This window comes from Novosphingobium sp. GV079, from assembly GCF_003058045.1.
In the GTDB taxonomy this organism is placed as follows: Bacteria; Pseudomonadota; Alphaproteobacteria; order Sphingomonadales; family Sphingomonadaceae; genus Novosphingobium; species Novosphingobium capsulatum.
The window spans coordinates 111,323-442,815 of record NZ_QBUE01000002.1 but is presented as its reverse complement, the minus strand read 5'-3'; the positions used below and the strand labels follow the sequence as shown (position 1 = coordinate 442,815).

The window sequence follows — 331,493 nt, the reverse complement described above, 5'->3', positions numbered from 1 at the left end:
CAGCCCGGCACTGAACTGCTCTGCGGCAAGCACTGGCGCATGGTGCCGCTGTCCTGGCGGCGCAAGATGGCGCTCTACCGCCGGGCGCGCACGCTGGCCGAGCGGAAGGGCAACCAAGCCAAGGTCGAGGCGGCCACGCGCTGCCTCTGGCGCCGGTGGGACGCGGCGGTGCGCCTGCTGACCCAGCCGGAGAGCATGATGCACAGCGGCGTGCCGGCGGCGATGGCAGAGGAACTGCGACGGGAGGGGCTGCTGTGACTTGGCCCTTCGGCAATCTGCGCATGTTCGGCTATCAGATCATCTTGGCAGACCCGCCCTGGGCGTTCGAGAACTGGTCCGAGAAGGGCGAGGGCCGCAACGCCAGCCAGCACTATGCCACCATGACCTGGGATCGCATCGCCGCACTGCCGGTGGGCCATCTGGCCGCGCAGGATTGCGCCTGCTTCCTCTGGTGCGTCGATCCGCTGCTCGACCGGGCATTCGAGGTCATGAAGGCTTGGGGCTTCGAATACCGCACTGTGGCTTTCACCTGGGCCAAGCGCACCAGCACGGCCAGGGCCTGGCATATGGGCACTGGCTATTACACGCGGGCCAACCCTGAAACCTGTCTGCTGGGAATCACCGGCAGCATGGAGCGCAAGAGCGCGGCGGTGCGGCAACTGGTGGTCGAGCCGATCCGCCAGCACAGCCGCAAGCCCGATCGCATTGCCGACGACATCGTGCAGCTATTCGGCGACGTGCCGCGCGCGGAACTGTTCGCCCGGACGGCCCGGCCCGGGTGGGATGCCTGGGGGCTGGAAACTGACAAGTTCGAAACGGAGGCAGCATGAGCAGCGCGACGCCCTGCGAGGCCCTGGTGCGCCTCGACCGCAAAATCAGCAAAGCCCTATCCACCGGCAAAGGGGTGAAGCTAGGCGGCGACGAACTGGCGCTGCTGGCAGGAATCGGCATGATCGAGCAACTCGCCGATTCGAAGGCAAAAGCATTGAAGGAACAGGCCCGGTGTCTAACGTTAAGGGTGGCGTCTACCAACGGGGGCCGTTCTGGCTCGATCTCGTCCGTGGCGCCGATGGGCGGCCCGCAAGCGATCGTTGGTACATCTGGTGGTATGACGCCGCCGCTGGCCGCCAGCAGCGCAAGAGCACGCGCACAGCAGACGTTCGGCTAGCCTGCGAGCGTCTGGACGAGCACTATCTCGCCACCCACACCCCAACCGAAGCGGACAAGGCCGTCTATTCCGCGCATGCTGCACTGACAGATTACTGGCTGGAGCATGGCCAGCACCTGCCAAGCGCCGACGCGATCAAGTCGCGCTCCCGCCTCATGGTGCGCTTCCTGGACGTGGAAATCGCCGCTGGCCGCCTGCCTGACCCGTTGGTGCCCGACCGCATCGATGATCGCATGATCGAGCGCTTCCGCGCCTGGGCGCTGGCCGATCCGCTGGTCGCGCGCAAGAAGGACGCGGACGGCAACTGGATCGACGGCAAGGTGCGCTTCCGCGCGCCGTCCACGGTGGAAGAAGCCGTCATCCAGCTGAAAGCGGCGCTGAACCACGCCTATCGCGCCAGGCGCATCACCTACGTGCCGCCGCTCCAGCACAAGACGCGCGACAAGGTGACGCCGCATCGCACCTATCGCCTATCGGTGGAGGCCCTGGGCGAGTTGCTGGATTACAGCCTGTCGGGCTCCGGTAAGTATGCTGGCCACGCCGATCGCCTTCTGCCGCTGCGCCGCTACCTGATCGCAGCCATCTGCACGCTGGCCCGACCCGATGCCATCTTCGACCTGTCGGTGGCGCCGGCGCGCCAGCAGTGGCACCGCAACGCCGGGCTGCTCGATCTGAACCCGGCCGGGCGCATCCAGACGAAGAAGGTCCGGCCAACGCTGCCCGTGGTGCCCGCTCTCGATTCGTGGCTCCAGGCAACCGATGAGTGGTTCGTCTGCCGCGAGGCGCGCAGCTTCGACCATCGCCAGCAGATCGAGGTGGTCGAGCAAGTCGGTGTCGGGTCGATTCGCACCGCGTGGGAAGGCGCCGCGGCGAAGCTGGGCATTCCAGCCGGGTGGGGACCGAAGCTCATCCGCCACAGCATGGCCACGATCCTGGCCAGCCGCCGGGTGGACCTGATCGAACTGGAAATGGCGCTCGGGCATCGGGTGCTGAGCAAGACGACGGGCCGCTATGCGATCTTCGATCCGGCCTATCTCGGCACGGTAAAAGCCGGGATTGAGGACGTTCTTGCGGACCTCACCCGCATGGCTGGCCCGGCGCTTCACGCAAAAGTCACGCAAAAGGCGGATAACGTGGCCGTGCTGCGGGCATGAAAAAGCCCCACCGAAGCGAGGCTTTTCAAGGGTTTCTCGATGGTGGGCGTAGCAAGGATTGAACTTGCGACCCCTACGATGTCAACATAGTGCTCTACCACTGAGCTATACGCCCGCACCATCGAATGTCCGTCAGCCTCTCGGCGTCGGGAGCGCCCCACTAACCGCGCCGCCGGGGCTTGGCAAGGGGGCAAATCCGGATTTTTTATGCCGCGTCGGCAAAGATGCGGTCCACTTCCATCACCAGGTCGCGCAGGTGGAAAGGCTTGGACAGCACGCGCGCCTGCGGTGCCTCGCGGTTGGCCTTGAGGGTAACGGCGGCAAAGCCGGTGATGAACATCACCTTGGTGCCCGGGCTGATTTCGCTGCAGCGCTGGGCGAGTTCGATCCCGTCCATTTCGGGCATGACGATGTCCGAGAGCAGCAGGTCGAATGTCTGGCTTTCGAGCAGGGGAACCGCAGCGGTGCCGCGATCGACGGCGACCACGCTGTAGCCGGCGTTTTCCAAGGCGCGGGCAAGGTAGGTGCGCATGGCCTCTTCGTCTTCTGCCAGCAGAATGCGGATCATGTTACCCTTCTGATTTTCCATGTCGTTTTCCAGATGCACCCGGCCCGTGTGCCACGCCGTGACCGGCGCGGGCATCCGGCCGGGGGGCTGCTATAGCGCCCGGCGGGTTAACAATCTTCGGCCAGCATCATCGGCGTGATCGATGCTGGCCGTGGCAGCAGTTTTGCCCAGATGCGCTTTTGACAGAACTGGCAAAGCATTGCAGCCAATGATGATGGATGCAAACGATCGTCCCGCAACCGATTCGTGCCACCCTGGGGCAACGCCAGGCGGCACCGACCCGGTTTCCCCGGTAATCCACAGCGAAGGCGGCACGATTCCGGGAGAGGATGGCCCGGCCTTCGTGCTGCAACGGGCCAACCCTGCGCCGATTCCGGTGATCCTGGCCGTGCCCCATGCCGGGCGGTCCTATCCCGCCGGGGTGTTGGCGGCGATGCGCCAGCCGGCGCAGGCGGCGCGGCGGCTGGAGGATCGCCTGGTCGATCTGGTGGCACAGGCCGTGGCGCGGCACACCGGGGCGGCGCTGCTGGTGGCGCGGGCGCCGCGCGCGATGATCGATCTCAACCGCGCGCCGGATGATCTTGATCGCGAGATGATCGTGCCCGATCCGGCCATGGCGGATTTTCCGCCGCTGCCGCGCGGGCCCATGGCGGCACGCCGGGCGCATAGCGGGCTGGGGCTGGTCCCCCGCCGGCTGGTGGGGTTGGGCGAAATCTGGCGCCAGCGCACCCCGGCGGCTGAAATCCAGGCGCGCATCGCGCAAATCCATCTGCCCTATCACCAGGCCCTGGCCGACGCGCTGGCTGATCTGGCTGCACGCTGGGGGGCGGCGCTGTTGATCGACCTGCACTCGATGCCGCCGCTGCCGCGTCGCGATTCGGCCGAGGCGCCACCCACCTATGTGCTGGGCGATCGCTTTGGCGCGGCTTGTGCAGGCGGGGTGATGGGCACCGCCTTTGCCCATCTGGCCAGCTGCGGTGCGCGTGCCGCGCACAACCGGCCCTATGCCGGCGGCTATGGCCTGGAGCGCCAGGCCCGGCGCGAGGCGGGCATTCATGCCATGCAGGTGGAAATCGATCGCAGCGCTTATCTCGATGCCGCATTGGCAGAGCCGGGCGAGGGGCTGGCAGACGTGGTGGAAACGATGACCGGCATGGTGCGGGCGTTGGCGGCCGATGTTGCGGCCATGGGCCAGGCGGCGCAACGCTGGCCCCGCGCGGCGGAATAGCGACCCGGCCCAAACTCCCCAAGAAAAAACCACCTGGAGACAAGCTCCAGGTGGCCAAGGTTCAGGGAGGAGGTGCACCAAGTGCACCAATCAGATCGGGCCATGAGGGGAGCGCCGACCTGATGTGATGAAGATAGGCAACACTTTCCGGCCATGCAAGGGGGTGATGCAGAAATTTATTGCATTTACCGTGAATCTTTGTTTGCTGCGCAGCCCTTTCCTGAACGGCAAATACACTTGGCGTTAAGCATGCGGCCAAGGTCGGGTGATTCCTCACAATTTGTGACACCGCCGCGCGTCAGGATGAAGACAGACTTGCGAGCAATCCACGAAAAAGCCCCCGCCGTTGCCGGCAGGGGCTTGTCTGATTCGGCGCTTGAGCCCGGAGCAGGGCGGCCGGCGTACCGACCGCCCTACTGGATCAGAGTGCGGGCACTGCCACCGGAGCCGGGGCCTTGCCCTGCTCGGCCTGAATGCCGAAGATCGTGCTCATCAGGTCGAGCGAGAAGATGTGCGCATAGAGCAGCGGCAGCAGGCCGCTCTGGGCCCAGCCGCGCAGCACGTCGCCACGGATTTCGCGCAGCTTTTCCTGATTCACCATCTGGAAGCCGCGATAGATGAACGGCTGGTCCACACCGGTCTGCTGAATGGCGACTTCGCCTTCCATCAGCAGGTTGTGCTTCTTGAGCTCATCGATGAACGCCTGCGTACGCTGGCCGGCCTGTTCGAACTGCTCGCAGAACTGCAGGGCCTGCTTGGTCGCTTCGCTCGGCTGGTCGCCGTCGAACAGCGGTTCGCCATCTTCAAATTCGCCGACCAGGCCGCTCGACGGATCGAAGCACAGCGACAGGTCGTCGCTGTCGGGCATCAGCTTGGCCAGCATGAAGGGATAGCGGCGGGCATAGGCCGGCAGATAGACCGGCTGGTCGATCTTGCCTTCTTCGTTGACGAAGACGTTGACGCCTTCGTTCAGGCCCATCAGCGCCAGCGGCACGGGATTGTCACCCGAGGCGAAGATGATGGGGAAATGACGGGCCGCCTGCGGGAACTCTTCCACGGTCAACGGGATGGCGTGCTGGCCGATCAGCCAGGGGGCCGACTGGGCGCCGCGCGCGCGCCACGTGGCGTGGTCGCGCGTGTTGAGCGGCATGAGATCCTGGTAGAACAGGGGCAGGTTGGCTTGCGGCGCGCTGGCCATGAACTCTCTCCGAAAACAATAACGGGCCCGTGGCCAGCACGGGCGCGCGCCGGGCATAAGGCCTCAACCCGGCAGTGACAAGCGCAAGGCCGCGCCGGACTGGGGGTTTATCGGCCAAAACGTTCCCGATTCGGTATCGGGCTGGAATCGGCCGCCCCCGGCGCGGGTGTCAGATCAGCTTGCCGGGGTTCATCAGCCCCTGCGGATCAAGCGCCTGCTTTACATGGCGCAGGATGGACAGCGCCACCGGATCGCCCAGCCGCGCCAGTTCATCGCGCTTCAACTGGCCAATGCCGTGCTCGGCCGAGATCGAGCCACCCCAGGCCGTGACCATGTCGTGGACCTGGCGGCTGATCGCCTTGCCGTCGCCCGCTTCCCAGCTGGCGCGGTCAACCCCTTGCGGGGCGATCACGTGGAAATGGATATTGCCATCGCCCAGGTGGCCAAACCCGACGGCGCGGGTGCCGGGCCATTGCGCCTCGAACTGGGGCACCGCTTCCTCGACGAAGGCGGGCATCTTTTCCACCGGCACGCTGATATCGTGCTGGACCGCCGGGCCCAGCGCGCGTTCGGCCGGCGCAATGGATTCGCGCAGGTTCCAGAATGCCTCGGCCTGGGTTTCGTTGGCAGCCATGGTGGCATCGTCGATCAGCCCGGCCTCGAACGCTTCTTCCAGCACGCGCTGGGCCAGGTCGGGCAGGCGTTCGGCGCCATCGGCATCGGCGACCATTTCGATCAGCACGTGCCAGGCGTGGTCTTCGGCCAACGGCTGGCGCGCGCCGGGCAGATAATCGCGCACCGCGTCAAGGCTGTGCTGGGGCATCACTTCGAAGCCTTCCAGCGCCTGGCCGGCCAAGCGCTCGGCCAAGAGCAGCAACTCGCGCGCCTGGGGCAGGCTTTGCGTGCCGGCCCACAGCACTTCGCGCGCGGCCACGGCCGGCTCCAGCTTGAGCGTGGCGGCGGTGACCACGCCCAGCGTGCCTTCCGATCCGATCAGCAACTGCTTGAGATCGAAACCGCGGTTGTCCTTCTTGAGCGGCACCAGCTGGTTGAACACGGTGCCATCGGGCATCACCGCCTCGAGCCCCAGTACCAGCGCGCGCATCGAGCCATGGCGCAGCACCTGCGTGCCGCCGGCGTTGGTGGAGATCAACCCGCCGACCGTGGCCGAACCCTTGCCGCCCAGCGACAGCGGGAAGCGCAGGCCCTTGGCCTCGGCCGCCTCGTGCAGCACTTGCAGGATGACGCCGGCCTCGCAGGTGGCGCTGCGCGTGGCAGTATCGACGCTGCGGATCGCATTCATGCGGCGCAGCGAGAGGACCACGGCGTGGCCGGTCTCGTCGGGCGTGGCGCCGCCAGACATGCCGCTGTTGCCGCCCTGCGGCACGATCGGCACGTTGTGGGCAGCGCACAGGCGCACCAGGCCGGCTACTTCGTCGGTCGTGGCGGGCGAGGCCATGCCCAGGGCACGGCCGGTAAAGCGCTGGCGCCAGTCGGTCAGCCAGGGAGAGATCGCATCGGGATCGGTGGTAAAGCCCTTCGCGCCCAACAGGGCAGCGGCGGCTTCCAGGAAAGGCGCGGTTTCCGCGCGGGGTGCAAGCGTTTCGACCATGGCCTCCGGCTACGCCGCTGCGCGCCGCGCAGCAATTCCTTTTTCATCGTGGCCGGGTTAAGGCGTTGTTCAAGCGCTGGCTGCAAGGCACAGTGCCTGCCTCTTAGGGGCTTGTCGGTTCGGGCCAGGTGCCAAGGGGGGCGCTAAGGTCACGGACATGAGGGATCGTTGGTTTTTGCCGATTTGCTGATGCCTGGTCTGGTCCATCCCTTGTTGGCCATGGCGGCGCTTGCGAGCGTTGCCATCGGGCCTGACGCCGTGAGCACGGCGCCGGCTGGTGCAGTCGCTTCTGCGCCGGTCAGCCATGCCATGCCCGCCGCCAGCCTGCCCCAGCCGCTGCGCGATGCCGCATCGGGCCCGATGAGCCAGGCAGCGCCAGACCTGCTGGATGATCCCGGCGCGCTGGCCGATGGCCTGGCCCATGAAACCTGGCGCCAGGTGCGCATCGAACAGCGCCTGATCATCCGCATCACCCCCGGCATCATGGGCCGCGACATGCCGCCGCCACCGCCCATGCCCCAGCCCATGATGGTGCTGCGCGGGCGCCATGGCGGGGGGTGCGTGGCGCTGGGCGGGATCGCGGCGATCGCGCCGTCTTCGTCGGACAGCCAGATCGTCCTGCTGCTCAGAGACCGTCGCCAGGTTGTCGCCAGCCTGGAGAAAACCTGCAATGCCCGTGATTTCTATGTCGGTTTCTATGCCGAAAGAAGCAGTGATGGAATGCTCTGCACCGGGCGTGACGTGATCCATTCGCGTGCCGGGGCCAGTTGCATGATCACCCGCCTGCGCGAGGTGGGCCGCTGAGTGCGCAAGCACATGCGGCTTTCCTTGACTTTCCGGCAGGTTTCGGCATAGCGGGCCCGCATTGAGTGTCGGGTCGCAAGTGGCCCGTACCGGTGGCCTTGCATCCAGGGTGGCGGCACACGCACGGTGTCTCGTTGCCAGGCTGGCGGGCCATCCTGCTTTCGGAACATAACCTGCATGAAGTTCGCCGATCTCGGCCTCTCTGATGAATTGCTTAAGTCGGTCATCGACGCCGGCTATGACGAGCCGACTCCGATCCAGGCCCAGGCCATCCCCTCGGTCTTGATGATGCGCGACATCATCGGCATCGCCCAGACCGGCACCGGCAAGACGGCCGGCTTCGTGCTGCCGATGATCGACATTCTGGCCCACGGCCGGCGCCGCGCCCTGATGCCGCGCTCGCTGATTCTGGAGCCGACGCGCGAACTGGCTGCCCAGGTTGCCGAAAACTTTGAAAAGTACGGCAAGAACCACGATCTCAAGATGGCCCTGCTAATCGGTGGGGTGCAGATGGGCGATCAGGTCAAGGCCCTGCAAGACGGTGTCGACGTGCTGATCGCCACCCCTGGCCGCCTGATGGACCTGTTCGAGCGTGGCAAGATCCTGCTCACCGGCTGCGAACTGCTGGTGATCGACGAAGCCGATCGCATGCTCGACATGGGCTTCATCCCCGATATCGAATCGATCTGTTCCAAGCTGCCGTCGCAGCGCCAGACCTTGCTGTTTTCGGCCACGATGCCGCCGCCGATCAAGAAGCTGGCGGATCGCTTCCTGTCGAATCCCAAGTCGATCGAAGTGGCGCGCCCGGCCAGCACGAACATCAACATCGTGCAGCACAAGGTGAAGGTGGCCAGCCGTGCCAAGCGCGAGGCGCTGCGCCATCTGCTGCGCACCGACAACGTGAGCACCGCGATCGTCTTCTGCAACCGCAAGACGACCGTGCGCGAACTCGCCAAGAGCCTGAAGAGCCATGGCTTTTCCGCAGGCGAAATCCATGGGGACATGGACCAGTCGGCGCGCAACGCCGAACTGCAGAAGTTCAAGGACGGCGTGATCAACATCCTCGTGGCATCCGACGTCGCCGCGCGCGGGCTTGACGTGAAGGGGGTGAGCCATGTGTTCAACTTCGACACGCCGTGGCACCCGGACGATTACGTGCACCGCATCGGCCGCACCGGCCGCGGCGGCGCCACCGGCCGTGCGTTCACGCTGGTCAGCCCGGAAGACGCCGAAGCGATCGACAATGTCGAAAAGCTGACCGGTGGCGCGATTCCGGTGATGACGCTGGATATCGGTGCCGCCGCAGAACCGGACGAGCGCCCGGCGCGCAAGAGCCGCGACAAGGCCGAAAAGCCGCAGCGCGCGCCCAAGGCGGAAAAGGCCGCTTCCGAAAAGCCCGCCCGCCGCAAGAAGGACGCTGCCCCGACGGCAGAGGACACCCCGGCGCACACCGAAAGCACCCGGGAAGAGCCCCGTCGTGATGATCACCGTCGTGATGCCCCCCGTCGTGATGACAATCGCCGCGATGACTATCGCCGCGACGATTACCGGGCTGACGCTGGCCGTAGCGATTCCGGCCGCCAGGGCGATCGTCGCCGCGAATACCGCAGCGAGCCGCCCAGCCCGCCGGGCGAATGGAACGGCCCGATCCCCAACTTCCTCCACGTTTCCGCGCTTTGAGCCAGGTCGCGCCGGCTTGATCCGGCGCGGGCTGGCCCCAACGGCCTAGGCCTTTGGGGCAAAGAAGCGAAATATCGCGGCATTTCATCAAGCTGTCACGTAATCCGGGATGAAGGGGCACAACCCCTTCCTACCAGGACCAACGCCATGCAGTTTCACCGCCGCCAGATCATCAAGACCGCCATGTTCGGCACGGGCGCCTTGCTCTTGCCCGATTGGGTGCGCGCCGCCGACCTGTTGGGCGCGCGCGGGTTTACCCATGGCGTCGCCAGTGGCGAGCCCGGCGCGCACGAGATCCTTCTGTGGACACGCTATGTGCCCACAGCCGGCGGCGTGGCGGATGTGGCGGTAGAGCTGTCGGAAACACCCGAATTTACCCGCGCAATGGCCGCCGGCACGATGCAGACCGGCCCGTGGCGCGATCATACCGTCAAGATCGTCGCCACTGGCCTCACCCCGGCACGGACCTATTACTATCGCTTCATCGCGCCCGATGGCAGCAAATCGCCAGTCGGCCGCACCCGCACCCTGCCGGCCGATGGCCAACAACCGTGGCGCGCGGCGGTGTTTTCCTGTTCCAACATGCCGTTCGGCTGGTTCAACGCCTATGCCCATGCTGCGCGCAACGATGCGTTCGATTGCACCATCCACCTGGGCGACTATTTCTATGAATATGCGCCGGGCCACTATCCGCTGCCCAAGGACAGCGTGGCCGGCCGCACCGTTCTGCCCGATGCCAACACCGTGCACGTGGCCGATTATCGCCTGCGCTATGCCAGCTATCGCGCCGATCCCGATCTTCAGGCGCTGCACGCGCGCTTTCCGATGATCGCGCAGTGGGATGATCACGAAAGCGCCAACGACAGCTGGGCCGGCGGCGCGCAGCATCACGATCCGGCCACCGAAGGCGATTGGAGCGTGCGCAAGGACGCCGCGATGCAGGTCTATCGCGAATGGATGCCGGTGAGCGAGGCGCCGTGGAAAGCCTATGACATTGGCGGCCTGGCCACGCTGTTCCGCACCGAAACCCGCCTGCTCGGCCGCACCCAGCAGCCCGATGTGGCGCCGCTGTTCCAGGCGGCCGATCCCATCGCCGCGCTCAAGGCATTCCGCGATGGCGCCTGGCAGGACCCCGCCGCCACGATGATGGGTAGCGAGCAGGAAGCTTGGCTGGCCAGCGCGATGCAGGCCTCGGTCAAGAGCGGGCGGCCCTGGCAGATCGTGGGCTTTGGCACGATCATGGGCGAAACGGTAATGCCCGCCACCGCGCAGGATTGGGTGCGCGGCCAGTCGGAACAGGCCGCGCGCTATGTCGGCAGCGGGATCATGGCGGCCAAGCTGGGCCTGCCGTTCAATTACGACAACTGGGGCGGCTATCCGGCGGCGCGTGCCCGCTTCCTGCGCAGCGTGCAGGCGATGGGTGGCAACACCGTGGTGATCTCGGGCGATAGCCACAACGCCTGGGCCTATAACCTGCGTCAGGATGGCCAGGCCACGGCAGTGGAATTCGCCGGGCATTCGGTAACCTCGCCCGGGTTCGAACACGATGTCGGCGTGGCGCCGCAAACCGTGGCAGCGGGCCTGGTGGCGGCCAATCCCGAACTGGCGTGGTGCGACACGGCACAGCGCGGCTACATGGCGCTGACCGTCACGCCCCAGGCGGTGACCAACGAATGGGTGATGATGGACACGATCGACCAGCGCAACGCGGCCGGCCGGGTGGGCCACCGCGCCACTGTGCGGCCGGGCCGCCACGCGATGGAGGCGTGATCAGCGCCTGATCTGCTTGGGCATCAGAAACACGACATAGCCCTTGAACTGCGGCTCTCGGGCCAGGTCGGGGGGCGGCGTCCAGGCGCCGCCCTCGGCCAGGGCCACGCGAAACGGCAGCGGGAAATGCGCCATCTTGCGGAAATAGGCATCATAGCCAGGGATCGTGGTGCGCCCCTGATAGGTTTGCACCACCACTTCATCGATCACTGGCTTGAGCCGCGCCAGCGCGGCAGGATCGCCGTTGGCGCTCCAATCCATCAGGCCAGTGATCGACAGGCGCCAGGGGCGGGGCAGGTGGCTGCGCGCATCGGCCAGGAACGCGCCATAGCGATCGAGCCCCTGCGTGGCGGCATCGAAATCGATCTGCAGGCCGGCGAGATGATTGCCGGCGGCCTGCCAGCGCTCCATGTCGGCCACGATCACCGCCCAGGTGCGCGGCGACAGGTCGAGCCGATCGATCCGCACCACCAGCCACAACTGGGCATCGGGCAGGCGTGGCAAGCCGGCGCGCAGCCGGGTGAACCGCGCCGGGCCGGGGCGGCGGCGCACCTCGCCATCGAGCAGGTAGAGCGTATGCGCGGTCAGGTCTGCGGCCGGGCGCACGCCTGGCCAGACATAGAACGCGTCAAAGCCATGGGGATCGACTGCGGGGCCCTGTGCCTTGGCGGCTTTGGCCGGTTTGGTGGGCGCAGGGGTGGGCTGCTGCCGGTTGCAAGCCGATAGCAGGGCCAGCCCGGCCAGGATGATGGCCCGGTGCTTCACCAGTAATAGCGCAAGGATTTGGCCCAGCGACTTTGCGGATAGCGGGCCTTGAGTTCATCGTACCAGGCCTTGCGCTGCGCCTTGGGCACTTCCTGCGCCTGCATCGCGTCATAACTGGTGGCTGGGCCGGCGCAGCCGTTATAGCCCGAGGGCGAATAGCACATTACCGCGCGATAGAGCGCGTAGGCGCGCAGGTCTGGCGCGGCGGCCTTGTCGGCAATGATCGCGGTGTAGATCGCATCGCGCCACAGCGGCGTGCCGGGGAACAGGTCGCGGCCACGGCCAAGCTGGTCCACCTGATCGGACGGGGCATAGAGCGCAAAGCCGTCAAAGCCATTGAGGCGGTAGAACTCGCCCAGGCACACCCGCGCTGCCGCGTTCGCCGGCGTGCGCGCCAGCGTGGCGACGGTCTGCGCCAGCGGCGGGCAGGGCCAGCCATTGCTCCACTGCCCCATGGTGAACCGCTGCGCCGGCGGCGTGCCCAGGCCGCTGCCATACCACGAGGTCAGGTCTGCCTTGGGCGCAGACGGCACCAGCGCCAGATCGCGGCCCACATCGCCATAGGCGCCGCGCGTCAAGCCCTTGTAGAGCAGGGTGAAGCGGGCAACGTTGCGCTCTTCATCGGGCCGCGTGGCATCGGTGGCCGTGGCGCGCAGCATGGCCGGCGCCGCCATGGTTTGCAGCATCGACTGGCGCAGCGTGGTGTCCGATACCGGAGAGGCGCTGGCCAGGGCCTGGTCGATCCGCCCGTCGCGCTGCCAGCGTAGCGCCAGGCCGAGCTGCGCCAGCTGGCCCTGCCACAGCCCCTTGGCGCCGCCCAGCAACTCCTGCCAAAAGCCGGCCTCGTTGGCGTCGTGCGCCTTGGCCAGGGCCATGCCGCGCAAGACCTGGCGGCTGAACGCCAGCGGGGTGTAGGATGGCGCGCGCGCCGCATCGGGCAGCCGCGTCAGGATCGTGCGCGGCGCCTCGCCGGCATAATAGCTGCGCGTGGCATCGAGCAGGCCATAGAGATCGCCATCCCCGGCAAAGGCTGGTGCCTGTGCCGCCAGCGTGGCGGCAGCAAGCGGCATCGGCTTAGCCGGATCGCTGGGGCGCATCGCCTTCAGATCGGCGATCGCCATAAGCAGCGGCGTCTTGTTCGCGGCCATGATCGCCTGGACGCCCTCGTCACGCTGCAACAGGGCGTTGTCGATTTCCTCGGCAAGATCGGCGGCCGCCTCGCTGCTGCCCGGCGTAGCCCGCAGCATCGCTTCATAGCGAGCGGCGAGTGCGGCGTCCTGCCCGGTCAGCCACAGCACTCGGCGGCGCAGCCCTTGCGCAGAGGCGGCATAGCGCCCTTGCGGAAAGGCCTTGAGATAGGCGTCAATCGCCGCGCCCGCCGCCTGTGCCTGCGCCTTGTCGATCTTGTCCAGGCCGGCAAAATCGCCGTACTTGTCGATCGCCCCGGCCACCGCACTGCGCAGCGCGACGCGGATCTTCATGTAGCTTGCGGTTTCGCGCAGCCAGGGGGAGGCGCTGGTTTCCAGGGCAGCAAACCGGCTGCGCGCGCTTGGATAATTCCCGCGATAGAAATCGTCGGCGGCAGCCAGATACTCCAGGTACTTGCCGGCCAGAACATCGGGAAACGCCGTTGCGGGCAAGGGGTCGGGGCAGCCGACCTTGGCGCGCATTGCCATCAAGGTATCACGATAGCCCTGCGGTATCTCGTCGGCCGCCATCGCCGCCGCAAAGGCGTCCTGCGCCGCCTTGGGCGGGGCGCATTGAGCGGCGGTGGTGTCGCTGGTGGCCGGCTCCGGCTCGGGCGCTTGCGGCCACAGTGTTTCGCGCAGGCCCCGCCAGCTGAAGAACACGTGGCCAAGCTGCTGGTCATCCCATTCCGGCTTGGCATAGGCCAGACCCGCCTCGCTCGCCGGGGCCAGGCTGCGGATCAGCAGCAGCAGGTTGATCCGCGTATCGTTGCCGGGATTGAGCATCGCGCGGCCTTCGCAGGCATAGTCGGGCGAATCGAGCCGCCAGACCGGCGAGCACGAGCTATCCGCGCAGGCCCAGGCAACCGTTGCCGCAAGGCCGCTCGCCCCGGCCAAGGCTGCCACCCATGCCGCGCCACGCTGCCATCCCCGCATCTTTACCCCCTGTGGCCTGGTGTCAGGCCGGTTTCACGAAGCTGTCGAGCACGCGCTTTTCACCGCCGCTGTCGAACTGGATTTCCAGCTTGTTGCCTTCCTGGCTGGAAATGGTGCCATACCCGAATTTATCGTGAAACACCCGCGCGCCCACGGCCAGATCGGCGCGTGGCTTGCTGGCAAAGCTGGCGGCGCTGCGCGTGTTTTCGGCAATCTTGCGCGGCTTGGGGTCGAACATCTGCGCCGCGGCGCGCTGCCAGCCGGGGCCGCGCGTGCTGGCCTTGGCGGGGTGATTGCGCGCCACGTCGGCAAAGGGATCGCTCGCCTCGCTCCAGTTGGCGCGCCACATCGATGCCCCGCCCGACAGGGTGGTTTCCTGCTCGATGTGGTCCTCGGGCAGTTCCTCGATAAAGCGCGAGGGGATGGCGCTGGTCCACTGGCCATAGATGCGGCGGTTGGCGGCATTCAGGATGGTGCAGCGCCGCCGCGCGCGGGTGATCGCCACATAGGCCAGGCGGCGTTCTTCCTCCAGGCTGGCAAGGCCGCCTTCGTCGAGCGCGCGCTGCGAGGGGAACACCCCTTCTTCCCAGCCCGGCAGGAACACCTGGTCAAACTCCAGGCCCTTGGCGGCGTGGATGGTCATGATCGTGACCTTGTCCTCGTTGGCCTGGGCCTCGTTGTCCATCACCAGGCTTACGTGCTCCAGGAAATCGCCCAGCGTCTCATACTCTTCCATGGCGCGGACGAGTTCCGACAGGTTTTCCAGCCGGCCATTGGCCTCGGCGGTCTTTTCGGCCTGAAGCGCGGCGGTATAGCCGCTTTCATCCAGGATCGTGCGCGCCAGTTCGGCCGGCGAGAGCGTGGCGACCTGTTCGCGCCAGCGCAGGAAATCGCGCACCAGCGCGGCCAGCGTGTTGCGCGCGCGGGCCGGCAGTTCGTCGGTATCGGTAATGTCATAGGCGGCGCGCAGCAGCGGCACCTGGTTGGCACGGGCAAAGCGGAACAGCTTTTCCAGCGTCTTGTCGCCCAGGCCACGCTTGGGCGTATTGTAGATCCGCTCGAACGCCAGATCGTCTGACGGTTGGCCCACCAGGCGCAGGTAGGCCAGCGCATCGCGAATTTCGGCGCGCTCGTAAAAGCGGAAGCCACCGACAATGCGATAGGCGAGGCCGATCTGGATGAAGCGGTCTTCGAACTCGCGCGTCTGGAACTGTGCGCGCACCAGGATCGCCACACGGTCGAGCGGGCAGCCCTCGCGCTCCAGCCGCTCGATCTCCTCGCCCACGCGGCGCGCTTCCTCGGGCGCGTCCCACACGCCGATCACGCGCAGCTTGTCGCCGCCGTCGCGCTCGGTCCACAGCTGCTTGCCCAGCCGCTGCGCATTTTCGGCAATCAGGCCCGATGCCGCGCCCAGGATATGCGGGGTGGAGCGATAGTTCTGCTCGAGCCGGATCACCTTGGCGCCGGGAAAATCCTTTTCAAAGCGCAGGATGTTGGCCACTTCGGCGCCGCGCCAGGAATAGATCGACTGGTCATCGTCGCCCACCACGCAGATGTTCTTGCGCACTTGCGCCAAAAGCCGCAGCCACAGGTACTGCACCGCGTTGGTGTCCTGGTATTCGTCCACCATGATATAGCGGAAACGGTCCTGCCAGCTTTCCAGCACATCGCGATGCTGGCGGAAGATCACCAGGATATGCAGCAGCAGATCGCCGAAATCGCAGGCGTTGATGGTGCGCAGCCGGTCTTGATAGAGCCGGTAGAAATGCGCGCCACGGCCATTGGCATAGGCTTCGTTTTCCCCGGCATCGAGATCATCCGGGCCCAGCCCACGGTTCTTCCAGCGATCGATCAGCCCGGCCAGCTGCTTGGCCGGCCAGCGCTTGTCGTCCACGCCTTCGGCCTGGATCAGCTGCTTGAGCAGGCGCAACTGGTCATCGGTATCGATGATCGTGAACGAACTGGTCAGCCCGACCAGCTCAGCATGGCGGCGCAGCATCTTGGCCGCGATCGAATGGAACGTGCCGAGCCACGGCATCCCTTCCACTGCCGGCCCGATCAGGTGCCCCACGCGCTCGCGCATCTCGCGCGCGGCTTTGTTGGTAAAAGTCACGCACAGGATCTGCGACGGATAAGCCAGGCGCTGGCGCAGCAGATTGGCAAGGCGCGCGGTGAGCGCGGCGGTCTTGCCGGTGCCGGCACCCGCCAGCATCAGCACCGGGCCATCGGTGGTCAACACCGCCTCGCGCTGCGGCGGGTTCAGGCCTGACAGCCAATCGGGCTCGTTGCCTGCAAGGGGGCCGGGGGGAGAGTGGGGAGAAGGGGGGGCAAAGCTCGTCACGGTGGAACAAGTAGGGAACCGGGTGCGCAGGCGCAAGGCGGATTTGCCCATCCGCCACCGTCCTATGCCCCGGCCAAAGCTTCCCATTCATCTGTCATACATCAACAAAATCACCGCTTGCCGCACACACGGGGCAAGTCGAGCGGCTGATCGACACAATATCACGTCTGGCCGAATGCCCGGAAACGAAATGACAGGATCGGGCGTAACTTGGGCAATTCGGATCTTTGGAACAGGAGAAGATCTCCATGCGAAAGATGATTTTCATCAGCGCTCTGGCGCTCTCGACCGCTTCGCTGCCCGTTGCTCTCCATGCTCAGGCAGCAGCCACCCCGCCGGCTACCGCAACTCCGACTGGTCCGTTCTCGATGACGACGGAACAGAAGGGCCAGTACGATGGCTGGCCGGCCGATCTCAAGGCCAAGTATGATGCATGGCCGTCGGCCCAGCAGGAATACTTCTGGTCGCTGAATGCGGACCAGCAGAAGGGCTGGTGGGCGATGAATGACACCCAGCGCGGCCAGGTCTATGCCATGACGCCTGACCAGCGCGCCCAGATTTGGCCGTCGATTGTGGCCCAGGTTCAGGGCCGGGCGTCGGCTTCGGCATCCGCTTCGGCAGCGGGCAGCACCCCGCCGGCCCCCACCGCTGACTCGAACAGCAGTGGCATGTCGGGCGGCATGGCGGCCAACACCGCCACGGCGCCTGCCCCGGCCCCGAGCGGCGATACCGGCATGGACAGCGCAGCGACGGCCAGCAGCAGCAGCCAGTATGCGTCCAACGCTGACGCCACGCCCAAGAAGTATCCCGTGTGCTCGCGCACGGTGACGGATAGCTGCCGCAACCGTGGCGGTGTCTGAACCAAACAAGCCCTGAAGGGTCGCACATCTGTTGCCTTGGCAACGGGGAGGGGGCGCCGGGAAACCGGCGCCCCTTTTCGCGTCAGCGCCGCGTGTCAGGCCGCCAAATCGATTGCGCGCTTGACAAGGAAGGGGCCGGCGGGAACGTCGCGCAGATCATGACCGCGCCCTCCCATCCGCTTCGCCAGAACGCCCGCATCCTTGCCGCCAGCCTGGTTGGCACGGCGGTGGAATTCTATGATTTCTATATCTACGCCACGGCGGCTGCGCTGGTCATCGGGCCATTGTTCTTTCCGGCGCAGGCACCCGAAGCGCAAGTGCTGCTCTCGTTCATGACCTTTGGCTTGGCATTTTTTGCCCGGCCGGTTGGGGCCATCGCGTTCGGCCATTTCGGCGATCGGGTCGGGCGCAAGTCCACGCTGGTGGCCAGCCTCATGCTGATGGGCGGGTCGACGATGCTCATCGCGTTACTGCCTACTTATGCCATGGCCGGGCCAGTGGCGCCGGCGCTCTTGTGCCTGCTGCGCTTTGGCCAGGGCTTTGGCCTGGGCGGGGAATGGGGCGGCGCTTCGCTGCTCGCGGTGGAAAACGCGCCAAAGGGATGGGAAGCACGCTTTGGTGCCGCGCCGCAATTGGGGGCGCCGCTGGGCTTCCTCTTTGCCAACGGGCTGTTCCTGATCCTGGGCCTGACCTTGCCCGAAGCCGCCTTTGCCAGCTGGGGCTGGCGTGTGCCGTTCCTGGCCAGCGCGGTGCTGGTGCTGCTGGGCCTGTGGGTGCGGCTCAAGATCGGGGAAACCGCCGCGTTTCGCGCCGCGCAGGAAGCCGCGCCGCCGCCCAAGGTGCCGGTGGGCCGCCTGATGGCCGATCATCCCGGCGCGGTGCTGGCCGGGATTGCCGGCGTGGTCGCCTGCTTTGCCATCTTCTATCTGGCCACCACCTTTGCCCTGTCGTTCGCCACGACCAAGCTGGGTTATGCCAAGCAGGAATTTCTGGCGGTGCAATTGGCGGCCAACTTCTTCCTGGCGGCGGGCATCGCGCTCGCCGGCTGGTGGGCCGACAAGCGCGGGCCAGCAGCCGTGCTGCGCGTGGGCGCCGGGTTGACCGCGCTGGTTGGCCTGGTCTTCGGCGTTGGCCTTGGCTCGGGCCACCTGCCGCTGGTCTTTGCCACGCTGGCCCTGGCGCTGTTCGTGATGGGGCTGGTCTATGGCCCGCTCGGCGCCTGGCTGCCGACGCTCTATGCCGTGCCGGTCCGCTACACCGGGATTTCGATCGCGTTCAACGTTGGCGGGATCATCGGCGGGGCACTGGCGCCCTTCGCCGCCCAGGCGCTGGCCCAGCGCGGCGGCACGGCCAGCGTTGGCCTGTTCCTGACGGTGGCCGGGGCGGTGACGCTGGCCGGTGTGGTGTTTGCGCCCAAGCCGGCGCGATAAAGGGCTTCGACAGGCTCAGCCCGAACGGATTTCAACAACGTGACCCGTTCGCCCTTAGCTTGTCGAAGGGCGCAAAGCGCTGACCGTCAGTCCTTGGTTTTCAGGCGCAGCAGCGTCAGGCGGGCCTTGCCCACCTTGCGTTCGCTTTCCACTTCGCAGGCCTTGATCTGCGGCACTTCGTCGGCATGGGTTTCAAGGGAAACCCAGGTGCCTTCGCCGATCCAGCCCAGGCGCACCAGCTTGTCCACCGCCACGGCGCCTGCACCGGTGCCATAGGGCGGATCGAGCAGGATCAGGTCGAGCGGCTCCTTGACCGGGCCAAGCGACAGCACCGACGAGGCGCGCACGTCGGCCTGGCCCTGCACGCGAAAGGCGGCGAGGTTGGCGCGGATCGCGCGGATCGCCGCGGCGTCCTGTTCCACGAACAGGCAGTGCGCCGCTCCGCGTGACAGCGCTTCCAGCCCCAAGGCGCCCGATCCGGCAAACAGATCGGCCACTTTCAGGCCTTCGAAATCGCCCAGCCGGCTGGCCAGCATCGAAAACAGCGTTTCGCGCGTGCGGTCAGACGTGGGGCGGGTGGTGTCTCCGGCAGGCGCGCTCAGCTTGCGGCCGCGCCATTGCCCAGCAATGATACGCATTCGTTCAATTTTCCGATTTGGGCTGGGCGAAGTTGGTCGGGGCAGGGCTGGTCTTGAGCGTCTTGCGGAAGCGCTCGACCAGAACCTGCGGCACTTCCTCGGCTCCGCCGCGCGGCAGGTCGGCCAGCTCGAACGGGCCATAGGCGATGCGCAGCAGGCGCGAGACCTGAAGGCCCAGATACTCGAGCACGCGGCGCACTTCGCGGTTCTTGCCTTCGGTCAGGGTCATTTCGATCCACTGGTTGCGGCCGGTGCGCCGCTCCATGTTGGCATCGATCTGGCCATAGCGCACACCTTCGATCTCGATGCCCTCGATCAGCTCTTCCAGGCGGTCTTGCGAGATGTCGCCAAAGGTGCGGGCGCGGTAGGTGCGCGGGATGCCGGTCGCAGGCAGTTCCAGCGCGCGCTTCAATTCGCCATCGTTGGTCAGCAGCAGCAGGCCTTCGGTGTTGAGGTCGAGCCGGCCCACCGGCATCACGCGCGGGGTTTCGGGGGGCAGCGCGTTGCGCAGCGCGTTGTAGATCGTGGGCCGCCCGGATGGATCGCGCTCGGCGGTGATCAGGCCCGCCGGCTTGTGAAAGCGGAACACGCGGGTGGGGGCGGCGGCGGCGATCAGCCGGCCATCGACACTCACGCCCTTGAGGTTCTTGAGGATCGTGGCGGGCGTGGTGACCAGTTCATCGTTCAGGCGCACGCGCCCCTCGGTGATCAGGCGCTCCACTTCGCGGCGCGAGGCAACGCCGGCGCGCGCGAGCAGCTTGGCAATGCGTTCGCCCTCGCGGCCGTCTTCGCGCGGCTGGGCAGGGGTGGGCGCGGGGCGCGCCGCCGGTTTGCCAGCGGGGGTGCGATTGGCGATCTTGAACGGACGGTCCCCCTTGGGCCGCTCGCCGACGCGGGGCTGGGTGAGCGAGCGGGCCTGCGCCATGCCGCTGGGGCGATCGTCGCGGCGCGCGGCGGGCTTGGGGGAGGCCGGCTTGGGGCTCAGCTTGCCTTCGATCTTGGTGCCCGGCCGGGTGGCTGGCTTGCCAGCCGGCTTGGCGCCGTCACGGGGCGCGGCGCGGTCTGCACGCGGCGCTGGCTTGCCATCGGGACGGCGTGTACTTGCGGCCTTGTTGGAAGCGGCGGGCCGTCCCGGGCGGCCGCTCCTGCCTTTTGGGGGAAGTGTCATCGCCGGCCCATAGACCATCGGCGGCTTTGCGTCAAAGCGGGGCGGCCTTGACGCTCAGGCATGGGGCTTGGACAGGCTCAGCCCGAACGGGTGGGCAAGGAATTCCGTTCGCCCTGAGCTTGTCGAAGGGCATTCCCCGCGCCTAGGGTGTCATGCTGTTACCAAGGAGACCATGATGGCATCGGCCCCGGCGCCAGCCCCGCAACCCAAACCAAAGGGCTGGCAGCTGTTCAAGCTGGCACTGCAAACGCGCAAGTCTGCCACGATGCTGGGTTTCGGGTTCTCTTCCGGCCTGCCCTTTGCGCTGCTGATCGGCACACTCAACGCCTGGCTGGGGGAGGTGAAGATCGACCTGGCCACGATTGGCGTGCTGTCGTGGATCGGGCTGACCTATTCGTTCAAGTTCCTATGGTCGCCGCTGGTGGACCGGTTGGCATTGCCGGGGCTTGAGCGCCTGGGCCGGCGCAAGAGCTGGATCGCGTTGTGCCAAGGCGTGCTGGTCGCCAGTTTCATGGGCCTCGCCGCTACCGATCCGGCTCATGCCATCGGCACGTTCGCGCTGTTCGCCTTCCTGGGCGCACTGGCCTCTGCCACGCAGGACGTGGCGATCGATGCCTGGCGTATCGATGTGGCCGACGAGCAAACCAGCGTGGAACTGCTCACCTCGATCGGGCAGTTTTCCTATCGCATCGCCTCGATCGTGGGGGGCGCGCTGGCGCTGGTCATGGCCGGGCGGATGAGTTGGCCGCTGGTCTATCTGCTGATGGCCGGGCTGATCGCGCTGATCATCGTGGTGACCCTACGCGCGCCCGATACACCGCGCGTGGGGCAGGGGGCGCTGCATGCCGCGCTCAGCCAGCCTGGCGAGCTGGCGCCCAAGGCACGGGGACTGGCGCTGCTGGTCGTGGGGGTAAGCTGGACCTGGGCGATCGTCACGATCGTGGCCTTCATGGTCCACATGCTTCGCCCCTTGGCGCCGGGTGCAAAGCATCCGTCGGTGGCCGCTTTCACGCGCGAGACCGGCCCATGGATCGTGGTCGCCACCGTGGCTGTGCCCTTGCTGGTATCGGCCGTGGTCAACGCCCTCAAGGTGCGCGGGCGGGCGGTTCTGGTGGCGCCTGACGATGTTCATGGCCCGGGGCGCACCGCGCTCAACCACCTTTACGTGGCGCTGGTTTCTCCGTTGTCGGAACTGGTCGGCCGTTTGCGCTGGGGCGTGCTGGTCGTGATCGGCATGATCCTGACCTATCCGTTGTGCTATAATATGTGGGCCAGCTTCGCCTTTCCGTTCTATCTGGATTTCCTGCATTATTCCAAGGACGAGGTGGCTTTTGCCTCCAAGCTGTTCGGCATTTTCATGAGCATGGGGGGGGTTGGCCTGGGTGGCTTCCTGTTCGTGCGGGTGGGGCGCATGCCCACGATCCTGCTCGGTGTGGCGCTGCCCATCCTGGGCAACTTCGTCTATGCTGATCTTGCCGAAGGCGGGGCGATGATCGATCGCGTGGCCCATGGAGTGGGCCTACAGGCCCTGCTGGGCGCCTTCGGGTTCGACGATCGCATGGTGCGCCTGCTGCTGACGATCGGGTTTGAAAACATATCGACCGGCATCGCTGGCGCAGCGTTTGTCGCCTATATTTCCACAATTGTCAGCCGCAGCTATACCGCCGTGCAATATGCGCTGCTCTCTTCGCTCACGTTCCTGATCGGCTCGCTGGGGCGAGGCATCGCCGGCGAGGCGTTCGACCTTTACGGCTATGCCACGGTATTCCGCTATGCTGCGGCCGCCGGTGGACTGGCGGTGGTGTTCGTGCTGCTGGAATGGGTGCGCGTGTCGCGTTTGGCCGCACACCACCCCCCGACCCCCTCCTCTGAAGAGGGGGGGAGATAACGGGCTGAAACTAAAGCCCCCTCCTCTTCAGAGGAGGGGGTTGGGGGTGGTGCGATCCCTAACCCGAACGGCTCAATCCGGCACTTCGCCATTCCGCCGCAGCACATCGCCGGCGAGATAGAGCGAGCCCACGATCAGCACGTCGCCACCCGGTGGCAGCGCGGCCAGCGCCTGCGCCACATCGGCGAAGCTGTGCACCGGCAAGGCGCTGTGCGCGGCGAAATCCTCGGGCCGGTGGGCATCGTGGCCCGGTGCGGGCACGACCGAGATCGACAGGGCATGGCCGCCCAGCGGGGCCAGGATGGCGCCCGGGTCCTTGTTGGCCAGCATGCCGATGATCACGTGCACGGGCGGCTGCGCGGCAAGGTGGCGGGCGATCGCCAGCCCGGCGTCGGGATTGTGCCCGCCATCGAGCCACACCGTGCGCCCCGGCACTTGCGCGGTCAGCGGGCCATGGCCCAGCCGCTGCAGGCGGGCGGGCCAACGCGCGGCACGGATGCCCGCAGCCATGGCCGCTTCATCAATCGTCATCACGGTCTGGTGGCGCAGCATCGCCACGGCGAGTGCAGCGTTTTCCGCCTGGTGCAGCCCGGCAAGGGCGGGCAGGGGCAGGGTGAGCGCGCCCATGGCATCGCGATAGGCGATGTCTTGGCCGATGGCGGCGTCCCAGGCTGTGCCGCGCGCCAGCACGGGGGCGCCGTGCGCTGTGGCGGTTTCCGCCACCATCTGCGCGGCGCGGGCCGGATAGCGCAGCGTGACCAGCGGCACGCCCGCCTTGGCGATGCTGGCCTTTTCAAACGCGATGCGCACCAGCGGATCGTGCACGGCCGCATCGGGAATCGTCTCGTCGGGTGACAGCAGGAACGCCTCGTGATCCAAGCCCAGCGTGGCCAGGCCGGTAACGGCGGCCGTGGGCAGGATGTTGGTGGCGTCAAGCCGGCCGCCCAGCCCGGTCTCGATCACGCAAGCGTCCGCCGGCACGCTGGCAAAGGCCAGGAACAGCGCGGCGGTGGTCACTTCGAAAAAGCTCGGCGTGAGATCGGGCTGCGCCGCATCGAGCGCCTGCTTGAGCAGGGCGGCCAGCGTGGCATCGTCGATCAACTGCCCGGCAAGGCGGATGCGCTCGTTATAGCGCACCAGGTGCGGCTTGGTGGCGGTGTGGACGCGCAAGCCCTGTGCTTCGAGCATGTAGCGCAGATAGGTGCAGGTAGAGCCCTTGCCGTTGGTGCCCGCAACGTGGAACACCGGCGGCAGGCGGTCCTGCGGGTTGCCCAGCCGGGCGCAGAGTTCGCGCACGGTGTCGAGGCCCAGCCGCCCCTGCGGCAATGACAGTGCGCCCAGCCGATCGAGCTGGGCCTGCACGGCCGGATCCTCGGAAATCGCGAAGTCCTTCACGAAAACCCCTCTCCCCATCTGGCCCCCGCGCGCGGGCGGGGGCAGGGCGCATTCGCGTCAGGCGGCCTTGGCGGCCATCAGGTAGTCGATGGTTTCAGCCAGCGTGGCGCGCAGGTTGTGGCGGTGCACCACCATGTCGATCATGCCATGGGCGTGCAGGTATTCGGCCCGCTGGAAACCCTCGGGCAGCTTTTCGCGGATGGTGTCCTGGATCACGCGCTGGCCGGCAAAACCGATGAGCGCGCCCGGCTCGGCAATCTGGACATCGCCCAGCATGGCATAGCTGGCGGTGACGCCGCCGGTGGTGGGATCGGTCAAGACCACGATATAGGGCAGGCCGGCGGCGTGCAGGCGGCTGATCGCCACGGTCGAGCGCGGCATCTGCATGAGGCTGAGGATGCCTTCCTGCATGCGCGCGCCACCGGCTGCGGTGACGGCGATATAGGGGCACTTTTCACGGATCGCGCGTTCGGTGCCGGCGATGAAGGCATTGCCCACGGCCATGCCCATCGATCCGCCCATGAAAGCGAATTCCTGCACGCCGACGACGGCCTTCTTGCCTTCGATGCGGCCCACCGCGTTGGTCAGCGCATCGGGGTGCGGGTTGGCAGCACGAGCGGCCTTGATGCGATCGCCATATTTCTTGGTGTCGCGGAACTTGAGTGGGTCTTCCTTGACCTTGGGCGCCGGCAGCAGGGTAAAGCCCGCGTCCATCAGCTGCGCGAGGCGCGCATCGGCGCCGATACGGCCATGATGATCGCAGCGGGGGCAGACCGACTGGTTTTCTTCATACTCCTTGGTGAACAGCATTTCGCTGCACCCGGGGCACTTGATCCACAGGTTGTCGGGCGTGTCGCGCTTGGGGGTGAAGGGCAGCGCGTTGCGAACGCGGTTGATCCAGCTCATGCGATATCCTTTCGCGCCGCATGCACGGCCGCGCTCAGCGACGCGACAAGATCGCGTACCGGGCCAGCGGCATCAGCGCCGTGTTGGGCCACGAGATCCACCAGGGCCGAGCCGACGACGACGCCATCGGCCACGGCGGCAATGCCCCCAGCCTGTTCGGGCGTACGCACGCCAAAGCCCACGGCAACGGGGATCGTGGCGGTCTGCTTGATCCGCGCCACCGCCTCTTGGATCGAGGCGAGCGCGGCCGATTGCTTGCCGGTAATGCCGGCAACCGAAACATAATAGAGGAACCCGCCCGAACCATCGAGCACGGCGGGCAGGCGCGCGGCATCGGTGGTGGGGGTGGCGAGGCGAATGGGCGAAATGCCGTGTGCGCGCAGCGCCGGGCCCAGTTCGGGGTCTTCCTCGCTGGGAATATCGACGCAGATCACGCCATCGATGCCGGCATCGGCGCAGGCATCGGCAAACCATTCCGCGCCGCGGGTGATCATCGGATTGGCATAGCCCATCAGCACCAGCGGCACATCGGGATGGCGCGCGCGGAAGCCCTTGGCGATGGCCAGGATATGCGCGGTCTTGGTGCCGGCGGCGAGCGCGCGCAGGTTGGCGTTCTGGATCGCCGGGCCATCGGCCATGGGATCGGTGAACGGCATGCCCAGCTCGATCACGTCGGCGCCACCGGCCACCAGTGCGTCAAGGATCGCGGGCGTCGCCTCGGGCGTGGGATCACCGCCGGTGACGAAGCACACGAGGGCAGCATGGCCCTTGGCAAAGGCATTGGAAAGGCGGGTCATCAGCCGACAACTCCACTGCATGTCACGCTCGCGATCGCCAGCGGCAAGGACATCATTTCCAACACACCTTCCATGATCTTTCAGGTTCCGGGCTGCGCACTACGTGATTTGCGCCGAGATGCAAAGAGCCCTGCCTTTTGCCCTCATCGTCACCCCGGACGTGATCCGGGGTCCAGCTTGCGGCCTCTCCCTTGGCTGCACGCATTCAGCTGGACCCCGGATCAAGTCCGGGGTGACGCGTGGGGAGTGGAAAGGCCTGCTTGCCGATTGATTTTACAGCTTCACCCCCAGGTGCTCGGCCACCGAGAAGATGTCCTTGTCGCCCCGGCCACACAGGTTAGCGAGGATGATCTGGTCCTTGTCCATGGTCGGCGCCAGCTTGGTGACAGCAGCGATGGCATGGGCCGGCTCGAGCGCGGGGATGATCCCTTCGGTGCGGCAGAGCAGCTGGAAGCCTTCGAGTGCCTCGGTATCGGTGACCGAGGTATAGTCGACGCGGCCGACATCCCTGAGCCAGGCATGCTCTGGCCCGATGCCGGGGTAATCCAGGCCGGCACTGATCGAGTGGCCTTCGGTGATCTGGCCGTCCTCGTCCTGCAACAGGTAGGTCTTGTTGCCGTGGAGAACGCCAGGGCGCCCACCGGCGAGCGAAGCGGCGTGTTCCTTGTCAAGGCCATGGCCAGCCGCCTCGACACCCAGCATCTTGACGTCGGGATCATCGAGGAACGGGTGAAACAGGCCGATGGCGTTGGACCCGCCACCGATCGCGGCCACGAGCACGTCGGGCAGGCGCCCGGTGCGGGCGAGCATCTGGGCGCGGGCTTCCTTGCCGATCACGCTTTGGAAATCGCGCACCAGCTCGGGATAGGGATGCGGGCCGGCGGCGGTGCCGATGATGTAGAACGTGTCATGCACGTTCGCCACCCAGTCGCGCAGCGCCTCGTTCATCGCATCCTTGAGTGTGCCGGCGCCAGCCGTGACCGGCACCACTTCGGCGCCGAGCAGCTTCATGCGGAATACGTTGGGCGCCTGGCGGGCCACGTCGGTGGCGCCCATATAGACCACGCAGGGCAGGCCAAAGCGCGCGCAGACGGTGGCGGTGGCCACGCCATGCTGACCCGCGCCGGTTTCGGCGATGATCCGGGTCTTGCCCATGCGCATCGCCAGCAGGATCTGGCCGATGCAGTTGTTGATCTTGTGCGCGCCGGTGTGATTGAGCTCGTCGCGCTTGAACCAGACTTGCGCGCCCTTGCCTGCCGGCGCGTTCTTGGCCAGCTCCTCGGTCAGCCGCGGCGCGAAATAGAGCGGGCTGGGCCGGCCGACATAGTGTTCGAGCAGGTCGTCGAATTCGGCCTGGAACGCGGCATCGGCCTTGGCCTTGCGGTATTCCGTTTCGAGATCGAGGATCAGCGGCATCAGCGTTTCGGCGACATAGCGACCGCCGAACTGGCCGAAGTGGCCACGATCGTCGGGCTGGTTGCGGAAGCTGTTCGGGTTCTGGGCAGTCATGGTCCAGCCGCTTGGCAGAGGGCGGGGCGGTTGTCCAGATTCATGGCCAAAGGGGCGGCGGGCCAGTGGCGGCCGCCCGGCGCCGGGCATGGTCAAGGCATTTTGCCGTAGTTTGCATTTTTGCAATCGCATTTCAGCAATTTGCACGATTGCGCGTTCATCCTGGCGTAATGTCTGGGCGCTAGATGGCGTCTTGCAACGTCGTGAAGGCGGTCCCGTAATGGGGCCGCCTTTTTGCGTTTTACATTACTGCAACTATACTTTCTGTCTATTTGTTCAGATAGGGATAAACCTTTCTAAATTGACAGAAACTGTGGCAAAAATGCCATGCGTACTATGTTAGAGTCAGAAATCTTACAGTTATGACTTGTTGACGATTGGCGTGCGGCCTACTTGCCCGATCGACCGCCGCACCAAACGGCGGCTTGAATGCAAGGAGGTTTATTATGCGTCTCGTTCTTCTCGCGCTCGCCGGTACCCTGGCTGCAGCCGCCCCGGCCATGGCCAACGAGGTCCGCGTCGAAGCGCACAGCGGTGTGCTCTGGAATCACGATGCCACCGATGCCACGGCTGGCGTTGCGGCAGGCTATGACTACGATCTTGGCCCGGCAGCCTTCGGCGGCGTCGAAGTCTCGGCCGACAAGATTCTCAACAGCTATGCCAAGCGCGTGTCGGTTGGCGTGAGCGGCCGCCTGGGTGCGAACCTGGCCGGCACCAAGCTTTATGCCGTGGGCGGCTATGCCACCACGCCCTGCACCGATTGCGGTGGCGCGTGGAACTTTGGCGCCGGCGTGCAGAAGTCGTTCATGCAGAAGTTCTACGGCAAGGTGGAATACCGCCACTACATCGCCGACGAAGGCCTGGGCAACCGCGATGCGGTGACCGCTGGCGTTGGCCTGAAGTTCTGATCGGACCCTGTTTCGACAGGACAATTTTCGAACCAGGAAAAGCAGCGGGCGGCGCGAAAGCGTCGCCCGTTGTCGTTTGCGGGGCTGCGGGTTGCGCGGCTACGGCCGGCGTTGGCGTTCAGGCCGATCGGGCCGCGCGGCAAAACGCCTGGATGCGGCTTTCGTCCTTGACGCCCGGCGCGCTTTCCACGCCGGATGATACGTCGACGAGTTCGGCGCCGGTCTGGCGCACGGCATCGGCAACATTGTCGGGGCCCAGGCCGCCGGCCAGTCCCCATGGCGTGGGGCCGCGATAGGCGTTGAGCAGCGCCCAATCGAACACCAGCCCTAGGCCGCCGGGAATGGCCGCGCCCTTGGGTGCCTTGGCGTCGAACAGCAAGAGATCGGCCGCCCCGGCATAGCGGGCAGCGGCTGCGACATCGGCAGGTGCGGCCACCGACAGCGCCTTCCACACCGGCAGGCCAAACTGGGCTTTCAACTGCGCGGCGCGTTCGGGGGTTTCGTGGCCGTGAAGTTGCAGCACATCGAGGTGGGCCGCGGCAATCGCCTCGCCGATCGTGGCATCATCGGCATCGACGAACAGGCCAACCAGGCGGCTGCGCCCGGCATTGCGCGCGCCGAGGAGCGCGGCATCGCGGATCGTGACATGGCGGGGTGAGGGAGGAAAAAACACGAGGCCGGCATAGTCGGCGCGCGCGGCAAGCGTGGCGTCGAGCGCGGCACTCGTGTTGATTCCGCAGATCTTGATGGCTGGGGCTGGCATGGCCAGCCCATGTGGCGTCTTGCTTACTGCGGTGCAAGCTCGAACGTGATGGTGACGCTGGCGTTGACGTCCAGTTCGCCGGCGGCAACCGGGCTGGGCGCGGCCATCATCATCTTGTCGGCGCGGGCATAGAGCATCGGCGGCTGCGGCGACCAGCCACCGGTTTCGCTGATGGTCAACATGCGCACCACCTTGAGGCCGGCGGCGCGGGCATAGAGATCGGCGCGGGCGCGGGCCTTGGCCACGGCATCGACGCGGGCCTCGTCCATTGCCGCTTCGGGCTTGTCGATCTGGAAGCTGGGGCCGTTGACTTCGTTGGCGCCGGCCTTGACCAGCGTATCGATCACCTGGCCATAGCGCGCAAGGTCACGCTGCTTGACCTGCACCTGGTTGGTGGCGCGATAGCCCACGATCACTGGATCGCCTTGCGTGCTGCCATCGGCCAGGCGCTTCTGCTCGCCATAGACCGGGCTGACCGACAGGTTGCTGGTCTGCATGTCGCGGGCGGCAACGCCGCTCGACTTGAGGGCCGCCATCGTGGCGTTCATCGCGCGGGCGTTGGCTGCCAGCGCCTCGCTCGCCGTCTGGCCCTGGGTGGTAACGCCGGCGGTGAAGACTGCCAGATCGGGCACGCGGGTGCTGCGGCCTTCGGCCTGCACGGTTAGCACCGTGGCGCCCGGGCTGACGACCGGGGCGGTCTGCACGGCCTGCTGGGCCATGGCGGGGGTGACCAGCGCGGCCAAGGGCAGGGCGGAAAGACTGGCGGCGAGGATAAGGCGCTTCATCGGGACGGTCTCCGTATGTGACGGCTGGGGAATGGCCGAAGCGAGCTTGCAGCGCGCTGAACCGTTGCCGGGGTAACCGTTCAGGAAACCATCCGTTCCAGTACGACCATGGCGAAGTCGACCGGCGTGGCGCCAGGGAAAGGCCGGGTTTCGCCGGTCCGAACATAGCCGCGCCGCTCGTACCAGGCGATCAGTTCGGGGCGGCGATCGATCACCGTCATTTCGATTGCGCGGGCGCCCAGCTCGCTTTGGGCCATCGCATCGCATTGCGCCAGCAGCGCGCGGCCCAGGCCACCGGCCTGCACATCGGGATCGACGCACAACATGCCGAGGTAGGCCTTGCCCTGCGGCAGCGCCGTCAGGGTAACGGTGCCGATCAGCGCGCCATCGGCGGACTGCGCCACGATTACGCAGCGGTCCGGCGCGGTGATGGCAGCGGCGAGTTCTGCGTCAGACGTGCGCTCGTCATCCAGCAGGTCAGCCTCGTGCGTCCAGCCCTGGCGTGCTGTGTCGCCGCGATAGGCGCGTTCGACCAGGCGGCGCAGCGCCGGCAGATCGGTGGGCGTGGCCAGCCTGAACGTGAGCGCGGGTGCAACGCCGGGCATGATGGATCAGAGCGTGGCTTCGATGGCGCGGGCGGCGGCCAGGGGATCTTCGGCGCGGCTGATCGGGCGGCCGATGACCAGGCACGAAGCGCCGGCATCGCGCGCCGCGCGCGGGGTCACCGCACGCTTCTGGTCACCGAGCGCTGAACCCCGGCCTTCGGCAGGGCGCAGGCCCGGCACCACGAAATAGCCGTTCTTCCAGCGGCGGTGCACTTCGCCCACCTCGTGCCCGGAACAGACGATGCCATCAAGGCCGGCTTCCTGCGCCAGGTCTGCCAGGCGCAGGACCTGGTCGTGCGACGAACCGCTGACCCCGCCGCGCGCCAGATCGGCATCGTCCAGGCTGGTCAGCACGGTTACCGCCACCACCTTGCAGCCTTCACCGGCGGCCGCCTTGGCGTCTTCCATCATCGCGCGCCCGCCCGAGGCGTGAATGGTGACGATCGCCGGCTGCAGCACGTGGATCGACTGCATCGCCGCTGCCACCGTGTTGGGAATGTCGTGCAGCTTGAGATCGAGGAAGATCGGCATGCCGATCTTGGCCATTTCATGCACGCCGTGGTGGCCATGCGCGCAGAAGAATTCCAGCCCCAGCTTCAACCCACCGACGTGGCCTTTCACCTTTTGCCCCAGCGCCACGGCGGCATCGAGACGGGGAAGATCGACGGCAAGAAAGATCGGGTTGCTCACGGGTGGATATCCGTCTGGGCCGCATCGCTGGCGGCTTCGGTGGCAGGAAAGGCGCCGGCCTGGCTCACCAGGCTCGACTCCAGGGTGGCGATGCGGCGCTTGAGGCGCCAGCGACGCAGCCGGCCTGCCGCCCACGGCGGCACGAAACCGGCCAGGAAAAAGACCAGGGCGACAAAGCCCACCGGCCAATCGAAGTGCAGATAGCCCGCGCCATATGGCCAGAAATTCACGCGGGCGGTGTCCGCGTTCATGGCGATGAACGCGGCAAAGGCCGCAATCAGGGCCAGCCACAAGACGATGCGGATCTGCTTCATGTGCGGCGCTTCACCCTTCAACCTGCCGTGCCAAACACACGGGTGGCGGACATTAGGCAGATTGCAGACGAAGCGCCAGCACTTGCATTATTCGCCAAACACCCGGGCGAAGATGGTATCCACAGCCTTGAAATGGTAATCGAGGTTGAACTTTTCCTCGATCGTCTGCGGGCTCAGTGCCTTGGTCACGTCGGCATCGGCCTTGAGCAGTTCGAGCAGCGAGAGCTGGCCGTCGGATTCCCACACCTTCATCGCATTGCGCTGGACCAGGCGATAGGCTTCGTCGCGGGTCACGCCGGCCTGCGTCAGCGCCAGCAGCACGCGCTGCGAGTGGACCAGGCCGCCCATGCGATCGAGGTTCTTCTGCATGCGCTCGGGATAGACCACCAGCTTGTCGACCACCGAGGTGAGGCGCGCCAGCGCGAAGTCGAGCGTGATCGTGGCGTCGGGGCCGATGAAGCGCTCCACCGAGGAGTGCGAGATATCGCGTTCATGCCACAGCGCCACGTTTTCCAGGGCCGGCGTCACCGCCGAGCGCACCACGCGGGCCAGGCCGGTGAGGTTTTCGGTCAGGATCGGGTTGCGCTTGTGCGGCATGGCCGACGAACCCTTTTGCCCCGGCGAGAAGTATTCTTCCGCTTCGAGCACTTCGGTACGCTGCAGGTGGCGCACTTCGGTGGCCAGGCGCTCGATCGAGCTGGCGATCACGCCCAGCGTGGCAAAGAACATGGCATGGCGATCGCGCGGGATCACCTGGGTGGAAACCGGCTCCACGCTCAGGCCAAGCTGCTCGGCCACGTACTCTTCTACCGCCGGATCGATATTGGCAAACGTGCCGACCGCGCCCGAAATGGCGCTGGTGGCGATTTCGGCGCGGGCATTGACCAGGCGCGCGCGGCAGCGCGAAAACTCGGCATAGGCTTCGGCCAGCTTCTTGCCGAACGTGGTCGGTTCGGCATGGATGCCGTGGCTGCGGCCGATGGTGGGGGTGTACTTGTGCTCCAGCGCGCGGCGCTTGATCGCGGCGAGCAGCGCGTCGATATCTTCGAGCAGGATGTCGGCGGCACGGGCCAGTTGCACGGCCAGCGTGGTGTCGAGCACGTCAGAGCTGGTCATGCCCTGGTGCATGAAGCGCGCCTCGGGGCCCACCTGCTGCGCCACCCAATCGAGGAACGCGATCACGTCATGCTTGGTCACCGCCTCGATCGCGTCGATCGCGGCCACGTCGATGGTGGGATTGGTCGCCCACCAGTCCCACAGCGCCTTGGCGCCGCTTGCGGGCACCACGCCCAGGTCGCCCAGCTTCTGCGTGGCGTGGGCCTCGATCTCGAACCAGATGCGATAGCGCGCTTCGGGTTCCCAGATCGCGGTCATCGCGGGGCGGGCATAACGGGGGACCATGGTTCGACTCCGGGTTTGCGGTTTGCTCGGCTGTGCCCCGCCCGCTAGGGGCGCACGGCCGCTAAGGCAAGCCCTGCGCGGATTGGCCCCGCGGGGATCGGCCCGCCCCACGGCGCCGTTCCCCCCGGTTCGGCACAGCAGGGCGGGCCTGCCCCGCACGCGCCGCCAGGCGGGGCGCGGGGTGAGGGAGGCAGCGGCCTTTCAGACGCTTAGAGCGCGATGTTGAGCGCCACCGAGGCGACATGGTCGCTGGTATCGAGCTTGCCGGGGCGCACGCCGTGCTGGTTGAGATAGCCGGCCTCGATCGTCAGCTTCTTGGCGATCGGCGCATTGATGCCGATGAAATTGCGCATGCGCTCCTCGCCGTTCACGGTCTGGAACACGGTCTTGTTGAGATCGATGAAGCTTTCGTGGCTGGCCACGATCATCACCTTGCTGCCCTGCGCCACGGGCAGGCTGGCCTTGAGGAACGGGCGCAGGCGCCAGGCGGTGCCGGGCATGTTGTCGCGCCAGCGCTGTTCCAGCCGCATACGCCCGTTGAAGCGCACCGGGCCGAGATGGGCAAAGTTGTCAAAGCTCACTTGCTGGCGAAAGCGCCGCTCCATCACCGCGAAATCGCCATGCAGGTAGTTGGGATCATGGGTGTAGCCGAGCCAGACGGTGAACGTCTTGTCGAGGTTGTAGCCCACCATGAAGTTGTTTTCGAGTTCGTAGAAACCGCGCGCATTGCCGGTGCGCAGGATGGTTTCGTTGGACAGGCGCCAGTTCTTGCCTGCCTTGGCTGTGACCAGCAGCGTTCCCCATCCCTGGGTATCGGTATCGGCCCGCGCAGCGACCGGGGCAAACAGGACTGCTGCCAGGGCAACGGCACTGCAGAGAGAGGGCAGGATACGCATGGGAAAGGGTGTCCGTTCAGGGCTGTTGGCTGCCCCTATGACGTTTTGATGACACATTCGTGACAAAGGATTGACGCGAAATAGACGGATTTGATGGTGATTGTGCTGCCATTTCCGCAGCTTCGATCCGCTCTTGCGCCATGCTATGTTTCAGTGAATATAGCTTGAAGTGACATTTTATGACGGTCTGCCGGGCAGGCCGTCGGTGCAGGGGCAAGACATTCCATGCAAAACGTGATCGATCGCCGGTGGCGGCGGGCTGTGCCGTGCGCCCTGGCGCTGGCAACCGGCCTCGGCATTGCGAACCCAGCCTGGGCTGATTCGCCCGACGCCGCCAGCGTTCCGGTCGCGACCACGGATGCCCTGCGCACGGCCGGCGATATCGTGGTGACGGCGCGCCAACGCCCTGAACCGGCCCAATCGGTGCCGGCCGCGCTCAGCGTGGTGGATGGCGCGTGGCTCGATCGGTCGCTGGCGGTGAACACCCAGGCGCTCACCACGCTGGTGCCGGCGCTCACCTATTCCTCGGCGAACCCGCGCAACACGGCCTTTACCATCCGCGGCCTGGGATCGAGCGTGGTGGCGGTCAGCCAGGCCAATGACGGGCTCGAGCCGGGCGTGGGGTTCTATGTCGATGGCGTCTATCATGCACGGCCGGCCACGGCGGCGTTCGACTTTGCCGATGTGGAGCGGGTGGAGGTCTTGCGCGGGCCGCAAGGCACGCTGTTTGGCAAGAACACCACGGCCGGCGCCATTGCCATCACCTCGCGCCTGCCCTCGTTCACCCCGGCGGCGAGCGAAGAGGTGAGCGTGGGCGAACGCCGCCTGGTGCAGGCCAAAGCCATGGCCACAGGGCCGCTGATCGATGACGTGCTGGCCTATCGCCTTTCGGGCCTGCTGACGCGGCGCGATGGCGTGATCCATAACGTGCGCACCGGGGCTGATCAGAACAGCGTCGATAACCAGGCGCTGCGCGGCCAGTTGCTGTTCACCCCGTCTGCCAGCGTGCAGTTGCGCGTGGTGGCCGATTATGCCCGCTTTGGCGGGGACTGCTGCACCCAGGTCTATCTGCGCGTCGGCACCAGCCTGCGCAGCCCGGCACGCCAATACGCCGCGCTGGCGGCAGCCGCGCACTATGCGCCGCCCAGCACCAACCCCTATGACCGGCTGACCGACATCGACGCCGGGCTGGGCGTGAACACCAACGAGGGCGGCATTGCCGCCACGCTCGATTGGCATCTGGGCGGGGCCACGCTGACGGCGATCAGCGCCTGGCGCTTCTGGAACTGGGACGCGGCAAATGACCGCGACTATACCGGGCTGCCGATCCAGACCACGCAGCATATCCCCTCGCGCCAGGACCAGGTGAGCCAGGAACTGCGCCTTGCCTCTGATGGGCAGCGCGCCCTGTCTTACGTGGCCGGGCTCTATTATTTCCGCCAGGTCATCACCGGGCATCCGATCTCGATCTATGGCCCCTATGGTGCGCCGTGGCTGCTCGGCAGGACCACCAGCAATGGCACGGCGATCCCGACCAACCTGCTCGATGGCTATGGCCAGGGCGGCGACACGCGCTTTGCCGTCAACAGCTATGCCGCCTTTGCCGAGGTGAACTGGACGATCGTGCCGCGCCTGACGCTGACCGGCGGCCTGCGCCAGACCTGGGAAGACAAGCAGGGCAGCTACAACACCAGCGTGTTCGGTGGCCCGCAGGTGACCAACGCCGCGCTGATCGCTGCGCAGCTGTCGGTGCTGCGGCCGCAGGCCTATGCCGCCAGCACCCGCGATTCCAGCCTGTCGGGCCGCGCCAACCTGGCCTGGCAGGTGAGCGATACGGTGATGGCCTATGGCGGCTATGCCCAGGGGTTCAAATCGGGTGGGATCAATATGTCGGGCCTGCCGCTCGACAGCGCCAACCAGCCGGTCCTGGCCACGGCCGTGATCCGGCCCGAACGCAACATCACCTGGGAAGGCGGCATCAAGAGCCAGTGGTGGGATCGGCACCTGTTGCTCAACCTGGCCGCCTATCGCACCACGGTGCGCGATTTCCAGGCAACGGTGGTCGATTCCAGCCAGACCGTGGCCCTGCGTGGCTATCTCTCCAACATTCCGCGCGTGCGGGTGCAGGGGGTGGAGGCTGATGCTGCGCTGCATTGGGGCGGGCTCGTGCTGACGGCGGGGCTTGCCTATGCCGATGGGCGCTATACCGATTATCCCAAGGGGCCTTGCCCGCTGGAGGCGCAGACCGCCGCGACTATCGCCTGCAACCTGACCGGCAAGGCGCTGACCGGCCTGTCGCGCTGGAGCGAGACTCTGGGCGTGGACTATCGCCTGCCGATGGCACGGGGCGAATGGGTGCTGCACAGCGATACCGCTTGGCGCAGCAGCTATAACGGCGATCCCTCGCTGTCGCGCTATACCTGGATCGATGGCTATGCGCTGACCAACGCCAGCCTGGCCTGGCGCAGCCGCCGCGATGGCGGGCCGGGCGTGGAACTGGGCGTGTTTGCGCGCAACCTGTTCAAGGCCAACTATATCCAGAACCTGACGATACAGGCCGGCAATTCCGGACTGATCCTGGGCACGCCGAGCGATCCACGCACCTTGGGCGTGACGTTCCGGGCGTGGCAGTGAGATGACGCGCGGCCCTGCACGACTGCGCCAGCGCCGGTTCGGATGGTGACGCCGATGGATGGGAATTGATCGGCCGCGCCATCGCCGGGCCGCGGATGAGGCGCGGAACGACGTGATGGCGCGGGGCGGGCCGTCCCCGCTGCCCAATTACCTCATTGTGATCCGCCGCTGCGCTCCTCCTACCGAGGCTGGCAGGCGCCGGGCCAGGTAGGTGACGCTGGGCAGGCGACAAGCCAGGCAGGTGACAGGCCAGGCAGGTGACGGCGCCACGCCATCGGGCCTAAGGAGGCCGGAGAGCCGGCGCCATTGCACTTTTGCGGCTCTATCATCTCCGCAAGGCAGGGGGCACAAGGCATGGTTCAATGGCTGCCGATGGAGCAGGCAGAAACGGCCGCGCCATGCCGGGTGGCCGGGCGCGTGGGTGGGCGGGTCGGGCAGCGACACTGCCCGACGGATAGCAGATGCCACGACTTCCCCAGCCGTTGGCAACCCTCCGGAGCTATGGCCAATCCGCCTGCATCCGGCCTTGTTCCATCAATGCCAATGTCGCTTCCCTTATACCCCCTGCTAAGTGAAGACCTGTAGCGTTGGGCCTCAATCGGGCGGCAAAGTCATCCCGCGATAGTTTGGGTTCCGAGCGACATTGCCGTTTGTTGCGGCGTGGTTTGCAAAGAACCGTAAAAATGTTCAGCGCGGTTCAGTGCTTACCGTGCTGCGGCATTCTGTCGGTTTCGGACCGATTGGCGTGGCCCAAGATTTCCGTTCTTTGCCTTCGTTTCGGTTTGCGGCGCGCCGCGGTCCATGGCACCCCTGCGCGCATCGCAATGCCCTGCAAGAGGATGCCTTTCATGCTGTCTTCACCCGCGCTTTCGCGTCTGCGCCAGGCCATGATGGCCGGCGCCATGCTGGCCACGCCCTTTGCCCTTGCCGCTCCGGCGCAGGCCGACGAGGGCATGTGGACGTTCGATGCCTTTCCCGCCGCGAAGATGAAGCAGGACTATGGCTGGGCGCCCGACCAGGCCTGGCTCGATCGCGTGCGCGCCTCTGCCGTGCGGTTGACTGGCGGCTGTTCCGCCAGCTTCGTCTCGGCCGAGGGCCTGATCCTCACCAACCATCACTGCGTGGTGGAATGCGCGCAGAACCTGTCGAGCGAAAAGGAAGACGTCGTGGCCAACGGCTTTGTTGCCGCGCAGCGCGAGGACGAGCGCAAGTGCCCGGGCCAGCAGGCCGAAGTGGTGACGGCCATCACCGATGTGACCGGGGCAGTGAAGGGCGCGATCGGCAGCCTCGCCGGGGAAGCGCTGGTCAAGGCGCGCGACGCCAAGATCGCCGAGATCGAAAAGGCCGGCTGCAAGGACCTGGCCACGACGCGTTGCCAGGTCGTCACCCTGTTCGGCGGCGGGCAGTACAAGCTCTATACCTATCGCAAGTATTCCGATGTGCGGCTGGTCTGGGCGCCGGAATTCCAGGCGGCGTTCTTTGGCGGTGATCCCGACAACTTCAACTATCCGCGCTATGCCCTCGATGCCGCGTTCCTGCGCGCCTATGAAAACGGCAAGCCGGTGAAGGTGGCCGCGCACCTCAAGTGGAGCCCGCGCGCGCCGCAGCCGGGCGAGGCAACGTTCGTGGTCGGCAATCCCGGTTCCACCCAGCGCCTGTTCACGATGTCGCAGATCGCGTTCCAGCGCGAAGTTTCCCTGCCGATCACCAACACCGTTCTGTCGGAACTGCGCGGCCGCCTGATTACCGCAATGGAGCAAAGCCCGCAGCGCAAGCGTGAAGGTGGCGACAGCCTGTTCGGCTTTGAAAACGCGCTCAAGGTCTATATCGGCCGGCAAAAGGCGCTGAACGACCCGGCGTTCGTCAAGACGCTGGCCGACAACGAAGCCACGCTCAAGGCCAAGGTCGCCGGCAATGCCGCGATCGGTGATCCGTGGAGCCAGGTGAGCGAGGCGGTGGCCGCCTATCGCAACATCTATCCCGCCTATCGCTTTACCCAGCCGATGGGCGATCTCTATGGCTATGCCGAAACGCTGGTGAAGGCCGCGATCGAAAAGGCCAAGCCCAATGGCGAGCGACTGCCCGGCTATACCGACAGCGCACTGCCGCTGCTGGAAAAGCAGGTGCTCGATGCCAAGCCGATCTATCCCTGGCTCGAACAGCTGGAGATGGAATGGAGCCTGTCCAAGGCGCGTGAATACCTGGGCGCCGATGATCCCGACACGCGCCTGATGCTGGGCAAGGAAAGCCCCGAAGACCTTTCGGCGCGGCTGGTGACCGGCACCAAGCTGGGCGATCCGGCGGTGCGCAAGGCGCTGTGGGAAGGGGGCGCTGCGGCGATTGCGGCCAGCACCGATCCGATGATCGTCTATGCCCGTAGCCTTGAGCCGCGCCAGCGCGAACTGCAAAAGGCCGTGGATTCGCAGTACCAGGGCCCGTTGGCTGCTGCCGGGGCCAAGCTCGCCGATGCGCGCTTTGCCGCCTATGGCGCCACGCTCTATCCCGATGCCACGTTCACCCTGCGTATCAGCTATGGCAAGGTGGCCGGGTGGAAGGAACGCGGCGTCGATGTGGCACCGGTGACCACGATGGGCGGCGCGTTTGACCGTGCCACCGGGGCGCAGCCGTTCCTGCTGGCCAAGCAGTTTACCGACCATGCCGCGCAGATCGACAAGGCCACGCCGTTCGATTTCGTGACCACCAACGACATCATCGGCGGCAATTCGGGGTCACCCGTGGTGGACAAAAACGGCGCGGTGATCGGCGCCGCCTTTGACGGGAACATCCACTCGCTGGGTGGCAACTATGGCTACCAGGGCGATGTCAACCGCACCGTGGTGGTCAGCACCGCCGCCGTGCAGCAGGCGCTGGAAAAGATCTATCCGGCGCCCGCGCTGGTGCGCGAATTGGCATCGAACTGAAAGACCTTGGTCCCGTCGGCGTCGTTCGCGACGTCGGCGGCAGCCAAGCGGCGCGCGCGCAGACTGGCCTCTTCAGTGCCGATGTAATCGCGGGTAAGCGGCAGGGAGTCGCGGTGACGCACCAGCTGGAACTGGAAATTGACCATGTCGGCATGCTCGAACGCGGTCGCCGCGCCTGACAGATAGAACAGCCACATGCGATAGAAGCGCGCGTCGAACAGCGCCTCGATCTTGTCCTTGTTGGCCACGCAGCGTTCGTACCAGGCGCGCAGCGTGGGCGCATAATGGCGACGCAGCACTTCCACATCGGTGACCATCAGGCGGTTGGGCTCGATCGCGGCAACGGTTTCGCTCATCGCCGGGATATAGCCGCCGGGGAAGATGTACTTGCGCGTGAAGTCATCGGTGACCGAGGGCGGGCCGACGCGGCCGATCGTGTGCATCAGCATCACGCCATCCTCGGCCAGGATATCGTGGCACTTCTGGAAATAGGCGCCGAAATTGGGCACGCCGACATGCTCGAACATGCCCACCGAGACGATGCGATCATAGTGGTCGGTCACGTCGCGATAGTCGGTCAGGCTGAAAGTGACCTGCCCGTCCACGCCTTCGCGCGCGGCCCAGCCCTTGGCATAGGCGAGCTGTTCCTTGGACAGGGTGATGCCATGCACGCTCGCGCCGGTCAGCTTGTGCAACTGGATGGCAAGACCGCCCCAGCCGCAGCCGATATCGAGCACGCGGTGTCCCGGGCGCAGCGCCAGCTTGGCGGCGATATGCTCAACCTTTGCGTGTTGCGCTTCTTCCAGCGTGGTGACGCCATCGGCCCAATAGGCGCAGGAATACTGGCGCAGCGGGTCGAGAAACAGATCGTAGAGCCGGTCATCGAGATCGTAATGGTGCGCCACGTTGCGGCGCGAGGCGGCGCGGGCGTTGACCCGGTCGACCCGGCCCACGATGTTGAGCCACAGCTTGCGCAGCGGGCCGGGGTTGTCGATATCGCCGGCACGCTCCCACGGGTTGTTGGCCCGCACGAAGCTGATAAAATCCATGATGTCGCCGCCTTCGATGCGAACGCGATCATCCATGAATGCTTCGCCCAAGCCCAGGCTGGGATTGCGCGCCAGGAAACCCGGCACCTTCTTGTCCATCAAGCGCAGCGTTAGATCGGGCCAGCCTTGTTCCTTGGTGCCGAACACGCGGCTGCGGCCATCAGCTTCAATTACCGTCAAAGTACCGTGGCGGATCAGGCGCTTGAGCACCGGACCCAGGATAAGCATGGACATCGTTCAAAAAGCTCCGACGGTCCCGTCCCGTGTCCGGCCACTATGCACAAGCGCGGCCCGCCTGCAAGCGGACCGCGCCTTTTATTGATTATCCTGATTTTTCAGGAAATGCAGATCAGCGGCAGCGCGCGCCGCCACGATCGATTTCGCGGCCGAGCAGGCCACCACCCACGGCGCCGAGCAGGGTGCCCATGGTGCGGTCACCACGCGTGTCGATCGCGCGGCCCACCAAGGCGCCACCGGCCGCGCCGATGATCAGGCCGGTCGTGCCATTGCTGCGCTTGCAGTAGTAACGGCCATCGCGGCCGCGCCAGATGCGTTCGTTGGCGCCGATCGGACGCGGTTCGCGATAGCGGCCGCGATCGTCGTAACGGCCCCAGCCATGGCCACGGCCGTGACCCGGATCGGCCATGGCGGGCGCTGCGGGGAGAACGATGGCCGCCATCACGGCGGCAAGGATGGTCTTCTTCATAGCTACTGTTCCCTGCTTATTGGGTCCCGAGAATATCGTGACGGTGAACACGGTTTTGAGCGATCCGATCCACAACCCCCGATGAACGTCTCGTTGTGTTGCGTGTTCCGCGATAAACCGCGCGAGGCGTGCGGCGGGTTGACGCTTGCCGCTGGCACTGCCGCCCGATAGGCATGGCGCCATGCTGCTTGATCTTGTCGATGTCTTCGCCTCTGGCCCGCTTTCGGGAAACCCGCTGGCCGTGGTGCGTGGTGGGGAGGGTCTTGATACGCCCGCCATGCTTGCGCTGACCCGCTGGCTGGGCTTTTCCGAAACCACCTTCCTGCTGCCGCCCAGCGATCCCGGCGCCGATTACCGCGTCCGCATCTTCTACCCTGCCGGTGAACTGCCCTTTGCCGGGCACCCCACGCTGGGCACGGCCAAGGCCTGGCTGATGGCCGGTGGCGTGCCGCGCACGCCAGGCCGCGTGATGCAGGAATGTGGCGTGGGCCTGGTCGAAGTGCGGATGGACGAGGACACGCTGGCGTTTCGCGCGCCGCCGCTGCTGCGCGGCGGGCCGCTGGATGCGGCCGAGCGGGCCGAGGCGATCCGCGTGGCTGGCGTATCAGAGGATGCCGTGGTCGATGCCATCCATGCCTGCAATGGCCCCGGCTGGCGCCTACTGCGTCTGCGCAGCGCGGCCGATGTTTTGGCGGCGAGGCCGGTGGCCGAAGCGCCGGTGCCCACCGACGTCGGGCTGATCGGTCCTTGCGACGGGGGCGATCCCGCCCATTTCGAACTGCGCGCGTTTTTTGCCGATCCACAGGGCAAGATCGTGGAAGATCCCGTGACCGGCAGCCTCAATGCCGCCGCTGCGCAGTATCTGTTTGCCGCCGGGCTGGCGCAGGACGAGTATGTTGCCGCGCAAGGCCGCTGCACCGGCGCCGATGGCCGCGTGGTCTTGACCCGCGATGCTGATCGCGCGGTGTGGGTGGCCGGGGCTGTAGAGATGGTCAGCCAGGGCGGGGCGTTGCGCTAGGCCCACACCACCCCCCGACCCCCTCCTCTAAAGAGGATGGGGAGTAGTGTAAAAGCAAAGCCCCCTCTTCTTCAGAGGAGGGGGTTGGGGGTGGTGAGAAATCTTGCGCCGCGCCTCAGCCCAAAGCCGCCTGCTTTTCGGCGGCCAGGCGGTCCAGCTCGGCGCGGCTGCGGCGTTCGGCGGCGGTCTTGAGCTGGCCGCAGGCCGCATCGATATCGCGCCCGCGCGGGGTGCGCACGGGGGCGGAAATGCCGGCCTCGAACACGATCTCGGCAAAGCGCTTGACCCGTTCCGGGGTGGAGCATTCATAGGGCGCACCCGGCCAGGGGTTGAACGGGATCAGGTTCACCTTGGCCGGCAGCTTGTACTGCTTGAGCAGGCGCACGAGTTCGCGTGCATCGTCATCGCTGTCGTTGCGGTCCTTGAGCATCACATATTCAAACGTGATGCGCCGCGCGTTGCTGGCGCCGGGGTAATCGGCGCAGGCCTGGAGCAGTTCTTCCAGGCCGAACTTGCGGTTGATCGGCACGATCTCGTCGCGCACGTCCTTGGTCACGGCGTGGAGCGAAACCGCCAGGTTCACGCCGATTTCCTCGCCCGCGCGGGCCATCATCGGCACCACGCCAGCGGTGGAGAGCGTGATGCGGCGCTTGGACAGCGCCAGGCCATCGCCATCCATCACGAGCTTGAGCGCATCGCGCACGTTGTCGAAGTTGTAGAGCGGCTCGCCCATGCCCATCATCACGATGTTGGTCAGCAGTCGCCCGTCGGCGGTGTAGCTGCCTTCGTCGGCGTCTTCTTCCACCTCGTCGGTGAGGTCCAGCCCCGCCATCGATCCCTTGGGCCATTCGCCCAGCGCATCGCGGGCCAGCATGACTTGGCCAACGATCTCGCCCGGCGTCAGGTTGCGCACCAGCTTCATCGTGCCGGTGTGGCAAAACCGGCAATTGAGCGTGCAGCCCACCTGGCTCGATACGCAGAGCGTGCCGCGGTCGGCATCGGGAATGAACACCATTTCAAAGTCATGGCCATCGGCCGTGCGCAGCAGCCACTTGCGCGTGCCATCGGTGGAAACCTGCGCTTCCACCACCTGGGGACGGCCGATGACAAAGCGTTCGGCCAGCCACGGGCGCATGGTCTTGGCAATGTCGGTCATCGCCTCGAACGTGGTCACACCGCGGTGATAGAGCCAGTGGAACACCTGCTTGGCGCGCAGCTTGGCCGCCTTGGCATCGAGGCCGGCTTCCTGGAACAGGGCGGCAATCTGCGGGCGGGGCAGGCCGATCAGATCGGTGCGGCCATCTTCGCGCGGGGTAACCGGGCGCGGCACGGGCACAGGATCGACATGGCCGGGAATCGGCATGGACACGGGAAGCGAGGTGGGGGCGTTCATGCGCCGCCATATACGCATTTATGGGAAAATCGCCAGTGGGCGCGAGTGCGCCTGCGGTTTAGCGGCGCAACCACCCGGTAATGGCCAGGCGCGGCGCCCCGGCAAAGGGCGTCACCAGCGAGACCGAATGCGCCTGTGGCACACTGAACAGGTGCAGCGCATTATGCCGTGGCGCCAGGGCGCGGTGCACATCACCCGCGCCATCATGGAACATCAGCAGCCCGCCCCATTCCACCCGCCAGCGCGGCGTCAGGTTGAGGACATAGGCGGCAACGCGGTTTTTGCCCGCCACATTGTCATCATGGCCGGTGAGGAAATGGCCGGGCAGATAGCGCGTGGCCTGGCCATCGACCATGGCGATCGCCGGTTCCCCGGTCAGCGCGCGAAACAGATCGAGCCAGGGCGGCGTGTTGAATGCTGACACCAACTGATCCACCGGCCAATTGCGGGCGGCGCGCGCAGCGGCATCGTCGGACACGCGCAGGGAATCGAACAGGAACTGAAACCCGTCGCGCGCCTGGCCGTGCACCGCGTCGAGCAGCGCGGCCTGCGCTTCCGGATCGAGCGCGGCGCGCTGTGCGGGATCGAGATCCCACACTTTGTCCCCTTGGTTGAGCACGCGTGAGAACGGCGCCTCGCCATCCAGCCAGCGATGCAGGACGTCGGCCCCCGCCGCCGGCAAGGCCGGCTCCACGCGGACATGGCCATTGGCGGCAAATTCGGCGGCAGCGGCTTGGGCTGCGGCGGCGCTGACAGCGGGGGAAAGGGGGGTGGCCATGCCGCGTTCTAGCCCGCGAATGGCTGTGGCGCAAATGTCACAGATTTCTTGTTGTGCTACGTTCATGAAACCGGATCGCCTCTCCCTCCGTTCGTTGCAGGTCTGTCGGGTCGCAGCAAGGTTGCCAATCTGGAACCTCTTACAAGAGGCCAGGCAATCGGCCGACAGAAAAAGAACAGTTCGAATGGAGTTGAACCATTATGAAGACCATTCTCGCCAGCGTTGTCGCCGTTTCGGCGCTCGCCGTTTCCGTTCCGGCCTTCGCGCAGGACGCCGGCACCCCCGACGCTCCCAACCGTACGTTCTCCGGCCCGCGTGTCGGCGCCGTTCTGGGCTATGACCTGAGCCGCTCGGGCAGCTCGGTGGACAACGACAACACGCGTAACCAGAAGCAGTCGATCAATGGCCTGCTCTACGGTGGTGAAATCGGCTTTGACGTGCCGGTGGGAACCAATCTGGTTGTTGGTGTCGAAGGTGAAGCGACCGGCAGCACGGCCAAGTGGTCCAACACGTTCGAGCCCAACACGTTCAACCTGGGCCGCGTGAGCGCCGGGCGTGACCTCTATGTCGGTGCGCGCGTCGGTTATGCCGTTTCGCCCAAGGCCCTGCTGTTCGTGAAGGGTGGCTACACCAACATGCACTACAAGCTGCAGGGCACCGACGGCCAGACCTCGGAAGACTACCGCATCACCACCGATGGCTATCGCGTCGGCGGCGGTCTGGAATATGCCTTCAGCCCCAAGACCTTCGGCAAGATCGAATATCGCTATTCGAATTACAGCCGCGCCAACTTCAACTTCAACGGCAACACCAGCGACCGTTTCGACGTGGACACCGATCGCCACCAGATCGTCGCCACCTACGGCCTGCGCTTCTGATCGTAGCCGAACCGTTGTTGCAAGGGCGGGCCGGGGGAAACCTCGGCCCGTTTTTTATTGCCCGTTTCTTTATTGCCCCGCGCAACCCACGGTGGCGGCATCCATCGCCGAAGCCGCGCCGCCCAGGCGATAGCTGTCGCGGAACGTGCGGCCATCGCGGGCCTTGCCGCTGACCGTCAATGTTCCGGCCGATCGCAGCCGCGCCACCACGGCGGCATCCATGCGGCGGTCCTGCGCCCAGGCCACCGCATCGCTGGCCATCAACACAAAGGTTTCGCCGCCCACCGACAAAGTAACCTTGCTGTTCGGCGCAATGCGCCGCGACAGCCGCCAATGCACCTCGCCACGCACATTGCGGCGCGGCCAGGTGCCGATCGTCATATAGGGCACCACGTCGCGCGGGCGGCTGCTGGGTTGCGGCATGGCAATGGCATAGCAGCGCGGCACGGCGGAATCGCGAAATGCCCCCCAATCCTCCCACACGCCGAGCGAGTCCCGCGCATATACAGGCCCGGCTCCCGCCAGTGCCAGGCCAGCGGCAAAGAGCGCTGCGCTCAGCCTTCGGCCAGGTCGAGCCATGCGATCACATCGTTGTCGGTGGCGATGAACAGGTCGGCCTGGATATCCTCGCTCTGCTGCGCGGCCAGGGCCATGGCCTGGTCGAGCGGGCCATAGAACAGCGTTTGCGCCGCGCCGCCTTCCGGGCCATCGGACAGGTGATAGAGCCGCACGGTGGCGCTTTCATAAGTGGTGCGCATCAGTCTTGCCCTTGTTCCTTGCCGTCATGATCCAGGCGGTGCCCATCGAGCTGGCGGCGCGCCAGTTCCTCGCGCGCCAGATCAGCGGCCTTTTCCGCCTTGGTGCGGCCAAAACGCGCGCGGTTGGCGGCAGCCTGGGCTTGTGCGGCCTGGCGGTCGCGGGCCTTGCGCGCCTGGCGCAGATTGATCACCTGCGCCATCAGGCGTGCTCCGTGCCGCGGGACGAGCCGAAGAACACCTCTTCGCGGCCGTTCTCGATCAGCGCGATCGATCCCTGCACCAAAGAGGGCGCGATGGGCGCCCCATGGTCGGGATGGGGTGGCAACCCGGCCAACAGACCACGCAGCACCCGGCTGGAAATGCCGTGCATCACCACGATGTGGGTTTCCTCGGAGATGCCCACGGCATCGATCCAGCGTTGCAGCCGCGCGGCGATGGCCGGGTAATCCTCGCCATCGGGTGCCGGGCGCAGCAGGTGATCGGCCAGCGTGATCGGGCCGTGTTCGGCCTCCACATCGTCATAGCCGCGCCCGATCCACGATCCCATGTCGATCTCGAACAGATCGGGCGTGCGGTTGGCGGCAAACCAGTCGATGCCCAGTTCCTCGGCAATCAGCGAGGCGGTCTGCAGAGCGCGGCCGGTATCGGAAATGTGCAGCCGCACCACCGGCCGCTCCCCCAGCGCACCGCGCAGCGCCTGGCCCATCATTACCGCCTGCTCAAACCCCTGGCGCGTCAGCGGGGTGTGCATCGCATTGGATTGCAGGCGGCGCGCGGCGTTGAACACGGTTTCGCCATGGCGCAGCACGAAAAAGCGGCCGGGCAACGCGTGCGCGGGAAGGGCCTGGTCTTCGCTCATGCCAACACCGGGTAGCTGATGCCCATGATTTCCCACTCCTTTTCGCCGCCGGGCAAGCGCACCACGCGCAGATCGCCCACCCGTGCCCCGCGCAGCGCCCGTGCGATCGGCGCGCTCCAGCCGATCAGACCCTTGGACGCGTCCTGCTCATCATCGCCCACCAGGGTCAGCGTGCGGCGGTTGTCGTCTTCGTCGGCCAGTTCCACCGTGGCGCCGAACAGCACGCGGCTCTGGTCGTCCTGCCGCGCCGGATCGACCACGCGCGCCGCCTTCATCCGCCGGGCGAGCCAGGCCAGTTCGCGGTCGATCTCGCGCATGCGCTTGCGGCCATAGAGATAGTCGCCGTTTTCCGACCGATCGCCATTGCCGGCGGCCCAACTGACGATCTCGACGATCGCCGGCCGCTCCGTGCCCAGCAGGTGGTCATAGCGCGCGCGCAGGGCAGCCAGGCCGGCCGGCGTGATCGGGTTGCCATCGGGTTTCATCACTCCCGCCTTTAGCGGGTGGGGCAGGCTTCCACCACCCCCCGACCCCCTCCTCTGAAGAGGAGGGGGAGTAGTGCGCTGATAAATAAGCCCCCTCCTCTTCAGAGGAGGGGGTTGGGGGTGGTGCGCGGCACAACGCAACCGCCCCGATCAACCCGGCGTCGGCTTGCCCAGGATGTGGCTCATCGGATTGGGCCCGTGCCATTCGGCCTTGTCGGGATTCATCGCGTCATAGACCACGGCGTTTTCCAGCACGCGCTGCACATAGTTGCGGGTTTCCGACAGGGGAATGCGCTCGATCCAGTCCACCCATTCCACCGCGCCGGTGCGCGGATCGCCATTGGCGCGCAGCCACTTGTTCACGTTGCCCGGCCCGGCATTGTAGGCGGCCACGGCCAGCGGGGTGGAGCCGCCATAGATATCCATCAGCCGGCCGAAAAAGGCGCTGCCCAGCATCAGGTTGAAACCTGCGTCGTCGGTCAGCGACTGGGCGGAATAAGCGAGGCCTAGCTTGCCCGCCTGCTCGTTGGCGGTCGACGGCATCAACTGCATCAGCCCGCGCGCGCCCGCGTGGCTCATCGCGTTCTGGGCAAACTGGCTTTCCTGGCGGGTAATGGCGTGGATCATCGTCCAGGATTGCTCGGTGCCCGGCGGCACCGGGATCAGCGGAAAGGCGATGTGCTGGAAATCGAGATAGCCGCGCGCGCCGGCCGCTTGGCCGACGATCACGCCCAGGTCGCGCCGGCCCAGTTCGCGCGCGAGTTCGGCCACCAGCATGTGCTGGCCCTCGGTCTGCTGCTGGGCGGCGATTTCCTTGAAAAAGCGCACGGTGGTGCGCCATTGCCCGCTGCGCGCCACTTCGCGCACGGCGAGCGTTAGCGGGCTGGCGTTGAAGCGGGCGCGTTCCTCGGCCGTGGGCATGGCGCGCGAATCATAGGCAAAGTTGGGCACGGGCTGGCCCAGCCGTTCCAGCGCGAGCAGGCCATAGAACTGGTCGGCATAGCGCGCGGCCATGGCGAAATAGCGCTGCGCATCGCCGGTCAGCCCGGCCTGCGCGGCGGCGCGGCCGGCCCAGTAGTAGCCCTTGGCCTTGGTGCCTGGGGTTTGCGCCGCGTTGCCATAGCGCCAGAACAGCGGAGCCGCGCCGGCGCCATCGCCCAGGCGCCACAGCGATTGCGTGCCGCCCAGCCACACCAGCGAGGTGTAGTCATCGCGCAGATCGTACGGCATCTGGCTGATGTCTTCGCCAGGGGCAAAGGCATCGTCCACGCCGCGGGCAATGGCCACGGCGCTGCGTGCATCGCCCATCGATGCCGCGCCTTGCGCATTGGCGAGCAGTTCATCGATCCACTTGCCCCGCGCCAGCGGGCGGGCGCGCAGCAGCGGGCGGTTGGCGAGCAGCGCCTGCGCGGCAATGCCCTGACCCTGTTTGCGCAATTCGCGGGCGCGGGCATAGAGAAAGCCGGGATCGCTGTTGAGCTGGTCGGCCGGGGTGCCGGCCGCCGCGGCAAAGGGATCAAGCCCTTGCAGCGCCATCAGCCGCGCGCCATCGATGCCGCGCCGCTGCGGAGAGACAGCGGCAAAGGCGCGGTTGGCCTGGTCGGTGGCGCCGGCCCACAGCAGCGCGTCCATCCGCGCATCGGCATCGTCTGGCGTGAACGTGGCACCCCAGGTCGCCTGGATGGCGGCCTCGTCGGCATCGTTCATCGGCCCGCCGCGCCAGGCGGCCTTGGCCATGGCATCGGCATCGGGCCGGCCCAGCGCCTTGAGCGCCAAGGCATAGCGCGCGCGGCCGGGATTGGTCAGCGGCGGCTGCCGATCGAAATAGGCCACCGTGGCGCGCACGTCGCCACCGCCGCCCGCGCCGACCTCGCGATCGAGCGCACCTTCGGCATAGCGACGCAGGCGCTCTTCCTCGGGGAAACCCGGATAAGTCAGCAGGAAGCCGGCATAGTCTGAAAAGGCAAAGCGGTTGGACGAGGTAAGCAGTTCCCAGCGGGAAATCGCCATGGCCATCGGCCCTTGCTGCCCCGCGACCAGTTGCGCGCGGGCGCGGTCCCAGGCGCTGCCATCGGTGTCGGGCCCGGCATCGCTGGCATGCGTGGGCATCGATAGCGCGACCAGTGCTGCCAGCCCGCACAAGCCATTGCGCAGGGCGTGGGAAACGGGGATTCGGGGCATGTCCATGGTGGACATCGTCGTTGTGGCCTCCTTATCCGGCGCTGAATGTCTTTTTGCCGTGGCAAAGCAAAGTTTGCTGGGCCGATGTTTGACGGACCCATGTTTGCCGGGGTAAGCGCCCTACGGCAAGCGTCGAGACCTGCCCAGAACCGCATTGTGCGACAAGACGAGGGATAATGTCCATGTTTTCCGGCTCCATTCCGGCATTGGTGACACCGTTTCGCGATGGAGCCTTTGATGAGAAAGCATTCCGCCGTCTGGTCGACTGGCAGATCGACAATGGTTCGGCCGCGCTGGTGCCCTGCGGCACCACGGGCGAGGCATCGACCCTGTCTAACGCCGAACACCACCGCGTGATCGAGGTTTGCGTGGAACAGGCCGCCGGCCGCGTGCCGGTGATCGCCGGGTGCGGCAGCAACGACACGATGAACGCGCTGTTGCACATGACCTTTTCCAAGAAGTGCGGCGCCCAGGCGGCGCTGTGCGTGGCGCCCTATTACAACCGCCCGAGCCAGGCCGGCTTGATCGCGCATTTCAGCTATCTGGCCGAAAACAATGATCTGCCGATCATTCTTTATAACGTTCCGGGCCGCACGGTGACCGACATCCTGCCCGAAACGGTGTGCGAGCTGGCCAAGCGCTATCCCGACAAGATCGTCGGCATCAAGGACGCCAGCGGCGATCTTTCGCGCGTGACCGACCACCGCATGGGCATCGGCAAGCATTTCTGCCAGCTTTCGGGCGATGATGAACTGGCGCTGCCGGCCAATGCTGCCGGCGCGGTGGGCTGCATTTCGGTGACCGCCAATGTCGCACCCAAGCTGTGCGCCGAATTCCAGGCGGCCTGCGCGGCCAACGACCTCGCCTTGGCGCGCGAGTTGAACGACAAGCTCTATCCACTGCACTACGCCATGTTCGAAGATGCCTCGCCGGGGCCAGTCAAGTATGCGCTGTCGCGTGTGCACGAATGGATGGGCGAGGAACTGCGCCTGCCGATGGTTCCGTGCAGCGACGCCGCGCGCCAGGCGGTGGACGCCGCGCTGGAACATGCCGGCCTGGTGTAAGCGGCTGAATTAAGGTGATTTCTCCCCTCCTCTGAAGAGGAGGGGGAGTTGCTTTTCAGATCAAACCCTTGGCCTTGAGTGAGGTATGGCCTTCGCGGCCGATGATCACGTGATCGTGCACGGTCACGCCCAGAAGTCGTGCGGCCTCCATGATCTTGTGGGTGATCTGGATGTCGGCGCGGCTCGGCTGGGTGCTGCCCGAGGGATGGTTGTGCACCAGGATCAGCGCGGCCGCGCCGATCGCCAGGGCCTTGGCAATGATCTCGCGCGTGTAGATCGCGCTTTCGTCCAGCGTGCCATCGCTGACGATCTGGTCGAGCAGCAGGCGGTTCTGGGTGTTGAGATAGAGCACGCGCACGCGTTCGTGGTTCAGGTGCGCCATGTCGATGGTGAGATAGTCGATCAGCGCCTGCCAACTGGAAAGCACCGGCATTTCCTGCACTTGCGCGCGGGCCAGGCGCCGCGCGGCAACGCCGGCGATGCGCAGCGCGGCGGCGGCGGCTTCCTTGATGCCGGGCACGGCCTGCAACGCGCGCGGATCGGCGTTGAACACGCCGGGCAACGAGCCAAAGCGTTGCAGCAGCATGCGCGCCAGCGGCTTTACGTCCATGCGCGGGATCACGGTCATCAGCAGCGCCTCGATCACCTCGTGATCGGCCAGGGCATCGTCGCTGCCGCTCAACAGGCGGCGGCGCAGGCGGGCGCGGTGGCCGGATGGATCGTGCGCCGCCTCGCGCACCCGATCCGGCACGAGATCGGCTGTGGGCGCCGATCGTTCAGGAAAGAGTCGGGGTTCGTCCGGCATGACCTCGTGCGGGCAAGAAGGTGTGGGCGCAAAAAGCACGGCACCGGACCGACCGGCACGCGTTGGCGGGAAGAATGTTACGGTGATTTGCATTGCCCAAGCGCGGGCCATGCGCAAGAAGGGGGCGAATGGCGGATACGACCGATTTGGCGGAACCCGATGGTCCGGTGCCCAAGGGGCGGCGGCGGCATTGGCGTGTGGCATTGTGGGCCACCGGCGCGGCCGTGCTGGTGGCCGGCGGCGGCCTGTGGCTGGCGCGCAACCGCATCGCCGATGGGGTGATCGCCCGCGAACTGGCGGCCCTGGGCCTGCCGGCGCGCTATACCATCGTGTCGATCGGGCCTGGCCATGAAGTGCTCGCCAATGTGATGGTGGGCGATCCGGCGCGCCCCGATCTGGTGATCGAGCGGGCCGAATTGAGCCTGGCGTGGAGCCTGACCGGCCCGCGCATCGGCCAGGTCACGCTGGTGCGGCCGCGGCTCTATGGCACGGTGCATGGTGGGCACGCGAGCTTTGGCGCGCTCGACAAGGTGATCTATGCGCCGTCTTCCTCCAAGCAGCCGTTTCGCCTGCCCGATTGGCGGCTGACGATCATCGATGGGCGCGGCCTGGTCGATGCCGATCAGGGGCGGGTGGCGTTCAAGGCCGACGGGGCGGGGGCCTTGCGCGACGGGTTTGCCGGCACGCTGGCGGTGGTAGCGCCGCGCCTGGCGCTGGGTGCCTGCAGCACCGGGCGGGCAACCGCGTTTGGCCGCGTGACGATCCGCAACGAACAGCCGCGCTTTGTCGGCCCGGTGCGTGTGGCCAACCTGGCCTGCGGCAGCGCCGGCCTGGCGGTGCGCGGTGCTGACCTCAATCTCGATGCGCTGGCCGATCGCGATCTGGCCGGGCTGAGCGTCAAGGGGCAGTTGCGCTCCAGCGCCTTTCGCGCCGGCGCCGTCTCTGGCGAGACCTTGGGCCTCGATACGGCATTGGCCTGGCGCGGCGGCGCGCTGCGCGGGCGCGTGGCGGCGACGGCCGGCGGCGTGCGCACCGCGCAGGGCGGGGTGGGCCTGCTGGAACTGGATGGCCTGGTCAAGGCGCGGCCGGCGGCGGCTGCAGGCGGCGTGCCCGATGCCGAATTTCGCGGCACGATCGATGCGCGCGGGCTGCGCCGTGGGCCGATGCTCGACCAGGCGCTCGCCTCGGCCCAGGCTGCGGTGGCCGGCACGCTGGCCGCCCCGATGGTGGCACAGGTGCGCCGCCGCCTGCACGAGGAAGAGCGCGGCAGCCGCTTTGCCGCCGATCTTACGCTGCGCCACGGCCATGATGGCGCCTGGGACGTGGTCGTGGCCCAAGGCGCGTTGCGCGGCGGCAGCGGGCAGGCGCTGCTTGGTCTCAACAAGGTGCGCGTGTTTGGCAGCAGCGCGGCGACGCCCCGCTTTGCCGGCAATTTCGTGACCGGGGGCAATGGCCTGCCGCGCCTGTCAGGCACGATGGAGCGGCTGGGCAACAGTGGCGCGCAGTTTCACCTGACCATGGCGGACTATGCCGTGGGCGGCGGGCATCTCGCCGTGCCGGAACTGGTCGTGGTGCAGATGCCCGACGGCGCGCTGGGCTTTTCGGGGCAGACGCGCCTGACTGGCGCCATTCCCGGCGGGCGGGTGGAGAACCTGCGCCTGCCGATCAACGGCGCCTATGGCCGCCATGGCGCGCTGGCGCTGTGGCGGCGCTGCATCCAGCCCGCTTTCGATTCGCTGGAGCTGGGCCAGATGGCGATCGACGGTCAGACGCTCACGGTGTGCCCGGTGGGCGGGCAGGCGATCGTTTCTGCCGGCAGCACGCCGCTCCGCGTGGCGCTGGGCACATCGGCCCTGCGTATGACCGGGCGCATGGGCGAAACCCCGCTGCGCCTGGAAACCGGGGCGGTCGGCCTGGCCTGGCCCGGCACGCTCACCGCGCGCGGCGTCAACGTGGCGCTGGGACCAGAGGCCACTGCCACCCGCCTTACCCTGGCCGACCTTACCGCGCGGCTGGGCAAGGATTTCACCGGCAGCTTTGCCGGCGTGGAAGCCCGCATGGCTGCCGTGCCGCTCGACATCACGGGCGCCACCGGCACCTGGCGCTTTGCCGATGGCAAGCTGGCCCTGGCCAACACTGCGTTTGACCTGACCGATCGCGCCAGCCCGGCCCGCTTTGCCAAGCTGGCCGCACGCGATGCCACGCTGACGTTGGCCGATGGGCGAATCGCCGCGCAAGCGGTGCTGCGCGATGCACGCAGCGGCCGCCCGGTCACTACCGTCACTGTCGACCATGACCTGGCCAGCGCCACCGGCCATGCCGATCTGGTGGTGGACAAGCTGGTGTTCGACAAGGATCTTCAGCCCGCGCAGTTGACGCCGCTGGCGCTGGGCCTGATTGCCAATGCCAATGGCGCGATTACCGGCAAGGGGCGGATCGACTGGCAGGGCGACAAAGTCACCTCGTCTGGCCGATTCGGCAGCCAGGGCCTGGATTTTGCCGCTGCGTTCGGCCCGGTGAAGGGCCTTTCCGGCACGCTGGACTTTACCGACCTGCTAGCGATGGAAACCGCGCCGCACCAGATTCTCAAGGTTGCCTCGATCAATCCCGGCGTGGAAGTGACCGACGGCAAGGTCGATCTGCAGCTCAAGGCGGGCCAGGTGGTGCAGCTCAACGGCGCGCAGTGGCCGTTCATGGGCGGGCGCCTGTCGCTCGAGCCGACCACGCTGCGCTTTGCCCTGGCCGAGGAACGCCGCTTTGCCCTGGTGATCGAGGGGCTGGATGCGGCGCAGTTCGTCTCGCATATGGAAATGGCCAATATTTCGGCCACCGGCACGTTCGATGGGCGCCTGCCGGTGGTGTTCGATGCCACGGGCGGGCATATCGTCGGCGGGGCGCTGGCCTCGCGCGGGGGCGGCAATGTCTCGTATGTCGGCGCGCTGACCTACAAAGACCTCTCGTTCATGGCCAACTATGCATTCCAGGCGCTGCGGTCCCTGGATTACAAGCACATGACCATCGCCCTGCGCGGCGATATCGCCGGCGATTTCGTTACCCAGGTGCAGTTCGGCGGGGTGAGCCAGGGGGCAGGGGCCAGCCGCAACTTCTTCACGCGCCAGATCGAAGGGCTGCCGATCCAGTTCAATCTCAACGTCCGTGCGCCGTTCTACAGCCTGCTGGGCACCTACAAGTCGATGTATGACCCCTCGGTCGTGGCCGATCCCCGCACCGTCGGCCTGCTCGATGCCAAGGGGCGCGTCGTGCCACGCACGCCAGCATCGGCCGCCTCGCCGGCCGGCCAGCCCGCCATTCAGCCTTCAGCAAGTGGAAACATGCCATGAGCCGCAAATCGCATTGCCCTCTCTTGACCGTGCATCATGGCACTGCAACGATTGCCGGGTGCAACGGCCAAAAGGGGGGTGCTGACGTGAGGCGCAAGGTTCTGGCCGCAGGCGCGCTGGCAGGGTTTGCCGCAACGCTGTGCGGATGCATTTCCGTCAAGGCGCCGGATAAGCCGATCGTCATCGAGCTGAATATCAATATCAAGCAGGAAGTCGTCTATCGCCTGGCCGGGGATGCCAGCCAGACGATCGACAAGAACAAGGACATCTTCTGAGATGGCACGCACCACTGCTTTTTCCGCTCTCATTGCCGCCGCCGTGGCTTTGCCGCTGGCGATCGCCCCCGTGGCCGCTCTGGCGCAGCGCGATCCGGCCTATGCCGCCGCGCGTTCCGCCGGCCAGGTGGGCGAGAAGATGGATGGCTATCTCGGCTACGTCACCCCGCCGAGCCCCGCGCTCAAGGCGGTGGTCGAGGATATCAACCTCAAGCGCCGCGCGGTCTATTCCGAAAAGGCCCAGGCCCAGAAGGCGACGGTGGAGGAATATGCCTTTACCTCGGGCTGTCTGCTGATTGCCCAGACCCAGCCGGGCGAGAAGTATCAGGCGCCCAATGGCACCTGGCAGACCCGCACCAGCGCGCCGCCGCAGCGGGATTCGCGCTGTCTGTGAAAATATCGTCTTTCCAGTGCCTTGCGATTGGTATGTCGCAAGATTGACGCAAACGTATGCGTGCAACTGTGGCAAGTTCGGCGCACGGCGGTTGACTCGGGAAAACCCCCCGCCTAAGGGGCAGGCGCCCTCGGCGGGATGCCGTTGCGCATGATATGCCCTGTTGGGTGAACGGACATACCCTGTCCGATCCTTTGGCGGAGCATGGCATGAGTGACGAACAGACCGACGCAGAGCCCATCGGTGAGGATGCACGCCTTTCCAACCTGAACGCGCGGCTTGATGCTGCACGCCAGAAGGAACAGGTGCGCAGGCCAACGCCAGACCAGGCAAAGTCCGACGCGAACTATCGCATGGGCAACCGGGTCTTGGCCGACCTGATCGGCGGGCTTGCGGGCGGCGCGTTCATTGGCTGGGTCATCGACCAGTTTGCCGGAACGCGACCATGGGGGCTTCTGGTGATGCTGTTTGTGGGGATGGGCGTTGCCTTCCGCAATATCATCAGGATCTCGAACGGGCGTTCCTGATCGGGTCTTTGCATCCGATGGGTTTCCGGCCATTACACTGGCCGGAGCAGGGGGCGCCTTGGTGTTTTTGCGCGTAACGGGGACAAGCACTGTGGCCGAAGGAAAGGTCGATCCGGTACACCAATTTACGATCGAGCCGCTGTTTGGCACCGATCATTGGGCGATTGCCGGTCATAACATTGCTTTCACCAACTCGGCGCTGTGGATGGTCATCACCACCCTGGTGCTGATCGTGTTCGTGGGTGGTGGCGCCAAGAAGGCCCAGGTTCCGGGCCGCTGGCAGATGGCTGTCGAAGGCCTGACCGGCTTTGTCGATACGCTGCTGCAGTCCAACATCGGTGACGCGGGCCGCAAGTACCTGCCTTACGTGTTCTCGCTGTTCACGTTCATCCTGTTTGCCAACCTGCTCGGCCTGCTGCCGCTGGCCCTGGTCGGCATCCATCCCTTTACCGCCACCAGCCACTTTACCGTGACCGGTGTGCTGGCGATCATGAGCTTTGCGATCGTGCTGATCGTGGGCTTTGCCAAGCACGGCTTCCACTTCTTCTCGCTGTTCGTGCCGCATGGCACGCCGGCGGTGATGGTGCCGGTGATCTTCCCGATCGAGCTGATCTCGTTCCTGGTGCGTCCGTTCTCGCTTGGCCTGCGACTGTTCGTCGCGATGATGGCCGGCCACGTGCTCCTCGAAGTGCTCTCGGGCTTCGTCATCTCGGGCACCAATGCGGGCGTGGGCACCTTCTTCCTGGCCGGCGTGCCCAGCTTCCTGCTGATGATCGGCATCTGCGCGCTGGAACTGCTGGTTGCCGGCATCCAGGCCTACGTTTTTGCCCTGCTTACCTGCGTCTATCTCAACGACGCGGAAAACCTTCACTGACCGTCACCACCACCTGATACCGCTTCACACCGGTTTACGACAAAGAGGGAGTTTTTATCATGGACGCACAGAGCGCAAAGCTTCTCGGCGCTGGTCTCGCTGCCATTGGCGCCGGTCTGGCCTCGCTGGGCGTGGGCAACGTCTTCGCCAAGTTCCTCGAAGGCGCGCTGCGCAATCCGGGCGCCGCTGATGGCCAGCAGGGCCGTCTGTTCATCGGCTTCGCCGCCGCCGAACTTCTGGGCCTGCTCTCGTTCGTCGTTGCGATGATCCTGATCTTCGTTGCCTGAGGCAGCGAAGCGGACCATTGATTGACATCCGGCCGGGGTGACCCCCGGCCGGCCAGAACGACAGACAGGAAGCGCGGACCAACGCGATGCCCCAGATAGCCCAACTCGCCGCTACCTATGCCAGCCAGATCTTCTGGCTGCTGGTGTGCTTTGGCCTGGTCTTCTTCGTCATCGGCCGGGGCATGCTCCCGGGCGTGGTGTCGACGATCGACCAGCGAAACAAGCAGATCGCCGACGATCTTGGCGCGGCAGAAGCCGCCCGGGCCGCCGCCGACGCCGAAGAACAGGCCTGGCGCATTGCCGAAGGCAAACAGCGCGCCCAGGCGCATGACCTGATCGCCGCTGCCAAGGCCGAGGCTGCCCGCAACACGCAGGCTGCTCTCGATGCCGCATCGGCGCGGATCGAGGAAACCACTGCCGCAGCAGAGGCGCGCATTGCCGCCGCCCGTGCCGCAGCGCAGGGGGAAGTGCAAGACGTGGCCGCGCAGGCCGCGCAGGATATCGTCAGCCGCCTGGCGGGCCTTTCGGTTTCGGCCGAAGACGCGCGCGGTGCGGTGCAGGGAGTGCTCGCTCATGGCTAACGCGACCGCCACGACCGCCACGGTCGAACAGCACGCCGGCGGCCATGAAGCAGCCGAACCCACCATCCACGGCATCGGTGCCGGCGCGATCGTTGCCGCTGCCATGTTCGTCTTCCTGCTGATCCTGGCGTGGAAGAAGGTGCCGGGCACGATCACCAAGGGCCTCGACAACCAGATCGCCGCGATCCGCCGCGAACTGGCCGATGCCAAGGCGCTGCGTGCCGAAGCCGAAGCGCTGCGTGCCGAATACGCCGCGCGCATCGCCAACGCGGAAAAGGACGCGGCCGCCATGCTCGAGCATGCGCGCACCGAATCCGCCGCGATCGTGGCCAAGGCCGAAGCCGATACCCGCGAGGTCATTGCCCGCCGCGAGAAGATGGCTTCGGACAAGATCGCCGCTGCCGAACGCGCCGCGGTTGACGATCTGCGCGCCACGGCCGCTGCTGCTGCTGCTTCGGCGGCCGGCCAGATCATCGCTGCCCGCCACGGCGCCGATGCTGACCGCGCGCTGGTCGACAACGCGATTGCCGGGCTGACCCACTAAGCAGTCCTGCGCCAGGCGCATCAAACAAGGCCCCGCCGGGAAACCGGACGGGGCCTTTTTGCGTCAGCTTTGAAAGCGCCTTGGCGCGGATAGGCACCACGGCAAAAGGCCCGGAACGCCACATGGGCATTCCGGGCCTGTCTGCTGCTGCTGCTGGCTGTGCCTAGCGCGGCAAGCGTAGCGTGAAAGCGGCGTCCTGTGCGTTGCGCCCCACCACCAGCGGCACGGCATCGCTGCCCGGCACGCTGCGCAGGATATAGGGGCTGGGTTCGATCGTGGCGGTGGCGCTTTCGCCGGGCGCCAGGTGCAGCTTGGCAAAGCCGACCAGGGCATAGGGGCTTTGCGCCAGATAGGCCTGGATCACCTCGCTGCCGGCGCGTGTGCCTGTGTTGGTCACCTCCACCACGATCCGGCCATCGGCGATGCGGGCCTCGCCCAGCGTAAAGCTGGTATAGCCCATGCCGGCACCAAGCGGAAACAGCGCGGCCTTGCCGTGCGCCTTGAGGCCGCGATAGCCAACCAGCAACCCGTCATCATAGCGCAGGTCACCCCTGTCATCGGGCGTCAGGCCATAGGCGGGATAATCAGCCTCTTGCGCCGCCAGGGTCATCGGCAGGCGGCCACCGGGTTCGCGCGTGCCGATCAGCACGTCGGCCAGGGCCTTGCCGAAGTTCTGCCCCGGATACCAGGCCACCAGCAACGCGGCGGCATCCGTGGCAAAGCTGGCGTCAAACGCGTGGCCGACGTTGACAACGATCGCCGTGCGCGGATTGGCCGCGCGCACGGCCTGGGCCAAGTGCAACTGCGCCGGATCGAGCCGGGTATCGCTGCGGTCCTTGCTTTCCACGCTGGCATCGGCGGTTTCGCCCAGCATCAGCACCACGGCATCGGCCTGGGCTGCCGCGGCAATGGCGCGGGCGAGCATGGCATCGGGCGTATCGGGCGCCCGCACACCATACCATAGGCCTTGCACGCGGGCCGGGGCGTAACGCAGTTCCACCTCGACCAGCACGCGCTGCCCGGCGCGGAGCGTCACCACGCCTTCGTCGGCATCGCCGGCCTTGAGCACGCCCATGATGTCGGACGCTGCTGGCTGGACATCGCGGCGGATGATTTCGACGCCATCGACCTTGAGCACCACTGGGCCGGTTGCCCCGGCATAGAAGCGATGCGCGCCATCGCCAGACGCGACATACCAGCCGCTGGCACGCACGGCGCCGGTCTCGTTGAAGCGGCCCTGATCGTGCACGCCATGGAACCAGACCAGCGAATTGGTCGCCCGCGTCTCACGCGAGAGTGGTTCTGCGGTGAGATCGTGCCCGGCGAAGTATTCCACGGTCAGGCCGGTCGTGCAGCCATCGCCCAGGTCCATCGCCGGGGTCACCGGCATGGCGGGAAGGCGCGGCTGGGGATCGACGCCCGGTTCGTGTACGATCGCCATGTGCTGACCCAGCGTGGCGGTGATCGCTTCGAGCGGCGTGAGCGCATCCGGGGTCACGGCGATGCGGGCAAAGGTGCCGCCCTGATAGCACGGCGCCGTGGCATTGGGGCCGATCACCGCCAGCGTGCGGATCGTCGGCGCGAGCGGCAGCAGGCCATCGTTGCGCAGCAGCACGAAGCCTGCCGCAGCGCCGGCGGTGAGCAGTTCCTCGCTATCGAGCGTGGCGGGTGTCTTGGCGCCGCCAAAACGCTGGTTGAAGCGGATCACCCGTTCGGCGGCGTCCTGCACACGGTCTGCACTGACCAGGCCTTGGGCCACGGCATCTTCCGCCTTGGCGCCCAGGAAGCGGGCGGGGCCGGGCATTTCCAGGTCCAGCCCGGCGTTGAGCGTGGCGGCGGTGGAATGCGTGGCGAAGAAATCGCTCATCAGCACGCCGCCATAGGCCCATTCATCGCGCACGATGGCCAGCGGGCCCGAAGCCTCGGCACACCAATCACCGTTGACGTGGTTGTAGGCGGTCATGATGCCGCCGCAGCCGGCGGCGCAGGCCATTTCGAAGGGTAGCAGATAGACCTGGCGCAGCGTGGCATCGTCCACCACGCAGTTCATCGTGTCGCGCTGGGTCTCGCTGTCGTTGCAGACAAAGTGCTTGGCCACGGCGGCGGTGCCGGTGGACTGGATGCCACGCACCCAGGCCGCGCCGCACAGCCCGGTAAGCAGCGGATCTTCCGAATAGTATTCGAACGCCCGCCCGGCGAGCGGGCTGCGCGCCATGTTGACGTTGGGTGCAAGCAGCGCATCGACACCCATGGTGATGGCATCGTTGCCCACCAGCGCGCCCATCTGTGCCACGAGATCGAGATCCCAGCTGGCGCCCTGCGCCACTGGGGCTGGGGTGAGCACGGAAACGTCGCGTTCGTCCACCCGGCCGCTGGCGACGCCCATCGGGCCATCGGCCAGCATCAGGCTGCGGGCATTGCGTTCGGGAACGGCGCCGGTGGTCCACATCGTGGCGCCGGCCGTGAGGCGGGCGGCGTCGGCAAGGGAAAGCGTCATGCGGCACCTTTGGCAAATTGCATGATCTGGCGGGCCTGCATGGCAACGGCTCCGGCGATTTCGGGATCGGCCAGGCTGCCATCGGCGGCGAACGGTTTTTGCGCCACGGTGTTGACGGCAATGCCCAGCGGGGTGGGCCAGCCGCGCATGGCATGGGTAATGCCGCGCAGCGCGGCCAGGGTCACGCCAGTCGCCTGCCAGCCGGCGGCGCTGACCACCAGCCCGACCGGGCGCCCGTCGAAATAGGGGCGTGCGTCACGCGCCAAGTCTTCGAGCAGGTCGATCGCGTTCTTGACCAGGCCCGATACCCCGCCGTGATAGCCGGGTGAACCGATCACCACGGCATCGGCATCACGCACGGCATCGACCAGGGCGCGCTCGCCCGTGGTGCGTTCGGTGCTTTCCGGGTTGAAATGGGGCAGGGCCTTCAAGGCGCTGCCCCCGAACATCTGCGTCTGGGCGCCCATGCTTGCGCACGCGTCCAGCACCGCCGCCACCAGGCGTTCGGTGCTGGAGCCATCGCGCAGGGTTCCGCCGATCCCCACGATCTTCATGGCCTTCACACTCCCTTGAGGGCCGGGATGACCTTGCTGCCCATCAGGTCAAGCGTCTGCTGGCCCAGACGCAGACGCTCGGCGGTCAGCGGCCCGGTGGTGGTGCCGCACAGCACGTTGCCGATGCCCAGTTCGGCATAAGGGCGCAGATGCTCGATCACCGTTTCGGGCGAGCCATAGAGGCACCAGGTGCCGATCCAGTCGTCGGTCAGTGCGTTGGGGGTGCGGTCGGTCTTGGTGTTGGCTTCATCGTTTTCGGCGCGGGCGTTGAATTCGGCCTCGCGTTCGATCGCGTCCTGGTACGAACGCAGGATCACCATGAGTTCCTCGCGCGCCTGCTCGTCGGTCTCGGCCACGTGCACCGCCTGATAGGTATGCGTGGTCCATGACAGCGCATCCTTGACCACGTCATCGCTGTGCCCGGCTTCCAGCAGCAGGCCCTTGTAGATGTCGAAGTACTTTTTCACATGCGTGAACGGTTCGGTGCCGCCGATCTTGGGCGGGGTGAACGCGGGGATGAAGGCCGGCCAGCCATGGCGCGCGGCGCGGCGGGCGCTGCTTTCCTTCATCGCCACCGGCATCAGCCGGGCGTGCTGCTCGCCATAGGTCGAGGGCGTGATGCGTTGCAGCACGCGGCCCTGGTATGGGCCGTTGTCAATTCGCACCGCCGGGTCGTCCATGCGCTTGGCCCACAGCTCTTCGGCCACGGCAAGGTTCGCCTCGGCCAAGGGGCCAGCGTCCTTGTAGTTGACGTTGAAGCCGATCATTTCCTCGGGCGTGGTGCCCGAACCGACGCCGACCAGCAGCTTGCCCTTGGTCAGATGATCGAGCACGTTGACGCGCTCGGTAAAGCGCACGGGATGGTGCAGCGGCACCGACACCACCGAAAAGCCGAAATGCATCTGCGGCAGGCGCGCGGCGAGATAGCCGGCCAGGATGAAGCTGTCGCTCGCCACCGGCATATAGCCGTTGAAGTGGTGGTCGGGCATGAAGATCGCCTCGAACCCGTTGGCGGCGGCCTGTTCGGCGTGGTCGATCAGGTCGGTGATCAACCGGCCATCCTCTGCCGGGCTCATCGAACGGGCATTCAGGAACACGGAAAAACGCATGATCTCTCCCCAAAAAGTCGGCGCAGCCGGCGTGGACTTTCGGAACACGCCCGTGCCCCCCGATCGCGCTGCGGCTGATGCTATTTAGAATTAGAACTATTATTATTGTTTGTCTAGCCGCATTTCCGGGCGGCGCGGGGTTCGCCGGCGCCGCGTTTGCCTGCCTGGCGATCAAAACATCGGATGAGGGTTGGCGGCCTTTTCGGGGATGGGCTGGATCACGTCCCAGTGCTCGACGATCTTTCCATCTTTCAGGCGATAGAAATCGGCAACGGCCGCGCCGCGCGCTGCCGGGTCGGGCTTTACGAAGATGTGGATCGCCGCCAGATCGCTATCGACCACGATGTGGCGGATCGAAAAGCTGTGCCCGGGGTCGGAAAACATCGGTGTGAGCGCCGCGATGGCCGCCTCGCGCCCATCGCCAAGCCCGGGATTGTGCTGGATATAATCCGGCGCGACATAGGCTTCGAACGCGCTGCGTACTTGCCGCAGGGTATAGAAGCGGCGGGCAAAGTCAGTGATGATCGCCCGGTTGCGGGCGGTTTCGCGCGCAGCAGCGGTGGCCGCGGTGACGTGGTGCGGCGCTGTGGGCTTGGCGTCAACGGCATGCGATGCTGCCATCGCACCGGTGAACAGGGCCAGGGCCAGCGCAGATTTGATGGCAGCATGCATGGCGTCGTTATCCTTTCAGGCCGTTTGCACCGTCTTTTCGTCGGTGTTGAAGGCGGGGAAGGGCAGGTAGGACACGCGCAGCTTTTGACGCAGCGCGAGGGTGTGTTCGCCGGCCGGCAGCCCACCGGGATGGTTGACGATGATCGTGGCCGGCGTGCCGAATGCCCAGCGCCGGTCATAAGCGGTTTCCATGGCATCCAGCGTGATCGGGCCCTGGCCCTCATCGAACAGCACCGCTTCACGCGGCAGTTCGACGCCATCGAGCGTGATCGCCAGTTCTTCGATCATCGACAGGGTCAGGCCGCGGTAATAGCCAAGCTTGGCCTCGAACGCGAAGCCGGTGGGCGCCTGCGCCGGGCCGATATTGCGCACCGTGGCGGCATCGATCAGGTACTTGTCGAACATCACACGGTCTCCTTGGCGCCGAATGCGGCTTCTGCCTGGTCGATCAGGCGCTCGAACATCACATGCTGGCGGCGCACCTGCTCGCGGCTGTCCACCGGGTGCACGTCCTGGATCCAGCGGTTGCCTTCGTATTCGCTCGACAGGGTTCCTTCCCAGCCGCACTTGACGAGTTCGGGGATGACCTCGTCATAGGCGATCGAGGGGTCGGTGCAGTCCTCGTCCATTTCATAGAACTTGGCCTGGATGTGCCGGAAATAGGGGGCGTAATTGCCGATCCGCTTGGGGTTGGCATAGGGGGCATGGCGCAGGGTCTCGGCCATGGCCACCTCGGCCTTGTTGCCGCCCATCTTCACGGCCACTTCGTAGATCGTGTATTCGGCCATGATCTTGGCCTCGTGGCTGTCCACGATGAACTGCGTCACCTCGGGCCGCGCGCCTTGGCGTTCAAAGCGCGCGCGGAAGGCCGGCGGATAATGCTTCATGAAGATGCCCATATCGGGCAGGATGCCCAGGTGACGGGTGCCCAGGCGGTCTGCCTCGTCGATCGTGCGCAGGATCCAGGCATGCTCAAGATGCCAGGGTGCGTGCACTTCCACGCCCAGGTGCACGTCATACTGCTCGGCATAGGGCACGCAGGCCGCCAGGATATCGGGCCGCACGAACACCAGCACGCGCATGTTGCGAATGCCCAGTCGGCTGGCCAGCTTGATGTCGCGCACGATGCTTTCCACCTGCTCGGCATCGCTCATCGGGCGATCCTTGCGCAGCTTGGTATCGAGGAACATGTCATAGCAGGTGAAATGCGCGCCATGGCGGGCCAGCATGTCCTGCCAGCGCGCCACATCGGCATCGCTCAGGTTGGGGAATTCGGGCATGTTCTGCTCGGGCAGGATTTCGATGCCCTTGGCGCCGATCGAACTGCCAAACGCGATGCAGTCCTCCACGCTCATGGTGCCCAGGAAGAGCTCTTCCTGAAACGAGTAGAGGCTGACGCCCCGTTGGATCTTGGACATGGCTTTCATGGCTCCGTCAGGAGGGGCGGCAGCGAAGGGCTGCACACTGGGAAAGGGAACGGGATGGAACTGGCGCGGCCGGCGCGAGGCCCGCGCGCTGGCGGCACCGGGACACTGCCGGCGCCATTGCGGCCGGCCCGGTGGCGTGGCGCGGAACGAAGGCGGTGGTGATCATGGCTCTCCCCGGCGGCGGGCAGGCGCCACGCCATAATTAGAACTTTAGTTCTTATTGATCTTCGTATCGCTTTCCCGGGCCGCTCTGTCAAGATGTGGTTTTTTATGGATCAAACTGCTGGAAAATAACGGTAAAATTCCGCCTGGTTGATCTGCGTCAAACCATCTTGACCGGAAATTCCATCCGCCATAATAAGAACCAGCATTTTGATTTTATAAATGGCGAGTCACGATCTCGCCATGCTCAAAAGGGGAGGACGTCGGATGAACCGCCTGATCGCGGCACTGTTGATCGGTGCCAGCATGCCTACGATTGCCACGGTTGCGCACGCGCAGGATGGCGCCGCGCCGCAAGACGCTGCCAGCAGCACGGGCGGCAACAGTGACGGCCTTGCTGAAATCGTCGTCACGGCCAACCGCACCGAAAGCTCGGCGCAGAAGACTGCTGTGGCCTTGACCGTCTATACCGGTGCGGATCTGGCCCAGAAGGGCATCAGCAACGTCCAGTCGCTCGCGACGGTCGATCCCAGCGTCAATCTCAGCACCAGCTCGGGTTCGGCCTATGTCGCCGTGCGCGGCATCGCGTCGACCGACGTGACCGAAATCGGCGATCCTTCCGTGCCGATCGCGCGCGACGGGTTCTATACCAACCGCTCGTTCTCCATCGGCACCTCGATGTACGACATCGCCCGCATCGAAGTGCTCAAGGGCCCGCAGGGCACGCTCAACGGCCGTAACTCCACCGGTGGCCTGATCTCGCTGATCACCAACCGCCCCAGCGACACGGCGGGCGCCTATGGCTCGTTCGAAGTGGGCAACTATCGCGCGCTCAACGTGGAAGCCGGCGGCAACGTGCCGCTGACCGACACGCTGGCCGTGCGCTTCTCGGGCATCCATCGCCAGCACGACGGCTATCGCCACCTCACCGGCATCAACCTGGACGGGGATGATGAAAATACCTCGTCCGGCCGCGTACAGCTGCAGTGGAAGCCGACCGACAACGTCAAGCTCTGGGCGTCGTACCAGCATGACGACATCCGCAACGTGGGCGACGTGGCGATGGTTGCGGCGCTGGGCACACGCCCCGATTTCGGCGACGCGCGCAGCTTTCCCAACCAGGCGCTCACGTCTAACCGGGTAAAGGGCGATCGCATCCGCTGGGAAGGCACCGTGGCCAACTTTGCTGGTGACCTGACGCTGACCTATGCCGGCGGCTGGGACAAGCAGACCTGGGCGCACAAGCTCGATGCCACGGGCCCCGCCTATCCGGCGATCCGCAATTTCATCCAGAACGAGGCGCCGACCACCTGGAACCATGAAGTGCGCCTGTCCAACGGATCGAACAACCCGCTGTTCTTCCAGGTTGGCCTGTTCCACTTCCAGGAAACCAACACGATCAATTCCGGGATCTACAACCTGGCGATGACCGGCCCTTATGCGCCCGGCGGGCCGCTGTCGTTCCTGGATTTCTCCAACACCTACGGCATCCACTTCGATTACAACGTCAAGACCAAGTCTGACGCGGTGTTCGGCCAGATCGCCTACAAGCTGGGCGATCAGTGGAAGCTCACCGTTGGCGGGCGCTATACCCGCGATGAAAAGGTGCGCACCGGCGGCGCCACGCTCAATTATCCGGCGCTGGCTTTCCCGGAATGGGGCTTTGTCTTCCCCTTCACCACGGGTTTCACCGATGGTGCGGGCCGCATGACCAAGTCGCAGCCGACCTGGCACGTGGGCCTGGACTATACCCCGGCCAGCAATTCGCTGGTCTATGCCAAGTATGATCGCGGCTACAAGTCGGGCGGGTTCAACTCCAACGGTTCGGCAGCCTCGATCCCCTATGGTCCCGAAACCCTCGACGCGTTTGAAGTGGGCACCAAGAACCGCTTCATGGGCAACCGCCTGCAGCTCAACGCCTCGGCGTTCTACTTCAACTATCGCGGTTACCAGGCTTCGCAGACGGCAGACTCGCTCAATGGCGCGGCCGGCACGTTCAACGTCGGTACGGCCAAGATCTATGGCGCCGAAGCGCAGGCCGTGGCCCTGTTCGGCCAAGGCGGGCGGATCGACCTCAACGCCGCGTGGCTGCACACCCGGTTTGGCGACAACATCACCGTCAACGATGGTGGTGGCACGCCGCAGAGCATCGGTGGCCACCAGCTGCCCAACGCGCCCAAGCTGTCTGTCTCGGGCGGCATCGAATATGCCATCCCGGCTTTCGGTGGCACGCTGACCCCGCGCGCCGATGCCAAGTACAGCTCGTCGTTCTACTACTCGGTGTTCAACACCTATGACACGCAGTCGCGTCCTTATGTGACCGGCAACCTGTCGCTGCAGTATGCCCCCGAGGGCGCGCGCTGGACGCTCCAGGCGTTCGTGCGCAACGTGGGTGACAAGGTCGTCCTCGCCTACGCGGCGCAGAACTTCAACTCGCGCCTCAATACCTATCAGTTCCAGCCGCCGCGCACTTATGGCGTGCGCTTCGGCTTCAAGATCTGATCGCCACACAACGGAAAAAGGCCAGCCCGGCGCATGCCGGGCTGGCCTTCCAGGTGCCGGGCCGGGACAGCGGTCCGGCACCATTTGTCTAGGCCGTAAACTCATAAATGGCACGCCCGAGGTTTGCGGCCAAAGGCTCCGTCGCGAGGAGAAAGCGCGCAGGAATATCCTACATATTTCAAGTGCTTTCGACGCTGCGAGGGAGCCTTTGGGTCAAATCCCGAAGGGACGCCAAAATGGCTTCCATCTCAGCCCAAAGTGCCCTTGCAAAGGCTACCAGCCTTCGCGGCGGTCACTTTGGCCCGATATGTTCGCCATTTTGGCGCCTCGGGCGTGCCATTTATGAGTTTACGGCCTAAGCAGGCGCGCTGGCGATCAGCGCAGGTCGAGCACCACGACCGACTTGGCGGGCAGCGTGACGCTGAGGACGCCGTTCTGGATCGTTGCCGCGCTGAACGGCATCGGGTGCACGGTATCGGGCGCAGCAAAGGTATTGTGCGCATCGATCGCGGCGCCGGTCAGCACCTGGCCGCTCGCGCTGGTGGCGGCGATGCCATCCAGCTTGACCGTCACCGTATTCGCCTGGGCGGGATCGCGGTTGGACAGGGCCACGTGCGCCACGCCAGCCTTGTCGCGCACGGCAGAGCCACTCACCGCTGGCATCGTGAACTGGTCCTTGGCATACCACGGTGTGACGATGTCGATCGGCAGCACGGTGGCATCCTGCCATGGGCGATACATCATGAAGACATGATAGGTGGGCGTCAGCACCATCTTCTTGCCGTCGGTGAGGATCATGGCCTGCAGCACGTTGACCATCTGCGCGATCGCCGAAAGCCGCACGCGATCGGCATAGTGGGCAAAGATGTCCAGCGTGGTCGAGGCGATCAGCGCATCGCGCAGGCTGTTCTGCTGACGCAGGAAGCCGGGGTGCGTGCCGGCATCCTGGGCATACCAGGCGCCCCATTCGTCCACTGCCAGGAACACGCGCTTTTGCGGATCGTACTTGTCCATGATCGCCGTGTGCCGGGCCAGCAGATCGTCGATCCGGCGCGCCCCTGCGAGGGCATCGGCCCAGTCGTGCTCGTCAAAACCAACCGGCTGCGCCTTGGGCGGCCAGGTGCCACGGCCAGGCACGGTATAATAATGCAGTGACAGGCCATCGACCTGGTCGCGGGCCGACCGCATCATCGTTTCGGTCCAGTTGGTGTCATCCGCATTGGCGCCAGAGGCCACGCGCAGGATCTGCGTGCCGGCCACGGGCTTGATGAACGCGGAATAGCGGCGTGTTTCGTCAACCGCGTATTCGGCGCGCATGTTGCCGCCACAGCCCCACAGCTCGTTGCCGATGCCGAAATAGGGCAGGGCCCAGGGCTGCTTGTGGCCATTGCGGGCGCGCTCGTCAGCCAGGCTGCCGGCCGGCGCGGTGACATATTCGATCCATTCGGCCATTTCGCGCGGGGTGCCGTTGCCCACGTTGCCCGAGATATAGGCCTCCGCGCCGATCTGGCGGAGCAGTTCGAAGTATTCGTGCGTGCCCACGCTGTTGGGCTCGGTCACGCCGCCCCAGTTGGTATTGACCTTGACCGGGCGCTTGGCCTGCGGCCCGATTCCCTCGCGCCAGTGGTATTCATCGGCAAAGCAGCCGCCAGGCCAGCGCACCATCGGCACCTTGAGATCACGCAGCGCGCCGACCACGTCGTTGCGAAAGCCGTTGGTGTTGGGGATGGACTTGTCGTTGCCCACCCACAGCCCGCCATAGATGCCGTTGCCGAGATGCTCGGCAAACTGGGTGAAGATATGCCGGTCATAGGTCGGGCCGGGCTTGTCGGCGTGCAGCGTGGCGGTGGTGGGCGTGCCCCCGGTATCGGCCAGCGCCGGCGCGGCCAGGGCAGTGGCGGCGAGCAGCGCGGCGGCGGCGGAACGAAGCATCTTGATCATGCGAGGGCGCGTCCTTGTTTGCGAAGGGGGCGGGATCAATCGAAAAAGGCGTCTGTCACCAGCCGTTTGCCGCGCAAGAATGCATCGGCCACCAGGGTAAGGGGGCGAGTGTCGACATCGCTTTGCCCCTGCGCGACGAGATCGGCAAAGCGGGCATAGAGGCCAGGATATTCGTGGTCGTCGTGGCGCAGGGTTTCGCCCGGCAGGGTCAGGACCGCACCGCCGTTGGCAAGGCGCAGCGTGCCATCGGCGGTCTCCACCACGATGTCCCAGCTCTGCGGGCCGGTCTGGCGCCAATCGAGATCCATGTGGATGGCCGTGCCGCGAGAATCGCGGAAATGCAGGTCTGCCGCAATCGGGGCAGCGCGGTTTTCCGGTACTTCCAGCGTGGCTTCGGCCAGGAAGAACGGATCAGGCAGGATGTGGGTGATGATCGAGAGCGCATTGATCCCCGGATCGAACACGCCCAGGCCGCCTGGCTCCCAGATCCACGCCTGGCCCGGATGCCACACGCGCACATCCTCGCGCCAGATCACCTTGACGCCGGTGATCTGCCGGTCGGCGAGCCAGGCGCGCGCCGGGGCAACGCCAGCGGCATAGCGCGAATGCCACGAGGCAAACAGCGTGGTGCCGGCCTTGGCGGCATGGGCCACAAGCGCATCGACTTCGGCCAGGGTGGCGCCCGGCGGCTTTTCCAGGAACACGTGCAGGCCCCTGTCCAGCGCCAGCGCCGCCAGATCATAACGCACCTGCGGCGGGGTGCAGAGCGCCACCGCATCGATGGCCACGCCACTGTCGAGCAGGGCGGACAGATCGTGGAAATGGGGCACGCCCTCCACGCTGCTGTCGCTGCGGCTGACCGTGGCGGCTAGGGTAAAGGCCGGGTTGCCGGCAATCGCGGGCAGGTGCTGGTCATGGGCGATCTTGCCCATGCCGACCACGGCAATGCGGATCGGGTCCATGGCTTAGAGCACCTTGACTGCGAACGGCACGGGGCCGGCCGCTGCGCGCGCCAGTGGATTGTGCAGCGGCAGGGCAAAGGGCGCAGCCGCGATTTCGAAGGCGTCGCCTTCCTGCGTCTTGATCCCGTCGCTGAACGAAAGCGTGGCCGTGCCGAAGAAATGCACGTGAATGTCTCCGGGCCGGCGGAACAGCCCGTATTTGAAGTGATGGTGTTCCAGGTTGGCCAGGCTGTGCGACATGTTGCCTTCGCCCGAAAGGAACGGCTTTTCCCACAGTGTGGCGCCATCGCGCAGCACGCGGCTGGTGCCGCGAATATCGGCCGGCGGGCTGCCCAGCAGCAGTTCGGCGCCGAGCGCGGCCTGGCGCAGCTTGGAATGGGCCAGCCACAGATAGTTGTGGCGCTCGGTCACATGGTCGGAAAACTCGTTGGCCAGTGCCAGCCCCAGGCGCCAGGGCGTGCCGTCTGCGCCGATGAGATAGATCCCGGCCAGTTCCGGCTCCTCGCCGCCATCCTGGGCAAAGGCCGGCATCGTCAGCGGCTGGCCCGGGCCGACCAGCTGCGTACCATCGCCCTTGTAGAACCATTCCGGTTGTTGCCCTTCGGTGCCAACGGCGGGCTTGCCACCTTCCAGCCCTTCCAGGAACATCCGCATCGAATCCGTCTGTTTTTCGGCCTGCGCGGCATCGCGGTGCATCTTGTCGCGCCCTTCGGCCGAACCAAGATGGGTAAGGCCCGTGCCGGTCAGCCAGACGCGCGCGGTGTCGTCATGATCGATGGCGGGCAGCAGCGTTCCGGCGGCGAGCTCTGCGGCGATGTCCACCGCGTGGCTGCCGGCGCGGGCGGCAGCGGCATCGGCCAGGCTGTGCCCGGCGGCGATCGCCGCCTGGGCCAGCTCGCGCACCGTCGCGGGGCTGTCGAGGAACACGGCGCTGTCACCGGTGGCCAGGATCACGCGACGCGTGCCATCGGCGCTGCGATGCTGAAGAAGGCGGGTTGCCATGGAAGAGGATCTTTCGCGAGAGAAGGGGATCAGAGCGTGAGCGTGCCGTCGATCAGGCGCGGCGCGCCATCGCCGCGTGCGGCATCGGTCAGTTCGGCTGGCAACACCGCCTGGCTCAGGTTCTGGTAGCTGACCGGGCGCAGGAAGCGATCGATCGCCAGGCTGCCGACCGAGGTGGTGCGCGGATCGGACGTGGCCGGGAACGGCCCGCCGTGCACCATGGCGTGGCACACTTCGACGCCGGTGGGCCAGCCGTTGGCGAGGATGCGGCCAACCTTGCGCTCCAGGATCGGCAGCAGTTCGCCTGCCAGCCCTTCGTCGGCAGCGTCCATGTGCAGGGTGGCGGTCAACTGGCCTTCCAGGCCCTTGAGCACCATGGCCAGCTCGGCCGCATCGGCGCAGGTCACCACGATCGAACTGGCGCCGAACACTTCGTGGCCGAGCGCCTTGTCGGTCAGGAAGGCCTGGGCCGTGGTGACGAACAGCGCGGCCTGGCCACAGGGGCCTTCGCCCATCGGGCCGGTCGCCACGGTTTCCACGCCGGGGGCCGTGGCCAGCGCCTTGACCCCGGCTTCATAGGCAGCGTGGATGCCGCTGGTCAGCATGGTCTGCGGCTGCGCCTGGCCCACGCCCTCGCGCGCGGCGGCCAGGAAGGCATCGAGCCCGTCGCCCGCGATGGCCAGTACCAGGCCGGGGTTGGTGCAGAACTGCCCGGCGCCCATGGTGAGCGAGCCGACGAACGCCTGGCCGAGCGCCGCGCCGCGTGCAGCGAGTGCTGCCGGCATCAGCAAGACCGGGTTGACGCTCGACATTTCGGCATAGACCGGGATCGGCACCTCGCGCTGTTGTGCAATGCGGGCGAGCGCCAGCCCGCCACCGCGCGAGCCAGTAAAACCGACAGCGGCCATGCGCGGATCGGCCACCAGCGCTGCGCCCAGTTCGTTGCCGGGGCCAACGAGATGGCCGAACACGCCTTCGGGCAGGCCGCATGCGGCCACCGCGCGGGCAATCGCACCCGCGACCAGCGCGCCGGTGTCGGGATGGGCCGGGTGGCCCTTGACGACCACCGGGCACCCCGCCGCCAGCGCCGAGGCGGTATCACCCCCGGCCGTAGAGAACGCCAAGGGGAAGTTGGACGCGCCGAACACCGCCACCGGGCCAAGCGGGATCATCCGCAGGCGCAGATCGGGGCGGGGCAGGGGCTGGCGATCGGGCAGGGCCGGATCGATGCGCAACTGCTGCCATGCGCCTGCACGCACCACGCCGGCAAACAGGCGCAACTGGCCCACGGTGCGGCCGCGCTCGCCCTCCAGCCGCGCGCGCGGCAACCCGCTTTCGCGCATGGCGGCCACGATCAAGGGATCGCCGATGGCAAGGATTTCCTCGGCGATGGTTTCCAGGAAGCGGGCGCGCTCTTCGCGGCTCGTGGCGCGATAGATGTCGAACGCCGCTTCGGCCGCGGCACACAGCCGGGCCACATCGTCAAGGCCGTGCACCGCCAGGGCGGGCCCATGGGGCTGCCCGGTGTGGGCGTCGGTCGAGCGGAATTCGGTCATCGGATTCTCCCTATTTACTCCGACATATTCCGCCAGCATGACAAACGCAATAATAGTCGTTTCACCCCGTGTCGCTCCCTGCTACCCACGTTTGACAGGAGGCGATCGAGACAGTGACGCAACGGCAGTTCCCGGACAAATCGCGCAAGGGCAAGGCAATGGAAAGCGCCGCCGACAGCGCGGCGCCGGACAGTGTCGCGGCCGAGGAGCGCGATAGCCCGGCGCGCGGCCCTGGCCGGCGCCTGCATGGGGCCATCGCCCACAAGCTGGGCACGGCGATCCTGTCGGGCCAATACCAGCCAGGCGATATCCTGTCGGGCGAGGTGGCCTTTGCCGAAGAACTCAAAGTGTCGCGCAGCGCCTATCGCGAGGCGATCCAGGTACTGACCGCCAAGGGCCTGGTCGCCAGCCGCCCCAAGGCCGGCACCCGCGTGCTGGAGCGCGACCGCTGGAATCTGCTCGATCCTGAAGTGCTCGCCTGGGCCTTTGCCGGCGAACCCGATCTGCAATTCGTGCGCGATCTGTTCGAACTGCGCGCCGTGGTGGAACCGGCCGCCGCGCGCCTGGCGGCCCAGCGCCGCGACAAGGCCGATCTCAAGGCGATCCGTGATGCCCTTTCGGCGATGCGGCGGCACACGCTGACCAACGATGCCGGCCGCGCGGCTGACCGTGATTTCCACGATGCCGTGCTGCGCGCCAGCCACAATGCCGCGCTCATGGTGCTCTCAGCCAGCATCGGCGCGGCGGTGCACTGGACCACGCGGTTCAAGCAGCGCAGCCGGGAACTGCCACGCAATCCCATTCCCGATCATGCGCGCGTCTATGACGCGATTGCCGAAGGCGATGGCGAGGCAGCCTCCCAGGCGATGGGCGTTCTGGTGCAACTCGCCCTGGAAGACACCGCCAGCGCGATCGAGTTAGCCGCGCGCGCTCGGTCCTGATCCTCCCCGGCACGGGGAGGGGGACCGCGCGAAGCGTGGTGGAGGGGATTGGCAACCTGAAACGGCGGTTTAGGCCGAAATCCCCCTCCACCAGCCTGCGGCTGGTCCCCCTCCCCGTTTCGGGGAGGAGCCGATCAGTCTGTTGCCTTGGTCTTCGCACCCCACAGCGCGTAGAAGATGATGTAAAGCTCGCACGCCGCGGTCAGCAGGAACGAGGTCTGCAGGCCAAAGGCATCGGCCAGCTTGCCCTGCACCACCACCAGCGCGCCGCCGGCAATGGCCATGATCAGCAGGCCCGATGCTTCCTCGGTCAGCGGGCCAAGGCCCTTGATCCCCAGGGTAAAGATCGTGGGGAACATGATCGAGTGGAACAGCCCCACGCTGATCAGCGCCCACATCGCCACGGGCCCGTGCGTGGCGACCGTGATCATCATCACCACGAATGCGCCGACGGCAGCCAGGGCCAGCACGGTTTCAGCGCGAACCCTCTGCATGATCGCCCCGCCGGCAAAGCGGCCCACCATCATTCCGCCCCACAGGAACGTGAGATAGCGCCCAGCCTGCTCGTGCGTCAGGTTGGCAATGTCACCCTGGCTGACGAAATTGACGAACAGGTTGGCCACGCCGATTTCGGCGATCAGATAGATGAAGATCGCCGGAATGCCGAACACAAGGTTGCGGTGTGACCACAGCGAGTGATGCTTGCGTTCTTCTGCTGCCATGCGACTGGTCGCGCTGCCCATGGCGGGCAGGGGATAGCGCGCGATCACCACGGCCAGCACCACCAGCACGGCGGCCACCAGGCCATAGGGCAGGATAACCGAATGCGCATCGGCCAGGCGCTCGGCCGGGGTGAGCACGGTGGTGGCGCTGGCCGTGCCGCTTTTGGAGCGGCCCAGGATCAGATAGGCGCCGAACAGCGGGGCCAGCATCGTGCCGGCCGAGTTGAGCGCCTGCACCAGGGTGAGCCGCGAAGATGCGGTTTCGGCCGGGCCAACGACGGCGACATAGGGATTGGCCGCGACTTGCAGCAGGGTGATGCCGCTGGCGATGACAAACAGCATGACCAGCGTGACGCCATAGGACGGGATCGAGGCCGCCACCATCATGCCCAGCGCGCCAGCGGCCATGATCAGCAGGCCGGTCACCATCGCCATCTTGTAGCCGATCTTCTCGATCAGCTTGGCGGAGGGGATCGAGGCGACGAAATAGGCAATGAACCACACGGATTCGATCAGCGTGGTCTGGGTATAGTTGAGGTCGAACACCGCGCGCAGATGCGGCAGCAGGGTGTTGTTGATGACCGTGATGAAGCCCCACATGAAGAACAGCGTGGCCAGGAGCGCCAGCGCGCGGCCATAGCTGGCGCCGGGCGGCAAGCCCTCGCCAGGGGCAGCGGAAGCCGCAGCCGAAGAAGCAACTGGGGGCATGTCCATCCTCTCTCGAAGGGGTGTGTGTGCAACGGCAATGCGCGGCCTCGCCATCCCGTCGTGATGCTTGCGAACCGGCTTGCGCTCTTTCTATTTGTCGGACTATATGCTCGGGTACGGCCACGTCAATGGCTGCGCACGTGTTTTCACGTGCCGCCCAGCGGGCAAGAAAGGCCGACCATGGAGACCAGGATGAACACCAAGGCCGCTTCCCTTGCCGCGCTGCTGGCGCTTGCGCCGTTTTCCGGTGCCCACGCTGCCCAGGCAAGCCAGGAGGCGGCAGGTTTGCTGGCCGATGGTCAGAAGGTTGTTGCCGTTACGCTCAAGGCCGCCAATGGCGTTTCGGCCCGCATCCTCAGCTATGGCGCCACGCTGCAGGCGCTGGTCGTGCCCGATCGCGCGGGCAAGCCGGCCGACGTGCTGCTCGGCTATGACGACCTCGCTGGCTATGTCGATCACCCCAACTATTTCGGGGTCACCGTGGGCCGCTATGCCAACCGCATTGCCGGCGGCAAGTTCACGCTCGATGGCAAGGCCTATCAACTGCCGCTCAATGAAAAGGCTGCCAGCCTGCATGGCGGTGGCAAGGGCTTTGACAAGCAGGTGTGGCAAGTGGTGTCGGTGAAATCCGGCCCGGTGGCCAGCGTCGTGCTCAGCCATGTCAGCCCCGATGGCGACGCCGGCTATCCCGGCACGGTCAAGGCCACGGTGACCTATTCGCTGGACGAGGCGGGCAATCTGACGATCGCGTTCGAAGCGACCACCGACAAGCCCACGATCATCAACATGACCAACCACGCCATCTTCAACCTCGCTGGCGAAGGATCGTCGCAGGGCGCGATGGATCATGTGCTGACCATTCCGGCCAAGGCGTTTACGCCCATCGACGCCACGCTGATCCCCACCGGTGAATTGCGCCCGGTGGCCGGCACCGTGTTCGATTTCACGCAAGCGCGCCGCGTCGCCGATGGCCTGCGCGATGGGCGTGACCAGCAGATCGTCTATGGCCGTGGCTATGACCACAACTTCGCGCTCGACAAGGGCGTGACGGCGCAGCCGGGCCTTGCCGCGCGGCTGGAAGATCCTGCCTCGGGCCGCGTGCTCGAAGTGCTCACCACCGAGCCGGGCGTGCAGTTCTATGCCGGCAATTTCCTCGATGGCACTCTGGTCGGCAAGCAGGGCCACCTCTATCGCATGGGCGATGGCATCGCGCTGGAACCACAGAAGTTCCCCGATGCGCCCAACCACCCGTCGTTCGTTTCCGCGCGCGTCGATCCTGGCAAGCCCTATCGGCATGTCATGGTCTATCGCGTTTCCACCTCGCGCTGATAGGCCCCTATGACCGAGCACCAGACCCCGAAGCTGCGCAGCCGCGCCTGGTTCGACAATCCCGATAACATCGACATGACCTCGCTCTATCTGGAGCGGTATCTGAACTTCGGGTTGAGCCTGGAAGAACTGCGCAGCGGCAAGCCGATCATCGGTATCGCCCAGACCGGCAGCGACCTTTCCCCATGCAACCGCCACCACCTCGTGCTGGCCGAGCGCATCCGCGAAGGCGTGCGCGAAGCGGGCGGCATCGTGCTGGAATTCCCGGTGCACCCGATCCAGGAAACCGGCAAGCGGCCCACCGCCGGGCTCGATCGCAATCTGGCCTATCTTGGCCTGGTCGAGGCGCTCTATGGCTATCCCATCGATGGCGTGGTGCTCACCACCGGATGTGACAAGACCACGCCGGCGCTGCTGATGGCGGCCGCCACGGTCAACATCCCGGCCATCGCCCTGTCGGTGGGGCCGATGCTCAATGGCTGGCACAAGGGCGAACGCACCGGCTCGGGCACCATCGTGTGGAAGGGCCGCCAGATGATGGCCGCCGGTGAACTCGATGCCGATGGCTTCATCAAGCTCGTCGCCTCATCGGCGCCGTCCACCGGCTATTGCAACACCATGGGCACGGCCACCACGATGAACTCTCTGGCCGAGGCGCTGGGCATGATGCTGCCTGGTTCGGCGGCGATCCCCGCGCCCTATCGCGATCGCCAGGAATGCGCCTATCACACCGGCAAGCGCATCGTGGACATGGTGCGCGAAGACCTCAAGCCGTCAGACATTCTGACGATCGATGCGTTCCACAACGCCATCGTCGTCAATTCCGCGATTGGCGGATCGACCAACGCGCCGATCCACCTGGCCGCCATCGCCCGCCATGTCGGCGTGGACCTGCCGCTCGATGATTGGCAGCGCCTGGGCCACAAGGTGCCGCTGCTGGTCAACCTGCAGCCGGCCGGCGAATACCTGGGCGAGGACTATTATCGCGCCGGTGGCGTTCCGGCCGTGGTTGGCCAGCTGATTGGCCAGGGCCTGATCCGCGAAGGGGCGATGACCGTCAACGGCCGCACCATGGGCGAAAACTGCCGTGGCGTGGAAATCGAGGACGAACGCGTGATCCGCCCATTTGCCCAGCCGCTGGTGGAAGAAGCCGGTTTCCTGGTGCTCAAGGGCAACCTGTTCGACGCTGCGATCATGAAGACCAGCGTGATCAGCGCGGAATTCCGCGCGCGCTATCTGTCCAACCCGGCCGATCCCGAAGCGTTCGAAGGCCCCTGCGTGGTGTTCGATGGGCCGGAAGACTATCACCACCGCATCGATGATCCCGCCGTGGGGATCACGCCCGAAACGCTGCTGTTCATGCGCGGGGCGGGGCCGATCGGCTATCCCGGCGCGGCCGAAGTGGTCAACATGCGCCCGCCGGCCTATCTCATCACCGAGGGCGTCAGCGCGCTCCCATGCATCGGCGACGGGCGCCAGTCGGGCACTTCGGGCAGCCCGTCGATCCTCAACGCCAGCCCGGAAGCGGCGGCGATGGGCGGCCTGGCCCTGCTCGAAACCGGCGATCGCGTGCGCATCGATCTGAGGGCCGGCACGGTCAATGTGCTGGTGGCAGACGACGTGCTGGAAGCGCGCCGTGCCGCGCTGGTGGCCAAGGGTGGCTATCCCTATCCCGCCAGCCAGACGCCGTGGCAGGAAATCCAGCGCGCCGTGGTCGGCCAGCTCAACACGGGCGCCATTCTGGAAGGCGCGGAAAAGTATCAGCGGATCGCCCAGACCATGGGCCTGCCGCGCGACAATCACTGATCGGAACAGACCAGCGATCGGGGTGGGAAAGGGTGGCGCCTGCCGCGCTTTCCCACCCGGCACGATAGAGAGGACCGGAGCGCGATGGCTTTGTGGCGCAAGATCGACCGCGACGTGGCCGATATCCTGGGCGAGGGCACGCTGTGGTGCCCGCGCGACGGCGCGCTCTATTGGACCGACATCCTCGCGCCCGCGCTCAACCGCATGGATCTGGCTAGCGGCGCCATCGATCGCTGGACCATGCCAGAGCCACTGGGGTGGGTGGCGGCAGCCAAGACGGGCGGCCTGATCGGCGGCTTTCGCGGCGGTGTCGGCTCGATCACCTTTGATGCCGCGTCAGCCATGCCCGTGATCGGGCCGCGCACCGGGCCAGAGCCGCATCTGCCGGGCAACCGCATGAACGATGGCAAGGCCGATGCCCACGGCGCCATCTGGTGCGGCACGATGGACATGGCCGAAGAGCAGGACAACGGCACGCTCTATCGCCTGGGGCATGATGGCACTTTCCAGGCGATCGACACCGGCTATGGCGTACCAAACGGGCCGGCTTTCTCGCCATGCGGGCAGTGGCTCTATCATGCCGACAGCGCGCGCCGGGTGATCTATCGCTTTGCGCTGACCGACGAAGGCGTTGGCCCGCGCGAGGTGTTTGTTCGCCTGGCCGAGGACGATGGCTATCCCGACGGCATGATCTGCGATGCGCAGGGTTTCCTGTGGCAGGCGCATTGGGATGGTGGGCGGATCAGCCGCTTTGCCCCTGATGGCCGGCTCGACCGCACGATCGCCCTGCCGGCGCGGCGCATTACCAACATCACGTTTGCCGGCGAAGGGCTTGATCGCATGTTCGTGACCGGCGCGCGCGTTGGCCTTGCCGATCCGGGCGAATATGATGGCGCCCTGTTCGAGGTGGAAAGCGGCGCCACCGGGTTTGCGCCGGGCGTTTACGGCTAACGCAGGTCAGCCGCGCGCCTAATAGCTTTCCACCCCGGCATAGCCGGGCAAGTGCCGCGCGCCGTGGCCACGGGCCAGGTCGATCGCCTCGCGCAGGGCCTGGTCAAACTTGTTGGCCAGCTTGCGCGGGCCGATGTGATCGCGAAAGAAATCGGCCCACAGGAATTCGGCATAGGGCCGCGTGGTCTTGGCATAGCCGCCGGCACGGCGCACGTCACCGGCTAGCGAGCGCCAGGGATCATCCTCCAGCTTGCCCACGTGATGGGGCAGCGCCTTCCATTCGCGGCGGCGGCCGCGCGCGTCATAGGGGTGCAGCCAGTTGTTGGCGTCGAGAAACGCCAGAAACCGCTTGCGCGGCAAGTGCGCCAGCCGCGCCACCACCGACACCAGCACTTCTTCCACCCCTTCCAGATGCAGCGCCAGGGCCAGGTGATGGTGATCGAGCATCCACAGCTGGTCATCGGGGCCGATCACGGCCGGGATCATGTGCGCGCCCAGAAATTCGCCGGCGGCGCTGGCTTCGTTGCGGCGCGCCCAGTCGCGGCGCTTGCGCTCCACCTCGCGCAGGCCAACGGTCATCTGCGTGGGGCGCAGATCGGCAATCGCCACGGTCTTGAGAATCGGTTGGATCGGACCGGCCAGCCCCATGACTCACGCTCCATGCTTCACGCCTGCCGCGGCGCAGTCTGCGCCAATGCCACTGCATCGGCAACGCTGAAGGTGGCATCGCGTGCCAGATCACCCAGGCCCGATGCCGCCAGCACCGCGCGCGCGCGATCGTGCGTGCGCGCCAGGATCAGGCGCCCGCCGCGCCGCGCCAGCGTGGCATGCAATTCGCCGATCGCCTCGGCGGCCGTGGTATCAAGATCGTCACTCTCTTCCAGGCTCAAGACCACCACCGGCACGCCCAGCCCTTGCGCGCGGCGCGCCACCAGGCCCAGCACGGTTTCGGCATTGGCAAAAAACAGCGGCGCGTTGGGCCGGAAGATCGCCAGCCCGCCCACTGCGCGCGCGGTATCGTGGGCGGCCATGTCGACATAATCGTGGCTGGTGCCCAACTGCCCCAACTGGCTGAGCGAGGGATGGGCCAGGCGATAGAGCAATTGCGCCAGGCTGAGGCCCACGGCCAAGAGCAGGCCATCGAGCACGCCCAGCGTGAGCACGCCGAGCGCGGCAACGGGCGCGGTCCAGCGGTCGCGCCCCACTTTCCACGGCCGCAGCAGCGGCGCGGGCGACAGGGCGTGGGTCAGCGCCGCGACGACCACAGCGGCCAGCACCGGCTGCGGCAGGCGCGCGGTCAGCGGCCCGGCCCATAGTACCAGGGCAAGCAGGGCCAGCGCAGCAAACACGCCGGCCGCGCGGCTGGTGGCGCCGCTGGCGGCATTAGCCGATCCGGCGGAAAAGCCCGCACCCACCGGCATGCCCTGCGCCAGCGCGGCGGCGGCATTGGCCAGGCCCAGCCCGGCCAGCTCGCGATTGGCATCCAGCGTATCGCCGCGCGCCAGGGCCAGGCTGCGCATCGTGCCCCAGCTTTCGGCAAACAGGATCAGTACCAGCGGCGCGGCCAGCGGCACCAGGCGCAGCCATTGCGCCGGATCACCGGGCAGCACTGGCGCGGCGAGCAGCAGGGGGGCGGGGCCAGCCTGGGCCACGCCCAGCCCGGCAAAGCCCGGCAGGCTGGCCCCGGCAATGCCCAGGACCAGCACGATCAGCGCGCCAGGCACACCGGGCCAGCGGCGCAGCAGCAACAGCAGCGCCAGCGCGCCCACGCCACAGGCCAGAGTGGCGCCATGCCACTGCCCCGCTTGGCGCAGGATGGTCCAGCCAACCACACCCACGCTGCCTTGCGGCGCGGGCAGGCCGGTCAAGGCCGGCAACTGGCGGATGATGATGGTCAGCGCCAGCCCAAGGGCAAAGCCGCGCAGCACCGGCCGCGCGACAAACCCGGCCAGACTGCCCAGGCGCGCGGCGGCCAGCGCCAGGAACAGGGCGCCGGCCAGCAGCGTCAGCGCCGTGGCATTGGCTGCCAGCATCGCTGCTCCGGCCTGGCCCGTCGCCAGGCTGGCCAGGCTCGCCGCCAGGATCGCGGCGGACGACGACGTGGGCGAAACCACGGCAAAGCGGCTGCGACCGACCACGGCATAGGCCAACCCGCCGACCACCGCCGCAATCAGCGCGCGGCCCGGTGCCAGCCCGGCAATCCCGGCATAGGCGACCGCCTCGGGCAGCATGAGCCCGGCCATCGCCAGCCCTGCCAAGGCGTTGCGCGCCAGTCCCGCCATTGCCCACTCTCCTGCCAGCTGCGCCGCCGCGGCCCCCAACGCCTTGTGAAGCGGGGCCGCGCGGCGGGCAAGGGGAGACGATGCCCAGTATGCTCAGCCGCCGCCGGAGAGCAGGGCTTGGCGCTGTCCAGCGGGCGGCAGGCACTGCGCGCGGTCGGTGCGCGGGGTGAGGGTGCAATCCCACCAGGCGCCTTCGCCGCCGCTGTCGCGATTGCGACGATAGGCAAAGGCCAGCGTATCGAGGCTGCCCGGCGCGCCGCGCCAGCCCAGCACGGTGCACCGCGGCCGGTGCCCACAGGCCTCCAGCGCCTGGATGGCATAGCGGCCGGGAAACAGCGCGGCGTCAAAGGTGATGCGGATCGGCCTGCTGTCGAGCGGCGTGTCATCGCCGCCGCCATGCAGCGCCATGAGTGCGGCCCGGCCCGGTGCGAGCGCTGCCGAGGGGCCGGCATCGCGCAGAGCGGTAGGCGGCAACTGGTTTATAGCAGCCAGGCGGGTATCGACCGTCACGGCCTCGTCACTGTCTGTCAGGCCGGCGAGGAGGGTGGGGTCAGCCGCAGCGAGCGTGCTCTCATGCGCTGGAGACAGGGCGGCGAGGCTTGGCTCCACCGGCTCTCCCGCGAGATTGGTGCCGCTTAGCCGAAACGCCGGGCCTGTGCCCCACCAACCCGGCCAGCGATAGAACAGGTGCGCGCCCACTTGCGCCAGCTTGGCCAGCCCGTCGCGCCATTTCGGCACGACGTAATCGGCATGGTAATGCGTTGCCCAGCCCACGCGCGGGTCCACCGCACCAGCAAGCGCCGCCCCGGCAATGGCGCGTGCGCGCGCCCAGGCGGCAAGACCGGGATGGCGGCGCGCCAGGCTGCCATCGCAGGTGAAGGAGAACTGGCAACCGGTCTGGCGCTGCGATCCCTGGAACACCACGCCGCACACGCTGGCCGTGCCGCCGGGGCCGGCAAAGGCGGGATGGCGCGCGCGGTTGAGCACGACCTGCACCACGGCCCGCTCTCCCGAAGGATCATCACCTGCTTCGTACCAGGCGGCGGCGGCCAGGCAATCGCGTGCCCGTTCCAGTGCTGCGGGCGCTGCCGCGCCCACTGCAAAGGGCGCGGCGGCCACTGGCGCTACCGCAATCGGCACCGCCGCATTGGACGCGCGAGCATCCCGGGCGCTCACGTCTAGCAGCGCAGCCGGATCGGGCAGCGCGGGCGGTGGTGCCCCGCGCACGAGGGCAGACGCGCTGGCCAGGTCGAGGCGCAGTGCGGCGCGATCGGCCCCCGGGGCAAAGATGCGCAACGCCGCCGCCAGCGCCACCAGAAACAGCAAGGCGATGGCCGCACGCAGCGCGATTTCGGCGCGCCGTTCAGCCCGGTCGATGGTGGCGTCAGGCGCTGGATCGGCCAGCGGCGGGGATGGATCAAGCGGCAGGCTGGCCATCGCGGCGCGACCCTTTCAGAACACGTATTTCAAGGTGATCGTGGCGCGGTTCTGGTCATATTCGCGCGGCTTGGCCACGGGCGCGCTGGTGCGGCCCAGGGCATGGCGCAGCGCCCCTTCCACCATGACATGGGGTGCGGCCTGCCACGTGGCCGCAAGCCCGGCACTGGCGTAGCGATCGACCCGCGCCCCGCCGCGGAAGCGGTTGATGGTATAGCTCACGCTGGGGCGCAGGATCAGCGTGCGTAGCAATTCGTGCGCGGCGCCCAGGCTGAACTGCTGCTGCTCGATTCCCGCAACATCGATGATTGGGGAGCGCTGGATCGTCTTGTCGGCGGCGAGCGACACCGTGGTCAATGGCGTGACGTGCCATTGGACATTGGCGTCGTATGCCAGCCCGGCGATGGTGGGATAGGCCCGGCTGGCGAAGCGCTGGTGCAGATAGCCCAGCGCCACTTGCCCTTCGAGCAGGCGATCCTGGCCAAAGGCAATGCCGGCCATCACGGCATAGCCATGGCCGCGCCGGCTGGGCTGCGTGCGATCTTCATGGGGATAGCGCGTGCTGTTGAGGCGCAGGGCGAGCGATACTGCCACCGCCGAAGAGATCGGGCGGACCAGCTTGGCCCCGCCGGCCAGCGCCTGGTAATCACGCGGGGCAAGCACGATGGTGGTGTTGCCATCATGCCGGTTGAAATAGTGGAAGCGATCGAACCGCAGGTCGAATGCCAGGCGGGTGGCGCCCACGGCTTGCTCCACGCTGCCGCCCAGGCTTACCTGGCGATAGGCGATCGGCTTGACGCCGAACAGCGTGTCGCCGGTGGTGCCGCGCGCCTCGATCCGGCGATCGATCGCGGCGTCAAGGTTCACCCGCGTATCGCGCCCGATGTCGATCCGCCCGGCAGCGCCGGCGCCATAGCGATCGGTGCCTTCGGCGCCATGGCGGGCATAGCGTTCGAACAGGCCATCGGCACGCAGCGTCAGGGAATGGCGGTTCCATTGCGATTGCACGGTCACGGCCGGGGCCAGGTTGGCCCCGACATCGGCCACGCGCGGCACGCGGCGGGCATAGAGATCATCTGTCGCCACTACGCCGAACGCCACCGTGGGCAGGATGCGCAACGATCCGGCCACGAGCCCGGTGCCCTCCATGCCCGGGCGGATGCGGTTCTCCACGGTTTCCGGCCCGGCGCGGCGCTCTGGCGCGTTTTGCCCGGCGGCGAGCATCGGCCACGATAGCGCCCCGGCAAGCGAACCCCACCGCGCTGCCAAGCGCCCCCAGCGGCACCGGCGCACCCGCCCTGCCGTTGCCGGATGGGCAAGCGCGCCACCCCCCTGTCGCTGCTGTTGCACCATGCCTCCTGCCGCCATAGCCATGGGCTGACTGGTATCACCGGGGCGCATCCCTCGCGGCAGCAATCGCCCCCATTGCCGAGGCACTTGGCGCGGCATCCTGGCGGTCACGGCATGTTGGGGATCACGCGATCAGGTCAAATCCAAGCGATTCAGCGGTCTGGCATGCCGAAGGCGCAGGGCAGATTGCTGCCAAAGCCGGGATAGTCTCCCTCAGGCGTTGTGCGTAGCGCATATGCCTGGGCATTAACGATCGTGCGCAAGCATTCGTTGATGGCTGCTGTGCCACCCATGGCAGGGTGAACCACCTGCTTGCCCGCCTTGCTCCTGTGCAACTCGTCCGCCTTGGCCGCGCCTTGGCGCTCGCCATGGCCACGCTGATGACCGCCGGCTATGTCACCGGCTGGGCATCGGCCGAGAGTACGGCGATCATGGCCTATGTTTTAGGGCTGCTGATCCTTTTGGCCGTGCCGGACCAGCCGAGTTCGGAATTGCTCGGCGCGCAGGCGGTGTGGATGAGCGTGGCCGAATTCCTGGCTGCCGCGCAATCGGGGCAAATGCAGGTGTGGCGCTGGGCGGTATCGGTCGCGGCGCTGGCGGTGGTGCTGCTGTCCGTCAAGATCCAGCACTGGCGCAGCCTGGCGCGCAGCCATCCCTATTCGCTGCTGCGCGATCTCGAACGGCGCGCGCCGCTGGCCAGTTCGGCCGTGCTCAATGGCCGGGTGCGGCCAGTGCGGCCAAGGCCGGGCCAACCGGCTGATGGTGGCGATGCGTCTGGCCCGTCGGCGGCACGCTGGCGCCGCTCGTCGCACGGCTGATCCTGCGCCTGGGCGTGTTCTGCCACGGACCGGGCGGCCAGCCGCGCCGCATAGAAATCAAGCAGGCGGCCAACCCAGGCATCGGGCGATAGCGCCAGATCATCGGGCAGGGCAAAGGCTGCCTCGCTCATCGCGCGGATGCGGGCGTGGTCTTGCGCCAATGCAGCCAGTTGCGCGGCAAAGCCTGGTGTATCGCGCGGATCGATGGCCAGGCCAGCGCCATGGCGCACCAGATCGTCCACCAGCAGCGCGGTGGGCGGCAGGATCACCGGAATGCCCGAGCGCGCCGCTTCCATCGCCACCAGGCCATAGGGTTCGGGATAGCGGCTGGGCATCACCAGCAACCGGGCGCGCTGCGCCACGCGGGCGATCTCTGCCGGGGAAAGGCGCCCGCTGAAGCGCGCCTCGGGATGGCGGGCGCGCAGCGTCGCCTCCAGCGCGCCGCTACCCACCAGGCGCAACGGCACCCCGGCGGCGCGGGCGGCAGCGACGGCCAGGTCTGGCCCCTTGGTTTCCTCCAGCCGGCCAACGAACAGCACCTCGCGGTTGGTTTCGGCGGCGATGCGCGTGGGCGACCATGGCGCCACCGGGTTGGGCAGCGCGTGGATCGCCTGTGCGGGAATACCGGCGCGCATCAGCAGCGGCGCCATGGCGGCATGGATCGCCAGGACTGGCGGCGCATGCGCCGGATCGAACACCCGCGTCTGGATCGCATGGCGCAGCACCCGCAACAGCTTGTGGCTGCGGCTGTGGCGGTCGCAATTGGCGGTGATGCACGCGCGCGAGAGCGGCACCAGCGGGCAGGGCTGCCCGGTGCGCAGATCGGCAAAGGCACCGTTGGGGCAGGCGAGGAAGAAATCATGCGCGGAAATCACCAGGCGATCGCGCACCGGAGCCAGCGCATGGAACACGGCGGGAGACAGGATCTGCAGCCAGCCGTGCAGATGATAGACCGTGCGCGGCGTATCATGCTGCGCGATCCAGCGCGCCACCATCTGCGCCGCACGGCGGTTCCACAAGGCGGCCAACGCGGCCTCCATCCGGGGGCGGGAAAGCAGCCGTCCCTGGCCCAGCGCAACGCATGCGATGCCCGCGGCGGCCAGGCTGCCATCATCGCCGGCATCGCCCACCAGTAGCGTCACGTCATGCCCGAGCGCGCGGAATGCGCGGGCCGAGGACAGCGCCAGCGCACTGGCGCCGCCCATTGGCCGCGCCAGATCGTTGATTACCACGATACGGTCGATCGTCGTCCCGCGCATCAGGCCGGCACCACTGCGGTGGCACTTGCCGTCGCGCGCGGGTGCGGCGTTTGGCCTTTGGCAAGGCGAGGCTGCGCTGCATGGGCCAGGCGCCGGGCCAGCCGTGCCACATCGGCGCGGGTGCGGCTGATCAGGCTGGCGAGCGCCGCGCGGTCCACCCCTTCGGCCAGGGCTGCGTGCGCGAGGTTTACCATCGCGGCCGCCGTCATCGCCGGGCCATCGACGGCATAGGCGGCGCGCCCGGCCAGGGCAAAGAAGCTGGCGAGCTTGTCATCCCAGGTCAGCCCGATGGTGGGCACGGCAAACGAATGGGCGGCGATGCAGGCATGCATGCGGTGGGCGATGACCAGATCACATCCGGCAACGAACCCCGCCAGATCGGCCGGCGTGGCAAAAGGCGCGGCCATGCTGACACGCCCCTGGCCCTGGTGCGCCACACCGCCGCGCCAATCTGCGGCGGCGCGTTCTGCCGTCCAGCGCGGCGCGTTGCGGGCAAGGCAAGCGCGGTCTTCCGGGCTGCCGTTGGTGAACAGGATCACGTGCAGCCCCTGCTGCACCAGGGCGGTGGCGAGCGCGCCGTACCAGTCGATCACCGCCGCATCCTGCAAGGCGCCAGCAGCCTGCGCCGCTGCGCCGTGATGCTGCCCCACGTGATAGCGCAGCGCCAAGGGGTCGGTGATGCACAGCCCCACGCGGCGTTCGCGCGGGGCGCCGGTGGCCAGGACTGCCTCCGCAGCGGGGGAAGACCCGCGCGGATAGTGCAGGCTGGCAAGCAGGCCGGGATCACCCACCACCTCTGCCGCCACGGCGCCGCGGGTTTCCAACTGGCCGGCCCAGGCCAGGCGGCTGGCTTCATCGCGCACGGCGGCATGGGCCAGCGGGCGGCGGGCCAGCGCACGGGCAAACAGCGCCCGCCCGCGCGGCGACCAGTGCGCACTGGCGCCCACGGCATGCACCGCCATGGGCAGTCCACGCCGGGCAACCTCTGAGGCGGCGCTGCGTAGTTTGATCGGGAAATTGAGATCGGCATCGGTCAACAGGTTGCCCCCGCCGATCACCACGGCATCGGCCCCGTGCAGAGCGCGGGCGACATGCCGGCGCAGCGCCAGCCGGCTCAACGCCATCAGTGCAACGCCAGCCATCACGCGGCGCAGCGCCGGTGGCACCGCCTCGAGCACGGCCAGCATGCGCCGCCGCCGCCCCGCCGATGCGGCCGACCAGCCATGGCGCCCGGCAATGTCGATCGAATAGACATCGGCCCCGCCCAGCGCATGGGCCAGTTCGCGCTCAAGGCATTCGGCCAGCAGCCCATCGCCCAGGTTGGGGCTGTACTTCACGTTGAGTAGCGCCACGCGCAACGGCCTCCGCGCTGCCGACATGCCGGCCGGTAGGTCCTCGGCGAGCGGGGCAGGGGAAGCGGATGAGAGCGACATCGCAGGCAGCGTCCTTGGACCGGAACAGAAAAGGGCACCGGAACGGCCGCGCGCGGCCTTGTCCCGATGCCCTTAGTGTTCCTGTCCTGCTGCGCTGCGGCAAGGATCGATGCAGCCACAACCCGACCGTTACGGACCGATCGGCACCCCGATCAGGGCGTCAGCCCGCCGCCGAGCACTTCATACAGCGTGACCATGTTGGTCGCTCGCGCCAGCCGCGCGGTGACCAGCGCCTGCCGCGCCGTGTAGGCGGTACGTTCGGCATCGAGCGGTTCCAGGAACGTGTTGATGCCGTTCTGATAGAGCGACTGGGTGATGCGTGCCGCCTTTTCGGCGTTGGCAAGATTGCTTTCCTGCGCGGCCACCTTGTCGTCGATCGTGCCGCGCCGGGCCAGGGCATCGGCCACTTCGCGAAATGCGGTCTGGATCGACTTTTCATAGGCCGCCACCGCCGCATCGCGGCTCGCCTTGGCATAGGCGAGGTTGCCGGCATTGGCGCCGCCATCGAACAGCGTCTGCGTGGCGCTGCCGCTGGCCGACCAGGCAAAGGTGCCGCCGTTGAACAGCCCCGACAGGCTCGAACTGGCGAGGCCGAGCAGGCCGGTCAGCGAGATCGACGGGAAGAACGCTGCACGGGCCGCGCCAATGCGCGCGTTGGCGGCTTTCAAGGTATGCTCTGCCTGCAGCACATCGGGCCGGCGCAGCAGTACGTCAGACCCCAGGCCCACCGGCAGGCTGGCCAGGGTCTGGCGCCCGTCACCCAGGGTCTTGGGCAACAGTGTTTCGGGCACGGGGGCGCCCACCAGCAGTTCCAGCGCGTTGCGATCCTGCGCCACATAGGTGGTATAGTCCGCCACATCGGCGCGCGCGGTGTCCAGCGCGGTTTGGGCTTGGGCGATGGCCAGCTTGGTGCCCACGCCATTGGCTTCCAGTTGCTGGGTCAATTGCAGGGTCTTGCTGCGCGAGGCGAACGTGGCCTGGGCCACGGCGAGCGCGTCGCGATCGGCGGCCAGGGTCAGCCAGGCCGTGGCGGTTTCCGAAACCACGGTGATCTGGGTGGCCTTGCGCCCTTCGTCGCTGGCCAGATAGGCCTCGAACGCGGCCTTGCTGGTGTTGCGCAGCTTGCCGAACAGATCGACCTGATAGGCCGACACGTTGCCGCTTACCTCGTAGTTTTCGCTGCGGATCGTGCTGTTGCGCGAGATCGAGGCGCTGGGTCCGGCAGTGACCGTGGGCACCAACGCGGCGCGATCGACGCGATAGGTGGCGCGCGCCTGCGCCACGGCAGCCACCGCGCTGCGCAGGTCGCGGTTGCTCGACAGCGCCAGGGCAATCGTGTCGCGCAACTGCTGGTCGGTGAAGAACGCCTGCCAGCCGATCGCATCCACCCCGCCGGCGCCATCGGCCAGCGTGGGATAGCTGGCGCCCTGGGGCAGGCTGGGCGCCACGGGCAGATCGGGGCGCACATACTTGGGCGCCAGGTTGCAGGCGCCAAGCGCCATCACGGCCACGCCGCACAGCGCGGCCCGGGCGGTTTTCACGATGGGCGCGGTCATGCCTGCGGCTCCTTGTCCATGGCGTGGCTATCGGCCGGGGGCGTGTCCTTGCCGTTCTTACCGCGAGCGAAGACGCGCTTCACCAGCACGAAGAACAGCGGCACCAGGAAGATCGCCAGCAGCGTGGCCGACAGCATGCCGCCCAGCACGCCAGTGCCGATCGCGCGGCGGCCGTTGGCGCCGGCCCCGCTCGCCACCGCCAGCGGAATGACGCCGGCGATGAACGCCACCGAGGTCATGATGATCGGGCGGAAGCGCAGCCGCGCCGCTTCCAGTGCGGCTTCCATCGGGGCAACACCGCGATGCAGCGCTGCCTCGGCAAATTCCACGATCAGGATCGCGTTCTTGGCCGAAAGCCCGATGGTGGTGAGCAGCGCCACCTGGAAATAGATGTCGTTGTTGAACCCGCGCAGCGTCACGGCGAGCACGGCGCCGATCACGCCGAGCGGAATGACCAGCAGCACCGACACCGGCACCGACCAGCTTTCATAGAGCGCCGCCAGGCACAGGAAGATGAAGAAGATCGACGCGCCATAGAGCAGGCCGGTCTGGCTGCTGGCGGCGCGTTCCTGATACGACAGGCCCGCCCACGCCACGCTGTAGCCGCCATTGAGCTTGCCGGCGAGGTCTTCCATGGTCTGCATGGCCTGGCCCGAGCTGATGCCATTGGCCGGATTGCCCACCACTTCCTGCGCGGCAATGCCGTTGAAGCGCGGCAGCACCGGGGCGCCGACGGTCCAGTTGGTCTGGGCAAAGGCGGCAAACGGCGCCATCTGCCCGTCAGACCCGCGCACATACCACTGGCCCAGGTCCTGCGGTTTGCTGCGATAGGGCGCATCGCCCTGGACGAAGACCTTCTTCACACGGCCACGGTCGACGAAGTCGTTGACATAGGTGCCGCCCCAGGCAGTCGACAGGGTGGAGTTCACGTCTGCCGGCGCGATCTGGAAGGCGGTGATCGCCTCGTCGTTGAGCGCCACGTTGAGCTGCGGCGTATCTTCCAGGCCCTGCAGGCGGGCCTGCGCCACGCGGCCACTGCCGTTGGCATCGTCCACCAACTGCTTGCGCGCGGCGGTCAGCGCGGTGCGGCCCTGGCCGGCGCTGTCCTGCAGATACATGTCGAACCCGGCCGAGTTGCCAAGGCCACGGATGGCCGGCGGCGACAGCACAAAGATCTGCGCCTTGCTGCCCAGCTTCTGAGCAAACAGCTTGTTGAGGCGGGCGGAAATGCCCGCGGCGCTGTTGTCGCTGCCGGCGCGCTCGTCCCAATCCTTGAGCAGGATGAAGCCCTGGCCGGTATTCTGGCCTGAGCCACCCTGGCCACGCCCGGCGATGATGAACACCGCGCGGATATTGTTGCCTTCGGTCTGCTGGATAATATCCTGTGCCTGCTTGGCCACGGCCTGGGTCTGCTCCATGGTGGAGCCGACCGGCAGGGTATAGCTCATCATCAACTGGCCCTGGTCCTCATCGGGCAGGAAGCTGGTGGGCAGGCGGGTATAGAGGAACACCATCGCGCCGATGATCGCCACGAAGGCGAGCATCCACGGCAAGGGGCGGCCCACGATCCCGCCCAGACGGTTCTGATAGCCTTCCTGCAACCGGTCATAGCGACGGTTGAAGCCGGTGAAGAAGCGGCCGTGCGGCTTTTCCTCCGCCTTGAGCAGCGTGGCGCACAGTGCCGGGGTCAGGATCAAAGCGACCAGCACCGAAAGCCCCATCGCCGAAACGATGGTGATCGAGAACTGGCGATAGATCGCACCAGTCGATCCGCCAAAGAAGGCCATGGGGATGAACACGGCGGTCAGCACCAGGGTGATGCCGATCAGCGCCGAAGTGATCTCGCCCATCGACTTGACCGTGGCATCGAGCGGCGAAAGATGCTCCTCGTGCATCACGCGCTCGACGTTTTCGACCACGACGATGGCATCGTCGACCAGCAGGCCGATGGCCAGCACCAGGCCGAACATGGTCAGCGTATTGATGGTATAGCCCAGCAGCGCCAGGATGCCGAAGGTGCCGAGCAGCACCACCGGAACCGCGATCGCCGGGATCAGCGTGGCGCGCCAGTTCTGCAGGAACAGGAACATCACCACCACGACCAGCGCGATCGCTTCGAGCAGGGCCTTGACCACTTCCTCGATCGAGATCTTGACGAAGGTGCTGGAATCGCGCGGGTAGGAGATCTGGTAGCCTTCGGGCATGGACTTGGCCAGCTCGTCGATCTTGGCCTTGACCAGCTGCGCCGTCTTCATCGCGTTCGCGCCCGAGGCAAGGCTGACCGCGATCCCGGTGGCCGCACTGCCATTGAGCGTATTGATCGAGGAATAGCTTTCCTGGCCCATCTCCACGCGCGCCACGTCGGACAGGCGCACTTCGCCGCCATCGGCGCTGGTTTTGAGAATGACCTTCTTGAAATCATCCACCGTCTGCAGGCGCGAACGCGCGGTGACCGTAGCGTCCAGACGTTGGCCTTGCGGCGCGGGCAGGGCACCCACTTCGCCGGCGGCGACCTGGGTGTTCTGCGCGGTCAGCGCGGCGTTCACGTCGGACGGCATCAGGTTGACCGCGGCAAGCTTGGCCGGATCGAGCCAGATGCGCATGGCATAGGACGAACCATAGACGTCGGCCGAGCCCACGCCTTCGACGCGCGAGAGCGGGTCCTGGATGCGCGTGGTCAGATAGTCGGCGATGTCGGCATTGGTGCTGCGGCCGGTGGTGTCATAAAGCGCCATGACCAAGAGCTGGTCATTCTGCGCCTTGGTCACCGTCACGCCCTGCTGCTGCACCACGGTGGGCAGGCGGCTGGTCGCGCGCGAAATGGCGTTCTGCACCTGCACCTGCGCCGTATCGGGGTTGGTGCCCTTCTCGAACGTGGTGGTGATGTTGGCCGAGCCATTGCTGCTGGTCGAGGTGAAATAGAGCATGCCGTCGATGCCCTTGAGCTGCTGCTCAAGCACCTGCGTCACGCTGTTTTCCACCGCCTGCGCATCAGCCCCGTTGTAGGTGGCGCTGATCGAAACGGTTGGCGGGGCAATGTCGGGGTATTGTTCCACCCCCATGGTAGTGATGGAAAACGCGCCCGCAGCCATCACCACAATAGCGATGACCCAGGCAAAGATCGGGCGATTGGCAAAGAAGCGCGACAGCATGGGGCGTTACTTTGCCCCCGCGCTGGCCGGGGCGGGGGTGGCATCAGCAGCGGGCGCAGCGGCAGGAGCCGTCGCAGGCGTGCCCTTGACCTTGGCGCCTGGCTTGGCCTTGATCAGCCCTTCGGTGATCACCTTGTCACCGGCGGCCAGGCCGCTGGTCACCAGCCAGTTGTTGCCCACGGGCGTTTCGGCGGTCACGTCGCGGGTTTCCGCCTGGCCCTTGGCGTTGATCACCAGAACCGTGGCCGTGCCACGCGGGGTGCGGCTGACCGCGCCCTGCGGCACCAGAATGCCGTTGGGCACGATGCCCTGGACCAGCCGCGCCTTGACGAACAGGCCGGGCAGCAGGTCACCCTTGGGATTGGGCACCGTCACGCGCAGAATCACCGTGCCGGTCTGGCTGTTGACATCGACGTCGGCAAAGTTGAGGCGGCCTTCCACCGGCCACTCGGTTCCATCGGCCAGGATCACCTTGACCGGGGCCGAGCCATCGGCCGACAGCTTGCCCGATTGCAGCGCGCGGCGCAGCGCCATGTAATCGTTGCTCGATTGCTGGATATTGACCCACATCGGGTCCAGCTTTTGAATCTTGGCCAGCGCATCGGTTTGGCTGGAGGTGACGAGCGCGCCCTTGGTCACGCTGGACACACCGATGCGGCCGCTGATCGGCGCGAGGATGCGGGTAAAGCCCAGGTTGACCTTGGCGGCCTGCAACGCGCCCTGATAGGCCATGACCTGCCCGCGCGCCTGGTTGTAGGCAGCCAGGGCATCGGCGGCGTCCTGGCGGGAAATGCCGCCCTGGTCAGCCAGCACCTTGTAGCGTTCGGCCTTGAGGCGCAGCGATTCCACCGTGGCGCGGGTGGCGGCCAGATTGCCGGCGGCCTGGCTTGCCGTGGCGGCATAGCTGCGGGAGTCGATCTGGTAGAGCGGCTGGCCGGCGCGCACCATGCTGCCTTCGGTGAACAGGCGGTCCATGATGATGCCGGTCACCTGCGGGCGCACCTCGGCGATCTGGCTGGCCACGGTGCGGCCGGAAAGCTCGGTGGACACCGGCACGGCCGTGGGCGTGGCCACGATATAGCCAACCTGCGCGTCTTGCTTGGGCGGGCCTTCCTGGCCCTTGCCGCAACCGGCCAGCATCAGCGTGGCGCCCAGGGGCAGGGCGGCCAGGGCCAGGGGCGTAAGCGCGCGGGTGGCCGCCAGGCGAAGGGCCGGGAACCGGAAGGAGGGAGCAACCGGAAGACTGTGCAACATTATTTCACCGACATGTATGATTCGCAGGGCCGCGTAGCACAGCCTTGTCGGCCAAAGTGGACGAAAGCCGATTTGGCAACGCCCTGCGACACTTTGTGACAAGTAGCAGCAACCCGCGGGAGAATGTCTGTCGGGATCACAGAAAGGCTTGTGAGGCAAGCTTTAACCCACGTTAGCACCCTTTCGGGTGATCATGGGAACCGATGTGCGCGTGCTGCGTTTTGGTGGGTTGTTCTGGTCGTGGCGCAGGCGGCAATTCGCGGCACCGCCACGCGCTGGCTCAGCGCGCGGCGTAGAGCAGCCGGCCAGGGCCGAGCAGCCCCAGCACACGATCGATATCGGTGTTCGACACGGCAAAGCAGCCCTGGCTGCGGCCAACGCGGCCCTGCATGTTGGCAATGTCGGGGCCAACATAGCTGGCGGCGTGGATCACGATACCGCGCATCTGCGCCAGATTGTTTTCCGGATCGAGGCCGATCAGCCGGCGCGAACGACCATGCCGCCCGTAATAGGTGTCGCCGGTCAGGAAGCTGCCGCTGCACGATGCTTCCGAACCGTATTCGTTCGAAAGCCGTTCCACCCAGCCTTTGTTGGCAGGATCGGAACCCCGGCCATGCGCCACGAGGTGGGAGGACAAGACCCGGCCGCTGGCCACATCGACCAGTTGGAAGCGCGCCTCCCGCGAGGGGGCGGAAAAATCGACGATGCCGATCACGTCTTGCGCGGCAACATGGTTGCCATGTTCGCGCAGTGCACCAAGAGCGCGGGTCAGCAGAGCCGGGCTGTCTGCCGCGGGCGAGGGGGGAGGAAGCGTGGCTGCGCCGGGGCCAAGGCCGGGTGCCCAGGCACCGTTCGAACCCTGGATAGGCGCAATCGCTTCTGCCGCCGCGCGCGGAAACAGCGCCGAGGCCGCCGATCCGGCAAGTGCGCCAAGGAACTGGCGCCTGCCAAATGTCATGATTGCGAGACCCCGAAACAAACAATTGCGTTATGCTATGGGGTCCAACGTGGCGTCGGTTCCCGCCGCTGCCAAGGGCGCGCCCCGGCCAATGCGACGAAATGTGCTCTACATCCCACTGGCCGTTGCCGCAGAGGGAACCGTTTCGCCTTGGCGTATCAGGCGGGCAGGCTGGCGAAGGTTCCGGCAACGGCCACTTCGGCCACCGGCTTGCGCCCGCTCGCCGCTTCGCGTTCCTTGAGGAAATCGGGCAGCTTTTCCGGGCTATCCTGGCGGCCGATGGCCACGGCCGCTTCCACGCGCCAGCCTTCGGGCACGCCCAGCACGTCGCGTGCCTTGGCAAAATCGATCCCGGTCATGCCATGGGTGTGATAGCCCAGCGCGGTGGCCTGCAACGCCAGCATGGCCCAGGCCGCGCCAGCATCAAAGCTGTGGCTGTGGTTGGGATTGGCGGTGCCATCGTCCTTGCGCATCGATTCGTCCGACACGATGAACACCAGCGCGCCGGCATCCTTGGCCCAGCCCTGGTTGAACGGGATCAGGATGTCGAGGAACGCAGCCCAGTTGGCATCACCGGGCACGGCATAGAGAAACCGCCAGGGCTGATAGTTGAATGCCGAAGGCGCCAGGCCCGCTGCCTCGAAGATCACCGCAAGGTCTTCAGCCGGAACGGCGGCGCCGTCAAACGCGCGCGGCGACCAGCGGTCCACGATCAGGGGCAGTACGCGGGGATCGGCAGTGCGGGTGGTCATGGGATCGAATCCTTCTGGGGCAAAAGCGGTGGTGGAATGCGTCGCGTGCTGTCTGGCGGCTTTTGTCCTTTTCTAAAATCCCCATATTTCGGATAAGAATGTTCAGTTTCGTTGAATGGAGTAGCGCGGCATGGATGTAGGCCAGCCCAGCATTGACCAGATCCGCATCTTTCTGGCGGTGGTCGATGAGGGGACGTTCAACGGCGCCGCGCGCCGGCTGGGCCGGGCGATCTCGGTGGTCAGCTATGGCATTGCCAATCTCGAGGCACAGCTGGGCGTCGTGTTGTTCGACCGCGAGGGATCGCGCAAGCCGCAGCTGACCGATGCCGGCCGCGCCGTGCTGGCCAGTGCGCGTGCCGTGGCCGACGATGTCGATGCGCTGATGGCCCGCGTGCGCGGGCATAACCAGGGGCTCGAGGCCGAATTGACCCTGGCGGTGGACGTCATGTTCCCGACCGAGGCCTTGGCCCATCTCTTGCAGGAATTCCTGGTGGCGTTCCCCACCGTCGATCTGCGCCTGCACGTCGAGGCACTCGGGGCCGTGCCCGGGCAACTGCTCGATGGCCAGGCAGACCTGGCGATCACCGGCGCGGTGCTGGTCGATGATCCCGCACTCGATCGCATCGCCATTGGCGCGGTCGAGCTGGTGCCGGTGGCCGCCCCCGGCCACGCGCTGGCAAGGATGAGCGCGGTGGCGCCAGGCACGGGCCGGCAATATCTCCAGCTCGTCCTCACCGATCGTTCCGCGCTGACCCAGGGACGCGATTTCTCGGTCCTGGCGGCGCGCACCTGGCGGCTGGGCGATCTGGGCGCCAAGCATGCCCTGCTGCGCCAGGGCATCGGCTGGGGCAACATGCCCCGCCATGTCGTGGCCGATGACCTGGCCAGTGGCCGTCTGGTCCACCTCGCCATGCCGGAAGGCGACAGCATCACCTATCCGATCCACGCGCAATGGCGGCGCGACAGCCCGGCCGGGCCGGCGCGCAGCTGGTTGCTGGAACGGCTGCTGGCGCTCGACTGCGCGCGGCAGGCCGGCGCCATCCATGACGGTTTGATGACGCATAATCTGGGGTAGTGCCGCCAAACTGTCATCGAAACGGCATCAATCTGAAACCGCACGGGGCTAGCCGGCGCGTCGCACCATTCCCCCTTTTGCACGGGGGCAAAATCCATGAGGGATTACCATGCGTCGCGTTTCTGCCCTGCTTGCCGGCTGCGCCGTGCTTTTCTCCTGCCCCGCCTTTGCCGCCGACGCTGCCGCGCCGGCGCCTGAATCCGCGCCCGATGCCGCCGCCAATGGCCCGGAAATCGTCGTGCTGGGCACCGGGCAAACCCGCCAGACGCAGGAAATCAAGGCCGCCGACCTGGCGATCCTGGCCTCGGGCACCAGCCCGCTCAAGGCCATTGAAAAGCTGCCCAGCGTCAACTTCCAGTCGGCTGACGCCTTCGGCAACTATGAATGGTCCACCCGCGTCACCATTCGCGGTTTCAACCAGAACCAGCTGGGCTTCACGCTCGACGGCATCCCGCTCGGCAACATGAGCTATGGCAACAACAACGGCCTGCATGTCAGCCGCGCGATCAGCCCGGAAAACATCGGCGTCACCGCCGTCAGCCAGGGTTCGGGCGCGATCGACACGCAGTCGACCAGCAACCTGGGCGGCACGCTGGAATTCAAGTCGATCGATCCGGCCGAACTGCTGCGTGATCACCACGTCGCCATCGATGCCAGCGGTTCCTATGGTTCGTCGGAAACCTGGCGCGGGTTTGGCCGCCTGGCCGTGGGCACCCCCGATGGCGTGCGTGCGTTCGGCTCTTTGCAGTACCAGAACGGCAACAAGTGGAAGGGTGATGGCCAGCAGCGCACGCTGATGACCAACTTCAAGTTCATTGCGCCTGCCGGCCGCATCAACCTGGAAGGCTGGTACAGCTATTCCGACCGCGTCGAGCAGGACTATCAGGATCTCTCGCTCGCGCTGATCGCGCGCCATGGCTACAACTGGGACAACTTCGGCCCGCACCAGTATGCCACGGCCGTGCTCGCCGCCGATGTGGGCGCCAACACCGGCTATACCGGCGTCAAGCCGACCAACCCGGCCGCCGGCACCACCTATCCCGACAACATGATCAACGCCGACGATGCCTATTACGACGCGGCTGGCCTGCGCCGTGACTGGGTCTATGCCTTTGGCGCCAGCGGCCCGCTGAACGATACGATCTCGTTCAACATCAAGTCCTACTACCACCACAACCGCGGCCAGGGCCTGTGGGGCACGCCCTATCTCGCCAGCCCCAGCGGCGTGCCGATGTCGGTGCGCACCACCGAATACGACATCAAGCGCGAAGGCGTGTTCGGCGATTTCGTGGTCGATCTGAACAAGAACAAGCTCACCGTGGGTGGCTGGGCCGAAAACAACGATTTCAACCAGGCACGCCGGTTTTATGGGCTGACCAGCCGCACCGTTCCCGGCATCGACTTCCACCACTTCCTGACCGATCCGTTCGCCACGCAGTGGTACATGGCGTACAACACCACCACGGTGCAGTACTACGTCATGGACGATATCGATCTGGGTGCGCTCAAGATCAATCTCGGCTGGAAGGGCTTTGACGTGATCAACCGCGCGTCCAAGCTGGCGGCGCAGAGCAACCTGGCGGTAGGCCGCCTCGAAGCACGCGACTGGTTCCAGCCGCACGCTGGCCTCACCTACAAGCTGGGCGGCGGCGCCGAAGTCTTTGCCGGCTTCACCCAGGTGACGCGCGCCTTTACGGCAGACGCCACCTCCAGCCCGTTCTCCACCACCCAGGCCGGCTTCAACCAGATCGCCGCCAATGGCCTCAAGCCCGAACAGTCCGATACCTATGAAGGCGGCCTGCGCGTCAACAACGGGCCGCTCAACGCCGTGCTCGGCGGTTACCTCGTCAACTTCCGCAATCGCCTGCTGACGATCCCCACCTCGGTCGGCATCGTCGGGGCGGCCAACCTGGTGCAGAACGTGGGCAACGTCCGCGCCTATGGCCTGGAAGCGGTGGTGAACTACAAGCTGCCCTACGGCTTCGCGCTGTTCGCTTCGTACAGCTACAACAACAACACCTATCGCGACAACGTGGTGACTGCCAACGGTACGGCGCTCACCGCCGGCAAGACCGTGGTCGATACGCCCAAGCACCTGGCGCGCGGCGAAATCTCGTATGACAGCAATTCGTTCTTCGGGCGCGTTGCGGTCAACTATATGTCCAAGCGCTATTTCACCTACCTCAACGACCAGTCGGTGCCGGGCCGCGCCCTGGTCGATGCCACGCTGGGCTATCGCATCGACGTGGGCCAGCGCACGCCGCTGGAAATCCAGGTCAATGGCACCAACCTGTTCGACAAGAGCTACATTGCCACGATCGGTTCCAACGGCTTTGGCTTCTCGGGCGACAACCAGACCCTGCTGGCCGGTGCGCCGCGCCAGGTCTTCGTGACGCTCAAGGCCGGCTTCTGATCCACCCTGCGCGAGGGGGGCCATGTGCCCCCGCGCGATTCGCCTGATCGGCCCCGCTTCGGTTTGCCCGGAGCGGGGCTTTTTTTGTGCGGACACATTTTGCCATGAACTGCAGGAAATCGCGGTAATCCGCCGATTTTGCTGCAGAAAATGTCAGGTTTCGGTCAAATGTGACAATTCCTGACATGCGCGCGTCACAAAAGTGCAGCCATGCCCACCTAGGGGGTGGCGCGAAGGGGCGTTTGAGCCTCACCAGTGAGGGAAATCCGATGTTGAAGAACACTGTTCGTGCCGGCCTTCTGGCCGGGGCGGGCGCGCTTGCGCTGAACGCCATGCCGGCTTTCGCGGCCGACACTGCACCGGCTGCCGATGCTGCGGCAGAAGCACCGGCAAGCGATGCTTCTGCGGGTGAAAAGGGCCTGACCGAAATCGTGGTCACCGCCACCAAGCGGGAAACCAACCTTCAGAAGACGCCGATCTCGATCAACGTCGTTTCGGCTGAAACGATCAAGGACCGCCACGTCCAGAGCCTGCTCGACCTGGCCGACGGCGCGGTGCCGTCGCTGCGCGTCGCCACCTTCGAAGCGCGCCAGACCGCGCTGACCATCGGCATTCGCGGCATCGTGCCGCTCGACGCCAACCAGCCGGCGCGCGAGCAGGGCGTGGGCGTCTATATCGATGGCGTCTACATGGGCCGCCAGCATGGCCTCAACGCCGCGCTGTTCGACATGGAACGCGTCGAAGTGCTCAAGGGCCCGCAGGGCACCCTGTTTGGCCGCAACACCGAAGGTGGCGCGCTCAGCCTCGTGTCCAAGGCGCCCTCGGGCCAGTTCGGCGGCCGCATCAGCGGTGGCTTTGGCAACTATGGTTCGTACAACGGCGAAATCCACCTCGACCTGCCCGAATACCACAACTTCTCGGTCAAGCTCGATGGCGTCGCCCAGTACCAGGGCGCCACGGTTAAGAACCCGCTCGCAGGCCAGACCGGCTGGAACTACTTCGACCGTCGCGGTGGCCGCATCGCCGTGCGCTGGAAGCCCACGAGCGATATCACCAACGATTTCAGCTATGACAACGGCTGGGACAGCAACTCGCCATTCTACAGCCAGCTGCTCAACAAGAACCCCAACGGCTGCGTTGCCGGCCCGGTTGCCGCCAACAGCAAGTGCGTGGCGCCCGGCACGGCGTTCACCACGCTGACGGGCACCGTCGTGCAGCCGCCCAGCATTGTCGTGGTCAACGGCCAGACGCGCATGAAGGTGGCCGATATCGGCGTGCCGCAGCAGCCCAGCATCGACCGCACCCACGGCTTTACCAACACCCTGAAGTGGAAGGTATCGCCCGAACTCGAACTGCGCTCGATCACCGCATGGCGCGGCGTGACCAGCGAACAGTGGGATAACTCGGGCGGCGCGCACCGCGTGCCGGTCTATGCCGCCAATGCGCCATTCAGCCGCTATTCGCTGGCCAACCTGTGGCAGCACCAGTTCAGCCAGGAACTGCAGGCTGTCGGCTCGGTCGGCATCGTCGATTACGTTGCGGGCGTGTTCTACTTCAACGAGCACGTGTCGGATAACGCCGCCACGCCCAACTCCAACATCTGGAACGCTGACGGCACCGGCTACACCATCAACACCGCCGCGTTGCAAAATCCGTTCGCCTCGATCGACCGTGCATCGGTGGCCAATTCCAAGAGCCTGGCTGGCTACGCCCAGGCGACCGTCAACCCGACCGAGGCACTGCACATCACCGTGGGCGGCCGCTACACCCACGACGAAAAGAAGGGCACGCTGGTCACGTTCCGCAATGCTGCCAATGGCAACACGCTGGACAAGACCTGGAACAAGTTCAATCCGATGGCGACCATCGCCTATGACGTGAACGACGGCCTGCATGTCTATGCTAAGTATGCCACCGGCTATCGCGCTGGCGGTGCATCCTCGCGCTCGCCCACGTATCGCGGGTTCGATCCGGAAAACGTGAAGTCCTATGAAGTCGGCCTCAAGAGCGACTTCTGGGATCACCGCGCCCGGTTCAACATCGCCGGCTACATCATGGACCGCAAGAACAGCCAGGTGGACTTCAACGCGATCTACGTGTCGGGTTCGTCCAACGTCAACGTGCTGGAAACGGTCAATGTCCCCGGTGTGACCAAGATCCGCGGCATCGAAGCCGATCTGACGGTCAAGCCGGTGGAAGGCCTGACGCTGAACGCCTCCTACGCCTATACCTACACCAAGCTGCCGCAGGTGACGAACCCGTTCACCGGCATCACCCAGAACGTCTATGTGGTGTTCACCCCGCGCAACGCGGCGTCGGGCTCGATCGACTATGCCCACCCGATCGGCACCAACGGCGCCGAAGTGCGCCTGCACTTGGATGGCAACTATTCGCAGTCCACCCAGACGTTTGACCAGTATGCCACCAAGAACGACGCTTCGGTGGTATTCAACGGCCGCCTGGCCCTGGCCGACATTCCGGTGTCGAGCACTGGCCAGAAGCTGACGGTGGGTCTGTGGGGTCGCAACCTGTTCAACACCGCCTATGTCTATCGCCGCGATCCGTCGAACTCGCTGCCTGCCTTCGCGGTTGGCACCACGGGCAAGATCGGCGGCGTGCTGGGTGACTACGGCAACTTCAACGCGCCGCGCACCTATGGCCTGGATGCCACGATCAACTTCTGATCGCGCCAGCACACGAAACAAAAGGGGCGGCGGGGAAACCTGCCGCCCCTTTTCGTTACGGTGCAAGGTTTCCACCACCCCCCGACCCCAGGAGGGGGAGCAGGCATAAAAAAGCCCCCTCCTCTTCAGAGGAGGGGGTTGGGGGTGGTGGAAACCTTGCGCAAACCCGGCGCAAACCGCCAGATCAGGCCGCCTGGCGCGCGCCTGCCAGCACCGCTTCATAGCTGGCGAACAGCTCGCGGAAATGATCGTCCATCGTGCGCGGCGGCGGCAGGTCGGCGCGGGGGCCATCCAGCCCGCTTTCGCGCGCAAGCGCATATTGCGCCACGGCTTCGGTCGCGGCAGCGGCGTTGGCGGATTCATAGATCCACCCGTTCGACGCGCGCGCCTGGTCGCTGGCGCCACCCTGGTCGGGCGCGATCAGCGGCAGGCCGCTGGCCCGGGCTTCGGCGGCGACCATGCAGAATGTCTCGGCCTCACAGCCATGCAGCAGGGCATCGGTGCTGGCCATCACGCGGGCCAGTTCGTGGCGCTTGGTGATCGGGGCGAGCACGCGGATATGGGGATTGCCGCCAATGCGCCGCTCGATCGCCTTGCGTTCGCGTCCCTGGCCGGCCAGCACCATGCCCACGGGGCGCCGGTTTCCCGCGGCGGTGACGGCGTCAACCAGCATGGGCCAGCGCTTTTCCGGGGCAAAGCGCCCGACGCCCAGCAGCAGCGTGGCGTCCTCTGGCAGTTCGCACAGCTCGAGCATGCCCTTGCGCAGCGCCAGATCGCGGAATTCGGGCGAGAAAATGCCGGGATCGACGCCCATGGGGTTGGTCACCACCCGCGTCAGGCCACCGGCAGTGAGCCGGTCAGACAGGCTGGCACTGGCGCTGACGATCATGTCATAGCGCTCGTCCAGGCGGCGCAGGTGCCGCCAATAGCGCTCGAAAGCCTTGTCGATCGTGGGCCGCGTGGCCACCGGATCGAACCAGCGATAGGCATAGGCCGAGAGCGGATCGGCATGCATGATCAGCGCACGCGGCGCGTGGCCGGGCCAATCGGCAATCACGCTGGCGCTGCGCCAGGGCGACGATGCCTCGACGAAATCGGGCTTTTCCTCGTCCAGCGCGGCATAGAGCGCGGGGATGTCGGAAAACCAGCGATAGTTGAAATCGAGCGGGAACAGCTGGCTCTTCAGCCAGCGGATGCGGCCATTGGGCCCACGCTCCTCGACATGGTCGCGCTGGCCAGGGGCGATGACGGTAATGTCATGCCCCAGCGCCGCCGCTGCCTTGAGCTTGCGATCGACATAGGTGCGCACCCCGCCGCCCTTGGGGGCGTAGAATGCGCTAACATCGACAAGCTTCATCACGCGCCCTTGAGTGGTCCCACCGACATCAGACCGTTACGGTAGTTCATCACGATCCGCAACGTGGTCGGCCCGTTTCCGGCAGAAACGGTGGCGCTGGCCGCCTTGGGCTTGGACCAGCCCAGGCGGGGGTTGCCGGAAAAGCCGATGCCATCGCGCTGCCAGTTGAACTTGCGGTTGCCGTCGCGGTCATGCAGAACCGAAACGGTGTATTGGCCAGGGCCGGGCAGGCGCACGCACAGGCGTGGCGTGGGTTCGGCCGGGGTGTTCACCTCCACGCGGCGAAACGTCTTGCCCGCGCCGACCAGCACGTTGTCGTCGGCCAGGAAATCGCTGTCGTTGGCCGGATAGACTTCCAGCTTGAGCTTGCCGGTGTGGTCCTTGAGGCCCAGGATATCGACCATGAACGAGGGGCCATGCTCGCCGGGGCGGCACTGCCCTTCGGCCTTGCCGAGATCGGGGGTGGACGGCGGCAGCGGGCCGGCGCCCCCCAGCAGCAGGGCGGCGGGAATGACTGCGACAGGTGCCAGCAGGGCCAGCTTCTTCACGCGTTCTTCTCCTTCTGCACGAGATCCAGCAGCATCAGACCGATGAACAGGATCACGTGTGTGGCAACGATCAGCATCGATATCATCGCGATCATGACATCAGTCTGAACTCCCTTGCCCACGATCAGCGGCGTGATGCCGGCAAACGCGATATCCTTGTTGGGGATGAAGGGAAGGCGTGCCACCAGCAGGCGGATGGTGGAAAAGAGGATCCAGGTGCCGATCGACACCTCGGGCAGGATCAGGTGCCAGGACAAGGCGGTAAAGCCCATGCCGGCGGCAATGCGCAGGCAGTGGACCATGAAGACGAACCACAACGAGCGGCCCGAAAGGCTGAAAATGCCCTTGCGCAGGAACGTGATGACCAGCGAGGTCGCCAGGGCAAAGGCGATGGCCGAAACGATCAGCCAGGTGTTCTGGCCGAAATCGACCCGCCCGCTGACATACCAGGTAATGCCCATCATCAGGATCGTGATGATGTTGCCAGCCAGCGCCGAAAGGATCGCCACGTCCTTCACCGCGCCAAAGGGCGAACCCTCCATCTTCACATGGCGGCGCGCCCAGTCGTAGAAATAGACTTCCCCGACATAGCCCAGCAGCAGTTCGTTGCCGACCAGCTTCTTGAGCAACGGCGCCAGGCCCGAAAACGGGATGCCCCACAGCTTGCGGAAGATCACCCAGTCGGCCACCGGCCCGGCAAAATAGCTGGCGGCCAGCACTAGCCAGATCAGCGGCGAGCGCGGGATGATCGATACCACCATCAGCCAGTTGAGCTGGCGCAGCTGCCACAGCACGGCGCACAGGATCGCCACCGAAACGGCGGGGCCCAGATAGGCGCTCCATTTGCGCAGGCCGCTGGCTTGGGGAGCGGTCTCGGGAATCGCGGGTGTCGTCATCGTTTCTCGTTCAGGCCCGGGCGCGGCGTTACAGCGAACATGGTCGCCGCGCTATCCGCTTTCTGCGGGTTGGCGTGCGCGACGGGTTCGCCCGTGCCGGGCAGCGGGTGATCAGCCATGGGCCAGTCGCTGCATTTCAACGACATAGCTTTGGGCGGCAATTTCCACAGTAAAACGGCGCGCCTGGGCGCGGGCGGCGGCCGAATCGAACGGCAGGCTGGTGATGCGATCCATCGCTCCGGCCAGCGCTGGCGCGTCGCGCACCGGCACGAGCAGGCCAAAGCGGCCCTGGCCGAGCAGATCGCCCATGCTCACGCTGCATGTCGTCGCTACCACCGGCAGCCCGGCGGCCAGCGCCTCGGGCACCACGGCGGGCACACCTTCATAATCGGATGACATGACCAGCGCATCGGCGCCAAGCAGTGCGGCGGACACCGGATTGACATGGCCGGGCAGATCGACCCGATCGGCAATGCCCAGGCTGCGCGCGAGGGCTTCCAGGCCCTTGCGTGCCGATCCTTCGCCCAGGATGGTCAACCGGTCATCGTCCCGGGCAATCCGGGCAAAGGCGCGCAGCAGCAGCGGAAAGTTCTTTTGCGCCGCCAGCCGGCCGATCGCCAGGAAGCGGCGCCCGCCGGCCGCATCGCGCGGCGGGCGGGGCAGGGCTTCGAGGTGGGCGATCTGCGCCTCGTCCAGCGCGGGGTCATCGATGATCGCGACGCGTTCGGGCGGCGCGTGCATCAGCGTTTCCAGTTCGGCCCGCATCGGCGCAGCCATGCCCACCAGGCGATCGAGCAGGCGGCCCTGGATTTTCAGCCACAGGCGATAGAACGGCCGGGCCGGGGCGGGCAGATCGGCACGGGCCAGATCGTTGCTGATCTTGGCCAGGATCGGCGGGCAGCGCTTGCCCAGCAGCAGCCGCATGGTCACGGCCACCACGGTATAGGAATTGCCCGCGCAAAACAGCACGTCGGGGCGGTGGCGGCGGATCGCGCCCGGCAGGCGCAGCATCATCCACAGCGTTTCCCACGCTGCGGTGGGCACGCCATGGCTATCGAACACATCGGCCTCCAGCCCCGGCCACTCGGCGCGCATGGCGCCAGCCACGCGGCCCAGCACCAGGCGCGCATCGACGCCCTGCGCCAGCCAGGCGCGGTGCAGGCGCAGCGCCACGCGCTCCACCCCGCCCGGCTCGAAGCTGTGCAGGAATGTCAAAACGCGCAAGGGTCGATGCGTGGTCGCGGTCAAAACAGGCTCGTCGGGCCGCTCAGGCTGGCATAGCGCGCGGGCACGTGGCTCTTGGCAAAGCGTTCCAGCGTGGCATCGATCGAGCGCAGCAGGGCAGGCACCGTGGTATCGCCGGGATGCACAGCCACGCGCACCGTCCGCGTCAGCGGCAGCGCCTGGCGCGCCAGAGCGGAAAACCACAGCGAAGAGCGGATGCGCGCCTTGCTGCGGCTGGCCCAGGTGATCACGGGCCCCTTGGCCAGCACTTCGCCGCTTTGCGGGCGCCACACTTTCATGTGGTCTTCGGCCAGGGCAAAGCCCAGGTCCGCCATGGCCTGGTGCGCGCCGGGGCCATAGAGCCAGGCCGGGGCGATGAAGCCGGTGACCGGGCGGCCGAGAATGTCTTCGACCAGCGCCTTGCCCTGCGCCATGCGGGCCAGCGCCTCGGCATGGGGCAGGTTGAGGAATTCGCCCTCGCCGGCGGTCATGTGCTTGCCCTTGAAGCCGGCCAGGCCTTGCTCCGCGGGGGTTTCGTCCTTGTGGCACCAGCCGTGCAGGAACATCTCGATGCCCATGTCGGCCCATTGCCGCAGCCGCGCCTGGAACGCGGCATTGCCCGCGAGCGGCGCGCCGCGCCAGTGATCCGGGATCACCAGCATGGCAAACTTGCCCGTGCCGAGATGGCCGGACAGGCGTTCGGCCAGGGCGTCGACCTGCCGTTCGAAACGCGGGCTGACATCGTGGATCGAGGCCAGCAGGCGCTTGCGCGGCGCATCGGGAATCGCTGGTGCTGTCATGCCGGAAACGCTCGTGATCCCTTTCGTGGCGGCGCCAAGGCCCCCCTTGCACCGGCCCATGGGCCTGTCGCAAACGGCGGGAAAATGCAACCGGCTTCCCGCCATTTGCCACCGGGCGCAAACCGCTGTCGCTTCATCGCCAGGTGATTGTCTATCTCGAAGATTGAGTTATCTCTTGTTCATGTCGGGACGTAAACCGAGTCGACCGGCCGCTTCCTTGGTGGGAGAACTTGTATGGCCCATGAACATGCCTTTAGCCGCACTGCCGATCCGATCATCCTGACCGTGCCGGGGCTGGACAATTCCGGCCCTGATCACTGGCAAACCATTTGGGAACAGACACTTCCCGATTGCCACCGGGTTGACCTCGGGCTGTGGAACGATCCGCACCGCAACACCTGGGTCAACAAGCTGGCCCTGGCGATTCAGCGCGCCAACGAAGGGGCCGGGCGCCCGGTCGTGCTGGTGGCGCACAGCCTGGGTTGCCTGGCCGTGGCCTGGTGGGCGGAATATGAACGCCTGGCCAATGGCCCGCGCCAGATGCCGGTGATTGGCGCCCTGCTGGTGGCGCCGCCCGATGTGGAAGACGGGGTGAAAGACCGCCGCCTGACCCGCTTTGCCCCAGTGCCCGAAACCGAACTGCCGTTCCCCGCGATCGTGGTGGGCAGCCGCGATGATCGCTATGCCACGCCCGGGGCCACGCGCCGCCTGGCGCAGCGGTGGGGCGCGCGCTTTGCCGATGCCGGCGCTGCCGGGCACATCAATGCGCAATCTGGCCTGGGTGAGTGGGCGTTCGGCCGCCTGCTGCTCAACCGGCTGCTGCCCCGCGCGCTGTCGCTCGATGACGGTCAGGCCACTTATGTGCCCACGCCGCGCCGCTTCGTCGATCCGGCCCTGCGCCGCCTTGGGGCCTGACAAGGCGTTCAATCTCCCCTCCTCTTCAGAGGAGGGGTTGGGGGTGGTGCGAAGCCTTGTGCAAGGTGTCCACCACCCCCCGACCCCCTCCTCTAAAGAGGATGGGGAGGACAAATTTCTATGATCCGTTCGCCCTGAGCTTGTCGAAGGGCCCCTCAGCCCAGCGCCACCCCCTCGGCCCGGCTCACCCGAAAACCGGGCCGCGCCTGATCGGGCGCACGCCATGCCACGCCCGGCGTTGCGGGGTCTTCCCATCGCGCGCCGTCCATCGCGGCGCCGTCGAGCGCCAGCCATTGGCCATTCTCGGGGAAACGCGCCATGTCACCCATTCGTGCGGCAGAAAGCTCCGCCACGAAATCCTCAAGATCCCGATCGCGTGCCTGCCAGTCGATCCATGACAGCGGATTGTCCTGGGAATAGGCATTGTTATTGCCTTGCTGGCTGCGGCCAAACTCGTCACCGGCGGTCAGCATGATCGTGCCGGTTGACGCAAACAGCGTGCCCAGCAGCGCGCGCTGTGCGGCCTGGCGCCGCGCCAGCACGGCGGGATCGTCGCTTGGCCCTTCGACACCGTTGTTCCATGAATAGTTGTCGTCGTGCCCGTCGCGGTTGTTTTCGCCGTTGGCCTCGTTGTGCTTGTGGGCAAAGGCCACGCAATCGGCCAGGGTAAAGCCATCGTGCGCCGCCAGGAAATTGACGCTGCGGCACGGCGCGCTGTCACACGGGCCAAACACGTCGGCCGAGCCCGCCAGCCGCGTGGCGAGTGCGCCCAGTGTTCCATCGCCGCGCCAGAACCGCCGCACGTCATCGCGATAGCGATCGTTCCATTCCAGCCAGTTGGCCGGAAACTGGCCGAGTTGATAGCCGCCCGGCCCGATATCCCACGGTTCGGCAATCAGCACGCGGTCTGCCAGCAGCGGATCGGCGGCGATCTCAGCAAAGATCGGCGCATCGGCGGCAAAGCCCGGCCCGCGCGCCATGACCGGCGCCAGATCGAAGCGGAAGCCATCGACCCCGGCATGGGCGACGAAATGGCGCAGCGCATCGATCGTCAACTGGCGGACGTGAGGCTGCGCGAAATCGAGCGTGTTGCCACAGCCAGTGTCGTTGATCAGGCTGCCATCCGCAGCATGGCCATAGGCGGCATTGTCCAGCCCGCGCAGGCTGACGATCGGCCCGGCCACGTCGCTTTCTCCGGTGTGGTTGAACACCAGATCAAGGATCGTGCCGATCCCCGCAGCACGCAGAGCGGCGACGGTCTCGCGCAGTTCGGCGATCCCGCCCGGGCAAAGTCCCGGATCGAGCGCCATGAACGCCACCGGGTTATAGCCCCAGGCATTGCGCAGGCCGAGTGGGGGCAGGTGGCGCTCGTCCATCCATGCCACGATCGGCATCAGTTCCACTGCATTGACGCCCAGCTTGGCCAGGTGCGCCAGCACGGCGGGATGGGCCAGCGCCGCCACCGTGCCGCGCAGGTGCGCCGGCACATCGGGGTGCAGCATGGTAAAGGCGCGCACGTTCAGTTCATAAACCAGCCCGCCCGGCGCAAACAGCGGCGGGGCAGGGGGCACGGTGGGCAGGTCCCCCGTCACGATCGCCTTTGGCACCAGCGCGGCGGTATCGGCACCAAAGATGGAAAGGGCCGGATCATAGACAAAGCGCTGGTCCAGTTCGACGGCATAGGGATCGACCAGCTGCTTGGCCGGATCGAACCACAGCCCGCGTTCAGGCGCCCACGCCCCATCCGCGCGATAGCCATAGCGCGCGCCGGCGTGGTCGCCCGGCAGGGTCAGCGCCCAATCGTCGCCCTCGCGCACCATGGCGTGGCGCGTTTCGGCGTCGCGTGCATCAAACAGGCACAGCCACACCGCATCGGCCAGCGGCGCGCGCACCCGCCAGGCCGTGCCGGCAGGGACAGGGTGCGCGCCGTGGTCCATCAGGTGATCACGTCGGGGGCGGTGCGGCCGGTGTGGGCCACGATGCCGGCCACGGCATCGGCCGCGGCAATCAGGTCGGCCAGCATCTCGCCGGTGTCACGGTCGAGATAGCCGTCCGCCGGCTCATAGCGTTCGAGATAGACGCGCAGCGTCGCCCCTTCGGTGCCGGTGCCCGACAGGCGGAAGACGATGCGCGATCCGCCTTCGAACAGCACGCGCAGGCCCTGGTTGGCGCTGGTGCTGCCATCGACGGGATCGAGATAGGAAAAGCTGTCTGCCGTGGCGACAGTCAGCGGGCCAAAGCTTTGCCCCGGCAGGCTGGCGAGCTTGCCGTTCAGCGCCGCCATCAGGGCATCGGCCTGCTCGGTCGGCAGCCCTTCATAATCGTGGCGGGCATAATAGTTGCGGCCATACTTGGCCCAGTGCTCGCGTGCCAGTTCGTCCACGCTGATCTTACGCACGGCCAGGATATTGAGCCACAGCAGCACGGCCCACAGGCCGTCCTTCTCGCGCACGTGGTCCGATCCTGTGCCGGCGCTTTCCTCGCCACAGATCGTCGCCATGCCCGCGTCGAGCAGGTTGCCGAAGAACTTCCAGCCGGTAGGCGTCTCGTAATAGGGGATGCCAAGCGCCTCGGCCACGCGATCGGCCGCCGCGCTGGTCGGCATCGAGCGGGCGATCCCGGCGAGGCCCCGAGCATAGCCGGGCGCTAGGTGGGCATTGGCGGCCAGCATGGCCAGGCTGTCTGACGGGGTGATGAATCGGCCCTTGCCGACGATCAGGTTGCGATCGCCGTCGCCATCCGATGCCGCGCCGAAATCGGGCGCATCGGGGCCGAACATCGTATCGAACAGCGCCTTGGCATGAACCATGTTGGGGTCGGGGTGATGCCCGCCGAAATCCTCCAGCGGCACGCCGTGGCGCACCGTGCCGGGTGCAAAGCCCAGCCGCTTTTCCAGGATTTCCGTGGCATAGGGGCCGGTCACGGCATGCATGGCATCGAACGCCATGGTCAGGCCATCGGCCACGGCAGCGCGGATCGCGGCAAAATCGAACAGCGTTTCCATCAGGTCGGCATAGTCTGCCACCGGATCGATCACCGAGACCTGGCACCCGCCCACGTCCACGCTGCCGCAGGTGTCGAGGTCGATGTCATCGGCATCCACTGCCAGCCAGCGGTCGATCGTCTGCGTGCGGGCATAGATCGCCTCGGTCACGCCTTCGGGCGCCGGGCCGCCATTGGCGATGTTGTACTTGATGCCGAAATCCTCGTCCGGCCCGCCGGGGTTGTGGCTGGCCGAGAGGATCAGGCCGCCGCTCGCCTTGTAGCGGCGGATCACGTTGCTTGCGGCCGGCGTGGAGAGGATGCCGCCCTGGCCGACCAGCACCTGGCCATAGCCATTGGCGGCGGCCATGCGGATCGCCTGCTGGATCACCGTGCGGTTATGATAGCGCCCGTCGCCACCGATCACCAGGGTGCTGCCGGCCTCGCGCTCCACCACATCGAACACGGCCTGGATGAAGTTTTCGGCATAGCCTGGCTGGGCGAACACGCGCACTTTCTTGCGCAGGCCCGAGGTGCCCGGCTTCTGCCCGGCATAGGGCGTGGTCTGGTGGGTGGTGATCGTCATTCTGCCCCCGCAAGTTGGCGATAGAGCGCGGCATAGGCCTGCCCGCTGCGCTTCCATGAAAAGTCCGTCTTCATGCCTGTTCGCTGCATCTGCGTCCAGACATCACGCTGCCCATAAAGGGCAATCGTGCGCGTTATCGTATCTGCGAAAGAAGGATAGGTGACACCGTGGAACGTCACCCCGGTGGCCGCCTGGCCGTTGATCGCCGCCAGGTTGGCATCCACCACGGTATCGGCCAGGCCCCCGGTATGCGCCACCACCGGCACGCAGCCATAGGCCAGGCCATAGAGCTGCGTGAGGCCGCAAGGTTCGAACCGGCTGGGCACCAGGATCGCGTCGCCGCCGCCCTGCATGCGGTGCGACAGCGCCTCGTCATAGCCGATGCGCAAGGCCACCCGCCCGGGATGGCGCGCAGCGGCGGCATGCAGGCCGGCCTCCATCGCCGGATCGCCCGCGCCGAGCAGCGCCAGCCGCCCGCCCAGGCCGACGAGGTGGTCGATCACTTCCAGCAGCACGTCGATGCCCTTCTGCCAGGTCAGACGCGTGACGCACACGAATAGCGGCCCATCGCCCTGTTCCAGATGAAACTCCCGCTCCAGCGCGCGCTTGTTGGCGGCACGCCGGGCGAGCGAGCGCCAGGAATAGGTCTGCAGCAGGTGCTGGTCGGTTTCAGGGTTCCACACCGCCGGATCGATGCCGTTGACGATGCCGTGCACACGATCGCCCTTGGTAGCGATCAGGCCTTCCAGCCCCATGCCAAAGGCAGGATCGCGGATTTCGCGGGCATAGGTCGGGCTGACCGTGGTGATCGCGCTGGCGCTTTCCAGCCCGGCTTTCAAAAAGCCCACGCCGCCGTGGTATTCCACCCCGTCGATCGCCCAGGCCCACGATGGCAGCCCCAGCAGGGCAAAGATATCGGCGCCGTAATAGCCCTGGAACGCCATGTTGTGGATGGTCATGACCGAGGGGATCGCCGTGCCGGCGGGGGCAAAGCGCATATAGGCTGGCGCCATCGCCGCCTGCCAATCGTGGGCATGGGCCAGATCGAAGCCCAAGCCCTTCACCGCGCCGCCGGCGACATCGGCGGCCGCGCGGCCAAACGCGGCAAAGCGGCGCCAATTGTCACCCCAGTCGCGCCCGGCGAGATCGGCATAGGGGCCGCCGTCGCGGGCAAACAGGTTGGGACTGTCGACCACCAGCAGCGGATGGCTGCCCAGCTTGCCCGCCAGCAGCCGGGCCGGCTCGCCCAGCAGGCTGTCCCACTGGTGGATCGCTTTGGCCTTGCCCAGCGCCTTGGTCACGGCGGGATAGCCCGGCAGGATCGTGGTCATCGCCACGCCATGCGGCGCCACCGCATCGGGCAGGGCGCCGGCCACATCGGCCAGCCCCCCGGTCTTGATCAGTGGCACCGCTTCGGATGCGATGGAAAGAACGCGCAAGGTCATTCCAGTCTCCCCGGCCAGCCAGCCGGTCTCAAGCCATCTTTGTTCCTCTCCTTCGTCACCCCGAACCTGTTCCGGGGTCCAGCTTGCGGCCTTTGGCGGAACAAGCGGAAAGAGGCGGGGCCCCGGATCAAGTCCGGGGCGACGACAGGTTGTGTTACGGTGGTTGGCGCTAAACCAGCTTGTCGATCATGGCCTTGGTGATGAGGCAGACACCGTTGTCGGTGCGGCGAAAACGCCGCGCGTCCAGTTCGGGATCTTCGCCCACCACCAGCCCTTCGGGAATGCGCACGCCCGAATCCAGGATCACCCGGCTGAGCTTGGCACCCCGGCCGATGTTGCAATAGGGCAGGATCACGCCTTCCTCCACGCTGGAGAATGACCCCATCTTGACGCCAGTGAACAGCAGGCTGCGCTTGGCCAGCGCGCCCGAAACAATGCAATCCTGGCTGATCAGCGATGAAATCGCCATGCCGCGCCGGCCTTCCTCGTCGTGCACGAACTTGGCCGGGGCAGCGATGATCTGGTCGGTCCAGATCGGCCACTCGCGATCGTACATGTTGAGCTTGGGCACCGTGTCGGTCAGGTCGAGGTTGGCCTCGAAATAGGCGTCGAGCGTGCCCACGTCGCGCCAGTATTCCTCGATCTCGTCTGCCGCGCGGATGCAGCTGTTGCTGAAGCGGTGGGCCACCGCCTTGCCGTGCTTGACGATGTAGGGGATGATATCGCCGCCGAAATCGCGGTTCGATCCCGGAGTTGCCGCATCGCGGCGCAACTGGTCGAACAGGAATTCGGTCTCGAACACATAGATGCCCATCGATGCCAGGGCATGGTCCGGATCGCCGGGGATGGTCGGCGGATCGGCCGGCTTTTCGACAAAGCTGGTGATCACGCTGTCTTCGTCCACGCCCATCACGCCAAAGCCGGTCGCCTCGGCCTTGGGCACCACCAGGCAGCCCACGGTCACATCGGCCCCCGAATTGACGTGCTGCTGCAGCATCAATTCGTAGTCCATCTTGTAGATGTGGTCGCCCGCCAGGATCACCATGTGCTTGGGCGCATGGGCCTGGATGATGTCGATGTTCTGATAGACCGCGTCGGCCGTGCCTTCATACCACAACAGCTCGGAAATGCGCTGCGAGGCGGGCAGGATGTCAAAGCTTTCGTTGCGTTCCGGGCGCATGAAGTTCCACGCGCGGTTCATGTGCCGGATCAGCGAGTGCGCCTTGTATTGAGTCGCCACGCCGATGCGGCGAATGCCCGAATTGATCGCGTTCGACAGGGCAAAGTCGATGATCCGGCTGACCCCGCCGAAATAGACGGCCGGCTTGGCGCGGTTGTCGGTCAGTTCCTTCAACCGGCTGCCGCGTCCGCCAGCCAGGACATAGGCCATGGCATCGCGAGCCAGGGGTTGCCCATAGGTTTTGCGCATCCGTTCCTCCTGGCCGTTCATTCGGCCTTGATCTGACATTCAAACATCATCGTCGAAAGCGGCGGCAGGATGACAAACGCCGCCCCGTCTTCCGCCACGATCTTTCCGGCATTGCCCTGGCCGCTGCCGCCATAGTGCGTAGCGTCAGAGTTGAGCACTTCGCGCCATTCCCCGTCGTGCGGCAGGGGCAGGCGATAATGGTCGTGCAAGGCGGGCGTCATGTTGCACACCACCACCACCGGGGCATGGCCTGGCGCGCGGCGCACCCAGGCAAACACGCTGGCCAGCGCATCGTCCACCACCAGCCATGCAAACCCTTCGCCCTCGCAATCGCGCGCGTGCAGCGCGGGCAGGGCCGCATAGGCACGGTTCAAATCGCGCACCCAGGCCTGCATGCCGGCGTGGGGGGCATGGTCGAGCATGTCCCAATCAAGCGAGCGCGCCTCGCTCCATTCGCGGCGCTGGGCAAATTCCTGGCCCATGAACAACAGCTTCTTGCCGGGATAGCCCCACATCATCCCGTAATAGGCGCGCAGGTTCGCAAACTTGTGCCAGTCATCGCCGGCCATCTTGCCCAGCATGCTGCCCTTGCCGTGCACCACTTCGTCATGGCTTATCGGCAGCACGAAGTTTTCGGTGAAGGCATAGACCAGGCCGAACGTGATCTCGTTGTGGTGATAGCGGCGGTGCACCGGGTCCCGCGCCATATAGCGCAGGGTATCGTTCATGAACCCCATGTTCCACTTGAAGCCAAAGCCCAGGCTGCTGGGCCGCTCGCCTTCGTCCAGCGCCGGCTGGGTGACGCCGGGCCAACTGGTCGATTCCTCGGCCATGGTCATCACGCCGGGGCAGGTGCCATAGACCGCCTGGTTCATCGCCCGCAGGAAATCGACCGCTTCCCAGTTCTCGCGCCCGCCCTGGGCATTGGGAATCCATTCGCCGCTCTTGCGCGAATAATCGCGGTACAGCATCGAGGCGACCGCATCCACGCGCAGCCCATCGACGTGATAGCGCTCGGCCCAGAACAGCGCGTTGTTGATCAGGAAATCGCGCACCTCGCGCCGGCCGAAATTGTAGATCGCGGTGTTCCAATCGGGGTGGAACCCCTGGCGCGGGTCTTCATGTTCATAGAGCGCCGTGCCATCGAACCGCGACAGGCCATGCGCGTCGGTGGGAAAATGCGCCGGCACCCAATCGATCAGCACGCCCAGCCCGGCGCGGTGGGCGCCATCGACAAAGCGGGCAAAGCCCATCGGCTCGCCAAACCGGGCCGACGGGGCATAGAGCCCGGTGGTCTGATAGCCCCAGCTCGGGTCATAGGGATGCTCTGACACCGGCAGGAACTCGACATGGGTAAAGCCCATGTCGACGGCATAGGGGATCAACTGGTCGGCCAGTTCGTCCCAGCTGTAGAACTCGCGCCCATCACCGGGCTTGCGCCACGATCCGGCATGGACCTCATAGATCGAGATCGGCTGGCGGCGCGGATCGGCCTTCTCCCAGAACGCGCGATGTTCGGCATCGCCCCAGGCGTGGGGCGGGGCGTCGAGCGTGATCGAGGCAGTGTGCGGGCGCAGTTCGGCCGCCAGGGCATAGGGATCGGCCTTGTACGGCTGCACCGTGCCGTCGCTTGCCACGATGCGATACTTGTAGGGCCGCCCGCCGCCGATGTCGGGCAGGAACAGTTCCCAGATCCCGGTGTCGCTGCGGCGACGCATCGGGTGGCGGGCGCCGTCCCAATCGTTGAAATCACCTACCACGCTTACCAGCCGGGCATTGGGCGCCCAGACGGCAAAGTGCACGCCGCGCGCGCCTTCGTGGTCGATCACGTGGGCGCCCAGCTTGTCGAACAGGCGGTGGTGGGTGCCCTGGCCGATCAGGAAATCATCCACCGGGCCCAGCACCGGCCCGAACGAATAGGGATCGGTCACCTGCCAGCTATGTTGCCCGGCCTGGCAGGCATAGCGCACCGGCTGCGGTGACCCGGCCACTGGCCCTTCGAAGAGGCCGCGCGGATCGACGCATTTCAGAACGCCCAGCGACGTGCCGTTAAGGGCGAACGCTTCTGCCCGTTCGGCGCCGGGCAGAATGGCGCGGGCAAAGGCACCTTGCGGGCCGGGATGCACCCCCAGCAGGGAAAACGGATCGGCATGGGTGCCGTCAAGCAGCGCCGTGATTGCCTCGGCCGGGGGGTGCAGGCTCAGGATGTCACACTCCCCAGATGTCGCGGGCATATTCGCCGATCGTGCGATCCGACGAGAACCAGCCCACGTTGGCAATGTTGCGGATGGCGCTGGCGCGCCACGCCGGCTGGTTGGCCCAGCGTGCGTCAACCCCGCGCTGCGCGGCGTGATAGGCATCGAAATCGGCCGCAACCAGGAACCAGTCGCTGTCATAGAGCCCGCCCATCAGCCCGGCATACCGGTGCGGATCGTCGGGCGAGAACACGCCGCTGGCAATGGCCGAGATCGCCTGCTGCAACTCGCGGCTGCCCTCGATCACGGCGCGCGGGTTATAGCCATCCGCGCGGATCGCCGCCACTTCCTCGGCGGTCTTGCCGAAGATCACGATGTTGTCATCGCCGACCCGGTCCTTGATCTCGATGTTGGCGCCATCGAGCGTGCCGATCGTCAGCGCGCCGTTAAGCGCGAACTTCATGTTGCCGGTGCCCGATGCTTCCATCCCGGCCGTGGAAATCTGTTCCGACAGATCGGCGGCAGGGATGATGCGTTCGGCCAGGGTCACGTTGTAGTTGGGCACGAACACCACCTTGAGCAGGCCCCCGACCGAAGGATCGGAGTTGACGCGGCGGGCAATGTCGTTGGCCAGTTTGATGACCAGCTTGGCGTTGTGATAGCTCGACGCCGCCTTGCCCCCAAAGATCTTTACGCGCGGGGTCCAGTCGCGTTCCGGGTGGCTGCGAATTTGATCATAGAGCGCGACTGTTTCGATCAGGTTGAGCAGTTGGCGCTTGTATTCGTGGATGCGCTTGATCTGCACGTCGAACAGGGCATCGGGATCGATCCTGACGCCGGTCAGTTGCTTGATATGCCCGGCCAGCGCCACCTTGTTGGCGCGCTTTACCTCGGCAATGCGTTCGCCAAGCTGCGCGTCATCGGCCATCGCGTTGAGATCGGACAGCTTTTCGGCATCGTCGAGGAACGCATCGCCGATTGCGTCCTTGATCACGCCCACCAGCCGCGGGTTGCACTGCTGCAACCAGCGGCGCGGGGTGACGCCGTTGGTCTTGTTGTTGATGCGCGTGGGATAAAGGGCGTGAAGATCGGCAAACACCGTGGTCTTCATCAGCTCGGTATGCAGCGCGGCCACGCCGTTGATCGAATGCGCGCCCACGAAGGCCAGGTTGGCCATGCGCACGCGCCGCTCGCCGCCCTCGTCGATCAGGCTGATCGCGGCGATCGCACGGTCGTCCAGCCCGGCCTTGCGCGCTTCGCGCAGCACGCGGCTGTTGATCGCATAGATGATCTGCATGTGGCGCGGCAGCAGGCGTTCGAACAGCGGCAGCGGCCAGCTTTCCAGCGCTTCGGGCAGCAGGGTGTGGTTGGTATAGCCCACCGTGCGCTTGGTCACGTTCCAGGCCTCGTTGAACTCAAGCCCGTACATATCCACCAGGATGCGCATCAGTTCGGCCACGGCCACGCTGGGGTGCGTGTCGTTGAGCTGGATCGCGGCCTTTTCGGGCAGGGTGCGCACATCGCCATGGTATTGCGCGTGGCGGCGCACGATGTCTTGGATGGAGGCGGAGGTGAAGAAGTATTCCTGGCGCAAGCGCAGTTCCTGGCCGGCCGGCGTGCTGTCGGCCGGATAGAGCACGCGCACCAGGGCATCGGCGCGCACCTGCTCGGCCAGCGCGCCAGCGTGGTCACCGGCGTTGAACGCGTCGAGGCGGATGGGATCGAGCGGGTTGGCGGTCCACAGGCGCAGGGTGTTCACCCGCTTGCCCTTGTAGCCCACCACGGGCGTATCGACGGCGCTCGCCTCGACCTTTTCATGCGGGCGCCATTCCACGCCATCGCCGTTGTCGATCACCTCGCCGCCAAAGCCGATCATATAGGCGCTTTCGCGGCGATCGAACTCCCACGGGTTGCCGTGGCTCAGCCAGGTTTCGGGCAGTTCCACCTGCCAGCCATCGTCGATGCGCTGGCGGAACATGCCGTTCACATAGCGGATGCCATAACCGTAGGCGGCAATGTCCAGGCTCGCCAGGCTTTCCATGAAGCAGGCCGCCAGGCGGCCCAGGCCGCCGTTGCCCAGCGCCGCATCGGGTTCCAGCTCTTCCAGCGCGGCCAGGTCAAAACCATGGCTGGCCAGCGCCTTTTCCATTTCGCGCGTCAGGCCCAGGTTCGACAGCGCGTCGCGCAGCAGCCGGCCGATGAGGAATTCCAGGCTGAGATAGTAAACCCGCTTGCCGCCCTGGTCATAGGTCTTGCGGGTGGATTCCATCCAGCGATCGATGATCACGTCGCGCAGCGCCAGGCAGGTGGCGGTGTACCAGTCGTGGGGCTTGGCGGCCCGTTCATCCTTGCCCACGCGGTGCCGCAGCACATCGATGATGTGGGCGTCGATCTCGGCAACCTTGGACGTGATTTCGAGGCTCATGGCTATAGCTCCACCTGCTTGGGCCTTGTCATGCTGCGCCCTTGCGGGCGCACCATCAACCGGGCCGGTTATCCCGGCCTTCCTGTGGCTCCTGCCCCCGTGTCACGCAGATCCGGCGCCGCCCCCTTGCGACACGCGGCCCCCGGCCAGCGGCTTGTTGCCGCAGCCTGGCATGCACCGGCTGCGACCTCCCGTTGCCAGGGGTAAGCCAGCCTTGCCCCCGCCGACAAGCGCAGAGTTTTGCCCATCACCAGATTGGTGGAAATCGCGCCGGCCCGCTGGCCTTCGTCATGGCCGCCTGCGGCCCTGGTCTTGCGTATGATCGCCCGGTGCAAAAGCCCATCCCCCAGGCCGTGCGCGCTGCCCTTGCGCGTCTGCCCACGGCTGGAACGCTAGGCGCAAATCCTGCATGTGTCTGCCCGTCGCAGGATAGAATACGATTGCAGGCTGGATGTGCAGCAGCCGGGCTGCGACAGGCTCAGCCTGAACGGTCTGATAGTCCAGAACCCCGTTCGCCCCGAGCCTGTCGAAGGGCCTTTCCTGAAAACGCGGCCCCGGCGCGCTTACCGCATCCCAATGCGCAGGCCGGCCCACAGCGTGCGCGGCGTGCCGATATCGATCGTGCCGCCCGAATTGCGCGTGACGATCGTGGTATCGAACAGGTTTTCGCCGCGCAGCACCAGGCTGGCCCAGCTGGTCAGCGGGACCTGGGCAAAGGCATCGAGCGTGGTGGCCGCGCGCAGCGGCGCGGTTTGCAGATCGTCTTCATAGGCCAGGCCCACGTGCCGCAGTGTCAGCGCCCCGGTCCAGCGCGGGGCGGGGTGCCAGGCGAGCGTGCCGCTGGCGGCAATGCGCGGCGTCTGCGCCGGGCGCATGCCATTCAGCGCGGTGCCCGGCGCTTCCACCTTGGCATCGGTCCACGCCAGGCTGCCGTTGAATGACACCGTGCCTGCAGTCACCTCGGCGCCCAGTTCCACGCCGCGCGCATGGACGGCGGCCACGTTCTGGCGCTGGCGCACCGTGGTATTGCCGGTGGACGACAGCGTCACGTTGGCGATCGCATCCTTCACCTTGTTGTCGAACGCGGTGACCGACAGCATCACGCCCTTGGCCGGGGTCAGGTCGATGCCTGCTTCAAAGCCCAGCAGGCGCTCGTTCTTCAATGTGGGATTGCGCTGGGTGGTGGTCAGCGACACGCCGCCATTGCCATTGGGGGCGGCCAGCGTGAACGAACGATACAGTTCGTTGAGCGTGGGCAGGCGCAGCCCGGTATAGGCCGCGCCGCGCAGCGCCGCCCATGATGCAGCATTGAGCACCGCGCCAGCGCGCCAACTGCCCTGCCAGCCGCTGCGCGCGGCAACGGCCGGATCGGTGGCCGATGTGCTGGTCACCGTGCCGGCAGCGTTGCGTTCTTCGTAATGGCCCTGGGTGATCGCCCAGCGATCGGCGCGCCCGCCGGCGGTCAGCACCAGCGGCCCCAGCGTCCAGTCGTCCTCGATGAAAAAGCCCACGTCGTCGGTGTGCCCACCGGCGCGGCGCCGTGCCGTGACCAGGCCGGTTGCCGCCGACAGGGCGTTTTCCTTGGTCTCGCCCTCGGCCCGGCGCCAGTCGGTGCCGAGCTTAAGCACGTGGCCACCGCCCACCGGTGGCCGCAGTTCGAGCTTGCCGCCCAGGCCAGTGGATGGCGTGGCATATTGGTCCAGCGTCTTCTTGAAGCTGGTGGAGCTGACCGTCACGGCGTGGAAATCGCGCGTCTGGACATAGGCCAGCGCATCGAACTGCCACGCCCCACGGCCAACCAGGCGCAGGCTGGCGTCCTGCCCGCTGATACCATTGTCTGCCCCGGCAAAGCGCAGCGTGCGGTTGTCCTCGAATGCAGCGACGCGGGCCTGCAATTCGACGTCCGGCGTCAAGGGCGCCACGGCGCGCACGCCGGTTGACCAACTGTCATAGCGCGCCCGCACGCTGGCCGGCACGCGCTGGCTTTCCGGCGTGGTCCAGAACCCCTGGCCCCGGTCCCACCGGCCGGTGACGACGGCAAAGCCCTGGCCGAGCGTGGGGGCAAGCGCTGCCGAAAGCGACGTCTCACCCCGATCATCGACCATGCCCTGCGCATTGAGCAGGCCCAGGCTCTGCGCCCCAGCGCTGGTCATGTCCACGGTGCCGGCCACCGCGCCGGCGCCGAATGCGCCCGATCCGCCGCCGCGCTGCACGCGCACGCTCGCGAGCCGTTCGGGATCGATCGCGGTCATCGGGATATAGCCAAAGAACGGGTCGGCCATCGGCACGCCATCGAGTAGCACCAGCGTGCGGCTGGTGGCATTGCCACCCAGCGCGCGCAGTGTGATGCCCTGCGCCGAAGGGTTGGACGCGCGGCTGTCTGAACGGCGAAACTGTTGCACGCCGGCGGCCGAGAGCAGCGCATCATCGATTCGCCCCGATGCCGTAGCCTGAAGCTGCGCGGCGGAGATGGTCTGGGTATCATAAGCCGGAGCCGCCGGGCTCTGCGCCAGGCCTTCACCCGTCACCACGATCGTCGCGCCGCCATCACCCGCATCAGGTGCCTCGGCCGCCCAGGCTGCACTCGGCAGGGCCTGCCCGAGTGCGGCCGAAACCAGCGCGGCAGGCGCGAGCGACGCCAACAGAACGGAACGGGATTTTGCAACTCTCACGTGCACTTGGCTTTATCCTCTCGTGACGGTCCAGGGCCGGTCGCCCTTATGATCGGGCCGCATGGCGCCGTCATCCGCGTTCGTTATCTTTTTCGGCTTGGGCCTGAACCATGCGGCTTTGCTGCCACATGCCCCCCGGCTCGGCCTCGCCACGATGGTCGTTTGCCGGCCCGCGCGCCATTGATCCTAGGAACAATACGCGGCCCTTTGCTCGGCAAAACCAGACGAAAAAAAAGGCCGCACCAGATGGGCGGCCCTTGGATAGTTTGGGAGAGGATGCCTGAAAGGCCCGTCCCTTTTGTCTGCCGCAGCGCAAAAGCGCAAGTGCGAAAATTTGGTATACAGTTGCGTAGAATGCAATTGTTAACGCGCTTGCAGGAAACGCTGTTTCCCCCATGGAACCATGGATCGGGGTCAAAATTATGGAAATAAATAGAAAAAGCCGATTGAAACATCTGCAACCGGTTGGCGGCGATGCGCAATTTGCAAACTGCTAAGCCCGTTCGCCTAGGCGAAATGACAGGGTGGGGGCTTACCCTTTCGGGCACGCTTTGGCCGCGGGTGACAGTCCCGTGTTGCAGGCTCCCGGGATGATTGCTATAAACCATAACATAATTGGGAGACTCACGATGCAGTTCGAACGGCGCAATCCCCTTGATGGTACGGTGGCCTCCTCGGCGCAGGCCATGCAGGCGGCCGACATTCCCGCGATCACGGCCAAGGCGGCCGCTGCCTTTCCCGCGTGGGCTGCACTGGGCCCCAATGCCCGCCGCGCCGTGCTGATGAAGGCGGCCAGCGCGCTCGAAGCGCGCGCCGATGCCTTTGTCGAGGCGATGATGGGCGAAATCGGCGCGACCAAGGGCTGGGCGCTGTTCAACCTGGGCCTGGCGGCCAGCATGGTGCGCGAAGCGGCGGCCCTTACCACGCAGATCGCTGGCGAAGTGATCCCGTCCGACAAGCCCGGCTGCCTGGCCATGGCGCTGCGCGAACCGGTCGGCACGATCCTGGGCATCGCTCCGTGGAATGCGCCGATCATCCTGGGCGTGCGCGCCATCGCCGTGCCGCTGGCCTGCGGCAACGCCGTGATCCTCAAGGCCTCGGGCCAGTGCCCGCGCACCCATGCCCTGATCATCGAGGCCTTTGCCGAGGCCGGCTTCCCCGAAGGCGTGGTCCAGGTCGTCACCAATGCCCCGGCCGATGCCGGCGCCGTGGTCGGCGCGTTGATCGATGCGCCGCAGGTCAAGCGCATCAACTTCACCGGCTCCACCGCCGTGGGCAAGATCATCGCCACGCGCGCGGCCGGCCACCTCAAGCCCTGCCTGCTCGAACTGGGCGGCAAGGCGCCGCTGATCGTGCTGGAAGACGCTGATCTGGATGAAGCGGTCAAGGCCGCCGCGTTCGGCGCCTTCATGAACCAGGGCCAGATCTGCATGAGCACCGAGCGGATCATCGTGGTCGAGGCCGTGGCTGCCGAATTTGCCCAGCGGTTCAAGGCCAAGGTCGAAACCCTGGCCGTGGGTGACCCGCGCGAGGGCAAGACCCCGCTGGGCGCGGTGGTCGATGCCAAGACCGTGGCCCATTGCCAAAGCCTGGTGCAGGACGCGCTCGACCATGGCGCCACGCTGCTGACCGGTGGTGACACCACGCACAACGTGCTGATGCCCGCCCATGTCGTCGATGGCGTGACGCAGGACATGAAGCTGTTCCGCGACGAAAGCTTCGGCCCGGTGGTCGGCGTGATCCATGCCCGCGATGAAGCGCACGCCATCGAACTGGCCAACGACAGCGAATATGGCCTCTCGGCCGCGGTCTTCACCCGCGACACCGCGCGCGGCCTGCGCGTGGCGCGCCAGATCCATTCGGGCATCTGCCACGTCAACGGCCCCACCGTGCACGATGAAGCGCAGATGCCCTTCGGCGGCGTCGGCGCCTCGGGCTACGGCCGCTTTGGCGGCAAGGCCGGCATCGACAGCTTCACTGAACTGCGCTGGATCACCATGGAAACCCAGCCCGGTCACTTCCCGATTTAACCGTTCCATCCCCTCGTCATCCCGGGCTTGACCCGGGATCCCGCTTCTTTCCTTGCGACCAGCAAAGCGGAACCCCGGATCAAGTCCGGGGTGACGAAACAAAAAATCCGATTTCTCCCAATTCGCAAGATCAAGACCAGAAAGGACAAGAGCATGGCAGACGAACAGGCCGTTCGCGCGGAAGAGGATACCGTTGCCGTCACGATCGAGAACCGCATCGCCTGGGTGCGTTTCAATCGCCCGGAAAAGCGCAACTGCATGAGCCCCAAGCTCAACCGCCAGATGCTCAAGGTGATCGAGGAACTCGAATTCCGCGACGACGTGGGCGTGCTGGTGCTGTCGGGCGAGGGCGATGCCTGGTCGGCCGGCATGGATCTCAAGGAATACTTCCGCGAAACCGAAGCGCAGGGCCTGTGGGCGATCCGCAAGTCGCAGCGCGAAGCCTATCGCTGGTGGAACCGCCTGCGCTGGTATGAAAAGCCCACGATCGCCATGGTCAACGGCTGGTGCTTTGGCGGCGGCTATGGCCCGCTTTATGCGTGCGATATCGCCGTCGCTTCCGACGATGCGCAGTTCGGCCTGTCGGAAATCAACTGGGGCATCCTGCCGGGCGGCGGCGCGTCCAAGGTGGCGGCCGATCTCATGCCGCTGCGCAAGGCGATCTATCACGCCATGATGGGTGAAAACCTCACCGGTCCGCAGGCGGCGGCGCAAGGGCTGGTTACCGAATCCGTGCCCCACGCCCAGCTCAAGGCCCGCGTGACCGAGATTGCCGAGGCGCTGCTCAAGAAGGACGGCCATGCCCTGCGCGCCACCAAGTGGGCCGTGCGTCGCATGATCGACATGACCTATGAAAATGCCGAAGACTATCTGATCCGCGCCCAGGAAGCGCTGCACAGCTATGGTGGCGTGGCCGCCCGCAAGGAAGCCACGCGCCAGTTCCTCGATGAAAAGAGCTTCAAGCCAGGTCTCGGCACGTTCGATACGTCCAAGGTCAAGGACTGATCCACACTCTGCTGCGGCAGGCGCAAGCCCCGGTGCCCCATGGGCGCCGGGGTTTTGCACATCTGGCATCGCAAAAAAGGTTGTGTGCGAAACCGATCGGTATCAGGTTCCGCGCCCAGAAGGAGTGCCCCCCACATGAAACTGACGTTGCACCTGGTTTCGCCTGCCATTCTGAGCGTTGCCGCCGTGGCGCTTGCCAGCACGCCCGCGCTGGCCGCCGGCAATTCCCATGCCGAGGCCGAAGCCCAGACTCTCGAGCTGTCCAAGCAAAGCATCGCCATGCGCTCGGTCCAGGGGCCGGGCAATGAAACGCCCAAGGTGGCGGCACTCTATCGCGACGCGCTGGTCAAGGCCGGCTGGGCGCCGTCCGACATCGATATCGTCCCGGTTGACGATACCGCCTATCTCATCGCCACCTGGAAAGGCAGCGATCCCAGCCTCAAGCCGCTGGTGCTGTCGGGCCACATGGACGTGGTGGAGGCCAAGCGCGCCGATTGGCAGCGCGATCCCTTCGTGCCGGTGGTTGAAAACGGCTACCTGTTCGGGCGCGGCGCGCTCGACATGAAGTTCAACGCCGCGCTCGCGGTCTCCACGCTCATCGAGATGCGCCACAAGGGCTACAAGCCCAAGCGCACGATCATCATCGCCTTTTCGGGCGACGAAGAAACCACGATGAAGACCAGCCGCCTGATCGCCGAACGGCTCAAGGGCCAGGCGGGCCTGGTCATCAACGTCGATGGTGGCGGCGGCATGCTGGCTGAAGACACCGGCAAGCCGCTGGCCTGGACCTGGGACGGCGCGGAAAAGAACTATGCCGATTTCCAGCTGGAAGTGACCAACCCCGGCGGCCACAGTTCCGCCCCGCGCAAGGACAACGCGATTGTCCAGCTCAGCAAGGCGCTGGTCAACATCGGCGCCTATCACTTCACCCCGGAACAGAGCCCGCTGACCAAGGCGTTCTTCGAAAGCGCCGCCAAGATCACGCCTGATCCCAAGGTTGCCGGCGCCATGCGTTCGTTCGCGGCCGATCCCACCGATGCCGACGCCATCGCCACGCTGCGCAGCTTGCCCGAATTCATCGGCCGCATCGAAACCACCTGCGTGCCCACCATGGTTAACGGTGGCCACGCCTTGAACGCACTGCCGCAGCGCGCCACGGCCAACATCAACTGCCGCATCTTCCCCGGCCACAAGCGCGAAGACATCATGGCCGAACTGGCCAAGGTGGCGAACATGCCCGTGGTCAAGTTCAGTGACGTGACCGAAGGCTCCACCCCGTCACCGGCCAGCCCGATGCGGCCCGATTTCGTCAACGCGGCAAACAAGGCCATTCACCTCGCCTATCCCGGCATTGCCGTGATCCCGGCCCAAGCCTCGGGCGCCTCGGACTCGATGTGGTATCGCGTCAACGGCGTGGATGCCTATGGCGCCAGCCCCGTGCTGATCAAGGACAGCGAAGAATTCGCCCACGGCCTGAATGAACGCGTGCCCCTGTCCAACGTCGCGCCGGGTGTGGTGTACTTCACCAGCCTGTTCACCGACCTGTCGAAGTAAACATCTGACCAAAAAGCCCCCTCCTCTTCAGAGGAGGGGGTTGGGGGTGGTGGAGCGAGAGCGCTACTGTAGCTGTCAACGAGGTAGCTCAGGAAGATTTGCATGAGCCGGACGTTGCGCGAACAAGACCCCAGGTGGAAAGAATACCGGTCAAGCCGGCAAGCGAGCTACGCGCGACTTATGAAGTGCCACAGCCCGCAGGCGCATTGGTTCGCGCAGCGCCACATTTCACAAATTCGGGCGATGCGCCGTGTGTTGCTCAACGGCGGGCAACCTACCTATCGGGCATTCAGTTCCCCTCGCGTCCTGCAAGTTTGGAAAGACAAGCGCAGGGTGGCGATAATAGCAACGCAGCAGGCATTGATCCGCAATCTTCCTCGGCGGCAGCAAACTAGACGAACTGCCAGATTGATTCAGCAACTTAGCGTGCTTTGGTGAGGACTTGGGACACGACACTAAGCTGGACCCCGGATCAAGTCCGGGGTGACGAAGAAATAATTAAACTGCAGATATTTAACGTCACCCCGGACTTGATCCGGGGTCCCGCTTGGGCGTTACTCGCCCACCATATCTCCACACACCGTCCCCAGAAACCGCCGCGCAATCGCCCCGGCTTCCTCGCTCGAAAAGCACTGCGGCGACAGGCACAGCTCCAGCCACAACCCGTCCACCAACGCCGTCACCGCAATGGCGGCGTGGCGCAAGTCACCCTCAGCCACGCCGGCCTCGCGCAGCAACTGCTCCAGCCGGGCGCGATAGCCGGCATATTGCTCGTCATGCTGGCGGGCGATCTGTGGCTGGCTGGTCACCAGGCTCCAGAATGCGATCCAAGTGGCCAGCAAGGCCGGCTGGGCAATCGGCGCGGTAAAGCTGGCGGTGACGAATGCCTCGAGCTGGGCGCGTGGATCGCTGGGCGCGGCCGCCACCGCCACATTGAGTGCCTGCGTCACCATGGCATCGACGTGGGTGTAGGTTTCGGCGATCAGCGCATCGATCCCGCTGAAATAGTGGCCGACCAGGCCAGGTGATACGCCGGCCTCCTGGGCAATCGCGCGCACGCTGGCGCCATTGGCACCGGCGCGGGCCAGCACGCGCATCGCCGCCTCTATCAGGCTGTGGCGGCGCGCATCGGGTTCGGCCCGGCGTGGCAGCGCGCGATCTGTGGCGGCGGCACGGGCGGGGGTGGCGGCACGCGGAACGCGCCCAGGCCGGGGATCGGCACCTTGCATCTTGCACTTCCCGATGGTTGTTGTACGATCGTTCAATAAGAAATCACGCGGGGAGTCACCCATGGCCGATCTTGCCCTTGATGAACACCGCCATTTGACGATGGCGCAATGCGCCGGTGACGGCGCCGCGCCCGATCCCGATGCCGATTGGAGCTTGCCGGGCTGGATCTATCGCGATCCTGAATTTGCCGCGCTGGAGATGGAGCGGATCATTCGCCCCTCATGGCAGATCGTGTGCCACGCCAGCGATCTGGACCAACCCGGCGCCTGGCGCAGCCTGGCCTATTGCGGCGAGAACGTCATCGTCATCCGGGGCGAGGACGGCGGCCTGCGCGCATTTCACAACCTGTGCCGCCACCGCGCCATGCGCCTGGTCGATGGCGCAGCGGGCTGCGCGCGCAAGCTGGTGTGCCCCTATCACGCCTGGACCTATGAAACCGATGGGCGGCTGACCGGCGTGCCGATGAAGCGCGATTATCCCGCGCTCGATCTGGCGCAGAACGGACTGGTGCCGGTCGATCTGGAAGTATGGCACGGCTTTGTCTTCGTGCGGCTGGAGGATCGCGGCTTCCCCTCGGTGGCCGAGATGATGGCGCCATACGAGGCCGAAGTGGCGCGCTATCGCCTGGCCGACATGCGCCGCATGGGCGATGTGCGCGAACGCAGCCGCGCGGTGAACTGGAAGAATGTGGGCGATAACTATTCCGACAACCTGCACATTCCCGTGGCGCACGACGGTCTCTCGCGCATCTTTGGCAAGTCCTACGAGATTACGGCAGAGCCCTGGGTCGATCGCATGAAGGGCGATCTGGTCGACGCGCCCAGTCCGCATTTCTGGGAGCGGTTCTACCAGACGCACCTGCCGCGCGTGCCGCATCTGCCCGATGTGGCGCAGCGGCGCTGGCTCTATTACAAGCTGTGGCCCAACATGGCGTTCGACATCTATGCCGATCAGATCGATTTCATGCAGTGGCTGCCGACATCGCCGACCACCTGCACCTTGCGCGAAATGGTCTTTGCCTTGCCCGACAGCGAAACCCCGCCCGAACAGCGGCGCACGATGAAGCTGGTGCGCTATGCCAACTGGCGGATCAACCGCGTCGTCAATGCCGAGGATACCTGGCTGATCACCAACGTGCAGCAGGGCATGCAATCGGCCCGCTATGGCGCCGGTCCGATCGGCCGCAGCGAAGTGTGTCTGCGCAGCTTTGCCCGCAAGATCCGCACCTTGATTCCCGAGGCACGGCTGCATCATCAGCCTGCCGAAGGGTGGAGCAGGCGCTAAACCTTTTCGTCGTCACCCCGGACTTGATCCGGGGTCCCGCTTCTTTTCCGGCGCTGTGCCAGCATTCCAGCTGGACCCCGGATCAAGTCCGGGGTGACGATGCCATCAACAACAGTATCTTTTGATCCCACGAAGGAACCCACACGATGAGCAACCGCTACGACGCCCTGATCATCGGCGGCGGCCACAACGGCCTGGTCTGTGCATTCTACCTCGCCAAGGCCGGCATGAAAGTGCGCGTGCTGGAACGCCGCGACATCGTTGGCGGCGCCTGCGTGACCGAGGAATTTCATCCCGGCTTCCGCAATTCCACCGCCAGCTACACCGTCAGCCTGCTGCGCCCGCAGGTGATTGCCGACATGAAGCTGGCCGATCATGGCTATCGCGTGCTCGAACGCCAGATCAGCAACTTCTTCCCGTTTGCCGATACCTATCTCAAGCTGGGTGGCGGCGCGGAGCGTACGCAGGCGGAGTTCGCGCGCTTTTCCCAAAAGGATGCTGCGGCCTATCCGCATTACGATGCTGCGCTGGAAAAGGTCGCACAGGTGCTGCGCGATCTCTCGCTGAAATGCCCGCCCAATGTCGGTGGCGGGCTGCACGCCTTGGCCGCTGCTGCCAAGCAGGGCTGGCCCTTGGCCAAGATGGACGTGGTGGCGCAGCGCGACCTGCTCAATATCTTCACGCGTTCCGCCCGCGATTTCCTCGACAGCTGGTTCGAGGATGATCACGTCAAGTCCGCCTTCGGTTTCGATGCCGTGGTCGGCAACTTTGCCGGCGTGTCCACGCCCGGCTCGGCCTATGTCCTGCTCCACCACGTGTTTGGCGAGGTCAACGGCAAGCTGGGTGCCTGGGGCCACGCGGTGGGCGGCATGGGCGCGATCACCCAGGCCATGGCCAAGGCCTGCGCTCTCGCCGGGGTGGAGATCAGCCTGGAAAGCCCGGTGGACAAGGTTCTGATCAACAACGGCAAGGCTGCCGGGGTCAAGCTGGCGGGCGGCGAGGAGCTTTATGCCCCGATCGTAGCCGCCAACGTCGGCCCCGCGCTGCTCTATCGCCAGCTGGTCGATCGCAGCGACCTGGCGCCCGATTTCGCCCGCGCCATCGATGGCTACAAGACCGGCTCGGGCACGTTCCGCATGAACGTGGCGCTGTCGGAACTGCCCGATTTCACCGTGCTGCCGGGCAAGGCACTGGCCGAGCATCATACCGCCGGCATCATCATCGCCCCGGGCATGGACTATATGGACCAGGCCTATGACGATGCGCGCGTGCACGGCTGGTCGAAAAAGCCGATCGTCGAAATCAAGATCCCCAGCACGGTGGACAAGACCCTGGCGCCCGAAGGCGCCCATGTCGCCAGCCTGTTCTGCCAGCAGTTCAGCCCGCAGCTGCCCGATGGCCGCAGCTGGGACGATGTGCGCGAGGAAGTCGCCGATCACGTGATCAACACGATCACCGAACACGCGCCCAACTTCAAGAACGCGGTGATCGCCCGCCAGATTCACTCGCCGCTCGATCTGGAGCGCAAGTTCGGCCTGATCGGCGGCGATATCTTCCACGGCCGCATGAGCCTGGAACAGCTGTGGGCCGCGCGCCCGGTGCTGGGCCACGGCGATTATCGCGCCCCGATCAAGGGCCTCTACATGTGCGGATCGGGCACGCACCCGGGCGGCGGCGTGACCGGCGCACCGGGCCACAATGCTGCGGCCGAAATCATCCGCGACCGCTCGCTGCTATGGAAAATGCTGCACCGGGGATAATGCAACATAAAAGCCCCCTCCTCTTCGAAAGGAGGGGGTTAGGGTGGTGGAAATCAAGCGCAAGCACCTGAAAGAAAAAGCTCAAGCCGCTGCAGCTTTCCGCCACCGCACCGCCAGGTAGACCGGCAGTCCCAGCGCCACCAGCACCAGGCCATAGGCAATCGCTTCCAGCCCCAGGCCCCACAGCGCCCAGACGTTGAATGCTGCGGCCAGCACGGCCAGCACTACCACCCAGGGTTCATCGCGTAGCAGGCGCATCGCCGAGGCCATCGTGGCGATATAGGTCAGCATGCCCGCCGCCAGGCTGATCGAGGCGATGAAGGTAAACAGGTTGCCCATGTCACGGCCATAGTTGAGCAGCGTGATCACCGTCAGCAGGCCCGACGACACCAGATGCGCGTTGATCGGCGTCCCGGCCTTGGTTTCCTTGCCGAACCAGGCGGGAAACAGCCCGTCGCGCGCCATCGCCCAGGGCACTTCGCCCTGGACCAGGATAAAGCCGTTGAGCGTGCCGAACGCGCTGATCGCGGCAAAGATCGCCACCACGCCCGAAATATCGCCGCCCAGCCGCTGGCCCAGGAATTCTGCCACCGGCGAAGGGGAGGCAGCCGCCGCGCCCTGTGGCATATAGGCCTGGAATGCCAGGGCGATACCCAGATACACCGCGCCGGCCAGCGCCACGCCCCACAAGGTGGCGCGCGGCACCACGCTGCCGGCGTTCTCCACCTTGTCCGATGGCACGGTGGCCGATTCCAGCCCGAGAAATCCCCAGAAGGTGAGGCCCGCCGCACTGGCGATAAGCGTGGGGGATAGCGGCACGGGCGGCTGCGCCACATGCGGCGTGCCGGTGGCGAACAACCATAGCGCCAGGCCGATCAGCCCGACCAGCGGCACGAGCTTGAGCACCGTGGTGATCACCTGCACATCGCCAGCGCCGCGCACGCCGCGAATATTGACCGCCGTCAGCAGCCATACCGCGCCCACTGCGACGGCCGCCGGCGCGCCGGGGGTGTGGCTCAACCACGGCACCAGCAGGCTGAGGTTCGACACAACGGCCACGGCCACCGCGCCATTGCCCGCCCACAGCATCGTCCAATAGGCCCAGGCTGCGGCAAAACCCGCGCCCGGCCCGAATTGCTGCATGACATAGGCAAACGGCCCGCCCGGCAGCGGCTGGCGGGCGGAAAGGCGCGCGAATACCGTGGCCATGCACAGCGATCCGCCGATCGTCACCATCCATCCAGCCAGCTGGTTGGCACCGAGCGGGGCCAGCGTTGCCGGCAGCAGGTAAATCCCCGAACCAATCAGGTTGCCCACCACCAGGGCCAGCGTCATCCAGAAACCAAGACCACGTTTTGCTTTCTCGTTCACGCCGTAAAATCCTCCGGGGTCTGGTAGCAACAGAGACTAACGCTTGATCGCGCGGCGTCACCATGTTTGTTACGCGGTCTGATGAGCACCGTGACCCTGGCCCCGCGCCCCGCCTATGATCCGCGCCTTGTCGCTGCTGCCGCAGCGATGAACGCCAATGACCTGCCCCGGGCAGAACCGCTGCTGCGCGCCCTGCTCAAGGATGATCCCTTCGATGTGCGCGCGATCCGCCTGTTTGCCGAACTGGCCGGCCGCATCGGCCGCTATGCCGATGCGGAAAACCTGCTGCGCCGCGCGATCGAGCTCGACCCGGCATTCACCCCGGCGCGCGCCAACCTGGCGCTGGTGCTTTATCGCACCAACCGCGCGGCAGAGGCGCTGGACCAACTGGCGCAAGTGACGCAGGAAGACCCCGAAAACCTCGGCCATGCCAATCTCGCCGCCGCTGCCAATGGCCGCATCGGCGCGTTCGATGCCGCGCTCGCCCTCTACGAACGCGTGCTTGCCGAAGCGCCCGACCAGCCGCGCGTGTGGATGAGCTATGGCCACATGCTCAAGACCGTTGGCCGCCAGGCTGATGGCATCGCCGCCTATCGCCGTGCCCTGGCGCTGATGCCGGGGCTGGGTGAAGCGTGGTGGAGCCTGGCCAATCTCAAGACCGTGCGGTTTGACGACGCTGATATTGCTGCAATGCAGCAGGCGCTCGCCGATCCCGCGCTCGATGCCGAAGATCGCTGGCACCTCGATTTCGCGCTGGGCAAGGCGTTCGAGGATCGCAAGCAGGCAGCCGATGCCTTTGCCCACTATGCCGCGGGCAATGCGCTGCGCCGCCGCCGCATTCCCTACAAGGCCGATGAAACCACCGCGACGGTCGATGCGATGATCGCCACGGCCACGCCAGACCTGTTTGCCGCGCGCGCCGGGGCCGGGTGCGATGCGCCCGATCCGATCTTCATCCTGGGCATGCCGCGCGCCGGCTCCACCCTGGTCGAACAGATCCTGGCCAGCCACAGCCAGGTCGAGGGCACCAGCGAATTGCCCGATATCGCGCAGCTGGCGCGCAAGGTGCCCGATTATCCTGCCGGGCTTGCCACGCTGGCGCCCGATGAATTGCGCGCGATGGGCGAAAGCTATCTGCACAGCACGCGCATCCAGCGCCACACCGACCGGCCGCTGTTCATCGACAAGATGCCCAACAACTGGGTGCATGTGCCGCTGATCCGCCTGATCCTGCCGCGCGCGCGGATCATCGACGCGCGCCGCCATCCGCTCGGTTGCTGCTTTTCCAACTTCAAGCAGCATTTCGCGCGGGGGCAGGGCTTCTCGTACGATCTGGCGGACATGGGCCGCTATTACGCCGATTACGTACGCCTCATGGCCCATGTCGATGCGGTGCAGCCCGGCGCCGTGCACCGCGTGATCTATGAACGCATGGTCGATGATACCGAGGCGCAGGTGCGCGCGCTGCTCGACGCCTGCGGCCTGCCGTTCGAGCCGGCGTGCCTGGCCTTCTACCAGACCGAACGCGCCGTGCGCACCGCCAGTTCCGAACAAGTGCGACAGCCGATTTTCCGCGAAGGCACCCAGGCCTGGCAGCCGTTCGAGCCATGGCTCGATCCGCTCAAGGCCGCGCTGGGGCCGGTGCTCGATGCCTATCCTGACGCGCCGCAAACTTATGTCTGAAACCGGCAATGCGTTGCAAAACTGCCACGGTCATCTGTGATCGATTGGTGGAGTTTGTAACCGCTTGACGCACGATCGTGTCGCAGCGCACACCCAACGCACAAGAATTGCAACAGGGTGGGTTAAGCATGCGTATTGCCACGGCGGGTTTCCCGCGTTTTCTGCTGATGACCAGCACCGCGCTCCTGGCTCCGGCCAGCATCGCGATGGCGCAGGATGCCGCGCCCCAGGCATCGGCCGATCAAGGCGGTGGCAACGTCATCATCGTGACCGCGCAAAAGCGTTCGGAAAACCTGCAGAACGTGCCGATTTCGATCCAGGCGCTCGGCACGCAAAAGCTTGACCAGCTCAACGTCTCGAACTTCAACGGCTATACCCAGCAACTGCCGACCGTCGTCGCGCAAAGCTCGGGCACGCCGGGCACCAACATCATCTACATGCGCGGCGTCGCCTCGGGCGGGGATGGCAACCACTCGGGCTCGCTGCCCTCGGTCGGCGTCTATCTCGATGAGCAGCCGGTCACCACGATCGGCGGCAACCTTGACGTGCATGTCTACGACATCGCCCGCATCGAAAGCCTCGCCGGCCCGCAGGGCACGCTTTATGGCGCTTCGTCGGAAGCCGGCACGATCCGCATCATCACCAACAAGCCCGATACCTCGGGCTATTACGGCCGCATGGATGTGGAACTGAACAAGGTCCACAAGGGCGGCACCGGCGGCAAGGTGGAAGGGATGGTCAACATCCCGCTGTCGCAGAAGGCGGCGCTGCGCATTGTCGGCTTCTATGAAAAGGATGCCGGCTATATCGACAACGTGCCCGGCACGCGCAGCTTCCTGCCGCAGCCCGGTGGCATCACCATCAACAACAACCAGTTCGTCAAGAAGAACTACAACGACACCGAGATTTCGGGCGGCCGCGCCCTGCTCAAGGTCGATCTTGACGACAACTGGACCGTTACGCCCGGGATCATGTACCAGGACACGCGCAGCCATGGTTCGTATGGCTATGATACCTCGCTGGGCGATCTTCAGGTGCAGCATTTCCTGCCCGAATACCGCCGCGATATCTTTGCCCAGGCCTCGCTCACCATCGAAGGCAAGATCGGCAGCTGGGATCTCACCTATGCCGGTGCCTATCTCGATCGCAAGACCTTCTCGTCCAGCGACTACACCGACTACGCCGAAGCCTATGACTCGCTCTATTCCGGCGTCGGCGGCCTGGCCGGCTACTTCTATTACAAGGACAATGCCGGCAACCAGATCAAGCCGATCCAGCAGGTGATCGGCCAGGATCACTTCAAGAAGATGAGCCAGGAACTGCGCATTGCCTCGCCCAGCAGCGAGCCGCTGCGGTTCGTGGGCGGCCTGTTCTACCAGCGCCAGTCGAACCTGATCCACCAGGATTACCAGGTCGCCGGTCTGGCCGATCTGCTCTCGGTCAATGGCAAGCCCGGCACGCTGTGGCTGACGCAGCAGCACCGCGTCGACAAGGACTATGCCGCGTTCGGGGAAGTCAGCTACGACATCCTGCCTAACCTGACGGCAACGGCAGGCGGCCGTTATTTCAAGTATGACAACTCGCTGATCGGCTTCTTCGGTTTCGGTCGTAATCCGGCGTTCTACCAGGGTGCCGATGGCAACCCGCCGCCCAACGCTGCCGGCTCCACCCGCACTGGCGTGGCGGGCTGCTACACCTCCGATGGTCTCACCCTGCGCAATGCGCAGCTGGCGGGCGAAACCAACATCACCCTCCTGCCGCCGGCGGTGGGTGACAGCCCGTGCACCAACCTGGGTGATTACGTGAACGGCTCGGTCGTGCCCAAGCGCGCCAAGGGCGATGGCGGCACCTACCGCTTCAACCTGACGTGGAAGCCCGATCGCGACATCACGGCCTATGCCACGGTTTCGCGCGGGTTCCGCCCGGGCGGCATCAACCGCCGCGCCGACGTGGCAGCCTACAAGCCCGATTACCTGACCAACTTCGAGCTGGGCCTCAAGACCACGCTGTTCGATGGCCTGCTGCGCTTCAACGTGGCGGTCTATCAGCAGAACTGGAAGAACTTCCAGTTCTCGTACCTCGGCGCCAACAGCTTCACCGAAATCCACAACGGCCCCGACGCCCGCATTCGCGGCGTGGAATTCGATGCCAACGTGGTCAAGGGCGGCTTCTCGTTCAACTTCGGCGGCGCTTACACCGACGCCAAGATGCGCAAGAACCTGTGCGCGATCGATGACCCCACCTACACCTGCACCGGCGATGGCAACATGATTGCTGCCCCGGCTGGCACGCGCCTGCCGATCACCCCGCAGTGGAAGCTGGCCAGCACGGCGCGCTACAGCGTTCCGGTCGGTGCAGCCAAGGTCTATGGCCAGATCAACGCCACCTATCAAAGCTCGGCCGCGTCCGATCTGCGCACGGCGGTGATCCAGGCTGGCACAGGCAAAACCATCAATCCTGCGCAGCTGCTTGGCCGCCTTGATGCGTTCACGCAGTTCAACCTGGCCATCGGCAGCGAGTGGGACAAGTACTCGCTCGAACTGTTCGCGACCAACGTGTTCGACGAACGCGGCCAGCTGTCACGCTATGTCGCCTGCGGTTCGTGCTACAACCGCGTCTACATCGTGCCGAACCAGCCGCGCACGATCGGCATCCGCGCCGGCGCGAAGTTCTAAGCCAAGCCCCGCAAAAAGCCCCCTCCTCTTCAGAGGAGGGGGTTTGGGGGTGGTGCGAAGCCTTGCACAGCGGTGCCGGGCGGCTTCGACAAGCTCAGCCCGAACGGAAGCGTGATCAGATAATCCGCCCCCGCTCACCGGCGGCAAAGCCCCCGACCATCACGGCTTGTCCAGCACATATCCCAATGCGCGCACGGTGCGCAGCGGATAGCCCGCGCCGGCATCGCGCAGCGCCCGGCGCAGGCGGCTGACCCAGGCATCCACGGTGCGCTCGTCGATCGGTTGGCCCTGCTTGCCCAGCGCGGCGATCAGCTGCTGGCGCGAAAACACCTGGCCCGGCTGCTCCATCAGATAGCGCAGCAGGCGCAGTTCATTGGGCATCAGGGCAATCGCCTTGTCCTTCCACCGCGCCTGCAAGGCCGTCAGGTCCAGGCTCAGCTCGCCCAGGCGCAGCGTACGGGCCACGGTCTCGCGTTCGGGCAACTGCACCGACAGCACGCGATCCAGCACGGTGCCGCGGTCGATCGGGCCGAGGATATAGTCATCCGCCCCGGCACGTAGCGCGCGGCGCTTGGCCTCGGCGTCATCATCTTCCAACACCATGGTCACATGCGCCGCTTCGGTCTGCATGTCGGCGCGCAAGCGGCGGCACAGTTCCAGGCCGGAAAGCTCGGGCAGCAGCCAGTCGACGAACGCCCAGGGCCGCCCGTCGAGCAGGGGCAGGGGCCCCGAGCCATGCCAGGGGTGAAACACCACCTTGAGATCGCCGTGGGCAAAGGGGTCAAGGCCGCCGTCCAGCGGGTTGGTCAGCAGAATGTCGATCTGGCGCATGGGCCTGCCTGTTGGGGGGAAACAACAGTGGCCTTGTGTCTATGGTATGTGACGGCCTTGTGACGATAGGCGGCGATCTGTCACATTCCGGGGAAAATTCGTGTCGCGATGGTCATGTTTGTCCGGCGCGGGGTGGCGGAGAGAGGCCAGCCACCCCGCGTCGGAACCTCGGTCAGACCGGCAGGCCTACATAGTTTTCGGCAATGCTGGTCTGCGCGGCGCGGCTGGTGGAGATATAGTCCAGCTCGGCCACCTGCATCGCCCGCTCGAACGGGCCGTCTTCGGGGAAGCGGTGCATCAGCTTGGTCAAAGACCAGCTGAAGCGTTCCGATTTCCACACCCGCGCCAGCGCCTTGGCCGAATAGCCGGCGATCGCATCGGCATCGTTGTGCTTGAAAAAGCCGCTCAGTGCCTGGGCGGCGTAGTGCACGTCGCTCGCCGCCAGGTTCAGGCCCTTTGCGCCGGTGGGCGGCACGATGTGCGCGGCATCGCCGCACAACAGCAGGTTGCCATGGCGCATGGGTTCGAACACATAGGAGCGCAGCGGCGCGATCGACTTTTCGATCGAGGGGCCACGCGTCATCTGCGCGGCGGCATCGGGGCCCAGGCGAATGGCGAGCTCGTCCCAGATGCGCGCGTCGCTCCAGTCCTCGATCTTTTCGGTCAGCGGCACGTCCACATAATAGCGGCTGCGCGTGGAACTGCGCATCGAGGCCAGGGCAAAGCCGCGCTCGTGGTTGGCATAGATCAGCTCGTGGTTGCACGGCGGCACGTCGGCCAGGATGCCCAGCCAGCCGAACGGATAGACCCGCTCGTATTCGCGCGCCACGCTGGCGGGAATGGCCTTGCGCGAGGGGCCATGGAAACCATCGCAGCCAACGATGAAGCGTGCGTCCAGGCGCTGTTCGCGGCCGTCGTGGGTGAAGGTGAGGTAGGGCGCGTCGCTCTCGATCGCGTGCAGCGCCACGTCGCTGGCGCCATAGAGCACCGGCAACCCGCGTTCGGGCGCGGCATCCATCAGGTCGCGCGTCACTTCGGTCTGGCCATAGACGGTCACGGTCTGACCCGTGAGGTTGGCCACGTCGATGCGGATCAGGCGCTCGCCATCGGCCAGGTTGAAGCCTTCTTCCACCAGGCCCTCGGCCTTGAGCCGGGCATCCAGGCCCAGCCGCTCCATCAGGTTGACGGTGATCGCTTCCAGCACGCCGGCGCGAATGCGGCCCAGCACATAGTCGCCGGTCTGGCGTTCCACCACCACGCATTCGATGCCTTCGGCACGCAGCAGGTGGCCCAGCAACAGCCCGGCGGGGCCGGCACCAATGATCGCAACTTGGGTTTTCATCGCGCGTGTCTCTCCCGTGGCGGCCCATCGGGCGGGGCTGCCATGCCCTGCTTTCTTGACATCGGCAGGGCCATGCGGGAATGCATGGGGCTGACATAAGATGGCACTTTCAGGACAAGCGATGATCAGCCTGCGCATTCCCAGCTATGCCCTCTACGGTGAGCAGCATGGCGGGCAGCAGGGTGGGATCGCCGCCGGATTTGCCCATATCGAAACCATTGCCGCGCGCTCTTCCTTGCACGATTGGGAAATCAGGCCCCATCGCCATGCCGATTTCGTGCAAGTGCTGCTGGTGCACAGCGGACAGGCGCGGATCACGTTTGATGGGGTGGAACAGGCGCTCGCCGGTCCCCTGGCGGTGATCGTGCCGGCCGGCGTGGTGCACGGCTTCCGCTTTGCCGCCGATGTGGTGGGCCATGTCGTCACGCTCGGTGCCGATTTCCTCGCCCGCGCGCCGGCGCCGGCCGATCCGCTGCGCCGCGCGCTGACCCAGGGGCAGGCCGCCCCGCTCGAGGGGGCGCCGGCGCGCCGCGCGGCCTGGCTCGCGGCCGAAATGCTCGCCCTTCAAGCCGATCACACCACCGGCGATCCGCTGCTTCTGGCCATGGCCGAAACCCTGGCGCGCTGCGTGGCGCAAGGCGCGCCCGATGCTGGCCCGGCGCCCGACACGCGGCTCGATCGCTTTGCCCAACTGGTAGAGGTGCACTTTCGCAGCCATCGCGACCTGGCGTTCTATGCCAGCGCGCTCGGCACCACGCCGCGCACCCTCTCGCGCCTCACCGCGGCGCGGCTGGGCTGTTCCCCCATGGACGTGGTCCACCGCCGCCTGGCGCGCGAGGCGCATCGCCTGCTGCGCTATACCAACGCCACCGCCGCCCAGGTGGCCGCCGAGCTAGGCTTTGAAGATCCATCCTATTTCTCGCGCTTCTACTTGCGCCTCACCGGCCGCCGCCCGGCGCAGGATCGCGCCGGCGCCACGCAATCGGCCTTGCAAGGCGTGGGTGAGCCGCTATGAAATCTTCACAACCGTGAAATAGCGCAAGGGAGAGGCCCCGTGGCCCATATCAAGACCACCCATGTCGGCAGCCTGCCGCGGGGCGAGGAACTTACGCCGCTGCTGCTCGCCCGCGATGCCGGCAAGCCTTATGACGCTGCCGATTTCGACGCCAAGGTCGGCGCGGCGGTGAAGGATGCCGTACGCCACCAGGTGGACGCGGGCGTGTCGATCGTCAGCGATGGCGAACTGGGCAAGGTGGGCTATTCCACTTACATGATCGAGCGGCTGTCAGGCTTTGGCGGGCATATCGATCGCAAGCCGGCGGCTGACCTGGCCGAAGTGCCGGGCCTGGCCAAGAAGCTCTCCGCGATCATGGGCAGTCAGGAATTTGTCCGCGCCTCATGCATCGGGCCGGTCAAGCTGGTCACGCTCGAACCACTACACGACGATATCCGCCGCTTCCGCGCCGCGCTCGACGCCCATGGTGGGCCCGATACGCAGGGCTTCATGAACGCGGCCTCGCCGGGCCTGATCACCGCGTTCCAAGTCAACCGCCACTATCCCAGCCACGAAGCCTATCTCGCCGATCTCGCTGATGCCATGCGCGAGGAATACGAAACGATCGTCAACGCCGGGTTCTTCCTGCAACTCGATTGCCCCGATCTCGCCATGTCGCGCCATACCGGCTACCAGGACATGAGCGAGGCGGACTTCCTGAAAGTGGCGGCCGCCAATGTCGAGGCGCTGAATGCCGCCACCGCCAACATTCCGCCCGAAAAGATGCGCATGCATGTGTGCTGGGGCAATTACGAAGGCCCGCACGATCACGATATCCCGCTCGAACGGGTGATCGATATCGTCCTCAAGGCGCGGCCTTCCACCGTGCTGTTCGAGGCGGCCAATCCCCGCCACGAGCATGAATGGAAAGTCTGGGCCGATGCCAAGGTGCCCGATACCAAGGTGCTGGCGCCAGGCCTGATCGACACCTGCTCCAACTATGTCGAGCATCCCGAACTGGTGGCCCAGCGCATCGAGCGCTTTGCCGCCATCGTCGGCCCCGATCGCGTGGTGGCCAGCACCGATTGCGGCTTTGGCACCTTTGCCGGCTATGGCAAGATCGATCCGATCGTCACCTGGCGCAAGCTCAAGTCCCTGCGCGAGGGCGCCGATATCGCCGGGGCCCGCCTGTGACTGGCGCGCTGACCGAGGACGAGCGCCGCGCGATCGAGGCCGATTGCGCCCGCCTCATCGCGCTCTATGCCAACCTTAACGACGAGGCGCGCTGGGAAGAGGCCGCCGCGCTCTATGCCCCCGATGGCCTGATGACGCGGCCGACCGCGCCCGATGCCCCGATCGTGGGGCAAGACGCGATCCTCGCCGCCTTCCGCGCCTGCCCGCCGCGCACCACCCGGCACGTTTGCAGCAACGTGGTGATCGACGTGGAAAGCGCCAACACCGCGCGCGGCACCAGTGCCATGCTGCTGTTCACCGGCGCGCCCGCTCCGCTGGTCGGCTCGTTCCACGATCGCTTCGTGCGCACCCCCCAAGGCTGGCGCTTTTCCGAAAGACGCGGCACCCTCCTCTTCCAACCCTAACCAAAAACAAAAAGCCCCCTCCTCTTCAGAGGAGGGGGTTGGGGGTGGTGCGAAGCCAAGCGCAAACGCCCAAGCCGCCCCAAAAAAAGGACCACCCCACCCATGGCCTCTGCCCCGTCAACCTCTGCCCCGGTCAAATCGGCGCTGCGCACGCTCGACGTGATCGAATTCGTCGTGGCCCATGCCGGCGGCGTGGTGGCGCAGGACGTGGCCCAGGCGCTGGGCATTCCGGTGTCGAGCCTGTCCTACCTGCTCGCCACGCTGGTAGAGCGGCAATACCTGGCGCGGGAAGGGCGGCGCTATCTGCCTGGCCCCGGGCTGGAGCGGCTGCGCGTCGCCCCGGCGGCGCTGCCCCTGGCCGACCGCATGGCCCCGCTGGTCCGCGCGCTCAAGGTGGAGCTCAACGAAACCGCCAGCTTCATGGTCCGCGTCGGCTGGGAAGTGGAAGCCGTGGTCACCGAAGCGAGCGACCAGACCCTGCGCTATGCCATCGAACCGGGCGCGCGCCGCCCGCTGCACTGCCTGGCGGCGGGCAAAGTCATCCTCGCCTGGCTGTCAGACGCAGACCTGCATCGCTACTTCGCCGAAAGCACGCGCCTGCCCATGACCGAACACACCCGCGTCCGCGACGAAGACCTGCGCGCCGACCTCGCCCGCATCCGCGAAGAGGGCATCAGCACCGCCTGCCACGAAGCCACCCTGGGCATCTGCGGCACTGCCGTGCCAGTGCTGAGCAACGGCCAGATGGTCGGCGTACTGAGCGTGGCCGTGCCGGAAGTGCGCTTTGATGCAGCACTGGCGGCGCGGGTGCGGAGTGCGCTTAGGCGCGCGGCTGGGGCGGTGGGGTGAGGGTGCAGTAAATTCATGGAACTGGGCAACTTTCTAGCCCACGAGCATGGGCTTGGCCATTCGGTCAGATGTAACCGCGTCAGTGCGGAAAATTTTCCGTTTGAGGACAGATTTTCGTTTCCAGATAGCTGCCGTATGCGCGATAACCGTCTCGGGGGGCTTTATGGAAAAGCAGACTACTGGTGCTTGGGTCGTCCATCATGGACGTAAAGTCGCTGCCGACATGCGTGGCGCGGCTGAATTTAGCGCAATTGATCTGGCGGCCAAATCAGCCGGATTGCTTGCTCGGCTAGGAGAGAGCGACCAAGCGACTTTGTCGGTAGAGCAGGTCACGGCCGCTGCAAAAATTGGCAACCTCAACCCGAAGACTGAACTCGGGGCCTGCTTAGACCACCTCCAGAAGCGTAAGCTTATCGATAGGGCATCTAATGGCGCCGTGTCAGTTCTCGGCGTCACGGGTTCTTCTGCGCTGCAGCATGCAGCCGATTTGTTCGAAGACAACGAGCCTCAGGCGACAGAAAGAGCCGCGATCACGTTGGCAGAATTGTCATCGCAGGCGCCTATTACCTCCGCTGGAGCAATCGAGTTTATAAGTGATACGCACAAGCTAACGAAATCTGACGCAACCGATTTCGTCAGCCAAGCGTCACAGATTGGCTTTGTAGATGCCGAAGGTGAGGGGGTCGATAAGCTATTGTTTAACGGCAATCTCTTTCGTCGTGATACTGCGGTAAAGGCGAAAAAGGTCATTGACTCGCTTAATTCAAATGAACAAGCAAAGATTGTTGAGTTTGACACTAAATTGAAAGCACTTGGTGCTGTCACGGCGTCCGTTGCAACGAGAATTCTTGGTGAGCCGCTATTTGCGAAGGTTCGCGCGGCAGCACTTTATGATATGAATATCGTGTCAAACGAGGCTGGGGATCATGTTTTCATAACTTCGCCAGGTTCATTCCATAAATTCAGTAATCCACTCACAGAAGACGCCTTCGATCATGCGAAGGCGCTAGTGGCTGCGCTAACATATGGGATGACGCATAGCCCCACAGCTCGCGGGCAGATTTGGGGGATTGACCTCCTACTCGGAAAGCTCATCCGTGGTGGCTCTGTTGGTCCGGCGACTGCAATCGGGAACGATTATAGGGCACTTGAACTCGAACGCGTTGTCCAAACCGAACGGTCCGGTTACGGCTTTAAAATGAGACTATTAAAGCGAGAGGTGGGTGTCATTGCTCTTGAGGTTTTGAAAGGTAGAAACGCAGCCGCTGCGGCGTTAGAAACCCTGCCAAGTGCGGGTATGCGAAGCTACACAGCTCCTGAAGCAGCGCGTGTAGGTCTTCGCAAAGGGCAATCCACTGTCAGTCGGGCACAGACACGCTCTCTCCTTAGCGCCGTACGCGGGGGAGGCAGCCTGTGAGCGCTAAGCCAGCTTCTTCATCCAAGAAGACAGGGAAAAAAGGGTTCGAAACCGAGGAGATCGTCCGCTCATACTTCTTGGGCGCGGGTTTCTTTGTCGTACGTGGCGTCAAACTTCGCCATGGGGACGATGAACTCACGGATATTGACCTTTGGCTTTATGAGCGATCTGCCACTTTGGCGCGGCGTCGTATCATTATCGATATCAAGGATAATGCACAGCCGAAGGCTGCCGAGCGGCTATTTTTCGTGAAGGGATTGGCGGAGCTGATCCAAGTGGAAGCGACAGGGATCGCAACGAGTGACACTCGGCGCTCACTCCGTGAACTGGCTCGTAAGCATAATGTTCTGTGGATAGACAATGCTGACCTCCAGAGACTAAAATCAAGTCAACGCCTCACTGTATCTGAGCGGATGACCGACGAGGATTTAAATGTCCTTATCTCGAAGGTTGACAATTCGCGGATATCGAAAAACGTTAGAGACGTATTTGCTGCGGTCAAATCTGCCGTTGCTGATCGATTTGGTCCTTCTTGTGCGAATACTGCACTTGATGGAGCTCAATATTTTTCGCGTAAGTGTGTTGAATCTTATCCAAGTTCACTTGCTGCTCAAGTATTTACGAGGCTGACGTACTTTTGCTGTGCCATCGCCGCTGCTGCGTTGGATTTCGCGTCGGGAGAATCAGCGCTGCGCCCCCACCAGGAACGTCTGAAGAATTTAACCGACGTAATTAGGTTCGGCGAAGATCCAAAGGGGACAGCTGAGAAATTGAAGTGGGCCGAGGCTGCTGTCAGAGATTTCGCTCCGAATGGTATGGCTCTGGCGGAAGTGATCCGCAACAGACTTAACGATGCGCTACGCTCTGTTCCTGCCGAGAATCTTGCTGAAATTTCAGCCAAGATGGCTAATTCTGACCGTTTGTTCAATGCAGCGCGCGATCTCGAGCAAGCGGCTTTTGCAATGAAATGCCCTGGCTTTGATGACTTGACAGTCGATGCGAAATCATTTGTAGGCGCAGTGCTTGATTTCGTATCGACCGATCGGATGGTATTTGCAAAGAGTTGGACGTCCGCAGTCATGGCAACCGCTTTAGATAACTCCAGCTCATCTGCTGTCGAGATTAAGGCTATTGAAGATGTAAATGACGGCAAGCTGCTCTGAAAATAAATGATTAATTTATTTTGAATGAAATGTGGAATGGCATATATAGGAAATTTCTTCTGCTAAAAGTGCTGCTTAAACTGCGATCAGAGGCGACAATTTTGCCAGTTGCCCAGACTTTGCTCATGCCGCTCAAAACTTCCGCGTAACCCCAAACGCCAGTTCCACATCCGGCGTATCTCTGTTCAACCCCGCCACCGCCTGCACGTCCAACTGCAGCATCTTCGCCGGCTGCACGTCGAACGACAGCGCCGCGCGGCTCATCGTGGCGTGGTGTTCCGGGTCCTGGTCGCGCAGGAATTGCAGTTCCGGGGTCAGGCGCACGGTCTTCGAGAGGTGCACCTGCACGCCCATCGCCGTGCCATAGGCGAGGTGGCGGCCCTGGCTGCTTTCGTTCACCGCCGCGTCCACTTCGGGGGAGAGTTCCAGCGAGACGGTGTCGTTGATCTTGTAGCTGGTCGGCACGATCAGCCCGGCGCTCCAGTCGCCCGCGCCCACTTGGGCATGGCCGGTGGGGAGCGTGACGAACGGCAGCGCGGCGATGGCAAGGCCCGTCTTGCCTTCGGCGGGATGGCGCAGGTTCTGCTTCACGCCCAGCGTCACGTCGCCCACGCCCTGCGCGGTGTCGATGCTGCCAGTGGGAATGTCGCGGGTGCGCACGTGGCCAAAGGCCGTCCAGCCCAGCCGCAGTTCGGTGGTGGGGGTTACGCCATAGCGCAGGAGCACGTCGCCGCTGGTGATCGTGTCGCTGCGCTGGTCGGCCTGGCGGTCCAGCGTCCAGTCGCCCAGACCCACTTCCACCTGGAGCCGGCCGGGATCGACCGTGCAGGCCGGGGTGTTGAGGCCCGGCCGGTCGCTGCACAGATCGCGCAGGGTGGGGTGGTGCGTGCTGTCCTGCGCCACTTCATCGGGCGTGCCGATATCCTGTGCGGCGGCCGGCGTGGCGGCGAGCGCCACGGCGGCAATGATCCATGCTCTCATGCTGTGCCCCTGTTGTTACGGGGGCAACGTGCCTGGGTCGGCGCCGTTCCTCAGCGTGGCGGCAGCACCGGCGCCTGGCGGGCATGGGCGGCCTGTTCAAAGGCATAGCCATAGGCGAGCAGCCGCGCATCGTCCCACGCCGTGCCCACGATCGAGAGACCCACCGGCAGCCCGGATACCGCGCCCATCGGCACGGTGAGGTGCGGATAGCCGGCCACCGCCGCCAGGCCGCCCGCGCCGCCGCCGACGAAATTGTCTTTCAGCACCGGGTCGATCAGCCAGGCCGGCCCCAGCGTGGGGGCGACCAGCGCGGTCACGTGGTTGTCGGCCAGCATGCGGTCGATCCCCTCAGGCCCGGCCTTGGCCTTCGCCTCCGCCGCCGCCTTGATATAGGCGGGATCAGTCAGGCCCTTGGTCTTGTCCGCCTCTTCGAAATAGTCCTGGCCGAACAGCGCCAGTTCCTGCGCCGCATGCGCGCGGTTGAACGCGATCAGATCGGCCAGGGTGCGGTTGGGCACTTTGGCCGGATCGGTGGAGGCGAGGTAGCTGGCCATATCGGCCTTGAGTTCGGTCGAGAGCACCAGCTGTTCGCGCTCGCCCACGCCATCGGTGGCGGGCGGCGGCGCCTTGATCTCCACCAGCGTGGCGCCGGCGGCGCGCAGCGTGGCCAGCGCGCGGTCGAACACGGCATCGGTTTCGGGATGGAACCCGGCGGCAAAGTGCATCACGCCGATCCGCGCGCCTTTCAGGGCATCGGGCGTGAGGCCGCGGGTGAAATCGTGGCCCAGGCTGTCGGCCCGCGCCGTGGCGGGATCGGCCGGGTCGCTGCCGGCCATACTGCCCAGCAGCAGCGCGGCATCGCGCACGCTGCGCGCCATCGGGCCGGGGGTGTCCTGGCTGTGGCTGATCGGCACGACATGGGTGCGCGAAACCAGGCCCACCGTCGGCTTGAGCCCGACGAGCCCATTGATCGCCGAAGGGCAGGTGATCGAGCCATCGGTTTCGGTGCCCACCGCCGCCGCGGCAAAGCTTGCCGCTGCCGCCGCGCCCGAACCGGCGCTCGATCCGCAGGTGCTGCGGCGCGGATCATAGGGATTGCGCGCCTGGCCGCCCGTGGCGCTCCACCCGCTGATCGAATGGTTGGAGCGGATATTGGCCCATTCCGACAGGTTGGTCTTGCCCAGGATGATCGCGCCCGCCGCGCGCAGACGCGCCACCAGTGGCGCATCGCGGCCGGTTACATTGCCGGCCAGCGCCAGGCTGCCCGCCGTGGTCGCCACTGGATCGGCGGTTTCGATATTGTCCTTGATCAGGATCGGAATGCCTTCCAGCGGCAGATGCGTGGCATGCGCTCGCCGCGCGGCATCGGCCTGGCGCGCCTGCGCCAGCGCCTGGGGATTGAGCGCGATCACCGCGTGCAGCGTGGGATCGAACCGGGCAATGCGCGCTTCGTAGGCGCCGACCAGTTCGGCCGAGGTAACGCGCCCGGCATCGAGATCGGCGCGCAGCACATCGAGCGATTTTTCCGTCACGTCATAGGCATGGGCCGGGCTGGCGAAGAACATGGCAGTGGCGAGGAGCAATGGCAGGCGCATGGCGGGCGGTTTCCCTTGGGGCGTGGTCTTAGGCTTCGCACCACCCCCCGACCCCCTCCTCTGAAGAGGAGGGGGAGAAGCCCATCAAAGCCCCCTCCTCTTCAGAGGAGGGGGTTGGGGGTGGTGCGAAACCTAACCCAACGCACAGTGGCACACCCGACCAACCCCGGCCAGTTGCCCTTTGGCCGGTGCGCACAGCCGGGATGGCACTTTCCGCGCCTCTCGCGCATTATCGCATCATGGCCGAAACGATTCAGACCCTGACCGCGCAGATGGAGGCCGCCGTGGCCGCGCTCGATTTCGAGGAAGCGCGGCGTCTGCGCGATATCATCATTCTGATGCGGGGCGGTGCCAGTGCCGACGAAGCGGCCCGGTCTGACACCACCGGGATCAACCGCCAGGCGCCCGGCGCGATGGGGCTGGGCACCAGCCAGCAAGCCATGACCCCGCCGCCCGGCTGGCGCCCGCCCCCCAAGCCAGACCTGATGACCCGGGGAACGAAGCGCAGGCGTTAGGCCGGCTGCTTCATCCCTTGGGTGATCTTCTGCGTTTCCGCCTGGGTGGACGCAGGGCCGGTGTTGCGCTTGTAGATGCCGCCAAGCCCGCCCTGGCGGGTGAACGCCGGCACATCGCCCTCGCGCTCCACCAGGCCGAACAGCGGGAACAGGCCGGGGTGGCGGCCCAGGCCACCATAGAGATCGAGGCAGCGATCGAGCCAGTCGCGCAGCGGATCATCGCTGGCGAGCACCGGCGTCTTGCATACCGATGCGGTAAACAGGAAGCCGCCCAAGATGCGGTAATCGGCATAGTTGGGGCTGCTCCCGCCCAGCCAGGCGTGCTGCCCCAGGGCAGAGCGCAGCGGCTCCAGCGCGGCGGAAATGCCGGCCAGGCGGTCTTCGCGGCCGGCCTGGATTTCTTCCAGCTTGCGGCCCAGCATCTTTTCGCGCGAATGGGTGATGTATTCGTGATCCTGCGGCACCGACAGGTCGCGGTAGTCGGCGCAGAAGCAGCGCATCCACGGCCCCACTGCCGCGCCCCAGAACCAGTGGTCCAGCGCCTTGAGCGTGGCCGCCACGCTTTCATGCGGGATCAGCAGCGGGCGATCGGGATAGGTCTTGTCGAGGTATTCGACGATGCCCCAGCTATCGAGCACCCAGGTGCCATCGTCGACGATCGCGGGCAGGCGCTCCGTCTTGCCGCCGGTACGCTCCAGGATGCCGGTAAAGCCGCCGGGCACGACATCCAGATCAAAGCCTTTGTGTTTCAGGGCATATTTGGTGGCCCAGACAAACGGACTGATCGTCGCGCCGGTGGACAGGGCCAGGTCGTAGAACGTGATCTTGTTGTCTTGTGCCATGGCGGCATCCTCTCCTTAGTTGCCGCGATCATGCCATGAATTGTTAGCAAGGCAAACAAAATCTCCGCCCAAAAAGAAAGCGCCGGCCTCCGTCGGGAGGAGGCCGGCGCCCGCACCAGGGATCGCTCCCTCGCGCTTACTTTTGCGTGCGCCAGCCTTCGGCATAGGCGTCGCGCGCCACTTCGGAATAGGGTACGGGGCTGACCACGGCCTTGATTTCGGTCTGCACGTGCGGCTCCACGGTGGGCTTGGTGGTGCCGCCATGGGGTTCGCCCCACAGCAGGCTGACTTCGCCGCCGATGGTTTCGTGGCCCTTGTCCATCATCGCCAGGGTCAGGAACTTGCCCTCGTTGGCCGAATAACCGATCCAGGTCGACAGGCCGACCCGCTGCCCGTCCTTGAGCACCTGGTCGAACGGATGCATGGCATAGACCGCGCTGGGATATTCCATGAACTTGGCGCGATCGCCCTTGCTCAGCGCCGAAGACTGCACGCGCATCACGTCTTCGTTGTCGAGCGCCAGGGTCACCTTGGTGCGGTGGTTGCCGGCGGCGTGCATCTTTTCCAGCGCGGCGCGGCCGATGAAATCGTGGTCGAACTTGACGAACGGGCCATAGCCCAGGTCCCACGGCGTGGTGTAATAGCCTTCGACGGTTTCGGGCACATAGCTGCCGCCGACCGAGCACTTGGCTTCATAGGAATTGGCCGAGAGCCATTCGCGGTAGGGCGCCAGCGCCTCGCCGGTGTAGATCGCCGGCAGCGGGGAGGGGATCCAGCCCGATTCCAGCGTGTTGGACGAATAGGCGCGGCCACCGACCAGGGCCATGCCGAATTCCTTGCCGGCTTCGACCAGCGCGGCATGCACCGCGCCATAGTCTTCCCACGGACCGAACAGTTCAAAGCCCGGCTGGCCGGCCATGCCATGGCGCAGGGCGCGCACGTCCTTGCCGCCGATGGTCATGCGGGTCATGTGGAAGAACTTGAGTTCGGGCGGGGTCTTGCCCGTGGCCTTCTCGATGATCTTCATCGCGTTGGGGCCCTGGATCTGGAAGCGATAGCTGTTGCGCTTGCCATCGTTGCGCATGGCCCAGCGCTCGTCGCGCTCCACCGTCACGTTCCAGTTGCCGGTGGCGGCATGGTATTCCACCCATTCGATCGTGGGTGCGCGGCCAACCAGGTTGAACTCGTTCTCGTCCAGGTAGAACAGGATCACGTCGCCGATGACATAGCCATCGGGGGTAACCGGCACGAACTGCTTGGCGCGATCGGGCTGGAAGTTCTTGAAAGTGTTGATGCCCAGGTATTCCAGCATCTTGAACGCGTCGGGCCCGCGCACGGCCAGGTCCACCATGTGGTACGACTGGTTATAAAGCACGGCGGTGTGGCCCCATGCCCACTGCTCGGCCCGCCAGTTGGAATATTCGGCAGGCACGCCGGGATAGACGTTGGGGCCGACCTGCTGGTTGCGCAGGAAATCGACCAGGTTGGCTTGCGCGCCAATCACGTTGGCCAGGTTTTGGGTCATGACAGGTATCTCTCCCTCGGGCTTTGTCGGCACATTCCATGCCTTAAATTCACTCTGTTGAAAAGTTCACAAACGTGAATTTGCAAAAAAGTTCGTGTGCCTATCGAACTTGGCGCGCGCCGCTTGGTTGACAACGTTGCCCAAAGTGCTGTGATTGCCCGATGATCCTGTCACGCCGCGCCGCCTTGCTGGGCCTCTCCGCCCTGCCGATGTTCCCGCTTGTGGCTCACGCCGAGGAAATCTTGCCCGATTCGCCGCCGCGCATGCGGGTGATCGTGGACAATGACCTGGCGGGAGATCCCGACGGCCTGTTCGCGCTGGCCCATGCGCTGCGCAGCCCTTCGGCCGACGTGCGCCTCATCGTCGGGTCGCACCTGCATTCGCCCCAGGACGCCGAGCCCGACGATGGGCATCAGGCCGACAAGGCTGCGGCCAAGGCGCGTGAATTGCTCGACGTGATGGGCATCACCGGGCGCGTGCCCGTGGTGCGCGGTGCCGAAGGGGCTCTGGGACGGGCCGATCGGCGTGATTCGGCGCAGGCGGTTGCCGCCATCGTGGCGGAAGCAATGCGCAGCGATACCAAGACGCCGTTGTTCTACACGGCCGGCGCCGGGCTGACCGATCTGGCCGCCGCGTTGCGGGCCGAGCCGCGCATTGCCCAGCATATGACCCTGGTGTGGATCGGGGGGAGCGAGCACGCGGGCGTCGCGCCGCCGCCGGGCGGGGCACAACCGGAATACAACTTCACCATCGATCCGGCAGCGGCGCAGTACGTGTTTGGCGAAAGCGCCATTCCCATCTGGCAGGTGCCGCGCAATGCCTATCGCCAGATGCTGGTCAGTCTGGCCGAACTGCGCCTGCTGGGGCAAAGCGGCCCGGTCGGAGCGTGGCTGGTGGCACAGCTGGCGCGAACGCGCCGGGCCGTCGCGCCGATGGGGCTCAACCTTGGCGAGACCTATGCCCTGGGCGATAGCCCGCTGGTGACGCTGACAGCCCTACAAAGCGCGTTCGAGCCCGACAGTGCATCGTGCCGCTATCACCTGGCGCCCACGCCGCGGCTGGATGGCCTGGGTGCCTACCTGCCCCGGCCGGATGGGCGGCCCATGCGCGTCTATGACTGGATCGACACCCGGCTGACCTTTGCCGACATGTTTGCCAAGCTGCACGCCTGAAACGCAAAACGGGCCGGCGCCCCAAATGCACCGGCCCGTTTGCACATCCGTGGGATGCGTGCGTCAGCCTTCGACGTGCTCGGCTAGAACCGTGAGGCCCTTGGCGTTCACTTCGGCAAAGCCGCCTTGCACGCGGATTTCTTCCGGCTGGCCGCCCTGCGTGCGATAGACCTTGATCGTGCCGTCCTTGACCGTGGACATGAACGGCGCGTGGCCTTCGAGAACGCCGAATTCGCCTTCGGTGCCGGGAACGACAACCTGCCACACCGCTTCCGAGCGGACGAGGCGAGCCGGGGTGACGAGTTCAAAGTGGAGCATGGGCCGTCTCTACACGCCCCTACCGCGGGCGGGAGGGGCTGGGGGAGGGGCTGTTTGCCGGTTCCGAAGGAGGGCGCCCCTACAGGCCCTCCCCCGACCCCTCCCGCGTGCGGGAGGGGGGTGCTTTATATCAGGCTTCGGCAGCCAGCTTCTTGGCCTTTTCAACGGCTTCGTCGATGCCGCCAACCATGTAGAACGCGGCTTCGGGCAGGTGATCGTATTCGCCGTCAACCACCGCCTTGAACGAGCGGACGGTGTCTTCGAGCTGGACGAACTTGCCGGGGATGCCGGTGAACACTTCGGCCACGTGGAACGGCTGCGAAAGGAAGCGCTGGATCTTGCGGGCGCGGGCCACGGTCAGCTTATCTTCTTCCGACAGTTCGTCCATGCCCAGGATGGCGATGATGTCCTGCAGCGACTTGTACTTCTGCAGGGTTTCCTGAACGCGACGGGCGGTTTCGTAGTGCTCTGCACCAACGATGCGCGGTTCGAGCACGCGGCTGGTCGAGTCGAGCGGGTCCACGGCCGGATAGATGCCGAGTTCCGAGATCGCGCGGTTGAGCGTGGTCGTGGCGTCGAGGTGGGCGAACGAGGTGGCCGGCGCAGGGTCGGTCAAGTCGTCGGCCGGCACGTAGATCGCCTGGACCGAGGTGATCGAACCCTTGTTGGTCGAGGTGATGCGTTCCTGCAGCTGGCCCATGTCGGTCGACAGGGTGGGCTGGTAACCCACGGCCGAGGGAATGCGGCCGAGCAGCGCCGACACTTCCGAACCGGCCTGGGTGAAGCGGAAGATGTTGTCCACGAAGAACAGCACGTCCTGGCCTTCCTGGTCGCGGAAGTATTCGGCCATGGTCAGGCCCGAGAGCGCGACGCGAGCGCGGGCGCCCGGCGGTTCGTTCATCTGGCCATAGACCAGCGCAACCTTGGAACCTTCCGAGGTGGCGTTGCCATCGGCGTCCTTGGCGATAACGCCGGCGTCGAGGAATTCGTGATAGAGGTCGTTGCCTTCGCGGGTGCGTTCACCCACGCCGGCAAAGACCGACACGCCGCCGTGGCCCTTGGCGATGTTGTTGATCAGTTCCTGGATCAGCACGGTCTTGCCAACGCCAGCGCCGCCGAACAGGCCGATCTTGCCGCCCTTGGCATAAGGCGCGAGCAGGTCGATCACCTTGATGCCGGTGACCAGGATCGCCGCTTCGGTCGACTGGTCGATGAACTCGGGAGCCTTGGCGTGGATCGGGGCGAACTGGGTTGCGCCGACCGGGCCACGTTCGTCGATGGGATCACCCACCACGTTGAGAATGCGGCCAAGCGTCTTGGGGCCGACCGGCACCGAAATCTGCGCGCCGGTGCTGGTCACCGACTGGCCACGGGTGAGGCCTTCGGTCGAGTCCATGGCGATGGTGCGCACGGTGTTTTCACCCAGGTGCTGCGCCACTTCCAGCACCAGGCGGTTGCCGTTGTTGCTGGTTTCGAGAGCCGAGAGGATGGCCGGCAGTTCGCCGTCGAATTGAACGTCGACGACGGCGCCGATGACCTGGCTGATCTTGCCGGTCGATGTGATGACAGGTGCGGTTGCCATTCTAGTCTTTCCTTGCCTGCTGGGTCGTCGTCAAAGCGCTTCGGCGCCGGCGATGATTTCGATGAGTTCGGTGGTGATCGCGGCCTGGCGGCTGCGGTTGTATTGGATGGTCAGCTTCTTGATCAGCTCGCCGGCGTTGCGCGTGGCATTATCCATCGCGGTCATCGAGGCGCCCTGTTCGCTGGCCATGTTCTCGATCAGCGCCCCGAACAGCTGGACGCGCAGGTAGCGCGGCAGCAGGTCAGCGAGGATCGCTTCCTCGTCGGGTTCGTAATCGACCACAGCGCCGCCATCGTTGGCAACGGGCACGGTCGGGGCCGGCACGGGGATGATCTGCTGGGTGGTGGGGATCTGCACCAGCGCGCTGCGGAACTTGGAATAGATCAGGTGCGCCACGTCGAACTGGCCGGCTTCGTACATGGCCAGCAGTTCGTTGGCGATCTTTTCCGCTTCGGCAAAGCCGGCCTCGCGCACCACGGTGGTGTCGAACCCACCGGCAATCGCGCTGGGATAATCGCGCCGGATCGGGGCGCGGCCCTTGCGGCCGACGAGGTAGAACTTCACCGTCTTGCCCTGGGCAAGCAGTTCCTGCGCCTTGGCCTTGGCGGCCTTGACGATGTTGGCGTTGAACGCGCCGCACAGGCCGCGATCGGAATTGGCGACGACCAGCAGGTGAACCTGGTCCTTGCCATTCCCGGCCAGCAGCTTGGGGCTGCCTTCACCAACCTGCACCTTGCTGGCGAGGCTGGCCATGACACCGGCGAGGCGGCCGGCATAGGGGCGCGCGGCCTCGGCAGCGGCCTGCGCCTTGCGCAGCTTGGCCGCGGCGACCATCTGCTTGGCCTTGGTGATCTTCTGGGTCGACTTGACCGAGTTGATCCGCAGCTTGAGTTCCTTGAGCGAGGCCACTCGTCTATCTCCACTTCATCTCCCCCGGCTGGCCGTGCTGGCCCACCGGGGGGATGAATCATGCGTTATCAGGCGAACTGCTTGGCGAAAGCGTCGAGTGCTTCCTTGAGCTTGGCCTTGGCGCCGTCGCCCAGATCCTTGGTGTCGCGGATTTCGGCGAGCAGGTCGGCCTTCTGCGTGCGCAGGAAGCTCAAGAGTTCGGCTTCGTATTCGGTGACCTGGTCGACCGGCACGGCGTCGAGGTAGCCCTGGGTGCCGGCAAAGATCACGCAGGTCTGCTCTTCAAAGCCCTGCGGCGAGAACTGCGGCTGCTTGAGCAGCTCGGTCAGGCGCGCACCGCGGTTGAGCAGCTTCTGCGTCGAGGCGTCGAGGTCAGACCCGAACTGGGCGAACGCCGCCATTTCGCGGTACTGCGCCAGCTCCAGCTTGATCGAGCCGGCCACCTTCTTCATCGCCTTGGTCTGGGCCGAGGAGCCCACGCGCGACACCGAGAGGCCGACGTTGATGGCCGGACGGATGCCCTGGTAGAACAGCCCGGTTTCCAGGAAGATCTGGCCGTCGGTGATCGAGATCACGTTGGTCGGGATGTAGGCCGACACGTCACCAGCCTGGGTTTCGATGATCGGCAGGGCGGTCAGCGAACCGGCGCCGTTGTCGTCGTTCATCTTGGCGGCGCGTTCGAGCAGGCGGCTGTGCAGGTAGAACACGTCACCCGGATAGGCTTCGCGGCCCGGCGGGCGACGCAGCAGCAGCGACATCTGGCGATAGGCCACGGCCTGCTTGGAAAGGTCATCGTACACGATCACTGCGTGCATGCCGTTGTCGCGGAAGAATTCACCCATGGTGCAGCCGGTGTAGGGCGCCAGGTACTGCAGCGGGGCCGGTTCCGAAGCGGTGGCGGCCACGACGATGGTGTATTCCATCGCGCCGTTTTCTTCGAGCTGGCGCACGATCTGGGCCACGGTCGAGCGCTTCTGGCCGATCGCGACATAGATGCAGTACAGCTTCTTGCCTTCGTCCGAACCGGCGTTGACGGCCTTCTGGTTGATGAAGGTGTCGATCGCGACGGCGGTCTTGCCGGTCTGGCGGTCACCGATGATCAACTCGCGCTGGCCACGGCCCACGGGCACCAGGGCGTCGATCGCCTTGAGGCCGGTCTGCACGGGTTCGTGCACCGACTTGCGCGGGATGATGCCGGGAGCCTTGACTTCGACGCGGCGGCGCTCGGTGTATTCGATCGGGCCCTTGCCATCGATCGGATTGCCCAGCGCGTCGACCACGCGACCCAGCAGGCCCTTGCCGATCGGAACGTCCACGATCGTGCCGGTGCGCTTGACGGTGTCACCTTCCTTGATCTCGGCGTCAGAGCCGAAGATCACGACGCCGACGTTGTCGGCTTCGAGGTTGAGGGCCATGCCCTTGATGCCGTTGGCGAATTCGACCATTTCGCCGGCCTGGACCTGATCCAGCCCGTGGATGCGGGCGATGCCGTCGCCGACCGACAGCACGGAGCCGACTTCCGAGACCTGGGCCTCGGTGCCGAAGCTGGCGATCTGGTCCTTGATGACCTTAGAGATTTCAGCGGCGCGGATTTCCATCGTTCAGCCTTTCGTGCAAACTTTTTGGCTTCAGCCCTTCATGGCCTGGGCGAGCGAATTGAGACGGGTGCGGATCGAGCTGTCGATCATCTGGCTGCCGATCTTGACGACCAGCCCGCCGAGAATCTCGGGATCGACCGCAGTCTTGAGCTTGATCGACTTGCCGGCGCGGGCAGCGAGCTTTTCCGACAGCGCAGCGATCTGGCCGTCGTCGAGCGGATGCGCGCTGGTGACATGCGCAGTCACTTCGTTGCGGGCAGCTGCAGCAATCGCGGCATAGGCGCGCGCCACATCGGGCAGGGCGGACAGGCGGCGGTTGCCAGCGATTACGCCCAGGAAGTTGGCGGTGAGGGGCGAAACGCCCAGCACCTGGCCCACGGCGGCGATCGCACGGGCTGCGTCTTCGCGGGCGACCTGCGGATTGCGGATCAGCGCGGCGAAATCAGCCGATTCGCGCAGGGCGTCAGCCAGGCGCTCAAGATCGCCTTCCACGGCCGCAACCAGGCCCTGTTCATTTGCCAGCTCATAAAGTGCGGAAGCATAACGCCCCGCCAGGCTGGCCGTGATGCCGCTGGAAATCTCCACGCGCCTCAGTCCCCTTCGTCCAAGGATTTCAAGCAAGGCGCATGACGCGCAAAAAATGCACGTGACGGCCCGCAGTCCCGGCGCGCCTAGCAACGTCACCGCCATATGACAAGTCACCAGTTGGCAGCCCCTGTTAATGGAGGCGCAAACGTATGCGTATCAGCGTGTCGAAACGTCTCACGCGTGGGACGGCGATGCGGGGAAAGGCGGTTTGGTCCGCCGAGGGTGATTCGGGGGAGGAGGGGCTGGGGGTGGTGGGAAGCCTTGCGCTACTCTTCCACCACCCCCCGACCCGCTCCTCTGAAGAGGAGGGGGAGAAACCTGGACTCTCTTAGGGAACGGGCTGGCAATTGTAGCGCATGCGTTCGTTGGGTTCTGTGGGCAGCAGCGCGCGGATCGCCTGTTGGGCGTCGCCAAAGCGGCGGGCTTCGGCCTGTCCGGCGCCGCAGGCCGGGGCCACCACCTTTTGCCGGGCATCGCGCGCCTGGTTCATGGCATCGAGGCCCATCAGGAAGCGTTCGACGGTATAGCTGCGGCTTTCGGGGTCGAAGTGGGTGACGGCGATGGTATCCTCGCCATTGGGCACCAGCACGCGCGACCAGCCATCGGCGGCCAGGCCATACTGGCTGCGCTGGTTCATGCAGCCGTCCTGGCTCCAGGTGATCGGCACATCGGTGATGTCCGACACGGTCACACGGCTGCGCTGGGGATCGAGCACGCAGATGAACTTGCCGGTGCCGGCTTTGCCCCCGGCCGCCGTGCTCGCGAGGGCATCGGGCGTGCCGCTGGCGGTGGCCACGATGTCTTGCGCGCGGCTGTCGATCGAGAGCAGGCTGGGCCGCAGCGCCCATGCCGCCACCGTGCCCAGCAGCAGCACCAGCGCGCTGCCGCCGGCGATGCGCGTGGCATTGGCGTTGTCGCGCTGGGCATAGATGAACGCGGTGCCGCCTGCGCCCAGCGTTGCCACCAGCAGCAGCACGGCGATGGCCATGCCGTTGTCGCGCTGGGTCAAGACCTCGATCTCGGCCTGGCGGCGCGCGGTTTCCAGGGCGCGGGCGCGGGCATTCTGGCGTGCCTCGTTCTGCGCGGCCTGGCGCGCCTGGTCGCTGGCGGCGCGTTCGCTGTCTGCCCGATCGAGATCGGCGATCGAAGTGCAGGGCAGGTCGCTGGCGTGGGCCTGGACATTGTTCTGCTGCAAAAAGCGCGACAGCTCGCGCATCGAGATGGCGAAGTAGAACGCCGAATCGGTGCTGTTGTCGCTGACCGTGCCGAACGAGTTGACCCCGACGACGCGGCCGCAGGCATCGAGCAGCGGGCCGCCCGAATTGCCCGCGCCGATCGGCGCGGTGTGCAGGATCGTGTCGAATTCCTTGGAACTGCGCCCGGCCGAGACGTAGCCCCGGGTCTTTACCGCCGCCTGGGGGCTGACCAGATCCGACAGCGACAGGCCCTGCGCCAGATCGACGTTGCCGGGATAGCCCACCGCGCTGACGTCGGCGCCATCGCTCACCTGGCCGGCATAGAGCGAAAGCGGCGCGAGCCGGCCGCCGCCCTGGATCTTGAGCAAGGCCAGGTCATTACGCGGGGAATAGGCGACAACGCGCGCTTCATAGCCGCCGCGCCCCTGCGGCGGCACGATGCCGGCGATCAGGGTGTCGTCCTGGCGCAGCGCCTCTACCACGTGGGCGTTGGTGACGACATATTCGGGCGTGACGGCAAAACCGCTGCCATGGCCGATCATGGTGGAACTGCGCCCTTCGGTCTGGACGATCACGACGCGGACGACGCCACGGCTGGCGGCGGCGATGTCGGCGGGATCGGCCAGCGCCGGCAGGGCCGGGGCAAGGGCGAGGGCAACGATGAGCGAGGCGATGAGGCGGCGCAACATGGCGCAGGTCATTGCCGGGATTTGCTTTGATCGCAAGGCGCGGGATGCGCGAGGGCGGCAAGGATGGCATGAAGGGCACAGGAAAAATCACAGGACTGGCCACATGACCACCATCCAACCCCTCGATCCCCAGGCCTGCTGGCAGGCCGTGCTGGCGCGCGACCGGGCGTGGGATGGGGTATTTGTCACTGGCGTGCTGACCACCGGGATCTATTGCCGGCCATCGTGCGCGGCGCGCCATCCGGCGCGGGGCAACGTGCGCTTCTTTGCCGATGGCGCCCAAGCACGCGCGGCGGGCCTGCGCGCCTGCCTGCGCTGCCGGCCTGATGACCTGGCGCGCGATGCTGCTGCCGTGGCCGGGGCGATCGCCGCGATCAAGGCGGCCGAGACTGCGCCCACGCTCGCTGCCCTGGCGGCGCAGGCCGGCTATTCCCCCGCCCATTTCCAGAAGCTGTTCACCCGCCACACCGGACTATCGCCGGCCGCCTATGCCCGCGCGCTGCGCCAGCGGCGCATGGGTGATGTGCTGGCCGGTGCCGAGAGCGTGACTGAGGCGATCCACGAGGCCGGCTATGGCGCGCCCTCGCGCTTTTATGCCGAAAGCGACCGGCTGGGCATGGCGCCATCGGCCTGGCGCAATGGCGGGGCGGGCGTGACGATCCGCTGGGCGCAGGTGGCCACCTCGCTTGGGCCGATGCTGGTGGCCGCCACCGACAAGGGCGTTTGCCGCCTGTCGTTTGGCGAAGGGGAGGACGCCTTGCGCGCCCGCTTTCCCCAGGCGACGCTGATCGCGGGCGGGGCAGACTTTGCCGCGCTGCTCGATGCCGTGGTCGATGCGGTGGAAGTGCCGGGGCGGGCCGACCATATCCCGCTCGATGTGGCCGGCACCGCCTTTCAGGAGTCGGTGTGGCGGCAGTTGCAGGCGATCCCGCCGGGCGAAACGCGCAGCTATGCCCAGATCGCCGCCGCCGTCGGCAAGCCCGGCGCGATGCGCGCCACCGGCAGTGCCAATGGTGCCAACAACGTCGCGGTGCTGATCCCCTGCCACCGCGTGGTGCGATCGGACGGCACCCTCGGCGGCTATGCCTATGGCCTGGAGATCAAGCGCCAGCTGCTGGAGCGGGAGCGGTCTTAAGGGGCGAGGATCACCGTATCGGCGGGGCGCCAGGCCGGCGTGGCCGCCACATAGAACGTGAGGCGCGCGGTGGCCGTAATGCGGTGCGGCACCTGTGGCGGTAGATAGACCACCGAGCCGGTTTTGAGAGGTTGCACGGCACTGCCGATCTGGACGCTGCCTTCGCCACTGGTGACGAACATCACTTCGTGCCCTTCCTTGGTCATCATGCTGGGCATGGCGCGTCCAGCGGCGATGACAAAGCGGGCCGCGCTGATCTGGTCTGCGTGCTGCGGCGCGGTGCGGCCGACCAGTTCCTGCAACGATACCGGATTTGCGGCGGGGGTGGCGGGCGCCGGCGCTTCGGCTGCGCTTTTGCCAGGGGCATCGTCGCGCGTCAGTTTTCTGATCTGTTTGGCAAATGCCGGGTATCGCACCAAGAGATCGGCCCGCTTTCCGGCTTCATAATCGGCATATTCAAAGCCGGGCGCCAGGGTGTTGGCGCCAAAACTGTAGGCGCTGCGGGGCGCGCCGATCGGGATCGCCCCCATCCAGGTGCCGCGCGGCACCAGGATCTGCGGCTCCTCGCCCGCCAGAACGTGGCTGCCCCAGATTTTGACCTCGCCATGGCCATCGGGATAGAGCAGCAGCAATTGGGCCGGATTGCCGCCGTAGAAGTGCCACATCTCGTCGGTGGCGAGCCGGTGCATGGCGGAAAAGTCGCGCTGGGTGAGGATCAGATAGGTTGCGGTATAGGCCCAGCGCGGGCCGGGATAGCGATCAGCGAGGGCGCCGCCGACTTCATCCTTGCTTTTGAAGGTCTGGATGAACCAAGGCCCTTCGTGCGGGATGTTTTCCATGTGGAAATGGCGGATCAGCGCCTGCGCGCCGGGTGGAACACCATCGGCATTTGCCGGGCGCGCCAGAACACCCGTGCTGCCACATCCCAGCAGCAGTAGCGCACCGCCCAGCAACAGCGCTTTTGTCATGCTTGTACTCCCTCACGCGGCAACCTGGCCCCCATGCCAGCGCAGCAGCGCGATCTTAGGCATGACAACCGGGCACGTCGCGCTGGAATTGTTCGGCGCTGCGCCTTAGGCGCGCGCCCAACCTTTCTTCGTCGGCTCCAGCGTTTCGAGAAAGGCCGCCGCGCTGTCGCGGTATTCGGCCTGCTTGTCGGCGCTCATGCGTCGCCAGGTGGCGTAGGGGTTGGCGAGGCGCGGGTTGCCGGCAAGGCGTTCCGCGTTGCGGGCGAGGAAATCCCAATAGAGCGCATTGAACGGGCAGGCGCCTTCGCCCACCTTGCGCTTCACGTCATAGCGGCAGTCGCCACAATAGTTGCTCATCCGGTCGATATAGGCGCCGCTGGCGGCATAGGGTTTCGACGCCAGCTTGCCGCCATCGGCGAACAGCGCCATGCCGGCCACGTTGGGCAGTTCCACCCATTCAAAGGCATCGGCGTAAACCACCAGGAACCAGTCGGCCACGTCCTGCGGCGACAGCCCGGCGAGCAGCGCGAAATTGCCCATGACCATCAGCCGCTGGATATGGTGGGCATAGGCATTCTTGTGCGTGGCGCGCACGCAATCGGCCACGCAGGCCATGTCGGTTTCGCCGGTCCACCAGAATTCGGGCAGGGGCCGCGTGGCGCCCAGCTGGTTGGCCTCGCTCAGACCGGGCATGGTCAGCCAATAGATGCCGCGCACATATTCGCGCCAGCCGATGACCTGGCGGATGAAGCCTTCCACCGCCTCGATCGGGGCGCGGCCCTCGCGCCATTCGGTCTCCGCCCGGCGGCACATCTCCACCGGATCGATCAGCCCGATGTTGAGCGCCGGGCTGATCACGGCGTGATACATCGTGTCGGTGCCGGCCATCATCGCATCCTGATAGCGGCCGAACAGCGGCAGCCGGGTTTTCAGGAAACGGTCAAAGGCGTGCTCTGCCTGTGCCGCCGTAACCGGCCAGGCAAAGTGATCGAGGCTGCCGAAATGCCCGGCAAAGCGCGCCTCGACCAGGGCAATCACCTCTTGCGTGATGGCATCGGGGGCAAAGTGCGAGACGGCGGGCGGGCGGCACTCCGCGTCGGGGCCGCCGCGGTTTTCCGCGTCGAAGTTCCATTTGCCGCCCGCCGGCTTGTCGCCGTCCATCAACAGGCCGGTCTTGCGGCGCATCTCGCGATAGAAATACTCCATGCGCCATTGCTTGCGCCCGGCGGCCCACTGGAAGAAATCGGGTAGCGGGCAGACAAAGCGGGTATCGGGCAGCACCCGCAGCCGCACGCCCAGCGTATCGCGCCAGGCCGTGATCATCTCGCGCACGCGCCATTCGCCCGGTTCGGTGATCTGCACGCCGCGCGGGGCATGGCGCCGGATCGCGCGCTGTACCTCCGCCGTGAAACTGCCGGTGTTGCCGGGATCATCCAGTTTTACGTAATCGACGGTGAAGCCGGTATCGCGCAGTTCCCGGGCGAAATGGCGCATTGCCGAAAAGATCAGCGCGATCTTGGCCTTGTGGTGGCGCACATATTGCGTCTCGTCCCACACCTCCATCATCAGCACCACGGTGTCTTGGGGCGTGCGATCCGCCAGGCTCGACAGGCCATGGGAAAGCTGGTCCCCCAGCACGGGGACAAGGACGGGGCCGTTGCTCATGACCGCTCAAACGAAGCTGTAGGGATCGATATCCACCGCCACCCTTACCCCTTGGGGAAAGCGGAATGGCTCCAGCCACTGGCGGATCACCTTTTGCACCTCGCTCGATCGGCGGGCATTGACCAGCAGGCGATAGCGATAGCGCCCACGCAGCAGCGATAGCGGGGCGGGCGCGGGCCCTAGGATCATCACATCGTCGAGGCGCGGCGCGGTGCCACCGATGGCGCGGGCCGCGTCGCGCGCTTCGGCCTCGTCCTCGCTCGACACGATGATCGCGGCCCAGCGGCCGAACGGCGGGGCATGGGCCTCGCGCCTGGCCTCGGTTTCGGCGGCATAGAACGCGTCGCGATCGCCACTGGCCAGCGCGGCGATCACCGGGGCATCGGGATGGCGCGTCTGGATCAGCACTTCGCCAGGCTTTTCCCCGCGTCCGGCGCGCCCGGCAACCTGCGCCACCTGTTGATAGGTGCGCTCGGCGGCGCGCAAGTCGCCCCCTTCCAGGCCCATGTCGGCATCGACCACCCCCACCAGGGTCAGGTCGGGGAAGTGATAGCCCTTTGTTACCAGTTGCGTTCCCACGATCACATCGATGGCCTTGTTCTCTGCCTGGGCCACGAATTCGGCCGCCTTGGCCGCACTCGTCAACGTGTCCGAAGTGACAAGGGCCACGCGTGCCTCGGGCAGGATCGTGGCCACTTCGTCGGCAATGCGCTCCACCCCCGGTCCGCAGGCGACCAGGCAATCGGGCTCGCCACATTCGGGGCAGGCGCGGGGCGTTGGCACCTCGTGGCCGCAATGATGGCAGGCGAGGCGCTGCGACAGGCGGTGTTCGACCAGCCAGGCCGAGCAATTGGGGCACTGGAAGCGATAGCCGCAGGTGCGGCACAGGGTGAGCGGGGCATAGCCACGCCGGTTGAGGAACAGCAGGCTCTGCTCGCCTTTGGCCAGCCGCTCGCGCAGGCCCTCCACCAGCGGTGGGGCGAGCCAGTGGCCGCGTTCCGGCGCTTGCTCGCGCAAGTCGAGAATGCGGATATCGGGCAGGCCAGCGCCGCCAAAGCGGCTGGGCAGCACCAGCCGTTCATAACGCCCGCTGGCGGCCATATGCAGGCTTTCCAGCGCGGGGGTGGCGCTGGCCAGCACCACCGGGATGCTTTCGAAATGTCCGCGCATGACGGCCACGTCGCGCGCGTTGTAGCGCACGCCATCGTCCTGCTTGAACGAGATCTCGTGCGCTTCGTCCACCACGATCAGGCCCAGCGCGGCAAAGGGCAGGAACAGCGCTGACCGCGCGCCCACCACCACCTGGGCGCGGCCCTGCGCCACGGCGCGCCAGGCGCGGCGCCGTTCCGACGATTTGAGCGAGGAATGCCAGGTGACCGGCTCCACGCCGAAACGCGCCTCGAACCGGGCCAGGAAACTTTGCGTCAGGGCGATTTCGGGCAGCAGCACCAGCACCTGGCGCCCCTGTTCCAGCGCGGCGGCAATCGCCTCGGCATAAGTCTCGGTCTTGCCCGACCCGGTCACCCCGTCGAGCAGGAACGTGACGAAACGCCGCGCGCCCACCGCCTCTACCAGCCGCCCCGCGACTTGCGCCTGGGTGGGAGTCAATTCCGGCACGGCATGGCGCGGATCGGCGGCGGGGTAGGGCCGGTCGGCATCGACCGTGACGGGTTCGAGCAGGCCGGCATTGACCATGCCGCGCAGCACCCCGTCGGAAACCTCGGCAATTTCGGCCAGTTCGCGGATCGTCGCCTGTTGGTCGATCAGCAGGTCCATCGCCTGCGCGCGTTGCGGTGTCAGCCGGCCCGGCTCGCGCCCTGAAAGGCGGTATTCGGTCACCGTGCTGCCGCCTTGCAGCGCCGCCGTGCTCGACAGCGCCATGCGCGCCACGGCCGAAAGCGGGGCCATGTAGTAATCAGCGCACCATTCGATCAGGCGGCGCAGCGGCGCGCCGAGCGGCGGCACCGGCACCACGCCCAGGATCGGGCGCAGCTTGTGTTCGGGCACGTCGGCGCTGGGCAGGCGCTCTTCCTCCCACACCACGCCCAGGATCTGGCGCGGCCCCAACGGGCAGACCACCACCTGGCCCGGCACCACATCGAGATGCGCGGGCACCTTGTAGTCGAGCGGCCCCAGCGCGGCGTTGAACACCACGCATCGGATGCGGCGGGATTGGCTGCGCGGCGGGGGCTGGCTCATCACCCCGTGCATATAGGCAGCCAACCGCATGGGGCAAATGGGGAACGCGGCCTTTGCGCCAACGTTGATCGGGGGATGGCGCACAAGCAGGCCTGACAGCGCGATGGGGCTGCCCTATAGCCCGCGCCAGATTCGCCGTTATGGTGTTAACGCCATTATCAAATCATAACCCTTGCGCAGGACAATCCCTCATGAAGTTCTTTGTCGACACGGCCGATACCGCCGAAATCGCCGATCTGGCCGCCACCGGGCTTCTCGATGGCGTGACCACCAACCCCAGCCTGATCGCCAAGTCGGGCCGCGACTTCATCGAGGTGACCAAGGAAATCTGCCACCTCACCCACGGGCCGGTGTCGGCCGAAGTGGTCGCGCTCGATCACGCCGGGATGATGCGCGAGGCCGAAATCCTGCGCAAGATCGCCGATAACGTGTGCATCAAGGTGCCGCTGACGATCGACGGTCTCAAGACCTGCAAGAAGCTGACCGCCGATGGCACCATGGTCAACGTCACGCTGTGCTTCTCGGCCAACCAGGCGCTGCTGGCGGCCAAGGCCGGCGCCACGTTCGTCTCGCCCTTCGTCGGCCGCCACGATGACAACGGCTTTGACGGCATGGACCTGATCCGCGACATCCGCCTGATCTATGACAACTATGCCTACGAAACCGAAATCCTCGTCGCCTCGATCCGCCATGGCATCCACATTCTGGAAAGCGCGCGCATCGGCGCCGATGTGATCACCGCGCCGCCGGCGGTGATCAAGGGCCTGTTCAAGCATGTCCTGACCGAAAAGGGCATCGAAGGGTTCCTTGCGGATTGGGCCAAGACCGGCCAATCTATCGGTTGATGAAGACACGCGCCCCGGTCGCTGTGGCCGGGGCGCAATTTGCAAAACTGGATTGATTCTTGGCTGCCGAATCCCCGCTCGATACCTTCCGCTCCGTTCTCACCGGCACGTCCCGCGCCTTGGCGGAACAGCCCGAAGTGGAAGTGGCATGGACATCGGACCAGGCCAGCCAGACCGGCAAGCTGATGCGCGTGCCCATGCCCGGCCGCGCCTTGCCGGCAGAGCAGGTGGCCCAGGCGCGTGGCGCCGCCGATTCCATGGCGCTGCGCCTGCGCTATCACAACGATGCGCTGCACAATGCCGGCGCGCCGGCGGAAATGCTCGCCCGCGCCTGTTATGACGCGGTGGAGCGGGTGCGCTACGAAGTGCTCGGCTCTGACGGATATCAGGGCATGCGCGGCAATCTCGATGCCGTGACCGCGCAGCGGGTCAGCGCCGATCCGATCAGCCGCGCGACCAAGCCCGAAGAAGTGCCGCTGCCCACCGCCCTTTCGCTGCTGCTGCGCGAAAAGCTCACCGGCGCGCCGATCCCGGCGCTGGCCAAGCTTGGCACCGACATGGTGCGCAGCTGGATCGAGGCCAAGGCCGGCGACGACATGGCAGGCCTTGCCGGCAGCCTGGAAGACCAGAAGGCGTTCCAGAAGCTGGCGCTCTCGATGCTCGGCCATCTCGATCTCACCCAGGCCTCTGCGCCCGAGCAGAACGAGAACGACGACGAAGACAGCGAGGACGAACAGGACGACGGCACCGAAAAGCCCGAAGAGTCCGAGTCCAGCGCGGATGACCAGCAACCGGTTGAGCAGGCCGGCGATACCTCTGACGGGGAGGGCGATGGCGATCAGCAGGAAGAGGCCGATCGCCCCGATGATGCCGCCGACGCCGACATGGCCGATGAGGGCGAGGAGGGCATGCTGCCCACCCGGCCCAACCGTCCGTGGACCGACCTGCCCGAGGATTTCGACTACAAGACCTATACCACCCGTTTCGACGAGGTGATCGCGGCCACCGACCTGTGCGACGAGGAAGAGCTGACGCGCCTGCGCGCCTATCTCGACAACCAGATGAAGGGGCTGCAAAGCGTGGTGACGCGGCTGGCCAACCGCCTGCAACGGCGCCTGATGGCCGCGCAGAACCGCAGCTGGGATTTCGACCAGGAGGAAGGCCTGCTCGATGCCGCGCGGCTGGCCCGCGTGGTGATCGCGCCGGGCCATTCGCTGTCGTACAAGATCGAGCGCGAAGTCGAGTTCAAGGACACCGTCGTGACCTTGCTGATCGACAATTCCGGCTCGATGCGCGGGCGGCCGATCTCGATCGCGGCGATCAGCGCCGATATCCTGGCGCGCACGCTGGAACGCTGTGGGGTCAAGACCGAAGTGCTGGGCTTTACCACCCGCGCGTGGAAGGGCGGCCAATCGCGCGAGGCGTGGCTGGCCGGTGGCAAGCCGGCGCATCCCGGCCGTCTCAACGACTTGCGCCACATTGTTTACAAGAAGGCTGACGAGCCCTGGCGCCGCGCGCGCAAGAACCTGGGCCTGATGATGCGCGAAGGCCTGCTCAAGGAAAACATCGACGGCGAGGCGCTGCTCTGGGCGCACACCCGCATGCTCGCCCGGCAAGAGGATCGCCGCATCCTGATGGTGATTTCCGATGGCGCGCCGGTGGACGACAGCACGCTGTCGGTCAACCACGCCGGTTATCTGGAACAGCACCTGCGCCGCGTGATCGACTGGATCGAAAAGCAGAGCCCGGTGCAACTGGTCGCCATCGGCATCGGCCATGATGTGACCCGCTATTACCGCCGCGCCGTGACGATCATGGACGTGGAGCAACTGGGTGGCACGATCGTGGAACAGCTGGCTGATCTGTTCGAGGTGGATTGAAAGCTTTGCGGAGGGTTTTGGATGAGCATTGATCCCAGAAAAGTTGTCTCCCCAAAATCACGCCTAAATTCTCTTTTTAAAATTATAAAATGGACTCAGGATTGGTCTCTCGCTTTGGGGGTGTGGGATAATAATCGCGCTTTATTGATTCGTTGGAATGGAGACGCGGATCATGCGTTGGGAAGCCCTGCGTCGCACGGGTATCCTACGTGGTTTGTTTTGCCTAAAGATATGGAATTCTCGACGCTATCGCTTGTTGAAGAGCCAAACCGCTCTAGCGCAGCTGCATGGCTCAACGCTGATCGCGATGTAGAGTGGAAAGACCCGGTGCCTGCAGGGTGATGAAGCTGGATTGACGTTGAGGCGCGAACCAAGGCAAAGCGCGCGGCATGACCGATCAATCCGCCCCGCTCATGCTGTTCAACAGCCTTACCCGCGCGCTCGAACCGTTCGTGCCGGTCCATCCTGGCGAAGCGCGGGTCTATTCCTGCGGGCCGACGGTCTATAACTATCCCCACATCGGCAACATGCGCGCCTATGTCTTTGCCGATGTGCTGGGCCGCACGCTGTCGTGGAAGGGCTATGCGCTTACCCACGTCATCAACATTACCGATGTGGGCCACCTGACCGACGATGCCGATGCCGGCGAAGACAAGCTGGAAAAGGCCGCGCGGGCCAATGCGCAATCGATCTGGGATATCGCGCGCCATTATACCCAGGCCTATTGGGCCGATATCGACGCGCTGGGCATTCGCCAGCCGGCGCACTGGTCGATCGCCACCGATTATGTGCCGGCGATGATCGAATTTGCCCAAAGCATTGCCGACAAGCACTGCTACGAATTGCCCGGCGGGCTCTATTTCGATGTTTCGACCGTGGCCGATTATGGCAAGCTTGCCCGCGCCGCGACCGACGAGGGCGAGGGGCGGATCGAGCAGGTGGAAGGCAAGCGCCACCAGGCCGACTTCGCGATCTGGCGCAAGACCCCGCCGGGCGAGACGCGCCAGATGGAGTGGGACAGCCCGTGGGGCCGCGGTGCGCCGGGCTGGCACCTGGAATGCTCGGTCATGTCGGGCAAGCTGCTGGGCTTTCCGTTCGATATCCACACCGGCGGTATCGACCACCGCGAGATCCACCATCCCAACGAAATCGCGCAAAATCAGGCGTTCTGCTGCGCCGGCAGCCTGGCCGACCCGGCCAATTCGGGCGCGCGCATGTGGATGCACAACAATTTCCTGGTCGAACGCTCGGGCAAGATGAGCAAGTCCTCGGGCGAGTTCCTGCGCCTGCAACTCTTGATCGACCGGGGCTATCACCCGCTCGCCTATCGCCTGATGTGCCTTCAGGCACACTATCGCAGCGAGCTGGAGTTTTCCTGGGAAGGGCTGGGCGCGGCGCTGACGCGATTGAAGCGCATGGTCATGGCCGTGGCCCAGCTCAAAGAGCGCGCGGAAGAAGGCGTCGATACCAGCGCCTGGCGCAGCCATGCCAAGCTGGCGCCGCTGGTGGAGCGCTTCGACGCCGCGATCAGCGATGATCTCAACACCGCCGTGGCGCTCACCGTGCTGGACGAGGCGGTGGCGCTCAAGAAGATCGACCCGGCGCTCAAGCTGGCGGCGATTGCCGCGTTTGACGCGGTGCTGGGCCTCAACCTGCTCACGCTCGATCGCACCGCCCTGCGCCTGCGCCCCAAGGCGGCCACGATCACCGAGGACGAGATCGCCCAGCGCATCGCCGCCCGCCACGAAGCCCGCGCCGCCAAGGACTTTGCCCGCAGCGACACGCTGCGCGACGAACTCGCCGCCCAAGGCGTGGACGCGATGGACGGCGACCCGCTCGGCTGGGACTGGCGCTTGGGCTAATTCTTCTCCCCCTCCTCTTCAGAGGAGGGGGTCGGGGGGTGGTGGATGCCCGGCGCAAGGCTTAGCACCACCCCCAACCCCTCCTCTGAAGAGGAGGGGGGAAATTCTTTGTCTCCACCCCGTTCGGGCTGAGCCTGTCGAAGCCCGCGCGCGCCACACCAATCACCCCTGATCGAGCAGCAGCAGTTCCAGCTCCACCTCCAGCGTGCGCTGCGGCAGCACGGCCTCGTCGGTGCGCACCACGGTAACATCGGCCACCACGGCGCCGGGCACGGTGAATTCGTGGTCGGGCAGGGCGGCGATCAGCGCCTCGCCATCGTCGCACGCTTCCCAGCCGGTGTAGCGCAGGATCACGGTGTGGCGCGCGCCCGAGAACGTGACGCTGGCCCAGGGGCGTTCGCGGTGATCGATCAGTTGCGCGCTGCGTCCGGCCAGTGCCAGCACGCTGCGCACCACGCGGGGCGCCAGCCCTGGCGCGACTCGGCGCGGGCGAGGGGCATTGCTGGGGCTGAAAGCATCGTGATTGCGCAGCATGGGAAGCAATCCTTTGTGTTGAAAACCCAATATGTTCATGAAATGTTCTTTGGCGCTTTTGCCACTGTCGCGGCCATGCCGGCTGGTCTGGATGGTTAAGGACATGGGTTGAATCGCGACATGAAATTTCCTCGGATTCCGGTGCAGTCCTGTGGACAAATCCCGATAAAAATCCTATAAACTGCTGGATAGGCCTAGTGTCTAGGAAAAATCCTTCGAGTTTGGACGCACCATGGCGAAGTCTCTGGAATCTGTCGAAAGCGCTGGCGCGATAGGCAAAGGTGGCGGTGAACCGCTCGATCCGGCGCGGGCGCGGCTGGTCGAACTGGCTGCCGCGCGGGGGGTTTCGCTCTCGGCGCTGTCCGGGCTGATCGGGCGCAATGCCAGCTATCTCCAGCAATTCGTGCGCAAGGGTTCGCCGCGCAAGCTGGAAGAGATCGATCGCGGCACCTTGGCGCGGTTCTTTGGCGTGGACGAGGCGGAACTGGGTGCGCCCGATCCGGCGGTGCATGTGCCCGCGGCGCTGCGCCAGGATGGCGTCGGTCTTTCCACGCCGCGAACCCAGGCCGAATGGGCTGACATTCCCCGCCTGGCGCTGGGCGCTTCGGCCGGGGCAGGGGCGCTGACGGCTAATGAAGTGCCGGTCGGCCGGCTGCGCTTTTCCAGCCGCTGGCTCAAGGCGCAGGGCCTCGATCCGGCCATGCTCAGCGTGATCGAGGTGGAAGGCGATTCGATGGAGCCGACGCTGCGCGACAGCGACGAAATCCTGGTCGACCGCACCCCGCGCCCGTTGCGCGCCGGCATCCACGTGATCCGCGTGGACGACGTGCTGCTGGTCAAGCGATTGGAAGCGGGCGCCGCCGGCATGATCCGCGTGATCAGCGACAACCCCGCCTATCCCCGCATGGAACGCCGCATGGCCGATGTGGACGTGGTCGGCCGCGTGGTATGGAAGGGCGGCAAGATCTGAAGGTGCGGCGCGCCAATGGCTTGCCATTTGCCGGCGCGCTGGCCATTTCAGGGGCATGAGCCAAACCCCATCCAGCACCCTGCCGCCCATGCAAGTTGCGATCCTGCCTGTTACGCCGTTGCAGCAGAACTGCACGCTGTTGTGGTGCACGGCCACGATGAAGGCGGCAGTGATCGATCCGGGTGGCGATCTCGACCGGATCAAGGCCCTGGTGGCCAAGGCTGGCGTGACGGTGGAAAAGCTGCTGATCACCCATGGCCACCTCGATCACTGCGGCGGCGCGGCGCAGCTGGCGCGCGACCTTGGCGTGCCGATCGAAGGGCCGCACGAGGCGGACCTGTTCTGGATTGCCAAGCTGGCCGAGGATAGCGGGCGCTGGGGCGTGCCGGCGGAAATCTTCACGCCGACCCGCTGGCTCGACCAGGGCGATACGGTCACGGTGGGCAATCTGACGCTCGATGTGCTGCATTGCCCGGGGCACACGCCTGGCCACGTGGTGTTTTTCCACGAGCCCTCGCGCTTTGCCGTGGTGGGCGATGTGCTGTTCCAGGGCGGCATCGGCCGCTGGGATTTCCCGCTCGGCAACTTTGACGATCTGGTCGCCTCGATCACCGGGCGGCTGTGGCCGCTGGGCGACGACGTGATGTTCAATCCCGGCCACGGCCCGCGCAGCACATTTGGCCATGAACGCGCGAGCAACCCCTGGGTGGGGGATGCCGCGCTCGCCTGAACGAGGCGGGCCTGATTCGTAGCGAATCAGGCCCGCAGGTTTTTCAGGCGTCGGCCGCGATGGAAATCGCCCAGACGGCAAGGCCAAGCAGCGCGAGAATCGTGGTCAGCGCGCCGATCATGCGCAGGCGCGAGGGCTGCTTGCCATCCATGCCCACGCCATGGGCAACGCGGCCCAGCATATAGATGCCCATGACGCCGAGCAGCCACGGGCTGCCCGGTCGCGCCAGTTCCACCAGGCCCGACAGGACCAGCACGATCGGGGCGCTTTCGATGAAGTTGGCCTGGGCCCGCATGCGCGCGACCAGCGGTGGATGGCCGCCATCGCCCAGTGCGATCTTGGCCTCGCGCCGCACCATGCCGATGCGCACCATCAGCCAGAAATTGAGAATCGCCGCAGCCCCGGCCGAAACCAGGGTGATGGGCAGGATGATCGGCATCGTGTATTTTCCCCTCTCGCATGTTCTGCCCAGGTTTTCTGCGCCGGTGCATGGGCCGAATGCCGCCTTTGCGACGAGGCCATGCTTGCAAAGCACCAGAAAATCCGTATAGGCGCGGCCTTCGCCCGTGATAGGCGATGCCGGTCCACCCGCTCTAATCCAGAACGGAAGCCGTATGAACCCTTCGTCGTGAGATGCGGGGTTGTGCGGTGGCACGGTTTTCCCTATCGCGCCCGCAATCGTTGTAATTTTCAGGAACAGGTGCCGAAATGGCCGTCCCAAAAAGAAAGACCTCCCCGTCCCGCCGGGGCATGCGCCGCAGCCACGATGCGCTGAAGGCAGAAGCATTCCACGAATGCTCGAACTGCGGTGAACTCAAGCGCCCGCACATGCTGTGCAACGCTTGCGGTCACTACAACGGTCGCGAAATCATCGCCGTCGGCGCCTGAGCCGATCTGACGGAGGGATGATCGGATCATGAGCCTGCCCAGAATCGCCGTCGATGCGATGGGCGGCGACGAAGGCGTGCGCGTGATGATCGAAGGCGCCGCGCTTGCGCGTCGGCGTCACGATCGCTTCAAGTTCCTGCTGGTCGGGGACGAGGTGAAGATCGCTCAAGCCCTTGACCATCATCCCAACCTTCGCAGCGCGTCGGAAATCCTCCACGCGCCCGAAGCGGTGGCCGGCGATGAACGGCCCACCCAAGCCCTGCGCCGCGCACGCACCACGTCGATGGGATTGGCCATCGATGCGGTGAAGCGTGGCGAGGCTGGCGCTGCGGTGAGCAGCGGCAATACCGGCGCGCTTATGGCCATGGCCAAGCTGGCGCTGCGCACCATGCCTGGCATCGATCGCCCGGCACTGGCTGCCCTCCTGCCCACGCTGGGCACGCACGATGTCATCATGCTCGACCTGGGCGCGAACACCGATTGCGATGCCCGCAATCTGTTCCAGTTCGCCATCATGGGCGCAGCCTATGCGCGCATTGTCCACGGGCTCGATAGTCCGCGCGTGCGCCTGCTCAACATCGGCACCGAAGAAACCAAGGGCACCGAAAACTTGCGCGATGCCGCCGCCCTGCTCAAGCAGGCCGCTGCCTCGCTCGCGCTGACGTTCGATGGCTTTGCCGAGGCGGACAAGGTCTCGCGCGGCGATTTCGACGTGGTCGTCACCGATGGGTTCTCCGGCAATATCGCGTTGAAAGCGATGGAAGGCGCCGCCCGCTTCGTGGGCGATCTGCTGCGTCGCAGCTTCGCCTCGTCGCTGCGCTCCAAGCTGGGCTTCCTGATCTCGCGTCCGGCGACCGAAACGCTCAAGCATCATCTCGATCCCAATAACCACAATGGGGCGGTGTTCCTCGGCCTTAATGGCGTGGTGGTGAAAAGCCATGGCAGCGCATCGGCCATGGGGGTGGCCAATGCCGTCGCCGTGACCGCGCGCCTCCTGGAGGAAAACCTGATCGAGCGTATCGCGGCCGACGTGGCTGCGGTCGATCCCGATACGATTCGCCAGCCGGCCCGGCGCCGTGCGGCCAACACGGAAGGTGAAACCGCGCTGTGACTCTGCGCTCGGTTATTACCGGCAGCGGTTCCGCTCTGCCGCAACGTGCCGTTTCCAATGCTGAAATGGCGCAGATGGTGGATACCACCGACGAATGGATCGTGGAGCGCACGGGCATTCGCAATCGCTATATCGCGGGGGAGGGCGAAACCACGTCCTCGCTCGCCATCCTCGCCGCCCGCCGCGCGATCGAGGCAGCGGGGATCGAGGCGACCAGCATCGACCTGATCGTGCTGGCCACGGCCACGCCGGATCAGACCTTTCCCGCCACGGCGACGATCGTCCAGCAGGCGCTGGGCTGCAATGGCGGCATGGCATTCGATGTCGCGGCGGTCTGCTCGGGCTTTCTCTATGCGATGGGTACGGCCGATGCCATGCTGCGCACCGGCATGGCGCGCCGCGCCCTGGTGATTGGCGCGGAAACGTTCAGCCGCATTCTCGATTGGGAAGACCGCACCACCTGCGTGCTGTTCGGCGATGGCGCTGGCGCCATGGTGCTGGAAGCGCGCGAGGTTGATCCTGCCGATGCGGCCGCGCCCGGCGTCCTGGCCACCCGCCTGCATGCCGATGGCGCCCACAACCAGCTGCTCTATGTCGATGGCGGTGCCTCGACCACGGGCACGGTGGGCAAGCTGCGGATGAAGGGACGCGAGGTGTTCCGCCACGCCGTCACCAACCTGGCCGCCGTGCTGGAAGAAGTGCTGGCCGACACCGGCCATGTTTCTGCCGATATCGATTGGGTGGTGCCGCATCAGGCCAATTACCGCATCCTCGATGCCACCGCGCGCAAGCTGGGGTTGCCGGCCGAAAAGGTGGTGGTGACGGTGGACCAGCACGCCAATACCAGCGCCGCCTCGGTGCCGCTGGCGTTTGACACCGCCGTGCGCGACGGGCGCATCACCAAGGGGCACCTGGTGGTGTTCGAAGCGATGGGCGGCGGGTTTACCTGGGGGGCGTGCATCGTCCGCATGTGATTCGCGCCACTGTGGTGCCAAGTGATTTCACGACCGTTTTGGAGCATGGGGATGCCTGAAACGATCTGAAACAGTCCGATCATCGCTGGATTTTTGCTGCGCAGAAAATCCATCAGGGCTTTGACGGAATGGAGTGCATTGCCTGTCCTGCAAAACGCGCTATTGTATGGGACGGGAAGGGATTTTTTTACCGGGGGGTAAAACAACCATGCGTTCTGTTGGTACGCTGACACGGGCCGATCTGGCCGAGAGCATCAATCGTCGGGTCGGTCTTTCACGGGCGGATTCGCTCGAAATGGTCGAGGCCATATTGCAGCACATGAGTGGTGCACTGTCCGAAGGCGAGAATGTTAAGATTTCCGGTTTCGGTACGTTCCTGTTGCGGGACAAGGCCGAACGCATCGGGCGTAACCCCAAGACCGGGGTGGAAGTGCCGATCACGCCACGGCGCGTGCTCACCTTCCGCGCCAGCCAGATGCTGAAGGATCGCATCAGCGACGGTTCCTGATAGAATGGATACATGACGGATAAGGGCCATCTCGTTTCTCCCGAAAGTGTGATTGATGATGGCAAGGCGCCCGATGCCTTGCGCACGATCGGAGAGGTGGCCCGGCTCCTGGGCGTGAAGCCGCATGTCCTGCGCTATTGGGAAGAGCAGTTTCCGATGCTGCGCCCGCTGACGCGCGCCGGTAACCGGCGCTATTACCGGGCCGAAGACGTGGCGCTCGTGGCCACGATCGACCGCCTGCTCAATCACGAAGGCTATACCATTCGCGGCGCCCGCCAGGCACTGGACGGTGACCTGCGCGTCAACGCGCCTGTGGCGTTGGACAAGGCCGACCAGGGCCCGGTCTCTGCACCGCTGGCAGCGGATCGGGAAACCGCGCCCATGGGCAAGGCCAGCGCCGCGTTGGAAACCGAGCTGGTTGCCGCGGTGGCGCGGCTGCGCGTGCATCTGGAACAGATTCGCAGCGGTCTGGTGGCGGCGCTCGAAGACGATTGACCCGGCCGGGCAACTGCTGCGTCCGTGCCGCCTGCCGTGCTTCGCCCAAAAGGGAAAGGCGGCCTTTCCCTAAAAATCCGCTTCGTTTCATTTGTTTGCGCCGCGTTGCCCTTGTGGGCAGGGGCACGTGCTGGAACTCTGCCTGTTTGATCTGGTTCGAACGGCGGCAATGATGCCGAGTGGAGAGTTTCCCATGCTGAAAGGCAAGTTCTATGCGTCGCTGGCCGCTGCCGGCCTGGCGCTTGCGCTCACCCCCGCCGCCCAGGCCGCCGCGTCGAAGATGGTAGGTGGCGCCGCGATGGTTGGCACCAAGACGATCGTCGAAAACGCGTCGAAGTCGTCCGATCACACCACGCTGGTCGCCGCCGTCAAGGCTGCCGGCCTGGTCGACACGCTGAACGGCAAGGGCCCGTTCACCGTGTTCGCGCCGACCAACGAAGCCTTTGCCGCGCTGCCGGCAGGCACCGTGGACACGCTGCTCAAGCCTGAAAACAAGGCGCAGCTGACCCAGATCCTGACCTACCACGTGGTGGCCGGGAAGGTGACGGCGGCTGACCTGATCGCCAAGATCAAGGCCGGCGGCGGCACTGCCACGCTGACCACGGTGGAAGGCGAACCCCTGACCGCCATGCTCGATGGCAGCAATGTCGTGCTGACCGACGCCAAGGGCGGCAAGGCCACGGTGACGATCGCCGATGTGCCGCAGTCCAACGGCGTGGTGCACGTGATCAATGCCGTGCTGATGCCGTAATCTGGCCGCTGAACATTCCCTCCCCCAACCCCTCCCGCACACGGGAGGGGAGTTTGTGAATTCCCCCTCCCGTGTGCGGGAGGGGGTTAGGGGGAGGGGATGTTACGCCAGCCTGTCGCTCAAGCTTCGAGCGCCTCAGCAATCAACTTGCGCGTATTGCCTACACCATACAGCGCGATGAAGCTGCCCATGCGCGGGCCCTGGGCAGAGCCCAGCAGCGTCTCATACAGCGCCTTGAACCAGTCACGCAGGGTTTCGAAGCCGTAGTGCGGGTCCTTGCCGATTTCATAGACGATGTTCTGCAATTCCTCGGCCGTGGCATCGTCGCTGGTCGCAGCGAGTTCTTCGTCGAGGGCGGCCAGCGCCGCTGCCTCGCCAGCCTCGGGCTTGCGCCGCACCAGCGTGGGCGCGATGAAATCCCGGTTGTAGGCCAGCGCCCGCGTCACCAGCGCGTCGAGCGCGGGATGGGCGGCCGGATCGGCATTGTCGACATAGTTGGCAAGGTATGACCACACCTGTTCGCGCGTCGCGTGGGCGCCCAGCACGCCGACGAGGTTGAGCAGCAGGCCATAAGTCACCGGCAGCTTGTCGCCCGCGCCAGATTGTTCGCCATTGGTGCGCAGCAGGTGCCACACCGGGTTGCCCAGTTGCTGCTCCACCGGCTGGCTGGGCAGCTTTTCGCGGAACTGCCAGTATTCATCGACCGCGCGGGGGATGATGCCCACGTGCAGCGACTTTGCGCTCTTGGGTTCGCGGAACAAGTAAAAGCCGAGGGATTCCTCGCTGCCGTAATCGAGCCATTGCTCGATGGTCAGGCCATTGCCCTTGGACTTCGAGATCTTTTCGCCCTTCTCGTCCAGGAACAGTTCGTAGATCAGGCCTTCGGGGCGGCGGCCGCCGAGCACCTGGGCGATGCGGCCCGATTGCGTCACGCTGTCGGTCAGGTCCTTGCCGCACATCTCGTAATCGACGCCCAGCGCCACCCAGCGCATCGCCCAATCGACCTTCCACTGTAGCTTGGACTTGCCGCCCAGGATCGATTGCTCGACCACCTCGCCGGTCACGTCGGTAAAGCGGATCATGCCGCTTTCCGCGTCGACTACTTCCACCGGCACCTGGAGCACCTGGCCATTGCTGGGCGAGATCGGCAGGACCGGCGAATAGGTCTTGCGGCGTTCCTCGCGCAGGGTGGGCAGCATGATGCCCATGATCGCGTCGAAATGGCGCAGCACGTTCTTGAGCGCTTCGTCGAAAGCGCCCGAATTGTAGCGTTCGGCGCCAGAGACGAATTCATAGTCGAAGCTGAAGCGATCGAGGAATTCGCGCAGCATCGCGTTGTTGTGGTGGGCAAAGCTTTCGTACTTGCCGAACGGATCGGGGATGCGGCTCAACGGCTCCTGCAGGTGCGCGGTGAGGAGGTCCTTGTTGGGCACGTTGTCGGGCACCTTGCGCAGCCCATCCATGTCGTCGGAAAAGGCGACCAGGCGCGTGGGGTGGCCACCGGTCAGCACTTCATAGGCGCGGCGCACCAGCGTGGTGCGCAACACTTCCTGGAACGTGCCGATATGCGGCAGGCCCGAGGGGCCATAGCCGGTTTCGAACAGCACCGGCACCAGCTCGCCCGCGCCGTCGCGTTTCCCGCCGGGATAGCGCTTGACCAGCTTGCGCGCTTCCTCGAACGGCCAGGACTTCGACACTTGGGCGGCGGTGGTGAGTTCGGTTTGGGTCATGGTTCCCGCCCTTTCGCGCCTGCCGCGCGCGAAGGCAAGGCATTTGGGGCGGTTGATGCGGCGGTTCCATGCGAAAATGCGGCACAGCCCGGGGGTGGGCTGTACCGCATTTCCGTGGAGGCTCCCGAAGCGGGTGTGGATGGGGGACTTACTTCAGGAGCGTCAGGACATTCTGCTGGTTCTGGTTGGCCTGCGAGATCATCGCGGTCGATGCCTGGGCGAGGATCTGCGCCTTGGCCATGGCGGTGGTTTCAGCAGAATAATCGGTATCCAGAATGCGGCTGCGCGCATCGGACAGGTTGGTGACGTTGTCGGTCAGGTTGTTGACCACCGATTGCAGGCGGTTCTGGCCGGCACCGAATTCGGCACGTACGGCCGTCACCTGCGCCAGGGCGGAGTCGATGTTGTCCATCGTGGTCGAAGCCTTGGCTGAATCGCTCACGTCCAGTGCCTGGGTGGTGGACGTAGCATCATAGGTCGATGCGCCCGAGCCGAACAGGATCTGGCCGTCGAACGCCTTGGAGCGCAGCGTGACCACGTTGGTGGTGTTGGCGCCGGCCTGGATATCGAGCGTGAGATCGTCGCTACCATCGGTGGCGGGCGTGCTGGTCATCACCTTGAACACGTTGTTGCCGTTGAACAGGGTGTTGTTGAGCACGTCTGAAATCTGGGCGGTGAGGTTGCCCACTTCCGACTGCATCGCGGTGCGATCGGAATCCTGGTAGGTGGCCGACTTGGACTGGACCGCCAGTTCGCGGATGCGCTGGAGCATCGCCGTCACTTCGTTGAGCGCGCCATCGGCGGTCTGCGCCATCGAGATGCCGTCGTTGGCGTTGCGCACGCCCTGCTGCATGCCCTGGATCTGCGCGGTCATGGTGGTGGTGATGGCCAGGCCCGCGGCATCGTCCTTGGCGCTGTTGATGCGCTTGCCGGTCGACAGGCGCTGCATCGCAACGCCGGTCTGTTGCGACGCGGTGATAGAGGCGTTGGCGGCACGAAGCGCCGCGATATTGGTGTTGATGACTGCCATTTTCCCATTCTCCACTATGGGTTGAGTGACGATCCGGCGGTTCCCATCCGGTTCGCCAGCAAAAACGGCGCCGGCGCGGATTGTTTAAGTGGAGGGGGTGGGGCACGGGTGTATGCTTGCCCCTCGTTCCATTTTCGTTCACAGGTTCGGGCATGGCTGTCCCTGCTGCTCCAGACCCGGGCAATTCCGCCCCGCCGGCGCTCGATCTGCCCGCAGTCCATGCCAGCCACAGCGGCTGCTGGCTGCGCGGGGTTGATCTGTTCCCCTCCACCCGCACGGTGGGCAAGGGTGAGGCGATCGTGGCGGCGGCCGATACGCCGCTGCTGATGCTCAATGCGCCGCTGGTGGCAAGCCGGCTGGGCTATCCCGATCTGTCGGGCCTCGATCTGCTCGAGCTCTACGCCTTCGTCCATCCTGCGCGATTCGTGGTGCCCACGCCCAAGGGGCTGGCCAATGCGCTGGGCCTGCCGCAGCCGGCCGGAGACGCCGATGTCCCGCTGCTGTTGCAGCAGACGGCGCAGGCCTTGCTGGCGACCACTGCTGCGGCCGATTGGCCAGAGCGGGAAGGGGCGTGGAGCGCGCTGCAATCCATGATCAAGCTGCGCTGGCCCTGGGCCACGCTGCTTACCGGGCAGATAGCGCGGCCCGAACGCGCCGAGCGCTGGCTGTTTTCGCGCCTGCCGGAATGGGACGAGGCGGGCGAGCGGCCGCAGCCGGCGCAAGTCGTGCTCGATCCGCAGGCGGTGGAGACGCGGCTCGCCACGCTGACCGGCGCCGGGGCGGAAGACCGGCCAGGCCAGCGCGCCTTTGCGCGCGAGGCGGCGCAGATGTTTGCGCCGCGCCGGGGCGCGCGGCAGCCGCACGTGGTACTGGCCCAGGCCGGCACCGGCACGGGCAAGACGCTGGGCTATCTGGCGCCGGCATCGCTGTGGACGCAGCAATCGGGCGGCACGGTCTGGGTTTCCACCTATACCAAGGCGCTGCAACGGCAGCTGCGCCGCGAAAGTGCGCGTGCCTTTGCCATGCCGCCGCCGGGCAGCAAGGCGCCGCCGCCGGTGGTGGTGCGCAAGGGGCGCGAAAACTATCTGTGCCTGCTCAACCTGGAAGACGCCTTGCAGGGCGGCTTTACTGGGCGGCCGGCGATCCTCGCGCATCTCGTGGCGCGCTGGGCGGCCTATAGCCAGGATGGCGACATGATCGGCGGCGATTTGCCCGGCTGGCTGGGCACGCTGTTTCGTAAGCGGGGCATCGCCGCCCTGACCGACCAGCGCGGCGAATGCGTCTATGCCGGCTGCCCGCATTATCGCAAATGCTTCATCGAACGCGCCGCGCGCGCCAGTGCCGAGGCAGAGCTGGTGGTGGCCAACCACGCGCTGGTCATGGTCAACGCCGCGCGCGGCCGCGATGTGGCGCAGCGCCCCACGCGCATCGTGTTCGACGAAGGACACCACGTGTTCGATGCGGCCGACAGCACGTTTGGCGCGGCGCTGACCGGGGCCGAGGCGATCGAGCTGCGCCGCTGGGTGATCGGCCCTGAAGGCAAGTCACGCGGGCGGCGGCGCGGGCTTTCGGCGCGGCTGGCCGATGTCGCCAGCTATGACGAAGGTGGCGCCACGGCGATCACCCAGGCGCGCGAGGCCGCTGAGCTTTTGCCCGGTGACGGCTGGCTGGCGCGGATTGGCGAAGGCACGCCCGATGGCCCGGTGGAGCGTCTGCTGGCCGCCGTACGCGCCACAGTGCTCGCCCGCGATGAAAGCGGCGGCACCGAGGCCGGCTATGGCCTGGAAACCGAAGCGGCGCAGCTCGATGGCCCGATGCTGGAAGCCGCCGCGGGCGCGCTCGAAGCGCTGGAAGATCTGCGCCAGCCGCTGCTGCGCCTGACCCTGCGCCTGGAAGCGATCGTGGAGGAAGGGCCCGACTGGCTCGACGGCCAGGCCCGCGCGCGGATCGAGGGCGCGCGCAGTGCCATCCAGTGGCGCACCGACCTGCTCGCGGGTTGGATCGCGCTGCTCGGGCGGCTGGGCGGGCCGGCCGATCCCGATTATGTGGACTGGCTGGCGCTGGATCGGTCTGATGGCCGGGAATGGGACATGGGCCTGCACCGCCACCATCTCGATCCGATGAAGCCCTTTGCCGAAGTCGTGCTGGCGCCGGCCCATGGCGTGCTGATGACCTCGGCCACGCTCACCGATGGCGGCGACTGGAGCGGGGCGATCACCCGCAGCGGCGCGGCGCGGCTGGAGGTGCAGCCCGAACTCTTCGCCGCCAAGAGCCCGTTCGACTATCCCAACCAGGCGCAGGTTCTGATCGTCACCGATGTACCACGTGGCGATATTGCCGCGCTGGCGGGCGCCTATGCCCGCCTGATCGAGGCGAGCGGCGGCGGCGTGCTCGGCCTGTTCACCGCGATCCGCCGCTTGCGCGCGGTGCATGGGCGCATTGCCGATCGCCTGGCCCGGGCTGGGCTGCCGCTCTATGCCCAGCATGTCGATCCGATCGATACCGGCACGCTGGTGGATATTTTCCGCGACGATCCGCGCGCCTCGCTGCTCGGCACCGACGCGCTGCGTGATGGGGTCGATGTGCCGGGCCAATCGCTGCGCCTGGTGGTGATGGAGCAGGTGCCCTGGCCCAAGCCATCGATCCTGCACCGCGCCCGGCGCATGGCCGCGCCGCGTGAGGAAGGCGGCGCGCAGGGGCACGATGACCGCATCATCCGCGCGCGCTTGGCGCAGGCATTCGGCCGCCTGATCCGCTCGGCCGACGACAAGGGCCATTTCGTGGTCCTCTCCTCGGCCTTCCCGTCGCGCCTGCTCTCGGCCTTCCCCGAAGGCACGCCAGTGCGCCGGGTGAGCCTGGAGCAGGCTTTACAATCCATCGCCGGGCGTGTTGATGAGGCGGTGTTGGCATCGAAAGTCGAAAGTTCGCCGTGAAGACGCTCGCCCTGTTCCGCCATGCCAAGTCTGACTGGAGCGATGCCCGCGCCCGCGATTTCGACCGCCCGCTCAACGAACGCGGCCAGCGCGGCGCGCTCGCCATGGGTGAGCATGTGCGCGACAGCGGCCGCCGCTTCGACCGCGTGATCGCTTCGCCGGCGGTGCGCGTGGCCGAGACCATCGAATGGGCCAGCAAGGCGTGGAACCGCGTGTTTCCGGTGGAATGGGACCGCCGCATCTACCTCGCAAGTTCGGCCACGCTGATGGACTTGCTGCGCGAATTGCCCGGCGATCCGGGCAGCGTGCTGATGATCGGCCACAATCCGGGCCTGGAAGACCTAATCTTCGATCTGGTGCCCGATGATGGATCAAGCCCCTTGCGCGATGTGGTGGAGGCCAAGTTCCCTACCGCCACTTTCGCCGTGTTGGAATTGGACGTGGCGCGCTGGGCGGATGTGGACGCGAACTGCGCGCGGCTGGTTGACCTGACGCGGCCACGCGATCTCGATCCGGCACTGGGGCCGCAGCCGCACGGGTGAGGGCTGGGCTCGCCCAGTTGCAGATGTTCGATACGTGGCGCAGAAACGCGCAATGAGCAGCATCGCAGACCTTCAAATGATCCAAATCATTTTGCACTGGGCTTGGGATCCGATCGGCGTGCGCGGTATCGAGGGAGCCTCCGACGAATACGACATGTACGCGCTTCAAGTGCTGAAGCTGCTCGAAACCGATGCGCCGACCGACGAAATCGCCAATCATTTGACAGCTATAGTCTGCGATCGAATTGGGCTTCCCAGTAATCCGGATCGAGATAGCGACGTCGCCACGATGTTAAGCCAACTTTACGCCATCGGTCGATAGCAGCGAGGAACAGCGATCCACCAATCTCGGACGTTTCAGTCCACTTCGCGAGGCGTCACGCTTTTGGAACTGATGCGCCCTATCGTCGGGGCCGCTCTTTTTCCAAATTTCCACACAAAGCCACGAAGACACGAAGAGAAGGGGCTTCTTCGTGGCTTCGTGGCTTCGTGTGCAATCATTCTGAGAATCACGCGCGCCTGGTTCGGGCGGGGTATTGAGGGATAAAGCTGGACCCCGGATCAAGTCCGGGGTGACGTTAGGTATTTGATTTGAGGTGTTTAAAATACCTCACAGTCTTCGTCACCCCGGACTTGATCCGGGGTCCAGCTTCTTCTTAGCCAACTACCGCGCCGCCTGTTCCTCGATCCAATCGTGGATCTTGTCTTCCAGCACCGGCAGCGGCAGCGCGCCGCTGCCCAGCACTTGGGCATGGAAGGCGCGCAAGTCGAAGCGTGGGCCCAGGCGGCGTTCGGCTTCGCCGCGCAGGCGCTGGATGGTCAGGGCGCCGATCTTGTAGGCCACGGCCTGGCCGGGATCGGCGATATAGCGATCGACTTCGGCCTGCGCATCGCTGCGGCCCATCCCGGAATTGGCGAGCATGTAGTCCAGCGCCTGGGCGCGGCTCCAGCCCTGGCTGTGCAGCCCGGTGTCGACGACCAGCCGCATGGCACGCAGCATCTCGTCATCCAGCGTGCCCCAGTGCTGCATGGGATCATCATACAGCCCCATCGCATAGCCCAGGGTTTCGGCGTAGAGCGCCCAGCCTTCGACATAGGCGGTGTTGCCGCCATAGCGCTGGAAATCGGGGAGGCGCGGGTTTTCCTGGGCTAGGCTGATCTGGAAATGGTGGCCCGGCGCGCCTTCGTGCAGATAGAGCGTCGCGATCCCGGTCAGGAACCGGCTCTTGAGATCGAAGGTGTTGAAATAGAACACGCCCGGCCGGCTGCCATCGGCGGTGCCGGGGCTATAGCTGCCGCCCGCTTCGAACCGCGCGCGATAGGCTGGGTGTGGCATGATCAGCAGCGGCGTGCGCGGCATAGTGATGAAAAAGCGGGGGGCCTGCGCTGCCACGACTTGCGCCACGCGGCGATAGCCCGCGGCCAGATCCTCGGTCTTGCGCGGGTGATAGCGCGGATCGACGCGGATTTCGTCGAAGAACGCATGGAGCGAGCCGGTAAAGCCAAGCTGGGTCTTGACCACGTCCATCTCGGCCTGGATGCGCGCCACTTCGGCGAGGCCCAGGGTGTGGACCTGCGCGGGATCGAGATCGAGCGTGGTGTGGTGGTGCAAGAGCGCACGATAGAGCGCCGCGCCGCCGGGCAGGGCATCGAGGCCGACGCTCTCGCGCGTGGCGGGCAGATATTCGTTGGCAAGGAACGCGCGCAGGGTGCGATAGGCGGGATAGACTGCCTCGACCGTGGCGGCGCGATATTCCGCCAGCAGGCGGCGGCGCGCAACCATGGCAGACTTGCCGTTCAGGCCTTGTGCCTGCTGCGCCGGGGTCATGAACAGGGAATGCTCGGGCGGGCGTGCCAACAGCGCGTCGATCTGGCCGATCAGGGTTTCCACCACCGGGCGCGGGCTGGTCACGCCGCGCGCCAGCCCTTCGCGATAGCGGGCGATGGCCGCATCGAATACCGCCGGCAAGGCACGATCGCGCGCAAGGTTGGCGGCATGGTCTGCGCCGGTAGCAAGCTCCATCGGCCCGCCGGCTGAGGCGAGGCCGGGATATTCCACCTGCAATCCGCCGACAGGATTGAGCGGCATCATTGCCAGCATGTCGGCTACCGGGGGACTGAGCATCACCTGCTCGTCATTGAGTACGGCGGCATAGGCCTTGGCCGAAATGCGCTGCGCCGGATCGAGCGTGTCGGGGTTGATCCGCGCCAGGGCATCGCGCGCGGCGGCATTGCGCGCGCGCTGCATCGTGGTCAGCGCCGGATCGAAGATCAGGCGGAACTGCTCGGCCGTCAGTGGCTCGCCCCGTTCCAGGGTGTCGAGCGGATCGAGCGCGCGGCGGGCGGCGTCATCCTGCGCCAGGAACACGGCCAGTGCCGCATCGCTCCGCTGGCGTTGATCGGGTGTGGTTGTTGTGGCGGTGGCGGGCAGGGCCTGCGCCCCGGCCGGGTGGGTGGCCAGGGCCGATGCCGCCAGCAGGGAAAGGAGGAAGGCGCGCACCAGCCTGGTGCCAGGCCTCAATTCCACGGGCGGGACCGATACCACTTGGTTAGCACGTATTTGACGCCGCGGATCACCGGCCGCCCGGCATGCATGCTCTTGGGATTGGGCCGCCCGTCGCGGTTCATGTTGTTCCAGATCAGCAGCGCGCCGGGCTGGGGCGGAACCGACAGGTTGACCTTGGGAAAGTCGGTCGAGCCGCCTTCTTCCACGGTGTTGAGATAGGCCATAGCCGTCCAGCTGCGCTGGCCGCCGTTGCGCATTTCTTCGGTCCACATCGGGTCTGACGGGCGGAAATGATCGAAATGCGCCTTGAATTCCTGGCCGGGTTGATAGCGCTGGCCCTGGATGGTTTCGCCAAAGGCAGGGTCCAGCCCCATGAGATCGTCGATCCGCCGCTGCAGCATGCGGATGAACGGATCGTGGGGATTGACGTCGCCGCTATAGCTCGTGCGTCCGCCATCGGTGCTGTAGGTGTCTGATGGGCGGGCCACGGCATCGACCACGCCGATCAGCCGCTCGCACTCGGGCCGGGTGAAGAATTCGCCCACGGCATAGATCTCGAAATCCTCGACCGGGATGCGATAGGCGGCCGGATCGGCATCGAGGCGCGTGCGCACCTGGTTACCGATACGCTTGAGATCGGCACTGTCGGGATGGGGCTCGGAACGGAACAAAACCATGATAGGGACGTCATGCAAGAACGTGTCGCTGGCTGCAAGCCGGCTCGGCAGGAACCCTTGGGAAAGCGGGCGCAAATGTAAATTCTGGTAGGTTTTGGTCCGATGTGGACCGAAATCGTTGATAATTCTCGCGAAATATTGTCGATATGGGGCTATTGCAAGGTGCGGTTAACCTGAAGCTGTCCAGCGGTTTGGGCATTGTGTCCGATCGAAGGCCTCGCGAAAGTAACGGGAACCACTGTGACGACCAAGCCATTCGCGCCTGCAGTTCCCTTAGGCAGCAAAACTGCTCCAGTTGTGGGAGGTCGCGTTCCGTTGGATGCCCTAGTCGATGCCGAAGCGGAATCCTTCCGCATTGCCAAGGCCTTGTATGCATTGCGCCGGCGTCGCGACGGGGTGACACCGGTGAAGGGCCTGTTTGGCGAACCGGCGTGGGACATCCTGCTGGATCTCTATATCGCCCACAAGCGCGGCACCGAATTGCAGGTGTCGAGCGTGTGCCTGGAAGCCGGCGTACCCTCCACCACGATTCTGCGCTGGATCGCGCGGCTCGAACGCGAAGGGCTGCTCTACCGCCAGGCCGACACGGGCGATCTGCGCCGGCGCTATGTGCGCCTGACCGACGATGGGCTGGCGATGATGCGCAACATTCTGGGGGCGATCGGCACGATCTAAACGGGGCGTTCCGCGCCGCGCAGATGTTCATCGCATACAAGAAGGCCGGCGCAAGGCCGGCCCTCCCGTGTCATCGTTCTTACCAGAAGAAGTCGTAGATCACGTCCACCACCTGTCCGGTGTAGGTGTCGATCAGCACGACATCGTCGTAATAGCGCACCCAGCGATAGGGCGGATAGGCGGCCGGCAAGCGATAGGCCCACGGATCAGCGATCCAGTATTGCTGGGCAAAAAATGGTGCGCCCAGATAGATGCCGATGTTCAGGCGGCTGTAGCGATAGTTGGGCATCGGCGCGAAGTAGCGCGGCCCGCGGAACAGATCGCGATGGTCACTGCGCCAGCCCTGCCAGTCATAGCGGCGATCCTGCCGCCAATCGTTGCGCCAGGGGCCACGGTTGTCACCCCAACCAGGACGGCCGGGGCCGCGATCGTTGTTCCAGCCGGGACGGCCATAGTTGCCGTTGTTGTTCCAACCCGGACGGCCTTGACCGCCGTTGTTGTTCCAGCCGGGACGGCCATAGTTGCCGTTGTTGTTCCAACCGGGACGGCCTTGACCGCCGTTGTTGTTCCAACCGGGACGGCCTTGACCGCCGTTGTTGTTCCAACCGGGTCGGCCTTGGCCGCCATCGTTATTCCAACCCGGGCGACCTTGGCCGCCGTTGTTGTTCCAGCCGGGACGGCCTTGGCCGCCGTCGTTGTTCCAACCGGGCCGGCCGGGGCCACGATCCCCGCCGGGCGCATTGCCCTGCCAACCGGGCTGCGGCGGCTGGCCAGGCTGCGGCACGGCATGGCCGCCGCGCCAGCCACCGGGCTGGCCTTGCCAGCCGCCTTGCGGACCACGCGGGGCCTGCTGGGGCGCCTGCTGCTGGGGCTGCATCTGCGGCATCGGGCGCGGTTGCCCGCCACCCTGGAAACCGCCCCCGCGCGGTTGGCCACCGCCGGGGAAGCCGCCGCCATGCGGCTGGCCACCGCCACGGTTTTCACCGCCGCGGTGATCGCCATGATCATCGGCAAAGGCCGTAACAGGAACGGCGGCTGCCAGCGAGGCAACGGCCAGCGCCGCGCCGATCTTCGTTGTCCATTTTCTACTGGCGGCCATGGCCGTCTCCCTTTCGAACGTGTTTTCAGGAAATGTCGCGCGATGGCATTGGTTTCCCATCACTTGCCAATAGTGATAGAGCATTGCCGCTGTCGCATCGCTGAACCGGATGGATAGCCCGCCGTTCATCTTGCTACTTAGGCAATCGGCCAGCCCTATCGGCCATCTTTGCAAAGACGCAGCGCAACGGCCACACTATCGCCATGAATAGGCTGGAAGATATTATTGCGGATGCCCAGGCACGACTGGACGCTGCCGTAGCCGATCGCCATGCAGCGATGCACAGCCCGGTGGTGGGCACGCCCGATGGCGAGATGCGGATCATGGTGTTGCGCGCGGCGGCGCCGGGCCTGAACGCACTGCGCTTTCACACCGATGCACGCAGCCCCAAGGTGGCGACGATCGCCCGATACGGCCGTGCCAGCGTGCTGGCCTATGATCCGGCGGCGCGCGTGCAGTTGCGCCTGGCCGGGTCGGCACGGATTGAGCAGCACGGCGCCTTGGCCGATGCCGCCTGGGATGCTGCGGCGGTGTTCAGCCGGCGCTGCTATCTGGCCACGCATGGCCCGGGCGCACCGCTGGCAGAGGCAGGCAGCGCGCTGCCGGCCGATCTGCTGGGCCGCCGGCCCAGTTTGGCGGAAACCGAGGCTGGCCGCGATGCCTTTGCGGTGCTGCTGGTAGAGCCTGATACGCTCGACTGGCTCAGGCTTGATGCCCATGGCGGCGTGCGCGCGCGCTTCGTGCGCGGGGCGCAGGGCTGGGTGGGGAACTGGGTGGCGCCCTGACGTGCGTCGCTCTTGGCTTCCACCACCCCCAAACCCCCTCCTCTGAAGAGGATGGGGCTTTTAGATCAGCGTCTTAACCCCCCCTCCTCTTCAGAGGAGGGGGGCGGGGGGTGGTGCGAAACCTAACGCAGCCTGATCAGCGCGTGAGCTTCTTGTACGCCAGGCGCGTCGGGCGATCGGCCGCATCACCCAGGCGGCGGCGCTTGTCTTCTTCGTACATGGCAAAGTTGCCTTCGAACCATTCGACGTGGCTGTTGCCTTCGAACGCCAGGATGTGGGTGGCCAGGCGATCGAGGAAGAAGCGGTCGTGGCTGATGACCACGGCGCAGCCGGCGAAGTTTTCGATGGCTTCTTCCAGCGCCGCGAGCGTTTCCACGTCGAGGTCGTTGGTCGGTTCGTCGAGCAGCAGCACGTTGCCGCCCTGCTTGAGCATCTTGGCCATGTGCACGCGGTTGCGTTCACCGCCCGAGAGCTTGCCGACGTTCTTCTGCTGGTCCTGGCCCTTGAAGTTGAACGCGCCGACATAGGCGCGGGTCGAGGTGTCGAACCCGTTGACCTTCATGTAGTCGAGCCCGTCGGAGATTTCTTCCCAGACGTTCTTCTTGGGATCGAGGTGATCGCGGCTCTGGTCGACATAGCCCAGGCGCACGGTCGAGCCGATGTCGATCTCACCGGTGTCGGGGGTTTCCTGGCCGGTGATCAGCTTGAACAGGGTCGACTTACCCGCGCCGTTCGGCCCGATCACCCCCACGATGCCGCCGGGCGGCAGCATGAACGAGAGGTTTTCGAACAACAGCTTGTCGCCATAGGCCTTGGAAATGTTCTTGGCCTCGATCACCTTGCCGCCCAGGCGCTCGGGCACCTGGATGACGATCTGGGCCTTGCCGGGCGAGCGATTTTCCTGGCTGGCGACCAGTTCCTCGAACTTCTTGATACGCGACTTCGACTTGGTCTGGCGGCCCTTGGTGCCGGCGCGGATCCATTCGAGTTCGTCGTTGATCGCCTTCTGGCGGCCGGTCGCCTCGCGGTCTTCCTGCTCCAGGCGCTTGGCCTTCTTTTCCAGGTAGGTCGAGTAGTTGCCTTCGTAGGGGAAGTACTTGCCCCGGTCGAGTTCGAGGATCCAGCCGACGACGTTGTCCAGGAAGTAGCGGTCGTGGGTGATCATCAGCACCGCGCCGGCATATTCCTTGAGATGGTTTTCCAGCCATTCGACGCTTTCAGCGTCGAGGTGGTTGGTCGGTTCGTCGAGCAGCAGGATCGACGGCTTTTGGATCAGCAGGCGAGTCAGCGCGATGCGGCGCTTTTCACCGCCCGAGAGGCTTTCGACCGACCAGTCGCCCGGCGGGCAGCGCAGCGCTTCCATCGCGATTTCGAGCTGGTTGTCGAGCGTCCAGCCATCGACCGCGTCGATCTTGCCCTGCAGGTCGCCCATTTCGTCCATCAGCGCGTCGAAATCGACGTCTTCTGGCGGATCGGCCATGATGTTGGAAATCTCGTTGAAGCGATCGACCAGGTCGGCCACTTCGCGCGCGCCTTCCTTGACGTTTTCCAGCACGGTCTTGGTGGGATCGAGCTGCGGCTCCTGCGGCAGGTAGCCCACGGTGATGTGCTCACCCGGCCATGCTTCGCCCGTGAAGTCCTTGTCGATGCCGCCCATGATCTTCATCAGCGTGGACTTGCCCGCGCCGTTGGGGCCGACGATGCCGATCTTGGAGCCCTGGTAGAACTGCAGGTTGATGTTGTTGAGCACCGGCTTTTGCGCGCCGGGGAAGGTTTTCGTCATGTTCTTCATGACGTAGGCGTATTGGGCGGCCATCTGAGGGTCCTTGCGCGAGACAGAACGTTTGGCAAAACGTGCGAAATTGTCCCGCGCTCTACAGGGCGCGCCCAAGTTGGGCAAGCACTTGGGGATGCCCGGCGCCAGGCTGGTCAGGCGGTGAGGCAGGCGATGTCCGCAGGCGGGGTCGCGTCACCAGCCAGGCCCAGCGCTGCCGCGTCGAGCACTTCCCAGGTCTCGTTGGCGCGGCAGCGGATCGTCGCTGCGGGCAACTGCCGCGAGGTGGCCTGCGTGCGTAGCGCCTGAAGCGGCACGCGCTCGACCGAGCACAGCATATCGACCAGAAAGGCCCGGCGCTGGCCGGCCATGCCGACCACCACCATGATCGCTTCGTCCGCGGCCGCGGTGCGCGTGCAGCCAAGGCGCGCGGCGAGATCGAGCACGGGCGTTGGCCGGTCGCGATGCAGGAACACGCCCGATAATGGAAATTGCCCAGCCAGCGGCAAGAGCGGCTGATCGCCCGGAAGCACCGCTTCCACTGCGCCTAGCGGCAGGGCATAGCGCGCCTCGCCCAGGCGAAAAGTGAGCCAGGCGTCGGCCGTGCTGGTGGTGCCGGTGGCGGCTGGCAATCCGCGCAGGCGCTGGTGTCCATCGGTATCCTCGGGCGCGACCGGCACCTGCATGGCTGCCACTTCTGCCAGGCGCGGATCGCCGGTAATCGCCGTCGCGGACAGGTGCAGCACCGGCTGGCCGCCCAGGTCGACCAGGGCATGGGCCGCGCCAGTGCCGGCAATGCCGATCGCACCCAGCGCGGCGCCGGCATGGCGCGGCAATTGGCGGATGTCGTCCACCCCGTCGATCAGCAGCGCGGCCCGGGCGCGGGTGCCGGCTGCGCTATCTGCCGGGCCGACGTGGATGACCACGGCGGCGCTGCGCCCCGGCGTGCGGCCGAGGCTGCCGATGCCGGCCAGGCGCAGGGTATCGACCGCCGGCACAGCCACGCCGTTCCACGCCAGCGACCCCATCCACAGCGCGTTGGTCACCGGTGGCGGAGCGAGGGCAGATTCGGGCAGCGTGGCGACGATGGCGTGGGCATCGAGCGCCAGGCGCTGCCCACCGGCGCGGAACACCAGGCAGGTGACCTTGTCACCCGCGCCATGGCCCAGGCGGTGTTCCTGGCGCTGCCCGGCAAGGCTGTCGGGCACCAGGGGCAGGCCCGGCATGGCGGCGAGTTGCGCGGTATCGAGCACGACCCCGCGCGTGTCGCCGTGCAGGAACCCAGCGGCGGCAAGACGGTGGAGCGGCGCGTCGTCAGGATAGTGCAGGGCGCCCAGTGCGCTTTCGGGCAGGCGGGCAATGCCTTCGATGCAATCGAGCAGAAGGCCGGTAACGCAGCCTTGGTGCCGCACGATCGCGACGATGCCGTCGTGCGCGCATGCCGGGGCCAGGCCCAGCATCAGCCCCATGTCGATGACGGGGATGATCGCTCCGCGCACCGCGATGGCCCCGGCCAGATCGGGCCGGGTGATGGGAAAGGGCAAGAGCTGCGCCGGCCGGGGCACCACCTCGCGGATCGCTGCCGTCGCCATCGCCAGAGTGATGCCGGCTACCTGCAACAGGCCATAGAGGCGCGCGGTGGCGGCTGGCCCGGCCGGTTCAGGCTGGTTCATGGGCGGCGGCGGCCAGTTCCTGGATCAGCGTCACGATGTGGCGCGCCACCTCGTCCTGGGCCAGGGCAGAACGGGTGATCACTTCGATCGCGGAACTGGTGTCGCCGACGCTGGCGGCGATCGCACTGAACGCGCTTTGTGCAGCCTGGGCGCGTTCGGTGCCCATGCCGATGCGGACCAGGCTTTCCTCGATCAGCCGGCTGATATCGCGCGCGGCGGTGCTGCTGCGTTCGGCCAGCTTGCGCACTTCGCCCGCCACCACGGAAAAGCCGATGCCATGCTCGCCGGCGCGCGCCGCCTCGATCTCGGCATTGAACGCCAGCAGGTTGGTCTGCCCGGCGATTTCGGAAATCACGCGCACGATCTCGGCAATCCCGGTGGCCGATTTCTGGATCAGTTCGATCGATTCGAGCGCAGACTTGAGCGCCACGCCGCCTTCATCGGCCTTCGTCTCGGTCAGATTGGCCAGCTTGTTGGCGGTTTCGGTGCTGCGGTTGATTTCCTCGATGGTGCGGCCCAGGCGATCGGCCACGCCGGCGGTTTCCTGCGATCGCGCGGCGATCTTCTGCTCCAGGCGCACCTGCTCGGTCACGTCCGTAGCGTATTTGACGATCCGGCGCGGCTTGCCGCGCAAGTCGAGCACGGGATTGTATGTCGCCTGGATCCACACGTCGCGGTTGTGCTTGCCCACGCGGTGAAACCGGCCCGATTGGAATTGCCCCTGGTTGAGCGCAATCCAGAAATCGGCGTATTCGCGGGTGCGGACAAATTCGGGCAGGCAGAACATCGCGTGATGCTGGCCCAGGATCTCGCGCGGGGAATAGCCCATGACCGACAGGAAATTGTCGTTGGCGCTCACCACGTTGCCATCCAGATCGAATTCCACCACGGCCATGGCGCGGTCGATCGCTTCCAGCTTGGCTTCGTATTCGGCGGTGGACAGGCGCTCGGCGGTGATATCATAGGCTATCTTGAGCACCCGCTCCAGCTTGCCATCGGCGCCGCGGATCGGGGTGTAGGAGGCGCGCACCCAGATATCCGTCTCGTTCTTGCCCACGCGCTTGTAGGCGCCATGGCACACCTGGTCGCGGCGCAGGGCGGCCCACAACTCGCGATAGGCATCCGAGGCGGCCGTGTCCTTGTCGCAGAACAGCGTGTGCGACTGGCCCATCACCTCGGCCAGGGTATAGCCGGTCAGCTTGAGATAGTTTTCGTTGGCGGCCACCACTTCGCCATCCATGGTGAATTCCACCAGGGCCACGGCGTGATCGAGTGCGCCGAGCTTGGCCTGCGCGTTGAACCGCGCCAAGCCATCTCGGCTGATGTCGATGCCCACGGCCAGGATGCGCGTGGGCAGCCTTTCGGCGGTATCGAGACGCGTGAACGCCAGGCGCACCCACACCGGCGGGCGATCCTGCACCGCCAGGCGCAGCGCGGCAACCTGGCCCTGGCCATCGGCCAGGCGCTGCCAGAAGGCCGGCTCCGTGCTGGGGTCCTGCAAACCCTCGTGGCAAAGATTGTGATAGCGCCGCCCGACAAGGTCTTCGGCCGGCTCGCCGAGCAGATGGGCAAAGTTTTCGTTGGCGCCGATGATCACGCCGTCGCCGGTGAACTCGCACAGCAGCAGCGCGCGTTCGATGGCGTCGTTGCGCTGCACGGTCGCGTTTTCCTGCGCGCGCTTGCGATCGGTGGCGGAAATCGGTGTCTGGTCCGTCATGGCCTGAAAACCCCCAGTTCAAAACCCCATCCCCGGGGGTCGCGCGCGTTGTGCCGTGTGGGTGGTGGTGTAACCAGGCCATGGTTGATCGCGCTTGTCCCCGCGCCTGCGCATTGCCACGCAGTATCGGCCACAGGATGCCATGCGCAATTCCGGGCTTGATTATGTCAATTGAATAAGTAGACAAACAGGGCAAATGCCCAGCGACCAGAGGATGCCATGAGCGACACAACGCCAGAAACCCGCACGCCCCGTCCCGAAACCCTGGCCCTGCATGCCGGCTGGCGCGCCGATCCGGCCACCGGCGCGGTGGCCGTGCCAATCTACCAGACCACGTCGTATCAGTTCGACAGTACCGAGCAGGCCGCCAACCGCTTCGCCCTCAAGGAACTCGGGCCAATCTATACGCGGCTTGGCAATCCGACGACCGACGTGCTGGAACAGCGGGTGGCGGCGCTGGAGGGCGGGGCCGCTGCCGTGGCCGTGGCATCGGGCCAGGCGGCCTCGACCTATGCCGTGCTCAACCTGGCGCGGGCGGGTGACAATATCGTCAGCTCCACCGATCTCTATGGCGGCACCTGGAACCTGTTTGCCAACACGCTCAAGGATCTGGGCATCGAGGTGCGCTTTGTCGATCCGGCCGATCCGGAAGGGTTTGCCCGCGCGACCGACGACCGCACGCGGGCCTATTACGCGGAAAGCCTGCCCAATCCCAAGCTGGTGGCCTTTCCGATCGCTGAAGTGGCAGCAATCGGGCGCAAGCTGGGCGTGCCGCTGATCGTCGACAATACTGCCGCCCCGCTGCTGATCCGCCCGTTCGAGCATGGCGCGGCAGTGGTGGTCTATTCCTCGACCAAGTATCTGGGCGGGCATGGCACCTCGATCGGCGGCCTGATCGTGGATGGCGGGAATTTCGCGTGGGACGAATTCCCCGAACGGCAGCCGCTCTTCAACCTGCCCGATCCCAGCTATCACGGCGCGGTGTGGGCGCGCGACATCAAGCCGCTGGGGCCGATCGCCTATGCCATCCGCGCCCGCGTGATCCTGCTGCGCGACATGGGCGCGGCGCTGTCGCCGTTCAACGCGTTCCAGCTGATCCAGGGGATCGAAACGCTGCCGCTGCGGATCGAGCGGCACAGCCAGAACGCGGCGGCGGTGGCGCAATGGCTTTCCGGCCATGCCAAGGTAACGCGCGTGATCCATCCCTCGCTGGCCCAGGGCCGCGCGGCAGACCTGGCCGCGAAATATCTGCCGCACGGGGCAGGGGGGCTGGTCGGCTTCGAACTGGCCGGTGGCGCCGATGCCGGGCGGGCCTTCATCGATGCACTCAAGCTGTTCTACCACGTTGCCAATATTGGCGATGCGCGCAGCCTGGCGATCCATCCGGCGTCTACCACCCATTCCCAGCTTTCTGCCGAAGAGCAGGCCGCTGCCGGGGTCAGCCCCGGTTATGTGCGCCTGTCGATCGGCATCGAGCACATCGACGATATCCTGGCCGATCTGGAACAGGCACTGGCGGGGGCGTGAATCGCGTGTTTTGAACAGGCTGGCGGTTGACTTCGCAGGGGGGCGCGCAAATGTGGCGCACCCCCAACTCCTTCCGGGATTTGCCGATGCGCTCGTTGACCGCCAGCCTTTCTGCCGCCGCCGCCGTTCTCTCGCTCGCGCCCGCCATGGTGCCCACCCTGGCCCACGCCGCGGCGCCTGCACCCGATGTGGCCTGGGATCTGGTGCGCGACCTGACCACGCAGGTCGGCCCGCGTCCCGCTGGCAGCCCGGCCGAGGCCCGCGCCCGCGAGTGGGCCGCCGCCCGCCTCAAGCAGCTGGGCTTCCAGAACGTGGCAATCGAGCCGTTCACCATGCGCGCCTATCGCCGCGGGATCGACAAGGCCGAACTCGTCGGCTTTGCCGCGCAGCCGCTGGCGATCACCGCGCTGGGCTATTCCGGCGCCACGCCCGAGGCGGGCATCACCGCGCCGCTGGTCTACTTCCCCTCGCTCGCCGCGCTGGAAGCGGCGCCCGATGGTTCGCTGTCCGGCAAGATTGCCTTTATCGATCATGCCATGGTGCCCACGCAGGATGGCAGCGGCTATGGCCCCTATGGCAACGTGCGGCGCAAGGGGCCGGGCGTGGCCGTGGCCAAGGGCGCGCTGGCGGTGGTGATCCGCTCTGTCGGCACCGACAAGCACCGTAACCCGCACACCGGGGTGATCAGCTGGGCCAAGGGCGTGAAGCCCATTCCCGCCGGCGCAGTATCCAATCCCGATGCCGATCAGATTGCGCGGCTCGCCGCCACCGGCCAGCCGCTCAAGCTGCACCTGACGCTGACCGGCCAGATCATCGACAATGCGCCTTCGGGCAACGTGGTGGGCGAATTGCCCGGTCGCGATCCTTCGCTGCCGCCGGTGCTGGTGGCGTGCCACCTCGATAGCTGGGATCTGGGCACCGGGGCGATCGACGATGGCGCCGGCTGCGCCATCGTGGCTGGCGCGGCGCTGGGCGCGCAGACCAGCGGGCCCGATGGCGGCAAGCCGCTGCGCACGATCCGTGTGCTGTTTGCCGGTAGCGAGGAAGTGGGTGGCTTTGGCGGCGAAGCCTATGCGCAAAAGCATGGCAAGGAGCCGCATGCCCTGGCGATGGAAAGCGATTTCGGCGCAGACCGGGTATGGCGGGTGATCACCAATTTCGCGCCGTCAGCCGATGCGGTGAAGGCGCGCCTGCTGGCCGCGCTCAATCCGCTGGGCGTGGTGCCGGGCGATGGCACGGCCAACGGCGGCGAAGATGTGGGCGCGATCATTGCCGCGCAAAAGCTGCCGGTGGTGGACCTGAACCAGGACGGTACCCACTATTTCGATCTGCACCACACGCCCGATGATACGCTGGACAAGATCGATCCGGCCATGTTGGCGCAGAACGTGGCCGCCTGGCAAAGCACGCTGGCGATCGTCGCCAACGAGCCAGGGCCGATCGCCGCGCGTTAAGCGGCGCGCGCTGGCCCGCCAGGGTGGTGATCAGCCTGCCTGGTCAGCCTTGGCGGCCAAGCGTTTCGGGGAACAGCACCACGGTGGTTACGCCGGGATTGGCGGCCCCGTCGGTGCCGCTGCGCACGCGGTGGCTGCCGCCCAGCTGCGCCACCAGCCCGGCAATGATCGCCGTGCCCAGCCCGCGCCGCGTGCGCACGCCACCCGGGATATGATCGGCCGGATCGGCGGCTGGCATGCCGCGGCCATTGTCTGCCACGGTCAGGCACAGCCGGGCATCATCGACCCGTTCCAGCCGCACGTCGATGCGCCCGGGCTGGCCAGGCGCAAAGGCATGCTTGAAGCTGTTGGCGAGCAGTTCGGTCAGCAGCAGCACCAAAGGCAGCAGGCGGCCCACCTCCAGGCGCACATCCTCGGCCACCACGTCCACGTCCACCGCATCGGCATCGGCCATTTCGCGCGCCAGGTTCACGGCTGAGGCCAGGATTTCGCTGATCGGCTTGGTCTGCACGGCCGGATCATAGAGCTGGCGATGCACCCGGCCCATCATCTCGATGCGCTGGTCCGCGCGATCGATCAGCGGCAGCGCGAGCGCCGGGTTGCGTTCGATCTGGCGTCGCTGCAGCCGCAGCATCGAGGCGACAGAGGCCAGGTTATTGGCCACGCGGTGCTGCAATTCTTTGAACAGCAAGGCTTGGTTTGCCGCCATCTCGGCCAGGCGCGCTTCGCTTTCCTCCAGCTGCCGCTGGCGTCGGGTGAGGCCATCGATCAGCACGATGTCTACCGCCACCACGCCGGTGTAGAACAGCATGGCCGTGGCAACCTGGGTGTTGATGGCAAAGCTGAATTCGGGCGGCACGAAAAAGTACCACGCCGCAAGGCCACTCAATATGGCGCAAACCATGCCAGGGCCGCGCCCGGCAATGAACGTGGCGATGATGACCGCAGGAAAGAACGTCAGGAACGGAAAGCCGGGCGGAAACAGATCATCGGCCACCCAGCGCAGCGACAGCGCGAGCACGAACAGAAGCACGCCCACGGTATAGCGGGTGGCAGGTCTGCAGGCTTGCAGGCCGCGGATGGACCAGAGCGGGGGGCGCGGCGCAGACGTCATTCCTTCCAGCATTGCCCGATGGCGCACCCCAGCGCAACCGCCGGCTCGACACGTCTGTCCAGCCCGTCCTAAAGGGCATGAGGCGTGGGCAATGGCCGCAGTGCATCACCGCGCGGCGCGCAAGTGGCATGGAGAGCATGGGATGGCAGAAGGCAACAGCGGGATCGGCGATGTGCGCGCAGCGGCACAGGCGCTCGCGCCCAAGATCGTGTCCTTGCGCCGCGCAATCCATGCCGAACCGGAACTGGGCCTGCACAACCCAGCCACGCGTGACAAGATCCGCGCCGCCCTGGCGCATCTGCCCCTGGAATGGGCGCAGGGGCCATCGACCACCGGGCTGGTCGCCACGCTGCGCGGCGGGGCGGCGGTGGACGGTGCAACGCGGCCCTGCGTGCTCTTGCGCGGGGATACCGATGCCCTGCCGATGCATGAGGAAACCGGGTTGGACTTTGCCTCGACCATTCCCGGCGCCATGCATGCCTGCGGGCACGATACGCACGTGGCCATGCTCGCCGGTGCGGTGGAATTGCTGGCCGCGCGGGCGGAAGGAATGGCGGGCGATGTGCGCTTCATGTTCCAGCCCGGAGAAGAAGGGCACCATGGTGCGCGCTTTATGATCGAGGATGGGCTGCTGGGCGATCCGCTGCCCGATGCGGCCTTTGCGCTGCACATCATGCCCAACAGCCGCCATGGCCTGGTGGCCGGGCGGACCGGCGCGCTGATGGCCTCGGCCGACCAGTTCGAGATCGTGGTGGAGGGGCGCGGCGGTCATGCCTCGATGCCGCACGATGCGCTCGATCCCGTGCCGGTGGCGTGCGAGATCGTGAGCGCGATCCAGGCGATGGTCACGCGGCGGTTCTCGGTGGCCGATCCGGTGGTGGCCACGGTGGCGCGGATCGAGGCGGGCAGCGCGCACAACGTGATCGCCGATCGCGCGCGCATGATCGGTACCTTGCGCACCCTGTCGCCCGGCAACCGCACGCGTCTGCGCGCGGCGTTGGAAACCTGCGCCACCCATGTCGCTGTCGCCCACGGCCTGACCGCGCAAGTGACGCTGCACGAAGGCTTTCCCGTGACGATGTGCGATCCCCGCGCGGTGGCCCTCGGCGAAGCGGTGGCCCGCGATCTGGCCGGGCCCGAGGCCTTTGTCCGGCTGGACCACGCCATCATGGCCGCCGAAGACTTTTCCTATGTGCTCGAACAGGTGCCCGGCGCCATGTTCTTCCTGGGCGTGGCACACGAGGGGGCGGACTGGCGCCATGCCTGCGGCATCCATTCCACCCGCATGGTGGTGGATGAAGCGGCCCTGCCGACGGGCACCGCCCTGCTCGCCGGGTGCGCGCTGCGCTATCTGTCGCAGGGTTTTGCCGGTTTGCAGGTGTAGCGCAAAATTTTCGCTATCGCGGGGAACCGCTCCCGGCCCTGGCGCATTTTGCCGCCATTAAGTGGCATTCTGCCATGGGTCGAGAGAACATCAGGAACAAACGTTTGTCGAGTGACAGGGCAGATCAGGCGCCGGAGCGCCCGGACGAGGCCACGAAGGCGGGTGAAGCCGCGAGCGGCGACGACAGGGCGTTTTACGATGCCGGCGGCGCTGGGCAGTCTGCTGGCCCGCAACGTGCAAGCCAGGCCGGTGGCGCCTATGACGACAGCGCCGAACGGTTCCTTGCCAACCATCCTGACGATGCTTTTATCGGTGCCTCTGGCGTGCTGTTCGAGCAGGCCATGGCCCAGACCCGCATGGCCGTCTGTCTGTGCGATCCGCATACGCCCGACGCCCCGATCGTCTTCGTCAACCGCGCGTTCCGCTGGCTGACGGGCTATGAAGAACATGAGATCATTGGTCGCAACTGCCGCTTCCTGCAGGGGCCGGGAACCGATCGCAGCGCTGTTGCCCGTATTCGTCAGGCAGTCGAAAACGAAGACGTGGTGGTGGTGGAACTGCTCAATTATCGCAAGGACGGTTCAGCGTTCTGGAACGCGCTGCACCTGGGCCCGATCTATGACGCGCAGGGGCGCCTGATCTATTATTTCGGCAGCCAGTGGGACGTGTCCGACGTGCGCGCCGCCCGCGCCGACGAACGCCACGCCCGCGAATTGGCGCGCGAACTGTCGCACCGCATGAAGAACATGTTCGCGGTGATCGGCGGCATCGTCAACTTTACCGGGCGCAGCCGCGGAATCGAGGTTGAGGCGCGCGAGATCAACGATCGCATCCAGGCCCTGGGCCGCGCCTATGAAACCACGCTGGACGAGGCATCGAGCGGGTCGATCGAAGTCGGCCAGGCGATCCGTTCGGTGCTGTCGCCTTATGACCCGGATGGAAAGCGCATTCATTTCAAGGGCAACGGGTTACGCAGCGATTTCTCCGCAGTTTCCGTGCTTGGCCTGTCGCTCCACGAACTGGCGGTGAACGCGGCCAAGCATGGCGCGCTCAGCAGCGATGGTGGCGAGGTTACGGTTGCCTGGCAGAAGAACGGTTCCAGCGAGGCACCCACGATCGTGATCGACTGGATCGAACAGGGCGGGCCGGCGGTAAACCCGCCCGAAAACAACGCGGAGGCGCCCACCATGGGGATCGTCGACCGCATGCTGCACATGGCAAGGGGCAACATCATGCGTGACTGGCATCCCGATGGATTGAGGGCAAGGCTGCGCGTTCCCCTGCGCGAGGACGCAGTCTGATGGGCCAGTCGTGTTGCCCGAATGATGGTTGTCGCGTGCTGGTGCTCGATGACGAGCCCCTCATTCTGCTCGATCTGGAATTTGCGGTGGAGGACGCAGGTTGCGTTCCGCTGACCGCGCTTGAACTGGCCGAAGCGCTGGCAATTGCCGAGAGCGAGCACATCGTGGCGGCCATTCTCGATGTCTCGCTCGCCCATGGCCAGACCTGCGCCCCGGTGGCCAAGGCGCTGGCGGAACGTGGCGTGCCCTATGTCCTGCATACCGGCGATCTTGATCGCATGGATGAAGCCGTGCGCAAGCTAGGCGGCGTGCTGGTGCCCAAGCCCACCCCGGCGGCGGTTGTCGTCAGCCGTGCCCTGGAAGGCGTGACGCAGCGCCAGGGTGCCTGAGCCCAGGCGTATCCGCGCCCTGGTTTAAACGCAGGCAAGTTTTGCTTGGGCTGGTGTTTTTCACGACCAGCCCCTATCTCGCGCGCCATCGGAAGGAGTTTCCATGGCGACGACGCACAAGACCCGCATGCTTATCATCGGTTCCGGCCCGGCAGGCCTGACGGCGGCCATCTATGGCGCGCGCGCCGGGATGGAGCCGATCGTGGTGCAGGGGCTACAGCCCGGCGGGCAGCTGACCATCACCACCGATGTCGAAAACTATCCCGGCTTCCGCGACGTGATCCAGGGCCCCTGGCTGATGCAGGAAATGGAAGCGCAGGCGCAGCATGTCGGCACGCGGATGATGTGGGACACCATCACCGATATCGATCTGGCCGGCCCCCCGTTCCGCGCCACGGGTGACAGCGGCGATGTCTATGAAGCCGATACGCTGGTGATCGCCACCGGTGCTCAGGCCAAGTGGCTGGGCGTACCGGGCGAACAGCTGCTGTCGGGCAAGGGTGTTTCGGCCTGCGCCACCTGCGACGGGTTCTTCTATCGCGGCAAGAAGGTGGTGGTGATCGGCGGCGGCAACACTGCCGTGGAAGAAGCACTCTACCTCACCAACCATGCCGAGCATGTCACGCTGATCCACCGTCGCGATGCCTTGCGCGCCGAACGCATCCTGCAGCAGCGCCTGCATGCCCACCCCAAGATCAGCGTGCTGTGGAACAAGGCCGTGGCCGCGTTTTCCGGCGATCCCATGGCTGGCGGCCTCAAGGCGGTGGAACTGGTCGATACGGTGACGGGCGAAGGCAGCCGCGTGGAAACCGACGGCGCGTTCGTCGCCATCGGCCATGCGCCGGCCACCAGCCTGTTTGCCGGCAAGCTCGCGCTCGATGAAAGCGGCTATATCGTGGTTGAACCCGGTACGCCCAAGACTGCCATCCCCGGCGTGTTCGCCTGTGGCGACGTGATGGACCACACCTATCGCCAGGCGGTGACGGCGGCAGGCACCGGCTGCATGGCCGCGCTTGATGCTGAACGCTTTGTGGCAGAGCTGGACTTTGCCACCGGGCAACTGACCCAGGCCTAATCGCCCAGCGCGGCCAGCACCTGGTGCAACAGCCATTCCGGCGCATCGGCAAAGGAATGGCTGGCACCGGGGTGGCAGATCACGCGTGGATCGGCGCCCCAATGGCTGGCAAACAGCTGCGCGGTGCGATCACCTTGCGCGAGCAGAATTGTGACCTTGCCGCGATAGCTGGCCAGCGCAGCGCGCATTTCTTCTGCCAGCGCTGAAGCCGCCTGGGGCGCGGCAGCGGTGCGCAGCCCGCCCGCCAGCTTGCCCAGCGCCACCTTGCCGGCCAGCAGGCGGGCCCATTGGCGCGGATCGGCCAGGCGGCGCAGATAGTGGCGGCGCAGCGCGGCGGCAGAATGAACCGGCGCCGTTTCATTTTCTCCGTCCACCGTCCAGGGATTGGCCAGGATCAGCCCGTCGAGGCCTGGCAGCGTGGCGGCATGGAGCATCAGCGCGCTAGCGGCATCGCAATTGCCCATCGCCACTACCCGCTTTACATGCGGCGCGGCGGCGCGGAATGCGGCCAAGGCGGCGGCAATATCGGGTCCGCTGGCCCGAAAACCCCGGTTTTCGCCTTCGCTATCGCCCACGCCGCGCCGGTCGAAGCGGAACACCGGCACGCCTTCGCGGGCCAGGGCGGCGCCAAGCCAGGCCTGACCGCCCCAGGCACCGCTGCGAATCTCGTTGCCGCCCGATACCAGCAAGAGGCCAGTGGCGCCGCTGGCCAGGCCCATGTCGAGCGTGCCCAGCAACTGTGCGCCCTGGTACGAAAAAGGGATGACGCTGCGGTTCATGTCGCCAGGTCTGCCACGATGCGCGCGGCCAGCGCGGCGGCGAGCGCGGGGGCCGGGGCTGGCTCCTGGCGCAGCCACGGCGCTGCACCGGTCACGCCCAGATCGCCAACCGCGAGCACCTGATGCCCTTCGCCCTGGCTGCGCGAGCCGTGAAGCCCGGCGATCAGCGCCGCGCCACAGCGATAGCCGCCCAGCATGATGCCTGTGGCCCGCCCGGTTTCCAGCAGCGTGGCGGCGGTGGTGTCCTCTCCCTGTGCCCGCGCGGCAAGCATGGCCGCGCGCAGCAGTGGGCGCAGCACGGCCTCGCCATCGAGTGGCGCCAGCGCCCAGCCGGGCAGGGTGGGTGGCGCGACCAGTGCCCCGCCGCGCAGCGCCAGGACATGGCTGGCGTCAAAATGACGCGCCGCCGCCGCCATGGCCGCGCGCCAGGCGTTGAGGCTTTGCGCGGAAAAATCCTGCACGCTTTCCCCGCAGCCGGGCAGATCGGGCAGGATCGCTGCCACGCCCGCCGCGCCCAGATCACGCAGCAACGTGGCGAGCATGGCCCGCGTGCGGTTCATTTCATCAAACAGCGGCGGCACGATCAGCAGCCGCGCCAATGGCGCAGCGCCATCGGTGGCCAGGGCCCATTCGCCGTCCGCCCCCGATCCGGAGCAGGGCCAGCGCAGCGGGCCGAGCGGTTCAGCCACGGCCCTGCTTGCGCGCGACGAAGGCCAGCAGCGCGCCATAGGTTTCGAGCAAATCGCCGTCGATCTCATCCTCTTCCAGGATGAAGCCGAAGCTGTCTTCGAGCGCAGTGAACAGGCCCGCCACCGCCATCGAATCGAGTTCGGGCAGCGCGCCGAACAGCGGCGTCTGTGCCGTGAACGCGGCCACCCGCGCCGGGGCCAGCCCCAGCACATCGGCGAGAAGCGCGCGCAGATCGGCGTCGAGCGAAGCGGGAAGCGTGTCGGTCATGCCTGGCGCCTTACCCATCGCCCGGCGGCGGGGCAAGCAGCGTGCGCCCGGCCAGGCGCCGGGCCAACCCGCGCGCCAGCGCTGGCCAGTGGCGCCAGGCCGCAGGATGGTGCGCGCGCAGCCGCCAGCGGGTGCGCGTGTGGTCCATCCAGTCTGCCTTGTAGGGATCATCGCCCGTGCCGAAATCGATCGCCGCGACGCCATCATGATCGATCACATGGGCAAACAGCGCCGCCGACAGCAGCGTTCCAGGCGACGCGGCGCGCGCATCGTCGCGGTGGGCGAGCTTGTGGATGAACGCGGTGCCGTGCTCCACACTCCACAATTGCGCGGCCACCGGCTGCCCGTCGATTGTTGCCAGGCCCAGCCGCAGCGCGCCAGCCGCGCTTTCGGCCTGGGCAAAGGCGCGCAGCAGTGCAGGGTCGCCCTCTGCCGGTTTCCAGCTGGCGGCATAGACCGCTTCATAGGCGGCCCAGTCGGCCGGATCAAAGCGGGTGGCGACGCGGCATTGCACCGCCCCGCGCGCGCCCTTGCGCCGCACTGTGGCGCGCAGGGCGCCGGGGCGGGTGGCCCACCACTGGGCAAAATCGCGTTCCTGCACGCTCATGTGCCGGTTGACGTGGGCTCGCTCGACTGCAGCAATCCAGCCAGCGGCGCGGAATGCACGCGCCATCCAGCCGGCCTCTGGCGCGGGCAGCGGGGCAAAATCGATCGCGCCATGGGGCGCCAGATCGCGCGCGATGGCGGCCAGCAGCACTTCGGCGCGATCGGGCGCGGTGGTGAGCGGGCGCGCCCAGAAACTGTACCAGTTGGTGCAGGCGGCAAGCCCCTGGGGCGTTGCCAGCAGGGGCAGCGCCAGCATCGCGCCTTCCGCGTGAGCCGCCAAGCCCGGCTCTTCCGCCACGGCCAGGAACGCGCGGCTCGGCGCACGGGCGGCAATCAGCCCCAGCCAGTCTGCCCGGTCAAACGGCCCGGCCGCAGCCCCGCGCGCCATCAGCGCGGCAAGGCGCGGATGGTCTTGCACTTGGGCAAGTTCGGCATGATAGACCCGGCAGGCCACGCTTTGCCTGGTTCCCTTTCCTTGTTCCGTCAGGAGTGCCGTGACGCCTTTGCCCGACCCTGCCGTCTACCCGCTGGACCATCTTGCCCTGCGCGGCAAGCGTGATGCGCCGGCGCTGGTGCTCAAGGATGGGGTGCTTAGCCACGAGGGGTTAAATCAGCGTGTAGGGCAATTGGCCAGTTGGCTGGCGGCCCAGCCTGGGGCAGCGCCAGGCGCGCGGGTGGCGACGTGGCTGGGCAAGGGACTGATCGCCTGCATCATGCCCTTGGCGGCGGTGCGCGCGGGGCTGGTGCATGTGCCGATCAACCCGGTGCTGCGCCGGGCGCAGGCCGCGCATATCCTGGCAGACAGCGGCGCCGCGTTGTTGCTGGGCAATGCCGGCCGGCTGGAAACCCTGCTGCCCGGCGATGCCGCAGCAGCCGCCGTGCATGATGAAGCGGCGGTGCTGGCCGCGCTCGATGCCCAGCAACAGCTGCCACCCTCGGCCGCGCTGCCGCACACCCTGGCGGCGATCCTTTATACCAGCGGTTCCACCGGCAAGCCCAAGGGCGTCATGCTCAGCCAGGCCAACCTGTGGCTCGGCGCGATCAGCGTGGCGCATTACCTGGGGCTTGCGGCCGACGATCGCGTGCTGGCGGTGCTGCCGCTAGCTTTCGATTATGGCCAGAACCAGTTGCTGTCGGCCTGGGCGGCGGGGGGCTGCGCCGTGCCGCTCGATTACCTGATGCCGCGCGATGTGGTGCGCGCAGTGACGCGCCATGGCATCACCACGCTGGCCGGGGTGCCGCCGCTGTGGCTGCAACTGATCGAATGCGCCTGGCCCGAGCATGCCGGGCAAACCTTGCGCCGGCTGACCAACAGCGGCGGGGCGCTCACCCCCGATCTGGTGCGGCGCCTGCGCACGCTGTTTCCCGCCGCGCGCCTGTTTGCGATGTACGGCCTGACCGAGGCGTTCCGCTCCACCTATCTCGATCCAGCGCTGATCGATGCGCACCCCACCGCGATCGGCACGGCGATTCCCTTTGCCGAGGTGATGGTGGTGAGCGATGCCGGCACGGCGGCGGCCGACGGGGAAGAGGGCGAACTGGTTCATGCCGGGCCGCTGGTGGCGCAAGGCTATTGGCAGGACAATGCGCGCACCGCCGAACGCTTTCGCCCGGCGCCGTCGTTTTCGCAGATGGGCGGCATCGCGGTGTGGTCTGGTGACAGGGTGCGGCGCGATGCCCAAGGCCTGCTCCATTTCGTGGGCCGGCGCGACGCCATGATCAAGACCTCGGGCCACCGCGTCAGCCCGCAAGAGGTGGAGGAAGCCGCGCTCGCCACTGGGCTGGTGGCCGAAGTGGTGGCGCTGGGCCTGCCTGATGTGGTGCTGGGCCAGGCGATCCACCTGGTGTGCCGTGCCACGCCCGGCGCGGGGGAAGACGATGCCGCGCTGCGCGCCGCCATGGCCCAGGATGTGCCGGCCTTTATGCTGCCGCGCGCGGTGCACTGGCGCGCGGCGCTGCCGCTTTCGGCCAATGGCAAGCATGATCGCGCCGGGCTTTACGCGGATCTTTACCATGCCTTGACTGGCAGGGCATAAGACCCCGGCAGATGAAACCGCTTGGCCCCATTCCCCCGCATTTCCCCGTCCAGGGGGCAGACCTGATGATCGCCGGGCGCCCGGCGCGCGCCTGGGCGCAGGAGCACGGCACGCCGTTGTTCGTCTATGACGCCGCCGTGGTGCGCGCGCGCGTGGCAGAACTGCGCGCGGCGCTGCCGCCTGCGGTGCGGCTGCACTATGCGGTCAAGGCCAATCCCTTTGGCCCGCTGCTGGCGCTGCTGGCGGGCCTGGTCGATGGGTTTGACATCGCATCGGCCGGGGAACTGGCACTGCTGACCGCGCAGGGCATCGATCCGGCGCATGCCGGTTTTGCCGGGCCGGGCAAGCGCGATGCAGAGATTTCCGCCGCGATCGCTGCCGGTGTGACGCTGCATTGCGAATCCGCGCGCGAGGTGGAGCGCGCCCTGGCGCTGGGCGCTGCCGCCAACCAGCGGCCCCGGCTGGCGATTCGCGTCAATCCCGATTTCGACTTGCGCGGTTCGGGCATGAAGATGGGCGGCGGCGCGCGGCCCTTTGGCGTGGACGCGGAAAATGTGCCGGCGTTGGCCCGCCGCATCGTGGCCGCCGGGGCAGACTGGCGCGGCTTTCACATCTTTGCCGGCAGCCAGGCGCTTGATGCCGAGGCGGTGATCGCCACGCAGGCCGCGACGCTCGACCTGGCGCTGCGCCTGGCGCAGGAGGCGGGCGTACCGCTGCCCGCGCTCAATCTGGGCGGCGGCTTTGGCATTCCCTATTTCCCCGGCGACAGGCCGCTCGATCTGCCCGCCGTGGGCGCGGCCCTGGCGCAGGAGCTGGAGCGCCACGCCGCGCAGCTGCGCGACACGCGGCTGGCGGTGGAACTGGGCCGCTATCTGGTGGGAGAGGCCGGCGTCTATCTGGCGCGGGTGATCGAGCGCAAGGAAAGCCGGGGTGAGGTGTTCCTGGTGACCGATGGCGGGCTGCACCACCAGCTGGCCGCCAGCGGCAATTTCGGCACCGTGGTGCGCCGCAACTATCCGCTGGCGCTGGCCACACGCATGGATGCCCCGGCCGATGAGGTGGCCAGCGTGGTGGGGTGCCTGTGCACCCCGCTCGATCGGCTGGCAGACCGTGCGGCCTTGCCGGTGGCGGCCGAAGGCGATGTGGTGGCGGTGTTCTGTGCCGGTGCCTATGGCGCCACGGCGAGTCCCGCGGCGTTCCTGGGGCATGGTCCGGCGACGGAAATCCTGGCGGAAAGTGCCGCACACACGGTGGGTTAATCTTTGCCCGGGCACCCGTCCCGAATTGGGACCGGGCCACCAAGCGCCTTGTCGGGAAAGCCCGTTGGCAACAAGGATAACCGTATCTTCACCCTTTTTGTCGATAGCCGATGATGAAGGTCGCAGGTCTCCATGGTCCCGATAGGGGACACTACGTGGGCCGGCGCAAGAGCCAGACAAAGGAATCGATTGCGATGCCGTTCCATTCCGGCCCAGCCCTGAACGCCGCACGGCCCGCCGGCCCGCGCAGGCGTCTTGCCCGCCTGGGCCTGGGAACGGCGTGCCTGTCGCTGATGCTCACCGGCTGTGCCGGTGGTGCCCACGGCCCGCAATTGCCGCCCGCCGCGTTCGTGGCGCTGCAGGAAGGGCCGGGCGAGGAATACGTGATCGGCCCGCTCGATGAATTGACCATTTTCGTGTGGCGCAACCCGGAACTGGGTGCCTCGGTGCAGGTGCGGCCCGATGGGCGCATCACCACGCCGCTGATCACCGACATGCCGGCTGTGGGCAAGACGCCCTCGATGCTGGCCGAGGATATCAAGCTGCAGCTGTCGCAGTATATTCAAGAACCGATCGTGTCGGTAATCGTCAACAAGTTCGCCGGCACGTTCAGCCAGCAGGTGCGCATCGTGGGCGCCACCGAAAAGCCGGCTTCGATCCCTTATCGCGCCAACATGACGCTGCTTGACGCGATGATCGCGGTGGGCGGGCTTTCGGAATATGCCGCCGGCAACCGCGCGCGGCTGGTGCGGTTTGACAAGACCACCGGCAAGCAGACCGAATATGCTGTGCGCATCGGCGATCTGTTGCGCAAGGGCGATACCAAGGCCAATGTCATGCTGATGCCCGGTGACGTGATCATCATCCCCGAAAGCACGTTCTGACGATGGCGCGGGGGCACCACACCAGGCCTGCGCCGCACCTGCGGGAGCGCGGCGCGGCATGACCAACATTCTCGATGAAGTGCGCATCGCGCTCTATGGCATCTGGCACCGCCGCTGGCTGGCGCTGGGCGTGGCCTGGCTGGTCTGCCTGCTGGGCTGGCTGGTCGTGGCGATGGTGCCCAATTCCTATGAATCCAAGGCGCGCATCTTCATCCAGATCGACGATGTCCTGTCCGACCAGATCGGCATCGGCGGCAATGCCAAGCAGGATATCGAGCGGGTGCGCCAGACGCTGACCAGTACGGTCAATCTGGAAAAGGTGGTGCGCGCCACCCGCCTGGGCGACAAGGTCACCAACGACAAGCAGATGGAATCGGCCGTGGCGGGGCTGGCCACGCAGATCAAGGTGGTCAGCCAGCAGGACAACCTGTTCGAGATCAGCGCCACATCGGGCCGTGGTTCCTATACCGATGCGCAGAATGCCAAGCTGGCGCAGGACGTGGTGCAGAAGATGATCGATATCTTCCGCGAGGAAAACCTGGCCGGCGGGCGCGGCGAGATGACCGACAGCCTGGCCTTCATGGATCAGCAGCTGGCCGATCGGCAGAAGGACCTGGAGGCGGCCGAGCAGAAGCGCCAGGAGTTCGAAGCCAAGAATGCCGCGCTTATGCCGGGCACAGGCTCGGTCACGGCCAAGCTGGAAGGCGCGCGCACCGAATTGCGCGGGGTGGAATCCGATCTTCTGGCAGCGCAGAGCGCGCTGGCCTCGATCAATGGCCAGCTTTCCGGCACGGCCCCGACGATCACCATTCCTGGCGCCCAGGGTGGCGCGCATGGCGCGCTGGCCCAGGCGCTGGCAGACCTGGCCTCGATGAAGGCGCGCGGGCTGACCGACAGCCATCCCGATGTCCTGGCGGCCAAGGCGCAGATCGCCAGCCTGCAACGGCAGGCCGCCGCCGAAGGCAAGAGTGGTGGCACGCCCAACCCGGCCTATGCCTCGCTGCAGTCGATCAAGGCTGATCGTGAGGCGAGCCTGGTGTCGCTGCAATCGCGCAAGGCCTCGTTGCAACAGGAAATCGGCCAGTTGACCGGCCAGCAATACAGCGAGCCGGCGGTTGCCGCCGAAGCGGCGCGGATCAACCGCGATTATGACGTGCTCAAGGACCAGTACGACAAGCTGCTGCGCGATCGCGAGCAGCTGCGCCTGCGCGGGCAAGTGGAAAGCGAGCACAACTCGGTCAAGTTCGACGTGATCGATCCGCCGAGCACGCCGCGCGGGCCCTCTGCGCCCGATCGGCCGCTGCTGCTGATGCTGGTGCTTGTCGTCGGCCTGGCAGCGGGCTGTGGTGCGGCCTTTGCTATGGCGCAACTGCGTTCGAGCTATGCCACCACGGGCCAGCTGGAGCGGGCCACGGGCATGATCGTACTGGGCTCGGTGTCGCTGACGCAGACCGCCGCAGCGCGGGCGCGGCAGTGGAAGCAGCTGAAACTGTTCGGTGGTGCCACGGCTGGCCTAGTGCTGGTATTGTTCGTGCTGCTGGCCGTGGAATTCATGAAGCGGCGGATGGTGGCATGAGGGTGCAGGACATGACGGACCAGAGCAACACGCCCCAGCCGCCGGAAGATAGGCCGCCCGAAAGCGAGCCACGCAAGGCTGGCCCTTCGCTGATCGAGCGGGCGGCCGGGACGTTCGATTTCCGCCAGCACCTGCGCGCGCCGGTGCTGCCGCCCGTGCCGCCGGCTCCTGCCGCTCCGGTGGCTGCATCGCTAGCGCCCGCCGCTCCGATGGCCGAGCCGGTTCAGCCCGAAGTGCCCGCGCCCGAAGCCGCCGAGCCAGCACCCGCTGCCCCGTTCGCACCCGAGGGCGCGCAGGTGTTCGTTCCGGCCAGTGCCGATGCCGCGCCGGCTGATCCCGGCACGCCGGCGCCCTTTGCCAATCCGGCGCTGGAAGGCATTCCCTCGCGCCAGCGCTTCAAGAAGGCGCCGCAGCCGATCGATCGCCGCCTGCTGCGCGAGCAGTGCCTGATCGAGCCGGAAGGCCAGGTCAGCGCGCTGTTGGAAGAGTTCCGCATCGTCAAGCGGCAGTTGTTGTTGCAAGCCGCCGATTCGCGCGCCGGCCGCACTGCCCGCCATGGCGAGCGCATTCTGGTCTGCTCTGCCCATCCAGGCGAGGGCAAGACGTTCTGCGCGGTGAACCTGGCGCTGTCGATCGCGGCGGAAAAGGACAACGAAGTGCTGCTGGTCGACGCCGACTTTGCCAAGCCTTCGGTGCTGTCCACGCTTGGACTACCGGGCGGGCCGGGGCTGATGGATGCGCTGGCCGATCCCGAAGTGATGGTGGAGGAATGCATCATTCCCACCGACATTCCTGGTCTTTCGGTGCTGCCGGCGGGCAACCAGACCGGCTCTGACACGGAATACCTGGCTTCGGTCCGCACCCGCGCGATCCTTGACCGGCTGACCGCGCAGTCACCCAATCGCATCGTCATTTTCGATAGCCCGCCGGCGCTGGCAGCCTCGCCGGCATCGGAACTGGCCATGCACGTGGGCCAGGCGGTGATGGTCGTGCGCGCCGACGTGACCGGCGAGGCCGCGCTGCGCGATGCCGTCGGCATCCTGTCGGGCTGCGCGGACATCAAGCTTTTGCTCAACGGCACGCGGTTTTCGCCCACCGGGCGGCGCTTTGGCACCTATTACGGATACAAGGAATGAAACGCGCGCGTTCCCTTATCCTGGGCGGTCTGCTGGCCGGCTCTTGCCTGGCGGGCGCGACGGCGGCCGAGGCACAGGTTCTGCCCTATCAGGTGGGCAGCGACGATCGCCCCGCTGCGCCTTCCGGTGGCGGCAGCGATGGGCACGGCAGCGCACGCGGCGTGGGTTCGGGCGTGCGCACTACGATCCGTCCTTATCTGGAAGTGACGCAGAACCTGCTGGCGCAGATCACGCCGGGCAACGACGTGGTGACCTATACCGCGCTGGCCGCCGGGGTGGATGCCACGCTGGCCGGGCGACGCACGCAGGGCCAGATTTCGGTGCGCTATGAACGTCGCTTTGTCGAAAAGGGGCAGGTTGGCGATTCCGACACGATTTCCGGCCTGGCGCGCGTCTCGCACCAGTTGATCCCGCGCACGCTGAGCATCGATGCCGGTGCCCTTGCCGCGCGCACCCGGGTGGAGGCCAATGGTTCGGCCTCGCTCAACCCGCTGTCGGTCAACGATGCGATCAGCCAGGTCTATTCGGTCTATGCCGGACCGAACCTGACGACCCATGCCGGCGACGTGGCGATCAATGCCAACTACCTGGCCGGCTATACCAAGCTGACGCAGAAGAACGCCTATCAGCCTGCCGCTGGGCAACCGCGCATCGACCTGTTCAACCATTCGCTGATGCAATCGGCGCAGGTTTCGGCCGGGACCAAGGCCGGCACGGTGCTGCCGGTCGGCCTGGTCGCCAGCGCCGGGTGGGACCGTGAAGATATCTCCAACCTCGATCAGCGCATCGACGACAAGCGCGCCGGCGTGCAGGCAACCTTGCCGGTGAGCCGCACAGTGCAACTGGTGGGCGACGTGGGCTGGGAGCATATCCGCGTTTCGTCACGCGATGCGCTGCGCGATGCCAATGGCAACCCGGTGATCGGTAGCGATGGCCGCTATGTCACCGACAAGAGCCAGCCGCGCCGCATCGCCTATGACAGCGACGGGCTGACCTGGGACGTGGGCGTGATGTGGCGGCCGAGCCGGCGCACGTCGCTCTCTGCCTTTATCGGCCGCCGCTATGACAGCACGACCTATTTCGGCAGCTTTTCCTATGCGCCCAACACGCGCAGCTCGCTCAACATCTCGGTGTTCGATGGCATTTCCGGTTTCGGATCGAGCCTGTCGAACGCGCTGCGCCAGGTGCCGACCGATTTTGCTGCGGGCGGCGCGACCGGCTGCGGCATCGGGGCGACGGGCGGTTCGTGCGTCAACGGCGCGCTGTCGTCGGTATCGTCCTCGGTCTTCCGCCAGCGCGGGGTGAGCGCGACCTATGGCTTTGCCATGGGCCGGCTGCGCCTGGGCGTGGGCGCGGGCTATGTCCGCCGCCGCTTCATTGCCGCGCCGGGCACGGTGCTGGCCCAAGCCAATGGCACGATGGACCAGAACTGGTACGTGACTGGCGGAGTTTCGGGCCAGCTGGGCCGCGATGCCAGCTTCAGCGTGGCGGTTTACGATGCCTGGTACGATAGTGGCACCGCGCTGTTGGGAACGACCAATTCCTATGGCATTTATGCATCTTACTATCGCCGCCTGGCCGATCGTCTCACCGCAACGGCTTCGGTTGGGCTTGACGGGGTGAGCCGCGATCTGGCTGCGGACCAATTGGAAGCGACAGGCCTGATCGGCCTGCGCTACACGCTTTGACGGTTCTGGAGGCGTAACGCCGATGTACGATGACTTTTACCGCCTTTCGGCCCGTCCGTTCCAGCTGACGCCCGATCCCGATTTCTATTTCGAAAGCGCCACGCACAAGAAGGCGCTATCATACTTGGGCTATGGCCTGGCGCAGGGTGAGGGCTTCATCGTCATCACCGGCGAGGTGGGCGCGGGCAAATCGACGCTGGCGGCGCACCTGCTGGCCAGCATCGACCGTGCGCAATTGACCGCCGCGCAGATCGTGACCAGCAAGCTCGATGGCCAGGAGCTGGTGCACATGGCCGCGCGCGCGTTTGGCCTGGATGTGGCCGGGCACGACAAGGCCGCCGCCCTGGCCCGGATCGAGGCGTTCCTGCATGACGAGGCCCGCGCCGGGCGGCGCTGCCTGCTGGTGGTGGACGAGGCGCAGAACCTGAGCGTGGAAGCGCTGGAAGAGCTGCGCATGCTGTCGAACTTCCAGCTCGGCGCGCATCCGCTGTTGCAGATCCTGCTGCTGGGCCAGCCCGAATTCCGCACGCTGCTGCAACAGTCGCCCCGGCTGGAACAACTGCGCCAGCGCGTGATCGCCACGCACCATCTGGCGCCGATGGAGCCCGAAGAAGTCGGCCCCTATGTCGAGCATCGCCTGGTGCGCGCGGGATGGAACGGCAACCCGGCGTTCGAGCCGCGCTTCTTTGCCGATCTTGCCCGCGCCAGCGGCGGCGTGCCGCGCCGGGTGAACCAGATCTTGAGCCGCGTCTTGCTGGCCGGCGCCCTGGAGCAGGCGAGCCGGATCGAGGCCGGGCTGCTGCATGCCGTGCTGGATGACATGGCGTCTGACAGCGCCGTTTCGGTGGAAAGCGCGCCGGCGCCCGCCGCTGCCCCGGCCGCTGCTTCGTCTGCCATGCCCGAGGCGGCATCGTCGCAGGCACTGGGGCTGACGGCCGATACCTTCCACGGCGAAGGGCAGGGCCAGGCCAAGCCTGAGGGCGACGGCAGCCGCACCACGCGCCACGATTTCGATCTCGCCGCGATCGAGGCGGCCATGGCCAGCCGCGACGAGCAGATCGCCGAACTGCAGCAGGCGGTGATCGAAGTGGCCGAAATGCGCGCGGCCCACGGTGACGAAGCCGCTGCGGCCGAGGCCGATGGCACGGCGCGCACCGAGGCGCTGGAAGCCGCGCTGAGCGATGCCGCCGCGCGCATCGGCGTGCTGGAGCATCGCCTGGCCGAGCAGGAGCAGGCCATTCGCCACGTGCTGACCATGCTGATCGAATGGTTCGAGACTGACCGCCCCAAGCGCGCGGCCTGAACGAAAGCAGCCCATCCATGTCTGCGCCTGTCATCAATGGCCTGTCGGTCGATGTTGAGGAATGGTTTCAGGTTGGCGCCTTTGAAAAGGTGATCGACCGCGCCGCCTGGGATGGGCTGGATTCGCGGGTGGAGCGCAACGTCCAGACCATTCTGGCGATGTTTGCCGCTACCGGCGCCAAGGGCACGTTCTTCACGCTGGGCTGGGTGGCGCAGCGCCATCCCACGCTGGTGCGCGCCATTGCCGATGCCGGGCACGAGGTGGCTAGTCACGGCTGGGATCATCAGCGTGTATTCACGATGGACGCGGCACAGTTTGCCGCCGATCTGGCGCGCGCGCGCGATGCGTTGGAACAGGCGAGCGGGCAGGCCGTGACGGGCTATCGCGCACCGAGCTTTTCGATCGATGCACGCACGCCCTGGGCGCACGAAGTGCTGGCGCAGGCCGGCTATGCCTATTCCTCTTCCGTGGCGCCGATCGTTCACGATCACTATGGCTGGCGCGAGGCGCCGCGCTTTGCATTTCGCCCTGTGCCGGGCAGTGCCCTGCTGGAAATTCCGGTGACGACGGCCGAAGTGGCCGGGCGGCGCATGGCGGCGGGTGGTGGCGGCTTTTTCCGCCTGCTGCCCTATGGCGTGTCATCCTGGGCGGTGCGGCAGGTCAATGCTGCTGGGCGCCCGGCGGCGTTCTATTTCCATCCCTGGGAAATCGATCCCGATCAGCCGCGCCGCGCCGATGCGCCATGGCGTTCGCGCTTTCGCCATTACACCAACCTTTCAGCCATGGCCGGCAAGCTGGAGCGGCTGCTGCGTGATTTTTCCTGGGGGCGGATGGACGCAGTGGCGCGAGCCGAAGCCGCCTGGGTGGCCAGCCGTGACGCGGCGCTGCCCGCAGCGGCGGCGGCATGAACGCGCCGTTCCGCCTGGCCGCGCCGCAAGTGCGCGAGGCGCAGGCGGCCGATCTGGACGCCTATGTCCGTTTCCTGGCCGGGCAGGACCATGCGACCGTTTTTCATGATCCCCGCTGGCTTGATGGCGTGGCGCGCGGCAGCGGCCATGCCAGCCGCCTGTTGCTGGCCGAACAGGCCGGCGTCATCGTCGCGGCGCTGCCGCTGCATGCCGTATCGTCGTGGCTGTTTGGGCGTGCGCTGGTCTCGACCGGCTTTGCCGTGGGCGGCGGGGTGGTGGGCGACGAGGCCGCCGCGCCCGCGCTGATCGGCGCCGCGCAGGATCTGGCGCGCCAGCTCAACAGCCCGACGATCGAACTGCGCGGAGGGGTGCTGCCGCAAGGGCCGGATTGGCATGTGAAGCACGACAGCCACGCCGGCTTCGTCATGCCGCTGGCGGCGGACGATGCGGCGCAGTTGCAGGCCGTGCCGCGCAAACAGCGCGCCGAACTGCGCAAGGGCCTGGCCCAGCCGCTGGAAATTCGCACCGGGAACAGCGCGCAGGATCGCGCCTGGCACTACCGCGTGTATGCCGAATCCGTGCGCAACCTGGGCACGCCGGTGTTCCCGCGCCGGTTGTTTGCCAGCGTGCTCGACGCCTTTGGCGATGATGCCGATATCCTGACCGTGCTGCACCAGGGGCAGCCGGTGGCCAGCGTGCTCAGTCTTTATCACCGCGGCGCGGTCATGCCCTATTGGGGCGGCGGAGTGTTTGCCGCGCGGGCCCTGCGCGCCAACGACGTGATGTATCACGCGCTGATGAACCACGCGCGCCGGCGTGGCATGACGCACTTCGATTTCGGCCGCTCCAAGGTGGATTCGGGCGCCTATCACTTCAAGCGCAACTGGGGCTTCGTGCCCCAGCCGCTGTCCTATGCGCAGTGGACTGCCGATGGGCAGGCACGGCGCGACGTCAACCCGCTGAGCCCGCGCTACCAGGCCAAGATTCGCTTGTGGCAGAAGCTGCCACTGCCCGTGGCCAACCTGATCGGGCCGGTGATCGCGCGCGGGCTGGCCTGACGGGCATGGGCGAAATCCTGTTCCTTGCGCACCGCATCCCGTTCCCGCCCGACCGGGGCGACAAGATTCGCTCGCACCACATCCTCAAGGCCCTGGCCGCGCTGGCGCCGGTGCACGTGGCGTGCCTCGCCGACAATGCCCAGGACATGGCGCACGAAGCGGAACTGGCGGCCGTCGCGGCAAGCCATTGCCTGGTGCGGCGGCGCGGATCGCTGATCGGTGCCGGGCTTTCGGCCATGCTTTCGGGCCGGCCGATCAGCCTGGCAGCGTTCGCGTCCACCCGGCTGGCGCGCTATGTGAAGCAGGTACTGGCAACCCGGCCGATCTCGACGATCTTTGTGTTTTCCGGGCAGATGGCGCAATACGTGCCGGTCTCGTTCCTGGGCCGGGTGGTCATGGACTTTGTCGACGTGGATTCAGCCAAGTTCGGCCAATATGGCCGGCGCCCCGGGCTGGGCGCGCCGGTCTATCTGCGCGAGGCGTGGTTGCTGCGCCGCTATGAGGCGCGGATTGCGCGGCGCGCCACCACCAGCTTGCTGGTGAGCGAGGCGGAAGCAGACCTGCTGCGCAGCCGCCTGGGCCGGGGGCCGATCCCCGACGTGCGGGCGCTGGGCAACGGCATCGATACCGCGCTGTTCGATCCGGCGGGTATTCCGATGGCGCCCGAGCTGGTCATGGGCGGGCCGCAGATCGTGTTTACCGGGCAGATGGACTATCCCCCCAATGTGGAGGCGGTGGTCACCTTTGCACGGCAGGTCATGCCGCTGATCAAGGGGCGCTTTCCCGGCGCGCAGTTCAATGTGGTGGGCCGCGCGCCGACCGCGCCCGTCTTGGCGCTCGATGGCGTGAATGGCACGCGGGTGACCGGCGCGGTGCCTGATGTGCGCCCCTGGCTGGCCGGGGCCGATCTGGTCGTGGTGCCGCTGACCCTGGCGCGCGGGGTGCAGAACAAGGTGCTGGAAGCCATGGCCATGGCCCGCCCGGTGCTGCTTACCCCGCAAGCCGCCACCGGCATTGCCGCTGCGGACGGGCGCGACTTTGCCATTTCGCCGGCCGACCCCGAAGAATTGGCGGCACGCGCCGTGGGCTTGCTGACCGACACGATCCGCGCCGATGCCCTGGGCCGCGCCGCGCGTGCATTCGTCATCGCGCAGTGCGGGTGGGACCGGGTGCTGGCGCCGTTGCCTGGCCTGGTTGGCCTTGATCGCCGGTTTGGCCGCCGTGCGGCTTGAAAACCCCTCCGTCGGGCCTGCGGCCCGCCACCTCCCCACGAGTGGGGAGGATCACGTATCCTCGCTCGCTGTGCGCGATGGGGCGGCCACCGGTGTTGTGCCCTGGGTCATGCTGGGCTTGTGCTGGCTGGGCCTGATCGGTTTGTTCCATGCCGATTGGCTGGCGATGGCGGGGCAGTGGTGGGATAGCTCCACCTATAACCACATCCTGCTGGTGCCGGCGATCCTGGCGTGGTTGGTGTCGATGCGCTGGCCCGCGCTGCAGCAGATTGCGGCGCAAGGCTGGTGGCCGGGTCTGGTGATGTTTGCCGGGGCGGCGTTCCTGTGGATGCTGGGGGACTTCGCCGGTTTCTCCTTGGTGACGCAGACAGCTTGCGTGGTGATGCTGCAGGCCAGCTTCCTGGCGATCATGGGGCCGCGCCTGGGCGCGGCGCTGCTGTTTCCGCTGGCCTATATGCTGTTCCTGGTGCCGTTCGGGGATGAACTGATCCCACTGCTGCAGATCGTGACGGCGCGGATCGTCATGGTACTGTTGCACCTGGTGGGCATTCCTGCTGCACTCGATGGCGTGTTCATCACCACGCCGGCGGGCTATTTCAAGGTGGCCGAGGCCTGTTCGGGGGTGAAGTTCCTGATCGCCATGGTCGCCTATGGCGTGCTGGTGTGCCAGGTGTGCTTTCGCCGCTGGCCGCGCCGCGCCGCGTTCATGGCCATGGCCCTGATCGTGCCGATCCTGGCCAACGGGGTGCGCGCCTGGGGCACTATCGTGATTGCCGGTTGGCGCGGTATCCAGTTTGCCGCCGGGTTTGACCATGTGTTTTACGGCTGGGTGTTCTTTGCCGTGGTCATGGCGCTGACCATGCTAGCCGGCTGGCCGTTCTTCGATCGGGCACGGGATGATCCGCCGGTGTCTGTCGCCGCGATCCTGGCCGATCGACGCCTGGCCTGGGCGGCGCGGGCACGCGTGGGGCAGGGGCTCGCGCTGGGTGTGCTGGCCGCGTTGGCGCTGGCGTTCGTGGGCTGGGGCGCGGCGGCAGGGCGCCTGGCTGCGCCACTGCCAGCCCGTATCGACCTGCCGGCCGTTCCCGGCTGGCACCGCGTGGCAGCGCCGGGCGGCTGGCCCTGGCAGCCGCGCCATGGCGGCGCCGATCATCGTCTGCTCGGCCGCTATGCCGATGATGCCGGCCATGTCGTGGACGTGTCGTTTGCGCTCTACGCCGGGCAGGGGGATGGGCGCGAGGCGGGTGGTTTTGGCGAAGGGGCCGTGCCGCCGGGCAGCGGCTGGGCCTGGGAAAAGCCGGCGCCAAGCATCGCCGGTGGCAAGGGTGACATGATCCAGGCGCCTGGCCCGGTGCACCGCCTGGCGATGACCTGGTATCGCACCGATGGCTGGCTGGGCAGCAGCAACATGGCGCTCAAGCTGTGGAACATTGCTGACCGGCTCTTGCTGCGCGCGCGGCCCACGGCCACGCTGATTCTGTCGAGCGAAGACAATGCCGGGGCGCCCGCCGCGCCGGCCCTGGCCGCTTTCGTGGCGGCCACCGGGCCGCTGGACCGCTGGATCGATACCGTTTCGCGCGGGCAATAGGGGGCTGGTTTTCAAGGCATGTGCGGCATTGCGGGGATCTTTCACACCCAGGGGATGAAGCCGGTCGATCCGGAACGGCTGCGCGCCATGGGCGATGTCATCGCGCACCGCGGCCCCGATGGCCATGGCGTGTGGACTGCGCCTGGCGTGGGGCTGGGCCACCGCCGCCTGTCGATCATCGACTTGGCCGGATCGCCCCAGCCCATGGCCAGCGCCGATGGCGCCGCCGTGCTGGTGTTCAATGGCGAAATCTACAACTACCAGGAACTGCGCCGCGAACTGGCGGCCCTGGGCGCGCGGTTCCGCACCGACGGCGATAGCGAGGTGATCCTCGCCGCTTGGCAGCAGTGGGGCGTCGATTGCCTGGCGCGGTTCAACGGCATGTTTGCCTTTGCCCTTTATGACCAACGCGCCCGCACGCTGTTCCTGGCGCGGGACCGGCTGGGGGTAAAGCCGCTGCACATGGCCACGCTGGCCGATGGCAGCGTGATCTTCGGATCGGAACTCAAGCAGTTGCTGGCCCATCCGATGTTGCGGCGGACGGTCGACCCACTGGCGGTGGAGGATTACCTCGCCTGGGGCTTTGTGCCCGATGGCCGCGCGATCCTGGCCGGGGTGGAAAAGCTGCCGGCCGGGCATTACCGCCTGCTGCGCCACGATGCACCGCCGCCGCCCAGCGTACGCTGGTGGGATGTCTCGTTTGCCGAGCGGGACAAGGCCAGCCAAAAAGACCTCGAAGCGCATCTGCTGCACCGGCTGCGCAAGGCGGTCACCTCGCGCATGGCGGCCGATGTGCCGCTGGGCGCATTTCTTTCGGGCGGGGTGGACAGTTCCACCGTGGTGGCGCTGATGGCCGAGGCCAGCCGCGATCCGGTCAAGACCTGCGCGATCGGTTTTGACGTTGCCGCGCTTGACGAAACCAGCTGGGCCGGCGCGGTGGCGCAGCGCTTTGCCACGCAGCACCATGCGCGCACCGTATCGTCCGATGATTTCGAACTGGTCGACCGGCTGGTGGCGATGTTCGACGAACCCTTTGCCGATGCTTCGGCGCTGCCCACGTTCCGCGTGTGCGAGTTGGCGCGGCAGCATGTTACGGTGGCGCTGTCGGGCGATGGCGCGGACGAGGCCTTTGCCGGCTATCGCCGTCAGGTGTTTCACCACCGCGAAGAACAGGCGCGCGCCCTGGTTCCCGCCGGGCTGCGCCGCCCGCTGTTCGGTGCGCTGGGCCGGCTCTATCCCAAGGCAGACTGGGCGCCGCGCCCGCTGCGCGCCAAGGCCACGTTCCAGAGCTTGGCCGAAGATGGCGAGACCGGCTATGCCCGCGCCGTGGCGGTGACCGCGCCAGAGGCGCGTGCCGCGCTGTTCAGCCCTGAGTTCCTGCGGCTGCGTGGCGATTACCGGGCTGAGACGCCGCTGATCGACCTGATGCGCCAGGCGCCGGCGCGCAGCGGGCTCGACCGCGCGCAATATGCCGATCTCAAGTTCATGTTGCCCGGCGATATCCTGACTAAGGTTGATCGCACCAGCATGGCTGTGAGCCTTGAGGCGCGCGAGCCGCTGCTCGACCACCGCCTGATCGAATTTGCCGCCGGCCTGCCCGAGGCGATGCGCGTGCATGGCGCCACCGGCAAATGGCTGATGAAGCAGACGATGCGCCGCTATCTGCCCGATGATGTGCTGTTCCGGCCCAAGATGGGCTTCGTTACGCCGATCGCCGCTTGGCTGCGTGGCCCGCTGGCTGGCGCAGCGCGCGCGATCGCCACGGGTGGCGCACTCACCCGCACCGGCTGGTTCGATGCCACCCGCATCGCCACGCTGGCCGAATCGCATATCGCCGGAAGGGCCGATAACAGCCGCGTCCTGTGGCAATTGCTGATGCTCGACCGCAGTTTGGCTCGGCTGGATACGGCTTTGTCGTCATAGCCTTGGCGGGCACATGGTGCCTCGCCTGTTACCATCGGTGGTAAACGGTAAGGTGATCTAAACCATTTCGGACTAGCCCCGTAGGGTAATCCAACTGCGCCGATGGTCCATGCGAAAGTTTCTACGATCACCGATCGGAATATCGCTGCTGCTGAGCCTGGCGCTTTGGCAGCCGCTTTTGAGCATCACGGACATTCCGCGCCACGTCTATTGGAATACGGCTTTTCACTTTGTGACGCGCCCGGCGCCCTCGTCGGTGGTGGTGGTGTCGGTCGATGGCATGCCGGAACTGGATACGGCGACCGAAGCGCGCGTGTTGGAGGGAGTGCGGCGGCAGATGCCGCGGCAGGTATTCGTGGATTTGCGCATTCCCTACGGGCTTGATGCCAGCGGGGACAAGCAACTCAAGGCCATCATCGACAGCTACGGCACCGACGTCGCGTTCGTCGCGCGCGCGAGCGAAGCCAATCGCAAGGACAAGAGCGCCTTTACCTTTCCGGCCCGGGAGATTGCCGGCAAGCATCCCATCTATGTTTCCTCTTGGAACGACAACTTCATCCACGCTGCCGTCTCCGCACCCTATTCGGTGACGATCGGAGAGCGGACATATCCCGCGTTCGCAGTCGCGCTTGCGGGTTTGAAGGCGGTTCCGCCCGGCACTTTCTATCCTGATTTCACGGTCGATCCCGCCACGATCCCCCAGGTTAGCGCGCGCACGCTTCTCCAGAATGGCTATTCTCCCGGTTTGCTGACGGGGCGGACCGTGGTTATCACGGCGTCCAATGGCATCGCACCGATGCGGTACCTCGGGCACGGCATCAAGCCGCCGGTCTCGCTCGACATCGCGGGCGCGGAAGGGCTGAAGCGCCCACTCAACGCTGATCTGTCGTTCCTGCCGCTGCTGTTGCTGGCGGTGGGCACGGTGCTGCTGACCAACCGCATGCAACGCCGCGCAGCCAAGAACATGGCCTATGTCGCGCTGACGATGATCCTGGTGTTCCTGCCGATCTCGGTTCGCTTCCTCGGCTTGGTAGTCCATCCAGATGTCGCCATGACGTTCATGTCGATCTACGGGGCGATCCGGCTGTGGCAGCGGCGCACCCGACGCATTCAACAGACTAGCACGTCAGGATTGCCGAACTTTCTTGCCCTGTCGTCCCACCCGATCGAGGTGGGACGTGATGTGATCGTGGCAGTGGTTGGGCGATACGAAGAGATTCTCGCGACTTTGCCCCGCGATCTGCATGGGGAATGTGCCAATCAAATCGCCCGACGACTGTCGGTGGGATCTGGCGCAGGCCAGATTTTCCACGGGGATGGCGGGCATTTTGCCTGGGCTGAAGAGGCACGCCCGCTCGATGTCCAATTGAGCCACCTGGAAGGGCTGCGTGCCCTTTTTTCCGCGCCTTTGCAGATTGGCACACATACCTTCGACACCAATATCCACTTCGGTCTCGATCGTAACGAGGGGCTCGACGCGCTGACCCGCGTCAATTCGGCGCTGGCCAGTGCCAACGAAGCGCTGAGCAATGGCCGCCCGGTGGAAGTGTTCGAGGCGCACCGGTTGGCCGAGGCGCCTTGGGAACTGTCGTTGCACGCGCGCATCGACGAGGGGCTGCGCAACGGCGACATCTGGTTGGCGTTCCAGCCACAGTGGGATTATCGCACCGGGCGCATTTCCGGCGCCGAGGCGCTGATCCGCTGGAACCACCCGACGCGCGGCTACATCGCGCCCGATGCGTTCATCCTTCAGGCTGAGCGGGCAGGGCGCATCGATGCGCTGACCTATTGGGTGCTGGAAGAGGCCATCACTGCCGCGCAAGCCGTCAATGCCCTGGGCTCACGCTTTCAGATGAGCATCAACCTGTCCGGGCAGATGGTGGACAAGCCTGATCTGGTCGAGAATTTCCGTGAGATCGTCACGCGCCGTGGCATCGACCCTGGCTTGCTGACGATCGAGATCACCGAGACATCAGGCATGAACAATCGGGGCGATGCCGTGCGCAACATGTCGCGCTTGCGTGATCTGGGTTTTCGCCTGTCGATCGACGATTTCGGTACGGGTGAAGCCAGCCTAGCCTATCTGGCCGATCTGCCCAGCGACGAACTCAAGATCGACCGGCGCTTTGTCTCGCGCCTGCTCAGCAGCGACCGTGACCGTGCGATCATCACCAGCACGATCGGCTTGGCCCATGCGCTGGGCCAAGCGGTGGTGGCCGAGGGCATTGAGGACGAGGCGACCTTCCACCTACTGGCGGCGCTCGGCTGCGATCATGCCCAAGGCTATTACCTCAGCAAGCCGCAACCTTTTGACGTGATGTTCCGCGATTACCAAGCGCGCCTGATGCGGCACAGCAGGGCTGTCTGACCCTTCCAACCACCTAAGGCAGCGTTTCCGTCTCCCTTGCCTGGGCGCACGAGGTGTCCTCGTTCTACGCCCGACTCGAGCGGCCTTCTTCGCGCGATCCGCGCTTATCCCATTGGTTAATCTTGTCTCGCTGCGCTTAAGGGCAAGCCCTAGCTGGCTCATCGGTGCGCGGGCGCCTCCGGTAGCACAATTCCCTGCAAATCTATGGGCTTGGCTGTTCCGAAACGGGACGGCTGCAACGGTTTGCGCCGAATTTGCAATTGTTTACTTCTTGTTAACCAAGGAACTTAGTGATATTCAAAGGCCTCTAACCGTGGATGGAGGTTTTCATGCTGCTTCGCCTGCTGTTCGGCTAATGCCGAAATAGGAATACGCTGGGTATCCGGAGAAATCTTAAGTGATGACCGGCCTGGCCTGTTAATTCCTACCAAAAAGCAAAAGCCCGCGATGAATAATCGCGGGCTTTCGTATTTTCGGAATAAATAAATTTGTCTTCGGTCAGGCTCACTCGTTGCCGTGGCCAAGGGCCAGATAGTCCTGGCTTTGCATTTCCATTAGTCGACTGATGGTCCGATCGAATTCGAACCGGCCATCGCCCGATTCGTAAAGGTTAACGGGCTCGGCATCGGCCGTCGCGATCAGCTTGACCTTGTGTTCGTACAGTGCGTCGATCAGCGTCACGAAACGCGCCGCCTCGTTGCGTTGTTCCGGCCCCAGGCGGGGGATGCCGACGATGATCACCGTGTGATAGGCATGGGCGATCGCCAGGTAATCCGACGCGCCGCGCGGCTGCGCGCACAGCCGCTTGAAGCTGAACACGCCGACGCCCTTGAGGCTCTTGGGAACATGCAGCGTGCGTCCGCCGCCCAGATCGAGATCGGCGCTGGGCACGTTGGCGCTGTCTTCCGGGGCAAAGTCGGTCATGCGGAAGAACGCCTCGCGCACTGCTTCGGTGGCCGCCGGGCCATTGGGCACGTGCCAGGTGCCCACGCCCTGCAGGCGCTGCAAGCGGTAGTCGACCGGACCATTGAGCGCGAGCACGTCGAGCCGTTCTTCCACCAGCGCGATAAACGGCAGGAAATGCTCGCGGTTGAGCCCGTTCTTGTACAGCTCTGACGGAGCGCGGTTGCTGGTGGTGACGATCACCACGCCATGTTCCACGATCAGCGCGGTGAACAGCCGGCTCATGATCATGGCGTCGGCGCTGTTGTTGACCACCATTTCGTCAAAGCACAGCACGCGGCACTCGGCCGCGATGCTGGCCGCCACCGGCACGATCGGATCGCCGCTCTCGCTCTTGCGCGCCTCGCGCAGGCGCGCGTGTACGTCGAGCATGAAGGCGTGGAAATGCGCGCGGCGCTTGGCCGTGATGGCGAGATTGTCGTGGAACAGGTCCATCAACATCGATTTGCCGCGCCCGACGCCACCCCACATGTAAAGCCCGCGCGGCACAGGTGCCTGCTTGCCACGCAGCAGGCGGCCGAACAGGCCGGGGGCTGGCGGCGGGCTTTCCAATTCCTGCTGCAGCTGGTCCAGACGGTTGGCAGCGGCGGCCTGCTCTGGATCGGGGCGCAATTCGCCCGAGGCGACGAGTTGGGCATAGCGCTGGGAAATGCGGGTCATGATAAAGAGACGGGCCTTGGGAAAAGCGAAACGCCGGCCGGGTGAACCGGCCGGCGTTCGGGAATGACGCGAAGGGAAAAGGCCAAGCCTGGCGCGTCAGATCGCGCGCTCGGCCTGCATCTTCTTGATTTCAGCGATGGCGCGTGCGGGCGAAAGGCCCTTGGGGCACACGTTGGCGCAGTTCATGATCGTGTGGCAGCGATAGAGGCGGAAGGGATCTTCCAGCTCGTCGAGGCGCTCGCCGGTCATTTCGTCGCGGCTGTCGGCCAGCCAGCGATAGGCCTGGAGCAGGATTGCCGGGCCGAGGAACTTGTCGGAGTTCCACCAATAGCTGGGGCACGACGTGGAGCAGCACGCGCACAGGATGCATTCGTACAGGCCATCGAGCTTTTCGCGCTGTTCCGGGCTCTGCAGGCGCTCCTTGCCCGAGGGCGTGGGCGACACGGTCTGCAGCCAGGGACGGATCGAGGCATATTGCGCGTAGAAGTGCGTGAAATCGGGGACGAGGTCCTTGATCACCTGCATGTGGGGCAGGGGGGTGATGCGGATTTCACCCTTGAGGTCTTCGATCGCGGTGGTGCAGGCCAGGCCGTTGCGGCCATTCATGTTCATCGCGCACGATCCGCAGATCCCTTCGCGGCACGAGCGGCGGAAGGTCAGCGTCGGGTCCTGCTCGCCCTTCATCTTGATCAGCGCGTCGAGCACCATCGGGCCGCACTGTTCGAGATCGATCTCGAACGTGTCGTAGCGCGGGTTCTCGCCGCTGTCGGGGTCATAGCGATAGACCTTGAACTTCTTGATCTTGCCGTTGGTGGCGGCCGCGTGGTGGCGCGCCTTGCCGGTGATCGTGGAGTTCTTGGGGAGCGTGAAAGTCGCCATAAAACCGGGTCCTGCTGCACTGGGCCGCTGGCCGGCAAGGCCAAGTCGGCTTCAACGAGTCGTCCTTAGCGCAAACGCAGCATGGGGCAAGGGGAGAAAGCCGGTCTTGCCCCATGGTATGCTTAGCCCGGAAACGCAGGGGTGTAGGCGCTGGTGCGCACCGGGCACGGCGGCAAGTAGCAATCTCATCCGTGTTGGCATTATTTGCCGGGCCGCAGGATGGACTATCGCATGCAATCCGCATAACTCTGAAAACATTCGGATTAGGGGGCAAGATGCGGAACGGGGGAATGGTGGCGACGCAACGGCTGGGGGCAGGCGTTGCGCGGTCGGGATCGGTGCTGGCACTGGCGCTGGCGACAAGCATGATGGCTGCTGCCCCGGCTGCGGCGCAGACTGCGGCAACACCCGCATCGACGCCGGCACCGGCTCAAGCCTCTGCTGCTCCTGCACAGAAGGCAGCGCCTGCCCCTGTGCTCGATGCAGACGCGTTTGCCCAGATTCCGTTCTTTGCCGATGGGGCGCTATCGCCTGATGGGCGGCGCATTGCCGGGAAGTTCGGCATGGGCGGTACCCAGGTGATCGGCATTCGCAACTTGTTCGATCCCCAGGAAAAGCCGATGAACCTGGCTGTGCCCGACCAGACCGAGGCCGATTGGGTGCAGTGGGTTGGCGATGACTATCTCCTGGTGAAGCTGCGCGCGCTGTTGCCGATGCCGGACTCGGCCGACCGCACCTATGTCAGCCGGCTGATCTCCATCGAACGCAAGACCGGCAAGGTCACGCGGCTGTTGTGGACGCTCGCCGGCCAGAATGTCGCCGACGTGATCTGGGTTGCCCATGACGGCACCCCTGAAATCCTGCTGTCCGCGCAGCATTCGATGTACCTGGACGAAGGGTTCTTCCCGTCCGTGCACCGCGTCAATCTGGCCACCGGGCGTGAGCATGTGGTGCAAAGCTCGCGCGACGGCGTGCTGAGCTGGCAGGCCGACGGCAACGGCGTGGTGCGCAGCGGGGTTTCGGTGACCAAGTCGGGCCGGATGTCGCAGTTGTACTATCGCGGTGCCGACCCAAGCCAGCAGTTGCGCACGATCGACCGCGCCAGCAGCAAGGCCCACGAATCCCTGCTCGATCCGATCCTGTTCGTGCCCGGAACCGACAATGCGATTGCCGTGCTGACGGGTGATGATGGCCGCGACCGGCTCTACGAAATCAACATGCTGACCCAGCAGACCGGGCGCATGCTGTTCGAGGCACCGGCCGGAACCGAAATCGCGCATACGTACCTGTCGGAAGACCGTTCTGCCGTGCTGGGCGTGACGACCTCGGACATGCCCGATCGCGTGCACTGGCTGGACAAGGACATGGCTGAACTCCAGGCCGCGTTCGACAAGTCGGTCGAACCGCAAAAGGTCAGCGTCGAGATTTCCAGCCTGAGCGCGGATCGCCGCGCCATGCTGTTGACTCTGGCCCGGCCTGACAGCCCCGGCGCGCTCTATTACTTCAGCCTCGATGGCGGGATGATGCAACGCGTTGCCGTGTTCAACGACAAGCTCAAGCAGGTGCCGGTTTCGCCGGTCAAGACCGTGCATTACAAGGCCCGCGATGGTTTGAGCATCGAGGCAGTGGTGACCACGCCCAAGGGGCGCGAGGCACACAATTTGCCGGTGGTGATGCTGCCCCATGGCGGCCCCTGGGCGCAGGATGTCGCCATTTGGGACTATCTGGCGCAGTATATCGCCAGCCGGGGTTATCTGGTGATCCAGCCCAACTTCCGTGGCTCCACCGGCTATGGCGCCGATTTCCAGCACAAGGGCGAGGGGCAGATGGGCCTGGCGATGCAGGATGACATCACCGATGGTCTGGCCTGGGCCGTGAGTGAAGGCTTGGCCGATCCCAAGCGGGCGTGCATCGTCGGCGCATCCTATGGCGGCTATGCCACGATGTGGGGCCTGGCCAAGGACCCGGATCTCTATCGCTGCGGCGTTTCGATCTCGGGCGTGGCCAGCCTGCGCCGCGAGGTGAACGACTTCGGCAACTATTACATGGAAGGCAAGTATTCCGACGACTGGAAAGCGATGACGCCCGATTTCGCCGCGGTTTCCCCGCTCAACGCGGTGGATCGGATCAAGGCGCCCTTGCTGCTTATCCATGGGCGCAAGGACGTGACCGTGGCGGTGAGCCATTCCGATGCCATGGCCAGCCGGATGCGCGCAGCGGGCAAGACGGTGGATTACGTCAGCCTGCCCAAGGCCGATCACTATTTCACCCGGCTTGATGATCGCAAGGCGATGCTTGACGCGATCGGGGCATGGCTGGCCAAGTATAACCCGTCGTAATGCCGATCATCCAGCCTTGTGGCGGGCTTCGGCCCGCTGCTTGACCACGGCCAGAACGTTGTCCTGGATATCGCCGAGCAGCAGCTCGCCCCACCAGCGCGCGTAGAGATTGACGTGGGTCATCGCCACGTAGTTGGTCGTTAGTGTCAGCCGTGTCGTGTCATTGGGCAGGGGCGTCAGGCGATAATCGCCAGTGTCGATCTTGAGGAACGGGCCGTCGGGCGCGATGTGCTCGTCGGTGTGGTGCTGGAGCGAGCTGTTGGTGAAGGCAAAGCGCCAGGCCAGCCGCCGGCCGGGTTGCCACGCGGTCACCCGTTCCTGGAAATCGATGCCTTCGCTCCAATAGGCCGTGCGCACGCCACCCACGCCGGGGCGATCGAGCACCGTGGCTCGGGGTCGGGGCAGGCCGAGCACGCTTTGCGAGAAGGTCCAGCGGCCTTCATCGTTGCCGATATGGGCATTGCTGACGGCATAGGGCCAGATTTCGGCGGGGCGGGCGTTAACGATGACCGAGCGGGTCAGCGTTACCGTGTCATGCGGGACGGGGATCTGGCTTTCGATGGTGCCAGCCAGCAGCGGCAGGAACAACAGCGACGCGTGAAAGCTGGCGGCATCGTCACGCCGGCGACGCGTCTTGCGCACCATGAATGCGCCGATCAGCCCGAAGATCAGCCAGATCGGCGAGAGCATCACCAGGCAGATCACGCCTTCGCCCAGGAAGGCAGCCGAGCCAAAGATTACCAAGCCCACCAGGATCGGTGGCACCGATACATAGAAATTCCTCGAGCGGGTGCCGGCCGGATCGCCGACATAGCAGATCAGCGCACAAAGATAGGCCGGAAATGCGGCGAGAAACCACAGGCTGGCAAAGGCTTGATTGCCGGCCCGGCTCGCGCTCATCAGCAGGTAGGCGCTTAGCGCGATGACCAGCGCCAGGGAAAAGCCAGCGATGATCCGGCCCTTGAGCAAGGAGACGGGGGCGCGATCGTCTTGAGGTTCGGCGGGCATGGCTGGGACCTTTTCTGTTTTCAGGCAATTCTGAAACAAGAGAAATTGGTGCATGCGTAACATGGTAGCCACGGCCCCGTCGCCGTGACCGTTGCGCGCGGTGACGGGGTCAGGTCTGGTCGGTTTTGCTGACGCCACGCCCGCTGACAAAGCGCAGCAGGCCGACGACCTTGGCGCCCATGCGGATCAGGGTCATGATCTGGGCCGGTGGGACGTTGAGCATCTGCTGGTACCAGCCATCCACCGTGCCGACGAACTCGTGCATCGCCACCAGCCGCTGGCGCACCTTGGCGCTGATGCGCGGGTCATCGATATCCTGCATCGCCGCGCCGATTGCCGCGACCATCGGATCAATCTCGCGCGCCTTGCGACCCTGCGCCACTTTGGTGGCCATCTGCCAGAGATCGGCCTCGGCTTCGTAATGATCGCGGCGATCGCCCAGTACCGGCACGCGGTGGATCAGTTTCCACGCGAGCAGTTCCTTGAGGCTGTTTGACACGTTGGAGCGCGCCATGTTGAGCTTTGCCGCGATATCTTCGGCCGTCAGCGGGCGTTCCGACAGGAATAGCAGCGCCTGGATCTGTGCCACGGAGCGGTTGACGCCCCATTGCGTGCCCATGTCGCCCCAGCGCAGCACGAACTGCTCCACCGAGGGGGGCAGGCGATCCGAGTCGTTTGATATTTCTGTCATGACAGAAATATCTGTCAGATATGCCTCTTGGTCAAGGCACTTGGTGATCTTTGTCGTAGGCCACGAAAAAGCCCGCCCCGGCACTGCCGAGGCGGGCTTTTTTCAGAGCCGCAAGGGCCTCTGGCGATCAGGCGCCGAAGGTGCGCTGCCACCAGCCACGGCGCGGCGAAGCGCCGTCTTCGCCATCGGCTGCGGGCTGTTCGCCGGTATCGCTTTCGCCAGCCGCGTCAGCATCTGCCGGCGCAGCCGCAGCGGGTGCCACTTCGGGGGCAGCGTCCACGCTTGCTTCCGCGGGTGCTTCAGCAACCTTCTTCTTGCGCACGCGCTTGGGCTTGGCAGGCGCTTCGGTAGCCGGAGCCTCGGCAGCAGGCGCTTGCGCGGCGGCGGCCGGTTCGGCGGCCGCTTCGGCGACCTTCTTCTTGCGCACGCGCTTGGGCTTGGCAGGCGCTTCGGCAGCCGGAACCTCTGCAGCAGGGGCTTCGACGGCAGGTGCCGGCTCGGCGGCGGCTTCGGCAGGAGCCTCTACCACCTTCTTCTTGCGGACGCGCTTGGGCTTGGCCGGAGCTTCCTCGGCGGGCGCTTCGACGTCTGCTGCCACGGCCGGTTCAGCGGCAGCGGCTGCTGCAACCGGGGCCGGTTCGGCAGCGGGGGCTTCAGCGATCACCGGCTCGGCGTCGGCGGTCTCACCGTCTTCGCCCTGGGCCTCGGCAGCGTCATCGCGCTGGCCACCGCGACGGCGGCGGCTGCGGCGGCGGCGCTTGCGCGGGCCACGGTCATCGTCGGCTTCGGCCTGACCTTCGGGAGCGCCGTCCTCGTCGCCAGCATCAGATGCGGCTTCCACCACATCGTCGGCCGCGTCTTCAGCATCGCTGCCTTCGGCTTCGTCGGTGTCATGCTCGTCACCGGCTTCACCCGAGGTTTCGTCACGGCGATCGCGGTTGCGGCCACGACGGCGCTTGCGGCGCTTGCGACGGCCATTGCTGTCGGCTTCGCCCCGGCCTTCGCCACGGCCTTCGCCACGGCTTTCCTCGCGCTCGCTGCGTTCCTCGACGACGTCTTCCTCGTCCTCGTAGGTGTCCTCGATCACGTCGTCTTCTTCAGGTTCGACGATGGGTTCGAAGCGCGGCACGAATTCAGGCTTGGGCCCGCGCGAGGCAACGCGCATCTTGGCGCCTTCGTTCTCGCCCTCGGGGATCACTTCCACGGCCACGCCATAGCGCATTTCGATCTCGGCAAGATCGGTGCGCTTGGTGTTGAGCACGTAGATCGCCGCTTCCTGGCTGGCGTAGAGCGTGATGATGCTGCCCTTGCCCTTGGCGGCTTCATCCTCGATCATGCGCAGCGCCGAAAGGCCGGCAGACGAGGCGGTGCGCACCAGGCCCGAACCATCGCAGTGCGGGCAGGCGCGGGTGGTGGCTTCGAGCACGCCGGTGCGCAGGCGCTGGCGGCTCATTTCCATCAGGCCGAAGCCGGAAATGCGGCCAACCTGGATGCGCGCGCGGTCGTCCTTGAGGGCGTCCTTCATCGCCTTCTCGACCTTGCGGACGTTCGATCCGTATTCCATGTCGATGAAGTCGATGACGACCAGGCCGGCCATGTCGCGCAGGCGCAACTGGCGGGCGATTTCGCGCGCGGCTTCCAGGTTGGTGGCAACGGCGGTCTGCTCGATGCCGTGTTCCTTGGTGGAGCGGCCCGAGTTGATGTCGATCGAGACGAGCGCCTCGGTCGGGTTGATCACCAGGTAGCCACCCGAACGCAGCTGAACCACGGGATCATACATCGCCGAAAGCTGGTCTTCGGCGCCATAGCGCTGGAACAGCGGCACCGGATCGGCATACTGGCGCACCCGCTTGGCGTGGCTGGGCATCAGCAGCTTCATGAAGTCCTTGGCGGCGCGGTAGCCCGCTTCGCCCTCGACGACCACTTCCTCGATATCGCGGTTGTAGATGTCGCGGATGGCGCGCTTGATCAGGTCGCTGTCGGAATGGATCAGCGCCGGGGCCGAAGAGTGCATCGTGCGCTCGCGAATCTCGTCCCACAGGCGGGCGAGATAGTCGAAATCGCGCTTGATCTCGGGCTTGGTGCGCTGCAGGCCGGCGGTACGGACGATGCAGCTCATCGAGCGGGGCAGTTCCATTTCGGCGATGATCTGCTTCAGGCGCTTGCGGTCAGAGGCCGAGCTGATCTTGCGGCTGATGCCGCCACCGTGGCTGGAATTGGGCATGAGCACGCAATAGCGGCCCGCCAGGCTGAGGTAGGTGGTGAGCGCCGCACCCTTGTTGCCGCGTTCTTCCTTGACGACCTGGACCAGCAGCACCTGGCGGCGCTGGATCACGTCCTGGATCTTGTAGCGGCGGCGCAGCGCCATGCGCTTGGCGCGCAGTTCTTCGGCTTCCTTGCTCTGGCCACGGCCCTGGCGGCGCGGACGGCGCTGGCGGCGGCCATTGTCGCTGTGCGATTCTTCGCCATCGGCGGCGTCTTCGGCTTCATGGTCAAAGCCGTTTTCGACCACGCCACCTTCGATCGTGGCGACTTGGTCCTTTTCCGAGGTATCGACCTCGGTCACGCCCTGGCCGTCTTCGAAGTTGCCGTCGTCGTAGCCGCCTTCGTAGTCGGCGCCGCCTTCATAATCCTCGTCGTCGCCATCTTCGGCAGCGCGCAGGGCGGCTTCTTCCTCGGCGTGGGCGGCCTCTTCGGCCAGCAGCGCTTCGCGATCTTCCTTGGGGATCTGGTAGTAATCCGGGTGGATTTCGCTGAACGCCAGGAAGCCGTGGCGGTTGCCGCCAAAGTCGACAAAGGCCGCCTGGAGCGAAGGCTCTACGCGGGTAACCTTGGCGAGGTAGATATTGCCCTTGATCTGCTTGTGATCAGCAGATTCAAAGTCGAATTCTTCAATACGATTGCCCTTGAGCACAGCCACCCGGGTTTCTTCCTGGTGGCGCGCATCGATCAGCATGCGCTGGGTCATTCTGTTGTCTCCAGCCGCGCGGCCGCGGGACATTGCCCGGGAATTTCGTGCGGTTTCTTGTGGTGAGGCAAAGGCCTGGCGTGCGGCCGTGATCCTTTTGATGAAGGAGGCCGGGCCAGTGGCGCTTTGCAAATGCGGGTTTGCCGGATCGGAGCATGGGCAGGCTGCCATGTGGCAAGGCCCTGCGATGCTCGCCGCCCGGCGGCGGTTGGTGTGCGTCTGCGGTGGCGAAGGCGTGCAACGATTGCCCTGCGTGGACGCCCCGGTTTGCAAGAGAGTTTGCAGCAGTGCCGGGGTATTCGTGCGTGCCGGCATCCGTCCAAAGCACAAAGGCCCCGGTGGGGCGCTTTGGCTGGAACGGTACGCGGCTCTTCATCACGGCATCAACCTCAAGCGCGGGCGAGGGTGGCGTATCTGCCTTGTCCCTTCCTGCCCGCCAGGACCAAGCCCGACCGCGTCATCCCCCTGCCATTGGCGCATCGGCCGTGGGCGTTGCTGCCTGGGCGCTCATCAAGGCGCGGCGGCAACGCGGCGAGGGACGCAGCAAGTCAAACTGCTCCGTGTGATGGGTGCTAGCACCCCAATCGCAAAGCGGCAATTAAAACCGTGTCCCGCAACGCTCCGGCATTTCACGGGGGTGGCAAGGGCCTGTCCAAGAGCCCAAGCTTGCGTCGATTGGGAGGCGGCGCGGTTTTGCGCTGGACCACTGCCCCGGCAGCGCGGCATAGGCAGCGCAATCATGGTAAAGCCTTCGCCCGAATTGATACCGCAGCGCCTGGTGATCGCCGCGCTGTTCGTGGTGCCGCTGCTGGTGCTGGCGGTATGGGCGCGGGTCATGCTGGGCATTGGCGCGGGCGGCGCCGGGCACGATCCCGCCTATGTCGTGCACGTGGCGCTGCCCGATGGCACGCGGCCGATCGATCTGCCGCCGGTATTGGGGCCGGCCGATGCCAGCCGCCCGCTGGTCGTGATCGACGCTGGCCATGGCGGCCATGATCCGGGCGCGAGCGGCGAGGGCGCCTTGCGCGAGAAGCAGTTGACCCTGGCCCTGGCGCTGGCGCTGCGTGATGCGCTGCTCGCCCAGGGCCATGTGCGCGTGGCGCTGACGCGCAGCGACGATCGCTTTCTAGCGCTCGAAGAACGCTCGGGCATTGCCCAGCGCCTGCACGCCGACCTGTTCCTGTCGATCCACGCCGATTCCGCGCCGAGTGCCGATGCCGGCGGCGCCACCGTCTATACGCTGTCCGATCGCGGGTCTGACGCGGTGGCCGATGCCCTGGCGCGGCGGGAAAACAGTGCCGACATGGTAAACGGCGTGGCACTGCAGGGGCGTTCCAGCGTGGTCAATTCCATCTTGGTAGACCTGTCGCGGCGCGAGATGCGCACGCGCTCCATCCATCTGGCCGATCTGATCCTGCGTGAAGGGCAGGGGGCGATCCGGTTTCATGTCGACCCCCGGCGCGAGGCGGCGTTCGTGGTGCTCAAGTCGCTCGATCTGCCCTCTGCGCTGATGGAAGCCGGCTATATCAGCAACCACGCCGATGCCGCTGCGATGACCGACAAGGCCTGGCGCGATCGCTTTGCCAAGGCCGTGGCGGGGGCCATCGCGATCTTTCTGGCGGAACAGGAAAGTCGGCCACTGGGGGCTTGATGCGGGCACGCCAGGGCGCATTTGCGCGATAGGCACTGGTGCGCCGTCAAAGCCCCGTGCTAGAGCGCGGCCAAGATGGCCGACGACCTGCCCCCGATCATTGCGCGCGGCGATGCGCCCGAACCTGACCGTGAACCCGAGGGGGAGCCTGATGGCCGCCGCTTCCGCATTCGGCGGGGCGGAAGCTTGGCCAGCCGCATCAAGGGCCTGTGGCAGCGCTCCAAGTGGCTGCGGCGCGCGGGCTGGCTGGTTCTGGTCCTGCTGATCCTGCGCGGTCTGCTGTGGGTGACGGTGGAGCGCACGCTGCCCTCGGCCGACACGCTGCTGACCTATCAGCCGCCCTTGCCGACGATGGTGCGCGGCGCCGATGGGCAGATCGTGTCGAGCTATGCCCGCGAGCGGCGGGTGCAACTGCGCTTCGTCGATTTCCCGCCGCAGCTGATCAACGCGTTCCTGTCGGCCGAAGACAAGTCTTTCTGGAGCCACGGTGGTGTAGACCTGACGGGCTTGGCTGGTGCCGTCGTGGACTACGCTACCAAGCTGGGAACGGGCGCCCGGGCGCGTGGTGGGTCCACCATTACCCAGCAGGTGGCCAAGAACATCCTGATCGGCAACGAATATTCGGTAACGCGCAAGCTCAAGGAAATGCTCCTGGCGCGGCGCATCGAAAGCGTGTTGACCAAGCAGCAGATCCTGGAGCTTTATCTCAACGAAATCCCGCTGGGCCGCCAAAGCTTTGGCGTGCAGGCTGCGGCGCGCGCCTATTTCGACAAGGACGTAGGCGACCTGCAACTGCACGAAGCCGCGTTCCTGGCGATTCTGCCCAAGGCACCGGAAACCTACAGCCGCGCCAAATTTGCCGAAAAGGCCATTGCCCGCCGCAATTGGGTGCTGGACCAGATGGAGAAGAACGGCTGGGCCAGCGCCGCCGATGTGGCGCAGGCCAAGGCACAGCCGCTGGGCTTGGTCCCGCGCCGGACCGAAAACTACACCGCTGATGCCGGCTATTTCCTCGAGGAAGTGCGCCGCCAGTTGATCGACCAGTTTGGCGAGCAGGCCAAGGACGGGCCCAACAGCGTCTATGCCGGCGGCCTGTGGGTGCGCACTTCGCTCGACCAGCAGTTGCAGACCGCCGCGCAGGATTCGCTCCGCGCCGGGTTGCTGCGCTATTCCGCCGGGCGGGCATGGCATGGGCCGATCGCGCATATCGACATGGACGACAGCGACTCAGGGAGCTGGCAGACGCAGCTGATCAACAGCAACCTGTCGATCCGCTATCTCGATTGGCGCGTCGCGGTGCTGATCTCGCGGCGCGGATCGAGCGGGCAGGTCGGCTTTGCCGATGGGCAGACCGGCACGCTCTATGGCGTGCCCGATGCCATGAAGGCGGGTGACGTGATCACCGTGGCCCCGGCCGGCAACGGCACCTGGGGCCTGCGCCTGGTGCCCGAGGTTTCGGGCGGCATGGTGGTGGAAGACCCGCAGAGCAGCCGCATCCTGGCCATGCAGGGCGGGTTCGACGCGCGCCTCGGTTCGTTCAACCGCGCCACCCAGGCGCAGCGCCAGCCTGGCTCGACGATCAAGCCGTTCGTCTATGCCACGGCGCTCGACAACGGCATGACGCCGGCCTCGATGGTCGTCGATGGCACGTTCTGCGTCTATCAGGGCGCGGCGCTGGGCCAGAAGTGCTTCCGCAACTTTGGCAACGAAGGCGGATCGGGCAGCCACACCATGCGCTGGGGCCTGGAGCAGTCGCGCAACCTGATGACCGTGCGGGTGGCCAACGACATCGGCATGGACAAGGTGGTGCGCACGATCAAGAACGTGGGCATCGGCGATTACCAGCCCTACCTGTCGATGGCGTTGGGGGCGGGCGACACCACGGTGACACACATGGTCAATGCCTATGCCGCGCTGGCCAACCACGGGCGCCAGCGCGACGCAACGCTGATCGACTATGTCCAGGATCGCAATGGCAAGGTGATCTGGCGCGCCGACAACCGCGCCTGCACCGGCTGCAACATGCCGCGCTGGGATGGCACGGCGATGCCGCGCCTGCGCCCGGCGGGCAAGCAGGTGCTCGATCCGCGCACCGCCTATCAGGTGGTGCACATGCTGGAAGGCGTGGTGGTGCGCGGCACGGCCGAAACGCTGCACGATCTGGGCCTGCCGCTGTTCGGCAAGACCGGCACGACGAGCGGCCCCACCAACGTGTGGTTCGTGGGCGGATCGCCCGACATCATCGCCGGCGTCTACATGGGCTATGACCAGCCGCGCAGCCTGGGCGGCTATGCCCAGGGCGGGCGAATCGCCGCGCCGATCTTCAAGCAGTTCGTGCTGGCCACGCGGCCGCGCTGGGCCGACATTCCGTTTACCGCGCCGGCCGGCGTTTCCATGGTCAAGATCGATCGCGTTTCGGGCAAGCGCGTGTTCGGCGGCACGCCGCAGGACAATGACCGCAAGGCCTCGATTATCTGGGAAGCATTCAAGCCCGATACCGAGCCACGGCGCACGGTCCAACCCTCGGAAATCACCGCCAAGGAAGCCGTGCTCGATGCCCTGCGCAAGGCGCGTTCGGCACGCGGCGCCAAGGCCGCGCCGGCTGCCCGGCCGGCGGGCAGCAACTTTGTGGAGGACCAAGGGGGCATCTATTGAGGGGCGCGGCGCTGTGCTAAGCCTTCTAGCCATGAACACGCGCTCCCCCCTTGCCGCGTTGGCGGCCTTCGCTCTTTCCCTCACTCCCATGGCCGCCGCGCACGCTGCGCTGCCGCAGGGCGCCCGCGCGCCCGATTTCTCGGCACAGGGTGCGCTGGGCGGCAAGCCGTTCAGCTTCAACCTGAAGAAGGCGCTCAAGCGCGGGCCGGTGGTGCTCTATTTCTATCCCAAGGCCTTTACCCAGGGCTGCACGATGGAAGCCCACGCCTTTGCCGATGCCACGGCCGATTTCGCTCGCGCCGGTGCCACCGTGATCGGCATGTCGAACGATGACATCGCCACGCTGACCCGCTTTTCGACCGAGGAATGCCGCGACAAGTTTGCCGTTGCCGTCGCCAGCCCGGCCGTGGTCAGGGCCTATGACGTCGATTTGCAGCAGGGTGGCAAGTCCACCGGGCTGACCACGCGCACCAGCTATGTCATTGCGCCCGATGGCCGGATCACGCTGGTTCATTCCGACATGGACTATCGCGACCATGTCAGGCTGACGCTGGCCGCCGTGCAGGCGATGCACCGCCGCCACGGCTGATCGCATTTGCGCGTGGGCCCCGTCGGCAAAACACCCGAAGCAATCGGGCGTTTCCCGGCGGGGCCCCAAGCGCACACCTTTACAAACGAGCCGGCTTCGCTAAGCGGCCAGTTCGTTTGTATGGAGTAAGACCGTCATGCGTGCCGAAGGGCAGGCTCATATCGACCGCATCGAGGCCGCACTCGCATTGGTGCGCAAGTTCCTCGACTGGGACCGCGCGGTGCGCCGGCTCGACGAACTCAACGCCCGTGTCGAGGATCCCAAGCTGTGGGATGATCCGAAGAAGGCCGAAGCCGTGATGCGCGAGCGTCGCCGGCTCGATGCCTCGATCGGCACCGTCAACCAGATCGGCCAGGAAATGGCCGATGCCATCGAGTTCGTCGAACTTGGTGAAGTGGAAGGCGATGACGAGACGATCGCCGAAGGCCTCGCCACATTGGCCGCGCTGGCCAACCGCGCCGATGCCGACAAGGTCCAGGCGCTGCTGGCTGGGGAAGCCGATGCCAACAACGCCTATCTTGAAGTGCACGCCGGTGCCGGCGGCACGGAAAGCCAGGATTGGGCGGAAATGCTCCAGCGCATGTACACGCGCTGGGCCGAACGCCACGGCTATAAGGTGGACCTGGTGGATTACCACGCTGGGGAAGCGGCCGGGATCAAGAGCGCCACGCTGCTGATCAAGGGCGAGAACGCCTATGGCTATGCCAAGACTGAAAGCGGCGTGCATCGTCTGGTGCGCATCAGCCCCTATGACAGCTCGGCACGGCGCCACACCTCGTTCAGCTCGGTCTGGGTCTATCCCGAGATCGACGACAACATCGAGGTGGAAATCAACCCGACTGACCTCAAGATCGACACCTACCGCGCCTCGGGCGCGGGCGGGCAGCACGTCAACACGACGGACTCGGCGGTGCGTATCACCCACGTACCCACCGGGATCATCGTGGCCAGCCAGAACGATCGCAGCCAGCACAAGAACCGCGCCACCGCGATGAACATGCTGAAGGCCCGCATCTACGAGGCCGAACTGGCCAAGCGCGAAGCGGCAGCCTCGGGCGAGTATGCCGCCAAGACCGAGATCGGTTGGGGTCACCAGATCCGCTCTTACGTGTTGCAGCCCTATCAGCAGGTCAAGGATCTGCGCACCGGCGTGGTCAGCACGAATCCCACCGACGTGCTCGATGGTGCGCTCGATCCGTTCATGGCTGCGGCGCTGTCGCAGCGCGTGACTGGTGAAAAGGTTGCGGTGGACGACGACGATTGATCGTTTCTGCCGGTTTGGAGAGGATTTTTGCCCTTTTGACGCGGCATTTCGCCGCGTCAAAAGGGCAAAAGCACGAGACCGGACTTTCGCTGGACGGCGTTTCGCCGTAAAACAGCCTATTCGGGTTTTTCATGTCCGGTCAGGCGCGCCGCGCACGGACGATCGCAAGGGATCGATCGGCCGTGCTGCGCTACAAGCCGGAAAACGCCACGCGCACGGGCGCGTCGAAGGAATGATATGTCTGCGTTCAAGGGGTTGAAGCCTATCCTCTATGGCGGCCGCGAAGTTTGGCCACTGGTGGAAGGCGGCAAGGGGGTTGCTGCCACCAATCACATGAGTTCCGGCGCCTGGGCCGCGGCGGGGGGAATCGGCACGGTCAGCGCGGTCAATGCCGACAGCTATGATGCCGAAGGCAAGATCATTCCGCAGGTCTACAACGCCCTCACGCGCAAGGAACGGCACGAAGAACTGATCCGCTATGCCATTGATGGCGCGGTGGAGCAGGTGCGCCGCGCCTATGACATCGCCAGCGGCAAGGGCGCGATCAACATCAACGTGCTGTGGGAAATGGGCGGCGCGCAGCAGGTGCTCGAAGGCGTGCTGGAGCGCACCCGCGGCCTGGTTTCCGGCGTGACCTGCGGGGCGGGCATGCCCTACAAGCTGTCGGAAATCGCCGCGCGCTTCAACGTCAGCTATCTGCCGATCGTGTCTTCGGGCCGCGCGTTCCGCGCCCTGTGGAAGCGCGCCTATCACAAGGTGGCGCACCTGATGGCGGCGGTGGTCTATGAAGACCCGTGGCTGGCCGGTGGGCACAACGGCCTGTCGAACGCGGAAAACCCGCGCCAGCCCGAAGATCCCTATCCCCGCGTCAAGGCGCTGCGTGACACCATGCGCGCCGAGGGCGTGAGCGATGACGTGCCGATCGTTATGGCCGGCGGCGTGTGGTTCCTGCGCGAATGGAACAACTGGATCGACAACCCGGAACTGGGTGCGATCGCTTTCCAGTTCGGTACGCGGCCGCTGCTGACCGAAGAAAGCCCGATCCCGCAGGCGTGGAAGGACCATCTGCGCACGCTGGAGCCGGGCGACGTGCTGCTGCACAAGTTTTCGCCCACCGGTTTCTATTCCTCGGCCGTGCGCAATCCGTTCCTGCGTTCGCTGGAAGCGCGTTCCGAACGCCAGGTTCCCTATTCCAAGGTGGCTGCGGGCGAGCACACGGTGCAGCTGGACGTGGGCGTCAAGGGCAAGAACTTCTGGGTAGCGCCGGCCGATCTGGCCCGTGCCCGCGAATGGTTCGGCGCCGGTTTCACCACCGCGCTGCGCACGCCCGACGACACGGTGATCTTCGTCAACCCCGAGGAACGCGACGAAATCCGCAAGGACCAGGCCGATTGCATGGGCTGCCTCTCGCACTGCGGGTTTTCGTCGTGGAAGGACCACGACGATTACACCACCGGGCGCCTCGCTGATCCGCGCAGCTTCTGCATCCAGAAGACGCTGCAGGACATCGCCCACGGTGGCGATATCGACCAGAACCTGATGTTTGCCGGCCATGCTGCCTATCGCTTCAAGCAGGACCCGTTCTATTCCAACAACTTCACCCCCACGGTGAAGCAGCTGGTGGATCGCATCCTGACCGGGGACTGATCGCCATCAGGCCAAGCCATTACGAAAAAGCCCGGGATCAACCCGGGCTTTTTTGTTTTTAAGGCAATGGCTTGCGCACGGTTGTTCAGTCCTGCTGCAACAAGGCCTCGCCATGGCTGGTCGCGTCCAGGCCGGCCATTTCCTCGTCCCGCGTGACGCGCATGGGCAGGGCCATCGATACCATCAATGCGGCAATCGCGGTGGCGATCGCGCTCCACGCGACCACGGCCACCACGCCGACGGCTTGGCCGACCACCTGGTGTGCCAGGGTCATGCCCGGTCCATAGCCGGTGCCGCCAAGCGCGGGGTGGAGAACCAGCGCGGTGAGCATCGTGCCGGCAATGCCGGTCATGCCCTGGCCGGCAAAGACACTCAGCGAATCGTCGACCTGCAAGCGGACCTGAACCAGGCGGGCAGTGCCTTTGGCGACGAGTGCGGCGACGAGGCCCAGCACCACGGCCATGCCGGGGCTGGTATAGGCAGAAACCGGGGCGATCAGGGCCAAACCGGCCAACGCGCCGCGTGCCAGCCCGGTGGGGCCGGGGCGGGTGCCGCCCAAGCGATCGAGCAGCAGCCATGCCAGCGCCGCCGTGGCGATGGCCACGTGGGTGTTGATCAGCGCCATGGCAGCGTCATCACCAGCGGCCAGAGCGCTGCCACCGGCCAGCGCCAGGCTGCCGGCCCAGACCATCGCGCCGCCAACCAGGGTCAGCAGCGGCAGGCCACCGTTGCGCGCAGCGGCCTGGGCAAAGCGTTCGCGCCGGCCCATCAGCAGCGCCACGATCAGCGCGGAAACCCCCGCGCTGGTGTGGACCACCAACCCGCCGGCATAGTCCACCGTGCCAAGCCGCGTGGCGAGCCAGCCGCCGCCCCAGATCCAGTGCGCGATCGGTGCATAGACCATCAGGCTCCACAGCGCGCAAAAGCCCAGCACCCAGCCAAAGCGGGCGCGATCCACCCATGCGCCGATCATCAGCGCCGGCGCGGCAAGGGCAAAGACCATCTCGAACAGGGCATAGGCGCTTTCGGGCACCAGGGTATCGGTGCGCACGTTACCCAGATCGATCAGCATCCAGGCACTGCCGCTGCCGAGCCAGCCATTGCTGACCGTGCCGAACGCCAGGGTATAACCCACCACGATCCACAACAGGGAAACCAGCGCGGTGACCGCCACGGTCTGCGTCATGACCGAGAGCATACTCTGCGTCCGCACCCGCCCGGAATAGAACAGGCCGATGCCCGGCAGCACCAGCAGCAGCCCGAGCAGCGTGGCGGCGAGAAGCCATGCGGTATCGCCGCTATCGGCGGGGTCGAGCCCGGCGTCTTGGGCATAGGCAAGGGTTGGAACCAGTAGCAGGGCCAGCGCGGCCAGGGCGCGGGCCCCGTGATGTCGCAACGAATCGTTCATGGCGCAGCACCTTAGGCCCAAGTCTTTGACAAATCCGAAATGGTTAGCGGCGCGGTGACCAAGCGCCGCTAGGCCCAGCCCTCGATCACCTGATCGGGCGGGCGATGGCCATCGGCCCAAAAGCGGATATTGGCGATGACCTTGTCGCCCGAGGCGAGCCGCCCTTCGAATGTGGCGCTGCCCATGTGCGGCAGCAGGACCACGTTGGGCAACTGGCGCAGGCGCGGATCGACCTGGGGTTCGTGCGCGAAAACATCGAGTCCGGCGCCGCCGATCGCCCCGGCTTCGAGCGCAGCGATCAGGGCTGCTTCCTCGATCAGTTCGCCGCGCGCGGTGTTCACCACATAGGCGTGCCGCTTCATCATCGCGATGCGCCGCGCATTGATCAGATGGTGGGTTTCGCTCGTGTGCGGGCAATGCAGCGACAAAATGTCGGCGGTGCGCACCAGCGTGTCGAGATCGGCCTCATAGCGCGCGCCCAGCGCTGCCTCTGCCGCCGGGGGCAGGCGGTGGCGGTTGTGATAGACGACCGCCATGCCAAAGGCGCGGGCGCGTAGGGCCACGGCCTGGCCGATTCGACCCATGCCGATGATGCCCAGCATCTTGCCGCCCAAGCGGTGACCCAGCAGGCTGGATGGCGACCAGCCTTCCCAGGTCTGTTCGCGGATCACGCGCTCGCCATCGGCCAGCCGGCGCGGCACCGAAATGATCAGTGCCATGGTCATGTCGGCGGTATCGTCGGTGAAGACGCCGGGCGTGTTGGTGACGATGATCTTGCGCGCACGCGCGGCGGCGAGATCGATATGTTCGATGCCTGCGCCGAAATTGGCGATCAGGCCAAGGCCGGGGCCGGCCGCCGCGATCAGATCGGCATCGATCGCATCGGTGACCGTAGGCACCAGGACATGCGCCTGCGCCACGGCATCGCGCAAGGCCTGGCGCGACATGGGGCGATCATCGGCATTGAGCGTGACGTCGAACAATTCGGCCATGCGCCGCTGCGTTTCGGGCAACAGGCGACGGGTCACGACGACGCGGGGCTTGCCGTCGATACGGCGCGTGAGGCGCAAGTCTTGCGGGCGGGCGTGCTGGCTCATCCCCACTATGGCTATGCGCATGGGGTGGTGGTGGTCAAGCAGGACCAAGGGCGATATCCGATCGGGACCGGAATTTGCCGCGACATTCGGGCTGGGCCAGGCGGGTGATCGCCGGCCGCAGCCATGCAGGCTGTTGCCCTTGCCGGCCAATGCTGTATCGCACCAGAGATTGCACGTCCGGGCGGGGGCGGCAGGAGAAGTCTTACCGTGATCCAGTTTCGCTTTATCATCCGTTCGGCCGCGGCGCTGGCACTGGTTGCCGGTGCGGTGGGCCTGGCCGGACGGCCGGCGCACCTGCACGCCGCCGATGATGGCAACAGCCCCTATTGGGCGTCGCTATCCAAGGACCAGACCAACATGCGCGTGGGGCCTGGGCGCGAATACCGCATCAATTGGGTCTATGTGCGCCGTGGCTTGCCGGTAAAGGTCTTGCGGGTGATGGGTGGCTGGCGCCTGATCGAAGATCCCGATGGCGCGCGTGGCTGGGTGCTGGCGCAGTTTCTCAGCCGCAATCGCGCCGCGCTGGTCAAGGGCGCGATTACGCCGATCCGCGCCAACAAGGATGGTAGCGGCCCGGTGCTGTGGCGCGCGGCGCCTGGCGTTCAAGCCGCGCTGGGCGATTGCCGCGATGGCTGGTGCCCGGTGGATGTCGGCGGGCGCCGGGGCTTTGTGGCGCAGGATGCGCTGTGGGGCGCGGGGACGCCTTGAAGGCTGCGATTTGGCTGCGTTTTCTTAGGTTTTCACCACCCCCCAACCCCCCTCCTCTGAAGAGGAGGGGGCGGAAGATTTCATCCGCTTTTAGACCAGTTCGACGGCGAGGGCGGTGGCTTCGCCGCCACCGATGCACAGGCTGGCCACGCCCTTGGTCTTGCCGTGGCGCTTGAGCGCGGCAAGCAGGGTGGTGACGATGCGTGCGCCCGAGGCGCCGATCGGATGGCCCAGGGCGGTGGCGCCGCCATGGACGTTGACCTTGTCGTGGCTGATGCCAAGGTCATGCATTGCGAACATCGCAACGCAGGCAAAGGCTTCGTTCACTTCGAACAGTTCGACGTCGTCGACGCTCCAGCCGGCCTTGTCGAGCACCTTCTTGATCGCACCGACCGGGGCGATGGTGAAGTCCTTGGGTTCCTGGGCATGCGCGGCCAGGGCCACGATGCGCGCTACGGGCTTGAGGCCCTTGGCATCGGCCACGCTCTGGCGGGTAAGCGCAAGGGCTGCCGCGCCGTCCGAGATCGACGAGGACGTGGCCGCGGTGATCGTGCCGTCCTTGGCAAAGGCGGGCTTGAGCGAGGGAATCTTGTCGGGGCGGGCCTTGCTCGGTGCCTCGTCGGTATCGACCGTCACTTCGCCAGCGCGGGTCTTGACCGTGACGGGGGCGATTTCCTCGACAAAGGCGCCATCGGCGATCGCGGCCTTGGCGCGGCGCAGCGATTCGATGGTGTATTCGTCCTGGTTTTCGCGGGTCAGACCATAGTCGTTGGCGGTGTCCTGCGCGAAGGTGCCCATGGCGCGGCCGGCTTCATAGGCGTCTTCCAGGCCATCGAGGAACATGTGGTCATAGGCCGTATCATGGCCGATGCGCGCGCCCGAACGGTGCTTCTTGAGCAGGTAGGGGGCGTTGGTCATCGATTCCATGCCACCGGCGATGGCCAGGTCGATGCTGCCGGCGGCAAGCGCCTCGGCGGCCATGATCACCGTCTGCATGCCAGAGCCGCAGACCTTGTTGACCGTCGTGGCCTGGGCCGACTTGGGCAGGCCGGCCTTGATCGCGGCCTGGCGGGCAGGTGCCTGGCCCAGGCCGGCGGGCAGCACGCAGCCCATGTAGACCCGCTCCACGTCGGCGCCGTCCACGCCGGCGCGCGCGACGGCGGCCTTGACCGCGGTGGCGCCGAGATCGGTTGCGGCAACCTCTGCCAGTGCACCCTGCATGCTGCCCATCGGCGTGCGCGCATAGCTGAGGATGACGATCGGATCGGCGGCGGAGAACTGGGCCATGGTAACAGGTCCTTCCTGTGCTAAACTGCCGCCCCGGCTGCGGGCGGGTGGCAGCGTCTTGTCGTTGCCAGCGCCGATGTAGAGACCGGGCGTGGCGATTGCAATTGAAGGCGGCCCTGCATTGCCTTTTCATGATGCATTGCAGCAATTCGGCAGACACCCTGGGGTGGGCTCGTGCTGCCGGGCATGGGGCGGGTGGGGGACGTAACGTGGGGTTTTCGGCGCAGATGCCGATGTTTACGGCCGTGGCGGGTATGCCGGCCTGGCTCTTGGTGACAATCGGCGCCATTTTGGGGGCAATCATCGGATCATTCCTGGGCACTGTGGCGGTGCGCCTGCCGGCCGGGCGCGGCATCATCCGCGCGCCTTCGGCCTGCGATGGCTGCCGCCAGCGCCTGCGTCCGTGGCACCTGGTGCCGATCGTTTCATGGCTGGCCCTGCGCGGGCGCTGTCAATCCTGCGCCGCGCCGATCGGGCAGGGGCAACTGGTGGCAGAGGTGCTGGGCGCCGCGATCGGCGCATTGGCATGGTGGGCACCGCCTGGTCTTGCCTTGCCGGCCATGGTGCTGGGCTGGCAACTCCTGCTGCTGGGGCTGCTCGATGCGCGCTGCCTGTGGTTGCCGTGGCGCCTCAACGCTGCGCTGGCGTTGAGCGGAGTGGCGGTAGCCGTGGCGGACAACCGTTTGCCATTTGCCCTCGCTGGCGGCGGCCTGGGCTATGGCCTGTTGGGGCTGGTTGCGTGGGGCTATCGCCGGGTGCGCGGGCGCGAAGGGCTGGGCGGGGGTGATCCGCTGCTGCTCGGCGCGATCGGGTTGTGGGTGGGGCCGGTGGGCGCGGTGCATGTCCTGCTTGGCGCCGCGCTGCTCGGCCTGGCCGTGGCGGGCCTGATGGCCCGGCGAGGCAGCCGCATCGATGCAGCCACCAGATTGCCGCTCGGTACGTTCCTGGCCGCCGCGGCCTGGCCTGTTTTCTTGCTCGACCTGAGGTGAGGATGCGCGGGGCGCCTTGTGCGCCATGCAATCGTGTGCGCAATTCCTGCAACTGACATCTCGCGATGCGGCAAGAGGTGGCTGGTTTGCCGGGCTTTTGGGCGAAATCCGGGGGTTCGTGCCTCGGTATTGTCACGATCTTGCCCAAATGGGTGGGGTCAACCCCCTTTATTGCGCTGCACCCCACTTGCGCATGGGCCAAGGCAGGACTAGTGCCCCGTGCCAAGTGCATTCCATCGCGAGTCAGCCCCTTGGTCGACCTCATCCAATATCTGCCGATCCTGATTTTCCTCGGGATCGCGCTCGCGCTTTCCACGGCCTTCGTGTTTTTGCCGATGGGGGCAGCCCGTCTGACGGGCACCCACAATCCCACGGCGGACAAGCTGGCCGAATATGAGTGCGGGTTCCCCGCCTTTGAAGACCCGCGCAGCCAGTTCGACGTGCGGTTCTATCTCGTGGCGATCCTGTTCATTATCTTCGACCTGGAAGCAGCGTTCCTGTTTCCCTGGGCGGTGAGCCTCAAGCAGACCGGTTGGGCCGGCTGGGCGACCATGATGGTCTTCCTGGCTGAACTGGTGCTGGGCTTCATCTATGCCTGGAAGAAGGGCGCACTGGATTGGGAATGAACGACATGGCTACTACCCCCGCTGTCTCGCCGGTCGCTGGCTCGCCGATCCTGGCGCCCGACCAGGCATTCTTCGAAAGCATCAACGCCGAGGTTTCGGACAAGGGCTTTCTCGTCACCTCGACCGAGGAACTGTTCCAGTGGGCGCGCACCGGCTCGCTCTGGTGGATGACCTTTGGCCTGGCATGCTGCGCCGTGGAAATGATCCACGTCAACATGCCGCGCTATGACATGGAGCGGTTCGGCGTTGCCCCGCGCGCTTCGCCGCGCCAGTCGGACGTGATGATCGTGGCCGGCACGCTGTGCAACAAGATGGCCCCGGCGCTGCGCAAGGTCTACGACCAGATGTCGGACCCCAAGTACGTCATCTCGATGGGTTCGTGCGCCAATGGTGGTGGCTATTACCACTACAGCTATTCGGTGGTGCGCGGCTGTGACCGCATCGTGCCGGTGGATATCTATGTGCCGGGTTGCCCGCCGACTGCCGAGGCGCTGCTCTATGGCGTGATGCAGTTGCAGCGGAAGATCCGCCGCATCGGCACGCTTGAGCGTTGAGAGGGTAGGGCACATGGCCATTCTGCATTCCGCACCGCGCTATGCCCCCTTCGACGGGGTGAAGGACACGCTCGCCACCGCGCTGGGCGATCTGGTGATCGAGGCGAAGGAAGAGCACGGCGAAATCGTCCTGCTGGTCGTGCGCGAGCGCATCCAGGACGTGCTGCGCACCCTGCGTGACGAGCACGAATACCAGCAGCTGATGGAAATCGCCGGGGCGGACTATCCGCAGCGGCTCGACCGTTTCGAGGTGGTCTATTGCCTCCTCTCGCTGACCCGCAACCATCGCCTGATCGTGAAGGTGCGGACCGACGAGTCCATCCCGGTTCCCACCGCCACCACGCTGTGGCCGGTGGCGGGCTGGCTGGAGCGCGAAGTCTACGACATGTATGGCGTGCTGTTCGCGGGCAACCCCGATCTGCGCCGCATCCTCACCGACTATGGCTTCCAGGGACACCCGTTCCGCAAGGACTTCCCGCTGACCGGCTATGTCGAGCTGCGCTATTCCGAGGAAGACCAGCGCGTGGTCTATGAGCCCGTGCGCCTGGCCCAGGACCTGCGCCAGTTCGACTTCATGAGCCCGTGGGAAGGCGCCGACTACGTGCTGCCCGGTGACGAGAAGGCAGCGCAAGCTGCCGCGCCTGCACCGGTGGCCACGCCCAAGGACACGCCGACGCCGGCGCATACCGGCGCTGGTGCGGCGGCCAACAAGGAAGCGACCAAGCCCTCGGGAGACAAGGCATGAGCTTCTCGCTCGAACAGTCGCCCACCACGGGTGACGAGGTCATCACCAACTACACGATCAACTTCGGCCCGCAGCACCCGGCCGCGCATGGCGTGCTGCGCATGGTGATGGAGCTGGACGGCGAAATCATCGAGCGGATCGATCCGCACGTTGGCCTGCTGCATCGCGGCACGGAAAAGCTGATCGAGCACAAGACCTATCTCCAGGCGCTGCCGTATTTCGACCGCCTGGACTACTGCTCGCCGCTGGCGATGGAGCACTCCTACGTGCTCGCCGTGGAAAAGCTGCTCAACATCGCCGTGCCGCTGCGCGCGCAGTATCTGCGCGTGCTGTTTGCCGAGCTGACCCGCATCTGCAACCACATGCTCAACATCGGTTCGCACGTCATGGACGTGGGGGCGATGACGCCGAACCTGTGGCTGTTCGAAATCCGCGAGGATTGCCTCACGTTCTTCGAACGCGCATCGGGCGCGCGCATGCACTCGGCTTGGTTCCGCCCCGGCGGCGTGCACCAGGACGTGCCGCTCAAGCTGTTGACCGACATGGCCGACTGGCTCGATACGCGCCTGCCGCAGCTGTTCGACGACGCGATGAGCCTGGTGGTCGACAACCGCATCTTCAAGCAGCGCAACGTCGATATCGCCGTGGTGAGCAAGGACGATGCGGTGCGCTGGGGCTTTTCCGGCCCGATGATCCGTGGTTCGGGCATCCCCTGGGATATCCGCAAGGCGCAGCCCTATGACGTCTATGACCGCATGGAATTCGATATTCCGGTGGGCACGCGGGGCGATTGCTATGACCGCATGATGGTGCGCGTGGAAGAAGTGCGCCAGTCGGCCCGGATCATGAAGCAGTGCCTGGCGCAGATGCCCGAAGGCCCGGTGCACAGCGACGACCGCAAGGTGATGCCGCCCAAGCGCGCCGAGATGAAGAGCTCGATGGAAAGCCTGATCCATCACTTCAAGCTCTACACCGAAGGGTTCCACGTGCCGGCCGGCGAAGTCTATGTCGCCACCGAAAGCCCCAAGGGCGAATTCGGCGTGTACCTGGTCTCTGACGGCACCAACAAGCCCTATCGCTGCAAGATCCGCCCGACCGCGTTCTCGCATCTCCAGGCGATGGACTTCATGTCCAAGGGCCACATGCTGCCCGACGCGACCGCCATCCTGGGCGCGATCGACGTGGTGTTCGGGGAGTGCGACCGGTGAGCCGCGCGCAGATCGATCAGGTTTCGATCCTCGCCTGCCTGACTGGGCTGGTCCTCGCCGTGGCCTGGTTCATTGCCCTGGGCGTGACCGGCAAGGCGCCGGAAAGCCTGGCCATGCTGGCAAGCGCGGTGGGCGGTTTCGAACTGTTCCATTTTGGCCAGGGGCTGTGGTTCAACCGCGCCCGCCGGCGCAGGGGGCTTTGACATGGCTGGTTTGACCCAGATCGCCACGGCCATGATCGCGGCCTACAACGCCCAGGATGCCGACACCTACGTCAGCTACATGACCGACGATGCCTGCGAAGCGGGCTATCGCGGCGCCGTGGTGCGCGACGGCAAGGAAGGCACCCGCCAGGGCCTCAAGAAGATGTTTGCCGAGTTTCCGGAAAACCGCGCCGAGGTGATCGGGGCGAACGAGCTGGGCAATTATGTGGTGTTTCACGAGCGCGTCTGGCGCTCTGCCGCTGCCGAGCCGTTTGACGTGATTGCCGTCTACAGCTTCGTCGATGGCAAGTGCGCACGCGTGGAGTTCATTCGCTAATGGCTGATCGTCATCCCGAACCCGATAGCCCCGCGCTGCGTGCGCGCTGGGGCGGCTTTGCCTGGACGCCCGAGAACGCGACCAAGGCCAAGGAAATCATCGCGCGCTATCCCGCCGGGCGCCAGCGTTCTGCGGTGATGCCGCTGCTCGACCTGGCGCAGCGCCAGGTTGGCGCCGAAGAGAACACGCAGGGCTGGCTGCCGCTGCCGGTGATGGAATACGTCGCCGCGCAGCTCGACATGCCGATCATCCGCGTGCTCGAAGTGGCCACCTTCTACACGATGTACAACATCGCGCCGATCGGCCGGTTCCACGTGCAGGTCTGCGGCACCACGCCGTGCATGCTGCGCGGGTCTGACGACATCCTCGCCTCCTGCAAGGCCAAGGGCATGAAGAAGGGCCACACCACTGCTGATGGTCTGTTCACGCTGACCGAAGTGGAATGCATGGGCAACTGCTCGTCGGCGCCGATGGTGCAGATCAACGACGACAACTATGAAGACCTGACGGCCGAGCGGATCGAGCATATCCTCGACGAACTCGCTGCCGGGCGCCAGCCCAAGACCGGCACGCAAGAGCCGGGCCGCCACACCGTGGAACCGGTGGGTGGGCCGACCTCGCTGACGGCGATGGTTTCCGAAAACCACGATTATCGAGGGGAGTGGTAAGCCATGGCCCTTGCCGACAAGGATCGCATCTTCACCAATCTCTACGGCTATCAGCCGTGGAACCTGGCTGCCGCCCAGGCGCGCGGCGATTGGGACAACACCAAGGACCTGATCGCGCGCGGCCGTGACGCGATCATCCAGGAAATGAAGGACTCCGGCCTGCGTGGCCGTGGCGGTGCGGGCTTCCCCACCGGCATGAAGTGGTCGTTCATGCCCAAGGAATCCAAGGATGGCCGCCCCAGCTTTCTGGTGATCAACGCCGACGAATCCGAACCGGGTTCGTGCAAGGACCGCGAAATCATCCGCCACGATCCGCACAAGCTGATCGAAGGCGCGCTGGTCGCCGGTTTCGCGATGGGCGCACGCGCGGCCTATATCTACATTCGCGGTGAATATATCCGCGAAGCCGAAACGCTGTTTGCCGCCGTGGCTGAAGCCTATGACGCGGGCTTGCTCGGCAAGAACGCCGCCGGTTCGGGCTATGACTTCGATGTCTTCGTCCACCGCGGCGCGGGCGCCTACATCTGCGGCGAAGAAACCGCGATGATCGAATCGCTCGAAGGCAAGAAGGGCCAGCCCCGTCTCAAGCCGCCGTTCCCGGCCGGCGCCGGCCTCTATGGCTGCCCGACCACGGTGAACAACGTGGAGTCGATCGCGGTTGCCCCCACCATCCTGCGCCGTGGCGCGGGCTGGTTCTCCAGCTTTGGCCGTGAGAACAACAAGGGCACCAAGCTGTTCCAGATCAGCGGGCACGTCGACAAGCCCTGCGTGGTCGAGGAAGAGATGTCGATCCCGTTCCGCGAGCTGATCGAAAAGCATTGCGGCGGCATTCGCGGCGGTTGGGACAACCTCCTGGCCGTGATCCCGGGTGGTTCGTCGGTGCCGCTGGTGCCGGCCGCCGAGATCATGGATGCGCCGATGGACTTTGACGGCCTGCGCGCGCTGGGCTCGGGCCTGGGCACTGCGGCGATCATCGTCATGGACAAGTCTACCGACATCGTTCGCGCGATCAGCCGCCTTTCGTACTTCTACAAGCACGAAAGCTGCGGCCAGTGCACGCCCTGCCGCGAAGGCACCGGCTGGATGTGGCGCGTGATGGAGCGCCTGCGCACCGGCGATGCTGACGTGGAAGAGATCGACATGCTCTTCAACGTGACCAAGCAGGTCGAAGGCCACACCATCTGCGCCCTGGGTGACGCGGCCGCCTGGCCGATCCAGGGCCTGATCCGCCACTTCCGCCCCGAAATCGAACGTCGCATCGCCGCGCGCGCCGACGTTCGGGAGGCAGCAGAATAATGCCCAAGGTCAAAGTAGACGGCGTCGAACTCGAAGTTCCGGCCGGGGCCACCGTGCTCCAGGCCTGCGAACTCGCCGGCAAGGAAATCCCCCGCTTCTGCTATCACGAGCGGCTGAGCATTGCCGGCAACTGCCGCATGTGCCTGGTCGAAGTGAAGCCTGGGCCGCCCAAGCCGCAGGCTTCGTGCGCGCTTCCGGCCAGCGAAGGCCAGGAAATCCGCACCGACAGCGAAATGGTCAAGAAGGCGCGGGAAGGGGTGATGGAGTTCCTCCTCATCAACCACCCGCTCGATTGCCCGATCTGCGACCAGGGCGGCGAATGCGACCTGCAGGACCAGTCGGTGGCCTATGGCCGTGGCGGCTCGCGCTATCACGAGCACAAGCGTGCCGTGACCGAGAAGTACATGGGCCCGCTCATCAAGACGACGATGACGCGCTGCATCCACTGCACCCGCTGCGTGCGGTTCTCGGAAGAGATCGCCGGCGTGGACGAAATCGGCGCGCTCTATCGCGGCGAAACCATGCAGATCAGCACCTATCTGGAAAAGGCCGCCAAGCACGAGCTTTCGGCCAACGTGATCGACCTGTGCCCGGTCGGCGCGCTGACCAGCAAGCCCTATGCGTTCGAAGCGCGCCCGTGGGAGCTGAAGAAGACGCTGTCGATCGACGTGTCCGACGCGATCGGCGCCAATATCCGCCTCGACAGCCGTGGCCGCGAAGTGCTGCGCATCCTGCCGCGCGTCAACGATGACGTGAACGAGGAATGGCTGGCCGACCGTGGCCGCTTCATGGTCGATGGCCTGACCCGCCGCCGCCTGGACCGTCCGTGGCTGCGCCGCGATGGCAAGCTGGTTGCCGCGACCTGGGCCGAAGCCTTTGCCGCGGTTGCCTCGATCAATCCCGGTCCGTCGGTTGCGGTGGTTGCCGGTGACCTGGTCGATTGCGAAACGATGTTTGCCGCCAAGTCCCTGGCGGGCGCGCTCGGTTCCTCGCTGCTCGAAGGGCGGCAGACCGGCATGGCGTACACCACGTCGAGCTTGGCGGCCGTGGCGTTCAACTCGACCCTGGCCGGCATCGAGGACGCTGATGCGATCCTGATCGTGGGCAGCCAGATCCGCAACGAAGCGCCGCTGCTCAATACGCGCCTGCGCAAGGCCGTGAAGCGCGGCGCCAAGGTATTCGTGATCGGTCCGGTGTGGGACACCACGTTCCCCGCCACGTTCCTGGGCGACGATGCTGCCACGCTGGCCAACCTGCCGGCCGAAGTGGCCGACGCGTTTGGCGCGGCAAACAAGCCGGCGATTATCATCGGCGGTGCTGGCCTGGCCAAGGGCGCGCTGGAAGCGGGCCTGGGCTTTGCCGAGCGCTTCAACCTGGTGCGCGATGGCTGGAACGGCTTCAACGTGCTGCACATGGCGGCAGCGCGCATGGGCGGCCTGATGCTGGGTTATGCCCAGCCGGGCGGCCTGGCTGATCTCGTGGCGGCCAAGCCCAAGATGGTCATCTCGCTGGGCGCGGACGAGGTTGACTGGACCAAGTTTGCCGACAGCATGATCGTCCACATCGGCCATCACGGCGACAAGGCGGCCCATGCCGCCGACGTGATCCTGCCTGCCGCTGCGTTCAGCGAAAAGGACGGCACTTACGTCAACACCGAAGGCCGTGTGCAGTTTGCCGAACGCGCCGTGTTCGCCCCGGGCGAAGCGCGCGAAGACTGGACGATCCTGCGCGCGCTGGCCGATGCCTTTGGCGTCAATGTCGGGTTCGACAGCTTTGAACAGCTGCGCGCGGCAATGATCGCGGCGGTGCCGGCACTGGGCGTCGAAGGTCTGGCCGATTACGGCGCGCTTCCCACGGCTCCGGCCAGCGCGGATTGCACCGGGACGATCGCCTATCCGATCGCCGATCCCTATCTGACCAACGCCATCGGCCGCGCCAGCCCCACGCTGCAGCGCTGCTCGAGCGAACTGCTCCACGGTGAACTTCAGGCGGAGGCCGCGGAATGACTGCGTTCTTTCAAGGCCTTGGCCTGCCCTTCGCGGCGGCCTGGACCATTTCCACGATCTGCGGAATCCTGCTGATCGCGCTGCCGGTGATGCTGGCGGTGGCCATGGTCATCTATGTCGACCGCAAGGTCTGGGCATCGATGGCACTGCGCCGTGGCCCCAACGTGGTGGGCCCGTTCGGCATTCTTCAGTCGTTTGCCGACGGCCTGAAGGTGTTCCTGCAGGAAACCATCATTCCTTCGGCGGCGAACAAGGGCCTGTTCCTGATCGCGCCGATCATCACTTTCACGGTGGCGCTGCTGGCCTGGGCGGTGATCCCGTTCAATTCGGGCGCGATCCTGGCCAACATCAACGTCGGCCTGCTCTATATCCTCGCGATCTCGTCGCTCGGGGTTTACGGCATCGTCATCGCGGGTTGGTCGTCCAACTCGAAGTACCCGTTCTTCTCGGCGATGCGCGCATCGGCCCAGATGATCAGCTATGAAGTCTCGATCGGCTTCATCCTGGTCTGCGTGGTGCTGTGGGCCAACTCGTTCAATCTCAACGATATCGTCAAGGCGCAGCACGGCTTCGGCTTTGGCTTCATCAACGGTTTCTGGTGCAGTCCGCTGCTGTTCCCGATGTGGGTGATGTTCCTCATCTCCAGCATGGCCGAAACCCAGCGCGCGCCGTTCGACCTGACCGAAGCGGAAAGCGAACTCGTCGCCGGCTATCAGACCGAATATTCGTCGATGGCCTTCGCCCTGTTCTGGCTGGGTGAATACGGCAACGTGCTGTTGATGTGCGCGCTCAACGCCACGCTGTTCTGGGGCGGTTACCTGCCGCCGGTGGAACTGGCGGTCCTCTACCTGATCCCTGGTTGGATCTGGCTGATCCTCAAGATCGCTTTCGGCTTCTTCGTCTTCAGCTGGGTCAAGGCGACGGTGCCCCGTTACCGTTATGACCAACTGATGCGCCTTGGCTGGAAGATCTTCCTGCCCGTCTCGCTGCTGTTCGTGTTCCTCGTCAGCGGCTACCTCATGGCTACCGGACACTTCGCATGACTGTCGGACAGCTCGTCAAGAGCTTCACCCTCTGGGAGTTCGTGAAAGCGCACTGGCTGACCCTGAAGTATTTCTTCAGGCCCAAGGCGACCGTGAACTACCCGTTCGAGAAGAACCCGATCTCGCCGCGCTTCCGTGGTGAACACGCCCTGCGCCGTTATCCCAACGGCGAGGAACGCTGCATCGCGTGCAAGCTGTGCGAAGCGGTGTGCCCGGCGCAGGCGATCACGATCGAGGCGCAACCGCGCGAGGACGGCAGCCGCCGCACCACGCGATATGATATCGACATGACCAAGTGCATCTTCTGCGGCTTTTGCCAGGAAGCATGCCCGGTCGATGCCATCGTCGAGGGGCCCAACTTCGAATACGCGACCGAAACGCGCGAAGAACTGCTCTACGACAAGGCCAAGCTTCTGGCGAACGGGGACAAGTGGGAGCGGGCGATTGCCGCGAACCTTGAAGCCGATGCACCGTACCGGTAAGGGGCGCGCGTCATGATCCAGGCAATTGCCTTTTATCTCTTTGCCACGCTTACGATCTTTTCGGGCGCGGTGACCATTCTCGCCCGCAATCCGGTGCACTCGGTGCTCTGGCTGATCCTGGCGTTCTTCAACGCTGCTGGCCTCATGATCCTGATCGGCGCCGAGTTTATCGCGATGCTGCTGGTGATCGTCTATGTCGGCGCGGTCGCGGTGCTTTTCCTGTTCGTCGTCATGATGCTCGACATCGACTTCGCGCAGCTGCGGGCCGGCTTCATCAAGAACTTCCCGCTGGGCTTTGCCCTGGCTTTCGTGTTCCTGGCCGAACTGGTCATGGGCGTGGGCGCCTACAAGGCCGGTGGCCTGGTGCTGGGTACGCCTGATGCGGCGACTGCGCCTGTGGCGGGGCTGTCCAACACGGCGGCCATCGGGGCGCTGCTCTATTCGCGCTATCTCTTCCTGTTCGAAACCGCTGGCATCATCCTGCTGGTGGCCATGATCGGCGCCATCGTGCTGACCCATCGCCAGCGTGGCGATGTGCGCGGCCAGAAGCCGAGCAGCCAGATCTCGCGCCGTCCGGAAGAGGCGACCATCAATCTTCAGCCGGAAGTCGGGAAGGGGGTAACGCTCTGATGATCGGCATCGAACATTATGTCTTCGTCAGCGCGATCCTGTTCGTGCTCGGCGTGCTGGGGATTTTCCTCAACCGCAAGAACGTCATCATTCTGCTGATGTCGATCGAGCTGATCCTGCTGTCGGTGAACCTCAACCTGGTCGCTTTCAGCGTCTTCCTGCATGATCTGGTCGGCCAGATCTTCGCGATGTTCGTGCTCACGGTGGCAGCGGGCGAAGCGGCGATCGGTCTTGCCATTCTTGTCATCTACTTCCGTGGCCGCGGCACGATTGCCGTCGACGACGTCAACCGGATGAAGGGCTGAACCCATGTCGTCCATCAACGTCATCGTCTTCCTGCCGCTTCTGGCAGCGATCGTTGCCGGCCTTGGCAACAAGAAACTGGGCCTGATCCCGTCGAAGGTGATCACCACCGGCGCGCTGTTCTTTTCCTGCGCGCTGTCGTGGCCGATCTTCCTCTCGTTCCTGGGCGGCCATGCCGAAGCGAGCGTTACGCCGGTGCTGCACTGGGTGAAGTCGGGCGATCTCGATTTCCTCTGGGCGCTGCGCGTCGATACGCTCACCGCGATCATGCTGGTGGTGATCACCACCGTCTCGTTCCTCGTGCACCTCTATTCCTGGGGGTACATGAGCGAGGAACCCGATCAGCCGCGCTTCTTCGCCTATCTGTCGCTGTTCACCTTTGCCATGTTGATGCTGGTGACGGCCGACAACCTGGTGCAGATGTTCTTCGGCTGGGAAGGCGTGGGCCTGGCCTCGTACCTCCTGATCGGCTTCTGGTTCCGCAAGCCCAGCGCCAATGCCGCCGCGATGAAGGCCTTCGTGGTCAACCGCGTGGGCGACCTTGGCTTCATGATGGGCATCTTTGCGACGTTCCTGGTGTTCCACACCGTGTCGATCCCACAGATCCTGCACGATGCGCCAGCCGTCCTTTCGGGCTCGACCATCGGTTTCCTGGGCTATCGCCTCGATACCGCCACGGTGATCTGCATCCTGCTGTTCATCGGCGCGATGGGCAAGTCGGCGCAGCTCGGCCTGCACACCTGGTTGCCTGACGCCATGGAAGGCCCGACCCCGGTATCGGCGCTGATCCACGCGGCCACCATGGTGACCGCCGGCGTGTTCATGGTTTGCCGCCTGTCGCCGCTGTTCGAACTGAGCCCGACGGCGACCAGCTTCGTCACCTTCATCGGCGCGATGACCTGCTTCTTTGCCGCCACGATCGGCACGACGCAGACCGACATCAAGCGCGTGATCGCCTATTCGACCTGCTCGCAGCTCGGCTACATGTTCTTTGCCGCCGGCGTTGGCGCCTATGGCGCGGCGATGTTCCACCTGTTCACGCACGCCTTCTTCAAGGCGCTGCTGTTCCTGGGTGCCGGCTCGGTGATCCATGCCATGCACCACGAACAGGACATGCGCTATTACGGTGGCCTGCGGAAGAAGATCCCGCTGACCTTCTTCGCCATGATGGCCGGCACGCTGGCCATTACAGGGGTCGGTGCATTCGAGATCGGTTTCGCCGGTTTCTTCTCGAAGGATGCGATCATCGAGGCCGCTTGGGCCAAGGGCACCGAACTCGGACACTTTGCCTTCTTCATGGGCGTGTTCGCCGCGTTGCTCACCAGCTTCTATTCGTGGCGCCTGGTCTATCTGACCTTCTTCGGCAAGCCGCGCTGGGAACAGTCGGAGCATATCCAGCATGCCGTGCACGATGCGCATGGCCACGGCGATCATGGGCATGATCACGCCCACGCGCATGGCCACGATCATCATCACCATGACGAACACAGCGACGGCACGGCGGGCTATCATCCGCACGAAAGCCCGCTGGTCATGCTGGTGCCGCTGGTCGTGCTGTCGCTCGGCGCCATCTTCGCAGGTTGGGTGTTCGCACACGCGTTCATCAGCGAAGGGACGGGTGAGTTCTGGAAGGGCGCGCTGGTTTACAGCGAGCATCTGATCCACGCCGCGCACCAGGTGCCGACCTGGGTGAAGTGGTCGCCGTTCGCGGTGATGGTCACCGGCTTCCTGATCGCGACTTATGCCTATGTCGTGAACCCGGCGTTCCCGGCGGCTTTCGTGAACCAGTTCGGCTTCCTCTACCGCTTCCTGCTCAACAAGTGGTACTTCGACGAACTCTATCACTTCATCTTCGTGCGCCCCGCGCTGTGGCTCGGCCGCGTATTCTGGAAGGTGGGTGATATCGGGATCATTGATCGCTTTGGCCCGAACGGCGCTGCCTGGCTGGTGGCGCAGGGCAGCCGCGGGGCGGTCAAGCTCCAGTCCGGATATCTCTACAGCTATGCGCTGGTCATGCTCGTCGGTCTCGTCGGCGCGATCAGCTGGGTGATCGCACAATGACCGGCTTTCCGATCCTTTCGCTCATGCTGCTGGTGCCGCTCGTCGGCGCCGGCCTGGTCCTCAAGGCCAACCGCGAGCAGGCCCGCCTGATCGCGCTGATCGCCACGCTCATCGATTTCGTCCTGGGTGTTGTCCTGTGGATGCACTTCGATGTGGGCGGCGCACAGTGGCAGTTCCAGGAGCGGGCCGCGCTCTTCTCCGGCTTTGAATGGAAGCTGGGCATCGATGGCATCGCCCTGCTGCTGATCGCACTGACCGTGTTCCTCATGCCGATCTGCATCGGCGCCAGCTGGAACTCGATCGAGAAGCGCGCCGGTGAATACTACGCGGCGTTCCTGCTGATGGAGACGCTGATGATCGGCGTCTTCACCGCGCAGGATCTGTTCCTGTTCTACATCATGTTCGAAGCCGGCCTGATCCCGATGTATCTGATCATCGGCATCTGGGGCGGGGCGGATCGCATCTACGCCAGCTACAAGTTCTTCCTCTACACGCTGCTCGGCTCGGTGCTGATGCTGATCGCGATGTTCTGGATGGTCAACGTGGCGGGCACCAGCGACATCCCGACGCTGATGGCCTACAACTTCCCGGTCCATGCGCAGACTTGGCTGTGGCTTGCGTTCTTTGCCAGCTTTGCGGTGAAGATGCCGATGTGGCCGGTGCACACCTGGCTGCCCGACGCGCACGTGCAGGCACCCACCGCCGGCTCGGTGATCCTGGCGGGCGTGTTGCTCAAGATGGGTGGCTACGGCTTCATCCGCTTCTCGCTGCCGATGTTCCCCGAAGCCTCGGCGCAGTTCGCGCCGCTGGTGTGGGGCCTGTCGATGGCGGCCGTGGTGATCACCTCGCTGATCGCGCTGGTCCAGCAGGACATCAAGAAGCTGATCGCCTATTCCTCGGTCGCGCACATGGCGATCGTGACCATCGGTCTCTTCGCGTTCAACACGCAGGGTCTCGAAGGCTCGATGCTGATCATGCTCAGCCACGGCCTGGTGGCTGGCGCGCTGTTCCTGGGCGTGGGCGTGATCTATGATCGCCTGCATACCCGTGAAATCACGCGCTACGGCGGCCTTGCCATTAACATGCCGTACTACGCCCTGTTCATGCTGCTGTTCACCATGGCCTCGATCGGCCTGCCGGGCACCAGCGGGTTCGTGGGTGAATTCCTCTCGCTGATGGGCGTTTATGCCGAAAGCAGCTGGGTGGCGCTGGTGTGCACCACCGGGATCATCCTGGGTGCGGCCTATATGCTCTACCTCTATCGCCGCGTGATCTTTGGCGACCAGAAGAACGCCGACGCTGCCGCCATGCTCGATCTCGACAAGCGCGAGTGGGCGATGATGGTGCCGCTGGCCGCCGTGGTGCTGTGGATGGGCGTCTATCCGGAAAGCTTCCTGGCGCCGATGCGCAAGGATATCGCCGCGCTTGAAGCGCGCGTGGCCCCGGCCAAGCCCAAGGGCGACGCGCAACTGAAACTCGGGGTGGCCCAGCCGGTTGGTGCCGCTGCCCATGAAGAAGCCGCGCACGGGGAGGCGCACTGATGGAACTGCTTCGCTCTCTCCAGATCACCCTGGCCGAGGAAGTGCTCAGCATTTCCGGCCTGATCCTGCTGCTGGTGGCGGCCTGGGCCGGTGACAAGGCTTCGCGCCTGATCTCGATCCTGTCGGTGGCGGTCCTGACCGTCTGCGCCCTGATCGCCGCGCCCGCGCTGTGTGGTTCGGCGATGGGCCCGGCGGTGACGGCCTTTGCCGGCCAGTATCATGCCGATGCCTTTGCCGCCTTTGCCAAGCTGCTGATCTATGCCGGTGCCAGCGTGACGCTGATCGTGGCGCCTGCGTTCTTTGAACGCGTGCGCGGCATGCGCGCGGAATTTCCGCTGCTGGTGCTGTTTGCCGCGCTGGGCATGGGGATCATGGTGTCGGCCGGCGATCTTCTCGCGCTGTATATCGGTCTCGAACTCAACAGCCTTGCTTCGTATGTGCTGGCTTCCATGCTGCGCAGCGACGAACGCTCGGCAGAATCGGGCCTCAAGTACTTCGTGCTGGGCTCGCTCGCCTCGGGCATCCTGCTCTATGGCGTCAGCCTGACCTATGGCTTCACCGGCACGACCAGCTTTGAAGGCATTCGCCTGGCGCTCAGCCATGGCCTGTCCACCGGCGCCACTTTTGGCGTGGTCTTCGTGCTGGCTGGCCTGGCGTTCAAGATCAGCGCCGCGCCGTTCCACATGTGGACGCCCGACGTTTACGAAGGCGCGCCGACCCCGGTGACGACCTTCTTTGCCACGGCGCCCAAGGTCGCTGCGCTCACGCTGCTGATGCGTGTCAGCCTCGAAGCATTCGGCACCCAGGTCCACGCCTGGCAGCAGATCGTGATCTTTGCCGCGCTGCTGTCGATCGTGATCGGCGCGCTGGGTGCGATCGGGCAGAACAACATCAAGCGCCTGATGGCCTATTCGTCGATCAACAACGTTGGCTTCATGCTGATCGGCCTGGCCTGTGCCAACCAGCCGGGCGCGGCCGCGATGCTGGTTTACCTGGCGATCTACGTGGCGATGTCGGTGGCGGGCTTTGTCGCCGTGCTGATGCTCAAGGACGCCGATGGCGAGCCGGTGGAAGCGATTTCCGACATGGCCGGCCTGTCGAAGACGCGCCCGGGCCTGGCCGCAGCGCTGGCTGCGGTCATGTTCAGCCTGGCCGGTATCCCGCCGCTGTTCGGTTTCTGGGGCAAGTTTGTGGTGTTCCAGGCGGCCGTGCAGGCCAATCTGCTGGCGCTGGCCGCGATCGGTATCGCTGCCTCGGTGATCGGCGCGTTCTACTACCTCAAGGTCGTCAAGGTGCTTTACTTTGATGAGGCGACCGACAAGGTGACGGGCAAGAGCGAACTCGCCCATACCGTGTTGCTGGTGGTGGCCACGCTGTTCATTTCGCCGCTGGGCTACCTGCTGACCAACTGGCTGCACGTGCTTGCCGGCAATGCGGCAGCCGCGCTGTTCCACGTGGCCTGAGCCGCTCTTGCTCGAATACGTAAAAGAAATCCCCTCCACCAACGCGGCCCTTGTGGCGCGCGCTGGTGGAGGGGATTGCCTTTTGGAGGGGCACTGGCTGATCGCCGATCGGCAGAGCGCCGGGCGCGGGCGATCGGGCCGAGTGTGGAGCGATGGGTTCGGCAACTTCATGGGCTCTACCGCCGTGCAACTGGCGGCCCATGAAACCGCGCCGCAGACATTGGCGCTGGTTGCTGGCTTGGCGCTGTGGGATGCCGTCGCCAGCATGGCGCCGGGGCTGCCCGGGCTGTACCTGAAGTGGCCCAATGATTTGCTGGTGGGCCAGGCCAAGCTGGCGGGTATCCTGCTGGAACGGGTGGGCCAGACCGTGGTGGTGGGCATCGGCGTGAACCTCGCCGCCGCGCCCGATGTGCCGGGGCGGCAGACCGTTTCCCTTGCCGCACTGGGCCATGCGGTGGCACGTGATGCCTTTGCCGCGGCCCTCGCAAGTGCATGGGCGGCGCGGCTTGAAGCCTGGCATGGCGGTCAGTGGCCGGCCTTGCGCGGCGCCTGGGAAGAGCGGGCGGTGCCGCGTGGCACGCTGGTTTCCGTAAACGATCGCGACCATGGCCTGATCATGGGCGCCTTTGCCGGCATCGATGCCGATGGCGTGGCCCAGTTGCGCCTGGCCGATGGCCGCACCCTTGCGATTCATGCCGGCGATGTCGATCTGGTGGGCGATCCCGCACCGCCAGCGGCCCAAGGAGATGCGTAATGCTGCTGGCGGTTGATGTCGGCAATACCAACGTGGTGTTTGCCCTGTTCGAGGATCGCACGATCCGCGCGCGCTGGCGCGTGGCCACCGATCCACGTCGCACCGCCGACGAATACGCCGTGTGGCTGCTGCAACTGATGCAGATCCAGGGTTTTGCCCGCGATGCCGTGCGCCAGATCGTGATTTCCACGGTAGTGCCGCGCGCGCTCCACAACCTGCAGGTTCTGGCCGACAAGTATTTCGGTCTGGAAGCGCTGGTGGCGGGGCAGGGCCTGGCCGAATGGGGCTTTGTCGCTGATGTCGACGAGCCGCGCTCGCTGGGCGCGGACCGGGCGCTAAACGTGATTGCCGGCCATGCGGCCCATCCCGGGCAGCACCTGATCATCATCGATTTCGGTACGGCGACGACGTTTGACTGGGTAGACCCACAAGGCACCTACAAGGGCGGGATCATTGCGCCGGGGATCAACCTCTCGCTCGACGCGCTGGTGAGTGCGGCGGCGAAATTGCCGCGCATCGCCATTTCCGTGCCGCGCCAGGGCGAAAGCGTGATAGGGCGCAACACCGAAGACCAGATGCACATCGGCGTGTTCTGGGGCTATGTTGCCATGATGGAAGGCCTGATCGCCCGGATGCGCGCCGAAATCGGCCAACCGGCCAAGGTGATTGCCACGGGCGGGCTGGCCGTATTGTTTGACCGCCACACGCGGATTTTTGACCATGTCGACCCCGACCTGACGTTGGACGGCATGGCCTTGCTTGCAGAGCGCGCCATCGCGGCCGCCCAGAACAGGACACAAGAGTGAAGCCCGGAAAGGAATTGCTGTTTCTCGCCCTTGGTGGTTCGGGCGAGATCGGGATGAACGTCAACCTCTATGGGTGTGACGGCAAGTGGCTGATGGTCGACCTGGGCATGACCTTTGCCGATCCCTGGTACCCCGGCGTCGAACTCGTCTTTGCCGATCTGGAATTCATCGAAGCGCGCAAGAAGGACCTGCTCGGCATTGTCCTGACCCACGCGCACGAGGATCATATCGGTGCTGTGCCCTATTTTGCGCAGGAACTGGGCGTGCCGCTCTATGCCACGCCGTTCACCGCGCGCCTGGTGCATGAAAAGCTGGTGGAAGCCGGCATCGAGAACAGTGTCGAACTCAATGTGATCCAGAACGAGGGCAGCCTCTCGCTCGGCGCGTTCGACATCCGCTATGTGCCGCTGGCGCACTCGATCGCCGAGGGCAATGCCTTGGTGATCGACACGCCCTATGGCCGTGTGTTCCACACCGGTGACTGGAAGCTTGACGACGAGCCGCGCGTGGGCACGCCCGCCACCGAGGAAGAGCTGACTGCCATCGGTGACGAAGGCGTGCTGGCGCTGGTGTGCGATTCCACCAACGTGTTCAACCCCAAGCCGTCCGGCTCGGAAGGTGCGGTGCGGGCCGGGCTGCTCGAAACCATTGCCGAGCTCAAGGGCCGGCGCGTGGTGGTGACGACCTTTGCCTCCAACGTGGCGCGCTTGCAGACCCTGGCCGAAGTGGCCGAGGCCACCGGGCGGCAGCTGTGCGTGGCCGGGCGCTCGCTCGATCGCATCATCAAGGTGTCGCAGGCATCGGGCTATCTGCTGGATTTTCCCGATCCGATCAGCATGGACGCGGCGATGGACCTGCCGCGCGGCGAAGTGCTGATCCTGGCCACCGGCGGACAGGGTGAGGCGCGCGCCGCGCTGGCGCGGATCGCGGGCGGCCAGCATCCGATCTCGCTGGAAGCGGGCGATGCCGTGGTGTTTTCCAGCCGCCAGATTCCCGGCAACGAACTGGCCATCGGCCGCGTGCAGAACGCGCTGGTGGAAAAGGGCGTGCGCCTGATCACCGACAAGCAATCGATGATCCACGTTTCGGGCCATCCGGGCCGGCCGGAACTGATGGCGCTGTATGATTGGCTGCGACCCAAGATCCTGGTGCCGGTGCATGGCGAAATCCGCCACATGGCCGAGCAGGCCGCGCTGGGCAAGGCCGAGGGCATTCCCAAGACCATCCTGCAGAAGAACGGCGATCTGGTGCGCCTGGCCCCCAATGGGCCGGTCAAGATCAGCACCGAACGCAATGGCCGCCTGGTGCTGGATGGCGATATCATCGCCCCGGCCGATGGCGAGGCGATGGCCGCGCGGCGCAAGCTGGGCAACAATGGCCTGGTCAGCGTGGCCCTGGCGGTCACCGCCGAAGGCAAGCAGGCCTCTGGCGTGGACATCGGCTGCATTGGCGTGCCCCTGGAAGAGGACATGGAGCCGTTCCTGGAAGAGGCGCGCGAGGACGTGTCCAAGGCGCTGAAAGCCCTCAAGGGCGACCGCAAGCGCGACCGGGTGGCCGTTGCCGAATGCGTGCGGCTTGCGGTAAGACGCACGGCGCAGCGCTGGTCGGGCAAGAAGCCGGTGGTGCAGGTGCTGCTGCGCGAGCGTTAAGCCGGCAGCAGCCGCACGGCGTAAGAGGGAGAGAACGATGCGTTTTGGCTCGATGCTGGCGGTCTATGCCCTGATCTGGGTGCTGGCGGCCTTTGCCGTGCTGCCCTTTGGCCTGCGCACCCCGCATGATGCCGGGGTGCGGCCCACCGTGGGCCACGCCACCAGCGCGCCGATCAATTTCCGGCCCGGCATGGTGGCCTTGCGCGCAACGCTAGTATCGGCGGTGGTCTTTGCCGTGCTCTATGCCAACTTCCGCGAAGGCTGGGTCACGGCATCTGACCTCGATATCTCGCCGCTGATCGGGCTCTGATTTACCAGAGGATGCCGCCTTCGGGCTGAACCACTGGCACGGGCGACAGGCCCAGGCTTTCATTGCAATCGGATTCGATCGTGGCGCACATCGCGGTCAGCGGGGCGTCGTGGATCGTGTTGGCAAACGGATTGACCAGATCATCGCCGATCTGCAGCGCGGCCAGGAACATGAAGCCCGCCAGCGCCGAGCCCAGCGGTGTGGCCGGCCCCAGCGTTTCGACGAGGCCAATCGGCAGCAGCACGCAAAACAGGCGCGTGAAGAACGTGGGGAAGCTGCGGTATTGCGCGGGCAGCGGGGTGTTGCGCAGCCGCTCCATGGCGCCTTGGGCGTTGCTGATATCGACCATGATCGCCTCGATCCGGCTCAACTGCACGGTATCGATCCAGCCCTGGCGCAGCGCATTGGCCAGGCGCATGCCGTTGCCCTCGAGCAGGCCATTGGCTGGGTTGCGCCGCGCCAGCTCGGGAATATCGGCGGTGCCGAGCACACGCTGGGCGCTTTCGGCCGGGTCTTGCCCGCGCAACTGGTGACGCAGCACGTGGACATAGGCGATGTGGCGGCGCACCACGTCATGGCGCAAGGCCTGGCCGGCCGCGTGATCGGGCAGGGCGGCGCCCACCGCGCGCGCCAGGCTGCGCGAGGCATTGGTCATCGCGCCCCACACGATGCGGCCTTCCCACCAGCGGGCATAGGCCGAATTGACCCGGAACCCCAGCAGCAGCGCCAGCCCGGTGCCGAAGATCGTCAAGGGTAGGGCCGGGGCGGGGAAGGGCGTGAAATAATAGAAGACGGTTACCGCCACATCCCACACGAACAGGGCGAGCAGCGTGTTCCACGCCGCCACGAACGTCATGCGGATACGCGGGGTCTTGCCAACGATCATGCCTGTTTGAACCTTTGATCAGGGGCGCGGCGCCGGGTCATCGGGGCGATCCATGCCCAGCCAGGCCCGGCGCAGCGCGATGCAGCCGATAATACCGATCACCTTGGCAAGCGCCAGTTGCAGTGTCTGCCCTTCTTCGTTGATCGCCAGCCAGGCCAGCACGGCCATGGCCAGCACGGCGCAGTGCACCGGCAGCGCCTCGATATCGTTCCAGCGCAGGGGCGCTTCGGCGCCATACGCGGCGGCAGGTGCGGCGTTGCGAAAGGGGAATGCAAAGGCCATCGACAGGTTCCCGTGTCTCATCGGCGGTACCACCATGGCACGCCATCGCCCTTTCATTTTGCGACGCGCCAGGGAAATGGGAATGCCCATGGCCGGCAACCGTGGCTTGCAGATTTTGAAAACATCAGATGGATCAGGGCATTACATCGCAAATCCGGCAGCGGGCAACGATTTCAAACAGTTCTGCAACCTTGGGCATATTGCGGCGCAATACGCGTTTCCTATCCTCGGTTAATGGCAGATCGTTATTCCGAACTGGTTTCATTCGTCCGCGTGGCCGAGGCGGGTAGCCTGTCGCAGGCGGCAGTACGCCTGGGCCTGTCGCTGCCGGTGGTCAGCCGCCGCCTGGCCCAATTGGAGGCGCGCCTGGGCGTGGCGCTGGTCCGGCGCAACAGCCGCCACCTTTCGCTGACCGAGGAAGGCGAAATCTTCTATCGCCAGGCCGGGCAGGCCCTGGCCGACATGGAACGGGCCGAAACCGTGATTCGCACGCGCGCCTTTGGCCCGGCGGGCACGCTGAAAGTGGCAACGACCCTGGCCTTTGGCCGCCGCCGCCTGGGCGAGTTGTTGCAGCGCTTTGCCCGCGCCCATGCCGACGTGACGGTGCATCTGGATAGCGTGCCCGCGCTCGCCAATCCGGTGGAGAGCGGGCACGATCTGGTGATCAGCTTTGCCGCGCCGCCGCTGTCGTCGCTGATCTGCCGCCGTTTGGGCAGCAACCCGCGCGTGCTGTGTGCCGCGCCATCCTATCTGGAGCGGCGCGGGCGGCCGCAAGCCGTGGCCGATCTGGCCCGGCACGAGCATGTGGTGGTGCTGGACGAAGCCGGCGCCGTGCTGCGTGAGGGCCTGCCCGAGGGGCTGGCGCTGCCGGCGGGACTGGCCACCAACGATGCCGACGTGGCGCGCGCCTGGGCCCTTGATGGAGCCGGCGTGGCGCTGCATTCGCTGTGGGAAGTGGCCGAAGACCTGGAGAGCGGCGCGCTGGAGGCGGTGCTGCCCGATCTGGAACTGCCGGCGCTGCCGGTGGTGGCGCTGTTCGAACCGCGCCAGGGGCAGACACCGCGCCTGCGCCGCTGCCTGCAATTCCTGGCGCATCAGGTGCCGGCTTTGGCCTGACGGCGGTTTACATGCCCCCTCCGTCAGCCCTGCGGGCTGCCACCTCCCCCACGGTGTGGGGGAGGATCTTGATGGTTAGACGCCTTCCAGGGCGTAGCCGGCGGAGCGCACGGTGCGCACAGGGTCAGCCGCGCCGGGCAGGGCGATTGCCTGGCGCAGGCGGCGGATATGTACGTCAACCGTGCGCAGTTCGATGTCGCTGCCGCTGCCCCACACCGCATCGAGCAACTGCCCGCGCGAAAACACGCGGCCGGGATGTTCCATGAAATGCTTGAGCAGGCGGAACTCGGTGGGGCCGATCTTGATCGTCTGGCCGCGCCGGGTGACGCGGTGCGCGGTGGGATCGAGGCTCATGTCGCCCACGGTAATGGTTTCGCCGGCCAGCGCCGGGCGCACGCGGCGCAGCACGGCGCCGACGCGGGCGATGAGTTCGCGTGGCGAGAACGGTTTGGTGACATAGTCGTCCGCGCCGGTTTCCAGGCCGCGCACGCGATCATCCTCGTCGCTGCGCGCGGTGAGCATGATGATCGGCACATGGGCCGTGGCCTTGTTGCGGCGCAGGCGGCGGCACACCTCGATCCCGCTGGTGCCACCGATCATCCAATCGAGCAGCACGAGATCGGGCGTGTCTTCGGCGGCCAGGAGCAGGGCTTCATCGCCATCGTCGGTGCTGCGCACGTCATAGCCTTCGCCGCGGAAGCGATATTCCACGAGTTCGGCCAGCGCGGTGTCGTCTTCGACGAGAAGCAGCTTGGGAGCAGACACGCATTACCTCCGGGATGAACCTTGACCGTAACCTTGCGAAAGCACGACAATTGTTACGTGGCCATGACGAACGGCGCGGGAATAACGCGCCCGCCACGATCATGCCGGCGGAATGACGTCTTCCCGTTCGGGCAGGTAGGTGCCAGTGGCCGCATAGTGCACGATTTCGGCAATATTGGTCGCCTGGTCGCCGATGCGCTCGATATTGCGGGCGACGAACATGAGCTGGGCGACGCTGCTGATCGTGGCCGGGTTTTCCACCATGTAGGACACGAAATTGCGGAACACGCTGTCATAGATCGCATCGACCTTGGCATCGCGGCGCACGATCTCGGCGGCGGCCACGGCATCGCGCGCGGCATAGGCGGTGAGCACGTCGTGCACCATGTCGCTGGCCAGCTCGTTCATGATCGGCAGCAGGGTCAGCGGCTCGAAGCGCTTGCGCCCCTCGATGTGGCCCACGCGCTTGGCGATGTTCTTGGCATAGTCGCCAATCCGTTCGATCACGCCGGCGATCTTGAGCGCGGCGATCACTTCGCGCAGGTCGTCGGCCATCGGTGCGCGCAGGGCGAGCACGCGGATGGCGAGGCGATCGACCTCGCCTTCCAGCTGGTCGATGCGCTTGTCGCGCGCGATCACGCTGGTGGCCAGTTCCTCGTTCCCGCCGACCAGGGCGTCCATCGCCTCGGTAATGGAAAGTTCGGCCAGGCCGCCCATTTCCGCCACCAGGCCACGCAGGCGGGTGATGTCTTCGTCGAATGCCTTGACGGTATGTTCAGCCACGTCTCGTATCCTTACCCGTAACGCCCGGTGATATAGTCCTTGGTGCGCTCTTCCCGTGGATTGGTGAAGATGTCCGAGGTCGTGCCATATTCCACGATCTTGCCCATATGGAAGAACGCGGTGCGCTGCGAGACGCGGGCGGCCTGCTGCATGGAGTGGGTGACGATCACGATGGCATAGCGGCCACGCAGTTCGTCGATCAGTTCCTCGATCCGCGCGGTGGCAATGGGATCGAGCGCGGAGCACGGCTCGTCCATCAGGATCACTTCGGGATCGACGGCAATGGCGCGGGCGATGCACAGGCGCTGCTGCTGGCCGCCCGAAAGCGCGGTGCCGCTGTCGGTCAGCCGATCCTTGACTTCGTCCCACAGGCCGGCGCGCTGGAGCGAGGTTTCGACGATGCCGTCAAGCTCGCTCTTGCTGGTCGTCAACCCGTGGATGCGCGGGCCATACGCGATGTTTTCATAGATCGACTTGGGAAACGGGTTGGGCTTTTGAAAGACCATGCCAACGCGCGCGCGCAGCTGCACCACGTCCATGCCGGAGCGGTAGATATCCTGCCCATCGATCAGGATTTCGCCTTCGACCCGCGCGTTGGCGATCGTGTCGTTCATGCGGTTCAACGAACGCAGGAACGTGGACTTGCCACAACCCGAGGGGCCGATGAACGCGGTGACATAGTCGTTGGGCACGTCGATCGAGACATCGTCGATCGCGCGCTTGGCGCCATAGAACACCGACACGTTGCGCGCGCTGATCTTGGCCGGGCCATCGTCGGGCAAGGCAGAGATCTGCGCCGCAGCTTCGGCAGGGGCGTCGTTCAGGGGAAGGGGGGCGTTCATGTTACCACCGTTTCTCGAAGCGGTTGCGCAGGTAGATGGCAAGACCGTTCATCAGCAGAAGGAAGACCAGCAGGACGACGATCGCGGCGCTGGTGCGCTCGATGAAGCCACGGTCGATTTCGTCGGACCACAGGAAGATCTGCACCGGCAGCACCGTGGCCGGCGAGGTGAGATCGCCCGGTGGCGAAGCAACGAAGGCGCGCATGCCGATCATCAGCAGCGGCGCGGTTTCACCCAGCGCGCGGGCCATGCCGATGATCGTGCCGGTGAGGATGCCGGGCAGCGCCAGCGGTAGCACGTGGTGGAACACCACCTGCACCGGGCTGGCGCCCATGGCCAGCGCCGCGTCGCGGATCGAGGGCGGGACTGCCTTGATCGCATTGCGCCCGGAAATCACGATGACCGGCATGGTCATCAGCGCCAGCGTCATGCCGCCGATCAGCGGGGCCGAGCGATAGTGCGGGAAGATCGCGAGGAATACCGCGAGGCCGAGCAGGCCAAAGATGATCGAGGGCACGGCCGCCAGGTTGTTGATCGAGATTTCAATCAGGTCGGTCCAGCGGTTGCGCGGGGCATATTCCTCCAGATAGAGCGCGGCGAGCACGCCTACCGGGAACGCCAGCACGATCGTGACCAGCATGGTCATGATCGAACCCTTGAGCGCGCCCCAGATGCCCACGGCCTGCGGGCTGGTGGCGTCGGAGCGGGCCAGAAAGCCCCAGTCGAACGCGCGCACCAGCTTGCCATCCTGGACCAAGCGCTGCGCGACAGGGCGCAGTGCCTCGGGGCCATCGCCACGCTGGGCAGCGGCGAGCTCGTCGGTGGCGGGCAGCGAAAGCGATAGGCTCGGTTCGTCGAGCAGCGACGGCTTGGCCGCGATCTGCGCGGCGACATCGCGCCAGGCACCATCGGCAAGCAGCGCCGCGCCGCCCTGGCCCAGGCCCTTTTCGGCAGCGGCATCGACCATGGCCGGCAGGCCTGCCAGTTCCAGCGCGCTGGCCGGATCGGGCTGGCCCAGGCGATCGCGATCGATCGAAAGCTGGCCGCGCAGGGGCAGGTCAAAGCGCAGTTCGCTGCGCTGGAAGCCAGCCAGGCCACTCGATGCCATCGACACCAGCAGGAACACCAGGACCAGCGCGGAAAACGCCACGGCACCCAGGCCAGCCAGCTTGAACAGCCGGTCGCCGGTGTGGCGGCGCGCCAGGCGCGCGGCCATGCGGGCGCGGCGCTGGGCGGCCAGCGTATCGGCAGAAGAGGAAGTCAGCGTGTCCATGATCGGCTCACTCATAGGCTTCGCGATAGCGCTTCACCACGCGCAGGGCGATGAAGTTGAGCGCCAGGGTGACAAGGAACAGCACCATGCCCAGGGCAAAGGCCGAAAGGGTGGCCGGGTGATCGAAGCTGCCTTCGCCGGTGAGCATGGCAACGATCTGGAACGTCACCGTGGTCATCGACTGAAACGGATTGGCAGTGAGATTGGCCGAGGCGCCGGCCGCCATCACCACGATCATGGTTTCACCGATCGCGCGGCTCACGGCCAGCATGATGCCAGCGACGATGCCGGGCAGCGCGGCCGGCACCAGCACCTTGCGAATGGTTTCGGCGCGGGTGGCGCCCATCGCCAGGCTGCCATCGCGCAGGGCATCGGGCACGGCGGCGATGGAATCGTCGGCCATCGAGGAGACGAAGGGAATGATCATCACCCCCATGACCAGGCCGGCAGCCACCGCGCTTTCGGTCGAGGCGCTGGAAATGCCGATGCCTTGCGCGAAATCGCGCACCGCCGGCGCCACGGTGAGCGCGGCGAAATAGCCGTATACCACCGTGGGCACGCCCGCGAGGATTTCGAGCAGCGGCTTGATCACCTTGCGCACAGTCGAAGAGGCATATTGCGTGAGGTAGATCGCGCTCATCAGGCCAAGCGGGATGGCCACCAGCATGGCAATGATCGCGCCGATATAGATCGTGCCCCAGAACAGCGGAATGGCGCCGAACTGCTTGCCATCGACCGCGCCGGTGCTCATCGGATCGGGCGCCCAGTGGGTGCCGAACAGAAAATCAATGGGCGAGACCATGCCGAAAAAGCGCACGGTTTCGAACACCAGGCTGATGATGATGCCGGCCGTGGTGAGAATGGCGACGAGCGAAGCGATCAGCAGCAGCGACATGACCGCCCGCTCCACCCGGGTGCGGGCGGTGAAATCAGGCTTCAAGCGCAGGAAGGCAAAGGCCCCGCCAGCCAGCGCGACCAGGATGGTGACGATCAGCCCGATCGATTCATAGCGGGCAAGCGCGACGCGATAGGGCGCGATCAGCCCTTCGGCCTCGGGCATGAACACGCCAAACGCTTTGCCTTCGGCGACGGCGCGGGCCTGCGCCAGCATGGCTTCGCGTTCAAAGCCAAAGCCCGGAAGGGCCGCCGCTGCCGGATCGGCCAGGACATGCGCGGTGATCAGCGCCGGGCTGACCGCATTCCATACCAGCGCAAAGACCAGCGCCGGCACCGCGATCCACAGCGCCACGTACCAGGCGTGGAAGCTGGGCAGCGAATGCAGGCGCGCATCCGGCGTCTTGGCGCGAAACGCCCAGGCGCGCGAGCGGGCCGCCAGCCAGCCGACAAGGCCCAGCCCGAAGGCGAGCAGGAGAAGAATGGCTGGCGACATGACTGGGCTTTCCCGTCCTTTCTTACTTGAGCTGCGAACCGTCGAGCGACGGCATCGTGGTCACGGCCTTGGCGCTTTCGGCCAGGACGGCATCGGGCGCAACCACCATGCCGAGCTTGGCGAGCGTGCCATCCTTGCCCCACAGCTTTGACCATTGCGTGACATAGGCCTGCAGACCAGGAATTGCCTTGAGGTGCGCCTTCTTCACATAGATGTAGAGCGGGCGGGCGCCGGGATAGCTGAAGTTGGAAATGGTCTCATAGGTCGGCGTGATGCCGCTCATCGTCAGGCCCTTGATGCGGTCGGCATTGGATTCGACATAGGAAAAGCCGAAAATGCCGATGGCCTTGGGATTGGCCTCGATCTTCTGCACGATCAGGTTGTCGTTCTCGCCGGCATCGACATAGACGCCGTCTTCGCGCACCTGGGTGCAGACGTCGTCATGCTTCTTCTTGTCGCTGTCCTTGAGCGCCTTCATCTCGGGATTGGCGTCGCAGCCCTTGGCCAGGATCAGTTCCTTGAGCGCATCGCGCGTGCCCGAGGTGGACGGCGGGCCGTAGACCAGGATCGGATCGGCCGGCAGCGCCGGGTTCACGTCAGCCCAGGTCTTGGCAGTGTTGGGCTTGCCATAGGGGTTCTTGGCCAGCGCCTTGTAGATGTCTTCCGGGGTGAGCGCGAGATTGGCGCCGCCCTTGGCTTCAGCAAAGGCCACGCCATCCAGGCCAACCTGGATTTCGGTGATGTCCTTCACGCCATTGGCGACGCATTCGTCGAATTCCGACTTCTTCATGCGGCGCGAGGCATCTTCGATATCGGGGTGCTGCGGGCCGACGCCGGCGCAGAACAGCTTCATGCCGGCGCCCGTGCCGGTCGATTCGATGATCGGCGACTTGATCGAGGGATCGCTCTTGGCGAGCTGCTCGGCCACGGCCTTGGCAAAGGGATAGACGGTGGACGAACCGACGGCACGCACCTGGTCGCGGCTGCCGGAATCGGCGCCGCCGCAGCCGGCGAGAGCGAGCGAACCCAAAGCGGCAGTGGACAGAGCAAGTGTGCGAAGCGTGACCATGGCAATACCTTCCATTCCCCGTGGCCAGGAAGTGTCCCGGTGGATGAGCGGCCAATGCGACCAGGGTGTGACAGCTTTATGACAAAAGCTGCGGCATTTGTGACAAAACCATGGTGTCGTTGAAAAACGCCCGTTCAGCCCGGCAGGTCAGCCCGGCAAGGCAGCGGCTGGCGCCGCCTCTGGCGCGGCCAAGGGCAGGCGCACGGTCACGGTCGATCCTTCGCCCAATGTGCTGGCGATATCGAGTTTGCCACGATGGCGCTCGACGATGTGCTTGACGATGGCAAGGCCCAGCCCGGTGCCACCCGCCGCGCGGCTGCGGCCTGGGTCAGAGCGGTAGAACCGCCGGGTCAGATAGGGCAGGTGATCGGGGTGGATGCCTTCGCCCTGGTCGGCCACTTCCAGCACCACGTCGCTGCCGTCGCGGTGGACCCGCACCGCCACCGGGGCCTGCGCATCGCCATATTTGAGCGCATTGTCGATGAGGTTGCGGATCAACTGGTCAAGCTGCTGGCGATCGCCACAGACCACGCCGGTTTCGGTTTCGGGCAGGATGCGTTCGTCGCCCACGGTGAAGCCCACTTCGCTGGCGATGGTTTGGGCCATCTGCCCCAGATCGATGCGTTCGCGCGGGAATTCGTGCTTTTCCGCCTCGATGCGCGAAAGCGACATGAGGTCTTCCACCAGGGTCTGCAGGCGCTTGGCTTCGCGCAGCACGGTGGCGTGGAACTTGGCCGAGGTGGCCGGATCGATTCGGGCATCGGGATCGGCCAGGGTTTCGACATAGCCGATGATCGAGGCCAGCGGGGTGCGCAACTCGTGGCTGGCGTTGGCGACGAAATCGGTGTGGGCGCGGCTGATATCGGCCTCGGCCGTGCGGTTGACCAGCTCGATCAGCGAAAAGCGTTCGTCGATCGCCACCCGGCTGACCTGCCAGATGCTGCGTGCGCCGGTCAGGCCGCGAACCAGCGCGGTTCCCTCGGGCTTGTCGAGCAGAGTGATCGCCTCGGGATGGCGCAGCGCCACGCGCGCATCCTGCCCGACGATATGCGGGCCTAGCGCCTCACGCGCGGCGGCATTGGCCGAGGCGATGCGCTGGCGATCGAGCATCAGCACCGGCACGCTGAACGGCTCCACCAGGGCGACCATGGCCTGGCGCGAGACGCTGCCTTCCTCGGGCCGGACCTGGACGATCTCTGGCTCGGGGCTGGCGAGCCACAGTGAGGCCAGCCACACCACCAGGACGGCAAAGGCAAGCCACAGGCTGGCGCCGGCAAACGGCATGGCCGCAGCGGCGACCAGGGCAATGCCCACGCTTGTCCAGGGCAGGGCCAGACCTTTCATCGGGGGATGTCACTTTCGCCAGGAAACGCAGATAGCGCACCTGTTAGGCGAGGGCAGGGGGGCGCGGCAAGCCCGCTGCCGGCCTGTCACACTTGCCGCCAAGGCTGTCCACAGGCTTGGCTGAGGGACGCGGCGGCGGCGCTGGACACGCGCGCTTTTGCTTCCGTTTCGGCGGGAGTGGTGACAGTTGGCGCGCGTGCCTGCTGTTCATTAGCCATCTAACATGCTGCTTTTCCCTGAAGATGATCTGAAAAGCGGCCATTCTGGTACACGACTTAGTTGCGCGCGATACCGCCAAAGCTGCGGGGAAAGCCGTGGCGGGCAGGCGTGGCGGCGCGTAGATGAGACCAAGGTCGAACATTCCCCTTCATCGTCCGCCGCCATGGCGGGCAACGGGGCGCCGGGTTGCGCTGGCGGCTTGCAAGGCCGGCTCTAAGGCCTGTCGAGGTGTGGGGCGTGCGCACGCGCGGCCTGATCGGCGCCAAGAAGTGGGAGGACGATTGCGTGAAATCCTCGGATCGCAACGGCGCCGACAAGGCCGTTCTGGCCGACCTGATCGGCAAGCTGGAAGGCTCGCTGGCGGTGCTCGATCACCAGGGCGCCTCGCTGGCGGCCGCGCACCTTTCCATGGTGCTGGATCTGATGCGCAAGGAACTGGCTGGCCCGCGCCCGATGGAGGGGATCGCCGGCATTCCCGCCACGATACAATCCTCGCAACTGCATTGAGGGCGTGATTGCGGGCGCGCACAGCCCAGCATAATGCGATGGGCATGCGGCGTGCCGACGATGTGGTGTGGTTCCGCGCCAATTGCGCCGGAATGGTGACCCCTACGGGAATCGAACCCGTGTTTCAGCCGTGAAAGGGCCGCGTCCTAACCGCTAGACGAAGGGGCCTTGCATGCGAAGGCATGGTTGCCGGCGAAACATGGCGCATTGCATGGCATGCCGGCAATCCGCACCTTGAGGCAAGATGCAGATGGTGACCCCTACGGGAATCGAACCCGTGTTTCAGCCGTGAAAGGGCCGCGTCCTAACCGCTAGACGAAGGGGCCGTCCGGCAGCGTGCAATGATGGTGACCCCTACGGGAATCGAACCCGTGTTTCAGCCGTGAAAGGGCCGCGTCCTAACCGCTAGACGAAGGGGCCGCCGGGCTTGCGCCGCTGGGCAGGTCCGCGCCTCTATTAGGCTGGGGCCGGTGCGTCAACCCGCCGGTCCAAAAAAATCAGACCCAAAAAATTCAATCGGCAAACGCGGCATCTTCGATATGCAATTCGGCGGCGGGGCGGCTGCCCCAGTCGTCGAGCCGGGCGCGTCCGGCCAGCCATAGCTGGCGGCCCTTGCAGCCGTGCAGCAGGGCCTGGCCCAGATCGGTTTGTGCTGCGCGAAAGGCCATGGCCTTGAACGATCGGCCATCGGCCCCGGCCACGATCGCCCGCACGTGATCGTTGCCCACGATATCGCACTTGACCAGCCGCACCGGGCCCACTGCCACGCGCGGGCCGGGCCAGCCCACGCCATAGGGGCCAGCGCCTTCCAGCGTTTCGACCAGGCTGGGGGTCAGACCGCCAGGGCTGAGCGACAAGTCCAGCGCCAGGCTTTGCGCGGCGCGGGCATTGGCCACGTCGCGGCCGAGGCGTTCATCGAGCCATTGGGCCAGTGGCTCCACGCTGTCGGGTGCGATGGTCAGGCCACAGGCCATGGCATGGCCGCCGCCCTTGACCAGCAGCCCCACCTCGCGTGCGGCAATGATCGCTGCGCCCAGATCGACACCGGGGATGGAGCGGCCCGAACCCTTGCCCATGCCAGCGCCATCAACTTCGGCCTGTTCGCCATCGTCGAGGGCGATGACCAGCGTGGGCTTGCCGGTCTTTTCCTTGATGCGGCCAGCAACGATGCCGATCACGCCGGGATGCCAGCCCAGGCCGGACACTACCACCACGGCGCGGTTGTGCTGTGCTTCCACTTGGGCTTCGGCGGCCTCCTGCACGGCCTGTTCGATCGCGCGGCGCTCGTCGTTGAGAGCCGAGAGGCGCGTGGCGATGTCCTTGGCCTCGTCAGGGTCTTGCGTCGTCAACAGCCGCACGCCGAGCGAGGAATCGCCGATGCGCCCGGCGGCATTGATGCGTGGCCCCAGGGCAAAGCCCATGTCGCTGGCGGTGGGGGCGCGGGTGATGCGGCTGGCATCGATCAGCGCGGAAAGCCCGATATTGGCGCGCTTGGCCATGACTTTCAGTCCCTGCGCCACCAGCGCACGGTTAAGGCCCTTGAGCTGCGCCACGTCGGCCACGGTGCCCAGCGCAACCAGATCGAGCAGGCCCATGAGATCGGGCGCCGGGCGGCTTTCGAACCATCCCTGCGCGCGCAGGACACGCACTGTCGCCACGGCAAGCAGGAAGGCCACGCCCACGGCGGCAAGATGACCATGCGCGGCGGCCTCGTCATCCTCGTCCAGGCGATTGGGGTTGACCAGGGCCACGGCAGGGGGAAGGTCAGGCGCGCACTTGTGGTGATCCACCACGATCACGTCGATTCCTGCGGCCGCGGCCTGGCCCAGCGCCTCGTGCGCCATGGCGCCGCAATCCACGGTGACGATCAACTGGCTGCCTTCGCGGCCAAGCCGGACCAGCGCCTCGCCCGAGGGGCCATAGCCTTCGAGCAGGCGATCGGGAATATAGGCTTGGCCTTCCACGCCGAGTGCGCGCAGCAGGCGCAGCAGCAGTGCGGCGCTGGTGGCGCCATCCACGTCGTAATCGCCATAGACGGTGATGCGCTCGCCGCGCACCACGCCTTCGGCAAGGCGGCGCGCGGCCACTTCCATGTCGCGGAAAATGGCGGGATCGGGCAGGAAATCGCGCAAGGTGGGGCGGCGGTGCCGCTCAAGATCATCGTGCGGCACCCCACGCGAGAGCAGCAACTGGTCTACCAGGTCATTGCTCAGGCCATCGTCGCCACCGCCGGCGCGGCCGAAACGGCCGGAAAGGTCCATGTTGCCGCCGCGCCAACGCCAGGCGAGGCCGGAAAGGGAATGGGTAATCGCAGTGACCGGGATCATTGTTGCGCGGTAGCCGATTGCCGCCCCATGGGCAAACCGCACGGGCAGATACATCGCCAGGAAACCGATTTGGCAAAGCTGCGTTCATATCCGATTTGACACCAATGGATCGGCGCTTGTGCCGGGAATTACAAACGCTGCGGGGGCGGCGGTGGTGAAAAGGACAGGGGGCATGCTGGCAATCATCTGGCACAGCCGCACCGGCGCGGCACAGGCCATGGCACAGGCCGCTGCGCACGGCGCGGCACAGGCCGGCGCGCCGGCGCAGCTGTTGCCGGCCGAGCAGGTTAACCCCGCGCAATGCATTGCAGCGCAAGGTTTCCTGTTCGTCTGCCCGGAAAACCTTGGCAGCATGAGCGGAGAGATGAAGGCGTTCTTCGATCGCTGCTATTACCCCCTGCTGGAGCAGATCGAAGGGCGCGCCTATGCCACGGCCATCGCAGCAGGAACGGCGGGGCAGGGAGCACAGGCGCAGATCGACCGGATCGTGACCGGTTGGCGTTTGCGCCGCGTTGCGCCGCCCTGCATCATTCTAACGGGTGCGGATCGGCCCGATTCGATCTTGGCGCCCAAGGCCCTGCCGCATACTGCATTGCAAAAATGTCGCGAACTGGGGCAGTTGCTAGCGTCGGGTTTGGAAATGGGCGCTTTTTGAGCATGTCGCGCCGGGGTGTTGACGAAATTTCGACGGTATCGGGTGCAGGCCCTGTAGATCGCCGCAATGGATTGCGGCGCAAGGGTTTGTCCAACGACAGGAGCGTAAGCGGTGGCTGATGGTCAGGAAAGTGCGGGGGGGCGCGCCGTGGCGACGCTGTTGTTCGCCCCTGGCACGCGCCCTGATGCCGATGCCCTGGCCGGGTTGGCCCAGGCCGAGCACGCCTTTGCCGTGAGCCATCGCCCGGGTGGCGCGGCCCGTTGGGTGGAACTGCTGCGCGATGGTTTGACGTTCGACCTGACTGGTTTGGCGCCAAAAGAGGGGACGGCAACAGCGCTTGCGAACCTGCGTGTGGGCCTGCCTGCGGATTTTGACCCGAGCACCTATGAAGCGCTGCTGCTGGCGCCGGGGCCGCACTTGGCCGGGGCGGAAAGCCTCTTGCCGGTGGTGCAGGTGGCGGCCAGCCTGTTGCTGGCGCTGGCGACTTTGCCGGGCTTGGCGGCGATCGGCTGGTTGCCGGCTGGCAACCTTGTTTCGCCGCGCTGGTTCGTCGACGCCGTGCGCCCGTGGCTGAATGGCGGGCCGTTTCCGGCCATGGCCCTGGCCGGCCTGAAGCGCGGAGATGATCGCGTGACCAGCATCGGCCTGACCTTTTTCATCGGGCAGGAGTTTGCTTTGCACACCGGGGGCGAGCGGCCGGGAGAACAGCATGCGCGCGCCGCCGTGCGCCTGACAGACTGGTTGATCGCCCATGGCCACATTGCGCAGGCGCAGGCGGTTGAGCTGCCCGGCGCCGGCACGCTCTGGTTAGAACCAGGGGAAGACTGTATCATTTCGGCACGATGGGCCTAACGAAACGTGTTCCTGATTCGTCTCGCAAATGGCGGTTCGCCGCGCGCCGGGCGATTCCGTTTCATTGCGTCAACGTCGTCGGCTCTCCGGGATATCAGGCGCATATGCAGCGGCACCATATCCTGCCCTGCCAGGTTCTGACGCGCGCCGGTTTGAATGTCATGCTGGGCCGATTGGGCGAAGCCGAGGTGGGCTTTCACGATTTCCGCCGCAATGGTCTGCTGCTGCCGGCAACCGAGGCGGCCGCGCAACGCGTGCTGATGCCGCTGCATCGCGGCCCGCATCGGCAATACAACCAACTGGTGCTGGAACGGATCGGCCAGATCGAGGCCGGCTGGCAGCGGCGGCGCGGCGCCAACGACATGGCCGCCGACCGCGAAGCGCTGATGCGCCTCGACCTGTTGCAGCGTGCCTTGCGCCGCCGCCTGCTCGATCCACGGCGCTGGGGCGGGATGCCGCTCAACCGCCGCGATCCGGCGGTGGATTTCAGCCATCTCGACGCCATGGCCGAAATGCTGTGGGCCGATACCGAGGCCTGATCGCAAAAAGGCCCCGGAGCGGATGCTCCAGGGCCCTTGCATGATGCGTGTGATGGTGGTGGCGATCAGCGGCCGGCGTTGGCTGCCGAAAGGATGGCGCGCACGCTGGCGGTGGCAACGTCTTCGTCGATGCCCACGCCCCATACCACGCGGCCATCGGCCAGCACGCATTCGACATAGGCGGCAGCGCGCGCATTGGTGCCGCTGCCCATGGCATGTTCGGAATAGTCGCGCACTTCCAGGCGAACGCCGAACCCTTCGGCCAGGGTGGCAACGACCGACGAGATCAGGCCATTGCCGCGCCCGCTGACCGACTGCACCTGGCCATCGATCTCGATCTTGCCGGCAAACACGCGGGTGCCGTCGGTGCCGCGCTGCTCGTCATAATCGACAAGCTGGAAATGTTGCGGGGCATCCAGGCGATAGACCTTGCGGAACACGCCCCAGATATCGCCGGCCTGCAGTTCGCGGCCCAGTTCGTCGGCCAGTTCCTGCACGTGGCGCGAGAAGTGCGCCTGCATCTTCTTGGGCAGCTTGAGGCCCTGGTCCTGTTCCAGCACCCAGGCAAAACCGCCCTTGCCGCTTTGCGAATTGACGCGGATCACCGCCTCATAGCTGCGGCCCAGATCGGCCGGGTCGATCGGCAGATAGGGGACGGCCCAGAGTTCGTCGTTGCGCTTTTCCTGCGCGGCGAAGCCCTTCTTGATGGCGTCCTGGTGGCTGCCGGAAAAGGCGGTGAAGACCAGTTCGCCGCCATAGGGATGGCGCGGATGCACGGGCAGCTGGTTGCAGTATTCCACGGTCTGGATCACTTCATCGATGTTCGAGAAGTCCAGTTCCGGGTCTACCCCTTGCGTGTAGAGGTTGAGGCCCACGGTCACCAGGCAGCAGTTGCCGGTGCGCTCGCCATTGCCGAACAGGCAGCCTTCGACGCGATCGGCCCCGGCCATCAGGCCCAGTTCCGCCGCGGCCACACCGGTGCCGCGGTCGTTGTGGGTGTGCAGGCTGATCACCGCGCGATCGCGGCCGGGCAGGTTGCGGCAGAAATACTCGATCTGGTCGGCATAGATATTGGCGGTGGAGGCTTCCACCGTGGCCGGCAGGTTGAGGATGATGGGCTTTTCCACCGTGGGTTGCAGCACGTCCATCACCGCTTCGCAGCAGGCGATGCTGAAATCGAGTTCGGCGGTGGAGAAGGTTTCCGGGCTATATTCGAAACGCCAGTCGGTCTGCGGGAAGCGGGCGGCCTGATCGCGCAGGAACGTCGCCCCACGGCGGGCGATTTCCTTGATTTCGCTCTGTTCCATGCCGAACACCACCGTGCGCCACAGCGGCGATACCGCGTTGTAGACGTGGACGATCGCCTGCTTGGCGCCGGCCAGGCTTTCGAACGAGGTCTTGATCAGGTCTTCGCGCGATTGCGTCAGCACCTGCACGACGACGTCTTCGGGGATACGGCCTTCGTCCACCAGGGCGCGGATGAAATCATATTCGGTGGCACCCGCGCTGGGGAAGCCGACTTCGATTTCCTTGAGGCCGACCTTGCACAGCAGATCGAAGAAGCGCGCCTTCTTGTCGGCGTCCATCGGATCGATCAGCGACTGGTTGCCATCGCGCATGTCGGTCGAGAGCCAGCGCGGGGCCTTGGTGATGGTGCGCGAGGGCCACTGGCGATCGGGCAGATCCACCTGCGGAAACGGACGATACTTGATGCCGGGATTCTTCAGCATGGCCATGATGGCTGAACCTTAAAATGAAAATGATGCGTCTGGTGCGAGGGGATGACCCTTGGGCGCCGTGTGCGCCGCATACCGACGCGTCAGCTCACGCCCAAGGGCGTGTAAGTCGCAGGGTAAGGTTCAGCGCGGCGATCATCGGCCATGCCTATGGTGCCTTGCGCCGGCTTTGTCCAGATCAAATGCCGGGGGCAACAAACCCCGCAGCGGCATGCCGTTGCGGGGTTGCTGGTCAGTCAGGCAGAGGTCAGGCGGTCTTCTCGAACGCGATGGTAATGTTGAGTTTCACCTCGTCAGACACCAGCGGCAGCGCGCCATTCACGCCAAAGTCTGAACGCTTGAGCGTGGTGGTCCCTTCAAAACCGACCGTTTCCTTGCCCCAGCCTTTGCCGGCGCCGATGAACCTGGCGGCGATGGAAACCGGCTTGGTCACGCCATTGAGCGTGAGATTGCCTGCGATGGTGGCGCTGGTGCCATCGGCGCCCGGCGTCACGCTGGTGGATGTGAAGGTGGCATCGGCCGGATTGGGGCCGAAGAAATCGGGCTTCTTGCCCTCGGTGCCGGGGCGCAGCAGGTGAGCGTTGAGGCCGGCATTGGCGGTGAGCACCTTGCTGACGGGGATTGTGGCGGCCACCTTGGCTGCAGAAAGATTGGCCGGATCGAGCGTGAGCTTGGCCGAAACGTCACCAAACAGGCCGAAATAATCGTTGAAGCCAAGGTGATTGACGCTCCAGGCCACGAGCGAATGATTGGGATCGGCGGCATAGTTGCCGGCCGTGACGCGGGCCTTGTCCGGCTGGCCGGGAACGGCAGGGGCCTGGGCAATCATCGGCGTGGCGGCCAGGGCCAGGGCCAGTGGGGCGGCCAGCGTGAACGCGGTACGAACGGTGATCATGTGATGTCTCCCTTGGGCGCGGCCGTTGCGCAGCCAGGCACGCCGTCGCCCAGAGGGAAAGGTGCCAAACGCATGGGCGAGTGGCAAGCGAGCAAAGCGGCTATGGTCCCTGTTGCAGGGGCGGGCGATCAGCCGCAGCGGGTGGCGGCGATCTGGCCGTGTTCGTCGACGATGACGTTGAGCCGGCCGGGCTGGTAATCCATCGTCACGGCATCGCCGGGATGGACCCAGCGGATGTGGCGATGGCCCACGGCCGCAATCACGGCGGCATGGGCTTCTTCGGATTCCGGCATGTTCATCAGCTTGGCCATGCGGCCTTCGCCGCAATTGATCGCGGGCAGGGTATCGGGATCGACCGCTGCATCGCTGCTGTCAGAGGCATCTGCCACTGGACCTGTAGCGGTGGGAGGCGCCACCGGCACTCCGGCGCCATCGGGCGTCGGCGTGGGCTTTGGCACCGGGGCCTGGCACGCCCCGAGCAGGCATAGCGCGGCACAGGCCGAGGCAAGGTGGGGCAGCGAAGGCATCGGCGACTCGATCAGTTTCTGGTGGTGGGCAGGACTGGAAAGCGATGGGCGAACCAATAGGTCCAAAATGGCTATGAATGCGTTTTTACGATTTTGCCATGCAGTTCGTCGAGCCGGCGGACCGCTCGGTAGAGCGAGGGGCGCATGAAAAAGGGCCAGCCCGCCGAACGGGCCGGCCCCTTTGCCGGAAGGCCGGGCCACCGCACTTGCCAGGGCAAGGCGCGGTGGCGCAGGTCTTTGCGCGATCAGTTCTTGGACTGGTCGACCAGCTTGTTGGCGCCGATCCAGGGCATCATCGCGCGCAGCTGGGCGCCGGTCTTTTCGATCGGGTGCGCGGCAGCGGCCTTGCGCGCAGCCTTGAGTTCGGGCTGGCCAGCGCGGTTGTCGAGCACGAAGTTCTTGACGAAACGGCCCGACTGGATGTCGGCCAGAACGCGCTTCATTTCCGCCTTGGTTTCGGCGGTGATGATGCGCGGACCGGTGACGATGTCACCATATTCGGCGGTGTTCGAGATCGAGTAGCGCATGTTGGCGATGCCGCCTTCATAGAGCAGGTCGACGATCAGCTTGGTTTCGTGGAGGCATTCGAAATAGGCCATTTCCGGGGCATAGCCGGCTTCGACCAGCGTTTCGAAACCAGCCTGGATCAGGTGGGTCACGCCGCCGCACAGCACGGCCTGCTCGCCGAACAGGTCGGTTTCGCACTCTTCCTTGAAGTTGGTTTCGATGATGCCCGAGCGGCCGCCGCCCACGCCCGAGGCATAGGCCAGGGCGATGTCGTGGGCATTGCCGGTGGCGTTCTGGTGGATGGCCACCAGGCACGGCACGCCGCCGCCCTTGACGTATTCACCGCGCACGGTGTGGCCCGGGCCCTTGGGCGCAACCATGATCACGTCCACGTCGGCGCGCGGTTCGATCAGGCCGAAGTGCACGTTGAGGCCGTGGGCGAAGGCCAGCGCTGCGCCGGGGCGCAGGTTGGCGTGGATGTCGTCGGCATAGATGGCAGCCTGGTGCTCGTCGGGCGCCAGGATCATCAGGATGTCGGCCCAGGCGGCGGCTTCGGCGTTGGGCAGAACCTTGAAGCCGGCGGCTTCGGCCTTGGCGGCGCTGGCCGAACCGGGACGCAGGGCAATGGCCACTTCCTTGATGCCCGAATCGCGCAGGTTCTGCGCGTGGGCATGGCCCTGGCTGCCATAGCCCAGGATGGCGATCTTCTTGCCGGTGATCAGATTGAGATCGCAATCGGCGTCGTAGTAAACCTTCATGGTACTCGTCCTTGGTTGGTCGTCCTGCCGCAACGGGCATCCCTCAGGCCGAATTAGCGCAGTGGTGGACGCAGGGTTTGTGCAAACAGCGATGGAAAAAGGGTCAGGCGGCCTCGGCGCCGCGGATCATGCCGACGATGCCGGTGCGGCCCACTTCGACAAGGCCCAGTTCCTTCATCAGGCTGACGAAGGTATCGATCTTGTCGGGCGCGCCGGTCAGTTCGAAAATGAAGCTGGAGGTGGTGGTGTCGACCACGTTGGCGCGGAATACCTCGGCAAGGCGCAGGGCCTCCACGCGGTTTTCGCCCTTGCCGGCCACCTTGATCAGCGCCAGTTCGCGCGCGACATAGGGGCCAACCTCGGTCAGGTCGGTCACCTTGTGCACCGGCACCAGGCGTTCGAGCTGGGCATGGATCTGGTCGATCACCGCTGGCGGGCCGTGCGTCACGATCGTGATGCGGCTGACATCGTGCTCGTCGGTGATGTCGGCCACCGTCAGGCTGTCGATATTGTAGCCGCGCGCGGTGAACAGCCCGGCGATCTTGGCCAGGATGCCCGCCTCGTTGTCGACCGTGATGGTCAGGACGTGGCGCTCCTGCGCCTCTGCTTTGATTTTCATCATCGGATCAATCTTCAAATCGGGCTTCAGACCAGGGCCTTGGCTTCATCATCCATCGTGCCGGCCACTTCGTCGCCGTAGAGGATCATGTCGGTATGCGCTGCGCCCGAGGGGATCATCGGGAAGCAGTTGGCTTCCTTGGTGACGCGGCAATCGACAATCACCGGCCCGGGATGATCGATCATCGCGCGGATGCCGTCGTCCAGCTGATCGAGCGTGTCGATCTGGATGCCCTTCCAGCCATAGGCCTCTGCCAGCTTCACGAAATCGGGAAGGGCATCGGAATAGGAGCTGGAATAGCGGCTTTCATATGTCAATTCCTGCCACTGGCGGACCATCCCCATCCATTCGTTGTTGAGGATGAAGACCTTGACCGGCAGGCGGAACTGCGTGGCAGTGCCCAACTCCTGGATATTCATCTGGATCGAGGCATCGCCGGCAATATCGATCACCAGTGCATCGGGGCAGCCCACCTGCGCGCCGATCGCTGCCGGCAGGCCATAGCCCATGGTGCCCAGGCCCCCCGAGGTCAGCCACTTGTTGGGCCGATCGAAGTGGAAGTGCTGCGCTGCCCACATCTGGTGCTGGCCCACTTCGGTGCTGATGATCGGCTCGCGGTCCTTGGTCAGTTCATAGAGCCGCTCGATCGCCAGCTGGGGCATGATCTCGCCATTGGTGCGCTTGGGATAGGCCAGGCTGTTGCGCGCGCGCCAGCCGTTGATGCGCGCATGCCACTCGGTCAGATCCTGCGCCTGGTGCCCGGCATCTAGCCAGCCGGTGATGATCTGGTGCAGCACGCGGCCGCAATCGCCCACCAGCGGCAGGTCGACGCGGACGGTCTTGTTGATCGAGGCACGATCGATATCGATGTGGATCTTGCGGCTATCGGGCGAAAATGCGTCGAGCCGGCCGGTGACGCGGTCATCGAAGCGCGCGCCGATGCACACGACCAGATCGGCGCGGTTCATCGCCATGTTCGCTTCGTAGGTGCCGTGCATGCCGAGCATGCCCAGCCAATCCTTGTGCGCCGCAGGGAACGCGCCCAGGCCCATCAGCGTGGAGGTGACCGGCGCGCCGGTGAGCGTCTGCAGTTCCTGCAGCAGGCGTGCGGCTTCCGGGCCGGAGTTGATCACCCCGCCGCCGGTATAGAACACTGGCGCCTTGGCCGTCGCGAGCATGGCCACGGCCTGCGCAATCGCGTCGCTGGGCGCTTCCACCTGTGGGGCATAGCGATTGCGCATCTGCGTCGCCTGGCCGGTCCAGCGGGTGGAGGCAATCTGCACGTCCTTGGGAATGTCGACCACGACCGGGCCGGGGCGGCCTTCGGTGGCGATGCGGAACGCCTCGTCGATGATCGTCGCCAACTCTGCCGGGTCTTTGACCAGGTAGTTGTGCTTGGTGCAGTGGCGCGTGATGCCGACCGTGTCGGCTTCCTGGAACGCGTCGGACCCGATCAGGGCCGTGGGCACCTGGCCGGTGATGACGACCATCGGAATCGAATCGAGGAATGCGTCGGCAATGCCGGTGACGGCATTGGTCGCGCCAGGGCCCGAGGTGACCAGCACGACCCCGGGCTTGCCCGTGGCGCGGGCATAGCCTTCGGCGGCATGAGCCGCACCGGCTTCGTGGCGGACGAGGATGTGGCGGATGCGTTCATCGCCGAACAGCGCATCATAGATCGGAAGTACCGCGCCGCCGGGATAGCCGAAAACGAATTCGACGCCCTTGGCGACCAGGCTCTCGACCAGGATTTCAGCGCCGCTGCGCTCGCTTTTCACGACCTTGTTCCCTTGCTTGCCGGGCCGCGCGAACGGCCCATAATCCTAAAAAATTGCGGCCCGGCTGCAGTTGCCTGCGCCGGGCCGTCTCTCCCTACTCGGGCACTTGGCAAGAGCCAAGCAATTGACGGCTTGGTAATTGACACAAACATTCGTGTCAACCCGCTAGTTTTGAAATAAAGATGCTATCCGGGTTCTGTCAAGGCAATTTTCGTGCGTGTCACGTGGCCAATCACCCGGAAACTGGTGCTTGGCCCAGGTGAACTGCCGCTTGGCATAGCGCCGCGTGGCCTGGCTGCCGGCGGCAATGGCGGATTCGGCGCTGATTTCACCGCGCAAGTAGGCCGCGATCTCGGGCACGCCGATCGCGCGCATCACCGGCAGATCGGGATCGAGCTGGCGCGCCAGCAGCGCGGCAACTTCGGCCTGGGCGCCCTGTTCCCACATGGCGGCAAAGCGTTGGTCGCAGCGGGCATAGAGCCACGCGCGATCGGGCAGCAGCACCAGCGGTTGCAGCGCCACGCTATCAGCAATGCCACCTTCGCGCCGGGCCTGCCAGTGGGCCAGCGGCTGGCCGGTGGAGCGCACCACTTCCAGCGCGCGGGCGATGCGGATGCTGTCACCAGGATTGAGCGCGGCGGCGCGGGCTGCGTCTTCGCGACACAGCGCGGCATAGGCCTCACTCACCGGCAGGGCGCGAACCGCCGCCCGGATGGCGGGATCAATGGCGGGAATAGGGGCAATGCCATCAAGCAGCGTGCGGATATAGAGGCCGGTGCCGCCGACCAGGATCGGCAGCGCGCCCGCAGCGTGCGCGGCATCGATTTCTGCCGTGGCGGCCTGCGCCCAATCGGCGGCGGAACAGGCCTGCGTGCCGTCCCATGCGCCGAACAGGCGGTGCGGCACGCCCTGCATTTCCGCCGGTGAAGGGCGGGCGCTGAGGATGGCGAGATCGGCATAGACCTGCGCGCTATCGGCATTGATCACCACGGCCGCGCGGCCGGCGGCCTGCTCGGCCAGTGCCAGCCGCACGGCAAGATCGCTCTTGCCGCTGGCGGTTGGCCCTGCGATGAGCGCGAGCCGAGGCCGGTTGTCGGTGGCGTGATTGTCCTGGCCGGAACAGGAAAGGGAAGTTTCAGTGCTCATTGCCCGTCTGATAGCAGACCCGACGACGCTTGGTGACAATCTTGCACGGGCGGTGGAGCAGATCACGGCCGCAGGCGGCGAAGTGGCCGGGGCCGGCATGCTCGATTTCTGCGAATCGGTCCTGGAAATCGAAGTGGCGACGGGCGATGCTGCCACGGTGCGCGGCATTCTCGACAACTGCTTTCCGGCCAGCGATTTCCTGCTGTCGGATCGCGTGATCGAAACGCCGCGCCTGTTCGTGTCCGACATGGATTCGACGATGATCAGCGCCGAATGCATCGATGAACTCGCCGATTTCGCCGGGCTGAAAGAGCGCATCGCCGCGATCACCGAACGCGCCATGCAGGGCGAACTGGATTTCGAATCCGCCCTGCGCGAGCGTGTCGGCCTGCTCAAGGACTTGCCGGAAACCGCCATCACGCAGTGCCTGGAAGAACGCATCCGCCCGATGCCCGGTGCACGCACGCTTGTTTCCACGCTCAAATCGCGCGGCTGCCACACCGTGCTGGTCACTGGCGGCTTCCATTCGTTTGCCGATCCGGTGGCAGCGCAACTCGGCTTTGACCGCGTGGTAGGCAACCGCCTGGAGATCGCCGACGGGCGCCTTACCGGCGCGCTGGTTGGCGGGATCGTCGATAGCGGGGTGAAGAAGACCGTGCTGCTCGAGGAGATGGAGCGGCTCGGCCCGGCGACCGCCAGCCTTGCAACCGGCGATGGCGCTAACGATATTCCGATGATCGCGGCCGCCACCCACGGCATTGCCTATTATGCCAAGCCCAAGGCGCGGCAGGCCGCAGATGGCTGGATCGACCGGGGTGACCTGACATCGATCCTGCAGTTGTTTGGCATCGCGCGCGAGGATTGGGTGATCGACTGATGGAGCAACGGGCGGGGGACTTTGCGGCGCTGCCGCTGTTTGACCCGGCGCGGGAAAAGCCGCGTCTGCGCCCGCTGGTTGCCTATCGCCATTTCCGCCGACTGATGCACAATACCGAAAACACGGCCGAGGTATTCGGCATCTTTGCCGCCTTGCCTTGGCGCGGCGGGGGCAGGGCAGGCTCTGCCTTTCTTGCCACGCGGCAAGGCCATGCCCTGGCGCTGGCTGAGCCGTGGCTGCCGGCGGTGCTCGACGATCACGCCGCGCTACGGCGCATGCCGGCTGGCTCGCTGGCCCAGGCCTATTGCGATTTCATGGAGGCCGAGGGCCTGACCGCGCAGGGCCTGGTGGAAGAAGCCGAGCGCTTCCTGGCGGATCGCCCGCGCTATAACGACCGCTTCCAGTGGTACATGAACCGCCTGCGCGATGTGCACGATCTGCTGCATGTGCTGACCGGCTATGGCCGCGACGCCCTGGGCGAGGCGTGCGTGCTGGCCTTCACCTTTCCGCAGCAACCGGCGCCCGGGCACTTGTTCATCGCCTGGATGGCGGCGCTGCAGATGAAGCTGCGCCTCAACAGCCGGGCGCCGGTGCTGGGCGCGGTGCGCGAGGCATGGCGGCGGGGCAAATCCTGCCCGCGCCTGATGGAGCAATCGATCGTCGCGCTCTTGCCGCTGCCGCTGGAAGAAGCGCGGCGACGCTTGGGGATCGTGCCCGGCGTGGTGTATGAGCAGGCCCATGCCGTGTGGCAGGCCGAAGGCATCGATCCGCGCGACCTGCTCAAGCACGCGCGCTAAAAGCACCCTCCCATAAGCCCCCTCCGGCAGCCCTGCGGGCTGCCACCTCCCCCACGGTGTGGGGGAGGATCTGGTCCTCCCTGTCGCGTAGCGATGGGGAGGGGGACCGCCCGCGCAGCGGGCGGTGGAGGGGCGGTTTAGCCTTCCATCCAGTCGCGGAAGAAGGCTTCGTTCGCTTCGCGCAAGGCGGCAAGCGGCACGCCGGCCACGGCCTGGCCGCCGGTGGTGCCAAGCTTGGTGGCGCCGTCAAGCACCATGCCAGCCGGCGTGGTGACGACATAGCGCGACTGGTCTTCGCCAAAGGCCTGCGCGGTGGTGAGCGGCGCGTCGAGCGTCACGCCGATATTGCCGGCCAGCGCCATTTCGGTGAGCGCCACGAGCAGGCCGCCATCGGCCACGTCGTGCACTGCCGTAACCTTGCCGTCGGCAATCCATTCGCGCACCAGTTCGCCGTTGCGGCGTTCAAGCGCGAGGTCGACCGCGGGAGCCTGGCCTTCTTCGCGGCCGAGGATTTCGCGCAGGTAGAGCGACTGGCCCAGGTGGGTGCCTTCGGGCCCGAGCAGCCACACGGTTTCACCGGCGGCCTTGAAGGCAACCGTGGCCATGCGCGTGTGATCGAGCATCAGGCCAACGCCGCCGATGGCCGGCGTGGGCAGGATGGCCGAGCCGCCGCCGGTCGCCTTGGATTCGTTGTAGAGCGAAACGTTGCCCGAGACGATCGGGTAATCGAGCGCGCGGCACGCATCGCCCATGCCTTCCAGGCAGCCCACGATCTGGCCCATGATTTCCGGGCGCTGCGGGTTGGCAAAGTTGAGGCAGTTGGTGATGGCGAGCGGCGTGGCGCCAACCGCGCAGATGTTGCGGAACGTCTCGGCCACGGCCTGCTTGCCGCCTTCATAGGGATCGGCAAAGCAATAGCGCGGGGTGCAGTCGGTGCTGATCGCCAGGGCCTTGTCGGTGCCGTGCACGCGCACCACGGCGGCATCGCCACCGCTCTTCTGCAGCGTATCGGCGCCGACCTGGCTGTCGTATTGCTCGAAAATCCAGCGACGGTTAGCAAGGTCCGGGCTGCCGATCAGCGTGACCAGGTCAGCGCCAATGTCCGCGCTTTCAGGCAGGGCTTCGATCGCGGCCGGCTTGGGCGTGGGCACGTGCGGGCGATCATAGAGCGGCGCATCGTCGGCCAGCGGATCGAGCGGAATGTCGCACACGACTTCGCCGTTCCATTCCAGCACCATGTGGCCGGTGTCGGTCACTTCGCCGATCACGGCAAAGTCCAGCTCCCACTTGCGGAAAATCGCCTCGGCCATCGGCTCCTTGCCGGGCTTCAGCACCATGAGCATGCGCTCCTGGCTTTCCGAAAGCATCATTTCATAAGGCGTCATGCCCTCTTCGCGGCAAGGCACCATGTTCATGTTGAGGCGGATGCCCGCGCCGCCCTTGCTGGCCATTTCCACCGACGAGGAGGTGAGGCCGGCCGCGCCCATATCCTGGATGGCGACAATGGCGTCGGTGGCCATGAGTTCGAGGCACGCCTCGATCAGCAGCTTTTCGGTGAAGGGGTCGCCCACCTGCACGGTGGGGCGCTTTTCATCGCTCTTTTCGTCAAAATCGGCGCTGGCCATGGTGGCGCCGTGGATGCCGTCGCGCCCGGTCTTGGAGCCGACATAGACGATGGGATTGCCCAGGCCCGTGGCCGCCGAATAGAAGATCTTGTCGGTATCGGCCACGCCCACGGTCATCGCGTTGACCAGGATGTTGCCGTCATAGGCCTTGTGGAAATTGGTTTCGCCGCCAACTGTGGGCACGCCCACGCAGTTGCCATAGCCGCCGATGCCCGCCACCACGCCTTGGACCAGGTGCTTCATCTTGGGGTGATCGGGCCGGCCGAAACGCAGCGCGTTCATGTTGGCCACCGGGCGCGCGCCCATGGTGAACACGTCGCGCAGGATGCCGCCAACGCCCGTGGCCGCGCCCTGATAGGGTTCGATGTAGCTCGGGTGGTTGTGGCTTTCCATCTTGAAGATGGCGGCCTGGCCATCGCCGATATCGATCACGCCGGCGTTCTCGCCGGGGCCGCAGATCACCCAGGGCGCCGTGGTCGGCAGCTTCTTCAAGTGGATGCGGCTCGACTTGTACGAGCAATGCTCTGACCACATGACCGAGAAGATACCCAGCTCGACCAGGTTGGGCTCGCGCCCCAGCGCGCCGAGCACGCGGGCGTATTCTTCTTCCGACAGGCCGTGAGCGGCGACGATTTCAGCGGTGATCTGGGACATGGGAAGCGCCCTTAGCCGCGTGCGCGCGTTTGCGCTAGGGGAAGAACACCCCAAAAGGCCGGTGACAGCCACGCGTTCCCCGCTTGACCGGCCCGGCCGGCGCGGCCATTGCTTGCCGCGATGGCTAGCACACCCGATATCGCCGCGCTCAGCTTCGAGGATGCGCTGAAGGAACTGGAAGTGGTGGTCCGCCGCCTGGAAAGTGGCGAGGCTCCGCTCGACGAATCGATCGACCTCTATGCCCGGGGCGAGGCCCTGCGCACGCATTGCCAGGCCCGGCTCGATGCCGCGCAGGCGCGAATCGAGGCGGTCGTAGCCGATCGCGAAGGGCGGCCGGCAGCAACCCGGCCGTTCGACGGGGCCTGATCGCGATGACCGCGCCCACGGGCAGCCCTGGCCTGCTCAAGCCGGCACTGGCCGCGATCCAGGCAGATATCGACGCCAGCTTCGATGCGCTGCTGCCCCTGCCGGGTGATCCGCGCGATCGGCTGGTGCAAGCGATGCGCTATGCCACCATCGGTGGCGGCAAGCGGCTGCGCCCGCTGCTGGTGACGGCCACGGCCGCGATGTATGGCGTCGATCGCCAGGTGGCGGTGCGGGCAGGGACCGCGCTGGAGGCGATCCACGTCTATTCGCTGATCCACGATGACCTGCCGTGCATGGACAACGATGATCTGCGCCATGGCAAACCCACGGTGCACAAGGCATTTGACGATGGCACGGCGGTGCTGGCGGGCGATGCGCTGCACGATTTCGCGTTCGAGATCCTGTCTGATCCCGCGATGAGCGGCGACCCGTTCGTGCGCGTCGAACTGATCCGCACCCTGGCCGTGAACAGCGGGACCAATGGCATGGCCGGCGGGCAGATGATGGATATCGTGGCCGAAACCGCCACGTTCGATCTGCCCACCGTGACCCGCCTGCAACAGCTCAAGACCGGCGCGCTTCTGGCCGCTGCGGTGGAAATGGGCGCGATCCTGGGGCGCCTGCCGCCCGAAGGCCGCACCCACCTGCGCGGCTATGCCCGCGATATCGGCCTGGCGTTCCAGATCGCCGACGATCTGCTCGACGCCGAGGGGGACGAGGCCGCCGCCGGCAAGGCGCTGCGCAAGGATGCCGTTGCCGGCAAGGAAACCTTCGTCTCGCTGCTCGGTGTCGAGCGCGCGCGCGAACAGGCGCGCATCCTGGTCGACCAGGCAATCGCCCACCTGGGCAGCCATGGCAGCGAGGCAGACCTGCTGCGCGAACTCGCGCGCTTCATCGTGGAAAGGAATCACTGATGGCGCAGCGCGTGGGCATCTATCCCGGCACGTTCGATCCGATCACGCTGGGCCATCTCGATATCATCCGCCGCGGCGCCAAGCTGGTGGACCAGCTGATCGTGGGCGTGACCACCAATCCGTCGAAGAACCCGATGTTCACGCCCGAAGAGCGGATGGACATGGTGCGCCGCGAACTGGACGAGCAGGGCATCGACAATGTCAGCGTGGTGGGTTTCAACGCCCTGCTGATGAAGTTTGCCGAAGCGCAGGGCGCCAGTGTGATCGTGCGCGGCCTGCGCGCCGTGGCTGATTTCGAATACGAATACCAGATGGCCGGGATGAACCAGCAGCTCAACGACCGGATCGAGACGGTCTTTCTGATGGCAGATGTCAGCCTGCAGCCGATTGCGTCCAAGCTGGTCAAGGAAATCGCGCTGTTCGGCGGCGATATTTCCGGCTTTGTCACCCCCACCGTGCGCGACGATGTGGTGGCCCGCGTCAACAGCATCGGTCGCCTGGGGGATTATTGAGCGCGCCATGCCGCCGCGCCGATCGCGTGTTTATTGCCGAATCGTTCATTGCAGTGTCAGCGCGCCGGGCCTAATCGGCGTTTCACATATTCCAACAAGGTGGCAGGCTTGATGATCGCCCGTTCGTTTTCCAAGGCCCTGATCTGCGCTGCCCTGGCAGCCTCGGCGGTCGTGTCCGGCCCGGCCATGGCGCAAAGCCGTGGGGAAAAGGCCCCGGCGCAGCCGTTCAAGATCGACAAGGTCGTGCCGCAGCACGAAATTACCTATGCCGTCGATACCGATCCGGCCCACGATCCTGAAAACGTGCTGGTGCTCGACCTGTCGAACGGCGGCCGCGTGCTGATCCGCCTGATGCCGCAATGGGCGCCCCACCATGTGGAGCGCATCAAGACGCTGACGCGCGAAGGGTTCTACAACGGCATCATCTTTCACCGCGTGATCGACGGGTTCATGGCGCAGACCGGCGATCCCACCGGCACGGGGCAGGGCGGATCGAAGCTGCCCGACCTCCAGGCCGAATTCAACGATGCCCCGCACATGCGCGGCACCGTGTCGATGGCCCGCACCAACGAGCCCAATTCGGCCAACAGCCAGTTCTTCATCGTGTTCTATCCGCGCTTTGCGCTCGATCACAAGTATACCAACTTCGGCCGCGTGATCAGCGGGATGGATGCAGTGGATACGATCGTGCGGGGCGAGCCGCCCAGCAATCCGACCAAGATTCTCCAGGCCTCGATCCTGGCTGACAACAAGCCGCGCCCCGCACTGCCGGCGCCGGTGCCGACCGGCGCGATCACGCCCGACATGCTGAGCAAGTCGCGCACCAACTGATCGGGCGGGCAAAAGTCAGGACGAAACGAATGGTGTTCTAAGCCCCCTCTTCTTCAGAGGAGTGGGTTGGGGGTGGTGGATACCTGGCGCACGCCTTCGCACCACCCCCGGCCCCTCCTCTGAAGAGGAGGGGAGATGGGGCAAATCGCCCGTCCACCGCACGCTCGTTCAGCGCCCCGCAGCCAGGTGCTTGCCCTGTGCCACGGCTGCGGCTAGCGCGCTCACCATGCGTGTTGACCTTTTCGATTTCGAACTGCCGCCCGAAAACATCGCCCTGCGCCCGGCTCGCCCGCGTGATGCGGCCAAGCTGCTGCATGTGGCCGGCGGGCAGCCGCTCAGCGACCATGTGGTGCGCGATCTGCCCAGCCTGCTGCGCCGCGGCGATGTGCTGGTATTCAACGATACCCGCGTCATCCCGGCCCAGCTCGAAGGCCGCCGGGGAGAGGCGCGGGTGGGCGCCACGCTGCACAAGCGGCTTGACCTGCGCCGCTGGCAGGCCTTCATCCGCAACGGCAAGCGGCTGCGTGCCGATGACGTGATCGATTTCGGCGCCGGCGTTTCCGCCACGGCCGAGGCGCGCCATGCCGATGGCAGCTGGACGCTGTTCTTCCCCGGGGATGAGCCGGTGGAAGTGCTGCTGGAACGGGCCGGCCGCATGCCGCTGCCGCCCTATATCGCTGGCAAGCGCGAGACTGACGCCCAGGATCGCCAGGATTACCAGACGATGTTCGCGCAAAAAGACGGGGCCGTTGCCGCGCCCACGGCAGCGCTGCATTTCACGCCAGAGCTGATGGCGGGGCTGGCCGACGCCGGCATCGCCCATGAAACGCTCACGCTGCATGTGGGGGCGGGCACGTTCCTGCCGGTCAAGGCCGATGACACCGCCGATCACCAGATGCATGCCGAATGGGGCCGGATCGAGCCCGAAACCGCGGCCCGGCTCAACGCCGCACGCGCGGCCGGTGGGCGCATCATCGCGGTGGGCACCACCTCGCTCCGCCTGCTGGAAAGCGCGGCGGATGAGGCGCGCACGATCCATCCGTTCGAAGGGGATACCGCGATCTTCATCACCCCGGGCTATCGCTTCAAGGCGATCGATGGGCTGATGACCAATTTCCACCTGCCCAAGTCCACGCTGTTCATGCTGGTTTCGGCGCTGATGGGGCTGGACACGATGCAGGCGGCCTATGCCCATGCCATCGCCAGCGGCTATCGTTTCTACAGCTACGGCGATTCAAGCTTGCTCCTGCCATAACGCCCAGGTTCTGCTGCTGGTCTGGCCGGTGTAGCGCTTGCGGTCAGGTGCTGGTCACCCGGCAAACCATTGCCACACCAGCCGCCCGGTCAGGGCCAGGCTGACCACGATCAGCAAGGGACGGATCAACCGCGCGCCAAAGCGGGTGGCAAAGTGGCTGCCGATGATGGCGCCGGTCATCGCCCCGGCGCCCATGCACAGGCCCAGCAGCCACAGCACATGGCCGCCTAGGGCAAAGACGATCACGCTGGCCAGGTTGCTGGTCACGTTGAGCAGCTTGGTCAGTCCGGTGGCGCGGGTCAGGCCCATGCCGCGCAGGGCCACCAGGGTGGTGGTGTAGAATTGCCCGGCGCCGGGGCCAAAGAACCCGTCGTAGAAGCCCACGCCCCCCGCAACCGGCAGGAACTTGCGCGCGCCGAGGCGATCGTGGCGGTCGCCATCGTCCATGCGCGGGGAAAGCACGGTGTAAAGCGCCACCCCGATCAGCAGCACGGGTACTATCAGCGAGAGCACCTGTGGCTTGAAATGCTGGATCACCAGTGCGCCGATCAGTGCCCCTGCAAACGTGACGGCCACCAGCACGCCATTGCCGGCGATGGTGAACAGCCCGGCGCGGTGATAGCGCCAGGTCGCCATCGTGGTGCCGCACATCGACTGGATCTTGTTGGTGCCCAGCGTCAGGTGCGGGGGCAGGCCCACCGTGATCAGCGCAGGCATCATGATCAGCCCGCCGCCACCGGCAATGGCATCGACCAGGCCGGTGATCACGGCAATCGCGGTCAGTACCGGATACATCCACGGCGCCGGCGTGAACGCGGGCGTCTGGGCAGCAGCAAGAGCAAGGTGAAACAGCGACATTTGCACGCCTTGGCGTTTGCGCCTAAGGGCCGCAACTGTTCTTTTGCCCCGGATGATTGCCCGCCCCCGATGACCCGCTTTTCGTTCCAGATCCACGCCACCAGCGGCAAGGCCCGCACCGGCACCATCCAGATGAAGCGGGGCGAGATTCGCACCCCGGCGTTCATGCCGGTGGGCACGGCGGCCACGGTCAAGGCAATGAAGGTGGAAGACGTACGCCGCACCGGCGCCGACATCATCCTGGGCAACACCTATCACCTGATGCTGCGCCCCGGCGCCGAACGCATGGCGCGCCTGGGTGGCCTCCACGCGTTCATGGGCTGGGATCGCCCGATCCTCACCGACAGCGGCGGCTATCAGGTGATGAGCTTGTCAGACTTGCGCAAGATCACCGAGGAAGGCGTCACGTTCGCCAGCCACCTCGATGGCTCGCGCCACATGCTCTCGCCCGAACGCTCGATGGAAATCCAGCGCCTGCTGGGCTCTGACATCGTGATGGCATTCGACGAATGCCCGCGTGCCGATCAGCCGCGCGACGTGATCGCCCGCTCGATGGAAATGTCGATGCGGTGGGCCCGCCGCAGCCGCGCCGGTTTCGACAGCGGGGAAGAGCATGCCGCGCGTTCGGCGCTCTTCGGCATCCAGCAAGGCGCGCTCGATGAAGGGCTGCGCCAGGCGAGCGCCGATGCGCTGCGCGATATCGGCTTTGACGGCTATGCCATCGGTGGCCTGGCGGTGGGCGAGGGGCAGGAGGCGATGTTCGCCACGCTCGATTTTGCGCCGTCCCAATTGCCGGCCGATCGCCCGCGCTACCTGATGGGTGTGGGCAAGCCCGATGACCTGGTCGGCGCGGTCGAGCGCGGGGTGGATATGTTCGATTGCGTGCTGCCCACGCGATCGGGCCGCAACGGGCAGGGCTTTACCTGGCATGGCCCGATCAACATGCGCAATGCCCGCCACGCTGAAGATACTGGCCCGCTGGACCCGCGCTGCACGTGCCCGGTCTGCGCCAAGTACAGCCGCGCCTATCTGCATCACCTGCACAAGGCTGGCGAAATGCTGGGCGCCATGCTTCTTACCGAGCACAACCTGTCGTTCTACCAGCAGCTGATGGCCGGCATGCGGGCGGCGATCGCCGAAGATCGTTTTACCGCGTTCGCCGCCGATTTCCGCCGGGACTATTTCAACCGGGAGTGATCCGTCAGGCCGCGATCTGCGGTTGCGGCGTCATCACCACCTCGGTTTCAAGCCGGGTGCCGGGATATTGCGCGAATTCGCCGGTCCGGGTGTCGAGAAAGCCGGCGCCGATGGCGCTGGCCTGGGCCTTGGCTGTTTCCAGATCAGGATACCATTTGCCGCAACGGTGCGGCGTGACGAAGCGATACATCAGCATGCTGCGATAATGCTAGCGGCGCGATGCTGTTCCCATTTTCTGCTGCGTTCATGCGCAATTTGCGACGATCCGTTTGTTGCGGGAAACGGCTGAAAGTATTGCTTTATTGTGTCTACCATTCGGCGGCCATCGCGGGCACCGTCGCCGCCAGGAATTCGATCCAGGCGCGGGTCTTGGCGGCTGGCCGGCGCGAGGGATGGGTGATCGCATGGACGGCGCCGAGCCCCGCCAGCGGCTGGTCTAGCACCACCTCTACCAGCCGCCCTTCGCGCAGGGCGCGCGCGGCGATGAAGCGTGGGCCATAGACCAGGCCAAGGCCCGCTGCCGCCGCTTCCACCAGCACGTCGCCATTGTCAGCCTGCAAGGTGCCGCGCACCGGCTGGTGGATCGTGCCATCCAGGCCAAAGCGCCAGACGTGCTGGCCAAACCGCGTGAGGGTAAAGCCCAGGCAATCATGCTGCACCAGATCGCTGACCTGGCTGGGGGTGCCACGCTGGGCGAGGTAGGCAGGGGAGGCGCAGACCACCAGATGCATGTCGGCCAGTTTGCGCGCCACCAGGCTGCTGCCGACCAGGCGGCCGATGCGGATGGCCATGTCCCAGCGTTCTTCCACCAGATCGACCTGGCGATCGCTCATCCCCAGTTCCACGGTAATGCCGGGATAGCGCTGGTTGAAGGCGGCGACCAAGGGCGCGATGTGCAGCACGCCGAACGACATCGGGGCGCTCACCCGCAGCAGCCCTTCGATCGCCACGCTTTGCGCGGCTGCTTCTGCTTCGGCCTCGCGCAAGTCGGCCAGTACGCGTTCCGCCTTGTCGAGGTAAGCCGCGCCCGCCTCTGTCAGCGACAGGCGCCGCGTGGTACGGTGGACCAGCGTGGTGCCCAGCCGCGCCTCCAGCGCGGAAAGGTGCTTGGCCGCCATCGCCGGCGACATGTGCAGGGCGCGGGCGGCCGCAGAGAGGCCGCCCAGCCGCATCGCTTCGACGAACACCTCGATTCCGGTCAAGCGGTCAGCCACTGATTTTGCACCCTGGGTAAAAGGATAATCTCATGCTTGGCGTATTATCATCTGATGGTGGAAACGCCATCTTGCGCCCGATCATTTCACCGCTGATCATTGCAACAAGGACGATCCCTGTCATGACACGTACCAAGACTTTCGCCGCTCTGGCCCTGGCTCTTGCCGTTCCTGCCCTGGCCGCGCCGGCGCTGGTCGCCGCGCAGGCCACTGCCGCGCCTTCGGCCGTGCCGGCTGGCACTTATCAGGTGGAAACCCACCACACCCTGGCCGAATTCACCGTCAGCCACTTTGGCTTCAACGACTTTTTCGGCGTGATCCCCGGCGCGACCGGCACGATGACGCTCAACCCGGCAAACCTGGGTGCCACCACGCTGGACGTGGCGCTGCCGGTTTCGGCGATCTCCACCACCAACGCCACGCTCGATGGTGAACTCAAGAGCGCCGACTGGTTCGACGCTGCCAAGTACCCCACCATCCGCTTCGTCTCGCACAAGGTGGTGCCGACCGGCGATCGCACCGCGCGGATCGAGGGTGACCTGACGATGCACGGCGTGACCAAGCCCGTCACGCTCGACGCCACGTTTGGCGGCGCTGGAGCCAACCCGATGAGCAAGGCCTTCACCGTGGGCTTTGGCGCCACCGGCACGCTCAAGCGTTCGGATTTCGGCGTGAGCAAGTATGTGCCCTTCGTCAGCGACGAAGTGCGCCTCAAGATCACCGTGGCTTTCGAAAAGAAGGCCTGATCGCGCGGCGTTCTGCCCGGTGCGCACCTGCGCATCGGGCATACGGTTTGGCCGCGTTTGGCGGGCAACAAAAAAGGCGGGGTGAAAACCCCGCCTTTTCCGTTTGTCTTGTCCGTGTGGACCGACCGATCAGCGCGAATAGAATTCGACGACCAGGTTCGGTTCCATCTTCACCGGATAGGGCACTTCGTCGAGCGTCGGCACGCGCACGAAGGTGACCTTGTCGGCGCCTTCCTGGGCGACGTAGTCAGGCACTTCGCGTTCCGGCAGAGCCTGCGCTTCGGCGATCAGGGCCATTTCCTTGGCCTTGGTGCCCAGGGTGAGCACGTCGCCGGGGCGCACGCGGCGGCTGGCGATGTTGCACTTCACGCCGTTGACGCGGATGTGGCCGTGCGAAACGATCTGGCGAGCCGCAAAGATGGTCGGCGCGAACTTGGCGCGGTACACGACCATGTCGAGGCGCTGTTCGAGCAGGCCGATCAGGTTCTGACCGGTATCGCCCTTCATGTTCGACGCTTCCTGATAGGTGCGCTTGAACTGCTTTTCGGTCACGTCGCCATAGTAGCCCTTGAGCTTCTGCTTGGCGCGCAGCTGAATGCCGAAGTCGGAAACCTTGCTCTTGCGGCGCTGGCCGTGCTGGCCCGGGCCATACGAGCGGCGGTTCACCGAGCTCTTGGGGCGGCCCCACAGGTTTTCACCAAGGCGACGGTCAATCTTGTACTTGGACGAATGGCGCTTCGACACGCGTTCGTTCCTTTCAACTAGCGTTTGGTCTGGGGAAGGCCGATGCCCTCCCGGCTGATGCCCGGAACCGCACCATCCCGCCAATTGCCAGGATGCGGCCACCACTTCACCGGACGTGTGGGGCCAATTGCGAAGGCGCGCCTAGAACAGGACACGCCCGCAGAGTCAAGGGAAAAGCTTATTCCCCGCGAGGCTCGGTGCCGGGCTTGCTGCCTGGCGCGCGGCGCATGGCAGACAGCACCCCGCGCAGCGTGCGGATTTCGAGATGATTCCAGCCCGGCTTGGTCAGCATGGTGCGCAGCGTGCGGCGCGTGGCCGCCGCGCGGTCTTCAGGCATGAAATAGCCGCGCGGTTCCAACAGGCCGCACAGCTGGGAAAACATGCCTTCAAACTCTTCCTGCGGGGCAGGGGGCAGCATGTCTTCGACGGTGGGTTGCACCAGGGCGCCGGCGGCGTTCTGATGCTTCGACCATTCATAGGCGCACAGGATCACCGCCTGGGCCAGGTTGAGCGAGCCGAATTCAGGGTTGATCGGCACGGTCAGGATGGTGCGGGCCAGGGCCACGTCATCAGTTTCCAGGCCCGAACGCTCTGGCCCGAACACCAGCGCGCTGCGGCCTTCCTCGACCACGATCGCGCGGGCCGCTTCCTCGGGCGTCACCACCGGCTTGGTCACCCCGCGCTTGCGCACAGTGGTGGCATAGACATGCGCACAATCGGCCACGGCATCGGCCAGGCTATCGAACACCTGGGCCTTTTCGAGCACCACATCGGCGCCAGAGGCGGCCGGGCCGGCGGCGGGATTGGGCCAGCCATCGCGCGGGGATACCAGGCGCATTTCGGCCAGGCCGAAATTGAGCATGGCGCGCGCGGCCTTGCCGATGTTTTCGCCCAGCTGCGGGCGCACGAGAACGATAACGGGCTGTGCAGGCATGGTTACTTGGCCACTTCCTGGATGGAAGAGGCAAATTCCTCGAAATCACGGGCTTCGGAAAAATCGCGATAGACGCTGGCAAACCGGATATAGGCCACGCTGTCGAGCTGGCGCAGCGCATCCATGACCATCTCGCCGATCACCTTGGAGGCGACCTCGCCATCCCCCATCGTCTCGATCTGGCGCTGGATGCCGGTGACCAGCTGGTCGAGGCGTTCCTGCGAGACCGGGCGCTTGCGACAGGCGAGCGCGACGGACTGTTCGATCTTGGTGCGATCGAACGGTTCGCGGCGCGGCTCGCTGCCATCGCCCTTGTTCTTCACCACCAGAACCTCGCGCAGTTGCACGCGTTCGAACGTGGTGAAGCGGGCGCCGCAGCTTTCGCATTGGCGCCGCCGGCGGATCGAGGTGTTGTCCTCGGTCGGCCGGCTGTCCTTCACCTGGCTGTTGTCATGGGCGCAGAACGGGCAACGCAAACGCTCAAAGCTCCGGGTAGATGGGGAACTGCGCGCAGAGGTCCGCCACGGCGTCGCGCACGCGCTGTTCCACCTGGCCGTCGCCTTCTTCGCCATTGCGGGCCATGCCATCGACCACCTGGGCGATCAGCTGGCCGATCTGGCGGAACTCTGCCTCGCGGAAACCGCGCGTGGTGCCGGCCGGCGTACCCAGGCGGATACCCGAGGTGACGAAGGGCGAGCGCTTGTCGAACGGCACGCCGTTCTTGTTGCAGGTGAGCCAGGCGCGATCGAGGCCCTTTTCAGCGGCCTTGCCGGTGACGTCCTTGGCTGACAGGTCCACCAGCATGAGGTGGTTGTCGGTGCCGCCCGAAACGATGCCGAGCCCGGCATCCTTGAGGCTTTCCGCCAGCGCCTTTGCATTGGCCACGACCTGGTGGGCATAGGCCTTGAATTCGGGGCGCAGCGCATCGGCAAAGGCCACGGCCTTGGCCGCGATCACGTGGACCAGCGGGCCACCCTGCAGGCCGGGGAACACGGCGGTGTTGAACTTCTTGGCCAGCGCCTCGTCGTTGGTGAGGATGACGCCCGAACGCGGGCCGCGCAGGCTCTTGTGCGTGGTGGTGGTCACGACATGGGCATGCGGGATCGGCGAGGGGTGCGCGCCACCGGCGACCAGGCCGGAAATGTGCGACATGTCGACCAGCAGATACGCGCCCACTTCATCGGCAATGGCGCGGAACGCCTGCCAGTCCCAAGTGCGCGAATAGGCGGTGCCGCCCGCGATGATCAGCTTGGGCTTGTGCTCGCGCGCCAAGCGGGCCACTTCGTCCATGTCGATCTGGTGATCGTCGGCGCGCACGCCATAGGGAATGGGGTGGAACCACTTGCCGCTCATGTTGACCGGCGAACCGTGGGTAAGGTGGCCACCCGAGTTGAGATCGAGGCCCATGAAGCTGTCGCCCGGCTGCAGCAGCGCCAGGAACACGGCTTGGTTCATCTGGCTGCCCGAATTGGGCTGCACATTGGCGAAATTGCAGCCGAACAGCTGCTTGGCGCGTTCGATCGCCAGGTTTTCAACCACGTCGGCATATTCGCAGCCGCCGTAATAGCGCTTGCCCGGATAGCCTTCGGCATACTTGTTGGTCAGCACCGAGCCGGTGGCTTCAAGCACGGCCAGGCTGGTGATGTTTTCCGAGGCGATCAGCTCGATCTTGGTCTGCTGACGCTTGAGTTCACCCTGGATGGCGGCGAAGATTTCGGGATCGGCCGAGGCGAGATGCTCGGTGAAGAAGCCTGCCGTGCGGACTTCCGGCGATGCGGTGGCAGCGGTGGACATCGGGTGTGGCTCCTGGATCAGAGGGCTGGATTGGAAAGCTTGGTAACGCGGCGCACGTGGCGGTCGCCGGCAAAGGGCGTGGCGAGGAACGCCTCGACGCAGGCCTTGGCCATGTCGAGCCCGGTCAGCCGGGCGCCCATGGCCAGCACGTTGGCATCGTTGTGCTCACGCGAAAGCTTGGCCGAAAACGGCTCACCCACCAGGGCGCAGCGCACGGCCGGGTTGCGGTTGACGGCAATGGAAATACCGATGCCCGAGCCACACAGCGCGATGCCGCGTTCGGCTTCGCCGGCGGCCATGGCGCTGGCCAGCTTGTACCCGTAATCGGGATAGTCGACGCTGTCGCCGTTATAGGGGCCAAGGTCGGCCACATCGTGGCCCAGCTCGCCCAGCCACTGGACAAGATCGGCCTTGAGCGCCAGCGCGGCGTGATCGGAAGCAATGGCAATGCGCATGGGTTATAGCGGTTCCGGTTGCCTATGGTGGGGGTTCTGGCGTCCCCCTAAACCCATTGCGCGCGCTATGCCAGATTAATTGGCCTTATGATGCACCCTTTGCCCAGATGGGTGGGCAGCCCGGCGCGGCAGCCCACCCGTCGCCTCTCATTGCCCGGCGTGGGCAGCGGCGATCTTCTTGGCGACCTCTGGGTGCTGGGTCAGGTAGGTGGTCAGCTCTGCCTTGAGATTCTTGGCCATGCCCATGCCAACTTCCATGCCGTCGCGGTTCATCGCGGTCATCACGGTAACCACGTCAGGGTCCTGCATCAGGTCGGCTGAGCGCGAGAGATAGTGACTACCTGCCGGCGTCTGGGCGAAAGCCAGAATGGCGCGAAGGTCTTCGTGCGAGAAATGGCGGACATAGGCGCGGGTCATGGCATCGACGAGTTCGGGCATGCGGCGCTCCATCGCTGGGCGCATCGCCGCGGGCATCGTTTCGAACATGCGCGCGAAGATCTGCTGCAAGCCGGGATCGTCCACGCCCATGATGCCGGCCATGTTGCCCTGCATGGCGCCCATCATCGTCTTGGTGACGCGCTCGACAATTGCCACCCGCTGTTCGGGCGGCAGGATAACCGCGATGATCTGGCTGGCCACTTGCAGATCGGCAGGATCGAGCGGGCGTGCCGCCGGGGGCGGTGCCGTCTGCGCCTGCGCGGCAGCGGGCAGGGCCACGGCGCTGGCCAGTGGGGCGAGGGCCAGGGCGGCAAGGGCAACGGTTTGGCGGGCAGGCAACATTGGCGGAAACTCCCGGAGGACAAGCCGGGCGAAAGCCGGTGTCGCGGTTCTGTTCGTTGCGCCTTGTTGCGGGCCGGTCAAGGGCGGAAAGCCCAGTGTCAAAAGGATTTATTCGGGCTGCCATAACACGAAACGGGGCGGCATCGCTGCCACCCCGTCCCGATTGTCATGCTGTGCGATGCGATCAGCGGAACGAACCGCTGAACGAGACACCGATCGTGCGCGGATCGTTGTAGATCCCGGCGCGATAGTTGGAGGTGTCGATCACGCCGACCAGGTTGCGCTTGTTGGTCAGGTTGCGGGCGAACACCGCCAACTCGTAGCGACCAAACGCGAAGCCGGCCTTGGCGCCCAGCTCGTAGTTGCCGTCAGAGGCGTATTCCACCGTCTTGTAGGGCACGTACATGGTATAGCCCTGCAGGTTGAAGTCTGCGCCGACGAACGCCTTGAAGTCTTCGTTCAGCGGCAGGTCGTACCGGCCCGACAGGTTGAGGTTGAAGCGCGGCGCGTTGGGCAGCGAATTGCCGTTGATCTGCGCAAAGTAGTTCGCGCCGACCTTGTTGACCGGGTTGAGCACGGTTTCCGACAGCACGCCACCAGCCGAACCGGCCTGGGCAAACACGTTGGGATCCTTGACCTCGGTGTGCAGCACGCTCACGCCGATGTCGAAGCGCAGGTTCTTCGACGGACGCAGGCCCACTTCCGCTTCGGCGCCATAGCCCACGGCCTTGTCGGCATTGAACAGCACGCCGCTGCCATTGCTGTCGTTGCCGTTCAACTGGATGTCGGTGACGGTGTAGTAGAACCCGGTGAGGTTGAACGTCAGCGCGTTATCCAGCCAGGCGCTCTTGATGCCGGCTTCCCACGAGGTGTTCTTTTCCGAATTGGCCGTGGTGAACGGCGAATTGAACACGGCCGAGCGACCCTGGATCGTCGGGCCACGGAAGCCGCGCGCCACGCGGGCAAAGAACGACAGGTCGGAATTGGCGCGATAGAGCAGGCTGGCGTCAAAGCTCGGCTGCGTGTCCGACAGGCGCACGTTGCGCGCAGCCGTGGCCGGGAAGGTCACCACGCCGGCGGCCGTATCGGCCGTCTTGAGCAGGGTGGTGGTCTTGGTGTCGTTGGACAGACGCGCGCCGGCGGTGAAGCGCAGCTTTTCGGTCAGGTCATAGCTGGCCTGGCCAAACACCGCCCAACTGGTGTTGACGTTGTGCAGCAGCACCCAGTTGTTGGGATTGGCACCCGGCGCGCCAGCGTTGAGGAAATACGCGCGCTGGTCGAACTCGGTGTAATCGCGCGAGTCGAAGTAGATGCCGCCGAGCTGCCACTTGAAGCGGGCCGCGTCGGGGCTCGCCAGGCGCACTTCCTGGCTCCACTGGTTGAGGCTGCGCAGCACGCCGCGCGATTCGCCAAAGCCGGCGCCGCCGAAGTTGGACGCCGCGCCGCCGTCGGTGTCACCCCGGCTCGAACCGTGCGACGCTTCATAGGCAGTGATCGAGGTCAGCGTCATGCTGCCGATGTCCTGCACGGCCTTGAGCGAGACGCCCTTGGTCTTGTAGGCCTGCGGGTTGTTGCCGCCTTCGTCATAGGCCACGTTGGTCAGGTCCAGGTTCTGCGGCACGGTGTGCGTGCCCTTCTGGATCGAACCGCGGTAGAAGATCGAGGCGCTGCCGTCGTAATCGCGATAGTGGCCCGACAGGCGCAGCGACAGGGTTTCGGTCGGCTGGGCCAGCAGCTGCAGGCGCACGTCGCGCTCGTTGAATCCGCCCATGACGTTGTTGCCGGGCTTGGTGCCGTCGTCGCTGACGCCGGTGTAGGTGTTGTTGATCCAGTTGTCGCGGTGCTGGTACAGGCCCGACAGGCGGAAGCTGACGCGGCCGTCAGAAGTCAGCGGACCACCGACGCCGGCGTCGATGTTCACGCTGTTGCGGCTGCCCCAGCTGGCGCTGGCCTGGCCGGCCCAGGTTGCGGTGGGCTGGGCGGTGTCGAACTTGACGATACCGGCCGTGGTGTTGCGGCCGAACAGCGAACCCTGCGGGCCGCGCAGCACTTCCACCTGGGCGATGTCGAACGCCGGGTTGGACTTGAGCACCACGTGCTCCATCACCACGTCGTCCTGGATCACCGACACCGGCTGCGAAGCGCCGAGGTAGAAGTCGATGTTGCCAAGGCCGCGGATGTAGAAGCGCGGGAAGATGCGGCCCGTGGTCGATTCGACGTTGAGGCTGGGCACGCGGCCAGCGAGCGAGAGCAGCGTGTCAGCGCCGGCGGCCTGCAGGTTGTGCAGCAGTTCGGGCTTCATCACGGCCACCGACACCGGCACCGACATAATGTTTTCCTGGCGGCGCTCTGCCGTCACGACGATGGCGTTGCCGGCATCGTCAGCAGCGGCGGCGGCCGGCGCAGCGGGTGCGGCATCCTGGGCAAAGGCGGCAGGTGCGATGGCCGCAAAGGCGGCCCCCGCCAGCATGGCGGAAGCGAAACGGGTGGTACGCATGGAATTTCCCCTGACGGAAAGGACGCGGTCTTTGCCGCTGTTGTGTGATCCGGCCGGGCTATTAGCGTTTTGTGTCAAGCCTGTGTCAGACTAATGCAAGGATGTGTCGGTTTCAGTTGATACTGATGCCGCATTGCAACACATACCCTGCACACGAAAAGAGGCGCCAGGCCTGGGCCGGGCGCCTCTCTTGGCCTAGCCGCGCTTGCGGCAGTGCCGCAGCGCTTACTGATCGAGGAACGAGCGCATCTTGCGGCTGCGGCTCGGGTGCTTGAGCTTGCGCAGCGCCTTGGCTTCGATCTGACGAATGCGTTCGCGCGTCACCGAGAACTGCTGGCCAACTTCTTCCAGCGTGTGATCGGTGTTCATGCCGATGCCGAACCGCATGCGCAGCACGCGTTCCTCGCGCGGGGTCAGGCTGGCCAGAACGCGGGTGACGGTTTCCTTGAGATTGGCCTGGATGGCCGCATCCACTGGAATGATCGCGTTCTTGTCCTCGATGAAATCGCCCAGGTGCGAATCTTCCTCGTCGCCGATCGGCGTTTCGAGGCTGATCGGCTCCTTGGCGATCTTCATCACCTTGCGCACCTTTTCGAGCGGCATCGAGAGACGCTCGGCCATTTCCTCGGGCGTGGGCTCGCGGCCCTGCTCGTGCAGGAACTGGCGGCTGGTACGGACCAGTTTGTTGATCGTTTCGATCATGTGCACCGGAATACGGATGGTGCGCGCCTGGTCGGCGATCGAGCGGGTGATCGCCTGGCGGATCCACCACGTGGCATAGGTGCTGAACTTGTAGCCGCGGCGGTACTCGAACTTGTCCACCGCCTTCATCAGGCCGATGTTGCCTTCCTGGATGAGGTCCAGGAACTGCAGGCCGCGGTTGGTATACTTCTTGGCGATCGAGATCACCAGGCGCAGGTTCGCCTCGACCATTTCCTTCTTGGCGATGCGCGCCTCGCGCTCACCCTTCTGGACCATGTTCACGATGCGGCGGAACTCGGCCAGCTGCATGCCCGTGGCCGAGGCAATGTCGGCCACTTCGGCGCGGATGCGTTCGACCGCGCCCGCTTCGGTGGCAGCAAAGGCCGCCCACTTCTTGTCGCGCGTGGCGAGCGACTGCAACCAGCCTTCGTCCAGCTCGCGCCCGACGTAATGGTCGAGGAAGTCCTTGCGGCTCACCTTGTGGCGCTCGGCCAGACGCAGCATCTGCCCGCCCAGTGTGGTCAGCCGGCGGTTGAACGCATAGAGGTTGTCGACCAGGTATTCGATCTTTGAAGCGTGGAACTGCACGCTTTCCACCTGCGCGGTCAGTTCCTCGCGCAGCTTGTGATATTCGGTTTCCTTGGCGGCCGAGAACGGCAGGCCCAGGCCCAGCGCGTCAAGACGCTCGCCCTGCAGCTTTTCAAAGGCGCGGAACAGGCTGGTGATTTCGGCAAAACGCTCCAGCGCGGCAGGCTTGAGCGTGGCTTCCATCTGCGCGAGGGAAAGGGTGTTGTCTTCCTCTTCCTCTTCAGCGGGACGGGCGCGGCGCTCGCGCAGCTCGTCGTCCTCGTCCTCGGTTTCCTCTTCCTCGACGTCTTCCTCTTCCTTGAAGGAAGGGCCAGCGGTGGCTTCGCTGATTTCGCCGTCGGCTTCTTCGCCGTCTTCCGACAGGTTCTCGGGCTGCGGTTCCTTGGACAGCATGGCATCGAGATCAAGGATTTCGCGCAGCTGCATTTCGCCCGCGTTGAGCGCTTCGGACCACTGGATAATGGCGTGGAAGGTGATCGGGCTTTCGCACAGGCCCATGATCATGGTGTCGCGGCCGGCTTCGATACGCTTGGCGATGGCGATTTCGCCCTCGCGGCTGAGCAGTTCCACCGCGCCCATTTCGCGCAGGTACATGCGCACCGGATCGTCGGTGCGTTCGATGGTTTCCTTGCGCTTTTCAACTACCGGGCGGTCGTCCATCCCGGTGTCGTTGTCTTCGGCTTCCTCAGCCTCGCGCTCTTCGGGATCGACCGCGTCCTCGTCGCTCTCGACGATGTTGACGCCCATTTCCGAGATCGCGGCCATGATGTCCTCGATCTGCTCGGAGGACATCTGGTCTTGCGGCAAAGCTTCGTTCAGCTCGTCATACGTGATGACGCCGCGACGCTTGGCGCGCGCGATCAGCTTCTTGATCGAAGCCTCGTTAAGGTCGATCAGCGGTGCATCGCCGCTATCGGTCTTGTCGTTGGAAGCCATTAACCCCGATACCACCCTTTGACGTCGTGCCGCATTGGGCCCCATCGGTGCCCAGGCCAGGATCGCATCCGGTCTCGGGCGATCCATATGTTCCTATTATAACGATGCACGAGTGCGACCCATTTGCCCCAACCTGGCCAGCAAAGCCAGCCTTCGTTGCAGCAATCGTTGTTGTTCGGCAAAGCTATCCTCGGAAAAGTCGTTTTCGAGGCGCTCTGTCGCTCGCGCCAGCGCCGATTCCACCGCCGGAAGATCGACAATCAGCTCGATCGCTTCGGCCAGTTCGTCAAGCGCGGTGGCGCTCGTTTCCGAAAGGAAGCCGAATCGCAGGCCATCGTAATCGTCTGCCGACGGCACCTCTAGCTGCCGCTCAAGCAATATGGGGCGCAAGGCCGTGCTTTCAAGCGGCGCGCCCGATTCGGCAAAGGCCAGCAGCGCATCGAGCAGCGCGGCCATGCCGGCCTGCGCGGGGTGGATGCGCGCCAGCGCCTCGCCATGGCGGGCCAGCGCGGCCGGATGCACCACCAGCCCGGCCAGAACCGCCGCCAGCAGCGCGTCGCCCGAACCGACCTTGGCCGAGAGGCGGCTAGCCGTGGCAGCGGGCAGGGGCGGGGGTGCCGGCTTCCATGGCCCGCGGCCCTGGCGCGGCTGGAACGTGCCACCCTGGCGCGGGGTGAAGGTAGGGCGCTCGCGCCGGGCAAAGGCCAGTTCGCCAAAGCGATCGAGCAGTTCGCGGCGGTAGAGCGTCTTGATATCGGGATGGGCGATGGTGTCGCAATGGGCCAGCAGGCGCGCCTTGAGCCCGGCCTTGTCCTCCGGCGTGGTCAGCGGCGCGGCATCGCGTTCGCCTTCCCACAGCACATCGACCAGGCTGCGCGCGGTGCCGAGCAGATCGAGCATCGCCTCGCGGCCGCGCTTCTTGACCACGTCATCGGGGTCCATGCCGTCGGGCAGGGTGACGATGCGCAGGCTGTGCCCAGGGCGCAGCAGGGGCAGGGCGCGCGTCACGGCCTTCATTGCCGCGCGCTGCCCGGCGGCATCGCCATCGAAACACAGCGTCGGGCATTCGGTCACGCGCCACAGCCGCTCGATCTGGTGCTCGGTCAACGCCGTGCCCAGTGGGGCGACGGCTTCGGCAATGCCGGCGGCGGCCAGGGCGACCACGTCCATATAGCCCTCGACCATCACGATCCGGGCCGACGATCGCGCGGCCGGTGCAGCGCGGTGCAGGTTGTAGAGCGTGCGGCCCTTGTCGAACAACGGCGTATCGGGCGAATTGAGATACTTGGGGGCGTCGGTCTTTTCGGCCGCCAGGATGCGTCCGCCAAAGGCGATGATCCGCCCGCGCTGGTCGGCGATCGGCAGCATCAGCCGCCCGCGAAAGCGATCGTAGGGCGTCTTGCCTTCGACCACGATCTGCAAGCCGGCCTCGATCAGCATGCTTTCGGGAAACTGGCCCAGCGCCTCTTTCAGCGCAGTGCGGCTGTCAGGGGCATAGCCAAAGCCGAATTCACGGGCGATGCGCTCGGGAAACCCGCGCGAGGCGAGGTAGGCCCGCGCTCGCTCGGCTTCTGGCGCTTTCAGGCTGGCCACGAAAAAGTCCTGCGCCGCCTGCATCACATCGTGCAGCGACTTGGCCGCCTGCGCGCGCTGTGCCGCTTGGCGATCCATCTCGGGCATGTCCATGCCCGCCTGCGCCGCCAGTTCCTTGACCGCCTCGATGAATGGCAGGCCCTGGTGATCGGTCATCCAGCGGATGACATCGCCATGCGCGCCGCAGCCAAAGCAGTGGTAGAAGCCCTTTTCGTCGTTGATCGTGAAGCTGGGCGTCTTCTCGTTGTGAAACGGGCAACACGCCTTGAACTCGCGCCCGGCCTTCTGCACGCGGATCGACCGCCCGATCACGCCCGAAAGCGAGACGCGATTGCGCAGTTCATCCAGCCATTGCGGGGTCAGGCTCATGGGCGGTCCCCCTCCCTCGCGCAGCGGGGGAGGGGGACCGCGCGCGCAGCGCGGGGTGGAGGGGGAGAGCCCCCTCCGTCAGGCCGGCGGCCTGCCACCTCCCCCGCTATGCGAGGGAGGATCAGGGACGCTTGCCCCATCATGCTCAGCTCAGCGCCGCCTTCACCAGCCCGCTGGCCTTGCTCATATCGATCTGCGTGCCGTGGCGCGCTTTCAGTTCGGCCACCACGCGGCCCATGTCCTTCATGCCGGTGGCGCCAAGTTCGGCCTTGATGCCTTCGATCGCCGCCTTCACGTCGTCTTCGGAAAGCTGCGCGGGCAGGAATTCCTCGATCACGACCAGTTCGGCCTTTTCCACGTCGGCCAGTTCCTGGCGGCCGCCCTGCTCGAACAGGGTGATCGATTCGCGGCGCTGCTTGACCATCTTTTGCAGCACGTCGATCACCACGGCATCGTCGTCCGGCACCGTCTTTGCGGTGCGCAGTTCGATGTCCTTGTCCTTGAGCTTGGCCAGGATCAGGCGAACGGCGGCAAGGCGTCCCTTGTCTCCGGCTTTCATGGCAGCCACTTGCGCGGCCTTGATCGTGTCGCGGATCATGTCGTGTTTTTCCTGTGGGTGTTCGGGCCGCGCAGGGCGGCGCAAAGGATTCCTCCTAGGACAAACTTTCTTGAACCGCTAGGTTGACGCTGCGGCCATAGGAGCGTAGCGGCCGGGCCTTAGCAACATCGCCAGAACCCCTGCCAACGGAGCGCCCCCATAATGGCCGACCCCGCCCTTTCGCTTGCGTCCCAACCAGAAGGATCGACGGGTGTTCTCGTCCTTGCCGACGGTTCGGTCGCCTGGGGCCGAGGCTTTGGCGCCGTGGGTGAAGCCGTTGGCGAGGTGTGCTTCAACACCGCGATGACCGGCTACCAGGAAGTGATGACCGATCCGAGCTATGCATCGCAGATCGTTACGTTCACCTTCCCGCACATCGGCAATGTCGGCACCAATGCCGAAGACATGGAAAGCCATGGCGTGCCCGGTGCCGTGGGCTGCGTGGTGCGCGAAGACGTGACCGCGCCGGCCAACTTCCGCGCCCAGGGCACGTTCCAGCAGTGGATGGAGCGCCAGGGCCGCATCGGCTTGGCCGGCATCGATACCCGCGCGCTGACCCGCCGCATCCGTCTGTCGGGCGCGCCTAACGCGGTGATCGCGCATCACCCCGAAGGACAGTTCGACCTTGAAGCGCTGCTGGAAAAGGCGCGCGCCTGGCAGGGGCTGGAAGGCCTTGACCTCGCTCGCGTCGTCAGCCGCGAGGCCCGCGAAGAATGGCAGGGTTCGGTCTGGCACTTGGGGCAGGGCTATACCCGCCCCGAAGGCACTGGCCGCCCGCACGTGGTCGCCATGGATTTCGGCGCCAAGGACAATATCTTCCGCAATCTGGTCAAGGCCGGGGCGGACGTGACCGTGGTGCCGGCGCAGACCGGGTTTGACGATATCATGGTGCTCAAGCCGGCCGGCGTGTTCCTGTCCAATGGCCCGGGTGACCCGGCCGCGACCGGCGCCTATGCCGTGCCGGTGATCCAGCAGCTGCTGGCGGCCGACGTGCCGATCTTCGGCATTTGCCTCGGGCACCAGATGCTCGGCCTGGCTGCGGGCGCCAAGACCACCAAGATGAACCAGGGCCATCGCGGCGCCAATCATCCGGTCAAGCGCAACGAAGACGGTGTGGTGGAAATCACCTCGATGAACCATGGCTTTGCCGTGGACAACACGCCCGGCGCGTTGCCCGCAAACGTGATCGAAACCCACGTCTCGCTGTTCGATGGTTCCAACTGCGGGATCGCGATCACCGGCAAGAAGGCGTTCGGCGTGCAATACCATCCCGAAGCCTCACCCGGCCCACAGGACAGCTTCTATCTGTTTGAAAAGTTCGTGAGCATGCTGGGCTAAGCGCCCAGCCATCGTTTCCGAACCCATTCGCCGTGCCCGGCACGGCTGACGCCAGAACAAAGACAAAGGCCCACCCATGCCCAAGCGCACTGACATCTCCTCGATCCTGATCATCGGCGCCGGGCCGATCATCATCGGCCAGGCTTGCGAGTTCGACTATTCGGGCACGCAGGCGGTCAAGGCGCTCAAGGAAGAGGGCTATCGCATCATCCTGGTCAATTCCAATCCGGCCACGATCATGACCGACCCGGAAATGGCCGATGCCACCTATGTGGAGCCGATCACGCCCGAAGTGGTGGCCAAGATCATCGCCAAGGAACGGCCCGATGCCGTGCTGCCCACGATGGGCGGGCAGACCGCGCTCAACACGGCGCTGGCCCTGGCCAATGACGGCACGCTGGAAAAGTATGGCGTGACGATGATCGGCGCCAACGCCGAGGCGATCGACAAGGCCGAAGACCGCCAGAAGTTCCGCGACGCGATGGACAAGATCGGGCTGGAATCGGCCCGTTCGGGCGTGGCCCACACGGTGGAAGAAGCACTCGCCGTGCTCGAAACCACGGGCCTGCCTTCGATCATCCGCCCCAGCTTTACCCTGGGCGGCACCGGCGGCGGCATTGCCTATAACAAGGACGAGTTCATCAAGATCGTCCGTGGCGGCCTGGAAGCATCGCCCACCACCGAAGTCCTGATCGAGGAATCGCTCCTCGGCTGGAAGGAATACGAGATGGAAGTCGTCCGTGACCGGAACGACAATTGCATCATCATCTGCTCGATCGAAAACGTCGATCCGATGGGCGTGCACACCGGCGATTCGATCACCGTGGCCCCGGCGCTGACGCTGACCGACAAGGAATACCAGATCATGCGCAATGCATCGATCGCGGTGCTTCGCGAGATCGGCGTGGAAACCGGCGGTTCCAACGTGCAGTTCGCGGTCAACCCCAAGGATGGGCGCCTGATCGTGATCGAGATGAACCCGCGCGTCTCGCGCTCCTCGGCGCTGGCGTCGAAGGCCACCGGCTTCCCGATCGCCAAGGTCGCGGCCAAGCTGGCGGTAGGCTATACCCTCGACGAGATCACCAATGACATCACCGGCGCCACGCCGGCGAGCTTTGAACCGACGATCGACTATGTCGTCACCAAGATCCCGCGCTTTGCCTTTGAAAAGTTCAAGGGTTCCGAACCGCTGCTCTCCACGGCGATGAAGTCGGTCGGCGAAGTCATGGCGATCGGCCGCAACCTCAAGGAATCGCTGCAGAAGGCGCTGCGCGGGCTGGAAACCGGCCTCGACGGCTTCAACCGCTATGATGCCCTTGAAGGCGCGACGCGCGACGAGATCAACGCCGCGCTCAGCCGCGCCACGCCCGAGCGCCTGCTCGTGGTCGGCCAGGCCTTCCGCGAAGGCTTCAGCGTCGAAGACGTCCACGCCGTGACCAAGTACGAACCCTGGTTCCTGCGCCACATCGCCGAAATCATCGCCGAGGAAGAAGCGGTGATCCAGCACGGCCTGCCCGTGACGGCCGAAGGCATGCGCCGGTTGAAGGGCATGGGCTTTTCCGACAAGCGCTTGGCCAAGCTGGCGGTGCGGTCGGCGGGCCTGGTCGGCAGCCCCAACCACGCCCGCTCGGGCCTGGTCCACGATGTGGTTTCGGCCATGGCTGGCGCCACCAGCGAGGCCGAAGTACGCAAGCTGCGCCACAAGCTGGGCGTGCGCCCGGTGTTCAAGCGCATCGATAGCTGCGCCGCCGAATTCGAAGCGGTCACGCCCTACATGTATTCCACCTATGAAGGTGGCCTGTTTGGCGAACCCGAAAACGAAGCCATGCCCAGCGATCGCCGCAAGATCGTGATCCTGGGTGGCGGCCCCAACCGCATCGGCCAGGGCATCGAGTTCGACTATTGCTGCTGCCACGCCTGCTTCGCGCTGGAAGACGCCGGGTTCGAGACCATCATGGTCAACTGCAACCCGGAAACCGTTTCCACCGACTATGACACCTCGGACCGCCTCTATTTCGAGCCGCTGACGGCGGAAGACGTGCTGGAAATCCTTGATGTCGAGCGCTCCACCGGGGAACTGGTCGGCGTGATCGTGCAGTTCGGCGGGCAGACCCCGCTCAAGCTGGCGCAGGCGCTGGAAGACGCCGGCATCCCGATCTTGGGCACCTCGCCCGACGCGATCGACCTCGCCGAAGACCGCGAGCGCTTTGCCGCGCTGGTCGAGCAGCTTGGCCTCAAACAGCCGGCGAACGGCATTGCCCGCAGCCGCGACGAAGCCATCGCCGTGGCCAGCCGCATCGGCTATCCCGTGCTGATCCGCCCCAGCTACGTGCTGGGTGGCCGTGCCATGGAAATCGTCGACAGCCAGGCCCAGTTGGAAGACTACATTGCCACGGCGGTGCAGGTTTCCGGCGATAGCCCGGTCCTGATCGACCAGTATCTGCGCGATGCGATCGAATGCGATGTCGATGCGCTGGCCGATGGCGAAACCGTGCGCGTGGCTGGTGTGCTGCAGCACATCGAGGAAGCCGGCATCCATTCGGGTGACAGCGCCTGCACCCTGCCGCCCTACAACCTGCCGGCCGAAATCGTTGCCGAAATGGAGCGGCAGGCGGTTCTGCTGGCCCAGGCGCTGCAAGTGCGGGGCCTGATGAACATCCAGTTCGCGGTCAAGGATGGCGACGTTTACCTGATCGAAGTGAACCCGCGCGCCAGCCGCACCGTGCCGTTTGTGGCCAAGGCGGTGGGCCAGCCCATTGCCAAGTATGCCGCCCGCGTGATGGCCGGCGAACGCCTGGCCGATCTGCCCGAAATCCGCCGCGACATCGATTACATGGCGGTGAAGGAAGCGGTGTTCCCGTTTGCGCGCTTCCCCGGCGTCGATCCGGTGCTCTCGCCGGAAATGAAGTCGACCGGCGAAGTCATGGGTATCGACGACAATTTCGGCATGGCTTTCGCCAAGGCGCAGCTGGGCGCCAGCACCCGCCTGCCGCAGGGCGGCACGCTGTTCGTCTCGGTCAAGGATACCGACAAGCCGGTAGTTCTGCCGGGCGTGCGCAAGCTGGCGGCGATGGGCTTCAAGATTGTCGCCACTGGCGGCACTGCCCGCTACCTGGCTGACAACGGCGTGAACGTGGAACAGGTCAACAAGGTGGCCGAAGGCCGCCCGCACATCGTCGATCGCATCATCGATGGCGAGATTGCCCTTATTTTCAACACGACCGAAGGCTGGCAAAGCCACAAGGACTCCGCTTCGATCCGTGCGTCGGCGCTCAATGGCAGGGTTCCCTACTTCACCACAGCCACCGCATCGGTGGCTGCGGCAGAGGCGATCGAGGCTTTGCGCAGTGCCGAACTTGAAGTGAAGTCACTGCAAGACTATTATCGTTGATCGTCCAAGGGTTCCCCTCCCACAGCGTTGCCCATCGCGGCTGAACGTGGCCAGGCTGGTTTCCAGCCCGGCGGGGGAACGGTTTTCCCTCGAACCCATTGGGCCAGGGAATTGAAAGAGAAGGATTACGGATGGCCAGTGTTGAAAAGCTGCCGATGCTCCAGGAAGGCTATGAAAAGCTGACTGCCGAGCTCAAGCTGCTGCGCGAGGAGCGTCCCCGGATCGTAGACGCCATCGAGGAAGCACGCGCCCACGGCGATCTTTCCGAAAATGCCGAATACCATGCCGCGAAGGAACGCCAGGGGCAGGTTGAAGCGACGATCGCCGATCTCGAAGACAAGATCAGCCGCGCGCACATCATCGACCCCACCACTTTGTCGGGTGACCGCATCGTGTTTGGCGCCACGGTGACGCTGCTCGACGATGATGAAAAGCCGGTGCGCTACCAGATTGTGGGCCAGGCCGAGGCCGACGCCAAGCGTGGCCGCATCAGCTACAATTCGCCGCTCGGCCGCGCGCTGATCGGCCGCAAGGTGGACGAGGAAATCGAAGTCACGGTTCCCTCGGGCGACAAGTTCTACCTGGTGCAGAAGATCGAGTTCATCTGAACCGATCCTGCGCAAAGCCATCAAAAAGCCCCCGGAAACTGCTGTTTCCGGGGGCTTTTTGCATTGGCGCGATCGCGCTGCGATCAGGCGTCGCTTTGCGCCGGATCGAGCAGCTTGTGGAGGTGGACCACCACATAGCGCATTTCGGCATCGTCAACGGTGCGCTGCGCGGCCGAACGCCAGGCTTCTTCGGCCGCGGCGTAATCGGCATAGACACCGACGAGATCGATGGCTTTGAGATCGACGAAATCGAGCGTCTGCGGGTCCTTGACCCGGCCGCCCATCACGAGATGGAGTTTCTGCATTGTGGCCCTTCCCTGGGAGGATGCCAAAAGCCGATGGCAAACTGTGCGGCTTTGCGCAAGACCCGTGCGCGGCTGCACATTTGCAACCTGCGCACGGGCATTTGCGCAAAACGGCGCTGGGGGCAGGGCGGGCGTGCTCAGCGCTTGAGGCGGGCGGCCAGTTCGCTGGCCTTCGCCAGCGCCACGTCGGCCGCCTCGCGTGCGGCGTTGGCAGCCACTTCGGCCAGATCGGTCGCCTTCTTGCGTGCTTCGCCGGCACCCTCGGCCACCTTGCCGCCCGCTTCGCTGCCGATGTCTTCCAGCTTGTGCACGCCTTCGCGGCCGGCATCGGCCGCCTTTGCGGCATAGGCAAGGGCGATCTCTGCCGCCAGCGTCGCCAGCGTGCTGGCTTTCTTGCCGAGCCCGGCGGCGACCTGCTCGGCCGGTTCGGCCAGGCTGGCAAAGGTTGAGGCGGCAGTCGGCTTGCGGCTGCGCGTGGCCAGCTTGCCGACGACCAGGCCAAGCGCGATGCCACCGGCCAGCGCCGCCAGAGGGTGCTGCTCCACCACCTGGCGCACGGTGCTGCCCACCTCCGCAGCCTTGGCGCGGGCCTGGGCCACGCGATCGCTCGCCTGGCTACTATCGTCGTCCTGCGCCGGCACTACCGGGGTCAGTTCAGGCGTCTGCTTCGTGTCGTCGCTCACCATAATCCTCCAGTTTTGCGCCCCCACTTGCGATTTTCGCGCTTGCCGAACCATCCGCTCGGCCGCTTGTCCCACAGCCATTGGCCAAGGGCCATCAGCGGCTCGCGCAAGGTCCAGCCTGCGAGCACCACCAGGGTAATGATCAGCGCCGGTGCGGTATCCTTGATCACCGTGCCGGCGCCGTCGATGGCTTCCACCATTTCGTCGATCAGGCGATCACGCAGTCGCTGCCCCAGGGAGCGCGCGGCCAAGTCATCCTTGAGACCGACAAGTTCCGATCGCATGTCTTGCCAGGCCTGCGCGCGCGCCTGGGCGGCGGCCAGCAGGGTTTCCTCGGCGCTCATGCCGCTGTTTCCTGCATGGCGTTCTCCTGCTCTACGGCAGCAACCACTGCCGCTTCTGCCCGGGTGGGCTTACCCAGCACCGTATCGCGCGCATCGCGAAACGCGCGCACGGCGGCGCGGAAGCACAGGCCGCTGAGCAGCATGAGGCCCAGCCCGACCACCGCCAGCGCCCCCCACGCCGTCAACAGTGGCGCCAGCGCAATGAGCAGGCCCACCACGAGCGCCACCAGGGTCAAGCCGCCGAACGCGCCAGCCAGGAGCAGATAGACGGCCACGCGTTTACCCCGGCTCCAGCCAAAGCCAACGCGCGCCTTCTGATAGGCCATCTCGGCGCCGAGAACGGCTTCACCCTGGCGGAACAGCGCTTCGAGTCGCGCGGCCAGCGGCGTGGCCTCGCTGCTGTCAGGCATCCGTGCTGTCGCCACCGCGGAACAGGCGCGCCAGCACGAAGCCGGTCACGGCCGCGATGCCAAGCGCGGTGGCCGGGCTCTTGCGCACGAAGGTCTTCACGTCTTCACCCAGTTCGGCAAAGTCCTTGGATGCGAGCTTGTCGGCGGTGTCTTCCACGCTCTTGCCAGCGGTGCGGGCATAGTCGCCATACTTGACGCCAAGCTTTTCATCGATCGCGTCGGCCGAACCGGCAATGGCCTTGCCCACGGCTGCAAGCGCTTCGCTGGCCTTGGCCTTGCCATCGTGCGCCAGATCGGCGCCCTTGTCCTTGGCCTGCGCGGCCAGGGCCTTGGCCTCGTCAGACCACTGCGCGGCGGTGTCGCTGGCCTTGTCCTTGTAGACCTGGCTCTTTTCCATTGCCTCGGCCTTGAGCGTTTCGGCGCTGCTGCGTGCTTCGTCCACGGCCTGGGCAAAGCGGGTCTTGGCCTTTTCGGCCAGATCGCGTGCCGTGGCGGCCAGGTCGTGCGCCTTCACGTCGACGGCATCGGCCGCCTTGGTGCCGGCATCCACCAGATCGGCGCCGGCATCCTTGATGGCAGCTTCGGTTTCGTTGGTTTCAGGTGCGGTGTCGGCCATGAGAATCCCTTTCTCTTTCGACAAATTCGTATGCCACAATCGTATGCCCTGCATGGGCCATGGATCGGGCGGCGTTCAGGTGTTGCACTGCGGCATTATTTGCCGCTCTACGCCATCTTGCAAGCCAACGCCGCTTGCTTGCCAAGGTTCCACCCGATAGGAGCCCGGCAGGCCGGTGAAGTCCAGAGAAACTTGCCCTGGATAGTTACACCGTCGTTCGCTGCTGGAAGCAGGCCCACTGGGGGCCGGCCACCGAAAGCCAAGGGAAGCCGATCATGACCGCGATCATCGATATTCACGCCCGCGAAATTCTCGACAGCCGGGGCAATCCCACCGTCGAAGTCGACGTTCTCCTTGACGATGGCTCGTTCGGCCGCGCTGCCGTGCCGTCCGGCGCCTCGACTGGCGCGCACGAAGCAGTCGAACTGCGTGATGGCGACAAGAGCCGCTATCTGGGCAAGGGCGTGACCAAGGCGGTCGACGCCGTCAACGACGAGATCAGCGAAGTCCTGCTCGGCCTCGACGCCGAAGACCAGCGCGACATCGACATGGCGATGATCGAACTGGACGGCACCGAGAACAAGGGCCGCATCGGCGCCAACGCCATTCTCGGCACCTCGCTCGCCGTGGCCAAGGCCGCTGCCGATGCGCGTGGCCTGCCGCTCTATTCCTATGTTGGCGGTGTTTCCTCGCACGTGCTGCCGGTACCGATGATGAACATCATCAACGGCGGCGAACATGCCGACAACCCGATCGATTTCCAGGAATTCATGATCATGCCGGTGGGCGCGCCCACCCTGGCCGAAGCCGTGCGCTGGGGCGCGGAAGTGTTCCACACCCTCAAGAAGGGCCTCAAGGACAAGGGCCTGGCCACCGCCGTGGGCGACGAAGGCGGCTTTGCCCCCAACCTTGCCAGCACGCGCGATGCGCTCGATTTCGTGATGGCCTCGATCGAAAAGGCCGGGTTCAAGCCGGGCGAAGACATGGTCCTGGCGCTCGACTGCGCCAGCACCGAATTCTTCCGCAACGGCAAGTATGAAATCAGCGGCGAAGGCCTCTCGCTCAGCCCCGATGCCATGGCCGATTACCTGGCCGCGCTGTGCGATGCCTATCCCATCCTGTCGATCGAAGACGGCATGGCCGAAGACGATTTCGAAGGTTGGGCCGCGCTCACCAGCAAGATTGGCAAGCGCGTGCAGCTGGTCGGCGACGACCTGTTCGTGACCAACCCCAAGCGCCTGGAAATGGGCATCGGCAAGGGCCTGGCCAACTCGCTGCTGGTCAAGGTCAACCAGATCGGCACGCTCACCGAAACGCTCGAAGCCGTCAGCATCGCGCAGCGCGCGGGCTATACCGCGGTGATGAGCCATCGTTCGGGCGAAACCGAAGACGCAACCATTGCCGACCTGGCAGTGGCCACCAACTGCGGCCAGATCAAGACCGGCTCGCTCGCCCGTTCCGACCGGCTTGCCAAGTACAACCAGCTGATCCGTATCGAGGAAGAGCTGGGCCAGGCCGCGCGCTATGCCGGCCGTGGCGCGTTCGGGCGCCTCGCCTGATCCGGACATAAAAAAACCCTCTCCCCGCCGGGGAGAGGGTTGGGTGAGGGGGTGTTGGAATGTCGTTCGGAACATTCCCTCCCCCAGCCCCTCCCCCAAGCGGGAGGGGAGTATAAAAGAAAACCCCTCCCGCAAGCGGTAGGGGAGATTGAGGAGCCTCCACCGCTTTGCGGGGAGGCGCCTCAGGCGATCAGTCGCCCCACTTCTGCTTGAGATCGTATAGCGCCAGGGCCGCCTTGGCCGCTTCGCCGCCCTTGTCCTTCTGCGCCGGATCGGCGCGGACCAGGGCCTGCGCTTCGTTTTCCACCGTCAGGATGCCATTGCCGATCGGCAGGCCGTCCATGGTCAGCGCCATGATGCCGCGCGCGCTTTCGCCGGCGACGATTTCAAAGTGATAGGTCTCGCCGCGGATCACGACGCCAATGGCGACATAGCCATCATAGCTGCCGTCCTGGTCAGCCAGCGCAATCGCCGCCGGAATTTCCAGTGCGCCGGGAACGGTGACGACATCGGCCTTGTGGCCGGCTGCCTTGAGCGCGGCGCGGGCGCCGGCGATGAGCTGGTCGTTGAGATGCGCGTAGAACCGGGCTTCAACGATGAGGAACTTGGCCAAGAAACTTACTCCGCTGGAATCGGGCGCTCGCCCACGATGTTGAGGCCATAGCCTTCGATCGCGATCGGCGTGTGGTGGGAATTGGACAGCAAGACCAGGTCGTGGATGCCAAGATCGGCCAGGATCTGGGCGCCGATACCATAGGCGCGCAGGTCCATGTCCTGGCCCGGCGTAGCGCCGCGCACGGGATCGCTGTCTGCGGTCGGGAACAGCAGCACGATCACGCCGGCCCCAGCGCGGCCGATTTCGGTCATTGCGCGCTGCAGGGTGCGCTTGCGCGCGCCGGCCCGGCCCAGCAGATCGTCAAACGCGGAAAAGGCATGGACGCGCGCCAGCGTGGGCGTGCCGGGAATGACCTGGCCCTTTTGCAGGACCAGGCTTTCGGTGCCATCCACCTTGTTGCGATAGGTCAGCACGCGCCAGTCGCCGCCATAGTCAGACGTGAACGGCACTTCGGCCACCTTCTGCACCAGATGGTCATGCCGGCGGCGATATTCGATCAGGTCGCGGATCGTCCCGATCTTGAGGCCGTGGCGCCGGGCAAATGGAACGAGATCGTCCATTCTGGCCATGGTGCCATCGTCCTTCATGATCTCGCAGATCACACCCGAGGGGTTGAGTCCGGCCAGCCGCGAGATATCGACCGCCGCTTCGGTATGGCCGGTGCGCACCAGCACGCCGCCATCGCGTGCGATCAGCGGAAAGACATGGCCGGGCGTGACGATGTCATGACGGCCCTTGGCCGGATCGATCGCCACGGTAACGGTGCGGGCGCGATCGTGCGCGGAAATGCCCGTGGTCACGCCTTCGCGCGCCTCGATCGAAACGGTGAACGCGGTTTCGTGGCGCGTGCCGTTGTTGCGGCTCATCAGTTCGAGGCCAAGTTCCTCGACGCGCGCGCGGGTCAGCGTCAGGCAGATCAGCCCGCGCCCGTGGGTGGCCATGAAGTTGATTGCGTCGGGCGTGGCCATCTGGCCGGGGATGACCAGATCGCCTTCGTTTTCGCGGTCTTCGTCATCCACCAGGATGAACATGCGGCCGTTGCGTGCTTCCTCGATAATCTCTTCGATCGGCACGATGGCGGGGCTGTCGTCGCCCTCGGTCAACACCCGCTCCAGCTTGGCCAGCGTGTCGGCAGTGGGATTCCAACCGGGCGAGGTGCATTCGCGCAGGGTGTTGGCGTGCAGGCCGGCCGCGCGGGCAAGCCCTGCGCGCGACATGCCGCCTTCGGTCACCAGCTTGCGGACGCGTTCGATGAGTTCGTTTGACATGCACCTGCATTGTCACATCGAAATGTGATATGCAAGAGGGTGTATCACATTGCTGTGTGAGTATTGGTCAGCCTTGCGGCACGACCAGAACCGTGATGGTGCTGGTGGCGTTGCCAACGATCTGGACGACATGGTCGCCCGGTTGCAGCGCGAAATCGATGATCTTGCGAATGCCGCTGCAATCCGGCCCATGCCCGTGCGCGGTGGTGGGCAGTGCAGCCCCGGCCGAGACCAGATCGACCCAGGCGGCGGAACTGAGTGCAACGCGATAGGTGCCCGCAGTGGTGACGTGCAGGGCAACCATTCCGCCGAAGGTGCCCGGAGCCGCAGGCTTTTGCGGCGGCAAGGCATAGTGCACTTCGGCCATGGGGTGCAGCGTCAGCGCTTCTGCTTCCCCCGGCGCAATCTTGGTCATGGCCAGGCCGGGGCGATCGGTGGCGCTTTCCAGCGTTGTCGCATTGCTCCACGCGGCAAAGGCCGGGGGCAGGGCGGCCGGCGTGGCGGGGCAGGCGGGCGCGCTGCTGGGCGCCATGGGCTGCGCGAACGCGCTGCCTGCCGACGAGGCGGCGAGGAGGGCCAGCGCCGAAGCGGCCAGGCGGCGGAATGAAAGGCTGGACGCGCGCATGAAGATCCTCGCTTATGATGATGTTTCTGCATGCATAGCATGCGGCAGACGGGGATGGCCATGGTGCCGCTTGCGGTCTTCGCGCGTTGTGGCCGCGCGGGCATATGGACAGCGCCTGGCGTGCGGCCCAAAGAGCGCCGGCGGCGTGGCGCGTGATGGAGACAACTGATGGAGTTCGATTTTTCGCAGATGGCGGCGGGTGATCGCTACAAGCTGATGAGCGCCTCGGTCACGCCGCGGCCGATCGCGTGGGTGACCACGCGATCGGCCGCCGGGGCGGCCAATGCCGCGCCGTTCAGCTTCTTCAACATGGTCGCCGCCGATCCGCCCTTGCTGACGATCGGATTCCTGCGCCAGGCCGATGGCCGCCACAAGGATACCCCGGCCAATATCCTGGAAACGAAGGAATTCGTTGTAAACCTTGTGTCAGAAGATGACGCGGAAGCGATGAACTTTACCTGCATCGATGCCCCGCCCGGATTTGACGAAGCGGCACACGCCGCCCTGTCGCTGGCGCCGTCGAGCGTGGTTGCGCCTGATCGCATCGCTACGGCCCCGGTATCGATGGAATGCCGGCTCTATCAGGCGATCGAGGCGGGACAAAGCACGATCGTGCTGGGCGAAGTCGTGCGTTTCCATATCCAGGACCGCTTCATCGACGTCGATCGCCTCTACGTCGATACCATGGCCATGGGCCTGATCGCGCGCATGCATGGCGCGGGATGGTACAGCCGCAGCGATACCTCGTTCCAACTGGCGCGGCCGCGTTATGCCGATTGGCTGGCGGAAAAGAATGACGATTGATTGACGGGATTCGTGCGAAACTGTTGCAATGCGATGACCATTTCACCGCATTGCAATATGCAACCAAGATCGTTGCATGTGTTTCTAGATGATTCTAAAATATCATAATAAATCAACGGGATATACCGAATATCTGTAGCAAATCTGGCATATTTGCGCCTTATCCGGCCACGGTTTCAAGGAGGCAATATGACCGAACAAAAATACTGCCTGGCGGCCCACGCCAGCGCCACCGTGCTTGCCCTGGCAAGCCTGGGCCTGGCCGCGCCGGCGCTGGCCCAGTCCACCGGCAGCATGGATTTTGGCAACCAGATCGTGGTGACCGGCACGGCCCAGAAGGGCATCGTCGGCGTCGCCAATCCCGATACCAGCAAGGCCTCGGCCATTCTCAGCCAGGCCTGGATCGAACGGCAGACGCCCGGCCAGTCGATCAACGACATGATCAATTACCTGCCTGGCGTCAGCTTCCAGAACAACGATCCCTATGGTGGCAGCGGCGGTACGCTGATGATCCGCGGCTTTGATGCCACGCGCATTTCCGAAACCATCGATGGCGTGACGCTGAACGACGATGGCAACTATGCGCTTTATTCGGGCGAGCTGCTCGATTCCGAAGTGATCGATCAGGTCGCGGTCAATTTCGGCACGACCGACGTCGATAGCCCCACCTCGTCGGCATCCGGCTCCACCATCAACATCCGTTCGCACAAGCCGACCGAGGATTTCCACCTCAAGGCCTCGGGCGCGATGGGCACCGACAATTACTACCGCGTGATGGGCATGGTGGACAGCGGCGCGATCGGGCCGGCTGGCACGCGCCTCTATGGCGAATACAGCCACTCGCACAACGATTCGCCGTTCAACAATTATGGCAAGGTGCGGCGCGAACAGGCCAACGGCGGCATCTATCAACCGCTGGGCGCCAATGGCGATTTCCTGTCGCTGACCGGCACCTATGTCGGCACGGAAAACAACTTCTCGGGCTCGGTCCCGCTGTCGAACGTGCCGCTGACGGCCGATACCGGCGTCGGCTTCACCTATTTCCCGACGAGCTTCAAGAACGGCTATTACCACTATGCGCCGTGCACCACGGCGGCGGCCAATGCCGGCACGGCCGACAATGCCAACACCTGCGGTTCGGCCTATGACTATCGCGTCAACCCGGCGCAGTTGCTCAACCTGCGCGGCAGCGCGCGCCTGACGCTGGCGCCAGGCCTGGTGTGGACGATCGACCCCAGCTATCAGTGGACCAAGGCCAATGGCGGCGGCACGGTTGTGGCCTCGGAAGGCACCTCGGCCGGGATGACCGGCTATGTCAACGGCAGCTATTACCTGGGTGAGGATCTCAACGGCGACGGCGATACGCTGGACAAGGTGCGCCTGCTGGCGCCCAGCCAGACGACCACGCACCGCATCGCGCTGACCACCTCGATGCGCTATGACATCGACAGCCGCCAGGCCGTGCGTATTGCCTATGCCTTTGCCCGCTCGGTCATTTCGCAGACCGGCGAACTCGGCATGCTCAACAGCGATGGCTCGCCGGTGCTGATCTCGCCGGTCAACGATCCGCTCGCCGATGGCGCGGGCAACGTGGTGGAAAAGCGTGACACGCGCTCGATCGCGTTGCTCAACCAGGTTTCGGCCGAATATCGCGGCAGCTTCATGGACAACCGCCTGAAAGTGAATGCCGGCCTGCGCGCGCCGTTCATGCACCGCGACCTCACCAACGACTGCTTCACCCGCAGCAGCAGCGGCGGCGTAAGCTGCGTGTTCGGCGCATCGGCGGCAACCTATGCCGCGGCCAACCCCAGCGCGGTTTCGCCGCAACGCCGCACCTATAACTACAATGCCGTGCTGCCCAGCCTGGGCGTGACCTATGACCTGCCCAGCGCCGGCCAGATCTTCTTCAATTACTCCAAGGGCATGTCTGTTCCGCAGACGACCTCGCTCTATCAGTCGTTCTACTTTGCCAATGGCAGCAATGCCGGCCTGGTGGACCCGGAAAAGACCGACAACTTCGACCTTGGCTTCCGCCGTACCAGCGGCCCGCTCCAGGCGCAGGCAGACCTGTGGTACACCCACTTCACCAACCGCCTGGGCACGGCCTATCAGCCTGACGCCAACACCGCGATCTACACCAACCTGGGCACCGTCGATCGCTATGGTATCGATGCCAACGTGTCGTACCGCTTCACCTCGCACGTGAGCGGCTATGTCTTTGGCTCGTGGCTGCATTCGCGGATCAAGGACAATGTCGATTCGCCCACCGGCGAACTGGCCACCGCTGGCAAGTTCGAATCCGCCGTGCCGATCACCACGGTTGGCGCGCGCCTGGCGGGCAATTTCCAGCCCTTCACCCTGGGGGTTCAGGTCAAGCGCACCGGTCCGCGCTATGTCAACGACCAGAACACGCCCTATTATCTCGCGGGCACGACCACGGTGGCCTATGGCGCCAAGACGCCGTCCTACACCCTGGTCGATCTCGATGCGCGCGTGGCGCTGGGCGCGGTCGGTCTCAACGACCGGTCCTATCTCCAGCTCAACGTGACCAACCTGTTCAACCAGTATTACGCGGGCGGGTTCTCGGGCACGTTCAACAACCAGGTGAGCTATACGGGCAGCTATACCAATGTGCAGATCGGTGCCCCGCGCGCCGCGATTGCCACGCTGGTTCTGGCTTACTGATCAGCCACGCGGCTGAAAAGGGAAGGGGTGGCGCGCCGGGGAGGGCACGCCGCCCCTTTTTCCTTGCGTCTTTTCCGGCGCTTGGTCGTATCATGGGGCATGACTGAGGAAGCCTGCACCATTCACCGCCTGCATCCCGCCCATCGGGATGACATCGGCGATCTTGTCACCCGCCGCCCTCTGCCGGGGCCCGCGCTCGATCATCTTGGCGCGTTCCTGTTCCTCAACCACCATGGGCCGCAGGTCTATCCTTCGCCCAACCGGGGCCTGCCATTCGGGCCGCATCCGCATCGCGGCTTTGAAACGGTCACCTTCATCCTCACCGGCGAGTTGACCCACCGCGACACCGGCGGGCACGAAAGCACGATCCACGCCGGCGGGGTGCAGTGGATGACGGCCGGCAGCGGCCTGATCCATGCCGAAATCTCGTCAGACGATTTCAAGCGCCGGGGCGGGGCGGTGGAAATCCTACAGTTGTGGGTCAATCTGCCGGCCCGCCTCAAGATGACCGCGCCGCGCTATACCGGGGTGCAGGCCGATGGCGTGCCGGTGTTGACCGAAGACGCCGGGCGCGTGCGCGTGCATCTGGTTTCGGGCACGCGCGGCGGCGTTACGGGGCCGGTCGCTTCGCTGACGGGCGTGTTCATGAGCTTCGCCTATCTCAATGCCGGTGGCATGCTGGTGGCCGAGGGGCTGCAGGGGCGCGACGTGTTCCTCTATGTCGTGCGCGGCAGCATTGCCGTGGATGGCACGGTGGCGCCAGCCTTCAACCTGGTGGAATTGACGCCGGGTGACCAGCTCGACCTGGTGGCGCAGGAGGACAGCGTGATCCTGCTGGGCCATGCCGATCCGATCGACGAGCCGATCGTGTCGCACGGGCCCTTCGTGATGAACAGCGTGGCCGAAATCCACCAGGCCTATGCGGATTTCCAGGTTGGAAAGTTCGGCGCGATGGGCTGAAACGCTCGGCTAGGTACGGGGCTTCGACAAGCTCAGCCCGAACGGACACTACGCAGACCCTGTCTTCAATGCGGGGGGACATCCCGCTAATTCCCCGTTCGCCCTCAGCCTTTCGCAGGGCTCTGCGCTACGCCGTTCCGTCAGTGCCTTTACGCTGGCACATGGCCATCGTTGATCGAGGCCAAAGCCGCCCCTGGCAGTTCATGCCATTCTCCATGTCATTGGCGAAACATGGAGAATGGCAATGGCCGAAACGATGAAAGCCGCCGTGGTGCATGCCTTTGGGCAACCGCTGACGATCGAGCGCGTGCCCATCCCGCAGCCCGGCCCTGGCCAGGTGCTGGTGCGGATTGCGACCTGCGGGGTGTGCCACACCGATTTGCACGCCGCCTGTGGCGATTGGCCGGTCAAGCCCCAGCCTCCGTTCATTCCCGGGCACGAGGGCGTGGGCCATGTCGTGGCCGTGGGGCCGGGCGTGGTGGGTGTGAAGGAAGGCGATTGCGTGGGCGTGCCCTGGCTGCATTCGGCCTGCGGCCATTGCCCGCATTGCCTGGGTGGCTGGGAAACGCTGTGCCACGAGCAGCAGAACACCGGCTATTCGGTCAACGGCGGCTTTGCCGAATATGCCCTGGCCGATGCCGCCTATGTCGGCCACATTCCTGCCGGGCTCGATCTGGTGGAAGTCGCCCCGATCCTGTGCGCCGGAGTCACGGTCTACAAGGGCCTCAAGATGACCGATACCAAGCCCGGTGACTGGGTGGCCATTTCGGGCATCGGCGGGCTGGGCCACATGGCGGTGCAATATGCCAAGGCCATGGGCCGCAAGGTGATCGCGGTGGATGTGGACGCGGCGAAGCTCGATCTTGCCCGCCGGCTGGGCGCAGAGCTTACCGTCAACGCCGTGCAGGACGATGCCGCTGCGTTCGTTCAGGCCCACTGTGGCGGCGCGCAAGGCGTGCTGGTCACCGCCGTATCGCGCAAGGCCTTCGAACAGGCACTGGGCATGGCCGCGCGCGGCGGCACTGTGGTGCTGACCGGCCTGCCACCGGGCGATTTCCCGCTGTCGATCTTCAATACCGTGCTGGGCGGCATCACCGTGCGCGGCTCGATCGTGGGCACGCGGCTCGACCTGATCGAGGCGCTGGACTTTGCCGCCGCAGGCAAGGTGCGCGCTACGGTGGAAACGGTGAAGCTGGAGGATATCAACGCCACGTTCGAACGGATGACCGCCGGCACCATCGAAGGGCGCGTGGTGCTCGATCTGCGATAAGGGGGATGACGCTGGTGCGTCTGCTGCCAGGGAACGGTGGTGGACGCACTAGGGCTCGAACCTAGGACCCGCTGATTAAGAGTCAGCTGCTCTACCAACTGAGCTATGCGTCCGTGCCGGTTGTGGCAGGCCGGTGAGTGGCACCGGAAGAAGGGATGGTGGACGCACTAGGGCTCGAACCTAGGACCCGCTGATTAAGAGTCAGCTGCTCTACCAACTGAGCTATGCGTCCACACCTGCTGTTCGGGCAGGCCGGTGTTGGTGCACCGGAAGTAGGATGGTGGACGCACTAGGGCTCGAACCTAGGACCCGCTGATTAAGAGTCAGCTGCTCTACCAACTGAGCTATGCGTCCGGGTTCCCGAGCGACCGTCGCCGCCCGGGAGCGGCCCCAATAGCGATTTCTCCGCCCCTGCCAAGCCCCAATTTCAACTTTTTTAGGAAAGACCTGTGGAACTCCGCCGGCTCCACCGATCGACCGCCATGATCGTGCCGATGCAGATCATGTTGGTCATCATCGACGAGCCGCCATGGCTCAGGAACGGCAGCGGAATGCCCACCACGGGCGCCAGGCCCATGACCATCATCATGTTGATGCAGGCATAGAAAAAGATCGTCGCGGTCATCCCTGCGGCGAGCAGGCGGGAAAACCGGTCAGGCGCGTTCATCGCCACTTTCAGGCCCCAGCGCATGATGAGGCCAAACACCAGCAGCACGAACAGGCCGCCCAGCATGCCCCATTCTTCGGCCATGGTGGCAAAGACGAAGTCGGTATGCGCTTCGGGCAGGTAATCGAGATGGCTTTGCGAGCCATTGCCGAACCCCTTGCCCAGAAAGCCGCCCGAACCGATCGCGATCTTGGACTGGGTGATGTGATAACCCGATCCCAGCGGATCGCTTTCCGGGTCCATGAACACCAGCACGCGCTTGCGCTGATAATCGTGCAGGGCAAAGAAGAACGCCAGCGGTGCGATCACTGCCCCGGCGCCACCCGCGCCCAGGAACCAGCGCAGCGGCAGGCCGGCCAGGAACATCACCACCACCCCGCCAAAGCAGATGGCGAGCGCCGTGCCCAGATCAGGCTGGAGCATGACGAAAGCGGCGGGAAAGCCAAGCAGGCCCATGGCCGGCGCCACGGCGCGCCAGCTACGTGTTTCGCCCGTCGGCAGCACGCTGTAGAACCAGGCGAGCACCAGCACGATGCCCGGCTTCATCAGTTCCGAGGGTTGCAGCGTCATGAACCCGAGGTTTAGCCAGCGCTGGCTGCCCCCGCCGATGCCACCGATCAGTTCCACCAACACCAGCAGCACGCAAAGCAGGCCATAGAGGGGCAGGGCGGCCCGCCGGAACCAATCCTGCGGCACCCGCGCCAGCACCATGGCCATGGTCAGGAACACGAAGAAGCGGGCGACGTGCATCAGCGCCCAGGGCTGGAAATGCCCGCCGGCCGCCGAATAGAGCACGGCCCCGCCAAAGCACACCAGCATCAGCAGCGGCAGCAGCACGCCCCAGGGCTGGCGCGACAGGCCGGTAGGAACATAGGCGCGGCGCATGGCGATCACTGCCCCCCGTTGGGCGCGGCACCGCCCGCCTGGGTTCCGCCAGAGGCCGGGCTCGGCGTCGGCTGCGGCTGCGGCGCATCGGGTTCGGGCGCCGGGGGCGCAGCATCGGTTTGCGGCGCGGCCGGCGCGGCGGGTGGCTTGTTTTCGTCTTCCATCACCTGGCTTGCCTGCGCCTCGTCGGGCGCCCGCGGGGCACTGGCGCCATATTGCGCGGCAAAGGTGTTGTAGCGGGCGGCCATGCGCTGCTGCACGTTGCCGCCCCAGCCCTTTTCCAGTTCCTCCAGCGCGGCCATCGCCTTGGCCGGATCGAACAGATAGGTCATCACGTCACGTGCGATCGGATAGGCGCTGGGCGAGCCGCCGCCATGCTCGATCGCCACGGCGCAGGCATAGCGCGGCTTGTCGAACGGGGCGAAGCAGATGAAGTGGCCATGGTCGCGCCGCTTCCATTCCACGTTCTTGCCATTGCCGTGTTGCAGGCCAACGACCTGCGCCGTGCCCGTCTTGCCGGCCATCAACACGCCATCGATCGGGATGCGCGCCTTGCCCGCCGTGCCGCGCCCGTTGACCACTTCGTTCATCGCTGCATGAATGAGATCAAGGTGTTCCTGGGCAAAGCCCATCGAGGGTGGGGGCGGGGCATGCTTGTCGAGCATCAGGCGCGGGGTGAGTTGCAGGCCCGAGGCGATGCGCGACACCATCGTTGCCTGCTGCAGCGGGTTCACCAGCATATAGCCTTGGCCGATGGTGGCGTTCACTGTGTCATAGATCGCCCATTCCTTGTGGTACTTGCGCAGCTTCCACGCGGGATCGGGCACCGTGCCATAGGATTGGCCGGGATAGGGCATGGGGAATTCCTGGCCCAGTCCCAGGCGTCGCGCCATGGCGGCGATCTTGTCCATGCCGATCTGCTGGGCGAAGTGATAGAAATAGACGTCGCACGACTGATAGATGCCCTTGAGCATGTCCGTCTGGCCGTGGCCGTGGTGGTTCCAGCAGTGGAAAACGCGGTTGCCCACGCGCAGCCCCCCGGCGCAGTTGACCGATGCCTTGGGATCGAGCCCGGCCTCGAGGAACGAGAGTGCGACCAGCGGCTTGACCGTGGAGCCAGGGGGATAGAGCCCGCGCAGCACCTTGTTGCGCAAGGGTACGTGATCGTCTTCCGACAGCATTTTCCATTCGATGCGGCCGATGCCGTCAGAAAAGCTGTTGGGATCGTAGCACGGCATCGACACCATCGCGAGGACGTCACCGGTGGCGCAGTCCATTACCACGACCGAGCCGGATTCCAGGCCAATGCGCCGCGCAGCATAGTCCTGCAGCCCGCCCAGCACGGTGAGCTGGATCGGCTGGCCCGGCACGTCTTCGCGCGTGCCCAGGTCGCGCACCACGCGGCCAGTTGCCGTGGCCTCTACCCGGCGCGCGCCAGGTACCCCTCGCAGGCGGGTTTCGAAATGCTTTTCAAGACCATCCTTGCCGATCTTGAAACCCGGTGTGATGAGCAGCGGATTGTGTTCGCGCTCGTAATCTTCGGCCGAGGCGGGACCGACATAGCCGACCAGATGCCCCACCGACGGCCCGGTGGGATAATAGCGCGAATAGCCGCGCTGCGGGATCACGCCGGGCATCTCGGGCAGGCGCACGCTGACTGCAGCAAACTTGTCCCAGTCCAGCTTGGCGGCCACTTCCACCGGCTGGAATCCGCGCACCTTGTCGAGCTTGTCCTTGATGTCGCTGACCTTGTCCGCCGTCAGTCCGAGCAGGCCCGACAGCTTGGACAGGGTATCGTCGGGATTGACCAGACGATCGGGGATCACGTCGACGCGGAAATCGGCACGGTTGGAGGCCAGCGCGGCGCCATTGCGATCGAGCACCCAGCCGCGCCGCGGCGGGATCAGCGACAGGTTGACGCGGTTGCTTTCCGACGCCGCCTTGTACTTGTCGTTCTCGAAGATCGCGAGATAGGCCAGGCGCGTGGCCAGCAGCACGCCGACGCTGGCCTGGGCCATGCCCAGCACGAACGTGCGGCGTTCAAAGCGGTTGGTCAGGATTGCCGAAGTCAACGGCAGCTTCTGCTTCACGTCACAGCCTTTTGAGCGGGAGCAGGCGAATGCGATCGAGCAGCGCGACAATGCGCGTGACCACGGGATGAAGCAGCACGGTCAGCAGCACCTGCGGACCGACCGTCACGGGCAGGGGATAGCTGGTGACCAACCCGGCAAAGGCCGCGGTCAGCACGACATAGGCGCTCAGCAGCGTGGCAGCGGTCAACCAATCCTGGATAAAGCCGCGCCACAGGAACTTTTCATCGATCACGTCCATCGCCAGCATGGTGAGGGACCACAGCACGATGCCGCTGCCAAACGGCTGGCCGCTGTAGAGATCGTCGAACAGGCCGAGCGGCAGCCCGGCCCAGATCGGCAGCAGCGTGGGCCGCAGCAGACGCCAGCCCAGCAGGGTCATGAAGCCGAGCGGTGGCAGCACCGGCGCCGAGGCGACCACCGGCGAGAATGTCACCATCGATGCCAGCATGATCGACAGCCACGGCAAGCCCTTGGCCAGAAACGGCAATGGCCCGCGATTGAGGCGTCGCCGCACAAGGTCTTCGGGCCGTGCGGGCAGAAAGGGGAGCGGCATCGTGGGCGGCCTTACGGGGTGTTGTCGTCGGCCGGCGGCGGGGGCGCGGCCTTTTGCGCGGCCACCAGCGCGGCTTGGGCATTGGCCTGCCAGGCGGGCAGCACCACCACGAAATCAGCATCGGCCGGATCGCTGGCCAGGTGGCCCGTGGCGCCATCGCGGTGCGGCTGGGTGGCCACGGCCACCGGGATGCCCGGGGGATAGAGCCCGCCCGAACCAGAGGTGACAAAGACGTCGCCGGTGCGCAGCGTGGCGACGCCGGTGTTGATCAGGCGGATTTCGATCTTGCCGTTGGCGCCGCCCTGGACGAACGCGGTCAACCCGTCGGACGCGCGACGCACGGGCACCACGTTGTCAGGATCGGTGACCAGCAGCACGCGCGCGGTATCGGGCCCTGTTTCCACCACGCGGCCGATCAGGCCACCCGCGGCGCGCACTGGCTGCCCGTTCTGCACGCCCTGGTGGCTACCCACCGACAGCACGGCAAAGCGCCGGGTGGAGGTGGCGGTAGAACCGATCAGGCGCGCGCCGGTCACCGGCTTGAACGCGGGGTCGACAATCCCGAGCAGCGCCTTGAGCCGGGCATTTTCCTGTTGCAGCGCATGCATCGTCACTGCATCGGCCCGCGCGGCCTGCACTTCGCGGGTGAGCGCGGCGTTCTGGCGGCCGGCGTTGAAGTAGGCGCCGATCGCCGCGAACAAACCCTGGCTGGCGCTGCGCGTT

At 65.7% G+C, this 331,493-nt stretch carries 285 protein-coding genes and 7 tRNA genes (1 of these 292 cut by a window edge); 137 read left to right on the top strand and 155 right to left on the bottom strand.

Annotation, left to right across the window (positions count from 1 at the left end):
- From C8K14_RS22560 to C8K14_RS22550, 4 genes are all read left to right on the top strand, one after another.
- Positions 1–258: hypothetical protein (locus C8K14_RS22560; protein WP_158271860.1), on the top strand; the 258-nt coding region annotated here is incomplete at its 5' end.
- Entirely contained in the window at positions 255–830 is a 576-nt protein-coding gene (locus C8K14_RS03805; protein ID WP_233250887.1) for an MT-A70 family methyltransferase, read from the top strand. The genes C8K14_RS22560 and C8K14_RS03805, both read left to right, overlap by 4 nt.
- Positions 827–1,168: a hypothetical protein gene (locus C8K14_RS22555; protein WP_158272925.1), complete on the top strand. Its 342-nt coding sequence runs from the start codon at positions 827–829 to the stop codon at positions 1,166–1,168. The genes C8K14_RS03805 and C8K14_RS22555 overlap by 4 nt, the downstream gene beginning before the upstream one ends.
- Before the next feature lie 155 nt (positions 1,169–1,323).
- On the top strand, positions 1,324–2,322 hold the full coding sequence (locus C8K14_RS22550; RefSeq protein ID WP_233250886.1) for a hypothetical protein: 999 nt from the start codon (positions 1,324–1,326) through the stop codon (positions 2,320–2,322).
- 40 nt (positions 2,323–2,362) lie between these two features.
- On the opposite strand, the gene C8K14_RS03795 is transcribed toward C8K14_RS22550, so the two are convergent.
- Positions 2,363–2,437 (bottom strand) — tRNA-Val (locus tag C8K14_RS03795).
- A gap of 90 nt (positions 2,438–2,527) precedes the next feature.
- Positions 2,528–2,890, bottom strand: coding sequence for a cell cycle two-component system response regulator CpdR (cpdR, locus tag C8K14_RS03790; RefSeq protein ID WP_028657389.1), 363 nt, complete (start codon positions 2,888–2,890; stop codon positions 2,528–2,530).
- Positions 2,891–3,098: 208 nt separating this feature from the next.
- On the opposite strand from cpdR, the gene C8K14_RS03785 reads away from it, so the two are divergent.
- Positions 3,099–4,118, top strand: coding sequence for an N-formylglutamate amidohydrolase (locus tag C8K14_RS03785; RefSeq protein ID WP_022674548.1), 1,020 nt, complete (start codon positions 3,099–3,101; stop codon positions 4,116–4,118).
- 421 nt (positions 4,119–4,539) lie between these two features.
- Here C8K14_RS03785 and C8K14_RS03780 read toward each other — a convergent pair whose 3' ends face one another.
- Both C8K14_RS03780 and C8K14_RS03775 read right to left on the bottom strand, forming a co-directional pair.
- Positions 4,540–5,316 (bottom strand): SapC family protein, encoded by a 777-nt coding sequence (locus C8K14_RS03780; RefSeq protein ID WP_022674549.1) that lies wholly within the window; start codon positions 5,314–5,316, stop codon positions 4,540–4,542.
- Positions 5,317–5,485: 169 nt separating this feature from the next.
- On the bottom strand, positions 5,486–6,928 hold the full coding sequence (locus tag C8K14_RS03775; RefSeq protein WP_107715726.1) for an FAD-binding oxidoreductase: 1,443 nt from the start codon (positions 6,926–6,928) through the stop codon (positions 5,486–5,488).
- Positions 6,929–7,147: 219 nt separating this feature from the next.
- On the opposite strand from C8K14_RS03775, the gene C8K14_RS03770 reads away from it, so the two are divergent.
- From C8K14_RS03770 to C8K14_RS03760, 3 genes are all read left to right on the top strand, one after another.
- Complete coding sequence (locus C8K14_RS03770; RefSeq protein ID WP_133726754.1) at positions 7,148–7,732, top strand: hypothetical protein; 585 nt, start codon at positions 7,148–7,150, stop codon at positions 7,730–7,732.
- 177 nt (positions 7,733–7,909) lie between these two features.
- Positions 7,910–9,412 carry a DEAD/DEAH box helicase gene (locus C8K14_RS03765; RefSeq protein ID WP_107715724.1) on the top strand — a complete coding sequence of 501 codons (1,503 nt, stop codon included), beginning with the start codon at positions 7,910–7,912 and terminating at the stop codon, positions 9,410–9,412.
- Between the two features lie 147 nt (positions 9,413–9,559).
- Positions 9,560–11,182: an alkaline phosphatase gene (locus tag C8K14_RS03760; RefSeq protein WP_107715723.1), complete on the top strand. Its 1,623-nt coding sequence runs from the start codon at positions 9,560–9,562 to the stop codon at positions 11,180–11,182.
- Here C8K14_RS03760 and C8K14_RS03755 read toward each other — a convergent pair whose 3' ends face one another.
- Genes C8K14_RS03755 through C8K14_RS03745 form a run of 3 tightly spaced genes read right to left on the bottom strand, consistent with a single transcriptional unit; the run spans position 11,183 to position 16,411 of the window.
- Positions 11,183–11,947: a DUF3142 domain-containing protein gene (locus tag C8K14_RS03755; RefSeq protein WP_233250885.1), complete on the bottom strand. Its 765-nt coding sequence runs from the start codon at positions 11,945–11,947 to the stop codon at positions 11,183–11,185.
- Positions 11,944–14,070 carry a hypothetical protein gene (locus C8K14_RS03750; protein ID WP_133726753.1) on the bottom strand — a complete coding sequence of 709 codons (2,127 nt, stop codon included), beginning with the start codon at positions 14,068–14,070 and terminating at the stop codon, positions 11,944–11,946. The genes C8K14_RS03755 and C8K14_RS03750 overlap by 4 nt, the downstream gene beginning before the upstream one ends.
- A gap of 22 nt (positions 14,071–14,092) precedes the next feature.
- Positions 14,093–16,411, bottom strand: a complete 2,319-nt coding sequence (locus C8K14_RS03745) for an ATP-dependent helicase (RefSeq protein ID WP_233250884.1) — start codon at positions 16,409–16,411, stop codon at positions 14,093–14,095.
- A 248-nt stretch (positions 16,412–16,659) separates the two neighbouring features.
- Here C8K14_RS03745 and C8K14_RS03740 point away from each other — a divergent pair, with 248 nt between their 5' ends.
- The gene (locus C8K14_RS03740; protein WP_107715720.1) at positions 16,660–17,271 is read left to right on the top strand and encodes a hypothetical protein; all 612 of its coding nucleotides are present in this window, start codon (positions 16,660–16,662) and stop codon (positions 17,269–17,271) included.
- A gap of 158 nt (positions 17,272–17,429) precedes the next feature.
- Positions 17,430–18,701, top strand: coding sequence for an MFS transporter (locus tag C8K14_RS03735; protein WP_199223678.1), 1,272 nt, complete (start codon positions 17,430–17,432; stop codon positions 18,699–18,701).
- Between the two features lie 86 nt (positions 18,702–18,787).
- Here C8K14_RS03735 and rsmD read toward each other — a convergent pair whose 3' ends face one another.
- Together rsmD and C8K14_RS03725 are read right to left on the bottom strand one after the other, a co-directional pair.
- The gene (rsmD, locus tag C8K14_RS03730; RefSeq protein WP_062781754.1) at positions 18,788–19,339 is read right to left on the bottom strand and encodes a 16S rRNA (guanine(966)-N(2))-methyltransferase RsmD; all 552 of its coding nucleotides are present in this window, start codon (positions 19,337–19,339) and stop codon (positions 18,788–18,790) included.
- A gap of 4 nt (positions 19,340–19,343) precedes the next feature.
- Positions 19,344–20,507 carry an RNA pseudouridine synthase gene (locus C8K14_RS03725; protein WP_107715778.1) on the bottom strand — a complete coding sequence of 388 codons (1,164 nt, stop codon included), beginning with the start codon at positions 20,505–20,507 and terminating at the stop codon, positions 19,344–19,346.
- Between the two features lie 175 nt (positions 20,508–20,682).
- On the opposite strand from C8K14_RS03725, the gene C8K14_RS03720 reads away from it, so the two are divergent.
- On the top strand, positions 20,683–22,395 hold the full coding sequence (locus C8K14_RS03720) for an MFS transporter (protein WP_233250883.1): 1,713 nt from the start codon (positions 20,683–20,685) through the stop codon (positions 22,393–22,395).
- A gap of 72 nt (positions 22,396–22,467) precedes the next feature.
- Here C8K14_RS03720 and C8K14_RS03715 read toward each other — a convergent pair whose 3' ends face one another.
- The 4 genes from C8K14_RS03715 to trpB form a co-directional block, all read right to left on the bottom strand.
- Positions 22,468–23,790, bottom strand: a complete 1,323-nt coding sequence (locus C8K14_RS03715) for a folylpolyglutamate synthase/dihydrofolate synthase family protein (protein ID WP_107715719.1) — start codon at positions 23,788–23,790, stop codon at positions 22,468–22,470.
- 57 nt (positions 23,791–23,847) lie between these two features.
- Complete coding sequence (gene accD / locus C8K14_RS03710) at positions 23,848–24,696, bottom strand: acetyl-CoA carboxylase, carboxyltransferase subunit beta (protein WP_107715718.1); 849 nt, start codon at positions 24,694–24,696, stop codon at positions 23,848–23,850.
- Positions 24,693–25,493, bottom strand: coding sequence for a tryptophan synthase subunit alpha (gene trpA / locus C8K14_RS03705; protein ID WP_062781765.1), 801 nt, complete (start codon positions 25,491–25,493; stop codon positions 24,693–24,695). Before trpA ends, accD begins: the two co-directional genes overlap by 4 nt.
- A 273-nt stretch (positions 25,494–25,766) precedes the next feature.
- Positions 25,767–27,002, bottom strand: a complete 1,236-nt coding sequence (gene trpB, locus C8K14_RS03700; protein ID WP_062781984.1) for a tryptophan synthase subunit beta — start codon at positions 27,000–27,002, stop codon at positions 25,767–25,769.
- A 446-nt stretch (positions 27,003–27,448) separates the two neighbouring features.
- Between trpB and C8K14_RS03695 the strand changes: the two genes are divergently transcribed.
- On the top strand, positions 27,449–27,910 hold the full coding sequence (locus tag C8K14_RS03695) for a hypothetical protein (protein ID WP_022675999.1): 462 nt from the start codon (positions 27,449–27,451) through the stop codon (positions 27,908–27,910).
- A 118-nt stretch (positions 27,911–28,028) separates the two neighbouring features.
- Here C8K14_RS03695 and C8K14_RS03690 read toward each other — a convergent pair whose 3' ends face one another.
- The 7 genes from C8K14_RS03690 to C8K14_RS03660 all read right to left on the bottom strand — a co-directional run bounded on the left by C8K14_RS03690 (position 28,029) and on the right by C8K14_RS03660 (position 33,364).
- Positions 28,029–28,673 (bottom strand): phosphoribosylanthranilate isomerase, encoded by a 645-nt coding sequence (locus C8K14_RS03690; RefSeq protein ID WP_107715717.1) that lies wholly within the window; start codon positions 28,671–28,673, stop codon positions 28,029–28,031.
- A gap of 23 nt (positions 28,674–28,696) precedes the next feature.
- On the bottom strand, positions 28,697–29,458 hold the full coding sequence (locus C8K14_RS03685) for an SIMPL domain-containing protein (RefSeq protein WP_107715716.1): 762 nt from the start codon (positions 29,456–29,458) through the stop codon (positions 28,697–28,699).
- Between the two features lie 80 nt (positions 29,459–29,538).
- Positions 29,539–30,063: a GNAT family N-acetyltransferase gene (locus C8K14_RS03680; protein ID WP_054131948.1), complete on the bottom strand. Its 525-nt coding sequence runs from the start codon at positions 30,061–30,063 to the stop codon at positions 29,539–29,541.
- 6 nt (positions 30,064–30,069) lie between these two features.
- Positions 30,070–30,753: an orotidine-5'-phosphate decarboxylase gene (gene pyrF / locus C8K14_RS03675; RefSeq protein WP_054131949.1), complete on the bottom strand. Its 684-nt coding sequence runs from the start codon at positions 30,751–30,753 to the stop codon at positions 30,070–30,072.
- Positions 30,750–31,067 carry a LapA family protein gene (locus C8K14_RS03670; protein ID WP_054131950.1) on the bottom strand — a complete coding sequence of 106 codons (318 nt, stop codon included), beginning with the start codon at positions 31,065–31,067 and terminating at the stop codon, positions 30,750–30,752. The genes pyrF and C8K14_RS03670 overlap by 4 nt, the downstream gene beginning before the upstream one ends.
- Before the next feature lie 87 nt (positions 31,068–31,154).
- Complete coding sequence (purB, locus tag C8K14_RS03665; RefSeq protein WP_107715715.1) at positions 31,155–32,468, bottom strand: adenylosuccinate lyase; 1,314 nt, start codon at positions 32,466–32,468, stop codon at positions 31,155–31,157.
- 209 nt (positions 32,469–32,677) lie between these two features.
- Positions 32,678–33,364: a DUF2490 domain-containing protein gene (locus C8K14_RS03660; RefSeq protein ID WP_054131952.1), complete on the bottom strand. Its 687-nt coding sequence runs from the start codon at positions 33,362–33,364 to the stop codon at positions 32,678–32,680.
- Between the two features lie 225 nt (positions 33,365–33,589).
- Between C8K14_RS03660 and C8K14_RS03655 the strand changes: the two genes are divergently transcribed.
- Together C8K14_RS03655 and C8K14_RS03650 are read left to right on the top strand one after the other, a co-directional pair.
- A complete protein-coding gene (locus tag C8K14_RS03655; RefSeq protein WP_107715714.1) occupies positions 33,590–35,998 on the top strand; it encodes a TonB-dependent receptor in 2,409 nt (802 codons plus the stop codon).
- Between the two features lie 848 nt (positions 35,999–36,846).
- Complete coding sequence (locus tag C8K14_RS03650) at positions 36,847–38,919, top strand: S46 family peptidase (protein ID WP_233250882.1); 2,073 nt, start codon at positions 36,847–36,849, stop codon at positions 38,917–38,919.
- On the opposite strand, the gene C8K14_RS03645 is transcribed toward C8K14_RS03650, so the two are convergent.
- Positions 38,877–40,196 (bottom strand): cyclopropane-fatty-acyl-phospholipid synthase family protein, encoded by a 1,320-nt coding sequence (locus C8K14_RS03645; protein WP_107715774.1) that lies wholly within the window; start codon positions 40,194–40,196, stop codon positions 38,877–38,879. The two genes, C8K14_RS03650 and C8K14_RS03645, sit on opposite strands and share 43 nt — an antisense overlap.
- Positions 40,197–40,317: 121 nt before the next feature.
- On the bottom strand, positions 40,318–40,674 hold the full coding sequence (locus C8K14_RS03640; protein ID WP_022675988.1) for a glycine zipper 2TM domain-containing protein: 357 nt from the start codon (positions 40,672–40,674) through the stop codon (positions 40,318–40,320).
- A 181-nt stretch (positions 40,675–40,855) separates the two neighbouring features.
- Between C8K14_RS03640 and C8K14_RS03635 the strand changes: the two genes are divergently transcribed.
- Positions 40,856–41,692, top strand: a complete 837-nt coding sequence (locus C8K14_RS03635) for a PhzF family phenazine biosynthesis protein (RefSeq protein WP_107715713.1) — start codon at positions 40,856–40,858, stop codon at positions 41,690–41,692.
- A 115-nt stretch (positions 41,693–41,807) separates the two neighbouring features.
- On the opposite strand, the gene rlmN is transcribed toward C8K14_RS03635, so the two are convergent.
- Both rlmN and C8K14_RS03625 read right to left on the bottom strand, forming a co-directional pair.
- Complete coding sequence (gene rlmN, locus C8K14_RS03630; protein WP_022675986.1) at positions 41,808–43,085, bottom strand: 23S rRNA (adenine(2503)-C(2))-methyltransferase RlmN; 1,278 nt, start codon at positions 43,083–43,085, stop codon at positions 41,808–41,810.
- Between the two features lie 58 nt (positions 43,086–43,143).
- Positions 43,144–43,863: a 2OG-Fe(II) oxygenase family protein gene (locus tag C8K14_RS03625; RefSeq protein ID WP_107715712.1), complete on the bottom strand. Its 720-nt coding sequence runs from the start codon at positions 43,861–43,863 to the stop codon at positions 43,144–43,146.
- 200 nt (positions 43,864–44,063) lie between these two features.
- Between C8K14_RS03625 and C8K14_RS03620 the strand changes: the two genes are divergently transcribed.
- On the top strand, positions 44,064–44,741 hold the full coding sequence (locus tag C8K14_RS03620; RefSeq protein WP_022675984.1) for an outer membrane protein: 678 nt from the start codon (positions 44,064–44,066) through the stop codon (positions 44,739–44,741).
- A 69-nt stretch (positions 44,742–44,810) separates the two neighbouring features.
- Here C8K14_RS03620 and C8K14_RS03615 read toward each other — a convergent pair whose 3' ends face one another.
- The 6 genes from C8K14_RS03615 to C8K14_RS03590 all read right to left on the bottom strand — a co-directional run bounded on the left by C8K14_RS03615 (position 44,811) and on the right by C8K14_RS03590 (position 49,039).
- Positions 44,811–45,320: a hypothetical protein gene (locus C8K14_RS03615; protein ID WP_107715711.1), complete on the bottom strand. Its 510-nt coding sequence runs from the start codon at positions 45,318–45,320 to the stop codon at positions 44,811–44,813.
- Positions 45,296–45,499: a hypothetical protein gene (locus C8K14_RS03610; protein ID WP_022675982.1), complete on the bottom strand. Its 204-nt coding sequence runs from the start codon at positions 45,497–45,499 to the stop codon at positions 45,296–45,298. Before C8K14_RS03610 ends, C8K14_RS03615 begins: the two co-directional genes overlap by 25 nt.
- Positions 45,499–45,699 (bottom strand): DUF4169 family protein, encoded by a 201-nt coding sequence (locus C8K14_RS03605; RefSeq protein WP_107715710.1) that lies wholly within the window; start codon positions 45,697–45,699, stop codon positions 45,499–45,501. The genes C8K14_RS03610 and C8K14_RS03605 overlap by 1 nt, the downstream gene beginning before the upstream one ends.
- Positions 45,699–46,358, bottom strand: coding sequence for a histidine phosphatase family protein (locus tag C8K14_RS03600; RefSeq protein WP_107715709.1), 660 nt, complete (start codon positions 46,356–46,358; stop codon positions 45,699–45,701). The genes C8K14_RS03605 and C8K14_RS03600 overlap by 1 nt, the downstream gene beginning before the upstream one ends.
- Positions 46,355–46,843, bottom strand: a complete 489-nt coding sequence (gene greB / locus C8K14_RS03595) for a transcription elongation factor GreB (protein ID WP_062781788.1) — start codon at positions 46,841–46,843, stop codon at positions 46,355–46,357. The genes C8K14_RS03600 and greB overlap by 4 nt, the downstream gene beginning before the upstream one ends.
- Before the next feature lie 150 nt (positions 46,844–46,993).
- Complete coding sequence (locus C8K14_RS03590) at positions 46,994–49,039, bottom strand: lytic transglycosylase domain-containing protein (RefSeq protein WP_107715708.1); 2,046 nt, start codon at positions 49,037–49,039, stop codon at positions 46,994–46,996.
- A 167-nt stretch (positions 49,040–49,206) separates the two neighbouring features.
- Between C8K14_RS03590 and dapA the strand changes: the two genes are divergently transcribed.
- Positions 49,207–50,088 carry a 4-hydroxy-tetrahydrodipicolinate synthase gene (gene dapA / locus C8K14_RS03585; RefSeq protein WP_107715707.1) on the top strand — a complete coding sequence of 294 codons (882 nt, stop codon included), beginning with the start codon at positions 49,207–49,209 and terminating at the stop codon, positions 50,086–50,088.
- A gap of 55 nt (positions 50,089–50,143) precedes the next feature.
- Here the strand turns inward: dapA and radC are convergent, their stop codons facing one another.
- Entirely contained in the window at positions 50,144–50,893 is a 750-nt protein-coding gene (gene radC / locus C8K14_RS03580) for a DNA repair protein RadC (RefSeq protein WP_054131954.1), read from the bottom strand.
- 128 nt (positions 50,894–51,021) lie between these two features.
- Here radC and C8K14_RS03575 point away from each other — a divergent pair, with 128 nt between their 5' ends.
- The 8 genes from C8K14_RS03575 (at position 51,022) to C8K14_RS03540 (ending at position 57,716) form a co-directional block, all read left to right on the top strand.
- On the top strand, positions 51,022–54,234 hold the full coding sequence (locus tag C8K14_RS03575; protein ID WP_107715706.1) for a YdbH domain-containing protein: 3,213 nt from the start codon (positions 51,022–51,024) through the stop codon (positions 54,232–54,234).
- Positions 54,235–54,320: 86 nt separating this feature from the next.
- Positions 54,321–54,509 (top strand): YnbE family lipoprotein, encoded by a 189-nt coding sequence (locus tag C8K14_RS03570; RefSeq protein WP_231627680.1) that lies wholly within the window; start codon positions 54,321–54,323, stop codon positions 54,507–54,509.
- A gap of 1 nt (position 54,510) precedes the next feature.
- On the top strand, positions 54,511–54,903 hold the full coding sequence (locus C8K14_RS03565; RefSeq protein ID WP_022677861.1) for a YdbL family protein: 393 nt from the start codon (positions 54,511–54,513) through the stop codon (positions 54,901–54,903).
- 209 nt (positions 54,904–55,112) lie between these two features.
- Positions 55,113–55,430, top strand: a complete 318-nt coding sequence (locus C8K14_RS03560; RefSeq protein ID WP_022677862.1) for an AtpZ/AtpI family protein — start codon at positions 55,113–55,115, stop codon at positions 55,428–55,430.
- Positions 55,431–55,521: 91 nt separating this feature from the next.
- Positions 55,522–56,304: a F0F1 ATP synthase subunit A gene (locus C8K14_RS03555; RefSeq protein ID WP_022677863.1), complete on the top strand. Its 783-nt coding sequence runs from the start codon at positions 55,522–55,524 to the stop codon at positions 56,302–56,304.
- Between the two features lie 59 nt (positions 56,305–56,363).
- Positions 56,364–56,591, top strand: coding sequence for a F0F1 ATP synthase subunit C (locus C8K14_RS03550; RefSeq protein WP_022677864.1), 228 nt, complete (start codon positions 56,364–56,366; stop codon positions 56,589–56,591).
- Between the two features lie 86 nt (positions 56,592–56,677).
- Positions 56,678–57,172, top strand: a complete 495-nt coding sequence (locus tag C8K14_RS03545; protein ID WP_022677865.1) for a H+-transporting two-sector ATPase subunit B/B' — start codon at positions 56,678–56,680, stop codon at positions 57,170–57,172.
- Positions 57,165–57,716 carry an ATP synthase subunit B gene (locus C8K14_RS03540; RefSeq protein ID WP_022677866.1) on the top strand — a complete coding sequence of 184 codons (552 nt, stop codon included), beginning with the start codon at positions 57,165–57,167 and terminating at the stop codon, positions 57,714–57,716. The genes C8K14_RS03545 and C8K14_RS03540 overlap by 8 nt, the downstream gene beginning before the upstream one ends.
- A gap of 163 nt (positions 57,717–57,879) precedes the next feature.
- On the opposite strand, the gene C8K14_RS03535 is transcribed toward C8K14_RS03540, so the two are convergent.
- From C8K14_RS03535 to C8K14_RS03510, 6 genes are all read right to left on the bottom strand, one after another.
- Positions 57,880–60,213: a glycoside hydrolase family 3 C-terminal domain-containing protein gene (locus C8K14_RS03535; RefSeq protein ID WP_107715705.1), complete on the bottom strand. Its 2,334-nt coding sequence runs from the start codon at positions 60,211–60,213 to the stop codon at positions 57,880–57,882.
- Positions 60,210–60,767 (bottom strand): NADPH-dependent FMN reductase, encoded by a 558-nt coding sequence (locus C8K14_RS03530; RefSeq protein WP_062781993.1) that lies wholly within the window; start codon positions 60,765–60,767, stop codon positions 60,210–60,212. The genes C8K14_RS03535 and C8K14_RS03530 overlap by 4 nt, the downstream gene beginning before the upstream one ends.
- Before the next feature lie 5 nt (positions 60,768–60,772).
- Positions 60,773–61,876: an LLM class flavin-dependent oxidoreductase gene (locus tag C8K14_RS03525; RefSeq protein ID WP_107715704.1), complete on the bottom strand. Its 1,104-nt coding sequence runs from the start codon at positions 61,874–61,876 to the stop codon at positions 60,773–60,775.
- Between the two features lie 171 nt (positions 61,877–62,047).
- A complete protein-coding gene (locus C8K14_RS03520; RefSeq protein ID WP_233250881.1) occupies positions 62,048–62,548 on the bottom strand; it encodes a nuclear transport factor 2 family protein in 501 nt (166 codons plus the stop codon).
- Between the two features lie 15 nt (positions 62,549–62,563).
- Positions 62,564–62,953, bottom strand: a complete 390-nt coding sequence (locus tag C8K14_RS03515; RefSeq protein WP_107715703.1) for a DUF6379 domain-containing protein — start codon at positions 62,951–62,953, stop codon at positions 62,564–62,566.
- Positions 62,953–63,966, bottom strand: coding sequence for a sugar phosphate isomerase/epimerase (locus C8K14_RS03510; protein WP_107715702.1), 1,014 nt, complete (start codon positions 63,964–63,966; stop codon positions 62,953–62,955). The genes C8K14_RS03515 and C8K14_RS03510 overlap by 1 nt, the downstream gene beginning before the upstream one ends.
- A gap of 438 nt (positions 63,967–64,404) precedes the next feature.
- Here C8K14_RS03510 and C8K14_RS03505 point away from each other — a divergent pair, with 438 nt between their 5' ends.
- Positions 64,405–66,639, top strand: coding sequence for a TonB-dependent receptor (locus C8K14_RS03505; protein ID WP_158271859.1), 2,235 nt, complete (start codon positions 64,405–64,407; stop codon positions 66,637–66,639).
- A gap of 375 nt (positions 66,640–67,014) precedes the next feature.
- Here the strand turns inward: C8K14_RS03505 and C8K14_RS03500 are convergent, their stop codons facing one another.
- From C8K14_RS03500 to C8K14_RS03485, 4 genes are read right to left on the bottom strand one after another with little or no spacing between them, the layout of a single operon-like run.
- Positions 67,015–68,580: an alpha-N-arabinofuranosidase gene (locus tag C8K14_RS03500; protein WP_107715700.1), complete on the bottom strand. Its 1,566-nt coding sequence runs from the start codon at positions 68,578–68,580 to the stop codon at positions 67,015–67,017.
- Between the two features lie 35 nt (positions 68,581–68,615).
- Entirely contained in the window at positions 68,616–69,542 is a 927-nt protein-coding gene (locus C8K14_RS03495) for a Gfo/Idh/MocA family protein (protein WP_107715699.1), read from the bottom strand.
- Between the two features lie 3 nt (positions 69,543–69,545).
- Positions 69,546–70,544: an AraD1 family protein gene (araD1, locus tag C8K14_RS03490; protein WP_107715698.1), complete on the bottom strand. Its 999-nt coding sequence runs from the start codon at positions 70,542–70,544 to the stop codon at positions 69,546–69,548.
- A gap of 29 nt (positions 70,545–70,573) precedes the next feature.
- Positions 70,574–72,100: an aldehyde dehydrogenase (NADP(+)) gene (locus tag C8K14_RS03485; RefSeq protein WP_179562792.1), complete on the bottom strand. Its 1,527-nt coding sequence runs from the start codon at positions 72,098–72,100 to the stop codon at positions 70,574–70,576.
- A gap of 113 nt (positions 72,101–72,213) precedes the next feature.
- Here C8K14_RS03485 and C8K14_RS03480 point away from each other — a divergent pair, with 113 nt between their 5' ends.
- Positions 72,214–73,041, top strand: coding sequence for a FadR/GntR family transcriptional regulator (locus C8K14_RS03480; RefSeq protein WP_233250880.1), 828 nt, complete (start codon positions 72,214–72,216; stop codon positions 73,039–73,041).
- A gap of 134 nt (positions 73,042–73,175) precedes the next feature.
- Here C8K14_RS03480 and C8K14_RS03475 read toward each other — a convergent pair whose 3' ends face one another.
- Positions 73,176–74,471: a sugar MFS transporter gene (locus C8K14_RS03475; protein WP_107715771.1), complete on the bottom strand. Its 1,296-nt coding sequence runs from the start codon at positions 74,469–74,471 to the stop codon at positions 73,176–73,178.
- Positions 74,472–74,663: 192 nt separating this feature from the next.
- Here C8K14_RS03475 and C8K14_RS03470 point away from each other — a divergent pair, with 192 nt between their 5' ends.
- From C8K14_RS03470 to C8K14_RS03460, 3 genes are all read left to right on the top strand, one after another.
- Entirely contained in the window at positions 74,664–75,800 is a 1,137-nt protein-coding gene (locus tag C8K14_RS03470) for an aldose epimerase family protein (protein ID WP_369974031.1), read from the top strand.
- A gap of 9 nt (positions 75,801–75,809) precedes the next feature.
- A complete protein-coding gene (locus C8K14_RS03465; protein WP_107715695.1) occupies positions 75,810–77,606 on the top strand; it encodes an IlvD/Edd family dehydratase in 1,797 nt (598 codons plus the stop codon).
- An 84-nt stretch (positions 77,607–77,690) separates the two neighbouring features.
- On the top strand, positions 77,691–78,557 hold the full coding sequence (locus tag C8K14_RS03460) for an SMP-30/gluconolactonase/LRE family protein (protein WP_107715694.1): 867 nt from the start codon (positions 77,691–77,693) through the stop codon (positions 78,555–78,557).
- A gap of 18 nt (positions 78,558–78,575) precedes the next feature.
- Here C8K14_RS03460 and C8K14_RS03455 read toward each other — a convergent pair whose 3' ends face one another.
- From C8K14_RS03455 to C8K14_RS03405, 11 genes are all read right to left on the bottom strand, one after another.
- Positions 78,576–79,205: a ParB-like protein gene (locus C8K14_RS03455; protein ID WP_084390690.1), complete on the bottom strand. Its 630-nt coding sequence runs from the start codon at positions 79,203–79,205 to the stop codon at positions 78,576–78,578.
- A gap of 17 nt (positions 79,206–79,222) precedes the next feature.
- Positions 79,223–80,839 (bottom strand): SulP family inorganic anion transporter, encoded by a 1,617-nt coding sequence (locus C8K14_RS03450; RefSeq protein ID WP_107715693.1) that lies wholly within the window; start codon positions 80,837–80,839, stop codon positions 79,223–79,225.
- A 93-nt stretch (positions 80,840–80,932) separates the two neighbouring features.
- Complete coding sequence (locus C8K14_RS03445) at positions 80,933–82,276, bottom strand: cell wall hydrolase (protein WP_107715692.1); 1,344 nt, start codon at positions 82,274–82,276, stop codon at positions 80,933–80,935.
- Positions 82,277–82,291: 15 nt separating this feature from the next.
- Positions 82,292–83,545 carry an outer membrane beta-barrel protein gene (locus tag C8K14_RS03440; RefSeq protein WP_158271858.1) on the bottom strand — a complete coding sequence of 418 codons (1,254 nt, stop codon included), beginning with the start codon at positions 83,543–83,545 and terminating at the stop codon, positions 82,292–82,294.
- A 736-nt stretch (positions 83,546–84,281) separates the two neighbouring features.
- Entirely contained in the window at positions 84,282–85,703 is a 1,422-nt protein-coding gene (locus tag C8K14_RS03435; RefSeq protein ID WP_107715690.1) for a glycosyltransferase family 4 protein, read from the bottom strand.
- Positions 85,703–87,136: a polysaccharide pyruvyl transferase family protein gene (locus C8K14_RS03430; protein ID WP_233250879.1), complete on the bottom strand. Its 1,434-nt coding sequence runs from the start codon at positions 87,134–87,136 to the stop codon at positions 85,703–85,705. The genes C8K14_RS03435 and C8K14_RS03430 overlap by 1 nt, the downstream gene beginning before the upstream one ends.
- Before the next feature lie 152 nt (positions 87,137–87,288).
- Positions 87,289–88,692 carry an efflux transporter outer membrane subunit gene (locus C8K14_RS03425; protein WP_054131959.1) on the bottom strand — a complete coding sequence of 468 codons (1,404 nt, stop codon included), beginning with the start codon at positions 88,690–88,692 and terminating at the stop codon, positions 87,289–87,291.
- Positions 88,689–91,844 carry an efflux RND transporter permease subunit gene (locus C8K14_RS03420; protein ID WP_107715688.1) on the bottom strand — a complete coding sequence of 1,052 codons (3,156 nt, stop codon included), beginning with the start codon at positions 91,842–91,844 and terminating at the stop codon, positions 88,689–88,691. Before C8K14_RS03420 ends, C8K14_RS03425 begins: the two co-directional genes overlap by 4 nt.
- Before the next feature lie 6 nt (positions 91,845–91,850).
- Positions 91,851–93,098, bottom strand: a complete 1,248-nt coding sequence (locus tag C8K14_RS03415) for an efflux RND transporter periplasmic adaptor subunit (protein WP_233250878.1) — start codon at positions 93,096–93,098, stop codon at positions 91,851–91,853.
- Between the two features lie 280 nt (positions 93,099–93,378).
- Complete coding sequence (locus C8K14_RS03410; RefSeq protein WP_022677364.1) at positions 93,379–94,056, bottom strand: murein L,D-transpeptidase catalytic domain-containing protein; 678 nt, start codon at positions 94,054–94,056, stop codon at positions 93,379–93,381.
- Positions 94,057–94,214: 158 nt separating this feature from the next.
- Positions 94,215–94,808 carry a nitroreductase family protein gene (locus C8K14_RS03405; protein ID WP_107715687.1) on the bottom strand — a complete coding sequence of 198 codons (594 nt, stop codon included), beginning with the start codon at positions 94,806–94,808 and terminating at the stop codon, positions 94,215–94,217.
- A gap of 130 nt (positions 94,809–94,938) precedes the next feature.
- Here C8K14_RS03405 and C8K14_RS03400 point away from each other — a divergent pair, with 130 nt between their 5' ends.
- The 3 genes from C8K14_RS03400 to C8K14_RS03390 all read left to right on the top strand — a co-directional run bounded on the left by C8K14_RS03400 (position 94,939) and on the right by C8K14_RS03390 (position 100,980).
- Entirely contained in the window at positions 94,939–95,883 is a 945-nt protein-coding gene (locus tag C8K14_RS03400) for a LysR family transcriptional regulator (RefSeq protein WP_107715686.1), read from the top strand.
- Between the two features lie 109 nt (positions 95,884–95,992).
- Entirely contained in the window at positions 95,993–98,296 is a 2,304-nt protein-coding gene (locus C8K14_RS03395) for a TonB-dependent receptor (RefSeq protein WP_022677367.1), read from the top strand.
- Positions 98,297–98,565: 269 nt separating this feature from the next.
- Positions 98,566–100,980, top strand: coding sequence for a TonB-dependent receptor (locus C8K14_RS03390; protein ID WP_107715685.1), 2,415 nt, complete (start codon positions 98,566–98,568; stop codon positions 100,978–100,980).
- 184 nt (positions 100,981–101,164) lie between these two features.
- Here the strand turns inward: C8K14_RS03390 and C8K14_RS03385 are convergent, their stop codons facing one another.
- From C8K14_RS03385 to C8K14_RS03365, 6 genes are read right to left on the bottom strand one after another with little or no spacing between them, the layout of a single operon-like run.
- Complete coding sequence (locus C8K14_RS03385) at positions 101,165–102,337, bottom strand: glycosyltransferase (RefSeq protein ID WP_022677369.1); 1,173 nt, start codon at positions 102,335–102,337, stop codon at positions 101,165–101,167.
- Entirely contained in the window at positions 102,337–102,885 is a 549-nt protein-coding gene (locus C8K14_RS03380) for a DUF2141 domain-containing protein (protein ID WP_022677370.1), read from the bottom strand. Before C8K14_RS03380 ends, C8K14_RS03385 begins: the two co-directional genes overlap by 1 nt.
- A complete protein-coding gene (locus C8K14_RS03375; RefSeq protein ID WP_054131963.1) occupies positions 102,882–103,781 on the bottom strand; it encodes a hypothetical protein in 900 nt (299 codons plus the stop codon). The genes C8K14_RS03380 and C8K14_RS03375 overlap by 4 nt, the downstream gene beginning before the upstream one ends.
- Positions 103,778–103,900: a hypothetical protein gene (locus C8K14_RS23105; RefSeq protein ID WP_255352205.1), complete on the bottom strand. Its 123-nt coding sequence runs from the start codon at positions 103,898–103,900 to the stop codon at positions 103,778–103,780. Before C8K14_RS23105 ends, C8K14_RS03375 begins: the two co-directional genes overlap by 4 nt.
- The gene (locus C8K14_RS03370) at positions 103,893–105,005 is read right to left on the bottom strand and encodes a glycosyltransferase (protein WP_158271857.1); all 1,113 of its coding nucleotides are present in this window, start codon (positions 105,003–105,005) and stop codon (positions 103,893–103,895) included. Before C8K14_RS03370 ends, C8K14_RS23105 begins: the two co-directional genes overlap by 8 nt.
- A 20-nt stretch (positions 105,006–105,025) precedes the next feature.
- Positions 105,026–105,805 carry a DUF2334 domain-containing protein gene (locus C8K14_RS03365; protein WP_107715768.1) on the bottom strand — a complete coding sequence of 260 codons (780 nt, stop codon included), beginning with the start codon at positions 105,803–105,805 and terminating at the stop codon, positions 105,026–105,028.
- Positions 105,806–106,039: 234 nt separating this feature from the next.
- Between C8K14_RS03365 and C8K14_RS03360 the strand changes: the two genes are divergently transcribed.
- Positions 106,040–106,720 (top strand): alpha/beta hydrolase, encoded by a 681-nt coding sequence (locus tag C8K14_RS03360; RefSeq protein ID WP_107715683.1) that lies wholly within the window; start codon positions 106,040–106,042, stop codon positions 106,718–106,720.
- A gap of 155 nt (positions 106,721–106,875) precedes the next feature.
- On the opposite strand, the gene glgX is transcribed toward C8K14_RS03360, so the two are convergent.
- The 7 genes from glgX to C8K14_RS03325 all read right to left on the bottom strand — a co-directional run bounded on the left by glgX (position 106,876) and on the right by C8K14_RS03325 (position 120,424).
- Positions 106,876–108,657 carry a glycogen debranching protein GlgX gene (gene glgX, locus C8K14_RS03355; RefSeq protein WP_107715682.1) on the bottom strand — a complete coding sequence of 594 codons (1,782 nt, stop codon included), beginning with the start codon at positions 108,655–108,657 and terminating at the stop codon, positions 106,876–106,878.
- The gene (locus tag C8K14_RS03350; RefSeq protein WP_107715681.1) at positions 108,657–110,288 is read right to left on the bottom strand and encodes an alpha-D-glucose phosphate-specific phosphoglucomutase; all 1,632 of its coding nucleotides are present in this window, start codon (positions 110,286–110,288) and stop codon (positions 108,657–108,659) included. Before C8K14_RS03350 ends, glgX begins: the two co-directional genes overlap by 1 nt.
- A complete protein-coding gene (gene glgA, locus C8K14_RS03345) occupies positions 110,285–111,733 on the bottom strand; it encodes a glycogen synthase GlgA (protein ID WP_107715680.1) in 1,449 nt (482 codons plus the stop codon). Before glgA ends, C8K14_RS03350 begins: the two co-directional genes overlap by 4 nt.
- A 169-nt stretch (positions 111,734–111,902) precedes the next feature.
- Positions 111,903–113,162: a glucose-1-phosphate adenylyltransferase gene (glgC, locus tag C8K14_RS03340; protein WP_028658151.1), complete on the bottom strand. Its 1,260-nt coding sequence runs from the start codon at positions 113,160–113,162 to the stop codon at positions 111,903–111,905.
- Between the two features lie 17 nt (positions 113,163–113,179).
- Complete coding sequence (glgB, locus tag C8K14_RS03335; protein ID WP_107715767.1) at positions 113,180–115,360, bottom strand: 1,4-alpha-glucan branching protein GlgB; 2,181 nt, start codon at positions 115,358–115,360, stop codon at positions 113,180–113,182.
- Between the two features lie 10 nt (positions 115,361–115,370).
- Positions 115,371–117,782: a glycogen/starch/alpha-glucan phosphorylase gene (locus C8K14_RS03330; RefSeq protein WP_107715679.1), complete on the bottom strand. Its 2,412-nt coding sequence runs from the start codon at positions 117,780–117,782 to the stop codon at positions 115,371–115,373.
- A gap of 563 nt (positions 117,783–118,345) precedes the next feature.
- Positions 118,346–120,424, bottom strand: a complete 2,079-nt coding sequence (locus tag C8K14_RS03325) for a TonB-dependent siderophore receptor (protein WP_233250877.1) — start codon at positions 120,422–120,424, stop codon at positions 118,346–118,348.
- 659 nt (positions 120,425–121,083) lie between these two features.
- Here C8K14_RS03325 and C8K14_RS03320 point away from each other — a divergent pair.
- The 3 genes from C8K14_RS03320 (at position 121,084) to C8K14_RS03310 (ending at position 125,043) form a co-directional block, all read left to right on the top strand.
- A complete protein-coding gene (locus C8K14_RS03320) occupies positions 121,084–122,484 on the top strand; it encodes an aldehyde dehydrogenase (RefSeq protein ID WP_107715678.1) in 1,401 nt (466 codons plus the stop codon).
- 153 nt (positions 122,485–122,637) lie between these two features.
- Positions 122,638–123,489, top strand: a complete 852-nt coding sequence (locus C8K14_RS03315; protein WP_022677381.1) for a p-hydroxycinnamoyl CoA hydratase/lyase — start codon at positions 122,638–122,640, stop codon at positions 123,487–123,489.
- Between the two features lie 135 nt (positions 123,490–123,624).
- Entirely contained in the window at positions 123,625–125,043 is a 1,419-nt protein-coding gene (locus C8K14_RS03310; protein WP_107715677.1) for a M20/M25/M40 family metallo-hydrolase, read from the top strand.
- 554 nt (positions 125,044–125,597) lie between these two features.
- Here the strand turns inward: C8K14_RS03310 and betI are convergent.
- The gene (gene betI, locus C8K14_RS03305; protein WP_107715676.1) at positions 125,598–126,272 is read right to left on the bottom strand and encodes a transcriptional regulator BetI; all 675 of its coding nucleotides are present in this window, start codon (positions 126,270–126,272) and stop codon (positions 125,598–125,600) included.
- A 100-nt stretch (positions 126,273–126,372) separates the two neighbouring features.
- On the opposite strand from betI, the gene C8K14_RS03300 reads away from it, so the two are divergent.
- The gene (locus tag C8K14_RS03300) at positions 126,373–127,557 is read left to right on the top strand and encodes an aromatic ring-hydroxylating dioxygenase subunit alpha (RefSeq protein WP_369974034.1); all 1,185 of its coding nucleotides are present in this window, start codon (positions 126,373–126,375) and stop codon (positions 127,555–127,557) included.
- Between the two features lie 146 nt (positions 127,558–127,703).
- Positions 127,704–129,317, top strand: a complete 1,614-nt coding sequence (locus tag C8K14_RS03295) for an NAD(P)/FAD-dependent oxidoreductase (RefSeq protein WP_107715674.1) — start codon at positions 127,704–127,706, stop codon at positions 129,315–129,317.
- An 81-nt stretch (positions 129,318–129,398) separates the two neighbouring features.
- On the opposite strand, the gene C8K14_RS03290 is transcribed toward C8K14_RS03295, so the two are convergent.
- Positions 129,399–130,688, bottom strand: a complete 1,290-nt coding sequence (locus C8K14_RS03290) for an APC family permease (RefSeq protein ID WP_233250876.1) — start codon at positions 130,686–130,688, stop codon at positions 129,399–129,401.
- An 81-nt stretch (positions 130,689–130,769) separates the two neighbouring features.
- Here C8K14_RS03290 and C8K14_RS03285 point away from each other — a divergent pair, with 81 nt between their 5' ends.
- Positions 130,770–132,371 carry a sulfotransferase gene (locus C8K14_RS03285; protein WP_107715672.1) on the top strand — a complete coding sequence of 534 codons (1,602 nt, stop codon included), beginning with the start codon at positions 130,770–130,772 and terminating at the stop codon, positions 132,369–132,371.
- 128 nt (positions 132,372–132,499) lie between these two features.
- Positions 132,500–135,046, top strand: a complete 2,547-nt coding sequence (locus tag C8K14_RS03280) for a TonB-dependent receptor (RefSeq protein ID WP_107715671.1) — start codon at positions 132,500–132,502, stop codon at positions 135,044–135,046.
- A gap of 159 nt (positions 135,047–135,205) precedes the next feature.
- On the opposite strand, the gene C8K14_RS03275 is transcribed toward C8K14_RS03280, so the two are convergent.
- On the bottom strand, positions 135,206–135,877 hold the full coding sequence (locus C8K14_RS03275) for a response regulator transcription factor (RefSeq protein WP_107715670.1): 672 nt from the start codon (positions 135,875–135,877) through the stop codon (positions 135,206–135,208).
- 172 nt (positions 135,878–136,049) lie between these two features.
- Entirely contained in the window at positions 136,050–137,219 is a 1,170-nt protein-coding gene (pobA, locus tag C8K14_RS03270) for a 4-hydroxybenzoate 3-monooxygenase (RefSeq protein ID WP_107715669.1), read from the bottom strand.
- Positions 137,220–137,340: 121 nt separating this feature from the next.
- Here pobA and C8K14_RS03265 point away from each other — a divergent pair, with 121 nt between their 5' ends.
- The 6 genes from C8K14_RS03265 (at position 137,341) to C8K14_RS03240 (ending at position 143,240) form a co-directional block, all read left to right on the top strand.
- Entirely contained in the window at positions 137,341–138,234 is an 894-nt protein-coding gene (locus tag C8K14_RS03265) for a helix-turn-helix domain-containing protein (RefSeq protein ID WP_210426763.1), read from the top strand.
- 39 nt (positions 138,235–138,273) lie between these two features.
- Entirely contained in the window at positions 138,274–139,407 is a 1,134-nt protein-coding gene (locus C8K14_RS03260; RefSeq protein ID WP_107715668.1) for a cobalamin-independent methionine synthase II family protein, read from the top strand.
- Complete coding sequence (locus C8K14_RS03255; protein ID WP_233250875.1) at positions 139,404–139,811, top strand: nuclear transport factor 2 family protein; 408 nt, start codon at positions 139,404–139,406, stop codon at positions 139,809–139,811. The genes C8K14_RS03260 and C8K14_RS03255 overlap by 4 nt, the downstream gene beginning before the upstream one ends.
- Before the next feature lie 102 nt (positions 139,812–139,913).
- The gene (locus C8K14_RS03250) at positions 139,914–140,660 is read left to right on the top strand and encodes an IclR family transcriptional regulator (RefSeq protein WP_107715667.1); all 747 of its coding nucleotides are present in this window, start codon (positions 139,914–139,916) and stop codon (positions 140,658–140,660) included.
- A gap of 163 nt (positions 140,661–140,823) precedes the next feature.
- A complete protein-coding gene (locus C8K14_RS03245) occupies positions 140,824–142,077 on the top strand; it encodes a hypothetical protein (protein WP_107715763.1) in 1,254 nt (417 codons plus the stop codon).
- Entirely contained in the window at positions 142,074–143,240 is a 1,167-nt protein-coding gene (locus C8K14_RS03240) for a hypothetical protein (RefSeq protein ID WP_107715666.1), read from the top strand. Before C8K14_RS03245 ends, C8K14_RS03240 begins: the two co-directional genes overlap by 4 nt.
- Before the next feature lie 132 nt (positions 143,241–143,372).
- Here C8K14_RS03240 and C8K14_RS03235 read toward each other — a convergent pair whose 3' ends face one another.
- Both C8K14_RS03235 and C8K14_RS03230 read right to left on the bottom strand, forming a co-directional pair.
- Positions 143,373–144,221 (bottom strand): transporter, encoded by an 849-nt coding sequence (locus tag C8K14_RS03235; RefSeq protein ID WP_107715665.1) that lies wholly within the window; start codon positions 144,219–144,221, stop codon positions 143,373–143,375.
- Between the two features lie 50 nt (positions 144,222–144,271).
- The gene (locus C8K14_RS03230; RefSeq protein WP_166643329.1) at positions 144,272–145,816 is read right to left on the bottom strand and encodes an amidase; all 1,545 of its coding nucleotides are present in this window, start codon (positions 145,814–145,816) and stop codon (positions 144,272–144,274) included.
- Between the two features lie 239 nt (positions 145,817–146,055).
- Here C8K14_RS03230 and C8K14_RS03225 point away from each other — a divergent pair, with 239 nt between their 5' ends.
- Positions 146,056–146,331 (top strand): UvrB/UvrC motif-containing protein, encoded by a 276-nt coding sequence (locus tag C8K14_RS03225; protein WP_062782019.1) that lies wholly within the window; start codon positions 146,056–146,058, stop codon positions 146,329–146,331.
- Here the strand turns inward: C8K14_RS03225 and C8K14_RS03220 are convergent.
- A complete protein-coding gene (locus C8K14_RS03220; protein WP_107715663.1) occupies positions 146,328–147,173 on the bottom strand; it encodes a beta-etherase in 846 nt (281 codons plus the stop codon). The genes C8K14_RS03225 and C8K14_RS03220 overlap by 4 nt on opposite strands.
- Before the next feature lie 136 nt (positions 147,174–147,309).
- Positions 147,310–148,698 (bottom strand): aminomethyltransferase family protein, encoded by a 1,389-nt coding sequence (locus C8K14_RS03215; protein ID WP_062781918.1) that lies wholly within the window; start codon positions 148,696–148,698, stop codon positions 147,310–147,312.
- A gap of 161 nt (positions 148,699–148,859) precedes the next feature.
- Between C8K14_RS03215 and C8K14_RS03210 the strand changes: the two genes are divergently transcribed.
- Complete coding sequence (locus C8K14_RS03210) at positions 148,860–149,870, top strand: nucleoside hydrolase (RefSeq protein ID WP_199223677.1); 1,011 nt, start codon at positions 148,860–148,862, stop codon at positions 149,868–149,870.
- A 63-nt stretch (positions 149,871–149,933) separates the two neighbouring features.
- On the opposite strand, the gene C8K14_RS03205 is transcribed toward C8K14_RS03210, so the two are convergent.
- The 6 genes from C8K14_RS03205 to C8K14_RS03180 form a co-directional block, all read right to left on the bottom strand.
- A complete protein-coding gene (locus tag C8K14_RS03205) occupies positions 149,934–150,188 on the bottom strand; it encodes an ATP synthase F1 subunit epsilon (RefSeq protein ID WP_022676815.1) in 255 nt (84 codons plus the stop codon).
- Between the two features lie 130 nt (positions 150,189–150,318).
- Positions 150,319–151,770, bottom strand: coding sequence for a F0F1 ATP synthase subunit beta (gene atpD, locus C8K14_RS03200; RefSeq protein ID WP_022676816.1), 1,452 nt, complete (start codon positions 151,768–151,770; stop codon positions 150,319–150,321).
- A gap of 30 nt (positions 151,771–151,800) precedes the next feature.
- Positions 151,801–152,679, bottom strand: coding sequence for a F0F1 ATP synthase subunit gamma (locus C8K14_RS03195; protein ID WP_062781924.1), 879 nt, complete (start codon positions 152,677–152,679; stop codon positions 151,801–151,803).
- Positions 152,680–152,747: 68 nt separating this feature from the next.
- Positions 152,748–154,277, bottom strand: coding sequence for a F0F1 ATP synthase subunit alpha (gene atpA / locus C8K14_RS03190; protein ID WP_022676818.1), 1,530 nt, complete (start codon positions 154,275–154,277; stop codon positions 152,748–152,750).
- A 30-nt stretch (positions 154,278–154,307) separates the two neighbouring features.
- A complete protein-coding gene (locus tag C8K14_RS03185) occupies positions 154,308–154,862 on the bottom strand; it encodes a F0F1 ATP synthase subunit delta (protein ID WP_022676819.1) in 555 nt (184 codons plus the stop codon).
- Positions 154,863–155,193: 331 nt separating this feature from the next.
- A complete protein-coding gene (locus C8K14_RS03180) occupies positions 155,194–156,750 on the bottom strand; it encodes a S1C family serine protease (RefSeq protein WP_233250874.1) in 1,557 nt (518 codons plus the stop codon).
- Between the two features lie 103 nt (positions 156,751–156,853).
- Here C8K14_RS03180 and C8K14_RS03175 point away from each other — a divergent pair, with 103 nt between their 5' ends.
- Positions 156,854–157,885 carry a bifunctional transcriptional activator/DNA repair enzyme AdaA gene (locus C8K14_RS03175; RefSeq protein WP_107715661.1) on the top strand — a complete coding sequence of 344 codons (1,032 nt, stop codon included), beginning with the start codon at positions 156,854–156,856 and terminating at the stop codon, positions 157,883–157,885.
- On the opposite strand, the gene C8K14_RS03170 is transcribed toward C8K14_RS03175, so the two are convergent.
- From C8K14_RS03170 to C8K14_RS03160, 3 genes are all read right to left on the bottom strand, one after another.
- The gene (locus tag C8K14_RS03170) at positions 157,882–158,853 is read right to left on the bottom strand and encodes a cupin domain-containing protein (protein WP_107715660.1); all 972 of its coding nucleotides are present in this window, start codon (positions 158,851–158,853) and stop codon (positions 157,882–157,884) included. The two genes, C8K14_RS03175 and C8K14_RS03170, sit on opposite strands and share 4 nt — an antisense overlap.
- 105 nt (positions 158,854–158,958) lie before the next feature.
- A complete protein-coding gene (locus tag C8K14_RS03165) occupies positions 158,959–160,518 on the bottom strand; it encodes a cryptochrome/photolyase family protein (protein ID WP_107715659.1) in 1,560 nt (519 codons plus the stop codon).
- A 6-nt stretch (positions 160,519–160,524) separates the two neighbouring features.
- Positions 160,525–162,717 carry a primosomal protein N' gene (locus C8K14_RS03160; protein WP_107715761.1) on the bottom strand — a complete coding sequence of 731 codons (2,193 nt, stop codon included), beginning with the start codon at positions 162,715–162,717 and terminating at the stop codon, positions 160,525–160,527.
- A 191-nt stretch (positions 162,718–162,908) separates the two neighbouring features.
- Between C8K14_RS03160 and fsa the strand changes: the two genes are divergently transcribed.
- From fsa to cysS, 4 genes are read left to right on the top strand one after another with little or no spacing between them, the layout of a single operon-like run.
- The gene (gene fsa, locus C8K14_RS03155; RefSeq protein WP_022676824.1) at positions 162,909–163,562 is read left to right on the top strand and encodes a fructose-6-phosphate aldolase; all 654 of its coding nucleotides are present in this window, start codon (positions 162,909–162,911) and stop codon (positions 163,560–163,562) included.
- Between the two features lie 59 nt (positions 163,563–163,621).
- Complete coding sequence (cobT, locus tag C8K14_RS03150; RefSeq protein WP_062781942.1) at positions 163,622–165,442, top strand: cobaltochelatase subunit CobT; 1,821 nt, start codon at positions 163,622–163,624, stop codon at positions 165,440–165,442.
- Positions 165,443–165,463: 21 nt separating this feature from the next.
- The gene (locus tag C8K14_RS22325) at positions 165,464–165,784 is read left to right on the top strand and encodes a hypothetical protein (protein ID WP_133726751.1); all 321 of its coding nucleotides are present in this window, start codon (positions 165,464–165,466) and stop codon (positions 165,782–165,784) included.
- Positions 165,785–165,831: 47 nt separating this feature from the next.
- Complete coding sequence (gene cysS, locus C8K14_RS03145; RefSeq protein WP_107715658.1) at positions 165,832–167,304, top strand: cysteine--tRNA ligase; 1,473 nt, start codon at positions 165,832–165,834, stop codon at positions 167,302–167,304.
- 162 nt (positions 167,305–167,466) lie between these two features.
- Here cysS and C8K14_RS03140 read toward each other — a convergent pair whose 3' ends face one another.
- Positions 167,467–167,838: a hypothetical protein gene (locus C8K14_RS03140; RefSeq protein WP_233250873.1), complete on the bottom strand. Its 372-nt coding sequence runs from the start codon at positions 167,836–167,838 to the stop codon at positions 167,467–167,469.
- Between the two features lie 232 nt (positions 167,839–168,070).
- Here C8K14_RS03140 and C8K14_RS03135 point away from each other — a divergent pair, with 232 nt between their 5' ends.
- Both C8K14_RS03135 and C8K14_RS03130 read left to right on the top strand, forming a co-directional pair.
- On the top strand, positions 168,071–168,808 hold the full coding sequence (locus C8K14_RS03135; protein WP_107715657.1) for a S24 family peptidase: 738 nt from the start codon (positions 168,071–168,073) through the stop codon (positions 168,806–168,808).
- Positions 168,809–168,863: 55 nt separating this feature from the next.
- Positions 168,864–169,538 carry an MBL fold metallo-hydrolase gene (locus C8K14_RS03130; RefSeq protein ID WP_304593147.1) on the top strand — a complete coding sequence of 225 codons (675 nt, stop codon included), beginning with the start codon at positions 168,864–168,866 and terminating at the stop codon, positions 169,536–169,538.
- Between the two features lie 43 nt (positions 169,539–169,581).
- Here C8K14_RS03130 and C8K14_RS03125 read toward each other — a convergent pair whose 3' ends face one another.
- Positions 169,582–169,977: an MAPEG family protein gene (locus C8K14_RS03125; protein WP_054131984.1), complete on the bottom strand. Its 396-nt coding sequence runs from the start codon at positions 169,975–169,977 to the stop codon at positions 169,582–169,584.
- Positions 169,978–170,246: 269 nt separating this feature from the next.
- Between C8K14_RS03125 and rpmF the strand changes: the two genes are divergently transcribed.
- The 6 genes from rpmF to C8K14_RS03095 all read left to right on the top strand — a co-directional run bounded on the left by rpmF (position 170,247) and on the right by C8K14_RS03095 (position 174,265).
- Positions 170,247–170,426 carry a 50S ribosomal protein L32 gene (gene rpmF, locus C8K14_RS03120; RefSeq protein WP_022676831.1) on the top strand — a complete coding sequence of 60 codons (180 nt, stop codon included), beginning with the start codon at positions 170,247–170,249 and terminating at the stop codon, positions 170,424–170,426.
- A gap of 28 nt (positions 170,427–170,454) precedes the next feature.
- Positions 170,455–171,537 carry a phosphate acyltransferase PlsX gene (gene plsX, locus C8K14_RS03115; RefSeq protein ID WP_022676832.1) on the top strand — a complete coding sequence of 361 codons (1,083 nt, stop codon included), beginning with the start codon at positions 170,455–170,457 and terminating at the stop codon, positions 171,535–171,537.
- Positions 171,534–172,511, top strand: a complete 978-nt coding sequence (locus C8K14_RS03110) for a beta-ketoacyl-ACP synthase III (RefSeq protein WP_107715656.1) — start codon at positions 171,534–171,536, stop codon at positions 172,509–172,511. Before plsX ends, C8K14_RS03110 begins: the two co-directional genes overlap by 4 nt.
- A 208-nt stretch (positions 172,512–172,719) precedes the next feature.
- A complete protein-coding gene (locus C8K14_RS03105; RefSeq protein WP_022676834.1) occupies positions 172,720–173,019 on the top strand; it encodes an integration host factor subunit alpha in 300 nt (99 codons plus the stop codon).
- A gap of 12 nt (positions 173,020–173,031) precedes the next feature.
- Complete coding sequence (locus C8K14_RS03100; RefSeq protein WP_199223675.1) at positions 173,032–173,514, top strand: MerR family transcriptional regulator; 483 nt, start codon at positions 173,032–173,034, stop codon at positions 173,512–173,514.
- A gap of 193 nt (positions 173,515–173,707) precedes the next feature.
- Positions 173,708–174,265, top strand: coding sequence for a fasciclin domain-containing protein (locus tag C8K14_RS03095; protein ID WP_022676836.1), 558 nt, complete (start codon positions 173,708–173,710; stop codon positions 174,263–174,265).
- Between the two features lie 119 nt (positions 174,266–174,384).
- Here C8K14_RS03095 and C8K14_RS03090 read toward each other — a convergent pair whose 3' ends face one another.
- Positions 174,385–175,995 carry a lysine--tRNA ligase gene (locus tag C8K14_RS03090; protein ID WP_107715655.1) on the bottom strand — a complete coding sequence of 537 codons (1,611 nt, stop codon included), beginning with the start codon at positions 175,993–175,995 and terminating at the stop codon, positions 174,385–174,387.
- 148 nt (positions 175,996–176,143) lie between these two features.
- Positions 176,144–177,025 carry a flagellin gene (locus C8K14_RS03085; RefSeq protein ID WP_054131988.1) on the bottom strand — a complete coding sequence of 294 codons (882 nt, stop codon included), beginning with the start codon at positions 177,023–177,025 and terminating at the stop codon, positions 176,144–176,146.
- A 152-nt stretch (positions 177,026–177,177) separates the two neighbouring features.
- Here C8K14_RS03085 and C8K14_RS03080 point away from each other — a divergent pair, with 152 nt between their 5' ends.
- From C8K14_RS03080 to C8K14_RS03070, 3 genes are read left to right on the top strand one after another with little or no spacing between them, the layout of a single operon-like run.
- Positions 177,178–179,958: an ATP-dependent DNA helicase gene (locus tag C8K14_RS03080; protein WP_107715654.1), complete on the top strand. Its 2,781-nt coding sequence runs from the start codon at positions 177,178–177,180 to the stop codon at positions 179,956–179,958.
- Positions 179,955–180,500 carry a histidine phosphatase family protein gene (locus tag C8K14_RS03075; RefSeq protein WP_107715653.1) on the top strand — a complete coding sequence of 182 codons (546 nt, stop codon included), beginning with the start codon at positions 179,955–179,957 and terminating at the stop codon, positions 180,498–180,500. Before C8K14_RS03080 ends, C8K14_RS03075 begins: the two co-directional genes overlap by 4 nt.
- A 52-nt stretch (positions 180,501–180,552) precedes the next feature.
- Positions 180,553–180,822 (top strand): hypothetical protein, encoded by a 270-nt coding sequence (locus tag C8K14_RS03070; protein WP_054131991.1) that lies wholly within the window; start codon positions 180,553–180,555, stop codon positions 180,820–180,822.
- A gap of 342 nt (positions 180,823–181,164) precedes the next feature.
- On the opposite strand, the gene C8K14_RS03065 is transcribed toward C8K14_RS03070, so the two are convergent.
- Together C8K14_RS03065 and C8K14_RS03060 are read right to left on the bottom strand one after the other, a co-directional pair.
- Positions 181,165–183,000 (bottom strand): DUF885 family protein, encoded by a 1,836-nt coding sequence (locus C8K14_RS03065; protein ID WP_166643327.1) that lies wholly within the window; start codon positions 182,998–183,000, stop codon positions 181,165–181,167.
- A 17-nt stretch (positions 183,001–183,017) separates the two neighbouring features.
- The gene (locus C8K14_RS03060) at positions 183,018–183,683 is read right to left on the bottom strand and encodes a 2OG-Fe(II) oxygenase (protein WP_107715755.1); all 666 of its coding nucleotides are present in this window, start codon (positions 183,681–183,683) and stop codon (positions 183,018–183,020) included.
- A gap of 375 nt (positions 183,684–184,058) precedes the next feature.
- Here C8K14_RS03060 and C8K14_RS03055 point away from each other — a divergent pair, with 375 nt between their 5' ends.
- Positions 184,059–184,358 (top strand): PadR family transcriptional regulator, encoded by a 300-nt coding sequence (locus C8K14_RS03055; protein ID WP_231627728.1) that lies wholly within the window; start codon positions 184,059–184,061, stop codon positions 184,356–184,358.
- Positions 184,359–184,437: 79 nt separating this feature from the next.
- On the opposite strand, the gene C8K14_RS03050 is transcribed toward C8K14_RS03055, so the two are convergent.
- A complete protein-coding gene (locus C8K14_RS03050; protein WP_133726750.1) occupies positions 184,438–185,457 on the bottom strand; it encodes an RcnB family protein in 1,020 nt (339 codons plus the stop codon).
- A 203-nt stretch (positions 185,458–185,660) separates the two neighbouring features.
- On the opposite strand from C8K14_RS03050, the gene C8K14_RS03045 reads away from it, so the two are divergent.
- Positions 185,661–186,242, top strand: a complete 582-nt coding sequence (locus tag C8K14_RS03045; RefSeq protein WP_107715651.1) for a pyridoxamine 5'-phosphate oxidase family protein — start codon at positions 185,661–185,663, stop codon at positions 186,240–186,242.
- 136 nt (positions 186,243–186,378) lie between these two features.
- Here the strand turns inward: C8K14_RS03045 and ettA are convergent, their stop codons facing one another.
- From ettA to C8K14_RS03030, 3 genes are all read right to left on the bottom strand, one after another.
- A complete protein-coding gene (gene ettA / locus C8K14_RS03040) occupies positions 186,379–188,058 on the bottom strand; it encodes an energy-dependent translational throttle protein EttA (protein WP_022675635.1) in 1,680 nt (559 codons plus the stop codon).
- 113 nt (positions 188,059–188,171) lie between these two features.
- On the bottom strand, positions 188,172–189,689 hold the full coding sequence (locus C8K14_RS03035; RefSeq protein ID WP_107715650.1) for a chemotaxis protein CheW: 1,518 nt from the start codon (positions 189,687–189,689) through the stop codon (positions 188,172–188,174).
- Positions 189,676–191,406, bottom strand: a complete 1,731-nt coding sequence (locus C8K14_RS03030) for a PAS domain-containing methyl-accepting chemotaxis protein (protein WP_107715649.1) — start codon at positions 191,404–191,406, stop codon at positions 189,676–189,678. Before C8K14_RS03030 ends, C8K14_RS03035 begins: the two co-directional genes overlap by 14 nt.
- 219 nt (positions 191,407–191,625) lie before the next feature.
- Here C8K14_RS03030 and C8K14_RS03025 point away from each other — a divergent pair, with 219 nt between their 5' ends.
- Positions 191,626–192,933 (top strand): O-acetylhomoserine aminocarboxypropyltransferase/cysteine synthase family protein, encoded by a 1,308-nt coding sequence (locus C8K14_RS03025; RefSeq protein WP_107715648.1) that lies wholly within the window; start codon positions 191,626–191,628, stop codon positions 192,931–192,933.
- 86 nt (positions 192,934–193,019) lie between these two features.
- On the top strand, positions 193,020–194,387 hold the full coding sequence (locus C8K14_RS03020) for a M28 family peptidase (protein WP_199223671.1): 1,368 nt from the start codon (positions 193,020–193,022) through the stop codon (positions 194,385–194,387).
- Positions 194,388–194,430: 43 nt separating this feature from the next.
- Here C8K14_RS03020 and C8K14_RS03015 read toward each other — a convergent pair whose 3' ends face one another.
- The gene (locus tag C8K14_RS03015; protein WP_158271856.1) at positions 194,431–195,501 is read right to left on the bottom strand and encodes a sensor histidine kinase; all 1,071 of its coding nucleotides are present in this window, start codon (positions 195,499–195,501) and stop codon (positions 194,431–194,433) included.
- Positions 195,502–195,643: 142 nt separating this feature from the next.
- Here C8K14_RS03015 and C8K14_RS03010 point away from each other — a divergent pair, with 142 nt between their 5' ends.
- The 4 genes from C8K14_RS03010 to trxB all read left to right on the top strand — a co-directional run bounded on the left by C8K14_RS03010 (position 195,644) and on the right by trxB (position 199,650).
- The gene (locus C8K14_RS03010; protein ID WP_107715753.1) at positions 195,644–196,885 is read left to right on the top strand and encodes a M20 family metallopeptidase; all 1,242 of its coding nucleotides are present in this window, start codon (positions 195,644–195,646) and stop codon (positions 196,883–196,885) included.
- 104 nt (positions 196,886–196,989) lie between these two features.
- The gene (locus C8K14_RS03005; protein ID WP_022676193.1) at positions 196,990–198,186 is read left to right on the top strand and encodes a PAS domain-containing protein; all 1,197 of its coding nucleotides are present in this window, start codon (positions 196,990–196,992) and stop codon (positions 198,184–198,186) included.
- The gene (locus C8K14_RS03000; protein WP_022676194.1) at positions 198,186–198,575 is read left to right on the top strand and encodes a response regulator; all 390 of its coding nucleotides are present in this window, start codon (positions 198,186–198,188) and stop codon (positions 198,573–198,575) included. Before C8K14_RS03005 ends, C8K14_RS03000 begins: the two co-directional genes overlap by 1 nt.
- 103 nt (positions 198,576–198,678) lie before the next feature.
- Positions 198,679–199,650 carry a thioredoxin-disulfide reductase gene (gene trxB, locus C8K14_RS02995; RefSeq protein ID WP_107715646.1) on the top strand — a complete coding sequence of 324 codons (972 nt, stop codon included), beginning with the start codon at positions 198,679–198,681 and terminating at the stop codon, positions 199,648–199,650.
- Here the strand turns inward: trxB and C8K14_RS02990 are convergent.
- The 4 genes from C8K14_RS02990 to C8K14_RS02975 are packed head-to-tail and all read right to left on the bottom strand — an operon-like array spanning position 199,647 to position 202,446.
- On the bottom strand, positions 199,647–200,429 hold the full coding sequence (locus C8K14_RS02990) for a hydrolase 1, exosortase A system-associated (RefSeq protein ID WP_107715645.1): 783 nt from the start codon (positions 200,427–200,429) through the stop codon (positions 199,647–199,649). The two genes, trxB and C8K14_RS02990, sit on opposite strands and share 4 nt — an antisense overlap.
- Entirely contained in the window at positions 200,426–201,118 is a 693-nt protein-coding gene (locus C8K14_RS02985) for a hypothetical protein (RefSeq protein WP_107715644.1), read from the bottom strand. The genes C8K14_RS02990 and C8K14_RS02985 overlap by 4 nt, the downstream gene beginning before the upstream one ends.
- Positions 201,111–201,386 carry an acyl carrier protein gene (locus tag C8K14_RS02980; protein ID WP_054132212.1) on the bottom strand — a complete coding sequence of 92 codons (276 nt, stop codon included), beginning with the start codon at positions 201,384–201,386 and terminating at the stop codon, positions 201,111–201,113. The genes C8K14_RS02985 and C8K14_RS02980 overlap by 8 nt, the downstream gene beginning before the upstream one ends.
- Before the next feature lie 10 nt (positions 201,387–201,396).
- Positions 201,397–202,446: a GNAT family N-acetyltransferase gene (locus tag C8K14_RS02975; RefSeq protein ID WP_233250872.1), complete on the bottom strand. Its 1,050-nt coding sequence runs from the start codon at positions 202,444–202,446 to the stop codon at positions 201,397–201,399.
- A 40-nt stretch (positions 202,447–202,486) separates the two neighbouring features.
- Between C8K14_RS02975 and C8K14_RS02970 the strand changes: the two genes are divergently transcribed.
- The 13 genes from C8K14_RS02970 (at position 202,487) to C8K14_RS22975 (ending at position 220,951) form a co-directional block, all read left to right on the top strand.
- A complete protein-coding gene (locus C8K14_RS02970; RefSeq protein WP_107715643.1) occupies positions 202,487–204,028 on the top strand; it encodes an acyl-CoA ligase (AMP-forming), exosortase A system-associated in 1,542 nt (513 codons plus the stop codon).
- An 11-nt stretch (positions 204,029–204,039) separates the two neighbouring features.
- On the top strand, positions 204,040–205,287 hold the full coding sequence (locus tag C8K14_RS02965; protein WP_107715642.1) for a pyridoxal-dependent decarboxylase, exosortase A system-associated: 1,248 nt from the start codon (positions 204,040–204,042) through the stop codon (positions 205,285–205,287).
- A gap of 293 nt (positions 205,288–205,580) precedes the next feature.
- Complete coding sequence (locus C8K14_RS02960; protein WP_231627739.1) at positions 205,581–206,171, top strand: XrtA/PEP-CTERM system exopolysaccharide export protein; 591 nt, start codon at positions 205,581–205,583, stop codon at positions 206,169–206,171.
- Positions 206,172–206,229: 58 nt separating this feature from the next.
- Entirely contained in the window at positions 206,230–207,747 is a 1,518-nt protein-coding gene (locus tag C8K14_RS02955; protein ID WP_107715641.1) for an XrtA system polysaccharide chain length determinant, read from the top strand.
- Between the two features lie 11 nt (positions 207,748–207,758).
- Positions 207,759–208,883 (top strand): AAA family ATPase, encoded by a 1,125-nt coding sequence (locus C8K14_RS02950; RefSeq protein WP_107715751.1) that lies wholly within the window; start codon positions 207,759–207,761, stop codon positions 208,881–208,883.
- Positions 208,880–210,571 carry a preprotein translocase subunit YajC gene (locus C8K14_RS02945; protein WP_107715640.1) on the top strand — a complete coding sequence of 564 codons (1,692 nt, stop codon included), beginning with the start codon at positions 208,880–208,882 and terminating at the stop codon, positions 210,569–210,571. Before C8K14_RS02950 ends, C8K14_RS02945 begins: the two co-directional genes overlap by 4 nt.
- A 22-nt stretch (positions 210,572–210,593) precedes the next feature.
- Complete coding sequence (locus tag C8K14_RS02940) at positions 210,594–211,874, top strand: XrtA/PEP-CTERM system-associated ATPase (protein WP_107715639.1); 1,281 nt, start codon at positions 210,594–210,596, stop codon at positions 211,872–211,874.
- 17 nt (positions 211,875–211,891) lie between these two features.
- Complete coding sequence (locus C8K14_RS02935; RefSeq protein WP_107715638.1) at positions 211,892–212,782, top strand: XrtA system polysaccharide deacetylase; 891 nt, start codon at positions 211,892–211,894, stop codon at positions 212,780–212,782.
- The gene (locus C8K14_RS02930; RefSeq protein WP_107715637.1) at positions 212,779–213,840 is read left to right on the top strand and encodes a FemAB family XrtA/PEP-CTERM system-associated protein; all 1,062 of its coding nucleotides are present in this window, start codon (positions 212,779–212,781) and stop codon (positions 213,838–213,840) included. The genes C8K14_RS02935 and C8K14_RS02930 overlap by 4 nt, the downstream gene beginning before the upstream one ends.
- Positions 213,774–215,072 (top strand): TIGR03087 family PEP-CTERM/XrtA system glycosyltransferase, encoded by a 1,299-nt coding sequence (locus C8K14_RS02925; protein WP_369974030.1) that lies wholly within the window; start codon positions 213,774–213,776, stop codon positions 215,070–215,072. Before C8K14_RS02930 ends, C8K14_RS02925 begins: the two co-directional genes overlap by 67 nt.
- Complete coding sequence (gene xrtA, locus C8K14_RS02920; RefSeq protein ID WP_233250871.1) at positions 215,041–216,660, top strand: exosortase A; 1,620 nt, start codon at positions 215,041–215,043, stop codon at positions 216,658–216,660. Before C8K14_RS02925 ends, xrtA begins: the two co-directional genes overlap by 32 nt.
- A gap of 18 nt (positions 216,661–216,678) precedes the next feature.
- The gene (locus C8K14_RS02915; protein ID WP_107715635.1) at positions 216,679–218,583 is read left to right on the top strand and encodes an XrtA/PEP-CTERM system amidotransferase; all 1,905 of its coding nucleotides are present in this window, start codon (positions 216,679–216,681) and stop codon (positions 218,581–218,583) included.
- Between the two features lie 178 nt (positions 218,584–218,761).
- Positions 218,762–220,951, top strand: a complete 2,190-nt coding sequence (locus tag C8K14_RS22975) for an EAL domain-containing protein (protein ID WP_233250870.1) — start codon at positions 218,762–218,764, stop codon at positions 220,949–220,951.
- Between the two features lie 504 nt (positions 220,952–221,455).
- Here C8K14_RS22975 and zapE read toward each other — a convergent pair.
- The gene (gene zapE / locus C8K14_RS02905; protein ID WP_107715634.1) at positions 221,456–222,574 is read right to left on the bottom strand and encodes a cell division protein ZapE; all 1,119 of its coding nucleotides are present in this window, start codon (positions 222,572–222,574) and stop codon (positions 221,456–221,458) included.
- A 96-nt stretch (positions 222,575–222,670) separates the two neighbouring features.
- A complete protein-coding gene (locus C8K14_RS02900) occupies positions 222,671–223,453 on the bottom strand; it encodes a succinate dehydrogenase iron-sulfur subunit (protein WP_022675959.1) in 783 nt (260 codons plus the stop codon).
- A 290-nt stretch (positions 223,454–223,743) separates the two neighbouring features.
- On the opposite strand from C8K14_RS02900, the gene C8K14_RS02895 reads away from it, so the two are divergent.
- Positions 223,744–225,792 (top strand): S9 family peptidase, encoded by a 2,049-nt coding sequence (locus C8K14_RS02895; RefSeq protein WP_133726749.1) that lies wholly within the window; start codon positions 223,744–223,746, stop codon positions 225,790–225,792.
- Between the two features lie 6 nt (positions 225,793–225,798).
- Here the strand turns inward: C8K14_RS02895 and C8K14_RS02890 are convergent, their stop codons facing one another.
- The 3 genes from C8K14_RS02890 to C8K14_RS02880 all read right to left on the bottom strand — a co-directional run bounded on the left by C8K14_RS02890 (position 225,799) and on the right by C8K14_RS02880 (position 230,459).
- Complete coding sequence (locus C8K14_RS02890; protein ID WP_107715632.1) at positions 225,799–226,800, bottom strand: SRPBCC family protein; 1,002 nt, start codon at positions 226,798–226,800, stop codon at positions 225,799–225,801.
- 109 nt (positions 226,801–226,909) lie between these two features.
- The gene (locus C8K14_RS02885; protein WP_107715631.1) at positions 226,910–227,491 is read right to left on the bottom strand and encodes a GbsR/MarR family transcriptional regulator; all 582 of its coding nucleotides are present in this window, start codon (positions 227,489–227,491) and stop codon (positions 226,910–226,912) included.
- A gap of 127 nt (positions 227,492–227,618) precedes the next feature.
- Entirely contained in the window at positions 227,619–230,459 is a 2,841-nt protein-coding gene (locus tag C8K14_RS02880) for a ribonuclease E/G (protein ID WP_107715630.1), read from the bottom strand.
- Positions 230,460–231,198: 739 nt separating this feature from the next.
- Here C8K14_RS02880 and C8K14_RS02875 point away from each other — a divergent pair.
- From C8K14_RS02875 to C8K14_RS02855, 5 genes are all read left to right on the top strand, one after another.
- A complete protein-coding gene (locus C8K14_RS02875) occupies positions 231,199–232,110 on the top strand; it encodes an N-acetylmuramoyl-L-alanine amidase (RefSeq protein WP_107715629.1) in 912 nt (303 codons plus the stop codon).
- 75 nt (positions 232,111–232,185) lie between these two features.
- Positions 232,186–234,765, top strand: a complete 2,580-nt coding sequence (locus tag C8K14_RS02870) for a penicillin-binding protein 1A (RefSeq protein WP_107715628.1) — start codon at positions 232,186–232,188, stop codon at positions 234,763–234,765.
- Positions 234,766–234,853: 88 nt separating this feature from the next.
- Positions 234,854–235,354 (top strand): peroxiredoxin, encoded by a 501-nt coding sequence (locus tag C8K14_RS02865; RefSeq protein WP_370445450.1) that lies wholly within the window; start codon positions 234,854–234,856, stop codon positions 235,352–235,354.
- A 136-nt stretch (positions 235,355–235,490) separates the two neighbouring features.
- Complete coding sequence (gene prfB / locus C8K14_RS02860) at positions 235,491–236,618, top strand: peptide chain release factor 2 (protein ID WP_107715626.1); 1,128 nt, start codon at positions 235,491–235,493, stop codon at positions 236,616–236,618.
- A gap of 237 nt (positions 236,619–236,855) precedes the next feature.
- The gene (locus C8K14_RS02855) at positions 236,856–238,265 is read left to right on the top strand and encodes a nitronate monooxygenase family protein (protein ID WP_062782101.1); all 1,410 of its coding nucleotides are present in this window, start codon (positions 236,856–236,858) and stop codon (positions 238,263–238,265) included.
- 85 nt (positions 238,266–238,350) lie between these two features.
- Here the strand turns inward: C8K14_RS02855 and C8K14_RS02850 are convergent, their stop codons facing one another.
- On the bottom strand, positions 238,351–239,673 hold the full coding sequence (locus tag C8K14_RS02850) for an ammonium transporter (RefSeq protein WP_107715625.1): 1,323 nt from the start codon (positions 239,671–239,673) through the stop codon (positions 238,351–238,353).
- Positions 239,674–239,741: 68 nt separating this feature from the next.
- On the bottom strand, positions 239,742–240,770 hold the full coding sequence (locus tag C8K14_RS02845; RefSeq protein ID WP_107715624.1) for a D-glycerate dehydrogenase: 1,029 nt from the start codon (positions 240,768–240,770) through the stop codon (positions 239,742–239,744).
- Between the two features lie 207 nt (positions 240,771–240,977).
- Here C8K14_RS02845 and C8K14_RS02840 point away from each other — a divergent pair, with 207 nt between their 5' ends.
- Complete coding sequence (locus C8K14_RS02840) at positions 240,978–241,478, top strand: SH3 domain-containing protein (RefSeq protein WP_022676307.1); 501 nt, start codon at positions 240,978–240,980, stop codon at positions 241,476–241,478.
- A 90-nt stretch (positions 241,479–241,568) separates the two neighbouring features.
- Here the strand turns inward: C8K14_RS02840 and C8K14_RS02835 are convergent, their stop codons facing one another.
- A complete protein-coding gene (locus C8K14_RS02835; RefSeq protein WP_107715623.1) occupies positions 241,569–242,765 on the bottom strand; it encodes an acetyl-CoA C-acyltransferase in 1,197 nt (398 codons plus the stop codon).
- Between the two features lie 227 nt (positions 242,766–242,992).
- On the opposite strand from C8K14_RS02835, the gene C8K14_RS02830 reads away from it, so the two are divergent.
- The 21 genes from C8K14_RS02830 (at position 242,993) to C8K14_RS02730 (ending at position 262,439) form a co-directional block, all read left to right on the top strand.
- Positions 242,993–243,754, top strand: a complete 762-nt coding sequence (locus C8K14_RS02830) for an A24 family peptidase (RefSeq protein WP_233250869.1) — start codon at positions 242,993–242,995, stop codon at positions 243,752–243,754.
- 251 nt (positions 243,755–244,005) lie between these two features.
- Complete coding sequence (ndhC, locus tag C8K14_RS02825; protein WP_022676304.1) at positions 244,006–244,380, top strand: NADH-quinone oxidoreductase subunit A; 375 nt, start codon at positions 244,006–244,008, stop codon at positions 244,378–244,380.
- Positions 244,377–244,934: an NADH-quinone oxidoreductase subunit B family protein gene (locus C8K14_RS02820; RefSeq protein WP_107715622.1), complete on the top strand. Its 558-nt coding sequence runs from the start codon at positions 244,377–244,379 to the stop codon at positions 244,932–244,934. The genes ndhC and C8K14_RS02820 overlap by 4 nt, the downstream gene beginning before the upstream one ends.
- Before the next feature lie 13 nt (positions 244,935–244,947).
- Entirely contained in the window at positions 244,948–245,679 is a 732-nt protein-coding gene (locus C8K14_RS02815; RefSeq protein WP_107715621.1) for an NADH-quinone oxidoreductase subunit C, read from the top strand.
- The gene (locus C8K14_RS02810; protein WP_022676301.1) at positions 245,676–246,887 is read left to right on the top strand and encodes an NADH-quinone oxidoreductase subunit D; all 1,212 of its coding nucleotides are present in this window, start codon (positions 245,676–245,678) and stop codon (positions 246,885–246,887) included. Before C8K14_RS02815 ends, C8K14_RS02810 begins: the two co-directional genes overlap by 4 nt.
- Positions 246,884–247,090 carry a hypothetical protein gene (locus C8K14_RS02805; protein ID WP_022676300.1) on the top strand — a complete coding sequence of 69 codons (207 nt, stop codon included), beginning with the start codon at positions 246,884–246,886 and terminating at the stop codon, positions 247,088–247,090. The genes C8K14_RS02810 and C8K14_RS02805 overlap by 4 nt, the downstream gene beginning before the upstream one ends.
- Position 247,091: 1 nt before the next feature.
- Positions 247,092–247,427: a nuclear transport factor 2 family protein gene (locus tag C8K14_RS02800; RefSeq protein WP_062782116.1), complete on the top strand. Its 336-nt coding sequence runs from the start codon at positions 247,092–247,094 to the stop codon at positions 247,425–247,427.
- Complete coding sequence (locus tag C8K14_RS02795) at positions 247,427–248,095, top strand: NAD(P)H-dependent oxidoreductase subunit E (RefSeq protein WP_107715620.1); 669 nt, start codon at positions 247,427–247,429, stop codon at positions 248,093–248,095. Before C8K14_RS02800 ends, C8K14_RS02795 begins: the two co-directional genes overlap by 1 nt.
- Before the next feature lie 3 nt (positions 248,096–248,098).
- A complete protein-coding gene (gene nuoF, locus C8K14_RS02790) occupies positions 248,099–249,391 on the top strand; it encodes an NADH-quinone oxidoreductase subunit NuoF (RefSeq protein WP_054132226.1) in 1,293 nt (430 codons plus the stop codon).
- Positions 249,391–251,397 (top strand): NADH-quinone oxidoreductase subunit NuoG, encoded by a 2,007-nt coding sequence (nuoG, locus tag C8K14_RS02785; RefSeq protein WP_107715619.1) that lies wholly within the window; start codon positions 249,391–249,393, stop codon positions 251,395–251,397. Before nuoF ends, nuoG begins: the two co-directional genes overlap by 1 nt.
- The gene (gene nuoH / locus C8K14_RS02780; protein ID WP_022676295.1) at positions 251,394–252,440 is read left to right on the top strand and encodes an NADH-quinone oxidoreductase subunit NuoH; all 1,047 of its coding nucleotides are present in this window, start codon (positions 251,394–251,396) and stop codon (positions 252,438–252,440) included. Before nuoG ends, nuoH begins: the two co-directional genes overlap by 4 nt.
- Complete coding sequence (nuoI, locus tag C8K14_RS02775; protein WP_022676294.1) at positions 252,437–252,922, top strand: NADH-quinone oxidoreductase subunit NuoI; 486 nt, start codon at positions 252,437–252,439, stop codon at positions 252,920–252,922. Before nuoH ends, nuoI begins: the two co-directional genes overlap by 4 nt.
- 12 nt (positions 252,923–252,934) lie before the next feature.
- On the top strand, positions 252,935–253,552 hold the full coding sequence (locus tag C8K14_RS02770; RefSeq protein WP_022676293.1) for an NADH-quinone oxidoreductase subunit J: 618 nt from the start codon (positions 252,935–252,937) through the stop codon (positions 253,550–253,552).
- The gene (nuoK, locus tag C8K14_RS02765; RefSeq protein ID WP_022676292.1) at positions 253,552–253,857 is read left to right on the top strand and encodes an NADH-quinone oxidoreductase subunit NuoK; all 306 of its coding nucleotides are present in this window, start codon (positions 253,552–253,554) and stop codon (positions 253,855–253,857) included. The genes C8K14_RS02770 and nuoK overlap by 1 nt, the downstream gene beginning before the upstream one ends.
- 4 nt (positions 253,858–253,861) lie before the next feature.
- Positions 253,862–255,916: an NADH-quinone oxidoreductase subunit L gene (gene nuoL / locus C8K14_RS02760; RefSeq protein ID WP_054132228.1), complete on the top strand. Its 2,055-nt coding sequence runs from the start codon at positions 253,862–253,864 to the stop codon at positions 255,914–255,916.
- Positions 255,913–257,457, top strand: coding sequence for an NADH-quinone oxidoreductase subunit M (locus C8K14_RS02755; protein WP_022676290.1), 1,545 nt, complete (start codon positions 255,913–255,915; stop codon positions 257,455–257,457). Before nuoL ends, C8K14_RS02755 begins: the two co-directional genes overlap by 4 nt.
- Complete coding sequence (gene nuoN / locus C8K14_RS02750; RefSeq protein WP_107715618.1) at positions 257,457–258,920, top strand: NADH-quinone oxidoreductase subunit NuoN; 1,464 nt, start codon at positions 257,457–257,459, stop codon at positions 258,918–258,920. Before C8K14_RS02755 ends, nuoN begins: the two co-directional genes overlap by 1 nt.
- Positions 258,889–259,674 (top strand): biotin--[acetyl-CoA-carboxylase] ligase, encoded by a 786-nt coding sequence (locus tag C8K14_RS02745; protein WP_107715617.1) that lies wholly within the window; start codon positions 258,889–258,891, stop codon positions 259,672–259,674. The genes nuoN and C8K14_RS02745 overlap by 32 nt, the downstream gene beginning before the upstream one ends.
- On the top strand, positions 259,674–260,480 hold the full coding sequence (locus tag C8K14_RS02740) for a type III pantothenate kinase (RefSeq protein ID WP_022676287.1): 807 nt from the start codon (positions 259,674–259,676) through the stop codon (positions 260,478–260,480). The genes C8K14_RS02745 and C8K14_RS02740 overlap by 1 nt, the downstream gene beginning before the upstream one ends.
- A gap of 53 nt (positions 260,481–260,533) precedes the next feature.
- Positions 260,534–262,129, top strand: a complete 1,596-nt coding sequence (locus C8K14_RS02735) for a ribonuclease J (RefSeq protein ID WP_369974033.1) — start codon at positions 260,534–260,536, stop codon at positions 262,127–262,129.
- 37 nt (positions 262,130–262,166) lie between these two features.
- Positions 262,167–262,439 (top strand): DUF1467 family protein, encoded by a 273-nt coding sequence (locus C8K14_RS02730; protein WP_054132231.1) that lies wholly within the window; start codon positions 262,167–262,169, stop codon positions 262,437–262,439.
- A gap of 1 nt (position 262,440) precedes the next feature.
- Here C8K14_RS02730 and C8K14_RS02725 read toward each other — a convergent pair whose 3' ends face one another.
- Both C8K14_RS02725 and C8K14_RS02720 read right to left on the bottom strand, forming a co-directional pair.
- Positions 262,441–263,325, bottom strand: a complete 885-nt coding sequence (locus C8K14_RS02725) for a bestrophin family protein (RefSeq protein ID WP_107715615.1) — start codon at positions 263,323–263,325, stop codon at positions 262,441–262,443.
- Between the two features lie 18 nt (positions 263,326–263,343).
- Positions 263,344–263,607: a hypothetical protein gene (locus tag C8K14_RS02720; RefSeq protein ID WP_022676283.1), complete on the bottom strand. Its 264-nt coding sequence runs from the start codon at positions 263,605–263,607 to the stop codon at positions 263,344–263,346.
- Between the two features lie 88 nt (positions 263,608–263,695).
- On the opposite strand from C8K14_RS02720, the gene C8K14_RS22320 reads away from it, so the two are divergent.
- Positions 263,696–263,842 (top strand): hypothetical protein, encoded by a 147-nt coding sequence (locus tag C8K14_RS22320; protein WP_158271855.1) that lies wholly within the window; start codon positions 263,696–263,698, stop codon positions 263,840–263,842.
- Positions 263,842–264,723: a LysR family transcriptional regulator gene (locus C8K14_RS02715; protein WP_107715614.1), complete on the top strand. Its 882-nt coding sequence runs from the start codon at positions 263,842–263,844 to the stop codon at positions 264,721–264,723. The genes C8K14_RS22320 and C8K14_RS02715 overlap by 1 nt, the downstream gene beginning before the upstream one ends.
- 75 nt (positions 264,724–264,798) lie before the next feature.
- Here C8K14_RS02715 and phoB read toward each other — a convergent pair whose 3' ends face one another.
- The 7 genes from phoB to C8K14_RS02680 form a co-directional block, all read right to left on the bottom strand.
- Complete coding sequence (phoB, locus tag C8K14_RS02710) at positions 264,799–265,488, bottom strand: phosphate regulon transcriptional regulator PhoB (RefSeq protein WP_022676280.1); 690 nt, start codon at positions 265,486–265,488, stop codon at positions 264,799–264,801.
- Positions 265,489–265,587: 99 nt separating this feature from the next.
- Positions 265,588–266,271, bottom strand: coding sequence for a phosphate signaling complex protein PhoU (phoU, locus tag C8K14_RS02705; protein ID WP_022676279.1), 684 nt, complete (start codon positions 266,269–266,271; stop codon positions 265,588–265,590).
- 11 nt (positions 266,272–266,282) lie between these two features.
- Positions 266,283–267,113: a phosphate ABC transporter ATP-binding protein PstB gene (gene pstB, locus C8K14_RS02700; RefSeq protein WP_107715613.1), complete on the bottom strand. Its 831-nt coding sequence runs from the start codon at positions 267,111–267,113 to the stop codon at positions 266,283–266,285.
- A gap of 1 nt (position 267,114) precedes the next feature.
- The gene (gene pstA, locus C8K14_RS02695) at positions 267,115–268,401 is read right to left on the bottom strand and encodes a phosphate ABC transporter permease PstA (protein WP_107715612.1); all 1,287 of its coding nucleotides are present in this window, start codon (positions 268,399–268,401) and stop codon (positions 267,115–267,117) included.
- Positions 268,394–269,776 carry a phosphate ABC transporter permease subunit PstC gene (gene pstC, locus C8K14_RS02690; RefSeq protein WP_022675553.1) on the bottom strand — a complete coding sequence of 461 codons (1,383 nt, stop codon included), beginning with the start codon at positions 269,774–269,776 and terminating at the stop codon, positions 268,394–268,396. The genes pstA and pstC overlap by 8 nt, the downstream gene beginning before the upstream one ends.
- Before the next feature lie 22 nt (positions 269,777–269,798).
- Positions 269,799–270,845 carry a substrate-binding domain-containing protein gene (locus C8K14_RS02685; protein ID WP_107715611.1) on the bottom strand — a complete coding sequence of 349 codons (1,047 nt, stop codon included), beginning with the start codon at positions 270,843–270,845 and terminating at the stop codon, positions 269,799–269,801.
- A gap of 147 nt (positions 270,846–270,992) precedes the next feature.
- Complete coding sequence (locus tag C8K14_RS02680) at positions 270,993–272,189, bottom strand: cell wall metabolism sensor histidine kinase WalK (protein WP_107715610.1); 1,197 nt, start codon at positions 272,187–272,189, stop codon at positions 270,993–270,995.
- A 456-nt stretch (positions 272,190–272,645) separates the two neighbouring features.
- On the opposite strand from C8K14_RS02680, the gene C8K14_RS02675 reads away from it, so the two are divergent.
- Positions 272,646–272,915 carry a hypothetical protein gene (locus C8K14_RS02675; protein ID WP_133726748.1) on the top strand — a complete coding sequence of 90 codons (270 nt, stop codon included), beginning with the start codon at positions 272,646–272,648 and terminating at the stop codon, positions 272,913–272,915.
- Between the two features lie 93 nt (positions 272,916–273,008).
- Here the strand turns inward: C8K14_RS02675 and C8K14_RS02670 are convergent.
- The 4 genes from C8K14_RS02670 to recJ form a co-directional block, all read right to left on the bottom strand.
- A tRNA-Glu gene (locus tag C8K14_RS02670) sits at positions 273,009–273,083 on the bottom strand.
- Positions 273,084–273,166: 83 nt separating this feature from the next.
- Positions 273,167–273,241: transfer RNA gene (locus C8K14_RS02665), tRNA-Glu, on the bottom strand.
- A 19-nt stretch (positions 273,242–273,260) separates the two neighbouring features.
- Positions 273,261–273,335: transfer RNA gene (locus C8K14_RS02660), tRNA-Glu, on the bottom strand.
- 92 nt (positions 273,336–273,427) lie between these two features.
- A complete protein-coding gene (gene recJ / locus C8K14_RS02655) occupies positions 273,428–275,242 on the bottom strand; it encodes a single-stranded-DNA-specific exonuclease RecJ (RefSeq protein WP_107715747.1) in 1,815 nt (604 codons plus the stop codon).
- A gap of 172 nt (positions 275,243–275,414) precedes the next feature.
- Here recJ and C8K14_RS02650 point away from each other — a divergent pair, with 172 nt between their 5' ends.
- The 3 genes from C8K14_RS02650 (at position 275,415) to C8K14_RS02640 (ending at position 277,288) form a co-directional block, all read left to right on the top strand.
- A complete protein-coding gene (locus C8K14_RS02650) occupies positions 275,415–275,897 on the top strand; it encodes an NAD(P)H-dependent oxidoreductase (RefSeq protein ID WP_107715609.1) in 483 nt (160 codons plus the stop codon).
- 111 nt (positions 275,898–276,008) lie between these two features.
- A complete protein-coding gene (locus tag C8K14_RS02645) occupies positions 276,009–276,749 on the top strand; it encodes a hypothetical protein (protein ID WP_107715608.1) in 741 nt (246 codons plus the stop codon).
- Between the two features lie 53 nt (positions 276,750–276,802).
- A complete protein-coding gene (locus tag C8K14_RS02640) occupies positions 276,803–277,288 on the top strand; it encodes an AHH domain-containing protein (protein WP_255420046.1) in 486 nt (161 codons plus the stop codon).
- 65 nt (positions 277,289–277,353) lie between these two features.
- On the opposite strand, the gene leuA is transcribed toward C8K14_RS02640, so the two are convergent.
- The 7 genes from leuA to miaA form a co-directional block, all read right to left on the bottom strand.
- Positions 277,354–279,024 carry a 2-isopropylmalate synthase gene (gene leuA / locus C8K14_RS02635; RefSeq protein ID WP_022675561.1) on the bottom strand — a complete coding sequence of 557 codons (1,671 nt, stop codon included), beginning with the start codon at positions 279,022–279,024 and terminating at the stop codon, positions 277,354–277,356.
- Positions 279,025–279,271: 247 nt separating this feature from the next.
- Positions 279,272–279,919, bottom strand: a complete 648-nt coding sequence (locus C8K14_RS02630) for a YceI family protein (protein ID WP_107715606.1) — start codon at positions 279,917–279,919, stop codon at positions 279,272–279,274.
- 128 nt (positions 279,920–280,047) lie between these two features.
- Positions 280,048–280,446: an I78 family peptidase inhibitor gene (locus tag C8K14_RS02625; RefSeq protein ID WP_084390717.1), complete on the bottom strand. Its 399-nt coding sequence runs from the start codon at positions 280,444–280,446 to the stop codon at positions 280,048–280,050.
- Between the two features lie 245 nt (positions 280,447–280,691).
- Entirely contained in the window at positions 280,692–281,711 is a 1,020-nt protein-coding gene (ilvC, locus tag C8K14_RS02620; protein ID WP_022675564.1) for a ketol-acid reductoisomerase, read from the bottom strand.
- 103 nt (positions 281,712–281,814) lie between these two features.
- Complete coding sequence (gene ilvN / locus C8K14_RS02615; RefSeq protein WP_171792719.1) at positions 281,815–282,330, bottom strand: acetolactate synthase small subunit; 516 nt, start codon at positions 282,328–282,330, stop codon at positions 281,815–281,817.
- Between the two features lie 26 nt (positions 282,331–282,356).
- Complete coding sequence (gene ilvB, locus C8K14_RS02610) at positions 282,357–284,108, bottom strand: biosynthetic-type acetolactate synthase large subunit (RefSeq protein WP_022675566.1); 1,752 nt, start codon at positions 284,106–284,108, stop codon at positions 282,357–282,359.
- A gap of 165 nt (positions 284,109–284,273) precedes the next feature.
- Entirely contained in the window at positions 284,274–285,254 is a 981-nt protein-coding gene (gene miaA / locus C8K14_RS02605) for a tRNA (adenosine(37)-N6)-dimethylallyltransferase MiaA (RefSeq protein WP_107715746.1), read from the bottom strand.
- Here miaA and serB point away from each other — a divergent pair.
- Both serB and C8K14_RS02595 read left to right on the top strand, forming a co-directional pair.
- Positions 285,247–286,131 (top strand): phosphoserine phosphatase SerB, encoded by an 885-nt coding sequence (gene serB, locus C8K14_RS02600; protein WP_107715605.1) that lies wholly within the window; start codon positions 285,247–285,249, stop codon positions 286,129–286,131. The genes miaA and serB overlap by 8 nt on opposite strands.
- Complete coding sequence (locus C8K14_RS02595) at positions 286,131–286,928, top strand: Coq4 family protein (protein WP_107715604.1); 798 nt, start codon at positions 286,131–286,133, stop codon at positions 286,926–286,928. Before serB ends, C8K14_RS02595 begins: the two co-directional genes overlap by 1 nt.
- A 137-nt stretch (positions 286,929–287,065) precedes the next feature.
- Here the strand turns inward: C8K14_RS02595 and purL are convergent, their stop codons facing one another.
- Positions 287,066–289,207 (bottom strand): phosphoribosylformylglycinamidine synthase subunit PurL, encoded by a 2,142-nt coding sequence (gene purL / locus C8K14_RS02590; protein WP_107715603.1) that lies wholly within the window; start codon positions 289,205–289,207, stop codon positions 287,066–287,068.
- Between the two features lie 120 nt (positions 289,208–289,327).
- On the opposite strand from purL, the gene C8K14_RS02585 reads away from it, so the two are divergent.
- The 5 genes from C8K14_RS02585 (at position 289,328) to queA (ending at position 293,085) form a co-directional block, all read left to right on the top strand.
- Complete coding sequence (locus C8K14_RS02585) at positions 289,328–289,573, top strand: exodeoxyribonuclease VII small subunit (protein WP_028657669.1); 246 nt, start codon at positions 289,328–289,330, stop codon at positions 289,571–289,573.
- A gap of 5 nt (positions 289,574–289,578) precedes the next feature.
- Positions 289,579–290,487: a polyprenyl synthetase family protein gene (locus C8K14_RS02580; protein WP_022675572.1), complete on the top strand. Its 909-nt coding sequence runs from the start codon at positions 289,579–289,581 to the stop codon at positions 290,485–290,487.
- The gene (gene coaD, locus C8K14_RS02575; protein WP_022675573.1) at positions 290,487–290,999 is read left to right on the top strand and encodes a pantetheine-phosphate adenylyltransferase; all 513 of its coding nucleotides are present in this window, start codon (positions 290,487–290,489) and stop codon (positions 290,997–290,999) included. The genes C8K14_RS02580 and coaD overlap by 1 nt, the downstream gene beginning before the upstream one ends.
- A gap of 111 nt (positions 291,000–291,110) precedes the next feature.
- Complete coding sequence (locus tag C8K14_RS02570; RefSeq protein WP_054132239.1) at positions 291,111–291,830, top strand: peptidylprolyl isomerase; 720 nt, start codon at positions 291,111–291,113, stop codon at positions 291,828–291,830.
- Positions 291,831–292,056: 226 nt separating this feature from the next.
- Positions 292,057–293,085 carry a tRNA preQ1(34) S-adenosylmethionine ribosyltransferase-isomerase QueA gene (gene queA / locus C8K14_RS02565; RefSeq protein ID WP_107715602.1) on the top strand — a complete coding sequence of 343 codons (1,029 nt, stop codon included), beginning with the start codon at positions 292,057–292,059 and terminating at the stop codon, positions 293,083–293,085.
- A 54-nt stretch (positions 293,086–293,139) separates the two neighbouring features.
- Here the strand turns inward: queA and C8K14_RS02560 are convergent, their stop codons facing one another.
- On the bottom strand, positions 293,140–293,943 hold the full coding sequence (locus C8K14_RS02560) for a TSUP family transporter (protein WP_107715601.1): 804 nt from the start codon (positions 293,941–293,943) through the stop codon (positions 293,140–293,142).
- Positions 293,944–294,012: 69 nt separating this feature from the next.
- Here C8K14_RS02560 and tgt point away from each other — a divergent pair, with 69 nt between their 5' ends.
- Positions 294,013–295,140: a tRNA guanosine(34) transglycosylase Tgt gene (tgt, locus tag C8K14_RS02555; protein ID WP_107715600.1), complete on the top strand. Its 1,128-nt coding sequence runs from the start codon at positions 294,013–294,015 to the stop codon at positions 295,138–295,140.
- Positions 295,141–295,144: 4 nt separating this feature from the next.
- Here the strand turns inward: tgt and C8K14_RS02550 are convergent, their stop codons facing one another.
- On the bottom strand, positions 295,145–295,336 hold the full coding sequence (locus C8K14_RS02550; protein WP_028657672.1) for a hypothetical protein: 192 nt from the start codon (positions 295,334–295,336) through the stop codon (positions 295,145–295,147).
- A gap of 112 nt (positions 295,337–295,448) precedes the next feature.
- Positions 295,449–296,354 (bottom strand): LysR family transcriptional regulator, encoded by a 906-nt coding sequence (locus C8K14_RS02545; protein ID WP_062782194.1) that lies wholly within the window; start codon positions 296,352–296,354, stop codon positions 295,449–295,451.
- A gap of 122 nt (positions 296,355–296,476) precedes the next feature.
- On the opposite strand from C8K14_RS02545, the gene C8K14_RS02540 reads away from it, so the two are divergent.
- Positions 296,477–297,100, top strand: a complete 624-nt coding sequence (locus tag C8K14_RS02540) for a YceI family protein (protein ID WP_107715599.1) — start codon at positions 296,477–296,479, stop codon at positions 297,098–297,100.
- A 129-nt stretch (positions 297,101–297,229) separates the two neighbouring features.
- Here C8K14_RS02540 and rpsD read toward each other — a convergent pair whose 3' ends face one another.
- The 10 genes from rpsD to C8K14_RS02490 all read right to left on the bottom strand — a co-directional run bounded on the left by rpsD (position 297,230) and on the right by C8K14_RS02490 (position 309,090).
- On the bottom strand, positions 297,230–297,844 hold the full coding sequence (gene rpsD, locus C8K14_RS02535) for a 30S ribosomal protein S4 (protein WP_022675581.1): 615 nt from the start codon (positions 297,842–297,844) through the stop codon (positions 297,230–297,232).
- Between the two features lie 178 nt (positions 297,845–298,022).
- On the bottom strand, positions 298,023–298,778 hold the full coding sequence (locus tag C8K14_RS02530) for an RNA methyltransferase (protein WP_022675582.1): 756 nt from the start codon (positions 298,776–298,778) through the stop codon (positions 298,023–298,025).
- A gap of 2 nt (positions 298,779–298,780) precedes the next feature.
- Positions 298,781–299,218 (bottom strand): transcriptional regulator NrdR, encoded by a 438-nt coding sequence (gene nrdR, locus C8K14_RS02525; protein WP_369974032.1) that lies wholly within the window; start codon positions 299,216–299,218, stop codon positions 298,781–298,783.
- Between the two features lie 40 nt (positions 299,219–299,258).
- The gene (gene glyA, locus C8K14_RS02520) at positions 299,259–300,572 is read right to left on the bottom strand and encodes a serine hydroxymethyltransferase (protein ID WP_062782200.1); all 1,314 of its coding nucleotides are present in this window, start codon (positions 300,570–300,572) and stop codon (positions 299,259–299,261) included.
- Positions 300,573–300,589: 17 nt separating this feature from the next.
- On the bottom strand, positions 300,590–301,027 hold the full coding sequence (gene rpiB / locus C8K14_RS02515) for a ribose 5-phosphate isomerase B (protein ID WP_022675585.1): 438 nt from the start codon (positions 301,025–301,027) through the stop codon (positions 300,590–300,592).
- 147 nt (positions 301,028–301,174) lie between these two features.
- On the bottom strand, positions 301,175–301,807 hold the full coding sequence (locus C8K14_RS02510; RefSeq protein WP_022675586.1) for a DUF2059 domain-containing protein: 633 nt from the start codon (positions 301,805–301,807) through the stop codon (positions 301,175–301,177).
- A gap of 184 nt (positions 301,808–301,991) precedes the next feature.
- Entirely contained in the window at positions 301,992–304,304 is a 2,313-nt protein-coding gene (locus C8K14_RS02505) for a TonB-dependent receptor (RefSeq protein WP_107715597.1), read from the bottom strand.
- Positions 304,305–304,529: 225 nt separating this feature from the next.
- Complete coding sequence (rpoD, locus tag C8K14_RS02500) at positions 304,530–306,530, bottom strand: RNA polymerase sigma factor RpoD (RefSeq protein WP_022675588.1); 2,001 nt, start codon at positions 306,528–306,530, stop codon at positions 304,530–304,532.
- A gap of 96 nt (positions 306,531–306,626) precedes the next feature.
- Positions 306,627–308,492: a DNA primase gene (gene dnaG, locus C8K14_RS02495; protein ID WP_107715596.1), complete on the bottom strand. Its 1,866-nt coding sequence runs from the start codon at positions 308,490–308,492 to the stop codon at positions 306,627–306,629.
- Positions 308,493–308,637: 145 nt separating this feature from the next.
- Positions 308,638–309,090, bottom strand: a complete 453-nt coding sequence (locus C8K14_RS02490; RefSeq protein WP_022677779.1) for a GatB/YqeY domain-containing protein — start codon at positions 309,088–309,090, stop codon at positions 308,638–308,640.
- A gap of 162 nt (positions 309,091–309,252) precedes the next feature.
- On the opposite strand from C8K14_RS02490, the gene carA reads away from it, so the two are divergent.
- The 3 genes from carA to greA all read left to right on the top strand — a co-directional run bounded on the left by carA (position 309,253) and on the right by greA (position 314,427).
- Positions 309,253–310,428, top strand: coding sequence for a glutamine-hydrolyzing carbamoyl-phosphate synthase small subunit (carA, locus tag C8K14_RS02485; RefSeq protein ID WP_107715595.1), 1,176 nt, complete (start codon positions 309,253–309,255; stop codon positions 310,426–310,428).
- A 76-nt stretch (positions 310,429–310,504) separates the two neighbouring features.
- A complete protein-coding gene (gene carB, locus C8K14_RS02480) occupies positions 310,505–313,819 on the top strand; it encodes a carbamoyl-phosphate synthase large subunit (protein WP_107715594.1) in 3,315 nt (1,104 codons plus the stop codon).
- 131 nt (positions 313,820–313,950) lie between these two features.
- Positions 313,951–314,427, top strand: a complete 477-nt coding sequence (gene greA / locus C8K14_RS02475; RefSeq protein ID WP_022677776.1) for a transcription elongation factor GreA — start codon at positions 313,951–313,953, stop codon at positions 314,425–314,427.
- Between the two features lie 83 nt (positions 314,428–314,510).
- Here greA and C8K14_RS02470 read toward each other — a convergent pair whose 3' ends face one another.
- The 5 genes from C8K14_RS02470 to C8K14_RS02450 all read right to left on the bottom strand — a co-directional run bounded on the left by C8K14_RS02470 (position 314,511) and on the right by C8K14_RS02450 (position 316,785).
- Positions 314,511–314,732: a DUF4170 domain-containing protein gene (locus tag C8K14_RS02470; protein WP_022677775.1), complete on the bottom strand. Its 222-nt coding sequence runs from the start codon at positions 314,730–314,732 to the stop codon at positions 314,511–314,513.
- A gap of 137 nt (positions 314,733–314,869) precedes the next feature.
- A complete protein-coding gene (locus C8K14_RS02465; protein WP_133726747.1) occupies positions 314,870–315,415 on the bottom strand; it encodes a hypothetical protein in 546 nt (181 codons plus the stop codon).
- Positions 315,412–315,759, bottom strand: coding sequence for a hypothetical protein (locus C8K14_RS02460; protein WP_107715592.1), 348 nt, complete (start codon positions 315,757–315,759; stop codon positions 315,412–315,414). The genes C8K14_RS02465 and C8K14_RS02460 overlap by 4 nt, the downstream gene beginning before the upstream one ends.
- Complete coding sequence (locus C8K14_RS02455) at positions 315,756–316,169, bottom strand: hypothetical protein (protein ID WP_022677772.1); 414 nt, start codon at positions 316,167–316,169, stop codon at positions 315,756–315,758. Before C8K14_RS02455 ends, C8K14_RS02460 begins: the two co-directional genes overlap by 4 nt.
- Positions 316,162–316,785, bottom strand: a complete 624-nt coding sequence (locus C8K14_RS02450) for a hypothetical protein (RefSeq protein ID WP_233250867.1) — start codon at positions 316,783–316,785, stop codon at positions 316,162–316,164. The genes C8K14_RS02455 and C8K14_RS02450 overlap by 8 nt, the downstream gene beginning before the upstream one ends.
- Positions 316,786–317,060: 275 nt before the next feature.
- Between C8K14_RS02450 and eno the strand changes: the two genes are divergently transcribed.
- Positions 317,061–318,344: a phosphopyruvate hydratase gene (gene eno / locus C8K14_RS02445; RefSeq protein WP_022677770.1), complete on the top strand. Its 1,284-nt coding sequence runs from the start codon at positions 317,061–317,063 to the stop codon at positions 318,342–318,344.
- Positions 318,345–318,534: 190 nt separating this feature from the next.
- Here the strand turns inward: eno and ribH are convergent, their stop codons facing one another.
- The 3 genes from ribH to C8K14_RS02430 form a co-directional block, all read right to left on the bottom strand.
- Positions 318,535–318,957, bottom strand: a complete 423-nt coding sequence (gene ribH / locus C8K14_RS02440) for a 6,7-dimethyl-8-ribityllumazine synthase (RefSeq protein WP_107715591.1) — start codon at positions 318,955–318,957, stop codon at positions 318,535–318,537.
- 5 nt (positions 318,958–318,962) lie between these two features.
- The gene (gene ribB / locus C8K14_RS02435) at positions 318,963–320,228 is read right to left on the bottom strand and encodes a 3,4-dihydroxy-2-butanone-4-phosphate synthase (RefSeq protein ID WP_107715590.1); all 1,266 of its coding nucleotides are present in this window, start codon (positions 320,226–320,228) and stop codon (positions 318,963–318,965) included.
- A gap of 67 nt (positions 320,229–320,295) precedes the next feature.
- Positions 320,296–320,853 (bottom strand): homogentisate 1,2-dioxygenase, encoded by a 558-nt coding sequence (locus C8K14_RS02430; protein ID WP_107715589.1) that lies wholly within the window; start codon positions 320,851–320,853, stop codon positions 320,296–320,298.
- Between the two features lie 168 nt (positions 320,854–321,021).
- Between C8K14_RS02430 and C8K14_RS02425 the strand changes: the two genes are divergently transcribed.
- From C8K14_RS02425 to adhP, 4 genes are all read left to right on the top strand, one after another.
- Positions 321,022–321,657 (top strand): flavin reductase family protein, encoded by a 636-nt coding sequence (locus C8K14_RS02425; protein ID WP_107715588.1) that lies wholly within the window; start codon positions 321,022–321,024, stop codon positions 321,655–321,657.
- A gap of 189 nt (positions 321,658–321,846) precedes the next feature.
- The gene (locus C8K14_RS02420; RefSeq protein ID WP_107715587.1) at positions 321,847–324,342 is read left to right on the top strand and encodes a TonB-dependent receptor; all 2,496 of its coding nucleotides are present in this window, start codon (positions 321,847–321,849) and stop codon (positions 324,340–324,342) included.
- A gap of 99 nt (positions 324,343–324,441) precedes the next feature.
- A complete protein-coding gene (locus C8K14_RS02415; protein WP_107715586.1) occupies positions 324,442–325,302 on the top strand; it encodes a pirin family protein in 861 nt (286 codons plus the stop codon).
- A 244-nt stretch (positions 325,303–325,546) separates the two neighbouring features.
- Positions 325,547–326,572, top strand: a complete 1,026-nt coding sequence (gene adhP / locus C8K14_RS02410) for an alcohol dehydrogenase AdhP (RefSeq protein WP_062782237.1) — start codon at positions 325,547–325,549, stop codon at positions 326,570–326,572.
- Between the two features lie 37 nt (positions 326,573–326,609).
- On the opposite strand, the gene C8K14_RS02405 is transcribed toward adhP, so the two are convergent.
- The 7 genes from C8K14_RS02405 to mreC form a co-directional block, all read right to left on the bottom strand.
- A tRNA-Lys gene (locus tag C8K14_RS02405) sits at positions 326,610–326,685 on the bottom strand.
- 43 nt (positions 326,686–326,728) lie between these two features.
- Positions 326,729–326,804 (bottom strand) — tRNA-Lys (locus C8K14_RS02400).
- 46 nt (positions 326,805–326,850) lie between these two features.
- Positions 326,851–326,926 (bottom strand) — tRNA-Lys (locus C8K14_RS02395).
- An 82-nt stretch (positions 326,927–327,008) separates the two neighbouring features.
- On the bottom strand, positions 327,009–328,124 hold the full coding sequence (rodA, locus tag C8K14_RS02390) for a rod shape-determining protein RodA (protein ID WP_107715744.1): 1,116 nt from the start codon (positions 328,122–328,124) through the stop codon (positions 327,009–327,011).
- 5 nt (positions 328,125–328,129) lie between these two features.
- Positions 328,130–330,214 carry a penicillin-binding protein 2 gene (gene mrdA / locus C8K14_RS02385; protein WP_107715585.1) on the bottom strand — a complete coding sequence of 695 codons (2,085 nt, stop codon included), beginning with the start codon at positions 330,212–330,214 and terminating at the stop codon, positions 328,130–328,132.
- Position 330,215: 1 nt separating this feature from the next.
- Positions 330,216–330,770, bottom strand: coding sequence for a rod shape-determining protein MreD (locus tag C8K14_RS02380; RefSeq protein ID WP_028657394.1), 555 nt, complete (start codon positions 330,768–330,770; stop codon positions 330,216–330,218).
- 11 nt (positions 330,771–330,781) lie between these two features.
- Positions 330,782–331,493 carry the 3' portion of a rod shape-determining protein MreC gene (gene mreC, locus C8K14_RS02375; RefSeq protein WP_107715584.1) on the bottom strand. 200 nt of this gene lie beyond the right edge of the window, so only the last 712 of its 912 coding nucleotides appear in the window; its start codon lies off the right edge, out of view — the gene reads right to left on this strand; the stop codon is at positions 330,782–330,784.

Coding starts and splice junctions, on each gene's coding strand:
- C8K14_RS22555 (WP_158272925.1), top strand. CDS start 827: ATGAGCAGCGCGACGCCCTGCGAGGCCCTGGTGCGCCTCGACCGCAAA.
- C8K14_RS22550 (WP_233250886.1), top strand. CDS start 1,324: ATGGTGCGCTTCCTGGACGTGGAAATCGCCGCTGGCCGCCTGCCTGAC.
- cpdR (WP_028657389.1), bottom strand. CDS start 2,890: ATGATCCGCATTCTGCTGGCAGAAGACGAAGAGGCCATGCGCACCTAC.
- C8K14_RS03785 (WP_022674548.1), top strand. CDS start 3,099: ATGATGATGGATGCAAACGATCGTCCCGCAACCGATTCGTGCCACCCT.
- C8K14_RS03780 (WP_022674549.1), bottom strand. CDS start 5,316: ATGGCCAGCGCGCCGCAAGCCAACCTGCCCCTGTTCTACCAGGATCTC.
- C8K14_RS03775 (WP_107715726.1), bottom strand. CDS start 6,928: ATGGTCGAAACGCTTGCACCCCGCGCGGAAACCGCGCCTTTCCTGGAA.
- C8K14_RS03770 (WP_133726754.1), top strand. CDS start 7,148: ATGGCGGCGCTTGCGAGCGTTGCCATCGGGCCTGACGCCGTGAGCACG.
- C8K14_RS03765 (WP_107715724.1), top strand. CDS start 7,910: ATGAAGTTCGCCGATCTCGGCCTCTCTGATGAATTGCTTAAGTCGGTC.
- C8K14_RS03760 (WP_107715723.1), top strand. CDS start 9,560: ATGCAGTTTCACCGCCGCCAGATCATCAAGACCGCCATGTTCGGCACG.
- C8K14_RS03750 (WP_133726753.1), bottom strand. CDS start 14,070: ATGCGGGGATGGCAGCGTGGCGCGGCATGGGTGGCAGCCTTGGCCGGG.
- C8K14_RS03740 (WP_107715720.1), top strand. CDS start 16,660: ATGCGAAAGATGATTTTCATCAGCGCTCTGGCGCTCTCGACCGCTTCG.
- C8K14_RS03735 (WP_199223678.1), top strand. CDS start 17,430: ATGACCGCGCCCTCCCATCCGCTTCGCCAGAACGCCCGCATCCTTGCC.
- rsmD (WP_062781754.1), bottom strand. CDS start 19,339: ATGCGTATCATTGCTGGGCAATGGCGCGGCCGCAAGCTGAGCGCGCCT.
- C8K14_RS03725 (WP_107715778.1), bottom strand. CDS start 20,507: ATGACACTTCCCCCAAAAGGCAGGAGCGGCCGCCCGGGACGGCCCGCC.
- C8K14_RS03720 (WP_233250883.1), top strand. CDS start 20,683: ATGGCATCGGCCCCGGCGCCAGCCCCGCAACCCAAACCAAAGGGCTGG.
- accD (WP_107715718.1), bottom strand. CDS start 24,696: ATGAGCTGGATCAACCGCGTTCGCAACGCGCTGCCCTTCACCCCCAAG.
- trpA (WP_062781765.1), bottom strand. CDS start 25,493: ATGACCCGCCTTTCCAATGCCTTTGCCAAGGGCCATGCTGCCCTCGTG.
- trpB (WP_062781984.1), bottom strand. CDS start 27,002: ATGACTGCCCAGAACCCGAACAGCTTCCGCAACCAGCCCGACGATCGT.
- C8K14_RS03695 (WP_022675999.1), top strand. CDS start 27,449: ATGCGTCTCGTTCTTCTCGCGCTCGCCGGTACCCTGGCTGCAGCCGCC.
- C8K14_RS03690 (WP_107715717.1), bottom strand. CDS start 28,673: ATGCCAGCCCCAGCCATCAAGATCTGCGGAATCAACACGAGTGCCGCG.
- C8K14_RS03685 (WP_107715716.1), bottom strand. CDS start 29,458: ATGAAGCGCCTTATCCTCGCCGCCAGTCTTTCCGCCCTGCCCTTGGCC.
- C8K14_RS03680 (WP_054131948.1), bottom strand. CDS start 30,063: ATGCCCGGCGTTGCACCCGCGCTCACGTTCAGGCTGGCCACGCCCACC.
- C8K14_RS03670 (WP_054131950.1), bottom strand. CDS start 31,067: ATGAAGCAGATCCGCATCGTCTTGTGGCTGGCCCTGATTGCGGCCTTT.
- purB (WP_107715715.1), bottom strand. CDS start 32,468: ATGGTCCCCCGTTATGCCCGCCCCGCGATGACCGCGATCTGGGAACCC.
- C8K14_RS03660 (WP_054131952.1), bottom strand. CDS start 33,364: ATGCGTATCCTGCCCTCTCTCTGCAGTGCCGTTGCCCTGGCAGCAGTC.
- C8K14_RS03655 (WP_107715714.1), top strand. CDS start 33,590: ATGCAAAACGTGATCGATCGCCGGTGGCGGCGGGCTGTGCCGTGCGCC.
- C8K14_RS03650 (WP_233250882.1), top strand. CDS start 36,847: ATGCTGTCTTCACCCGCGCTTTCGCGTCTGCGCCAGGCCATGATGGCC.
- C8K14_RS03645 (WP_107715774.1), bottom strand. CDS start 40,196: ATGCTTATCCTGGGTCCGGTGCTCAAGCGCCTGATCCGCCACGGTACT.
- C8K14_RS03640 (WP_022675988.1), bottom strand. CDS start 40,674: ATGAAGAAGACCATCCTTGCCGCCGTGATGGCGGCCATCGTTCTCCCC.
- C8K14_RS03635 (WP_107715713.1), top strand. CDS start 40,856: ATGCTGCTTGATCTTGTCGATGTCTTCGCCTCTGGCCCGCTTTCGGGA.
- rlmN (WP_022675986.1), bottom strand. CDS start 43,085: ATGAACGCCCCCACCTCGCTTCCCGTGTCCATGCCGATTCCCGGCCAT.
- C8K14_RS03625 (WP_107715712.1), bottom strand. CDS start 43,863: ATGGCCACCCCCCTTTCCCCCGCTGTCAGCGCCGCCGCAGCCCAAGCC.
- C8K14_RS03620 (WP_022675984.1), top strand. CDS start 44,064: ATGAAGACCATTCTCGCCAGCGTTGTCGCCGTTTCGGCGCTCGCCGTT.
- C8K14_RS03615 (WP_107715711.1), bottom strand. CDS start 45,320: ATGGCTCGACCTGGCCGAAGGCTGAGCGCAGCGCTCTTTGCCGCTGGC.
- C8K14_RS03610 (WP_022675982.1), bottom strand. CDS start 45,499: ATGCGCACCACTTATGAAAGCGCCACCGTGCGGCTCTATCACCTGTCC.
- C8K14_RS03605 (WP_107715710.1), bottom strand. CDS start 45,699: ATGGCGCAGGTGATCAATCTGCGCCAGGCGCGCAAGGCCCGCGACCGC.
- C8K14_RS03600 (WP_107715709.1), bottom strand. CDS start 46,358: ATGAGCGAAGACCAGGCCCTTCCCGCGCACGCGTTGCCCGGCCGCTTT.
- greB (WP_062781788.1), bottom strand. CDS start 46,843: ATGAAACCCGATGGCAACCCGATCACGCCGGCCGGCCTGGCTGCCCTG.
- C8K14_RS03590 (WP_107715708.1), bottom strand. CDS start 49,039: ATGTCCACCATGGACATGCCCCGAATCCCCGTTTCCCACGCCCTGCGC.
- dapA (WP_107715707.1), top strand. CDS start 49,207: ATGTTTTCCGGCTCCATTCCGGCATTGGTGACACCGTTTCGCGATGGA.
- radC (WP_054131954.1), bottom strand. CDS start 50,893: ATGCCGGACGAACCCCGACTCTTTCCTGAACGATCGGCGCCCACAGCC.
- C8K14_RS03575 (WP_107715706.1), top strand. CDS start 51,022: ATGGCGGATACGACCGATTTGGCGGAACCCGATGGTCCGGTGCCCAAG.
- C8K14_RS03565 (WP_022677861.1), top strand. CDS start 54,511: ATGGCACGCACCACTGCTTTTTCCGCTCTCATTGCCGCCGCCGTGGCT.
- C8K14_RS03560 (WP_022677862.1), top strand. CDS start 55,113: ATGAGTGACGAACAGACCGACGCAGAGCCCATCGGTGAGGATGCACGC.
- C8K14_RS03550 (WP_022677864.1), top strand. CDS start 56,364: ATGGACGCACAGAGCGCAAAGCTTCTCGGCGCTGGTCTCGCTGCCATT.
- C8K14_RS03545 (WP_022677865.1), top strand. CDS start 56,678: ATGCCCCAGATAGCCCAACTCGCCGCTACCTATGCCAGCCAGATCTTC.
- C8K14_RS03540 (WP_022677866.1), top strand. CDS start 57,165: ATGGCTAACGCGACCGCCACGACCGCCACGGTCGAACAGCACGCCGGC.
- C8K14_RS03535 (WP_107715705.1), bottom strand. CDS start 60,213: ATGACGCTTTCCCTTGCCGACGCCGCCCGCCTCACGGCCGGCGCCACG.
- C8K14_RS03530 (WP_062781993.1), bottom strand. CDS start 60,767: ATGAAGATCGTGGGGATCGGCGGAACCCTGCGCGATGGCTCCAGCACC.
- C8K14_RS03525 (WP_107715704.1), bottom strand. CDS start 61,876: ATGCGTTTTTCCGTGTTCCTGAATGCCCGTTCGATGAGCCCGGCAGAG.
- C8K14_RS03520 (WP_233250881.1), bottom strand. CDS start 62,548: ATGCATGCTGCCATCAAATCTGCGCTGGCCCTGGCCCTGTTCACCGGT.
- C8K14_RS03515 (WP_107715703.1), bottom strand. CDS start 62,953: ATGTTCGACAAGTACCTGATCGATGCCGCCACGGTGCGCAATATCGGC.
- C8K14_RS03510 (WP_107715702.1), bottom strand. CDS start 63,966: ATGTCCAAGATCCAACGGGGCGTCAGCCTCTACTCGTTTCAGGAAGAG.
- C8K14_RS03505 (WP_158271859.1), top strand. CDS start 64,405: ATGAACCGCCTGATCGCGGCACTGTTGATCGGTGCCAGCATGCCTACG.
- C8K14_RS03500 (WP_107715700.1), bottom strand. CDS start 68,580: ATGATCAAGATGCTTCGTTCCGCCGCCGCCGCGCTGCTCGCCGCCACT.
- C8K14_RS03495 (WP_107715699.1), bottom strand. CDS start 69,542: ATGGACCCGATCCGCATTGCCGTGGTCGGCATGGGCAAGATCGCCCAT.
- araD1 (WP_107715698.1), bottom strand. CDS start 70,544: ATGGCAACCCGCCTTCTTCAGCATCGCAGCGCCGATGGCACGCGTCGC.
- C8K14_RS03485 (WP_179562792.1), bottom strand. CDS start 72,100: ATGACCGAATTCCGCTCGACCGACGCCCACACCGGGCAGCCCCATGGG.
- C8K14_RS03475 (WP_107715771.1), bottom strand. CDS start 74,471: ATGCCCCCAGTTGCTTCTTCGGCTGCGGCTTCCGCTGCCCCTGGCGAG.
- C8K14_RS03470 (WP_369974031.1), top strand. CDS start 74,664: ATGAACACCAAGGCCGCTTCCCTTGCCGCGCTGCTGGCGCTTGCGCCG.
- C8K14_RS03465 (WP_107715695.1), top strand. CDS start 75,810: ATGACCGAGCACCAGACCCCGAAGCTGCGCAGCCGCGCCTGGTTCGAC.
- C8K14_RS03460 (WP_107715694.1), top strand. CDS start 77,691: ATGGCTTTGTGGCGCAAGATCGACCGCGACGTGGCCGATATCCTGGGC.
- C8K14_RS03455 (WP_084390690.1), bottom strand. CDS start 79,205: ATGGGGCTGGCCGGTCCGATCCAACCGATTCTCAAGACCGTGGCGATT.
- C8K14_RS03450 (WP_107715693.1), bottom strand. CDS start 80,839: ATGGCGGGACTGGCGCGCAACGCCTTGGCAGGGCTGGCGATGGCCGGG.
- C8K14_RS03445 (WP_107715692.1), bottom strand. CDS start 82,276: ATGGCCAGCCTGCCGCTTGATCCATCCCCGCCGCTGGCCGATCCAGCG.
- C8K14_RS03435 (WP_107715690.1), bottom strand. CDS start 85,703: ATGCGCGGGACGACGATCGACCGTATCGTGGTAATCAACGATCTGGCG.
- C8K14_RS03430 (WP_233250879.1), bottom strand. CDS start 87,136: ATGTCGCTCTCATCCGCTTCCCCTGCCCCGCTCGCCGAGGACCTACCG.
- C8K14_RS03425 (WP_054131959.1), bottom strand. CDS start 88,692: ATGACCGCGCCCATCGTGAAAACCGCCCGGGCCGCGCTGTGCGGCGTG.
- C8K14_RS03420 (WP_107715688.1), bottom strand. CDS start 91,844: ATGCTGTCGCGCTTCTTTGCCAATCGCCCGATCTTTGCCTGGGTCATC.
- C8K14_RS03415 (WP_233250878.1), bottom strand. CDS start 93,098: ATGTTGCACAGTCTTCCGGTTGCTCCCTCCTTCCGGTTCCCGGCCCTT.
- C8K14_RS03410 (WP_022677364.1), bottom strand. CDS start 94,056: ATGACATTTGGCAGGCGCCAGTTCCTTGGCGCACTTGCCGGATCGGCG.
- C8K14_RS03405 (WP_107715687.1), bottom strand. CDS start 94,808: ATGACCACCCGCACTGCCGATCCCCGCGTACTGCCCCTGATCGTGGAC.
- C8K14_RS03400 (WP_107715686.1), top strand. CDS start 94,939: ATGGATGTAGGCCAGCCCAGCATTGACCAGATCCGCATCTTTCTGGCG.
- C8K14_RS03395 (WP_022677367.1), top strand. CDS start 95,993: ATGCGTCGCGTTTCTGCCCTGCTTGCCGGCTGCGCCGTGCTTTTCTCC.
- C8K14_RS03390 (WP_107715685.1), top strand. CDS start 98,566: ATGTTGAAGAACACTGTTCGTGCCGGCCTTCTGGCCGGGGCGGGCGCG.
- C8K14_RS03385 (WP_022677369.1), bottom strand. CDS start 102,337: ATGAAGCTTGTCGATGTTAGCGCATTCTACGCCCCCAAGGGCGGCGGG.
- C8K14_RS03375 (WP_054131963.1), bottom strand. CDS start 103,781: ATGACGACACCCGCGATTCCCGAGACCGCTCCCCAAGCCAGCGGCCTG.
- C8K14_RS23105 (WP_255352205.1), bottom strand. CDS start 103,900: ATGGCTGATCACCCGCTGCCCGGCACGGGCGAACCCGTCGCGCACGCC.
- C8K14_RS03365 (WP_107715768.1), bottom strand. CDS start 105,805: ATGACAGCACCAGCGATTCCCGATGCGCCGCGCAAGCGCCTGCTGGCC.
- C8K14_RS03360 (WP_107715683.1), top strand. CDS start 106,040: ATGGCCCATGAACATGCCTTTAGCCGCACTGCCGATCCGATCATCCTG.
- glgX (WP_107715682.1), bottom strand. CDS start 108,657: ATGGACCACGGCGCGCACCCTGTCCCTGCCGGCACGGCCTGGCGGGTG.
- C8K14_RS03350 (WP_107715681.1), bottom strand. CDS start 110,288: ATGACGATCACCACCCACCAGACCACGCCCTATGCCGGGCAGAAGCCG.
- glgA (WP_107715680.1), bottom strand. CDS start 111,733: ATGACCTTGCGCGTTCTTTCCATCGCATCCGAAGCGGTGCCACTGATC.
- glgC (WP_028658151.1), bottom strand. CDS start 113,162: ATGCGCAAAACCTATGGGCAACCCCTGGCTCGCGATGCCATGGCCTAT.
- C8K14_RS03330 (WP_107715679.1), bottom strand. CDS start 117,782: ATGAGCCTCGAAATCACGTCCAAGGTTGCCGAGATCGACGCCCACATC.
- C8K14_RS03320 (WP_107715678.1), top strand. CDS start 121,084: ATGCAGTTCGAACGGCGCAATCCCCTTGATGGTACGGTGGCCTCCTCG.
- C8K14_RS03315 (WP_022677381.1), top strand. CDS start 122,638: ATGGCAGACGAACAGGCCGTTCGCGCGGAAGAGGATACCGTTGCCGTC.
- C8K14_RS03310 (WP_107715677.1), top strand. CDS start 123,625: ATGAAACTGACGTTGCACCTGGTTTCGCCTGCCATTCTGAGCGTTGCC.
- betI (WP_107715676.1), bottom strand. CDS start 126,272: ATGCAAGGTGCCGATCCCCGGCCTGGGCGCGTTCCGCGTGCCGCCACC.
- C8K14_RS03300 (WP_369974034.1), top strand. CDS start 126,373: ATGGCGCAATGCGCCGGTGACGGCGCCGCGCCCGATCCCGATGCCGAT.
- C8K14_RS03295 (WP_107715674.1), top strand. CDS start 127,704: ATGAGCAACCGCTACGACGCCCTGATCATCGGCGGCGGCCACAACGGC.
- C8K14_RS03285 (WP_107715672.1), top strand. CDS start 130,770: ATGAGCACCGTGACCCTGGCCCCGCGCCCCGCCTATGATCCGCGCCTT.
- C8K14_RS03280 (WP_107715671.1), top strand. CDS start 132,500: ATGCGTATTGCCACGGCGGGTTTCCCGCGTTTTCTGCTGATGACCAGC.
- C8K14_RS03275 (WP_107715670.1), bottom strand. CDS start 135,877: ATGCGCCAGATCGACATTCTGCTGACCAACCCGCTGGACGGCGGCCTT.
- pobA (WP_107715669.1), bottom strand. CDS start 137,219: ATGAAAACCCAAGTTGCGATCATTGGTGCCGGCCCCGCCGGGCTGTTG.
- C8K14_RS03265 (WP_210426763.1), top strand. CDS start 137,341: ATGATCAGCCTGCGCATTCCCAGCTATGCCCTCTACGGTGAGCAGCAT.
- C8K14_RS03250 (WP_107715667.1), top strand. CDS start 139,914: ATGGCCTCTGCCCCGTCAACCTCTGCCCCGGTCAAATCGGCGCTGCGC.
- C8K14_RS03245 (WP_107715763.1), top strand. CDS start 140,824: ATGGAAAAGCAGACTACTGGTGCTTGGGTCGTCCATCATGGACGTAAA.
- C8K14_RS03235 (WP_107715665.1), bottom strand. CDS start 144,221: ATGAGAGCATGGATCATTGCCGCCGTGGCGCTCGCCGCCACGCCGGCC.
- C8K14_RS03230 (WP_166643329.1), bottom strand. CDS start 145,816: ATGCGCCTGCCATTGCTCCTCGCCACTGCCATGTTCTTCGCCAGCCCG.
- C8K14_RS03225 (WP_062782019.1), top strand. CDS start 146,056: ATGGCCGAAACGATTCAGACCCTGACCGCGCAGATGGAGGCCGCCGTG.
- C8K14_RS03220 (WP_107715663.1), bottom strand. CDS start 147,173: ATGGCACAAGACAACAAGATCACGTTCTACGACCTGGCCCTGTCCACC.
- C8K14_RS03215 (WP_062781918.1), bottom strand. CDS start 148,698: ATGACCCAAAACCTGGCCAACGTGATTGGCGCGCAAGCCAACCTGGTC.
- C8K14_RS03210 (WP_199223677.1), top strand. CDS start 148,860: ATGATCCTGTCACGCCGCGCCGCCTTGCTGGGCCTCTCCGCCCTGCCG.
- C8K14_RS03205 (WP_022676815.1), bottom strand. CDS start 150,188: ATGCTCCACTTTGAACTCGTCACCCCGGCTCGCCTCGTCCGCTCGGAA.
- atpD (WP_022676816.1), bottom strand. CDS start 151,770: ATGGCAACCGCACCTGTCATCACATCGACCGGCAAGATCAGCCAGGTC.
- atpA (WP_022676818.1), bottom strand. CDS start 154,277: ATGGAAATCCGCGCCGCTGAAATCTCTAAGGTCATCAAGGACCAGATC.
- C8K14_RS03180 (WP_233250874.1), bottom strand. CDS start 156,750: ATGTTGCGCCGCCTCATCGCCTCGCTCATCGTTGCCCTCGCCCTTGCC.
- C8K14_RS03175 (WP_107715661.1), top strand. CDS start 156,854: ATGACCACCATCCAACCCCTCGATCCCCAGGCCTGCTGGCAGGCCGTG.
- C8K14_RS03170 (WP_107715660.1), bottom strand. CDS start 158,853: ATGACAAAAGCGCTGTTGCTGGGCGGTGCGCTACTGCTGCTGGGATGT.
- C8K14_RS03165 (WP_107715659.1), bottom strand. CDS start 160,518: ATGAGCAACGGCCCCGTCCTTGTCCCCGTGCTGGGGGACCAGCTTTCC.
- C8K14_RS03160 (WP_107715761.1), bottom strand. CDS start 162,717: ATGAGCCAGCCCCCGCCGCGCAGCCAATCCCGCCGCATCCGATGCGTG.
- fsa (WP_022676824.1), top strand. CDS start 162,909: ATGAAGTTCTTTGTCGACACGGCCGATACCGCCGAAATCGCCGATCTG.
- C8K14_RS22325 (WP_133726751.1), top strand. CDS start 165,464: ATGAGCATTGATCCCAGAAAAGTTGTCTCCCCAAAATCACGCCTAAAT.
- cysS (WP_107715658.1), top strand. CDS start 165,832: ATGACCGATCAATCCGCCCCGCTCATGCTGTTCAACAGCCTTACCCGC.
- C8K14_RS03140 (WP_233250873.1), bottom strand. CDS start 167,838: ATGCTGCGCAATCACGATGCTTTCAGCCCCAGCAATGCCCCTCGCCCG.
- C8K14_RS03135 (WP_107715657.1), top strand. CDS start 168,071: ATGGCGAAGTCTCTGGAATCTGTCGAAAGCGCTGGCGCGATAGGCAAA.
- C8K14_RS03130 (WP_304593147.1), top strand. CDS start 168,864: ATGAGCCAAACCCCATCCAGCACCCTGCCGCCCATGCAAGTTGCGATC.
- C8K14_RS03125 (WP_054131984.1), bottom strand. CDS start 169,977: ATGCCGATCATCCTGCCCATCACCCTGGTTTCGGCCGGGGCTGCGGCG.
- rpmF (WP_022676831.1), top strand. CDS start 170,247: ATGGCCGTCCCAAAAAGAAAGACCTCCCCGTCCCGCCGGGGCATGCGC.
- plsX (WP_022676832.1), top strand. CDS start 170,455: ATGAGCCTGCCCAGAATCGCCGTCGATGCGATGGGCGGCGACGAAGGC.
- C8K14_RS03105 (WP_022676834.1), top strand. CDS start 172,720: ATGCGTTCTGTTGGTACGCTGACACGGGCCGATCTGGCCGAGAGCATC.
- C8K14_RS03100 (WP_199223675.1), top strand. CDS start 173,032: ATGACGGATAAGGGCCATCTCGTTTCTCCCGAAAGTGTGATTGATGAT.
- C8K14_RS03095 (WP_022676836.1), top strand. CDS start 173,708: ATGCTGAAAGGCAAGTTCTATGCGTCGCTGGCCGCTGCCGGCCTGGCG.
- C8K14_RS03090 (WP_107715655.1), bottom strand. CDS start 175,995: ATGACCCAAACCGAACTCACCACCGCCGCCCAAGTGTCGAAGTCCTGG.
- C8K14_RS03085 (WP_054131988.1), bottom strand. CDS start 177,025: ATGGCAGTCATCAACACCAATATCGCGGCGCTTCGTGCCGCCAACGCC.
- C8K14_RS03080 (WP_107715654.1), top strand. CDS start 177,178: ATGGCTGTCCCTGCTGCTCCAGACCCGGGCAATTCCGCCCCGCCGGCG.
- C8K14_RS03070 (WP_054131991.1), top strand. CDS start 180,553: ATGAGCAGCATCGCAGACCTTCAAATGATCCAAATCATTTTGCACTGG.
- C8K14_RS03060 (WP_107715755.1), bottom strand. CDS start 183,683: ATGGTTTTGTTCCGTTCCGAGCCCCATCCCGACAGTGCCGATCTCAAG.
- C8K14_RS03050 (WP_133726750.1), bottom strand. CDS start 185,457: ATGGCCGCCAGTAGAAAATGGACAACGAAGATCGGCGCGGCGCTGGCC.
- C8K14_RS03045 (WP_107715651.1), top strand. CDS start 185,661: ATGAATAGGCTGGAAGATATTATTGCGGATGCCCAGGCACGACTGGAC.
- ettA (WP_022675635.1), bottom strand. CDS start 188,058: ATGGCCGCCCAATACGCCTACGTCATGAAGAACATGACGAAAACCTTC.
- C8K14_RS03035 (WP_107715650.1), bottom strand. CDS start 189,689: ATGAACCAGCCTGAACCGGCCGGGCCAGCCGCCACCGCGCGCCTCTAT.
- C8K14_RS03030 (WP_107715649.1), bottom strand. CDS start 191,406: ATGACGGACCAGACACCGATTTCCGCCACCGATCGCAAGCGCGCGCAG.
- C8K14_RS03025 (WP_107715648.1), top strand. CDS start 191,626: ATGAGCGACACAACGCCAGAAACCCGCACGCCCCGTCCCGAAACCCTG.
- C8K14_RS03020 (WP_199223671.1), top strand. CDS start 193,020: ATGCGCTCGTTGACCGCCAGCCTTTCTGCCGCCGCCGCCGTTCTCTCG.
- C8K14_RS03015 (WP_158271856.1), bottom strand. CDS start 195,501: ATGACGTCTGCGCCGCGCCCCCCGCTCTGGTCCATCCGCGGCCTGCAA.
- C8K14_RS03010 (WP_107715753.1), top strand. CDS start 195,644: ATGGCAGAAGGCAACAGCGGGATCGGCGATGTGCGCGCAGCGGCACAG.
- C8K14_RS03000 (WP_022676194.1), top strand. CDS start 198,186: ATGGGCCAGTCGTGTTGCCCGAATGATGGTTGTCGCGTGCTGGTGCTC.
- trxB (WP_107715646.1), top strand. CDS start 198,679: ATGGCGACGACGCACAAGACCCGCATGCTTATCATCGGTTCCGGCCCG.
- C8K14_RS02990 (WP_107715645.1), bottom strand. CDS start 200,429: ATGAACCGCAGCGTCATCCCTTTTTCGTACCAGGGCGCACAGTTGCTG.
- C8K14_RS02980 (WP_054132212.1), bottom strand. CDS start 201,386: ATGACCGACACGCTTCCCGCTTCGCTCGACGCCGATCTGCGCGCGCTT.
- C8K14_RS02965 (WP_107715642.1), top strand. CDS start 204,040: ATGAAACCGCTTGGCCCCATTCCCCCGCATTTCCCCGTCCAGGGGGCA.
- C8K14_RS02960 (WP_231627739.1), top strand. CDS start 205,581: ATGCTCACCGGCTGTGCCGGTGGTGCCCACGGCCCGCAATTGCCGCCC.
- C8K14_RS02955 (WP_107715641.1), top strand. CDS start 206,230: ATGACCAACATTCTCGATGAAGTGCGCATCGCGCTCTATGGCATCTGG.
- C8K14_RS02950 (WP_107715751.1), top strand. CDS start 207,759: ATGACGGACCAGAGCAACACGCCCCAGCCGCCGGAAGATAGGCCGCCC.
- C8K14_RS02945 (WP_107715640.1), top strand. CDS start 208,880: ATGAAACGCGCGCGTTCCCTTATCCTGGGCGGTCTGCTGGCCGGCTCT.
- C8K14_RS02940 (WP_107715639.1), top strand. CDS start 210,594: ATGTACGATGACTTTTACCGCCTTTCGGCCCGTCCGTTCCAGCTGACG.
- C8K14_RS02935 (WP_107715638.1), top strand. CDS start 211,892: ATGTCTGCGCCTGTCATCAATGGCCTGTCGGTCGATGTTGAGGAATGG.
- C8K14_RS02930 (WP_107715637.1), top strand. CDS start 212,779: ATGAACGCGCCGTTCCGCCTGGCCGCGCCGCAAGTGCGCGAGGCGCAG.
- C8K14_RS02915 (WP_107715635.1), top strand. CDS start 216,679: ATGTGCGGCATTGCGGGGATCTTTCACACCCAGGGGATGAAGCCGGTC.
- zapE (WP_107715634.1), bottom strand. CDS start 222,574: ATGACCCGCATTTCCCAGCGCTATGCCCAACTCGTCGCCTCGGGCGAA.
- C8K14_RS02900 (WP_022675959.1), bottom strand. CDS start 223,453: ATGGCGACTTTCACGCTCCCCAAGAACTCCACGATCACCGGCAAGGCG.
- C8K14_RS02895 (WP_133726749.1), top strand. CDS start 223,744: ATGGTGGCGACGCAACGGCTGGGGGCAGGCGTTGCGCGGTCGGGATCG.
- C8K14_RS02890 (WP_107715632.1), bottom strand. CDS start 226,800: ATGCCCGCCGAACCTCAAGACGATCGCGCCCCCGTCTCCTTGCTCAAG.
- C8K14_RS02885 (WP_107715631.1), bottom strand. CDS start 227,491: ATGACAGAAATATCAAACGACTCGGATCGCCTGCCCCCCTCGGTGGAG.
- C8K14_RS02880 (WP_107715630.1), bottom strand. CDS start 230,459: ATGACCCAGCGCATGCTGATCGATGCGCGCCACCAGGAAGAAACCCGG.
- C8K14_RS02875 (WP_107715629.1), top strand. CDS start 231,199: ATGGTAAAGCCTTCGCCCGAATTGATACCGCAGCGCCTGGTGATCGCC.
- C8K14_RS02870 (WP_107715628.1), top strand. CDS start 232,186: ATGGCCGACGACCTGCCCCCGATCATTGCGCGCGGCGATGCGCCCGAA.
- C8K14_RS02865 (WP_370445450.1), top strand. CDS start 234,854: ATGGCCGCCGCGCACGCTGCGCTGCCGCAGGGCGCCCGCGCGCCCGAT.
- prfB (WP_107715626.1), top strand. CDS start 235,491: ATGCGTGCCGAAGGGCAGGCTCATATCGACCGCATCGAGGCCGCACTC.
- C8K14_RS02855 (WP_062782101.1), top strand. CDS start 236,856: ATGTCTGCGTTCAAGGGGTTGAAGCCTATCCTCTATGGCGGCCGCGAA.
- C8K14_RS02850 (WP_107715625.1), bottom strand. CDS start 239,673: ATGAACGATTCGTTGCGACATCACGGGGCCCGCGCCCTGGCCGCGCTG.
- C8K14_RS02845 (WP_107715624.1), bottom strand. CDS start 240,770: ATGAGCCAGCACGCCCGCCCGCAAGACTTGCGCCTCACGCGCCGTATC.
- C8K14_RS02835 (WP_107715623.1), bottom strand. CDS start 242,765: ATGGCCCAGTTCTCCGCCGCCGATCCGATCGTCATCCTCAGCTATGCG.
- C8K14_RS02830 (WP_233250869.1), top strand. CDS start 242,993: ATGCCGATGTTTACGGCCGTGGCGGGTATGCCGGCCTGGCTCTTGGTG.
- C8K14_RS02820 (WP_107715622.1), top strand. CDS start 244,377: ATGAACGACATGGCTACTACCCCCGCTGTCTCGCCGGTCGCTGGCTCG.
- C8K14_RS02815 (WP_107715621.1), top strand. CDS start 244,948: ATGGCCATTCTGCATTCCGCACCGCGCTATGCCCCCTTCGACGGGGTG.
- C8K14_RS02810 (WP_022676301.1), top strand. CDS start 245,676: ATGAGCTTCTCGCTCGAACAGTCGCCCACCACGGGTGACGAGGTCATC.
- C8K14_RS02800 (WP_062782116.1), top strand. CDS start 247,092: ATGGCTGGTTTGACCCAGATCGCCACGGCCATGATCGCGGCCTACAAC.
- C8K14_RS02795 (WP_107715620.1), top strand. CDS start 247,427: ATGGCTGATCGTCATCCCGAACCCGATAGCCCCGCGCTGCGTGCGCGC.
- nuoF (WP_054132226.1), top strand. CDS start 248,099: ATGGCCCTTGCCGACAAGGATCGCATCTTCACCAATCTCTACGGCTAT.
- nuoG (WP_107715619.1), top strand. CDS start 249,391: ATGCCCAAGGTCAAAGTAGACGGCGTCGAACTCGAAGTTCCGGCCGGG.
- nuoH (WP_022676295.1), top strand. CDS start 251,394: ATGACTGCGTTCTTTCAAGGCCTTGGCCTGCCCTTCGCGGCGGCCTGG.
- nuoI (WP_022676294.1), top strand. CDS start 252,437: ATGACTGTCGGACAGCTCGTCAAGAGCTTCACCCTCTGGGAGTTCGTG.
- C8K14_RS02770 (WP_022676293.1), top strand. CDS start 252,935: ATGATCCAGGCAATTGCCTTTTATCTCTTTGCCACGCTTACGATCTTT.
- nuoK (WP_022676292.1), top strand. CDS start 253,552: ATGATCGGCATCGAACATTATGTCTTCGTCAGCGCGATCCTGTTCGTG.
- nuoL (WP_054132228.1), top strand. CDS start 253,862: ATGTCGTCCATCAACGTCATCGTCTTCCTGCCGCTTCTGGCAGCGATC.
- C8K14_RS02755 (WP_022676290.1), top strand. CDS start 255,913: ATGACCGGCTTTCCGATCCTTTCGCTCATGCTGCTGGTGCCGCTCGTC.
- nuoN (WP_107715618.1), top strand. CDS start 257,457: ATGGAACTGCTTCGCTCTCTCCAGATCACCCTGGCCGAGGAAGTGCTC.
- C8K14_RS02745 (WP_107715617.1), top strand. CDS start 258,889: ATGCGGCAGCCGCGCTGTTCCACGTGGCCTGAGCCGCTCTTGCTCGAA.
- C8K14_RS02740 (WP_022676287.1), top strand. CDS start 259,674: ATGCTGCTGGCGGTTGATGTCGGCAATACCAACGTGGTGTTTGCCCTG.
- C8K14_RS02735 (WP_369974033.1), top strand. CDS start 260,534: ATGAACGTCAACCTCTATGGGTGTGACGGCAAGTGGCTGATGGTCGAC.
- C8K14_RS02730 (WP_054132231.1), top strand. CDS start 262,167: ATGCGTTTTGGCTCGATGCTGGCGGTCTATGCCCTGATCTGGGTGCTG.
- C8K14_RS02725 (WP_107715615.1), bottom strand. CDS start 263,325: ATGATCGTTGGCAAGACCCCGCGTATCCGCATGACGTTCGTGGCGGCG.
- C8K14_RS02720 (WP_022676283.1), bottom strand. CDS start 263,607: ATGGCCTTTGCATTCCCCTTTCGCAACGCCGCACCTGCCGCCGCGTAT.
- C8K14_RS22320 (WP_158271855.1), top strand. CDS start 263,696: ATGGCCGGCAACCGTGGCTTGCAGATTTTGAAAACATCAGATGGATCA.
- C8K14_RS02715 (WP_107715614.1), top strand. CDS start 263,842: ATGGCAGATCGTTATTCCGAACTGGTTTCATTCGTCCGCGTGGCCGAG.
- pstB (WP_107715613.1), bottom strand. CDS start 267,113: ATGAACGCCCCCCTTCCCCTGAACGACGCCCCTGCCGAAGCTGCGGCG.
- pstA (WP_107715612.1), bottom strand. CDS start 268,401: ATGAGTGAGCCGATCATGGACACGCTGACTTCCTCTTCTGCCGATACG.
- pstC (WP_022675553.1), bottom strand. CDS start 269,776: ATGTCGCCAGCCATTCTTCTCCTGCTCGCCTTCGGGCTGGGCCTTGTC.
- C8K14_RS02685 (WP_107715611.1), bottom strand. CDS start 270,845: ATGGTCACGCTTCGCACACTTGCTCTGTCCACTGCCGCTTTGGGTTCG.
- C8K14_RS02680 (WP_107715610.1), bottom strand. CDS start 272,189: ATGAAAGGTCTGGCCCTGCCCTGGACAAGCGTGGGCATTGCCCTGGTC.
- recJ (WP_107715747.1), bottom strand. CDS start 275,242: ATGATCCCGGTCACTGCGATTACCCATTCCCTTTCCGGCCTCGCCTGG.
- C8K14_RS02650 (WP_107715609.1), top strand. CDS start 275,415: ATGCTGGCAATCATCTGGCACAGCCGCACCGGCGCGGCACAGGCCATG.
- leuA (WP_022675561.1), bottom strand. CDS start 279,024: ATGGCCATGCTGAAGAATCCCGGCATCAAGTATCGTCCGTTTCCGCAG.
- C8K14_RS02630 (WP_107715606.1), bottom strand. CDS start 279,919: ATGATCACCGTTCGTACCGCGTTCACGCTGGCCGCCCCACTGGCCCTG.
- C8K14_RS02625 (WP_084390717.1), bottom strand. CDS start 280,446: ATGCCTTCGCTGCCCCACCTTGCCTCGGCCTGTGCCGCGCTATGCCTG.
- ilvC (WP_022675564.1), bottom strand. CDS start 281,711: ATGAAGGTTTACTACGACGCCGATTGCGATCTCAATCTGATCACCGGC.
- ilvN (WP_171792719.1), bottom strand. CDS start 282,330: ATGAAAATCAAAGCAGAGGCGCAGGAGCGCCACGTCCTGACCATCACG.
- miaA (WP_107715746.1), bottom strand. CDS start 285,254: ATGAGCACTGAAACTTCCCTTTCCTGTTCCGGCCAGGACAATCACGCC.
- C8K14_RS02595 (WP_107715604.1), top strand. CDS start 286,131: ATGGAGCAACGGGCGGGGGACTTTGCGGCGCTGCCGCTGTTTGACCCG.
- purL (WP_107715603.1), bottom strand. CDS start 289,207: ATGTCCCAGATCACCGCTGAAATCGTCGCCGCTCACGGCCTGTCGGAA.
- C8K14_RS02585 (WP_028657669.1), top strand. CDS start 289,328: ATGGCTAGCACACCCGATATCGCCGCGCTCAGCTTCGAGGATGCGCTG.
- C8K14_RS02580 (WP_022675572.1), top strand. CDS start 289,579: ATGACCGCGCCCACGGGCAGCCCTGGCCTGCTCAAGCCGGCACTGGCC.
- coaD (WP_022675573.1), top strand. CDS start 290,487: ATGGCGCAGCGCGTGGGCATCTATCCCGGCACGTTCGATCCGATCACG.
- C8K14_RS02570 (WP_054132239.1), top strand. CDS start 291,111: ATGATCGCCCGTTCGTTTTCCAAGGCCCTGATCTGCGCTGCCCTGGCA.
- queA (WP_107715602.1), top strand. CDS start 292,057: ATGCGTGTTGACCTTTTCGATTTCGAACTGCCGCCCGAAAACATCGCC.
- C8K14_RS02560 (WP_107715601.1), bottom strand. CDS start 293,943: ATGTCGCTGTTTCACCTTGCTCTTGCTGCTGCCCAGACGCCCGCGTTC.
- tgt (WP_107715600.1), top strand. CDS start 294,013: ATGACCCGCTTTTCGTTCCAGATCCACGCCACCAGCGGCAAGGCCCGC.
- C8K14_RS02550 (WP_028657672.1), bottom strand. CDS start 295,336: ATGCTGATGTATCGCTTCGTCACGCCGCACCGTTGCGGCAAATGGTAT.
- C8K14_RS02540 (WP_107715599.1), top strand. CDS start 296,477: ATGACACGTACCAAGACTTTCGCCGCTCTGGCCCTGGCTCTTGCCGTT.
- C8K14_RS02530 (WP_022675582.1), bottom strand. CDS start 298,778: ATGCCTGCACAGCCCGTTATCGTTCTCGTGCGCCCGCAGCTGGGCGAA.
- glyA (WP_062782200.1), bottom strand. CDS start 300,572: ATGTCCACCGCTGCCACCGCATCGCCGGAAGTCCGCACGGCAGGCTTC.
- rpiB (WP_022675585.1), bottom strand. CDS start 301,027: ATGCGCATTGCCATTGCTTCCGATCACGCCGCGCTGGCGCTCAAGGCC.
- C8K14_RS02510 (WP_022675586.1), bottom strand. CDS start 301,807: ATGTTGCCTGCCCGCCAAACCGTTGCCCTTGCCGCCCTGGCCCTCGCC.
- C8K14_RS02505 (WP_107715597.1), bottom strand. CDS start 304,304: ATGCGTACCACCCGTTTCGCTTCCGCCATGCTGGCGGGGGCCGCCTTT.
- rpoD (WP_022675588.1), bottom strand. CDS start 306,530: ATGGCTTCCAACGACAAGACCGATAGCGGCGATGCACCGCTGATCGAC.
- dnaG (WP_107715596.1), bottom strand. CDS start 308,492: ATGAGCCTGACCCCGCAATGGCTGGATGAACTGCGCAATCGCGTCTCG.
- C8K14_RS02490 (WP_022677779.1), bottom strand. CDS start 309,090: ATGATCCGCGACACGATCAAGGCCGCGCAAGTGGCTGCCATGAAAGCC.
- carA (WP_107715595.1), top strand. CDS start 309,253: ATGGCCGACCCCGCCCTTTCGCTTGCGTCCCAACCAGAAGGATCGACG.
- carB (WP_107715594.1), top strand. CDS start 310,505: ATGCCCAAGCGCACTGACATCTCCTCGATCCTGATCATCGGCGCCGGG.
- greA (WP_022677776.1), top strand. CDS start 313,951: ATGGCCAGTGTTGAAAAGCTGCCGATGCTCCAGGAAGGCTATGAAAAG.
- C8K14_RS02470 (WP_022677775.1), bottom strand. CDS start 314,732: ATGCAGAAACTCCATCTCGTGATGGGCGGCCGGGTCAAGGACCCGCAG.
- C8K14_RS02460 (WP_107715592.1), bottom strand. CDS start 315,759: ATGAGCGCCGAGGAAACCCTGCTGGCCGCCGCCCAGGCGCGCGCGCAG.
- C8K14_RS02455 (WP_022677772.1), bottom strand. CDS start 316,169: ATGCCTGACAGCAGCGAGGCCACGCCGCTGGCCGCGCGACTCGAAGCG.
- C8K14_RS02450 (WP_233250867.1), bottom strand. CDS start 316,785: ATGGCCGACACCGCACCTGAAACCAACGAAACCGAAGCTGCCATCAAG.
- eno (WP_022677770.1), top strand. CDS start 317,061: ATGACCGCGATCATCGATATTCACGCCCGCGAAATTCTCGACAGCCGG.
- ribB (WP_107715590.1), bottom strand. CDS start 320,228: ATGTCAAACGAACTCATCGAACGCGTCCGCAAGCTGGTGACCGAAGGC.
- C8K14_RS02430 (WP_107715589.1), bottom strand. CDS start 320,853: ATGCGCGCGTCCAGCCTTTCATTCCGCCGCCTGGCCGCTTCGGCGCTG.
- C8K14_RS02425 (WP_107715588.1), top strand. CDS start 321,022: ATGGAGTTCGATTTTTCGCAGATGGCGGCGGGTGATCGCTACAAGCTG.
- C8K14_RS02420 (WP_107715587.1), top strand. CDS start 321,847: ATGACCGAACAAAAATACTGCCTGGCGGCCCACGCCAGCGCCACCGTG.
- C8K14_RS02415 (WP_107715586.1), top strand. CDS start 324,442: ATGACTGAGGAAGCCTGCACCATTCACCGCCTGCATCCCGCCCATCGG.
- adhP (WP_062782237.1), top strand. CDS start 325,547: ATGGCCGAAACGATGAAAGCCGCCGTGGTGCATGCCTTTGGGCAACCG.
- rodA (WP_107715744.1), bottom strand. CDS start 328,124: ATGCGCCGCGCCTATGTTCCTACCGGCCTGTCGCGCCAGCCCTGGGGC.
- C8K14_RS02380 (WP_028657394.1), bottom strand. CDS start 330,770: ATGCCGCTCCCCTTTCTGCCCGCACGGCCCGAAGACCTTGTGCGGCGA.